Below are 455,500 nucleotides of genomic sequence, written 5' to 3' on the forward strand. Positions count from 1 at the left end.
GGCCACCAGCTTCGCGAGGTAGTCCTGCGTCGCGGTGTAGGCCGCCAACAGCTCCTCGTCGCCGGTCTCCCCGTTCATGAACTTGTCGATCTGCTCCTGGAACGAGGCCCGGTCCTCGTACGGCACTCCCAGCAGCTCACAGATGATGATGGTGGGGATGGGCTTGGCGAACGCGGTCACCAGGTCCACCGCCGGCCCGGTCTCCTCCATGGCGTCCAGACAGTCGTCGGTGATCTCCTCTATGCGCTCGGTCAGCAGCCGCATCCGCCGCGCGGTGAACTTGCCCACCAGAAGCTTCCGGTAGCGCCCGTGCTGCGGCTCGTCCATGAGGAGGAACTCCCCGGGCGGCGCCGGAGGGATCTCGAAGTCGACCACGTTCAGCAGCTCCTTGCGCGAGCTGAACCGCGGGTCGGCCAGGACCGACCGGACCAGGTCGTATCCGGTGATCATCCAGCCGGGTTTCCCGCCGGGGTGGGTGTAGCGGCTGATCGAACCGTGCCTGCGGGCTTCGATCAGTTCTGCCGGCGGGTCGAAGGGACAACCGGGCTGACGCTCCGTCGGCAGCGTCGTGACCGTGTGGAGGGACTCATCCATGACCATTCCTCAGCTCGCGATAGTGCGTGTTTGACGTTTCTCGAACGCTACGTCGCATTCGAAGCGACTTCAATCCGCATGAAGGCATAACTGCAGGTGGATGGTGCCAAATTGATGCAATGACGCTGAGCTCGAACGCAACGCACTGTTGCACTGACCGGCGAACGAAAGCAATACCGGCGCGCCTTCCTGGGGCGGATGTGGTGTCCGCACCCCTGGACGGGAACGGGAAGAGCAGCCTGCAGCGAGAGGGTCAACGTCAAGCCGCCTCCCGGAGTGTCCTCGGGGGTGAGCGTGCCGCCCATCGCCTCGGCGAGACCTCGGGAGAGCGCGAGGAAGAGGGCTCCGCCTCATGGTGTGCGTCTTCCTTCCGGCCCTCCTCTGCGCACCGGGCGCCGCCGCGGCCGTCATGCACGACAGGTCCTGGACCGTGAGCAACTACTGGAGCCTCGGCGACCTGGGCGACGACCTCGCGTGCGTCACCCGCCGGCCCGACGTGCCCCTGGACCGGCAGGAACCCGGATTCCGGCGGCTGTTCACGATGAGCCACCACCGCAACGTGGCCACGGTCCCCACCGCGTCCCTGGACATCGCGGAGCAGTGCCGGACCGCCCGGGGGGGGGCCGCACTCCGCACTTCGTCTCCGTCGGCTTCCACCGCCTGTCCGACGGCAGCGGACACGCCCCCGCCTCGATCGTCGCGGAACTCGACAAAGGCCCCTGAGGAGCGGCGGCGACCGGACCGCGGGCCGCGAACCCGTCACCCGCCGGACCCTCGCCCTACGGACTGAGCTTTGCCGGGCCGGGCCACGACCTGGGTCGGCCGTTGCCCGGCCGGCCGGGCAACGGAGCCGCCCTACACCGTGCGGCCGACTCGCCGTCCTCCCAAAGGACCAACGGAGCGCGTCCCCGGAGCGCCTGCGTGCCTCCGGGGGGGCCGCCTCGTTCCATGGGACGTCTCCCCCCACCGGAACGGCTGCTCCATGACCTTCACACCGCACTCCCGGCTCACCCGCAGGGCTCTGGTATCCGCCGCGCTCGCGGTCGGAGCCGCCTCCATCCTGCCCACCGCCGCTGCCTCCCCGGCCAGGGCCTCCACCCGTCCCTGGGCATTCCAGCGCCGCGACGGCCAACCGGCGCCCGAGATCATCGGCTGCGCCGGCTGGGGCGCCCGCGAGGCGTCCGAACAAGTCGTACTGCTCGCCTCGCGGCCCGAGAAGATCATCATCCACCACACGGCCACGGCCAACGTCACGGACTACTCGCGGGAGCGGGCCCTCAGCCTCGCCCGTGCCATCCAGACGTACCACATGGACATGCAGGGCTGGATCGACACCGGCCAGCACTTCACCATCAGCAGGGGTGCCTTCGTCCTCGAGGGGCGGCACCACAGCCTCGCCGCGCTGGACGCCGGGGCCCGGACGGTACGGGGCGCCCACTGCGTCGGGCAGAACAACGTAGCCATCGGCATCGAGAACGAGGGCACCTACATGACGGTGCAGCCTCCGCCGGCGCAGTTCTCCGTCCTCGCCGACCTGTGCGCCCGCGTGTGCCGCCAGTACGACGTGCCGGCCTCCGAGATCTACGGGCACCGGGACTTCAACAGCACCGCGTGTCCCGGTGACACGCTCTACGCACTGCTGCCGAAGCTGCGCGAGGACGTCGCCCGGCGACTCGGAAGCGCCGAGCCCGTGTCGCTGCCGCGCCGGCCCGAACACCCTCCTCTCGACTGGCCCACCGACCCGGCGGCGGTGGCCGACGCCCACTCGGAGTACCTCCCGGAAGGCCTGCTGGGGTCTCTGCGCCACGGCTGACACACACGCCGCCGAGGCCGCTCCCGCCCGTGGTCTCGTGCCGCCGGGTGCGCCGCACGGCCGGCAGCACGTGGTCGTGCCGGCCGTGCGGTACGGCAGCCCGCGCGGGGCCCGGTGCCGCTACGGGGCCGCGGGGATCAAGACGGGCTGGCCCGTGATGACGAGGGTGAAAACGCGTCCGGGGGGGACCAGCAGGGCCCGCAGGTCCGGCTACTCCCTGGGGTCCGGCGGGCCCGGCTGATCCCGGGGTGCCGGCCGGGCCGGGGACCCCCGGAGCGCCCTGGGTTCCCGGAGGACCTGGGGACCCGGCCGGTCCGGAAGGTCCGGGGGCTCCAGCCGGTCCGGGGGGCCGGGAGGTCCGGGGGGAAACGGAGGCTCTCCGTGGTGGGGCTCGCACGACTCCTCCCATGGCCGCCCCTCGGCGCATTCGTCGTGCTGCGGAGGCGGATCCACCGTCAGGTACTGCGCGTCCGCCGGGTCCTGCGGGGTGGCGGCGGCTGCGGGCGCCGCGAGGGCGAGCGAGACAACGGCTCCGGCGACCCATCCGGTCCGGCGTGGCGGACCGCTCCGCCGCGTTGCTGCTGTGCTTTCAGACGGCATGCACGTGCTCCTGATCATTGTCCGCTGGAAGTGGCCCCGGGGCCCGTGGGCAGTCGGCGGCTGCCTTCGGGTCGTCGCGAGGCCGTCATGGCGTGGCACAGACGGCATACGGGGTGAGGGTGACGTCGTCCCGCGTCCTGTTCTGCCCGTTCACCTCCCAGTCGTTGGTGCCGGGTACCGGCCTGCTGACGAGCTGGTCCGGTGCGGGGCCGGTGGATCCGAAGCCGCCGCCCGTCAGCACGCTGCCGGCCGGGCAGGACACCTTCGAGGTCCCCGGCACCGAGCCCAGGTCGATTCCGATGAGCCCGCCTCCGGGGCTGTCGATGGTCGCGGAGACGGAGTTGGTGGCGAGGTCGATGACGGATACCCCGTGCGCGCCGTTGGGGTGGCTGACGTACAGCCGGGCTCCGGTGGGGGAAACCGCCATTTCCGCGGGATCCAGGGGTGGTGGGGATCGAAGTGACGACGGTGTTCGTGGCGGCATCGATGACCGCCACCCGGGCGTTGTTCCGGTCGGCGACGTAGACGCGCCTTCCGTCCAGCGAGACCTCCACGCCGTCCACCCCCTGGTTGACCGGAATCGGCACCACGACCGTGTTGGTGGCGGAGTCGATGACCGATACCTCGCCCGAGGTGTTCTCGGTGACGTAGACACGTGCGCCGCTCGGCGAGATGGCCACCTTTCGCGGTGCGCTCGGTCCGACGTCCACCGTCGTGATGAGCGTCATGGTGGCGGCGTCGATCACTGCCACCACCGCTGCGCCCCGGTAGGCGACGTAGTGGCGCTTCCCGTCCGGGGACACCACCACCCCGTTCGGGAGCGTGTCCGCCCCCGTCTCGAGGGTGCCCACGATGACATTGGTGGCGGTGTTGATCGCCACCACGCGGTTGGCCGGTCCGTTCCCCTCCACGGTGACATAGGCGCAACTGTCGTCCGGCGAGATGACCACGCTCTCCGGAGTGCCGTTCCCCGTGGGGATTTCGGCCACCACGGTGTTGGTGAGAGCGTCGATCGCCGACACGGCGCGCGAGTCCCGCTCCGTCACGTAGACCTTCTTGCCGTTCCGGCTGGCGGCGACCTGCACGGGCCCGCTGAACGCTCCGGTGTCGATGCTCGCCACGAGGGCGTTGGTGACGGTGTCGAACACCCGGACCTTGCCCGGGCCCGTGTTGGCGACGTATGCGTACGTGCCGGGTGCGGCAGGAGCCGCCAGGGCGACGGACGGCGTCAGAACGGCTGCGGCAGCGAGTACCGCACACGATGCCTTCCGAACGCCGTGCCTCGACACGTACCCCCGGACGCCCCCACATGCGGATTCCCGCGGACAGCGAAGTGCTGCATGGATCCTCCTCGAACGACCCGATCAGGGGGTGTCCCTGTTCAAGCTGCGAGGAACGTTGTACGCGTAGTTATATCTGACTATCAATCACGACATGTCCGCAATGCTCCAAATATTCCAATCCGGCCTACCTTCGAAGCAAGGCCAACAGCCAGGCCCGACGCCGAGCGCGAATCGAGCTCCGAAGTGCGAGCCCAGCCAAGTTCACGCTCGCCACCCCTCGCTTTTGTTCCACAATCCATACGATGATTGCGCAACAACGAGGCGGCAGCGTCGCATCTTGCCTGCTTCACCCCTGGCGCCGGAGCCGGCCCGAACCCCCGAAGGGAATGCAGTCGTGTCGCAAGCCCACACAGCGAGGGACTGGATCACAGCGAACCTCGCGGATCTGATCGCACTGCACGACGTACCCGGCGCCCAGGTCGCCGTACTGGTGGACGGCGAGGTCGTCGATGTGGCGGCCGGTGTGGTGAACAAGGCCACCGGGGTCCCCGCGACCGACAAGGCGGTCTTCCAGATCGGATCGATCACCAAGGTCTGGACGGCCACTTTGGTGCAGCAGCTGGTGAACGAAGGGCTCCTCGATCTGGACCGGCCCGTACGGGAGTACCTGCCGGAGTTCGCGGCCGACGACGACGAAGGCGCCTCCGCCGCCATCACCACCCGGCAGCTGCTGTCCCATACCTGCGGCCTCGAAGGCGACCGCTTCACCGACACCGGGACGAACGACGACGCGATCGAGCGCTACGTCGGCACGCTGGCCGACGCCGTCCAGCTGTTCCCTCCCGGCGAGCGGTTCTCGTACTGCAACAGCGGCTTCGTCCTGCTCGGCAGGATCGTCGAAGTCCTGCGCCGCGAGCCCTACAACGCCGCGCTGCGCCGCCACTTGATCGCGCCGCTCGGCCTCTCCCATGTCTCCACGCACGCCGGTGAGGCCGTCCTGCAGCTCGCCGCCATCGGCCACATCGGGCCGGACGTCCGTCCCGCCCCCGTATACGGGCTCCCGGCTTCCGCCGCGCCCGCCGGTGCCACGCTGGCGATGTCGGCGCGCAGCTTGCTCGGGTTCGTACGGATGCACCTGACCGACCCGGCCTTCGACGCCATGCGCGAGCCCCAGGTGCCCGTACCGGGGCTGGCGGCTCTGGGCGACCACTGGGGACTGGGGTGGATGCTCTGGGAGTGCCCCGGCGGTTCGGTCATTGGGCACGACGGCGGGACGATCGGGCAGTACGCCTTCCTGCGGATCGTCCCGGCGGCCGGCGTGGCCGTCGTGGTGCTCACCAACGGCGGCAACGCCCCCGCCCTCTTCCGGGCGGTGGGAGGCCACCTGCTGCGCGAACTCGCCGGTGTGCAGCTGCCCGAGCCGCCCCGGGTCCCCTCCGAACCGGCACCGATCGATGCACGTCGCGCCGCCGGCTCCTACCGCGACGCACTGGTCGACCTCGATCTCGCCGTGCACGACGACGGCTCCGCCTCACTCACCACCACCCCGCGGACGGCCGAGTCCCGGCTGCTCTTCGGCGACGGCCGGACAGCCCGTTTGGTCCGGCTGGACGAGGACCGTCTGATCGCGGTCGAGGAGCGCGCGGGCCGCCACGAGGTCTACGCACTGGCCGGCGCCGACTCCGAAGGACGGGCGCTCTACCTGCACAGCGGACGCGCCGCGCTGCGGACCGGGGCGTGACCGAGGCTTCTCCCGTCCTCCGCCCGCCCCGCACCGCACCGCGCCGTGCCACGAAGAAGCGAGATGAGAGATCGTCGTGCCCGCACCCCAGACGTACCCGCCCCCGGCCGGCCACGCCGCCGCCCCCGCGCCGCCCGTCCGCCGGCGCCTGCCGCACTGGTCCGACATCGCCCCGCTGCTCAACCCGCGCCTGCCCGAGGTCAATCCGACGCGCCGGCGACTGGGCCGGGCATACACCCTCGCGGACCTGCGGACCATCGCCCGGCAGCGGACACCGCGCTCGGTGTTCGACTACGTCGACGGAGCCGCCGAGGAGGAGGTGTCGCTCAGGAAGGCGCGGAACGCCTTCCTGGCGCTCGAGTTCCGCCCCCGGGTGCTGCGCGACGTGTCCGAGGTGACCACCGGCCGGCGGATCCTCGGCACGGCCTCGGCCCTGCCCTTGGTGCTCGCGCCCACCGGCTTCACCCGGATGATGCACCACGCGGGCGAGTCCGCGGTCGTCCGGGCCGCCGCTCGGGCCGGAGTTCCGTACACGCTGTCCACGATGGGGACCACCTCGATCGAGGAAGTGACGGCCGCCGCGCCGGAGGCACGGCGCTGGTTCCAGCTCTACCTGTGGCGTGACCGGGCCGCCAGCCGGGATCTGATCGAACGCGCCCGCGCGGCCGGGTACGACACGCTGGTGCTCACCGTCGACACCCCGGTGGCCGGATCGCGGCTTCGGGACGTTCGCAACGGCATGACCGTTCCGCCGATGCTCGGCGTGCGCACCCTGGCCGACATGGCCCGTCACCCGGCGTGGTGGATCAACCTGCTCGCCACCGGGCCCCTCGAATTCGCCTCCCTGCGGAACTGGAAGGGCACCGTCGCCGACCTCGTCAACCACATGTTCCACCCTTCGGTGACGATGGACGACCTGGACTGGCTGCGCTCGCAGTGGGACGGAAAGCTGGTGGTGAAGGGGATCCAGCACGTCGACGACGCCCGCGCGGTGGTCGACGCGGGCGCGGACGGCATCGTCGTCTCCCATCACGGCGGCCGCCAGCTCGACCAGGCCCCGCTCCCCCTCACCCTGCTTCCCGCGTGCGTCGCCGCCGTCGGGGACGAGGCCGAGGTCTTCCTCGACTCCGGGGTGCTGCGCGGATCGGACGTCGTCGCCGCGGTGGCCCTGGGCGCCACGGCAGTGCTCGTGGGCCGCGCCTACCTCTACGGGCTCATGGCAGGCGGCGAACGCGGCGTGGACCGCGCGCTGGAGATCCTCGCCGCCGAGACCCGGCGGAGCCTCTGCCTGCTCGGTGCCCCGTCACCGGACCACCTCGTGCCCGCACACGTTTCGCTCGGACCCCGCCACCACCTCCGGTGCGGCACGCACCAGTAAGGACACCCAGCCATGCCCCGCACCCCGGCTCCAGAACAGTGCGCCGAACTCACCCCCACCTCATCACCCTTGCCCGAACTGGACGCGGACGTCGTCGTGGTGACCGCGGGAACCGATGCCTCCGGAGCACTCGCGCTCGCCGAGGACGCGCTGGTGATCGACCGGGCCTCCGGGGGCGCCTTGCGGGCGGCACTGGAGCGCGGCGGGTACCGCGCCGTCTGGGCCGCACAGCGGTTCGTCAACCTGCCCGGCACCCCCTTCGGTTCGGTGCTCGTGGTCGGAACGGGCCCGGAGAACGGCCGGGAGACCGGCCCGGTGGGCGGTGATCCGGATGCTCCGCGCGTCACCCTGCGGGAACGGCGCCATGCGCTCGCGGCCGGGTTGGCCGGTCTGACCGGTGGACGCGTCGCCGTATCCTCGGGGGGCGCCTGGGACGCGCTCCTCGTCGAGGCAGCGGCCCTGGCCACCTACCGCTACGACCGGTACAGCGAGCGGCCGCGACCCGCCGAACTCCTGGTGAGCTGCGCACGGCTGCCCCACGAGGAAGACCTCGCGGAGCTCTCGTCGCGACTGCGTTCGGTGTGCTTCGCCCGGGACTGGGTCAACCTGCCCGGTGGGCACAAGCGCCCGGAGGCCAGTACCGCGCTCCTGCTCGAAGAGGCCGGCCGCTCCGGGGTCGAGGCGCGGGTGTGGACCGCCGAGGAGCTCACCGCGTTGGGCGCCGGGGGCCTCGTGGGGGTCGGTCAGGGCTCGGCCGAACCGGCCCGGCTCGTGCGCCTCACCGCCCACGGCACCGACGGGGGTCCTCCCCTGGTTCTGATCGGCAAGGGGCTCACGTACGACGCCGGGGGCGTCAACCTCAAGACCACCTGGCTGGAACACATGAAGCTCGACATGGGCGGGGCGGCCGCCTGCGCGGGCGCGGTGTTCCGCTCCGGCCGCCGACCGCGCGGACGCACCGTGGTGGCCTGGATCGCTCTCGCCGAGAACGTGATGTCGGCGACCTCGTACCTCACCGGCGACGTCCTGCGCATGCACGCGGGCACGAGCGTCGAGGTGACCAACACCGACGCCGAAGGGCGCCTGGCACTGGCCGACGCGATGAGCATCGCCGACACCGGGGACGCCGCGGCGCTCCTCACCGTCGCCCCCCCCTGACCGGTTCGGCGATCATGAGCCTCGGCCCCCGCACCGCCGCCGTCCACTCCACCGACGACCGGCTCAGCGCCCGGCTGCTCGACGCCGCGGCCTCGGCGGGGGAAAGTGCCTGGCGGCTGCCCCACCTGCCCTACCTGGCCGAATCCCTTCGCTCGCACATCGCCGACCTGTCCAACGTCGGCACCCCTCAGGGGCAGTCCATGGTGGCCGCGGAATTCCTGCGGCACTTCGCACCGGTCGGCGTGCCCTACCTGCACGTCGACCTGGCGGGTCCCGCCTACAACATGGGCGAGCCCTACGACGGCGTCCCCGCCGGGGGCACCGGCTACGGTGTGCGCACCCTCATCGAGCTCATGGACCGCCTGTGAGTCGACCGACCTCACCGGCCTATGGCCGACGACTGCCGCTCAGCGCCCGAGGAGGCGTGCACCCTCCTCGGCGCGGCGCAGCGTGGCGAGCAGCGCCGCCCGGCCCGTGCAGTCGATGTCCTCGATCAGGGCGTCGGCCGCGGCCTGCCCGCCCAGCCGGAGCTTCTCGATCAGGTCGCGGTGGATCGCGGCGAGGCTCACGGCGTCGAAGTCCGGCCTGACGAAGGTGAGGAGCAGCCGGACCTCGTCCTCGCAGCGCTGATAGCTCTCCAGCACGTGCTGGTTGCCCGCTGCCGCGACGATGGCCCGGTGAATGGCGCTGTGCACGCTGGTGAGTTCGCGCCACGAGGGCCCCGGCGAGGGGCGCGCGGCGAGGGCCTCCAGGCGCTCCACCTCCACGAGGACCTGCCCCAGGTCCGCATCCGCTTCCAGCACCATGCGCAGCGCGCCGAGTTCGAGCACCTTGCGGTAGTCGAAGACCTCGTCGATGCGCTGCTTGCTCAGGGGCGCGACGACGGCCCCCCGATGGCGTTCGTGCACGAGCAGACCTCGGTCCACCAGCAGCCGCAGCGCCGTGCGGATCGTGTGCCGCCCGACGTCGAAGCGCTCCGCCAGGTCCTCCTCGCGAAAGCGCGTGCCGACCGGATGGGCCCCGTCGAGCAGTTCACCGCGCAATGCCCCGGCGATCCGCTCGGGCGCCGCCTGTGCGCCGCTCGTACGGGCGGATGGGCCGGCCATGGCTCCCCTTTGTCCGACGGGACCGACTCACTGCCGGCCGACCAACCACACTACACCTCGAAATTGTGCAACAATCTCACATAGATTGATGCACAATGCATCCCTGGCGTGTCACGCCCGCTCCCTTCCCCACCGTTGTCGCACGTCCGACGTCGAGGAGCCCCATGGAGATCAACAACGTCCAACTGCACGGGGTGGGACACCCCGTACTGCTCCTGCCCGGCGGAGCCGAATCCGGCGACGGCTTCTTCCCGGGCCTGATCGAGGGCCTCACCGCCGATCCCGGCTGCCAGGTGATCGTCTACGACCGCCCGGGCACCGGCACCTCCCCCGCCGACGGCGCGCTCGCCGACGCGGCCTCGCACCTGAGCAGCCTCATCGACCGCCTGGGCTGTGGTCCGGTCGTGGCAGTGCGCCAGAGCCTCGGCGGCGCCGTGGCCGTCCTCCTCGCCCGCGACCACCCGCACAACGTCGCCGGCCTGGTCCTGCTCGATCCCACACCCCTCAACGACCCGCGCACGTGCGCGAGGCTGGAACGCACCACGCGCCTCCTTGCGGGAGCCGCGGCCGTTCCCGGCGTGCACTCCCTGCTCTCTGCGGCGGTACGGGCCACCGCCGCCCGGGTCGCACGCCGGAGCACGCTGCGACCCGATTGCGCGGCCGCCCTCGCACGCACCGCCCGCCTCGACGTACCCACCCTGGCCCGGGCCGTCCGAGGCATCACCGCCCTCTCCCGGGACCTGCGCGAAACCGACCTCCCCCGCATCCCCGCCGTGGTCGTCACCGCCGACCGCACACCGCGGAGCCGTGTCCGCCGCGCCCACGCACGGCTCGCGCAGGCCTTCGGCGCCCCACTCGTGAGCTGGCCCGGAGCCACGCACAGCGTGCACCTCGACCACCCCGACGAAACCCTCGCCACCGTCCGTACGCTGCTCACCCCCACCGGACCTCCGACGGGCCCCTGACTGTCGTACAGCCTGTCGGGGGTCAGAAGGCGTTGCGCCGCCGAAGTCCGAACGTACGGCCGTCCGGGTCGACCAGGAGCCGGTAGAGCGGCATGGTGAGGCGGCGTTCGGCGTACGAGAGGTCGGGCGGGCTGTACGCACGCAGCCGGCCCGGCGGCTTCGGCCCGCGGCCGCCGCCCTCGTGCCAGGCGTCCAGCGCGGCGGCGCTCGCCGCGAACGCCTCGAAGGCCCGTACGGGTTCGCACAACGGATCCGACGTGCCCGCAACGCCCGGATCGCCGGGCTCGAGCGGACCGGGCCCGGTGGCGTCGAGGTGCTCGCGGGAGAGCTCCAGCCGCAACTCCCTCGCGAAGCGGCGGGCGCCGTCGCCCAGTCCGCCGGGATCGGCGGGCGCGCGGGCGTCCACCTCCTCGTCCAGGACGGCGCAGTTGAGTTCCGAGTCGTGCGTCCAGGACCGGAGGTTGATGTTGTCGGATCCGACCGTGGCCCACACGTCGTCCACCACGCACACCTTGGCGTGCACGTACACGGGAGTGCCGGCTCGGTTCTCCAGCCCGTACACCGCCACCCTTCCGCCGCCCGCCTCGCGCAGCTTGTCCAGCGCCTTGACCCGGCCGACCACGTTCATCGGCCCGGTCAGCCGGCCGTCCTGGTCGGGCACGGTGGGTATCACGGCGATCAGCCGCAGTTCGGGGTTGTCTCGCAGCGCCCCGGCGAAGGACTCCACCACCTCGGGGGACCACAGGTACTGGTCCTCCAAGTAGATGAGCCGCCTGGCCCGCTTGAGCGCCTTGAGGTAGCTGCGCGCCACACTGCGCTCCCCGTCCGGCGCGAAGGGGTAGCCGCGCAGCAGCCGGTTCGGATAGGTGCGCAGCACCTGCACGGTGTGGTTGCCGCAGGGCGGCGGGTCGGGCAGCTGCGGCGGGATGGGATCCGCGTACGTGTCCTCGCCGTTGACCAGTGCCCGCAGTTTGACGAGCGGGCTGCGGCTCAGTGCGGCCGGGTCCTCCCAGCGTTCACGGAATCCCGCCTCTATGTCGCCGACGGCCGGTCCCCGGACGGCCAGTTGGACGTCGTGCCAGGGCGTCCGGGGACCGTAGGCGGCGGCCATCGGCAGCGCCTGCGGGTCCCCGTGGTGGTCGGCGTCGTCGTTGCGGCTGTGGCACAGGTCGATCCCGCCCACGTAGGCCACGTCCAGGGCGGGGCGGCCGGGGTGGCGCAGGACGACCAGCTTCTGGTGGTGGCTCCCTCCGGGACGCACCCGCATGTCGAGCAGGCATTCGCCGCCCGCCGCCGCGATTTCCTCCCCGAGGTGCCGGTTCTCGCTCTCGCTGTAGCGCAGTCCGTCCAGGTGGGAGCGCCAGAGGAGGCCCTTGACGATCACGCCCCGCCCGGCCGCCTCCGCCAGTACCGCGCCGACCTCCGTACCCTCGCCGTCCAGCCGTTCGTCGGGGTCGCCGCGCCAGTCCGTGAAGAAGAGCAGGTCTCCCCGGCGTTGTGCCCGGATGTTGCGAAGGAGCTCGGCGAAGTACGTGGCGCCGTGCACGAGCGGGCGCGCCTGGTTGCCCCGGGTCCACGAGGAGCCGTCGGGGTGGCGGCTGTCCACCCGGGTGGCCGTGTTGCCGCGTTCGCCGGCGGTGAGCATCCAGTCACTGCGTTCCATTTACGGTGCCTCCCCCGACCGGCTACCCGCCCGGCGCGGTTTCAGACACTCTGCCCCCGCCCGGGTCGGCGGGGCGGGCGGTGGGCCGCTTCGGCCGGGTGGTTCCGGGAAGGCAGGCGACCGCGGGGCTGTAGGTCGCGAACGTCCCCAAGGGGTTCTTCTTCCACAGCCACAGGTGCAGGGCGTAGTGGACGGGCTGGCGGGGGAAGCGCCCGGGCGTCGGGCCGTCGAAGGAGCGGCCGAACAGCTTCGGGCGGTCGTCGTCCGTGGCCGTGTCCTGGTCTCGGTCGTAGACGAGCCACTGGGCGCCGACGAGGCGTTTGCCGCCGCGCCCGTCGTCCTCGTAGAAGAGCGCGGCAGGCTTCGCCGGGTCGACGGAGTTGTCGTACGCGTGGTTGAAGTGCGGGAAGCCGAGAGCGCCGGATCCCGCCCTGTCCTCGACGCAGTGCTTGTCCGGGACGTAGCCCGCTTTCACCGCGGCCGCGTGCCGCTGGAACGGAGCGGTCGCGCGGTAGACGATCGCACGCTCGGCCTCGGCCTTGCCGATGTCGGTGCCGGAGGGGGAAGCGGAGGCAGGAACCGTGGCGGCCGTCAGGGCAAGAGCGACGGCCGCTGCCAGGGCCAGGGCGGGACGGGTGAACATGCGCGGACTCCTCGGAGGCGGGCTCGTAGCGAGCAGGATGTCCCCCGCCCCGCAGTCGAGCGGCGCGGGGTCCGGTGCGTACGGGGGCGGGTGGGTGGAAGCTGCGGGCCGGTCAAGCCGCCCCGCCGGACGTAAGGCCCGCGCCGGGGCCGGGCGCCGTGGCGCCGGGACCCGCCGTGGCCGGACGGCCCGGGAGGAAGAAGGAGCCGAAGGCCGCGCAGGCGGTGAAGAGGGCGGCGAAGAGGAAGGCGCGGCCGTAGCCGGCCGTGAGGGCCTGAACCCCGGGAACGAGGTGCTCGGCGACGCCGTGGGAGGCGACGGCGGCCAGGATCGCGAGGCCGAGCGCGCCGCCCACCTGCCGGGAGGTGTTGACCAGCCCGGATGCCAGTCCCGCCTCGCGCGGCTGGATGCCGGTGGTGGCCGCGGCGGTGACGGGCAGCATGGCCATCCCGAGGCCGAGGGCGCAGAGCCCGAAGGGCGGGGCCACGTCAGTGGTGAAGACGCCGCCCACGGCGATGCGCGAGAGCCACAGGAACCCGAAGGTGCTGACGGCCATGCCGGTGACCAGCAGGGAGCGCGGGCCGATGCGGCGCACGAGGTGGGCGGAGGTCCGGGTACCGACGATGACCGCCACGCAGCCCGGCAGGAACAACAGGCCGGTCTTGACGGCGCTGAAGCCGAGGACCTGCTGCATGTAGAGGGAGAGCAGGAACCACATCGCGAACATCGCCGAGCCCAAGCCGATCATGACCAGGTTGGCGATGGCCAGAGTGCGCCGGCGCAGGACCGCGAGGGGGACCAGCGGGGCTGCGACCTTCGACTCGATCAGGACGAAGGCGGCCAGGAACAGGATCCCGAGGGAGAGCGCGCCCCAGACGTGGGGTGAGCCCCAGGGCGAGCTCTCGGTGGAGATGATCCCGTAGACCAGGGCGGTCAGGCCCACGGTGACCGACAGCGCGCCAGGCAGGTCCAGGCGGCGCAGCCCACCATGGCTACCGCGCACGGCGGGCACGTAGAGGAGCGCGGCGGCGAGGATCGCGAGCCCGATGGGAATGTTGACGAAGAAGACCCAGCGCCAGCCGGCGTACTCGGTCAGGAGCCCGCCGACCACCGCGCCGGCCGCGCCTCCGCCACCGTTGACCGAGCTCCACGTGCCCATCGCGCGCATGCGGGAGCGGGGCTCGGTGAAGGTGGTCATGATCAGCGTCAGCGTGGCCGGGGCGAGCAACGCACCCCCGAGACCCTGAACGGCTCGGGCGGCGATCAGCGTCGTACCGTCGCCGGACAGTCCACAGGCGAGTGAGGCCGCGGCGAAGAGGACGAGGCCGGCCAGGAAGGTACGACGGGCACCGACCAAGTCGGCGGCCCGGCCGCCCAGGAGCAGCAGCCCGGCGAAGGCAAGGGTGTAGGCGTTGACGATCCACTGCTGCCCGGCCGGGCTCAGGCCGAGGGAGGCCTTCATGTCCGGGAGGGCGACGTTCACGATCGAGACGTCCAGCACGACCATGAACTGGGCCGCGCAGGCGATCAACAGGATCATCGGCGTCCGCGCACCCTGGCGCTCGGACGGTGCGGGTTCGGTACTGAGGGCGGGCGGAGCGCTTGACATGGGGTTCCTCGGGGGCAGGGGGGGCGGATTCGACTCGGGAACGAAACCCACCACATCTCTGCCCCCGCGCCAGACCACCGTCACAGTCGCGTGGCAACCGGGTGACCGGCCGTCCACCTCCCCAGCTGTCGTCGGACGGCATCCACGTGGGCTTCTCCTGAGGAGAACGAGCTCTCGGACCCGTAGCGCCGGCTTGGCGCGCCAGCCAACGCCGAGCGCGAATCGAACCCCCGACTCGGAACGACCCTGGATCTCTACCCCGCCCCTTCTGTAGCGGATCAACCGGATCGCGTTGCGCTCAACGCTGTGTAACCAGCACCGACCAGCCCGGGATCCCGAAGTGGGCCGCTCGCCCGTCGTCCCGACACCACGATGGCGTCTCCGCCAAGTACATCGGCAGCACGGTCTTCGTCACGTTCCGTGCACCAAGAACCGAAGAGCCAACGCAGCGCGGCACACCCGCCAACCGCGCGAGGCACAGCAGCGACGGGAGGAGGCCGACCGGCACCCGAAACCACTGCCGGCACCCTCGGCTGCCGCCGAGCGCCCTGCGCCGCATGGTGTGTAAACGAGCCTGGGCTCCGGAACTGGCGACGGGCCCGCGCGCCATCTCCTGTGCCAGGGATTCTGGCTCGTGCGGACGGACGGCACGCCCACCGACTTCAGGGCAACGAATGCCGGAATCCGTCGACCCACCGCCAGCTCGTGCTGCACGCCATGCGCGCGACGGCGTCCCGCAGATTCAGGCGTCCAAGAGGGTGACGGTCAGGGCGGCGGAAGGACGGACTACCGTTGGGGGACCACCGCAATGAGGTCCGTGAGCCAAGTCTTGATGCGCTCAGACTGCTCACGGATCTCGGAGGCCGCCGATGCCAGGTCGCGTCTGTACCGACGCTGGGCTACGACGCTCTCGTCGACCACGCTCAGGGCCTCGCCATGGCGCCCCAGTTCACCTAGCAGCACTGCGAGGTTGTTCAAACTCACGGCGTAGTCCTGCGCCCGACGCGCGTGATTCTCGGGAAGCATCCGATATATCTGAACCGCCTCGGACGCAACTGACAGTGCCTCGTCGTAGCGGCCCAAGCCTCCTAGCCTGCGGCCCAGACTCGTCAAGCCCCGCGCCAAATCACCTCCGTGGGCCTGGCGACCCGAATCGACCAAACGTCGGTCGATCTCAACGGCCTCATTGATCGCCCGGAGCGCCTCGCGCCCCTTGCCCACCGCGGCCAGGCGGTTGGACAGGTTGTTCAAGACCATTGCGTGGCCCGGCCCAAAGACACCAAAATCTCGCAGACTCAGCTGCCGATACAACGCCTCTGCTTCGGAGACTGCGTTCAGGCTCTCCTCTGTGCGGCCGTCCTCTCCCAGCCTCACGGACAGATTGCTAAGGGCCGTTCCCAAGCCAGCGGAGTAAGCTCGGCTGTCCCGCGCAGCCAACTCACGGTAGACCTGTACGGCCTCCTGAACGGCAGCCACCGACTCGTCGTTCCTTCCCACGAGTGCGAGGTGATTCGAGAACGTCATGAGGTGGTCGCTCAGAACAGGTCCATGGGTACTCAGGTCCCGCCGGGCCAGCCGTCGAATCCGCAGAATGTCCTTGGCCATGCCTGTGATGAAACCCTCCGCCGCGTTGGCGGTCGCGGGTACGACGGACGCAGCAGCGAACGCCTCAGCCAGAGCAGCTGCGGACGGTCTGCGAGCAGGCTCGCGGTCCAGGCAGCGACGCAGCATGCGGTGGAGCACCGGGTCGATCCCCGACGCGGAGAGAGGGCCTCGGTGCTCTTCTCCGTATCTCGGATCCCTCCAGCGCCCAGCGAGGAAGGCCAGGAGCAGCGCTCCTGCGGCATACATGTCACTCTGTGACGTGAGAAAGAGCCCGCCGTCGGCCGCCACAAGGTACGTGTCGCTGACCGGGAGCACTTCGCGGTACGTGCTATCGCCCCCGTCCACGGTCGCTGTGGCCCAGCCGACCAGCCAGACGGCCTCGTCCGTCACCAGCACGGACCGCGGTGCGAGCGAGCCGTGCACGAGCCCGAGGCCGTGGGCGCGGGCGAGAGCCTCGGACAGACCGAAGCCGATCCGCAGGAAGAGCTGCTCGGGGACCGACCCCCTGTGTTCGTCGAGGACGGACCGCAGGTTGGGCGCGGGGGCCGACGATGCGTCGTCCGCACGGCGGTGGACGCAGGTCGCCGCGATCCAGGGCAGTTCCTCAGCGGAGTGCGTTTGCACCTCGACCAGAGCGGGCGCGTACGTGCCCTGCATCCGGAGCAGACACTCCGCTTCCGTGCTCACAAGGTCCAGCGCAGCCCTCGGGTCGTCGGCGTGCAGGAGTGAGGGCGCCCGGACCGTGACCACGGTGCCGTCTTCGTCCCGGGCCAAATACATTGCCATGTGAGGCCAGCCCCGAGCACTACGTGCCTGGAGCCGGAACCGGCCGAGCTGCACCGGGTCCCCCGGCAGAAGCTCCACCCAGCCGGCGGGCAGCAGTTCACCCGTCTCGTCGTCGTTCGATCGCGTGTCCTGCTTGCCGGGTACGCCAGGCCCATCGCTCCACGCGGTCCCCGCCGTCGCCGGATCCTCGGTCACGCCCTCCGGTGTCTGGGGACGGCCGGGTACGGGCGCCACCGGGCCGACACCCGCGGACGGGATGCCGAGCCTCGTCAGCAGTTGTTCCCGCAGCCAGCCGAAGGAGCGTCCGGTGTCCTCTACCATCGCCGCGCCGTCCGGGTGGCCGACCCATGCCGGGAAGGCCGGGGCGCGGCCGACGGTGTCCTCGATGCCCCGCGTTACGGCTTCGGTGGTGCGCAGCAGTTCCTTCGGGGATACGGCATTGAGCAGAATGCGGCGTGCATCGCTGGAAAAGTCGAACCGCCGGTGGTGGGGAAGCCGGTCCCGCTCGTCGGCATCGACCTCGTGCATCAGTCCCCCCAGGAACACTTCCGTGAGGTGTCCACGGTCCGTGGGATGCCCGAGGGCGGCCTGCACCATGCGCATGACCGGGGGCGTGACAGGTGCGACCGCCGCCACGTGGGCCGCGAGCCGGTACGCCTCTGGGGACGCGGCATCCCTGAAGCGCAGTAGCGCTTCGGCGGCGTCGTTCCGCCTGGTGTCAGCGGCAGGCCGAACGAAGCCGGGCAGGGCAGTGTCCCAGAGCGGGAGAAGCGCGGTGCCGCCCGGCGAGGCAATGAGCAGCGCCCAGTCGGCGATGGCCGCAGGAGTCGGTTCAAGGACCGGGACGGGTACGGAGTCGAAGCTGACGAGGCCAGGCGGCAGGTCCGGATCGGTGACGTGCCAGGCGCGTGTCGGGCCGCCACGGCCGCGGGTGGTGACCTGCCAGCGCCGTGCACGAATCCCGGTACTCGGCCAGAGCCGCGGCGGCAGTGCCTGGACGATCGCGGTGGGACCGCACCGCGCCCAGCGGTCTGTCACCTCTCGCATCCCGCCGTCCCACCACGCGTCGCCGATACCGTCGCTGACGATGAGGACAAGAGTGCTCCCGGTGGGGTCGCACAGGGTCTTCGGTGACTGAAGGCGACCACGCTGGCGATACGGGCTAGTCCGCAGGCTCGGCGTGGCGCCGCGCGTGTCGAGCCCATACACGCGCACGTCGCGGAACGCCCCGGCTCGTTCCATCAGCGCCCGAACCTCGGCAGCCAGGCGCTGCCAGAGAACCATGGAGACGCCGTCGTCGACCACCAGTGCGAGGGACAGCCAGCGGGTCCGCGTCGGGCGAGTGACGGTCTCGGGCACCCCTGTGTCTGCGATAGCAGCGACAGTCCGAGTGACGTCGAGTTCGTGGCGGCGTCGGTCGGGGAAGCGCTGCCGCAGCGGTCGGAGAGACTTGCCGAGCCGGAGCTGCCCGTCGAGAATGAGGCCGGTGTCCGGGGCACGGACGGAGATCGCCGGGGACGAAGCCACTGTCGCGTGCACTTCCGCGTCCTCGCGTGCGCGGCGCCGCGCGTGGGCCAGAATTGGAAGCGTGGGCTCGGACTTCGTGTGTTCGGCGCCCGCCGGTTCCGTCGCCGTACCGACGGGTTCCGCGTTCCCGGACGCTGCCGACGACGTCCCGTCGTGCGGCGTGCCGTGCCGCTCCGCGGGTATCGCGGACACTCCAGCAGCACGAGCCAGCGGCACGGCGTCCCGAGGCAGCCTCCCTGCGAGCCACAGGGCGTCGAGGAGCTCCTCATGAGAAAGCTCCGCCCCGCTATCGGCCAGGACCTTCGTCATGCGCGCGATCAAGGCGTCACACTGCTCCGCCGAGCTGGTGCAGGACAGCCCTCAGGAGCGAGGGCGCGTCGAGATCGACGCCACCCTTGCGGAGGAAGACGGCGTTGAGCAGCTGGTCGGTGGCGAGTTCACCGGCGGCACGGCGTTCGAGGAAATCCTGCAGCAGGTCGTCCACGTCGTCCAAGGCATCGGGTCCGAGGTGCGCAGCGACGATCTCCCGCAGTCGCCGCTCGTTGGGTTCGGGGAGGTCGAGGCGGACACAACGCCTGAGAAACGCTGGAGGGAAGTCGCGTTCCCCGTTGCTGGTGATGATCACGATCGGGAACTCGCTGCAGCGGATGCGACCGCGCGATACCGATGCGGGGGCATCCGGGTCGTCGGTCTCGACGTGCACTTCCGCGCGGCCCTCGGAAAGCCGGGTGAGTTCGGGGATGGCGAACTCGCCCTCCTCGAAAACAGTCAACAAGTCGTTAGGGAGGTCGACATCGCCCTTGTCGAGCTCGTCGATGAGTAGCACGCGGGGGCGTTCCCGGGGCACGAGAGCGTTGCCCAGCGCACCGAGTCGGATGTACTGGCCGATGTCTGGTTCCGGGCCGTCCGCGTCACGACGCAGGGTGGCCTCGCGCAGCCGGCCGACGGCGTCGTACTGGTAGAGGGCGTCCTGCAGGGTGGAGCGACTGTTCACCGGCCACTGCAGAACGCGCCCGAGCGCGAGCTCGTGGGCAACAGCGTGAGCCAGCGAGGACTTGCCCGTGCCGGGCTGGCCGGTGACAAGGAGCGGCCTGCGCAGGTGGAGCGCCGCGTTCACCACATCGGCCTCATCAGGGCCGATGAGATAGAGCCGCGAGTAGGGAACCTTGGCTCCGGTCGGCGGCTCTTGCCGGTCGAACCGGCGCCACGGTGGCGCCGCGGGGAACGGCACCGCACGGCGTTCGCCGTCCCCACGGAACAGCCGCCAGTCGTCGCCTCCGCCGTTGGAAGGCAGACGCCGAGGGCTCGTACCGGCCAGGGGCTCCGAGGTGGTCATGACGCGTGCGTTCCTCTCCAGGGGTCCCTCAGTTGAAGCGACTCGGTCCGCGGTAGACGGCCTGCTGGCTCCCATACGAGGGAGGGCCGGGCCCGACGCTCCGTCGGGCAGGCCGCTGCCGAGCCGTTTCGAAACTCCCGCACCCGCTCGGGTAGTCCCTCCAGGTCGCCAGCGGGAGCCAGGCTCTCCAATCTTCCCGCGTCCTCGTAATCGACGGCGTCGCGGTCCCACATTACGACCGGGACGCCCAGGGCGAGACAGGTCAGCAGCCAGGACCGGCGCTCGTCTGCGGGGCCGTGGAGGATCACCCGCGCGGTATCGCGATGCTTTGTCTTCAGCACATTTACGAGCTGGCGGTAGTCGCCGGACGTCCTGTTGGTGACGAGCACCGACGCCCGTCCGTTCTTCCACCGGCGTCCCTGATCACCGTCACGTTCCGGCCTCTGCTCACTGAGCTCCGGGCAGCTCAGGGAGACTCGGTATTCCCCTCCGATCGGCCATGCGGGAAGGATGCCATCGGTCGCTCCGAACTCCCACTCGTCAACGGCCAAGTGGAGTCCCGCTCGGTCGACTACGACGGTCACCCACGGCACGTGGTCGCCCTGCCCCGGCTCCTGGCCCGCGGCGAAGACCGCCTCGCTCAGACTACTCGCCGCCTCCCGAGAGGTTTTGGACGTCGTCTCCGCCTCCTTGAGCACGCGGTACGAGCCGTCGTCGCGGACGAGTAGGATCCGGCACCGGTACCGGTCGTCCCCCACGGCATCGTCGTGTTCCAGCTCCATCACCACACGCGAAACCGGCGACGGCGAGCGCTTCGCCCACCTGACGGCGTCCGCGCGCCGCTCGTCCAGGGCCCCGGCACGAATGCCGATCCGCCGAGCGGTTGTCTCCGACCACGCGTGTAGGTCGTCGGCCAGCCCCTCGCCCACGGACGCCGCCACGTACTCGACGAGCCTCAGCAGCGCCGGCACAGGTGGGGTGCCCTCAGGGACGCTTTCGCTGTCACCCAAGTCCTCTAGGCCCTCGATCACATCGCAGAGGTCGTCCTCTCCGAGCTGCGGACGCGTAAGAACCTCGGGGAGGACCACGAACCGCAGCGCCTCGTCTGCCGCTTGGGACAGCACCGCTGGCTGCTCCTCGCAGACCCGGCGCAACAGGCCGAGCAGGCCGCCATACTCGTTCGCTGAGAGCAGCGACCCACAGTCGAGTGCCCTGGACCGTGAGAACAAATGGGTTAGAGCGACGCGGACCACTTCCTGCGCGGTGCCTGCGACGGCTTCACCGAGCGACGCAAGCGCACGGCGATGCCTCATGAGCAGCGCGACGAGGTCCGGGCCGGTGGGCTCGAAGCCCGCGGCCTCGTAGCCCAGTTCGCGGGCCAAGGCCTGAGCGTGATCGACACGAGCGCCAGGGTACGGGAACAACGGCGCGAGCAGCTTCTCCAGTTCGCGCTCGGTCGGCGTGCGCTCGGCGGCAGGACCGGCCTTGGGTAGGGATGCACCGATCGCGCTCAGCTCGGGAGACCGGCCGGTGTGCTCCTCAACGTGGGATACGAAGCCGCCGTCTCCAGCGAAGGAGGACGCTGGCAGAGCGATCAGCCGACGGGCTCCGTAGTCGCGGGCCTCCTGAGTCACGACCCCAACGAGGTGACCGTCACAGAACACCCCCGCCCCCGAGGCCCCGCCCCAGGCGTTCCGGCCGTCGGCACGGGGACTGGCGCCGGATCCTGGTCGAGAACGTAGCGGTCCTTGCCTCCGGACAAGACCGGCAGGACGCCGCGAAGGTGCTCCGGCTCCCGGGTCTCCCCCTGGGAGGCCCAGGGGTAGCCGAGTCCCTCATACAGCAACGGCGCCATACCCGCGGGCCGTCCCCAGCTGACTGAGCCCGGCAGGTCGATCTTGCGGTCGATGTGCAACAACGCCACGTCGAGGCCGTCCGGGTGGACCCAAAGCAGCTCAGCGGTCACCGACGTCATTTCACCAACCTCGGGGTGGCCTACCCGCACGGTGATGACCGGCCAGAGCGCTCCCGTTTCGCGGTCCTGCAGCACATGACGGGCGGTCAGCACGAGGTGGGGAGCGATCAGATAGCCGGAGCCGATGCCGCGAGGTCCTTGGTCTGTGCCGCTGCGAATCAGCGCCAGTCTGGCCGGCTCCACGTCACCCCTCGTCCCACGATCCGGTTTCCACGTCACTGATTTCGGGGCGTGCGCCGCCGATGGCTCGATCCTTGACCGAGAGCTTCAGCGTCAGCTTGTGGTTGCGCACGGTGGAATGCTCACCACCCGCGCCAACGGTGATCACGCCGAAGGAGAGTTTTCCGTTGCCCCTGACGGACTCGCGCAGTTCGAGCTGAAGCTCCAGTTCCGCTTCCTCGACGCCGAAGGCGAACTGCTGGTTGACGCCCAGCCGCTGCGCCTCGTACAGCTCTTGCCGCAGCTCCTCGATGGCCGCGGCCAGACCAATCGTCGACACCGTCGCCCGCCCCCAGTTCAAGATAGTCAGAAAAACAGTAGGTCACCGGCAGGTTACAACGCTCGGCAGACACTTCAACCCTTGGTCATGGACAATCCGTCACGGAGGGAGGCGTCCACCGCACGCCACCGTGTGAGAAGAAATCCACCAACAGGAGCAGACATTGAGCGACCCCACCCCCAAGGAGCTCCAGGCCGTCCTGTGGAGTGCCGTCGACAAGCTGCGCGGCTCCATGGACTCGGCCCAGTACAAGGAGTTCATCCTCGGGCTCCTCTTCCTGAAGCACCTCTCCGATACCTTCGAGGAGCGCCGTAAAGAGCTGGCCAAGGAGCTCGCCGAGGACGGCATCTCCGAGGAGCGGATCGGCGACTTCCTGGAGGACCGCGACGAGTACACCGGCGCCCACGTCTTCTGGGTCCCGGAGACCGCCCGGTGGTCCTGGATCGCGGCCAACGCCAAGAGCCAGGGCGTTGGCGAACTCCTCAACGGGGCGATGGACGCGGTCATGCAGGAGAACGCCGCCCTGACCGGCGTCCTCCCGAAGATCTTCAACCGCGACAACGTCGGCCAGAAGCGCCTGGCCGAACTCGTCGGCCTCATCAGCCACCCGCGTTTCGGCGGCACCGAGGACAAGCCGGCGAAGGACGTCCTGGGCGAAGTGTTCGAGTACTTCCTCGGCAACTTCGCCCGGATGGAGGGCAAGTGGGGCGGCGAGTTCCACACCCCGCAGTCGGTGGCCCGCCTGATCGTGGAAATCCTGGAGCCGTACAACGGGCGTGTGTACGATCCGGCATGCGGTTCGGGCGGCATGCTGGTACAGGCCAGCAAGTTCGTCGAGACGCACCGGGGCCGGGGGCACAAGGCTGACATCGTGGTCTATGGCCAGGAACTCAACGAGCGGACCTGGCGCCTGGCCAAGATGAACCTCGCAGTGCACGGCATCGAAAGCAGTCTGGCGGCGCGTTGGGGCGACACCTTCGCCGACGACAAGCACCCGGATCTCAAGGCCGACTTCGTGATGGCCAACCCGCCGTTCAACATGGGGGATTGGGCGCGGGACGAGAACGACGCCCGGTGGAAGTACGGTCTCCCACCGGAGAGCAACGCCAACTACGCGTGGCTCCAGCACATGGTCGCCAAGTTGGGCGAGCAAGGCACGGCCGGCATCGTCCTCGCCAACGGCTCGATGAGCTCCAAGTCGAGCAGGGAGGGCGAGATCCGCCAGGCAATAGTGGAGGACGACCTGGTGGCCTGCATGGTCGCCTTGCCGTCTCAACTCTTCCACACAACTCAGATCCCGGCATGTCTGTGGTTCCTGACCAAGGACAAGTCCCCTCAGGGTACGAAGGGGATGGCCGACCGACGCCGCCAAATCCTGTTCATCGATGCCCGCGAAGTAGGCGAGATGATCGACCGGACCGAGCGGGTGCTGACGGACGTCGGACTTGCGAAGATCGCCGACGTCTACCGTGCGTGGCGCGGTACGGCATCGGCGAAGGGGGCAGGCCTGACCTACGAGGACGAGCCCGGCTTCTGCTTTTCGGCGGACGTGGCGAACGTGCGCGAGCACGGGTACGCGCTGAACCCTGGGCGTTACGTCGGCGTCGGCTCTCCGGCAGCCCTGGAGCCGCCGGCGGGGTCGCCAGCCAGTCCCTCCACCCTGATGAGAGACCTGTACGCAATCTTCGGCTGAGAACCATCAGCTTCAGCCCTGCCCGGCGTGGGGGCTGAATCGAGAAAGTGGGCAACGCCGGTCATCACGCCGACGAGAGTCCGTCCGGGCACGGGACCGCGTCCAAGTGTTCCCTAACGCTGCTGACCCCACTGCCGAGTTCCCAGTGTGGTCGATGTCCCACAGGACGATGAGCTGCATGGCTCAAGCGTAGGGAGCCGTCCCCGCCTCATCCCGTGTGCACGTCCCAAAACGTCCTTGCCCGATCACTCCTCGCTCCGCTTGCACGACGTCTGTGAACGAGCGACCGCACTCCGTACTCGCCCAGCACGGCGTCTCACCGGAATCGCTCGCGGAAATCTGCGAGGTTGACCCCAAGACCGTGGGACGCTGCCTGAGCGGACGCGTCGCCCGTCGCCGCCAGCCGGGGCGCGTACCCCACGTCGTGCAGCACCGCCCGTCGTGGCGGACTCCGAGGTCACCGGCGGAACCGGGCGTAGCTGAGGCCGCTCAGGCAGGCCGAGGCACTCGACCGGATCCACTTCTCGTAGCGCGCGTCGTCGGCGATCGCGGCGAGCAGTCTGATGCCCTCCGCGCGGTGTCCTTCCACATGAGCCAGGCCGCGGGCGGCGCTGACGCGGGCGTCCGTCTGCAGGGTCGGGTCCGTGGCGAACGCGGTGAGGAGGGCAGGTGCGCGTTCCGCGCCGAGTTCGCCCAGGGCCTCGGCCGCGTGCATCCGGTCCCACTTGTCCACGGAGGTGTCATCGGCGATGGAGGTGAGGAGGACGATGCCCTCCGCACGGTGTCCGTCCAGCGAGGCCAGTTCACGGGCGGCGTCCAGCCGCTTGCCCGCGTCCGCGCTGGTGTCCGCCGCCAAGGCCGCGAGCGTGGTCTGCGACTCGCGCAGGGTGGGGCGTAGGAGCAGCAGCGCGGCCTTCTCCTCGTCGAACTCGGCCAGCGCCTCGGCGGCGATCACGCGTCTGGGACTGCCCGGCTTGCCCTCGTAGGCCAGGGAGACCAGCAGACCGATCCCCCGCGACCGGCAGCCCTCGACCTCGGCGAGGTAACGCGCGGACCGTACCCGTTCGTTCTCGTGCGTCCCCAGGTCCGCCGCGAACGCGGTGAGCAGGCCGATGCCGTCTTCCCTGTGCTGTCCTTCCATCCCGGCCAGCGCCCGGGCCGCGTATGCGTCCCCCCACTCGGCGATGGAGAGCAGGATCCGGCCCGCGAGGTCCTGTTGGCCCGCCAGCTCGGCCAGGAACTCCGCGGCCTGCACGCGCAGATACTTCTCCACATCGGAGCTCGTGGCGCAGTCCTGGAGCAGCCAGGCTCCCTCCTCCAGGTGACCGTCGAGCTTGCCCAGGTCCCGGGCCGATATGAGACGGGTGTCGATGTCCAGGTGCTGATCCATGGCGAGGTCCGTGAGCAGCCCGGCCGCCTCCTCGCGGTGGCCGTCCAGGCCGGCCAGTACGGCGGCGGCCCAGCTGCGCTCGAACGGTTCGAAGTCGGGATCACGGGCGAGCCGGGCCAGCACCCGTGCGCCCTCCTCGTGATGGCCGTCCACCTCGGCCAGGTACCAGGCGGCCTCGACGCGCATGTGGTCGCCCAGTACGGGCCCGGACGCGAACGCGATCAGCCAGCGGGCGGTGGTCCCCGGCGGAACGTTGGTGCCGAGCAGGATCTGGGGCCTGAGCAGTTGGTAGCCGGCGCCGCCCGCGGGTGCGACGAGGCCGTCCAGGACCCGTAAGGTGCCCGCGGCGATCCGGTCGCCGGGGGCCAGTAGTCCGTCGAGGAGGAAGCCCAGGTAGGACGGGTCGAGGTCGAGTGGATCCAAAGGTTCCACGGCCGGGGCGCTACGGCCCAGCCTGCGGATCCTGTCGCGCAGTCGTGGGGCGGGGCTCATCCTGCGGAGCAGCTCGGCGCGGGCCCGGTCGTCGCGGGTGGCGTGGCGTGCGGCGTGGTATTCGAGGAGCGTCCGGTGCAGGAAGTCGAGGTCGTTCGCGTGGCCGACCAGCAGGCCGGTGGTGGTGAGCAGATCGGCCAGGAGCGCGTGCCAGAGGGGCGGCTTGACCTTCTCGGGGCGCATGGCGTGGGGATGCGCGGCGAGGATCTCGGCCGCCGGGGCGCGGTTCCCGCCGATCCTCTCGTGGGCGAGGTGGTCGATGAGTTCGGGCAGGTGCTCGCGGGCCCGCTGTGCGCCCTGATCGGCGGCCCGGCGCTCGGTGGGGAGCTGGTACCTGTTGGTCAGGGTGTGGATGGCTTCGTCCTGGAGGGCGGCGACGCGCTTGTCCGCGTTCTGTTCGTAGAGCAGCTCGATGAAGGAGCGGAACACCCCGGCGCGGCCCTCGGGGAGGGGCTGTGAGGGGTCGGCCGTGTAGAGGCGGCACAGCATCTCGGCCATCAGGGGGGTGCGGGCCAGGTCTTCGAGGTGGGTGCCGCGGATGCCGGTCAGGAAGCGGCGGATGTGACTGTCGACGTCGGACAGGCCGCTGAACCGCCTAACGGCGTAGGCCCGCAGGTCGTCCGGGGTGAAGGGCTGCAGGGTGAAGCGGCCGGAGGGCCCGCCCAGGACGTCGAGTTCGCCGTCGCCGCCGGGCAGCGGGCGGGTCGTGATGATGAAGCGGTGGGCCGAGTCCACCCGCCCGGCCTCCCGGGACAGCCTGCCGAGGAGGGACAGCCGGGTGGCGCGGTCGGGGATCTCGTCGAGGCCGTCGACCATGACCAGCCAGGGCGCGTCGGGGTGGGGTCGGTGGCGGAAGAACTCCTCGGTGAGGGCTTCGCGCAGCCCGAAGGGGCCGAGTGCCACCGTGGCCGCCGTGGCGAGGGCGTGGGCCAGGAGCGGCGCGGCGGCCAGGTCCGTGGCACGGACCAGGACCGGGACCGGGACGGGGCCCGGAACGGGATGCGCTACCGCGTTGCCGCCGTCCCCGTCGTTCGACAACTGGCGGGCCGTGTCGCTCAGATGGCGCTGCAGCAGGGTCGACTTGCCGTCGCCGGGCGCGGCCAGCAGCACCCGGATCCGGCTGTCTCCGGCGAAGACGGTCTCGGCGGGGGCCTGTGAGCGCGCGGACGCGGGCAGGACCTGCCTGGGTATGTAGGTGTCGGCCGTCGGCGGCGCGGCGAGGTCGCCCGCGAGCCCGGGGTACGGGTGGTGGTCCGTGAAGTCCCGGACGGCCCGGAGGTACGCGGCCAGCCGGGCGGCGCCGGCGTCCGGTGACGAGCCCGGCGCGTAGTAGGTGATGTTCTCCGCGTGCCCGACCGCGAAACCGCCGCCGGACGCGGAGATGACCGTACGTGCCCCTGCTGCGAGGGGCGGGCCTTGACTGTCTCCGGGTTCGCTCAGCCCTGGTGCGGACCCGGCCGGGGAGGGATTCCGATGGTGACGTCCCGCATGCGCAGGGCCGCGGCGGACCCGTTGTCGGCCCGGATGTCCAGGTTCCCGCCGACGATCTGCCCGTCGCCCGACTGTGAGATCCCGGGCGCCGGGGGCTGGGCCGGTGGCTGTGCGTCGAGTACGGCGCGCAGGGCCCGGGCCGCCCGCTCGCGCTCGGCGTCGTCGAGGTTCTCCAGCGCCTGCTCGAAGCGCGTCTGCCAGGCGCTCTGCTGGATGATGGTCACCCGCTCGGCTTCGTCACCGGGGCGTGCGTCCTCCAGTTCGGCCGCGCAGCGGTCGAGCCGCTCCAGTTCGACGCGCTCGCGTTCGCCGTCTCCGCGCCCGAACCATCCTGCGACCGCGTGCTGGAGCCCTTCCCAGGCACTGGTGCCCGCCGCCTGCACCACCGCGGCGCCCCCGGCCGCGGCCAGCGCGGTCAACCCCTCCGCCAACACCCGACAGTCCCCGTCCCTTGTGTGTTCGATACACGAGACGGTAGTGCCGGGCGCCGCCCACCGGGCCGAATTCGCAAAGATATTCGCCCGTTCACTCGGGATCCCCTGCGGCGGCCCATGACCCGAACGCTTCCCGCCCAGCTGCCGCTATCTGGGTGACACCGAAGCAACCAGCATCACGGCCGCCGGCCTGTCTACTCCGGCTGGCCGAAGCCGGTCAGGGGTCGCCACCTGCGCTCAGTCCCAGTAGTCCGCCAGCATCTCGGCCGGCCAGCTAGGCTCCCGGACCTCTCCCCCGCGGTCCCATCTCCTGGAAGTATGGCGCGATGTCGTAGACGGGCGTGCCGTCGATCGCATCGAGGTCTACGACGTGGAGGTCCAGGCCGGCGGGAACGCACTTTGAGGGCTGTACCCCTGGGACATATCCCCGTGACGGGCCTCCTGCTCGTGTCACAGCGCTCCGCCTACGACCCCCACGACTTCACCAAGCAAGCAGACAAGGCCACCGAGCGTCTGGGAACCCCCGTACTTGCGCGCATCGCCAACGAGTTCGTAGATCAGAACCGCACCGTCCTGGACGAAGGCTCACCCACAACGGCACCGCACTTAACCCTTCAGGCCATGGAGATGGCCACACGCCTGGGAACCGACGCCTCCAGAACACCTTTGACCCACGAAGTCACGGTGTAGGGGCCCGGTCCAGCGAGAGCCGGGGCTTGGTCCCGCCGCGAGGTCCAGGTACGCCGTGGCGGGCAAGGGTGGCTTGCTTAGGTAACCGGGACGGCCGCCGCACTCGGGCCGGACACCGGGACGTGCCCAATGACGCCGAACACAAAGCAGACCTGCGAGGCGAGGTGAATTCCGGTTCCCTGCCGCATCCGTTTTGCGCCGTCTCGAACCCAAACGGGTCGTGGTCAACGCTGCGTAACCAGCACCGAACCAGCACGGGAGTCAGCACCGCATCCCCAAAACAGGCGCAACTCTGCAATTCCGACAGGAGCTTCCCACCCACTTCCGGAGGGGGCCGACGGGTTCGGTTCGGGCCATGTGGTGTTCGGGCACACTCAGGTGGTGAGGCCAACACCCCGCTCACTCCGACAACAGGAGCCCAACTCCCCAGGGGCATCAGCAACGCAACTCCGTCACGCTGTGTAGAGAACAAACCGGCGATACCCAGAGGCGGTGTGGCCCCGATATCGACAGCGGAGCCGGAGCCAATGTGACCCCACAAGGCCGGACGTTGCGATCTCGCCGAGTCTCAGCTGAAGGTGGCACTGGCAGCGGCGCCCTGCCTTAGACCGTGTCCTATGTGGTGAGGCGGACGAGTCGTTTGTAGCAGCAGATGGCGGCGGCGAGTCCGAGAAAGGCCAGGTAGTTGCGGGGGTGGCGTTCGTAGCGGTGGTTGAGCCGGCGGTAGCCGGTGAGCCACGACATGGTCCGTTCGATCACCCACCGGCGCCGGCCGAGTCGCTCTGATGACTCGACGCCCTTGCGTGCGATACGGACCCCGATGCGTTTGCCGCGTAACCATTTTCGCAGGTGGAGGACGTCGTACGCTTTGTCTGCGTGGAGGCGTTGGGGTTTGAAGTGGCGGCCGCGGTGGGGGTCGTGTCTCGTTTGGTGACCCATGACCATGGGCGTCAGCGCAAGGCTGTCGTGGGTGTTGGCGGCGCTGATGCCGACGAGGAGGGGCAGTCCGTTCGCGTCCGACAGGACGTGCATCTTGGAGCCCGGCTTGCCCCGGTCCACGGGGCTCGGGCCTGTGAGTTCGCCCCTTTTTGGGCCCTCACGTGGGCGGAGTCCAGGACGGCCCGGGAGAGGTCGAGGAGGCCGGCGTCGTCGAGGCGGTGCAGGATCTTCTCGTGTAGCCGGCCCCACACTCCAGCCCTCGACCAGACCAGGAACCTGCGGTGGGCGGTCGACTTCGATATCCCGAAGCACGGCGGAAGCGATCGCCAGGCACAACCGCTGACCAGCACGTAGACGATCGCCGCGAACAGCGTCTCATCAGGCGTGTCCGGTGTCCCGCCGCCCTGCGGCCGAACCTTCGACGGCGGGATCAGCGGCTCCGCGATCTCCCACAGCCCGTCCGGAACAATCCAACTCCAAGTACCCCGCCCCATGCGAAGCCCAACGACGCCTCACCACATAGGACACGGTCTTAGGTCAGCGCAGGGCTCGCCTCCGTGGATGCGCCGCCCGCGGACGACGCCTTGGTCGCCGAGTAGACGGGCCGGATGACCGCCTGAAAGGCGGCCACTATCGTGCTGGCCCCCCACAGTCGGCGACCAGCAGCCCGGCCAGGCCCGGAGCCTCTTCGAGACGGTCACCGCCGGGGCCAGACCGCAGACCGCCCTGGTCTCGCACGTCCACAACGGACTCGGTGTCGGTGCCGCGTGTCCGGGGAGTCGCCGAGGACGAGGTCGTCCGGGTCGGGGACGTCGTTCGCCCAGGCCGGGTGAGGTAGGTAGGTCTGCTGGGTGCAGGTGCGCCTGTGCCGCCCTGACGTCCCCGTACGAGGCCCCGGCGCGCGGAACGGACCGGCGTCAGGGGGGCGCCCCGGTACAGTCCCCTCTCGATCTTGACGATTCGGGGGGCGGGGGCGCTGCATGGCAGGTCGGAGCGGGTACGGATGGCAGCCTGACGGCTCGTCACCGGCAAGCCGGGGCGGCGCCGGAGCCGACGTCGCGCCCTCGGCGCACCGGGGACCGGCGCGCCGGCGTCATGGCTGTGCGACGGCTCTCCTGGCGCCGTTCCTCGCCGCTGCCCGCTTCCAGCGGCCGGGACGGCCAGACCGCCTGACCGACCCGGCCATCTCCGGAGTACAGGTGGCCCGTACCTGCATCGGCCTGGGTGCGACGGTCTGGCTGTTCTACGCGTACACGCTGCGCCAGGAGGCCAAGGGCGTGCTCAACGACAAGCTCGTCGAGATGCTGATCGCCTCCGCCGTGCTGATGGTCGTGGGACCGCTCGTGGTCGGTGCCTTCGTGTTCTCGGCACGGCCGCCGCTGCGCAGCCGGTACCGTCGGCGGCTGCCCGGCCCGCTGACGGCGTTCGGCGTCCTCTTCGGTGCGGCGGCGCTGCTGGCCTTCTCCTTCCAGAACAACCTGAACGGACCGTTCATCGCGGGAGCCGGTGTCGTCGCAGGATCCCTCCTGAGCCTGCTCACCGGAATGGCCTCGCTGTTCCTGCTCCCCTTCGTCCTGGCATCGTCCGTGCTGTCCGTGCACCACTCCTTCCGGACCGCCGATGTCCACGAAGTGCTGCCGCCCCTCCTGTCTCCGGTCGTCGTCACGGTGATGTCGGTCCTCCAGGCCATCGACGGTCCGCCGGTCAACGCCCCGCAAAGCGTGTGGCTCCTCTTCCTGGCGGGCGCGCCCCTGTCGGTGGCCGCCCTGTCTTTCTGGGAGCTGAGCCGGTTGCGCACCCGGTACGGGATCACCCTGCGCGGCGCCCTGGGCCGGTAGGGGCGGGCGCCGGCGATGCCCGGGCACGGCCGTCTCGCCATGCCGTGCCGTGTCGTGTCGTGTCGGCAGGTAGTGGGGCGCGGTCGTCGGAGCTGGTTGTCGGGCATGTCCGGACCTGTGACCGGTACGTCGCACAGCATTCGGCCGCCGTTCAGGGAAGGACCCCCTCTCGGAGGGTGGCGGTTCGGCGCGGGCCGCGAGCCTCGTGCCTCCTCACACCGCAACGACCCCAGGGATGTACCCCGTGACCGCATCGCGCGCCCCCCGCCGGCGCCACCGTCTCGCCCTCGTCCTCGCCGTCGTACCGGCGCTCGCCGCGGGCACGCTGGTCGCCTCCCCGGCGCAGGCCGCCCCGGCCGATGACATCCGCATCAACGAGGTGGTGACCACCGGGGACGTCGACGACTCGATCGAGCTGTACAACAAGGGCACCTCGGCCGTCGACCTGTCCGGCTGGATCCTGAAGGACGAGAGCAACAGCTCCAAGTACAAGATCTCCTCGGGGACCACCCTGGCCCCCGGCGGGTTCCGGGCCTTCGACGTGCACGGCTCCTTCGGCCTGGGCTCAGGGGACAAGGCCCGCCTCTACCTGGCGGACGGCAGCACCCTGGTCGACAGCTTCACCTGGAGCGAGCATTCCGACCCCTCGTGGTCCCGCTGCGCCGACGGCACCGGCGCGTTCAAGAAGGCCGCGCTGACCCTCGGCGCGGCCAACGCCTGCGGTACCGGCGGGGGCGGCGGCACCACGCCCGTCGCCTGGCCCGGCGGCAGCGCGGTGTCCACCGCCGACGGCACCAACGTCTTCGGCCAGGACCTCAGCGGCCTGTACCAGGAGGGCGGGGTCCTGTGGGCCGCCCAGAACTCCGGGAAGCTGTGGCGGCTGGTGCCGGGCGGCCCCGGCTGGACCCCCGACACCGCCAACGGGTGGTCCTCCGGCAAGTCCCTGCGCTTCCCCGGCGGCGGCTCCGGCAGCCCCGACTCCGAGGGCGTCACCGTGACCGGCAGCGGCGCCGCGGGCGGCGTCTTCGTCGCCAGCGAGCGCAACAGCGGTTCGTCCGGCACCAGCCGGCTCTCCGTCCTGCGCTACGACGTGAGCGGCAGCTCCACCACGCTGACCGCAACCAAGGAGTGGAACCTCACCCCCGACCTGCCGTCGACCGGCTCCAACGAGGGCCTGGAGGCGGTCACCTGGGTGCCCGACAGCGCCCTGACCGCCGCCGGCTTCAAGGACGCGTCGACCGGCGCCGCTTACGATCCGGCCCGCTACGCGGCCCACACCGGCGGGGTCTTCTTCGTCGGAGTCGAGGGCAGCGGCACGGTCTACGGCTACGTCCTGCTGGACTCCGGCGCCTTCACCAAGGTGGCCACCGTCTCCAGCGGCATGGCCGGCGTCATGGAACTCCAGTGGGAACCGCAGGCCGCCCGCCTGTGGGCGGTCTGCGACGACACCTGCGGCGGACAGCACCGCACGCTGAAGGTCGACGCCGGCGGCGCGTTCGCCACCGCCGCCGTCTACAACCGGCCCGGCGGGATGTCCGACCTCAACAACGAGGGCTTCGCGGTGGCCGGCGCCGACCAGTGCGTGGGCGGCACCAAGCCCGTCACCTGGTCCGACGACGGCAACACCGGCGGCCACGCCCTCCGCAGGGGCACCCTCGCCTGCTGACCCCGGGAGCCGGGACCTATCCGAGGGCGGACCCGGCCGGTCCGACCTCGGATCGGGATAATGTTCCATAGGTAGTGGAATGTTCCCGACATGCCGATTTTCGGCAGATAGCCGAAAGGTCCCCCCGGTGCACGGTGAGTACAAGATTCCCGGCGGCAAGCTCGTCGTCGTCGACCTGGAGCGCGCCGGGGAGGTACTGCGCGGTGTACGGGTCTCGGGTGACTTCTTCCTCGAACCGGGCGAGGCCTTGGACGCGGTCGACCGGGCACTCGAAGGCGCCCCCACGGACGCGGACGCCACGGCCCTCGCCGCCCGGATCAGCGCCGCGCTGCCGCCCGGTACCCAGATGTACGGGGTGAGTGCCGAGGGCATCGCCGTCGCCGTGCGGCGCGCGCTGGCCCAGGCCACCGAGTGGGCCGCGCACGACTGGCGGCTGATCCGCATGCCGCCGCAGGAGCCCGCCCTCCACATGGCCCTGGACGAGGTCCTCACCAACGAGGTCGCCGCCGGGCTGCGGCCTCCGACCCTGCGCGTGTGGGACTGGGGCGCCCCGCCGTGGTCATCGGCAGCTTCCAGTCCCTGCGCAACGAGGTGGATCCCGAGGGGGCGCGTCGACACGGCATGACGGTCGTACGCCGGATCTCGGGCGGCGGGGCCATGTTCGTCGAACCCGGCAACTCCATCACGTACTCGCTTTCGGTACCGGAGTCCCTGGTCTCGGGCCTGTCTTTCGCCGACTCGTACGCGTACCTGGACGACTGGGTGCTCGGCGCGCTGGGCGAGATGGGCGTCAAGGCCTGGTACCAGCCGCTGAACGACATCGCCACGGAGGCGGGAAAGATCGCGGGCGCGGCCCAGAAGCGGATCGTGGCCGGCTCGGGCGCCGTACTGCACCACGTGACGATGGCCTACGACATCGACGCCGACAAGATGACCGAGGTGCTGCGCATCGGCCGCGGGAAGCTCTCGGACAAGGGCACGAAGAGCGCCAAGAAGCGGGTGGACCCGCTGCGCCGGCAGACCGGGCTTTCCCGTGAGGAAGTGATCGACCGCATGGTCGGGGCCTTCCGCGGCCGCTACGGGCTGACGGACGACACGGTGACGCCGGAGGAACTCTCCCGCGCCCGCGACCTGGCGACGACGAAGTTCGCCACCGAGGAATGGACCGCCCGCATTCCCTAGCCGGTGGAGCAGAAACGCGCAGGCGGCCGCCGCCACCGCCGGTTCCGCCCAGGGGGAGGAACCGGGGCGGGCCCGGTCTCCCCTCCCGGCCGGCCGTGCGATCAGGCTCCGAGCGCCCGGTGCAGTCCGAGCCGGTCGGTGCCCAGTTTGGTGAAGACCGCGGACAACAGCTCGGACACCGCTTGGGCGTTGGTGTGCATCGCCGCGGCGATCGCCCTGTTGCCCATCCCCGCCGAGGCGTGGCGGGCAGCCTCGAGTTCGGCGACGGTCAAGGTGTCCTGCTCGGAGGTGTGCAGACGGCGAGGCCGCAGACCTGCCGTGGCCAGTTGGGTCCTGGCTCGCTCCACGAGCCCGTCGGCGCCGCAGTCGGCGGCCAACTCCATTCCGCGGTAGGTCTGTTGTGCCGCCTGGTGCGGGTCGCCGATGGCGTGCAGGGCCGCGCCGTGGTCGATGAGCGCGTGCGCGAGTTCGCAGGCGGCCGGAGACTGTTCGAGGTGCTCCACCGCCTCCTGCAGCAGGCCCGCCGCCTGGGACGGGTCCGTGGCCGCGGCCGCGACGCGCAGGGCGTGTCCGATCACGCTGGACGTCCCGAACGCGCGGGCCCGTGCGACCGCTTCGGCCGCCGTGGCCCGCGCCTGCTCGGGCGCGTGCGTCGCTTGCGCGAGCGCCAGGTCCAGCTGCCAGGGGCTCCACGAGGGATTGCGCGTTCCGCGCAGATCCAGGCGCCGGCCGGCTGCGGTGAGGTGGTGCTCCGCCTCCTCGATCCTGCCCTGGGCCAGGAGCAGTTTGCCCCACACGGCCTGCGGATCGGGATAGACCACGGCCTGGGGGAAGCCGTCGGCCAGGTTGTAGGCCTTGGCGATGCGCTGGGCCTCGGCGGTGTTCCCCCGGGCGAGCAGCGTCTCGATGAGGGTGCCGATCGCGTACCACTGCGCCGGGATCCCGGCGCCGACGCGGTCGGCGATCTGCAGGCCGTTGCGCACGAAGTCCTCGGCCTCGGCGAGCTGCCCGCGCCGGTAGCGGACGTAGCCGAGCAGGGTGTAGACGAACGACAGGTGCGCGCCGCGCCAGCCCTTCCCCTCGAACTCGACGATCGCGGTGTTGAAGAGCTCCTCGGCCCGGCCGGGCTGGTCGCAGTACATGAGCGTGACCGCGAGGACGGCGGGCACCTCGAAGCCGAAGTCCTGGTCGGTCCAGCTCATGCCCCCGTCGAGCGCCTGTTCCGCGTACTCCAGGGCGGTGGAGGCGGACTCGCCGCGCATCGCGGCGTCCCAGGCCCGCAGCCCGAGGATGTGCCGCTCGGGCAGACCCCGACCGGTGAGCCGCTTGGCGAACTGGGCGAGGAGCCGGGAGCGGGCGGGCGAGTTCTCCTCGTCGAACCGGACGGCGTTCCATTTGAACTGCTCGGCCTGCATGCGCAGCCGCGTACGGGAACTCGTGGCACGCCGGGCCTCGTCCGCGAGAAGCGCCGCCGCCAGACCCAGCTGCCCCGTGTGGCCGAGCGCCTGGGCCAGCCGGTACGTGATGGCCTCGCGCAGGGCCTGGTCGGTCTTGGGCTCCTCCAGCGCGGCCCTGAGCTGGTTGATCGTCGTCGCGGGATCGTGCAGGAGGTTGGCGGATCCGAGTTCGAACAGGACCTCGGCGCGGTCCTCCACCTCCGGGGGCTCGCGCAGGGCACGGGCCAGGTAGCGGCGCGCCGCATCGGGAGCGCCCGCGGAGAAACTCTCGCGCGCGGCCTGGCGCAGCTGCTGTACGACCCACGGGTCGCCCTCGGGGTGCATCTCCAGCAGGTGGCGGGCGGCGGCCGCGGAACCCTGCCCGTCGTCGATCACGGCCTGGGCGGCCATCCCGTGCATGGCCACGCGTACACCGGGCGGAATCGAGCGGTACACGGCGGTGGCGATGAGCGGGTGGAAGAACTCCACCACTTCCTTGCGCCGTACCCCCGTGAGGACGGTCAGGATGCGTGCGGCCCGCAGCCGGTCGATGGCCTCGGTGGCCTGCGCCTCGCCGAGGGCGGCCACGCCACCGACGATGCCGAGGGGGACCGCGGTACCGAGCACGGCGGCGGCCCACGCGAGCCGGACGGTGGCCGGGCCGAGCTGTTCGAGCCGGTCGATCAGGCCGCTGCCCTTGACCGCGGAAGCCAGGTCGCGCAGCTGGGGGATGCTGCCCTGGTACGGCTTCAACCCCCGGTCGCGGCCCTTCATGACCAGCTCGACCACCTCGAAGGGGTTTCCTGCGGTGATCGCCCAGCATTCGCGGCAGAACACGTTGTCCGCGTTCTCACCGAGGGCGTCGCGCACGATGCGCGCGACGGCGCTCGTGGTCAGGGGAGCCAGCTCGTGCGGGCGCGTCCCCTGGCGTCCCATGAGGGCGCGCAGGGCGCCGGCGTCGGCCGGGATCTCGTCGGGCCGGCAGGCCACCATGATCAGCATGGCCAGTTCTTCGGCGCGCGCCGCGAAGGAGGTGAGCCAGCTCAGGGACTCCGCGTCCGCCCAGTGCGCGTCGTCGAGGATCAGCACGACGGGGGCGTTGCGTACTGCTAAATGCGTGACCACCCAGTCGAGTCCGTCGCGCACGCCCTGCGGGTCGGGCCCCGTCGGACCCTTCGGGGCGGCGGTCAGCCCGAGCGCGGGGGCGATGATGCCGTACCAGTTGCCGAGCGCGTCGCGCCGTTCCTCCTCGCTCATGGCGGCGAGGGCCGGCTGGATGAGCTGGCGCATCACGTGGAACGGAACCTGCCGCTCCTGCTCGCCGCCGCGCGCGAAGAGCACGGTGCAGGAGCGGTCGGCGGCGTGGCGGCGGGCCTCGTTCAGCAAAGTGGTCTTGCCTATGCCGGCCGATCCGGCGAAGGTCAGGACACCTCCGCCGCGATGGGCCGAGCCGGTGCCCGAGACGCCGCAGAGCACGTCCACCGCGCGTTGGATCGCGAGGACTTCCGCCTCCCGCTCCAGCAGGGGCTGAGTGTTCCAGCTTCTCGGTTCCGTGACCTGCGACATCCTTTGCCCCCTCCAGCCCGTGCGGCAGAGTGTACGGGCCGGAGGAGGAGTTGATGTTGTTTCAGCACACTATTGTGGTATCTCATCACTCTTACGAGAAGAGTGGTGTACCTTCCGCGCCACGGGAATCATCGGCAGTTCGCTGGGCTGCGGGATCCCTGCGGGAACTTCGCGCACGGTGATGCCCGGGGCGGGCTTCAGGTGCCATCGCGAGGCGACGGTCGCCACCGCGGTCAGGATCTCCGCCACGGCGAAGGAATCGCCGATGCACTTGTGCTGGCCGGCCCCGAACGGGACGTAACTGTGCGTACGGGACCGCTCCTTCGCCCCCTTCTGCCAGCGGTCCGGGTCGAAGGCGCCGGGGTCGGGGAAGAGGACGGGGTCCCGGTGCAACGCGTACGGGCTGTAGGCCAGTTCGGCGCCGGCCGGGATCGAGATTCCGCCGAGGGTGAGGGGAACCAGGGCCCTGCGGGTGAAGAGCAAGGGGGAATGCAGGCGCAGGGCTTCCTGGAAGACGTCGTGCGTGTAGGTCAGCGCGGGTACGTCTTCGGGACGCACGGGCCGGGACCCCACCACCGCGTCCACTTCGGCGTGGACGCGCGCCTCCACGTCGGGGTGCCGGCCGATCTCGTGGAAGATCCAGGACAGAGTGGTCGCGGAGGTCTCGGTGCCGGCGAGCATGATGGCGATGACCTCGTCCCGCACCTGCTCGGCAGCCATCGTCGAGCCCGTCTCGGAGTCCACGCCCGCCAGCAGCAGGGAGAGCAGGTCTTGGCGGTCGCCCCGTGCGGCCTGCCCCTTGGCGCGGTACTGCTCGATCACCTCGTCGATGGTCCGGCGCAGCCGGGCGGCCGCGCCGTCGAAGCGCCGGTTGTACGGAATGGGCAGCCGGTCGAGCGACTTGGGCATGACCGCCCGCACGAGCATGCCCTCCAGGACGATGGGCAGCGAGCGGTGCACCTCGTCGACGGCGGGCCGGCTCAGGTCCCCCGAGAAGATCATCTCCGCGACCGAGGACATCGCGTACCCGCGCGCCTCCGTGACCATCGAGATCTCCCGGCCGGCCGCCCACGACGCGGACATCACCTCCGCCTGCCGGCACATCACCTCGGCGTACTCGGCGATGTGGTTGCGGTGGAAGGCGGGTTGCATCATCCGGCGCTGCTTGCGGTGGAAGTCGCCGTCGGTCGTCACGATCCCGTTGCCGAACACCGGGCGGAGCCTGTCGAAGATCCTTCCCCGGCCGAACTGCTGCGCCTGCTGGACGAGTACGGAGTGGACGTGCTCCGGGCTCGTCAGCACGTGGACGGGCCAGGTGCCGATGTCGAGCCGTACGATGTCGCCGTGTTCCCGGAGCGACTCCAGGAACGCGATCGGCCGGCGCCACAGTTGCAGCGCGTGCCCCAGGAGCGGTAACCGTCCCGGGGCGACCGGAGCATGGGCCTCGGGCCCGGAATGCGCTTCAGATGCCATGAACTGACTTTCCGTCACGCCGCGGAGACAAGATCCGGGCGGGTGTACGCAGACTCCAGTCCGGCCGCGAACCGTTCGTCGCTGTACCGCGTGCACTCGTAACGCTGCCACAGGTCGGCGCCGATCATCCAGTCCTCGTAACTGCGCACGCACCGGGTGACCGCGTCGACCAGCGACGGTTCCGTCCCGGGGAGCGCGTTGACGGCCTGAATCAGACGTTCTTCTCCGGTCAGATACTGCTCGATGCGCTCCTGGATGCGCCCCTCGACCGCCTGGACGGCGTCGGGGAGGGAGCACCTCTCCCAGAAGGAGATGAGGGAGACGAGGTTGTTGGTGTCCCCACAGGCGTGCTCCTTCGGCAGGGAGAACACGTCGTTGCCCCATGAGATGACGTCGAGCACGCTCGCGGCGAGAGCCTGGAACTCGGGGAGGTCGTGGACGTACTGCGGGAGGTCGATCCCGAGCCCGGCCTCCACCATGTCCATCATCGGAAGGATCTGGGAGCTGTGGCGGCGCATGAGGACGTACTCCTGGACCCCCGGGCCCCTCGCGGCGGCGCGGTTGCCCGCCTCCTGGTCCAAGGAGTGCAGCATGAGGGGGACATGGGCGCGGTACCGGGCCGCGGTCCCCTCGGACATGCCGGCCAGGATCCGGTCGCACAGGTCGACGAATCCCGTCACCAACGGATTTCGGCCCGCTGCCGACCTCTCGATCCGCCCCGTGCGCAGATAGCCGGTGATCGCATCGGTGACGGGCCGCCAGGCCGCGACCTCTCCCGCTCGGATGAGGTGGTCGTGCTGGTCGTCCAGGACGAACGACCAGGCCATCCACTCGGCGAGCAAGACGACCCGCTCGTAGGGGACGTCACCGCTCACCCGGCCGGCCAGGTGACCCACACCGATGCCCGAGAACTGCTCGGCTGCGGCGGTCACGAGCTCGTGCTGCACCACCCACGAGGTCGCCTCGGCGTTCGCCCGGGCGGCCCCGGGGTGCTTGGAGTTTCCGAACGGAAGGTGAAAATCGGGGACGGAAAAAGAACTGAGCTGGGCCATTGATCCCCCACGGAAGAATCGGATTCGCCAATACCCGCCCACTACACAACCACGCCGTACACCCGCGACCCAAACGCACCTCTACTGCGGCATCGCCACGGCCACACCAGGTGACGGGCGAAATGAACCGGTCACGAACTGGCCTGATCCAGCCTCCCTACGACGACATCAGGCCACCTGTGAACTCATTTACTCTCAAGACGCAGCACGATGTCAACGTTGGAGGAGTGAACGCGGGTAATCCATCCCGGAATTGCCGAAATCGCATTCCCTTTGAATGTGCGAGCGGCATAGTCGATTGCGTTCGGGGCGCCTGGGGCCAGGGGCGCCGCAGAGGAGGCGGCCGGGGCCGGCCGGGTGGCCGAAGAGTGCCCTCGGAGCGCGGGCCTCTGCCTACACTGCGCAGGGCAGCGGCCGTTGGGGGAAGGGCGGAAGCATGACCGAGAACCATCCGCCGGACCCTGGAGGGCCTGGAGCGCAGGTGGATCCCGGTGGGTCGGGGGGCGGCCAGGAGGCCGACGTCCTCGGCTCCCATCTGGAGTTCTTACGGGCGCGGTTGGGCGGGGAGCGGTTCGAGACGCTCGTCCGGGCCGTCCAGAGCGCTTGCACGCTCTTGGCCGGGGAACAGCAGGTGCTGCTGGGAGGGCCGCAGGAGGGTGAACTCGCCCCCGACCTCCGGGGCGAGTACCTGTCCCTCATGGCAGTGATGATCACCGGACACCTCGACCACCACGTGGTCGAGTTCAGGACCCTCGACGGCGGCAAGGGCTGGGCGGTCGTGGAGAACGCCCGCTCCCGTAACCGACACCCCGGCGCGCTCCCGGCCGCTCACGACGCGGCGCGACACACGTGGATCGACGGACGCCTCGACGGCATCACCCGCGCGACGGACTCGCCGGCTCCCTGACGGGACCGCGCCGCATCCGCTTCCGCTTCCGCTTCCGCTTCCGCCAAAACGGTGCCCGCAAGCTGAGCGTCCGCTCGCCGTCAAGGCCGTGGCCGCCCGCGCCCTGCCATTTCGCTCGGTATCCACTGACAGTAGGTGTCAGGAGACCGGCCCTAACCTGCGGCGCATGGACGACAACGGGACCACGACCACGAACCTCCTCACGCACACCGGGCGGGCCACCGCATGAGCATCGTCGAACTCCGGCAGTACACCCTGTATCCCGGCGCCCGGGAGGCGCTGATCGAGCTGTTCGAGCGCGAGTTCGTGACCGGTCAGCAGGCGGTCGGCATCACCCTCGGCGGCCGGTTCCGCGACCTGGACGACCCGGACCGCTTCGTCTGGCTGCGAGCGTTCCCCGACATGGCGCACCGCCGGCGCGCATTGGAGGCGTTCTACACGGGCCCGGTCTGGCGGGAGCACCGCGACACCGCCAACGCCACCATGATCGACGGCGGAAGCGACGACGTACTGCTGCTGCGCGGTCCGGGCTTCACTCCGGAGTCGGGCACGAGTGAAGTGTTCGCGACCGTCTGCCACCCCACCGACGCCGTCGAGTTCGACGCGTACGCCGCCCGGCACCTGGGCCCGGGCCACGCGCTGCACCACACCGAGCACGCCGAGAACGACTTTCCCCGCCTGCCCGTCCGGACAGGGGAAGACGTCAGAGTCTGGTTCGGCCGAACCGAGCCGACACCTTGGCCCACCCGACAGCTCCGGCTGGAGCCCGTAGAGCCTCACCGAGCTGGTCGTTCGCGGCGATGAACAGACGGGTCCGGTGGTCGGTGGGATCCGAGTCTCGGACCTTCGCCGGGTGGGTGCGCCTGAGGAGGCGGGCTACCGTGAGATGCCGTGCTCCTCGGCAAGCTCGCCGGGCGGAACCATCCGCTGTTGCGGCGTGACCACTGCGCAGCCCTGAGCCGGGAATCTGGTGGCTCCGCGGCCCAGCCGACGCCGCCGGTCGCAGAGCCACCTGTCGGCGTACGGGGGTTGTCCCCCGCCGACTCACTGGTCTCAGCCGCAGCATCGGCACACGGGGCAGCCGGATTCCGGCAACGGGCGATGCGCCGAAGGATGGAGGTCAGCATTTCGACACCGTCCGTACCTCGAAGGGCAAGGCATGTCCCGCACCACCCCCGGCCGCCGATCCGTCACCCGTGCCCTGTCCGGCCTCGCCCTCGCCCTGCTGTCGGTGGTTGCCGGCGGCCTCGCCGCCTGCGGCGGCCAGGACCCCGCCCCCGGGCCCGCGTCCTCGCGGTCCGCCACCGCGTCGGCCTCGCCGCCGGCCGGCCAAGCGGGTGAAACGAAGCTGCACATGATCGACAACGGCGGTCACCGTCTCGCCTTCTACGTCACGCGGGGCAACGGCTCCACGATCGTCCTGGACTCGGGTGGCGGCGAGTACTCCACGCAGTGGAAGGACATCGCGTCCGAGCTCCACGCGGCCACCGGCGCCACGATCATCACCTACGACCGGTCCGGGCTCGGCAAGAGCGACGTGGTCCCGGGCCCGTGGAAGGTCGAGGGCGCCGTGAGCGACCTCAAGGCCGGGCTCGACCAGCTGGGCGTCGCCAAGGACGTGACCCTGGTGTCGCACTCCCAGGCCGGGGAGATCGCGAACTACTTCGCCAAGGACCACCCGAAGATGCTCTCGGGCGCGGTCCTGATCGACGCCAACCTCCCGCAGTTCTTCACGGACCAGGAGATCCCCCGCCTCGTGGCCGCCACCCAGCCCGAGGTCGACGCGGCCAAGAAGGACCCCGAGAAGCCGGAGAACCGCCAGCTCATCGCCACCGCCGAAGGCTTCGCCGCGGCCCACAAGGCCTTCCACGGGGTGAAATGGCCGGACGCGGTGCCGGTGACGGTCATGGTCTCGGAGAAGACCCCCTTCGCGGCGTCGCCGGAAGGCGCCCAGCGCTGGCGCGACGCCGCCGCGGCCTTCGTCAAGGTGGCGCCCAACCGGACGCTCGTCACCGCCGCCGGCACGTCCCACGAGATACCGACGGACCGCCCGGACCTCGTACTCAAGGCGGTCGAGGACCTGTACGCGTCCCACCACTGACCGCGGCCCTCCCACGCACGCCTGGTGGAGTACGCGCGACGGCCTGGAGGACCGGCCGCCTACAGGTACTGAGCGGTGACGCCGGCGAGGATGAGATCAATGCCCGCGAGGAATTGGGCGCGGTCGTCGTGGGCTTCGATCTGGCCGGCGACGGCGCGGGTGAAGGGGTACTGGTCGGGGACGCTCTGCTGCCACGCCCTGGCGGCCGCCGAGAGGAAGTCCTCCCTGCTCACGCCGGGGGCGGCGGTGCGGGCGCTCGCGGCGTTCGCGGCGTGCCGGCCCGCTACGCCCAGGATGCAGTGGACGAGCGCGGAGGCGATGGTGAACCAGCTCGCCTCGGGGGCGCCGAGTGCGCGTACCCGCTGCCCGAGGGCCTCGAAGATCCGCGGCGCCACGGACGCTTCGGAGCCTCGGGAGAGCTGCTGGGCGAGCTGCGTGGCCAGCCAGGGATGTTCCTCGGCCACGCACGACACCGCCCAGCGCGATGGTGCGGATGTCGTCCCGGGCGGTGTCGTGCGTGGCCGCGGACGTCAGCGTGACCGCCCGGGTGACGACGGCGTCGGTGGCGGCATGCTGTTGGTCGCCGGGGCGCTCGCGGTGGGGCGGGGCGGGGCAGCTACGCTGCGCTCGGCCACTACGAGCTCTTCCATGCCGGTCACCGGATTGGCCTTCTACGAACCCCCGCCGGCAGCCGCGGTCTCCACGTCAGCCGGCGGGAGGGCCGGGCAGGCGGCGGAGTTCGAGCAGGGCCACCGCGATCTTCACCGCGGTCGAGATCGTCAGGGCCTGGAGGAAGGGCATGCCCATGAGCCACAGGGCCACCATCATGACCGTGAGCACCAGGAACGCCGGGAGCAGATTGGTCTTCCTGAGCACGGTCCGCAGCTGTCCGGCGGCTCTTCCCGGGCCCTGGTCCACCGTACTGACGGGCAGGGCGGCGACATCCTCTTCCTCGGCTTGCGGCATGGGTCGTTGTCCTTCCTCGTGCTCGTCGTCTCTGGCGACGAGTCTGAGGTGAGGCCCGGCGGGCTGCCACCGTTGCCGCCGGTCCTCCACCATGGCCATCTTCGGCGCGAGCCACACCACCGGCAGCCTCCTCGGCTTCTCCTTCCCCAGCTCCTGGCTCCAGTCCGCGAACAGCATGTGGGTCCTGCTGATGGCCCCCGTCTTCGCCGCGATCTGGCCCCTCCTCGCCCGGCGCCGCGAGGAACCCAGCCTGGTCACGAAGTTCGCCATCGGCCTCGCCCTGATCGGCGTCTCGTTCTTCGTCTTCTCGATCCCCATGGCCTCCTCCGGCAGCGGCACCAAGGTCAGCCCCCTGTGGCTGATCGCCATCTACCTCGTCCAGTGCCTCGGCGAACTCTGCCTCTCCCCCGTCGGCCTCTCCCTGACCTCCCGGATCGCCCCCGCCAAGTACGCCAGCCTCCTCATGGGCGTCTGGTTCCTCGCCGTCACCGCCGGCGACTGCGCCGCCTCCCTCCTCGTCCAGGCCGGATCACACCTCGACACCACCCCCGTCGTCCTCACCGAAGCGGTCCTGGCGGTCCTGGTCGCACTCCTCGTATTCACCGGCCGCGGCCGCATCCTCACCCTGATGGGCCACACCCGCTGAAGGTTCGGAGCTCCGTCGGCGCAGCCGAGACAGGAGGTCGCGCGTGCACCCGCCGCCGCCAGCCCCCAGTGCCGCCTTCGTCGACGTTCTTCCTGCGGTCGGTCCGGTCGGTCCCTCGATGGCTCACCTCGCCAGACGCTGCACAAACGACGCGAAAGGCGCGCGGCGGACCGTCACGGAAATATGAGGTGGTGCAACGGCACCGAGCCCAGGAGGCGCCATGAACACGTACAGTGTCACGCCCGAGGAAACCCCATCGGGTGAGGGCTGCACCGCCGAGGCGCATCAGGAGCGGCCGGACGGTGGGCTCTGGGAGCACCCCTGGCTGTTCTTGGGGTTGATAGCTTTCGGCGCGGTCTTGGTGGCCGGCTTCTTCGCAGCCCGGATCGCGGGGTTGTGATCACGTGCGGTACCCAACGCGCCGGTCATGACCGCCAAGGGGCTCGTGGGAGCCCGGCTGCTGGTCGTGGGCGCCACGGGGGCCCTGGGTCACCTCGCCACCCAAGAGCTCCACGAGCGGGGTGCCCTCCTCGCTTTGGCAGGGAGGAACGAGCAGCGGCTGACTGCCTGCTCCGAGGCTTTCGGCGGTCCCGCTCGGCTGATCGACGCATATGACCTCGACGGCTGCGCCGCTCTCGCGCCCTGGGCCCTTCAGGAGTTGGGCGCGCTGGACGGGGTGCTCGTTCTGGTGGGGGTAGCCGGTTTCGGGCGGGCCGAGGACGTACCTGATGCGGTGGCCGAGCACCTGTTCACCGTGAACTTCCTTTGCCCCGCGGCGGTGCTGCGCGGGGCGGTTGCCTGCGTCGCGGAGGGAGCCGTCCTGGCCGCCGCGACGGGAGCGATCGTGGACCGGCCGATGCTGGGAACAGCCGATTACGCGGCGTCCAAGACCGCTCTGAGTTGTTGGCTCGGTGTCGTAGCGCGTGAAGGGCGGGCACGGCGCATACAGGTGCTCGACTTCCGGCTCCCGCACCTGGAAACCGGTTTCTCGGAACGGCCGGTGACAGGTAGCGCGCCCGCCCTGCCGACGGGGGCCGACCCCGGTGCGGCCGTGCGTGCGATGGTCGACCGACTCGCGGAGGTCGCCCGCCTCGGAGGAGGAGCATGAGGGCCGCGGTGCACGCGCTCAGCCCGTGTCCCCGTGTCCCCGTAGGCCGAGGAGAGGAAACGAGTTGGATCACATCGGCGCCGACCCCGAGAGTCTCCGGGGACAGCTCTCTTCATGGGTGGTCTCACCCGACGGCGGGCGTGTCGAAGAACGTACGTGTTCCCACCTCGCCGCGCTTCCCGGACAGCCGGTGACGCCTGTGGGGATGTGCGCGGAGTGCCGCGAACGCGGGTGGACTTGGGCCCGGCTGCGGTGGTGTGCGACGTGCGGGCACGTTGGATGCTGCGACAGTTCGCGAGGCCGCCACGCCTACGCCCACCACGCGCAGACGGGCCACCCCGTGGTGCTGTCGATGGATCCCGTCGAGGCCTGGGCGTGGTGTTTCGTGGACGAACTCTTTCTCGTTCACGTGCCGGAGGGGTAGGAATCCCCGGAGCTGAGACTGCCCGCCGTTCAGGGCTCAGGGTGCTCAGGGTGGTGTGTCGCCGGTCGCGCGGTGCGCCCGGGTGACCTGCTCGACGTCGCCGAGCCGGTCCAGGCCCTTCACGGCCCGGGCCATCCGGGGATTGCCCTCCAGCCGTGCGCGATGCCGGTCGAGGAAGGACCAGTAGCCGACGGTGTAGGGACAGGCCCGTTCGCCGCTGCGGTCCGTGGGCCGGTATCGGCAGCCCTCGCACAGGTCGCTCATCCGGTGGATGTAGGCGCCGCCCGAGGTGTAGGGCTGACTCTTCGCTCCGCGAACCGGCACCGGATGCGTCCATCGCGGATGGTTGCATCCTCTGGAGCTCGACGTCACGGCGAGAGGTCCCGCACCCATCGGTACGGGACCCGCTCCTCACCCCCGGACGGCCGGGAGTCCGGCCGCGCTCGACCGGTCATGCCTCGGGAGCGGTCGCGTCGATCCCGGGCAGTTCCGCGTAGACGGAGGCGAAGGCGGAGGCCGCGGCGTCGATCGAGTAGCTCGTACGGACCGTGGCCCGAGCCCGGCGCGCCATGGCGTCGAGAACCGCAGGCTTCAGGGACAGCAGCGCCTCCAGCCCCTCGGCCAAGCCCTTGGACGAGGAGGTGTCCAGGAGCAGCCCGTTGACCGTGTCCTCCAAGTAGTGGGGAACTCCGCCACGGCTCGTGGCTGCGACCGGCAGGCCCGCATCCATGGCTTCGAGCACGGCGATGCCGAACTCCTCCTTCGCGCTAGGGCAGACGTAATAGGCCCGGCCCGTGGTTCCGGATCGGGCCAGCGCCCGCTCCAGACAGCGGACTTCGGCGTTGGGCATCGCTGCCATCATGGCCAGCCGCGAAGACGCGGTCGGGGTCGCGACCATGAGATCGGCGATCGCCTTCCGCACGTGCAGCTCTCCCGGATCCGCCCGATCCACGCGAGGGGATCCGCCCACGATCACGAGCGTCGAGCGGAGATACAGTCCGGATTCGATCCATGCGCGCACCAAGACGTGCTGCTGCTTGAGCGGGTGCAGGCGCCCCACGGTGAGCAGGATGGGCTGGCCGCGCTGGTCGGCTTCGAGCTTAGAGGGCAGCCCGGTCTCGAAGAGCCGTTCCAGCAGGCGCTCGCGTCTGCGGGGCTCGTCGGCGGCGGGCTGATAGGCGGTGATCCCCTCCGGTGGCGCGATCGGTCCTCGTCCTGCGCGTGCGGCTGCGAGTTGGGGAAGGTAGCGGACCAACTCCGCTGTTCCGCCGCGGCCCGGGATACCGATGACGGCGTCGGCGCGATCGACGAGCCTGTCGGCCGTGAAGACGCGGTGCAGGTCTTGGCGCAGGTCCTCCGCCGAGGTGTCGCCGGTGACCGTTCGCCCCGCGTACCGCTCGCTGACGCGGCGGTGCGGGTCGGGGGTGGCCGTGAAGACCAGTCGGGTGCCGAGCTCGCGCGCTGCTTCGGCGACTGCCAGGGATCTGTCGTCGGCGTACCTGACATGGACCAGGTCGGGCCGTCGTCCGAGCCCTTCGAGGATCATGCGTGTCCACCAGGTGAGCGCACTTGCCTCGCCCCCTGCCCCTATCCCCGGAGCGGTAGTGGCGTGGGGGTCGGTCGGCAGGCTGACCGTCCAGTGTCCAGGTCCGCGACCTCCCAGGAGGGTGGGCTCGGCCAGGAGCTCACGCGCGTCCTTGGTCACGAGGGTGATGACGGCATCGATGCCCTCCGTCCGCGCGAGCGCGTCGCCCAGGCCGGCGAGGAGGACTCCGAGACCGCCGCTGCTCCCCTCTCCCGGGGTGTCCATCTCACCGAGCAGCATCGACTGAACCACCAGCAGGCCGGCTGCGTGCGGCAGTGCGGGAGGTTCGAAGAGACGCTCGCCTGTGGCGGCCGTGAGGAGCAGCCGTTCATAGGCCTCTGTCGCGGTATCGGGCTTCGGGAGTAGATGCCGACACGCGGGTTGGCCCGCGAGGTGGCGCCACAGGGCCAACCTGGCCGACCTGTTGTTCAAGGGGCTTCGCCGGGCGTGGGAAGCCCACCTGTTTGGCTCCATGATGTGGAGCCGTCCCGCGGTGGCGAGGTCGATCAGATGAGCCAGGGTTTCGGGGTCGGTACACTGCAGGATCCTCTGGGTGAGTGCGCGGCGGACGGACTCGGTTCCGTGGCGGCGTAGCGACAGCGGCCAGGCTTCCGCGACGGTGCTGCGCAACCGTTGGTCTGCGTTCAGGGTGGCGGCCAGGAGTTCTTCGGGGTCGACGGACCCACGCAGGCGCAGGGCGCGACGCAGGAGGGCCGTCTTCCTGTCGCCCGGATCCGGCAGGCGGTCGGCCGGATGGCCTTCGTGCCGCGGGCGGTACTCGGCGTTGAGGAAGGAGGCCAGTGTTCCGAATGTCGCGGGTATCCGCGGCGCTCCTCTGGCGTCCCAGAAGCCCTGTCGGGCCACGACAAAGGGGTCGAGCCCTTCCTGCGGGGTGGTTGCGTCCATGGGGCGCTGCTCTCGCTCGGGCGGATGGTCACCGCTGATTCCGTCGCGTAAACGGCTTTGGATGCGGAGGAGGGGGCAACCGGCCACCGTGCGTGCTGCCTCCGGATGCCCGCCTCCGACCGAAGGGGGCAGGACAGCCCTCTGCCGGAAGTGAGGCCTTCGTGCCGCGTGTCACCGTGATCGCTCCACCGTTCCACTCGCACGCGTCCCCGCTGTCCGTGCTGGCGGGAGAGCTCCGTACGGCGGGGGCGGAGGTCACCTTCGCCTGCGGCGAAGCGTTCGCACCTCTGGCTGAAGCGGCGGGGGTGGAGTTCACCCCGCTGACGGTCACGCGCAATGCGAATACCGGAATCGCCCGGCGCACGGTGCAGGGCCAGGACGAGTCTCGGCGCTTGGAGGAGTTCCTCGATGCCACGCTCGCCGGGGCTGTTCCCGCGCTGCTGGTTCAGGCCCGCCATCGCGGGGCCGACATGCTCGCCGAACCAGAGCGGGTTCTGGAGGAACTGCGGTCACTGCACGCCCGCCGGCCGGCGGACTGGTACGTGGTGGACCAGCTGAGTTACCCCGCCACCCTCGCACTGCACTGCCTGGACCTGCCCTACGCGACGTTCTGCCCGGGGCATCCCAGTTATCTGCCGGCCGCGCCGGACGCGCTGTTCGGAGTGCCCTACGCGTGGCCGCACGCCGTACGGCCGGCGGCCGCCGCGCTGCACACGCTGCGCGAGGAGGCGCTGGTGAACGACCGCTCCTTCACCGCGCTCTTCGCACGGTTCATATCCCTTCACGCACCGCACCGACCGGTACCGAGGCGGGCGTTCGCGCTCTGTTCGCCCCGAGCAGTGGTTCTGCACTATCCGCGCCTGGACTGGCTCCCCCCGCGCCCCGAAGGACCGGAATACGTCTTCAGCGGGCACTTCACTCGCGCCGAACCGGAAGGGCCCGGTCCGTTCTGGGAATCCGAACTGCGCAGGCTACGGCAGGGGGGCCGACGCGTGGTGCTGGTGGCGCTGGGAACGTTCCTCTCGGCCCGGCATGACGTACTGGAGGCAGTGACCCGGGGGATCCTGGCCGAGTGCGAGGACACCTCGGTGATCCTTGCGGCCGGGGACCGTGCTGAGTCGCTGGCCCCCCTGGCCGGCCCGCGGGTCTCGGTCGCGGCGACCGTACCTCAGCAATCGCTGCTCACACGAGTGGATGCGATGGTCCACCACGGCGGGAACAACTCCTTCACCGAGTGCCTGGCCGCCGGGGTGCCCGCCCTTCTCCTCCCCTTCTCCAGCGACCAGTTCTCCATCGCTCACGATGCCGAAAGGGCGGGGGCGGCCCTGTGTCTCGACCCGAACGGGTTGGACGCCGGCGCCGCGGGCCGTGCCGTCTCCACGCTCCTGGACGCACCCCGGCACGCCCTCGATCAACTCCGCCGGCACGTGCGCTCACGCGGCCCCGCGCAAGCGGCCGGCAGACTGATCCATTTGATGGCCTGAACCGTTGCGCCGACTCAACGGTTGGAGCCGCGCCCCGCTGCTTCCCTCACGGGAGCGGCTCGTCTGTGGAGAACTCTTCGCCGAGCATCTCCAGGAACCGCAGGGCCGCAGATGCGTCGTCCTCGCCGGCGCGTTCCAGGGCCCGCTCCGTGGCGCGCGCCAGAACGCGGAAGTGGTCGGAGGCCACCTTCCGGGCCGTGGGTTCGTAGTGGAGGTGGACGACACGCCGGTCGGTGGCGTCGCGGACGCGGCGCAGGTGGCCTGCCTTCTCCAGTCGGTCCAGGCATGCGGTGACGGCTCCGGATGTGAGGCCCAGGTGCTGGCCGAGTCTCCCCGGTGTCATGGGGGTCTGCGCGTCGAGGATGGCGCCGAGGGCCTGGATATCGGTGGCGTGCAGGCCGTTTTCACCGGCGAAGCGGTGGATGAGAACGTTCATCTCGCTGTTGACGCGACGCAGGTGGCGGGCCATCTCCATCAGTCGCGGGTCGACGGCGGTATGCCGAGCGGCACTGGCCTCATCGTCTGGTTGCCTGTCTGCCGCCTCCACGTGCACAGACTAACCCGAGTCGGCGCTCGCCCCTGGTCGGCGCCGGGGCCGAGCACGTGCGGTACGTCAAGATCGACTCAGGGTCCGAACGGTTCCGGCTGCGCGCAGGATTCAAGACCAGTTGGGCCTGACCGCCGGGCCGAGTCCCTGCAGGTGGCATGGAGCTACGAGAATCCGGGCCTTGACCCCGAATCCTGAACACGGGTTATGCGGCTGGTGTCAGCGTAGTTGGTGTGAGGTGGAGGGCGTTTTCGAAGGCGATCGGTGATCGTTGTCCGAGGCGGGAGTGTCGGCGTCGGGTGTTGTATCGGGTCAGCCATCGGAAGGCGTCGAGTCGGGCTTCGCACTCGTCTGGCCAGCTCTTTCGTCCCTGCAGGGTTTCGCGTTTGAAGGTCGCGTTGAAGGACTCGGCGAGTGCGTTGTCCGCGCTGGACCCGACCGCGCTCATGCTTCGCCGGACCCCTGCTGACCTGCAGGCTTCGGCGAATGCCCTGCTCGTGTACTGGGCTCCGTGGTCGGTGTGCATGATCGATCCGGCAAGGCTGCCGCGCGTGCGGATCGCTGCGGCCAGGGCGTCGGTGACGAGGTCCGCGCGCATGTGGCCGGCGATCGCCCAGCCGGCCAACCGGCTCGAGGCGAGGTCGATGACGGTCGCCAGGTAGCAGAACTTCCCGCCGTCGATGGGCAGGTAGGTGATGTCGCCGACGTACTTCGTGTTCGGGATTTCGGCGGTGAAGTCGCGGCCGATCAGGTCCGGCGCCTTGGCCGCGGTCGGGTCGGGGACGGTGGTGCGGTGCCGGCGGCGCAACCGGACTCCTTCGATCCCGGACGCCCGCATGAGTCTGGCGACCCGCTTGTGGTTCACCGCTTCTCCGCTCGTCTCGCGGAGCTCGGCGGTGATCCTCGGGGCTCCGTAAGTGCCGTCCGATTCCTTGTGCACGGCCCGTATCCGGACGGTGAGCCTCGCGTCGGCTGCCTGCCGGGCGGCCCGGCCCGTGGCTGTCCGGCGCCAGTAGTAGAAGCTCGAGCGGCTGACACCAAGGATGCTGCAGAGCCGCTTCACGCCGTAGCGGCGCTGATGGTCGGCGACGCACTGGAAGCGGTTCACCAGCGCGTCTCCCCGGCGAAATACTTCGCCGCTTTCCGCAGGATCTCGCGTTCCTCTTCCAGCTCACGGACCTTCTTCCGCAGAGCTGCGTTCTCTGCCTCCAGCGGGGCCGGCGGCTGGGCCGGTTCCTGCGTCCGGCGTCCGCGGGGCCGACTCGCTCCGGCCGCCCGGACCCAGTTCCGCAGCGTCTCCGGGTTGATCCCCAGATCGGCGGCGACCGACGTTATCGTCGCCTCCGGCCGCGACTCGTACAGCGCGACCGCGTCCGCCTTGAACTCCGGCGGGTAGTTCTTCATGACCACGAGATGTCCGTTCTCAGATCCTCAGGATCCAGTGTCTCGTGTGTGCAAAATCAGGGGTCAAGGCCCTCCCCCTCTGCCGCGTTCATCGAGATCACCGGCCATCCGGCCTTCCACCCGATTGCATCCGGTTGGGGGGCGGGGTCGGAAGCAGGAGTAGAGACGGTCGGGCGCCGGTGGTGGCTTCGGCTCCGTGCCCGCTCGTCCACTCTCGCAGGAACGTCTTCTAGCCCACCGGGAGCCGGCCGTGCCAGGTTTTGAGACATCCGCCTCGGCGCCGGCGCCAGGACGCCGGCACCCATGGGTGAGCGGGTTGGCCTTTGTGGGCTTCCTCGCCGTGAGCTATGGCGTCGCGGCCCTCGGGGCCATTGCATCCGTCGATGCAGGTGAGATCTACGGGGCGCTGGACCGACCTTCTTGGGCCCCTCCTTCCTGGCTTTTCGGCCCGGTCTGGACTGTGCTGTACGCCACCATCGGTATCTCGGCCTGGCTGGTCTGGCGCCACCCGAACCGCCATCGGGTTCGCGGAGCACTGACGTGGTGGTGGGTACAGCTCGTGCTCAATCTCGCCTGGACCCCGTTGTTCTTCGCTGCCCGCCAGTACGGGCTCGCCCTGTTGGACATCGCCCTTCTCTTGGCCGCGCTCGGCACGACCATCGTGCGCTTCCGGCGGTTGAGTGTCACGGCGGCGGGGTTGCTGATTCCCTACCTGGGGTGGGTGGCTTTCGCGACCGCCCTCAACGCGTCCATCTGGCAGCTCAACCCATGAGGCTCGACAAGGACCCCCAGACGCCTCCCGCGGAGGTGGTGGTGGTGGGGCTGAGCACGGGGGCTGTGGCGCAGCATCTTGGTGTGGCTGCCACCACGCTTCGTTCGTGGGAGCGTCGATATGCGATCGGTCCCGCCGTCCGCATCGGGGGCAAACATCGCCGCTGGCTGCCGGAGGACATCACGCGGCTGGAGGAGATGTGCCGTCTTACCGCTCGGGGTGTTCCTCCCTCGGAAGCCGCGCGTGCCGCGCGGGCGTCAGCCGGCGGAGTGTCCAGGGATACGGGTGACGCGTCGGCCGGGTCAGGGCGGGCGCCGGGAGGCCGCGGCGCGCTGCCCCTGGGGACGGTCCGTGCCGAATGCCGGGGGCTGGCACGGGCCGCCGTACGGCTGGACGCGGAGGCGGTGGAGGTCTTGCTGGAGCGGGCGATCGAGGACCACGGCTGCGTGGTGGCCTGGGAGGAGATCATCTCGCCGACGCTGCACGCGGCGGGCCGTAAGTGGGCTTCGTCGGGTGAGCGCTACATCGAGGTCGAGCATCTGCTGTCGTGGCTCGTCTCCTCGGCTCTGCGGCGCCTGTACCGGCGACGCCAACCGCCTCGCGAGGGAGTACGTCCGGTCGTTCTGGCGTGCGCGCCCGGAGAGCTGCACAGCCTGCCGTTGGAAGCCCTGTGGGCAGCTCTGGGAGAGCGTGGACTGCCGGCGAAGATGTTCGGTCCGGCACTTCCCGTGAGCGCTTTGAGCGAGGCGGTGCGGCGGGTGGGGCCTTTGATGGTGGTGGTGTGGGCCCAGGGACGGCCCGCGGACGCGGCGGAGTTGGTGAACGCGGTCGAGGGCGTCGAGTGGGGCGTACGGGGAGCGAGGTCACGGTCCACGCTGCTGGTGGCCGGGCCTGGTTGGGACTCCGTCCCTCAGGCCGGGTCGAGGCGGCTGACCGGCCTGCGCTCCGGGCTGGACCTGATCGAACGACGCCTTCTGAGGTGATCCGCGCGCGAGGACCGCCCGCGCATACCGAGGGCGGTCCTCGCGCCACACAGACGGTTGGGGCCGCCGATCGTTACCAGCCGGCGCGGTGCGGCTACGAGGTTTCGCTCCGCGCGATGCCGGTCGTATCCGGGTCCTGCTGACGGGCCAGGGCGCTGGGCCACCAGCTCCGCGGGCCGATGTCGAGCACCAGCGCGGGCACCAGGAGGGACCGTACGACAAGGGTGTCAAGGAGGACGCCGAAGGCGACGATGAAGGCGATCTGCACGAGGAAGGCGAGAGGGATGACCATGAGGGCCGCGAAAGTGGCGGCCAAGACCACCCCCGCCGAGGTGATGACACCACCGGTCGTGGTCAGACCACGCAGCACACCTTGACGGACCCCGTGGACGAGCGACTCCTCACGGACCCGGGACATCAGGAAGATGTTGTAGTCGACGCCGAGCGCCACCAGGAAGACGAACCCGTACAAGGGAACCGAGGCGTCCGTGCCGCTGAAGCCCAAGAGGTGCTGGAAGACGAGCGCGGAAACACCCAGGGTGGCCAGGAAATTGAGTGCGACCGTGGCCACGAGGAGGAGGGGGACCAGCAGTGCGCGCAGGAGCAGGATGAGGATCAGCAGGATGATGCCGAGGACGATCGGGACGATGACCGTGCGGTCGCGGGCCGCGGTCTGTTCGGTGTCGTACTTCTGGGCGGTGTAACCGCCCACGATCGCCTCGGCCTCCGGTACGGCGTGCAGGCGCGTACGCAGATCCGCGACCGTTCGCTTCGCCGCGTCGCTGTCGGCGGCGGCCGCGAGGGTGGCGTCGATGCGGACCCGGCCGTCGACGACCAGGGGCTCGCCACCGGGTCGGCCCGAGGCCGTGACAGTCGTCGCCCCTGCTACACCGTCCGTCTTCAGGGCAGCGGCCTGCACTTCGGCCGCCCTTCCCGAATCCGCGATGATCACTGCAGGCTGGCCTGATCCGCCCGGGAAGTGCCGGCTGAGAGTCTGCTGGGCGGCGACGGAGGGCGCGTCCTTGACGAAGATCTCCTCCAGGGGCACGCCCTTGGAGGACAGGGTCGACGCGAACCCGGCGAGGACGAGCAGGAGCAGCGCGGTTGATGCCCAGACCCGGCGCGGCGCCCGGTCGATGGCGGCCGCGACGCGGCGCCACAGGGCGTGACCCCCGCCCCCGGCATCGCCGGGCTTCGGGGTGGCCGGCCAGAAGGCCGTGCGGCCGAGGAGTACCAGTACGGCGGGCAGGAAGGTGAGGGTGCTCAGGACGGAACAGACGATGCCGATCGCGCCGACCGGGCCGAGGGCCCTGTTGTTGGTCAGATCGCTGGCGAGCAGGGCTAGGAGGCCCAGGGCAACGGTTGCCGCGCTGGCGGTGATCGCTCCTGCCGAACGCCGGACGGCGGCCGCCACGGCTGCCATCCGGTCGCCGCGTGCCGCGAGTTCCTCCTTGAACCGCGCTGCCAGCAACAGCGCGTAGTCGGTCGCCGCACCGATGACCAGGATGGACAGAATTCCCTGGACCTGGCCGTCGACCCGTACGACGTCCCGGTCGGCCAGCCAGTAGACGACCGCGCATGCGAGGCCCAGTGCGAACACCGCGCTGATGATGATCATCAGCGGCAGGAGCAAGCTGCGGTAGACCAACAGGAGGATCAGGAGCACGGCGCCGAGCGCCACACCGACCAGCAGTCCGTCGATTCCGGCGAAGGCGTCCGCGAGATCGGCCTGCGTGGCCGCCGGTCCCGCGATCTGCACGCTCAGCCCCGGCACCTCGCCGGCCAGCGAGCGCATTTCCTCCAAGACGGCCGGGAGATCATCGCCCAGATCAGGGGCGATCGGCACGATGGCTTGCAACGCCAGACCATCGTCCGAGAGCAAGGCGGGCGACGGCGGTCCGGTGACGCCGGTGCGCCCGGCTACCGCGGCTACCGCCCGGGTCGCCTCCCGCTGCTGCCCGTCCGTGACCCGCCCCCCGTGGGAGGCCTGCCAGACGACGATGGCGGGCACCGATGCGGAGCGCTCGAAGGCCTTGCGCGCTTCGAGGACCTTGGTGGACTCGGCGCTCTGCGGCAGGAAGGCCGCCTGGTCGTTGGTGGCGACTTCGCCGAGCTTCCCGGCGTACGGGCCGAGGACTGCGCCGATCCCCAGCCACGCCACCAGCAGGACCGACGGCACCAGCCATCTAACCCATCGCGATGTGCTTCCCACTGCAACCCCTCAGTCATCTCAGCAATCAAGTATCTCAATCATTGAGAGATACTATGCTGGAAGCGTGGACTCCACGAACACCCCTCCCGCCGTACTTCCGTACGACGACCTGATCGGGTTGCGGTCCTTCGCCGTTTTTCTGCGGGGAGTCGCGACGAAGCCGGTCTGGTCGCGGGTGGTGATCGGCTCCTGCCTCGTCCGGGCCGCGCTCGTCGTGGAAGAGGGCACACGTGGGCGGCTGCGCGCCCGCGGTGCTTACCGCGCCAGGGCGGCGTTGATCAGGTAGCCGGCTTCCTCGGAGAGCCTTTGGCGCCGTCCGTCCTCGCTCATCTGCCGCAGTTCGCCGCGCAGGGCGATCTCCGTGCGCAGGAGTGTCGTTCTGGGCACCGGAACCCGCTGACCCGGCTTCTCCGTGAACGGCCGAAGTTCGGCCGCCAGCATGCGCGCGTCGTCCGATGTGCCACGTCGCAGTGAAAGGAATACACGGGCAAGCCAGTCAGCAGGAATCTGAACCATGAAGTCACTCATGCCGGGGCAACGATTCGCCCCTGGCTCGTGACGGCCGACCACCCGCACGGCCCGCAATTGCGGGAGGATGGTGGAATTCAGTACAGGCCCATTCGCCGGGCGGTGTCCTCTCTGTGCGGCATCCGCCGGCGGAGACATGGCGGATGCCGGATCCTCCGCTCTACGGCAACCCAGCAGGCAGGGGAAGTCGCGACCTCAAAATTGTGCATAAAGGGTGCAAGTCGCTCAGCAGATCGAGCTGGGGGTACGTTCGGCCGGACCGGCCACCTCGCCGGAGGTGGCCCTGCCTCTACGAGAAGCGAAGCACCGCGTCCCCACCAGCTGAGGAGTATTCATGAAGCTGAGCGACGAACTCCCAGTCGATCACAGGCTGGCAACCGTCTACCGCTATGGCGCCCTTCTCTGCGGGCTGATCCTGATCGCGTTCGGTGTGCTCGGCTTCGCCGGAGCCCTCCGCCCCTTCGACACGCAAGGCGAGACCATCGCGGGCCTGACCACCAACACCACTCTGAGCGTCATCTCCGTCCTCGTCGGGCTCGGACTGGCTGCGGGCGCCGTCATCGGCGGAAACTTCGCCTCCACCCTGAACATCACGGTGGGAGGCCTGTTCCTGCTCAGCGGGTTCGCGCACATCTTCATCCTCGACACGGGCGCCAACATCCTGGGATTCGGCATGACGAACGTGATGTTCAGCTTCGTCATGGGCTTGATCATCATGACCTTCGGGATGTACGGCCGTGTCTCTAGCAAGCTCCCCCACGACAATCCTTACTGGCAGCGCCGTCATTCCACGGATGAAGCCGGCCGGGAGCCACAGGCGAGCCGGGCCATCGCCTCGTAACAGTCCGTTTCCCTACGCGGGCGGTGCGGCGCGGGTGAGGATGCTGTGGTGATTGGCAACCTTCCCGAACCGTCATCGAGTCTCATCGGCCGCGCACCCGAGAGGGCAGCGCTCGTGGCCGCGCTCGCCGAGCAGCGGCTGACGACCGTGACCGGCGCCGGAGGTGTCGGCAAGTCCAGTCTCGCCCTGCACGCGGTCGGTGCGGGCGAGGATACGGACGTCCTGATCGGGTGGGCTCACCTGTGGCCGCTGCAGGACGAGAAGCGGCTGGTGGCCACCCTTGCCGATGCGGTGGGATTCTCCGACCACCAGCACCGCGAACCGCTGGCGGGGTTGTCCGAGTGGATGTCCGGGCGCCGCACACTGCTGGTTCTCGATTCCTGTGAGCACCTGACCACCGCCGTACGCAGCGTGGTTGCGGACCTCCTGACGGCCTGTCCCGAGCTTCGGGTGCTGGTCACCAGCCGTGAACCTCTCGGAATCGCAGGCGAGGGCGTTCTTCGCCTGGGCCCTCTGGGAGAGAGCGACTCGATGGAACTGCTCCGCGAGCGGGCCGCGGCGGCGGGGTCATCGTGGCACGGGCCGGAGGCCGAAGCCTCGGCAGTGGACGTCTGCCGACTTCTGGACGGATTGCCGCTGGCGCTGGAACTGGCCGCCGCCCAGCTGGCAGGCACCTCTCCGCAGCGTCTCGCGGACCAGCTGCGTGCCCACGCGGGCGCGGAGTTGCTGCACACGCGCAAACCCGTACAGCCGGCGCGTCATCGGAGTCTGTGGACGGCCATGGGGTGGAGTCATGAGCTGTGTGAACCGAAGGAGCGGCTCCTGTGGTCGCGGCTGACCGTGTTTCGCGGGCAGTTCGACGCCACGGCCGCGCGCGCGGTCTGCGCGGACCGCCGGCTCCCGGCCGCCGACGTCACCTCCGCGCTGGAGGGCCTCGTCCGCAAGTCCGTCCTGACCCGGGTCGAGTCGGGCTTCCGACTGCTCGAGCCGCTGCGCGAATACGGCCGGATGTGGCTCGTCGAACTGGGCGAACTCGACGACGCCGCGGACCGGCACGCCACCCATTTCGCCGCGCTGGCCGCCCGGGCCGAAGAGGACTGGCTCGGACCGGGCCAGGTCGACGCCTATGCACGGGTGGAGGAGGCCCACACCGACCTGTGCGCCGCCCTGGACCACCTCCTCATCACCTTCCCCGGAAGGGCCCTCGCACTGATGGGGCGGCTGGGGTTCTTCTGGGCGTGCACCGGACATCTGCAGGAGGCGCGCGGCTACTTGGAACGCTGCCTGGACCGGGCAGTCGAACCGGACGGGCCGGAACACACCCAGGCCTTGTGGGCACTGGGCACGACGCGACTCCTCCAGGGTGACCACGCGGGTGCATTCGCCCTGGCCAGCAGGTGCTCCGAGGCGGCCGACCCCGCCCTCGACCCCGAGGGGTCCCTACGGGCCGCCTACCTGAGCGGGCTCGTCCACTTGATGTCCGGCGACCCCCACCAGGCACACGCCACCGTCCGAAGAGCCCTGGATGACGTGCCCGCCGATCCCTTCTTCTCGCAGGCCCGCCTGTTCTGCCGGCTCGTGGCCGTCTTCGCCCTCACCGGGCTCGGCGACCTGGCCGAAGCGGAGAAGAAGGCCGAGTCGCTCCGCGAGAAGTGCGCCCTGATCGGCGAGTACTGGACCCGCTCCTACACCGAGTACCAACTCTCCCTGATCGCCCTCCTCCAGATTCGGCCCGCTTTGGCCGCAGAGCGGGCGCACGCGATGCTGCTGTCGAAGCGGAAGATCGGCGATAGCTTCGGAGTCGCCCTCGGCCTGGACCTGCTCGCCGCTGCGGTCGCCCTTCAAGGCGAGGCGGATCGGGCGGCCCGCATCTACGCGGCGGGGTTGTTGCACTGGCGGGCCGTCGGCCATCCACAACGCGGCACCCCGGAACTGGCTCCAATCCGCGAGCAGTGCGAAGAGTCCCTCAGGGCCCGACTCGGTGCGGACGGCTTCACCCGGATACTCCAGGACGCCGAACGGGAAGAGCCGGCCGAGCTCCTCGCCCGGATTCTCGGCGAAGACGAAGCAGGCCGGCACAGGTGAGCACCAAGCATGTTCAATCATGCTCGGTTCACGCGACTTTCAATCACATATTGACACGGCAGGTGAGCTGCGTTGCACTTGTGCGCAATTCGCCACCTGCCGGAGGACGCTATGCGCATCCGCCCCGCCCTCATCGCCGCCCTGTGCTCCCTCACTTGCTCCCTTGGCATCGCCGCGCCCGCCCAGGCCGCGGACGCCACCTTCTACCTCGACTGCGCCTCAGGCAGCGACGCCGCGGCCGGCACCTCACCCGCCTCCGCGTGGCGCTCGCTCGCCAAGGTGAGCGCCACCGCCTTCTCGCCGGGTGACCGCATTCTGCTCAAGAGGGGGACGGCCTGCACCGGGACCCTCGCCCCGCAGGGCTCCGGCGTCCCCGGCCGCCCCATAGCCGTCGACGCATACGGCAGCGGTGCGGCCCCGCTGGTCGCGGGTGCCGGCGCCCCACGCGCGGTGGTGCTGCGCAACCAGCAACAGTGGGAGATCCGCAACCTGGAGATCACCAACTCCGGAGCGAGCAAGGGGAATCGCCGCGCCGTTTCGATCGAACTGAGCGACTACGGAACCGCGAGCCACTTCGTGCTGGAGAACCTCGACATCCACGATGTCAACGGCGACGACACCAAGGACCTCGGCGGCAGCGGCGGCATCTACCTGACCGTCGGCGGCACCGCCGTACAGACCCGGTTCGACGACGTGGCGATCCGCGGCAACAGCATCCGCACCGTGGACCGGGAGGGGATCTTCTTCGTCTCCACTTGGAACCGCTCCGGCTTCGAGACACCCAGCGCCGGCACGTTCCTGCCCTGGACCGGCGTGACGGTCAGCGGCAACCGGCTGAGCGACCTCGGCGGCGACGGCATCGTGGCGGGCAACACCGCGGGGGTGCTGGTCGAGCACAACACCGTGCAGGGCTTCCAGCGACGCTCGGCCGGCTACAACGCGGGCATCTGGGCCTACGACTCCGACAACGCCCTCTTCCAGTACAACGAGGCGAGCGGCGGCGTCTCCACCCGGGACGGCATGGCGTACGACATCGACCAGGGCAGCGTCGGCACCGTCTTCCAGTACAACTACAGCCACGACAACGCGGGCGGCTTCTTCCTGCTGTGCAACGCCAACGGCATCCTGCGCGGGGCCGTGGTGCGCTACAACATCAGCCAGAACGACGCATACCGCGGCATCGAGAACTGCTCGGGCCCGATCGAGTCCGCCGACGTCCACAACAACACGATCTACATCGGCCCGGGTGTCAGCCAGTCCGTGATCCAGGAGAACAGCACCACCACCCGGCACGTCAGATTCCGCAACAACGCCGTGGTGAAGGCCGGTTCGGGCACTGCCTCGATGACCCTGCGCGGCGGTGGCTACCAGCTCGACCACAACCAGCTGGTCAACATCACCGGCGCCCCCGTCGGCGCCGGCGCCACCACCGACCCGCTCCTGCGTGCCGCCGGCACCGCCACCGACCGCGCGCACGCCGACGGGTACCGGCTCTGCGCCGGTTCGCCGGCGCTGGCTGCCGGGGCGGTGATCCCCGGTAACGGTGGGTACGACTACTTCGGCACCCCGGTCCCCGCAGCCGGCGCACCGGCGATCGGCGCGGCCGAGGGCCCGGGCGTCACCTGCGCCGGGCCGGTCAACTCCGGTGCCACCTACCGGATCGGACGCACCGGAACCGCTCAGGTGGTGGACGTACCCGGGGCGGTCGGCACCGGTGGTACCCAGCTGATCCAGTGGACCTGGCACGGCGGCAACAACCAGCGCTGGACCTTCGCCGCCAATGCGGACGGCAGTTGGACGGCCCGCAACGTCCAATCCGGACTGTGCCTGGACGTCAACGCCAGCTCCACCAGCGCCGGAGCAGCCGTCATCCAGTGGACCTGCACCGGCAACGACAACCAGCGCTGGCGGATCACCCCGACACCCGGGGGCAGCCACACCCTGGCCTCCGTCCGCAGCGGCCTGCTGGTCACCGCCGCGGACGGCACCGACGGCGCCCGGCTCACCCAGCAGCCCAACTCCGCTGCGGCCACCCAGAACTGGACCTTCACCCTCAGCTGACCTCTCTGGAGCGCCCGGCATGACCACATGGGTGGTCCAGCCGAGTTCCATCCACAGCTGAGCGTGTTCCAAACCGCCAAAGCCACAGACCTCGGCAGGCCGCCGCGCGTGTTCGCGGCGGGTCCGCGATCGTGAGCGTAAAGGTGGAGGAACCCTCACTCCTGCCGCTCCGCCCAAGGATCCGTGGGGCGGAAGTGTGCGTGGTGTTCCCGCAGGAAGGCGTCGAGGGTGCGGGGAGGGCGGCCGAGGAGTTCGGCGACCGTGGTGGTCGGGCTCTCGGGCCGGGTGACGGCGAGTTGCTGGATCTCGGTCACGTGGTCGGCGAGCCAGTCGGGCAAGTGGGCGTTGCGGATGAGGCTGTCGCGCAGGTCGCCCGGCGCGAGGTTGACGTAGCGGACCGCACGGCCCGTCAGAGTGGTCAGTCGTGCGGCGAGTTCGGGGTACGCGACGGCTTCGGGTCCGGTCAGGGTGTAGGTGCCGCCGGCGATGCCGGGCCTGGTGAGGGCGGCGGCGGCGACGTCGCCTATGTCGCGGCAGTCGATGAAGTTGCAGGGCGAGTCGCCCATCGTGCCGAGGATGACTCCCTGGGCGACGGCGGGAGCCAGGCGCAGAAGGTTCTGCATGAACGCGTAGGGGCGCAGAACGGTGTGGGTGAGACCGCAGGCGCGCAGGTGTTCCTCGACGGCGTGGTGTCCGCGCGAGACGGCGACCGGGGAGTCGGGTTCGGCGGCGGGTGCGGAGACCTTGACGATGTGTCCGATGCCGGCCCGGACGGCGATATCGATGGCGCGGGTTTCGAGCGCGACCTGCGCGGGGCCGTTGGCCATGGTGAGGAAGAGCTGGCCGGCGCCCTCGAACGCGGCGCGCAGGGACCCGGGGTCGGAGGCGTCGGCGTACTGGACCTCAACGGGCCGCGGGTGTAAGCCGGTTGCGCAGGGGATCGGGATGTGCGGAGTACGGGTCAGCGCGCGGACGGGTGCGCCGAGGGCGAGGAGACTGTGGAGCAGGGCGTTCCCGGTGGCACCGGTCGCTCCCATGACAACGATCATCGAGTACTCATTCCTTTGTTCGTTCCTTGGTGGCTTCGGTCAGGCCCGGGCCCGTCGGGCGGGTGGGCCCGGTGGCGGGACGGGTTACGCCGAGGAGCCCGGGAGTGCCGGGGTGGCGGCGCGCCAGCGGAGGGTGACGATGGTCGTGGCGAGGGCCGCGGAGACGGGCAGGTCGATGCGCAGGCGCTCCAGCCAGGGGTTGACGGAGACCGGGGTGTGGACGGGTACCCATGGGATGTGGACGGGTACCCATGGGGCCGCGAACCATCCCAGCAGGGCCGCCGCGCCGGCGGTGGTGGTGACGAGTGCGGCGGTCAGGGCGAAGCGCGGGGTGGTGACGGTCCAGCGTCGGGGCCGCCCGCCTCGCCGCAGCCAGGCGCCGACCAGGAACGCCACCACGGCAGAGGTGCCGGCGATGGAGGTGCAGGCGGCCACGGCCAGGTCCCGCTGCCCGTTGACGAGACCGGCGGTGCCGGCCATCAGTGCGGGGGCGGCGTAGGCGGTCAGCACTTCACGCCACAGGGTGAACGGCCGGGACGCCCGGGAGGCTGCTCGGTTGCGGCTGGTCCTGTCCGTCGTTACGGGCATGGTGGCCTCTTTCTCGTACGTGCGAGGGAAGCGAAGGGTCGCGGCGAGGAGCGGGGGCGGGGCGGCAGACCCACCCTGCCTTCATGTAATTAGGCAGCTAACTACTGGGCCAAAAAAGGACCCGCCGAAGGGCGGGGCCAGAACAGCGGAGAACGCGGTCAGTCGGCGACCAGGGCCGCGCTGCCGCGGACCACTCGGGCGAGCAGCTCAAGGAACACCGCGCGCTCCTCGACGGAAAGCCCGCCCACCATCACCTCGAGCCGCCTGAAGTGCTCCGGCGCCATGTCGCGCAGGAGCTGCGCACCACGCGCGGTCAGGATGGCCACCGTGCCACGGCCATCCTCCACGGAGGGCCGGCGCGCGATCAGACCTTCCCGCTCGAGGCCGTCCAGCAGGCCGGTGACCGTGGCCCTGGAGACACCGAGGTCGGCGGCAAGGCGCGACGGAGACTTTTCCCCACCGTGGTCTTCGAGGTCGGCGAGCACTCGGTAGCGCCCCGTCGACAGGCCGAAGCGGGCGAAGTGCACCTCGGTCATCCTGCCCACCCGCGCACCCGCCGAGATCAGCCGCACCGCGACCAGCACCGCCTGGGGATCGACCTCCAGGCCGTACTGCTCGACCTGCCTCCTGGCCTGGTCGAGCGTAGGCGCCTCACCGTCGATGCCGTCGCTCGTCATGCAGATAATATGGCGGCTAACTACTTGGCCTGTCAAGGGATTCCGAGCTGGGCCGAGCAGCTGCCCCTTCCCGCGACCTCGTCGGCCCGCCCGGCCCCGTGGACCGTGGACCGTGCGAAGGTGAGGGCATGAGGCTGAGGCGATGAGCGCGGGATCCGCCGGCCGCCTGGTGCTGCTGCGCCACTCCAAATCCGCCCGGCCGGGCGTCGCGGACCACGAGCGGCCACTGGGTCCGCGCGGTCTGCGGGACGCACCCGCGGCGGGCCGCTGGCTGCGCGACGCAGGCTGCTTGCCGACACTGGTGATCTGCTCCACCGCCCGGCGGGCCCGAGAGACCTGGGCGTTGGCGGCCGGGCAACTGGGCGCCGAGGTCCCGGCGCGTTTCGACGAACGGGTCTACGCCGCCGAGCCGGAGGAGCTGCTGGAGGTGGTGTCCGAAGTGTCGGATGAGGTGAAGACGCTGCTGCTCGTCGGCCACAACCCGGGCCTGGAGGAGCTGGCCGTCAGCCTCGCCCGGAAGGCCGTGGCCGCCGCGGAGGCCGAACCGATCGAACGCCTGTCCCGGAAGTTTCCGACGTCCGCGATCGCGGTGCTCTCCTGCCCCGCTTCCTGGCAGGAGCTCGCGCCGGGCTCGGCCCGGCTGACCGACTTCGCCGTCCCCCGGGGCGCCGCCCGCTGACGTACGCCACAGGCGCATCCGGAAGTGGTTCACATGGCCCCCGACGCAGCCGATCCGAAGGCTCCCTCCGGAATACGGCGGATCGTCGGCCCTCCCCCGTGCCCTGTTCGCCGCCCGCAGCGCGGGCGGATGCGGCTGCGCCAGGTCAGGTCAGGCCTGCGGAACCTGTGCGGCGAGGGCCTGTGGGAGGGCGGCGCGGATGGCGGTGATCAGGGTGCGGCTGGAGTCGAAGGCGGCGGCCATGCCGGCGGTGGGGTTGGTGTCGGCCCGCTGGTGGAGGACGACGCCGAGGATGAGGCGGGGGACGCCCGCCACCTCCTGGGTGGCGGCCCACATGAGGTTGCCGCCGGCCGGGGTGGAGGAGCCGGTCTTCAACCCGATGACCCCGTCCTGCCCGAGGAGCTTGTTGCTGTTGTGTATCCGCACGCCGACGCCGGGGGCCGTGACGGCGGGCGTGGCCACGATCTGGCGGAAGGCCTCGTTCTTCATGACGGCGCGGGCCAGCTTCAGCTGATCGGCTGCCGTGCTCGTCGTGTTGGACTCGATGCCGGAGGCCCCGGTGTAGGTGGTGCGGTCCATGCCGAGTGCCGCGGCGGCCTTGTTCATCTTCCGGGCGAACTCCTCCTGGCCGCCCGCGTCCCAGCGGGCCAGGAGCCTGGCGACGTTGTTGCCGGAGGGCAGCATCAAGAGTTCCAGGAGCTGGCGCTGGGTGTATTCGCGCCCCGCGACGACGGGGGCGGTCGACTCGACCGAGGAGTAGGACTCGTCGGCCGCCTGCTGGTCGGCGATCACCGTTGCGCCGGGTGCGCCGCCTGGCATCGGGTGGCCGGCGAGGATCACGTAGGCGGTCATGACCTTGGTGACGCTGGCGATCGGTACCGGCGTCTGCTCTCCCTTGGTGCCGAGGCTGCCGATCCCCTCGACCTCCGCGCTCGCCTGGCCTTCCGTCGGCCACGGCAGGTCCATCGACACGGCCGGGGAGGTCACGGAGGCTACGGGTGGCACCTCATCGACCGCCTCACCACCCACACCCACACCGAACCCACACCCGACGGCGGAAAGACCATCTGCGCCCACGCTCCCTGGTAGGGCCGCGGCCCCAGGCCCAGGCGCGGCCCCGCCCCTGGTGAGAGCACATGGCCGGGTCCTGTCTGGCCTTCGCGGCGGGGGCACGACACGCTCAAGGCACAACCAGCCTGGTCTGGTGGGAGACCCCGCACCGCCCGGGGTCCAGCCTCGGGTGGACGGTACGGGTGGTCTCGCTCGGCTTTGCGCGGCCCAAGGCGGCCGCGCGCTTGACTGCCTTCTCCGCCCGAATCCGGGAGCCGACCGTAATGGGCTCCGATCCGAAGGCGGATCCGACGACCATGCACCCCACCCCGAACATCCCCTCGGCAACGTCCACAGGGCCCCGCACCGTCCTGACCATCACCGGCGCGATCGACATGGACACCTGCCCGCACATCACCGCGACCCTCGACGGACGACCGCACGCTCGTCCTGGACCTGTCGGCCGTCACCTTCATGGACTCCAGCGGCCTCACCCTCCGCAACCGCACGGAGGCCGCACAAGGCACGCTGGAACTGCGCGGACTTCCCGACCAAACCCTGCGCCTCCTGGACATCACCGCAGCACGCGACCTCTTCACCCTCACCCCCTAAGCTTGGCATTTATCCTCTGCGGGCTTGGTGTTCCTTGATTGATTCGGCTCGTTTGACGGTCTTGCCGACGTTGTGGTGCTCGGCTCGGTGCTTGTTCTTCGTGCCCAGGGGTCGTCCGGGGCCGGGTCGGGATGGTTTCGGTGCGGCTGCAGGGCGGGCCGCGGTTGCACGGACGTTGCGAAACCCCCGCCGGACCCGGGCGGGGGTGAGGCGACGAGGTTCGGTTCGTCGTTCCCAGGGCCGCCGGAGGTCTTCGGTGAGGGGCCGGGCGAGACAGAGCTGGGTATGTGCGGCGATGATCAGCCAGGTCCACAGATCAGCGGTGTCGGCGCGGCGGATCTTCGGTGCGGTCCATCCGAGGGTCTGTTTCATCAGCCGGAAGGTGTGCTCCAGGTCGAAGCGGCGGAGGAACGACTGCCACCACCGGTCCACGTCGGCCGACACGGCCGAGGTTGCGGAGCACCACAGCCAGACCGGCTTCGGGTCGCGGTCGCCCGGCAGGTACTCCACCTTCAGTCGCATCAATGTGCCGTGCAGGACAGGCAGTTCCTCTTCCGCATGCTCCAGCCAGGGGCCGCGGTGAGTGAGCCGGGGATGCATCCGGTTCCAGGCCATCGTCTCTGCCTTGCCGTAGCGGGTGGTGTCCGTGGCGGTGGTGACGTCGGGCTGGTGCCATGTGTCGGGCTTTGCGAAGGTAAGGACGCCGCCGTGCCGGCGGGGTCGTCCGCCCTTGGGTCCGGAGCGGGCGGGGCCCGGGTCGCGGAGCATGACGCGGTCCGAGCGCAGTCGTCCGAGCAGCACGACGGGCAGGTCCTGCAGGGAGTGGGAGAGGTAGGTGACGTCGTAGCCGGCGTCCATCACGATCAGGATCTCGGGGTCGCCCGGCTTCCAGTGTCCCGCGTCGGCCAGGCGTTCCACGACCTCGCGGAGCTGGGCGGCGGTGACGAGTGTCGCGTCGTCCGCGGGTCCGAGCCGCAGGGCGTCCAGTAGACGGCACCAGGAGGTGCGGCCTGTTTCCAGGGCGGCGACGAAGGAGTACGGCCAGCCCGGGATGAACTGGTCCGTTTTGCGGTCGCCACGTCCGTAGACGTGGCAGAACAGCCGGTCGTCGCTGGTCGGAGCGTCGGGGCGGAGCCAGTTGCTCACGTCGACAGCCAGTACGATCCGCCCGTCGGCCGTCTTCGGCAGCGGTAGGCCGGCCAGAGCGCGTCGCAGACGCGACGGTTCGGTCCAGCCGCGATCCAGCCCCGCGTACAGAGCGCCGTGTCCGCGCCGGTGTTCGGCCGTCAGCGACAGCTCGACCAGGGTGTTCACCGGCCCGTCCGCACACAGCACCGCGTCGGTGAGCTCGAAGAGCGCGTCAGCCCGGGCATACAGGCAGTCGTAGAACTCGACACGAAAGCGGGACAACACCTCCAATGCCTCGCGTCCGGACACGTCGGCAGACAGACTCATACACAGCGGCCGTTCTCTGGTGCTTTGTTACTCGACATCTCGAAGCGTGGAGAACGGCCGCCTCCGCTGTCCCGGGAAACACCGCAGATCAGCAGGTCGGGTGACGAGCGAGGATAAACGCCAAGCTAAGACCGACCGGCAAATGGATCACTTGAGGCGTCGGGTGGTGGGGCGGTCGGCCCAGCGGTAGCGGCTCGTTGCTCGACGGATGAGCATGCGGAGCGTGACGAGGGCGGCGGCCAGGTACAGGTAGAAGTCCACGATGCTGCCGCTCTTCTCTGTGCAGCGCCGCAGCTTGCCGTAGTCGTTCATCCACGAGTGCGTGCGCTCGACCACCCAGCGCTTGCCGGCTTGGATCGGGGCTGGCACGCCCTTACGCGCGATCTCGGCCGTGAATCCCAACTCGGCTATAAGCGCACGGGACGTGGTGCTGTCGTAGCCGCGGTCGAGGTTGACGTTGACCGCCGTCGGCATTGCGCCGACCTGTGCCTTCGCCGCCTCCAGGGTGGGGCCCAGCAGGGGTGAGTCGTGCCGGTTCGCGCCGGCGGAGACGATTCCGATCGGGACACCGCAGGCGTCGGAGGCGACCGAGCGTTTCAGTCCTTGCTTGCCCCGGTCGACCGGGGAGCGTCCCGCCTTCTCACCGCCGGACGGGGCCTTGGTGATGCAGCCGTCCACCGAGATCTCGCCCAGCCCGAGACCGATCATCCGGTCGTGCGCCTCGAGAGCCAGTGCGTGGACCTTCTCGGATATCCCCAGTTCAGACCACTCCTTGACGCGGCGTCTGATGGTGCGGTCGGAGCATCCGGGGGTGGAGATGCGCTCGTAGCCTGAGCCGTGGACCAGCGCGAGCACGACGTGCTCGAAGACCGTCCGGTCAGCGATCCGGCGGCGGTGGCAGCCCAGCGGGTGGTCCGCAGCGAACTCTCGCCGGGCGGGCAGGAGGGCGGAGAACTGGTCCCAGAGGGGTTCGAGCAGGCAAGATGGCAGCGCGGGCACGGCCGTCCTTCGTGATCACTGAGCGTAGAGAACTCCATGATCACGTGGACCCGTGCCCGCACTGCATCCACCGCGCTCGATCACTCGACAGAGGCTGCCTATTGCCGGTCGGTCTAAGCCGCCCGGTCCACAACGGCGCAGTGGCGTCTTGCTGCCCTGACTGGGTAGCGCCGATTCCTCTGCACCCTGCCTCTCTGCTGCGCGTACGAGTCACGCGCAACTGCAGGCCGGCCCGTCCGCGGTCAGTGGCCGAGGGTGTTTCTTGAGCTGCTGTTTGGTCATCGTCGAGCGGCCCTCGATGCCCACGCCCACTGGTCGTGTGATGCCACCGTCATGGTGCGCGCGCCCTCACCAGCTCGCATCCCGTCTTGGGCCCGCGCCCAGGCAGCAGCCCTTGGGCTCCGCCACGGCGCGCTCCGGTCACCGAAGTCCAGGCCCCGGGGCACGGCCAGACCCTGGGGCCAACAGACCCCCGGGAGCGCCTCGCATTCGGGCGTAGTGGGGTGGTGCGGCCGGCGAGGCGGAGGCGGCTCGGCGTTCTCTTCTCAAGCAGACCCGACCTGCCGTGACCTTCGCCCGTCGCCTGCCCGCCGACGCCAGCGGGCAAGCACAGGAGTCAGTCGCCTGTGGAGGCGGTCAGCGGTCGGTCGCTTCTGCGGCACGCCGGTATTCGGCGTTGAGGCGCTGGGCTTCCTCGAGCTGGTCTTCCAGGATCACGATCCGGCACGCGGATTCGATCGGGGTGCCCTGGTCCACGAGCTCCCGCGCGCGGGCGGCGATGCGCAGTTGGTAGCGGAAGTAGCGGCGGTGGCCGCCTGCGGAGCGCAGTGGGGTGATGAGGCGGGCTTCGCCGATGGCGCGGAGGAAGCCCTGGGTGGTGCCGAGCATCTCAGCGGCCCGGCCCATGGTGTAGGCGGGGAAGTCGTCGTCGTCCAGGTGGCCGCCGAGGGGGCCGGTCGGATTCTCTGCTGTCATGTGCGCCTCTCTGTGGAAACGCGTGGAGGGGCCCTGGCGCCTATAAGCGCCAGGGCCCCGAAGGAACTGCTACACCATCTGCCGGCCCTGATCGTGCGCCGGCCTTCTGTGTCCGCCTGCCCGAACGCAATGCTGTCGGGGCCGCGGGGATCGCGGTTGCTTGACCGGAGACCACCTCACTATCGATGTCCTGCGGTACCCGGACCCAACTGTCCGTCCGGGCGATCCTGATGGTGCTCGGCCCCTCCGTTCTTCCCTCTGGGATCACTTCACTGCTGGGTACTGCTTTCACTGCGGTACTGCACCTACGGGTCCTGCTGGCGATGCGAACTGCTCTACGGCCTGTTCTAGCGCCGCGCTCCGGCAGCCAGCCCCGTTGCCCGTCGTGCGTCTGCTCTGGCTTGGAACCCCACTGCCGGACCTCCCGGTGCGCGCGCCCGCAGCCGACGCCTTCACCGAGGTACCGCTCTCACTGAACTTCACTGCTGGGTACTGCCACTGCGGCACTGCTCGCGGCGGCCCCTGATCACTACGGGCCACATGGTCCGGCCGTCAGTCCCGTCGCCATCCTGCACAAGCTTCCGGCTTCGACACTCCACGACCGCACCGCACTGCGTACTGCAACTACCCGGTACTGCTGGCGGTTTCCACTGATCGTTGCGACTCAGCAGTAGGCGAGTTCTCTTGACCAGCGTCTCATGGCCTCGGCCGGTGTTCGGTCTCCGAGGACCAGACGGGGGCGCTCGTTGAGCTCACGTTCGACTTGCGCGAGGTCGCGGGCGGTGTAGTGGTAGAGGTTCGTGCCTTTCGGGAAGTACTCGCGGAGCAGTCCGTTTGTGTTCTCGTTGGTGCCTCGCTGCCAGGGCGAGTGGGGGTCGCAGAAGTAGATCCGGAATCCGGTGAGGTCCTCTATTTCCTCATGGTGGTAGAGCTCTCGGCCCTGGTCCCAGGTGAGCGTGCGCCGCAGCGAGGCGGGCCAGGCGGCGGTCTGGGCGACGAGCGCGTCGCGGACCTGCGGAGCTTTCCAGCCTTGGGGCAGGTGGATGAGCCGGACGTAGCGGGTGGCACGGTCGACCAGGGTGCCGATCGCGGAGGCCTGTGCCTTTCCGACGATGAGGTCGCCCTCCCAGTGCCCTGCTCGTTGTCTGGCCTCTGCCTCGCGGGGGCGGGTGTGGACCGGCCGCATGTTCGGGATGGCGTTCTTGGACGGTATGCCGCGGCGCTGCTTCTTGCGGCGGGAGCGCCGGGTCCTCAGCCGGGCGGTGCGCTTGTCCAGGAGTCCGAGGTAGAGGGCGCGGTAGATGGTCTCCGGGCAGGCGTTCATGTCGGTCTGGCCAGGATGGGTGCGGGCGAGGTGACGGGTGATCTGCTGCGGTGACCAGCGCTGCCCCAGCTTGTCGTTGACGAAGGCACGCAGTTCGTTGCTGGTCTGGAACTTCTCCTCTTTCGGGCGGCGTCGGCGCAGGATGGCCTGGTTGTGCGACCACCACCCAATGTCTACTCCAGCCAGCATAGATTTTCGCGACCGCGTCTATGAGGAATCTGACTTCCTCGCGCGGAGGAATTCGATGCTGACGGGACCCTGAACCTGGCCGGCACCCTCTACGCTGAGCGCATGGAAGACGCGCAGAACCGCATTCCGCCCGTAGAGGTGGAGAAGGATGACCAGCAGGTGATCGTGCATGTCGGCGGTGAGATGGACATCGACCGGGCCCCGCTCCTCGCCGAGGCCCTGCGCACGCTGATCACCCAGACCGACTGCCCGCCCGAGGTCGTCATCGACCTGACCGAGCTCTCGTTCTGCGACTCCTCCGGGCTCAACGCACTCCTCCAGGCCCGCCTCACCGCCGAGGAACGCGGTCGGCGCATCAGCCTCCACGCCCCCAATCAGCAAGTCACCAAGCTCCTCGAGATCACCGGCACCCACCAGCTCTTCCCCATCACCCGCCCCGGCCAGCCCGAATAGCCCCGGCTCCGGATCAAGCAGGCCCCGCCGGGGGGGCACCGGCACGCTGCTTCCTCGGTCGCCGTCCGGCGAAGGAGCCACCGGGCCGCCGCATGGCCGGGCCGGGGACCCCCAGCCCGGCGAGAGAACCCGTGGCTGGCACCGTCCGGCCGGGTGACCTCCGCGCCTGCGCCCGGCCGCGTACCGCGGCGCCCGGTCCGGGACCCGCGAGGATGCACAGGCGAAACCGTTCCCCACCGGCTGGAGTCCACCCGTGCTCGAACGCAAGCAGCTGAGGACCCGTGCCCAGGTCACCTTCGTCCTCCCCGACCACACGCCCGACGGGCCGGTCAGCGTGGTCGGCGACTTCAACCACTGGAACCCCGCCGCCCACCCGCTGGAATCCCGCGGCGACGGCACCCGTGCCACGACCGTCAGCCTGCCCCGCCACAGCGCACACTCCTTCCGCTACCTCGCCGCCGGCGACTACTGGTTCAACGACGACACCGCCGACAGCCACGACGGCACCAACAGCCGCATCCACACCTGACGCGGCTGGCCTGACGCCTGATCCAGCCCGGCTGGTGAAGTCGCCTTCCTGGCGCACGCGTCGAAGCCGGTTACCGCTACGCCGAAGGCCAGGACACCCAGTCGAAGGCCAGCGCCCGTCCGGGCAGCCAGCCGCGTACCGCAGCAGCGCCTCACGCTCGACCTGGTCCACCACCAGCGCCCACCAATGCTTGGCAGCCCCCACTCACCGATGTACCGGCGGTGCACCGTCGGAGGCGGCGTCCATGTAGCCGGGCCGGACGCAGTCCCGGCAGGCTGGCCGGTGGAGCTCACCCGGGCCGTGCCGGGACCCGCTCGCCCAGACCGAAGTCGTGTGGCGCGAAGGCCAGTGCGCCTTGGCGACCGCGTCCTTCTCGGACTGCCCGCTCGCCTGCGGAGTGACCTTCCGGGGAGGCAGTCCGCGCACGTGGTAGCACGCGTACACGCAGGGGATGCCCCACCGGTCGGCCGCACCCCGCGCTCCGGCGGCCGCCCTCATGCCGTTCGTCGGCCCCACATCACACCCCTCGGCCGCCGCCACGAGGGTGCCGAAACCCTCGCCGACGATCATGTCCGCCCCACGCCCGTGGGCACGACACCCACCTCTCCGCCCCAGGCGCGAACGGGCGCCCGGTCACAGACGCCCTCGCCCGCCCGGGCTCCCCACCCGAGTCGGCAGAGAGCGCCGCGCAGCGTGCAGCGCCCACCCGCGCTGCACGCATGTCGGCTGCGGGGCTACTTCGAGTGGTCGATCACGTTGCCGTTGGAGCAGTTGTTGGTGTGGTCACCCGTCCAGTCCCCCATGACGGGTACGAGGGCGGTTTCCTGGAGACACCCCGCGGCGGCCGTGAAGTTCCAGTTGTTCGCGGCGTTGACGCCGCCACGGAAGTTCGAGTCGTTGTCGGCGTGTGCCGGGGCGGCCAGGCCGACGGAGGCAAGGACGAGAGCTGCAGCAGTGATGATCTTCTTCATGGCCTGAGCAACGACCACCGCCACTCGGGGACACAACCCCATAGGCCATGCGGTGCGCGCTACGCCACGGCAGGGGGCCGGCCGACGAGGTCTCCGCCGCGACCACCTCGACCGGGGTGCAGCCGACCCCTGGGGGAGGTTCCCGGTGAAGCCAGGTCGGTGTTCCCGTTGACCCGCCAAAGGACTCACGTTGCAGCTTCCCGCCGGAGCCAGCCGCCCGCCTGGCGACGCGGTCGGGGAGCCCAACAGGCACCTGCTGCTCCTGGAGTGCGTCCTCAGGGAAGATGTCGAGCAGGCCATCGTGGCCCTCGACGAGGGAAGTCCTGACACCACCACTGATCAGGCGGCCGACGCCGCACCGCAGGCACCTCGTCCGCGCACCGGGTAGGCGAACCGGCCGTCCGCGCGGCAGACCGCCCCAGCCCCGAAGGACGGCGAGACATGGCAGGTGTGGACACGACCGCGGCGCATGACCGATGCCCTTTTCGTCGAGAGAGCGTGGCGCAGCCGCAGTTCGACGCGGTTTGAGTCCTGCTGGTTTTGGCGGCGGTCATCGCCGGCGCCGGTGTCGTGGGCGACTCGACGGCGACGGTGATCGGCGCGATGATCGTCGCTCCGCTGATGACACCCATTCTCGGCAGCGCGTTGGCCCTGGTGCTGGCCGACCGGGAGCACCTGGTCCGCAGCGCGCTCCTTGTCCTCGGCGGTGCCATGGCGGTGGTGCTGATCGGGATGCTGCTCGGGCGGGTCGTCTCCCCGCCCGACGCGTTCGCGTCCAACAGCCAGGTGTCCTCGCGTATCAGCCCCCGCCTGATCGATCTCCTGGCCGCACTGGCAACCGGTACCGTCGGTGCGTTCGCCCTGGTGCGGACGGATATCTCGGACACGCTGCCCGGTGTCGCGATCGCGATCTCCCTCGTCCCGCCGCTCGCGGTGACCGGTCTGCTGATCACCGCCCACCGCTACCACGACGCCGGGCAGTCCGCGCTCTTGTTCGCGACCAACGTGGCCGCCATCGTTGCCACCGGCACCGTCGTCTTCCTGGCCTACGGCGCCCTCACCGGGGCGCAGGAAGCGGGCATGACCGTGGGGAAGTTCCGGGGGGGGCGACCCTTGGTGCCGTCGCGGTGGTCGTCCTGCTCATCGCGGTGCCGCTCACCGCCGGCACGGTGACCGTCGCTCGCGATCGCGCTCTGGCCGCCAACGCGCGGCCCGTCGCCGAGCGGTGGGCCGCCGAGAGGAGCTGGCAGATCGCGTCGGTGGAGGCCCGCAACGGCATCGTGGTGGTCGGTGTCCTTGGTCTGCCGCCGCAGCCGGCCCCGGCTGCCCTGCGTGCCGCTCTCGACCGCAACGGGACGGCAGACGCTGACCTCGAACTCCACCTCGTCGGCGGCCGGACCCACCGGTGCCCGGCAGACACCACCACCTGCAGCACACGCGAGGCTGGTCGCAGCCGACCGGGCCCGGAACGGACGGCCGGGGCCGGTCCCCACCGGGCCGCGGAACGGACGGCCGGGGCCCGTCACGTGGCGGGGACGGTCTTCAAGCCTCTTCTCCGGCAACGTCAACCGAGTCCGCCTCGCAGTTGGCGACGCGCTGGACGGTTGCCGACCCCTCACACCGTCATCCTGGGCTGACCCCCGGCTGCCAGCTCGGCGTACCTGGCACACGTACCGGCCCATGACGCAGAAGCACTTACACGCCGCCCCTTCGCCCACCACCTCGGAAAGCACGCAACCCATTACACGGTCGACGACGCCGTATCGGCAGCAGCGTGATCGGAAGGCGGGCATGTGCGAAGAACGAATGCCGCAGCGCACGGTGCGGCCGGGGCATCGGTCATTCAGGTGCCCGGCTCAGTAGCGCAGCGCTGTCCCCGTCTCCGCCTTGACCGTGCCCGACGGGGAGCGGTTGCTGCGGGCGGTGCCCTCACCGGTGCTGTCGGGAGCTACGTCGGGGATCGTCACGACCACCGTGTCCAGCAGGTTGCCGCCTTCGTCCTTGAAGTTCACCTGGACCGCGAAGGACTTCGCCGAACCATCAGTGTTGCGGACCGAGACCGGGACGGTGGCGTGGCCCGCTCCATCCGCCGAGGGCGCGCCGAGAGTCACCTCGTTCTTCGCATCGACGCCGTCCTTGACCTCGGAGAGCTTGTCCTTCGCCACGGCCGCGGCGGACGCAGCCGCATCGGAAGCTTCGGACGCGGCCGACTCAACCGCCGCTCCCGCCGATTCCACCGCGGACGCGGCTTTCGAGACAGCCGTCGACGGATCACCGCCACCGTCCGAACATCCGGCGACACCCATGGCGACCGCCACCAGCGCCACGCCCGCGAGAGCCCTCATCCGTACGCCTGCCATCACGCCTCCCTGATCCTCATCCCCCCCAGTCAACGGCCGAGCACGGCGGGCCGCCCCTCCTGCACAGCATCCGAGTGATCATCCAAAGACCGGGCGGCCGACCGCCGGCTTGGACGGTCACCAGCCCCCATCCACCAGGACAAGAGGGCGCACAGGATTCGTGCAGGTCGCACCGTGGCGATCAGCCACCTGGTCGCGGCCCTGGGCCAGCTGCCTGATCGCCCTGCGCTGACGGACATGCATCATCCGCAGACCGGCGCCAATGACCTCGGCCTGACGGCGGGCTCCGGTGCACTTCTGGAGAGCCTGACGTGCTTCGTCCCCCTGGTGACCGAGGGCCGGGCGCCCCTGGCCCTCGGGGGCATCAGTTCGTTGGCCGCGGGCGGATCCCAGGGCGGTGGTCCGGCGCGGGCTCGAGGGTGTCGGGCGCCCCGCGGCCGGGAGTGCTGGAAACAATGGTCCGCATGCGGACGTGCTGGGTGTACCAGTTCCGGGATGGCCCGGAGCGTCAGGTCGTCGAGGTCCTGGCTGACGGGGACGGGAAGCCCCGGCAGATCCAAGTACGGCAGTCCCGCTCGCGTGGGCTGGTGGACGGGTGCGTTCTGCGGCATGCCGACGCCTCCGCGCGGCTTGCCGTCTACACCTGGGTACGGCGGGGCGAGCCTGAGCTGGTGACCGCCCACCTAGGTCGTGACAGCGCGGGTTGGCCGGACAGGCGCGGTATGGGGTGGGTCACGGATGGCTTGAGCAGAGCCGAACCCGTCGGCTCCTCTCGGCTCGAGCGGACAACCCTCATGATCACCTTGGTGGTCGGGGCGGACATCGGCCGATAGGCCCATCTCGACAGCGACCTTAGAACCAGGACTTCGGGCCACGGACCAGCTGTGCTCCGACATAACGAGGGGTGCACGTTCTCGTGCACCAGGCGGACCGTCTTCACCTGTACGCAGCCGCTGGTAGCTGCCGGTGAAGCCCTACTCTGCCGCTAGCCGCTCGTGGACTACGGCCCCTTCGAGCGGCAAGAGCAACGGGACCGGCAGAGGCTCCGGAGGCGTCAGCGCCCCCGCCAAGGCCCTGCTGAAGTTCAGTACGCCGCGCGACCCGGCCGCAACCCCGAACACGAACACTGGCGCCGCGGAGTGGAAGCCGCCGTCATCTACGCCCGCGAGCACGGCGGCCTCAAGGTCCCGTTCACGTTCCGCGTCCCGGCCGCCGAAGCTGCGGACAAGGCGGAGTGGCCGGTAGCGCTGGCGGACTCCCGCTGGGGCAGTGGACCGCCGACGCCCGCCGCTTCTACGCCCGCGGCGACATGGACGAAGACCGCGTCACCCAGCTGGAGAAGCTCGGGATGGCCTGGTCGCACTTCGACGTCGCGTGGGAGGAAGGGCTGGCCGCCGCGCGCAAAGGCATGGAGATCGAGCAGCGGCGGGCCGAGGGCCTGCCCGTGGAGTCATCCGCCGGAGCGATGCCCCGGAAGCGCCGCGAGTAGCTCGAAGACATTGATCCGTCCCGGTGCCCGGTGTGGCCGGTGACGTGGCAGCGGTGCTTCCACCTGGTCCGCCAGCACCTGGACGCGGGCCAGGTGCTTCCCACTGTGGTGGGCGAAGTGGTGCGCCAGGGCGAGGATCTGGGCCGGTGGGGCACCTCGGTCCGGCACGGATGGGACCAGCAGGAACTGGCGCTCAAGCTCGGGATGTGGATCGACAACCAGCGCCGGCGGCGGCGCCGCCCTGGCACGAGCGCGTCGAGCAGCTGTCAAAGGTCGGAATGCGATGGCTGCAGGAGGCGTCATCGTGGCCGCCGGCCTCGCGGACGGCTGACCGTTGGGGCCGCTGCGCCCGGGGCACTCGGGGTACCCCGGGGCAGAGCGGAAAAGGGGGTCAGGCCGAGTTGAGGTTCTCGGCCTGGGGTCCCTTCTGGCCCTGGATGACGTCGAAGGTGACTACCTGTCCCGCCTGGAGCTCGCGGTAGCCCGAGGAGGTAATCGCCGGGAGTGGGTGACGATGTCCGGGCCGCCGTGCCCATTCATCGAGATGCCGAAGCCCTGAAGTGCGCCGGTGTCCGTTTCTCGGGTGATTAGGGTTGTAGACACGGCGCCGGGCCTGAGGGTGTGCACGATTGAGGGGTCTATAGGAAGCGGCGTATGGGCTGCACAGCGAGCTCCCGGGCGCGCTGGAGGGTCGGGCGCCTCTTCCAGCGGCCTTCTCGAATCAGCTCGCTCGCAGCAATGTCCTCATCGAAGTGTCCGTCGAGCACAGCGGTGAATCGCTCGTCGAGCACCGCGAGCATGACCTCCTCGTCGTGATCGAGGGAGCGGCGGTTGAAGTTGGAGGAACCGATCAGTGCGGCGACGCCGTCGACGGTGATGACCTTGGCGTGCATCATCGTCGGCTGGTACTGGTAGATCTTCACCCCGCAGGAGACCAGCTCCGCGTAGTGGTGCTGGCCGGCGAGCTGGCAGACCCGCTTGTCGGTGTGCGGGCCGGGAAGCAGGATCTCCACCTCGACCCCGCGCCGGGCGGTGGCACAGAGCAGCTCGATGAAGTACGGGTCCGGTGAAAAGTAGGCCGTGGCCAGGCGGAGGCGCTCCTCGGCGGACTCCAGCATGACGCGCATCAGCGTCTGCATGTCCTGCCAGCCGAAGCTGGCCGAGCCGCGCACGACCTGGACGATCGCGTCGCCCTGCGGCCGGTGGTCGACGAACCGGTCCCGGTCGTCGAAGAGTTCGTCGTGGCACTCGGCCCAGTTCTGCGCGAACGCGGCGGCGATCCCGTCGACGGCGGGTCCGCGGACCTCGACGTGCGTATCGCGCCACTCGTTCTCGTTGCGCGCGTTGCCGCACCACTCCTCGGCGATCCCGACCCCGCCGGTGAACGCGGTCTCCTCATCCACGACCAAGACCTTGCGGTGGCAGCGGTGGTTCTGCTTGAGCGGCGAGAGGTACAGCGGCTTGCGGAACCACGCCACCACGACGCCGGCCCGCTCCATCTCCTCCAGCAGCTCCCTTTCGATCAGGCGGCTGCCGAAACCGTCGAGAAGCAGCCGGACCCGCACGCCGGCGCGGGCCCGCTCGGCAAGTGCCCGGGCGAAGTCTCTTGCGATGTCGCCCTTCCAGTACACGAACGTCATCATGTCCACCGTGTGCTGCGCACCTCGGATACCGCGGAGCATCGCGGCGAAGATCTCGTCCCCGTTCCGCAGAGGCGTGAGCGCGTTGCCCTCGGTCGCCGCGATCCCTATCAGGCGTTCCAGGCGCCGGCGTAGCCGCGCGACCCGTATCTCGGCCGACGGCATTCGAAGCGAACGGGAAGTGAGCGGGGCCGACTCCGTCGACGACGGCGGCGTGCTGGTCATCAGATCTCCTGGCCGGAACGCGAGGGGGAATGGGCAGACGCCCTGCACCCGGTCCGGCACGGGCCAGCAGCGACCTGACTTTACCCGGACAGCGCCTCACAGGCTGCGGCCGCTGCAGCCTCCGCCGGCACCCAGACCAACACCGACCGGCCTGCCAATCCGTCGACGTTCGATTGCACGGCATCTCCGTCCCTTCCTGGCTCGAGCTCCGTCCCGCTCTCACCCGGGTTCCTCCGGATCGATCCCGGGACGCGGAATGCCGGCAGCGCGGGCATAGCCGACCCGTCCGGTACGGCGGCCGCCGTGCCGGGGTGGTGGCCGGGGTACCGGGGGCGGTGGCCGGGGTTGACCGGGAGCGGGCAGCGGCCGCCGGGATCCTGGGGCCACCAGGGGTGCGTCGGGGGCCCTGATGGGTGGACGGGCCCATGCGGCGGGCGAACTCGCCGGGCGCACCCATCTGCCAGAGTCCTCACAGTGAGGCGGGCCGGGTGTACGGCGACGGCCTTGGGACCGTCGCTCTCGCCGATCTGCTTGATGCGGGCGGCCGGAATCCGACCAGCAGGCCGCCGTCACGCTCGCCCAGGACGTCCTTGACCGTCGAGACGATCCGGGCGTGCACGGTGGGACGGACCCCGGGCTGCTCCACGCCTTGTCCGTATGCCGAGGTCGAGGTGGGCGGGGAGAGCCAGGCCTCCAGGCAGCAGTCCCCGGTAGCGGCGCGCGTCCTCGGACACCACCAGCGCCTCCGGGGCCGGTACGGAGGCCGGAGACGCGAGTACGGGCGCGGGCCGGGGCGGGCCCGGACGCGGATACGTTCGCCGAAGCGGTCGGCGACGCCCACGGGTCGTGGGCCTCGGCCATGCGAACGGCTGGGACCTCGCCCCGACCCTGGTGCCGCGCCGACAGGGCGGGCGCGGGTGGCGCAGCAGCGGCCGTTGCGGTGGCGGAGCGGGAGCGGGCCCCAGCACGCCACAATGTGCACGCCCCACAAGCAAATGCCTGGAGCGCCAGGAGTCAGGGGGTGTCGCATTCCCAGAGGAATGGGCCCCCAAGGTTGGCCCTGGAGGGTTTGTAGAGTGCTCGGCCGCCAGGGCCGAAGAGACCTCGGTCGGTGATCAGGAGTGCTCCTACCGCACGTTCCTGTGGGGACCGGTCGGTGATGTCGTAGAGCTGACCGTCGAGGGGGCCGCCGAGCAGGTTCACGTACACGCGTCCGGGCGACGGGCCGGCCCACTGGCCGTCGTCGCCGCAGTACACTCTCGCTCCCATCGTGGTCATCTCATCCGCCTGCCCTCCCCAGGGGCTTGCAAGCGGGTGAAGTAGCTCACCCACTCCAGACGAGAGCCGATTCGATGGTGTCGGTCACGTGGAACAGGGCACGGGCTTGAGTGAGTTCCAGGACTCTCGCCAGGGATGTGGGCAGGGGGCCGACGAGGACCAGATCGCTGTTGCGGCGGAGGCGGAACATCTCGTTGAGCATGGAGGAGTCCGCGAAGGTGACGCGGCTGACGTCCAAGACGATGCGCTGAATGTCCGGGGCGTTGATGGCTGCGGTGCCGGCATCTTGAACGGCCCGCAGGGTGCGCTGGTCGAATTGGCCGGCGCAGACAATGACGCGTGCCCCGTCGTTGCGGTCCGGGAGCGCCAGGACTTGCTGCGCTGCCGGTGCTTTGTCATCGGTGTCGGGCCGGGGGCCGCTGCCTGCGAGAAGCCCGTCCTGGTTCAGTGTGCGCACGATGGCCCAGGCGAGATCGTCTGGGTTGGGGTCGTCTGGATGAACCTCAGCGAGGTACGCAGCAATTCTGGTTGCGACTACTTTTGCTGTTTCTGCATCACTCATGCGTGCCCGTCTGCTGTTTTTCGCTTGTCCCGAACGCCGAGTGCCGAGTTGGGGCTGGTGGTGGCCTTACGTCGGGTCCGCGGTTTTCAGGCGCTGGATGGCGGTGATGGTCTTGCCTCCGTCCGGGAGGGGGGTGATGTCGACTCGTTCGGCGAGGAGCTGGATGAGGGGCCATCCGTAGCCGCCGGGACGGCCATGGGCCGTCGGGTGGGCTGACGGGTGGTCAGGGTTCGGGTCGCTAACGGCCAGGTGGAGGGCGTCGTCGGCGAGGGCGGCGTGGAAGTGGGTGATGCCGCCGCCGTGGCGGATGGCGTTGGTGACGAGTTCCGAGGTGATCAGGAGAGCGTCTGCGGCAGGGACGCTGTCGGGGCTGACGCCCGCGCGCATGAGGAGCTCGGAGACCCGGTGGCGGGCGGAAGCCGCCGAAACGGTAATAGGCCGGGCACCGTTCTGGCGGTGCTCCGGCCGGGGGATGTTGTCTGCTGCCGCGGGCGGGTTCACGCTCTATCGCCTGCCCTTGGTGGTGGGGGTCATGCGCCGTGCGGAGTCGGTTCGGGCGTGGGTGACGGTGCTCAGCATGTCATTGCGTCCCGCACGCTGTCCGCCCATCGGAATACGGGCCCAAGGCGGGTGACCTCGAACAAGCGGCGCAGCCCGAGCTGCAACGGGCCTGCCAGGACGAGCGTGGTTCCGGCGGTATGGGCTTGAAGGGTTTCGAGCACGGTGTAGAGAGCGGAGGAGTCCGCGAAGCCCACCCCCGGACAGGTCAACCACCGTACACGCGGACGCGCATGCCACAGCATCGTCCAGGGCACGGGTGAGGGCGAGCGGGCGTGCTGTCGTCATCCAGGTCACCGCGGACACGGATGACGGTTATGCGCTCCGACGTACTTTCACTGACCACCGTCAAGTCTTCATCACCGCTCACCCGAGCATTTCCCCCTATCCCTGGTCGTGCTCGCTCAGCCCGCAGCCTTGCCGGGCGGCGGTCGTGCGAGCTGGGGCAGTCCCTGGCTCACAAGACCCGCCATGGGACTGCCTGCGGTTCGGGCGGCCCGATGGCCTCTTGCGATGAGATGCGAAGAGAGGTGACGTGTTTCACCGTTCAGGTCGTGCAGTTCGTGTGTTCCTTTGGTGCGTGGAGGGTGTGGGACGGTGTGGTGAGGGGGGCGCGGTTGCCAGGAGGGTGACGGATAGAGGATGGTTGCCGAAAGGCAAGTAACCGTCTTCGAGACTATGAGGTGAGGGGTTCGCGCAGCGGGCCTCAACGATTTGGTGATTCCCACCCAGGAAGCGGCCCCTTCGGTGCGCGCGCCGTGGAGTGAGGCCCCCTACCCCGTGCTTGTGGCCGATGACCAGGGAAATCTGGTGCGGGTCAACGAGGTTGCCGGTCTGCTTTTTCCCCAAGCCCGCGCAGGGACGGCGATCGCGGGCACGGTGCCCGCGTGGCTGTCCGAGGCCCACACCCGCTGTCTTGCCCCGGTGACGGCCCCGACTTCGGCACCCGGAGCCGGCGCTCTGGTGAAGGGTCCGGTCGGCGACCGTTCGTATGAAGCACATCCCACGGTCCGCGGGGACGGGACGGTGGTGTGGTGGCTCGTCGACGACACGGACCACCGTCTGGCCCGCGAGGCCCTGCGGATGGAGCGGGCGCGCACCGCTTTTCTGGGGGAGGCCTCGAATGTGCTGCTGTCCTCGCTGAATCTGGAGCGGTGCATGGACGTCACGGCGCAGATGGCCGCGGAGCACCTGGCCGACGCGGCCGTGGTCATCGCGCCTTCACGCGGCCGCGAGCTCCCGATCGTGTCCTGCGTGCGCGGCGGGCTGCCGGAGGCGTCGCGGGTTGCCGCGCACCCCGAGGTGGTACCCGGCCTGGCGGAAGCGCTGCAAGGTTTCCCGCCCGTCCCGTCGCGGTGGATCGATCCCGCCACCGCGCCGGCGTGGCTGGTCCCGGAGGGGTTCGGAACGGTGGGGTCGATAGTGATAACACCGCTGCCCGGCCACGGCGTCCCCGCGGGAGCTTTGGTCCTGCTGCGCCGCGCGGGCGGTGCCGGATTCACGGAAGGCGAGGAAGTATTCGCCCGCCTCTTCGCCGCCCGCGCGGGCGCAGCGATGTCAGCGGCGCGCCTGTATGCGGAGCAGGCATCGATCAGCGAGACGCTGATGCGCGAACTGCTCCCGCCATCGCTGCATCAAGTGGCGGGGGTCGAGTACGCGGGCGGCTACCGGCCCTCCCTGGACCATGAGCGGATCGGTGGGGACTTCTACGACGTCCACCCCGCCGCCGTGGCGGGCGGAGCGTCACTGGTCGTCCTCGGCGACGTCTGCGGCAAGGGCCTGGAGGCCGCCGTGATGACGGGAAAGATCCGTAACACCCTGCACGCCCTGCTGCCCATGGCCGATGACCACCCGCGGATGCTGAACCTGCTCAACACCGCGCTGCTCAATACGCACGACGCGCGCTTCGCGACGCTGGTTCTGGCCTCCGCGGTCCGCGAGGGTGCCGCCGTGGAGCTGCGGCTGACCAGTGCCGGCCATCCCGCTCCGCTGATCCTGCGTACCGACGGAACCGTCGAGGAAGCCGCTACCCACGGCACACTCGTCGGAGCACTTCCGGCCGTGACCACCGAGACGGCGGCAGTGACGCTCGCGCCGGGTGAGACGTGCCTGCTCTTCACCGACGGAATCACTGAGGCACGGGGCGGACCGCTGGGCGGGGCCATGTTCGGTGATGCCCGGCTGAGGCGAGTGCTCGCGGAGTGCACGGGGATGCCCGCGGAGGCGGTGGTGGAGCGGGTGCAGATGCTCGCCTCCGAATGGGTCGGCGGCGGCCGTCACGACGACATGGCCGTCGTGGCGATCTCCGCACCCCGAACCAACCACCTCAGCGCGGTGGACGGGCACACGAGGGGCAGGTTCACAGCGTGATAACCGACGTGACAAACACGGGACTTCTGGGGGCACGGCTTTGGGACGCGGTCCTGGCAGGCGACGAACGGGCCGCGGTCACCGTGATCCACCAAGCCCTGGATGACGGAGCAGACCCCGAAGACGTGCTCTTGGACGCGATCGCCTGGGTGCAGGGCCGCGTCGGCGAACACTGGGCCGCCAACCGGATCAGCGTCGCGCAGGAGCACGCCGCGACCGCGATCAACGAGCGTGCCATAGCCGCTCTCGCCGAACACCCTGCAGCCCGTCGGGACCCGTCGCGCGGCCGGGTCTTGGTCGCATGCGTGGACGGGGAGTGGCACGGGCTGCCGGCCCACCTCGTAGCCGAGGTCCTCAAACTGCGTGGCTGGCACGTCGACTACCTCGGCGCCCACGTCCCCACGCCGCACCTCATCGCGCACATCCACCGCACCGGCCCCGACGTCGTCGCTCTGTCGAGTTCCATCCCCACCCGGCTGCAGACCGCCCACGCGACGATCACCGCGTGTCAAGCGGCCGGAGTGCCGGTCCTCGTCGGAGGAGCCGCGTTCGGGCCGGAGGGCGAATACGCCCGTCTGCTGGGCGCGGACGCGTGGACGCCGGACGCCCGTGCGGCCGCCGACCTTCTCGAGCGTCGGCCGCTGCCGCGCCCGCGGCCCGACCACCAGCCCATCGATGACCTGCCGCACCTTGCCGACCAGGAGTACACCCTCGTAACGCGTAGCCGCCCCCAGCTCGTGCGGACCGTCTTCACCGGGCTGGAGGACAGATTTCCGGCGATGCGCGGCTACACCGAGGCGCAGCGGGAACGCACCGCCGAGGACCTGTCCCACATCGTGGAGTTCCTCGGTGCGGCCCTCTACACAGGTGACGCCGAGCTGTTCTCCCGCTTCCTCCTGTGGACCGCGGGCATCCTCGAAGCGCGCGGTGTACCGGCGCACAGTCTGCCGCCGGCGCTGGACGTTCTGGCAGGTGAACTGAAGGATTTCCCCCGCGCCACCGACATGCTCCGGCTCGCCGTCACGCGCCTGACCGATACCCCTCTCACCGTTGGCGGAGCCGCCGAATGACCCCCACACCCGGGCCACTGCGCCTCACCCGCACCGATACGGCCGGCGCCGTGCGCATCGAGCTGCACGGCGACTTCGATTACCAGGATGCCGACCGCCTCCTGGACGCCGTCTCCGCAGTCCTGGCCTGCCCGGGTGGGCTGCGGGATCTGCACGTGGACTGCACGGACATGACCAGGGTCGACTCCACTGGGCTGGCGGTCCTGCTGATGATCCGGCGACGCACGGACGCCGCGGGCGTACGCTTGCACCTCGACGGACGGCCGGTGGAACTGGAGCGGATCCTGCAGGTCACCGGCACCCTCAACCACTTCACCAGCCCACACACCGGTATCCGGTCGGTGGCCTTGACGGTGGAGAGAGCGTCCGCAGGTACGCAGGAAGCTGTAAAGGCCCGCTCCAGCGGGCAGGACCCCAGCACTTGACCGGCCCCGGCCGGCGGGCAGCTCGCACGGAGGGAATGCACATGTCCGTACCGGCCTTCGGCCCGAGCAGCAGCGCCCCGGACGCCGCGCGCTCGGTCAGCGACATCGCCGAACTCCTCGACGTCGTCTACGAGAGCGCCCGCCAAGCGGTTCCCACATCGCCGGTCTCCACCACGCAGTTGCGTCTGATGTTCCTCCTCGACCGCCGGCCCGGGATCCGCATGAGCGCCTTGGCCCAGCTCCTCGGGGCCGGGGCTCCCTCCGTGACCCGGCTCTGCGATCGCTTGGAAGCCACCGGATTCCTACGCCGCCATCCCTCCCCCGGCGACGGCCGCGAGCTCACCCCTCGTCTCACACCCGCCGGGGAACGACACCTCGCCCAGATACGGGAAAAGCGCCAGCAGACGCTCGCCCAGGCCCTCGACACCATGAGCGCCGATGCCCGGCACGCCCTCACGACAGGGCTGGCAGCACTCCAGGAGGGCATCACCTCGACCACCGGCTCCCCCCAACAGAACAACCCCGCCGCCTGACGACACCCGGGCGGCCCGCCACCCCGAGAACCAAATGGGGCGTGGGGACCCGGGGCCCGTACGTGCATTTCCTGCTCAGCGGCTGAAGCCTCCGAAGGCCGCGACCTCCACCCGTGCTGCGGTGGCTAGCTCCACTGGGGCCGTCCCAGGCCCCGTGCTGTCGACCGACGGTGAGCATCCTCGCCCGGCACAGTGACAGCTAGCGACACTGATACGCGTCCCTGACGGGTCCACAGGCGGTAGAGTTGAGTGACAGTTGCTTGGCGGCAACCTTTAAGAGAATAAAGTGGTTGTCCGGGCCGGTAACGATCGTGATCACCGCTTCCGTCGAGCGCGTCAGTCTGTGGCCGCAGATCTCTTCGGCGAGCCGCGCGCCGGTGCTTTCGGCAGCCAGGAGCCGTACGGACAGTCCGCTCAGGGCAATGCCATGCATCTGCACCTCCCGATGACCGTTCGAGGGGACCGGCTAGGGGTCCTTACGGTGCGTATGCCCGAGCAGCTGTGCACGACGGAGATCGTGGCGGAGCTGACGGACGTCGCGGAGCTGCTGGGGCACGAGATCATCGTCGCGGAGCGCGACACCGACCTGTACGTGCAGGCCCGCCGGGCAAGTCGGCTCAACCTGGCGGCCGAGATGCAGTGGCAGCTGCTTCCCGGCCGGGCCTGTTCCCGTCCGGAGTACGCCATCGGCGCCCAGCTCGAGCCCGCCTACGACATTCACGGCGACAACTTCGACTGGTCGACCACCGCGGACACCCTCACCATGACCGTCACCAACGGGATGGGCGAGGGGATCGGGGCCTCGCTCCTGACGAATCTGGCGATCAACGCCCTGCGCAACGCCCGGAGGGCCGGCATCGGTATCGCCGATCAGGCGGCGCTGGCGGACCAGGCGGTTTACGCCCAGTAGCGCGGGCGGGAATACGTCTCGACTCTCCTGCTCTGCCTGGAACTTGCCACGGGCCATGGCCAGGTCGTCGACGCCGGGTCCCCCCAGTTGTGGCGCTACCGCGACAGAGCCGTGGAGCGCGTCCCCTTCGAAGCCCAGTTTCCCCTGGGAATGTTCGAGGAAGCGCAGTACTCGGCACAGCGCTTCGAGGCGCTCCCCGGAGACCGCCTCATCTTCGTCAGTGACGGCGTTTACGGAGCCGCCGACAAGGGAGGCGTCGCCTACAGTGAGCGCGCCTTGGCCCGCGCCATCCACGCCACCGCCCTTCTGCCCGTTGCCGCGGTCCCCCGCGCAATCCTGGAAGAGCTGACGGCCTACCGGGACGCGGCGCCCGAGGACGATGCGCTCGTGACGTGCCTTGACTGGTTCGGTCGGCCACCGGCGTCGTAGACCGACCTCGAGGGCGCCGGCAGCGGGGGCCTGCTCCAACGGCCGCCGTGCGGTCGGAGCCGAGGGCTGGAGGGCTGGAGGGCGGATACCGTCACACCTGCGCGTGTGGTCGTCGCAGGGCTCGGCCCCGGCCGCCGGACGCGGCCCGGGCCCCGCGGCGCCTCCGGTTCGCCGGGCGGATCTGAGGGGTCACGCCTCCTTGATCCCCCGCCGCGAGGTCGGGCTGATCCTCACCCACCAGGGTCAGAGGACCGTGGACAGCCTGTATGAGCAACGTTCCCAGGCTCTGCACCACGTCCTGAGCGGCATGCGTCCCGATCAGCGCCGACACCTGCTGGACGCCTGCGCGCCCTCACCGGAGCAATCAACGCCCCGCCAGGCCCGAGCGGCGAGTATGGGCGGGAAGTCAGCGAGTGACATCGCAGGCGAGGCCTCGGGCTCGTGGCCCACCGCACGAGCGGGGCAGTACGACCGGGGTCACCTCGATGCCCTTCCTCGCCAGAGCCTGGGGCGGGTGGACTATGCGGTATCTGACAGGCCGTTCGCGGCGCTCGGTGGCGCCGTCCGCTCGGGCGCCGCCGCGGCGCGGACGGCTGCGAGACCTTGGGCCAGGTCCTGACGGTGGCGGGAAGACATCCGCTGCAGAATCTCGGCCGTCTGCCGCGCCCGCAGGCTCTGGTGTCCTCCAGGACGGCGCGTCCGTGCCGACTCACGCTCAACTCGATTTCGCGGCGGTTGGTCGCGGCGCGTGTGCGCTGGATCAGACCGGCCGCCTCCAGGCGGTCGCACAGACGGCTGATCGCCGGCGGCGCGGAACCGAGTGCCTCGCCGAGGTCCTTCAGATTGATGCCGATGCGCTGTTCGATGACGGTCAGAGCGCGCAGCTGCGACGGGGGGACCGCTCCCCCGGTGGCGGCATCGGGGACCGGTCGCCACAGAGCCTCGAGCAGTTCCACGACCGGCACGCGTCGAGGGCCCCGGCTCGTCGTCGAGGGGATGGAGGGCTCTGGGCATCGCACCACTGTGTCATCCGGGCGTCCGCTTGTCAGGCCCGCCGCCGGGGCACCCCTGGAGCGGGCACACCGCGGCACCCGGACCGGCCCGGGCTGAGGAGCGGACCGACTGGACCTGGGCAGCGCCCCACGGGCTTGGCCTACGCGTACGGCGGACGATCGGGGGCATCCGGTCTGCGTGGCGGCGAGGCGCCGAAGGGCGGCCGACGCACATGTGCCGTGGGCGGCGTGGCGGGGGAATGCCCCGGACGCATGCCGTAGCCGCGGTCGGAAAGTGCTGCTCCGAGAAGAAGGATCCGTGGTGAACCCACCTCCCATGCCTAATGGGACGTATCGGGTCGTAGAGACTTGATGTTGTAGCCGCCAGCAGGTGAGCACTTCCGATGCCGGAGCCGTTCGAGTTCTGTGGTCAGACCGTGCCCCTGCTGGTCGGCCGGGAGGCCATGACCGCTGATGGGATGGCGTGCCCGCCCACGGGCGTGAGCACTGGATCCATTAGGCCGCGTGCCGTGCCTTCCGCAGGCTGCTGTGCAACTGAACGAACGGATACGAGCGGGAGAGAACTGTTGCTGCTGATCGGTGACGACTGGGCCGAAGACCATCACGATGTCGAGGTCCAGGACGGGACGGGCCGCAAGCTGGCCGTCGCGACCCTGCCCGAGGGGGTGGAGGGCATCGCGAAACTGCACGCGCTCATCGCGAAGTACGGTGGCGCGGATGTGGACTCCGCCGAGGTGGTGGTGGGGATCGAGACCGATCGCGGCCCGTGGGTGCAGGCCCTGATCGCCTCCGGCTACCAGGTGTTCGCGATCAACCCGAGGCAGGTCAACCGGTTCAAGGAACGCTACGGAACCTCCGGCGCCAAGAGCGATAAAGGCGATGCGCACGCGCTGGCAGACATGGTCCGTATCGACCGTGACCAGTTGCGGCCCGTCGCTGGAGACAGCGAGCAGGCCCAGGCCGTGAAGGTCGTCGCCCGTGCCCACCAGACACTGATCTGGGAACGCACCCGCACCTTCCAGCGGCTGCGCAATACGCTGCGCGAGTACTTCCCCGCGGCCCTGGACGCCTACGCCGACTTGGCGCTGACCAGCACGGACGCACTGGAGCTGCTGATCAAGGCGCCCACGCCCGCCACCGCGGCGAAGCTGACGCGCCCCCAGATCACCGCGGTCCTGACCCGCCACCGCCGGCACAACCGGCCCCAGAAAGCCGCCACGATCCAGACCGCGCTGCGAGAAGAACACCTCGGTCTGCCCGAACCGGTGACCGCCGCCTACGCGGCCGCCGCGACAGCCCACGCGCGCCTGCTGATCAGTCTGAACGAGCAGATAGCCGAGCTCGAAAGGCAGGTGAAGGCACATTTTCTTGAGCACCCGGACGCTGAGATCTACCTCTCGATGCCCGGCATCGCGGAGATCACCGGCGCCCGGGTGCTCGCCGAGTTCGGGGACGACCCCACCCGCTACGACAACGCGAAGGCCCGCAAGAACTACGCCGGGACCAGCCCTATCACCCGGGCCTCCGGCAAGAGCCACACCGTCCAGGCCCGCTACGTCCGCAACAACCGCCTCGCCTCGGCCCTGCAACTCCAGGCGTTCTCCGCGCTGAACACCTCACCCGGCGCCCGCCGCTACTACGACAAGCAGCGCGCCCGCGACGCCGGCTACAACCCTGCCCTCCGCCAGGTCGGAAACCGCCTCGTCGGCATCCTCCACGGATGCCTCAAAACCCGCACCCACTACGACGAAGCAACCGCCTGGTCACACCACGCCCAGCTCTATCCCTCTTGACATGAAACGGCATGGGATGTCTGACCCGCACGGATGGTTCGCCCGTGCCAAGGTGGGCCTCACCGGCCTGGGTGAGCGCCGGGCGCAACTTCACGCCCGGCAAGAAGCGGCATACGTCGAGGCGTGGGACGACGCCATCCAGATCGAGGAGCAGCGCTCCGACCGGGTCGCTGCCCGGGACGCCGCCGCGGCGGTGCCGTGGGGCGTGCGGGTGGCCGCCGAGGTGGGCTGGCGGTTGCTGGTGCTCGCCGCCACCGTATGGGTACTGATGCGCGTCATCGGCGCAGTTCGACTGGTCGTGCTGGCGTTCGCCGTCGCTCTGCTGATCACTGCCCTCCTGCAGCCGACCGTCGCGCGCTTGCGACGGCACGGGCTGCCGCGGGTGCTGGCCACCGCGCTGACCGCGATCTGCGGGTTCGCCGTGCTGGGGCTGGCCGGATGGTTCGTCGTCTGGCAGGTCCTCGACAACATCGGCAATCTCTCCGAGCGGGTCCAGGAGGGCATCGGCGAGCTGAAGCAATGGCTCATCAACAGCCCGCTGCACGTCACGGAAGGCCAGATCAACGACATCGCCGACCGGCTGAGCAGCAGTATCGGGACGAGCACGAGCGAGATCACCTCAACCGGTCTCCAGGGCGTGACGGTGCTGGTCGAGATCATCACCGGGCTGTTGCTCGCCATGTTCTCCACGCTCTTCCTGCTCTACGACGGCAGGCGCATCTGGGAGTGGACGCTCAAGCTGGTCCCGGCGGCGGCCCGACCGAGCCTGGCGGGCGCCGGCCCGCGCGCCTGGCGGACGCTCACCGCGTATGTCCGGGGCACTGTGATCGTTGCCCTGATCGACGCCGTCTTCATCGGCGTGGGCATCTACTTCCTCGACGTTCCGCTCGCGGTCCCCATCGCGGTCGTGATCTTCCTGGCCTCCTTCGTGCCTCTGGTCGGCGCCGTCGCCTCGGGCGCGCTGGCCGTCGTCGTCGCTCTGGTCACTCAGGGCGTCTTCACCGCGCTGATGGCCCTGGTGATCGTCTTGGTGGTCCAGCAGATCGAGGGGCACGTACTGCAGCCGTTCATCCTCGGCCGGGCCGTGCGGGTGCACCCGCTGGCCGTGGTCCTGGCCGTTGAGGGGCCTCGCGTTTTTCGGACAGGGATCTGACCGTTCATTTCACGCGGCTATTCGCAACCTTGCATACTCGGCGTGGACTTCCTGCGGAGGCCGGTAACCGACAGCCGAGTGAAGGCGTTTGCGATTGTACCAGAATTCGATGTAGCGAGTGATGTCCTGCCGGGCGGCCTCGAGGGTCAGGTAAGTCACACGTGAGACACGCTCGTTCTTCAGAGTTCCGAAGAACGATTCGGCCATCGCGTTGTCGAAACAGATCCCGGTGCGCCCAGACGATCTGCGGAGGCCGAGCCGGTTCAGCGCCTTCCCGAACTCGGCTGACATATAGTTACTTCCGCGATCGGAGTGAAAAATTGCCCCCTTGGTGAGCTTCCTGTTGCGGGCTGCGTTGCGTATGGCCCGGGATATCAAAGGCGTCTGGTAGTGGTCGTCCATCGCATACCCGATGACTTCCTTCGTGCAGCAGTCGATGACCGTCGCGAGATAAAGCCAGCCCTCGCCAGTCGGAATGTAGGTTATGTCTCCGACGAGCTTTTCACCCGGGGTGTCGGCGGTGAAGTTCCGGCCGACGAGGTCGGGCACTGCGCCCGCCGCAGCCTGGGTCAGGCTGAACCGCTTCGGGCGGGGCTGGCAGGGCATCAGGCCCAGTTCACGCATGAGCTGGCGCACGAGCTCCAGGCCGGCGGCGTGCCCCCAGCGCGCCAGCTGGGCGCGGATGCGCCGGTATCCGTACGTACTGTCGGACACCTCGAAGGCTTTCTTGACGAGCAGTTTCAATTCCTCGCGCCGCTGAGCCGTCGCAGAATCAGGACGGCGTCGCCAGTCGTAGTAGCCGGACTTGGACACGTCGAGCCGCTCACACATGAACTCGACAGAAAATACGTACTCCGCGGTGTCGAGTCGCATCGTTTCGATGAACTCGTACTTGCGTGCTACCGGGGATCCTTCGCGAAGTACGCCGCGCATTTTTTCAGGAAGGCGTTCTCCATCTCGACTTCGCGAATGCGGCGTTCGAGTTCCTTCAACCGGGCGCGTTCACTCACCGTCAGCTCAGCGTCAGCGGCCGGCTCACGCCGTTTCTGGAACTTTTTCACCCAGCCCCGGAGTGTCTCCGGGTTCAATTCAAGCTCTCGGGCTGTCTCCGAGACGGTCTTGCTGGAGCGGAGCGCGATCTGGACTGCTTCCTCGCGGAACTCCGGGGTGTACTTGCTGGGCGGTGCCACTTCGTGCTTCCTCATTCCCTTGACAGGACAACCCTATTGGGCCCCTGTCCGAGAACTTCGGGGCACCTCACGTGGCCACCGGCGGCATCGTGGCGGGTATCGGTGGAGCGGTCGTGGCGGTACCACTGGTCGCGGTGGGCAACACCGTGATCGGGTACCTCCGTGCGCGTGTCACAGCGGGACCGGCAGCGACGGTGCCCGCAGCCGTCGCCGGCGGTGACGCCGCCGCGGCCGGCCCTTCCGCGGTCGATGCCTGTGGGGCGGCCGGTGCCGGTACGGACGTTCCCGCCGAAGGCGGCGCGGAACCGGGCCCGGTGGGGCGGAGCTGACCGCTGGTCCGGGTGCAGGCCGCCGAACGCGATGGCCCGGCGGGAGGCAGAGCCGGCCGTCTGCATCGTGGTCCGTCGGCTGCCAGCAGAGAAGGCGCGCCGGTGGTTGCTCGGAGGCGATTCCAGCGGGCCGCGGCCTGCTTGCTCCGGCACGCCCTGTGCGCCTACGCCGCCCAGGGCCACCCGCCGCACGTCCTGCTCCAGCACCTCGACCACCTGCTTGGCCTGCACCAGCCCGGTTGGACCACCAGCGTCTGCATCGTGCTCGTCGAACCGGGCAGCTCCCGGCTGCAGGTCGCCAACGCCGGCCACCTGCCGCCCCTGCTCCTCCCTCCCGGCGGTCCACCCCGGTACCTGCGCGAACACGGCCCGCTGCTGGGCCTGGGGGTGGACCACCCGCCGGCGGTCAGTCACGCGATCGAACCGGACAGCCTGCTCCTGATGGTCACCGACGGACTGATCGAGACCCGCGACAGCGACCTGTACGAGCGCATGGACATCCTCAGCGCGGCCGCCTCGGCCGGGCCCCGCGACCCCGAGGGCCTGTGCACGAACCTGATTGACATCTTCGCGGCCGAACCGGACGACGACATCATCGTTTTCACCGCTCGCCTCCGTCGCCCCCTATAGCGACGCCGCCTGGACTGCGCGGCCCCGGCCCCGGCACTCCGTAGTATCTACGGCATGCGCCCGCCACCGGGCGTGGAAGCCCTGAGCCGGGCGGGCCAACGAAGCGGACAGCGGAGGGCGACCCACAGATGTCGACCGAATCCTCCATGTCAGTGGCCGCCGTTCTCGACGGCACCGAGAGGATTGCAGACGCCCGGCACATAGCCAGCTCGTTCCTCGATGGTCTACGCGACGCGCACGGCCTGCTCGTGTCCGTCCGCACGCTGGAAACCGTTGAACTCGTGGTCAGTGAGCTGGTCACCAACGCGCGCAAGTACGCCCCCGGCACCCACCTGCTGACGCTGGCGGTCCAGGACGGATCCGTCGAGGTGGGCCTGTGGGACAGCAGCCCGATCACTCCGACGATCCTGGCCCCCGACCCTTTCAGGGTCGGCCAGCACGGCCTGGAGATCGTGAGGGCCTCGGCTCAGGATTTCCGGGTCCAGCGAGAGGCAAAGGGAAAGCGCATCACCGTTGCCATCGCACTTGACGAGGACCCATCGCGGCCCGCCACCGGGTGACCGCCCCCTCGCTCCGAGCGCAGACCCCCCTCCATCGCGGGAGACCAGATCCACAGATTCGGGATCCGTGACATGCCGACCACCCCGGGGAACCGTGCTTCCCCACAGCCGAGATACAGAGGGACCCATGGAACAGCTCGTGACGGTGTTGCCGGACGTCGAAGGCGTACGCGTGATCGCATGCGCCGGAGAATTCGACCAGGACACTCTGGAGCCGTTCAGCCGGGCCGTCGACCTGGCCGTCGCCGACCCCACGGTGCGAACCATCGTCGTGGACGTCAGCCAGGTGACCTTCGCCGACTCCTCCATGCTCAACGCCCTTATGTGCCTGAGGGGCACCGGCTCCCGGCTCATCCTCTCCGGCCCGATCCCCGCTCGGCTCGCCCGGCTCTTCGAGCTCACCTCGGCAGGCCAGATCTTCACCATCGTCGACAGCGTCGACGCAGCACGCGCTCTGTAGAGAGCTCGACCGCTTACGCCGCGGGGACGGCAGCGCGGTCGGAGTACGGTGGGAAGCGCTGTGCCGCAAGAAGGCCCCCGGCGTGCTGATGGGAGGCCCCGGCCAGCAGGACCGTAGGCAGCCACCCTCGCAAAGCGTGCACCGGAAGCAGCAGCCCCCGACGCCGCCACTGCGGGATGCCGGGGCACTGATGGGACAGCTGCCTACCTAACGGGTTCAGGTGGGGATCGGCCCGCACCCACCCGGGCCCCAGCTGTTAGTTTGGCTCACCCGGGTCGGAGGGTGGGTAGAGCGGGGCGATGCTCGCCCAGTACCGGTCGAGGTGTGCGTCTGCTGTTCTCAGCACTTGCTGGTGGGTCCGGTCGAGGAAGGCAGTGTGCAGGCTGATCACGCGATCGTGGCCCGTACCGGCCCCGGCCGAGGCGGGTGCTGTCCGGCGCCACGGGGCACGGGCGGCGCTGGCTCCGTGCCCGTTGCGTCGTGCGCGAGCAGACCACCAGCGCCCCGTGAGGACGCCGGCCGTGACGACCGTGACGGCCACAGCAGCCAGGGCCTGCAGACCGTGTTGCACGGCCATGACTTCCTCCACGAAGAGATGGGTGTCGACAGCGCAAGCAGAAGGGGTGGTGCCGGCCGGCTCGGGCGGGCTGCCACCGCGGCGGGTCAGCCGGGCCAAGTGCCCGTCGCACGTCGTACGGCCACTGCACCCGACCGCTCGACCGAGGCCTTGACCACGGCGAAGATCGCACCCTGGATGGCCGCGGCGAGCAGGATCTGCTTCCAGGACCGGCCCTCGTCGGTGGCTTCGGGAGCGTCGCCCTCGCCTTCGATGACCTTCCAGGCCTGCTTGAACGCTGCGCCCGCGATCATGCCGCTCATGGCGCCGAGGGCCAGCCCGACCGGCTTGTAGGGGATCTTGGAAGCGTTCACCTGCGGCGTCCTCGGCTGCGGCGCACCAGTAGGAAGACGGCCACGGCGGCTCCGGCCACGAGGAGCGGACCGCGGTTGGCGCGTGCGGCCGTCGCTGCCTGTCCGGCCTTCTCCAGGACCGGGTCGGGGGTCTTGTCCAGGGCGTACTGGCCCGCCTTGGCCGCGCCGTCCCGTAGCTGTGCCGCGGCCTGCGCGGTCTTCTCCAGGGCGGGGTCGGGCGTGCCGTCCTTCACCAGGTGGACGGCCCGCTCCGCCTTCTCGCGGATCTGTTCGGAGACCAGAGCTGTCTTCTCGGCGGCCTGGTCCGTGAGAGCGGCCGTCTTCTCCTTGGCCTGGGCCTTGATGTCGGCCTTCGCGGCGAGGGCCTCGACGGTCTGGCCGAGCTCGTCGCGGGTGCGCTCGACCTGCTCGCGCAGTTCCGCGGTGTCGTTCATGCCGGAGCTGGGGGTGGGAATGCCGATGTTGGTACGGGCGTCGTCGTTCATCGGTGTGCCTTCTCCTTGATCTCGGCCAGGTCGGCCTTGACGCTGTCGATGGTCTGCTCGGGAGCCGGGGAGCCTGCCCGGGCGATCTGCGTCTTGCCGGCCAGTGCGGCCAGCGCGGCCGCGAGGCCCAGGGCCGCGGTGACGATCAGGGCCGACACCCACAGCGGCAGGACCAACGCGAGCGCGGCGATACAGGTGGCTGCCAGGGCCTGAAGTGCCAGAAAGCCGAGGAGTCCTGCGGCGCCGAAGAGGCCGCCGCTCTTCCCGTAGTGCTTGCCCTTATCCGTCATTTCCGCCCGGGCCAGTCGCATTTCCTCGCGCACCAGCTCGGACATCTGCTGCGAGGCGCGTGAGACCAGGGCGCCCACCGAGTCGTCTGCGATGTGAGGATGTCGCTCTGCCGTGCTCATGATGGGGACACCTTGCCCTTCTTCCATTGGGTGGAACGTGCCTTACGTCGGCCTGGAGCTCTTCCCGGCGCTACCCGAGGTGGCCTGGACGGACTTGCGAACGGACCTCGAAGTGCGTGACGGGACTTCCCCGTTGAGATGTCCAGGGCATCGACATCGCGCGACTACCCCGCAACGGCCCCGCCACCCCCTCGGCAACCAACCTGAGGGAAAGGGGCAGGGGTCAATGCTCCATGCGGCGGTGGTCGCCGTCGCTCCAGGCGCGGGTGTCACGGGGTTCGACGTAGGGCTCCTGGTCCTTGGGCAGTCCGCCGGCGATCGCCCTCTGCCGGGTCAATTCGGCGTCGAACTCCAGGCCGAGCAGGATCGCCAGGTTGGTGATCCACAACCACACGAGGAAGACGATGACACCGGCGAGCGTGCCGTAGGTCTTGTTGTAGGAGGCGAAGTTCGCGACGTAGAACGCGAAGCCGGCCGAGGCGGCCATCCAGATGGCCAGCGCCAGGAAGCTGCCCGGCGTCACCCACTTGAAGCCGCGGCCCTTCGCGTTCGGCGCGGCCCAGTAGAGAATCGCGATCATGATCGTGACGAGAAGGACCAGCACCGGCCACTTCACGATCGACCACACGGTCAGAGCCGTGTCCCCCACCCCCAGCGCGGTGCCCGCCTGCCGGGCCAGGGCGCCTGAGAAGACGACGATCAGCGCACTGGCAACGGCCAGGACCATCAGCGTGACGGTGAGGGCCAGGCGCAGCGGGAGGACCTTCCAGACAGGGCGGCCTTCGGGGATGTCATAGACGGCGTTCGAGCTGCGGATGAACGCGGCGATGTAGCCGGACGCCGACCACACGGCGACGACCAAGCCGACGATCGCCAGCAGCGAGCCCACCCCGGAGTGACCCTGAAGCTGCAACACCGCGTCGCTGACCACGTCCCGCGCCGAACCGGGAGCGAGTTGCCGCAGGTTTTCCAGGACCTGCTTCGTCGCCGACTCCCCGGCGATGCCCAGCAGCGACACCAGCACCAGCAGAGCAGGGAAGAGCGCCAGGACCCCGTAGTAGGTGAGCGCCGCGGCCCGGTCGGCGAGTTCGTCCTCCTGGAACTCCCTTACGGTGCCGCGCAGCACCGCCTTCCACGACCGCTTCGGCAACTCGGTGGGCCGGTCGGGCGCCCGCTCCTCCACCGTCGGACCCGGTCCCGCCGTGTTCTCGGGGCCGGTTTCACAGCGCCGGTCGTCCCCACCTGGGCCTGCCTTCGATGTGCGTGTCATGCTCTGCGCCTGTCCTGGATCGCCTCACTCATGTCAGCGAGGACGCGCAATAACCTGGCTCGTTCTCCTTCGGCTGACGATGCTTGGAAAGCTCCCGTGGTCCGGCGGTGGCCGCCGGACCGCTGTTCGCAGCGTGGCGGGATCCGATCGAGTTCCGACACCTCCCGCAGCAGCCCGAGAACGACCTCGACGGCCTCACCACCCGCAGCGCGCACCGTCTCCGCGGCAACCCCGGCCGACAGCAAAAGCCCGGCTGACCTGGAAGGATCTGGCCACCGCCCTGGCATCCTTCTAGGCTGTACACATGAAAGATGCGCAGGACCGCGTTCCGCCCGTAGAGGTGGAGAAGCAAGTGCCGCAAGTGATCGTCAACATCGGCGGCGAGATGGACATCGACCGGGCCCCGCTGCTCCAAGGTGCCCTGCATACCCTGATCACCCAGCCCGACTGTCCGCCCGAAGTCGTCCTCGACCTGACGGAACTCACCTTCTGCGACTCATCCGGCCTCAACGCCATCCTTCGGGCCCGCCTCACCGCTGAAGCACACGGCCGCCACGTCACCCTCCACGCCCCCAACCGGCAAGTCACCAAACTCCTCGAACTCACCGGCACCGAACAGCTCTTCCACATCACTACGGGCCCCGGCAAGTCCGACTGATCGCCTGCCGTGACCACCGGATGAGCGTCGGCGTACGAACACCTACCCCGGTGCCCAAGAAGCCCAGAACGAGGCGGAGCGCCCACTGGGAAGAATAGGTCCGGAGGCCAGTGCCGAGAGGGACCGAACCCAGGCCAGACCCCATCACCGCGTCCGAGCCATCCGCCCGGGACACCTCGACGCGAGCCCTGCGCCTGGCTCCTCATGGATGCTCACCGGGACCGGACAGACGGGCGGCGAGCGGGGTCGGGGAAAGGTCCGCGGTCTCTTCGCCCGCTTCCAGGAGGGTGTCGGCGGCGCCGACGATGAGAGGGTCCGGGATGCCGACCGCGTCAGGGTCCTTGTTCGCGTAGTCCAGTCGCCACAGCAGATGGCGCATGGCCTGGAGCCGCGCCCGGCGCTTGTCGTTGCTCTTGACCACGGTCCAGGGGGCGTCGTCCGTATCGGTGGCACGGAACATGGCGATCTTGGCCGCCGTGTAGTCGTCCCAGAGGTCGAGGGAGGCCAGGTCGGTCGGCGAGAGCTTCCACTGGCGGACCGGATCCACGCGGCGGATGGCGAAGCGGGTGCGCTGCTCCGCGCGCGAGACGGAGAACCAGAACTTGACCAGGTGGATTCCGTCCTCGACGAGCATCGTCTCGAAGGACGGGCACTGGGCCAGGAAGAGCCTGTACTCCTCGTCCGTGCAGAACTCCATGACCTTCTCCACGCCCGCGCGGTTGTACCAGGAGCGGTCGAAGAACACGATCTCGCCGGCGGCCGGGAGGTGGCCGACGTAGCGCTGGAAGTACCACTGGCCCGCTTCGCGTTCGGTGGGCTTGTCCAGGGCCACGACCCGGGCTCCGCGCGGGTTGAGGCGCTCGGTGAACCGCTGGATGGTGCCGCCCTTGCCCGCGGCGTCGCGGCCCTCGCACACCACCACGACCCGGGCGCCGGTCTCCTTCACCCACTTCTGCAGCTTGAGCATCTCAATCTGCAGAATCCGCTTGGCACGCTCGTACTCCACCCGCCGGAGCCTCCGGTCGTACGGGTGATTCTCGCGCCACGTCCGGATCGGCAGCCCCGCGCCATCGAGTAGGACGGGCTGTTCTGGACGGCTCGCATCGACCCGGAGCCCGGCCAGGAGCTCTTCCGGATGTCCCGTGTCCGCCTCATCGGTCATCCCGCACACCGTCCCCTCGGGGGCCGCCACAGCGTGAACCGCCGAGCACTGCCCATGCCCCGCCTACCCGTGGCCGGTCGTGCCAACCGGACCGCTCGCCCGGGCCGGGGCACCAGCCCGGCCGCCTGTGCCCGATTCCCAGCGCAATGGACGGGTGCCGCCCGTTTGCGCGGCTGGATCCCGGCGACAAGCCTGAATGAGGGAGCCCGTCGCAGTGAGTGAGCGGCGCGGGTTCCCGAACGGCCCGAGCCGCGTGGTGGCATCCCCCCGCCACCACGCGGCCGGCGCTCCCGCCGAGCCCGGCTCCGCCGCCCCTGCGACTTCCCGTTGCCGGAGTCCGCCCCAGCCACCCGTAAGGAGACCTGTCATGCGCAGTGCACCATCGGAGCCTGAACTTCCGGACCGCGTTCCGGAGAAGCGAGACGCAGTCACCCCGGACCTGCCCCCCTTCGGCCCGAGTGCCCCCGACCTCCCGGACGCGACCGGACAGCCCCAGCACAAGGGGTCCGGGGAGGACGGGAGCGAGAAGGGCGAGCAGCCCGCAGCCGGGCCGGGCAACGCCAAGCCCCAGGAGCCGACCGACTGACAGCCGGAAGTCGGGGCCCGCTCGGCTGGCTCGCGGAATGTACATCCACCACTACGTGTGGGGTCCTGCTGCTCACTGCGGTCGGCGCGACCGGTTTGATCTTGGGCACGGCACGGGCGCCTCAATGGCCTCCCGTACGGGGAAGGCCTGGACCACGGGGGGCAGATTGACCCAAAGGGGATGAATGGGATCGCTTGCCACATCAAAGCGGGGTGTGGGGGTAGCCGCGCATCATGAACCCCAATAGAAACACCCCGCTGCGTGCTGTCGCGCTCGTCTGCACCCTCTCCCCCTCCCCCGACCCGTCCAGCTCTCAGCTGCTGGCCGAGCAGACCATGGCGGCGCTCGCCGAGCACGGAGTCACGGGAAAGACCGTCCGGATCGCCGACCACGACGTGAAGACCGGTGTGAGCACCGACCTGGGCGACGGCGACGCCTGGCCGGAGATCCGCGACACGATCCTGGGCTGCGACATCCTGATCCTGTCCACGCCCATCTGGCTCGGACATCCCTCCAGCATCGCCCAGAAGGTCATGGAACGGCTGAATGCGGAGATCTCCGAGACCGACGACGAGGGCCGCATGCTCACCTACGGCAAGGTCGCCGCGGTCTGTGTCGTCGGCAACGAGGACGGCGCCCACAAGGTCAGCGCCGACCTCTACCAGGGCCTGAACGACGCCGGGTTCTCCCTCGCCCCCAACGCCGTCACCTACTGGGTCGGTGAGGCGATGCAGAGCACCGACTACCAGGACCTCGAGAAGACACCGGAGAAGACCGCCGGCACCACCGCCACCCTCGCCGCGAACACCGCCCACCTCGCCCGCTGCCTCAAGGCCGCTCCCTACCCGGCGAACTGAGCCACTACTCGCCCTTGCGCGCACCGGAGAGCAGGAGGAACGAATGTCTTCCCCGAAAGCACCCCGCGTTCCCGACCCCGTCACCCGCCACCCACTCCCGCCGTTTCCGGAGCAGGAGCAGGACCACCCCGGCTCGACCGAGGAGATGAATCCCCGACCGGACCACGGCGAGGACTCCTACCAAGGCCACGACGTGCTCCTGGACCAGGTGGCTCTGGTCACCGGAGGGGATTCCGGGATCGGCAGGGCCGTGTGCCTGGCCTTCGCCCGCGAGGGCGCGGACGTCGCCTTCACCCACCTGCCCGAGGAAGCCGACGAGGCCGCCGAGACCGCGCGCCTGGTCGGCGAGGCGGGCCGTAAGGCCGTGCCCGTGCTGTGCGACATCCGCGAGGAGACGCAGTGCGAGGCCTTGATCGCCCGCACCGTCGGCGACCTGGGACGCCTAGACATCCTCGTCAACAACGCCGCGTACCAGATGTCCCAGCCCGACGGGATCGAGGCCATCACCACGGAGCAGTTCGACCGGGTGATGAAGACCAACCTGTACGGCATGTTCTGGCTCTCCCGCGCCGCCCTCGCCCACATCCCACGAGGCGGGTCGATTATCAACACCGCCTCGGTACAGGGCTACCAGCCCAGCCCCCACCTCCTCGACTACGCGATGACCAAGTCCGCGATCATCTCCTTCACCCACGGACTGGCGCAGATGGTCGCCGAACGCGGGATCCGCGTCAACGCCGTCGCCCCCGGACCCGTCTGGACGCCGCTGATCCCGGCGACCATGCCCGACGTCACCGAGTTCGGCAAGCAGTCGCCCCTGGGCCGAGCAGCCCAGCCGGCGGAGATGGCTCCTGCCTACGTCTTCCTGGCCTCACCCCAGGCCAGCTACATCACCGGAGAGATCGTCAACGCCACGGGCGGCACTCCCCTCCCCTGACCTGCCGCGATCGGGTACGCGGGGCCCACCACGACGTCGGCGCAACGAGGAGAACGATCATGACGAAGAAGAAGCAACGGCAGTCAGCAGAAGACGCCGCCCGCAACGAACTACCCGGCCGACCGGGCTCGGTGCCCCCGCCCCTGGCCGAGCCCACACAGCCGAACGAACCCTTGCCCCCGAAAGCAGATCAGGACGGCCCCGAGACGGTCAGCCCCACGGGCCAGCCCACAGGAGCGGACCAGGCGCGCGTCGCGCAGAGTGGCGCTTACCTGACTACCGCCCAGGGCGCACGCCTGCCCGACACCGATCACTCGCTCAAGGCGGGCCCGCGCGGCCCAGTCCTCCTCCAGGACCATCACCTGCGCGAGAAGATCACCCACTTCGACCACGAGCGGATCCCGGAACGGGTGGTCCACGCGCGGGGCGCCGCCGCCCACGGTGTCTTCAAGGGCTACGGAACGGCAGGTGAGGTGTCCAAGGCGGCGTTCCTTGCGAAGGGCGTGGAGACTCCGGTCTTTGTACGGTTCTCCACCGTGCTGGGCTCGCGCGGCTCGGCGGACACGGTGCGCGACACCCGCGGGTTCGCCACGAAGTTCTACACCGGCGAGGGCACCTTCGACCTGGTGGGCAACAACATCCCGGTGTTCTTCATCCAGGACGCGATCAAGTTCCCCGACGTCATCCACGCCGGCAAGCCGCACCCCGACCGGGAGATCCCGCAGGCCCAGAGCGCGCATGACACCTTCTGGGACTTCGTGTCCCTGCACACCGAGGCCACCCACCACACCCTCTGGAACATGTCCGACCGCGCCATCCCCCGCTCACTGCGCATGATGGAGGGCTTCGGCGTCCACACCTTCCGGCTGGTCAACGCGTCCGACGAGAGCGTGCTGGTGAAGTTCCACTGGAAGCCCAAGCTGGGCGTGCACTCCCTGGTCTGGGAGGAAGCGCAGCTGATCTGCGGCATGGACCCCGACTTCCACCGCCGCGACCTCGCCGACGCCATCGAATCGGGCGCGTTCCCGCAGTGGGAGCTGGGCATCCAGGCCTTCCCCGACACCGAGGACCAGATGTTCGAGGGCATCGACCTCCTCGACCCGACGAAGATCGTCCCGGAGGAGCTCGCGCCGGTCCAGCCCATCGGGCTGATGCCCCTGAACGCCAACGTCAAGAACTACTTCGCCGAGACCGAGCAGGTCGCCTTCCACCCCGGCCATCTGGTCCCCGGCATCGACGTCACCGACGACCCGCTGCTCACCGGCCGCCTCTTCTCCTACCTCGACACCCAGATCAGCCGCCTCGGCGGCCCCAACTTCGGCCAGATCCCCGTCAACCGGCCGCACGCACCCGTCAACGACATGCTCCGCGACGGGATGCACCAGAGCGCCGTCCACACCGGCGTCGCCCCCTACCACCCCAACACCCTCGACGGCGGCTGCCCCTTCCTCGCGGGCGCCGACATGAGCGCCTTCATCGAGACGCCCGTGAAGGTTCCGGCAGCGAGCAAGGTCCGCGAGACACCAGCCTCCTTCTCCGACCACTTCACCCAACCCCGCCTGTTCTGGCTCAGCATGACCCCGACCGAGCGCGAACACATCATCGCGGCCTACACCTTCGAACTGAACAAGTGCTACGAGCAGGCCATCAAGGAACGCACCCTGAAGGTCCTGGCCAACATCGACCCGCAGTTGTGCGAGGAGGTGGCCTCGGGTCTCGGTCTGCCGGCTCCTGTCGCCACCGTGCCGCTCGTCGCGGCCGACCCCAGCCCCGCCCTCTCCCAGATGGGAGGAACCTGGCCGACCGACGGACGCGTGATCGGGATCATCGCCGACCCGGCCGCCGACCTGGACGGTGTACGGACCGCTCGACAGGCGATCCTGGACTCCGGCATGGTGCCCCTCGTCATCGCACCCACTGGCGGCACCCTCGGCCCCGACGGCGATCCGATCGCCGTCCAACGCACCTTCGCCACCGCCCGTTCCGTCGAATTCGACGCCCTCCTCCTGGCTGGCGCGCCCGAAGCGGGCTCAGATGCCTACGGCGCCCGCGACGCAAAGGCCGGTACCGCACGACCTCCCACAGCTCCCGACCCGCGCGTCCTGTTGCTCGTCACCGAGGCGTACCGCCACGGCAAGGCCGTCGGCGGCTGGAACAGTGCGGAGCAGCTCCTCGAAACGTGCGGCATCACTGCGGACGATCCCGGCATTGCTACTGGCGAGACCAGCACGGCGATCGTGGAAGAGCTATCGCAAGCGCTGGGCGAACATCGCGCATGGGCCCGTTTCCCCGCCAACCTCTGACGCCAAGCGCCGCCCCGCCCGCACATTCGCGGACAGGGCGGCGCTTGATCGGGAGCGGAGTCACGAAATTGGCGGCCCGCAGTCAGTGCTTGGCGCTTGGGACGGCCAGGGGCTCGCCGGGAGCCTTCTTCTTCGCCGCCTCCATCTGCTCGCCGAGTTCAGTGAGGCGGTTGCGACATGGCCTTGCGGACGTCCGGGAACCACTCCTTCTCCTCCTCCTCGACATGGTGACGGACGTTCTCCATCAGCACGCTCATCTTGGCGTCGAACCGCTCATCGGCCGCGTCGAGGTCCTTCAGCTCAGAGAGCATCCACAGCACGACATGATGCTCCTCGATGCTCTCCAGGACGTGGTCCTTGGTGTCGGGCGCCGCCTCCCGGGCAGCCGGGTAGAAGATCTTCTCCTCGATCCAGGTGTGCGTGGTCAGCTCGTCGATCACCTTGTCCGCGATCTTCCGCTTCTCGGCGTGCGCGTCATCGCCGGCCTTCTCGAACTGCTTGAACAGCTTCTCAACCGTCTTGTGGTCTTCCTTGAGCAGTACGATCCCGTCCACCAAGCGCCTCCTGAGCTCTCGTACAGGAGCGGCGCGGACGGCCACCCCCCACCCGTGTACCCCGACCGCGATCACGCTGCTCGTCCCAAGCGAGGGATTGGCCTGGACGGGCGAAGCGGCTAGACGGTCCAACGGTGGAGCTGACGCGCCCGGGTTAACCGATAAACCCCGTTGAGAACTGATATGTCCGCTGGGAACGGGTAAGGGCTGCGCATGACTGCAATCGGAACGCTCGCCGCCGAAGGCCAGGCCTCGCTCTTCCTCATGCTTGCCGGAGTGGTCCTGGTCGTCCTTCTGATCGGCGCATTCTGGTACGGGAGCCGACGCAGACGCCGCGAGGCACCGCCGGTCGAGCAGAACCCCGTCGCTCAGTGTCGCGCAGACTCCTGGCAGACGTATCCCGGCTCGTAGCACGACGGATCCAACGGGCTGAACCGGCCGATCCCTCGACTGCGGCACAGGTAGGCCGCCGACACCTCAAGCCTCCGTCACAAGGAAGAGCTGGGCGGCGCCCATGAGTCTCAGCAGGTGAGCGAACTGCGGAGGCGGGTTCTTGAGGCGAATGGTCCGACCCGGTTCCTGCGCGATGAGGCCGCATACAGGAGGGTGTGGAGGCCCGATGAGTCGCAGAAGGTGAGACTGGGGCCGTCCCGCTGCACCCCGCTTCCCCGGCGCCTCCGCACGCGTGACCTCTTCAGCCGACCGGAAGAGCCGATGCGGCTCCCGCCGCGCGATCTGCGCTCACGGGTGGGGACGTGGCGGGGCAACATATTCTCGGATCTGGTACTCATCCCCGCCCTCGCTGCGATCCTGCTCGCCTCCAGCGCTTGCCTGTCCCGACTGAGCCCGGACCACGCTCTGCCGGCGCTCCCCGTTGGCGGGTCGATCGTTCGGGTGCAGTCGAGGCTCTGGCGGGATGACAGCGTGATGGCGGGTAGGCGTCGTGTATGAACTCACGCACCGGTGACACCTCGCTCACGGCCGACCCGGCGGTGGCACTTCACACCGCCTCGGCCTGGTGGCTCACAGCCCTGGACCGGCTCGAACGTACGACGGCGGCCGATCCCGCCATCAGGGCTCTCCAGAGGGGCATCCGCTCTCTTCCCCTGGGTGGCGTACGCGACCTGCTGCGCGGCAGGCCCCTGGGCCACCCCGTGCACCCCGTGCTCGTCCAAGTGCCCATCGGATGCTGGCTGTCGGCCTCGGTACTGGACGCCGTACCCGGCGCCCGACACGCCGCGACCACCCTCACCGCCGTCGGCCTGACCGGTGTCGCCCCGGCAGCAGTGGCCGGCTGGGCGGACTGGGCGGACCTGCCGCCCGAGCAGGCGCGGGTCGGGCTGGCCCATGCCGTCTCCAACGTGGCCGCGGTGGCCTGTTATACGGCGTCCTTGGCAGCGCGGCTCCAGGGCCGCTCGGCGAAGGGGCGGATGTGGTCCTTGGGCGGACTGGCTGCCGTGGCCATCAGCGGTGCGCTGGGCGGGCACGTGGCATACCGGCAGTCTGTCGGAGCGCACGCCGCAACGTAAGGGACACCGCTGCGCGCCGCTCTGCCCGGGCCTTGAGAGGCCCCGGTCGGTCAGGGGAGCTTCCGTACGCTCCCCGCCCTCCCCCACTTCACGGGGCCTCGTCTCAGGAGATGGAAGGCGGTGTTGCCGTGTGGTCGGGATGGTGGTGGGTGCGGCGCTTCGTCTTGAGTCGGGCCTCCAGGAGGTGGTCACGCCCGCCGGCCAGCTCGTCGACGATGTCCCGTTCCACCGCGGCGAAGGGTTGGTAGTAACTGATCGTTTCAGAATGAGATTGGTTGCGGGGCTTGGCAGTTGGGTGTGGTGTCGGCAGGATCTGGGGTGTGTCTGCTGATCTCGTGCCTGATGACCTGTGGGAACGTGTGGCCCCATTGTTGCCGGAGCGGCCGGCCAGGCGGTTTCGGTATCCCGGGCGGCTGCCGGTAGACGATCGTGCGGCGTTGAGGGCCATCGTTTACGTGCTGTGCAAGGGCGTGAGCTGGCGGGACGTTCCCGCTGAGCGGTTCGGCTGCAGTGGTGTGACGGCCTGGCGCCGGCTTCGGGACTGGACCGAGGCAGGCGTGTGGCCCCGCCTCCACGAAGTCCTCCTGGCCGAGCTGCGGGCCGCCGGGCTGCTGGACAAGGATGACGCCGCGATCGACGCCTCGCACGTCAGAGCCCTCAAAGGGGGGCTCACACCGGACCTTCGCCAGTCGACCGCGCCCGCCCGGGGAGCAAGCACCACCTCATCGTCGACCGGCACGGAACCCCACTCGTCGTCTCCCTGACCAGCGGAAACCGTCACGACGTCACCCAGCTCATGCCTCTGCTCAACGCGATACCCCGCATCCGCGGGCTTCGAGGACGGCCACGTCACCGACCCCGCCGACTCTTCGCCGACCGCGGCTACGACTTCGACAAGTACCGGCGCCTGATCCGGGCCCGCGGGATCACCCCCAGGATCGCCCGCCGCGGCACACTTCACGGCTCCGGCCTGGGCAAGACCCGCTGGGTCGTCGAGCGCACCTTCGCCTGGCTCCACCAGTTCAAACGCCTTCGAATCCGCTACGAGATACGAGCCGACCTCCACCTCGGACTCCTCCAACTCGCCTGCAGCATCATCTGCTTACGGCGACTCCGAACCTCATTCTGAAACGATCAGTAAGTCTCGTTGTAGGCCTCGACGATCTGGAACGTCCAGTGGCCGGGGATGACGTTGCGGCCCACGATCTCGCGCTCGACCCGGGCTGCCTGCTCCTCGTGGCCCGCCTCGCGCAGCAGCCGGACCGCGTCCCCGAGCTCGAAATCCGCCGTCCCGGTCAGCTGGTGGAACCCGTACAGATGGCCGCGGGCCCGTTCCGTGGTCTCCAGGGCCTTCGACAGCGCACCCAACGCGTGCACTGTCTTCTCGTCGCCACCGTCCGGGACCTGATGCTCCGGGTCCATCTCACGATTGCTATCCATGGAGGATGTTCTGCCCCGTGGCGCCTTAACCGAGCGGCCGAGTGAGCCAAGCGGCTTATCGGCAGATGCCTCGGCCATCGACGCGGTTCAACCGCGGCACCATTTCGACACGGAGCGACCGGAACAAGACCGGTGGCGCTCCCCCAGCTCGCCCAGATCCCGGTCAAAACCATCTGGGTATACCCGGCGAAGTCACCTCCGCCCTACGGAACGTCACTCCGGGCCTTAGCGACGTCCTCCCCCCTCCCCCGGCCATACGCGAGGCCGCCTCGGACGATCTGGCCGTCCAGGCCGTGCAAGACGCGGCGAAAGCCGTTGCCGAGGCACTGGCCGACGTCGCGGAAGCCGTCAGCGCCGGCACCGGGCTCCCGACGCGGCTCTCGGACCAGGATCCGGAGCCGGATCCCGGCGGTTGACCCACACCACCCGGTTAGCGTGCGGCGGCCACTCGAATGGCGAAGGACCCGACGATCGCCCTCGACGCTGCCACGGCCTTGCGCTGGGCACGGTGAACGGCCCCGCTACCGACCGCTCATCAGCTACAGCGCGGGGCGCCCACCGGCATATCCTCGACCGCTTCACCTACCCGCTTTGTGGACTACCCACAACGTGGCGGCACGACCTACGCGAGGGAGGAGGACTGAGCCGCAGCCTCGGCAAAAGGGCAACGGAGACGCCCGCGCCGCCTATGGGGATCAAGACTGGAGGCCCCTGCGCAACGATCGCCTTCCAGGAGGCGCGCGCCCTCGCCCCCGATAGCGTCATCTAACTACTCGTCAGTAGAGTCAGCAAAAGGCCAGCATCCATCCGAGTAGACCTGACCACACCCTCACCCACACGGGACACATGTTCAAGATCAGAAAACCGCCGCATGGGCCAGCCGCTCACCATCTGACCAGAAAGAAGCGGAGCGCGGGCTGTGACACTGTCCAACTCGCGGCTCGCCTGACGTCAGTGCAGTTCAGCCCGTTCTTCCCCTGGGCTTCAAGCGAGTTGGGGGGAGTTCGGGGGCAGGAATCGGAGGGCCGTCGTAGCCCTTCACCTCACCGTAGCGGGTCCCGTTCATCCAGTCCTCGCAGAATTCTCTTGGGTCCGTCCGATCCAGTTCCAGAACATCGCGATCGCGTCCTCGAGCGCATCAAAGCCGGGCAGCGGCGCGTCAGCTCCGGGGCGAGCGACGAAGTCCACGCGGCGCGGTCGAGGTAGGGCGTCGACCCTGAAGAGCCGGACGGCTTCCACCTGAGCCTCACCTACGGGCAACGAAGTTCCGGACTCAAAGTTCAGGCTTGGCAGCGATCCGGCCCTCATGACGTGCCGGCCAGAGCCCCCGCAGCCAGGCAGGCATACACGCTCAAACTTCCCACGAAAACGCGCGAGCCCACACCGAGCGCGAATCGCACTCAGAGGCGGAGCAATCTCGGATCCCTACCCCGCCCGTTCTGTATCGGATCGACCGGATCACATCGCGCTCAACGCTGCGTAACCAGCACGAAACCAGCATCGCACTCCCAAAACAGGCGCAACTCTGCAATTCCGACAGGGGCCTCCTACCCGCTTCCGGAGGGGTCCACGGGGATCGGTCCGGGCCGTATGGTGGCGCGGCACACTCAGGTGGGGTTGATTGTGATGGCGCGCCACATATGCCGCTGACCTGCGGACTTCTACGTTGTGGCCACACCCGACGTCCCTCCAGACATCCTGGAAGTGGTCCACATGGCCTCCACCGCAGCCGACCCGAAGGCTCCGTCCGGCATCAGACGGATCGTCGCCGCCAGTCTCATCGGGACCACCATCGAGTGGTACGACAACTCATCCGACCAGAGCTACCACCTGCGGCTATTCGGCGCACAGGACGTCCGAGTCAGCACCGAACCAGCACGGGATCCGGAGACGCCCGCTCCCCCGCCACCCGGCAGCACACCGGGACCCACAGCAAAGGCATCAACGACGCACGCCATGTCACGCTCAGTGCACCAAGAAGCCTGATAGTGGCCGGACCCCTTTGGTGCCGATGCCGACTTCACCGACGACCTTGCTGTGGCCCGGCGCTACCTTGCCGCTGTCAGCAGCAAGCCGGTGACCGTACGTCAACCGCCGAGGCCACTCACCGGATCAAGGCGATCGGCCCGCTCGACCGCACCCCTTCGGGGGCGCGGGCTCCCCGCCGTGCGCCGGCACCGTGGACGCGCTCACAGAAGAGCTCACGAGGAGCCCCCGACCCCACCTGTCCAGCGGCACGCACAGCGGACGGCCGTCCAGGTCGTCTGAAATTCAGGACCCGGATTCCAGGCCGATCAGAACGGGCCGTAGAGCCAGTTGCCCGGGGCATCCGGGTCCTCACTGGTGAAGAACTCCACCACGGCGGCATCGATTTCAGCCGGATCCAAGGTGCCGTTCCCATCGCGGTCCAGGCGGCGGAACGCCTCCTCCATCCGCTGCGCGGGCACTCCACCGATTGCCCGGCTGAGCCGCAGGTACTCGTCCAGCCCGATCAGTCCGTCCTCGTCGACGTCCGTCAGGGCGAGCCACGCCGAGGCCCCCGCGTGCAGGGTCTCCAGCAGGGTGACGGGGCTGGCGGCCACCGAGCGTCGGATCCCCTGCTCGAAGGCTTCGAGGTCGAGGCGGCCGCCCCCGAGATCGAGGTGTGCGAGGTGGTCGGCCCAAAGCCGGTGCAGGGCGTCGCGGAGCGTGCGGATCCGGTCCGGCTGCCCCGGGAACGCTTCAGCCATCCGGTCGGCTACAGCAGCCAGGTCGTCTTCCCTAAGGTAGCCGTCCCGGTCGGCGTCGAGCAGCGTGAACATGTAGTGCATCTTGCGGGTCAGCACCGGGGTGGCGAGGTCGGGCACGAGGGTTCCTCCGAGGAGTGGCGGACGTCAATGCGGTCTTCGCGGCCCATCCTTCGCGGGGCCGATCATCGCCGCCCTCGTCCCTCACCCATCCGGACGCGGGGAACAGACATCCAGTCGTCACCCACTCGACGGCGTCTCAGGCGGCACCACACCCCGGGCGCGCCCGAGGCCCCTGCAAGGTCCGGCCCCCACGGCGCCAACTCCGGACGCCTCAAAGCTCCAATGCCTCGCACCCGCTGCCGGTCACCTGCACATCACCCCTCGTCGAGGTGTTCCGGACGATCACGACAGCAAGCGCGCAACCGATCATCGGCGCACTCGTTGTGATCTCGGGTGCGCTGGGAGTGCGCCCCCGGAGCACAGCTGAGCAGCATGCGCTAGTCGAAGTGGGTTACTGGTCATGAAGAACATTCATACGACCGCGGGCGTTCCGTGGCATGTATCCGCGTTCCGCGTCGAGGCGGGTGGGGCGGGAGAAGCAGAGCTGGTCGGGCGGATCCGTGAGCTGAGGGCGAGGATCCTCTTCGACCATGGCCGCCGCCCCGACTTCCGGACACCGGACGGCGGCTACGCCGACGACCAGGAACTGGACTTCGGCGCCTGGCACTTCGTCGGAAGGCGGGAGGCCGGGGGTCCGCCCTTGGGGTACGTGAGGCTCTCGACGCCGGAGACAGGCAACCTCTTCCAGACCCGGGCGTACCTGGGAGCCGCCCTCTACGACGACGTTCTCAGGGAGAACGGCCTGGGTACTGCGGAAACGTTTGAGCACAGTCGGTTGGTGGTGGAGCACCAGGCGCGCAAGCTGGGCCTGGGGATCCATCTGAATGCCTTCGCCATGGGCGCCGCGCGCTTCCTGGGAGCCAAGGCGATGATCGGGACCTCGGGGACCGCCGACGGGCAGGACCGATTCCACGAGCGGTTCGGTTTCCGCCCCGTCCCCGGTACGCGCCGCTACGTCGAGCACTACACCGAAGACGTGGTGATCATGCTGTACCGCCCCGGACTCCCGTCAGGCGAGTTCGGCGGGCTCGTCGAGCAACTGGAAGAATCCTTCCCCGCCGCGGTAGTCCCCGCGCAGCATGCCGTGCTGGGTGCGACACCGCGGCCCGGCACGGCCCCGCAGGACCTCGTACGCCTGTCCTCCACCCGTCTCACGGTCGCGGCGACCGCCACGAGCGGCGATCCGCGTTCCGGCGCGTGCTGGCAGCCCGTGCTCTTCACCCCGGCGCACGAGCACGACCGGATCGGCCTGCAGCGTCTAATCGACTCGGGTGAGGTCCGCGAGGTACTGGACACGATCGCGGATCAGCTGGCGGAACTGGTCACCAGCCGCGAGCCCGGTCTACGTTCATCGCCGGACGCCGTGCAGCGGGCCGTATCGGAACAACTGGCCGGCACCGACCCGCAGGAGTACGGGACCTGGGTCTGGTACCCGTGGTCGGGACGCCTGGTGCACCTGCTCCCTCGCGAGGAGTTCCGCCTCGTGCGCACCGACCGCAACCGCGGTCGGATCGACCGTGCGCAGCAGCGCCGGCTGCTGGGACGTCGTGTGGGCATCATCGGTCTCTCGGTCGGCAGCAGTGCCGCCCTGACCTTCGCGATGGAAGGCATCGGCGGATCGTTCAAGCTGGCCGACTTCGACTCCCTCAGCGTCTCGAACCTCAACCGCTTGCGCGCGGGCGTCCATCACCTGGGGCTGAACAAATGTGTACTGGCGGCCCGGCAGATGCTGGAGATCGACCCCTGGCTGGACATCGAGCTCTACCAGGACGGCCTCACCGACGACACCATGGAAGACTTCTTCACCGGCGGCGCGGGCCCCATCGACCTCCTGGTCGAAGAGTGCGACACCCCCTACGTGAAGATCGCCGCCCGCGAGCGCGCCCGGGACCTAGGTGTCCCGGTGGTCATGGACGCGAATGACCGCGGCCTGCTGGACGTGGAACGCTTCGACCTCGAACCCGAGCGGCCCCTCCTGCACGGCCTCCTCGGAGAGACGACCTCCAGCGACCTCAAGGACCTCACCCACGAGGAGATGGTCGACGTCATCCTCACCATGGTCGACAGGGAGCGCATCAGCCCGGAACTGAGGGCCTCCATCTCCCAGATCGGCATCACCCTCAGCAGCTGGCCGCAACTCGCCTCGGGAGTCGCACTCGGCGGCGCCCTCACCGCCGACGCCGCGCGCCGCATCCTGCTGGGCCAGCCCCGCCCGTCGGGACGCTTCTACACCGACCTGGAGATCCTCACCGGGGGCGACCGGAGCACCCTCGCCTGAGGTGCTCCCCGAAGATCAATGCGATGGCCCACGCCGTGGCCACAGCATCGCACCAGAACACCGCGCCCCTGCCCTGCGTCTGACCAACACCACCGTCAACAGACCTCTCCACGTGGTCCACCGAGATGGGAAATCCACCATGTCCACAGCTGCTGACATCCTGCACCGGGTCACGGCCCTTGTCGCCGCCGTCGCAGATCGTCCGGTCGATGAAATCACCGCAGAGTCCCGACTTGTCGAAGACCTCGACCTCGACTCGCTCCAGGTCGTGGAGATCGCGGTCCGGGCCGAGGAGGAATTCGGCATGCCGGTCGACGACTCACGGCTGGCCGAGCAGGGCGTGACCGTGGCCCACTGCGCACGCGTCGTGCAGGATGCGAACACCCGGGAAGTCCGCACGTGACCCGCCAGCCGTCCCCCGCCTTCGGAATCCAGGGCCTGGGAGTCCACGTCCCACGGCGCAGGGTCAGCAATGCGCAGATCGCCGACCAGTACGGCGTGGACCCGGAGTGGATCGAGCGCATGACCGGGGTCAGGCAGCGGCAGTACGCGGAACCCGGCCAGGCCACGTCCGAACTCGCGGTCTCAGCCGCCGAGCACGCACTCGCCGATGCCCACCTCTCTCCCAGGGACATCGACGTCATCCTCGTGGCCACGAGCACACCCGATCAGCTCGCGGTCGCTACGGCCTGCCGGGTGCAGCACCGTCTAGGTGCGGACCGGGCCTGGGCCACCGACGTGGGCGGCGCCTGCGCGGGCTTCCTCTACGCCTTGAAGACGGCCCGCGACATCCTCGCCGCGTCCCACCCCGATGGGCACGCCCTGGTCATCGGAGCGGAGACGTTCTCCAAGTTCCAAAATCCCGTCGACCGCTCCACAGGTGTCCTGTTCGCGGACGGTGCAGGCGCCGTGGTCGTGGGTCCGGCGACCACGGGCAAGGGCATCCTGTGCAGCGCACAGGGAACCGACGGCGCACTCGCCGACATCGTGGGGATCCGGGCCGGCGGCAGCGCCCGGCCGACGACCGAACGCACCGTCTCCGAAGGCGGTCACTACCTGCACATGAACGGGAAGGCCGTCGCGGCCTACTTCCAAGACGTCTTCCCCAAGATCGTCGACAGACTCGTCCAGCTGTCCGGTCTGCCCCTGGGCGAGATCGACCTCGTCGTTCCGCATCAGGCGAATCCCCGCATGCTGCGTTCCTTGAGTCTTGAGTTGGGCATCTCCGCCTCACAACTCGTCGTCACCGCCGATACGTTCGGCAACACGGGCGCGGCCTCCATTCCCATGGCCCTCCACGTGGCACGGGACCAGGACCGCCTCCACCCGGACACCACCGTTCTCCACGTCGCCGTCGGTGCGGGAATGACCTGGGCCGGAACCGTACAGCGTTGGCTGTGACCCCCGCTCTGGCGCTCACGCCGCTGAGGGAGGCGAGTTCTCGAGGAGTGTTCGGGGGGGGCGCCGCGCCGGCCTGAGTTGCGCCCCCTCCCCCATAGTTCCCTGTCCTTTCCCGGGTACAGCCCCGCCGTCCCCTCCGCGTTTTGTTCCTCCAGCGTGGCCCGCAGATCCGAAACGCCGGGGCTGACGCGACCCTGTCCGATGGCGACCAGCACGGCAGCAGACTCACCGGCCTGGGTGGCGGGTCACTTCGTCGCGTCCGCAGACCGTGTCGGCAGGGCCCCACGACCAGCCTCCAGGCGGGCGGCGGGGACGCGGAACGGCGAGCACGAGACGCAGCCGAGTCCGGCCTCGTGGAAGAAGTACACGAAGCTCGGGTCTCCTCCATTTTCCCCGCAGACGCCGATCTTGAGGCCGGGTCGAATCACGTGGTTGTTGGGGATCCGTTGACGCACGTGCCTCGGATGCGGCTGACGAGCTGCTCGACGAGCTCCGAGTACGCATCGACGCCCCAGAACCCACCAGGGCGCAGGAGGACCTAGTCGATTTCCTCGAGTGTTCAGGCAGGCGAATCAGGTCTGGGACACCCGTCGCTGCTAGGCCGCTTCGGCGAGTGCCTCAAACGACAGGGGGAGGGTCAGCTCCGATTCCAGGGTGAACACCGAGTCCATGACCGTTCGCAGCCGCTGCGGCGCGTCCGGCATCACATGAGAGTAGGTCTGGTATGTGATCTTGGGGTCTCGATGTCCGAGCCATTCAGCCATGTCGGTCACCGGTACACCCTTGGACAGTCCAGCCGAAGCGAAGAAGTGACGGAGCCAGTGGGGAGTGATCCTCCTGGTGATGCCGGCACCAGCCTTAGCCGACCGCCAGAGCCGGTCCACGAGCGAGTACATGAGGATGTTGGTACCGCCCACGTTCGAGAACAGGTAGTCACCTTCGATCCGGTTCAGGCCGGTCGCGACCCGGTAGGTCCCATGCTGCTCGACGTGCTGCCTGATCTTCACCACGATGGTGGTCGGGATCGGAACGGCGCGCCCTTCATCCTGGTCACGCCACTTCAAGTGACGGATGCAGGGCGGATTCAACTGGTCGTCGCAACACCTCGTGATCGTGGAGGTGTGGGGTGGTTCGTCGTCAGCAGGCAGCGGACAGGGCGGTGCGTCCGAAGTTGAGGTCTCCGGGGCATCCGAAGTACCAGCGTCATGTCGAGGCGGCGTTCTGGACGGAGATCGCCAAGGGCCTTCTTGCCGAGGAGGCCGCGGCCGTCGTCGGCGTGGCGCCGGCGGTCGCGACGCGCTGGTACCGCCAGTGTGGCGGCATGCGACCGTTCGATCCGAAGCCGCCTTCGGGCAGATACCTGTCGTTTCGCGAGCGGGAAGAAATCGCGCTTCTCAAAGCCCAGGGCAAAGGAGTGCGCGAGATCGCTCGAGATGTCGGTCGTGATCCTGGAACGATTTCCCGGGAACTGAGGCGCAACGCGGCCACGAGAGCCGGCAGGCGTGACTATCGGGCGTCCGTTGCCCAGTGGAAAGCCGACATGGCTGCACGCCGCCCGAAAGCGGCAAAGCTCGTTGCCAACCCGCGGTTGCACGCCTACGTCCAGGAGCGACTGTCCGGTCAGATCAGCACGCCATGCGGCAGGGCTATCGCAGGTCCTGCAACAGGCAACTGGACGGGACGGAACAAGCCGCATCGCGCGGATCGGGCATGGGTCCAGGCTTGGAGTCCGGAGCAGATCGCGAACCGGATCAAGCTGGAATTCCCGGATGATGAGTCCATGCGCATCAGCCACGAGGCGATCTACCAGGCCCTCTACATTCAGGGCCGCGGAGCGCTGAAACGCGAGCTCATTCTGTGTCTTCGAACCGGTCGCGCTCTGCGTGCGCCGCGGGCGCGTTCACGCCGGAAGACCTGGGCGCACGTGACGCCGGAAGCGTTGATCAGCGAGAGGCCCGCCGAGGTCGAGGACCGTGCTGTTCCCGGCCGCTGGGAAGGGGACCTGATCATCGGGCTGGAGCGTTCCGCGATCGGCACCGTAGTCGAGCGGTCGACCCGGTTCACGATGCTGGTCCACCTGCCCCGCGAGGAAGGGTTCGGGACAATCCCCCGAACGAAGAACGGCCCCGCCCTGGCCGGTTACGGAGCGATCTCCATGAAGAACGCACTCGCCAACACGATGTCGACGCTGCCCGAGCAGCTGAGGCGCTCTGTGACATGGGACCGCGGCAAGGAGATGTCGGCACACACGCAGTTCCGCATCGAGACCGGTATCCCTGTGTTCTTCGCCGATCCACACAGCCCATGGCAGCGAGGCACAAACGAGAACACGAACGGGCTCCTGCGTCAGTACTTCCCGAAAGGCACCGACCTTTCACGCTGGTCCGCCGAGGACATCGAAGCTGTCGCCCACGCACTGAACACCAGACCACGCAAGGCACTCGGCTGGAAGACCCCAGCCGAGGCACTCAACGAGCAAGTACTGTTGCTCCAACAGGCCTGTGTTGCAACGACCGGTTGAGTCCAAGCAATACACCAGCCGTGAACTCGCCTTCTTGGCCGACGAGTTCGGCATTCGCCTGTCGGTCGGACGCACTGGGCAATGCTGGGACAACGCGCTCGCGGAATCGTTCTTCTCGACCCTCAAGAACGAGCTGGGCGATACCTACCCCTGGCCGAGCCGGGCTGCCGCACGCACCGCGATTTTCGAGTGGATCGAGAGCTGGTACAACTTGCACCGGCTTCACAGCAGCCTCGGCTACCACAGTCCCGCCGAATACGAGACAGCCCTCGCCGCCTGACCACCACGGCACAGGTGTCCGTCAAAGCGGAACAAGCTCACCTCATCGGCGCCGGCACTAAGGACGACCCGCCCTTCGACTACCGTCGCAAACCCGAAAAGGGCCACCGTAAGGCGAACGAGGCAGACCTGCAGCGCGACTTCCACCATTGGCTGCTAACAGGCCCGTTGCACGGCATTGTGCAGGTAGAGACGAACAACGCCGGCATGGGCCGCGCCGACGTCCTGGTCCAGTTCTCATCTCTGCGCTACCTGACAGAGATGAAGCAGGATCCCGACGACAACAGCCGCCCTCACATCGAGGGGAAGTACCTCGCTCGAGAAGCCGAGTACACCAATACCAACGTCCCCTTCGGCCAGCTCCTCGTCCTCGACCTCACTCCCAAGACAGCCAGCGGCGGCACCCTGCGCGTCGACGAAGTGGCCTGGTTGGCGACTCACCGGCCGCGAGGCGCCTCCACCGACCGGCTCGTCCTCGCTGGCATCGTCACCGGCAACCGTGTCAGGCCGTCCACCTACTCACGCTGACACCGAGGTCACCGTAGACCCGGCCCTCCGACGCGGAGGTGTCGCGGCTTCGTTGAACCGCGAGCCCCGAGCCGCCCCCGAAGTGTCATCGCTGATTCCTCGGGGCCCTGCTGGCGCCCGCGGGCGAGATAGCCCGAGACTCTAAATCCACCTGACGACTCGCCAAAATGAGCGTCAAGATATCGCCCATAACGCCCACACTGCACATAATGCTTACTGATTAAGTCCCAGGTCAGGCGCCCTTCGCGACCGGCTCCAGGATCGCCACGCACTCCACGTGGCGGGTCTTCAGCACCAGGTTGAAGATCCTCTCTCCACAACTGGCATCTTCATGAGGCGGGCACCGCGCCACCGCACTGCGCCAGTTGCAGCCCCCGGCGCTACGGAGGGTCAGGAACTGGTCTTTTCAGCCCGGTGCTTGAGTTGGCAGTGGACGTCGACGATGCCCTCCACAGCATGGGTGAGGCGTTCGGCCGACGGGATCAGGTTGCCATCGCGGACCTCGCCGGTCAGGGTGGCGATCCCTTGGGCCACGGTGACCTTGACGGCCTCGTGGGAGAGGGGGAAGAGACGGTCGACGACGGAGCGGAGGATCTCGGTGGCGAGTTCCTCGTCGGTGCGGAGGAAGACCTTGAGGAGGTCGGCGCGGCTGACGATCCCCTTGAGGGTGCCGTCGGCGTCGACGACCGGGAGTCGCTTGATGTGCCGGTCGGCCATGAGACGGGCGGCCTGAGGCAGGGTGGCGTCGGGGCGGATCGTAACGGCCGGGGTGGTCATCATGTTCTCGGCGAGGGTGGAGCCGGCCTTGGCTGTGTCGCCGAGGCGGCGCATCTGCTCGATCAGGCCCGGGCGGTGCTCGTGGAACTCCTCCTTGGGCAGGAGGTCGGCCTCGGAGACTACGCCGACGACGTGCCCCTCGCCCTCGACGACGGGGAGGGCGGTCACCTTCCACCGCTCCATAGCGGTGGCGATGTCCTTGAAGCCGGTAGAGGGGGTGACAGCGATGACCTTGGTGGTCATGACGTCGGCGACGGTGTACGGCGTGGAGGTCATGGCGGGGTCCTCAGCGTGCGTAGGCGAGCGGGGTGCCGCTGCCGTGAAGGGCGAACAGGTCAAGGAGCCGGGTACGGGCGGAGTCGAGCCGGGCGGCGATGACCGCGCCCACGGCAACGGCAAAGGAGACGGAGACGGACCGACCGACGGCCGAGTCCTCATTGCACAGTTGGCGTACAGCTGCGGCGTCGAATTCCAGGGCGCGCACCTCGCGGGAGACGGTGGCTCCCAGGTGCCAGCTGTAGGGAGGGAACATCCAGGACCAGCCGAAGAGCTCGCCGTAGCCGAGGGTGTCGACGACCACGTTCTTGCGGCCGGGGACTGGGTGTCGAGGTCCACGGTGCCGCACTGGATGATCCAGAACTTCTCGGCCCGCCGTCGTTCGTTGAAGATGCGGGTGACGGCCGTGAAGGTCACCTGGTGGGAGTGCGCGAGCAGGGCTTCGCGGGCTTCTGGTGCCAACGCTTCGAGGACGGTGTGCATGGTGCTCATGGAGTGCCTCCAACCCTTCGCATCCACCCTGCTCGGCGGCCACCGGGGCCGGGAGGGCCGCGCGGTGCATACCGCGGGGACCGTCTGGCCCGGTCAGCGGACCAGGACGGCCTCCCCGGACTTGGGTACGACGGCCGTCCATTCCAGCTCGTGGTCGATGCGGTTCCGGAGGGTCTCGAAGGCGGTCTCCTCGCCGTGGACGAGGTAGGTGGTGTGCGGGGCCGGGGCGTTGCGCAGCCAGTCGATGATCTGGTCGGCGTCGGCGTGCGCGGAGAAGTGCGGGACGTCGGCGACCTCGGCGCGTACGGGGACGTACTCGCCGAACATCTTGAGGGTGCGGGCTCCGTCCACGAGGTCGCGCGAGCGGGTGCCGGCGGCGGCGAAGCCGACGATGACCACGGCGTTGCGGGGGTCGGGCAGGATCCGGTGGAGGTGGTGCAGGACGCGGCCGCCTGTGGCCATGCCGGCGGACGAGACGATGATCGCCGGTCCGGTGGTGTTGTTGATGTCAATCGACTCCTGGACGGTCCGGGTGGCCAGGAAGGGCTCCGGGCTGATCGCCGCCTCGCCCTGGGCAAGGATCTCGGGACGCAGCTCGGGCGAGTGGGCCCGTATGGCGTCGCGGTAGACGTCCAGTGCGGCCAGGGCCATGGGGCTGTCGACGTAGACAGGTACGTGGCGGGGCAGGGTGCCGTCGCTGCGCAGGGTGGCCAGCTCGTGCAGGACGACCTCGGTGCGGTCGATCGCGAAGGCCGGGATGACCACGGTCCCGCCACGGGACAGCGTCCGCGTGATCACCGAGGCGAATTCCCGGCGGGCGCTCTCGTGGTCGTGGCGGCGGTTGCCGTACGTCGACTCCATCAGCAGGACGTCGGCGCCGGAGAACGGCTCGGGCGGCAGGAGGAGTGGGTGACCGGGGCGGCCGAGGTCGCCGCTGACGGCGGGCGTGTGGCCGTCCTCCAGGGTCAGGTGTGCCCAGGCGGATCCGAGGATGTGACCGCCGTCGTGCAGCATCAGCTTCGTGCCGGCCATGATCTCGATCTCGCTGCCCACCGGTACCGGGTCGAAGTACTTGATCGTGTGTTCGACATCGTCATCGTCGTAGAGCGGCTTGGCGGGGCGGTGCTTGGACCAGCCGTGCTGGTTGGCGTGCTCGGCGGCTTCCATCTGGAGGCGGGCGCTGTCGCGGAGCACGATCTCGGCAAGCCGGGCGGTGTGGACGCTCGTGAGGATGGGGCCGCGGAAGCCGTGCCGGACCAGTCGCGGCAGGTAGCCGCAGTGATCCAGGTGGGCGTGGGTCACCACGACGGCGTGGATGTCCGAGGCGTCACAGGGCAGCTTGTCCCAGTTGCGACGGCGCAAGTCCGCGACACTCTGGAAGAGTCCGCAGTCGACGAGGATCCGGGCGTGGTCGCTCTCGACCAAGAACTTGCTGCCGGTGACCGTCCGCACTCCGCCGAGGAACCTCAGCAGGGCCGGGCGGGCGGAAGCAGCAGGAGACGGGGCTGACTGGGACATGGCAGCAGCCCTCCTTTCGGAACGGATGCCGGTCTCCACCGTCGCACTGGAACGCCCTGTGCGCTGGGGACCTTCCGGCCCCGGATAGGGGCCGACCGGCCCAAGCCGGACGGAGGGATACGGGCACAGCCTGACGGTGAACCCCTCGCGCACAGCACACAGAGAGAAGGCCGCGCCATGAAGGCACTCGTCTTCCACGGGCCGGGACGGACCTCCTGGCAGGACGTCCCGGATCCCTCCATCAAAGACGCCGCCGACGCGATCGTCCGCATCGACGCCGTCACCATCTGCGGCACCGACCTGCACATCATCAAGGGCGACGTCCCCGAAGTGACACCCGGCCGGATCCTCGGACACGAGGCAGTCGGGACCGTCGTCGAGACCGGCGGCGACGTCCGCAGCGTCCGCCCCGGTGACCGCGTCCTGATCTCCTGCATCTCCGCGTGCGGCCGCTGCCGCTTCTGCCGCGAAGGGCACTACGGCCAGTGCCGCGGAGGGGGCGGCTGGGTCTTGGGCCACACCATCGACGGCACCCAGGCCGAATACGTACGCGTTCCCTTCGCCGACCTCTCCGTCTACCCGCTGCCCAGCGCCCTGGCCAGCCACGACGCCGTACTGCTCGCCGACATCTTCCCGACCTCCTACGAGGTCGGCGTGCTCAACGGCAACGTGCGTCCGGGCGACACGGTCGTCGTGGTCGGCGCCGGCCCCATCGGCCTGGCCGCCATCGCCACGGCACAGCTCTACAGCCCCGGTCGGATCATCGCCGTCGACCTCGCCGCGTCCCGGCTCGCTGCCGCGCGCGATCTCGGTGCCGATGCCACCGCGAGCGCGGCCGAGGAGCCCGAGCAGCTGGTGGAGGACCTCACGGACGGGCTCGGCGCGGACGTGGTCATCGAGGCCGTCGGCGTGCCCGAGTCGTTCGAGATGTGCACCCGCATGGTCCGCCCGGGCGGCAGGGTCGCCAACATCGGTGTCCACGGCAAGCCCGCCGTCCTCCACCTCGAAGACCTGTGGATCAAGGACGTCACCATCACCACCGGCCTCGTCGACACCCACTCCACCCCCATGCTGCTACGCATGATGGCCGCCGGCCGACTGCCCGGGGCCGCGATGGTCACCCACCGCTTCGAGCTGGACCAAATGGAAGAGGCGTACGACGTCTTCTCCAACGCAGGCGAAACCGGCGCCCTCAAGGTCGTGCTAGGCGCGCCGCAGCACGACACCGTCGCCGTACCGCCCCAGGAGCAGTGAGTGCCATGAAGAGCACACCGAGCACCCACCCGCAACGGTCCGGCGAGATGACCGGACGCACCGACCTGGGCCGCCGCCTGGCGGCCCGCCGCGAAGCCCTCGGTCTGAGCCGCGACGAACTGGGCAGGCGGTGCGGCGCCGACGCCACGTACATCGCCTACCTCGAGGAGCACGCCGCCAGCCCTGCCATCGGCACCCTCGTCCGGGTGGCCGACGCCCTCGGCCTCACCGTCGACGACCTGACCGGCGTCAATGCCCACCGCGTCGCCGGCCGATCCACCGCCCGGCGCGACAGTACGCTCGTGCCACTGGACGAGACCGAATGCCGACGGCTGCTGAACACGCACGGCGTGGGCCGCATCGCCATCTTCACCCCCGAAGGCCCGGCCGTCCTCCCCGTCAACTACCTCATCGCAGGCCCCGACATCGCCTTCCGTACCTCCACACAAGCCGTCACTGCCAGAGCTGCCGGAACCGAGGTCGCCTTCGAGATCGACAACATCGACGACGTGACCGCCACTGGTTGGAGCGTGCTGGCCGTGGGCGAACTGACAGCGGTCACGAACCCGGACGAGATTCACCACCTCAACAGCACGGCCCGCTCTCACCCCTGGGCCGGCGGACCGCGTAGCCACTGGATGAAAATCACCCCCGCCCGCATCACCGGCCGTCGCGTGGTGCACGACTCATGAACGACCTACGGGTGGTCGTCTTCGACACCGACGGAGTGCTCCTCGCAACGGCCGACCGCCATGCAGCCGCCTGGAAGGAGACCTTCGACGGCTGCCTCCACGAGTGGCAGCCAGCGCAGGCCGGTGCACGACCGCGCCCGTTCGACGCCGTCCACGACTACCGGGCCCTGGTCGACGGCAGGGCCCGTCTCGACGGCGTACGCGCCTTCCTCGCTGCCCGCCACATCGACCTCCCGCCCGGAACGCCCGGGGATCCGCCCGGGTGCGCCACCGTCCACGCGGTCGCCGCCCGCAAGGAGGCGGTCTTCTCCGCGACCCTGCGCACTGAAGGTGTCCGCGCCTTCGAGGACGTGCGCCCCGTGCTCCAAGAACTGAGGGAGAAGGCGATCCGGTGCGCAGCCGTCTCGGCTTCCCGGCACGCCCGCTCCCTCTTGAAGTCCGCCGGGCTCATCGGCTACTTCGACGCCCTGGTGGACGGCCAGGACGCGGCCACACTCGCCCTTCCGGGCAAGCCCGACCCTGCGCTCTTCCTCGAAGCTGCAGGCCGTCTCGGCGCGGCACCCGCTCACACTGCCGTGGTGGAGGACGCACTCGCCGGCGTCGAGGCGGGACGCCGAGGCCGGTTCCGCCTGGTGGTGGGACTCAACCGCGAAGGCGAACCGCACATGAGGGATGCCCTGCGGGCGCACGGCGCCCAGCTCGTCCTCCCCGACCTCGGCGGGCTGCCCGCCGCACTCGAAGGAGACCGCCCGTGACCACGGCCTGGCGCTGGGAGTACCAGCGCTACGACCCCAAGGCCGAGCGGCTGGTCGAGTCCCTGTGCACCCTGGGCAACGGTCGCTTCGCCACCCGCGGTTCAGCCCCCGAAAGCGTCGCCGACGACATCCACTACCCAGGCACCTACCTCGCAGGCTGCTACAACCGGCTCACCTCCGCCGTCGGCGGACGAGCGGTCTCCAACGAGGACATGGTCCGGCTGCCGGACTGGACCGCTCTGCGGTACCGCTGCCTGCCCGAGGGTGCACCGCCCGGAGACTGGCTCACGCCCGATCACCCGACCCTGCGCCACAGCCGCGTGTCGCTGGACCTGCGTGCCGGGACGCTCACCCGCCGCATGCTCTTCCACGACGCCGAAGGCCGCCGCCTGGGCGTCACCCACACTCGCCTCGTTCACATGGGCGACCCGAACCTGGCCGCGCAGAACACGGTGTTCAGAGCGTACGGCTGGAGCGGCAGGATCGAGATCGAGTCCGTACTCGACGGCGACGTCACCAACGCGGGAGTCGACCGCTACCGCGCCCTGGCCGGGCGGCACCTCGTCGAGCACCGGGCTGGGGTGGAGGCTGAGGGCACCGCCTGGCTCTCCTGCACCACCACCTCCCGGGTACGGATCGGGCTCGCAGTCCGGACATCAGTAGGTCCTGTGGCACCGGTAGGGCGGACATGCACCGCCACCACCGCCACACAGACGCTCGTCCTGCCGATCAAGCGGGCCGCCCCGGTCGTCGTCGTGAAGACCGCCGCCCTGTGCACTTCTCTCGACCGTCCCTCGGCCGATCCCCTGCGGAGGAGCATCGACTGTGCGACACACGCCCCGGACTTCCCAACCCTGCTGGCCTCCCACCGCGCATCCTGGCAACGCCTCTGGAGCGAAGGAGAGCTGAAGGTACCCGGCGACACCGGCAAGGTTCTGCGGCTGCACGCCTTTCACGTGCTCCAGACCCTCTCTCCGCACACCGCGGAGCTCGACGCCGGCGTCCCCGCCCGGGGCCTTCACGGCGAGGCGTACCGGGGTCACGTCTTCTGGGACGAGCTGTTCGTCCTGCCCTACCTCGCCCTCCACCTTCCCGAGACCGCTCGAGCCCTTTTGATGTACCGGCACCGGCGGCTCCCCGCGGCCCTGGAGGCCGCCCGCCGGGCTGGGGCGAAGGGAGCCATGTTTCCCTGGCAGAGTGGTAGTTCCGGCAGCGAGGAGACGCAGCGGCTGCACCTCAATCCGCGCTCCGGCCGCTGGCTGCCCGACCACTCGCACCTCCAGCACCATGTGGGGTCGGCCATCGCCTGGAACGTGTGGCGGTACGGTCAGGCCACCGGTGACGCCGGATTCATGCACGGCCCGGGCGCCGAACTCCTGCTGCACACAGCCCACTTCTGGGCCGGCGCAGCGACATGGGACACCGGCCTCGGCCGCTACCGGATCCGGGGCGTCGTCGGACCTGACGAATATCACGATGCCTACCCGGACGCCACCGCTCCTGGTATCGACGACAACGCTTACACCAACGTCACCGCCGCGTGGGTGCTGGCCCGCGCCCTCGACGTGTACGGGGAACTCCCGGCGGCCCGGCGCGCCGAGCTCCTCACGCAACTCGGCATCGGCGCCGCCGACCTCAGAGCCTGGGAAGACGTCTCCCGCCGCCTGTACGTGCCGTTCCATCGCGACGTGATCAGCCAGTTCCACGGCTACGGGGACCTCGCCGAGCTCGACTGGGACGGCTACCGCGCCCGCTACCACGACATCCGCCGCCTGGACCGCATCCTGGAAGCCGAAGACGACACACCCAACCGCTACCAGGCGTCCAAACAGGCCGACACCCTCATGCTCGGCTACCTATTCCGCCCCGCAGAGCTCGAACAACTCTTCCTTCGGCTCGGCCACCGCCTCGACGACGGCCTCTGGCGCAGGACGGTGGACTACTACCTGCGGCGCACCTGCCACGGCTCCACGCTCAGCAGCCTCGTCCACGGCTGGGTCCTCGCCCGGGAGCAGGGCCCGGACGCCTGGCGCTACTGCCAGGAAGCCCTGCTCAGTGACATCACCGACGTCCAGGGCGGGACCACCGGCGAAGGGATCCACCTCGGCGCCATGGGAGGCACCCTCGACCTCGTCGAACGCGGCATCGTCGGACTCGAGCCCCACGACGACGGCCTGCACATCGACCCGGTGCCCCTCTCCGAAGTCCCCGGTTCCTCGTTCTCGATCTCCTACCTTGGGCACCGGGACATCCGTATCCGGTTCCGGCCCGGCCGACTCGGCATCTCCGTCCCACCGTCACCCCTGGGCCCCGTGCCCCTGGTCCTGCCCGGCGACCGGCACGAACACATTGCCGCAGGCCAGGAGCGGTGGTTCCGGCTCCCCAAGGGCGGGCGTGTCAGCGATTTTGTGTAAGACCGACCGGCAAATGGATCACTTGAGGCGTCGGGTGGTGGGGCGGTCGGCCCAGCGGTAGCGGCTCGTTGCTCGACGGATGAGCATGCGGAGCGTGACGAGGGCGGCGGCCAGGTACAGGTAGAAGTCCACGATGCTGCCGCTCTTCTCTGTGCAGCGCCGCAGCTTGCCGTAGTCGTTCATCCACGAGTGCGTGCGCTCGACCACCCAGCGCTTGCCGGCTTGGATCGGGGCTGGCACGCCCTTACGCGCGATCTCGGCCGTGAATCCCAACTCGGCTATAAGCGCACGGGACGTGGTGCTGTCGTAGCCGCGGTCGAGGTTGACGTTGACCGCCGTCGGCATTGCGCCGACCTGTGCCTTCGCCGCCTCCAGGGTGGGGCCCAGCAGGGGTGAGTCGTGCCGGTTCGCGCCGGCGGAGACGATTCCGATCGGGACACCGCAGGCGTCGGAGGCGACCGAGCGTTTCAGTCCTTGCTTGCCCCGGTCGACCGGGGAGCGTCCCGCCTTCTCACCGCCGGACGGGGCCTTGGTGATGCAGCCGTCCACCGAGATCTCGCCCAGCCCGAGACCGATCATCCGGTCGTGCGCCTCGAGAGCCAGTGCGTGGACCTTCTCGGATATCCCCAGTTCAGACCACTCCTTGACGCGGCGTCTGATGGTGCGGTCGGAGCATCCGGGGGTGGAGATGCGCTCGTAGCCTGAGCCGTGGACCAGCGCGAGCACGACGTGCTCGAAGACCGTCCGGTCAGCGATCCGGCGGCGGTGGCAGCCCAGCGGGTGGTCCGCAGCGAACTCTCGCCGGGCGGGCAGGAGGGCGGAGAACTGGTCCCAGAGGGGTTCGAGCAGGCAAGATGGCAGCGCGGGCACGGCCGTCCTTCGTGATCACTGAGCGTAGAGAACTCCATGATCACGTGGACCCGTGCCCGCACTGCATCCACCGCGCTCGATCACTCGACAGAGGCTGCCTATTGCCGGTCGGTCTTACACAAAATCGCTGACACGCCCGAACTCTCCGGAGCGGAGACGCTCGATCTGCTGTCCGCGCTCCAGGGAACACCCGTGCCCCGCCGCGGCGAGCTGTGCGACCGGTTGGGGCTGACGCCCACGATCCTCGCCCGCCCCGTCGGGGGCTACTCGCGGGGCATGAAGCAGAAACTCGGGCTGGTGCAGGCGATGCAGCACGATCCGCATCTGGTGGTGCTCGACGAACCGACCGAGGGACTGGACCCGTTGGTCCAGGAGACGTTCTTCGCACTGCTGGGCGAGGCGGCCGCCACCGGACGCACCGTCCTGCTCTCCAGCCACATCCTGCCGGAGGTGCAGCGCACGTGCGGGCGGGTGGCGATCATCCGGGACGGACGGCTTGTCACGTTCCAGAGCGTCGCCGGCCTGCGCAAGGCCCGTGCCCGACGGATCAGGCTGTCCTTCACGGACGGGCAGGGGGAGCGGCCGCTGGGCGACGCCCAGCGTTGGACCCCGCGCTGGCAGGGGGACCGGGTGGAGCTGCTCGTACCGCCGAGCGAGGTGGTGGGCGCGCTGCGCACCCTGCTCGGACTGGCCGTGGCCGACGTCACGGTGGAAGAGGCCGGACTGGACGAGGCCTTCATGGACCTCTACCGCGGCGGCTCGGGGCGGGAGGAACCGTGAGACGCCAGTGGCCACTGTTGTGGCTCGCCCTGTACCGGCGGCGCCGGATGCTGGCCGCCCTGCTCGTCGGGATGGTCGTCTTCGAAGCGCTCATGGTGGTGGTCGCCCATGCGATTCCTCCGGGGCAGCTCTTCTCCGCGGGCGGGAAGGGACCACCCTCGGCCTACCGGGCCTTCAGCGGGTCCAGCGGCGACGTGTCGATCGCCAGCTACCCCGGACTGCTGGGCGCCGGCCTCACCCACCCCTTCTGGATAGCCATCCAGCTCACCGCGATCGGTTCGCTCGCCGCGGCCGCCGTGGCCGCGGACGTGGAATCCGGGACGGTGGAACTCGTCATGGTGCGTCCCGTCAGCCGTACCCGGCTGCTGGCCGAGCGGACCGCCGCACTGGTGCTCGCGGCGCTGGCCCTGAACCTGGCCGCGACCCTCACGGTCGCGGTGGGGGTGGCGCTGTCACCGGACATCCACCGGGCGGTGCCGATCAGCGGGGTGTTCGCCGCCGGGCTCATGGGCCTCGGCTTCGCCCTGTGCCTGATCGGGCCGGCGATGGCCGTGTCGGCGGCGGGACGACGGCGGGCCCAGGTGGTCGGCGCGACCATCGCGATCGGGGCCGTCGGCTTCGCCGTCAACTTCATCGCGCTGGCCTGGTCGCCGACAGCCCCGCTGAGGTTCCTCAGCCCCTTCCACTACTACGCCCCGGGCGACGCCCTTGCCGGAGGCGGCGTGCTCTGGCCCCAGCTCGGGATCCTGGTCGGAGTGGGAGTGCTGGGCATCCTGCTGGCCCATCTGCTGCTCCGACGCCGGGACCTCGCGCCCTGAGCGGATGCGCCATTGATCGTCTACGCGGCGTTCCGCCGGCTCTACTCCCGGATCTCCATGACCTCGGACAACGAGCGGCGGGGCGTATCGGGGCCTGCGGGGCCGTAGCCGAGGCGGAAGACCATCTGCACGTGTCCCATGGCCGCGACCGGGTCACGCAGCGTCCACCGCAGCTCCGGCCATTCCAGGGGATGCGACGTCATCGAGGTGGCAAGGCCGTCAGCAGTGGCTTGCAGAAGAACGCGTTCCATCGCCTGGCCTGCGCGTAGCCAGTCGGCTCTCGTGTCCCCCGAGGTGCTCAGCAGAGCCAGCTGCGGCCGCTTCTCGAACACGGCCCAGCCGCGATCCGGAATCGGATTGGCCCAACCGAAGTCGCGTACGGGGGTGGGGCCGCCTGAACCCTTCGGTCCGAATGCGGCGGCGGGAATGCCGTCCCTGCGTGTGCCCGCAGGGTCCGGCGCGTGGGAGGTCCAGGCCGCGGTTTCCGCCTGGGCGAGTGGATCGATCTCCTCGCGGTGTTCTGCGTCTCGTACCAGCCCGAGCACGGTGTCGATGTGCCAGGTGTCCGGGACGGTGAGTCGGCAGCCTTCCGAGCGGGCCGCGGCCCACAGACCGTCCAGCAGTGCGGTCGGCACCGGCTCCTCGCTGAAGGGGTACCGACTGGTGTGCCGACGCCGGACGGCGCCGTGCAGGGAGGCGAGCTCGTGATCCGCGCCCGTGGTCTCGTCGATCGTCACCGTGGCCAGCAGCCATGGTTCGGCTTCGTCGGGCAAGAGCTGCACGCGGACCGGGAGACCGAGCCAGGCCGCGGACACACGCAAATTGAACAGCGCCGCGGCACAACCGAGGTGGAGGCCACGGTGATCCGGGTCGGTTCGGGTCATGGCGCGTTCCGGATCTCCGTAAAGGGCGAGGGCGCCGCTGCCGACATGGAAGACGAACTTCCACGGCTGGGCGTTGTGCATGGACGGGGCGGTGACGGCGTCGCCGACGAGCCGGATGACGGTGTCGGGGTCGAAGTGTGTTGCGATCACGGGACTGGTCCTGTCTGTGCGGCCTCAGCCGTGCGCCACGACGGCGACCGGAGAGGTGGCGTGGTGCATCACCGCGTGGGTGATGGGGCCGATGCGGGCGCCGAGTGCCGGACGACGGATGCGCCGGCCGACCACGACGAGTGCCGCGCCGGACGCGGCGTCCAGGATCTGGATGGCGGGCTGGCCGAGGACGATGCGGGCATCGAGGGCGAGCCGCGGGTACTTCTTCTCCCAGGGGCTCAGCAGCTCTCGGAGCGTGGTCTCGAGTCCGTGGGCCATCTCCTTCGCGACGCCGGGATCGAGGACGGGAGCGTAGGAGAAGACCGGCGGGAGCGACCACCCGTGTACGACGGCGAGCGGGCAGGCCCGCCGGTCCGCTTCCTCGCAGGCAAAGGCGAGGAGCCGGTCGCAGTTGCTGCGCAGGTCCACTCCGAGCACCACCGGCCCGGCATCGCCCGGGTTCCCGGGCGGACGGTCTTCGCCGTCGATCGAGCGCACGAGGACGACGGGCGTCTCGGTCTCGGGGATCGTCGCCGATCCGGTCGAGCCCACGATGAACCCTGCGACGGCGCCGAGACCGCGTGAGCCGAGAACGAGCAGGTCCGCATCGGCTGCGGACGCGGCGAGAACCTTGGAGGCCGCGAGTCCTTTGCTGCCGTGGGTGCTGATGTTGAGCGTGCCGTGTTCGCGCAGCAGCCGGTCCCGTGTGCGCGAAAGGAGCTCCTCAGCCCACTGATCACGCGTTTCGGGGAGCGGAACGGCGAAGGGCCCGTACTGGGTCCAGTCCTCCGCGTGGACGAGTTCCAGCGCCGCGCCGCGCAGTTCGGCCTCGTGGGCGGCCCAGTCGGCTGTGGCGGTGTCGGCGCCCGATCCGTCCAGCCCTACTGTGATCCGGTTCGACATGCGTTCCTCCCGGAGTCGTATGGTCGGCTTCTCTCAGCCTCTTCCGCTTGTCGTGCCATGGGAAGGACCGAGCGGCCCAACCGGGGACCGTTCGGCCCTCCTCGCTCGGTCAGCCTCGCCCGGTCAGCTCTGTTCGACCTCGGCGCAGGTGAGTCTGTTGTCGACGTCCACGACCCCGTCGACGCTCTGGCAGAGGCGAACCACCACGGGCAACAGGCCGGGCTGCGGCACGGTGCCGCTGAGGGTCACAAGGCCGTCGTCGACTTCGACGGTGATGGCCGAAGGAGTCAGGTGCAGTGTCCGGGTGAGGACATCCTCGATGATCTCTTCCTGTATCGCGTGGTCGCGGCGAAGGAAAAGCTGGATCAGATCGCTGCGGCTGAGTACGCCGACCACGCGGCCTTCCTCATCGACGACCGGTAGCCGCTTGACCCGGTGGCGCTGCATGACCCGGGCCGCGCGGACCACGCTCCACTCGGGTCGGGCCGTGACGGCCGGGCTCGTCATCAGCTCTTCGGCTGTCGCCGCGCCCCCGGCGGGCCGCGGGCGGAGAAGGTCGGCTTCGGAGACGACGCCGAGCGAGTGCCCGGTTTCATCGATCACGGGCGTGGCGGTGATGTCGAACTCCTTCAGGAGCCGAGCGATCTCCTTGAACGCGGTCGTGCGCCGGACGGTGACGGCGGTGTGGGTCATCAGGTCCGCGACAGTGCGGTGCCTCATGGCGGTCGTGCCCTCATGCGGAGGCGGGGACGGTGAAATCCGCCTTGACGTCGACAACGCCCGGTACGGTGCCGGCGGTGCGTACGACGACATCTTCCATTGCGGGGTCCGGCAGCGACCCATTGAGGTAGGCGATGCCGTTGGCGACGTGGACGTGCACTTCGGCGGAACCGTTCGGGATCAGCTGATACATGATCAGTTCGCGAATCTCGGCGCCGATGTCCTCGTCCGGGCGCAGGAAGACCTTGAGCAGGTCTCCGCGGCTGACGCCGCCGACGAGGCGGCCGTCACCGTCGACCACGGGAAGGCGCTTGAGGAGCCCGCGGGCCATCAACCGCGCCGCGGTGGGGATCGTGGCGTCCTTCGTGACGGTCACGGCCGGGCGGGTCATCAGCTGCTCGGCAGCGGTGTCGTGGGCCGTGTCGGTGCCCTCGGGCTTGAGCAGCAGGTCGGCTTCGGAGACGACGCCGACCACCCGTCCGTCCTTTGCCAGGACGGGGAGGGCGCTGACGTTCCACATCCGCAGCGCTTCCACGATGTCCTTGAACGCGGTTCCTCGGTCGACGGAGATCACGGCGTGCGTCATGACGTCCTCGACGGTGCGCAGGTGCTTCATGGTCTTCCTCCTCGATGGCACGGCCGGTACGGGTGATGCGGTGAAGGGCGACCGTCCGTGGGCCGTTCCGGCCGGGGCTTTGAGGCGATCCGACTCCCGGTACCGCTCCTTCAGTCGTGGGCGATGACGGCCACGGGGGCTGGTGCGTGGTGCAGGACCGCGTGGGCGACCGAGCCCAGGTGCACGCCGAGCGGGGAGCGGCGCAGATGGCGTCCCACAACGACGAGTCCCGCGCCCTTCGATGCCCGGACGAGATGCTCGCCCGCCGATCCCATGAACACGTTGTGGCTGACGTTCACGTCGGGGAACTTGTGCTGCCAGGGCAGCAGCATGTCGTCGACCATGTGCGTGACGCTCTTGCCGATGTCCCGTTCGTTGTCCGGGTCGAAGAAGGGGACGTAGCTGTAGGCGGCCGGCATCTTCCAGCCGTGCACGGCCCGCAGCGGGCAGTCGCGCCGGGCCGCCTCTTCGAAGGCGAAGGCGAGTACCCGGTCGCACGCTTCGTGGATGTCGACCCCCACGACGACCTCGGCGCCGGAGTCTGCGCCCGAGCCGTCCGGGTCGTCGGCGGCGCGAACGAGGACGACCGGTGCGTCAGTCGCGACCAGGGTGGACATGGCCACCGAGCCGACGATGAAACCGACCAGGCCACCCAAACCGCGCGATCCCAGGACCAGCAGCCCGGCGTCGGCGGCCTCGGCCGCGAGGGCGGCTGCCGGCCGGGCTGCCAGGCAGCGGGTCGTGATCTCCAAGTTCGGGTAGCGCCCGTGCAGCTCCTGCGCGGCTTCGGTCAGGGCCTGATCCGCCCAGCGGTCCACGTCCTGGCGGCCCAGGCCGGGGAACACGGGGTCCAGGGGCCAGTCGACGGCGTGCACGAGCCGCAGCGGCACCTGCCGCAGGACGGCCTCCCGTGCGGCCCAGCGCGCTGCCGCCAGGCTCTCCGGGGAGCCGTCGACTCCGACGGTCACGTGGTTTTCCATGGCTGAGATTCCCTTCGTGCGGGCCGGCGCTCGTCACCACGGCATTGCGTGCCGAACATGGTCAGCGTGAGTGGTTGCCGTGTCGTCGGTACGGGCGGTGACGCGCGATGTCACGGCGACGACCCCGTCGAGCTGCTCGACGAGGCTGAGAAGCGCAGGGAGCTGGCTCCGGCGCTCGACATGGCCGTCCAGGGTGACGATGCCGTCCACCACGTGGACGCCGACGTCACCGGCCGGCACCCCGAGCACCTCGACGAGGACCTCGTCGCTGATACGCCTGCGTATCTCGGAGTCCGGACGCAGGAACCTGCGGAGCAGGTCCCGGCGGGTGACGATTCCGATGAGCCGGTCCTCCACGTCCACGACGGGCAGGCGTTCGATACCCCGGCGGGTCATCAGCCGGGCAGCGTCGGCCACTGTCTCTTCGGCGTGGACGGTGACCGCGGGCGCGGACATGACGTCGCCCGCGGACGGCCGCCCAGCCTCTGTGGTGCTCTGCTCGGCGGGACGGGAGCCCGGCACCGTGTGGGCCAGCAGGTCGGTCTGCGAGACGACGCCCAGCACGCGGTCCTCCTCGTCCAGGACGGGGACTCCGGAGATGTCGTACTGGGCAAGGAGCTTCGCGACGTCCTTGAAACCGGTGCCCGGGGCCACGGAGACGACCTCGTCCGTCATCAGGTCCGCCACCTTGAGGTGCTTCATGAGGCCCTCCTGTTCCGCCGTGCCAGGCGAGGCTGATGTCCGGTGTGGGGTGTGCCCCCAACCATCCGCCGGTGACGGCTGCTGATCGAGGGCCGAACGGTCCCTCCGGGGGCCCGTAGGGGCCCGGGGTGCCGGGCCGTGACGATGGGGACCTTTGGTCCCGCCTGCGGTCCCGGGCGGCCCTCTTCCCGGAGCGTCGACGGTGCCAGCGTGAGAGGTGTCCCTCATCGGCTCTCGGTTGGGAGGAATCGTGGAAAGCACATTCCGCACCCCGGACACCAGCTCGGTCACCGTCGGCGTGGACGGTTCGCAGTCGGCGCGCGTCGCCGCCCTGTGGGCGGCCAAGGAGGCCGTGTGCCGTGACCGTCCCCTCCACATTGTCTACGGCTCCGACACCGACGGCAGGGCCTTGTACCTGTCGGCGGAGACCATCGAACGGGTCCGCGCCAACGGCCGGGCACTCCTGGCCGACACGGCGAAGGCCGTGTCGGCCGAATACCCCGGGCTGACCGTGACCACCGAATTCAGCCGCGCGGGCGCCGTCGACACCCTGCACCGGGCCGGCGGGCTCCACGGCACGGTCGTCCTGGGCAACCGCGGCCTGGGCGGATTCAACTCCCTCATGCTCGGCTCGGTCGGGCTGGACACCGCGGCCATCGCCATGACCCCCGTCATCGTCGTCCGAGGCATCGACGGGGCCGAGGAGACCGGCACGGTCCTCGCGGCGATCCGCGATGAGGACGACCTCCTGATCGCCCGGTACGCCGCCCGGGAAGCCGAGCTGCACAAGGCCTCCCTGCGACTGCTGCACGTGTGGAACGTGCTCCAGTCCGTCGGTGAGGTGGTCAGCATGCTCGACGGCATCGATGAGATCGCCGGCGGCCACGCTGAGACCCTGCGAGCCGTCACGGACGTGGTCCGCAGCGAGTTCCCCGACCTGGCGGTGCAGGCCGATGCGGAGAAGAGCGTCTCCGTGGCCGGTGTCCTGGTCGAGGCGTCCCGTCACGCAGACTTGCTCGTCATGGGCGGCCGCCGGGTACCGGGACCCCTCGGACTCGCCCGCAACCTGGGCAAGGCCACGCACAGCCTGCTGCACCACGCCCATTGCCCCGTCCTGCTCATCCCCCGGACCGGCAGCGACTTCGGGAGCCGGTCATGACCAGCCACCAGACAGGAACCCATGACATCGTCGTGGGCATCGACCCGGGCAGGGACTGGCACCTTGCCCTGGCCTGGGCCGCCGACGAGGCACAACGGCGCCGGCTCCCGCTGCGCCTGGTGCTCGCGGTGCCGCCCCAGCACGACACCCAGCACGTCGATGACACCCCCGGCCAGACGGCCATCCGGCAGGCCGGATCCGACAGACTCGAACAGGCGTGCAACTGGGTACGTGACCGCCACCCCGAGGTGAGCGTCACCGGCGATCTGCTCGGCGGCTTCCCCGCCCCCGTCCTGGGCGCCGCAGCACGCGAGGCCCGCATGATCGTCCTCGGCTCCCGGCACCTGAGCCGCACCGCCGAGTTCTTCAGCGCCGGCTCGCTCGTGGTCCCCGTCACCGCCCAGGCCCGTTGTCCGGTGGTCGTCGTGGGCGACGCCGAGCACATCAGCCAGCAGCCGACCTACGTCGTCGCGGGTATCGACGGCAGCGCATCCGCCACTGCCGCGCTGGCCTTCGCCTTCGACGAAGCCGACCTTCGGGGGGCGGCACTGCGGGTCGTCTGCGTGCGGCAACCGCCTCTGATCATGCTGGACGGCGAGGAGGTGGCGCTGCATGCCCAGCGCACTTTGCTCTCCGAGGCCACTGCCGGCCTGTCCGAGAAGTACCCGGACGTGCACATGACGCACGAGGTCCTCACGGGCCACCCGGTGGAGGAACTGGCGCGGGCCGCCGAGCATGCCCTGGCCGTCGTCGTGGGCCGCCGCGGCCGCGGCGGGTACACCGGCATGCGGATCGGATCCGTCGTCCACGGCCTCCTGCACCGCGCGCACTGCCCGGTGATCACCGTCCCCACCGGCTGAGCCCGCGATGACCAGCCACGCGATCGACACGCCATCCGTCGGCTCCTCGGCCCCGGCGGGGCTGACGCAGGCCGAGGCCGAACGCCGACTTGCCCGCTACGGGCGCAACGAGGTGGCGCCGCCGCGACCCGCACCCCTCTACCGACGGGTGCTGGCGCAGCTGCGTGATCCGCTGATCATGGTGCTGCTCGGTGCCGCACTGCTGACCATCGCGATCGGTGACCACCCGGACGCCGTCGTCATCGGTTTGGTGGTCGTCTTCAACACTACCGTGGGCGTCACCCAGGAGGTCCGGGCGGACCGCGCGGTCGCCGCGCTCTCCGTTCTCTCGGCCCCGCACGCCCGGGTACGGCGCGACAGCACCGCACACGAGGTGCCGGCAGCGCTCGTGGTGCCTGGTGACAGCCTGCTGCTGGGCCAGGGAGACATCGTCGCCGCGGACGCCGATCTCACCGAGGCATCCGCTCTCCTGATGGACGAGTCCATGCTCACCGGCGAATCGGAGCCCGTCGCCAAAACTGCCGGTGACACGGTCGGCGCCGGCACCGTCGTGGTGCGCGGTCGGGGTACGGCGACCGCCACGGCCACAGGACCAGCCAGTGCCCTCGGCCGGATCGCAGCGCTCCTCGACGGGGAACACGGGCCGACCCCGCTCCAACGCCGCCTCGCGTCCCTCGGCCGCGTCCTGGCCGCCGCCACCCTCGCCCTGTGCGTGCTGTTCTTCGCCCTGGGCCTCGTACGCGGCCTCGGCGTGAGCACGATGGCGGTCACCGCCATCAGCCTGGCCGTCGCCGCGGTGCCCGAGTCCCTGCCCGCCGTGGTCACCCTCGCCCTCGCCCTCGGAGCCCGCCGCATGGCGGCCCGGGGCGCCCTGGTCCGACGCCTGCCGGCCGTCGAGACGCTGGGCTCGGTGAGCGTGCTGGCCACGGACAAGACAGGCACCCTCACCGAGGGCCGCATGGTCGTCCAGCACCTGTGGACACCGTCCGGAGCCGCGGACGTGTCCGGCAGCGGATACGAACCTTACGGAGACCTGACCCGGGCCGGGCACTCCCTGACACCCGAGCAGCTCCGCCCGCTGCAGGAGCTCCTCACCACGGCAGCCCTGTGCAACGACGCGAGCCTGAAGGCGCCCCAGAGCGGCTCCGACGCGTGGACGGCCGTGGGCGATCCCATGGAGGCCGCACTGCTGGCAGCCGCCGCCAAGGCCGATTGCCCCAACTCCGCCGAGCTGCACCGGGACTGCCCCCGGATCGGAGAAGCACCCTTCGACAGCCTGCGCAAACGGATGACCACCCTCCACCACCTGCCCGACGGCAACGTCCTGGTCTGCCTCAAGGGGGCGCCGGAGGCAGTCCTGGCTCCCACGGTGCTCGCTGAGCCGTCCGCGCTCCTGGACCAGGCGCGCCGTCAGGCCGCCGAGCTGGCCGCCCACGGGTTCAGGGTCCTGGCAGTGGCAGGCGCCGAACGGCTCCAGTGGCGCCCGCCCGCCGCCCGGGCGGAACAGGGACTGAGCCTTCTCGGCCTGATCGCCATCAGCGATCCGCCGAAAGTGACGGCCGCAGCCACCTTGGCGGCCTGCCGCGCCGCCGGCATCACCCCGGTCATGATCACCGGCGACCACCCCGCGACGGCCCACGCCATCGCCGTGCGCATCGGACTGATCGAGGACGGTCCGGCCGACGTCGTCGTCACCGGACCCGAGCTCGCCGCAGCACCGGACACCGACCTGACCCAAGTACGTGTATTCGCCCGGACCGATCCGCAGCAGAAGCTGGACATCGTCCACGCCTGGCGGGCCCGCGGCGCCGTTACCGCCATGACCGGGGACGGCGTCAACGACGGCCCCGCCCTCCGCCAGGCCGACATCGGCGTCGCCATGGGCGCCCGCGGCACCGAAGTGGCCCGCCAGGCCGCCGACCTCGTCCTCACCGACGACGAGCTCTCCACCGTGGTCACGGCCGTCGAGGAAGGCCGCCGCGTCTACGACAACATCCGGCGCTTCCTCGTCTACGCCATGGCTGGCGGAACCGCCGAGATACTCGTGATGCTGGCAGGCCCCCTGCTCGGCCTGACTCTGCCGCTGCGGGCGGGGCAGATCCTGTGGATCAACCTCCTCACCCACGGCCTGACCGGCGTGGCCATGGGTGCCGAACCGGCCGCGCCTGCGGCGATGCAACGCCCACCCCGGCCGCCGGGCCAGCACGTACTCGCCGCAGGCGTATGGCAGCGCCTCCTCATCCTGGCCGCGGCCGTGACGGCGTTCAGCCTGACCGCCGGCATCGGCGCGCGTGGCATGGACCTGCCCTGGCAGAGCGTGCTCTTCCTGTCTCTGCTCGGGGCCCAGCTGGGCGTGGCCCTGGGGCTGAGGGCCCGGTTGTTCACCACCCAGAACCTCTTCCTCCCGGCCTCCGTGGCGGCCTCCGCCCTCCTGGCGATAGCTGCCCTGCACGTTCCCGCTCTGCAGTCCCTGCTGGACACCCGCCCGGTGGGCTGGGCCGGCACGGGACTCGCCACCGCGGCAGCCCTCGCAGCATTCGTCACCGCCCGGCTCCTGCGGAGCGCATTCCACAGAAAGGCATGATCATGAACGCGTACTCACCTGCGGACGGGCACGGGATCCACGCCGAAGTTGGCGACCAGATCGTCGTCGGCGGCCCCACCATCGGAAAGCCCGGCCGGGACGGCGAAGTCATCGCCCTGCACCATGAGGACGGCACCCCGCCGTACGACGTGCGGTGGTCCGACACCGGCCGTACCACCGTGTTCTTCCCCGGCCCGGACGCCCACGTCAGGCACTTGCACGAAGAAACCGGCACGCCGCGGCACGAGGAGAGGCCGAACGGCGCAATGGCCTCCCACTGAGTGGGAAGGCCGGGCCCCCCGGCCGGGGATACCGTGGGAGTGATGGCCATCTCGCCATCACTCCCGGCCGGAGGCGGGCATGAGCACAGGGGAACGGCCAAGCGGTGTTCCCCGACTGCGGCTCGACGAACTGCTGGATGAGCTCCAGGTACGGATCGACGAGGTCAGAGGTACGCGGGACCGGCTGAACGGTCTGCTGGAAGCCGTGATGTCCGTGGGCCGGGAACTCGACCTCCCGCAGGTCCTGCAAGGCATCGTCGAGGCCGCCGTCGTGCTCGTGGACGCCGAATACGGGGCCCTAGGAGTCATCGGGAACGACAAGAAGCTGGCCGAGTTCCTTCCCGTCGGAATCAGCGACGCCCTCCGCGCCCAGATCGGAGACCTGCCCTCCGGCCACGGCATCCTCGGCGAGCTGATCCGCCACCCCGAACCGCTGCGGCTGTCAGAGCTGTCCGAGCACCCTGCCTCGTACGGGTTCCCGGACCACCACCCGCCGATGCACTCCTTCCTCGGTGTCCCGATCCGCGTGCGCGAGGACGTCTTCGGCAACCTCTATCTGACCGAGAAGCGCGGCGGAGCCCAATTCGATGCCGAGGACGAAGCGGTCCTGTCCACCCTCGCCGTCGCAGCCGGCATCGCCATCGAGAACGCCCGGCTCTACGAGGAGGTCCGGCTGCGCGAGCGCTGGCTGGAGGCCAGCTCCGATATCAACAGCGCCTTGCTCTCCGGAGCGCCCGAGAACGAAGTCCTTGAGGGCATGCTGGAGCGGGCCAAGGACATCACCCGCGCCGACATGGGCGTCTTCTATCTGCTCGGCCCCGCCGGTGAACTGCGAGGCTCCCTCGCCCTCGGAGAGGGAGCCGAGGCGCACCGCGGGATCGTCCTGCCCAGTACCCAGGGCACTCTCGCCGAGGCCGCACTGGCCCACAACGGCCTCGTCACGGTCTCCGACGTATCGACCGACGAGCGCGTCACCGTGCACCCCGAGCGGTGGACGGGCTTCGGCCCGGCGGTCGCCGTCACCGTCGGCACCAACGAAAGCCTGAGCGGCGTCCTGATGCTGGCCCGGAGGCGGGGTCGCCCCGTGTTCGCCACCACGGAGGTCGCCGCACTCCCGGGGTTCGCGAGCCAGGCCGCCCTCGCCCTGGAGCTTGCCGACCGGCGCCGCGACACCGAGCAGATGAGCCTGCTGGAGGACCACGACCGCATCGCCCGCGACCTGCACGACCTGGCCATCCAGCGCCTGTTCGCCACCGGCATGACCCTCCAGAGCGCCCAGCGCTTCGTCGACCACCCCCAGGCAGCCGAACGCCTCGCGCGCGCCGTGGACGACCTCGACGCCACCATCAAGATCATCCGATCGACCATCTTCGGACTCCGCGAACACGACGCCCCCGGGGAGGCGTCCAAGCTGCGCTCCCGCGCTGTCCAGGCCCTGGACGCGGCGGCTGCAGCCCTCGGCTTCGCCCCTGCCCTGCGGATGGAAGGACTGATCGACACCGACGTGCCGGCGACTGTCGCGGATGAGGTCCTTGCCGTGGTGGGGGAAGCTCTCACCAACGTCGCGCGCCATGCCGGGGCCACGCGGGTGGAGGTCTCGATTGTTGCGGCCGAAGGGCACCTGACCCTCACCGTGACAGACAACGGCGTCGGCCTGCCCGAGGGCAATCGGCGCAGCGGGCTGCGGAACCTGGCAGAGCGTGCCGAAAGGCTGAGCGGCCGGATGGAGGTTGCGGCGCTGGGTGAAGGGGAGCGGGGTACTCGCCTGCAGTGGCAGGTACCCCTGGTCCCGCCGGCGCGGTGACCGTCGTCAGACACACCTACGGCTTCGTCGTCCCGGCGCCGTGCTCGTGGACCTGGGCGGCAATCACGGCCGCCTGGACCCGCCGCTCCACGCCGAGCTTGCCCAGCAACCGCGAGATGTGGTTCTTGACCGTCTTCTCGGACAGGTAGAGCCGCTTGGCGATCTGTCGGTTGGTGAGGCCCTCGCCGATGAGCTCCAAGACAGCCCGCTCCCGTTCCGACAAGGCGGCCAGTCGGGCGTTCTCCGGCGCCTTCGCCGATTCCGGGTCGCGCAAGGAGTGCATCAGACGGGCAGTGGTCGCAGGGTCCAGCATGGACTGGCCTGTGGCGACCGTGCGTACGGCCGAGACCAGGTCGGCGCCCTTGATCTGCTTCAGCACGTACCCGGCGGCCCCCGCCATGATCGCGTCCAGCAAGGCGTCCTCGTCGTCGAACGAGGTCAGCATCAGACAGGCCAGCCCCGGCATCCGCGAGCGCAGCTCGCGGCAGACGGTGATGCCGTCACTGTCGGGCAGCCGCACGTCGAGTACGGCGACGTCCGGACGGAGCGCCGGCCCGCGGGCCAGCGCCTGCTCGGCCGTGCCTGCTTCACCCACGACCGTGATGTCCGGCTCTGCGTCCAGGAGGTCATGGAGCCCGCGCCGGACCACCTCGTGGTCATCGAGGAGGAACACCTTGATCGGCGCCTCTGCGGAGGCGTTCGGAGAGTCGGACATGATCGCCCCTGGCTCGGTCCGTGTGCTGCACATTTCCACCCGAATTGTCTCAGGAGGACGCGCAACGCACCCTATGGCCGACCAGAAGTGAAGCTAGGCAGCGATAGCGCCTTCCAACTCCATCCGGACGTCCACGACACCCTCGACCGCGCGGATCGCCCGTGCGAGCAGGGGGACAAGGGCCCGATCGCTCAGCGGGCCGCGCAGGGTGACGACGCCGTCCTGTACGGCGAAGTCCAGGGTCACGCCGGGTGCCAGTTCGGTGAGCACGGTCTGGCGGATCTCCTCCCCGAGCTCCCCGTCGGGCCGCAGGAACACCTTGAGGAGGTCGCTGCGGCTGACCACGCCTTCCAGCATGCCGAGCGCGTTCACGACGGGCAGGCGCTTGACGTGCTTGCGGGCCATGATCCGGGCGGCTTCGGTGACCGGCGCGTCGGGGTGGACGGTGATCGCCGGACTCGACATGAGCTCCTCGGCCAGCACCGCGCCGGCCTTGGAGGCTTCCTTCAGCTGCTCGGGCAGCGCGGGGTCCGTCCGCCGGAACTCCTCCTTCGGCAGCAGGTCCGCCTCGGAGACCACGCCGATGACCCGGCCCTCGCCTTCCAGGACGGGGACCGCGCTGACCTTCCACTGGTGCATCAGCTCGACGATCTCCTTGTAGGACGCCTCGCGGCCGATGGCGATGGCGGTGTGCGTCATGACGTCACTGACGGTGTAGCGGGATGCGGGCATGACCGGCTCCTTCGGCATACGGACGATCAGAGGAAGCTGCCGCTGCCATGGGGCGCGTACAGGTCGAGAAGGCGCACGCGGGCGGCCTGCAGCCGGTTGGCGAGGACCTGCCCGACCCAGTGGCTCAGGGCAGAGCCGAAGGCGGTATCGGCCTCCATCAACGTCCGTACGCGCGCCGCGTCGAACTCGTGCGCACGGACGGGCGTCATCGCCTCGGCGCCAAGACGCCAGGAGTACGGCTTGAAGAGCCACGAGCAGCCGACCAGCTGGCCAGCCCCGAGGCTCTCGATGACGGCGGCGCGCCGCCCGGGCACGTGGACGTCCAAGGTCACGGTGCCGGACCGGACGATCCAGAACCGGTCGGCGTGGCCGCCCTCGCTGAAGAGACGCGTCCCCTCGTCGAAGTTGACCTCGTGTGACAGTTCCATCAAACGGGAACGGCAGTCGGCGGGCAGCGCCTCGGAGATGCGGGTGGGTGAAGGGGTGCTCATGAACGGCCTCCTGTTCGAGTCCGTCTTAAGTCTTGGTGTTCCGGCCGGTCCCCGGCATGGGCCCTGTGGCCCCGACTGTGGGCCGACCGGCCCATGCCCGGGGTTGGTGCAGCCGGAAATCCTGGCAGCAGATGGCCGGCTCGCGGCCGTCGACCCAGTCCACCTGGTAGGTGCGCGATGTACTGGAATGGCCATGGCATGGGGGCCTGGGGATGGTTCGCCATGTCCCTCACCACACTGATCGTCTGGACCCTGATCGTCGCCGCGACCGTCCTCGTGGTCCGCGCTCTCAGACGAGACGGTGCGGACGGGCACACAGCTCCCGTGCCGCATCCGACCCCCGGCAAGGGAGCCGAGAGGCTTCTCGCGGATCGATTCGCCAGAGGCGAGATCGACGCAGTGGAATACAGTCGGCGGCTCGCCGTGCTGCGAGCCCACGCCCCTGGACCCACGCCCCTTTGAGAAACCGACGGCGGACAAGGGCCCCGGAGCCCCGGCCGGTACGACCACCGGCTTGCCTGCCGTCAGCATTCCGGGACGACGGATGGAAGAGCTCAGCGCTGCGGACGTTGCGGCCGGTGGCGGGATCACCGGCAGGCGATCGACCGGGTTCTGGACCGGGTGCGGACCGGCGTGCAGTGGCGTGATCTTCCCGAACAGTTCGCCCCGTGGAAGACCGCAGGTTCTTGTCGCCCGGCTGGTGGAGGTGGTGCTGGAGGGGCCCGGGCCGCTCACGCTCGCGCGGACATGACGTGCTCCTCGTTCTGCGGAGTGGGCAACGAGCCCACCCCTCTCGGCTTGAGGGCGGGGCCCCGGCAGGGTCAGTGAGCGTGTCATTTCGTCGCGTCCGCACGCCGTGTCTGCAGGGACGCGCGGCCGGCCTCCAGGCGGGCGACCGGGACGCGGAACGGCGAGCAGGAGACGTAGTCGAGTCCGGCCTCGTGGAAGAAGTGCACAGAGGCCGGGTCTCCTCCGTGTTCTCCGCAGACGCCGATCTTGAGGTCGGGTCGGATCGCACGCCCTTCACGGACCGCGATCTCCACCAGACGTCCCACTCCTTCGCGGTCGATCGTCTCGAACGGGGAGGTCTCGAAGATTCCCTTGTCGAGATAGGCGGAGAAGAACTCCGCCTCGACGTCGTCGCGGGAGAAGCCCCATGTGGTCTGCGTCAGGTCGTTCGTTCCGAAGGAGAAGAACACCGCCTGGCTCGCGATACGGCCGGCTGTCAGGGCTGCTCTGGGCAGCTCGATCATGGTCCCGATCGGGCAGGTCACCGGCATTCCCGTCTCGCGCGCGACCGTGGACAGCACCTCCTCCACCTCTTGCCGGACGAGCTGAAACTCCTCGACCGCGCCGACGAGCGGGACCATGATCTCGGCACGCGGATCGCCTCCCGCCCGCTTGCGGGCGACGACGGCCTCTGCGATGGCACGGACCTGCATGGCCACCAGGCCCCGTTTCACGAGACCCAGCCGGACGCCCCGCAGACCGAGCATCGGGTTCTCCTCGTGCATGCGCGTGACCGCTGCCAACAGCTCGGTGTCGTGAGGATCCTGTGTCCGGCCCAGTGCTTCGTCCCGGGCAAGGCGTACGGCCAGGTCCGTCCGGTCGGGCAGGAACTCGTGCAAGGGCGGGTCGAGCAGCCGGATGGTCACGGGCAGGCCGTCCATGGCGGCGAGGATTCCGGTGAAGTCCTCGCGCTGCAAGGGCAGGAGTGCGGCCAGCGCGGCCTCGCGGTCGGTCTCCGTGGGCGCGAGGATCATGGCCTCCACCAGTGGACGGCGGTCCCCGAGGAACATGTGCTCCGTACGGCACAGTCCGATGCCCTCTGCGCCGAACCGGCGTGCTCGGGCCGCGTCCTGCGGTGTGTCGGCGTTCGCCCGTACCCCCAGGCGTCGGATGGCATCGGCGTGCTCCATGAGTCGGTGCACCTCGGGCACACCCTCCTGCTCGGCGGCGTCCGGCGCTGGTGAGCCCGACTCGAAGTAGCGCATGACCGCGGAGTCGACCAGCGGTACCGCGCCGAGGCGGACGAGGCCTTCGAAGCCGTCCACCGAGATGATCTCGCCCTCGGAGACGACGACATCGCCGACGGAGAACCGGCGTGCCCCCAGGTCGATGGACAGCGCCTCGGCCCCGCAGACGCAGACCTTGCCCATGCCGCGCGCCACGACCGCCGCGTGGCTGGTCTTGCCGCCCCGGCTCGTGAGCACCGCCTGGGCTGCGACCACCCCCGGGAGGTCGTCGGGCGTGGTCTCCTGCCGTACGAGCACGACTTCCTCTCCGGCGGCGTCCCGACGAACCGCCTCCGTGGAGTCGAAGACGACCGCGCCCACGGCCGCGCCGGGCGAGGCGGGAATACCGCGTGTGAGCACGGGAGCCGCGACACCTGCGTCGAACCGGGGGAACATCAGCCGCGCCAGCATGTCGCCGTCGACGCGGGCCAGCGCTTCGTCAGTGGAGATGAGGCCCTCGTCGGCCAGTTGGGAGGCGATGCTGAAGGCCGCCTGCGCGGTGCGCTTCCCGACGCGGGTCTGGAGCATCCACAGGGCACCGTGCTCGATCGTGAACTCGATGTCGCACAGATCCCGGTAGTGCGCTTCGAGCTGCTCCATGTAGCCGCGCAGCCGGGCGAACGACGCCGGGTCGAGCGTGGCCAGCTCCTGCAGCGGTACGGCGTCGCGGACACCGGAGACGACGTCCTCGCCCTGGGCATTGGGAAGGTAGTCCCCGTACAGGCCGGGGCGCCCGGTGGCCGGGTCGCGCGTGAACGCGACTCCGCTGCCGGAATCGGAGCCGAGGTTCCCGAAGACCATGCGCTGGATGTTGACCGCTGTCCCGAGACCGTCCGGAATGTGCTCGCGGCGACGGTAGAGGCGGGCGCGCTCACCGTTCCACGACGCGAAGACGGCGAGGATCGCCTGCCGCAGCTGCTCGGTCGGGTCTTGCGGAAACTCACTCCCCGTACGTTCGAGGATGAGGTCCTTGAACATTTCGACGATCCGCATGAGGTCGCAGACGTCCAGGTGGGAGTCGTCCTCGACGCGGTGCTGGTCCTTGACCCGGCAGAGCACGTCTTCGAAGAGCGAGCCGTCGACGCCCATGACCGTGCTCCCGAACATCTGCACGAGGCGGCGATAGGAATCCCACGCGAACCGCTCCCGGTCGGGAATCTTGGCCAGGCCGAGCACCGAGAGGTCGTTCAGACCGATGTCCAGGATGGTCTCCATCATGCCCGGCATGGAGAACCTAGCCCCCGACCTGACCGAGAGGAGCAGCGGGTCGTCCACCTGTCCCAACCGTTTGCCGGCAGCCCGCTCGAGCGCCGCCAGGTGCTCGGCGACCTCGCGGTCCAGGCCGGCGGGCAGCTCACCTGCAGCCAGGAATTCGCGGCAGGCCTCCGTCGTGATGGTGAAGCCGGGCGGCACGGGCAGGCCCATGCGCGCCATCTCCGCGAGGTTCGCGCCCTTGCCTCCGAGCAGATCGGCCATGTCCCGGCCGCCCTCGGCGAAGTCGTACACGTAGGAACCCATGACTGCCACCAGCCTCCTCGGCGATATCGCGCTCATCTCTCACACTGGCTTGTCCCGCACCGGTTCCGAGAGGGGCCGGACGGCCCCACGTGGGGCCGGACGGGCCCTCTACCTGAGCCCTGGCCAAGCGCGCGACCACCCGCGGAGGGGCCGTTCGACTCCACGAAGGGACGTTGGGTACCTGCTCGACCACTCCCGGTATCCGGGACAGTCGGGGCGAGCACGGAAATGCGGATCCGGGCATGACACGAAAGTCGGTGACTGACATGACGGGCTTGCTGGCCGTCGGCGCCATCACTTCCATCGGTCTCGGCGCCATCCTGGTGTTCGCGGTGGACTGGCAGTGGGAGAGCGCCGACCGGACACTCGTCGGGCTGATCATGATGGTCGTCGGCATGCTGGCGCTCGTCGTCGCCACGTCCATAGAGCGACAAGGAACCGGAAGGCCTTCCTGAGCTCCCGACACACCCCCAGGAGGCACGGGTGGCTCGCAAGCCCACGTGTCAGGCGCAGGCCTCGGATACCGCGCCTTTCCCCACCCCCGTGAGCCAGGCCCGGCGGGCGAGTTCGACTCGTTCACGACGGAGCGCAGGCTGCCCACGCCGGCTGCCGAGAGGGCGTACGCGCCGCAGGCGCCGAGCCGGATGCCCTGGCGGGTGTATCGCGGAGAACGACGTGCGGCTCGTCGTGTGCCGCAGCTGGAACGGTGCCCGGAGGGTACTGCGTCACGTGCACGGCGGGGCGGACGTGGACCGGTAGTTCCTGCTCATTCTTCCGCGAGCCCCTTCTCCCGGCTCCATGCCCGGTAGGCCTCCAGGGCCGTGGGCAGGGTCGGGTAGATGCGTTCGGCCCCCACCGAGGCCGTCAGGCCGAACGCATCAAGGTCTTCACGGAGTTCCTGCTTGACCCGGGCCAGCGCGAAGAAGATGCCGCGGCGCACGAGTTCCTGACGGAGTCCGTCGACGGCGTCAAGGGCCGTGATGTCCACTTCGACGTTCGCCTCCGCGTTGAGGACGAACCAGCGGACCGGACGGCTCTGTTCGTCGACAGCCGCCAGGGCTCGTCGGCGGAAGTTCTCCGCGTTGGCGAAGAACAGCGGTGAGTCGTACCGGTAGATGACCAAGCCGGGAACGGTCTGCGCCGTCGGGTAGTCGTCCACGTCATGCATGCCGGCGAGCCCTGGTACCAGGCCTTCCACCGCGTCATGCGGACGGGCCACTCGAGCGAGGAGCTCGATGACCGACAGGGCCACGGCGACCAGAACGCCGTACAGGATGCCGAGCGCCAAGACGCCCAGGAGACAGCCCAGGGCCAGCAGGAGTTCGCGGCGGCGGAAGGCGGCGAGGCGCCGGAACTCGGCCACCTCGATCAGGCGGACGGCGGCGTAGACGACGATGGCGCCGAGGACGGCGCTCGGTGTGTGGGCCAGCAGGGGGCCCAGGAAGAGCAGGACCATCAGGACCGCGACAGCCGCGAACAGGGAGTACGCCTGGCTCCGCGCCTTCGACGACTGCGCCAGAGCGGTGCGGCTCGCGCTGCTGCTGACCGGGAACCCGTGCAGGACACCCGCCCCCAGGTTCGCCGCCCCCAGCGCCAGGAGTTCACGGTTGGGGTCCAGCGGGGCCCTGTCGCCAGAATCGGCGAAGGCCCGGGCGGTCAGGATCACGTCCGAGTAGCCGACGAGTAGCACACCCAGCGCCGGGACCAGCAGCCGGGGCAGGTCGCCGAGCGGTGGCAGCGAGGGCACCGGCAGACCGGAGGGCACGGATCCGATCACGGAAATCCCGTACCGGTCGTCCAGCCCGAATGCCGCCACCACTGTCGTGGCGAGGACGAGGGCCACCAATGGGCGCGGCACCATGGGCCAGTGCTTCGGTGCCACCAGGAGCAGCGCAAGAGCAACAGCAGCCGCCCCGACGGTCGGCCAGTCAACGCCCGGGGCGTGCAGGACGAAGGAGTACAGCTGCGGGAAGAAGCCCGAGCTGGTCGTGCGCACTCCGGTGAGCCGGGGCAGCTGGTCAATGATCATGATCAGTGCGACGCCGGCGAGGTAGCCGACGAGCACGGGCCGTGAGAGCAGGTCGGCGAGGAACCCGAGCCGTACGGCCCAAGCGGCCAACGAGATCAGGCCGACGACCAGGGCGAGGGCCGCCGCGAGCACCGCGTACCGGCCCGGATCGCCGGCGGCGAGCGGTCCCACAGCAACGGCGGTCATCAGCGCCGTGGTCGACTCGGGCCCGACCGACAGCAGCCGCGAGGAACCGATCAGCGCGTAGACGACCATGGCCGGCAGGACCGCCCAGAGCCCGGCGACCGGCGGCAGCCCGGCGACCCCCGCGTACGCCATGACCTGCGGCACCAGGTACGCGGCGACGGTGACCCCGGCCAACGCGTCCCGCCCGAGCCAGGACCGGCGGTACCCCCGCAGACCCGTGGGTACCGGAGGCCGCCTCCTACCCGCAGACATCGTGCTCCTCTCCGACGGTCCACTCGACCCCGCCGATCCTCTCTGCATTGTGCGCCGGGCTCTGCCGCGGTTCAGTCCTTCCCGAGGGTGACGGCGTGGTCGGGTACGGCCGTCTGGAGCTCCTTGGACGGACGCTCGTAGCCCGTGGACCGCGGCCTCGGCGGCAAGGTCAGCGACGGTACGGCCACGTCCGTGTAGGGAACCGAAGACAGCAGGTGGGCCATCATGTTGAGCCGCGCGCTGCGCTTGTCATCGCTCTCGACCACGTACCACGGGGCATCGGCCGTGTCCGTGTGGACGAGCATCTCGTCCTTGGCCCTCGAGTACGCCTCCCAGCGCGTGAGGGACTCCAAGTCCATCGGGGAGAGCTTCCACCGGCGCAGCGGATCCTCCGCGCGGCGCCGGAACCGCTCCTCCTGCACAGCGTCGCTGACGGAGAACCAGTACTTGCGGAGCAGGATCCCGTCCTCGACCAGCATCCGCTCGAACACCGGGCACTGGCGCAGGAAGCGCTGGTGTTCCGCGGGCGTGCAGAACCCCATGACGTGCTCCACTCCGGCGCGGTTGTACCAGCTGCGGTCGAAGAGGACGATCTCGCCGGCGGCAGGCAGGTGCTCGACGTAACGCTGGAAGTACCACTGGGTGCGCTCCCGTTCCGTCGGCGTGGGCAGGGCCGCGATGCGTGCCACGCGGGGGTTGAGGTGCTCGGCGACCCGCTTGATCGTGCCTCCCTTGCCTGCGGCGTCCCGGCCCTCGAAGACGACGACCAGGTGGGCGCCCTCCGCACGCGTCCACTCCTGGAGCTTGACCAGCTCCGTCTGGAGCCGCAGCAGCTCCCTCTCGTAGACCGCCTTCTTGAGACCCATCGCCGTGTCCGTCCCTCTCACCGTCGAGTGCTGCCGTCAAGTCGGTCACGGCACGCGTCCGCGCGCAAGGATGCCCCTCGCGGCGCACCCCCGTGTCGGGACGCCGGCCCGCACCTCACCGTCAGGTCTCACCGGTCATCCGCTCCCCGGTTGGCAGCGCCCGCAGCCGACGCCCCCTTCGGGCACGTCTGTGCCGATACGCTGGCGCCGGACGGGGCGGGCGGCGAAGGGGAATCACGTGAGTGTGGGGGATCCGTTGACGCAAGTGCCTCGGATGCGACTGGACGAGCTGCTCGACGAGCTCCAAGTGCGCATCGACGCCGTACGCGGCACCCGCGACCGGGTGCACAGCCTGCTGGAGGCTGTCGTCTCGGTGGGCCGGGAGCTGGATCTGGCCCAGGTGCTGCGGCGGATCGTGGAGGCCGCGGCCCTGCTCGTCGACGCCGACTACGGGGCGCTCGGGGTCATCGGCCCCGACGGCCGCACCCTGTCGCAATTCCTGACCGTGGGGCTCGACGAGGAGGCCATCGCCGAAATCGGTCCCCTGCCGGCCGGTCACGGCCTGCTCGGAGAGGTCATCCACCACCCGGAGCCCTTGCGCCTCACCGATCTCGGTGCCCATTCGTCCTCGTACGGGTTTCCGCCGCACCACCCGCCCATGCGCACGTTCCTCGGTGTACCGATCCGGGTGCGGGACGAGGTGTTCGGGAATCTCTACCTGACCGACAAGCGGGGCGGGGTCGATTTCGACACCGAGGACGAGACGGTGATCTCCACGCTCTCGGTGGCGGCGGGCGTGGCGATCGACAACGCCCGGCTCTACGAGGGATCGCAGCGCCAGCAGCTGTGGCTCAAGGCCAATGCGGAGATCACCGAGAGCCTGCTGTCGGGCAGTTCCCGTCCAGCGGTGCTGGAGCTCATCGCCCTGCGGGCCCAGGAGATCACCGGGGCCCGGATCGCGGACATCTCCATGCCGGTTCCCGGCGCGGAGGGGTTGTTCGTGGAGTTCGCGGCCGGTGCGGACAGCAAGGCCCGGCAGGGGCTCGTCGTCCCCTTCGCGGGAAGCCTGTCGGGGACTGCGCACCGGACCGGGCAGCCCGTCACGGTCGTGCACGCCTCGGACGACGACCGCTACCCGGCCGATGCGCAGACACAGGGCGGGCTGGGTCCCGCCGTCGCGGTCCCGCTGGGCAGCGCCGGCGGGGAGAGCAGGGGTGTACTGCTGCTCGTGCGCGCGGTCGGGGAGCCCGTTTTCGGCGAGAACGAGCTCGAGCCTCTCGTCGCCTTCGCGGGTCAGGCGACGATCGCCCTGGAGCTGGCGGAGCGGCGTCGGGACGCGGAGCAGATAGCGCTGTTGGAGGAGCGGGACCGGATCGCGCGGGACCTGCACGATCTGGCCATCCAGCGGCTCTTCGCCACCGGTATGACCCTCCAGAGCGCGGCACGGCTCGTCGAGCACGAGGGGGCCGCCGAGCGCGTCAGCCGTGCGGTCGAGGACCTGGATGAAACCATCAAGATCATCCGTTCGACGATCTTCGGTCTGCGTACCAAGGACCGCGAGAGCGGACCGGGTCTGCGGGCTCGCGCGGCTCGGGCCGTCGGCGAGGCGGCCACCACTCTCGGTCATCCGCCGCGTCTGAGCATGGAGGGGCTGCTCGATACGGACGTCCCGTCCGAGGTCGCCGACCACGTCATGGCGGCGCTGGGCGAGCTCCTGAGCAACGCCGCGCGCCACGCGGGGGCGACCAGGGTCGCCGTGGCGCTCAAGGCGGAACCGGGCGAGATCGTGCTGACGGTCTCCGACAACGGCAGGGGCATCCCTGCCCAAGGCCGGAGAAGCGGTCTGCGCAACCTCGACGACCGGGCGCGGAGCCTGGGCGGATCCTTCACCGTGGACACCCCCGACGAGGGGGGCAGCCGGCTCGTCTGGCGGGCGCCGCTCCCCACCGGGAGCTGACGGCCCAGAGTCGATCAGCCCAGGCAGGCGGACTCGGGCAGGGTCCGCTCCGCCTCCAGCCGGAATCCGGTGACGAGGTCGGGGCGGATCCGCAGGGTGCCGGTCATGGAGTCTCCCACCCATGGACGCAGCAGAGCCGCGAACCGGGCCGCCTCGTCGGCGTCGGCCACCGGGCACGCGTAGCCGGTGACGACGACGCTCCAACCGAGGTGGGTGACGGGGTCGATGGCGTCCGCTTCGTAGGCGACCACCACACCAGGGGTATCGGCCGGGGCCACGAGGGAGGCGAGCGCCCCGTCGTCGTGGATCCGCACGATGACGTCCTCGCCCTCGACGAGGTGGTTGACCGGGCGGACGGCGGGCAGTGCGGACTGGGTGAAGACGATGCGCCCCAGGGACACCGTCCCCAGAAGCCTGAGTGCCTCGGCCCTGTCCAGCTCCCGCATGCGCCGGCCGGTCCTCGTAGCGCCCGTGCGACCTCCGACGCGTCCTATGCCGTCCTGGTCCATGATCCGCACCTTCATCCGGTATCGATCGTTCGCGGCTCCGCGTCATCAGCCTCCCTCGCGATCACCGCGGGAACCAGGGCCAAATGGTCCCGACCAGGGCACCGGTCTCGGACGCCGCGCTCAGGCCGCCACGATGCGCAGCGTGCGGTCGGCACCGAGCACCCGCATCGACTTGGCGACCAGACGTGGCACGCCGCACAGCCGGAGCCGCGTTCCGGACCAGCGGCAGCGTTGGTCGACACGGAGGAACAGGCCGATGCCCGAGCTGTCGCAGAAGGAGATCCCGGACAGGTCCAGGACAAGGCTGCGGTGACCGGACGCGGCGAGGTCGTTGAGGCGGGGTTCCACCAGCCCCGCCGTATGGAAGTCGAGTTCTCCGGCCAGGGTGACGCGCACGTCTCCTTGGTTCCGCACCGCGGCCTTGAGGTCGATCAAGGTGGTCGTCATGGAGCCCTCCACGCTGCCTGCGGCTCTGTGGTCGAGCCGCGCCTTTCCCCGTGCGGGACCAGCCCATCGCACGCGAACCGGCCCCGGGAAGGTCCACAGGCCCCCCACCGAGGGCCGAAGGTCCCTCTCTCCGGGGGCCCACCGCGCGGGAGGCGGCCGGATGAGGGCCTATCGGCCCTGTCCGTTCGACCCCTGGGGCAGGCAGGATGCTGGAGTTCGGGCGCCCCGCGCGGACGCAGGCGAAGGAGTTGTGTCATGACGGACAGCGGTGCCCCCTCCCCCACCAGGCCGCCGATCACGATCTTCCTCCTTGACGACCACGAAGTCGTGCGCCGCGGGGTGCACGACCTGCTGCACGCGGAGCCCGACCTGAGCGTGATCGGCGAGGCGGGCACGGCGGAACAGGCCCTGATCCGCATTCCCGCACTGCGCCCCCAGGTGGCGATCCTGGACGTGCGGCTCCAGGACGGCGACGGCGTGAGCGTGTGCCGCGAGCTGCGCGCCAAGATGCCCGAGCTGGCCTGTCTGATGCTCACCTCCTTCGACGACGAGGAGGCCCTGCTGGACGCCGTGATGGCGGGCGCAGCCGGTTACGTGCTGAAGCAGATCACCGGCACCGACCTGGTCACCGCCGTCCGTACGGTCGCGGCCGGCCAGTCCATGCTCGATCCCGGAGCCACGACCCGGCTGATGGCGCGCATGCGCGGCGACGTGCCCAAGGAGGACCAGGTCCCGGGCCTGCCCGGCTTCACCGACCGGGAGAAGGAGATCCTCGTCATGATCAGCGAAGGGCTCACCAACCGGGAGATCGGCAACCGGCTCTACCTCGCCGAGAAGACCGTCAAGAACATCATCTCGCGGCTGCTCACCAAGCTGGGGGTGGAGCGTCGGGTCCAGGCAGCGGTGATCGCCAGCCACACTCTGACCCCGCCGAGCCAGCACCCCGCGCGGACCGCCGAGTAGCCGCGGCCGAGCACGCGGGAGGGCCGAGCACGCGGGAGGGCCGGGGACGCGGGAGGGCCGGGGACGCGGGGAGGGCCGGGGACGCCGTACAGTCGCGTGCCCGGCCTCCGTCCTGACCCAGGCGACAGGTCAGACATCCCATGCCGTTTCATGTCAAGAGGGATAGAGCTGGGCGTGGTGTGACCAGGCGGTTGCTTCGTCGTAGTGGGTGCGGGTTTTGAGGCATCCGTGGAGGATGCCGACGAGGCGGTTTCCGACCTGGCGGAGGGCAGGGTTGTAGCCGGCGTCGCGGGCGCGCTGCTTGTCGTAGTAGCGGCGGGCGCCGGGTGAGGTGTTCAGCGCGGAGAACGCCTGGAGTTGCAGGGCCGAGGCGAGGCGGTTGTTGCGGACGTAGCGGGCCTGGACGGTGTGGCTCTTGCCGGAGGCCCGGGTGATAGGGCTGGTCCCGGCGTAGTTCTTGCGGGCCTTCGCGTTGTCGTAGCGGGTGGGGTCGTCCCCGAACTCGGCGAGCACCCGGGCGCCGGTGATCTCCGCGATGCCGGGCATCGAGAGGTAGATCTCAGCGTCCGGGTGCTCAAGAAAATGTGCCTTCACCTGCCTTTCGAGCTCGGCTATCTGCTCGTTCAGACTGATCAGCAGGCGCGCGTGGGCTGTCGCGGCGGCCGCGTAGGCGGCGGTCACCGGTTCGGGCAGACCGAGGTGTTCTTCTCGCAGCGCGGTCTGGATCGTGGCGGCTTTCTGGGGCCGGTTGTGCCGGCGGTGGCGGGTCAGGACCGCGGTGATCTGGGGGCGCGTCAGCTTCGCCGCGGTGGCGGGCGTGGGCGCCTTGATCAGCAGCTCCAGTGCGTCCGTGCTGGTCAGCGCCAAGTCGGCGTAGGCGTCCAGGGCCGCGGGGAAGTACTCGCGCAGCGTATTGCGCAGCCGCTGGAAGGTGCGGGTGCGTTCCCAGATCAGTGTCTGGTGGGCACGGGCGACGACCTTCACGGCCTGGGCCTGCTCGCTGTCTCCAGCGACGGGCCGCAACTGGTCACGGTCGATACGGACCATGTCTGCCAGCGCGTGCGCATCGCCTTTATCGCTCTTGGCGCCGGAGGTTCCGTAGCGTTCCTTGAACCGGTTGACCTGCCTCGGGTTGATCGCGAACACCTGGTAGCCGGAGGCGATCAGGGCCTGCACCCACGGGCCGCGATCGGTCTCGATCCCCACCACCACCTCGGCGGAGTCCACATCCGCGCCACCGTACTTCGCGATGAGCGCGTGCAGTTTCGCGATGCCCTCCACCCCCTCGGGCAGGGTCGCGACGGCCAGCTTGCGGCCCGTCCCGTCCTGGACCTCGACATCGTGATGGTCTTCGGCCCAGTCGTCACCGATCAGCAGCAACAGTTCTCTCCCGCTCGTATCCGTTCGTTCAGTTGCACAGCAGCCTGCGGAAGGCACGGCACGCGGCCTAATGGATCCAGTGCTCACGCCCGTGGGCGGGCACGCCATCCCATCAGCGGTCATGGCCTCCCGGCCGACCAGCAGGGGCACGGTCTGACCACAGAACTCGAACGGCTCCGGCATCGGAAGTGCTCACCTGCTGGCGGCTACAACATCAAGTCTCTACGACCCGATACGTCCCATTAGGCGTGCGGGACCACCGCCACGGGACAGACCGAGTGGTGCAGGACGGCATGGGCCACCGACCCGATGTGCACCCCGACCGCGGACTCGCGGATCCGGCGGCCGACGACGAGCAGCTGAGCGTCGGACGCGGCGGTCAGCAGCACGTGGCCGGCGCTGCCCTGCTCCACCTGCTCGACGACCTCGACCTCCGGGTACTTCAGCCGCCACGGCTCCAGCGCCTGTTCCAGCGCGGCCTTCTCGTACGGCTCCAGGCCACCGAACTGGTCGGCGATCCACATCGATCCGGGGCTGTAGCCGTAGACCGGGGGCAGGCTCCAGGCTCGGACCGCACGGAGCGGTACCTTGCGTACCGCGGCCGCCTCGAAGGCGACGCGGAGCACTTCGGCGGACTCCTCCACGCCGCCCTGCTGTCCGACGACGACCTCGCCCTCCTCCGGCACGGCCACCGGCCTGCCGTGCGCGGAGCGCACGGAGACAACGGGGCACTCGGCGGCGGCGACCACCTGCCGACCGTAGGAGCCCAGCAGGAACCCGACCAGCGCTCCGTGTCCGCGCGTGCCGATGACCAGCAACTCCGCTTCCTTGGCGGCGCGCAGGAGGGCCGGCACCGGCACGTCCGAGAGCACTTCCGCGGTGAGGGCCAGTCCCGGGTACCGGCGGGTGAGCTCGCCCTCGACCTCCTTCAGGAGGTCATCGGCCCGGCCGGCTTCGGTGTCGCGGTCCTGGACGATCGGTACTGCGAGCGGCTGCCACAACCAGGCGTGGACCACGTGCAAAGGCAGGCCACGCCGTACGGCCTCCCGTGCGGCCCAGTCCGCCGCGGCCCGGCTCTGAGGGGATCCGTCCACTCCGACAACGAGGGTGCGCTTCACAGGTCTGTCCTCCGTACTGATGCCGGAGCATCGGGGTCGGTCGGCAGGGGGAGCGGCACCGGCCGGGGGAACCGGCGCCGCTGCACTCACCTTCGCCGCTGGACGCCTTGACATACAGGGGCCAACAGTCCCTCCCCCAGGGCCGGTCCTCCCTTCCCGGCGCCCGCTCGGTCGACGACCTCCTCGCCGGACGACGGGGCCCTGTCGCGGTTCCAGCCAGTGGCCTTGCGGGCGGTCAGGTGCTGGGCAGCTTCGACGCCGGGGTCGACGAGCTCCGCAGAAGCTCCGGCTTCCGGCGCCGGCCTGGTCGCGGCGACCCCGGACCGACGCTTCCGCTACAGGAGCCACCGGTTGCGGCGGACTACGGGCAGGCTCCGCCAAGCGGTGCCCAGCCCCCAGAAGCGCCCGGCTCCGATCACCGCAAGCATCACCAGAACAGCCGCGTACAGGACGTGATAGTCCACCAGCGGATTCGTCGACATGCTGAGGCTGCCGTCCGAAAGGTGCCGGGCCGGAGGCCACTCGGCAGCCCACATGAGCGCCATCATCGCGGTACCCGCGACAGCAGCGACCCTCAGGGCGACACCGCTCGCCGAAGCGATGCCGATGCCGAGCAGCCCCAGCATGAAAGCCCAGTCGGCCCAGGCCGCACCGGCCCAGGCGTGGAAGGTACCCTCCAGCGGCCCGGCGGCGACATGGCTCAGGAAGCCCTTGGTGGGAGACCCGCCGTCGATCCACCCCTTGTCCGCCGGGGTCGCGTACCCCCAGCCGAACGCCTTGTCACCGAAGGCCCAGAGGAACGTGAACGAGGTGAGCAGGCGGGTCGTCGCCGCGATGCGCGCTACGGCCACGGGTACGGCGAGCTCATCAAGCGCGCTGTCGGACGTTGTTGTGGCCCAGGCGGCCTTTCGCCACCCTGCGAGGGACATCCCGGGCTGACGGTGCTGGTGCAGAGCCATGACGTAGAACCCCTTCCTCACAGCAGGCCGTGCGCCTGCCCATCGCCAATGTCCCCGCTCGGAGAGCGGCGTGCCCCGGGGCGAACGGCCCACACCAAGTAGCCAAACGTCCTTCACAGCAACGGAGTTCAGCACGGCCGCGCACCGAAGGTGACCTGGGATCCGGCTGCCAGGTCCTGTCGGCTTCGCGCCCGGGTACGGACGGCCCCCAAGCCGGGCCGGTTGGCACTGGCCGGAGGAGGTCGACCGAAGCGAGGCTGGTGCCGACGGAGGAGGAATTCACATGAGCCATCTCAAGTCCCGTCCACGCGTTGGCGTCCTGGTGAACAAGCGAGGGCCAGTGCCCGAGGGCGCGTCCGCGTACGTCCAAGCGAAGATGCTGGCAGCGATCGCACACGTGGGGCCGCCGGTCCTTGCCGTCCGCGCCAAGCTCACGCAGGCGGCCAACCCATCGGCGAGCCGTCCCGCCATCGCCCAGGCCGTGGTGAACGTGAACGGCCGCCCGGTGCGTGCCCACTGTGCTGCGGACACGATGTTCGAGGCGGTCGATCTCCTGCAGGAGCGACTGGCCGCGCGCCTCGCCAGTCCCCGGCAGCACGGCGGACGGGAACACCGTCCCGGCCACCACCAGCCGCCGCCGATTGACGAACCCCAGATCGTGCGCCAGAAGGCATTCGGCCTGGGACAACAGACTCCCGAAGACGCCGTCATCGACATGGAGTCCATGGACTACGACTTCTGGCTGTTCACCGACATGACATCGGGAGCCGATTGCGTCGTCTACCGCCAGGGGCAGACCGGCGGGCATCGCGTGGCCTCTGCCGGCGGAGACAGCCAGCAGTACGAAGCCGGTCCCCTGTTGAGCGTGAGTTCGGCCGCCGCCCCTGAATGCGGCGTCGACGCGGCAGTCGAGCGCATGCGTATCGCGGGCCTCGCCTTCGTGTTCTTCGTCGACTCGGCCACGGGACGAGGATGCGTCCTCTACCAGAGGCACGACGGCCACTACGGCCTGATCTCCCCTGCACCATAGAACATGGGCCCGATGCCGTGGCCGTCATCCCGCACAAGTGACGACCTCGGTGCGCGCGAGTGCCGTTGCCCGCGTTACCTCTTGGGAGCGCGGGCGACTTCACATGAGGGGCTCCGGCAGGCCGGGCGACAGAGGGCCGTTCGGCCCGGCTCCCGGGCCGCCTGGACCATCGCCCCCTACGGCCCGACGCGGAAGGGTGGGACATACACCGCCGACGGCGGTCGTGGCTCGGGCGTTCACGGTTCTGGAGGAGACACCATGTCACGTACGGTCATAGCGGGCCTCGACGGATCCCCCGCATCGCTGGCAGCCGCCGAGTGGGCCGCACGCGAGGCCCGGCGGCGCCGGCTCCCGCTCAAGCTCCTCCACGCGGTGGAGGAGTGGGTCCCGTCGTACGGCTACGCGTTGCAGACCGCGGCCACACCGTCGCCTCAGTACTGGGGCGAGCGCATTCCGCGGGAGGTTGCGCAGGAGTTGGCCGAGCGGCACCCCGATCTGGAGATCACCACGGAACAGGTGGACGGCCGGCCCTTGACCGTCCTGACCGCTGCCGCACAGGGGGCCGAACTCCTGGTAATGGGCTCGCGCGGGCTGACGGCGATGGCGGGCTTCCTCGTCGGATCCGTGTCCCAGGCCGTACTCGCCCACGCCGAGCGCCCCGTTGTGGTCGTGCGGCCCGGCGCCTGGACGGACACCGCCTATCTGCCCATACCCGTCGACAGCGGGCCGCAGGAAGGCGCCTACCGACCGGTCGTGCTGGGCTTGGACCTCTCCCGCCCGTGCGACGAGCTCCTCGACCACGCCTTCGACGCGGCGTCCTCGCGGCGCGCCCCGCTGCGTGTGATCCACAGTTGGAACATGCCGCCCGCTTTCCCCTTCGACATGGCGCTGCTCGCCGCCGAGGTACGCGACGGCACGGCGGCGGCCGCGGCGGCCGCGCTCGGCGACGCACTGCGGCCTTGGCGCGGCAAGTACCCCCAGGTTCGCATCGAAGAGGATTGCTCCGTCGGGCAGGCCGCCGGACATCTCATCGAGGCGTCGGCGGACGCCTCGCTGGTCGTCGTCGGCCGACGGATCCGCCGCTCGGGCATCGGCACCCACCTCGGCCCGGTCGCCCACGCCGTCCTCCACCACTCCACTGCGCCGGTCGCGGTCGTCCCGCACCCCTGAGTCCCAGAAAACAGGCAGCGTCGCCCGGATACGAGTGGCACCGGGTTTGCCAGGTTCACCTCCACTGGCGGACCCTGGCACTCCGAGCCGTGTGCTTCCGGGCCCGCACCCGGCACGCTCGGAATGCCGAGTACGGGTGTGCATCCCCGTGCTGGGGTAAACGAGCCGGCTGCGGGCGGGTTCTCAGCCAAGGGTGCCCGAGCTATATGCAGAACCGTTTTTGTTCCGCATCGTTGAAAGGTCCGAGCTCCCCAGAGGGACGCACCGGCGCGCCCCCTGCGCCTGCCGTGTTCCCGGGAGCTCACGGCATCCGGATCGCGGTGACAGGACCGCCCCGATGCCAGGCGCCCGGCAGCCCACCCCCTCCCCGGACTGCCGGGCGCCCCCACCAGGGCGCCGATCGACTAGCCAACCGGCCCGGGTGGTGTCCGACGGTGTAGTGAATCGTTCTTGCTCCGGTGGCGGTCGCCCGGACCTCCAGTCAGGCAAGGATCCCGTTGTCGATGACGCAGCCTGTTCGTGTCGTGTTCCGCTCCGCCCTGCGCGCTGCACCGGTCTTCGGTGAAGGACTGCGGGTGGCCCTGTACCAAGGCCAAGGCCCAGTCGGCAGCCGGGAGGCGGTGGAACGGAACCTGGAGCGTCTGACCGAAGTAGCCGCATTGGCTGCGGACTACGGCTGCCAGGCCGTCGTGTTCCCGGAGAAGTACACCACCGGCTACGCGATCGACCCCGAGCAGTGCCGGGAGCTGGCAGAGCACCGCGAGGGCCCCTCCATCGAGCGGGCCCGACTGGTTGCCAAAGAGCACGGCCTGGCCGTGGTCTTGCCTTACCCCGAGCGGGACGGGAACACCTTCTACGACTCGATCAGTGTGATCGCGCCCGACGGGCTCGTGGCGGCGAACTACCGCAAGACCCACCTGTACGGGGCTGCCGAGCGGCGCAACTACTCCTTCGGACAGGACCTGCCGCCCGTCGTCCATCTCAACGGCATCGCGGTGGGCGTGCTGAACTGCTACGAGTGCGAGTTCCCGCCCCTCTACCAATACCTCGCCGAACAGGGCGCCACGATCGTTCTCGGGCCCACAGCCGCGGACGGCCACTTCCGCCTGGCCGACGGCACCATGAGCCAGGTCCCCTACCAGGACGCCACCCGCCACATCATCCCCGCCATGGCCAGTATCTGGCGCCTGTTCATCGCCTACGCCAACCGCCGCGGCTGGGAACAGGTCCCTGCCGGCTCCTGGCAGTACCAGGGCAACTCCGGAATCTGGGCCCCCGACGGCGAACCACTGATCGCCGCAACCGCCGAAGACCGCCAGCACGACACCCTGCTCATCGCCGACTGCCTCCCCGCCACCGTGCCGCCCTTCAGCCCCGAAGGCCACCACCCCACCGACAGCCGTCTCACCCTCAACCCAGCCCTGCGCCCCGCCCACTGAGAACCCCTCGATGCTGGTACGGGCGCGCTGACGGACGACAGACGCTCCCATCGGAACCGATCGCACACGCGGCACTACCCCCGGCGACCGGTTGGCTCTCCACTCGCTGTCCACCAGCGGGGAGATCCAACCGGCCGCTATCAGGGATCGGATCCGAACGCCGAGGGCGGGGAGGTCAAGGAGGGCTGAGGGCCCGGGTCCCGGCCGATGTGCCGGCCGGGATCTGGGGGTGGCTCAGTGGGCCTGGTTGTCGGCCTGTTTGGGGAGGCAGAACATCAGGGCCCACATCAGGGCGAGGAGGCCGCAGACCCACCACAGCACGGTGACGAACGCGTCGCGGTTGGCCGCGCCGTCGGGGGAGCGGCCGGTGATGGCGAAGAACACCACGGCGGTGAGCGCGGTGCCCAGCGCGATGCCCAGGTGAATGGCGGTGTTGAACAGGCCCGAGGCCGAGCCGGCGTCCTCGTGCGGGACCCCGGCCAGCGACAGATCGGCGAGCGGGCCGGAGACCATGCCCAGGCCGAAGCCGATCAGCACCACCGGAGGGGTCATCGCCAGCAGGGTCAGATCGGCCTGGTGGCTGCCGGTCTGGAGCCCGTAGGCGGACATCGCAGCGGTCGCGATGAGGGCTCCGGCCTGCGGCAGACGGCGGGCGAAACGTCCTGCGGTCTTCGCCGCGATGGTCGCGCCGCCCAGTTCTCCCACGGAGAGCAGCACGAAGGCCACGGCCGCCTCCAGCGGGCTCAGTCCCAGTCCGCGCTGCAGGTACAGCGTCCAGGTCATGAAGAACAGGCCGCACAGCAGGCCGTGCATCAGGTCCGCGGCCATGCCCCCGGAGAACTGCCTGACCCGGAAGAGGGACAGGGTCACCAGCGGGGCGTTGTCCTGCCTGCGCCGCTGGTGGCGCAGGCAGACGCCGAGGACCAGGACTCCGGCGGCGAGCATGGCGAAGCACCACAGCGGCCATCGGTGGGCGTGGCCCTCGGTGAGCGGGAAGAGGATCAGGACGATGGCCAGGCCGGACAGCAGCATGCCGGCCAGGTCGAGGCGGTCGGCCTTGCGGAGGGTCGACTCGGGGATGAATCTGCCTCCGAGGAGGAGTACGGCCAGCCCGACGGGCACGTTGACCAGGAAGATCGGCCGCCAGGACAGCCCGAACAGGTCGGCCTGGGTGAGTACGCCGCCCAGGACCGGGCCCAGGACGTTGGCGATGGCCAGGACGGCCCCGTACAGGCCGAATGCCTTGCTGCGATTGTGGCCTTCGAAGGTGACGTGCATGGTCGCCAGGACCTGCGGGATCATCACGGCCACGCCGACGCCCTGGAGCAGGCGGGCGCCGATCAGCACGCCCGGGCCGGTGGCCAGTGCGCACAGCAGGGAGGCGGCGGTGAACACGACGGTGCCGATGAGCAGGATCCTGCGGCGGCCGTAGATGTCACCGAGCCGTCCGCCGGTGATCAGCCCGACGGCGACAGGGAGGGAATAGGCGGTGGTCAGCCACTGCACCGCGACCGATCCGGCACCGGTCGACTCCTGGATGGCCGGCAGCGCGGTCAGGACGACCGACTGGTCGAGCATGTTCATCAGCTCGGCGGTCAGCAGCACCAGGAGGGCGATCCAGGCCCCCATGGCCATCTTCGAGGGCCCAGGTGAGGGGTGGGTCGGGGTCTGGATGGAGGTGTGCTCGTGCTCGTTACCGAGCACGGAGGAAGACAAAACGCAAACTCCTGATCCAAAAGGAATCGGGGAGCCCTGCCGACAGCCGCACCGGGGCCGGAAAACACGGAACCCGGGGCAGACGGCAGAGCTGCACCCGGGAAGGAAAACTGCGGGGAGGGGTGACGCAACTCAGGCCAGCGCGACGTCCGCCCCCGGACACGTGCGACAACACAGCACGCGGGGAACACGGACGACTACATGGCCTGGTTAATAAGACGTCACCCCAAGATCGACACAGAAGGAACAGGAAGTTCGGTCACTGCCACCGAAACCTTGGCACAGGGACTCGAATACGGTACAGCACCCCCGCGCCACTCCGCACAGCAAATGGACCCGCCCCTTGCTCGGTCGCAACGCTCAGCGGCCAGGCGATGCAGCCCGGCCGGGCTGCACGCGTCCGGCGGCTACTGGAGGCAGTCCTCGCCATCTTCGGCTCGGCGCGCGCCTTCCTCACCCCACCCATCCACATTCCGGGGATGCTGGCCCCGGCAGCTGCTGTCGGCGCCCGGCCTCCCGTCAGCACGGTGCGGATCGGACTGAGGGGCTGCGGGCAGGACTAGCCGAAGCCCGAGCCCGCGCTTCTCGGCCTCGGCGGCTGCCCGCGCCAAGACCACGTACCAGTTCTCCGAAGGGTCGATGCTTACGAGGATCTCGCCGACTTCGCTCGTCGTCATGACGCCTCACTCCTGCTTTCGTCGCTGCGGGGGATGAGTTCGACGGGGCAGTGCGCATGGTGCACGAGGCTGTGCGTCACGCGCCCCAGGGTGCGTCCGATGTTTCCGGTCTTCCGGTGCCCGCCGATGACCAGCAGATCCGCGTGACGGGACGCCTCCACCAGCACACCGGCCACTGACACGCTCTCCTCGGAGTCGGCCTGTACGGTCAGAGAGGGGAATTCGTCCCGGATCTGCTCCGCGACGAACGCCAGACTCGACTGCGCGTGATGGCCGACGCCCTCGTTCAGGCCCTTGAGTTCTCTCACCGCCGAGCCGACGGACTGCAGGACGCTCCGGACACGCAGCAGTCGCAGTGAGGCCTTGCGCAGCTCGGCCGCCCGCGCCGCATGACGCACGCAATCGAGGTCACGCTCGTCACGGACGCCAGCCAGCACGACGTCGTGCCCGGCACCCTCCTCGCTCCCCCGGACGACGACCAATGGCGTGCGGGCCTCCGCCGCGACCTTGAGCCCGACCGAGCCCAGGGTCAATGCGCTGAATCCACCCGGCCCCCGATGGCCAACGACGAGGGTGCCACTGCTGCTTGCGGCCCGGCGCAGGCTCATGGCGGGCCCGCTGCGGCTGAACTCCGTCGTCACGGAGAGCGCGGGATGCCGGGCCTGCGCAGCCTGCGCAGTACCTTCGAGCAGTTCACGGCCTTCGGTACTGATCCGTTCCAGGTCCTCGTCCGAGAGATCGAGGACCCGGCCGTCGATGTCGGACCCGAACACGATGTGCAGGGGGCACCTGCGCCGGGCGGCCTCGTCCGAGGCCCAGAGCGCCGCCCACCGGGCCGGCTCGGACCCGTCGACACCGACGATGACCGATCCGAGTACCGGACCGCCACGGTTGCTTTCCATTGTTCCTCCACGCTGACTGCTCCTTGGGGACAGCTCCACGCTGTCACCGCGGTGCCCGACAGCAGAGGGTCCCTCAGGACCTCATCTGGGCCGAAGGTCCCGGCGGATGGCTCGCAGACGACGGTCCCTGCTGCTCAATCACGACTGCACCGATGATCATGCGCTGCCGCTGCCCATCCGGTCTCGTCGACATCTCCACACCGGGTGAACGCCCAGTCCCACCTGGACTTGCGCGGCTTCGGTACGGGCTTGCTTCTTGTCGCCCTCGCCACTCGCGTGGCGACCGGTGCTCGGCGCTGGCGCATACCCGCACCCTCGTTGCTGGTCGTCGCGGGCCTCGTCGTGGCGCTGCTGCCCGGCGCCCCGCAGATACACGTCACCCCGGAGCTCATCGACCTCGTAGCCCTGCCGCCCCTGCTGTACGCCAGCGCCGAGGAGATGTCCTGGCGCGAGCTGCGCACGGTGTGGAAGCCGGTGTCCCCCAGCTCCAGTACGCAGCACTGACCAGCCGCATCGTCCTCGAAGGGGCCATGGGGATCCTCGTGGAGCGCTGACAGTGCTCCGTGGACGACACGTTCGTCGCCCTGCGCTCCTACGCACGCGCCCACAACCTTCGACTCACCCAGCTAGTGGTCGAGAACGCCGACGTCTTCGACACCACTCTCATCCCCGCCGGGAGATGGGCTGCCCAGGTAGTGCCACCCGCAGGGCCCACAGGGCGCGGGAGGCGCAGGGCGGAGCCCTCGTGCTAAGCCGACCTCATCTTGTCGCGGCTGCCGGAACGGTCGTTCTTCCCCTCCTTGAGCCCTGGTCCTATTCTCCCAGCGGGAAGTGGTCCCGGCGCGGTGCAGCCCGCGCGAGGTGCCGCCCTTCCCGGGCTCCCAGTCCTCGAGCCGGAACGGATTACCGAGGCCGGGCCGGAGCCCTATCGCAGAACGCCGACGTGCAGAGCTCCGACCTCCGTCCTGCGCGCGTTCGAGACGGAGTACCGGTCACCGGCTCCGTAGACGCGGAGGACGCCTGCGGGGACGCGACAGCGGCGCTATCGCGTCCCCCTGCGCACGGCCACCGCCTTGGGGGGCGGCGGCCGTGCGGCCAGGCACTCCCCGGGCGGACCGCGTGGCCTCGCATCACTTCACCTCACAGGGTGCGTAGCTTGGTGGTGAAGACCTGGCCAGCGACGTTGTCCCCGAGGATCAGGCCGTCGATAGCGCCCCACGGGTGGACCCCGAGCCAGATGCGGCTGTCGGCATCCTCCTTGTCCGAGGCGCTGAAGCTGATGAAGTGGCGCTGCTTGAAAGGTGCGTTGAGTCCGTCGGCGGTGAGGTCGAAGGCGATGGTGTCGCTGCCGAAGTAGCGCTTCATGATTCCCGCCCAGGCGCCACCGAAGGAGGCGTGACCGGAGACGTAGGCGGGAAAGCGCGGGCTGACGTTGACACCGGCGTTGTTCTTCGGGAGGGGTTTCCCCTGCGGGTCCAGGCCGCCCTCGCGAATCGCGGAGACCGGGCCGCACCAAGATCCGGACCATATCCGGACCAGGCGCCGCCAGAGGACGGCACCAACTGCCGTTTCCCCTGTTCAGCATGGGTGTAGCTGCTGTACCACCAGGAGACCAAGAACTTATTAGTCAGTTATTCCCCCAGAAGATCGGCTTCTTCTAAAGTTTGAAAATCGTGCCTGACTTGCGCAAAAGCCTGGTCAGACATCCCATGCCGTTTCATGTCAAGAGGGATAGAGCTGGGCGTGGTGTGACCAGGCGGTTGCTTCGTCGTAGTGGGTGCGGGTTTTGAGGCATCCGTGGAGGATGCCGACGAGGCGGTTTCCGACCTGGCGGAGGGCAGGGTTGTAGCCGGCGTCGCGGGCGCGCTGCTTGTCGTAGTAGCGGCGGGCGCCGGGTGAGGTGTTCAGCGCGGAGAACGCCTGGAGTTGCAGGGCCGAGGCGAGGCGGTTGTTGCGGACGTAGCGGGCCTGGACGGTGTGGCTCTTGCCGGAGGCCCGGGTGATAGGGCTGGTCCCGGCGTAGTTCTTGCGGGCCTTCGCGTTGTCGTAGCGGGTGGGGTCGTCCCCGAACTCGGCGAGCACCCGGGCGCCGGTGATCTCCGCGATGCCGGGCATCGAGAGGTAGATCTCAGCGTCCGGGTGCTCAAGAAAATGTGCCTTCACCTGCCTTTCGAGCTCGGCTATCTGCTCGTTCAGACTGATCAGCAGGCGCGCGTGGGCTGTCGCGGCGGCCGCGTAGGCGGCGGTCACCGGTTCGGGCAGACCGAGGTGTTCTTCTCGCAGCGCGGTCTGGATCGTGGCGGCTTTCTGGGGCCGGTTGTGCCGGCGGTGGCGGGTCAGGACCGCGGTGATCTGGGGGCGCGTCAGCTTCGCCGCGGTGGCGGGCGTGGGCGCCTTGATCAGCAGCTCCAGTGCGTCCGTGCTGGTCAGCGCCAAGTCGGCGTAGGCGTCCAGGGCCGCGGGGAAGTACTCGCGCAGCGTATTGCGCAGCCGCTGGAAGGTGCGGGTGCGTTCCCAGATCAGTGTCTGGTGGGCACGGGCGACGACCTTCACGGCCTGGGCCTGCTCGCTGTCTCCAGCGACGGGCCGCAACTGGTCACGGTCGATACGGACCATGTCTGCCAGCGCGTGCGCATCGCCTTTATCGCTCTTGGCGCCGGAGGTTCCGTAGCGTTCCTTGAACCGGTTGACCTGCCTCGGGTTGATCGCGAACACCTGGTAGCCGGAGGCGATCAGGGCCTGCACCCACGGGCCGCGATCGGTCTCGATCCCCACCACCACCTCGGCGGAGTCCACATCCGCGCCACCGTACTTCGCGATGAGCGCGTGCAGTTTCGCGATGCCCTCCACCCCCTCGGGCAGGGTCGCGACGGCCAGCTTGCGGCCCGTCCCGTCCTGGACCTCGACATCGTGATGGTCTTCGGCCCAGTCGTCACCGATCAGCAGCAACAGTTCTCTCCCGCTCGTATCCGTTCGTTCAGTTGCACAGCAGCCTGCGGAAGGCACGGCACGCGGCCTAATGGATCCAGTGCTCACGCCCGTGGGCGGGCACGCCATCCCATCAGCGGTCATGGCCTCCCGGCCGACCAGCAGGGGCACGGTCTGACCACAGAACTCGAACGGCTCCGGCATCGGAAGTGCTCACCTGCTGGCGGCTACAACATCAAGTCTCTACGACCCGATACGTCCCATTAGGCACCGCCCTCCGGACGCACGACGCCACCGGGCCCACCGATTTTTGAGCTGAGTTCCCTCTGATATCCCCATCTCATGATGAAGATCCGGACCATGCACGGACTAGCGATCCCTGAAGACGGGACACCCCAGGAACAGATCTGGCGGGACCGGGGCGCGGCTGCGATCCGGGGCAACCGCGCCGTCGCCGGCAGCTCAGAGCCCACGATGCCATCCCCGTAATCCTCGTAATCGAGGTGGGGAGCGTGGCGGGTTCCGACGAACCCGGCCGTCGCGGGAGTGATCAGTCAGGCATGCAAGGCCCAGGACATCGCACCCTGGCCGGAGGGCTGCTTCACCTAGGCCACCGGCCTCGAACTCTCCGCCGGGACAGGGCCCCCGCCCGCCGCACGCCGACTCCAGGCCCGGCTCACCTTCCTCCGGCACGGCGAGGAGTTCCCGTACGACCTCTTCCTGGACCTTTCCTGAAAGCGGGACCTACCGGAGTTCGGCCGGATCCCGCCGGCCAGGCGAGGCCCACAGGAGAAGGGGAAGGGGTGCGGGGGCGGCCCGGGACGGGGGCCGCCCCCGCAGGGGAACCAGCGCGAGCGGGAAGTCCGGCGCTGGCCGGCCTTGCGGCCGTGTTGGTCGTGTTCGCGCGGTGGGACTACTCCTGACGGCCGCGCGCGGGCATGCAGCGGGAACCGGTCAGGCGGTGTGGCCGACGAGGAGGTCGGCAAGCTTGTTGAGCCGCTTGACGGTGCGTTCCTCGGTGGCCGCGGGCGCGGGTTCCATCCGCTCGCTCCGGTCGTAGTAGGCGCCGTTGACGATCTCGACAGCCGGGTCGCACAGCCGCACGATGTGGCCGGCTCCTTCAGACGCCGTCGCACCCTGGTGCCCGTACAGCGGCATAAGGGCGGTTTCGCACACGCCGGGGTTCACAGACACGGCTGTCACGCGCGGGTCGGCGGCGAAGACGGTGAGCGCGAGCTGCGACTGCGCGTACGCGGCGAGACGGGAGTAGCGGCGGGTCCGGTTGGGGTCGTTCCACATGATGGAGGCACTGCGGTGCATCGAGGAGGAGACGTTGACGACACGGCCACCAGGGGCGGTGGTCAGGGCCGGTGCCAGCAGGTTGGTCAGGAGGTAGTGGGCGAGGAAGTTGACCTGGAAGGCGAGCTCGTTGCCGTCCGGGGTGACGGTGTGGCGCTCCGGCGCCGCGACGGCGGCGTTGTTCACCAGGACGTCGAGGTGCGGGTACCCGGCCGTGATGCGGTTCGCGAGGCGCTCTACCTCATCGAGGTGGGCGAAGTCCGCCGCACACGGGCGGAGCATTTCCGCGTCGACGTCGGCCGTGGCGAGGAGGCGGTCCACCGCTGCCCGGGCCTCCCCCGGGGTACGGCCGTGGACCAGGACCGTGGCACCGCACTCGGCGAGCAGGCGCGCGGTCTCGTAGCCGATCCCGGACGTGGCTCCCGTGACCAGGATGGTGCGGCCGGACAGGAATGAAGGCATGTGTGGTTCCAGGGGAAGGGCACGGCGGCACCCGTGTGCGGGAAATCGCCTTGCGGTGAAGGGTTGTTGGGTATCGCGCAGGGCGTCAGCCCGCCTGCGGTACAAGGTGATCGCGGCGGGCGCACAGGGGCGGGCCGGGAGTCAACGGGTGTGGCGCCCCGGAAGGTGAACAGGACGCTGCACCGGCGGCACCGGATGCGGTGGCCGGTCGTCGTGGCGCTGACCGATGTTCACGTCATCCATCCAACTGGGCCCCGGTCGCCGGCTCAAGAGCCCTGATGTCCTCCTGATGGGCCTTTGACGGACTTCAGCCGGGGCGGCCTCGCACCGGTGTTGGCCGCGTGGCTCCGTACACGTCGAGGGTGCCGCCCTGGCGATCGCCGCCGTAGCCGTCAAGGAGGGTCGTGACCGCCTGGCGTGGAGAGTCCTGCTGCGCCCCATGCCAGTCGGCGGCGGCGCGATCGAGTCCGGCAAGGCCGAGGACGCCTGCGCGTGCCCGCCCGGCTGCGACTGCTGCTGACAGCGCACCCCGTGTGCTGAGCTGGTCGATCGCATGCCCACGGGCCCGGTCCCGACGTCAATGATCCGTAAGAAGTTGGCGAGGCGCCGTATGGGAGCCGTTTCGGGGTGATCACAGGTGGGCGGGTGCGGGGATACGTTCGATGACGCGTCCCCGGACTGCCTCCCCGCAACCGGCGCGCCACCTGCCACTCGTGGTTCCTCAGGGAGGGCCCCATGTGTTTGTTCCACTACGCCGACGAAGCCGAGCCTGAAGAACGGATCCCGGCCGGGCCTCTGTACGTGCCCGCCCGGCCGGGAGGAGCGCACCGGGTCGTGCGGCTGTTCCGTACCCCGCTGGGAACGCGCACGGCTGTCGGCTTCACCAGCCGGGACCGGCTGTCCGCCACGCTCGGGGCGGAGCAGCCCTGGATCCGGCTCTCCGAGGCCGCGCTCCGCGCGATGGCCGAGCCCCTCGGAGTGTCCCTGTTGACCGTCGACCCGACCCTCACCGCACCCCCGGTGGCTGCGAAAGCCACCACCTGCCCGGTCGGGGCACCGCTCAAGCAGGCACCCGCGCCCACCGCCCGGACCGTGTGAAGGGGAGCCCCGCATGACCATCACCGTTCTCCCCGACATACCGGCCGGCGCCGGTGAACTGTCCGTCTGGCCGGCGTCCACGGCCGCGCTCCCGCACGGCGGCCTGGCTGTCGGCGGAGTGTCCCTCGCCGAGATCGCCGAGCGCTTCGAGACCCCGGCCTACGTACTGGACGAGGGCGAGGTCCGCGGACGGTGCCGGACCTACCGGGACGCCTTTCCCGGTGCCGGTGTGCTGTACGCCGCAAAGGCCTTCCTGTCCCGCGCCATGGTGCGCTGGGTCGACGAGGAGGGCCTCGGGCTCGACGTCTGCTCGGCGGGCGAGTTGGAGCTCGCCGTCACCGCAGGGTTCCCTCCCGAGCGCATCGTGCTGCACGGCAACGCCAAGTCGCCCCGGGACATCGAGGCGGCGCTGCGACTCGGGGTAGGGCGGATCGTCATCGACAGCCCGTCCGAGATCGCCCGGATCGCGGCCGCCGTGGGGTTTGAGGGTCGCCAGAAGGTCATGGTGCGAGTAGTGCCGGGCGTCTCGGCCGGTGGCCACGACAAGATCCGTACCGGCACGGACGGCCAGAAGTTCGGCCTCTCCCTCACCGATGGGGGCGCGCAGCACGCGATTACGCGGGTCCTGGGCCAGCCTCAGCTCGAACTCATCGGACTGCACTGCCACATCGGTTCCCAGATCACCGAGGTGAAGCCCTACCTCGTGGCCCTGCGCCGCATGGTCGGGCTGATGGCCCGCGTCCGTGACATGCACGGCACCGAACTGCCGGAGCCGGACATGGGCGGCGGCCACGGCATCGCCTACCGGCCCGGCGAGCCCGCCCTCGACCTCACGGCGCTGGCCAGGCGGCTGCGTGCGGAGCTCGCCGCAGGCTGCGCCGCCGCCAACCTGACCGTGCCCCGGCTCCTCATCGAGCCCGGGCGGGCCGTCGTCGGGCCGGCCGGGGTCGCCCTGTACCGGGTGCTCGCCATCAAACACAGGGGCGAGACGGTGTTCGTCGCCGTCGACGGCGGCATGAGCGACAACCCGCGCCCCGCCCTGTACGGGGTGCGCTACGCGCCCCGCCTCATCGGCCGGCACTCGACGGCCGACCCGCGTACGACGACGGTCGTCGGCCGGCACTGCGAGGCCGGGGACATCCTCGCGGAAGCCGTGGAACTGCCCGGCGACATCCACCCCGGCGATCTGCTCGCCGTACCGGTGGAAGGCGCCTACCAGCTGTCCATGGCCTCCGGCTACAACCTCGTCGGCCGCCCGGCGGTCGTCGCGGTCCACGACGGGACGGCCCGCCTCCTCGTCCGGCGCGAGACGCTGGAGGATTTCCGCAGCCGGGACATCGGCGGTTAGCGCTCAGGTCTGTAGACAAGCTCGATCACCATCGCCGCGATGAGCCCCCAGACGCCGATGCCCAGCAGCCACATGACGTCGAGGGCAGCGCCGGTGGTGACGACCACCAGGCCCCCGGCCCCGAGGGCGAGCACGGTCCTGTGGATGCCGCGGTCGGGACTCCAGTCGATGGTCACAGCAGTGAGAATCCCGCCGGATCCCCGTCTCGTCGAGGAGCCGGCGGGATTCCTGTCGGCTTCTTGACGCCCCGTCGCCTGGCGTCAGCCGGCGTGGACGTGGGGGCGGCGGGCCCGGTCCGGTTCGGCCTCCCGGATGACCTCGCGGGTGACGGGCGCGACTTCGCCCTGGCCGAAGAGGAAGAAGCGCAGGAAGTTGGCCATCGGGTTGCCCTCGGTCCACTCGAAGTAGATGTGGGGGCGCTGGCCGGTCTCGTCGCGTACGTGGAGCAGGAAGGCCGCCAGGGCGTTGGGGATGCTGGAGCTCTCCAGGGTCAGGACGCGGTAGCGGCCGTGGAGCACTTCGCCGCGGACCCGCATGCCGGATTCGAACTCGGACGCGTCCAGGACGGTGACTTCGACGAACATGACGTCGTCACCGGGCGGGATGTCGTTGTCCGCGCGGATCTGTTCCTTCTTCTGCCGGTACTCGTCCAGGTCCCGGTTGTCGGGCTCGTTCGCGATGAAGCGGATCGTGCGGTTGGACGTGTCGCGGATGAAGCGCTGCGCCATGTCGTCCAGTTCGACGTGGGTGACGCGCAGCTCGAAGACGCGGGCCAGGCGGGACAGCAGCGAGAGCGCCATGATGCCGCCGATGAAGCAGGCGCCGATCTTGACGCCGTCGGGCCGCTCGACGACGTTCACGGCGGTGGTGTAGATGAAGACGGCGGAGATGACGCCGAAGCCGATGGTCCAGCCGCGCTCGCCCGCGCGGCGGGCGGCGATGGTCACGGCGACGGCGGCCGAGGTGATCAGGACGAGGACGCCGGTGGCGTACGCGCCGCCCTGCGCGTCGACGTCGGCGTCGAAGATCCAGGTCACCAGGAAGGCGACGAGGGTGAAGACGATGACCATGGGGCGCAGGGCGCGGGCCCAGTGCGGGGCCATGCCGTAGCGGGGCAGGTAGCGGGGCATCAGGTTGAGCAGGCCGGCCATCGCCGAGGAGCCGGCGAACCACAGGATGAGGATCGTGGAGATGTCGTAGACCGTGCCGAAGGCGGAGCCCAGGTACTCGTGGGCGAGGTAGGCGAGGGCGCGGCCGTTGGCCTCGCCGCCCGGCTTGAACTGGTCGGCGGGGATCAGGAGCGTGGTGATGAAGCTGGAGCAGATCAGGAAGACGCTCATGATGATGGCCGCGGTCGTCAGCAGCTTCTTGGCCCCGCGGATCCGGCCGGCCGGCTTCGCCTCGGTGTCCTCGGGGTCGCCCTTGACGTGCGGCATGACCGCGACGCCGGTCTCGAAGCCGGAGAGGCCGAGCGCGAGCTTCGGGAAGACGATGAGGGCGATGGCGATCATCATGAACGGGTTGCCGTGCTCGGTGGTCAGCGCGGTCGTCCAGTCGGTGATGACGTGCGGTTCGGTCATCACGTTCCACAGCCCGACGGCCACGACCACGACGTTCAGGCCGAGATAGGTGGCCACCAGGACCACGGCCACCCCGATGGCCTCGCTGAACCCCTTGAGGAAGACGGCCCCGAGCAGCGCGATCATGATCAGGGTGATCAGTACCTCGTGACCGTGGAGCGTGCTGGTGAGGTGCGGGTTCTCCACCAGGTGCGCGGTGGCGTCGGCGGCGGAGAGGGTGATGGTGATGAGGAAGTCGGTCGCCGCGAATCCGAGCAGGGTCAGGACGAACAGCTTGCCCTTCCAGAACGTCAGGAGCCGTTCCAGCATGGCGATCGAGCCCTCGCCGTGCGGGCTCTCCTCGGCGACCCGCCGGTAGACCGGCAGTGCACCGAAGAGCGTCAGCAGGACGAGCACGATGGTCGCCAGCGGTGACAGCAGTCCGGCGGCCAGCGCCGCGATGCCGGGCTGGTAGCCGAGGGTGGAGAAGTAGTCGAGACCCGTCAGGCACATGACCCGCCACCACGGCCGGCCGTGCGGCTGGGCCGCTGCCTCCTTGGCGGCGGGCGAACTGTTCTCGGCGGTCAAGCCTTCCAGCATCCACGCTCGCAGGCGCGAGGTGCGGGCAGGGGTGGCCATCGTGGTGGGCTCCTGTCGTACGGCAAAAAATCAGCCATCGACATCGACAGCGGAGCCAGCGTACGCAGCCTGATCACTTATGCACGCAGGTGAACCAATCCTGACGCGTCCTTAACACGGACAGACCCACCGGCGGCGTAGCGACCGGCATCGCCCCCGCCTCTCAAGCAGCAGCCGTACGAGGAGTGGGGGCGGCCCGGACGGGGGCCGCCCCCGTGGGGAACCAGCGGAGTGTGGATCAACGCTGGCCGGCCTGACGCGGCCATGGTCGGTGGTCTGTGGTGAAGGAAGCCCTTGACGGGCTTCAGCCGAGGCCGGGGATGGTGGACACCAGCAGGTCGATGAGCTTGATGCCGACGAAGGGCAGAATCAGGCCGCCGAGGCCGTAGACCCCGAGGTTGCGGCGCAGCAGGTCGTGTGCGGAGGCCGGCCTGTAGCGGACGCCGCGCAGGGCGAGCGGGATGAGAGCGACGATGATCAGGGCGTTGAAGATGATCGCCGAGGTGATCGCGGAGGTCGGGCTGCTCAGCCCCATGATGTTGAGTGCACCGAGGCCCGGGTAGGCCGCGGCGAACATGGCGGGGATGATCGCGAAGTACTTCGCCACGTCGTTCGTGATCGAGAACGTCGTCAGCGCGCCGCGCGTAATGAGCAGCTGCTTGCCGATCTCCACGATCTCGATGAGCTTGGTGGGGTTGGAGTCCAGGTCCACCATGTTCCCGGCCTCCTTGGCGGCCGAGGTACCGGTGTTCATGGCCACGCCGACGTCCGCCTGAGCGAGGGCCGGGGCGTCGTTCGTGCCGTCGCCGGTCATGGCGACGAGCTTGCCGCCCTCCTGCTCCCGCTTGATCAGCGCGAGCTTGTCCTCGGGGGTCGCCTCCGCGAGGTACTCGTCGACACCTGCCTCCGCGGCGATGGCCCGGGCCGTCAGCTCGTTGTCCCCGGTCACCATGACCGTACGGATCCCCATGGCGCGCAGCTCCGCGAACCGCTCCCGGATCCCCTCCTTGACGACGTCCTTGAGGTGGATGATCCCGAGCACCCGCGGGCCGTCCCAGTCGTGGACCGCCACCAGGAGGGGCGTGCCGCCGGACTCGGACACGGAGGCCGACCAGGTGGCGGCTTCCGCCGGTACGGTGCCGCCGCGCGCCACCACCCACTCGCATACCTGCGTCACGGCGCCCTTGCGGATCGCGCAGCCGGCGCCGCCCGCCCAGCTCAGGTTGATGCCGCTCATCCGGGTGCGGGCGCTGAACTCGGTGAACCGCGGGTTGCTCAGGTCCTCCACGGCTACCAGTTCCAGTCCGTGCTGCCGCGCGAGGGCGACGACCGATCGGCCTTCCGGGGTCTCGTCGGCGAGGGAGGACAGCTGGGCGGCATCGGCGAGTTTGACGTGGTCCACGCCGGGGAGCGGGATGAAGGCCGCGGCCTCGCGGTTTCCGAGGGTGATGGTGCCGGTCTTGTCGAGGAGGAGCGTGTTGATGTCGCCGGCCGCCTCGACTGCTCGGCCACTCATCGCGATGACGTTGCGCTGGACCAGCCGGTCCATGCCCGCGATGCCGATCGCGGAGAGCAGGGCGCCGATCGTGGTGGGGATGAGGGTGACGAGCAGGGCGACCAGGACCGTCGTGGACTGGGCGGCGCCCGCGTAGGCGGCCATCGGCTGGATGGTGACCACGATCAGGATGAAGATGACGGTCAGGGCGGCCAGCAGGATGTTCAGGGCGATCTCGTTCGGCGTCTTCTGCCGGGTGGCTCCCTCGACCAGGGCAATCATCCGGTCGATGAAGCTGTTGCCGGGGCGCGAGGTGACCCGCACGACGATCGCGTCCGACAGGACGGTCGTACCGCCCGTGACACCGGTCCGGTCGCCGCCCGACTCCCTTAGTACGGGCGCCGATTCGCCGGTGACAGCCGACTCGTCCACCATCGCCGCCCCGTCGACGACGTCCCCGTCGGCCGGCACCAGCTCTCCCGCCTCGACGAGGACGAAGTCGAAGGGCTGGAGCTCGGCCGGCGCGACCGCCTCGGTCTCGGCGTGCCGCAGGTTCGCCCCGTACGTCCAGTGGTTCAGCCGCAGTGCGACCGTGTCCGTACGCGCCTTGCGCAGCGACTCGGCCTGAGCGCGTCCGCGGCCTTCGGCGACGGCCTCGGCGAGGTTGGCGAACAGGACCGTCAGCCACAGCCAGACGCTGATCACCCAGGTGAAGACGGATGGGTGGAAGAGCGCCGACAGCGTGGTCAGGACCGATCCGACCGCGACGACGAACAGCACCGGCTTCTTTACCAGTTCGCGCGGGTGGAGCTTGGCGAAGGCCTCGCGGGCCGAGGCGGCGAGGAGTTCGGGCTCCAGCATGTTCGCCTGCCCGGCCCGCTTCCGGGGCGGCCGGTTGACCGGAGCCCCGGGAGGGGTGCCGAGACCCGGAGGAACGTGCTGCGCGGAGGCGGCGGGAGGCATGAAAGGACCTTCTGGTGAGTTCGGCTTCGGCAAGACACCCCTGCCGGCAAGCCGGGCAGGGGTGTGTGAGAGAGAGGTGTCGCCGCCGGGGATTACTCCATGGACCCCCTCGGCCGTCATGTGAGTGATCGAGGCCCCCGGCGGCGCAACAAGCAGGAAACTACCGCCCGATGTCCTGCTGTCCCCCGTGTACGCAGAGGAATTGGCGCCGTCTTGACGGCGGCGCACGAGCTGCGTCAAGCATCCGTCAGGGATGCGTCAACGCAGGTCAGCGCAGTTCAGCTCATGTCGTCGGTGATCCGGAAGCGCAGTCGGCAGATCACCGCATCCGTGTCGCGGCGTACCGCGTGGGCGACGACGGAACCGCGCTGGTTCTGCAGCATCCGCTGCCACAGGTGGGCGGGTTCTGTCTCCGGAATGACCACGGTCACCTGGGTTCCCGGATGTGTCTGCGCCAGCTCTCGGATGTACCCCGACACCGGACGGCCGAGCGAGCGGGTGTCCGAGGAGAGCTCGATCAGCTCGACGCCGGGCTTCCACAACTCCCAGTCCCGCCGCAGCGCTTCGGCTGCCTCTCGGTCCTCGGGAGCCGGGTGGGTCACCGTCACGGCGAGGACCTCGTCGCCGAGCGAGCGTGCGGCGGTCAGGGCCTGGCAGGTCAACTGGGACAGCCCGGAAACGGGTACGACAACCAGAGAGCGGGAGCGCCGGGGAGCCTGCGGGATACGGCCGAGCTCCAGGCGTTCCCCGATCTGAGCGTAGGTACGGTGGATCTTCTCGAACGCGAGGACGATGAGCGGGAGGGCGAGGACGATCAGCCAGGCGCCCTCGGTGAACTTGGTCGCGGTCACGACGATCGCCGAGACCCCGGTGAGCAGCGCCCCGAAGCCGTTGAGGGCCGCCTTGGCCCGCCAGCCACGCGGGCGTTCGCCGATCCAGTGCCGGACCATGCCGACCTGGCAGATGGTGAAGCCGACGAAGACGCCGATGGCGAAGAGCGGGACGAGGGTGTTGGTGTCACCGCCCGAGAAGACCAGCAGTACGGCGGAGACGAGAGCCAGCCACACCACACCGTGGCGGTGGACTTGGCGGTCGGCCTTGAGGGCGAAGAAGTGCGGCAGGAAGTTGTCGCGGGCCAGCAGGCTCATCAGCACGGGCAGGCCACCGAAGGAGGTGTTCGCGGCGAGCGCGAGGAGCACCATGGTGGCGAACTGGACCACGTAGAAAGCCGCGTTGTGACCGAAGGACGCGTCCGCGAGCTGGGCGAGGACCGTGACGCCCTCGACCGGCTGGAGGTGGAAGCGGCCGATCAGGACCGACAGCCCGATCAGCATCACGCCCAGCAGGGCGCCGAGCGCCACCTCGGTGCGCTGGGCCCGGCGGGCGGCCGGCGCGCGGAAGGACGGCACCGCGTTGGCAACGGCCTCGACACCGGTCAGCGCCGAGCAGCCGGCCGCGAAGGCCTTCAGCAGCAGGAGCGCACCGACCGTGGTGGCTCCTTCGCCCAGAGCGGAGGCGTGCCCGGCGGCCGAGGCGGTGCTGACCGGACCGTCGCGGAACAGGCCGACCACGACCATGGCCAGGATCGACCCGACGAACACGGCGGTGGGTACGAGGAAGGCCTTGGCCGAGTCCACGACCCCCCGCAGGTTCACCGCCGTGACCAGGACGAGGATCCCGAGGCAGATCCATACCCGCTCCGGGTACAGCTCCGGGAAGGCCGAGGTCAGCGCGGCCACACCGGCGGTGACGGATACGGCCACGTTCAGCACGTAGTCGAGGATCAGCGAGGCCGCGGCCACCAGGCTCGTACGCCGGCCCAGGTGCCTCTTGGCCACGGCGTACGAGCCGCCGCCGTCCGGGAACGCGGCGATCACCTGCCGGTACGAGGCCACCAGCACGGCCAGCAGCGCCGCGATCGCCAGGGTGACGGGGAGCGTGAAGCCCATCCCGTACGCGCCGGCCGCGGCAAGGACCAGCACGATCGACTCGGGCCCGTACGCGACGGAGGCCATCGCGTCGAGCGACAGGGCGGCCAGGCCCTGGAGGGCGGTCAGCCGGTGCGGGTCCTTCGCCCCCTGCGTCCGTGCGCCGGGATCAGGAGGCTCCTCCGTGCCCGGCGTCTTTCCTGCCGTCGTCGACTTTTCCATGTGTATGGACATCTCGCCTGTTCCTCCGTTGGACAAAGTGAGGACAGCGTCCGGACGGCGAGCCGGGATGACCAGTGCTCTTGGCGCGATCCATACGGCCTCCGACCCACTCTTCACGCACTCCTTACGTGGGGGCCGGAGATGCGTATGGGGTACGTCAAGACCTCGCCGACGTGAGTGACTCCCGCTTCGGCGGGGGCACGCTTGATGTGGGCAGCCGTGTCAGGCCGCCCTGACCGGACCCGAGCGGTCCTGGTCAGGACCTGCGTCTCCGGTCAGGAGGCATCACATTTCCGGGTACCGACTCCACGACCGCGCCGTACTGCTCGCGGCGCTCCTGGCGCCCTTCCTCGTGGCGCTCGCGCTCGTGCCGTTCCGCGGGGCGCTCTCCGCGACCAATGAGGCTCTGATCATGGTCATCGCTGTGGTCGCTGTCGCCGCTCTCGGCACCCGGGCCGCCGGCGCCCTGGCCGCACTCTCGGCGGCCGCCTGGTACGACTTCCTCCTCACCCGGCCCTACCAGCGGTTCACCATCGCCGACGATGCGGAGATCCAGACGGCTGTTCTGCTGCTCTGCGCCGGCCTGATCGTCTCGCAGCTCGCCGTGCGCACACGCCGACTCCAGGCCGCCGTGGTCACCGATACCGCACACCTGTCGAGCCTCCAGGGGACCGCCCGGCTCGCCGAGGACGGCGGCTCGCCCGAGGACGTGGTCGAGTACGTGCGCCGCGAGCTCGTCGGCCTGCTGGGCCTGCGCGGCTGCCGCTTCGAGTACGGGACCCTGATGGGGAACCTGCCGCGCCTGGAGCACGGCGGCGGCCTGTGGCTCCGGCGCGGCGACCGGATCACCGAATACGCCGACTGGCCGGACGGGGAGACCGAACTGCGCGCCGTCGGCGGCGGCCACTACTACGGCCGCTTCCTCCTCGACCCGCTCCCCGGACGCCCCCTGCCCTCCGAAGAGGCGCGTCTGGTGGCGGTCGCCCTGGCCGCGCAGGCGGGAGCCGCTCTGGACACGGCCGACCTCTCCCACCAGGGCTAAAGAGCGGTTGACGGGCGGTTCACGGCCCTTGGCGTAAGCACGGCGTTAAGAGTTCCCTGACGGGCGTATGGACACCGTCAAGGCGTCTTAACGCCGGGGTGAAGACACGGTTATCTCGTCATCGGCCGTCTGGCCGATTCTTTTCTTCCCTCTTCATCCAGGAGCTCACGGTGGCCGATCTGGCCTTCGTCGTCACCACGGTCGCGATCTTCGCGCTGGTGGCCCTTATCGCCCGGGGGGTGACCAAGCTGTGAACGCCGAAAACATCATCGGCCTCCTCGTGGCCGTCTCCCTGCTCGGATACCTCATCCTCGCCCTCGTGTACCCGGAGAGGTTCTAGCCACCGATGAGTCCCGTTCTCGCTGGTGTGCTCCAGCTCCTCGCACTGATCGCCGCGCTCGCACTGGCCTACCGCCCGCTGGGCGACTACATGGCCAAGGTCTACTCCTCCGAAAAGCACTACAAGCCGGAGAAGTGGATCTACAAGGCCATCGGCGCCAACCCCTCGGCCGAAATGCGCTGGCCCGCCTACCTCCGCGGTGTCCTCTCCTTCTCGGCGGTCTCCGTCCTCTTCCTCTACGGCCTCCAGCGGGCCCAGGGCATCCTGCCCGGCTCGCTCGGCTTCTCCGCGATCGACCCGGACCAGGCCTTCAACACGGCCGCGTCCTTCGTCGCGAACACCAACTGGCAGTCGTACTACGGCGAACAGGCCATGGGCCACGTCGTCCAGACCGGCGGCCTCGCGGTGCAGAACTTCGTCTCGGCGGCGGTCGGCATGGCCGTCGCGGTGGCCCTCGTACGGGGCTTCGCGCGCTCCCGCACCGGTGAACTCGGCAACTTCTGGGCCGACATGGTCCGCGGAGTCGTCCGTATCCTGCTGCCCATCTCCGTCGTCGGCGCGATCATCCTCGTCGCCTGCGGCGCGATCCAGAACTTCTCCGGCATCCACGAGGTCGGCCAGTTCATGGGCGGCACGCAGCAGTGGAACGGCGGCGCCGTCGCCTCCCAGGAAGTCATCAAGGAGCTGGGTACCAACGGCGGCGGTTACTTCAACGCCAACTCCGCGCACCCCTTCGAGAACCCCAACCCGTTCTCGAACCTCTTCGAGATCTTCCTGATCCTGGTCATCCCCTTCTCCCTGACCCGCACCTTCGGCCGGATGGTCGGGAACCTGCGCCAGGGCTACGCGATCCTCGCGACGATGGCCACCATCTGGATCGGCTTCACCGCGCTGATGATGTGGACCGAGTTCGCCCACCACGGCCCGGCGTTCGACGTGGCGGGCGGCGCGATGGAGGGCAAGGAGACCCGGTACGGCATCGCCGCCTCCTCGATCTTCTCGGTCGCCACCACGCTCACCTCCACGGGTGCGGTCAACTCCTTCCACTCCTCGTACACCGGGCTCGGTGGCGGGATCCAGCTGCTGGGAATGCAGCTCGGCGAGATCGCACCCGGCGGCGTCGGCTCCGGCCTCTACGGCATGCTCGTCATGGCGATCATCGCGGTGTTCATCGCCGGCCTGATGGTCGGCCGCACCCCGGAGTACCTGGGCAAGAAGATCGGTACCCGCGAGATCAAGTTCGCGGCGCTCTACATCCTCATCACCCCGGCCCTGGTGCTGTGCTTCACCGCGGCGGCCATGGCGCTGGACACCCCGGGCAACTCGATGACGAACTCCGGAGCGCACGGCTTCTCCGAGATCCTCTACGCCTACACCTCCGGCGCCAACAACAACGGCTCCGCCTTCGCGGGCCTGAACGCCGACACGCAGTGGTTCAACAGCACCATCGGCATCGCCATGCTGCTGGGCCGCTTCCTGCCCATGGTGTTCGTCCTGGCGCTGGCCGGCTCGCTGGCCGAGCAGAAGCCCGTCCCCGAGACGGCAGGCACCCTGCGCACCGACAAGCCCCTCTACACGGGCCTCCTCGTCGGAACCATCCTCATCGTCACCGGTCTGACCTACTTCCCGGCCCTCGCGCTGGGCCCGCTCGCCGAAGGGCTCGCCTCATGAGCACCGCCACACCCACGAGGGCTCCGCACCAGGACGTGCCCACCGGCCACAAGCCTGCCGGTCGGGTCGGCGGCGGGCTCTTCGACCCGAAGCAGCTGCTGAAGTCCTTCCCCGACGCGGTGAAGAAGCTCGACCCCCGCGTCATGATCAAGTCCCCGGTCATGTTCGTCGTCCTGATCGGTTCGGTGGTCACGACCGTCCTGGCGATCAAGGACCCGACGGACTGGTTCGGCTGGGCGATCACGACTTGGCTGTGGCTGACCACGATCTTCGCGAACCTTGCCGAGGCAGTGGCCGAGGGCCGCGGGAAGGCCCAGGCCGACACCCTACGCAAGGCCAAGACCGACTCCGTCGCCCGCCGCCTGACCAACGACGGCAAGGGCGAGGAGCAGGTCCCGGGCACGGATCTGCGGATCGGCGACCTGGTCGTGTGCGAGGCCGGGGACGTCATCCCCGGTGACGGTGACGTCGTCGAAGGCGTCGCCTCGGTCGACGAATCCGCCATCACCGGCGAGTCCGCCCCGGTCATCCGCGAGTCGGGCGGCGACCGCAGTGCGGTCACCGGTGGCACCAAGGTGCTGTCCGACCGGATCGTCATCAAGATCACGACGAAGCCCGGCGAGACCTTCATCGACCGGATGATCGCCCTGGTCGAGGGCGCGTCCCGGCAGAAGACGCCGAACGAGATCGCCCTGAACATCCTCCTGGCGTCCCTCACCATCGTCTTCCTGCTCGCGGTGGTCACCCTCCAGCCGTTCGCGATCTACGCGGGCGCCAAGCAGTCGATGATCGTGCTGACCGCACTGCTGGTCTGCCTGATCCCGACCACCATCGGCGCCCTGCTCTCGGCCATCGGCATCGCCGGCATGGACCGCCTCGTCCAGCGCAACGTCCTGGCCATGTCCGGGCGTGCGGTGGAAGCCGCCGGCGACGTCTCGACCCTGCTCCTCGACAAGACCGGCACCATCACCCTCGGCAACCGCCAGGCCTCCGAATTCGTCCCGGTCAAGGGCACGACGGAAGCCGAGCTGGCGGACGCCGCACAGCTCTCGTCCCTCGCGGACGAGACCCCCGAGGGCCGCTCGATCGTGGTCCTCGCGAAGGAGAAGTATGGCCTGCGCGAACGCCACCAGGGGGAACTGGCGCACGCCGACTGGATCGCCTTCACGGCACAGACCCGTATGTCCGGTGTCGACGTGGACGGCAAGAAGACCCGTAAGGGCGCGACCGGCTCGGTTGTCGCCTGGGTCAAGGAGCAGGGCGGCCAGGTAGCCGAGGACGCTCAAGCCCTTACGGACCGGATCTCCCAGGCCGGTGGCACCCCGCTGCTGGTGGCGGTCGAGGACGACAAGGGTGCTCGCGTCCTCGGTGTCATCCACCTCAAGGACGTGGTCAAGGAGGGCATGCGCGAACGCTTCGACGAACTGCGGCGCATGGGCATCAAGACCATCATGATCACCGGCGACAACCCGCTCACCGCCAAAGCCATCGCCGAAGAGGCGGGCGTCGACGACTTCCTCGCCGAAGCCACCCCCGAGGACAAGATGGCCCTCATCAAGCGCGAGCAGGCCGGCGGAAAGCTCGTCGCCATGACGGGCGACGGCACGAACGACGCCCCGGCGCTGGCGCAAGCCGATGTCGGCGTCGCGATGAACACGGGCACCTCGGCCGCCAAGGAGGCCGGGAACATGGTGGACCTGGACTCCAACCCCACCAAGCTCATCGAAATCGTGGAAATCGGCAAGCAGTTGCTGATCACCCGGGGCGCGCTGACCACCTTCTCCATCGCCAACGACGTCGCCAAGTACTTCGCGATCATCCCGGCCATGTTCGCCGTGGTCTACCCGGGCCTGGACAAGCTCAACATCATGGGCCTGGCATCCCCTGAGTCGGCCATCCTGTCGGCCGTCATCTTCAACGCGCTGATCATCATCGCCCTGGTCCCGCTCGCCCTCAAGGGCGTCCAGTACAAGCCGACCAGCGCGGACAAGATGCTCCGCCGGAACATCGGGATCTACGGACTCGGCGGTCTCATCGCCCCGTTCATCGGCATCAAGCTCATCGACATGCTCATCACCCTCATCCCCGGAATCGGCTAAGGCTATGAACAACTCTGTAGGCAACACCGCACGGTTGATCGGCGCCGGCCTGCGAGCCCTGCTCGTTCTGACCGTGATCTGCGGGGTCCTCTACCCGCTCGCCGTCACCGGGATCGCCCAGGCCGTCTTCAACGACAAGGCCAACGGCTCCGAGATCAAGGACAAGAGCGGCCAGGTCGTCGGCTCCTCCCTCATCGGCCAGACCTACAACCTGCCGAAGAAGGACCCGAACGACGCCGAGGAAGCGGTCAAGCCGGACCTCAAGTGGTTCCAGCCGCGCCCCTCCAACGGCCTCGGCTCCAACAGCGTCAACACCCAGTACTCGCTGATCCTCTCCGGCGCCACCAACCGCTCCGCCGACAACGGCGCCATCAACGGCAAGTGCACCGACCAGGCGGAGGAAGGCACGCTCTGCGCCCAGGTCATCGCCGCCAAGGACGCCGTCATCGCGGACAACTCCACCGCCGGCCACACGGTCAAGCCCGAGGACGTACCGGCCGACGCCGTCACCTCCTCCGGATCCGGCCTCGACCCGGACATCTCCCCCGAGTACGCCAAGCTCCAGGTGCACCGGGTCGCCGAGCAGAACAAACTCGACGTCAAGCAGGTCGAGAAGCTCGTCGCCGACCACACCACCGGACGCACCCTCGGCTTCATGGGCGAACCCCGCGTCAACGTCCTCGAACTCAACATCGCCCTGAAGGCGCTGTCCAAGAGCTGATGTTCCACAACGCTCGGTCAAAGAAGCCGGCGGGGCGCGGAAGCTCCCCCAGCTACCGCTGGGAGGGTCCGTGCGCTCCGCCGGCTTCTTGCCGTGCCCGCAACGAAGGAAAGGCTGCACACCGATGACCCGGGTGCTGGTGGTGGAGGACGACCCGCAGCTCGTCCGCGCACTGAAGATCAACCTCCAGGCGCGCAAGTTCGAGGTCGAGGAAGCCGCCGACGGCGGTACGGCCCTGCGGCTCGCCGCCGCCCACAAGCCAGACGTGATAGTGCTCGACCTCGGGCTCCCCGACATGGACGGCATCGAAGTCATCAAGGGTGTCCGTGGCTGGAGCAAGGTTCCCATCCTGGTCCTCTCGGCCCGGCACACCTCGGAGGACAAGATCCGAGCCCTGGATGCCGGCGCGGACGACTACGTCACGAAGCCGTTCAGCATGGACGAGTTGCTCGCCCGCCTGCGGGCGGCCACCCGCAGACAGGAGGCACCCGAGGCCTCCCAGGCGGCCGAGGTCTCCGTCGTCACAACCGACGAGTTCAGCATCGATCTGATCGCGAAGAAGGTGCACCGGGGCGAGCGCACCGTACGCCTCACCCCGACGGAATGGCACCTGCTGGAGATCCTCATCACCCACCCCGGCCGCCTGATCACCCAGAGTCAACTGCTGCTGGAGGTCTGGGGACCGACGTACGGGGAGAACACCAACTACCTGCGCGTGTACATGGCCCAGCTACGGCGCAAACTGGAAGCGGACCCCTCGCACCCGCGGTACCTGATCACCGAACCGGGGATGGGATACCGCTTCGAACCCTGATCACCTGCCCCCTCCTCAGCACACAGAAGAAGAGAAGGAACATGGGACGCGGCAAGCTCCGCATCTACCTCGGCGCGGCGCCGGGCGTCGGCAAGACGTACGCGATGCTCTCCGAGGCACACCGCCGGATCGAGCGGGGCACCGACTGCGTCGTCGGCTTCGTCGAGCACCACCACCGCCCGCGCACCGAGGTCATGCTCCACGGCCTCGAACTCATCGAGCGGCGCGAGATCCAGTACCGCGGCTCCACCTTCACCGAGATGGACGTGGACGCGATTCTGGCGCGGCGCCCCGCCGTCGCGCTCGTGGACGAGCTCGCCCACACCAATGTGCCGGGCTCGCGCAACGCCAAGCGCTGGCAGGACGTGGAGGAACTCCTCCAGGCCGGCATCGACGTCGTCTCGACCGTCAACATCCAGCACCTCGAATCGCTGGGTGACGTGGTCGAGACGATCACCGGGGTCCGTCAGCGCGAGACGGTCCCCGATGAAGTCGCCCGGCGGGCGGACCAGATCGAACTCGTCGACATGTCCCCCCAGGCCCTGCGCCGCCGGATGGCCCACGGCAACGTCTACAAGGCCGACAAGGTCGACGCGGCCCTGTCCAACTACTTCCGCCCCGGAAACCTGACCGCCCTGCGCGAGCTCGCCCTGCTGTGGGTCGCCGACCGCGTCGACGAGTACCTCCAGGAGTACCGGGGCGAGCACAACATCCGCTCCACCTGGCAGGCCCGCGAACGCATCGTCGTCGGCCTCACCGGCGGACCGGAGGGCCGTACCCTCATCCGCCGCGCCGCGCGCCTCGCCGAGAAGGGCTCAGGCGGCGAGGTCCTCGCCGTCTACGTCGCCGCAAGCGACGGGCTGACCTCGGCATCGCCCAAGGAACTCGCCGTCCAGCGGACCCTGGTCGAGGACCTCGGCGGCACCTTCCACCACGTCATCGGCGACAACGTCCCCGACGCGCTGCTGGAGTTCGCCCGCGGGTGCAACGCCACCCAGATCGTGCTCGGCGTCAGCCGCCGCCGCTCCTGGCAGTCCGTCTTCCGCCCCGGTGTCAGCGCCACCGTCGCCCGCGAGTCCGGCCCGGACCTCGACGTCCACATCGTCACCCACGACGAGGCCGCCAAGGGGCGCGGCCTGCCCGTCGCGCGCGGCGCACGGCTCGGGCGTTCCCGCATCATCTGGGGCTGGATCGCCGGCGTGGCCGGCCCGGCGCTGCTCGCGTTGCTGCTGAACCAGGTCGTCCCCGACCTCGGGCTCGCCAACGACATGCTGCTCTTCCTCACCTTCACCGTGGCGGCAGCCCTGCTCGGAGGACTCCTCCCCGCCCTGGCCTCGGCGGCCTTCGGCTCCCTGCTGCTGAACTACTTCTTCACGCCGCCGCTGCACGAGTTCACCATCTCTGACCCCAAGAACATCGTCGCCATCGCGATCTTCGTGGGCGTGGCCGTGTCGGTGGCCTCCGTCGTCGACCTGGCCGCCCGCCGCACCCATCAAGCCGCCCGGCTGCGCGCCGAGTCCGAGATCCTCTCCTTCCTCGCCGGCAGTGTCCTGCGCGGCGAGAACTCCCTCGACGCCCTCCTGGAACGGCTGCGCGAGACCTTCGCCATGCAGTCGGTCGTCCTCCTGGAACGCACCAGCGAAGTCGACCCCTGGACCACCGCCGCGTCCGTCGGCACCGGCGCCGTCACCCGGCCCGAGGACGCGGACGTCGACCTGCCCATAAGCGACAATATGGCCCTCGCCCTGACCGGCCGGGTGCTCCCGGCCGCGGACCGCCGGGTCCTCGGCGCCTTCGCCGCCCAGGCCGCCGTCGTACTCGACCGCCAGCGCCTCGTGGACGAGGCCGAGAAGTCCCGCGCACTGGGTGAAGCCAACCGCATACGCACCGCGCTGCTCGCCGCCGTCAGCCACGACCTGCGGACCCCGCTCGCCGGCATCAAGGCCTCCGTCAGCTCGCTGCGCTCCGACGACGTGGAATGGTCCGAGGAGGACAAGGCCGAGCTCCTCGAAGGCATCGAGGACGGCGCCGACCGCCTCGCCGCGCTGATCGGGAACCTCCTCGACATGTCCCGCCTCAACACGGGCACCGTCGTCCCGCTGATCCGCGAGACCGACCTCGACGAGGTCGTCCCCATGGCGCTGGGCGGCGTACCCGAGGACAGCGTCGTCCTGGACATCCCCGAAACCCTGCCGATGATCGCCGTCGACCGCGGACTACTGGAACGGGCCGTGGCCAACATCGTCGAGAACGCCGTCAAGTACAGCCCCATCGGCCAACCGGTCAACGTCTCCGCCAGCGCCCTCGCCAGCCGCGTCGAACTGCGCGTCGTCGACCGCGGCCCCGGAGTCCCCGACGAGGCCAAGGATCGCATCTTCGAACCGTTCCAGCGCCACGGCGACGCGCCGCGCGGCGCCGGGGTGGGCCTGGGCCTCGCCGTCGCCCGAGGCTTTACGGAGGCCATCGGCGGCACCCTGACCGCCGAGGACACCCCCGGCGGCGGCCTCACCATGGTCATCACCCTCCCCATAGCGGGCGGCACCCCGCCGGTCAGCGCCGAACTCCCGACCTCCGCGGTCACCTGACAGTGCGGCAGCCGGCGCCCGGGGTCATGCCCGACGGCCGCCGGCCACCTCGTGTGGCCGGCCCCCGACGCTCGCATCAGCTCACCGGGCCCGCGATCGCCGTGGTGCGGCGAGGTGGCGCCGGTAGGTGGCCAGTCCCTCCCCGGTCAGACACCGCCAGGTCCGGGGCCGGCGTCCGACCTGCCCCTTCTCGACCGTCATCCTTCGAGGCTTCGGGCGTCATACGACGCGTGCCTCCCGCCAGGCTGCCGCGGCCGCCGGCAGCGCGCACGCGATGGCGGCCACGACCGCGAAAGCGATGCTGTCCAGGAAGGCGGTGAGGCCGAGCACGAGGGCCAGTACGTAGGCAACCGCCCAGACGCCGATCACTCTGAGATGGCGGCCGCCATAGCCGCGCAGGACCACGGGCTGCCGGGTGACGAACGAGGAACAGGTGCAGGCGCCCGTGACCGATACACGCGAGCCGTCCGGTTCCGGTATCCCCCACCGGAAGCCGGACGGCTCATGTGTTGCGCGACGGTTGACCTGCGCGCGGTCGCACTGACCCCTACCCCCGTGGTTCGGATCGAGTGCCCCTGTGGCGGTGTTCAGGTCACCGGCCTCCAGCCGCGCGCCGCCGGACCGTCACCCGGCTCCGTCGCTCCGCCAGTCTGCTTCCGGCCGAGGGCCGCGACAACACCCCTTGACGCGTTCCTTCCGCACGACCGGCGATCTTTGACGCGCCCCTGATGACCTCCGTGAGGGCCGGACCGCCCCTCACCCGCCGGCCATCAGAAGGCCGTCAAAGTCACGTTCAAGAGCTTGCCGCCGCCGACCCCGTGCGCTGGGATGGAGTCATGAACAGCGGTCCGCGCTACAACGATCGGCCACCGTCACGGCGGAGTCGTGCCGATGTCGCGTCGGTGTTGCCGACGGCGCCCGCTGTCCGCCCGGCCGTCTGATATAGGCCGCGCGTCCTCCGCGTATCTGCCGACCGCCCCCGATGGGGCCGGTCGGCGCTTCGTACGCATCCACACCTTCACCGCATGACCTGAGCCCACGCCCCTGCTCCAAGCCGGGCCGCCGTGGTGTCAGCCATGCCGGCTTCCAGGAATCGACATGTCCTCGCCCCTGTCCCCGTCTCCGTCCGGACGTACCGTCCTCGTGACCGGCGCCACCTCCGGCATCGGCTACGAGACCGCCCGCCGGCTCGCCGAGCTCGGTGCGACCGTACTCGTCCACGGCCGCACCCCCGAGGAGGCCCAGGCCGCCACCGACCGGCTGATCGCCTCCGCGGGCATCTCCGACACTCTCCTGCGGCCTCTCGCCGCCGACTTCGCCCGGCTGGAGGAGGTCGAGAACCTCGCGCACGCCGTCGTGCGGGAGCACCAGCGTCTGGACGTGCTCGTCAACAACGCGGCCATCGCAGCGCCGGAACGGCACACGCTCACCGCCGACGGCAACGAGATCTCCTTCCAGGTCAACTTCCTTGCCCACTACCTGCTGACGAACCTCCTGGAGGCTGCCCTCACCAGCGCCCCCGGGGGACGTGTCGTCAACGTCTCCTCCGCGCTGCACCGTTCGGGCGCCATCCAGTGGAACGACCCACAGCGGGTGCGGCGTTACTCCCGCCTCGCCGCCTACGCCCAGTCGCAGCTGGCCCTGACCGTCTTCGCCGCCGACCCGCGCGTCACCGCCGTCTCCGTCAACCCCGGCATCTGCGACACCGGCCTCCTCCCCCTCTACGGGCACGAGGGCGCGCCGGCCGCCGAGGGCGCCGAGCACGTCGTACGGCTCTGCGACCCCGCCACCGAGATCGTCAACGGCGCCTACTACGACCGCTCCGAGCGCGTCACCCCGGCCGCCGCCGCCACCGAGGACCGCACCATCAAGCGCCTCAACAAGCTCGCCGACCTCCTCGTCGGCCACACCGCCTGAAGGGATCCACACACATGTCCAAGCGCGCCCGCAAGAAGAGGTCCCGCCGCAAGAAGGGCTCCAACCACGGCAGCAAACCCTGCTGCTAGCCGCCAGTCCGTCCCGCGGGGCGGCCCTCCGAACAGGGCCGCCCCGCCGCCGTGCCCCGACAAGGAGCCCCATGATCAACCTGCCGTCTCACCGACTCCCGGACCTCGATCGCTGGTACCCCACAGGGGCCGCGGGCTCGGCGGCCCTGACCGAGCACGTCCTGACGACCGAGGCCGGCTGCTGGTGGGTGGACCGCGTCATCCAGCCGCGCGTGATCGCCGCCGAGTGCGGGGACCACGTACTCCTGCGCGGAGACCCGCAGGCTCTGACGCTGAAGGACCTCGCGGTCTTCGCAGAGCGCTCCATCGAGGCTCCCGGCCGCTTCCTTCCCCTCATCGGGGCCGCGTTCGACCGGGTCGTGCCGTGGCAGCGCATGGTGTACATCAGGCGCTCCCCCGCGCCGGCCACCCGGGCGCCGCGGGGCGTGATCCTACGCAGGCTGAACGCCCGGGACGCACGCACGCTCGCCACCCTGCCGCCCGCAATGAGCTGGATCCACCGCACCTGGGGCGGACCGGAAGCACTCGCCCGCTCGGGCTACGCCTGGGCCGCCTTCCAGAACGACCGCATCGTGGCACTGGCCTGCACCTACTTCCTCGGCACCGCCTACGAGGACGTGGCCTGCGTGACCGTGCCCGACCCGCGCCTCCAGTACCTGGCCCTCGACTGCGTCAACGCCCTGTGCTCGGACATAGCCGCCCGACGGCACACCCCCAGCTGGACCTGCTCGGCGAGCAACCGCCCCGGTCGCCTGCTCGCCTGGACCGCAGGCTTCCGCCCGGAGGAGGAGTACGCCCACTACGCCGTCGGCGCACCGGTGGCGAACACGGCCCTGCCCCAGGCACCCGTCACCGGAACCCGGTCGGCCGACGCCGCGGTCGGAGCACCGCCGGCCCGGCGGTAGGCCAGTAGCGCGCCCGCCGGCTCGCCGCGCTCATGCGTCGAAGCGGTACCCCATGCCGGGGGCGGTGATCAGGTGGCGGGGGTGGGACGGGTCCGCCTCCAGCTTCCGCCTGAGGTGGGCCATGTACACCCGCAGGTAGTTGGTCTGCGTTCCGTACGAGGATCCCCACACCTCCTGGAGCAGCCGCCGCTGGCTGACGAGCTTGCCCCGGTTGCGGATCAGGACCTCCAACAGGTGCCATTCCGTCGGCGTGAGCCTGATGGTCACCCCGCCGCGTCTGGCCTTCTTCGCGAGCAGATCGACGGTGAACTCCTCGGTCTCCACGACCGCTTCGTTCGCGACGGCCGCGACGTGTGCCGGCGTACGGCGTACGACGGCTCCCAGCCTGGCCATCAGCTCGTCCATGCTGAAGGGCTTGGTGATGTAGTCGTCGGCGCCAGCGTCCAGGGCCTGGATCTTCTCCTCGGAGTCGTGGCGGGCGGAGACCACCAGGACGGGCACCTGGGACCAGACCCGCAGCCTCTCGATCACCTCGATCCCGTCCATGTCGGGCAGACCGAGGTCGAGCAGGATCGCGTCCGGGCGGCGGGCCGCCACGGCGTCCAGTGCCGCGCGCCCGTCGTGAACGCAGTCCACCTCATAGGTGCGCGCCTTCAGATTGATGACCAGCAAACGCGCAAGCCGCGGTTCGTCGTCCACCACCAGCACCCGGGTCATAGGCGTGCCGCCTTCCTGTCGTTACGTCCCCCATGGACATGCGACCACCAGAAAACAGCGGATTCCGTTCGCCACCGCAGGCGTTGACGACGTCCATACGCCGGCAGCCGTGACCTTGACGCCCTTCTGACGCACCACTGATGCCCGGCGGAGCATGCGTGGCCCGGCACTCCCGGACCCTCCGTGACCACCCGTATCAGAGTCACGTCAAGGACGGGCCGACCTCCTTGAGCCCGGACTCGCAAGGCAGTTGGATGGGCGACGTGAACAGCGGTCTGCGCCACGACGACCGGCCACCGCATACGGTGCGCCCGGCCCCGCGCGCTGCTCACCCGCCGGTGCGCTGACGCACCGCCTCGTCCGCGGCCGCCCTTCCCTCCGCCCGTAAGGCGGGTGGCCGCTCGCGCCCCGTGCCCGCTCCCATACCTGGCGGGCACGGGGCCGCCCCTTTTCACGCGCTCCGGTTCCGTCCGCCCGCCGCTGGCCGGACGCCGCCCCGCGCCCGCGTTCCCGCGTAGCACTGGAGACAGTTCATGATCGAAATCTCCCCGCAGGAGTTGCCCGCCCTGAGCCGCTGGTTCCCGACGGGCTCACCCGGTCCCGGGACCCTCGCCGAGCACGTACTGACCACGGGTTCCGGCGTCTGGTGGGCCGACCGTCCCGACCGTCCCCGCGTCCTCGCCGTCACTTGTGCGGACCACGTGCTGCTGCGCGGCGACCCAGGCGTGCTCGCCCCGAATGCCCTGAACCGGTTCGCCAACCAGTACGTCGAGACGCCCGCACGGTTCTGGCCCGCCCTCGGCGCCGCATTCGAGCGTGTCGACCCCTGGGAACGGATGGTGTACGTCCACCAGGCGAAGTCGCTCCTCCCCCGGCCCCTGCGTGGCGTTACCGTACGGCGGCTGACGCCCGAGGACGCTCCGGCGCTCTGCGATCTGCACTCCGAGAACGCCTGGATCCATGCCAGTTGGGGCGGACCCACCGGCCTCGCCGCCTCCGGCCACGGCTGGGCGGCCTTCGCGAAGGGCCGGGTCCTCTCCGTCGCCTGCACCTACTTCCTCGGCAGCACCTACGAGGACATCGCGGTGGTCACCGTGCCCGACCGCCGCCGCGAGCACCTCGCACTCGCCTGCATCGCCGGCCTGACGGCCGACGTCCAGGCCCGCGGACGCACCGCGAGCTGGTGCTGCTCGCGCGACAACCGGCCCAGCCGGCTCCTGGCCTGGTCGGCCGGTTTCCGGCTGAGCCGCGAGTACGTCCACCACGTCACGGGACGCGCCAGGGTGCGCACGGTCCGCGCCGCTGCGGTGCCGGCGTAGCGCCGTATTCACCCGCGCATCTCAGCTCGCCAGGTCCAGTCGTGCCTCCTCCAGGTCCAGGGTGCGCTGGAGCCGGCGGCGGGTGGTGTCGCTGATGCGGTGTTCGTCGTAGAGGCGCTGCAGTTCGACGGCCTCCACCCTGATCAGGTCACGGCGCAGCAGCCGGTAGACGTGGTCCGCGGACTCGGCCAGGTCGGCTTCCTCCAGGCGGTCGCGGGCATGCTCCAGGCGGGCCTGCAGGCTGCGCCGGAGCCGGTCGGCCACGACGTCCGGTACGGCTTCGAGATCGGACATCTCGTCGAGCCGCCTGATGCCGGCGGCGGCGAGGCTGCACCGGGCGGAGGCCTCCTCGCGCTCGGTGTGGTCGGGTTCGAGGGCGATTCCGGAGCGGCGGACCACGTCGGCCAGGGTGAAACCCTGGGCCACCAGGGTGACCACCACCACCGAGGTGGTCAGTACGAGGACGAGCGAGCGCTGACCCAGCAGGCTGCCGTCGTCCGCGACGACGGGGATGGAGAGGGCCGCGGCCAAGGGGACGACGCCCCGCGTGCCCGCCCAGGTCAGCACGGCCGGAACCCGCCAGGAGGGCCGCGCGCCCGAGCTCCGCTGGACGACGGCCGAGAGCGGCAGGACCCACAGCAGGCGCACGGCGATCAGTGTCACGGCGACCACCAGGGCGTACAGGGGCCAGAGCCGGTCGCCGTCGCCGAGCGTGGCGACCTGTCCGGGCAGGGTGAGGCCGATCAGGCTGAAGACGACGCTCTCCAGCAGGAAGACCACGGTGCCGTTCACCGCGTGCAGCTGGATCCGGATGGGGGCATTGGTGAAGCGCTCGGCCCGCCCGCCGAGCACCACGCCGGCCACCACGACGGAGGTCACGCCGGACGCGTGCACCGCCTCGGCCAGCACGTAGGCGGTGTACGGGGTCACCAGGGCGATGACGGTCTCGAGTACGGGGTCCTCGGTCCTGCGCCGGATCAGCGCCACGACACCCGCGACCGCTCCTCCGATGAGGATGCCGCCGCCGGCGAGCAGCGCGAACTCGGTGCCCGCCGCCTGCCAGGACACCCCGGCGGAGGCCGCGGCGATGACGACCGCGACGCGGAAGAGCAGGAGCGAGGTGGCGTCGTTGAAGAGGCTCTCGGCCTGTACGAGGACCTGGACGCGGGGCGGCAGGGCGAGCCGGCGGCCCAGTGCGGTGACGGCCACCGGATCCGTGCTCGCGAGGATGGCCCCCAGGACCAGGGCCATCGGCCAGGTCAGCGGAGTGAGCAGCGATGCCACCGCCCCGACGGCGGCCGCCGAGGCCAGCACCAGACCGACCGCGAGCACACTGACCGGCTTCCACACCAGGCGCAGTTCGCGCCAGGACAGCTCCTCGGCGCTCGCGTACAGCAGGGGCGGGAGAACGACGAGACCGATCAGCTCAGGACTGACCTGGATCTCCGGGGTACCCGGTATCAGGGCGACGACGAGGCCCGCGACAACGAGCAGTGAGGGCGCGGGGATTCGCCAACGCCGCGCCCCTGTGGCCACGACCGTGGCCAGCACCACAAGGAACAAAACCGTACCGACACTGCGCATGATGCCCCCGCCAAGTCGACGCAGGCCACGCGGCCAGCGACGCCGACCAGGCTTCCCGGCACACCGCCTTCACCCTAGCGGTGGATCGGCCGTCAACACACCGTCAATTTCCCGGCCGAGGGCCGTCAGGAGGGCGTCAGGGCCGTTCTGTTCACGGTATCGCTGGTGTTCGCTGGTCAGGTTGAGGGCGCACAGAGGAGTCGGGTACGCGTGAGCACGGAAACCATCGTAGGCATCGTCGTCGCGGTCAGTCTGGCCGGCTATCTGGTCCTGGCCGTGTTCTTCCCGGAGAAGTTCTGACGATGACGACCACGCACGCCCCCGGCCCGGAGGCGGGTACGGATTCGGAGGCGGGACCGCCCGTCACGCGACCCGGAAGACTCAAGGTCTTCCTCGGGGCAGCCCCCGGCGTCGGCAAGACCTACCGGATGCTCGACGAGGCCCATCGCCGGGCGGCCCGGGGTTCGGACGTGGTGGCCGGCTTCGTCGAGTGCCACCGGCGCCGGCAGACCGAGGCGAGGCTCGACGGCCTGGAGAGCATCCCCCGCGCCGGACACGAGTACCGCGGCGGCCTGTATTCCGAGCTGGACAGTGAAGCATTGCTGTCCAGGCGGCCGCAGATGGTGCTCATCGACGAACTCGCCCACACCAACGTCCCGGGGGCGGGCCGGCACCCGAAGCGGTGGCAGGACGTCGAGGACATGCTCGCCGCCGGGATCGACGTCGTGACGACCCTCAACATCCAGCACCTGGAGTCGCTCAGCGACGTCGTGGAGAAGATCACCGGCGTCCCGCAACGCGAGACCGTGCCCGACGAGTTCGTACGCCGTGCCCACGAGATCGAGCTCGTCGACATACCTCCGGAAGGACTCCGCCGCCGGATGGCCCACGGAAACATCTATCCCCCGGAGCGGATCGACGCCTCCCTCGCCAACTACTTCCGCCCCGGCAACCTCATCGCGCTCCGGGAGCTGGCGCTCCTGTGGCTGGCCGGCCGGGTGGACGAGGCCCTCCACAAGTACCGAATCGAGCACGGCATCGGGGGCGTCTGGGAGACCCGGGAGCGGGTCGTGGTGGCCCTCACCGGCGGACCCGAGGGCGAGACCCTCATCCGCCGCGCGGCACGCATCGCGGGCCGCTCCGCCGGTGGTGAACTGCTCGCCGTGCACGTCGCGCGCAGCGACGGGCTCGCCGCGGGCGTCTCCCACGCGGCGCTGACCGGACAGCGGGCCCTCGTCGAGGACCTGGGCGGCAGCTACCACTCCGTCGTCGGCGACGAAGTTCCCACAGCTCTGGTGGACTTCGCCATGGCGGAGAGCGCCACCCAACTGGTCCTCGGTACCAGCCGCCGCCGTCGGCTTGAACGATTCCTCACCGGCCGGGGCATCGGCGAGACCGTGGTGGCGTTGTCGGAGGACATCGACGTCCACATGGTCACGCACGAGCGGGCGGGCCACGGCCGGCTGCTGCCCTCCCGCCGCCGTACGCTCCCCACGTCGCGGCTCATCGCCGGACCGGTGGCCGCCCTGCTGCTCCCCCTCCTGCTCACGCTCGTCCTCGACCGCATGCGCGGCACCCTGAACCTCACCAGCGAGGCGCTGCTGTTTCTGGTGGCCGTCGTCGGCGTGGCCTGCATCGGCGGGGTGGTCTCGGCCCTGATCGCGGCGCTCACCGCCACGCTGCTGCTGAACTACTGGTTCATGCCGCCGATCGGCGAGTTCAGCATGAGCGACCCGGACAGCGTGCTGGCGCTGGTGGTGTTCGCGATCGTCGCCGCTACCGTGGCCGCCGCGGCCGACAGATCCCTGCGGCTCTCCCGCCGCTCCGCGCGGGCGACGGCCGAGGCGGAGACGATGTCCTCCCTCGCCGGCAGCATCGTCCGCGGCGACCAGACGATTCCGGCCCTGCTGGAACGTACGAGGGAGACCTTCGGCATGGACACCGTCGAGCTGGCCTCCGAAGCGTCCGAAGCCCCTGCCGCGGATCCGGGAAGCGACGGCGGACGCCCCACCCACGTCAAGGCGGATCCCGTTCTCGTGGTGGCGGCCGGCCCCGGGGCCTTCCTCGTCCTGCGCGGCCGTACGCTGCCGTCCTCGGAGCGCCGTGTCCTGGCCGCCTTCGCCGCGCACGTCGGCGCCGCCGTCGAGCGGGCCCGCCTGACCGAGGCGGCCGCCGAGGTCGAACCCATCAAGGCTGCCGACCGGCTTCGCACGGCCCTGCTCCGGGCCGTCAGCCACGATCTGCGGACCCCCCTGGCGGGGGCACTTGCCGCGGTCAGCTCCCTGCGCGACCCGGACGTGGAATTCTCCGCCGAGGACCGGGCGGAACTACTGGACTCCGCCGAGGTGTCCCTGAACCGGTTGAACCGCCTGGTGGAGAACCTGCTCGACCTCAGCCGTCTGCAAGCCGGGGCCCTGGCCCTCGACCTGCGGGCCACCACCCTGGAGGAGGTCCTTCCCCTCGCGCTGGACTCCCTGGACCCGAGTCCCGGACAGGGGCCCGCCATCGACGTACAGAACCTGGAGGCCGTACCGGCGCTGCTGGCCGATCCGCCCCTACTCGAACGAGTACTGGCCAACCTCGTCGACAACGCCGTCCGCCACGCACCCGCGGACCGACCGGTGCTGGTGACGGCCAGTGCACTGGCGGGGCAGGTCGAAGTCCGGATCGCCGACCACGGCCCCGGGATCGCCGCCGACGACCGCGAGCGCGCCTTCGAACCGTTCCAGCGCCTCGGCGACCGCGACAACACGGCCGGACTCGGGCTCGGCCTCGCCCTGGCCCGGGGACTCACCGAGGCCATGGACGGCACGCTCACTCCGGAGGACACCCCCGGGGGCGGATTGACCATGGTGCTGTCCCTGCCCGTCGCCCCGCAGGTGACAGCGGGGCGGCCCTGACCGCATGACCTCGACCCTCCACCTGCGCTCCGAACCGGGGCATCGCTCCCAGCACATGATCATTTGTGGTGACGACGGACTCTCGCACCGCCTTGCGCGGGAGCTCGACGCCGTCTGCGGCGAGGCCGTCACGGTCGTACTGCCTTCGCGTCGCGACGGACACGGCGGCGAGATCGCCGCCCTGCACCGCGATCCGCGCTCCCCCGTAGAGTTGCTCGTCTCCGCCCGGCCCGATGAGCAGACCCTTCGACAGGCCGGTGTGGAACGTGCCGCCGCACTCGCACTGACCTACGGCGACGACCAGGTGAACACGACCGCGGCCCTGCTCGCCCGCAGCATCAACCCGCGCGTACGCCTCGTCATCCGCATGTTCAACCGGGAGCGCGGCCGCCACCTCGAACTTCTCCTCGACCGGGCGGCGGCCGCTCAGTCCCCGTACGACGACGGCTTCGTCGACGCGTCCACGACGATCCTCTCCGACGCCGACACGGCCGTCCCCGAACTGGTCGCCGCGGTGGCGGTCGGACACGGTCCCACCCTCCAGGTGGAGGGCAAGGTGTTCCGCGGTGTCGTACGCCCCGCCGGGGCCCCGCCCCACGCGACGGACCTGGCCACGCTCGCCGTTCTCTCCGGTACCCACATGGACGACCCGCTGGGCGAAGACAGCGCGGAGACCCCCGGCGCGAACGGCACCCAGCTGCTTCCCGACACCGCGACCGCCTACCACCGCCAGTTCACGCACGGCCGCCTCATGCTCGAAGAGGTCACCCAGCACCGCACGACGGAACCCCCCTCCCGTCGCCGGCGGGACTACCGCGGCTGGCTGCGGGACCGGTTCGGGCACCTGCCCTGGAGGGTCTTCGTCTCCCGCGAAGTGACCGCCGTCTTCGGGGTCCTCGGCGTGGCCGTGGTCCTCCTGGCCACCGTGACGGCCCTCGTGGAGGACGGTCCCTTGTGGAAGTCGGTGTACCTGCCCCTCCTGGACATCTTCACCATGGGCGACCCGGCGACCGAGGAGTCCACGGCCCGCCAGGTCCTCCAGCTCATCGCGGGTTTCGTCGGCCTGGCCGTACTTCCCCTGGTCGTGGCCGCCGCCATGAACGCCACGCTGGCCTTCCGCGCCGCCTCGGCCAACCACGTACCGGACACGGCCCTGCATGACCACATCGTCCTGGTCGGCCTCGGCAAGATCGGCACGCGCGCGCTGGCCCAGCTGTGCACGACCGACCACACGGTCGTGGTCATCGAGCGGAATCCACAGGCCCGAGGGATCCCGCTGGCACGCGAACTCAACGTGCCCTTGCTGCTCGAAGACGCCGCCGCCCCTGGGGTCCTCGACCTCGCCCGCATAAGCACCAGCAGATCACTGCTCGTCCTCACCCACGACGACGGCGAGAACCTCGACATCGTGATGGCCGCCCGCGAGAGCAACCCCCGCGTGCGTGCGGTGATGCGCCTGTACGACGACGACTTCGCCGCCACCGTCTCCCGCACCCTGCGCGCCGGCTACCCGGACGCGCTCACCCGCAGCCGCAGCGTCTCGGCACTGGCCGCGCCCTCCTTCGCCGCCGCGATGATGGGCCGCCACGTGCTGGGCGTCATGCCGGTGGAACGCGGCTCCCTCCTCTTCACGGTCGTGGACGTGGCGGGCCATCCCGAACTCGAAGGCCGCTCGATACACGCGGCCTTCAAGGAGCACGAGTGGCGCGTACTCGCCGTCGGCCCCACGACCAGCCGGCACTCGGCGTCCTCGACCGACACCCTCGGCGGATTCCGCACGGACCAGCCCGCCTTCAACTGGCGCCCGCCCCATGGACGGGTCCTGAACCATGACGACCGCGTCGTGCTGGTGACCACGCGCCGCGGCCTGGACATCCTCATGACGGGCGTCCAGCCCCACCCCGAAGGCCGCCGGCCTCGTCCGGCCTCTTGATCCCGCACCCTGGGCTCCGCCGGCCTCCCCCGTCAAAATGCCGTAACCGGAACATCAGCGGTGTGTCAGGGCCCGCCGCCCAGCCTCGTACCGGCCCTAACGTCACCTGCATGGAACGACGTTTCACGCAGTCCGCGACCGGCGCACACTCCGCGGCGGAGCCTCCGGTACCTCTCGCACGCGACATCCACTGGGCTGTCGAGAGGCGCACGGCCATCGGTGTCGCCTCGCTCCTGTACGCGGCCCTCCTGGCCATGGACGCGAGTGGCGGCAGGCTCGACGCGGCCCGCGGCGCCCTCTGGGCCGGGCTGGCCGCCCTCGTCTTCGTGATCCTGCTGCCTTCCAGGGTCTCCGTAGGTCCCGGTCTGCTGAGCGCCCGAGGACTGCTGGTGGAGCACACCGTCCGTACGGACTCCCTCGTCTCGGTCAGGTGGACCGACGGGGTGGCTCAGCGGATGATCCTCCGTGACACGGAGGGAAACCGGGCCGAGATCGATCCGACCGTCCTGGTCCGTAACCCGGCGATGTGGCACCGCTTCGACGTGGACGCCCGGACGTCGATCCGGCAGGGCACTCTGCGGCACGGGGCGATCGCCCTGTGTGAGTTGACGGAGCGCATCAACCGCGAGACGGCCCTCACTGTCTTCAGGGCCTCCGGCCTGCGGTGATCGGCCGCCGGGGAAGGGTGAGCGTCACGGCGGATCCGGGGCCGGCGGCCGCCGTTCCCCGCGTCCCCAGAGTGCTCTCCGTGCTCAGGGCCGATGCCCGTCGGTCGGTGCCTTCAAGAGCCGGTCCAATTCGTTTCCGGCCTCCTCGTACCCGGCGTCGGAGATCCGCTGCAACGCACGCAGGTCGCTGGCCGCGACCGCCCGTCGAGTGAGCAGAAGCCCTGCATGCATGGATCCCTCGTCCAGGAGCTCGCTCAGCTGCTCCAGGTCGCCGGCCGTGTCGGCAAGGTCAGCCAGCCGGTCCAAAGCGGTCTCGTTGCCCTCATCGGCCAACGCGCGCAGCGTCTCCCGATCACAACTCATGTTCGTCATGACACCATGCTGCAACTCAGCCCCAGGGGAAGGGTCAAGTGGGAGGATCGCCGGGTGATCACCATCGGGCAGCTGGCCAGGTACGCCGGAGTATCGGTCAAGACCATCCGCGTCTACCACGACAAGGGACTGCTCCCCGAGCCCGACCGCGACGCGTCCGGCTACCGCCGGTACGGAGCGAAGGACGCCATCGACCTGATCAAGATCCGGACGCTCGCCGAAGCGGGAGTCCCTCTGGCCCGTATCCGCGACCTGCGGTCCGCGACCGACGAAGAGCTCCAGCAGGCGCTGCGCGAGATCGAGGACGAGCTCACCGCCCGGATCCGCGGCTTGCGGACAACACGGGGACGCCTGCGCCGGCTCGCCGCCGGGCAGCTGTCACCCTTGCCCATGGAGGTCGATACTCATCTGGAGCACCTGGCCGACTGGGGATTCACCCCTCGGTGGGTGGACCTGCAACGCGACTTGTGGATCCTTGTGTTCGCCACCCACCCGGAACTCGCGACCACCCTGTTCCACGACCAGGCCGAGACCCTGTCTGCCCCGGTGACACGGCAACTCTTCCTCGACTACGACCACGCGTACGACCTCGACGCCGACGACCCCCACATCGACGACCTCGCTCACCGGATCGCCAAAGCGACCCGGGAACGCAACGGACCCCACGAACTGCCAGGACAGGACGAGGCCTCCGAGATCCCCGCCCTCATCCAGGGCACTGTCAACGCCTCTTCTCCGGCATGGCAGCGCCTCGACGCACTCATCCGCGCGCAACTGGACGCGTGACCCGCCGCGAACCCACGCACGGTCTCGGCGGCGCACGGATCAGCCGCCACCGCACCGGCCACCTCGCCACCCCACTCCCAGTCAAGCCGATCAGCCGAGGACACCGTCCAAGTACGTCTGCACCGGCGCAAAGAGCCCCTGCGGCACATACACCGGGATCTGGCCGCGCGTGATCCAAACGACCTCGGCGACCTCCCGCGCTGCCGCAACGTGCGCCGTACCGCTGAGCACATCGCAGGCCGTTTAGGACATCGGCCTGTTGGTAGCGGGATGGACTCGCTCACCGAGCAGCCCACCCGCAATCACAAGCAACCCGGTCTCCTCCCGTGCCTCCCGGACGGCCGCAGCCTCATACGACTCCCCCGGCTCCACCTTTCCGGCCGGGAGCTGCCAGGACAGGTGGCCCTCCGCGATGCGACGCCGCACCAACAGCACCCGCCCCCTGTACACCACCACAGCGGCGGCAACAGGTCGCTCAGACCCATCGGCCACAGACACCAAAGCCTCCCTGTTCAACCTGGACTCGGAGATACGCATGGACGTCCGCGATCGCCAGGTCGTACCGTTCCCATTCCCTGCATCGCGTAGCCATCCCTGCCGCCGGAATCACAGTCCCCACCGGCGGCGATCCACTTCAGAGACGGCCCCGGGCCTCCTGGCCTGGTTCTCCTCTCACCGACGGGGGCAGGGGGAGGGAGAACCAGACGGCTTTGCCCTCGGATGTCGGCAGGGTGCCCCAGGCCTCGGCGAGGGAGTCGACCAGGAGCAGGCCCCGTCCGGACTCGGCGTCGTGCGAGGCGAACCGTGCCTGTGGGAGGACGGGGCTGCCGTCGCACACCTCGACGCTGAGTTCGCGCCCGGCCTGCCGTACGCGCAGCCGGACCGGGCCGCAGCTGTGGTTCACCGCGTTTGAGAGCAGCTCGGAGGTGAGGAGACAGGCGGTGTCGCACAGTTGGTCGTCGTCTCTCCCCCACAGTGCGAGGGTGGAGAGCAGGAACCGGCGGCCTTGGGGAACGCTGCTGGGCTGGGCGGGGAGCACCACAGTCTGTGAGGTGACTGGTGAGTCGGGGATGTGGACGAGGAGGAGGGTTACGTCGTCCGCATAGTCGTCCGCGTCGGCGTCGGGAAGCATCTCGCCGAGGAGGCAGTCGGCCATCGCTTCGAGGCACTCGGCGTCGGCGCAGGTTTTGGCCAGTGCCAAGGACAGGCGGTCGACTTGTTCCTCGATGTCGCTGCCCGGGGTTTCGACCAGTCCGTCGGTGTAGAGGGCGAGGACCGAGCCGGGTTCCACGGCGTGGCGGCTCTCGTGGTGTGGTACCTCGCCGACGCCGAGCGGCACGCTGACGTCGACGGCGAGGCGACTCACCTGGCCGTCGGGGGCGGCGAGGAGCAAGGGGAGGTGCCCGGCCGAGCAGACGGTCAGCTCCGCGGCGTCCGCATCGACGACCAGGTAGCAGCAGGTGACGAACTGATCCGGGAGTTCGCTGACCACCGCGTCGAGGGCGCGCATCAACTGCCAGGGCGGCATGCCGGTCTTGGCCAGCGCGTGTGAGGCCGAGCGGAGCTGGCCCATGACGGCGGCGGCCTCCAGCCCGCGGCCCATGACGTCGCCGATCATGACACCGACCCGGCCACCGCCCAGGGGGATCAGGTCGAACCAGTCGCCGCCCACACCCGCGCCCAGGCGAGCCGGAAAGTACCGGCTCGCTGTCGGCATCCCCGGGACCGCCGCCGGCGATCCCATGAGGCTGCGCTGCAAGGTGAGGGCTACGTGGCGCTGCTGTTCGTAGAGTTCGGCGAGCTTGTCCTCGGCGGCCTTGCGGTCGCTCACGTCACGGATGGCCGCCGACACGAGAGTTCCGTCCGGGGTTTCCAGGGGGCTGAGGCTGATCTCGACGGGGAACTCGCGCCCGTCCCGGCACAGACCGTGCAGTTCCAGCCCGGCGCCCATGGGTCTGACCTGGCGGTCGACGAAGTAGCCCTGCCGGAAGTGGGAGTGATGACCGCGAAACCTCTCCGGGACGAGGATCTCGACAGGCCGGCCCAGGAGATCCGCCCGAGTGTGACCGAAGAGCGCTTCCGTCTGGGCGTTGACGAGTTGGATCGTGCCGCGGTCGTCGACGATGACCATCGCGTCGGGGGCGGCCTCCAGGAGTGCCCGGAAAAGTGCCTCGGCAGCCTTGCGCTCGCTCACATCGCGTACGGCCGCGGAGATGAGCAGGCCGTCGGCGGTCTGCAAGGGACTGAGGCTGATCTCGACGGGAAACTCGCGCCCGTCCCGGCACAGCCCGTACAGCTCCAGCCCGGCCCCCATGGGTCGGACTTGACGGCTGGCCGCGTACCCCATCCGGTGGTGCGGGTGGAGCCCGCGGAAACGCTCGGGTACCAGGACGTCGATGGGCCGGCCGAGCAGCTCCTGCCGGGGGTAGCCGAACAGTGCTTCCGTCTGGGCGTTCACCAGCCGGATCACACCCGCGTCGTCCACGATCACCATCGCGTCCGGTGCCGCTTCCAGAAGGGCACGGAAGGGTTCCTCGGTCGTTGTCGTCATGTCGCGCCTCGCACTCGCCGAACACCACCGAAACCGACATCCGACCACGCCCCCACACATCACCTCACCTGATGACCACAACATGTACGCAAAAGACCGGGTGTGACCACGCCCGGGATGCGACCGCAAGCGGGTTGCGAGTTCCTCGAGGTCGATGGCCAGGTCCGGCCGCGTGGACGGGGCGTGGGGGCGTGTAGACCAGGGCGGCCCGGCCGACGTCCGGCAAGGGCGGAGGTGATGGCTTTGATCTGCCCATAAGGCCGAGGCTGGGGGTTTGCGGTCGGGGATCGGGAGCAGGAGGGTCGTCACGACCAATCCGGTACTACACGAGGAGGTCCCGATGTCGGGCACGGAGAAGACCAAGGCGCAGGTCGAGCAGGCCAAGGGCAAGGCCAAGGAGGCCATGGGCCGCATGGCGGGCAACGAGCGGATGACCGCCGAAGGCCACGCGGACCAGGCCAAGGGCAAGACCCGCCAGACCAAGGAAGACGTCAAGGACACCTTCCGCCACTGACACACGCGCACGGCCCCGCGGCCGACGCACCCCTGCTGGGCCCCGACCTACCCCCAGGTCGGGGCCCAGCACACATCCCCATGGCGTGCCGTGTCGGGGGAACAGGGTGGACGGTGATGGTGGTGTTCCGATGCCGGGAGGCAGCCGTGGCCGTGTTCGCGACGTAACGATGCGAACGGCACGCACGGCGCCAGTCGAGCGAACGCTCTCGGCGACACGCTGGAGCCGGCGGTGGCTTCATGGCCGGCACCGGCCTCACCCTCGACGACCCTGCCTCGTCTTGAAGCGCCGAAGTCAGTAGACGGAGGGTGCCGTCATGTCGATGACGATCTTACCGAGGGCACGACCGCTCTCGACCAGGGCGAGTGCTTCCGCTGCCCGGTGGAACGGGTACGACGTGATGTGGAGATCAATGCGGCCTTCCACCATGAGGGCGGCGACGCGCTCCAGGTCGGCGCGCTCGGCGCGGCGGACCACCATCTGCCCGCCGAGTTCGACGACCGCCGGGTCGGCGACGGACACCACCTTCGCGGGATCACCCAATATCCAGGCGGTACCCGGCAGGCAGGCTCCAGCCGACACCGCCTGACGGCAGTCCCTCGGCTCTTCACTCTCCTCGACGGTCTCTCGCGCCGCTCCCTGCGAGTGATCGGGGACACCGAACGGCACGACTCGCCCGACGCCCACTGCTGGTGGAACACCCAAGCAGCCGGACGGCTCCCCCACCTCCTGTCCATGGCACGCGCAGACGCCGCCTCCGCACAACGACAGGCACAGCGGGCCCAGGCGCCTTGGCGGGGTGCGACCACGGTCTCGGGCCCAGCTGGCGAGCTGCCGGGGGCACGCAAGACATGGATCGCTCCCAGAGGTCCCATCCCACGCCAGCTCCTCCGCCTGGGGACCACCAGGACCAAGATCCGGACCAATTCCGGACCAGCCCCCGCCAAGGAGCCGCGCCGACTGCCGTTTCCGCTGGTCAGCATGGGTGCAACTGCTGTATCACCAGAAGACCAAGAAGCTGCTGGGACGCACAGATGAGCAACGGGGACGAACGTCAACCTCGGTATGGGAGACAGGTCCGGCCGCTGAGAGACCTGCATCCGAGCAAGGGGCCGCGTACCGTACATGCAGCTGCCTTTCCGCCGCTCCTTGTATGCCCGGCCCAGCCGATTCAGCGCGGTGGCGATATGTCGCGGATCAGCCAGCCTCTGCCCTCCAGCGCCGCCACGTGGGGCGTCGCGTGCTCTTTCAAGGTCGCGAAGGCGAGAAGGTGCGTGGGACGGGTGGCGGCCACGAATACCAGTTGCATGGCCTGCTTCACGGTCTCCGAAGCCCGTGCGAGTTCACCTTGACCTGCGAGAAAGGCTAGCGCCTGCCCGACATCGTATTTCTGTCCGGTGCGTCCGAGGCAGTCCAGGATGAGTGTTGCGGCATGTGTTTCTCCCTTGGCTCTCTGGATGGTGCCCGCCATGCTCGTCCCCGGTCGGGCGCTCGGTGCGGCAGGGCGAGCCGCAGGTTCAAGGGGCGCCGACGTATCGCGGAGGTCCCACGCAACGGCGCCCGTCAGATCTCGAATCGCAACGGCCAGCCGGGCACAGAACGCTTCCCAGGTCCCAGCCTTCTCCACCGGTCCCGTGAGGAAGTCGAGCAGGATCGCCCTGGTCCGACCGCCGGCAGTGGCCGGAGACCGGTCCAACTTGATCAGAGGGGGCAGCGGTGTTGCCTGATCCGGCAGGTAGGGACGGGCCATCGCACGGATGCCGTCCCACAGGTCTGTCGCTGCCTCACGGCTTGTTCCCGGTGCCCAGCGAGTGCGTGCGGCCCACACCAGGTCGGCCAGGGAGCCATGCGTCCCGGACGTCTTCTCGGCGGCGTCGAACTCCGGGACGTAGCAGGCAACGCTTTGCGGGAACCGCTGCGCCTCTCCTGGCCTCTTCCGAGCCCCCAGGACCCTGGGCGGGCTGGTGGACAGCAGGCCCTCGGGGACCATCTCCGCCGCGAGGCGCTCGAAGGCCGGCACGACCTCCGGGACGGACTGCTCATCGAAGAGGAGCAGGGCCACCGTGCCGTCCAGACCCGCACCGATGATCTTCTGCCTGCGGTGGACGGTGAGCTCGCTGGCGAGCTCGGCGATCCGGCCGCCGAATCGACGGCTCACTGGCAGTTCAGTTGCCATCGGTGACGGGAACGCTGCGGCACCGATGTCGTCCTTCGGGCGACCGGAGAAGATGCGCTGATTCACGTCGCCCACCCGCTGCATCACTGTGCCCCCGGATCCGAAGACCTTGTCGAGCAGGCGCTGCTGGAGTGCGTCGGTGTCCTGCATCTCGTCCAGGAGGACGAACGGGAAGCGCGACGAGATGGCTCGGGCGAGGTGGGGCGCGCGGATCAAGTGCCTTTCGGCGATGGCGTACATGTCCTGGAACCGAAATATCCCTGCCCATGCCAAACGGCGCTTGAGCGCTGTGAACTCCCCGCCGCTCTTGGACTCTGGCCTGAACGGCAGCCTGCGGTAGGAGATCACGTTCAGGTCGCCGCCGTCGCAGACGAACTGGGCATCGGACAAGAGGCGCTCAGCGTCCTGCTGGTGCTTCAGCGTGGACCGGAGGTTGGCGTAGTCCCAGCCCTTCATGAGCGTGCGTTGGGCCGCTGCTGCGTAGGCCGCGTCGTCCACTACGACGATCCGCCCGCCCTGGGCTCTGCTCGCGGGGGCGGCGAGGAACGTGTGTGTGAAGGACTGGATGGTGCCGATGAAGTGCGGGTAGCCGAGGAACCTGCGGCCGGCCGTGGCAGTGGTGATCCGTTGCTTGATCTCGTCCTTGGCCGTATTGGTGTGGGAAAGGACGCAGACCCCCTGGGTTGCGGACGTCCAGCCCTGGGCGAGAAGCGCCAGTTTGAGGCCGACCAGGCTCGTCTTGCCTGAGCCTGGCGCTGCCTGCAGGTCCATGGTGTGGAGGCTCTGGAGGAAGTCCCACTGCTCTTGGTGCGGGAGGGTGAGCCCCATCTCGGCCGCGACCGTCTCGGCCTTGTCCTTGGACAGAGTGTCCGGCGTCAGAGGCAGTTCCATGACTCACGCCCCTCCACAGAGGTAACCGAACGCGTCGCGCAGGTACGGGGGGAGGTTGGATCGGGCGAGGGACCTCGGCGTGAGCAGCTGTGCCGCGTACTGTGCCGCGATCGCTTTGCTGGCCTGCTTCCCGGGCTTTCTCCGCAGGGGCTCGTAGATGCGCATGGCCACCTCGCCCAGGGAGATCTTCTCTTCCTGCCACTTCTCGACCTGCTCGGCCGCACTAGCCTGGATTTCGATCAGTTCGGCGCTGGTGGGCCACTTGTTCATCGACACCCAGGCGGAACGTACGGCTTGGTTCATGACAGTGGCGAGGGGCCAGGAGGCCGCTGCGAGGTCGTACTCCAGCGTCCAGTGGTCGGAGACGAAGGTCTTCACAGGGCCGTCGTCCCCGTCCTTCAGTCGCGTGACGTACTCCTCGACCTGCTCGGGCGTCATGTCTGAGACTGACCGGAGCTGGCCACTCATGTTCGCAGGGGTGTTTGGAGGGAGCAGGTCGCGGTCGCGTATGCAGGCGACGGACACCGGAATCTGCTGGCCGGCGCGCTGGAAGATGCGGCTGTATCGGAAGAGGCCGGTGTGCCCGACGTTGACGACGCTGACGCCGTTCTCGCTGAACGACCAACCCGCAGCCTCCGCGAGAGCGGGCAGAAGCAGCGCCTCCGCGTCCCCCTCCACCAAGGCCACCGACCGGGCGAAGAACAGATTCGCCTTGGTCGCGTCGAGGAACTTGGACAGGAAGGCGTAGTCGCTCGCGTCGAGCTTGGTCGCGTGCGGCGTAAGGCTGAAAGCACGGCCGCCAACAACAAGGGTGATCCGCTCCACGGGAACGGCGGAAGCAAGGTGCGGGCTGTGTGTGGTGAGGACGACCTGGACCCTCGGGTCACCGGCGCTCGCCCCACCTGCTGCCCGATCGAGCAGTAGATCCATCACTCGCGTCTGCAGCTGCGGGTGAAGGTGCGCCTCGGGTTCCTCGATCAGAAGAAGCGGAGCCACATCGTTGTTTCCCAGTAGCAGGAGTTCGGCGGCCATAAACATCGCGTTGTTGTACCCGAGCCCGCGACGGGTCCATTCCAGCCCTCCGGTCGAAAGCCTGAGTTCGAGACGCTCCAGAGCGCGGGAGAGCGTGGCGTCCCCGGCGACCCCGATCTCGCCTTGGAGGACGTCGCTCCCGATGGAGAACTTCTCCAGGTAGCCCTTGTTGATGTCATCCAGGGCAGCCTTTACGGCTTTGTTGGAACGGATGTGGTGCTCGGCACGGCGCAGGATGCCGACCAGCGTGCTGGCCGAGTCATCGCCGGCTGTGAAATCGTCCGCGCCCTCGGCCTTCATCGTGGGATATCCGGCAAGGATCTGCGACAGCCGGGAACCCCGACCGGCCCGCATCTCCCCCTCGGCGTCACGAAGCGGGCGAAGGTACGTCGCCTTCAAGTGCTCCCGCGCCTTGCCGTCCAGCGTGGGCCCCTCGCCATTCGGACCCGTTCGAGTCGTGACCGAAACGCGATGCGGGGGCAAGGAATCCATCAACTCGGCCCTGAAGCTGATGTACAGGGAGGACGTTCCCCTCGAGTCGGTCGTCAGGTGCTCGAGGAAGATCCCCTGCTCCTCCTCCGAAAGCTCCATGAAGCGACAGGTGATCGTGAAGAAGTCCGCGCGCCCGCCTGGCCCAACGTGGAAATCGTCCTTGGTGACACGATAGAAATCCGCAGCTGTCGTCAGGAGACACAGCCGAATGGCGTCGACGACGGCCGTCTTCCCGGCGTCGTTCTCGCCCAGAAGAACGGTTACACCGGGTGTCAGCTCCAGTTCGAGCGCATCTCCCGGTTCCTCGGGCGATCTCCGGGCACCGAAGACACGGAAGTTCTCAGCCGTCAGCGTGGCAAGATACACGGCACCCCCACCGAAGGACCGGCGTCCCAGGTGGGCGCAGGCGCATCCCCCGCGCCACACTCCCCAGTTGTGCGCGGCTATTCGGGAAATCGTACGCCTCGAACCAGCCTCCTCGAGCGGATATCCGACCCACGGGCCAGCAGCGCCACACATGAGGGATCGCGACCTTCGACCGACCTTGGCGCATCCATCGGAACCGGTTTGTCGCAGATGTCGGATTTCAACGCGGCGTAGTCAGCACCAAGTCAGCACGGGACAGGTTGCCAGGGGTGCTGACATGGGGTTTCAGGTCAGCACCAAGTCAGCACGGGAGTCAGCACCGCATCCCCAAATCAGGCGCAACTCTGCAATTCCGGCGGAGGCTTCCCGCCTTCTTCCGGAGGGATCCGAGGGGATCGTTTCAGGTCGTGTGGTGGTGCGGCACACTTGAGTGGGGTTGATTGTGATGGCACGCCACATATGCCGCTGACCTGCGGACTTCTACGTTGTGGCCACACCCGACGTCCCCGCAGACACCCTGGAAGTGGTTCACATGGCCTCCACCGCAACGGCCCCACAGGCTCCGTCCGGCATCAGACGGATCGTCGCCGCCAGTCTCATCGGGACCACCATCGAGTGGTACGACTTCTTCCTCTACGGGACCGCCGCCGCCCTCGTCTTCAACAAGCTGTTCTTCCCCACCGCCGATCCCCTCACGGGCACGCTGATCGCCTTCCTCACCTACGCCATCGGGTTCCTCGCCCGGCCCTTGGGCGGGGTCGTCTTCGGGCATTTCGGGGACAAGGTCGGGCGCAAGAAGCTGCTCGTGCTGAGTCTGCTCATGATGGGCGGGGCGACCTTCGCGATGGGGCTGCTGCCCACGCACGCCAGCATCGGGGTCGGAGCGCCGATCCTGCTGACCGCGCTGCGTCTGGTGCAGGGGTTCGCGCTGGGCGGCGAGTGGGGTGGGGCCGTGCTGATCGTGTCCGAGCACGGTGGGGCCGAGCACCGCGGGTTCTGGGCCTCCTGGCCGCAGTCCGGGGCTCCCGGGGGGAATCTGCTCGCCACCGGGGTGCTGGCGCTGCTCGCCGCCGTGCAGTCCGACGCGGCGTTCCTTTCCTGGGGGTGGCGGATCCCGTTCCTGCTTTCCGGGGTCCTCGTGGTGGTCGGGCTGTGGATCCGCCTCTCCGTGTCCGAGTCGCCCGTCTTCCTCGCGGCGCAGGCCGCCGCCGCGGCCGCGGGGCCGGCCGAGCAGGAGAAGGCGCCCGTGGTCCAGGTGTTCCGCAAGGACTGGCGGCAGGTGCTGACCGCCATCGGCACCCGCTTCGGCGAGAACATCTCGTACTACGTCCTCACCTCCTTCCTCCTCGTCTACGTCACCACCCACCTCGGGCTCCCCAAGACGACCGCGCTCAACGCGCTCCTGATCGGCTCGGCCGTCCACTTCCTGACCATCCCGGCCTGGGGCGCGCTGTCGGACCGGATCGGCCGCCGGCCGGTGACGCTGATCGGTTCGGTGGGCATGGCGGCGTGGGCGTTCGCGTTCTTCGCGCTGGTGGACTCCAAGTCGTTCACCGTCATCACCCTCGCGGTCACCACCGGGCTGCTGCTGCACGGGGCCATGTACGGGCCGCAGGCCGCCTTCATCTCGGAGATGTTCGACACCAGGGTCCGCTACTCGGGCGCCTCGATGGGCTCCCAGCTCGCCTCGATCGTCGCGGGGGCCCTGGCCCCGATCATCGCGGTCGAGCTCCTGAAGGACTACGGATCCTCCGTACCGGTCTCCGTGTACCTGTCGGCGGCCGCCCTCGTCACCACCCTCACCGTCCTCCTCGCCCGCGAGACCCGGGGCCGCGACCTCTCCGTCCCGAAGTCAGGGGCGGGGGTAGGGGCACCGGCCGGGGGGAGCGGGTACGCCGCCGCGGTCTCCGATCACGTCTGAGCCCGACCGACCCACGGTCCGCCCGCCGCGACCGGTGCCTCCGGTCCGGCGGGCGGACCCGCTCGCCACCCCGCAGCGAAGGGCTGCCAGCATGGCCCCCGTGAACGATCCCACCGCGCCGCCCGCCGCCGCGTTGCGGCAGCTCCTGGACCTGCTCGCCCAGGGCGCGCCCGTCGAGCACTTCGCGCGGCCCGGCGCGCAGGCCCGTACCGCCGGTGCCGGCGCCGCCGATCAGGCCCTCGTGGAAGAGGCGACCCGGGTCGCCCTCGACATCCGGCGCACGCTCGACCAGCACCGCAGGCGCGAGGCGGAACTCACCGCCCTGTTCGACACCGCCGGCGACCTCGCGGCCCTGCGGGATCTCGACGCGGTGCTACGGGCCATCGTGCGGCGGGCCCGGACCCTGCTCGGCACGGACTGCGCCTACCTCACCCTCAACGACCCCGTCGCCGGCGATACGTTCATGCGGGTCACCGACGGCTCCGCCTCCGCAGCCTTCCAGCAGTTGCGCCTCGGCATGGGCGAGGGCCTCGGCGGCCTGGTCGCGCAGACGGCCCGGCCGTACGCCAGCTCCGACTACCGCACCGACGACCGTTTCCGGCACACCAGCACCATCGACGCCGGGGTGCGCGAGGAGGGACTGCGGGGCATCCTCGGTGTGCCGCTGCGCGTCACCTCGCGGGTCATCGGGGTGCTCTACGCCGCCGACCGGTCGGTGCGCGCGTTCACCCCCGACGCGGTCGCGCTGCTCTCCTCGCTCGCCGACCACGCCGCCGTGGCCATCGACGGGGCGCGGCTGCTGGAGGAGACCCGTACGGCGCTGGTCGAGCTGAACGCCGCCACCGAGACGGCCCGGGCCCACAGCGAGGCCGCGCGGCTGGCCACCGAGACCCACGACCGGCTCACCGATCTGGTGCTGCGCGGCGGGGACGTCACCGATGTGGCCCGGGAAGTGGCCGCGCTGCTGCGGGGCGGGCTGGTCGTGCACGATGCCGAGGGCGCCGAGCTGGCCCGGGTCGCCACCGGACCCATCGGCGCGCCCGCCCGGGGCGTGGCGGCCTCCCGCTCCGGAGGCCGGGCCGTGCCGGTCGACGGGGTGTGGGTCTGCGCCGTCCTGGCCGGGCACGAACTGCTGGGCAGCATCGCCCTGACGGGCCGGGCGGAGCTGTCGGACAGCGACCGGAGGCTGTTCGAACGCACCGGCCTGGTCACGGCGCTGCTCCTGCTGCTGCGCCGCTCGGTGGCCCTCACCGAGGACCGGGTGCGCGGCGAGCTCCTCAGCGACCTGCTGACCCCGCGGAGCCCGGGGCACACCCCCGACAGCGGCAGCCGGACGATCCGGGCCCGCAAGCTCGGCGTCGACCTCGCACGCCCGCACTCCCTCCTGGTGCTCCACTGCGACGCGGCGCTGCGGCCCCGGCTGTCGACGGAGGCGGCACGCCGCGCCCGTGGCCTCGACGGCCTGGCCGGGCTGCACGAGGGCCACGTCGTGCTGCTCGCCCCGACCGATCGACCCGGGGACCTCGCGCGTTCCCTGGCCGCGGAGCTGGGGCAGGCGCTGGGGGCGCCCGTCACCGTGGGCTCGGCCGGACCGGCCGGCGACCCGGGCGGGCTGCCCGCCGTGTACGCCGAGGCCGTGCGCTGCCTACGGGCCCTGCACGCGCTGGGCCACACCGGTCACGGGGCCGCCCTGCCGGACCTGGGCTTCGTCGGCCTGCTGCTCGGGGACCACGGTGACGTCGGCGGGTACGTCGACCGGGTGCTCGGCCCCGTCATCGACTACGACGCCCAGCGCGGCACCGAACTGGTCCGCACCCTCCAGGCCTACTACGTCAACGGGGCGAGCCTCTCCAAGGCCAAGGAGGCCCTGCACATCCACGTGAACACCGTGGTGCAGCGACTCGACCGGATCAGCCGGCTCCTAGGCGAGGACTGGAACAGTCCGGCCCGCGCCCTGGAGCTCCAACTCGCCCTGCGCCTGCACCTCCTGGCCGGCTCCGTCCCGCCGGCGGCCTGATCCGGAAGGCACGCCCCGCACTCCGCCTGCAGCGCGCGGTGATCCGTGGGGCAGAGTGGAGAGCATGACGACGTACGAGACGATGGCGTACCACCTCGAGACCGAGCGGCTCGTACTGCGGCCGTGGGCCGAGTCGGACGCCGCCGAGTTCCGTGACCTGGTGGCTGAACGCGGCAACGGGGTGGGCACGGTTGAACACATCCGGACGGCCATCGCGGAACTGCTCGCCACGACGCGGACCACGGGGATCGCTCTGCTGCCCATCCAGCGCCGTGAAGAAGGCGACTTCATCGGCTACTGCGGGCTGATCATCGGCCGCTCCACCCTGGAGGAGCCGGAGATCGCCTACGAACTGTTCCAGAGCACGCACGGCCACGGCTACGCCACCGAGGCGGCCCGGGCCGTGGTCGATGCCGCGATCGCGACCGGGAGGAAGCGGCTCTGGTCGACCGTCGGCACATGGAACACACCGTCCTTCCGTGTCCTGGAGAAGATCGGCTTCGAGCGGCATCACGTCGCCACGGACGACCGCGGTGAGCATGCCTGGCTCACACGCGAGTTGCCGTGACACAAGGCGGGCCGGGTGACGCCGCGCGGAACTCCCCTACCCCGTCCCCGGGGTGACCAGGCCCGTCTCGTAGGCGAGCACGACCGCCTGGGCCCGGTCGCGCAGGCTCAGCTTCGCGAAGATCCGGGCCACATGGGTCTTCACGGTGGCCTCGCTGAGCGTGAACTCCTGGGCCAGTTCGGCGTTGGAGAGGCCGTGGCCCATGAGGGTCAGCACCTCCCGCTCCCGCGGGGTGAGGGCGTCCAGGTCGGGGTGGGACACCGGAACCCCGCCACCTCGGGCGGCCGATGCCGAGGCGCAGCGCTCCACCAGTCGGCGGGTGATCGACGGGGAGAGCAGCGCGTCGCCGGTGTCGACGAGCCGGACGGCGTTGGCGAGGTGCTCGGGAGTGACGTCCTTGAGCAGGAACCCGCTGGCTCCGGCGGCGAGGGCGGCGTAGACGTACTGGTCGAGGTCGAAGGTGGTCAGCATGATCACCCGGCATTCCGGAGCCTCTGCGATGATCTGCCGTGCGGCCTCCAGTCCGTCCAGACGGGGCATGCGTATGTCGAGCAGGACCACGTCGGGGCGCAGCCGGCGCACCTCCGAGACGGCCTCCACCCCGTCGGCCGCCACCCCCACCACGTCGATCCCCCGGGCGGTGAGGATCATGCGGAATCCGGCGCGGACGAGTTCCTGGTCGTCGGCGATGACGACTCGGGGCCCGGCTGTCGTCCGGCCCGGCCCGGCGGCACTCGGGTCCGGCCCGGCGGCCGCGGCGTGCGTGGTCACGGCCGCTCCAACGGGAGGCGGGCGCGGACCCGGTAGCCGCCGCCGAGGCGGCGGCGCGCGTCGAAGTCCCCTCCGTACACGGCGACCCGCTCGCGCAGCCCGATCAGCCCGTGCCCGGCGCCGTCCGCCTTCGGGCGCGCCGCGGAGGAGGCTCCCGGGGCGGGCGTCCCCGTGGCCCCGGGTATCCGGTCCCCGGACAGCACGCTCGGTCCGCTGTTGAGCACCTCGACCCTCAGCGCCTGATCCGCGTATCTCACCGTCACCTCGGCTTTCACCCCGTCCCCGTGTTTGAGTGCGTTGGTCAGCGCCTCCTGGATGATCCGGTAGGCGGTGACGTCGATCCCGGCCGGCAGCGGCCGGGGTTCTCCGGATATCCGGACCTCCACCGGCAGCCCGGCGAAGGCTATCCGGTCGATGAGCGGACTCAGCCGGCTCAGGCTGGGCTGCGGCGCCAACTCCGCCGCCGGATCCCGTCTTTCACCGACTCCGCCCCCGTACGGCTCGTCCTTGCCGTCCTGCGCGGGCGCGAGCAGCCCCAGCAGGTGCCGCAGTTCGGTCATGGTCGTGCGCCCGGCCTTCTCCACGGCGGCCATCGCGGCCGCCGCCTCCACCGGCATGGTCGCCAACACCTCGCGAGCGGCCCCGGCTTGGACGATCATCAGGCTGACGTTGTGGCTGACTATGTCGTGCAGCTCCGCCGCTATCCGGGCCCGCTCCGCGTCCACCGCGGTGCGGGCCGCGGTCTCCCGCTCCCGCTCCAGCAGCCAGCCGCGCTCCTCGATCGCCGCCCGGTGCGCCGCGCGGGCCCGCAGGAGCGCCGCGGTCAGCCCGGACCCGGCCGACACCGCGCCCACCGCGGCCACCACGGCGGCGACCACGCATCCCGTCGTCACAGCGACTCCCCCTCCCCCGGCCATGATCCTCGTCCCGCGATTCTCCTACCCGAACCCTCGCAGGCACCCCGGGTAGCCCACATCACCCTCCAGGTTCTCCCCCCGCGTACATCCCCAGGATGACGTGGGCTCCCGCTTACATCCGGGGGGTGACGCGGCACCTCGGACCGGCCTTCTAGGTTCGTGCCATGACACCTCATCACGACAGCGCCGGCAGCGCCGACAGCGCCCCCCGGGTCGTCGTCCGCCTGGACCGCGTATCCAAGGAGTACGGCGACACCCTGGCGCTCGACGCCCTGTCCCTGGAGATCCGCCGGGGCGAAGCCGTCGCCGTGATGGGCCCCTCCGGCTGCGGAAAGTCCACGCTGCTCAACATGGTGGCCGGCCTGGACCGGCCCACCGCCGGAACCATCAGCGTGAACGGCCAGGACCTCGGCGGCCTGACGGAGACCGGCCTCGCCCTCTACCGCCGCCGCGACGTCGGCATGGTCTTCCAGTTCTTCAACCTCATCGACGACCTGCCGGCGCTCGACAACGTGGCGCTCGCCGCCCAGCTCACCGGTACCTCCGCCCGCCAGGCCCGGCGCCGCGCCCTGGAACTCCTCGACGAGCTCGGGGTCGCCGACCGCCGCAACAACTACCCCACGACGCTCAGCGGCGGCGAACGCCAACGCGTGGGCGTGGCCCGAGCATTGATGAACCGACCGGCGCTGCTCCTGGCCGACGAGCCGACCGGCGCCCTGGACAGCCGTTCCGGCGAGCAGGTGATGGACCTCCTGATCGACCTCAACCAGATAGGCCAGACCCTGCTGATCGTCACCCACGACCCGCACCTGGCGACCCGCTGCGCGGGCCGCCTCGTCGAGATGGCCGACGGCCGCGTCGCCCGCGAACGCGCCCTGGACGGCGAGACCGTGGATGGCGGAAACCTGGAGCGTTCCGCGTGAGCGCCGTGTGGCGGGCCTCCCGCGCCGCCGTGAAGCGCCGCAGGGTCCAGACCTTCGTCATCGGCCTCGTCGTCCTCTGCTCCACCACGACCGTCCTGCTCGCGCTCGGTCTGCTCGCCGCCGCCTCGGGCCCCTTCGAGAAGGCGTACACGGCGCAGCGCGGCGCGCACACCGTGGCCACGTACGACCCGGCGAAGGTCTCCGACGCCCAACTCGCGCAGACGGCTCACCGCCCCGGTGTCGCGGCCGCCGCGGGCCCGTTCCCCCAGGCCGTCGTCGACGTCCCCGAGAGCTGGCTCTGGATGCCGCCCGGACCGCTCACCGTGGTGGGCCGCGCCGATCCGGCGGGCCCGGTGGACCGGGTCGACGTCCTGATGGGGCACTGGCCGCGAGGACCCGGCGAGATCGTCGCCAACTGGGCGGTGGACGGGACCCCGTACGCCGATCTCCTCGGCACCGAGCTGGAGGTGCCCGGGCGCCCGACACTCACCGTCGTCGGTTTCGCGACGAGCATGAGCAAGTCGGCCGCGGCCTGGGTGACGCCCGAGCAGGCCGCGGCCCTCCACCCCACGTCCACGCAGATGCTCTACCGCTTCACCGACCCGTCCACCGGCGCGCAGCTGCGCGACTCGCTCGCCCGGGCCACGGACGGACTCCCCCCGGACTCGCTGACGGCCGCGCAGACCTATCTCACCCTCAAGAAGGCCTTCTCCGCCCGGGCGGACGCCTACCTCCCCTTCATCGCCCTCTTCGGCGTCCTCGGCCTGCTCGTCTCCGCCCTGATCGTCGCGAACGTGGTCAGCGGCGCCGTGGTCTCCGGCAACCGGCACATCGGCGTCCTCAAGGCCATCGGCTTCACGCCGAACCAGGTCGTCGCCGTCTATCTGACGATGGTCTCGCTCCCCGCCGTGGCCGGCTGCGTCTTGGGCACCCTGCTCGGCAACGCGCTGGCCGCCCCCATCCTGCGGATCGCCTTCTCCGGCATCGAGACGGGGATGGCGGGTGTGGGCACCGTCCCGCCCTGGGTGAGCGCCGCGTGCTTGGCCGGGATGCCCGCCCTCGTCCTGCTGACCGCGCTCGTACCGGCCCTGCGCGCACACCGGCTGCCGGCCGCGCAGGCCATCAGCGCGGGCGGCGCGCCCCGCACCGGACGCGGGCTGCGCGTCCAGCGCGTGCTCGCCTCCTCGCGACTGCCGCGCTCCGTCAGCCTGGGTCTGGGCCACCCCTTCGCCCGACCCGGCCGCGCCTTCATGACCACGGCCGCCATCCTCCTCGGTGTCGCCACGGTGACCCTGGCGACCGGTCTGACCAGCACGATGGTCTCGTACGCGCAGACCGGCCGCGGTCCCGGCGGACCGGTGGTCGACGTCCTGGTCGGCGGCCACGGCGAGAACCACACGAAGCCGTTGCTGAGCGACGCTCAGATCGAGGAGCGGCTGCGGTCACTGGGCGCACAGGAGGTACGGGCCCGCGCGCTGATCCAAGTCGGCCTGGTCGGCTACGCGCAACCCGCGTTCGGGACCTTCTACCGGGGGAGCCTCTCTTCCCCTGATGCCGCGTTCGTGGAGGGCCGGCCGCCCGCCGGACCCGGTGAGATCGCGGCGGGCCCCGCGTTCCTCACCGAACGCGGGCTGGCGGTGGGCGACCGGGTCACCCTGGAAGCCAACGGGAGGCGGACGGCCGCGACCATCGTCGGCCAGCTGATCGACAGCGACGCCCGCTCCGTCGAATCCACGTGGGAGACCCTCGGCCGACTCGCCCCGGACAGCAGCGCGATCGAGTACACCGTCCAGCTCGCCCCGGGCGCGGACACCCGCGCCTACGCGGAAGCCGTCGACGCGGCCGACCCCGGACTGCACGCCGAGGTGGTGGACTCCGCCAAGGTCAACGCCGCCACCACCACGGTCGTCGGCTTCTCCTCGGTCTTCTCGCTCATGCTGGCGCTCGTCGCCTCGCTCGGCGTCTTCAACACCGTCCTGCTGAACACCCGCGACCGCCGCCGCGACCTGGGCATGCTCAAGTCGATCGGCATGACCCCGCGCCAGGTGGTCGCGATGACGGTGACCTCGGTGACGGGACTCGGCCTGGTCGGCGGGCTGCTCGGGATTCCCCTCGGGATCGTCGCGCACCGGCTCGTCGTGGACAACGTGGGCATCGTCGCCTTCCCCGAGTCGATGAAGGACGTCTGGCACGCGCCGCAGCTCGCCGGAATGCTGTGCGCGGGGGTCCTGATCGCCGTCCTGGGCGCCCTGGTCCCGGCCCGCTCGGCGGCCCGGATGACCATCGCGGCGGCCCTGCACACGGAGTAGGGCACTCAGCCCTGCGGGTCATCCTCCGCGGACGCCGAAGCCTCCACGATCCGCCCGTCGCGCAGTTCCACCACCCGGTCCGCCAGTTCCATCAGCGCCGGGTCGTGCGTGGCGACCAGCGCCGTGACGCCCTCGCTGCGCACCACCGCGCGCAGCAGCCGCATGATCTGCCGGCCGGTGTCGGAGTCGAGCTGGCCGGTCGGCTCGTCGGCGATGATCAGATCGGGCTCGTTCGCGAGGGCCCGCGCGACGGCGACCCGCTGCTGCTGGCCGCCGGAGAGTTCGCCGGGGCGCTGCTCAGTGTGTTCGGAGAGGCCGACGAGGGCGAGCAGGGTGCGCGCCCGTTCCTCGCGCTGCTTCGCCGGCATCTTGCGCAGCCGCATCGGGATCCCGACGTTCTCGACGGCGGTCAGGGCGGGGATCAGCCCGAAGGACTGGAACACGAAGCCGATCCGGTCGCGGCGCAGCGCGAGGCGGCCGTCCTCGTCGAGCCCGGCCAGGTCGGTGCCGTCGAGGGCGACGCTGCCGCCGGTCGGGGTGTCGAGGCCGCCGACCAGGTTCAGCAGGGTGGTCTTGCCGGAGCCGGACCTCCCCTTGAGCGCGGTGAGTTCGCCGCGGCGGACCTCGAAGGAGACTCCGCGCAGGGCGTGGACCGCCTGCTGCCCCGTACCGAAGCTGCGCCGTACGTCGTCGACCACCACCATCGGCAGCGCCTCGGCGTCCCGCCCCAGTCCCTCCCCCAGCCCCTGCCCCTGCCCCGGCCCCGGCTCCTGTCGCCGCTCCTGATCCAGTTCGTCATCCTGTTCCTGACCCTGCGTCATGCTGCGGCTCCCCCTCCAGCGGATGAGCGGATGAAACGGCGCTCCAGCGTTCCGCCCGCCCCGATTTGTTCATTCGTTGCACTCTTCACGCAAGCCCCTTCCGCTGACCGTTCGAATCTGGCAGCGTCGTCCGGTATCCGGGGCGACCAGTCCGGGACGGGGGAGGAACAGGCACATGCTCGGCTTCGTCGTGCGCCGGCTGCGCGGGCGATTGCCGCTCACAGCCGCCGTACTGCTGACCGTTCTGATCACCACGACCGTGCTCACAGCGCTCTTCGCGTTCACCCGCGCCGTGGGCGACGCCGGACTGCGCCAGGCCCTCCAGGGCCCCGGTCTCGCGCGCAGCACCGTACTGGTCACCGGTTCCCGCCCGACGGCCGACCGCGCCCAGGACGACGAAGCGGTACGGGGCTTCGCGCGCGAGCTGTTCGGCCCGCTCCCGGCCGGCGTCGAGAGCGTGGCGCGCAGCCGTTCGTACGGGCTGCCCGGCCCGCACGCCCCCGGCAAGGACTCCGATCTGACCCTGCTGGCGGCCTTCGCCAAGGAGCGCGTACGGCTGCTCGCCGGGACCTGGCCGCAGCCCGTCGCGGGGCCGGTCGCCGACCGGGGCGGCCCGGTTCCCGTGGCCGTGCCGAAGGCGGCGCTGGACCGGCTCGGGCTGGCCGAGGGGGCGCTGCCCGCGCAGGTGCGGCTCGACGACCGCTACGGCGGCTCCCCGCTGACCGTGCTGGTGACGGGCGTCTACCGGGCGGCCGACCCGGACTCCCCGTACTGGCGGCTCGATCCGCTCGGTGCGCGCGGGCTCCAGTTCGCCGGGTTCGCCACGTACGGGCCGCTGCTGGTGGACGATTCCGCCTTCACCGCGGGCGGGCTGGCCCAGGACAGCCGCGCCGTGCTCGTCACCGCCGACTTCACAGCCGTGGACGCGGCGACGGCCGAGGCGGTCCGCGGTCGGTCCGCCCGGGCCCTGGAGGAGCTCCAGCGCGGTTCCGGGCTCCGGCCCGACACCGAACTCCCCGCATTGCTCGCGGAGTTGCGGTCGGGACTGACCGTCGCCCGCTCCACCCTGCTGGTCGGCGCGCTGCAACTGGCCGTGCTCGCCGGGGCGGCGCTGCTGCTCGTCTCGCACCTGCTGACGGAGCGCCAGGAGGGCGAGCGCGCCCTGCTCGCGGCCCGCGGCGCCTCCCGCGGTCGGCTCGGTGTGCTCACCGCGGCCCAGTCCCTGCTCCTGTCCCTGCCGGCCGCCCTCCTCGCGCCCCTGCTGACCCCGCCGCTGCTGCGTCTGCTCGGCGGCTACGGCGCCCTGGCACACGTCCCGTTCACGGTCACCCGGAGCTGGCCGTTGTGGCCCGTCGCCGCCGTCTGCGCCCTGGGGTGCGTGGTGCTGGCCACCCTCCCGGTCGTCCTGCGCGGGGCCGCCGGGGCCGCCCTGCACCGGACCGGCCGCCGCCAGGCGCTCGTCGCCGGCGCCGCCCGGTCGGGTGCGGACCTGGCGCTGGTGGCTCTGGCCGTACTCGCCTACCAGCAGCTCTCCCGGTACGGCGCGGGCCGCTCCGGCCCGGCGGCGGACCCCGGCGTGCCCGACGGCGGGCTGTTCGGTGTGGACCCGGTCCTGGTCGCGGCCCCGACCCTGGCGCTGTGTGCGGGCACCCTGCTCGTGCTGCGGCTGCTGCCCTTCGCGGCGCGGCTCGGGGCCCGGATCGCCGCCCGGGGCCGGGGGCTGGGTCCGGCGCTCGTCGGCTGGCAGCTGGCCCGCCGGCCCGGACGGGCCACGGGGCCGGTGCTGCTGCTCGTGCTCGCCGTCTCCAGCGGTGTCCTGGCGCTCGGCCAGCACACCGCGTGGTCCGAGTCCCAGCGCGACCAGGCCGACTTCTCCACCGCCGGGGGCCTGGTGGTCTCGGGCAGCGACCTGCCCCCGCTGGGCCGCGCGGGCCGGTACGCGGCGCTGCCCGGCGGTGAGCGCCTCCTGCCCGTGCTGCGTACCCGGCAGGAGCTGCCGGGCGGGCGGATCGGGCAGGTGATGGCGCTGGACGCGGCGGCCGCCGCCGACCGGCTCTCGCTGCGGGCCGACCTGCGCGAAGGGCGCGGCATGCGCGAGCTGTTCGCCCCGCTGGCCCCCGCCTCCGCGCCCGCCGCCCCCGCGATCCCCCTGCCCGGCCACCCGCAGCGCATCGACCTCTCGGTCTCGGTGCGCTCCACCGGCGCGGGCGGCCGCCCCGGGCTCGGACTGCTGCTGCGCGACCGGTTCGGCATCACCTACCGGGCCGCGATGGTGCAGCTCCCGGAGAGCGGTGACGCCACCGTGTCGGTGCACATCGGCTCGATGCTCGGCGCCCCCATCGGGTCGGCCGCCACCCCGCTCAGCGTGGCCGGGCTCGTGTTCTCGTACGACCGGGAGGGGCCGCTCCCCGGCACGGATCCGAACGCCGATCCGGGCCCGGTCCCGGGTGGTGGGCCCGGCACGTCGGTGAGGATCTTCGACGAGCTGACCGTACGCGGCCTCGCGGTCGCGCAGACCGGGGACGGCGCGGCGGCGCCGCTCGCGGTGCCCGCACCCGACTGGAAGCTGTCGGCCCCGCCGCTCGCCGACGGCGGCCCGGCCGTCGAACTGCTCGCGTCCCCCGGGTCCGCGCCGGGCGGCGGCCCGGCCCTGGTCAAGCTGCGCTACCGGGACGGTTCCGGCGAACTGGGCGGTGTGCAGGCCGGTTTGACACCGGGGCCCGCCCCGGCCGCCGAGGTGCCGGGGATCGCCACCCGGGCGTACCTGGCCGCGATCGGCGCGGCCGCGGGCGATGTGGTGCCGGTGAAGCTGGACAACGTCACCCTGCGCGTCCGGATCACCGCGGCGGTCGGCTCGCTGCCCGTGGCGGGCGACACCGCCCTCGCCGTCGACCTGGTCACCGCCGGGTCGGTGCTCGCGACGGGCGGCCTGGAGCTGCCGGCGCCCGGCGAATGGTGGCTGCCGGGCGCATCCGCCGACGATCCGGACCCGGCCCGCGCCGCCGCCCAGCTGCGCTCCGCCGCGGGCTCCCAACAGGTGCGGGTGCGCGAGGAGGTGGCCGCCACCCTGCTGGACGATCCGCTCAGCGCGGGCCCGCAGGGGGCGCTGGCCGCCCTGGCGGTGGCCTGCGCGGTCCTGGCCGCGATCGGTTTCGCCGCCTCCGCGACGGCCGCCGCCCGGGAGCGGGCCCGGGAGTCCTCGGTGCTGACGGCGCTGGGCGCCCGGCGCCGGGACCTGGCCCGGGCGGCCACCGCCGAGAGCTGCCTGCTGGTGGGGCTCGGTACCGCGGTCGGGGTGGGGCTGGGCGTGGTCATCGTCCACCTCGTCGTCCCCCTGACCGTGCTGACCCCGGCCGCCGGCCGCCCGGTGCCCGAGGTGCTGGTGGACCTGCCCGCGGCGCGGACCCTGCTGCTCGCCGCCGCCATCGCCGCCGTACCCCTGCTGTCGGCGGTCTTCGGCGGCCGGCGCGACCAGAACCGCTCGAAGCCGGCCGACCGGCTGCGGCACGTGGAGGACATATGACCGGGCCGGCCGCGACCAACGCCGAGCGGCGCCCGCCGGGCGGGACCGGCCGGCAGGCACCGCGGGCACCGCAGTCGCCTGAGGGGTCGGCGCCGCGCGCCGTGCCCCCGCCCGCGCCCTGGGTGCGGACCCGGCTGCGCGCGACGGCGCTGAGCACCCTGCTCGGCGCCGCCCTGGCCTTCGTCGCCGTCCTGCTCGCCGCCGCCCTGCCGCGCGCCATGGACCGCGGTACCGACCAGGCCCTGCGTTCCTTCCTGGGGTCGCGCGGGCCGGCCCAGACCAGCCTGTACGTCAGTGCGCGCCCCCGCTTCGGGGAGCAGAGCCCGCAGGACCTGGACGAGGTGCTGGCCACCCTGGTCTCCCGTACCGCCCCGGGATTCGCGGTCGCCCCCTCCGGCCCCGTCCACGGCAGCAAGGCGGGTGCCCGTTCCCTGGCCAGTCCCCGCCTGGCGGCCCCCGACGGGGTCCCGCCCCAGCTGGGGCTGGTCCACTTGCGTGAGGCCGCCGAGCACGTCCGGCTGGTCGAGGGACGCTGGCCGGGCCGCCCCGCGCCCGGAGGTCCCGTGCCCGTCGCGCTCTCGCAGAGCGCGGCGAAGACCCTCGGCGCCCGGGTCGGCATGGTGCTGGAGACCGCCACCAGTCAGGTCCAGACCACCGTGAAGGCGGAGGTCGTCGGTCTGTACGCCGCGAACGACGCCTCCGAGGACTACTGGATCGACGACCTCACCTGCCTCACCCGCGCCTGCCTCTCCCAGACCGCGACCAGGCCGCCGCAGACGTACTGGCTCACCGGGGCCCTGGTCGGCGCGGAGGTGCTGGACCGGCTCCCCGAATGGGGCGAAGGCCGCAGCGAGGACTTCTGGCGGATCCCGGTGGACACCACGACGCTGCGGGCCGACCGGCTCCCGGCCACCGCGAAGGCCGTCGCCTCCTACGTGAGCGGGCCGACCGCGGCGCGCCTGACCCAGGAGACCCACCGGAGCGATCTGCGCCTCACCTCCCGCCTCCCCGAATTGTTCACCCAGGCCGAGGACCGGCGCCGGGCCGCCGCCCCGCTCGCCGCGATGGGTCCGGCCGGGGTGGCCGGAGTGGCGTTCGTGGTGTTCTGCCTGGCGGCCGGGCTCGCCGCGGACCGGCGGGAGGCCGAGCTGCGGCTCCTGCTGGCCCGCGGCGGTTCCCGCGCGGGCATCGTGCGCCGGCTGCTCGCGGAGAGCGCCGTCACCGTCCTGCCGGCCGCGGCGCTCGCGGCGGCCCTCGCGGTGGCCTTGCTGCCGACCCCCCGCTCGGCGGGCACCCTGCTGGCCGCTTCGGCCGCCACGCTGCTGGCACTGCTGGCCGTCCCCGTACGGGCCTTCGTGCTGCTGTCGCCCCCGCGCCGGCCGGGTCCCCGGCGGCGGCTGGTCGCGGAGCTGCTCGTGCTGGCGGCCACCGCGGCCGCCGTGTTCGAGGTCCGCTCGCGCGGGGTCGCCCCGGCCGGCGCCGGGGTGGACCCGCTGCTGATCGCCGCACCGCTGCTGCTCGCGCTCTGCGGCGGCCTGCTGCTGGCCCGGCTCCAGCCCGCCCTGGTGGGGGCGCTGGCCCGGGCGGCCGGGCGGGGCCCGGGGGTGGTCGGCTTCCTCGGGCTGGCGCGAGCCGCCCGGGGCTCCGGGGGCCGGGCCCGTCCGTCCGTACTGCCGCTGATCGCGATGCTGCTGGCCGTCACCACCGGGGGCTTCGGCGCCACGGTGCTGACGGGGGTGGGCGACGCCCGCTCCCAGGCGGCCCGCACGCTCGTCGGCGGCGACGCACAGGTCTCGGCGGGGGGCGGCACGCTCCCGGATTCCCTCACGTCGGCGGCCGCCGCGCTGCCCGGCGTGCGGTCCTCGGTAAAGGTGTGGAGCGACGACAACGCGTTCCTGCTCGGCAGTTCGAGGGGCAGCATGCAGGTCTCCACGGTCGTCGCGGACCCGGTGGAGTACGCGAAGCTGTCCGCGGCGGCCGGCACCAGCCGTTTCGATCCCGCGCTCATGGCGGCCGGAGCCGCGGGCACCTCGGGCGCGACCGTGCCGGCCCTGGTCAGCCGGGACCTCGCCGAGGACGACACCTCCGGCTACCTGCTGCGGCTCGAGAACGGCGGGGAGCTGAAGCTCTCGGTCGTCGGAGTCGTCGACACCACCCCCTCCCGGCCCGGCGCCAGGTCCACCGCCGTGGTGCTGCCCGCCGGCCAAGTACTGGCCGCGGTACCGCAGATGGGGCAGCCCAACAACTGGTTCGCACTCGGCACCCTCGACCAGCACCGGCTGGAGCAGGCGGTCCGCGGCGCCGACCCGGCGGCCGGCGAGGGGCGCTACCGCGTCCGCACCAGCGCCGCCTCGGCCGCCGAACTGGGCTCCGATCCGCTCCAGCGCTCCGCCGAGCAGCTGTTCTGGGCCTCCCTGGCCGCGGCCGCCGGCTTCGCTCTGCTGGCGGTCCTGCTGACCCTGGCCCGGGCGGCCCCCGACCGGGCGGCGCTGCTCGCGCGGCTGCGCACCATGGGCCTGCGGCCCCGGCAGGGCGTCCTGCTGATCCTGGTGGAGTCGGTGCCACTGGCCCTGGCCGCCGCGCTCGGCGGCGCACTGCTCGCGGCCGGCGCCGTCGCGCTGCTGGGCCCGGCCGTGGACCTGTCCACGCTGGTCGGCACCCCGGTGCCGACCGGTCTGCGGGTCCTCGTCAGGCCCGTACTGACCCAGGCACTGGGCCTGGCCGTCCTCGTCGCGGGGGCCGTGCTCGCGGAGGCGGCGATCTCCGGCAGGCGACAGATCACGACCGAGTTGAGAGCGGGAGACCAGCGGTGAACAGCGATCAGCCCACCTACGAGGAGCTGCGGCGGCAGGCCCTGGCCGCCGCCGAGCCCCGTCGGCACGGCGCGGACACGGCCATCGTCTGCGACCGCCTGGTACGGATCTTCAGTACGGACGGGGTCGAGGTACAGGCCCTGCAGGGGCTGGAACTGACCGTGGCACAGGGCGATCTGATGGCCCTGGTCGGCGCGTCCGGCAGCGGGAAGTCCACGCTCCTGAACATCCTCGCGGGACTGGACGTGCCCACGGCCGGCACCGCCAGCGTCGGCGGCTACGACCTGCTGGAGATGTCGGCGCGCGACCGGCTGCGTTACCGGCGCGAGGCGGTCGGCTTCGTCTGGCAGCAGACGGCGCGCAACCTGCTGCCCTTCCTGACGACGGCGCAGAACATCGCCCTGCCGATGCAGTTGAAGGGCGGGCGGCGCGCCGCCGCCAAGCGCCACGCGGTCCGCACCGGCGAGCTCCTCGAAGCGCTGGAGATCGGCGAGCTGGCGGACCGCCGTCCCGCCGAGCTCTCCGGCGGCCAGCAGCAGCGCGTGGCCATCGCGGTGGCGATGGCGAACGATCCCGCGGTACTGCTCGCCGACGAGCCGACGGGCGAGCTGGACTCCGAGACGGGCGGGGCGATCTTCGACGCCTTCCGCACCGTCAACCGGGAACTGGGTGCGACCGTGGTCATCGTGACCCACGACCCGCTGGTCGCGGGCGAGGTCCGGCGTACGGTGGCGATGCGCGACGGCCGCACCAGCAGCGAGGTGCTGCGCCGTACGGTCACCGACGAGCACGGGGCCGAGTCGGTGAGCGAGCGCGAGTACGTGATGCTCGACCGCACCGGGCGCGTGCAGCTCCCGCAGAAGTTCCTGGAGGCCCTGGGCATGGAACACCGGGTGGCGGTGGACCTGGCGTCGGACCACATCGAACTGCGCCCCGACGACGCGACCGGCACGCCGCCGAACGGCGCCGGCGTGCCGGAGGCGCCCGCGGGCTGATCCCCGTACGTTCACCCGGTCCGTGCGGCGCGCCTCCTGGCGAACATCCCGGCGCGCGTCACTTCCGTGGCCCGGGTGTCGTTAGGCGCTCGGGGTTGACTCGGGGGTCGAAGGGATGACGGAATGCGGCAGTTTCCTCTGGAGATGCACCACATGGCACCCGGCCGGGTCGTCGAGTGGCGGTTGCGGTCCACGGCCGGGGCGCAGTCCCCGGGTCCGGACGGCGCCGACGGGACGGCGGACAGGAGGGCCTCCTTCAACCAGGACAAGCACTTCACCGTCGCCGAGGAGAGCCGCGCGGCGGACGACCCGACCGCTTCGTGGATCGCCGTCACCTTCGAGGTCGCGGGCCCGCTGGACGAGGACGCGCTGACCGGCGCGCTCCTGGCGTTCGTACGCCGCCACGAGGTGCTGCGCTGCGAGTTCCGGCGCCTGGCCGGGGAGTTGGCGTGCGCTCCGATCCCCGCCGCCGAACTGGCTCTGGACACGGTCCCGGTCGCCGAGTTCGACCGCACCGAGGAGCTGACCGGCTTCCTCGTGGAGCGGTTCAAGCGGAGCATCGACACGCTGTCCTGGCCGCTGTTCACGATGGGCGCCGTGCTGCGCGAGGAGTCGGCGACCGTCTACCTGGCCTTCGACCACATCGTCTGCGACGGAATGTCGATGCCGATCGTGGTCCAGGAGGTCGAGAGGGGATACGAGGCCCTGCGGCGCGGAGAGTTGCCCGACCCGGCACCCGCGCCGAGCTACCTCGACTTCGCCGAGGAGCAGCGCAGCCGGTACCTCTCCATCGACGCCGACGACGAACGGCTGGGCTACTGGAAGGAGTTCATGGCGAGCGGCGGCGGCGAGTTCTTCCCGCGCTTCCCGCTCGAACTGGGCGTGGAGCCCGGCCGGATGTACTCGATCGTGAACGAGGCATCCCCGCTGCTGGATGCCGCCGAGGCGGAGGTCTTCGAGAAGGCGTGCCTGGCGGTGGACGGCAAGCCGTTCATGGGCGTGCTGGCCGCCGTCGCGGTCTGTCTGCGCGAGGCGGGCGGGCCGGGGGTCTACCGGGGGTTCATGCCGGTGAGCGAACGCGGCCGGGCCGGGTGGGGCAACTCGGTGGGCTGGTTCGTCAACACCATGCCCATCGAGTTCGACGCCTCGCCCGGCCGGGACTTCGAGCAGGTGATGGCTTCGGTGCGGGCCGGCTTCAACGAGATGATCGACCACATCGACGTCCCCTTCGTGCGCGCCTGGGAGCTGCTCGCGCCCCGTGAGTTCGCCGCCCGCTCCTGGCCGTACCCGGTGAACTTCTTCTCGTACATCGACATGCGCAAGTGTCCGGGCGCCGAGCGCCACGAGGACTGGCGGCCCACCTCCCACGTGTGGTCGGCCCAGGCCAACGGCGCCTGCTCGTGGTTCCAGCGGGACGCCGAGGGGCTGCACATGAACTCGATCTACTCGGACACCCCCGCCGCCCGGCGCACCATGGACGGTTTCCTGGATGCCCTGCGCGAGACGGTCCGGGAGATCGCCCGCCACGGCTCGCTGCGCCGCCCCATCGCGCTGACGCCGCCGCGCCGGCCCGCGCGGACGCCGCTCGACGTGGCGGCGTTCGCCCGCCGCGGCTGATCCGGGCCGCGCCTCCCGGCTGAGCCTCCCGGCCGTGCCTCAGAGGCGGGCCGCACGGGCGCGCAGCAGGGCCTGTTCCCGGGCGTTGCGGGTGAGCAAGGCGGCACGTTCGAACTCCGCGCGGGCCTCCACGGGGCGGCCGAGCCGCTCCAGCAGGTCTCCCCGTACGCTCGGCAGCAGATGGTAGGAGCGCAGGGCCGGTTCCGCCGTGAGGGCGTCGACCAGGGGGAGCGCCGCCGCCGGGCCCTCGGCCATGGAGACGGCGACGGCCCGGTTGAGCTCGATCACCGGTGACGGGATCAGCAGGACGAGCCGTCCGTACAGGGCGGCGATCGTGGGCCAGTCGGTGTCCTCGTAGCGGACGGCGTCGGCGTGACAGCCGGCGATGGCTGCCTGCAGGGAGTAGGGGCCGGTGCCCGACCGGTGCAGGGCTTCGACCCCGCGCCGGATCAGCAGGCGGTTCCATTTGGACCGGTTCTGGTCGGCGAGCAGCACCGGCTCCCCGTCCGGGCCGGTGCGGGTGGCGATGCGCGAGGCCTGGAACTCCAGCAGCGCCGCCAGGCCGTGCGCTTCGGGCTCCTTGGGCATCAGGCCGGCCAGGACCCGGGCGAGGCGCAGCGCGTCCTCACACAGGGCGGGGCGGACGAGGTCGTCCCCGGCGGTCGCCGAATAGCCCTCGTTGAAGACGAGGTAGATGACCTCCAGCACGGAGGCGAGGCGCTCTTCGCGGTCGGCTCCGTACGGGACCTCGAAGGGCACCGAGGCCTTGGCGAGCGTCCGCTTCGCGCGGACGATCCGCTGGGCGACGGTCGGTTCGGGGCAGAGGTAGGCGCGGGCGATCTCCTGGGTCGTCAGGCCTCCCATCAGCCTCAGGGTCAGCGCGATCCGGGCATTGGTGGCGAGGACGGGGTGGCACGCGGTGAAGATCAGGCGCAGCAGGTCGTCGTCGATGGATTCGGGATCGGCGAGCGCGGCCTCCTCCTCGGGCGGCGGGACGTCCTCCAGGGTCCGGCCCACTTCGGCGAGCTTGCGCGCGTAGGTCTCCTTGCGGCGGACCAGGTCGATGGCCCGGTGCTTGGCGGTGGCCATCAGCCAGGCCCCCGGCTTGTCGGGCACGCCGGAGGCCGGCCACTGCTCCAGCGCCGCGACCAGCGCGTCCTGGGTGATCTCCTCGGCGATGCCGATGTCGCGCACGATCCGGGCGACGCCCGCGATGATCCGCGCGGACTCGATCCTGAACACCGCTTCGACCGCTCGGGTCGTACTCACTGCCGTCACGGCTACCCATCAGAGCAGCCGTGACGAGGCAGGGCAAACGGCACGGGAGGGCGCGGGACGGCGCGGGGCCGCGGGACCGTGCGGCGCGGCGCGGCGCCGCCGGTCGTCAGCTTCCGTCGAGCTGACGGAGCTCCGCGCCGACCGTCCAGTTCTCGGGGTGGATCTCCAGGAAGCGCTTGGTCCATTCCAGCGCCTCGTCCTTGTCCTTGCACTGCATGAGGGCGTACCCGCCGACGACCTCCTTGGTCTCGGTGAAGGGCCCGTCGGTGTAGCTGAGCTTTCCGCCGGACCAGGTGACCCGGGTGCCTTCGGAGGTGGGGAGCAGGCCGGCGGTGTCGAGCATGACCCCGGCCTTGGTGATCTCCTCCATCAGGGCGCCCATGCGGTCGTTGAAGTCGGCCGGGAAGGGGGTGTCGGGGGTGAGGTTCTGCTCGTCGATGCGGATGAGCGAAAGGAAGCGCGGCATGGTGACTCCTCGGTGTGGAGGACGGGGCCCTTCCCCGCCTCTCACCCGTGCGTCGAACGGGAGACGCCCGGATCGACAGCTTCCCGGAAAAATCTTCGGCGACTTTTGGGACGCGCGCGGCAGGGCGGATTTCGGCCGCCGGCCCGGTCGGAGCTACCGGCGATTAGGATCGCCGAGCCCAGGCCCCTCCGAGAGGATCCCCCGATGCCGCGCACACCTTCCTCGCCGCTCCTGCTCGCCGGTCTGCTGGCGGGCGCGGCGGTGGCGCACACCGTCGCCCCCAAGCAGTTCGACGCGACCGTGCCGCGCTCGCTGCCCGGCAGCCCGCGCCAGTGGACGTACGCGAGCGGCGCCCTGGAGCTCGTGCTCGCCGCCGGGGTCGCCCACCCGCGCACCCGCAAGGTCGCGGCACTGGCCACGGCGGCCTTCTTCGTCGGCGTGTTCCCCGCGAACGTCAAAATGGCCGTCGACGCCCGCCACCGCTCCCCCGCCCTGCGGGCCGTGGCCCTGGGCCGGCTGCCGCTCCAGGTCCCGCTGGTGCTGTGGGCCCGCAAGGTCGGCCGCGACGCGGCGGCCTGAGCCGCCGGCAGCGCGGGCGTCAGCGGCTGTCGCCCGTCCAGTCCCAGTGACCGGGATCGGACGCCCGGCGGCGGTAGTGGGCCCGGCCGCCGGGACCGTAGCGCCCTATCTCCGTCGGGAGCCGTGCCTCCTCGGCGAGCTGCGGACCGCTCCAGCCCGTGATGTCGAGCAGCAGGCCGTCCAGCGGCCCGCCCACGAGCTCGCCGTAGGCGTGCCCCGGGAGCGGACCCGGGTCGGGGTCGTCGTGGTCGGCGCCGTAGACCCGGCGCCGGAGCATCCTGTCGTCCATACCGGTCAGCTTCACAGACGGCACTGACAATGCCCCCCAGCAGCGATGATGGGAGCCGTTCGGATCGCACGGCACACGAAGCGGAGCACCATCCATGGCACGTCGGGTACACCAGCCACTGGAGGACCAGGAGTTCGACTTCATCCTCGGCATGACGGACGGTCCGGTGCTCGCCTACTTCTGCGGCAGCTGGCCGAAGGCCCTGGAGCCCTGCCGCGCGATGGACACGGTCGTCGCCGCACTGGCACAGGAGTACGGGACCCGGCTGACGGCGGTACGCGTGGACATCACCCGCTGCCCCGCGCAGACCAAGCGGTACGAGGTGACGGGCGCCCCGACGGCCGTACTCATCGCGGGCGGCGAGGCGATGGCGACCCAGGCGGGGCCGATGACGGCCGGGGAGTTGCGGACGTTCCTCGACGCCCACCTCTGAGCGCGCCCTCCGCACCCCCGTCCCCGCGACTGCCCGCGTCTGCCCGCGTCTGCCCGCGACTCCCTGGGCCATCCGGGCGAAGCGCGCGATATGGCCGAAAGTCACGTGGAACGGATAGGTGCCTGAGGCATGTAATGGGTTCCGGATCAACGGAACCATCGCGTGCGAGGTGCTGCATGTCCGAGAAGACCATTGCCTTCCCCCAGGACCGGACCTGTCCCTACCACCCGCCGGCGGCCTACGAACCGCTGCGGACGGGCCGGCCGCTCTCCCGGGTCACACTCTTCGACGGCCGCTCCGTGTGGGTGGTCTCCGGGCACGCCGAGGCGCGCGCCCTGCTCTCCGACGGCCGGCTCTCCGCCGACCGGCAGAACCTTTCCTTTCCCGCCCCCACCAGGCGGTTCAAGGGTCTGAGCAACCGGCGCGCCGCCCTGCTCGGCGTCGACGACCCCGTCCACAACACCCAGCGCCGGATGCTGATCCCGAGCTTCTCGCTGGGGCGTACCGCGGCCCTGCGCCCCCGGATCCAGGAGACCGTGGACCGGCTGATCGACGAGATGACCGCCTCCGGGCCCTCCGCGGAGCTGGTCGGCGCCTTCGCCCTGCCGGTGCCGTCGATGGTGATCTGCGCCCTGCTCGGAGTCCCGTACGCGGACCACGAGTTCTTCGAGAGCCAGTCCCGGCGGCTGCTGCGCGGCCCGGAACTGGCCGACGTCGAGGACGCCCGGGAGCAGCTCAACGGCTATCTGCGCGAGCTCATCGGCCACAAGCGCGAGCACCCGGGCGAGGGCCTGCTGGACGAGCTGATCGTGCGGCGCCTGGAGACCGGCGAGACCGATGTGGAGGAACTGGTCTCGCTGGCCGCGATCCTGCTCATCGCGGGGCACGAGACCACGGCCAACATGATCTCGCTGGGTACGTTCACCCTGCTCAGCCACCCGGAACAGTTGGACGAGCTGCGCGCCGATCCGTCCCTGCTGCCGGCGGCGGTGGAGGAGCTGATGCGGTTCCTGTCCATCGCTGACGGCATGCTCCGGGTGGCGGCCGAGGACATCGAGATCGGCGGGGTGACCGTCCGCGCCGACGACGGGGTGATCTTCTCCACCTCCGTGATCAACCGCGACGAGAGCGTGTTCACGGAGCCCGACACCCTGGACTGGCACCGGCCCACCCGGCACCACCTGGCCTTCGGCTTCGGCATCCACCAGTGCCTGGGCCAGAACCTGGCCCGCGCCGAGATGGAGATCGCGCTGGGCACCCTCTTCGAACGGCTCCCCGGCCTGCGGCTGGCGGCGGATCCGGACCGGATCCCCTTCAAACCCGGGGACACGGTCCAGGGCATGCTCGAACTCCCCGTGGCGTGGTGAGCCCGGTGAGTCCGGCGAGCCCAGCGAATCCGGTGAATCCGGTGAGTCCCACCAGCCCCAGGAGCCGCGTCTCCGTCGACACGGCCGTCTGCATCGGGGCCGGCCAGTGCGCCCTGACGGCGCCCGGCGTGTTCACCCAGGACGAGGACGGCTTCGGCGCGGTGCTGCCGGGCCGTGAGGACGGCGGCGGCAGCCCGCTCCTGCGGGAGGCCGCGCGCGCCTGCCCGGTGTCTGCGGTCACGGTCGAGGAGGACTGAGCGGGACGGCGGCGGGCGGCGCCGCCCGGAGGCTCCGCGGCGGCGCCGGCCAAAGGACCAGCTCCGGGCGGCGCCGCCCAAAGGCTCAGTGCCGGGCGGAGGCGCCCAGCCGCTGGAACAGCGCCTCGTCCAGATCCAGCCCCCGCTGGGCCTGGTTGATGGCCTGAGAGCTGTAGATCCCGGTCGAGCGGGCCGCCAGTACGGCGTCCCGCGAGGCCGCGATCACACCGAGCCGCAGGTCCACGTACTGCTCCCGCGTCCCGTCGAGGACGGGGACGGCCGTCCTGTCGAAATCCAGCCGGGCGTCCTCGCGGACCTTGACCAGGACCTCGGGCGCGTACGGGCTTCCATCGCCCTGGACCAGGCCCGGCTCCTCCAGCGCGGCCCGGCCCGCGGCGGCGACCTCGTCGAGCAGCCGCGCGTACTCCTCCTGGAAGCGGACCGGGTCGTCGCCGGACACCTTCACCTTCCGGATGACGGCGGGCAGGGTCAGCCCCTGGAGCAAGAGGGTGGTGGTGGCGACCACGAAGGCGATGAGCAGCAGCTGGGGGCGGTACGGGGTGTCCTCGGGCAGGGTCTGGGCCGCGGCGACGGTGATCGCCCCGCGCATCCCGGCCCAGGCCAGGGCCACGCCGCTGCGCCAGCCGAGGCTCTCGTTGACCTTGAAGTCGGCGTCGGCCGAGGCCCGGGTGACGCGCTCCTTCATCTGCTCCCTGCGGCGGGCCGTCAGCTCCCTGCGGGGGCGCAGCGGGTTGGCCGGCTGCTCGGACTCCGGGGCGCCGAGCCGGTCCATCAGCCAGTCCAGCCGGGGCTTGCTCGCGGCGGCGCGCTGCGCGTCCTTGCGCAGGGAGGCGATGAGCGGGGCGACGAACACCATGCGCGCCACGATCACCAGAGCGGCGGCCGCGAGGCCGATGAACAGGGCGCGCCAGGCGCTGAGCCCGTCCGCGGCGACCTGGTCGAGGAGGCCCTTGAGGCCGAGTCCCATCAGGAGGAAGATCGCGCTTTCGAGCAGGAAGGCGAGGGTGCGCCAGTTCATGGCCTCGGCCAGCCGGTCCTGGGCGCTGAGGAAGCGCGGGGCCTGGTGGCCGGTGACCAGCCCCGCGACGACCACCGCGAGGACTCCGGAGGCGTGGAACTCCTCGGCCGGCAGGAAGGCGACGAACGGCACGACGAAGGAGATCGCGGTGTTGAGCAGGCTGTCCTTGAGCAGCCCGCGGACCCGGACGTTGACCAGACCCACGAGGATGCCGACGGCGGTGGCGAGGGCCACGGAGAAGAGGAAGTTCCCGGCGACCCCGGCCAGGGAGACGGTTCCGGCCATGGCCGCGATCGCGGAGCGCAGCAGCACCAGCGCGGAGGCGTCGTTGACGAGCCCTTCCCCCTCCAGCATGGTCAGCAGCCGGGACGGGAGGCCGAGCTGTTTGCCCATGGAGGTGGCGGCGACCGCGTCGGTGGGGCTGACCACGGCGCCGAGGGCGCAGGCCGCCGGCCAGCCGAGGCCCGGCATGAGCCAGTGGAAGAGCCAGCCCGCCCCGAGGGTGGTGACGGCCACGAGCAGGACCGCCAGACCGCTGATCGCCTTGATGTTGCGGCGGAAGTCCGACGCGGGCATGTTCACGGCCGTGGAATAGAGCAGGGGTGGCAGCACGCCCGCGAGTACCCACTCCGGCTCGACGGCGACCGCCGGCACGCCCGGTACGAAACTGAGGGCGATGCCGACGACCACCAGGCTCAGCGGGGCGGCGAGGCCGAGCCGCTTCGAGAAGGCGGCGACGGCGACGATGCTGCTGACGCCGACGATCGATACGAGGGTCATTTCCATGCGCGGTACAGGGCCTTAGGGGTGCTCGGGGGCGATTTGTCCACCGTACGCCCCGAGGTTTCACCGCGTCAAAAATTGAGCGACTCAACTTTTGACGCGGTTCCCGCGGCCCGCGCCTGGGCCCGGGCCTACTCGGCGGACGCGGCCTGCGGCAGCAGTCCGGCCGCCCGCCGCTCCAGCACCAGCGCGCCGTCCACGAGCTCGGCGCAGGCGTCGAAGAGCTCCCGCCGTCCGGCGGCGTCCGCGCCGGAGTCCGCCGTACGGGCCAGCTCCGCGAGCCGCGACCACTGCCGCCCGGAATCACGGAAGAGCGCGGCCGCCTCGCCGTGTCCGGCGAGGTCGAGGAAGTCCGCGTACAGCGGCCGGGTGGCGCCCGGGGCGGTCCACTCCTCCTCCAGGCAGGCGTGCAGCCGCTGCGTGCCCAGCGCGAAGGCCTCGGGAGTGGCGAAGCGGCGCTCCCAGCCCGTCTTGGTACTGGTGTCGCGCAGCTGCGCGGCGAACTTCTCCATGCCGGAGAAGCCGAAGTTGACATCGAAGTGGTTGCCGAGGACCGGCCCCGTGAGGCGGGAGACGGTGGCGGCGACCGCCGCGTCCAGGTCCGGTTCGCCGGCGGGCTTCCCGGTGGTCACCACCATCTGGTGGCGGCCCTTCTTGTGCCCGGACCAGGCGGCCCCGAACTCCTCGCGGCCGATCGCGTACGGGGTTCCGGCGCCCTCCAGACCGGCCGCCGGGTCGTCCACGAAGTAGGTGTCGCCGTCGTGGCCGACCACAGCCACCACGTAGGGGTCCGCGGCGGCCAGCTCCGCCATCGGGGCGGGACCGTGCCAAGGCAGGGCGGACCGGTCGACGGTGCAGAACACCGGCGCCCCGGCGTCGAGCGCCGCCTCGACCCGGTGCCAGCGGGGCTTGGCGCTGCGCGTGGCCTCGTACGGGATGCGCAGGCGGGTCAGGGCGACCTGGACCCAGGGGTCGGGGTGGGCCTGGGCGACGATCGTGGGCATCGGCGGCCGGCCGGCGTACTCGAACACGAAGTACATGAAGCCGATACCGCCCGCCAGGCCCGCGACCAGGGCCTCTTCGTGCACGCTGCCGAGCGCGTGCCGGATCAGCGTGGCCTCGCGGTGGGTTCCGGGGGCGAAGTCTTCATATACGTGCGCAGTCATGCGGTCAGCGTAGCCGCGCCGAGGACCGTCGACCGCGACCCGACTTCCTGTACAGTTGCCCAGGAAGTCGGCGGGACCGCCCTCCGCTCACCCACCCCAGGGAGGTGGCCGTGCACACGGTCGCAACGATCCTCATCGGCCTCGTCGCCGCACTGCACGCGTACTTCCTCGTCCTGGAGATGTTCCTGTGGCAGCGGCCGCCGGGCCGCGCCCTGTCCGGCTTCGATGCCGAGACGGCCCGCCTGACCGCGCCGCTCGCCGCGAACCAGGGCCTCTACAACGGGTTCCTCGCCGCCGGCCTGGTCTGGTCGCTCGTCATCGACTCGCTCGCCACGCAGATCTTCTTCCTCGTCTGCGTGATCGTCGCCGGGGTGTACGGGGCCGCGACCGCCAACCGCCGCATCCTCCTCGCCCAGGCCCTGCCCTGCGCCCTCGCCCTGGGCGCGGCCCTGCTCGCCGGATGACCTCCCTCCCCGAACCCCGCCCCGACCCGCGACCCGACCCCCGCACCGCCCGCACCAAGGCCCGGCTGCGCGAGAGCCTCCTCGCCGAGTGCGCGGACCGGCCGCTCGGCGAGGTCAGCGTCTCGGCGGTGGTCCGCCGGGCGGGTGTCGGCCGGGCCACGTTCTACCTGCACTACGAGGACCTCACCGCGCTCGCGGTGGACGCGTGCGCCGACGTCGTGCACGCGGCGGTCGACGCCCTGCACGCCTGGCAGACGGATCCGGCAGCGCTTCCCCCGTCACACCCCCCGGCCGCACTGGCCGCCTTCCTCGGCGGCGCCGCCGACCGGGCTCCGCTCTACCGCACCCTGCTCCTGCCGGGCGGGGGCGGCCCGCTCGGCGAACGCCTCTACCGGGAGCTGCGCGAGCGCAGCCGGGCGGAACGCGCCGCGGTGGGCGCCCCGCGCCCCGAGCTGGTGGCCTCGGCCGTGGCAGCCACCTTCACCGCCGTGCTCGCGGACTGGCTCCACGACGACCTGCCCGCAGACCTGACGGACCCGACCGCACTGGCGGACCGCATCTGGCCGCTCCTGATCGCCCTGCACCGGGCGGTGTGATCCCCGCACCGGTCGGCGGTTCAGCGGGTTCCGGGGTTCAGCGGTTCAGCAGGTTCAGCGGGAGGGCGTCGATCCGTCCGGGGCCCGCACGGCCAGTCCCGTCTCGGCCATGACCCGGGTGACGGTGTCCTCGAGGGAGTGCTCCGCCTCGATGACGCTCTCCCAGTCGCCGGGCAGGAGGTCGAGCGGCCGGTACCAGTCGCGCATCTCCGCCTCGCCGTAGTCGCCCGCCTGCGGTTTGCCCGCGTGCCGGCGCAGGGTCTCCTCGAAGGGCACGTCGAGGTAGTAGAAGTGCGTCGGCCCGCGGTGGGCGCGGCGCAGGGCGTCGAGCATGGGGCCGTAGCGGTCCGCGTAGAGGATCCCCTCGACGATCACGTGGAAGCCGTGGTCCAGCGCGTAGCGCGCCACGCTGCCGATGAGTCCGATGTTCGCCGCGCCGGGCGTGTCCCGCTCGCGCAGCACGACGCGGCGCAGGTTGTCCTGGCCCACGAGTGCGAGGCCCCGGCCGTGGCGGTCCCGAACCCCTTCCGCCACGGAGGACTTGCCCGCGGCGGAGTTGCCGCGCAGCACGATCAGCCGGGTGTCCGGCGTGCCGGTCATCATCCGGCCCACGCTACCCGCCCGCCCCGGACGTGCGTGAGCCCCGCCGGAAGATCGGGCGGGGCTCACATCACGGGCAGGGCTCGTGAAGCGGTGCTAGCCGATGGTGACCACCTGCTCCGCCTGGGGTCCCTTCGGCCCCTGCGTCACGCCGTACTCGACCTTCGCGCCTTCCGCCAGCTCCTTGAAGCCGGTGGTCTGGATTGCGGAGAAGTGCACGAACACGTCGGGGCCACCGTCGTCCTGCTGGATGAAGCCGAACCCCTTCTCCGAGTTGAACCACTTCACGATGCCAGTTGCCATCTGTACTGATCCTTCACAACGTTCCACCGGCCGCACACGCGGCCGGACCCGATCCTGCCCATTGATCGGCCCGAGCACACGCCAAGCGCGGCCAACCGGGGTGCTTCCGGATATTCGAACTTTTCTCCGCCCCGTCCGTGAAACGGGGGAGCAGGCCTTCGCACGGGCCCCGAGAGGGGCTCCCGGCGGGGCGCTCCGAAAGAGTCTTCGAGAGGGGACGGACATGGGCGAGCTCGCGACGTTCCGGGTGCCGGCTCGGATCACGGGAACGACGGCGGACATCATGCTCGGCGGGGCGATGGTCCGCGCCTGGCAGCGCGACGGGATCTTCCAAGTGGCCGCCGACGGGCGGCAGGAGGCCCGTACGCGGGCCGCGCTGGCGGCGAGCCGGCGCTTCTTCGCCCGGCCCGCGGCGGAGAAGGCCCGGTACGTCAACGACACCTCGTACAGCGGGTACATCGCCTCGGGCGAGGAGGTGACGGCCGGCCGGCCGGACGCCTCGGAGATCTTCACCATCACCCCCGACATCCCCGCGGAAGGGGCCGCCGGACTGCCCTGCCACGGTCCGGTCCCCTGGCCCTCCCCCGGCTACCGCGCGGCCATGGAGGCCTACTTGGCGGGCGTCGGCGGGCTCGGCGAGCGGCTGCTGCGGCTCGTGGCCCTGGGGCTGGGCCTCGGTCCGGCCGGCATCGACCGGCTCGCGGGCCCGACCCGCGGCGGCTGGCACCACATGCGGGTGCTGCGCTTCCCCGCCGCGGGGCGGACCACGGAACGCGGGATCGGCGCCCACACCGACTACGGGCTCCTCGTGATCGCCGCCCAGGACGAGGTGGACGGGCTCTTCGTACGGCCTCCGGTGACGGGCGAGGAGCGACCGCGCAACTGGCTGCCGGGCGAAAGCACGGCGGGCTTCGCCGAGGACCGGCCCGGATGGACCGTCGTACGGCCCGTCGCGCGGGTGCTGACCGTGTTCCCCGGGGACATCCTCCAGTTCATGACCGGGGGCGCGCTGCTGTCGACCCCGCACCGGGTGCGGCTGGCGGACCGGGAGCGGTACGCCCTCGCCTACTTCCACGAGCCGCGCTTCGGTGCCCGGATCCGCCCCCTCTCCCCCGTGCCGGCCGGGCACGGCGGGGACGGCGGCGCACAGGCCCCGGTGATCCACTACGGCGAGCACTTCACCCGGATGTTCATGCGGTGCTATCCGCAGCGGGCAACGACGCGGCGGATCGAGAGCCGGGGACTGCTGCGGCACCTCGCCGCGGCCCGCTGAGCCGGCAGCCCAGGCAGTCGGCGTGGCCGGAATGCGCGACGGTGTCGCGGACCCGCCAGTCCCACTGGCTCTCCGGACGGGGACCGCTCGGCTTGCCCCAGCCGGCGAGGTGCAGGAGCCAGGTGGCGAGGCCCGCCGCCACGACGACCCCCAGGCCGATCCAGATGCCTGGGGTCCAGGAGGCGCACAGGGCCGCGCCCGCCGCCGTGCTTCCCACCAGGGCGATCGCGGTGCCGGTCCAGCCTGCGACGGTGTGGCCGAGGTCCACGTGGCCGTGAGCGCTCATCTTTCTCCCCTGCTTCGTCCGCTTCGTCGGTTCAGTAGGCTCGAATGGCGTTCTCTTACGGAGAAAGCCATTTATCTCACGAGCTAAGTAACTTAGATGCTAAGGAGTAACCGCGTGCAGGGCAAGCCCCGCCCCGCGGCCACGGTCCAGGAGGCGCTGTCGCGCATGGACCGGTACGTCGCTCTCGGCATCGTCGGCCAGCAGGAGGTGGCGCAGCTCCTGGGGCTGAACGTCACCGACCTGACCTGCCTCGGCCACATCCTGGGCGCCGGGGAGGAACCGCTCGGCGCGGGCGACCTCGCCGAGCTGACCAACCTCACCACCGGGGCGGTGACCGGGGTGCTCAACCGTCTGGAGCGCGCCGGGTACGCGAGCCGGCAGCCCGATCCCGCCGACCGGCGCCGGGTACGGGTGGTCGCGGACCCAGCCGCCGCCGCGCGGATCTTCGCCGTCTACGAGCCCTTCTACGCCCGGCTCGGCGCGGTGTTCGCCCAGTACACCCCCGATGAGATCGCCGTCATCGCCGACTGGTTCGGGCGGGCGACGGCCGAGGTCACCGCCCATCTGGACCGGGTACGGGCCGGGGAACTCGGTCCGGTGGCCCGGTAGGCCCGATGGTAAAATTTGCCTTTTGGCGACGTTCGCGTCGCGCTCCCGATCATCTTGATCAAATATTTTGAAACACGCCTCACGGAAGGTTCTGCATGAAGAACCCGTCACCTCATGGGCGCTTCGGCATCAAGCCCGGAGCGAAGGCAGGCCCGAAGGGCGGTGCGAAGGGCGGCGGGAAGACCCCGCGGACCCTCGGCCCCCAGGGCGAGTACTCAATGCCCCGGACGACCACGCCGGCGCTGCCGCCGGTGGAGTCCTTCTCGGAGCTCGGCCTGCCCCCTGAGCTGGTGACGACGATGGCCGACCAGGGGGTGTCGGAGCCGTTCCCCATCCAGGCGGCGACCCTCCCCAACTCCCTGGCGGGCCGCGACATCCTCGGCCGCGGGCGGACCGGCTCGGGCAAGACGCTGGCCTTCGGCCTGGCCCTGCTCGCCCGCACGGCGGGGCAGCAGGCCGATCCGAAGCGGCCGCTCGCGCTGGTCCTCGTACCGACCCGCGAGCTGGCGCAGCAGGTAACCGAAGCCCTGGCCCCGTACGCGCAGGCGCTGAAGCTGCGCGTCGCCACGGTCGTCGGCGGCCTGTCGATCGGCAAGCAGACGGGCGCGCTGCGCACCGGCGCCGAGATCGTGGTGGCCACCCCGGGGCGGCTGAGCGACCTCATCGGCCGGCGCGACGTGCACCTGGAGCGCGTGAAGATCGTGGTCCTCGACGAGGCCGACCAGATGTGCGACATGGGCTTCATGCCGCAGGTCACCGAAATCCTCGACCAGTGCCACCACGCGGGCCAGCGGATGCTGTTCTCGGCCACCCTGGACCGCAATGTGGACCAGCTGGTCCAGCGGTACCTGAAGGACCCGGTCGGGCACTCCGTGGACCCGCAGTCCGCTTCGGTGTCCACGATGGACCACCACGTGCTGCACATCCACGCCGCCGACAAGGTCTCGGCGGCTACCGAGATCGCGGCCCGCGAGGGCCGGGTGCTGATGTTCCTGGACACCAAGCACGGGGTCGACCAGTTCGTGAAGCACCTGCGCGCCATGGGCGTACGGGCGGAGGGGCTGCACAGCGGGAAGTCGCAGCCGCAGCGCACCCGGACCCTGGGGCAGTTCAAGGACGGCCTGCTCAACGTCCTGGTCGCGACCAACGTCGCCGCCCGCGGCATCCACATCGAGGACCTCGACCTCGTGGTCAACGTGGACCCGCCGGCCGACAGCAAGGACTACCTGCACCGGGGCGGGCGCACCGCGCGGGCCGGCGAGTCCGGCAAGGTCGTCACCCTGGTCACCCCGAACCAGCGGCGCGACATCGTCCGGCTGATGGCCGACGCCAAGATCCGGCCGACCATCACCCAGGTCCGCTCCGGCGAGGCCGCGCTGAGCCGCATCACCGGCGCGAAGGCCCCCTCCGGCGTACCGCTGGCCGGCGCCGCGGCCACCGACACCAAGGGCCGGCCTTCGGGCTCGGACCTCGGCTTCCGCGGGATCGGCACCCGGCCCGGGCGGCCCGGCAAGGGCAAGGAGTCCCGTAAGACCATCGAGGCCCGGCAGGCCGCCGAGGCCCGCGCGGCGGCGCGGGTGCGGCGCGGCACGAAGTAGCGCCGGGCAGCGGGAGACAGCAGGACGGGAGGGCCGAGGCCGCGGGTGCGGTCGCGGCCCTCCCGTGCGTTCCGGGAATCCGGTCGGTCAGGTCAGGAGCCGACGGCGGCCCGCCGCAGCAGCCGCTGCGCCGCCGCGTTGCGGACCCGGCGGGTCCTGGCGCCCTCGGCGAGCAGCCGCAGGGCCTCCTCCGCGTGCAGGGACCGGGCCGCCGTGCCCTGGCACCAGTCGGAGGTGGCGAGGAGCTCCGCCGCGGACCAGGGCTCGCCCCGGGTGACGGCCTTCAGCAGGGTCCACTCGCGCAGCCGGCGGGCCGCGAAGGTGCGGCCGCCGAGGGCGGCGCCCACGGCCTGCGCCCAGGCCGGGAAGGCCTCGTCGGCCAGCAGCCCGGCCGCCCGCCGGTCGAGGTGGGTGACCACGGCGCTCTCGGCCATCACCAGGTCCGGGTCGCGCAGGACCGCGGCCACGGCCTCGGCTTCCGCGGGCAGACCGGAGGCGGCCGCCAGGGACTCCAGGTGCCGGGCGTAGCGCCAGTGCTCGGACGGCGTGTCCGCCGCCACCGCGCCCGTCGTCCCGTCGATCCGGGCGGGCCGGCGTTCCGGGCCGCCGTGGCGTATCTGGTGCTCGCTTCTCCCCATGCATCCATTCCACACGACCCCGGTGAACGACGGGTTGTCAGGGTGGCATCACGCCGCCGGACGAGCTGCCGCGGGGAGGGCCGGGCACCTGCCGAGCCCCGCATCCGCGCAGGTCACAGGGCACGGCGTGCGCCTCAGACCCGGGGGTCGTGGCTCTCGTAGCCGCCGGAACCCTGCTCGTTCGCGTGCCCCTGCTCCGGGAGCGGGGCGCCGGTCTCCAGGAGGGTCTTGAGGCTGGACGCGAGCATCGGCCAGGCGCGACCGCACATGCCGATGAGGGTGCCGCCCGGTTCGAAGCCCTCGTGGAGGATGGTGAGCCGGGCGAGCGTGTCCCCGACCGGCTCGATCTCGTACGTCACCTTCGTGCGCCGCTCGCGGGCCAGCTCGGCGCGCAGCTCTTCGTCGATGCCCGCGGAGGCGGCCCACTGAGGGGTGAAGGTGTGCCAGGTGTAGGAGAGCAGCCGCTCCGGTACGCACTCCAGCACCACCTGCTCGGGATCGCTCGTCCGCGCTCCGCGCTCCACCCAGGCCATCGTCGAGCCCACCCGCCAGTCGGTCTCGAAGTCGAGCCCCCAGTAGCGGCGGGTGAACGCGGGCTCGGTCAGGGCCTGCCACACGCGCGCGGGGTCGGCCTGGACGTAGACGGTGTAGGTGATCGCAGTCTCGCTCATCCCCTCATGCTGCGGGACCGGGGCCCGCGGACCGGGGATTGAGCCGCTCCACGCTCACCAGTGGCAGCCCTCCGCCGGGAGTTCCGTCGGTGGGGTGCGGGGCGGCGCCGGGAGGCAGAGGTGGGCGCGCGCGGCGTGGACGGCGGCGAGTTCCTCGAGGCCCGCCGGGCCCCAGTCGCTGAGTTCGCGGACCTGTTCGGGGGTGGCCAACAGCCGGGCGTACGCCGGGTCCGGGCCCGGGGGCAGCGCCGTGAGCCGGGCCGCGGTGCGCGGGTGGGCGCCCTGGTCGGCGTACCGGTACCCGAGCGGAAGCGCGCCCGCGGTACGGCCCGGCGCCGGGGGCGGGAGGTGGGCGGCGCCGGTGGCGCGGGCGATGAGCAGCAGGACGCGCCCGTCGGGGGCGAAGAGCCAGCCGGCGGGGTCGCGGGGCGTCAGGTGCGCGGGGGCGGGGCCCGGGTGCCAGGTGCCGTGCAGGGGGACGCGGCGGCTGCGCAGGACGCCGAGCCGGTCCAGGGCGGTGGGGGCGGTGGGGCGGCCGTCCTCCAGCAGGGCGGCGCCTCCTCCATTGATCCGGGCCCGCAGCGCGGACAGGGTCCGGCGGGCGTCGCCCGCGTCCATCAGGGCGGGCAGTTCGGCCGGCTCGGCGAAGTGGATGCCGGTGATCTCCTGTGCGGGGAGGCGGACGGAGCCGATGCGGTCCGGGGTCCAGGTACCGCCGTCGAAGACGTGCAGGATCTCGCCGGGGAACCGCATCCCGGCCGGCATGCCGGGCGCGTCGGCCGGGATCCAGTCGACGGCGAGGCCGCGCGGGTAGCGGCCTTCGACGCCGAGCTCCTCGTACACCTCGCGGGCGGCCGCCGCGGCCGGCGCCTCGCCGGCGTCCACGGCGCCGCCGGGCAGCAGCCGGTCGGGGCGGTAGTCGACGCTCTGGACGAGGACGCGCCCGTCGGCATCGGTGACGAGGACGACCGCACCGGTCCAGAGGGTGGCGCGGGAGGCCCCGTACTCCTCCGGGGTCATCCACGTGCCGGGGCGCGCGGGCGTGTCTTCGCTCACGTCCTCGTGGGTCAGCTGCGGCATCGAACTCCTCTTCACCGTAAGGGCACCGCGGGCCACCGGGGCTCCGCGCGGCCCCGTCACGGGAGCGTCGCGCGGCCATCGCACATGCCTCGCCGGGGCGTCGCGGACGGGTGGACCCGCGGGCTGTGCAACAGCGCGACCGGCCCCCGGGTTACGGAGATCGACACATTCCCCTTTGCCACCCCTATACCTCCTTATTACCTGGTTACACGGATCTTGCTACGTTCCCGTGGCGGACTGGCGGCATGAAAACCGCCGGTCCGACCACGTCACCGGACCGAGGAGAGACCCACACATGCGACGCGCACCCCGTACGGGCACCCCGGCGGCCACCGGCAAGCGGTGGACCCTCCCGGGCGTGGCCGGGGTGGCCGGCGGTGTCGCGGTCCTCGGCTTCGGTGGGCTGTACGCGGCCGGCCTGCTGCTCGCGGGCGACGACATGGCCGCCGGTACGAAGGTGCGCGGCGTCGACATAGGCGGGATGAGCCGCGCCGAGGCCCGGCAGACCCTGAGCCGTGCGCTCGGCCCGTCCGCCGCCTCCCCGCTCGTCCTGCGGATCGGCGAGCGGACCGAGAAGGCGCAGCCGGCGACGTTCGGCCTCTCCCTGGACACCGGCGCCACCGTCGACCGGGCGGCCCGCTCCGGTTCCGATCCCCTCAGCGTGATCGGCCGCTTGTTCTCCTCCGGCGATCCCGATGTGGAGCCCGTGGTCCGGCTCGACGAGAAGGCGGCCCGCTCCGCCCTCGACGGGCTCGGGGCGAAGACCCGGCAGGAAGTCCGGGAGGGCTCGGTCTCCTTCGAGAAGGGCAAGGCCAAGGCGGTGGCCCCGGTCACCGGTACCGACCTCGACGTCGACGGCTCCCTCGGCGTGCTCCGCTCGGCCTACACCCGGCCGGCCGGCGGGGAACCCGTCGTGCTCCCCGTCCGCAGCACGGAGCCCCGCATCGGGCAGCAGGAGACGGAGCGGGCGCTGAAGGAGTTCGCCGAACCCGCGGTGTCCGCGCCCGTCACGCTGACCGTGGAGGGCAAGCGCATACCCGTCGGCCCGGCCGTCCTCGGCAAGCACCTCAGCCTCAAGGACGACGGCAAGGGCCGCCTCGCGCCCCGCCTCGACGCCAAGGCGCTGCTCGCCGACCCGGAGCTGGCCGGTCCGCTGCGGCTGGCCGCGCCGGGACCCGTCGAGGCGAAGCTGCGTACGGACTCCGCCGGCGCGGTCTCCGTCGCCGAGGAGGGCCGGGCCGGGCGCCGGGTCGCCGAGGAGGGGCTGTCCGCCGCCGTACTGCCGCTGCTGACGCGGTCGGGCGCGGCGGAGCGTACCGGTGAGGTCTCCACGGAGGCGGTCCAGCCGAAGCTGACCGGGAACACCGTCGGGCAGCTGGGCATCAAGGAGGAGGTGTCCTCCTTCACCGTCGACTTCGAGAAGGCTCCGTACCGCACGACGAACATCGGGCGCGCCGCGGAGCTGATCAACGGCTCGCTCGTGCTGCCCGACGAGATGTGGAGCTTCAACCGCCGCGTCGGCGAACGCACCAAGGAGAACGGCTTCGTCGACGGCCTGATCATCAACAACGGCCAGTACGAGAAGGCCGCGGGCGGCGGCGTTTCGGCGGTGGCCACCACGGTCTTCAACGCGATGTTCTTCTCCGGGGTCAAGCCCGTCGAGTACGGCGCGCACTCCTTCTACATCGAGCGCTATCCGGAGGGCCGCGAGGCCACCGTGGCCTGGGGCAGCCTGGACCTGCGCTTCGCCAACGACTCGGGCAAGGCCCTCTACATCCAGGCCGAGGCGACCGACACCTCGATCACCATCACCTTCCTGGGCACGAAGAAGTACGACGAGATCCGCGCCGCCAAGGGCCTGCGGACGAACGTCAAGCCGCCCGCCACCCGCACGGACACCGGCCCGAAGTGCGAACCGCAGTCCCCGCTGGAGGGCTTCGACGTCGCCGTCGACCGGGTGTTCGTGAAGGGCGGGCAGGAGGTCAAGCGGGAGACGATGAAGACCCGTTACACGCCGAGGGACAGCGTGACCTGCGGCTGAGTCATCCCGTCGAGGGGTACGGACCACCCGTGCGGGTGAGCGCGTGCGGGGGCGGCGGCCCTCGTCGGGCAGGGTGGGCGGATGGAGTCGCGCCGGGGACCGAGGGTGCCCCTGATCATCGTCGCTCTGGCCGTGGCGGCCGGATGTCTGACCGGGTGTGTGACCGTGGGGCCGGCCGGGCCGGGGGCCGTACCCGGGTCGGGGGCGAGTCCCGTACCGACGCAGGTGCGGGCGGGCCTGCCCGGGCCGGCGGACGGGGCCGCGCCGCTGGGGACGCTGCCGGAGGTCCCGCCGGACGCGGCGCCGGTACCCGTACCGGTACCGGTCGACGCCTCGACTCCCGCGCCCCGGGCCGCGGTCGCCGGGCAGCAGGAACCGCCCCGAGCGCCCGCCGCCGCCCGGCCGCGGAGCCGGGTGAAGCCCGCCGCGCCCCGGCACCGGCCGGAGCGCCCCCGGCGGGCTTCGCCGAAGAAGCCCGCGGCGCCCGCGGCGAAGGCACGGCGCGCCCGGCCCGCGCCGAACCGCTCATACGACATGGCGCCGCTGTGCGCGGCGGCCCGGGGGACGGTGGACCCGGCCATCGTGGCGCTGTGCCACTGACGGGGTTGGCAGCGACCGCGCTGCCGCTGACCGCGTGGCGCTCCCGGGCGCGGGCGGCGGGATTCGCTTGGATGGGCCCGGCGGACCCCGACCGGGGCCCCTCCAGCCCCCACCTCCAGGAGTGGCCATGGCGAAGATCGCTCTCTTCGGCGCGACCGGCACCATCGGATCCCGGGTGATGCACGAAGCACTCGGGCGCGGACACCAGGTCACGGCCGTCGTCCGCGATCCCGCGCACTTCGCCGAGTCCGAAGCCAGCTCCGCCGACGTCACCGTCGAGCGCGGCGACGTCCTCGACCCCGCGTCCGTGACCCGGGCGGCCACCGGCCAGGACGTGGTGGTCAGCGCGTACGGCCCGGGCTCCGGGGATCCCGGCACGCTCGTCGCCGCGGCCAAGGCCCTGATCGGCGGAGTGCAGGGCCTCGGCGAGGAGGGGCCCCGGCCGCGCGTGGTCACCGTCGGCGGGGCGGGGTCCCTGCGCACCCCCGGCGGGCCGAAGGTCTGGGACCAGGCCGGGATCCCCGCGCCGGTGCTCGCCGTCATGCACGCCCACGGGGACGCCCTCGACTTCCTGCGGACCGTTCCGGTGGACGAGGTCCACTGGACCAACCTCAGCCCGGCCGCCACGATCGAGCCGGGCACCCGGACGGGCACGTACCGGCTGGGGCTCGACGAGCTCGTCGTGGACGATGACGGCAGGAGCCTGATCTCCACGGAGGACTTCGCGGTCGCGCTGCTGGACGAGATCGAGCGCGACGCGCACGCGGGCAGGCGGTTCACCGTCGGGTACTGAGATATTCGCTGGTCCGGGCGGGTTCCGCCTCCCTACAGTGACCGGGCAACAGCCTCGGCCCGCAGGGAGCGGATCATGCGCACGCACTATCCCCGGACCCCGCACCTGCCTTGGTCTCCGGGTGCGACGTCCGACGACGTGCGGACCACCGGGCCCGGGATGCTGGCGGGGTTCGCCGGGCGCGAGGTCGTGGTCACCGAGAAGCTCGACGGCGAGAACACCACCCTCTACGCCGACGGCCTGCACGCGCGCTCGCTCGACTCGGGCCACCATCCGTCGCGGGCCTGGGTGAAGGGCCTGCAGAGCCGCATCGGCCCGGGGATCCCGGCCGGTTGGCGCGTGTGCGGGGAGAACGTCTACGCCCGGCACTCACTCGCGTACGAGGAACTCGACGCGTGGTTCTACGGGTTCTCGGTGTGGGACGGCGACCACTGTCTGGACTGGGACCGGACCACGCTCTTCCTGCGCGGTCTCGGGGTCCCGGGACCGCGCGTGCTGTGGCGCGGGATCTTCGACGAACGGGCGCTGCGCCGGCTCCGGCTGGACACGGCGCGGCAGGAGGGCTACGTCGTCCGCACGGCGGCCGGCTTCGACCGGTCCGACTTCGGGCGGTGCGTGGCCAAGTGGGTGCGGGGCGGGCACGTGTGGACGGACACGCACTGGATGTACGCCCAGGTCGTGCCGAACGGACTCGGTCCCGCGGCCGCCCTGTGGGACGCCCGGTCGGGCGCGGATCCGGACGCGGCCGGGCTGCTCCGGGCCGTGGGAGGGGACACGGTGGCCGAGGCGGCGAACGTCGAGGGACTGGTCGCCGAAGTGGCGGACCGCATCGACGGGTTGGGCGTGCGCAGGTCCGGCGAGGAGCGGCTGGCCGGGCTGCTGGCGGCGGCCCTGCACGGCGTACCGCGAGCCGCCCTCGCCTCCCGGCTGGCGGCCGGGCCGCTCGGGATGGCCACCGCACGGCGCGTCGCCGACCTGGTGGGGCTCCACCCGGCGCTGCGCAGGCCCTTCCCCTACCCGGACACGGAACGGCGCGCAGGGCTCGTACGGATGGCGGAAGCGGCCGACCTGGGGGTGCTGCACGCCCTGGCGTGGGCGCTTCCCGGGTCCGGCGAGTCCGTCGAGTGCGTCGAGTGGTCCGCACTGCACGCCGAGGAGGCCGGGCTGCTGGGGCCCGCGCCCCTGGAGCCACTGCGGGCCGGGCTGCGAGAGGCCCTCGCCGGAGCCGGCGTGAGCGACGGGGACGAGTACGGGAACGGCGACGGGGACTCTGCCGCCCGTATCGGCGGCGGTGACGCAGCCGACCGCTGCTGGGCCGAGGCGCGCCAGGCCTACGGGCAGGGCAAACTGACCGGCGCCGAGGAGGCGGTCGCGGCGACCTGGCGATGGCGCGACGGCGCCTCCTTCCCGCGTCTGGTGCAGCTCTGCGGACCTTCGGGCAGCGGGAAGAGCACGTACGCCCGGAACCTGCCCGGGGTGGAGGCCCACATCAGCCTCGACGACCTGCGCGGCGCCCGGGGTTCCCGCGCCGACCAGCGGGACAACGCGGACGTGCTCCGCGAGGGCCTCGACCGGCTGGACTCCGCACTCGCCTCGGCCGCGCGGCGCGGGGGCACGGTGGTGTGGGACGCGACCTCCCTCACTTCCCGGCAGCGCGCTCTGGCCGGCGCGGTCGCGCGGCGGCGTGACGCGCTGGTCACCCACGCCGTGCTGCTGGTCGGGGAGGCGGCGCTGATGCGCCGCAACTCCACGCGCGCCCACCCGGTACCGGAGCCGGTGCTGGCCTCGCAGGTGCGGCGGTTCGCACCGCCGTATCCCGGTGAGGCGCACCGCACTTGGTACATCGGGGCGGACGGAACCGTCGAGGACACGGCGGGCACGATCGGGGCGGCAAGCAGGGCGGCGAGCGGGGCGACAGTCCACGCGGCGGCCCGTACGGCGACCCGTGAGGAGGGCTGATGCGTACCAGCGAGGAGCTCTACCACCAGGTCCGCTGGGATCCCCGCTTCGACCCCGCCCGGTTCACGCTGGGCCTGCTCCAGCGCGGAGCCGCGCCGAAGCGGGTGCCCCTCCCGTCCTTCGTGCCCGGGGGCGACATCCCCTGGCACCGGGTGCTGTTCGTGGAGGCCGACGGCGAGCTGGTGTGGGACCGGGCGACGGGCGTCGACGTCATCGACAGCACCGCCGCCTTCCGCGCCCCGAGGCTGTTGCGGGCGCCGTTCTTCACCGCACGGACCGCGTACGCCTGGGACGCGTCCGGCGGCGGCGCGTGGCGGGCGGCGCCGGAGAGCGGCACGCCCCATGCCCAACACCCCTCTACTGTGCGGTTGTTGACGTGGAACACCCTCTGGGACCGGTACGACGCCCCGCGCATCGCCACCGAGCGGCGCAGGCCGCTGCTGCTGGCCGATCTGGCGGCGGCCGACGCCGATGTGATCGCGCTCCAGGAGGTGGAGAAGGACCTGCTCCGCATGCTCCTGTCCGAACCCTGGGTGCGGGCCGGGTACACGGTCGCCGCCGACCCGGGCGGCCGGGACGTGGCCGAGAGCGGGCTGCTGGTGCTGAGCCGGCTGCCGGTCCGGGAGGCGGGCGTTCACGTGCTGGGCCCGCACAAGGCGGTCGTCGCGGTGACCGTGGACACGGCGGGCGGACCGCTGGTGGTCGCCGCCACGCACCTGACGAGCGATCACACGGAGCGGGGCGAGGACCGACGTACCGTCGAACTGGCCCGCCTCGCTGAGGGGTTGATCGGCATCGAGGCGGCCGACGTGGCCCTACTCGGCGACTTCAACGACGGCCGGTCGGGCGCGGAGGGTCCGGCGGCGGTGCTGGGTCTGCGCGACGCCTGGACCGAGGCGCGCGGGCCGCTGGACGAGACCCCGACCTTCGACCCGATGGCCAACCCCCTGGCGGCGGTGGGCTCGTTGTCGGGCCGGGCATCGCGCCTTGACCGGATCCTCCTACGCTCAGCGGGGGTTCGTGTGGCGCGGGCCGCGCTGCGCGGCGACTCCCCTTCGGCGGACGGACTGTTCATCTCCGATCACTACGGGGTCGAGGCCACGCTGGACCACGCCCCGGCGGCCGATGATGTCCCCGGGCACGCGGTCCTGGACGTCCGGGCCACCTCGCGGACGGCGGTGGCCTGGCTGCCGCCGGCGGACGAGGCGGTGGAGGCCGTGCGCCGCGCGCACGACCCGCAGGCGGAGCGCTGGCCCGCGCACGTGAACCTGCTCTTCGGCTTCGTACCGGAGTCCTCCTTCGAGGCGGCACTGCCCCTACTGGCCGAAGCGGCCGCGGAATCGGCCGCGTTCACGGCGCGGCTGGAGGGCGTGTACGCCTTCGGCTCGACCCTGTGGCTGGATCCGGCCGCGGCCGGCGAAGCGCCGTGGCAGGAGCTGCGGCGGTCCCTGGCGGCGCGATTCCCGGGCTGCCGGGGCCGCGCCGAGGGGTTCACACCCCACCTGACACTGGGCCGCAGCCCCGATCCCGGCCGCGCGGAACGCGAGTTCACGACCCGCCTCGGCGGCGGCCGGTCCGCCCGCGTGGACTCCCTCGCCGTACTGTCCCGCCGCGGCGACGGCCCGATGCGGATCCGGGCGACGGTCCAACTCGGCACCGGCCGGATTCGGTGGACCCCGGAACCGCTCGGGGCGGCGGGGGAGGATGCGGATGCGACCGCCACGGCGAACGCCGTTGGGCCCGCCGCGCCGGACGGAACGACGCCGGCCCCGGGTGCCGTGGACACCCCAAACACCACGGGCGATCCCGCCGCCCCGGCCGGGGCCGGGACTGAGGCCGGGGCCGGAGCCGAGGCCGTATCGACAGCGGACCGGATCGCGGCGGCCCTGTCGGAAGGGGTCGTGCACGTGGTCGGCTCGCGGCGGATGGGCTGCGCGCTGCCGGGCGCGGATCTGGACCTGGTGGCAGCGCTCCCCGGCCCGGTGGACCTGTCGGAGGTGCGTGCGCGGATCGCCTCCGCGCTCCCTGAGGCGCACCGGCTCCGCGAGGTGAGCGGCGCCCGGGTGCCGGGGTTGCGGCTCCGGGTAACCGGGCTGGACGTGGACCTGGTGGTGGTCGGGACCGGCCAGGTGCCTCCCGACCGGGCTGCGGCCCGGCGCGCGGAGCTGGGTGAAGCCGCGGCGATGGCACTGAGCGCGGTGAGCGACGCCGAGGCGGTACGGGACTTCGTGGGCCCGGAGCACGCGGCATTCGCCCGGCTGACGCGGGAGGTCAAGGCCTGGGCCCGGTCCCGGGGACTGGACTCGGCGCCCTTCGGCGGCCTGCCCGGACTCGCCTGGTCCGTGCTGGCCGCGCACACGGTCCGCTCCGCCCCCGACCTCTCCCCCGGGCGCCTGCTGCGCACCTTCTTCGCCACCTGGGCCGCCTGGGACTGGCGCACTCCGGTGACCCTGCTCGCGGACCCCGGCCCCGATGACGACGGCGCGGCCGGCCAGGGCGGACCGGGGGGCACAGGTGCCATAGATGCGGTCACCGTCCTCACGCCCTCCGCGCCCGTCCGCACCTGTACCTCCCAAGTTGTCCTCGGGATGGCGGAGTTGCTCTCCCTGGATCTGTACGCCGCATGGGAGGCACTGGAGGCGGGCTCCGCGCGGGAGCTCACCTCCGCTCGCCCACCCCTGCACCGCAGGCACGCCGCGTGGGCGGTGGTCACCGTGACGGGGTCCCGGCCCGGCACCTTCGAGGAGAACCTGGGCCGCACGCGCGGACGGCTCCGTACCCTGCTCGGCGCCCTGGCCGAGGCCGGCTGCGCACAAGCGCACGCCTGGCCGCACCCCTTCGAGCGGACGGCGACACTGGCCCGCTACGCGATCGGCCTCGGCCCCACGCCCCCGGACGCGCCCGCCCTGGCCCTCCTCACCGACCCGTGGTCGGTGCCCCTCCCCGGGACGGACGTGACCTGGGCCCCGTGCGGCGACGTCCCCGACCTCCCCTAACCACCCACCGACCGAACCCACCGGACCCACCACTCACCACGAGCCCGACTGGACCCGTGGTCCGCGACCCTCCCCGGGACGAACGCGACCGGGCCCCCTGCGGCGACGCCCCCTGACCACCCCTAACCACACCACCGACCGAGCCCACCGCCCACCGCGAGCCCGACCGGCCCCGTGGTCGGCGCCCCTCCCCGGAACGGACGTGACCCGGGCCCCCTGCGGCGACGCCCCCCCCCCTGACCATCCCACCGACCGGACCCACCGGGCTCACCGCCCACTACGGGCCCTGCCCGATCGGCACGACACCCAAGGTCGTCCCTTTCGGATCTTGCCGACCGAGCCCGCGACGTCTGATCCCGTGCCTGGGCGCGCTGCCGGGGCGCACGCCCACTGGGCGTACGTGGTCGGCTCGACAGCGCGGCCAGCCACGATGCCAGACGCCGTCGGCCCGGCAAGATCCGACAGAAACGGCCTCGGCCCGCCTCCGGTTCAGCTCGGGCGCGTGCGTCGGAGACCACCTCGACGATCCGCTCCCGCGGTGCCGGATCCGGCCCGCACTGCTCCATGGCCCTGCCGACGCCGGCCGGCAGGGCGGAGAACTCCGGCAGGCCCAGATCCCGGCAGACCGCTCCGGACTCCTACGCCCCGGCCGGCAGGGCCTGAATCTCCACGGTCGGGCCCTGAAGGGACGCGTGCCCCCACCCCGGCCGCGGTGAGGGCCCGGGCTAACTCCTTCCCACCCTCCTGCTGTTCCACCACCAGGCGGAATCAGGCGACGAATGCCCCGGCGGGCCCAGCCCCGGCCGCCAACCGCGCGGCGCGGGCCGCCATCTCCTCCAGCCTGCACAGCATGACCGCCTCCCCGGCCGGAAAGTCGAGCCGGTCGGGCCCCGCCGGGCCGAGGGGCGGCCCGCGCTCAGGGAGCGGTTCGCGCAGGTCGCCGCGGGCTCACCCGTGGAGCTGGCACCGGTCACCGCGGCCGTCCGGGCGACCGACGGCCCGGAGGTGGTCGTCACCGAGTTCGACCACCACCTGCACCACCGGGTGACCGGGCAGACCTTCGAGGCCGCCAACATCCAGGTGCTGCGAGTACACGACGGCAGTACACGACGGGCGTACACGACGGGCGTACACGACGGCCTGATCGTCTCCAGCCGGGGCTTCCACCACCACCTCGCCCGCGCCCTGGCTGGCGGAGGCGCTGCCCGCCTGACGACAACTAACGAACACACGACACCGGCGCGCCAGCCATCGCGCCCCACCCTCCGAACACGGCGCAGGACTCTCGGCCGGAGCCCCGTCCCGCCGTAGCGGGCACGGCGGAACGGAGCGGTCAGGGCATCAGCCCGTAGCATCAGTAGAGTCGTGCAAAGTTTTTTCGTCAACACTTTTCACAAGGATTGAAGAAACTCCAAGTTCACAGCCCTGATGCGTGCTTGACACGTCATTGGATCTTCAGTTCATGAACGCTCAAACCCTTGACGGCCCAGGCGCCGGGCAGTTCACTCACGCTTCGATCCCCCCGGATCCACAACGTCAGGAGTAGCCCCGCATGCCCCTCCTCGCCGCCCGCCCACCCCACCCATCGCGCCACCCGTCTCATCGCCCCTCGCGTCCGTCCCGGCTGACCGTGGCCTCCCTGGCCAGCGCCCTCGTCGCGGCCCTCCTCGTGCTCCTGCCGAGCACCGCGGCGACCGCCGCGCCCACGCTCCTCTCGCAGGGCAAGTCCGTCACCGCCTCCTCCTCGGAGGGCGCCGGCACCCCCGCCTCCGCCGCCGTGGACGGCAACAACGGGACCCGCTGGTCGAGCCAGTTCTCCGATCCGCAATGGATACAGGTCGACCTCGGCGCGGCCGCCCAGTTGAGCCAGGTGGTGCTGCGCTGGGAGACCGCGGCCGCGAAGGCGTACCGCGTCGAGCTGTCCACGGACGGCGCCAACTGGTCCACCGCCTATTCCACCGCCAACGGCACCGGCGGCGTGCAGACCCACGACATCACCGGCACGGCCCGCTACGTCCGCGTGTACGGCACCCAGCGGACCACCGGATACGGCTACTCCCTCTGGGAGTTCCAGGTCTACGGCACCACCGGGGGCACCGGCCCCCAGCTCCCCGGCGGCGGTGACCTCGGCCCCAACGTGATCGTCTTCGACCCGTCCACGCCGAACATCCAGGCCAAGCTGGACGAGGTCTTCGCCCAGCAGGAGTCGGCGCAGTTCGGCTCCGGGCGCTACCAGTTCCTCTTCAAGCCGGGTACCTACAACGGCCTCAACGCCCAGATCGGCTTCTACACCTCGATCTCAGGCCTCGGGCTGAGCCCGGACGACACCACCATCAACGGTGACGTCACCGTGGACGCGGGCTGGTTCGGCGGCAACGCCACCCAGAACTTCTGGCGTTCGGCCGAGAACCTCGCGCTCAACCCGGTCAACGGCACCGACCGCTGGGCCGTCTCGCAGGCCGCGCCGTTCCGCCGGATGCACGTCAAGGGCGGCCTCAACCTGGCTCCCTCCGGCTACGGCTGGTCCTCGGGCGGTTTCATCGCCGACTCGAAGATCGACGGCCAGGTCGGCAACTACTCGCAGCAGCAGTGGTACACCCGGGACAGCTCCATCGGCGGCTGGTCCAACGGCGTCTGGAACCAGGTCTTCTCCGGCACCCAGGGCGCGCCCGCACAGGCCTTCCCGGAGCCGCGCTACACCACCCTCGACACCACCCCGGTCTCCCGGGAGAAGCCGTTCCTGTACCTGGACGGCTCCGAGTACAAGGTGTTCGTCCCGGCCAAGCGCACCAACGCCCGCGGCACTTCGTGGGGCAACGGGGCCCCGCAGGGCTCCTCGATCCCGCTGAGCCAGTTCTACGTGGTCAAGCCCGGCACCAGCGCCGCGACGATGAACCAGGCACTGGCCCAGGGCCTGCACCTGCTCTTCACCCCGGGCGTCTACCACGTCGACCAGACCATCCAGGTCAACCGCGCGGACACGGTGGTCCTGGGCCTCGGCCTCGCCACCATCATCCCGGACAACGGGGTGACGGCGATGAAGGTCGGCGACGTCGACGGCGTGAAGCTGGCCGGATTCCTGGTCGACGCAGGCCAGGTCAACTCCCCCAGCCTGCTGGAGGTCGGCCCGGCCGGCACCACCACGGACCACGCGGCGAACCCGACCACCGTCCAGGACGTGTTCATCCGCGTCGGCGGCGCCGGGGCGGGCAAGGCCACGGTCGGCATGGTGATCAACAACCACGACACGATCGTCGACCACACCTGGATCTGGCGCGCCGACCACGGCGACGGGGTGGGCTGGGAGACCAACCGCTCCGACTACGGATTCCGTGTCAACGGTGACGACGTCCTGGCCACCGGCCTGTTCGTCGAGCACTTCAACAAGTACGACGTGCAGTGGAACGGCGAGCGCGGCCGCACGATCTTCTTCCAGAACGAGAAGGCGTACGACGCGCCCAACCAGGCCGCGATCCAGAACGGTTCGGTCAAGGGGTACGCCGCCTACAAGGTCGCCGACTCCGTCAACACCCACGAGGGCTGGGGTCTGGGCAGCTACTGCTACTACAACGTCGACCCGACGATCCGTCAGGACCACGGCTTCCAGGTCCCGGTGAAGCCGGGCGTGAAGTTCCACGACATCCTCGTGGTCTCCCTCGGCGGCAACGGCCAGTACGAGCACGTCATCAACAACACGGGCGCGCCGACCTCGGGCACCTCGACCATCCCCTCCACCGTCGTCTCTTTCCCCTGATCAACCCCTGACGCCCGGAAGTCGCGGGGCGGCCACCGGCCGTCCCGCGCTTTCCGGGGCACGCGAGAGAGCGCTCTCCCAACCCGGCGCCCCCTCCTCCCCCTCCCTCCAGAAGGAGCTGAACGAACGATGCATCTCCGACCGCGGACCCTGTCCGCACTCCTGGTCTCGGCGGCCATCGCCGTGACCGCGGCCGCCGGACTCGGCGCCACGACGCTCACCGCGCAGGCCTCGCCCGACTCCGGCGCCGTCCACATGAACATGGACCACTCCGCCGTGGCGGCGGTCGCCGGGGGCGACGACCCCGACGGCGACGGCTACATCCCGGCCGTTCCGCAGGTCACGGGCGTGACCCCGTCCTGGAACAACCCGCCGGACCGGTACTTCCACGAGTTCCAGGCCAACTGTTCGGTCACCAAGACCGCGCCCGACGACCCGATCGTCTACGCGGGCCGCCCCGGCGCCTCCCACGACCACACCTTCATGGGCAACACCGGCACGGACGGCAACAGCACCACCGCTTCCCTGAGCGCCGGCAGTACGGCCTGCACCGCGCTCGGCGACCTGTCGGGCTACTGGATGCCGACGCTCCTCAACGGCAGCCAGAAGGTGCTGCCCACCGGCCCCCAGGTGATCTACTACAAGACCGGGGTCACCGACTACACGAGCGTGCGCCCCTTCCCCAAGGGACTGCGCTTCCTCGTCGGCAGCCCGACCCAGACCGCGGCCGAGTTCCGCGCCCACAAGGGCTGGGTCGAGGGCTGGGAGTGCGGCGAGAGCTTCAAGAACACCGAGTTCCCGGCCAACTGCCCCGCCGGAAGTCAGCTCAACATCCGCATGCAGTCGCCCAGCTGCTGGGACGGCAAGAACCTCGACGTCCCGGACCACAAGGCGCACATGGCCTACCCGGTGACCAAGCCGGGCAACAACGACAACGTCTGCCCCGCCTCCCACCCGGTCGCGGTCCCGATGGTCGAGTTCAAGATGGCCTTCCCGGTCAGCGGTGACATGTCTCAAGTGAGGCTGTCCAGCGGGACCGGCCACACCTTCCACTACGACTTCTTCAACGCGTGGGACGAGCGCACCCTGAACGCCATGGTCGAGCACTGCATCAAGGGTGGCCTGCAGTGCAACAACCGCGGCTACGACCAGTTCCACCCGGAGGCCGGCACCGTGCTCGGCCCTGACGGCCGCCTCCCGTAGGCGCCCGCTCCCCCCGGAGACCGCCCACGGCAAGGCGTACGCCCCCCTCACACCCGCGCGCCGCCCGGACCGATCCGGGCGGCGCGCGGTCGTGCGCCCACAGGTTCCCGGGGCTCAGACCTCCAGGACGATCTTCCCGGCGGTGTGCCCCTCCTGGCTGAGCGCGAAGGCGGCCGCCAGCTCCGTGAGCGGGAAGGTCTCGGCGACGTTGACGGTGAGCTGCCCCGCGTCGGCCAGCCGGCCCAGCTCGGCGAGGTCCTCGCCGACGGGCCGTACCCACATCCACTGGCCGCCGGAGCCGAGCACGGTGTGGTCGGCGATGGAGGCGTGCCGACCGCCCTCGGCCAGTACCGCCAGCGTGGTATCGAGGACTCCCCCGACGAAGTCGGCGACCACGGTGACCCCGTCGGGCGCCAGCTCCCGGACCCGTCCGGCGAGCCCGTCCCCGTACTCCACGGGTTCGCAGCCCAGCTCGCGCAGCCGGTCGTGGTTGCGGGCCGAGGCGGTGCCGATGACACGGGCCCCGAGCGCGCGGGCGATCTGCACGCCCATGGAGCCGACGCCGCCCGCGGCTCCGTGCACGAGGACGGTGTCCTCCTTGCCGGTGTCCAGGCGCGTGAGCAGCTGGTACGCGGTGAGGCCGGCCAGCGGCAGCCCCGCGGCCTGCTGCCAGGTCAGGGAGGCGGGCTTGCGCGCGAGGGCCCGTACGGGCACGGTGACGAACTCGGCGAAGGTGCCGCCGTGGACGTAGTCCTTGCGGGCGTAGGCGATGACCTCGTCGCTCGCGGTGAACTCGGGCGTGTCGATGCCCGCGTACTCGACGGTCCCGGCCACGTCCCAGCCGGGGACGACGGGGTACACGACGTCCATCAGGCCGTCGAGCCCGCCGGCCATGATCTTCCAGTCGACGGGGTTGACGGAGGCGCACCGCACCCGGACGAGGACCTCGCCGGGTCCGACCTTGGGCACCGGAATCCGGGTCTCGGAGAGCACCTCCACTCCGCCGTACGTGTCGTACGTCATGGCCCGCATGGTGCCCTCTTGGTCCTCGGACATACCTTCTCGCCTCTCCGTGAGCCGTTCGCCTGCCCCCGCCCCCATCCCACCACGAAGAGCCGCGTCCGGCTGGGGAGGAGGAGCGGGCGCGGCGCGGCGGGAATTAATTCACGATGTGAGGTAAGTCGGGGCAAAGGGTCGCACCGAGGGGTCGCGCAAGGGTATGTTGCGATCGGTGTCAGGGCGGAAGGAGCCACATGACGACGGGGCGCGGTGGACGTACGGTGCGGGACCTGCGAAGGGGCAACCGCAGCGCCGTGCTGCAGCAGTTGTACTTCGGCGCGCCCATGAGCCGGCAGGAGCTGGGCCCCGCGACCGGGCTGAGTTCGGGATCCGTCAGCAACGTGGTCGGTGAACTCGTCGCGGACGGACTGCTGGAGGAGGCGGGCGTCGTCGACTCGGACGGAGGCCGCCCGCGTACGCTATTGCGCGTGGCGCCCGGCAGCGCGCACATGATCGGCGTCGACGTCGGTGAAACCCGGGTCAGGGTCGAGCTGTTCGACCTCACCCTGACCGAATTGGCCCGCACGGAACTCTCGTTGAAGCCGCGCGGCTGCTACGACGTCGGCCCGATCGTCGACCACGTACGGACCGGGATCGCCACGGTCCTGGAGCGGGCCGGGGTCGGGACGGACCGGCTCCTGGGGGTGGGCGTCGGCGTACCCGGCATCGTCGACCGCGACGCGCCGGGCGGGACCGTCGTGCACGGGCAGACCATCGGCTGGGACGCGGTCCCGCTGGAGGCGCTGCTGCGGGCGACCGGAGCCGTACCGCCCGAGGTCCCGTACCTCATCGACAACGGGGCCCGCACGCTCGGGCAGGCGGAGATGTGGTTCGGCGCGGGTCGCGGGGCCCGGGACGCGGTGGTCGTGCTCTTCGGTTCCGGCATCGGAGCGAGCCTGATCACCGACGGCTCCCCGGACGGCGCCGGCACGGAGGGCGCGCCTCTGGAGTGGGGCCACCTCACGGTCCAGGTCCGCGGACGGCGCTGCCGCTGCGGGGCGCTGGGCTGCCTGGAGGCGTACACGGGAGCGGAGTCGCTCCTGGCGCGGTGGGCGGAGCGGGGCGGCGGCGGGGAGGCGGTCGCCGGGGACGAGGAGGAGGCCCTGGCCGGGCTCCTGGCGGCGGCAGGCCGCGGGGACGCGACCGCGCTGGAGGTGCTCGACGAGACCGCGGAGTACCTGGGAGCGGGCCTGTCGGACCTGATCAATCTCTTCCAGCCCGAGCGGATCCTGATCGGCGGCTGGGCGGGCCTGATGCTGGGCCCGCACATCCTCCCGGCGGTACGGGAACACGCGACGCGCTACTCGCTGCGCCATCCCGCCGCCCGGGTCACCATCGACATGGGCTCGCTGGGCCCGGACGCGGTCACCGTGGGCGCGGCCACCCTCCCTCTCGCGGCCTTCTTCACCACGGGCGGCCGGCGCACACCGCCGGAACCCACGGCGGAGGCCCCGGGCTGGCAGACCTCCCTCCGGACCCGCGGCGGCTCGGCGGCGGCGGGGGCGCGTGGGTAGAGTGCCGGGGCCGGAGCCCGGGCCCGTTCCACCGAAGGAGAGCGGACGATGATCCTCCCGAAGGACCGGGACCCGCGCTTGGTGACGATCCGCCGGGGCGGGACCCTCACCGACGCGGATCACCACCTCCTCGCCCTGTGGGCGGCGTCCTGCGCCGAGCACGTCCTCGGCCTGTTCGAGTCGGTCCGGCCCGAGGACCCGCGGCCGCGCGAGGCGATCGAGCACATCCGCGCCTGGGTGCGCGGCGAGGTCACCATGACCGTGTCACGCGCGGCGGGCGGCCACGCGATGGGCGCGGCCAGGGACCTGCGCGGAGCGGCCCGCCACGCCGCGTACGCCGCGGGCCAGGCCGGGGCCGTCGCCCACGTCGCCGCGCACGAGCTCGGTGCGGCCGCCTATGCGATCAAGGCCGCACGCGCGGCGGCGCCGGAAGGGGAGGGCGAGGCGGCGGGCCGACGGGAGTGCCGCTGGCAGCGCGACCAGCTCCCGGAGGCGATCCGCGCCCTCGTGCTCGACGACCAGCGGCTGCGCAACGACATCTGCTGGTCGGCCTTCGACTGCTGAGCACGGCCTCCGGCACCGGGAGCGATCTCCGCCGCCCTCATGTCCCGTACGGGGCCTGGCCGTTCGGCCGCAACAGCACACGGTCACGGCCTATGTCGAAGCCGACGAGCGGTCGCCCCCGATCCTCGTCCCCTTCGGAAACCAGCACCACCGGCCGGCGCAGCCTGCGGCCGACCGCACCGAGGAACCCGCACAGTACGTCCACCCGCATCCTCGGTCGATCGACGCCGACGGGCCGGCCGAAGAACGCCTCGGCCGACGGCAGTGGAAGCGGGTCTCCCTCGGTCACGGAGTACTCGCCGCGCCACCCGTTCTCGGTGACGAGGTCCAGGACGGCTTGCCAGCCCTCGAGACCTGCCCCGTCCGGGCATGACGGCCGGACGCCGGCCGGGCCGCACCCGGAATTCCTCGCGGGCCGCCGCCGGCGCTCACGCCGAGTCGCGGACCACCAGTTCCGGGTCGAAGAGCACCGCCGCCGGGTCCGCCGCGGCCGTGCCGGCCACCCGGTCCAGGAGGAGGCGGACCATCTCCGCCGCCATCTCCTCCACCGGCTGGCGGACCGTCGTCAGCCGGGGCCTCGCCGCCACCGCCGCGCCGGAGTCGTCGAAGCCGACCACCGCCACGTCCTCGGGGATCCGCCGGCCGTGTTCGCGCAGCACCAGGCAGGCGCCCTGGGCCATCAGGTCGTTCGCCGCGAACACCCCGTCCAGGTCGGGGTGTTCGGCCAGCAGGGCGCGCATCGCCTGCTCGCCGCCGTCCAGGGTGAAGTCCGCCTCGGCCACCCGTACCGCCGTTCCGGCCAGCGCCTCCCGGAAGCCCTCGACCCGGTCCCGGCTCGCCGGGACGTCCGCCGGGCCGCCGATCGCGGCGAGGCGTCGGCAGCCCCGGGCGAGGAGGTGCCGCGCGGCCAGCGCCCCGCCCTCGCGGTGGCGCAGGTCCACCCAGTCCAGCGGGATCCCGGGGGCGGGCCGGGCGAAGAGCACCGCGGGCTGGCCGGCCCGCGCGAGCATGCCGGGCAGCGGGTCACGGCCGTCGGTGGTGACGAGCAGCGCCCCGTCCCCGCCGCCCTGGGTGAGGTACGAGACCACCTGCGCGCGGTCCGCGTCCCCGTCGGCGAACAGCAGTACGGGATGCACCCCGCGCGGGCGCAGGGCCCGTACGACCCCGCTCACCACCCGTCCGAAGAAGGGGTCCTGGAACACCCGGCCGGTGTCCGCGCCGGCGCCCGAGACCACCAGCGCCACCGCACCCGAGCGGCGGGTCACCAGTGAGCGGGCCGCGCGGTTCGGCACGTATCCGGTCGCGGCGACGGCCCGCTGGACCGCCTGCTGGATGGCGGGGTCCACATTGCGGACCCCGTTCACCACGCGGGACACCGTGGCCCGGGACACCCCGGCGGCGCGGGCCACGTCCTCCAGGGTCGGGGCCGTACCGGTGCCGGGGGCCGTCCCGGTGCCGGTGGCCGTGCTCGCTGCGTCCATGTCGGCACTTTAGCCGCCCGCGCCCTGCCCCCTCCCGGACCCCGGTCGGACCTCCGCCTCCCCTCGCGCGGGCGGATAGCACGCGCCGCGACCGGCCGGATCAACCGGCGACGGCAGCGGGTGACTTGGGCTCGGGCGCCCGGAGTTCGGCTCGGCGGAGCACGGGGACGGCCAGGCCGAGGGCTGCGGCCAGCAGGCAGATCGCCCCGCAGCCGACGAAGAAGGCGTCCGCTCCCCACAGCGCCACCGTGACGCCGACGGCGGGGAAGAGCACGGGAGCGAGGCCCAGCGTGCACAGGGTCGTCACCGAGGTGACCCGTCCGAGATGGCGGGGGTCCGTCTCCGTCTGGACCAGCGCACCCGTCACGGTCGAGGTGAACCCGCTGGTCAGTCCGATCAGAGAACCGAGTGCGACGGCGAGGGGCAGGCGACGCGAAGCAGTTCCTCCGGCCGCCTCGGGGCACCGCGCGGCCCCCTCGGCAGCGCACCGCGGAAGATCTTTTCCCTGGTCGGCCGGGTTGTCACGGTGTTAGCCTGCGGCCATCCCAGGTGTGGGCACGACACGGGGCAACGCGTCACACAGGAGGCTCACATGTCACGTCGACCGGTCACGATCGTCACCGGAGGCAGTCGCGGAATCGGCGCCGCCACGTGCGTCCGGCTCGCCGCCGACGGGCACGATCTCGTCCTCGGCTACCTCCACGACGACGAGGCGGCCAAGGCCGCCGCCGAGCGGGTACGGGAGGCGGGCGCCCGGTGTGTGACCGTACGCGGTGACACGTCCGAGGAGTGCGGCGTGGAGCGGCTCTTCGACATCGCCGGCGCGGAGTTCGGTGCGGTGACCGGGCTGGTCAACAACGCCGGAGTGACCGGCACCCCGGGCCGGCTCGCCGACATCCGGGTCGAGGACCTGCGCCGCGTGCTCGACGTGAACCTTTTCGGGTACCTGCTCTGCTGCCGCCGGGCCGCCCGGGACATGGCCGAGTCGGGCGGCGGAGCCATCGTCAACGTCTCCTCCGCGGCCGCCACCCTCGGCAGTCCCGGCCGCTACGTCCACTACGCCGCCACCAAGGCCGCCACTGACACGCTGACCCTGGGCCTCGCCAAGGAGCTGGGCCCCGACGGGATCCGGGTCAACGCCGTGGCCCCCGGCATCATCGACACCGACATGCACGCCGCCATGGGCGACCCCGACCGCCCGGCGCTCGCCGCCGCGGAGATCCCGCTCGGTCGGGCCGGGCAACCGGTGGAGGTCGCCGCGGCCATCGCTTGGCTGCTGTCCGCGGACGCGGCGTACACGACCGGTACGGTCCTGCGCGTCTCCGGCGGGCGCTGAGAGGGCCCCGGCTCCGGCTGCGGAGTGGGGCAGGGGGCGGCTGTGTCAGCCCTCGGCTCCGAAAGCCGCGCGCGTGGCCGGACCGTAGACGCCCAGCGGATCGCCCGTGATGCTCCTGTTCTGCTGGAGCTGCATGACACCGCGCCGGGTCTGCTCGTCGTACACGCCGGTGACGGAGACGTACGTGAACCCCTGCGCGTGGAGCCGTTCCTGCAGGGCGCGCACCTCGGCTCCGCGGTCCCCCGGACTCAGGGTCCCGCCCCCTGCGCCGCCCCCGCCCGGCGTCGGGCGCGTGCCCGTCGGGCCCCCGGGCTTCGGGTCCCGGCTCGCACTCGCCGACGGGCCGGACGAAGGCTGCCCCGTGACCTGCGGAGCCGACGCGGACGGGCTTCCGGGCGCGCCCGTGGTCGGCCCGGCCGGCGGCGGCTCCTCCCCCGCCCCCGGGCTGCGTGCGGGGAGGACCGGCACGGACAGGTCCGGCGGAATCACGGCGCGCGGCGGCTCGTGGTCGGGGCCGCGCAGGAGGAACGCGAGGGCCCCCGCCGCCCCGAGTGCGAGCAGGGCGAGTCCCACCAACGGGAGTCGGCTGCCCCGCCGGTCGACGGCGGGAGCCGCCGGGTCCGCGGTGCGCTGCGCGGGATCGGGCTCCGCCCCGGGCCCACGTGAAGACCCGGACTCGACGACGGACGGCCCGAAGTGCGTCGGTACGAAGATCCGCCCGGTCTCCTCCGGCCAGGCGGGCGCGGGCGGCCCGGGCGGCGGGCCCGAGGGGGCCACGTAGGGGCGTACGAGCAAGCGGTCGTCTTCGGGCACGATCCCACTCTCCTCAGGGTCCTCGCGGGCGGGGTCGGTCCGGGTGATGGTGTTCGACCGGCGCACTCTTTGTCCAGGAGATGCCCCAGGTCAAGCCGGATGTCCGATCCGCCCCATCCGCCCCGCCAAGGCATGACCTCTGCCCCGGAAACCGCCCCGTCGGGAGCGGTCGCCCTGCCGCGCGGGATGACAGAACGTCCGGATTGCGGACGGTCAACTCCCGGTCCGGGATCCGGTCGTGGTCGACCGCCGGGCCATCACCGGTCGGCCGGTGAGGCGTCGCGGTCGTCGGTGCGGCCTCCCGGATCGGAGGCACCGGCTGTGGTCGCCGCGCCCGCGCCCATGACGGCCCGCGTGGCCGTGCGGGAGGTGGAGGTGACCCGCACGGTGACGGCGGCCAGGGCCATGAGGGCGGCTCCGGTCCACGCGGCGGCGGGCACCGAGATCCCGTCGACCGCAAGACCGCCGGACAGGGCGCCCGCGGCGATGGCCAGGTTGAACATCGCCACCATCAGCGAGGAGGCCGCCTCGGCGTCGTCCGGCGCGGCCTTGATCATCCAGCTCTGGAGGCTGACCGAGACCCCGCCGTACGCGAGCCCCCAGGCCAGCAGCAGCACCGTCCCGCCGACCGCGCCCGGCACCGTGGCGATCAGCGCCAGGATCACGGCGAGACAGGCCCCGACCGTGAACAGCGTGCGGTACGGGTCACGCGCGCCCGCCAGGAAGTTGCCGGCCACGCCCGTCACTCCGTACCCGAGGAGGAGGGTGCTCACGTAGGCGGCGTCCACACCGGACAGGTCCTGCAGGATCGGCCGTACGAACGTGTACGCGGCGAACTGCCCCGTCACCAGCAGGAAGGTCACGGCGACCCCGGCCCGGACCGCACGGTTGCGCCGGAGCAGGGCGGGGAGCTGGGCGAAGGTGATGGTCCGGGTCGGCGGCAGCGGAGGCAGCAGCAGGAGCAGCGCGGCCAGGGTGAGCACACCGAGCCCGCCCACGGCCGCGAAGGCGCAGCGCCAGCCGCCCAGTTCGCCGAGCAGGGTTCCGGCCGGGACGCCGAGCACCGAGGCCGTGGGAACCCCGCCGAAGACGAGCGCGGTGGCCCGGCCGACGTGGTGCGCCGGGACGAGACGGACGGCGAGGCCGCCGGCTATGGCCCAGAACCCGCCGACGCTGACCCCTACGAGCAGCCGGGCGGCCAGCAGCACGCCGAATCCGGGTGCCAGGGCCGCGACCAGGTTGGCGAGGGCCATCAGGGCGATCAGGACGACGAGCACCCAGCGCCGGTCGAGCCGGCCGGCGCCCACGGTGACGAAGAGCGCGCAGAATCCCGCGACCAGCCCCGGCACGGTGACCATCAGCCCGGCGGTGCCGTCGGACACGCCGAGATCGGCTCCTACGGGGGTGAGCAGGCCCACGGGCAGCAACTCGGAGGTGATGAGACAGAAGATCCCGAGGGCCACCGCCCCTACGGCCCCCCAGCCCCGCCACCCGGCGAGCCCGGCGGGCGGTCCCGTCGTGGCGGCGGGTACGGGTGCGGGGCCGTGCGGGTGCTTCGGCTCCGGGGCTTCGGGTTCGTTGCCGGGCGCGGGGGCTGCGGTCATGGGGCGGGGCTCCGTACAGGGCAGGCAGGCGGGCAGACGGACGGGCACAGGCGGGCGGCCCACCGGAGCGTGCCCGCCGCTGGGTCGTCTCGGCGGGACCCGGTCCGGGGAGCCGGCACGGCAACGCGGAGCACCGGAGGTCGCGCCTCCCCCGGCATCCGTACTGTCGTTCCCCTCCGAACCTTGTCTGGGTTTCTCCGTCAGGTCCACCCCCGTCCAGGTGCGCGTTCTCCCGGACCGGTGAACCTCCCGTCACGGCAGAAACGATCGCGGTGAGCTCGCCGAACCCTTTCAGCAGCCTCCGCAGGGCGCTTCCCCCGCCCACTCGACCCTCCCGGTCCCGACCCGCACGCGGGAGAGCGGGAACCGGCCCGCCCTCCCGTGCGGCATGGTGGTCCGATGCAGTTACGCCGGGCCCTGCCCCTCTCCCTCGTCGCCCTGCTCGCGAGCGCCGGCTGCGTGTCGGTCGGCGGACCGCGGGGCGCCGACGTGCCCGCGCGCGACTCCGTGACCCCCGCCGACGCGCCGGAGCTGACCGGGCCGGCCGACGCCTCCCCCACGGCCGGTCCGGCCGGGCTCCCCGCCCAGTCGCTGCCCCTCGGTGAACTCCCGGCGCCGGCCGGCGCCGACCGGGACGGCGGCGGCCCCGCCCCCTCCCGGCGCGCCGCGAAGGCCCCCCGCCCGGCGGCCGAACGGCGTGCGAAACCGACCGCTCCGCGCCGCGCGCACCCGCCCAAGACGCCCGCCGCCCGGCCCGAACGCCCCGCGCGGGGCCCCGTACCGCCGCTCGCCCGCACGGACGAGCTGTGCGCGGCCGCGGAAGGTGCCCTGCCGCCTTCCATCGTGGACCTCTGCATCCGCCAGGCGGGCCGCTGACCCGACACGCGGGCCCGATCCTCTGATCCGACCTGCGGGCCCGACCTGCCGGCCCAAGCCTCTGACCTGTCCCGATGGCCCAATATTCTGGCGGCGCTTGACTCTCACACCGTGTCAGGGCCTGCACTGGAAGGCGTCATGTTCACCATCGGAGACTTCGCCAAGCACGGCCGGGTATCGGTCCGCATGCTGCGTCACTACGACGCCCTCGGACTGCTGCGCCCGGCCCGTGTCGACCCCGCCAGCGGCTACCGCTCCTACGAGGCCGGGCAGCTCGCCCGCCTCAACCGTGTCATCGCGCTCAAGGAGCTCGGCTTCAGCCTGGAACAGGTGGGGTCGATACTCGACGAGCTGGTCGGCGCGGAGGAGCTGCGCGGCATGCTGCGGCTGCGGCAGGCGGAACTGGAATCGGCCATGGCCGCCGCGGCGGCCCGGCTGGCCCAGGTCGAGACGAGGCTCCGGATCATCGAGAACGAGGGAACCATGTCTTGCGTCGACATCGTCGTCAAGAGCCTTCCGCCGGTCCGCCTCGCCGAGTTGAGCGGGGTCGCGGCCAGCTACGAGGGGCAGCACATCGGCCCGGTCATCGGCCCGCTCTACGAAGAGCTGCTCAGCCGTGTCGAGGCCGCCGGAGTCAGGCTGACGGAGCCGGGCGTGGCGTACTACGAGGACGCCGGTGACGCGTCGCGGCCCGGCGCCGTCCTGGTCCACGCCGGGGTGGCGGTCGCCGCGGGCGTCCGGGCCGAGGACCTCGGAGGCGACGTGCGCATCGTCGTGCTGCCCGCCGTCGAGCGGGCGGCGACGGTCGTGCACCGGGGTCCGATGGACTCCGTCCTGCCGACCGCGCAGGCCCTGGCCCAGTGGATCGACGCGAACGGGGAGCGTTCCTCCGGCTACGCCCGCGAGGTGTCCCTGTCCTGCCCGGAGGACCGCGACCAGTGGGTCACCGAACTCCAGGAGCCCCTCGGCGCCTGAGGGCCCGCGCCTGCGGTTAGGCTCCGCTGATGCAACGCGTACTCGTCGTCGGCATCAGCGGAGCCGGCAAGTCCACCCTGGCCAGGGAGTTGGGACGGCTGCTCGCCCTGCCGTACCGCGAGATGGACGTGTTGCACTTCTCCGGACCGGGGTGGGCGGTCAGCCCGTCCTACGTCGCGGACCTCGCGCGGATCGCGGAGGGCGACCGGTGGATCCTCGACTCCCACGGGCCCGAGGCCGCGCGCGAGCTGCTGTGGCGCCGGGCCGACACCGTGGTGTGGCTGGACCAGCCGCGCCGTACCGTGATGCGCCGGGTGCTGGTGCGCTCGCTGCGCCGGAGCCTGCTGCGGGAGCGGCTGTTCGGGGGCAACCGCGAGCGGTGGCGGGAGTGGCTGCTCGCCGACCACCCCGCGTGGTGGGCCTGGTCCCAGTACGGAGCCCGGCGCGCGGAGATCGGCGCTCTGGCCGGTGACCCGCGGTTCGCCCCGCTGCGCGTGGTCCGGCTGCGCTCCCCGAAGGCCGCCGAGGCCTGGCTGCGGGCTCAGCGCCCGGCCGGGCGGCCGGACGTCACGTAGGCACGTCCCCGGGCGGCGCCTCGAACCGTTCCGCGCACGGCTCCGCGCCGGACCGTGCGCAGCCGGCGCATCGTGGCGTGGCCGCGGCGGCGCCACTCCGCCCGCGGCAGACCGGCGCGCTGGCCGCCGCCGGTGATCAGGGCGTTGACCGGTGCGTGCGGGTCCGCGGCGAGCCCCTTGGCCACCAGCACCCCGACCACGAGCGGGACCAGGGCCACGGCCAGGGCCGCGCCGGCGGTGGTCACGTGCTGCTGCATCCGCGGGCGGCTCGCGGCGGGCGCGGTGGCAGTGGCGGTGGCGGTGGCGGTCTCGGAGGTCATGCCCCCATCAGACCAGCGCAGGCCGTCCCGGGAATCGGGCCGGATACTCAGGCCGTTGGGTGTGAGGTACTCAGAAGCGGACCGGCGCGGCCGGACGGGACGAGGGGACGGCCGTACGTGAACACACCCGGGCAGGGCTTCGAACCGGCGAGCGGCGACGGCCCCGCGCCCTCCGGAGCGGGGCGCGCGGCGGAGCTCCGTACCGCCTACGAGGGCCTGTTGCAGATCCGCCGGCTCGTCAACGGCCCGTCGGGCGCCGCGGTTCCCGCCCCGTGGGAGCTCCGGCAGATGCCGCGCGCCGTGGCCCTCGTCCTGGAGGCGGCGGGCGTCCCGCCGTCGGCGCGGGATCCCCGGGCCCCGGACGGGCCGCGCACCCGCACCGGGTACCGGGTGGGCCCCGCCGCGTCCGGGGAGGGCCACGTCGAGGTGACCTGGCTCGGCCCGCCGGGCGGCGGCGCGGCCGAGGAGGAACAGGAACGCCTCACGGCCTGCGCCGCCGCGCTCGAACGCCTCGGCTGGGTCTGCCTGCTGTACCGCGGCCCCCGCCGCCGCCGCTTCCTGGAGGTCGAGCCCCCGCCGGCCCCCTGAGAGCGCCGTCCAAATCCGGTATCCAGCAGGCACGGAACCGGGGCACACTCGCCCGATGGGAATGCTCGACGTCCAGGCAGACCGTGTCCGCGCGGGCGCGACGGTGGAGTTCCGCCCCACCGGCACGTCCATGGTCCCGCTCGTCCGGAGCCGCCAACGCGTCCGCGTCGCCCCGGCCGACCCCGCCCTGCTCCAGCCCGGCGACATCGTGCTGGCCCGGGTCTCCGGCACGGTGTACCTGCACCTCGTCACGGCCGTGGACACCCCGCGCTGCCGGGTCCAGATCTCCAACAACCGGGGCCGCGTCAACGGCTGGACCGGCCACGACCGGGTCTTCGGCATCTGCCTCGCGGTGGACGACGTCCCCCGCCCCGGCGCGGCGGCGAAGGTCCGCGCGGCACCGGGCACCGCGGGCCCTGCCTGATCCGGAAGGCACGCCTCAGGACGTCTCCCGTGCGGAGCCCGGTCCACCCGGCCGGAGCTCGCCGATCCGCCGCAGGGCCTCCCGCAGGGCTTCGGCCAGGCGTTCGTCCTCGCGCATCTCCTGGTCACAGTCGCCGATGTACATCGGGATGCGGACCCTCTGCTCCGCCGCCGCCCGCAGGGTGGGCAGGGCCGGTGCCGCGGCCGGACCCAGGGCGCCCAGGACCTGGCAGACGTACAGGCCGAACCCGTCACGCACCGCATGGTTCAGGAAGGCGTCGAGCGACGGTCCCGTCGGCTCGTCCCCGGCGTGCAGCCACAAGGTGACGAGGAGTCGCGGGTGCGCGCGCTCCGCGTCGGCGGTCCGCTCCCGGAGCCGGGCAACGTGGTGGGGCTCCAGCCCGCCGTTGCCGGCCAGCCACTCCAGGATCCGGGCCGCCAGGGCGATGTCGCGCGGCCGGTCCCCCAGCCTGCCGAGGGTCTCCTCCGCCCGGCGGCGGTCCCCGGAGATCCGGATCAGGGCCATGGCGGTGTGCCCGGCCCGGGTGCCGGGCCCGTTCTCGGGGATCGAGTCGAGGAGCGGCAGGGCGGGGGCCGCCGCCGGCCCGATGGCTCCGAGCGTGGCGATCAGGCCGCCCGCGAGGCGGGCCGCCCGCTGATTGCGCGGGACGTCGTCCGACTGCCCGTCCGTCAGCTCCGTCAGCATCCGCACCAGCGAGGGCACGGCGGGGGCCCCCGCCGCTCCGCACGCGCTCAGGACGGCGAACACCGGTGCCGGGTGGGTGGACCCGGACTCGGACGTGTCCAGGGCCGCCACGGCCGCCGCCACCAGCGGGGCGAGGTCCGTGCCGGGTACGCCGGCCAGCCCCCGGGCGGCCTCCGCGACCTCCCCCCGGAACGCCCCCGCGCGGACGATCCGGCAGAGCTCCGGGAGGGCCCGTACGTCCCCGATCCGGGCGAGCGCCACCGTGGCCGCCCCCACCCGGCCGTGGCCCGGCTCCGCCAGCTCCTCCCGGCACAGCCAGGCGGCCTCCAGTGAGGCCCCGAGCACGCGTGCGGCCGCGGGCCCCGCCCAGGGGTCCGCAAGCAGTGGCCGCAGGTGCGGTGCCAGGGCCGCCGGGGCGGCCCGCCAGTGACGCATCGCCTCCGCCGCCAGGTCCACGGCCGCGAGCCGGGCAGCCTCCGTCGGCCGTACCGCGAGCCGGGCGACCCACGCGTAGCAGTCGCTCTCGTCGGCGGAGCTGCGCGCCTTCTGCCCCCATACGGTGCCGATCCGCCAGGCCACCCGGCTGCCGGGGCCGCCGAGCCGCGTCCCGGCGGCGTCGAGGTCCTCGAGGACGGCGTCGCCCTCGGGAGCCGGGGTGGCGCGCAGTCTGACCGCAGGATCGGCGTCGGTGCGCAGCCGCTCCGCGAGGCCTTGCCCGCCCTGTACGAGCATGGCTTCGGCGAGCGCGAGGCGGGTCACCGGGTCGAGCGCTCCGGGGTGGTCCCCGGGGCCGGTCAGGAGTTGCTCGGCGGCTGCCCGGTCCGCCTCGGCGAGCAGCCAGGCGGCCGCCCGCCGCACGGGCGGGTCAGGGTCGTTCAGCAGGGGAAGCGCGATCCGGGCCGCGGCCGTGGGGTCCTCGGCGCCGAACGCCAGATCGGTGAGCAGCCGGAGCACACGCAGTCTTACGTCGCCCCGTGCTCCGGATGCCAGGGAGGCGAGCCGCCTCGCCACGGGCCCGTCGCCGTCACGGCGTACGGCATCGAAGACCCTGGAGCGGGCCGCCCCGTAGGCGTGGCCCGTAGGGTCCTGCCCGGCTTCTTCCAGCCAGGCTTCCACACAGTCGGCCGAGCCTTCGGGACCCGGCAGTCGGGGGCTCACGGCCCCGGGCGCAGAACGCCCTTTCGCATCGTCATGCCGTGGATCTTCGCCGTGCCGCCGGCCGGGCGCAACCGGTTTCCCGCCGGTGCTCACGGCTTCTCACCGGTATCTCCCGGCCAGTTCGGCCACCGCGGTCGCGAGGGCTCGGCGCAGGTCCGGGGGGCCGAGGACCTCGGCCTCGGCGCCGAGGCGGAGCAGGTCGCCTACGGCCACCGCGTCGGACTCGACGGCGAGTTCCACCTCCACCCAGCCCTCCGCGTCGGGCGGGCCCGCGGTGGCGAGGGCGCGGACGCCCGCCGCGCCGAACCACATCGGCAGCAGGCGCCGGGCGCGCGGGGAGATCCGTACGACGGCGGTGTTCCGGCGCGTGGCCGCCTCCAGCCGGCGGGCGGACTCGGTCCAGTACGCGGTGAGTTCGAAGTCCTCGGGGCGTTCGAAGAGCTCGCCCGGGGTGTCCACGGCGAGGAACCGCCCCACCCGGTAGCTCCGCACGGCGCCCCCGGCCTCGGCCCCCACCGTGTCCGCGGCCGTGTCCGGCTCCTGCGCGGCCCGGGCGACCAGGTACCAGATGCCGCCCTTGAGGACGAGTCCGAGCGGCCACAGCTCCCGGTGGACGGCTCCGCTCCAGCGGCGGTAGTGGGTCTTCAGGACCCGCTGCTCCCACACCGCCTCGGCGATCTGCGCGAGGTGCGGTACGGGGTCGGCGTCGCGGAACCATGCCGGGGCGTCGAGGTGGAAGCGCTGCTGGATCCGGCGGGCCCGGTCGGCGAGTTCGGCGGGCAGGGCGGCCTGGAGTTTCAGCTGGGCGGCGGCGAGGTCCGCGCCGAGGCCGAGGTCCCAGGCGGGGCCGGGGGCTCCGGCGAGGAACAGGGAGCCGGCCTGGACGTCGGTGAGACCGGTGAGCCGGGTGCGGTAGCCGTCGACGAGGCGGAAGCCGCCCGCCGGCCCGCGGTCCGCGTGGACGGGGATCCCGGAGGCGCCCAGCGCCTCGACGTCCCGGTACACGGTGCGGACGGAGACCTCCAGCTCGGCGGCGAGCTCGGGGGCGGTCATCCGGCCGCGGTTCTGGAGCAGCAGGAGGAGGGAGAGGAGCCGGTCGGCGCGCATGCGGTCATTGTCCGGCGTACCTGACAGCAGATGTCAGGTACGCCGACCAGGCTGTGCACAGACGGGCCGACGGCCCGCAGGACCCGCACCACACCCGCAGTCCCCACACCAGGAGGCCCCCGTGCCCACGCCCACCACGACGCCCACGCCCGCCCCCACCGCCAACGGCTTCACCTTCAAGGAGTGGGAGGAGCACCCGGTCGGCCCGGAAGGCGTCTTCCCCCGCCTCGCCCACGCCAAGGTCACCAACGCCTTCACCGGTGCCCTCACCGCCCCCGGAACGACCTGCACCTACACCGTGGCCTACACGGGGGACACCGCCGGCACCTTCACCGGCATGGAACTGGTCACCGGCGCCGTCGACGGCCGCGAAGGCAGCTTCGTCCTGGAGGAACGCGGCACCTTCGACGCCACCGGCACCCACTGCCGCTTCACCGTGGTTCCCGGCTCGGGCACCGGCGGCCTGACCGGTCTCACCGGCTCCGGCTCCTTCGCCCACCAACACGGCGACACCTCGGTCGAGTACGTCTTCGACTACGCGTTCCCGGCCGCGGACCGGTCGGCATAGCACTGGCGGCCGGGCGCGAGAAGCGCACCGGCCGCCAGTCGGGGGAACCGCTCCGGTTACGGAGCGCCGAAGGTGAGCGTCAGCTTCGGCGAGCCCTCGTTGGCCGCGGCCTCCGAGGACCACAGCCACAGCGCGTCCGTACCGGCGCTGCTCAGCGCCAGGCTGTACGCACTGCCGAGTGCCCCGGCGACGGCGGTCTTGGCCAGGCCGGTCGTCTGCACGGCCGACCCCTCCGGGACGCCGGCGAAGCTGCCGAGCGCCGGGCCGCCGAGGGCCGGGCGGTTGGCGTAGGTGGTCCCGGCCTCCGTCCAGGAGCCGGTGACCGGGAGCACGGACACCGTGTCCGTCGTACCGGCGCCGCTCATGGTGCTGGTCTTCACGCTCAGCGTGGCCGACTTGAGCACCGTGCCGGCGGGCGCGGTGGGCAGGTTGAACCGCAGGTAGCTCGCGTAGAACGAGCTTCCGCGCACCGCGAGCGAGCCGGACGTCCCGTAGTTGGTGGACGGGGCGCCCGCGTTGGCGTACGTGTCCTCCGCCGCCTGGACCTCGGCGACCGAGTCGGCCGGGGCGGTGGCCAGGGCGTGGTGGTTCTGCACCTGGGCCGCGCTCAGGACCGTCGGGTAGACGGCGGTCTCGTCCAGCCGGCCCGCCCAGTACTCGCTGACCGGACGGTCCGGCCAGCCGCCGAGGCTGTCGCCGCCCGCGTGCCAGTAGCCGGCGAAGTTCTCGTGCGCGGTGAAGCCCAGCGTGCCCTTCTGCACTCCGTCCACGTACAGGGTCATGCCGCCGGGGCCCTGGGTCGCGACGACGTGGTGCCACTGGTTGTCGTTGTACGCGGCGGCGGTCGTGACGGTGTGGGTTCCGCCGCTGTAGACGCCGTAGACGAGCCGGCCGTCATTGGTCATGTAGATGTGCTTGTCGTACTGACTGCTGCCGCGGGCCTGGTTGTTGCCGAACCCGACGAGCTTGCCGCCCGTGGTGGTGTTCGTCCTGAACCAGGTCTCGATGCTGTAGGTGGAGCCGACGTTCTGGCGGCGGTCCCCGTACACCTGGGTGTCCGTGCCGTTGAAGCCGATGGCCGTGCTCGCGCCCGAGACCGCGCCGGGCGTCTGGCGCAGGGCGGGGGCGTTCAGGTGCACACCGCTCTGGTTGCCGTCCGAGGAGTCCGCGACGAAGGGCAGGGCCGACTCGTCGTAGCGCCAGAACAGCTGGGCCCCGTCCGCGCGGACCGCGCTCGGGTACGCGTCGGCCGAGTTCGGCACGGTCACGCTCGCCGTCGCCGACAGGGCGCTGGCGTTGCCGGCCGCGTCGGTGGCGGTCACCCGGTAGGTGTAGGACTGCCCCGCCGTGACGGTGGTGTCGGTCCAGGAGGCCTGCGGGCGGCGGAAGAACAGCGAGTCCGCCGCGACCGTGGCGATCGGCGTGGCCGAACCGTTCCGGTAGACCTTGTACGTGAGCGTGCTGTCGTCCAGGTCGAGGCTGGTGCGCCAGCGCACCTGGACCTCACCGGGCTTGAAGCTCACGGCGCTTGCCACCGGAACGCTGGGCGCACCCGTGTCCCCGGTGGAGGCGAAGCGGGTCAGGCTCTGCTGCGCCGCACCGTTGACGGTGGTGAACTCGCCGCCGACCCACAGGTACTTGACGCCGCTCTTGGCCCCGACCGCCATCACGCGCGGGCCGATGCCCTCGCCGATGCCGTCGTTGGTGTCGGGGGCCCAGCCCAGCTTGCCGGTCGCGGTGGTCGGCTGGGCGAGCAGGTGGTGGCGCTGGCCGTCCGGGTACTCGCCGATGCTGGAGCAGTCGTGCGCGTGCGAGGCGCTGTACAGCACGTCCTGGTACGGGAGCACGGCCTGGGTCGCCCCGAGGCAGGTGTCGCGCCAGCGCTGGCCGAAGTCGCTCAGGTTCAGGGCGATCCGGCCGTCGAAGACGCCTCCGCCCGTTCCCTCGTTGCCGGTGTAGAAGCCCGTCGCGTCGGTGGCGATGTCCTTGACCACCGAGTTGGTCTCGATGAACCCCGGGTAGGCCTTGGTGACGGCTCCGCTCGTCGCGTCGACGACGGCGAGGGCGTGGCTGTTCGTACCGCCCACGGTGAAGAAGTCACCGCCCAGGATCACGTGTTCGCCGTCCGGGGTGAGCTCGACGGCCCGGCCCGGCTCGTCGGCGTTCGCGGTGAACGGCTTCAGCGTGCCGTCGGCCGCGTCCACGGCGGCGAACCGCTCGCGGGGCTGGCCCGCGACGGTGAGGAAGTCGCCGCCGGCGTACACGGTGTCGCCGGTGACGGCGAGCGCCCGGACGGTGGCCGCGAAGGCGGGCCGGAAGCCGGTCTTCACGGTGCAGGTCGCCACGTCGACGGCGGCGAGGCTGGAGACCGCGGTGCCGTTGACGGCGCCGAAGTAGCCGCCCGCGTACAGGGTCGTCTTGTCCGGCGAGAGGACGAGCGCGCGGACCGTGGCGGTGCCGGAGCCCACGGTGAAGGACAGCTTGCAGGAGGTCGGGGCGCCCGTCGCGGCATCGAGCGTCGCGAAGTTCACCGCCTCCTGCGCGGTTCCGGCCGCGCCTTCCGGCGGACGCACCTCGGAGAAGGTGCCGCCGACGAAGACCTTGTCACCGGCCTCGGCGAGGGCCCAGACGACGCCGTTGGCCTGCCAGGTGGGCAGCTCGTCGGCGGTGAAGGCCACCGGCGGGGTGATGGCCGCGGCCTCTTCGACGAGGCCGAGGCCCATGGCCGTGCAGGTGCCGGCCAGGGCCAGGGTGAGAGCGGTTGCCAGCCCTCGGGATCTACGCATGAACCCCCCAGTTCAGTGAATGAAAGACCAACCACGAAAGCGGAATGGCCGGAAACCATCGTACGGACGTCCACAACCGTGGCCACGCGCACCCTAGGGGGAATCCCGCTTCCGTTCACCGCACTTGACCCATCGGATGCCAAATCGCGTCGGGTCCGCCGCCCGTCCGTCCGAAGACTGGGACGCCGGGGCCCGTTCTCCCGTTTGCCACCCCACCCGGGCCCGCGCCCCTCTACGGTGCCCTGGGGGACGGCACAGGCGCGGCCAGGAGCGCACGCCCGGGACGTACGCGGGCGCGGGCGCGGGACCGGAGGGGCGGAGCGGGATGAGCGGGATGAGCGACGAAGAAGACACGCGACTGGCGAGGATGACCCCCGACATCTCCCGCCGCACCCTGACCCTGCTGCGCGGCCTGGCCGGGCTCGAGCCGCCGGAGCAGGTGCCCGAGAAGGCGATGGACACCGCCGACGAGATCCTCGCCGAGCACGGCACCGACGGGCTCCGCGTGCTGGTCATGACCCTGGCGGCCTGGGCTACGGCCCAGATCGAGAACGTCTCCGAGCTGAGCGGGCGCACGCACGAGGCCGTCCTCGACGCCATGGAGCTGGCCTGCCTGGAGGCCGGCGCCGAAGAGTAGCCGGACGGATCCGCGGAAGTACCGGGCCACGTCTCCCGACCGTGCCTCCGGCACGCTCTCAGGCGCGCTCTCGGGCCCGCAGGGTTTGCTTCGCCGAAAATCGGACAATTCTCCGGAGACGGACCGCCCGGATTCGGTCCGGCGTCAGCGACACTGGGGGGAGCGGGGGGTCCCGATCGGAGGCCGTCGTGAGCACACCTTCCCCCATCCGGATCGCTGCCGTCCTGTCGACCGAGCATCGTGGGCGGCTGATGTCCCACGCCCGCGAGGTCAATTTCCGCGAGGGCGCCCGGATCTTCGACGAGGGCACGCGTGCGGAGTCCTTCTGGATCGTGCGCTCCGGCACGGTCACCCTGGAGATCCCGGTACCGGGCCGCCGGCCCACTCCCATCGAGAGCCTGGGCCCCGGAGAACTGGTCGGGTGGTCGTGGCTGTTCGCACCGTACGTGTGGCAGCTGGGCGCCGAGGCCATGACGCCGGTGCGGGCGTACGAGTTCGACGCCACGACCGTACGGATGCTCATGGACGCCGATCCGGCCTTCGGGTCCGCCCTCGGCCACTGGGTGGGGCGGGTCCTCGCCCTGCGGCTGCACCAGACCCGGACCCGCCTCATCGACCTGTACGCCCCGCGTCTCACCGCGAGCTGATCCGGTCGGGTTCGGGCCGATTCCGCCGACCGCTCCCCCACAGGTCAGCCACCCGGGGGCGCTGCGGTCTGCGGTCATGCGTGCGCGGTGCGTGACGAGAAGTAGAGGTGCGAACGGGCGTTCCGGTTCCGCATGGGCAAGACTCGCGTCCGTTATCCGACGCAACGACGCGAGGAGTGTTCGACATGCGATCCGTCACCAGGACCCTGGGACTGTCGTCCGCCGCCATGGGGCTCACCGCCCTCACCGCCCTGCTGGGCTCGGGCGCCGCCGGAGCCGCGCCCACCGGCGGCGACAGCCTGTACGCCCCGTCCGCGCTCGTCCTGAGCGTCACCGACGGCGACGACGCGACCGGCGGTACGGTGCTGCGCGCGGTCACCCTGGTCTGCGCGCCCCTGCCCGGCGGAACCCACCCGGCCCCGGAGGCGGCGTGCGCCGAGTTACAGGCCCACGCCCCCGAGCTGGACGCACTCGCCGAGCCGCGCCCCGACGCGGCGTGTACCAGGGAGTGGAGCCCGATGACCGTCACCGCCGAGGGCGTGTGGGAGGGCCGCCGGATGACCTACTCCTACACCCACGCGAACCCGTGCGCCCTGTGGAACAGCACCGGCACGCTCTTCTCCTTCTGAGACCGGCCCCGCTCCCGGGATCTGCTCCCGGGAGCGGCCCGCTTCCCGAGGTCAGCCCAGTTCCAGACTCGTGACCCCGTACATGCCGGTCAGGTCGAGATCCGGCTCCTGGCCCGTGTACATCCGGGCGGTCTCGAACGTCGGGGTCAGGCCCAGTCCGCCCAGCAGGGCGGCGGCGCGCGGATGGGCGTCGGGCACGTCGACGGCCACCGCGCCGTCGGGCGTCCGTTCCGCGAGCCGGAGCAGCAGGGCGGTGGCGACGGCCGGGCCGGACGCGTAGAGCGGACCGATCCGGGAGGCGCCGCTGCCCGGCCGGACGACTCCGAGCCCCTCGATCCGGCCGTCCCGGACCGCGGCGAGGGCGGTACGGCCGGGCAGTCCGACCCAAGCCGCGAGGAAGGCGTCGCGCGGGGCGGGGAAGAACCTCCGGTCGTACGCGGCGAGTTGCCCGAAGGGCAGGGTGGCCGCGTCCACGATCCGTACCCCGGGCGCGGCCTCCTCGCTTCCCGGGCCGGACGGCCCTGCCGCCCGCGGGACCCCTTCGTGGCGGACGTTGTTCCAGGCCGAACGGAAGCCGGACTTGCGGTAGTTGTGCTGCTGCTCGATCACCCCGTCCAGCCCGACCAGCCGCCCGTCGAGCCGCTCCGTCCCGGCCCTCCACAGCTGGATCCCGTACCCCTGGCCGCGGACCTCGGGGCGGGCGATGTAGAAACCGATGAAGCCGAATCCGGCTCCGTACCGGACGGCCGAGATGCAGGCGACGGGCTCCCCCCGGAGCCGTCCGACGAGGAATCCACCCGGATCGGCGACGGCGAACGCGAACCGGTCGGAGTCCCCGGGATTCCAGCCCTCCTCGTCGGCCCAGTCCCGGATGAGCGCCATGTCGGCGACGCTCGCGCCGTTGATCTCGAATCCAGCGAGTCCCGTCATGTCCGATGTTGTACCAGATCCGTCCTTGCTCAACCGCCGATCAGGAGGCGGACGAACGCCGTGCGATCGGCCTCCCGGTGCAGATCGCTCACCTGCCCGTCGCCCACCTCCACGACCCGCCAGACCCCGTCCGCGCGCAGCGCGAGGTCCGTGGTGACGAAGGCGCAGCCGAGCTCCGCGACGGCGGCCCGCACCGGTCCGAGGTCCGGCGCCGCGGCGACGGCGTACGGGCTGTCGGGGTGGGCGGTGACCAGCCGGGGCTCGCCGTCGCGCCACCAGACCCGTACCTCGCCGGCCTCGCCCTCGGCCGCCGTGAACTCCTCGAAGGCGCGCAGCACCACCCCGCCCGCCAGGTCCCCGCCCTGGAGTTCCACGAAGCGGTTGACCACGCGGTGGACGGCGGCCCGGTCCGCGAGGTCCGGGAGGTGACAGGCCTCGGCCCACTCGTGTTTGCGGGACTTGACGTAGTCCTTGACGATGCCGGCGCGCGACGGGAGGGCCTCGGCGGCATCCGCGAGCCGGGCCGGCTCCGGGGTCCTTCCCGGGGCTGTCGCCAGCCAGCGGCTGGGCGGGGTGAGTCCGGCGAACGCCTCGTACCAGCCTGGCAGTTCGTGGGCGCGCCGGTACGCGTCCGGGGTGACGTGCAGGGCGGCTCCGCGCTCGCGCAGGGCCGCGTCGAGGTCGGCGTACCGGCCCGCCGGAATCATCCAGCCCCGGTACCAGAGCGCCCCCGCACCGGCGGGGACCCCGGCCACGGCCCGGCCGGCGTCCCCGGCGAGCAGCGCGTCGTGGTCGATGAGCGCGGTGCCGCCCCCGGCGTCGCGCACCGCGCGGGCCTCCTCGGCGAAGTGGGCGTCCGCGCGGCGCCCGTTCAGCGGATCGGAGCAGTACAGGACGGTGGTCGGCATGCGGACAGCCTACGGATCTCGGCGCGGGGGCGGGGGCCGGATGCACCGGGCGACCACCGGGATGATGTGATCGCCACAGGAACCGGAATGCCGGGGAGCCGGAATGCCGGCGAGCCGGAATCGGACCCGGCCGGGAAGCGGGAGGACGTTCGTGCTCGGAACGGGTGAGCTGGTCGCGGGCTGGCGGGAGGCCGGCGTCGGCGAGGGCATGACGTTGATGGTGCACGCCTCGCTGTCCGCGCTGGGACGGGTGGACGGCGGCGCCGCGACGGTGGTGGCGAGCCTGCGCGAGGCCGTGGGCCCGGCGGGGACGGTGGCCGTCCCGGCGTTCACCTGGGAGGTTGCCGATCCCGACCCCGAGCACGTGGGCGCGCCGGACCCGGCGGTCGCGGCACGCCGGGCCGCGGTGCCGCTGTTCCACCCGGGACTGCCGGTCACGCGTGCGCTCGGCGCCGTACCGGAGGCCCTGCGGTCCCTGCCCGACAGCCTGCGCAGCGGACACCCGCAGGCTTCGGTGGCGGCGGTGGGCGCCCGTGCGGCGGACGTCACGGCGGGGCAGTCGCTGGGCTTCGCCCTGGGCCGGACCTCTCCGTTCGGCCGGCTGCACGACCTCGACGCGCACATCCTGCTGATCGGCGTCGGCCACAACCGGAACTCGTTCCTGCACTACGTCGAGTCCCTGGTGCCCCGGCCCCGGCTGCGGGTACGGCGGTTCCCGATGGAGGTGGCCGGCGAGCGGGTCTGGGTCGAGACCCCGGACGTGGGCAACGACAACGACACCCACTTCCCGGTCCTGGGCGCCGATTTCGAACGCCACGCGGGCATCCGGGAGTCGAAGGTGGGGGACGCGGTCTGCCGCCTCCTGCCGGTGGCCGGCCTCGTGGACTTCGCGGTGCCGCGCCTTCAAGAGCTCCTGGACACGGCGGCCGGCGCACGGGCGCACGCGTCGGGCTGAGCGAAACCCTGTGGAGGAGACCGCTCCCGCTCCCTAGGCTCGGCGCATGGGAAAGCCGCTCGTCGCAGTGTTCAGTGGGGCCGGGATGTCCACCGATTCGGGAATTCCCGACTATCGGGGGCCGCAGGGACTGTGGCGCCGGGAGCCCGACGCCGAAAAGCTCGTGACCTACGCGTCCTACATGGCCGATCCGGACATCCGGCGCCGGTCCTGGCTGATGCGCGCCGAGATCGGCGCCCTGGAGCCGCGGCCGAACGCCGCGCACCTCGCCGTCGCCGATCTGGAGCGTGCGGGGATCCCGCTGCGGGTGATCACGCAGAACGTGGACGGGCTGCACCAGCTCGCCGGGACCCCCGCGCGGAAGGTGTTCGAACTGCACGGCACGGCGCGGGCGGTGGTGTGCACGGTCTGCCGTGCCCGTACCGGTATGGACGAGGCGCTGGCCCGGGTCGCCGCCGGGGAGCCCGATCCGGCCTGCCTGGCGTGTGGCGGGATCCTGAAGGCGGCGACCGTGATGTTCGGGGAGCGGCTGGACCCCGAGGTGCTGGCGCGGGCGGTCGCGGTCGCCAAGGGGTGCCAGGTCTTCGTGGCGGTGGGCTCGACGCTCCAGGTTCACCCCGCGGCCTCGCTGGCCGGGATGGCCGCGGAGGCCGGGGCCCGCCTGATCATCATGAACGCCGAGGAGACCCCGTACGACTCCCTCGCCGACGAGGTGATCCGGGAGCCCATCGGGACGGCGCTGCCCGCCCTGCTGGCGCGGATCGCCTCGGACGGCGCGCGCCGCTAGCTGCGAGGGTGCCCGGCAGCCGGTGTCGGGCACCCGCCGGCCCGCCCCGGACCGGCTCAGCCCGCGTCCGCCGCCCGCCGCATCTCCGCCACGTCGAGCTTCTTCATCTTCATCATCGCCGCCGACGCCCGGGCGGCCCGCCCCGGGTCGGGATCGGAGATCAGCTCGATCGCCCCGGCCGGGATGACCTGCCAGGACAGCCCGAACTTGTCCTTGACCCAGCCGCAGGCGGACTCCGCACCGCCGTCGGCGGTCAGCGCCTCGTAGTAGTAGTCCGCCTCGGCGTCGTCGGCGCAGTTGATCTGGAAGGAGACGGCCTCGGTGAAGGGGAACTGCGGGCCGCCGTTGAGGCCGACGAACTTCTGGCCGTTGATCTCGAACTCGACGACCATGACCTCGCCCGCGACGCCGGGGCTCCCCTCCGGGTAGTAGCCCACGCGGCCGCGCTCGCCGTCCTTGAAGACGGACAGGTAGTAGTCGGCGGCGGCCTCCGCCGCGCCGTCGAACCACAGACACGTGGTGAAGGGGTTGCTCGCCATGACTGCCTCCGGAGTGTGCGGCGGGGCGGGGAATCCGTCCCGCACATACAGACCGGCCCCGGCCCCGAAACTCATCGGTGGGGCCGGGGCCGGTCCGTATCCGGTCCGCACTTCACTCCCGCGGGCTACATCTCGAGCATGCGATCGACGATCCGGCGGGCTGCCTGCCCGTCGTCCAGGTCGCAGAACTCCTCACGGAACGCCGCCCGCGCCTGCGCGTACCGCGTGCCCACCTCGTCCGCGTTCCGTACGGCCTCGATCAGGCTCGCCGAATCCCTGAGCAGCGGGCCCGGGGCCTTCTTCTCCAGGTCGAAGCTGAAGCCGCGGAGGGTGTCGCGGTAGTGCTCCAGGTCGTACGTGAAGAGCAGGACCGGCCGGTCGGTGTGCGCGAAGTCGAAGATCGCGGAGGAGTAGTCCGAGATCAGCACGTCGGCGACGAGCAGCAGGTCGGTGGCGTCGGGCCAGTGCGACACGTCGACGACGAACCCGTCGCGGACGCCTTCGCGCACCTGCTCGGTGACCTTGTGGTGGCTGCGGATCAGCAGGACGTGGTCCTCGCCGAGCTCGCGCCGGGCCGCGTCCAGGTCGATCCGCTGGTCGAGCTTGTAGCCCGAGGTGAGCGTCCAGCCCTCGAGGTTCTCCCGCCACGTGGGCATGTAGAGGACGACCTTCTTGCCCTCCGGCAGGCCGAGCCGCCGGCGGACCTCCGCGATCCGCTCCGCGTCGGGGCGCACCAGCGCGTCCGTGCGCGGGCTGCCCGACTCGACGACCTCGCCCTCGTAGCCGAGCGCCCGCTTCAGTACCGGGGTGGCGTACGAGCCCGGGGAGGCGAGCAGGGACCACTGCGCGCTGTCGTGCTCCAGCGCCTCCAGCACCTCGGGGCTGGTGTAGTAGTCGTGCGTGAAGTCGTAGCCGATCTGCTTCAGCGGCGTACCGTGCCACGTCTGCACGACGGTCTGGCCGGGGCGGCGGCGGAAGGCGAGCGGCACGCTGTCGTTGACCACGTAGTACCGGGCCCGCGCGAGCAGTTCCCAGAATTCGAGGCTGTCGTACTGGACCGCGCGCGCGGTCTCCGGGACCTCGGCGCGGCCGTCGCGCACCAGCCAGACGTGTTCGAGCTTCTCGCCGCGCCGCAGGAGTTCCTCGTGGACGGCGCGGGGCGAGTCGCCGGCGCCGTGCCCCTGGAAGGCGTCGTAGAGCACGACGTCCTTGAGCGGGAGGGCCCTCTGTGCCGGGTACGTGACATCGCGCGCGACCCGCTGCGCGTAGCGCGAGCGGTCGTGCGGGCTGAGCATCGGGTCGGCGACCAGCACGACGCGGTCGTAGAGGCGCGATTCGACGCGCATCCGGCGGCCCAGGGCCGTGACGGCGTGGGGTCCCGAGTACAGGGCGGTCGGGGAGAACTGCAGCGGGACGCCCCGGTCCACGCCGAGCAGGCTCGCCGTGGCTCCGCCCTGGGAGGCCGGGCGCAGCGTGGGCCACCAGCGGCCCTGCGGCAGCGGGACGCGGCCGGCGCGGTTCTCGGGGAACGCCGGCTCGAAGGAGGCTTCGAAGGCATCCCCGTCGCGGGTGACGGGGTAGCTGAACTCCACGCCGGCCGCGTTGTGCAGGACCAGTTCGTAGGGCTCGTCCAGGGGGGCGGCGAACCGGCCCCGGAGCGTCAGGGCACCGTTCCCGGCCTCGACGGTGTCGACCAGCGGAGGGGAGGGCTGGATCGAGAGGATGAGGTGTCCGGTGGTGTGGCGCTTGGCGAAGAGGGCCCGGCCGGGCTCCCCGTCGGGCAGCGGGACGACCAGTCCGGTGAACCCTGCACGCTCGTCGAGCACCAGGCGGCGTTCGGCGCCGTCGGCGCCGATCACGGTCAGGCTCCACGGCTTCGGGGACCACTGGCCGGGCACGCCCGGGGCGGCGGGGACGTCGGCCAGACCGGCCAGCGGAAGCCGCACGGTGAAGGGGATCCGGCCGCCCTCACCGGCGGGAGCGGTCTCCAGCGGAAGGTTGAGCGTGGCCCTGCTGGAGGCGTGCACCGCGCGCAGGGTGGCTCCGGCGCCGACCTCGGCGGCGAGCTCGCCCGACACCTCGATGTCGTCACCGTCCAGGCGGACGTCCAGGGCGCGGGCGCGGACGATCTCGACCTGGACGCTGAAGAGACCGCCGGTGCTCGGCACGAGACGTACGTCCGGGGCGACCCAGTGCGCGGGCGGGTTCTGTCCGCTGTCGTGCTCGCCGTGCGAGAGCCGCTCGCGGTGCAGACCGCCGGCGCCGGTGGCGATGACGGAGCCGGTCCACACGCCTTCGTTCCACTGGCCGCCCGTCTGGAAGGCGGTGGCGTCGATGACGGCGCTGAATCCGGCCCAGTCGGCATGGCGCAGGGTGAGGTGCGGGGAGTTCGCCGTGGCGAGGGGCGAGGCGACCGTGCGGGTGGTGACCACGGCCCGGCGGGGCTTGCTCTTGCCCTTGCGCTTGCCCTGTTCGCGGAAGACCAGCATCTTGCGGGAGCCGAGGCGGCTCTCGGCGCCCAGCAGTCCGGGTACGGCGTAGCCGCGCAACAGCAGCTTGCCGTCGGCCCATTGGGCCTGCTCCACGCGGCTGATGACGTGTCGTTCGCTCGGGCCGACGGCGAGGACCTTCGCGGGGACCGGCGCCTTGAGGAAGGGGAAGTCGGCCTGCGGGCGGGCCAGTCCCTTGACCGGCACGCTGTGGTGGAACGCGCGCTGGTGCCGGACGAGGGCCACGAACTCCTCGATCCGGCCCTGCTCCGCGAGGTAGGCCTTCAGACGGTCCCCGATCGGCAGGTCGGGCCAGGTTCCGGTGCCCATCTCCCGGACGAGGCCGCCGACTTCCTTGGCGAAGGCGGCACGGTAGTCGGCGCCGCCTTCGGGAACGAACTTGTAGAGGAGCTGGAGTTCCTCGGTCAGCAGGTTGCGGTCGTAGTCGCGCAGGTGACGGGCGTGGGCGGCGTCCTGCTTGCGCTGGAGGGCCTCGCGGACCAGTCGGATGGAGGTGACCCGGTCGATGACCGAGGCCGGGTCGGTGGTCCGCTGGGTGATGGAGCGCTCACCGGTTTCCCGGACGCGCCAGTGGTAGACGCACTCGCCGATGACGTCGACGCTCTTGGCGAGGTAGTGGGCGGGGATGGAGACGGGGGCGTCCTCGTAGAGGATGCCTTCCGGGTACTGGAAGGCATGCTCGTCCCAGAAGCTGCGCCGGTAGACCTTGTTCCACGCGGTGCGGTCGGTGACCAGCGCCGGGAACTTCGAGACGTGGGTCTTCAGCCGGGTCGATGCGAAGGCGACCCGGTGTCCCCAGGCCTGCTGCATGCCGACGGAGCGGAAGCGCTTGACGTTGCCGGCCGCGAAGTCGGAGCCGGTCTTGTCGAGGGCGTCGATCATGCGCTGGTAGGCGTTCGGCGGCAGGGTGTCGTCGCTGTCGACGAAGGCCAGGAACTCGCTGTCCGGGCTGATGTGCCGGGCGCCGGCGTTGCGGGCCGCGCCGAGTCCGGCGTTCTTCTGGAGGACCAGCCGGAAGCGATCGTCCCGGTCCACGAAGGCCTGAGCCAGTGCCGCGCTGCCGTCGGTGGATCCGTCGTCGAGGAGGACGACTTCGAAGTCACCGAAAGTCTGTGCCGCGATGGACTCCAGGCACTCGTCGAGGTAGAGCTCGACGTTGTAGACGGGCACGACGATGCTCAGACGCGGTGGCATGGGTGGCGGCTTCTCCAGCTCAATAACACTATGATGATCAGTCGATTACAGCATCTTACGCTGTAGTGAGATGATAAAAATCGGTCATCTCGGGCATAAGTTGAGAAGCTGCGGGGCGGGCGGCCATGAGTTCAGCCGCCCGCCACCTCGCCGTCATCGGATCAGACTTCCAGCTCCGCCTCGATCTTCTTCAGCTGGTGCCGGGCCATCGCGAGATTCGCCCGCTTGCTGTCGAGCGCGAGGTAGAGGAAGAGCCCCGCGGATCCCCGACCCTTCAGGAGCCGGATGAGGTGGTACTGGCTTCCGAGCGTGATGAGGATGTCCTCGATGTCGTCCTTCAGGCCGAGCATCTCCATCGTGCGGAGCTTGGCCCGCACGACGTCGGTGTTGCCCGCGGCGGCGACCGTGAGGTCGAGGTCCTTTCCGCCGCCGATGGTGCCGAGGGCCATACCGCTGCTGCAGTCGACCAGGGCGACGCCGAGCACGCCTTCGATGGTGGTGGTGGCTTCCTTGAGCGATGTCTCCACGTTGGCCATGGCTGTTCCTCTTTCTCTTCGCTTCTCTTCGGTGTCCTGGACGTGTTCGGTCGGTACGGGTCGGTCAGGAGCCCGGGCCGCGACGGCCGAGGCTCTGGTCGATCAGCTCCGCTATGCGCAGGCTGGAACGGCGGGCCTCCAGGTGGAGCCGGCCGACGTTGACGCGCGGCTCCGCGATCAGGGTCAGTACGGCCGCCTCGCCCGCCGCGTAGGTGGCGACGTAGCCGTCCTCCCCGCGCACGAGCAGCTCGCGGAACCCGCCCTGCCCGGTGCAGTCACTGAGCCGCTGGGCCACTCCGAGGGCCGCGGCGGTCAGGGCCGCCACGGATTCCGCCTCGGCGGCGGCGCTGTCGTGGGCCAGGACCAGGCCGTCGACGCTCGCGGCGAGGGCGCCGCCCAGCTGCGGGACCCGGGCCCGCAGCCGGCGGAGCTCGGCGAGTATCTCGGCCTCGGCTTCGGCGGGCACCGTACTCATGTCGGACCTTCTCCTTTCGGACTGCCGCCGCTCGGAACGGTCGCCGCGCTGGGCGGCTCGCAGCGGGAGCCTCACAGGCTTGCCTCCAGTGCGTCGCGTAACCGGCGCAGCAGCGCCACGTCCGGGGACTGCGCCTGCGTCATCCAGTCGGGCAGCGATGCCTCCGCCGCGGCGGCGGGGGCCGGCGCGTGCGGGGTCTCGACCAGCCCGGCCGCCGCGAGGCGTCGTACGTCGAGCAGGGTGTGGAAGGCCGGCCGGCCCAGCACCCAGGCGAGGTCCGCCGGAGTCCGTACCCCGTCGGCCAAGTCGAGCAGGATCCGCTGGCGGGCGGTGACGGTCTGCCCGGGAGCGGCGGCCCGGGGCACGACCGGGGAGGTGTCCAGCAGCGGATAGGGCCAGACCGCGTCGAGCAGTTCACGGCGGCGGCAGGTCTCCCGCTCGACGGCGGCGGCCGGAACGGAGCGGACGGAGCCGATCCAGTGGGTGGCCCCGCGCCGGAACCGGGAGGGGCCGCTGCCCGGGGAGAGCGCGAAGAAGGCGGCGTCGAAGATCGCGGCGAGGTGGCATATCTCCAGCTCGCCGCCCGCGAGCCCCCCGCTGTCGACGAGGAACCGGGCGACTTGGCGGCGGGCGCCGGCCTCGTTCACGGCTTCGGTCCAGCGCTCGGGGGTGAGGCCCCCGCCGGTGGTGAGCAGGACGTCGAGTCCGGGGGTGGCCGGGCTCTCCGCGTGCACCACCCGGCCGTTCTCCAGGAAGAGCGTGCCGCGCTCCCGGAACAGCGCGCCGGTCGCCCGCTCGGCGGCGAGCCGGGTGAGCAGCGGGGAGACGGCGACCGTGGCGACGGCGGTCATTTCAGCACCAGCTCCTCGGCCAGGGCCCTGAGTCTGTGCCGGGCGAGGGCCAGGTTTCCGTCGGTCCGGTCGAGCCACAGGTGCAGGAACACGCTGCTGTCGAAGCTGGTCTCGACGAAGCGGAGCACGTGGTAGCCGCTCCGGGTGGTGACGATCAGGTCCTCCACGGGTGGCCCGGCGCCGTCCTGCGCCTCGGTCCCGTCCGGGGCGAAGGACTCGTACTCGGCGGCCGCCCGGGCCAGCTCGGCGGTCTCGGCCGCGGTGGTCTCGTGGTCCCCCACCGGTGATTCCCCGGCGGTGCCGAGGGCCAGTCCGCTGCTCCAGTCGACCAGCGCGGCTCCCCTCGCACCAGGCAGGGCCATGGCTTCGAGCAGGCATTCGTCGATCCCGGGCACGCGGGCTCCCCTCCCGGCCGGACCGTGCGTGGTGCACGGGCTGCGGCGCGACAGAAGGGAACTTACTCAAGTTCCACACTGTGGAAGGGCGTTCTGGCATTTTCCGCTGGAACATGCACGATGGCACGTGACAGCTTGGCCGGAACCCAGCGCATTTTGATCATTACCTTCGGTCACGAGGCTAGCGGCAGATGGTCCGAGAGCCGGAAGGAACCGCCCTCGCGCTGTACGTAGCCCTCGTGGCTGAGGGTGCGCAGCAGGTGGTACACGGTGGGCAACGGGATTCCGGTGAGCCGGGCGAGGCGCTTGGCGGTCGCCCCGCCCTCCGCGTACATCGCTTCCACGAGCCGCAACGCCCGCTGCACGGAACCGATCAGGGTGGGTGCGGTGGTGGCGCTGCCGCTTTCGGTGCTGTCCGCACTGTCCTTCGGGCTGTCCTTCGGGCTGCGTTCGTTACCCATGAGTGGTCCCCCCTGCTCCGGTACGAGGCCTGGCAAATCCATCAAAGTCGCTCACCGGACTCAAAACCAGCGGACGCGCGTAAACCTGAGCATAAGATCAACTATTGCCCGGCCCCGGACACGCCCCCGGGCCGGATCAGATGCGGGCCGGTGTCCATTCCTCGATGTGCCAGGGCGCACCCACGGTCAGCGCGTGCGGGGAGCCGGAGACGGTGAGGCAGGCCTCGCGCGGGGAGCCCTGTTCGAAGGTGAGCCGCAGGGAGCCATTGCCGGTGACCTCGGCCGAATTGATCCGGCACAGGGCCAGTTCGCCGAGGAGGGCCAGCGGATGGCCGGGAAGCATGCTGCCCGGGCTGGCGGAGACCCGGACGTCGCCGTCGGCGGCGACGCCGACCCGGACCGAGCCGAAGAGCGGCTGTTCCAGCCGCCAGGGGGCGTCGATGACGATGCGGGCTTCCGCGTCCGTGAGCTCGTCGTGGACCGTGAGGAAGGGCGAGGCCCGGCGCCGCTCGCCCGTCTCCAGGACCAGGGCGCCCTCCAGGTCCACGGGCAGGGGGGCCACCCCGCTCGCGACGGGGAACGGATCACCGTCCACCCGCAGGCACACCGGGTCCAGGCAGTCGGGCACCGGATCCACCACGGGCCCCGGCAGCGGCGGCCGGTCGGTCACCTCGCCCCACAGCGCGGGGACGGCGTGGCGCAGCACCACGTCCGTGACCTCGTCCGCGACGCGGGCGGCGGTGCGCTCGTCGGTGATGGTCCACCAGTGGTCGTGCGGGTGGCCGAGGAGGCGTCCGATCCTGGTGTGCCAGCCGACGGGACCGATCCGGTTGGCGCTGAGGCGGGTCCCGAGGGCCGGCCGCAGCCGACGCAGGGCCTCGTGTTCCTCGTACGGGACCGCGCGCAGGTTGACGGTGAACCTGCATTCGGCGGCGCCGGACGAAGCGCTCCGCTGGAAGCCGAGCAGCGCGTGGTCGGGCTCGGCGGCGCGGAGCCGGTACTCCAGCCCCGTACCGGTGAAACCCGCGTCGCGCAGCGCCGGGGCGATCCGGTCGCGCAGCGCCTGGTGGAACAAGTCGGTCGCGTTCACCCCCGTAGTGTCACAAGACGCGCCCTCCCCGGCCAAAACCGCTCATCCGGGGAAGCCCGGCGAAGCCCGGGGAACCCCCTACTGCGTGCAGGTCACGAAGGCCGGGAGCGGTGTCTCCTCGACGAGTCGGCGCGGAAGGGACAGCCCGAAACGGTGTTCCAGTACGGCGAGGGTGAGGCGGTCGCGCTCCTCGTGCGGTTCGTCCTCGGGGCGGGCGTAACAGCCGTCCGGGGTGAGGATCTTGGCCTCGACCAGCTCCGGCAGGAGGAAGTCGGGCCGGTGGCCGCCGCGCCAGTGCTCCTCGCCGATGCCGAAGCAGCAGACCAGCTCGCCGTCCCGGGCGTACGCGAACTGTTTGGGCGGGTGATCGGGCTGCGGGTCGAGGTACACGGCCTCGGCCCCGGAGCGGGAGACCTCGGCGAGGCGGTGCGCCCCGGCGGGCACTCCGTGTTCCACGGCGAAGGACCAGCCGCCCCAGCTCCCGACCCGGGCCACGCCGTCGCCGTCCACCGTCTCGGTGACCATGCTCCACGCGTCGATGGCCCCGAGCGGCCCGGGGCGCAGGTCCGGCAGGGCGCCGAGCCGGACGGCCAGTTCCTCGGGGCCGATGCCCCGGGCGAAGGTGAGCCCGACGTACCAGGCGCTCCAGTCCGCCAGCCACTGGATGCCTTCGCCCGGTCCCTGCCCCGTGATGTCCGCCATTGCCACGGTCCCCTCCCGCGATCTCCGCGATGCGAGCCGGTCCTGCCGGTCCTGCTGTTTCCGCCGGTGCCGCCGGTCCTGGCGGTCCTGCCGGTCCTGCCGGTCCTGCCGGAACATGCCCTACCGGCACGATAGTCAGTCGGCGGGGCCCTCCGGGAGGAGGCGCTCGACCATCGTGTCGATGAGCCCCTCCACCGAGTGGGGGTCCAGCAGTCCGGGCACGGTCAGGTCGTCCACGATCAGCCCGAGCATGGCCAGGTAGATCAGGACCACGCCCTGCCGGTCCCCCGGCAGGCCCGCCTCCAGGTGCGAGGCGATGTTCGCCTCCAGCTCGGCGCCCTGGAACCCGGCCAGCGCCTCCTGCAGTTCGGGCCGCCGGGTGGCTTCTAGGCGCAGTTCCAGCATCGCGGTGTGGACGCTGCGCTCGCGGCGCATGCGCTCCAGGAGCCGGCGCAGCAGCGCCTTCGTGTCGAAGGGGCCCGTCAGGTCCGCCGGATCGGGGGTGAGCCGCTCGCGGGTGCGGTGCAGGATCTGCACCAGGAGCTGGGCGCGGTTGGCGAAGTAGTTGGAGGAGGTGCCGGTCGGAACTCCGGCCTCCGTGTCCACCGCGCGCAGGGTCAGCCCCCGCGAGCCCTCGCGGGCGAGGACTTCGATGGCGGCGTCGAGCAGCGCGGCGCGGCGCTCGGGGTTCTGGCGCATGGGTGGATCCCTGACCGTGTGGACGTGGCTGCCGGTATGACCGCCGCATATGCACTGCACGTGCAGTGCTTCGGACACGCTAGCGGACACGGCCTCGTCGCGGCCCTCCCCAGCACCCCCTCCGACGTGCCACCCTGCCCGTCATGGAGCGGATCATCGGGGAGATACGCGAGGACCTGGACCGCCGGATGGCCGTGGCCGCCGAGCGGCTCGCCGACCGGTCACCGGACGGGGATCCGGCCTGCGCCGTCTACGTCGACCTGCTCGGCCGGGCCGCCCTGCGCGAGCGGGTCCACGAGTTGCTGCGCCAGACCGTCGACGGTCTCCTGCGCGAGGCCCGCGGTCTGCCGCCCGAGCTCGGCGAGGCCCGCGCCGACGGGGAACTCCGCGCCCGGCAGGGGGTGCCGCTCGATTCCCTGCTGCGCGTCCACCGGCTCGCCGGCCGGCTGCTGTGGCAGGTCCTGACCGAGGCCGTCGCCGCGCACGACCGGGCGGCGCTTCCCCGGCTGCTGCCCGGGGCGCCCGCACTGTGGGACGTAATCGACCGGATGGCGGACGCGGCGGCCGAGTCCTACCGCCGGGCCGACGCCGCGCGCGAAGACCGCGAGCGGGAACTGCGGGGGGCCCTGCTCGACGCCCTGTTCGACGGTGGGGGTCCGGCGGGCCGGACCACCGAGGCGGCTCGGCGGCTCGGCCTGCCGGAGCGCGGGCGGTTCGCCGTGGTGGTCCTCGACTCCGGGGACGGCGTGACGACCCCGGCCGGCGGCGCCCCGCGCGTGCTGTGGCGGATCCGGGCGGACGGGGAGACCGGCCTCGTGGACCTGGGCCCGCTGCCGCTCGCCGCCGTGACCGATCTGCTCGCGCCCCTCGGCTTACGGGCCGGGGTGAGCCCGGTGGTGCGGACGCCGGGCGAGCTGGCCGGGGCCCGCCGGCTGGCCGTACTCGCGCTGCGCGCTGCGCCGGGTGCCGGCGGTCCGCACACCGCCCTGCTGGACGAGCGGCTCCCGGCGGCGCTGGTCGCGGCCGAGCCCGAGCTCGCGGGCCGGCTGCGTCAGGTGGTGCTGGGTCCGGTCCTGGCACTGGCCCCGGGGGACCGCGGGGTGCTGCTGACCACCCTGGGCACCTGGCTGTCCTGCCGGGGCTCGACCACGTACGCCGCGCAGCGGCTGTACTGCCACCGCAACACCGTCTCGAACCGGCTGCGCCGGCTGGAGCAGCTCACCGGCCGGTCGCTGTCCGATCCCGCCCACGTCGTGGAGCTGGCGCTGGCCCACACGGCGGTCACCCAGCGCCCGGCCGGGTTCCCGCCGGTTCCTGCGGGTCCCCCTGACCCGGGTTCCCCTGACCCGGATCGCCCTGCTCCGCCGATTTCGCGGACTCCAGCAGGAACGGCACGTCGATCACCGCGACCCCGGGCGTGAACAGCAGGCGCGCCTTGAGGCGCAGCGCGTTCTGGTTGTGCAGGGGCTGTTCCCACCAGTGCCCGACCACGTACTCGGGGATGACCACGGAGAGCATGTCCGTGCCCTCGGCGGCCGCCTGTTCCTGCACGTAGGCCAGAACCGGACCGACCACCTCGCGGTACGGGGAGTGCAGCACCTTGAGCGGGATGCCCGGGTCGTGGTCCGCCCAGTCCGCGCGCAGCCGCTTCGCGTCCTCCTCGTCCGCCGCCACCGAAACCGCCGTCAGGGTGTCGGGGCGCAGCCCCATGGCGAAGCCGACTGCCTTGAGCGTGGGCGCGTGCACGGACGCGACGAGGACGACGACGTGGTGGCGGGCGGGCTTGCGCGGTTTGACCCCGGGGGCGACGGCGACTTCCCTGGCCACGGTGTCGTAGTGCCGGCGCACGCCCTTCATGCCGATGAAGAGCACCGGCATGGCGATGACGACGAGCCAGGCTCCGTGGGTGAACTTGGTGATCAGGACGATGACCAGGACCACGAAGGTCATGGTGGCGCCGACGGCGTTGATGGCGAGCCGGCGGTGGATGTGGATCCGCTCCTCCTTGCGGGTCCCGGGTGAGGCGAGCTCCTGCTGCCAGTGCCGGACCATGCCCGCCTGGGAGAGGGTGAAGGAGACGAAGACGCCGATGATGTAGAGCTGGATGAGGCGGGTCAGCTGGGCGTCGAAGGCGACGATGAGGGCGATGGCGGCGAGCGCCAGCAGGACGACGCCGTTGGAGTAGACGAGGCGGTCGCCGCGGTTGAAGAGCTGGCGCGGTACGTACCGGTCCTTCGCCAGGATCGAGGCGAGCATCGGGAAGCCGTTGAAGGCGGTGTTGGCGGCCAGGACCAGGACCCCGGCCGTGACGGCCTGGAGCAGGTAGAAGAGGATGTGCCAGTCGCCGAAGGTGGCCCTGCCGATCTGCGCCAGCGCGGTGGACATCGGGGTTCCGGGGGCCAGGCCCAGCTCCGTCGGATCCGCCGCCACGTGCACCTCGTAGCTCATGGCGAGGATGGTGATCCCGGCGAACATGGTGACGGCGAGCGCGCCCATCGCGGCGAGGGTGGTCGCCGCGTTCTTGCTCTTGGGCTTCTGGAAGGCGGGGACGCCGTTGCTGATGGCCTCGACGCCCGTGAGCGCGGTACAGCCGGAGGCGAAGGCGCGCAGAGCGAGGAGCACCACCGCGAGGCCGGCGTAGTTGCCCTCGGCGGTGATCGGCAGCTCGGCGGATTCGGCGCGGATCGTGTCACCGGTCGCGAGCCGGTAGGCGGCCACGGCGAACATCAGGTAGATGACGAGGACGAAGCCGTAGGTGGGGACGGCGAAGACCCGGCCGGATTCCCGTACCCCGCGCAGGTTCATGAGGGTCAGCAGCACCACGAAACCCACCGACAGGGGGACTTCGTGGTCGGCGAGGGAGGGGATGGCGGAGGTGATGGCGGCGACGCCGGAGACCACGGAGACGGCGACCGTCATGACGTAGTCGACGAGCAGGGCGCTCGCGGCGGTGAGGGCCGCGGTCTGGCCGAGGTTCTTGGAGCTGACGATGTAGGCGCCGCCGCCGCCCGGGTAGGCGTAGCAGGTCTGCCGGTAGGAGGCGACGACGACCACGAGGAGGAACACGATGGCGGCGGCCGCGTACCAGGCGAGGTGGAGCAGCGCGACCCCGCCGAGGGCGAGGATCAGCAGGATCTCCTCGGTGGCGTAGGCCACGGAGGAGAGCGGGTCGCTGCAGAAGATCGGGAGCGCGAGCCGTTTGGGCAGCAGGGTCTCGCCCAGGCGCGCGGTGTCGAGCGGTTCGCCGACCAGCACACGTTTCGCATTGATACGCCTCATTCAGGCATGATCAGCCAAGACCGTGTCGATTCGTCCCATATCGACCCTGTGTCATGGGGTGAACCGCCTACATCTTCGCCGCGGCGCTGCGGATCGCCTCCCGGATGCGGAAGTACGTGCCACAGCGGCAGATGTTGGCGATCGCGTCGATGTCCTCGTCCGTGGGGGTGCTCGTCCGCTTCAGCAGGGCGACGGCCGCCATGATCTGGCCGGGCTGGCAGAAGCCGCACTGGGCGACGTCCTGTTCGAGCCAGGCCTCCTGCACCGGGTGCAGGTCCTCGCCGTCGGCCAGCCCCTCGATCGTGGTCACCGACTTCCCCGCGCAGGCGGAGACCGGCACCACGCACGGGCGGACGTCCACCCCGTCGAGGTGGCTGGTGCAGGCCTTGCAGACGTCCACTCCGCAGCCGTATTTGGGACCGCGTACGTTCAGCATGTCGCGGAGCACCCACAGCAGGGGCAGATCGTCGGGGGCGTCCACGGTGACGCTCTGCCCGTTGACGGTGAAGGTGTGCGAGGGCACGGCTCGGCTCCTGAAGTCGGTCGGCTGGCGCGGGTGAGGCCTAGCGCGGGTAAGGGGTGAAGTCGACGTCGAAGTCGAGGGGGAAGCTGCGCGGCTTGGTGCCGGTGGCCCGGGCGTAGGCGTTGGCGATGGCGCCCACGGCGGCGGGCAGGCCCAGCTCGCCGGCCCCGCCGGGCTCCGTTCCGGTCGCCGGGAGCACGAAGACGCGTACGTCCTTCGGGGTGTCGCGCTGCCGCGCCCAGTGGAACTGGCTGTAACTGCCTTCCAGCGGGAGCCCCTTGTCCAGGTGCAGGCCGGCCCTGAGCGTGGTGGAGATCGCGTCGGTCAGGCCGCCGATCATCTGGGCCTCCAGACCGCGCGGGTTGACGGGCAGGCCCACGTCGACGGCGATGACCGCCTTCGTGACGCGGATGTGCTCCGGGTCGCGGGTGTCGATCTCGACCAGGCAGGCCGTCCGGGACTTGTACTCCTCGTGGAAGGCGATGCCCTGGGCGCACCCGGCCGGCATGGCCCGGCCCCAGCCCCCTTCGGTGGCGGCCTTGTCGAGTACGGCGCGCTGGGCGGCCGTCTTCAGGAAGGTCCGGCGGAACTGGTACGGGTCCCGGCCGGTCGCGGCGGCCAGCTCGTCCACCACGATCTCCTCGGCCCCGCGGGTGTTCGCCGAGTACACCGAGCGCCAGGACCCGGTGGGGACTCCGGTCGGGACCTCGCTGAGCGTCTGGGTGGTGAGCCCGAAGTGGTACGGCGACTTGATCGTGGTGAGGAACAGGGTCTGGGCGAGGGTGGCGTTGCCGATGCCGAGCGGGAGGCTCGCGGCGGTGGCGGTGATGATCTCGCCGAGCCCGTGCCGGAAGTCGGTCTCCGCGGCGGCGACCCGGTGTTCGAAGCTGAGCACCTCGCCCAGCAGGTGGGTCGCCCGGATCTTGTGGTGGGTGGCGGGGCGCATCCTGCCGTGACGGGTGTCGTCGACGCGGGTCCACATCAGTCGGACCGGACGGCGGCAGGCCTTGGAGATCCGGGCCGCTTCCAGGGCCGCGTCGAAGAACAGCCGGCGGCCGAAGGATCCGCCCGCCTGCACCACGTGGACGGTGACCTTGTCGAGGGGCAGGCCAAGGTCGGCGGCGATCGTTTCGCGGGCCACGATCGGCGATTTGAGCCCGGACCAGATCTCGGCGCGGTCCTCGCGCACGTCGGCGACGGCCGAGTTGGTCTCCATCGGGGCGTGGCTGACGAAGGCGAAGTCGAACTCGGCGTCCACGTGCGCGGTGAGCAGAGGCGGCACGAGCAGGGGCGGGGTGGCGGCGCGCAGCTTCGTACGGACCTGCGCGTCCGAGAGCTGGTCCGCGGGGCCCGGACCCCAGGCGACCTGGAGGGCGGCCTTGGCGTCGAGGGCCTGGCCGAAGGTCTCGGCGACGACCGCGACGCCCGTGGCGATCGTGACCACGTGCAGGACGCCGGGCATGGCCCGGACGGCAGCGAGGTTGGCGACCGAGCGGACGCTGCCGCCCAGGGTGGGCGGGCGGCGCACCACGCAGGGCTTGGCCCCGGGCACGTCCAGGTCGAGGGTGTAGCGCTGGGCCCCGGTGACCATGGCGCGGGCGTCGATCCGGCTGGTGGGCCTGCCGACCAGGGCGTGCTTCGCCGCCGGCTTGGGGGTGGCGCCGAGGACGATCAGGGCGGGGTTTGCGGCGGCCGCGGCGAGGGAGCCGTAGGACGCGGTGCGGCCGTCGGGGGCGCGGACGGCTCCGCCCACCGTGGTCAGGGTCGACGCCGGGAGGCTCCAGCGCACGGCGGCGGCCGCGACGAGCCTGGCCCGGGCGGTGGCGGCGCACTGGCGGACCGGACCGTAGAGGGAGCGGATGGAGTTGGAGGATCCGGTGAGCTGATTGAAGAGCAGCTCGGGGCGGGCGTCGTCCAGTTCGACCCGTACGGCGGCCAGCGGGGCGTCCAGTTCCTCGGCGACGAGCATCGCCACGGCGGTGGTGAGCCCCTGGCCGACCTCTTCGCGCGGGAGCCGGAAGCGGATGGTTCCGTCGGCCTCCACGACGAGCGCGAGCAGGGCGGAGGTGGGGGCGCCGGCCAGGATGAACAGGTCCCCGAGGTCCACCAGGTCGGCGGGGGCGGGGAGGGTCGGGATCACGGCGTGCGCGGGCTGCGGGGCGAGGAGATCGGCTCCGGCGCGCGTGACGAGGGCGAGGGTCGGGGCGGCGATCAGGTAGGTGAGGAAGGAGCGCCGGCTCCGTCCGTCGGCGAGTACGGGGCCGTCGGTCGGCGCGTGGCTGTGCCCGTCGGTCGGCGCGTGGATGTGCCCGGTCATGTCGTTGTGTCCCCACCCTGCGCGCCCTGCCCAGCGAGCCTCCTCGGCTCATTACCGGCACGTAGAGTAGCCATTCGGGGTGCGCTGGGGAAGTCCGGATCAGCGCCTGGACGAAAGGGCGGACGGCACGGGGTCCTTCGTTCGGGGGGTATCCGCACGGCCGTGTTGACCCGGGTCCCGCACGTCTTTCGCCGGTTCGGCGGGCGGCCGGCCTCGTACACCTCGGCCGTACGCTCGACCGCCGCCGTCCGGAGGGCTGTTTTCCGGCCGCGGGTGGAGCGCGGCGGAGCGGCCGGAGGCCGCCCACGGCGCACTCCGGCGGGGTCCGACCGGCACCGCATCACCGCGCGACGGCCCTGGGCGGGCTCGGGACGGGCCCGGTGCGGACACGGGTCGGCGGGGCTCCCGCACCGGTCCGTCGGCATCGGCTGACCGGATTCGTTCGCACGCTCCAGGAGGTCCGGAAGGCCTCAGGCATATGCCCGGTGCAAGTCCGCCACAGATGTTGCCAAACGCCTTACAGGCCGTCGCCCGCTGTGCAACAGTCGTTACCGGCCCTTCCTTCAGAACCGGTCCCTCCTCAGACTTGGCCGTGCCGCGCCTGTATCGGAGTTCAGATGCCGTCCCACCTGTACGCGGACCGCCCCGCGCAACCGCCCGAGCCAGGGTCGGTGGACGCGCTGATCTCGCAGACCCGGCGGCTCCGGGGCGAAGTCGACGCGGTCCGCCGCGACACCGTGGTCGACGACGACGACGCGCAGGGCCGCTGGCAGCGCGCACTGTGCGATCTCGCCGTCCACCATCTCGACGATCTCCGCGCCCACCTCGGCCAGCTCAAAGAGGGACTGCCGCCCGCCTCGCCCGAGTCGGCCACGCTGCCGCAGGCCGCCCCCGAGACGGGGGCCGAGGCCCAGCAGACCAGGGTCGGCAGCGCCGAGTGGAACCTGCTGACCGATGAGGTCAGTTGGTCCGACGAGCTCTTCCAGATCTTCGGCCGCTCCCCCGAGGCCGGCGCGCTGCCCCTCGACGAACTGGGGTCCACCCTGTTCTCCGAGGACCAGCCGCTGCTCACCGCGATGGTGACGGCCTGCCTGGTGGACGGCAAGCCGATAGACGGCGAGTTCCGCATCGTCCGGGCCGACGGCCGGGTCCGGACGCTGCACATGAGGGGCGAGCCGGTACTCGACTCCGACGGCTGCACGGCCTCCATGTGGGCCGTGCTGCGGGACGTGAGTGAACTGCGCCGGAGCCAGCGGGCGGTGCGCGAGTCCCGGGACTCGCTGCAGCGCCGGCAGGAGATCGCGCAGACCGAGCGCCGGCTGGCTGTCGAGCTGCAGGAAGCCGTGCTCCCCCCGTGGCGCGGCTCCCTGCGGTTCCCGCACGACAACACCAGGGCGCTCGACGTCGCGGCGCACTACCTGCCCTCCGCCACCAGCGCGCTCATCGGCGGAGACTGGTACGACGCACTCGAACTCCCCGACGGACAATCGATGCTGACGGTCGGTGACCTCACCGGCCACGGGGTGACCGCCACCTCCGGCATGGCGATGATGCTCGGCGCCCTGCGCGGGATGGCGATGGCGGGCATCGAGCCGGGACCGCTGATGGGCTGGCTGAACCAGCTCCTGGAGACCTCCGTCCAGCCCGCGCTGGGATCCGCGGTGTGCTGCCGCTACGATCCCGCGCGCCGGGTGCTGTCCTGGGCGCAGGCCGGGCACCCCGCCCCGCTGCTGTTCCGGCGCGGCCAGGGCCGTTCCCTGCTGCCGCCCGAGGGCGTCCTGCTGGGAGCGACCTCCGGAGCCGCGTACGGCCAGGCCGAGGAGCGGCTGGAGGTGGGCGACGTGCTCGTCCTGCACACCGACGGACTGACCCCGCGCAGCATCGAGTTCAGCAAGGCCGACGGGACCGAACGACTGCTGGCGCTCGCACCGCACTTCTCCTCCGCCCGGTCCGCGCAGGACTGTGTGCGCCTGCTGATCGGGGAGTTCGGCGAGGGCGAGCGCGAGGACGACGCCTGCGTACTGGTGGCCCGGATCGGCTCGTAGCGGGCGGCGGGTGCTTCGCGGGACTCAGGGCCGCGCCGGAAGGCGCGGCCTTTCTCGTCGTCGTGCCTTTCCCGTCGTCGTGCCCTTCCCGTCGTCGGACACCTCTCCGCATCGCGCCCTTCCCGCCGTCGGACCCGGGTCGGCCACCGGTCTCAGACCGACCGTGCCACGGGGCTGTTCGGCAGGGCCAGCTTGATCTCCTCGCGGAGCTCCTCGATGCCGGCGAAGCCGGAGTAGTGACCCGTCAGCCGGTACATCTCGCGCAGCCGGTCCCATGTCCGGTGCGAGGAGGTCTCGTTCATCGAGACCAGCGCCAGGCGGGCGTAGCGGTCGGCCTGTTCCGGGTCGTCCGCGATGAAGCAGGCGGAGGCCATCGAGATGTAGTCGAAGATCTTCGAGCGCTGGTGGCCGTCGGCCCGCAGCCGCAGGGCCTCCTTCGCGTGCTGCTGCGCGATGGTCGCCGCGGAGGGATCGTGGTCGGCGAGGGTACGGAAGGCCAGCGCCTGCATGCCGTGCAGATCGGCCTCGTCGAAGTGCTGCATCCAGGACGGCGGCGGTACGTCGCCCGAGGTGGACACGAACAGGTCCTCGGCCTCGCCCAGGGTGCGGCGCATGGCCTGCCCCTTGCCGAGCGCGGCCTGCGCCCAGGCCTCGATGGTGTGGAGCATGGCGCGGGTGCGGGGCAGGGTCTGCTCGCCGGAGCCGGACTGTGCCAGCTTCATCAGGTCGAGCGCCTCGTTCGGCTTGCCCAGGTGGACCATCTGACGGGCCGCGCGGGAAAGCGCCTCCCCCGCGCGCGGCCGGTCGCCGCCCTCGCGGGCCGCGTGCGCGGCGATGACGAAGTACTTCTGCGCGGTGGGCTCCAGGCCCACGTCGTGGGACATCCAGCCCGCCAGGACGGCCAGGTTGGCCGCCACCCCCCACAGCCTGCGCTGGAGGTGGTCGGGGTGGTGGTACGCGAGCATGCCGCCCACCTCGTTGAGCTGCCCGACCACGGCCTTGCGCTGGAGGCCGCCGCCTCTGGAGGCGTCCCAGGCGCGGAAGACCTCCACCGAGCGCTCCAGCGCCTCGATCTCCTGGGAGCCGATGGGCGCCGCCTCGTAGCGGTCGTAGCCCGCGGAGTCCGCCTGGAAGGCGTCTCCGTGGCGCTGTACGTCCTTCGCCCGGGCGGGGTCGGTGTGGAGCCAGTCGTACATGGCATTGCTGAGGGCTGAGCCGGCGGTGAGCGCGGCACCCGCGCTCATCAGACCGCGACGGTTGAGCATGAGGTCCATTCCCGTGAATTCGGTGAGGACCGCGGCTGTGCGTTCGGGCGCCCAGGGCATTCCGTCGGGGTTCTCCTGCTCCCCGTCCGATTGCTGCTTGGCGGTGCGCCGTTGTCGTACGAACCCGAGGTCCTCGATGGTCACGACACGACCGAGCCGCTCGGTGAACAGTGCTGCCAGTACCGTGGGCACCGGTTCGCGCGGGGTCTCCCCCATGTCGATCCAGCGCCGCACCCGCGAGGTGTCGGTGGCCAGCTGGTGGTGGCCCATCGAGGCCGCCTGCCGGTTGACCATCCTCGCCAGTTCGCCCTTCGACCAGCCGGCCAGGCCGAACAGGTCGTTCAGACGGGTGTTTGGACCTTTGCTCACGTCAAGCCCCCAGGTTCTCGGCTGAGTTGACAGTAACCCCGTGTCAGGTGCCGAGCGACTATTCGCCAGGGTTCGCCAGGGCACGCAATGTGGTCCGCCACCCACGCCCGGGTGTCAGGTAGGAATGCGCCTCCCCGACCCGGTCACCGGCGGAACTCCCCAGGGTGATGCACGGGATCCGGCGGGGCGGCGTACGCACCACGCAACTCGTCGGCGCACGAAGGGATCCGTAACGCCATGTACGCAGCCACGTCCTCCGTGTCCGCCCCGGTCCGGCCGCACCGCACGCTCCCCGCGGGCGGCGGCCCCTACCTCGAACCCGGCCGCCCCGCGGCCCCGGCGCAGGGCGCCGTACGGGCACGGCGGATGCCTGGTGCCGGATCGCAGCCGCTCAGCGGGAGAATCGACCTGTCGGGTCCGCAGGGCGCGCAGTTGCGCACCGCACTCGCCTCCGTACAGCGCATCTGTCCGGAGTTCGCGCCCGTCCAGGTACTGCGCCGCAGCGGCCGGTCGGTCCTGCTGGTGGGAACCACCGGACGGATGACGGCCGTCGCGAAGGTTTTACTGGATCACTCGCCCGAGTGGCGCGAGCGGTACCGGCACGAAATAGCGACGTACCGGACGTTCGTCCGGCACCGCCCTCAGGTCCGGGTGCCGCGGCTGATCGCCGCCGATCCGGAGAACTGCGTACTGATCGTCGAGCGGATGGCCGGCCGGGTCGCCGCGCTCCAGCGGCATCCGGTGGAGGCCCCGCCGCGGGCCGACCTGCGGGCCGCGCTCGGAGCGCTGCGCCAGGTGAACGGCTGGAGGCCCGCCGACGAGCTGTTCGGCCGACCGCTGGACTACGACCGGCGGATCGCCCGGGACTACCAGCTGGGCCTGCTGACCGACCGTGACTTCGGCGATCTGCAGAAGCTGCTGCACGGGGTGAAGATGTCGGGCAACCCCTGGCAGTTCAACCACGGCGACGCGCTGCTCTCGAACCTGCTGCTGTCCCCGACGGGTCCCGTGCTCCTCGACTGGGAGCACGCGGGCTGGTACCGGCCGGGCTACGACCTGGCCACCCTGTGGACGGTACTGGGCGACGCCCCGATCGCACGCGCCCAGATCAGCCGCCTGGCCCAGGCGGCCGGACCGGCCGCGCGGGACGCGTTCCTGGTCAACCTGATGCTGGTGCTCACCCGGGAGATCCGGATGTCGGAGACGGCCGTGCAGCGCTCGATGCTGGCGACCACCCCGACCCAGGCGCCGCCGTCGGGCTCCCTGTCCTCGGGCGAGGAGCAGCGCCTGCTGCTGCGCCGCCTGCACGACGACGCGGGCATGGCCCGCAGGGCGGTCCGCGCGGCGGTGGGCACGCGCTGACCCGGCCGCACTGACCCGGCCGTACTGACCCGGCCGCGTTGGGTGCGGTCGCCCACGAGATCCCGTGCCGCACACACCCGGTGTGTGCGGCACGGGATTTCGTGCGTCCGGGCCCGAAGCGCAACTGGCGCGTATGCCTTGACTTCACATGATCCCCCGAACACCTTTTCTGACTCAGCATCAGAATGCTGGATCCGTCCCCCCACCCCCTCTCCGCTGGAGCCTGCCCATGACCGCGAGAACCGCCTCCACAGCGAGCTCCGACCCGAGTTCCGAACCGAGTTCGGACCCGGGTTCCGCCCTCCCCTCCCGCCGGACGGTCATTGCTGGGGCGGGGGCCGGCGTGCTCGCCGCCGCCGTGCTGCCGGCCGCCGCCGCTCACGCGGCCGGTGAACCCTCGCTCGGCGAGTACGACGTCGTCGTGGTCGGCTCCGGAGCCTCCGGAATGACCGCCGCGCTCACCGCGGCCAAGCGGGGCCTGAGCGTGCTCGTGGTCGAGAAGGCCCCGACCTTCGGGGGTTCGGCCGCCCGGTCCGGTGCCGGGATCTGGCTCCCGAACAACTCCGTGATCCTGGGCGCGGGCGTCCCGGACACTCCGGCGAAGGCGGCGCAGTACCTGTCGGCCGTGGTCGGCAACGGCTCCTCCGCGGACCGGCAGGCGGCCTTCCTCGCCAACGGGCCCCGGATGCTGGACTTCGTGATGGCCAACAGCCCGCTGCGGTTCCGCTTCATGGACGGCTACAGCGACTACTACCCGAACCTCCCCGGCGGGCTCCCCAACGGCCGGTCCATCGAGCCGGACCAGATCGACGGGAACATACTCGGCGCCGAACTGGCCCGCCTGAACCCGGCGTACATGCCCGTGCCGGCCGGAATGGTGGTGTTCAGCCAGGACTACAAGTGGCTCAACCTCGCCGCGGTGAACGCCAAGGGGCTCGCGGTGTCCACCGAATGCCTGGCGCGCGGCACGGCGGCAGCGCTGTGCGGGCAGAAGCCGCTGACCATGGGCCAGGCCCTGGCGGCCGGCCTGCGGGCCGGCCTGCTCCAGGCCGGGGTTCCGGTGTGGCTGAACAGCCCGCTCGTCGACCTGGTCCAGGAGAGCGGCGCCGTCACCGGCGTGGTGGTGGAGAAGGAGGGCGTACGGGGCGTGGTGCGGGCCCGCAAGGGCGTGGTCATCGGTTCGGGCGGCTTCGAGCACAACGCGCAGATGCGGTCCCAGTACCAGCAGCAGCCGATCGGCACCCAGTGGTCGGTCGGCGCGAAGGAGAACACCGGCGACGGGATCCGGGCGGGCCAACGGGCCGGTGCGGAACTGGCGTTGATGGAGGACGCCTGGTGGGGCCCGTCGATCCCGCTCCCCGGAGAACCGTACTTCTGCCTGGCCGAACGGACCCTGCCCGGGGGCCTGATGGTCAACGCGAAGGGCGCCCGCTTCGTCAACGAGGCCGCCCCGTACAGCGATGTGGTGCACGTGATGTACGAGAAGGACCGGGGTGCGGCCGGCTCGCACATCCCGGCCTGGCTGATCGTGGATCAGAACTACCGCAACAAGTACCTGTTCAAGGACATCCTGCCGACGTTCGTGTTCCCGGACTCCTGGTACCAGGCGGGCGCCGCGAAGAAGGCGTGGACCTGGGACGCCCTCGCCAACCAGATCGGTGTGCCCGCGGCCGCCCTGCGCTCCACCCTCAACCGGTTCAACGCGCAGGCGTGGAACGGCACCGACCCCGACTTCCACCGGGGGGACACCGCGTACGACCACTACTACACGGACCCGGGCGTGACGCCGAACTCCTGTCTCGCCCCGATCTGGGCGCCGCCGTTCTACGCCTTCAAGATCGTGCCGGGTGACCTGGGCACGAAGGGCGGCATCGTCACGGACGCGCGGGCCCGCGCACTGCGGCCGGACGGATCCGTGATCCGGGGCCTGTGGGCGGCGGGCAACGCGAGTGCGGCCGTGATGGGGCACAGCTACGCGGGGGCCGGGTCGACGATCGGTCCCGCGATGACGTTCGGCTACGTGGCCGCCAACGACATCGCGGACGCGTGACGCCGGTGGGCTAGCCCGCTGGTCTAGCCCTGCTGGAAGAGCTCGGCCGGGAGCGGCTTCAGCAGCGCGTAGAGGTCGTCCGTGATCGGCCGGTCCCAGCTCGCGATGGTGACCAGCACGTTGTCACTGCGGTCGAACTGCACGCAGCTGATCCGGCTCTCGGAGAGCTTGATCTTCCGGACGATGAGGAGGTTGTCGCCCTGCATGACGGGGCAGTCCTCGGCCCCGGTGACCTCGACGTCCTCGTCGTTCTCGAGGGCGTCGAGGAGCTGGGCCACCTCGAAGGGGACCTGGCCCTCGGAGAGGTCGCGCGCGGGGGATCCCTCGGGGAGGTTTCCGATGATCATCGCGGGGCCGCGTCCGCCGAACAGGTCGTAGCGGAGGAACACACCCTGGCAGCTGCCGTCGGGCGCGGGCAGCAGCCCGGCCCCGAGATTGCCCGGCCAGTCCCCCGGGTCCATGGCCAGGACGTCGAAGTCCGGGCCGGCGGGTGTGGCGGCGCGGTGGCGGCGGAGGAAGGACATGCCGCCATGGTACGTGTCCCGCCGGGTTTCCCGGCCCTCCACCCCCGACCCGGGCCCGGCCCCGCCTGTGCCGCTGCGCGGGGCGGAGTTCCCCGCGGCGCCCCTTGCCGCTGCGCGGGGCTGGGTCCCCTACCCGCCCGTCGCCCGTTCCCCGGGGCTCCGCCCCGGACCCTGTCCACGTGCAGCACCGTCCCCGGGGGCCAGCCCCCGGACCCCCGCGCCTCAAACGCCGGAGGGGCTGGATTTCGGCCGGGGCTGGATTGCCCGCAGGGCAATTCCAGCCCCGCCGGCGTTTGAGGCGCGGGGTCTGGGGCGGAGCCCCAGGAGGGGTCCGGGCGCAGCCCGGGGAACGGTGGAAGGGCGGGTAGGGGAAGCCCCACAGGGCCCCGGCCGTCAGTAGGCCGCGGCCGGGTCCGGGTCGGGCACGACGCCTCCGTGCGGTAGGGGGCCGCCCAGGGCAAGCAGGGCAGCCGCAGCGGTGGCCACCAGGCCGTCCGCCCCGCAGGCCCGGGCGGCGGCCACCGCACGCGCCAGGACGTCGGCGGACCTCCGCTGCTCCCCCAGCGCGGCCAGCGCGAGCGCCAGCTCGTACGCCGCCGGCGAGGCCGACAGGACCTCCACCGCCTCCTCCAGGAGCGCCGCCCGGTCCCGCGGCGCAGCCACCTCCGCGGCCACCCGCAGGGCCTGGCCGATGCCGGACGCAGCCCCGAAGGCACGGGCTCGGCGTACCGCCTCCTCGGCCAGCTCCCGCGCCCGCGCCGGGTCCTCCGCGGCCACCGCCCGGGCCAGGTGGAGCTGCCACGGGCACCAGGACGGGTTCTGGATGCCCCTGGGGGTCAGCCGCCGGTCCACGGCCTCCAGCTCCGCCGCCGCGGCCTTCGCCTGGCCGCGGGCCAGCAGCAGTTCCGCGTAGACGGTCTGGGAGTCCGGGAAGACGACCGCCGCCGGGAAGGGCTCCCCGTACTCGTGCTCGCGGGCCAGCTCCCAGGCCTCCTCCGCCCGGCCCCGCGCCAGCAGCGTGGTGACGAGGATCGCGATGGCGTACCAGTGCACGGGCGTGCGCCGCCCGACGCGCTCGGCGAGGCGCAGTCCGGCCCGCGCCAGTTCCTCCGCCTCGGCCAGCCGCCCCCGGCGGTAGCGGATGTAGGCGCGCAGGCTGTAGGCGAAGGACAGGTGCGCCCCGCGCCAGCCCTGCCGCTCGAACTCGGCGGTGCCCGCCTCGAACAGCTCCTCGGCGCGCTCCGGCCGGTCGGCGTACATGTGCACCATCGCGACGAGTACCGGGACCTCGAAGCCCCGGTCCGCGTACGCCCAGCTGAACTCGGTCTCCAGGACCCGCCCGGCATGGTGGAGGACCACGTCGACGGGCTCCCCGCGCAGGCAGGCGTCCCAGGCGCGCAGCCCGATGACGTACCGCTCGGTGAGGTCGCGCCCGCTCAGCCGGTCCGCGAGCTTCGCGAGCCGCCGGGAGCGTGCCGGGGAGTCCGGCTCGGCGGCGTTGAAGGCGTCCCACATGAACTGCTCGGACTGCAGGCGCAGCCGGGCGCGCACGTCCTGGGTGTACGGGATCTCGCGCGCGAGGCATTCCGAGGCCTCGGCGAGCCGGTCGCTGTGCGAGAGCACCTGGGCCAGCCGGATGACGATGCCCTGGCGCAGCGCTTGGTCCTCGAAGGGCTCCGCGAGGGCGGCGCGCAGGTGGTTGACGGTGTTGGCGGGCTCGGTGAGCAGGGAGGCGCAGCCCAGTTCGTACAGGACGGCCGCGCGTTCGTCGAAGTCCGGGGGTTCGCGCAGGGCCCGCGCGAGCTGGCGGCGGGCGGCTTCGGGGGCGCCAGCGCGGAGGTTCTCGCCAGCCGCCTCGCGCAGGATGCGTACGACCCAGGGGTCGTTCTCGGGATGGGTCTCCAGCAGGTGCCGGGCCGCGGCGGAGGGCCCGAGCCCCGCGTCGACCACGGCCGCGGCGGCCTTTCCGTGCAGGGCGACGCGCAGGGCGTCGGGGATCGCGCGGTATATGGCGGTGGCGATGAGGGGGTGTACGAACTCCAGCCCGGCCGCGTCCTCGGCGGCGGTTTCCTCGGCGGCGCTCGACAGGATGCGGGCGTCGCGCAGCCGCCCGGTGGCGTCCACGGCCTCCTCGGTGCCGAGTCCGGCGACGCGGGCGGCGAGTTCCCGGGGGATGTCGGTGCCGAGGACGGCACAGGCCCAGGCGAAGCGGACGGTGGAGGGGCCGAGGCTGTGCAGACGGGCGACGAGGCCGCTGCCGCGCTGGGCGGCGGCGAGGTCGCGCAGCAGCGGAGCACTGGCTTCGACGGGGGCGAGACCCTTGTCCCGGACCTTGACGGTGAGCTCGACGGCTTCGAAGGGGTTGCCGGTGGTGACGGCCCAGGCCTCGCGGCAGAACGCCTCGTCGGCGTGTTCGCCGACGGCCTCGCGGACCAGCCCGGAGACGGCCTCGGCGGTGAGCGGTGCGAGGGTCAGCGGGCGGTGTCCCGCGCGGCCGGGCAGCGTACGGAAGGCTTCGGCGTGCGCGGGCAGTTCGTCGGGGCGGTAGGCGACGACGAGGAGGAGCGGGAGGTGTTCGGCGCGCGGGGCGAAGGCGGCGAGCCACGAGAGGGATTCGGGGTCGGCCCAGTGGGCGTCGTCCAGGACGAGGGCGACGGGGGCGCGCTGCACCACGAGGTGGGTGAGGACCCAGTCCAGTCCGTCGCGCAGGCCCTGCGGGTCGGGCGGGGCGCCCTGCTCGGCCGCGCAGAGGCCGAGGGCGGGGCCGACGATGGAGTACCAGCTGCCGAGGGCCTCGCGCAGTTCCGCGTCGGAGGTACCGGCCAGTTGGGGCTGGATGAGCTGGCGGGCGACGTGGAAGGGCTGGCTCTGCTCCTGTTCGCCGCCGCGTGCGGCGAGGACCGTGCAGGCCTTGGTGTGGGCGCGGCGGCGGACTTCGGCCAGGAGCGTGGTCTTGCCGAGGCCGGCGGGTCCGGAGAAGGCCAGCAGGGCTCCACCCGCGTCGGGGCCCGGGTCGGTGAGCTGCTCCAGGGCTTCGTCGACGGCGGTGAGCTCCGTGTCGCGTTCGAACATCTTGCGCCGTTTGCGGGTCCGGCGTTCCGTCATGGCTGGTACCCCCCAGGCCTGTTCGGGGGTTCAGCGTACGCCCGCGCACGCGCCCGGGAAGGCCGGTGCGGCAAATAAAGCTGATCTTCTTCGGGGGGCCGCCAACTGGTGTATGCCCAAAGGGCTCAGTCCTGGGCGGAACGGGCTGCGAGCGCTTCCAGGACGGCCACGGCCTCGTCGGCCCGGGCTGCGTCCACGAAGAGGTGGTCGTGGTGGTATCCGGCGATGACGTTGCAGCTCAGGCCGTGTGCGCCGAGTTCGGTGGCGAAGGCGGCGGTGAGGCCGACGGCGTCGAGGGAGGAGTGGACGCGCAGGGTGATCCACCCGGCGGTGTACTCGTAGGGGAGACCGGCCTCGTCGGCGTCCTCCTGGCTCAGCACGAGGGTGAGCCCCTCGGGTTCCAGGACGGAGGCGACGGGGGTGAGCCCGGCCAGGGTCTCCGGGTCGGTGTCGCCGGGGACGGTGCAGAACACGTACAGGCCGTCGTTCAGTTCGGGCCGCATGCCGCTCAGCAGCTTGCGCAGGTCGTTTTCTCCGCTCATGCGCTCACCGTAGCGGTCGTCCCGTCAGGGCCGGCCCGACACCCTGGGCCCGACCGGACGACCATGACCGGCCGGCCGGTCAGCCGGTCGGTGGTCAGCCGGTCGGTGGTCAGCCGGTCGGCCGGTCAGTCGTCCTCGTAGAGCCGCCGGCGCCACCAGGCACGCGGACGGCCGCTCCAGTCCACCCAGCTCCCGGCGCGCGGGACCGGGTGCGGGAGCGTGCGGCGGCGGAACTCCGCGTCCAGGCCCCGCAGCACGCGGCCCAACTCGGTGCGGGCGGCCGGCGGCAGTTCCCGGTACAGGTCGCCCAGGTCGTCCCGGACGACGGCGACGTCGTCGCGTGCGCAGCCGGGGCAGGCCGGACACTCGGAGGGGACCAGGAGCAGGCGGCCGCCGGGGCGGCTCAGGAAGGTCCGGTACCGGGTCAGCAGGTCCGCGATCTCACCGGCCCGTCCGGGCCGGCCCCAGTGCACGGCGGCAGCGGCGGCGGGTGACATCCGGTCCACGGGCGGGAGTTCCCTCGCCCAGGCGGGTGGCCGCCGGTCTCCGTACGTTCCTCGTTCGGCGCGCAGCGCGCCGGGCCGTCTACGCGGCATCGCCCTTTCGGCGGGTGGTCGTCATGGCGGTCATGATGCCCAGGCCCTGCCGGGTCCGGCAAGGGGTTTACGGGGCCCCGGGCACGGGCTCCCCACCAGGGCGGCGGCTCCCCACCAGGGCGGCGGCTCCGCGCCCGGTGGTGCGCCGCGTTCCCGCCCCGCCTCTACGTCAGGTCGAACTCCCCGCCCCGCGCGTTCAGGACGAACTTGCGCCACTCGTCCGGTGCGAAGATCAGCGAGGGGCTTTCGGGGCGGTCGCCGTTGCGCATCGCGATGAACCCCTCCACGAAGGCGATCTGGACGTCCCCCTCCCCCCGGCTGCTCGACTGCCAGTCCGCCTCGGTCAGGTCGAGGTCCGGCTTTCCCCAGCCGGCGGGCGCCTTCGAAGTCATGCTCTCTGCCACGTGCGTGCTCCTCCCGGTACTCCCGGTTCGTCGTCCCGGGGCCAGGTTAGCCATCGCACGCCGTGCCGCACAGGCCACGGTGCGTCACTCGTGGCCTGTACGGCACCCGTGCGGAATGCGGTTTCCGGTCAGGATCCGGGCTGCTCCGCTCCGACCAGCCACATCGCGAAGAACTGCGCCCCGCCGCCGTACGCGTGTCCCATTGCCCGCCGGGCGTCCGGGACTTGGTGCTCCCCCGCCTGACCGCGCACCTGGAGGGCCGCTTCCGCGAAGCGGATCATGCCGGAGGCGCCGATGGGGTTGGTGGACAGGACGCCGCCCGACGGGTTGACCGGGAGGTCCCCGTCCAGTTCCGTGACTCCGGCCTCGGTCATCTTCCAGCCCTCGCCCTCCTCGGCGAAGCCGAGGTTCTCCAGCCACATCGGCTCGTACCAGGAGAACGGCACGTACATCTCCACCGCGTCGATCTCCCGGCGCGGATCGGTGATCCCCGCCTGCCGGTAGACGTCGGCCGCGCAGTCCTTGCCCGCCTGCGGGGACACGAAGTCCTTCCCGGCGAAGAGGGTCGGCTCGCTGCGCATCGCCCCGCCGTGCACCCAGGCCGGCGGCTTCGGCGAACGGGCCGCGCCCGCACGGTCGGTGAGGATCATCGCGCACGCCCCGTCGGAGGACGGGCAGGTCTCGGAGTACCGGATCGGGTCCCACAGCATCGGGGACGCCTGGACCTTCTCCAGGGTGATGTCGTGCTCGTGCAGGTGCGCGTACGGGTTCTTCAGCGCGTTGCGGCGGTCCTTGTACGCGACGAGCGAGCCCACCGTGTCGGGGGCGCCGGTGCGCCGCATGTACGCGCGCACGTGCGGGGCGAAGAACCCGCCGGCCCCCGCCAGCAGCGGCTGCTGGAAGGGGACGGGCAGCGAGAGCCCCCACATGGCGTTGGACTCGGACTGCTTCTCGAAGGCGAGGGTCAGCACCGTGCGGTGCACCCGGGCGGCGACCAGGTTGGAGGCGACCAGCGCGGTGGAGCCGCCCACCGAACCGGCCGTGTGCACGCGGAGCATGGGCTTGCCGACGGCGCCGAGGGCGTCCGCGAGGTACAGCTCCGGCATCATGACGCCCTCGAAGAAGTCGGGGGCCTTGCCGATGACGACGGCGTCGATGTCCGCCCAGGTCAGCTCCGCATCGGCGAGCGCGCGCGCCGCCGCTTCCCGGACCAGTCCGGCGAGGGAGACGTCGTGGCGGGCGGCCACGTGCTTGGTCTGGCCGATGCCGACGACGGCCACCGGCTCCTTGCCCGTGGTGCTCATGCTCGGTCCCCTTCCAGGACGGCGACCAGGTTCTGCTGGAGGCAGGGGCCGGAGGTGGCGTGCGCGACGGCCCGGTCGGACTCGCCGCGGTGGATGCGGGCGGCCGCCTCGCCGATCCGGATCAGGCCGGCGGCCATCATCGGGTTGGCGGCGAGCGCTCCGCCGGAGGGGTTGACGGCGACGTCCCCGCCGAGTCCAAGGGCCTTGCGCAGCACGACCTCCTGGGAGGAGAAGGGCGCGTGCAGTTCGGCGGTGTCCACCGGGGACTCGAAGACGCCCGCGTGCTCGGCGGCGATCCGCGTGGAGGGGGAGTCGGTGAGGTCGCGCAGCCCCAGGCTGTGGGCCTCGATGCGGTGGTCGATGCCGGTGATCCAGGCGGGCCGTTCGCACAGCCTGCGGGCCACGTCCCCGGCGGCCAGGATGACGGCGGCCGCGCCGTCGCCGATGGGCGGGCAGTCGCCGGTGCGCAGCGGGGCGACCTGGTACTCGCCCTGCGCGACGGCTCCGCTGAGCTGGGCGTGCGGATTGGCGCTCGCCGAAGCCCGGCTTCGGGCTCCGATCGCGGCGAGCCCGGCTTCGTCGGTCTCCCCCGCGTCGATGAGCGCCTGGGCCTGGAGCGCGGCCATGGCCACCGAGTCGGGCCAGAGCGGAGCGACGTAGTACGGGTCGAGCTGGCGGGTCAGCACGTCGCGCACCGACCCCGGCGAGGACTTCCCGTACGAGTAGACGAGCGCGGTGTCGGCCTCGCCGGTCTGGATCTTGACCCAGGCCTCGTAGAGGGCCCAGGCGCCGTCCATCTCCACGTGCGATTCGGAGATGGGGGGCCAGGCGCCCACCCCGTCGAGGGTCATGGTGAAGGAGAAGGCGCGGCCCATGAGGTAATCGCTGGAACCGGAGCAGGTGAAGCCGATCTCACCCGCCTTCAGTCCGGTGGCGGCCAGCACCTGGTGCAGGACCGGCATGACCATCTCGACTTCGCTGAGCTCGTCGGTGCGGCGCAGGTGGTCGCTCTGCGCGAAGGCGACCACCGCGACCTCGCGGGCGTATCGGGCCATCAGATGAGCTCCTTGTACACGTCGTAGTCCGCGTCCGGCTCTCCGGTGGGGCGGTAGTGGTCGGGGTAGCTCCCGCCCTCGGTCCAGACCGGTTCGACCCTCAGCCCCATGCGCACCTGGTCGTACGGGATTCCGCCGATCCGGCCGTGGAGGGCGAGGCCCGCGCCGTCGAGGGCGATGTGGGCGTAGACGTACGGGACTTCGATGTCGAGGTTCTTGGCCTTGATGTTGACGATGCAGAAGGTGGTGACGGTGCCCGCCGGACCGACCTCGACCCGGTCGGTCGTTGCCACCCCGCAGGTGGGGCAGGCTCCGCGCGGGGGCACGTACACCTTGTGGCAGGAGGGGCAGCGCTCACCGATGGTCTTCCGCTCGGAGAGCCCGGCGATGTACGCGGTCTGCGCGCGGCCGGGGCTGTACGAGTAGTCCAGGCGGGCCTCGGCGACGATCCCGGTGACGGCGTCGGTGAACTCCCCGCTGTGCGGGGTCGCTTGCGGGTCCGGCTCGGGGGCCCCGGCATCGGGCTCGAAGCAGGCGATGTCGGTGATGGCCCCGGTCTGCTCCCCGGCCCACCGCACGCGGACCCGCATGCCGGTGGTGACGGCCTCGGGTCCGGGGGCGTCGAGGGCGTGCAGGAGGGCGGTGTCGGCGCCGTCGAGGCGGACGAGCACCCAGGCGAAGGGGGTGGCGAGGGGCTGGTTGGGGCGCGGCGAACCGTTCCAGGCCCAGGTGGTGACGGTCCCGCTGGTGCCCACCTCGACCAGGTCGCGGATCTCCTCGGCGGTGACGGGGTCGTACTCGACGGGCGGCACCATCACCTTGCCGTCGGCGGACCGGACCCCGAGGACGACCCCTTCGCGCAACCCGGTGAGGAAGGCGCTCTGCACGGGGCCGAGGGAGCGGGTGAAGGGGAACTCGACGACAAGGGGTGCGCGGAGGATCTCGGGTGGGGACGCGGCTGTCATGGATGGGTCTCCGATGTGTGGGGTTACGAGAATGGTTGGGACGGACGCCTGGCACGTGTCCAGTGCGGCCAGGGGGCAGATCCGGTCCCGCGGGACGAAAGCCCAGCCCCTCCGGCGTTTGAGGAGCGGGGGGTCCGGGGTCCGGCCCCCCGGCAACGGCGCCGGGCCGGTACACCCGGCGCGGCCCGGCGAACCGGCACCGCCGGGGCCGAATCAGGCCCGCCGGCGTTTGAGGCGCGGGGGTCAGGGGACCGGTCCCCGGCAACGGCGCCGCACCGGCCCACGGACCGGAACCACCGGGAACGGGTGGGCCCGGCACGGGCTCGGAACCGCTACTCCCGCCGATACATCGCGGGCCGCTTCTCCGCGAACGCCCGCGCCCCCTCCTTCGCGTCAGCCGTGTCGAAGATCGGCCACCCCCGCAGCAGCTCCGCCGCCAGCCCCTCCGACTCCGTCATCTCGGCCGCCTCGTAGACGGAGGCCTTGACCGCCTCCACCGCCAGCGGCCCGCACGCGTTGATCCGCTCCGCGATCTCCAGCGCCGCTTCCAGCGCCGTCCCGGTCGGCACCACCCGCCCCACGAGCCCGATCCGCGCCGCCTCCTCGGCGGCGTACGGCCGTCCGGTCAGCAGCATCTCCAGTGCGTGCGTCCGCGGGATCTGCCGCGGCAGCCGGACCGTCGAGCCGCCGATGGGGAAGAGTCCCCGCTTGACCTCGAACAGTCCGAAGGTGGCCCCCTCGCCCGCGACCCGGATGTCGGTCCCCTGGAGGATCTCCGTGCCGCCGGCCACGCAGTAGCCCTCCACCGCCGCGATGACGGGTTTGCGCGGCCGGTGGTGGCGCAGCATCGCCTTCCAGTGCAGGTCGGGGTCGGCCTTGAGCCGGTCCCGGTAATGGTCGCCCGCCATGCCCTTGCCGGCCAGCGCCTTCAGGTCCATGCCGGCGCAGAAGTCCCCGCCGGCCCCCGTCAGCACCACCGAGCGGATCGTGTCGTCCGCGTCGGCCTCCAGCCAGCCGTCGTACAGCCCCACCAGCAGTGGCAGCGAGAGCGCGTTCTTCGCCTCGGGCCTGTTCATGGTGAGCACCAGCGTGGCTCCGTGGCGTTCCACGGTCAGGTGTTCTGTCCCACCCATTGCCGTCCTCCCGTCTCAAGACCTAGAACAGGTTGCAGGAGGGGCGGGTGCAGTTCAATAGTTTTCTGACACCCAGTCAGATTTCTTGGACGGTCCCCTTCCCTGTTGGGGTTGGCGACGCTCTAATGACCGCCGAGCAGACCAGCCATGGGATTTTCTGGGTCAGGAGGACCGGTGGAGTACAACATTGCCGACCTGTTCGAGTCGGTCGTGGACGTGGTCCCGGACCGCGAGGCCCTCGTGTACGTGGACCACCCCGGGACCGGCGCCGAGCGCCGCCTCACGTACGCGGAGCTGGACGCGGCGGCGAACCGCATCGCGCACCATCTGCTGGACAGCGGCCTGAAGGCCGGTGAGCACCTGGGCCTGCACCTCTACAACGGCGTCGAGTACCTCCAGACCGTCATCGCCTGCCTGAAGGCCCGCCTGGTGCCGGTGAACGTGAACTACCGGTACGTGGAAGAGGAGCTGATCTACCTCTACAACGACGCCGACCTCGCCGCGCTCGTCTTCGAGGGCGAGTTCACCGAACGGGTCGCGGCGGCCCTTCCCCAGACGACGAAGCTCCGTCACCTGATCCGCGTCGGGCCGACCCCCGAGGGCGCCCCGGAGCCCTCGATCGCGCCGGTCGCGTACGCCGACGCCGAGGCGGCCGGCTCACCGGAGCGCGGATTCCCGCCCCGCTCCCCCGACGACCTGTTCATCATCTACACGGGCGGCACGACCGGTATGCCCAAGGGCGTCATGTGGCGCGCGGAGGACCTGTTCTTCGCCGGCCTCTTCGGCGGCGAACCGACCGGCGAACCGGTGAAGCGGCCCGAGGAACTGGCCGAGCGGGTCGCGTCGAAGGGGGCCGGGCTGACCTTCTTCCCCGCGCCGCCGCTGATGCACGGCACGTCCACGCTGACGTCCTTCATCGCCTTCAACTACGGGCAGCGGGTGGTCATCCACCGCAAGTACGCGCCCGAGGAGGTGCTGCGCACGATCGAGAAGGAGAAGGTCTCCAGCGTCTCGTTGGTGGGCGACGCCATGCTGCGGCCGCTCATCGACGCCCTCAACGGGCCCCTGAAGGGCACCGACCTGTCCTCCCTCTTCAGCGTCTCCTCCTCCGGCGCGATCATGTCGGAGACGGTGCGCGCCGAGTTCCAGGCGCTCGTACCGAACGTGATGCTGCTGAACAACTTCGGCTCGTCCGAGTCCGGCTCGAACGGCCGCGCGACGAACGACTCCGGCCCGGAGAAGGGGTTCCGGCTCGAGGTCAACGAGCGGACGCAGGTGGTCGACCCGGTGACCCACGAGCCGGTGCCGGTCGGCGAGCCGGGACGGCTCGCGCAGCGCGGGTACGTCCCGCTGGGCTACTACAACGACCCCGTCAAGACCGCCGAGACCTTCTTCCAGAAGGGATCCGAGCGGTGGGTGCTGCTCGGTGACATGGCGACCGTGGACGAGCAGGGCATCGTCACCATCCTCGGCCGCGGCTCGCAGTGCATCAACACGGGCGGCGAGAAGGTGTACCCGGAGGAGGTCGAGCAGGCGCTGAAGTCCCACCCGGACGTCTACGACGCCCTGGTCGCCGGGGTCGCGGACCCGAAGTGGGGCAGCCACGTGGCGGCGGTGGTCCAGATCCGGGAGGGCGCCGCCGACCCGTCGCTCGACGACATACAGGCCCACTGCCGCACCAAGCTGGCGGGCTACAAGATCCCGCGCCAGCTCGTCATCGCCCCCGCCATCCAGCGCTCCCCGAGCGGCAAGGCGGACTACCGGTGGGCGAAGTCGGTGGCCACGGAGGCCGACGCGGGCGCCGCGAGCTGACCCCGACCGGCGTACGTACGCCCGCGGGCCGGGACCCCAACGGGTCCCGGCCCGCGGGCGTTCGCGTGTCCGCGCCGGCGGGCGCGGCTCAGGCCCCGTGGGCCAGGAACCGCTCGACGCGGGCCGCGAACCACCGCGGCTCGTCCAGCCACGGGAAGTGCCCGCCGCCGCTCTGTACGTCGACGACACCGTGCGCGAAGAGCTCCGCGAGCCGGGCGGCGAGGGCCGGGGAGGGGTTGGAGTCCAGTTCCCCGGCCAGGACCAGCACCTCTCCGGCCAACCGGCCCAGCGCGGCCCGGGTGGCGGGCGGGTCGAAGGCTCCCGGGCCGGCGAAGGCGGCGGAGGCCTCGGCGTTCTTCTGGACCGGGCTCAGTGCGGCGTGGGCGCGCGCCGTCCCGTCCCAGCTGCCGTAGGCGAGCGGCATCGCCGCCGCCCAGTCGGCCTCGTCGGGGACTCCTCCGGCGGCCAGGACGGCGAGCGCCCGCTCGTAGGCCGCGATGGCCGTGTCGTAGGGCGGGCGGCCGGCCCTCCGCCGGACGTCCGCCAGCCGTGTTTCCGGGGACTCCGCGAGGTCCACCGCCCAGCAGGTCGGCGTGACCAGGGCCATCCGGCGCACCCGGTGCGGGTGCGCCGCCGCGTAGAGCAGGGCCAGGTTACCGGAGGCGGAGTGGGCGAGCAGGTCGACGCTTTCCAGGCCGAGGTGGCTGCGCAGGGCCTCGACGTCGGCCACCTGGTGGTCGACCCGGTACGTCGAGGTGTCGGCCGGGACCGCGGAGTCCCCGGTGCCCCGCAGGTCGAGCAGGATCAGCCGGCGTCCGGCGGACAGTCCGCCGAGGTCGCCCAGGTAGGCGGAGGCCCGCATGGCGCCGCCGGGGAGGCAGACGAGCGGCTCGCCTTCGCCCTGGACGTGGTACGCGAGTTCGGTTCCGTCGTAGGTGGTGAAGGTAAAGGTGCAGGTGGAGGGGGTGGAGGTCGCCATGGACACCATCTCAGCAGACGATCACCCGTTCGAGTAATTGATTTGGCCGCCGCCGTCCGGCAACGTACCGAATGATCGGTCGGTTCACTCGGGCAGGTTGACTCGGACAAGGGGTGGGCGTCATGGGTACGTACGCACAGGACCACGGCCACGACGGCGGGGCGGACGAGGGCGAGCGGATGGGGCGGGACGAGCTGGCCGCGCTCCAGCTGACCCGGCTGCGGGCGACCTTGCACCGGGCTTACGACCGTGTGCCCTTCTACCGGCAGGCCTTCGACAAGGCCGGCCTGCATCCCGACGACTGCCGCTCCCTCTCCGATCTCGCCCGGTTCCCCTTCACCACCAAGTCCGATCTGCGCGACCAGTACCCCTTCGGAATGTTCGCCGTACCGCGCTCCGAGGTCCGCCGCATCCACGCGTCCAGCGGGACCACGGGCCGGCCGACCGTCGTCGGGTACACGGAGGGGGACCTGTCCACCTGGGCGGACGTCGTCGCCCGCTCGATCCGGGCAGCGGGCGGCAGGCCCGGCCAGATCGTCCACATCGCCTACGGGTACGGCCTCTTCACCGGCGGCCTGGGCGCCCACTACGGCGCGGAGCGCCTGGGCTGTACGGTCGTCCCCGCCTCGGGCGGGATGACGGACCGCCAGGTCCGGCTGATCCAGGACTTCCGGCCGGAGGTCATCATGGTGACCCCTTCCTACATGCTGACCCTGCTGGACGAGATGGAGCGCCAGGGCATCGATCCCCGCGCCACCTCCCTGCGCACGGGGATCTTCGGCGCCGAGCCCTGGACGGAGGAGATGCGCCGCGAGATCGAGGACCGGCTGAACATCGACGCGGTGGACATATACGGGCTCTCGGAGGTGATGGGCCCGGGTGTCGCACAGGAGTTCGCCGAAACCAAGGACGGACTCCACATCTGGGAGGACCATTTCTACCCGGAGGTGGTCGACCCCCTGACGGGCGCGGTACTGCCCGAGGGCGAGCCCGGGGAGCTGGTCTTCACCTCGCTCACCAAGGAGGCCATGCCCGTCATCCGCTACCGCACCCGGGACCTGACGAGACTACTGCCCGGCACCGTCCGTCCGGCCTTCCGCCGGATGGAGAAGATCACCGGCCGCAGCGACGACATGATCATCCTGCGCGGGGTGAACGTCTACCCCACCCAGATCGAGGAGGTGCTCCTGCGCACCCCGGCCCTGGCCCCGCACTTCCAGCTCCGACTGACCCGGCAGGGACGGCTGGACGCACTGACGGTCCGGGTGGAGGCCCGCCGCGGGAGCGACGCGGGCCGGCGGGAGGCCGCGGCCGCCTCGGTGGTGCGCGCCGTCAAGGAGTGCATCGGAGTCTCGGTCACGGTGGAGGTGGTGGACCCGGAGACCCTCGAACGCTCGGTGGGCAAGATCAAGCGAGTGGTGGACCTCCGGGACTCCTGGCGACCTGGGCCCAGGACGGGGCCTAGTCGACGTAGGTGAAGGAGAGCTGGTTCGTGAGCAGGCCGCAGGGTGTCGCCGCTACCACGGAGACGGTGCCTGCCGTGGGCCACTGGGGGGCGGTGGCGATCACGGAGCTGTCGCTGATCACCGTCACACCGGTGGCCTCCAGGCCCGTGAAGCAGCCGTCGGGTGCCAGGGAGCCGAAGAGCACCCGGGTGTAGGGGGTGAGCCCGCTGCCGTTCAGGACCACTTGGGTGCCGCCGCTCCTGGGTGCGACGTCCGGCTGGAGCGCGACGAGCACGCCCTGCGCGTCCTGGCCCGGCCCGGCGGGGTGGACGGGCAGTGCGCCGACCGCACAGTGCGGGGGGCGCGCGGCGGCCTCGGCACGCGGGGCGGCATGGACCAGCAGAAGGGTGCACAGCGGCAGCGCGGCGAGCAGGATCCCGGCGCGACGATGCGTACGTCTCAAGGCGGTGCCTTCCGGTGAAGGGTGGATCCGGAGGAGCCCGGACCCGGCCCGGCCCATCATGCGATGCCGATACCGTGTGAATCCAGGACAAGAGGGATCATTCACCCCATGCGTCGCGCCGGGCCCTCGGACTCGCACGCCGTGCGGCCGCCGAGGCCGCGCGCGACCGGGCCACCCCTTCGGGCTCAATTCCGGGGGCGGGCCGGGACAGGGCCGGGCTGTCCGGGTAGGGACAGGGGCGTGACCTCGACCTTCCGGCGGATCCACGACCGGCTCCAGGCTTCCCAGGCCGGGCTGGCATGGAGCCGTGGGCGGGAGATGGAGCTGATGCACCGGGCCATGGGCTTCGCCGCCCTCGGCTTCCTCACCCTGGTGCCGCTGCTCGTCGTCGTCGCGGCCGCCGCCCCGGGCAGCGGCTCGGGCTTCGGCCGCTGGCTGGGTCAGGCCCTCGGGGTGACGGAGTTCTCCCGGGAGCGGGTGGAGATGCTGTTCGGCGCCGCGGACCTGGCGCTGGAGCGGACCACCGCCTTCGGTCTCGCCGCCCTCGCGGTGTTCGGCCTGACCTTCGGCTCCGCCGTGCAGACGGGGTACGAGAAGGTCTGGGACCTGCCGACGGCCCGCTGGCACACCATGTGGCGGCACGTCGTCTGGCTCGCCCTGCTGGTCTGCTACCTCGGGCTGCTGGTCCTCATCCCCGCCCCCTCGGACGACGCGCCCGGCACGATCCTGGGCACCACGGGCGATCTCATCGGGACCTGTCTGTTCTTCTGGACCTCCCAGTGGATCCTCCTCGGCGGCCGGGTCCGCTGGCGCGCCCTGTTCCCGGGGGCCGCGTGCACCAGCCTGGGCCTCCTCGGCCTGCGGGTCTTCTCCCAGCTGGTGTTCTCCCCGCTGATCGCCTCCAACGCCGTGACCTACGGCCCCTTCGGCACCCTCCTGGTCGTCCAGTCCTGGCTGGTCGGCGTCGGCTTCGTCGTCTACGGCGGCGCCCTGGTCGGCCGGCTCCTCCACGAACACCTCGTCATGCGCCGCCTCCAGGACGCGGAGTCCGCGGAGGTCGATTGAGCGTGCGATCCCGGCCGTGATAGAACTTCACGTTCACAAGACGACCATGTGATGCAACGGGAAGTACGGGGTGGGTGGGCATGGCGCTCGGAGAACTGGTGAAGCTGCGGGCCATGGGCCCCGAGGACGCCGAGGCCCTGTGGCGCTGGAACCACGACCCCGAGGTCATGCGGTGGATGGACGACACGTACGCCCAGCCCGTGGAGCGCGTCCGCGCCTGGCTGACCGACCGCCCCCGCAACTCCTACGACGACCTGCTCCTGGGCATCGAGGCGCTCGCCGACGGCAAGCTCATCGGGCTGGTCACCCTGCACGACGCGGCCCCGGAGAAGGGCATCGCGCAGCTCGACATCTACGTGGGCGAGAAGGCGTACTGGGGCCGCGGCTACGCCACCGACGCGGTGCGTACGGCCTGCCGCTACGGGTTCCAGGACATGCGCCTGCACAAGGTGACCCTGACCGTGGTCACCGAGAACCACGCCGCGCGCAAGGCCTACGAGAAGGTCGGCTTCGTCGAGGAGGGCCGCCTCCGTCAGGTGTTCCGCCGCGACGGCCGCTGGTACGACCAGTTCACCATGGGACTGCTCGCGGACGAACTGCGCTGACGGCCACCGCACGCACCGGCGCCGACCGCGCTCAGTCCGGGGACGAGAACCGGTCGCGCAGGGTGCGCTTGAGGATCTTGCCGCTCGCGTTGCGGGGCAGGGAGTCCACGAAGAGGATCCGCTTCGGGGCCTTGAAGTGGGCCAGCTTCTCGCGGGCGTAGGCCAGGAGTTCCGCCTCCGTCACCCCGTCGCGCGGGACCACCACCGCCGTGACGGCCTCGATCCACCGCTCGTCCGGCAGGCCGACCACCGCCGCCTCGGCCACGCCCGGATGGGTGTACAGCACGTCCTCGACCTGCCGTGAGGCCACCAGCACCCCGCCCGAGTTGATGACGTCCTTCACCCGGTCCACGACCGTGAAGTACCCCTCCGGGTCCCGGACCGCCAGGTCGCCGGAACGGAACCAGCCGTCCCGGAAGGCCTTCTTGGTCGCGTCCGCGTCGTTCCAGTAGCCCAGGCAGAGCTGGGGGGAGCGGTAGACCACCTCGCCCGCCGTGCCGTCCGGCACCTCGGCCCCGTCCTCGTCGACGACCCGCGCCTCCACGTGGTGGACCGGCCGCCCGCACGAGTCCATCCGCCCCTCGTGCTCCTCCGGCCGCAGCACCGTGGCCAGCGGGCCGATCTCGCTCTGCCCGAAGCAGTTGTAGAAGCCGAGTCCGGGCAGCCGTGCGCGCAGCCGCTCCAGGACCGGTACCGGCATGATCGAGGCCCCGTAGTACGCCTTGCGCAGGGCCGACAGGTCGCGAACGGCGAAGTCGGCGAAATCGGGATGGTTGGCCAGCCCGATCCACACCGTCGGCGGCGCGAACAGGCTGTCCGCCTGCCCCACCTCGACCAGGCCGAAGATCTCCTCCGCGACGGGCGCGTCCACGATCGTGTTGCTCGCCCCCACCGCCAGGTACGGCAGCAGGAACACGTGCATCTGCGCCGAGTGGTACAGCGGCAGGGAGTGCACCGGGAGGTCACCCTCCGCCAGGTCCAGGGCCGCGATCGCGCTCTCGTACTCGTGGCAGAGCGCCTCGTGCGTCATCATCGCCCCCTTCGGCAGGGCGGTGGTCCCGGAGGTGTACAGCAGCTGCGCCAGCCGCGACGGATCCGCGGAGCGGGCGAGGTCCTCGGGCCCGGTCCCGCCGGGTTCGGCCGGTTCGGCCAGGAAGGAGCCCGGCGCGTCGCGCAGCGGGCGTACGGCGAAGCCCTCGGGGATCCGCGCGGCCAGTTCCGGGTCCGCGAGGACGAGCGCGCTCCCGGAGTTCTCCAGGATGTACGCGAGGTCCTCCCCGGTGAGGTTCTGGTTGACGGGGACGTGCGTGAGCCCGGCCCGCGCGCAGGCGAGGAAGGCCAGGAGATAGGCGTCGGAGTTGTGCCCGAAGGTCGCGACCCGGTCCCCCTCGGTCAGCCCGTAGCGCCCGCGCAGCACGGCGGCGCCCGTGGAGACGGCCGCGTCCAGTTCCGCGTAGGTCCAGGTCCGCTCGCGGTAGCGGACCGCGATCCGTTCCGGGACGCGCCGCGCGCTGTCGTGGAGCAGGCCGTCGACCGTGTTCTTGCGCACCGGGGTCATGGCGGGATCTTCGTCTGCGGGTACGGCCGGGGTCAATGACCCCGGCTCCGCGGATGCCCGACCGGAACATCCGGGGATACCAAACGGCATGTTGACATGACGTCAGGTGGCCTGCATGAGTGTGGGGGCACACCTGCACCACCCACCCGCTCGGGCGATCGCGCCCGTCCGCAGGCTACTTGGGAGGTACGTTGCGCCTACTCCACGGACACGGTCGCGCCCGCCCGCTCCTCCGTCGCGTCGCCGTCACCGGCACCGCACTGCTGATCGCCGCCTCGGCGATACCCGAGGCCGCCGCCCGCGACCAGGGCTCCGGCCCGTCCGGCGGTGGCCTGTCGGCCGTCATCCGGTACACCGAGAACGGGATCCCGCACATCCTGGCCCGGGACTACGCCCACCTCGGTTTCGGCACCGGCTGGGCGCAGGCCGCCGACCAGGTGTGCGTGCTCGCCGACGGGTTCCTGACCGTTTCCGGGGAGCGGTCGCGGTGGTTCGGCCCGGACGCCGTGCCCGACGGTTCGCTCTCCTCCGCCGCCGGGAACCTCTCCAGCGACCTGTTCTTCAAGGGCGTGCGCGACTCCGGCGCCGTGGAGCGGCTGCTGGCCGTGCCCGCGCCGGCCGGGCCGGGCAAGGAGGTCAAGGAGCTGATGCGGGGCTGGGCCGCCGGCTACAACGCCTGGCTGGCCCAGAACGAGATCACCGACCCGGCCTGCAAGGGCGCCGGGTGGGTGCGCCCGGTCACCGGCACCGACGTCGCCGCCCGCGGCCTCGCCGTCTCGGTCCTCGGCGGCCAGGGCCGCGCCGTCGACGGGATCACCTCGGCAAGGCCCCCGGGTGCCACGACCGTCCCGGCCGCCCCGGAGGCTGCCGGCCCCGATCCGGCGGCGGCCGCGGAGGCGGCCCGGGAGTTCTTCGACACCACCCGCTACGACAGGGGCTCCAACGCGGTGGCCTTCGCGGGCTCCACCACCGCGAACGGCTCCGGCCTGCTCCTCGGCAACCCGCACTACCCGTGGCAGGGCGGCCGCCGGTTCTGGCAGTCGCAGCAGACCATTCCCGGCGAGCTGAACGTCTCCGGCGGCTCGCTGCTGGGCACCACCGTGGTGAACATCGGCTTCAACGAGAAGGTCGCCTGGAGCCACACGGTGGCCACCGGCACCCCCGTCAACCTGCACCAGCTGAGCCTCGATCCGGCCGACCCGACCACCTATCTGGTGGACGGCAAGCCGGAGAAGATGACCGCACGCACCGTCAGCGTCCAGGTCGCGGGCGGCTCCCCGGTCACCCGGACCCAGTGGTGGACCCGCTACGGCCCGGTCCTGTCCGGCCTCGGCGCCGGCCTCCCGCTCCCCTGGACCACGACCACCGCCTACGCGCTGGCCGACCCCAACGCCGTGAACCTGCGCGGCTCCGACACCGCCCTGGCCATGGGCAGGGCCCGCTCGGTCGCCGGTGTCCAGGACGCCCTGCGGCGCACGCAGGGCCTGCCGTGGGTCAACACGGTGGCCGCCGATTCGGCGGGCGACACCCTCTTCACCCAGTCCCAGGTGCTCCCCCGCATCACGGACGAGCTCGCCGCGCGCTGCTCGACCCCGCTGGGCAGGGCCACGTACACCTCCTCGGGGCTGGCGGTGCTCGACGGCTCGCGCGGCGACTGCGCGCCCGGCTCCGACCCGGACGCGGTGCAGCCCGGGGTCTTCGGCCCGGGCCGGGCGCCGACGCTGCGGGGCGCCGATTACGCCGAGAACTCCAACGACAGTGCCTGGCTGGCCAACGCGGACCGGCCGATCACCGGCTACGAGCGGATCTGGGGCAATGCCGGAACTCCGCGCTCGCTGCGCACCCGGGGCGCCCTGGAGGACATCTCGGCGATGGCGGCCCGGGGCGGGCTGACGGTGGCGGACCTGGAGGAGCAGCAGTTCGCGAACCGGGTTCCGGCCGGTGATCTGGCGGCCGCCGACGCGGCGAAGGCCTGCGCGGCCCTGCCGGGCGGGACGGCCACGGGCTCCGACGGCGCCGCCGTGGACGTGTCGGCGGCCTGCGGGGTGCTGGCGACCTGGGACCACAAGGCCGATACCACGAGCCGCGGCGGGCTGCTCTTCGACCGGTTCTGGCGGAAGCTGACCGCGACCACGGCGGCCAAGGACCTGTGGCTGGTGCCCTTCGACGCGGCCGATCCGGTACGGACGCCCCGCACGCTCAACCAGGCGGCGCCCGGGATCGGGCGGGCCCTCGCCGACACGGTGACGGAGCTGAGGAAGGCGGGCATCCCTGCGGACGCCCCGCTCGGGGAGCACCAGTTCGTGGTGCGCGGCGGGCAGAAGCTGCCGGTGGGCGGCGGAACGGAGGCCCTGGGCGTCTGGAACAAGATCGAGGCTCCGTGGAACGCGGCGGCCGGCGGCTACGCGGAGGTCCTGCACGGCTCCAGTCACATCCAGGCGGTCGGCTGGGACGGCAGCCGGTGCCCGGTGGCGCGCACGCTGCTGACGTACGGCCAGTCCTCGAACCCGAATTCCCCGTACGCGGCCGACCAGACCCGGCTCTTCTCCCAGGAACGCTGGGTGAGGGCACGGTTCTGCGAGCGGGACATCCTCACCTCGCCCCGGCTGAAGGTGGTCTGGCCGCGCGAGCGGCGCTGACACCCGTGCGACCCGTACGACAGGCCCTGGCGGCTGGTCGTACGGGTCGCGGCGTGCTCAGGGGCTGACGGCGAGGAAGAGGTACGCGGCCAGCAGCACCATGTGGACGCCGCCCTGGAGCAGCGTGGCGCGGCCCGGGACGATGGTGAGGGCGCCGACGACCACGGTCAGCGCGAGCAGCACCATGTGGACCGGTTCGAGCCCGAGCACCAGCGGTCCGGAGAGCCAGACCGTGGCGAGGGCGATGGCCGGGATGGTCAGGCCGATGCTCGCGATGGCGGAGCCGTAGGCGAGGTTGAGGCTCGTCTGCACCCGGTCGCGGCGGGCCGCGCGGACGGCGGCCAGGGTCTCGGGGGCCAGGACGAGCAGGGCGATGATCACACCGACCACGGCGTACGGCAGGCCGAGGTCGGCGACCCCGCGCTCGATGGTCGGGGAGACGGCCTTGGCGTTCCCGACGACCGCGACGAGCGCGACGAGCAGCAGCCCGAGGCTGATCAGGGCGGCGCGCGCGGTGGGCGGTTCGGCGTGCTCGTCCTCCTCGCCCGCCGCGGCCGCTGCGGCGGCCTGCGCCGCCTCCTTGCGGATCCGCTTCGTGTCGACGGGCAGGAAGTAGTCGCGGTGACGGACCGTCTGGACGGCGACGAACAGGCCGTAGAGGGCGAGAGAGGCGGTGGCGGCGAAGGCGAGCTGGGCCGTGGAGAACTCGGGGCCGGGCTTGGAGGTGGTGAAGGTGGGGAGCACCAGACTGAGTACGGCGAGCGTGGCGACGGTGGCCAGGGCCGCGCCCGAGCCCTCGGCGTTGAAGACCGCGACACGGTTGCGCAGGGCCCCGACGAGCAGGGACAGGCCGACGATGCCGTTGCACGTGATCATGACGGCGGCGAAGACGGTGTCGCGGGCCAGGGAGGCTGTCTTGTCGCCTCCGTCGGCCAGCAGGGTGACGATGAGGGCCACTTCGATGACGGTGACCGCGACGGCGAGCACCAGTGAGCCGAAGGGTTCGCCGACCCGGTGGGCGACGACCTCGGCGTGGTGGACCGCCGCCAGCACGGCGCCGGCCAGGCAGAGCGCCACCAGGGCCACGGCGAGCGTGGGCAGGTCGCGTCCCCAGCTGAAGGCGAGCGCGACGAGCGCCACCACGGGGACCACGACGGTCCAGTCGATCAGGGGAGCTCTGTGCGTTGCCGTACTCATATCAGCCAACTTGCCAGAACTGTTCCGCTTGTGCGGAGCAACAGCCGCCTTCAGGGCCCTGACGTGGCACTTCTCACGAAACTCCGGGCGTGGCGGACGGATGTCCGGGGGGTCGGCGCCGCACGGCCGACCCCCCGGCACCGGTCCCGGCACCGCCCCCCCACCGGGGCGGCCCGGTGCTCACATCGCGCGGTCGTGGCCCTCCCAGTACGGCTCGCGCAGGCGGCGCTTGTACAGCTTGCCGTTGGGGTCGCGCGGCATCGTCTCGATGAAGTCGACGGTCTTGGGCCGCTTGTACCCGGCCAGTTGCCGCTCGCAGTGGTTCAGGATCTCCGCGGCCAGGGCGTCGCTCGCCGCGAAGCCCTCGGCCGGTTCGATGACCGCCTTGACCTCCTCGCCCCAGGAGGGGTGCGGGATGCCGAAGGCGGCGGCGTCCGCGACCGCCGGATGCGTGAGCAGTGCCGACTCGATCTCCGCCGGGTAGATGTTCACCCCGCCCGAGATGATCATGTCGATCTTCCGGTCGCGGAGGAAGAGGTAGCCCTCCTCGTCCATCAGGCCGAGGTCTCCGACGGTGAAGAAGTCGCCGATGCGGTTCTTCTTCGTCTTGCCCTCGTCCTTGTGGTAGCTGAAGCCACCGGTGTTCATCTTGATGTAGACGGTCCCGAGTTCCCCGGCGGGCAGTCGCTCGCCGTCGTCGTCGAAGATGGCGAGCTCGCTGATCGGCCAGGCCTTGCCGACGGTTCCCGGCTTCTTCAGCCAGTCCTCGGCCGTCGCGAAGGCGCCGCCGCCCTCGCTCGCCGCGTAGTACTCCTCCACGCACCCGCCCCACCAGTCGATCATCGCCCGCTTGACGTGGTCGGGGCAGGGCGCGGCGCCGTGGATGGCGTGCCGCATGGAGGAGACGTCGTACGCGTCCTTCGTCTCCTGCGGGAGCGCGAGGAGCCGGTGGAACTGCGTCGGGACCATGTGGGTGTGCGTGCAGGCGTGCGCGTCGATCAGGCGCAGCATCTCCTCGGCGGTCCACTTGTCCATCAGGACGAGCGGGTGCCCGATGTGCAGGGCCGCGGCCGCGAACTGCAGGACCGCCGTGTGGTAGAGCGGCGAGCACACGAGGTGGACGTTGTCGTCGAAGGCGCGGATGCCGAAGATGCCGAGGAAGCCGCCGAGGTACGTCTCCTCCGGGAGCTTGCCGGGCAGCGGGCGGCGGATGCCGCGCGGCCGGCCGGTGGTGCCGGAGGTGTAGTTCATGACCCAGCCGAGCGTGCGGTCGGCGGGGGCGGTGTCCGGCTGCCCGTCGAGCAGTTCGCCGTACGAGCGGAAACCCGAGACCGCTCCGACGGCGTACCGGTGGCTCGCGGGCAGGCCCGCCTCGTCGGCCGCGGCGGTGGCGGCGTCGGCGAAGCGTTCGTGGGCGACGAGCACCTTGGCTCCGGAGTCGGAGACGATCCAGGCGATCTCGGGGCCCACGAGGTGGTGGTTGACGGGGACGAGGTAGAACCCGGCCTGGGAGGCGGCCAGGTAGGCGGTGAGGAACTCGACGCTGTTGGGGAGGACGACCGCGAAGACGTCGCCCTTCTCCAGGCCGGCGGCGCGCAGTCCGTGCACGAGGCGGTTGACGTCGGCGTGCAGCCGCGCGGCGGACCAGGTCTCGCCCTCGGGGGTGACCAGGACGGTGCGCTCGGGGTCGGCGGTCGCCTGGGCCCAGAAGCCATTGGGGGGTGTGTCGGTCATCTTGTCCACTCCTCGGAGCCTCAGGCCCGGCCGGCGATGCGGGTGATGCGGTCGATGGCGCGCTCGAAGCCGCTGGTGAGGTCGTCGAAGACGGCCTGGACGCTGCGTTCGCTGTTCATCCGGCCGACGATCTGCCCGACGGGCGTGCCCAGCAGCGGCTGGATCTCGTACTTCTGGATGCGGGACACGGCCTCCGCGACGAGGAGTCCCTGCAGGGGCATCGGCAGGGCGCCGGGGCCCTCCGGGTCGTCCCACGCGTCGGTCCACTCGGTGCGCAGCTGCCGGGCGGGCTTGCCGGTCAGCGCCCGGGAGCGGACGGTGTCGCCGGAACCGGCCGCGAGCAGCTTCTCGGTGAGGGCGCGGGAGTGCATGTCCGCCTCGGTGGTGGTCAGCCAGAGGGAGCCGAGCCAGGCGCCCTGGGCGCCGAGGGCCAGTCCGGCGGCGATCTGCTCGCCGCTGCCGATGCCTCCGGCGGCGAGGACCGGGAGCGGGGCGACGGCCTCCACCACCTCGGGCACCAGGACCATGGTGGCGATGTCCCCGGTGTGTCCGCCGGCCTCGTAGCCCTGGGCGACGACGATGTCGATGCCGGCCTCGGCGTGCCGGCGGGCGTGCTTGGCGCTGCCCGCGAGGGCGGCGACGAGGACTCCGTGGTCGTGGGCGCGCGCGATGACGTCGGCGGGCGGGGAACCCAGCGCGTTCGCGAGGAGTTTGATGGGGTAGTCGAAGGCGACGTCGAGCTGGTTGCGGGCGACCTGCTCCATCCAGCCGGTGATGCGCCAGCCGGAGGCCTCGCCCTCGGCGAGTTCGGGTACGTGGTGTTTGGCGAGGGTGTCGCGGACGTACTCCCGGTGCGCGGCCGGGATCATCGCCTCGATGTCGGCCTCGCTGACGCCGTCGACGGCCTTCTTCGCGGGCATGACCACGTCGAGCCCGTAGGGCTTGCCGTCGGTATGCTCCTGCATCCAGTCGAGGTCGCGCTTGAGGTCGTCGGGGGCGGTGTAGCGGACCGCCCCGAGCACCCCGAACCCGCCCGCGCGGGTGATGGCAGCGGCCACCGCCGGGAAGGGCGTGAAGCCGAAGATGGCGTGCTCTATTCCCAGTTTTCTGCTCAGCTCCGTCTCCATGGGCGGCAGGATGCCGCAGCCCGGCCGCCGAGGGAAGGGGTTTTCTGATGCAGCGTCAGATTCTTTGCCGGCCGGTCACCGCGGGGCCCGCCTCCGGAGCGGGCAGATACTCGGGAGGGCACGACGGCGGACGGGAGGACCGGGCATGAAGGCACCAGGGGAAGCCGGGAACGACGGTGACACGAAGGGCTCCGGCCCGACCGGCCCGACGGCCCCCGACGGCGGCGGCAGCGCGCCCGGGACGGAGGGCGGCGGGGTCGGCGCGGACGGGGCCTGGCTCGAGGCGGACGGCGGCGTGCCCGGGACGGAGGGCGGCGCGATCGAGGCGGACGGCAGCGCGCTGGAGGCGGACGACACCGCGCCAGAGGCAGCCGGCGCCGCACGCGAGGCGGACGGCGGCGCCGGAGGCGTGCGCGGGCTCACCCGGCGGCGGCTCGGGGCGCGGCTGCTCGCGCTGGGCGGTGTGCTCGTGCTCCAGGCCGCGCTGCCCGGGGCCGCGGGGGCCTCCGGGGGGCCGGCCGAGCGGCGCGCGCTCCAGGGACTGCGGCTGCGGTACGGGTCCGCCCGCCAGGCCGGGCTGCTGGAGAAGCACCTCGAAGGGGTGGCGGACGAGGCGCGGCGCTTCCTCGGCCCCTCCCCCGAACACCCTTACTACTCCGGAGCCGTGGTCCTCGCCGGCCGGGGCCGCACCGTGGCGCTGCACCGGGCGATGGGCGACGCCGTCCGGTACGCCGACTACGACGGCCGCACCGACCGGGTCCGGGAGTTCCCGGCCGCCCAGCGGATCGCGATGGCCGAGGACACGGTCTTCGACCTGGCCTCCCTCTCCAAGCTGTTCACCTCCCTGCTGGCCGTGCAGCAGATGGAGCGCGGACGCCTCGAGCTGGAGGCGCCGGTGAACCGGTACCTGCCCGAGTTCACGGGCGGGGGCAAGGAGTCGGTCACCGTGCGCCAGCTCCTCACGCACACCTCGGGCCTCCGCTCCTGGGCCCCCTTCTACCAGGAGCCCACCAAGGCGGGTCAGTTGAGGCTGCTGTGGTCGGTGCGGCCCCAGGAGACCCCGGGGACGGTCTACCGCTATTCCGACCTCAACCTCATCGCCCTCCAACTGCTCCTGGAACGGATCACCGGTCACACTCTGGACCTCCTGCTCCAGGACGAGATCACCGCTCCGCTCGGGATGCACCGCACTCGTTACAACCCACCGCTCTCCTGGCGCCGGGCCACGGCCGCCACCGAGGTGCAGCGCCCGCCCTGGTCCGGGCTGGACCGCGGGCTCGTCTGGGGCGAGGTCCACGACGAGAACGCGTACGCGCTGGGCGGAGTCGCCGGTCACGCCGGGGTCTTCGGCACCGCCTGGGACCTGGCGATCCTCGCCCGCACCCTCCTCGACGGCGGGGTCTACGCCGGCAGGCGGATCCTGCGCCCCGCCTCCGTCGAGCTCCTCTTCACCGACTACAACACCGTCTTCCCCGGCGACGACCACGGCCTGGGCTTCGAGCTCTACCAGCACTGGTACATGGGCGCCATGGCCACCCCGCACTCCGCCGGCCACACCGGTTTCACCGGCACCTCCCTGGTCCTGGACCCCTCCACGGACTCCTTCCTGATCCTGCTGGGCAACTCCGTCCACCCCGTGCGCACCTGGCGCGCCGGGAGCGCCCCGCGCGTCGCCACCGGCAACCGCTTCGCCCGCGCCGTCCCCGTCCGTACGAAGCACGGCGGCCCGGCCTGGTACTCCGGCATGGAGACCGGCGGCTCGGGCACCCTGACGCTGCCGCCCCTCACCCCCAGCACGGGCGCCGCCCGGCTGCGCTGCGCGTTGTGGTGGGACACCGTGCCCGGCGCCGGAGCCCTGCACCTGGAGGCCTCCGCCGACGGGCAGACCTGGGAGCCGCTCCCCTTCACCACCGTCCGCACCACCGGCGGCGGCGCCGAACAGTGGCCGCGGGGCTCCGTCTCCGGCTGGTCGGGCCGCATCTGGCACCGCCTCGAAGCCCCGCTCGCCGCCTGGGCCGGCCGAGAGGTCCGCCTCCGCTTCCGCCACACCGCGCAGGGCCGTTACGTGGGCCGCGGCGTCTACGTCGACGTCCTGCGCGTCTCCGAACCCTCCCACCTCCTCTTCGCCGAGGACCGCCCCGCGGACGCCGCCCGCATCGAGACGACGGGCTGGTCCCGCTCGGCGGACTGAAAGCCGCTCGCGCCTCGGGGCGCCCCGGCGCGGCCCGGTGCAGGACATCCCCCGGGGGTGACGGGCCCGGACCGCTCCGGCCCGCGCTACCGCGCGGCCCGCAGAGCCGCCGCGATCCGGTCGACGTCCAGGTCCACGACGACCTCCTCGCCGTCCCACACGCCACGCGAGGAGATCGCCAGGCCGATGAAGGCCAGCTCGGCGGCGTCCTCGCGCAGGTCGTACTCTTCGCGGCTCTCCTCGCCGATCCGGCCCAGTTCCTCGCGCTCCCAGGCGGCGACGGCCGGCTCCGCCACGGACCGGGGCAACCGCACACCGATCCGACCGATCTGAGGATCGAGATAAGCCCCGATCGCTGCCAGCACGGCCCGATCCCGCCGGTATCTCACATACTGCTCGCGATCTTCCACGAGCCGAGCGTATCCATGCCCACCGAAGCCCCGGCCGCTTCCTGACGAAGGCATGAGGTCACAGCGCCGGCCTAGGCGAGGACCGCGTCGATCATCCGGCGGGCCACGGTCTTCAGTTCGGCCGGGTCGGGTGCGGGGCGGGTGCGGGCGGGTGCGCCCGCGAGGCGGTCGTAGAGGAGTCCGTCGGTCCAGGCGACCAGGAGTTCGGCGGATTCGGCCGGCCGGGCGGCGCCGAGTGCCGCGAGGATCCCGGCGGCCCGCTCGCGCGAGCCCCGGCCGGCCCGGTGGAGTTCCGTCGCGAGCTCCGGGTTCCGCGCGGCCTCCAGGCTCAGCTCGAAGCGCGCCAGTTGCCGGGACCGCCCCGTGGTCAGCCATCGGTGGAGCAGCGCGGCGACCGCCGCGGCGACGGCGTCCCGGTCCGCCGGTGAAGGCGGGGCGCCCCCGTCGAAGTCGCCGAGGTCCAGCTCGGCCAGCCGTGCGTAGCAGGCGCCGATCAGCGCGGTCCTCGTACGGAAGTAGTACGAGGTGCTGCCCGCCGGAAGCCCCGCCGCGCCGTCGACCGCCCGGTGCGTCAGGCCCCTGAGCCCGACGGCGGCCACGAGGTCGATCGCGCTGTCCGCGATCAGGGTTCTGCGGTCGCCGCCGCGCTCGGGGGAACTGGAACTCATGGTGGCACTCTACAGATGTAGAGTGCCGCACATCGGCATCCTCTACAGCTGTAGAGGCCATGGGGAGCGAGGGAGGACCTGTCATGACGCGACGTCATGCGGTGGTCGCGGGTGCGGGGATCGGCGGGCTCTCGGCGGCGGTGGCCCTGCACCGTCGTGGTTGGAAGGTCACCGTCTGCGAACGCTCGGTGGGGCCTTCCGCCGTCGGCGCGGGGATCGTCCTCGCCCCCAACGCCCTGCGCGCCTTCGACGCGATCGGCTTCGACCCCGTCCGCGCGACCGGGCACGCCGCCCCCGCCGCGATGGACCTGCGCCGCCCCGGCGGCCGCCTGCTGAGCCGCGCCGACAGCGCCGCGCTGACCGCCCGGTACGGTCGGCCCCCGCTCGCCGTGTACCGCCCGACCCTCGCCGCCGCCCTGGCCGCCGAACTCCCCGCGGGAGCCATCCGGTACGGCACGGCGGTGACCGCCGTCGACGACGCGGACGGCGAACCGCTCGTCCACACCGCGACCGGCGCCCTCGCCACCGGCGCCCTCACCGCCGACCTCGTCATCGCCGCCGACGGCATCCACAGCCCGATCCGCAGCCAGTACTTCCCGGCCCATCCCGGCCTGCACCACAGCGGGGAGACCTCCTGGCGGACCGTGATCGAGTCCGGCGGCCCGCCCGTGCACGCCGCCTCCGAGACCTGGGGCCGCGGGGAACGCTTCGGCATCGTCCCGCTCGCCGACGGCCGCGTGTACCTCTACGCCACCGCGGTCGTCCCGGAGGGCTACCGGCCCACCGATGTCCGTGCCGAACTCCTGCGCCGCTACGGCACCTGGCACGACCCGGTCCCCGCCCTGCTGGAACGGATCGACCCGGCGGCCGTGCTCCAGCACGACCTGTACGACCTCGCCGCCCCGCTCCCCCGGTTCCACCAGGGCCGGCTGGCCTGGCTCGGAGACGCGGCGCACGCCATGACCCCCAACCTCGGCCAGGGCGGGTGCCAGGCCGTCGAGGACGCCGCCGTCCTCGCGCACCTGCTGGACGGGGCCGGGGTACGGGCGGCCCTGGCCGCCTACAGCGCGGCCCGCTGGGCCCGTACCGACGCCCTGCGCGTCCGCTCCCGCCGCGCCGGCCGGGTCGCCTCCCTCACGCACCCCCTCGCGGTGGCCGCCCGCGACCTCGCCCTCCGCGCCACCCCGGCCCGCGCCGCACGGCGCGCCCTGGACGATCTGTTCGCCTTCGGCGGGTTCGGGCTTCCGGAACAGGGGCACACGCCCTCGGGTGACAGGGCCGTGCCCTGAGGCGCCGACACTCGTTGTTGTGGTTCGTTGACCGTTGAACACGAAGGCAGGCGAGTCCATATGACAGACATCGACTGGGACAACCCGATCGACCCCAAGCCGGGCTGGACCCTGGATCACGTCAAGCTCTACGCCGGTTCGGGCGGGACGGAGGGGCAGTACTGGAACAACACCCAGACCCTGCTGCTCACCACCATCGGCCGCAAGTCCGGGAAGCCGGTGCGGACCCCGCTCATCTACGGCGAGGACGAGGGCCGCTACCTCATCGTCGCCTCCAAGGGCGGCGACCCCGCGGACCCGCTCTGGTACCGGAACCTCACCGAGCACCCCGAGGTCCGGGTGCAGGTCGGCCCCAAGGTCATGCAGGGCATCGCGCGGACGGCGACGTCCGAGGAGCGCGCCGCGTTCTGGCCTCTGATGGTGAAGCACTGGCCCTCGTACGACGAGTACCAGACCAAGACCAGCCGCGAGATCCCGATCGTCGTGATCGACCCGGTGAGCTGACAGCGCGCCGGGGCGCGTCAGTGCCCCAGCACCGCCATCGCCGCGTTGTGGCCGGGGACCCCGCTGACGCCGCCGCCGCGGACCGCCCCCGCGCCGCACAGCAGTACGTTGCGGTGGGCGGTCTCCACGCCCCACCGGCCCCCGCCCTGACCGGAGTCGGCGTACGGCCAGGACAGGTCCCGGTGGAAGATGTGCCCGCCGGGCAGGCGCAGTTCGCGCTCCAGGTCGAGCGGGGTCTTGGCCTCGATGCACGGGCGGCCGTCGGCGTCGAAGGCCAGGCAGTCGGTGAGCGGTTCGGCCAGGTGGGCGTCGAGCTGGGCGAGGGTGGCGGCAAGGAGCACCTCGCGCGCCCCCTGGTTGTCCTTTTCGAACAGCCGCGCAGGGGTGTGCAGTCCGAAGAGGGTCAGGGTCTGGTAGCCCTGCTCCGCGAGCTCGGGCCCCAGGATCGTCGGATCCGTCAGCGAGTGGCAGTAGATCTCCGAGGGCGGTACGGAGGGCAGTTCGCCGGCGGCGGCCTCCGCGTGGGCCCGGGCGAGCTGTTCGTACCCCTCCGCGATGTGGAAGGTGCCGCCGAAGGCCTCGCGCGGGTCCACGGAGGTGTCCCGCAGCCGGGGCAGGCGGCGCAGCAGCATGTTGACCTTGAGCTGGGCCCCCTCGGGGGCCGGCTGGGCCGGCTCCTCCCCGAGGAGTTCGGCGAGCGCCCGCGGGGAGGCGCCCACGAGCACCACCCGGCCGGCGACCCGTCCCTCGCCCGTCGCCGTACGGAAGGTCACCTCGGCCGGGGCGGTCGTGCCGTCCGTGTCGATGCGCAGCGCCTCGTGCCCGGTGGCGATCTCCGCCCCGGCCGCCAGGGCGGCCGCGGCGAGGGCGTCGGTGAGGGCGCCCATGCCGCCGACCGGGACGTCCCAGTCGCCGGTGCCGCCGCCGATGACGTGGTAGAGGAAGCAGCGGTTCTGGGCCAGGCCCGGGTCGTGGGCGTCGGCGAAGGTGCCGATCAGCGCGTCCGTGAGGACGACCCCGCGCACCAGGTCGTCGGCGAACTCCCGCTCGACGGCCCGGCCGATCGGCTCCTCGAACAGCATCCGCCAGGCCGCCTCGTCGTCGAGCCGCGCCCGCAGCTCCGCGCGCGTGGGCAGCGGCTCGGTCAGGGTCGGGAAGAGGCGTTCGGCGGCCCGCCCGGTGGTCCCGTAGAAGGCGCGCCAGTTCTCGTACTCCCGCTCCGAGCCGGTGAGCCGCGCGAAGGACTCCCGGGTGCGTGCCTCGCCGCCGCCGACCAGCAGTCCGCCGGGGCGGCCGGCGCGCTCGACGGGGGTGTACGAGGAGACGGAGCGCTTGCGGACATCGAAGCTCAGCCCCAGCTCGCGCACGATCTTCGCCGGGAGCAGCGAGACGAGGTAGGAGTAGCGGGACAGGCGGGCGTCGACGCCCGGGAACGGCCGGGTGGACACGGCGGCCCCGCCGGTGCGGCCGAGCCGCTCCAGGACCAGGACCGAGCGGCCGGCCCTGGCCAGGTAGGCGGCGGCGACGAGGCCGTTGTGGCCCCCGCCCACGATCACCGCGTCGTACACGTCGTGCCCGAAGCCCCGCGAGGTCGTCATGGCTCTTGGTAACACACCTGGCCGAGCCGCTCCAGACAGTGCGTCTCGTCGGCGTGGGCGGCGACCGTGTCCGGGTGGCCGTCGCCGAGCGAGCGTTCGCGGATGCCGGAGAGTTCCCGGTAGACCGGCAGCGCCTGGTCCCAGCGGCCCAGCCGGCCGAGCCCGACGGCGAGCTCTCGGCGGCTGACCAGGGTGTCCGGGTGCTCGGGGCCCAGCGTGCGGGACCGCGCCGCGGCCACCTCGCGGGCCTCCGCCACCGCTTCCTCCCAGCGCTCCAGGCGCCCGAGGTTCACCCCGAGGACGTGCCGGGCCCGCAGCGTCTCCGGATCGGCGGCCCCGTAGGCCCGGGTGCGGTCGCGGACCAGGTCCCGGAACAGCTCCAGGGCCTCGGCCGAGCGCCCGGTCCGGCCCAGCGCGATCCCGGCCTCGTAGCGCGCGGCCAGCGTGTCGGGGTGGTCCCGGCCGAGCACCCGCTCCCGTACGGCCGCGATGTGCCGGAAGGCCTCCAGGGCCTCCTCCCAGCGGTCCAGGCGGCCCAGCGCGTACGCCACCTCGTACCGGGTCAGCAGCGTGTCCGCGTGCTCCGCCCCCAGGACGGCCGCCCGGTCGGCGGCCACCTCGGCGGCGGCGGCGTGGGCTTCGGAGAAGCGGCCGAGGGCGCCCAGCGCGCAGGCCAGGTTGTGCCGGCAGCGCAGGGTGTCGGGGTGGATCCGGCCCACGGTCCGCTCGCGGGCGGCGAGCACCGCGCGGTAGCCCTCGTACGCCTCCTGGTGGCGGCCGAGCAGGCCCGTCTCGTACGCCGCCTCCTGCCGCGCGGCCAAGGTGTCCGGATGGTCGGCTCCGAGCACCCGGGCGCGCCCTTCGGCGACGGCCGCGTACCCCGCGAGGGCCTCCTCGGTACGGCCGGCCCGGCTGAGGGCGAAGGCCCGCGTGTGGCCCGCGTCGAGCGCGGCCGGGCCGGTGGGGGCGGGGCCTGGGCCGTGCGGGGACCCGTAGGCGGCGGTGAGCCGGGGGTCCTCGGCCGGACGCGGGCGTACGACGGTCGGCGCGGGTGCGGCGGCCTTCACGGCCGGGGGAACGGTGGCGGTGCCGGTGGCCACCCCGGCGGACGTGCGCCGCTCCCCGCTCGGGCGCGCGGCGGTCCAGGAGCCGGTGAGGACGGCCCACTCCCCGCTCGCGGGGCGGGCCTCGATGCCGGCCCTGCGTCCGGCGGTCATCCCGTCGGCCCAGACGGGCAGCGGCAGGTGCGCTCCGGTCGCGGCTCCCGGGCCGAGCCGGGCCTCGACGAGCTGCCGGTGCAGGTGGCGGGCGTCGCCCGGCCGGTCCTCGGGGCATTTGGCGAGCAGGTCGAGCACCAGCCGCTCGAAGGAGACCGGCAGCTCGGGCCGGTGCTCGCGCGGCGGCACGGGCGCGGTGTCGCGGTGGCCGACCAGCACGGACCAGGAGTCGCCGAGGTCGAAGGGCGGGGCTCCGGTGGCGATCTCGTACAGGACGCAGCCGAGGGAGTAGAGGTCGCTGCGGTGATCCACCTCGCCGCCGGCGATCTGCTCGGGCGACATGTAGTGCGGGGTGCCCATGGCCATGCCGCCGCCGGTGAGCTTCGCGGTGAAGCCGATGTCGGCGGCCAGCCGGGCGATGCCGAAGTCGCAGATCTTCACCGTGCCGTCGGTGAGCCGCATGATGTTGGCGGGCTTCAGGTCGCGGTGGACGACGCCCTGGTCGTGGGTGTAGCCGAGGGCGGCCGCCATCTGCTCGGCGATGTCGACCACCACGTCCACGGGGAGCGGGCGCGCGTCGTTGTCCTCCAGGAGCTGGCTGAGGTTGCGGCCTTCGAGGAGCTCCATGACGAGGTACAGGGGGCCGCCGGCCGCGCTGTCGTCGCCGAAGTCGTGGACGACGGTGACGCCCCGGTGCTGGAGGGAGGCGGCGACGCGGGCCTCGCGGCGGAAGCGCTCGCGCAGTACCTGGGTGAAGTGGGTGTCCTGCTCGGACCCGATGGGCTTGAGGCACTTGACGGCGACCTGCCGGCCCAGCGACTCGTCGCGGGCCCGCCACACCTCGCCCATGCCGCCGCGCCCGATCAGGTCGAGCGACCGGTACCGGCCGTGGATCAGTCTGGACTCCGCCATGTCTTGAAGCCGCCCCCGTGTGTCGTGCTACGCCCTCCCCGGCCGGTCCAGTATGGCCGCTGATGTACGCAGTGTGTACGGCGCGGGGCGGCTCCCGGGGCCCATGCGGCGCATCGCTTTCAAGATGTGACCTGGAGGCAGCTGCCAGCGCAGACCTGCGGGAATGCTGCGCAGCAGGGTACCGGTGAGACGCAGGCGACGGGTAACGCTGCGCGGGGCCGGTGCGGGGCGGCCGTACAGCTGGTGCGCCCAGCCGGGGAGGGATCCGTAGGCGAGGGCGGCGAGTGGGCGCCACACCAGGTTTCGGCCAGGGACGAGGAGGGGGTGGATGGGCGGGGCGCACAGGAAGGAGTCGACGGCGTGCGCGTCGGGTCCGGCGGCGAGTTCGGGGCGGATCCGCTCGAAGTAGGCGGCCAGGGACGCGGTGTCCCCCGGTACCCCGGACGGGTCGAGGCCGACGAGCCGTGCGTTGACGCGGTTCTCGGCCACGTAGCGGTCCGCCTGCGCGGGGGTGAGCGGGACCCCGGAGCGGCGCAGGACGTGCAGGAAGCTGTTGATCTGGGCGCAGTGGATCCAGAGCAGCAGCTCGGGCTCGTCCACGCGGAACCGTGCCCCGGTGGCCGGATCGGTCGCCGACAGCATGGTGTGGATCTTGCGGACTCGGGCGCCGGCCCGCTCGGCGGCCTCGGTGGTGCCGTAGGTGACCGTGCCGACGAAGTCGGCGGTGCGCAGCAGGCGTCCCCAGGCGTCGCCCCCGCCGTTGTCCCCGCTGAAGGCGGAGCTGTTCTCCATGACTCCGCGGACCGCGCGCGGGTGCAGGGCCTGGAGGTACAGCGCGCGGACCCCGGCGATCCACATGACCGGGTCCCCGTGGCACTGCCAGGTCACGGACCCGGGGCCGTAGAGCCCCGGGTCGGGGCCCGTGCTCTCGTCCATGTCCGGCTCCTCCCCCGTCGGCCGCGGTGGTCCGCGGACCCTTTCCAGCATTCCACCGAACGGCCGTACGCACGCGTGTGCGCGACCCTAGGCTTTCGCCCCGGCGGACCGCACCCGCCTCCCCTCGGGACGCGGAGGCACGGTCATGCGCAAGGGACAGCTCGAAGGGCGGGTCGCCGTCGTCACGGGCGGGTCGTCCGGCATCGGCCTGGCGACGGCCCGGCGCTTCGTGGAGGAGGGCGCCCGGGTCTTCGTCACCGGGAGGCGGCCGGAGGAACTGGCCGCGGCGGTCCGCGAACTGGGAACGGAAGCCGTCGCCGTACCCGGTGACGCCTCGCGCGTCGCGGACCTGGACCGGCTGTACGCGGCGGTCGCGGCCGCGGGCTGCGAGGGGATCGACGTGCTGGTCGTGAACGCGGGCGGCGGCCCGCCCGGCGGCTTCGCCGACTTCACCGAGGAGCAGTTCGACGCCACCTCGGACCTGAACTTCCGCGGCGCCTTCTTCACCGTCCAACGGGCCCTGCCGCTGCTGCGCGACGGCGCCTCGGTGATCCTGCTGGGCTCGGCCGCCGGCTCCTCGGCGTCCGCGCGGTACGGGGCGTACGCCGCCACGAAGGCGGCCGTACGGTCCCTCGCGCGCAGCCTGGCCCTGGAGCTCGCGGGGCGCTCCGTCCGGGTGAACACCCTCAGCCCGGGCCCGATCGACACCCCGGCCCTGGCCGGCGCCCCGGCGCACGTCCGCGAGCGGGCGACGGCCGGAGTTCCGCTCGGCCGGGCCGGACGCCCGGAGGAGGTGGCCGCGGCGGCCCTGTTCCTCGCCTCCGGGGAGAGCAGCTTCATCACCGGGATCGAACTCTTCGTGGACGGCGGGGCCGCCCAAATCTAGGCCCGGGGCGGGAGGAGCGGGCCGCTCTGAACTCCCACAGCGCCGATGTCGCCGATGAGCGGGACGCTGTCCTACAGCGTGTGGGGCCGGCTCTGGTACGTCCCCGTCCTCGTGGCCGACGGGAAGCTCAAGCAGGCCCGGCGGCAGGCCCGGCAGCGGGTGATCGCCGCGACGGAGGCCCGGCACGCGGAGACGGCCTAGCTGTGTGACTGCCGGAGCTTGATTACACCGGGGCCTCGGTTTTCTGCTTGAGGCGTTCGTAGGGTGTCTGGCCGCCGAGGGCGCCGTGGGGGCGGTGGTAGTTGTAGTAGTCCTCCCACTCTCGCAGCTTGTCGTTGAAGACGCCTGTGTCGTCGATGACGATGCCATCGAGCATGCGGTAGAACTCCTCGGCGTCGATGCGGTGGGAGCGTTCGACTTTGCCGTTGAGGTGCGGTGATGCGGGTTTGATGTAGGTGTGGGCGATGCCCTTGTCGAGGACGTGCCAGTGGAAGGCGGACTGGAACTCCGCGCCGTTGTCGGTCTGGATGACTTCGATGCGGAACGGCAGGCGCTCGAGGACGTAGTCGAGGAACTGGACGGCGGTCTTTTGGTCGCACCGCGGGTAGATCCGCAGGACCCGCAGCCGGGTGCAGTCATCGATGGCGGTGAACTGGTAGTACTTCGCCCGGCGTCGCCGTTTGGGAGGTGGCCCGGTCACCGGCACTGTCGCTGGAGCCTGCTCGGGGAGACCGATTGGTTCGATGAACTTGACGTCGATCTGCACGCGGTTGCCGGGCAGCTGCTTCTCGTAGCGGGTGTAGCGCTTGTCGTGCCGCTGGTAGCGCTGGGAGGCCGGCAGGCGGTTCAGCCCGAGCTTCTTGAGGATGCGGTAGACGGCTGAACAGGCGATGTCGATGTCGTGGTACCGCTTGAGGTACATCTTGATCTTCATGGGACCGAAGTGGTAGCGCTGCCGCAGGTAGACGATCTTGTTCACCACGTCGTCCTCGGTGGCGTGAGGACAGTGATGCGGCTTGCTGGACCGGTCGCGCAGGCCGTCGAGGCCGTCGTCCTCGTATCCGCGCTGCCACTTGTAGAAGCAAGTCCGGCTGATGCCGTAGTACCGGCAGGTCAGCGCAACGTTCCCCGTGACTTCTTCGGCGTATCGCAGGACCCCCAGGCGGTGCTGGGCCTGACGGTCTTGCCGCTGTTGCGGTGAAGGGGGCATGGCGGACCTCCGTCTACTCGGAGACCCATGTGTAACCAACGTCCGGCAGTTTTATACCTAGCCCGTTCGGAGGAAAGGGCGGGGCCCGGTGCGGGAGGGCTGGGCCTTCGATGTGCGGGAGCCGGGGCGGGCACCGAGCATGGGTCCATGGCCACCACGGAAGACACACCTGACGAGGTCGAAGCCGAAGTCGGGGCCGGGCGCGGGACGAAGAGGCAGTTCATCTCCTGGGTGACGCTCGCCCTGATGACGACCGCCTCCGTCGCCAGCCTCCGTCCCTCGCCCTCCATGGCGATCTACGGTCTCGCCGCGGTCTTCCTCTACCTCCTGCCCGCCGTCGTCTTCCTCCTGCCGACCGCCCTGGTCGGGGCCGAGCTGGCCTCGGGCTGGTCGGGCGGCATCTACCGGTGGGTCAGCGAGGCGCTCGGCAAACCGCTCGGGTTCGTCGCGGTCTGGTGCCAGTTCGCCATGACCATCGCGTACTACCCGAGCCTGCTGGCGTACGTGGCGAGCACCTTCGCCTACGTCATCAACCCCCGGCTCGCCGAGAACGGGCTCTACGTCGCGATCGTCATCGTCGTCGTCTACTGGACCGGGGTCTGGATCTCCTCCCGGGGCACGAAGACGGTCGCGGGGCTCTCCTCCGCCGGGCTCGTCATCGGCACCCTCGTCCCCGGCGTCCTGCTGGTGGTCCTCGGCATCGTCTTCCTCGGCCAGGGCAACTCCTCCGCCCAGCCCATGGGCGCCTCCCACTGGCTGCCGCCGTGGACGGGGCTCGCCAGCCTGGTCCTGATCGTCAACAACTTCCTGTCCTACGCGGGCATGGAGATGAACGGCGTACACGTCTCCTCGCTGCGGCACCCGAAGCGCGAGTACCCGAAGTCGATGTTCCTGGCGACCGGCCTGGTGCTGCTGATCTTCATCCTTCCGGCCCTGGCCATCTCCTGGGTGATGCCGTCCTCGGAGCTGAGCCTCACCGCCGGGCTGATGCAGGCCTTCCAGGCCTTCTTCGACCACTTCCACATCGGCTGGATGACGAGGGTCGTCGGAGTGATGCTGGTGGCGGCCGCACTCGGCGGCATGCTCACCTGGCTGTCCGGCCCGGCCAAGGGCCTGGTCCTGCTCTCCCGTCAGGAGGGATACCTGCCGCCGGTCTTCCAGCGGTTCAACAAGTACGGCACCCCGCAGAACATCATGGTCGCGCAGGGCGTGATCACCACGCTGATCGGTGTGCTGTACGCGTTCAGCGACGACGTCTCCAGCGCGTACTGGATGTTCTCCGTGATCACGGTGCAGATCTACCTGATCGCCTACCTCCTGATGTTCGCGGCGGTGGTCAGGCTCCGCAGGACCCGGCCCGAGGTGGAACGCGGCTTCCGGGTGCCCGCCGTGACCTGGGTGGCGGGCACCGGGGCCGTGGCCTCGGTCGCCGCGCTGTTCATCGGCTTCGTACCGCCGGACCAGTTCGGCGGCCAGTCCCTGTGGCGCTACCTGCTGATCGTCGGCGGCGGCCTGCTGCTCCTGGGGATCGTGGCGCCCGTGTGCTTCCTGAAGTTCCGCAAACCGAGCTGGGTCCACCCCGACCACCGGCCGGACGTCCCTTCGCGGGACGACCGCCGGTAGGGCGCGGGAAGGGCGGCGCCTCAGCCGGCCGCCGGTGTGAACTCCACGAGCAGGGACTTCGGCCCGCGGGTGAAGACTCCCTCGGCGGCCGGGTCGTACCCCTGGGCCGGCCGGACGCCGGGCATGGCGTCGAGGAGCTGGTTGGTGGCCGTCTCCACCTCGGCCCTGGCCAGCAGCGCACCGACGCAGAAGTGCCGTCCGAGCGCGAACGCCAGGTGGTCGGCGGCCGCGGAGAAGGCGGTGGTCGCCGTCAGGTCGTCGCGGAAGAGGTCGAAGCTGTCCGGGTCCTTGTAGCGGTCGGGGTCGCGGTTGGCGGCGCCGATCAGACAGGTGACGGTGGCCCCGGCGGGTATGGTGCCGCCGCTCATGGTCACGTCGACGGCGGCCTGGCGCATGATCATGTGGACCGGCGGGGTGTAGCGCAGGGTCTCCGCGAAGGCACGGTCGATGAGCGAGCGGTCGCGCTGCACGGCGGCGAGCTGGTCGGGGTTGGCCAGGAGGTTCGCGAAGAGGCCCGCGACGGCCTTGTCCGTGGTCTCGGCGCCGGCCGTGAGGAGGAGGCTGCAGAACGCCTTGATGTCCTCGTCGCTCATGCTCACGCCGTCGACCTCGGCGGTGCAGAGCGCGGACAGCAGGTCGTCCCCGAGGTGCTCCCGCCGGTGCCTGATGACCGGCAGCATGTACGCGGCGAACTCGGCCTGGGCCCGCGCGCCCTCGGCCGCCCGCTCCGGGTCGCCGGACAGGTTGCCGGTGAACGCCACGAAGGCCCGGTACCAGCCTCCGAGGGCCTGCTGACCGGACCGGTCCAGTCCGAACATGTCGGCGATGACCGAGATGGGGAAGTGGGAGGCGAACCCGCTCACCAGGTCGACGGAACCGGTGTCGCGGAACGCGTCGATCAGCTCGCGCGCGTTGCGCTCGATGACCGGAAGGACCTTGTCCCGCAGCTCGTTGCCGCGGAAGGCCGGGGCGACCAGGGCGCGGCGCGTGGCGTGCTCGCGGCCGCTCATCTGGATCAGGGTCCTGCCGTGCACGGGCTCGGCCTGCCATGCGTAGTTGTCCGTGGTGAAGAGCGCTTCCTTGTCCTTGAAGGCCCGCGCGACGTCCTCGTAGCGCGAGATGATCCAACTCTGCGTCCCCTCGTGCCAGATGAGGGGTGTGCTCTCCCGCATGGCCCGGTAGACCGGGTAGGGGTTCTCGGCGAACTCCTGCGAGAGGATGTCCGGGACTTCGTGCGCGGCTGTCATGGAGTTCCCCCATCGGCTCGGCCTGGCGGCTGTCCTGAGGTGCCACGGTCACCGTCTGCGCGGGGACCGGTCCTGCTGCCACAACGCTCTGTGCGTACGCCGTCCAGGAAACAGCAAGCGGACCGTCGGCGCCAGGCCGCCGAAATGCCGGAAGCCGCAACGGTGTCGACCGTTGCGGCTCCTGCCGGCGATACCGTCGCCATGACGGGGACCGGTATCGGTCAGTGGGTGCGCAGACTGCTGGTGTACACGTCCGTACGGTTCTGCGGTGCGCCGGAGTTGGTCTCGGTGAGCACCGCCCGCACTCCCTTGCCGTCCGCCACCAGGCCCTGGTAGTCACCGAGGAAGTAGCCCCCGGCGAACGGTGCCTGCAGCCAGTCGAAGATCCGCGAGATGCGTCGCTCGCTCCGGCGTTCGAGGTCCCCGTGCGGCAGGGTGGCCAGTTGGTAGGCGGTGGGCAGGGTGGTGGTGTCGCCCGGCTCGAGGAAGCGCAGGTCGTAGTAGGTGAGTGCGACCGTGCCCCGGTCGTCGACCGCGATCGACGGGGAGAAGGCCGGCACGTCCTCAGGGCTGATCAGTTCGGGGGTCCCCCAGGTGCGTCCGCCGTCGGTGGAGCGCACGAGCTGGACCGAGTCGAAGCTGCCGCCGGAGAAGTCCGAGCCCTCGTAGGCCATGTACAGCGTGCCCGTCTTCGGGTCGACGGCCGGGCTGGGCAGGGTGGATCCGGCGCGCAGCAGTTTGGCGGGGTCGTTCGGGTCTACCTCCGGTACGGAGGTGTCGCGGGCCACGGTGGCCGGGGCGCTCCAGGTTTCTCCGGCGTCGGTGGAGCTGACCACCTCGTAGCGGGCTTCGGTGACGGTGCTCAGGTCGTCGGAGAGGGTGATCCGGTCGTAGAAGTCGTACAGGGTGCCGGTGCGCCGGTCGACGACGATCACATGGCCGATGGTCTGGGTGTTGGGCACGGCGGCGGTGTCGACGAACCGCCGGGCCTCGCTCCAGGTGCGGCCGCCGTCGCGGGTGAGGGAGATGTAGCCGGGACCGTCGAGGGAGCTGGGGCCGGGCGGGTCGTTGTCGAGGCGGTCCCAGACCTGGTAGGCGGTGCCCTCGCGGATCGGGTCGGCGGTGAGCGAGGGCTTGTCGTTGAAGAACGGCTGCTCGTCGACGTGGGTGGTGGTGAGGTTCTGCCAGGTGCGGCCGCCGTCGTGGGACGTGGCGGTCAGGAGGGCGCTGCGCGTGCTCTTGGTGAAGTCGACGCCTTCCCCGCTCGCGTAGACGGTGCCGTCCGGGCCGGTGCTGACCCAGGGGTCGGAGGCCCGTTCGTAGTCCGCGCCGCCGGGCGCGCACAGGCTGAACGGCAGCGTGCTCCGGTGGAAGGTGTGGCCGTCGGTGGTCCAGGAGGCCACCAGGCCGCGGGCGGCGCCGTCGTTCCAGCGGTCCTGCTGGTACACGGTGACCACGCGTTTCGAGTCGCGCGGATCGACGGACAGGTACGGCTCGACCTCGGTGCCGGGGTAGACGATGCTCTCGGGGGAGATCGCGCCGATGGTGCAGTCCGCGTACGGATCGCCGTGGGACACCTTGACCAGTGGCGTGCCGTCGGGGTTCCCCTACACGCGGACCTCGCCGCTGTGCCCGTGCTGGACGCGCCGGCGGTCACCACCGTCATCGCCTGGCCCCCGCACAGCCGGTCCAGAGCCGTCGCCGACCTCGTCCGGACCGCGACACGCCTCCAGTAGTTGCGATCCAGCTCTGATCCAGTGGTTCCGGTCCAGTGGTTCCGGTCCAGTGGTTCCTGCGACGCACCATCGCTCAGCGGCGCACCCTCGGCATGCCGAGGCCGATCCAGGAGATGATCTCGCGCTGGATCTCGTTGTTGCCGCCGCCGAAGGTGAAGATGACCGCGCTGCGGTAGCCGCGCTCCAGTTCGCCGTGCAGGACCGCGCCCGCGGAGCCGTCCTTGAGGGAACCGGCCGCGCCGACCACCTCCATCAGCCAGGCGTACGCGTCCCTGCGCGCCTCGGAGCCGTAGACCTTGACGGCGGAGGCGTCCTGCGGGGTGAGGTTGCCGTCCTGGACGGCGTTGACCATCTGCCAGTTGAGCAGCTTCATCGCGTCGAGGCGGGCGTGGGTGCGGGCGAGGCGGCCGCGGACCCAGGAGAGGTCGATGACGCGGCGGCCGTCGGCGAGCTTGGTCTCGGCGGCCCAGCGCTGGACGTCGTGCAGGGCGCGGATGGCCATGGTGCCGTGGGCGGCCAGGGTGACGCGCTCGTGGTTGAGCTGGTTGGTGATCAGGCGCCAGCCCTTGTTCTCCTGGCCGACGCGGCGGCTCGCCGGGACGCGGATGTTCTCGTAGTAGCTGGCGGTGGTGTCGTGCGAGGCCAGGGTGTTGATCAGGGTGCAGGAGTACCCGGGGTCGGAGGTCGGCACCAGGAGCATGGTGATGCCCTTGTGGGCCGGGGCGTCCGGGTCGGTGCGGACGGCGAGCCAGACCCAGTCGGCGGTGTCGCCGTTGGTGGTCCAGATCTTCTGCCCGTCGACCACGTAGGTGCCGGTCTCCTCGTCGCCCTCGCGGACGGCCTTGCACTTGAGGGCGGCGAGGTCCGTGCCGGCGTCGGGCTCGCTGTAGCCGATGGCGAAGTCGATCTCCCCCGCGAGGATCTTGGGCAGGAAGTACGCCTTCTGCTCGTCGGTGCCGAACTGCATGATGGTCGGCCCGACGGTGTTGAGCGCCATCAGCGGCAGCGGTACGACGGCCTGCGCGGCCTCGTCGAAGAAGATGAACTGGTCCATGGGCGACATCCCGCGCCCGCCGTACTCCTCGGGCCAGCCGACCCCGAGCCAGCCGTCGGCGCCGAGCCGGCGGATGGTCTCCCGGTAGAAGCGCTTCTGCTCGGCCGGGTCCTCGTAGCGGGCGTAGACGTCGTCGGGGATCAGCTCGGCGAAGTAGGCGCGCAGCTCGGTGCGCAACTGCTGCTGCTCAGGCGTGTATTCGAGGTGCACGGCCCCTCCGGGTCTCTCGTGGCTCAAGGTCGCGCGGCCGTCCGCCGCCGCCGCGGGGGCAGACTAGAACCTGTTCCAAGAATCCGGAAGGGTCAGCGCCCGACCAGTGGCACGGACAGGGGCGCGAACAGTGGCACGATCAGCGGGCCACCACCCCGGTTCCTTCCCGCCCGGGCCGGATCAGGACCTTGATGTGCTCCTCCGGCCGCCGCAGGGAGGCGAAGGCGGCGTCCAGTCCGCCGAAGCCCGCTTCTCCCGTGACCAGGGACCCGGGGCCGATGCGGCCGTCGGCGAGGCGGTCGAGGGTGGCCCCGAACTCCTCGGGCGGGTAGGTCAGGCACATGCGGATCGTGACGTCCTTGTAGATGCCGACGACGGGGCGGATCACGTCCTCGGTCATCACCCCGCCGATCTGCAGGATCTCGGTGCCGCGCGGGACGGTGTGCAGGAGCTGGTCGAGCATCCCGGGCACGCCCACGCAGTTGACGACCACGGTGGGGCGCGGGCGGGCTCCCGCGAGCTCCGCGCAGAGCCGTACGGGGTCCTGCCCGGCCGGGTCCACCACCGCGTGCGCGCCGAGCCGGCGGGCGGCCGCCCGCCGCAGCGCCGACGGGTCGGAGGCCACCACGGGTCCGGCGCCGCGCTCCAGCAGCGCGGCGACGGCTCCGAGGCCGACCGGTCCGCAGCCGATGACCACGGCCGGGGTGTCCTTCCCCGCCGCGCTGCGCGCGATGTCGCCGAAGCCCACGGCCAGCGGCTCGGTGAGGGCGGCGAGGGCGAGGTCCAGGGAGGGCGGGACGGGCAGCAGCGCCTGCGCCTGTACGACGATCCGTTCGCCGAATCCGCCGGGGAAGGCATTGCTGTAGCCCACGGTCCGCACGACCCCGCCCGGGTCGACCGCCCAGGGCAGGCCGACGACCCCGGTTCCCGGTTCGGGTCCGGTCGCGCCGGGCCCGTAGGCCAGGACCCGGCCGGAGAACTCGTGGCCCATCACCAGCGGCCGGTCCGGGTCGAAGAGGAAGCTGGTGGTTCCGCTGTCCCGGGAGGCCCGGAGGAACTCCTCCGTGTGTGCGACCGCGCTCAGGTCGGAGCCGCAGATCCCGCAGGCTTCGGTCTCCACGAGCGCCTGCCCGGGGCCGGGCACCGGATCCGGGTGCTCCCGTACGAGGAACCGGCCGTCGGCGAGCACCGCGGCCCTCAACGGACCTCTCCCTTGCGGGCGATGGCGTCCATCGTGGCCCGGCGCATCGCCCCGGTGAACCGTTCGCTGTTGCGCCCTGCCCACTCCAGGCTGGCGCGGCGGCGGGCTTCGGTGTGGCCGGTGAGCCGGGGGACGACCCGCTCGGCGAAGAGCTCTAGGCTGCGCAGGGCGGCCGCCGGTTCGGCGAGGTCCAGCCGGAGGATGAGGAAGGTCCCGAACCCGCCCGTCCTGTCCGCGAGTTCCTCGATCCGCCGGACGGCGTCCTCGGGGGTTCCGATGACGGCGCGGCCGAAGGCCGGCAGCCCTTCGGTGGTCCACCGCTCGACGGCACCGGCCGGGGTGGCGCAGCCGTCCGGGCGGCTGCCGCCGAGCCGCTCGATGTAGTCCACGATGTCGGGGGTGCCGTACTCGGCTTCGCGCAGGGCCTGTTCGCGTGTCTCGGCCAGGTGGACCGGGGTGACCAGCCGCCACGTGGAGCGGTCGGCGGGCCGGCCGGTCTCCCCGCAGGCGCGCTCGTGGGCGGCCCAGTTGGCGTCGAGGGCCGCGTACCCGGCGGGGTCGGCGGCGGCGAGCGAGAGCATGCCGACCCCGTGGCGGCCCGCGAGCACCGCCCCGGTCGGGGACACGGCGGAGGCGACCGCGACCTCCAGCTCCCGGCCCCGGTAGGGGCCGAGCTGGAGCCGGGCCTCCTCCAGGGTGAACCAGTCGGTGGCGGCCGTGACCGTCTCCCCGCGCAGCAGCCGCACGATCGCGTCGAGCGCGTCGGCCGTCATCGCGCGGGAGCGGAGCGGGTCGACGCCCATCATGAACGCGTCGGAGGGCAGCTGGCCCGGTCCCACTCCGAGCATGGCGCGGCCGCGGGACTGCTGGTCGAGCTGGCAGATCCGGTCGGCGAGGATCAACGGCTGGTGGTACGGGAGGGAGTTGACCCCGGTTCCGAGCATGATGCGGCCGGTGCGCTCGGCGGCCGCGGCGAGGAACACCTCGGGCGAGGCGATGATCTCTTACCCGGCGGAGTGGTGTTCACCGGCCCACAGCTCCTCGTAGCCGAGCCGGTCGAGGTCGGTGGCGAGGTCGAGGTCCCGCCGCAGCTGGAGCGCGGGATCGCCGTCGGGCCGGTGGTAGGGGGCGAGGAACACCCCGAAGCGGTGCGGCAGATACGGCTGTGACGGATAGGACTGTGTCGGATACGGCTGCGGCATGTACGGCTGCGGCATGTGCGGTGGCCTTCCCTCGGCGGCGCCTGCTCTGCTCCGGCATCCGACGAAACACCGCTCCCGCCGCGGCCGTCCTCCCACTGAGTGGGAGGAATCCCGCGGGGAGCCGCTCCGTGCGCCCGTTCGGCCCCCGACACCCGTTCCGGTCAGTTCAGGGCGCTGATCATGGCGGCGGCCGTCGCCGTCATCGCCTCCCGCGCGGCGGTCAGGTACGGACGGGGATCCGCGGCGGTCAGATGGGTACGGATGGCCTCGGTCATCGCCACGTTGAGCGCGGTGCCGATGTTGACCTTGCGGATGCCGCCGGCGACGGCCGCGGCGAGTTCGGCGTCCGGCAGGCCGGAGGAGCCGTGCAGCACCAGCGGGACGTCGACCGACTTGGCGAGGCGGCCGAGCAGCGCGTGGTCCAGGGCGGCGGTCCGGCTGGTCATGGCGTGGCTGCTGCCGATGGCGACGGCCAGCGCGTCGACTCCGGAGTCGGCGACGAACCGCCGCGCCTCGTCCGGGTCGGTACGGGCGCCGGGTGCGTGCGGGTCCAGCGGCGCGGCCCCGTTCTTGCCGCCGACCTCGCCCAGTTCGGCCTCGATCCAGAGCCCGTTGACGTGCGCCCAGTCGGCGGCGGAGCGGGTGGCCTCCAGGTTCTCGGCGTAGGGGAGGTGCGCGGCGTCGTACATGACCGAGCTGAATCCGGCGTCCACGGCCTGCCGGAGCAGTTCGGAGCTCTTGACGTGGTCCAGGTGCAGCCCGACGGGGACCCCGGCGGCCTCGGCGACGGCGACGGCCGCCCGGCTGATCGGCAGCAGCGCCCCGCCTCGGAACTTGACCGCGTTCTCGCTGAGTTGGAGGATCACGGGCAGTCCGGCGGCTTCGGCGCCCGCGACGACCGCTTCGGCGTGCTCCAGCGTGATGATGTTGAAGGCGGGGACGGCGCGCCCCCGAGCCGCAGCCTCCAGGACGAGCCCGCCGGCGGGGACGAGGCTCATCGGACGGCCTCCTCGCCCGTGGTGAGGATGACGGACCGGGTCAGGTTGCGCGGAGCGTCCGGGTCCAGCCCCTGGTGGGCGGCGACGGCGACGGCCAGGCGGTGCACGCGGACCAGCTCGGCGAGCGGGTCGAGGTGCCCGGCCACCCACTGGGCTCCGGTCCCCCGGACCTGTTCGGCGAGCCCTTCGGGGGCGTCGCCGAGCGACCAGGTGGCGGTGCCGGGCGCGGAGACGCTGATGGGGCCGTGCCGGTACTCCATGGCGGGGTAGGACTCGGCCCAGGCCAGGGCGGCTTCGCGCATCTTCAGAGCGGCCTCGTTGGCGAGCCCGACGCTCCAGCCCCGCCCGAGGAAGGTGAACTGCCCCCGGGTCTCCAGCTCCGCCGGGAGCGGGTCGGCCAGTGCGGCGCGCGCGTCGGCGACGACGGAGGGACTGTGCAGGCCGACGTGGGCGCGCAGCAGGGTGAGGGCGGTGGTGGCGAAGCGGGTCTGGACGACGGACTGCTCGTCGGCGAAGTCCAGGACGACGAGCGCGTCGGCGAGGGTGATGACGGGGGTGGCGGGGTCTCCGATGACGGCGGTGGTGGGCACGCCGGCGTCCCGCAGCCCGGCGAGCAGGTCGAGGACCTCGGTGGTGGTCCCCGACCGGGTCAGCGCGACGACCCGGTCGTAGCGCCGGTGGCGGGGGAACTCCGATGCGGGGAAGGCGTCGGTCTCGCCCTGCCCGGCCTCCTCGCGCAACACGGCGGCGGCCTGGGCCATGTAGTACGAGGTCCCGCATCCGACGATCGCGGTACGCTCCCCCGGCCGCGGCAGCACCGCGCGGTGTTCCGGGGCCAGTTCGGCGGCCCGTTCCCAGCATGCGGGCTGCGTGCCCAACTCGTACGCGACATGGCTCATGGCGGCTCCCTAGCGCAGTGCGTGCACCTCTGAGTGCTTGTTCCTGCAAGATACTGGGCTCTTTCAGGCAACTTCAAGCATCTCAGGGATGATCTCCTGCGTTAATCTCGACGTGTAGGCCAAGAGGGAGCGCCGGAGCGAACGGCGAAGCGAATATCGAAGACAAGACCGGAAGGGCGGCCGATGACCCGCAAGGAACGCTGGCAGACACTGCTGGACCTGCTGGTGGAGCGGGGCGAGCTGGAAGTGGAACCCGCCGCCGAGACCCTCGGCGTGTCCGCCGCCACGATCCGGCGCGACCTCGACCAGCTCGCCGAGCAGCAGCTGCTGGTCCGCACGCGCGGCGGAGCGGTCCTGCACGGGGTCTCGTACGAACTCCCGCTGCGCTATCGCACCTCGCGCCGGGCCGCCGAGAAGAGCCGTATCAGCGAGACCGTCGCGGCGCTGATCGTCCCGGGCGAGGTCATCGGCCTGACCGGCGGCACCACGACCACCGAGGTGGCGCGCGCGCTGGCCGCCCGGCCCGACCTCGCCACAGGCTCGCCCGCGCTCACCGTGGTCACCAACGCGCTGAACATCGCGGGCGAGCTGGTCATCAGACCGCAGTTCAAGATCGTGCTCACGGGCGGTGTGGCCCGGCCCCAGTCCTACGAGCTCACCGGCCCCCTCGCCATGGAAGTGCTCGGGCAGCTCTCGGTGGACACCGCCGTCGTCGGCGTGGACGCCTTCGATCCGGCCGACGGGGCCGCCACCCGCCACGAGGACGAGGCGGCCATGAACCGGCTGCTCTGCGAGCGCGCCCGCCGCGTGGTGATCGCGGCCGACTCCAGCAAGCTGGGCGTCCGCGCCTTCGCCCGGATCGTCTCGACGGACGCGGTGGACGTCCTGGTGACGGACACCGGCCTGTCCCCGTCGGTGACCGAGGCGTTCGAGGCGGCGGGCGTGGAGGTCATCCGCGCCTGAGCGGCTCCGGGCCTGGGCGGCTCCGGGCCTGGGGGGGTTCCACGCCTGAGCGGCTCCGGGTGGTCCGCGAGGCCGGGGCCACCTGGGGCGGGGGGCCACGGCCGGCGATCCGGCATGATGGGGACATGGAAGAATTTGCTCCCGCTAACACTCTCGCCCTGCGCCCCGTCCTCCCGCGAGCGGACGCTCTCCGGCCGTCAGCGGGCATACGACCACTGGTCGATGGCCGTGACGTACTGGAGGAGATCCACCCGGGTGGCGACTCCAGCAGTTATCAGGAGCGATGGTTCGGCCCACCCGAAACCTGGCCGCTGTGGGCCGCCGACGCGCCACGCCGCGTCGAGCTGTCGAACAACGACTGCGACACCGGTTGCTGCGGAGGAGTGTTCGTCACCATCCGGCGCCGGGGGGACCGCGTCGAGTGGACGGGGTGGGAGAACACCAGCGACACACGGGTCCCGGTCCCGCCCGAGTTCCGGTTCGACGCCGCCCAGTACGACGCCGAGCTGGCCCGGGTCGTGGCGGACCACAGCTGGGAGGAGCCCGTGGACACCGCCGCCCGCCTGCTGGCCCAGCGGGTCTCCTCCTCCGACTGGTACGAGCGGTGGGACTGCAGGGCGTACCCCTACGGGATCAAGGTCTCGGAGCGGGAGGAGGAGCCCGAGGTGGGCATGGCCTGCATGACCTATCGGTCGGGCGAGCGCGAGGCGGACAGCTGGCAGACACTGCCCGTGTCCGCGCGGGAACCCGTCGAGGACCAGGTCCGGCACTTCTTCGAGCGGATCATGGCCACCGACCCCCGCGAGCGTGCCGAGGGCGTCTGATCCTAGACTCCCCCGATGGCACAGACTCCCCCGACGACACAGACCGCCCGGGATGCACACGCCCCTCTCCGGCTCACCGTCCTGGGGAGCGCGACGCCCTACCCCACCCGCGACAACCCCTGCTCCGGCTACCTGCTCGAAGGCGGCGGCGCCCGGGTCTGGGTCGACGCGGGCACCGGGACCCTCGGGCCGCTGCAACGGCACGTCGGGCTGGGCGAGTTGGACGCCATATGGATCTCGCACCTGCACGCCGACCACACGGCCGACCTGCTGACCGCGTACTACGGCCTGCTGTACGCCGACGTACGGCGGCCCGCGCCGCTCCCCCTCTACGGGCCGCCGGGCATCGCCGACCGGCTGGCGGGGTTCCTCACCAACGGGCCGGACCGCAGCCCGGTCGAGGCCGCCTTCGAGGTCCACGAGCTCCACGACGGCCACCGCACGCGGGTCGGAGCCCTCGGCCTCACCAGCCGGGCGGTGTCCCACGGCATGCCCGCCTTCGCGCTGCGCGCGGAGTCCGCAGGCCGGTCCCTCGTGTACTCCGGGGACACGGCTCCCTGTCCGGCCCTGACCCGGTTCGCCGAGGACTGCACGCTCCTGCTCTGCGAGGCCGACAGCTCGGCGCACCCGGCGGACGGCGACCCGGTGCACCACACCCCCGAGGACGCCGGCGACACCGCCCGCGCGGCGCGCGCCGGGCGGCTGGTCCTCACGCACGTCGGCCGGGACCTGGATCCGGCCGAAGCCGTGTCCCGCGCCTCGGCCCGCTACCCCGGGCCGGTGGAACACGCCGCGCCCGGCGCCGTCTTCACGCTCGGGCAGGCCGGGGACTAGGCCGTCTCCTTCTCCGCGGTCAGTGTTCCGGGAGCCGGTCCGCCTCACGGGTCAGGGCGGCCAGGACCGGGGCGATCAGAGGGTGCGCCTCGGCGCCGCGCCGGGTGGCGGCGAAGACGCGGCGGGTGGGCGCAGGCCCGGACACCGGGCGGACCTGGACCTCCTTGAGGTCCATGCCGCGCAGCGCCGAGCGCGGCACGAGGGCCACTCCGGCGCCGGCGCCCACCAGGGCCACCACGGCCCGGAAGTCGTCGGAGGAGTGCACCAGCCTGGGCTGGAACCCGGCCAGTTCGCAGGCGAGGAGCATCACGTCGTGGCAGGGGTTGCCGGGGTACTGGCCCACCCAGTCCGCGTGGGAGAGGTCTGCCAGGGACACCTCGGGCAGGTCCCCGAGCGGGTGTCCGGCCGGGAGGACCGCGTCGAAGGGCTCGGCGTAGAGCGGGAGCACGGAGAGCCGGCCGTCGTCGGCTCCCGGGGCGCCCCGGTACTCGACGGCCAGCGCCAGGTCCGCCTCCCCGTCGAGCAGGAGCAGCAGGCTCTGGTCGCCCTCCGCGTCGCGTACGCGCAGCCGGATCCCGGGATGGTCCGCGGCGAGCCGGGTGATGGCGGGGGCCAGTACTTCGGCGATGCCGGTGGCGAAGGCGGCCACGGTGACCTCGCCCGCCGAGCCGCCCGCGTAGGCGGCGAGTTCCGCCTCCGCCCGCTCCAGCTGTGCGAGCACCTCGTGCGTGTGCCCGAGCAGGATCTGCCCGGCCGCGGTGAGGCGTACGCCCCGGCCGCTGCGGGTCAGCAGGGCGTGCCCCGTCTCCTGCTCCAGCGCCGCGAGCTGCTGGGAGACGGCGGAGGGGGTGAGGTACAGCGCGGCGGCCGCGGCGGTCACCGTACGGTGGTCCGCGACGGCCCGCAGGATGCGCAGCCTCCGGGGGTCGATCACGCTGCCATTCTCGCAGCTCGCGAGGCCCTGCCGGGCCGGCCGATCGGGCGGGGCCCGAGTGAACCGAGCCGGGGTGCCTCACCCCCACCCGGGTACCCGGGCCGGCCCGTACCGGAGCCCGGAAGACTGGGGACTGTCCCCTACCCGCCCTTCCACCGTTCCCCGGGGCTCCGCCCCGGACCCCGCGCCTCAAACGCCGGCGGGGCTGAATTTTCCAGACCGCCGACGGGCGAATCCAGCCCCTCCGGCGTTTGAGGAGCGGGGGTCCGGGGCTGGCCCCCGGCTACGGCGCCGCACGCACACAGCGAACGGGGGTCAGCTCTCGGCGCCCGTCAGGGACGCCCGCGCGTCGATGAACGCCGCGATCGCGCGTTCCACGTCGGCCGTGGAGTGGGCGGCCGAGAGCTGGACGCGGATCCGCGCGGCGCCCATCGGCACCACCGGGTAGGAGAAGCCGATCACGTAGACCCCGCGCTCCAGCAGGAGTTCCGCCATCCTGGCCGCCTCCGCCGCGTCGCCGATCATCACGGGGGCGATCGCGTGGTCGCCGGGCAGGATCTCGAAGCCGGCCTCGGTCATCTTCGTACGGAAGAGCGCGGTGTTGGCGGCGAGCCGCTCGCGCAGGTCGTCCGCCGACTCCAGCAGGTCGAGGACCTTGAGGGAGGCCGCCGCGATGACCGGGGCGAGGGAGTTGGAGAACAAGTACGGGCGCGAGCGCTGGCGCAGCAGCTCGACGATCTCGGCGCGTGCCGCGACGTAGCCGCCGGAGGCTCCGCCCAGGGCCTTGCCGAGGGTGCCCGTGATGATGTCCACGCGGTCCATGACCCCGTGCAGTTCGGGGGTGCCGCGGCCGCCGGGGCCGACGAAGCCGACGGCGTGCGAGTCGTCGACCATGACCATGGCGTCGTAGCGCTCCGCGAGGTCGCAGATCTCCGCGAGCGGGGCGACGTAGCCGTCCATCGAGAACACGCCGTCGGTGACGATCAGTTTGCGGCGGGCGCCGCCCTCGACGGCCTCCTTCAGGCGCGTCTCCAGCTCGGCCATGTCGCGGTTGGCGTAGCGGAAGCGGCGGGCCTTGGAGAGGCGGATGCCGTCGATGATCGAGGCGTGGTTGAGGGCGTCGGAGATCACCGCGTCCTCGGGGCCGAGGATGGTCTCGAAGACTCCGCCGTTGGCGTCGAAGCAGGAGGAGTAGAGGATCGTGTCCTCCTGGCCGAGGAAGGCGGAGAGCCGCGCCTCCAGCTCCTTGTGCACCTCCTGCGTACCGCAGATGAAGCGTACGGAGGCCATTCCGTAGCCCCAGCGGTCCAGGGCCTCCTTCGCCGCGGTGACCACCTCGGGGTGGTCCGCGAGACCGAGGTAGTTGTTGGCACAGAAGTTGAGGACCTCGCCCGCGGCTCCGCCCGAGGTCACCGCGACGGCGGCGTTCTGCGGGGTGCCGATGACGCGCTCGGGCTTGTGCAGACCCGCGGCGCGGATCTCGTCGAGGGTGGTACGGAGGTCCGCGCGGACGGTCTCGAACATGTGCGGTGCTCTCTTTCTCCTGGTGCGGCGGAAGGAGGAGGGGGGCCGGGCCCCGCGGAGGGGGGAGGGTGGTGCGGGGCCCGGCCGGAGGGAAATGGTCTGTGGGGCCGGACGGCGCCCGGCCTGGGCCTAGGCCTGGGTCCAGTCCAGGATGATCTTGCCGCTGCGGGCGGTCGCCGCCTCGTCGAAGGCGGCCTCGAAGTCCCCGTAGGCGTACCGGCCGGTGATGACGGGGCTGAGGTCGAGCCCGCCCTCCAGCAGGACGGTCATCGCGTACCAGGTCTCGAACATCTCGCGGCCGTAGATGCCCTTGATCGTGATCATCGAGGTGACGACCTTGGCCCAGTCGACGGCGAACTCCTGCGCCGGCAGGCCCAGCATGGCGATCCGGCCGCCGTGCGTCATGTTGTCGATCATGTCGCGCATGGCCTCGCCGCGACCGGACATCTCCAGGCCGATGTCGAAGCCCTCGCGCAGGCCGAGCTGGGCCTGCGCGTCGGCGATGGTCGCCTTCGAGACGTCGAGCGCGAGGGTGGCGCCGACCTTGCGGGCGATCTCCAGACGCTCCGGGCTGACGTCGGTGATGACCACGTTGCGCGCTCCCGCGTGCCGGGCCACGGCCGCCGCCATGATGCCGATCGGTCCCGCACCGGTGATCAGTACGTCCTCGCCGACCAGCGGGAAGGAGAGCGCGGTGTGCACGGCGTTGCCGAACGGGTCGAAGATCGCCGCGACGTCGAGGTCGACCTTGGCGCGGTGGACCCACACGTTCTGCGCGGGCAGGACCACGTACTCGGCGAAGGCGCCGTCGCGGCCGACCCCGAGCCCGATCGTGCTGCGGCACAGGTGGCGGCGCCCGGCCAGGCAGTTGCGGCACTTCCCGCAGACCAGGTGGCCCTCGCCGCTGACCAGCGCACCGACCTCGATGTCCTCGTGGACGTCCGCGCCGAGCGCGGCCACCTCGCCGACGAACTCGTGGCCGAGCACGAGGGGGGTCTTGACGGCGCCCTGCGCCCAGCCGTCCCAGGAACGGATGTGCAGATCCGTCCCGCAGATGCCGGTGCGCAGCACCTTGATCAGCACGTCGCCGGGGCCGTACTCGGGCTCGGGAACGTCCATGAGCCACAGTCCGGGCTCGGCCTTGTGCTTGACGAGTGCCTTCATGGGGGTGGCTCCAGGCATGCGGAAGGGAGCGCCACTGGGCGTGCGGGCCGGGCAGCGTTCGGACAGCACCAATCTGCCGACCTGCGGGTGATCAGTCCATCGAGGATTTCTTAAGCGGGTCCACAGCCCAGCTTCACGCCTATGCTCCTCAGGTGACGGGCAGGGGCCGGGGAGTGGGCCGGGCCGGGAATGGGGAGGTGAGGGGCGTGCCGAGTCTGCGCAGCAGAGCGCTTTCGGTCGCGCTGATCGCGGCGGGACGGCGAAGACGGTTCGGGAGCGCCGAGGCGGTCCGTACCCAAGTGGCGGAATCGATGCGGCGCCCGGCGTCGCACCTTCCCCCGCGTTCGCTCGGCCGGGTGGCGGAGGTCTCGCGGACCTTCGTCGGGGCCTGGCCGGTGTACGAGGTCTCGCCGCTCGGCGCGGAACCGGCGGCCCGGGTGCTGTACATGCACGGCGGCGGGTACATCAACGAACTGGTCCGGGCGCACTGGTCGCTGATCCGCACCCTGGTCACGCAGGCGCAGGCCCGCGTGGTCGTACCGGCGTACATACTCGCCCCGCGCGGAACCGCCGACCGGACCGTCCCGGTCGCCGCCGACCTGCTCAGCGGGCTGATCGCGAGCGGGGGCGCCGGCGGCACGGTGCTCCTCGGTGATTCGGCGGGCGGCGGGCTGGCGCTGGCCGCGGCGCAGCGGCTGCGCGACCGGAACGGGGCGCAGCCTTCGCGGATCGTGCTGATCTCGCCCTGGCTGGACGTGTCCATGAGCCACCCCGACCAGGCGGCCATCGAGGCGGGCGACCCGATGCTGGCCCGCCCCGGCCTGCGGGAGGCCGGGCGGCTGTACGCGGGCAACCTGGCGGCCGACGATCCCCGGGTGAGCCCGCTGCACGGGTCGTTCGCGGGCCTGGCACCGCTGACGGTGTTCACGGGCACGCGGGACGTCCTGACGACCGACAGCCGCGAACTGCTGCACCGGGCGCGGGCGGCCGGCGCCGAGGTGGAGTTCATCGAGGAGCCGGGGCTGCCGCACGACTACCCCCTGATGCCGCTTCCGGAGGGCAGGGCGGCCCGCGACCGGATCGTGGAGCTGGTCCGCGCCACCGCCGCGGACTCCTGAGCCGCCGCCGCTCAGGGCCGCACGGCTCGGGGGCATGCAGGTGAGGGCCACGCAGGTCAGGGCCACGCAGGTCAGGGCCACGCAGGTCAGGGCCATGCGGGTCAGGGCCGCGCCGCTCAGGCCACGCAGTTCATCAGGGAGCCGACGGGGGCCGTGCGGTAGCGGGCCCAGTAGGTCTCGTCCCGGGTCGCGCACGCGGGCGGGGTCCGGGTCGGCTGCCAGGTCACGGTGGCGAAGCCGGCGTCGGCCGCGGCCTCCGCGAAGTCGGCGTGGGCCCACTCCCGGCATTCGAACGGGACCGGCGGGTCGGTCTCCAGCCGGGCCCGCAGCAGCGGGGCGTCCCCGCCGGGCGAGCGCTCGACGACGCTGATCCCGTACGGCTCCCAGTCCGCGTACGGGAAGGCCCCCGGGTTCGGCACGATGGCGAGCAGCCGTCCGCCGGGGCGCAGGTTGGCGCGTACGACACGGAACATGGCGTGCAGGGCCGTCCGGTCGTGGGCCTGGTTGAAGAGGTACACGGCGGTGGCCAGGTCGAACGGCCCCAGGGCCGGCATATCGGCCGCCGCGTCCGCGACGACGTACTCGACGGCGTGCGCGAGGTCCGCGCCGGCCTCCCGGGCCCGGCGGATGTGCTCGGGGCAACTGTCGACGCCCACCGTCCTGCGGGCCCCGGCGCTCGCCAGCAGCCGGGTGGTGGTGCCGTGTCCGCAGGCCATGTCGAGGGCGTCCAGGCCGCGGACGCCGCCGAGTGCGTCCAGTGCGGTGCTCAGGGTGAAGGCATCGGCGACCGAGAAGGCCAGCGGGGGCGTTGACGTGTCGTACGGCTGTCGCATGTCCGCAAGCCTGCCCGGCCGTGGCCGCGCCGGACGGCCCCCACCCCGGACCTCCCCCGGACGGGGGAGGCGTTCGGATCAGTCCGTACGGCGTACGGGGCGCACGGGTCCGGGTGTGCCGTCCCCGGTGTTGGCGATCATCCTGCGCAGCACCTTGAGCGTGACCACGTACTCCTCGTCGCTGATGCCCTCGTGGACCGAGGCCCGCAGCTCGGTCACCAGCCGGCGCAGCCGGACCCTGGCCGCCTCCCCTGCCTCGGTGAGCCGCAGGCGCTGCCCGCCGTCGGTCCGGAGCCGGCCGCGGTGGATCAGCTGGTCGACGACACGGGCGATCTCGTGCGGCCCGTCGGCGAGGGACGTCAGCTGGTCGACCACCGCTCCAGTAGCCGATGGGCTGGGGGGCCGGCATGTCGTCGGTGGCGGACGGGTCGGCGGGCGCCTCAGGGCGCGGCGGTCCCGGGACGCGGGGGACGTACCGGGGTCAGGGCGACCAGGGTCGACCGCGGGGCGGCGGTGGCGTCGTCGGGGCAGGTTGTGCAGCCTCGGGAGGCGAAGAAGCAGCCCGAGCAGTTCACGGTACCGATCTCCTCGCGGCGCAGTCGGCCCTTGCGGACCCAGTACGCGGCGAGGTCGGCCGCCTCGGCCAGGTCGATGCCCAGCCGGTCGGCGATCTGTGCGAGCCCCTCGCCGGGGGCCGCCTCCTCGAAGGCGCGCAGCAGGCGGCGCAGCATGCCCGGCCCGGCACCCCCGCCGGTCCCAGCGACCCTACTCACCACACCAGCCTCACTCACCACACCAGCCTCGCGATCTGGAAGACGCCGACGGCCAGCAGCCAGGCCGCCGCCAGTTGGATGCCGAAGCCGATGACGGTGAGCCGGGTACCGATCTCGGCCCGCTGCGCGGCCAGGGTGGCGAAGCAGGGGGTGTAGGCGAGGATGAAGACCAGGAAGGCGAGCGCGGCCGCCCGCTGGTGCCCGCCGGAGGATTCCTCGAAGGTGGCGTGCAGGCTCGAGGTGAGCTTGGGGCCGCCGTCCTCCTCGGCCGAGTAGGTCACGGCGAGGGTGGAGATCACCCCCTCCTTGGCGATCAGGCCGGTGCCGAGCGCCGCCGTGGCGTGCCAGTCGCCGAAGCCGGCCGGGGCCACGAGGGGCGCCGTGGCGCGGGTGACCGTACCGAACACGCTCTGTTCGACGTCGACCTTGCCGAAGCCTCCGTGGCCGGCCGACGCGGGGATCGCCATGAGGAGCCAGACGGCGGCCGCGGTCGCGACGATGATGCCGCCGGCGGTGCGCAGGAAGGCGGCGAGCTTCTGCCAGACCTGGGCGCCGGTGACCCGCACGGTGGGCAGCCGGTACGGGGGCAGTTCCAGGACGAGCGGTTCCACCTTCATGTCCCGGAACAGCAGGGGCCGCAGGATCAGCCCCATGCCGACGACCAGCAGTACGGAGGCCACGTAGAGGAAGAAGACGACGGTGCCGGAGTTCGAGCCGAAGAAGACGCCCGCGATCATCACGTAGACGGCGAGGCGGGCGGTGCAGCTCATGTACGGGATGAGCAGGCCGACGAGCAGCCGGTGCGAGCGGCGGTTGAGGATCCGGGTGCCGGCGAGGGCGGGGACGTTGCAGCCGAAGCCGACGACGAGCGGCAGGAAGGCGCGGCCGGGCAGCCTCAGCGTGCGCATCAGGCGGTCGGCGACGAAGGCGGCGCGGGCGAAGTAGCCGGAGTCCTCCAGCAGGGCCAGCAGCAGGAACATGATGATCATCAGCGGGACGAAGGTGAGCAGTTGGCCCACCCCGTTGATCAGGCCGTCGACCAGCAGCCCGGTCAGCCAGCCCGGCGCGTGGACGGCCTCCAGGAGCCGGTCCGCTCCGCCGCTGACGGGTCCGGAGACGAAGTCGCCGAGGCCGTCCTGGAGGGGTTTGGCCAGCACGGTGGTGGCCTCGAAGACGCCCCACATGACGGCGAGGAAGAACGGGATGCCGAAGCCCCGGGACAGCAGCAGCCGGTCCACCCGGTCGGTGAGGGTGGGCCGGGCGCCGGCCGGGCGGGGCGCCGCGCGGTCGATGACGGCGTGCGCCCAGGCGTAGCGGGCCTCGGCCACGAGGAGTTCGGCGTCGGTGTCGGCGTCCGTGTCGCCCTCGGCCGCGGCCTCCGCCGCGAGGCGGTCCGCCGCCGCCCGGGCCCGTCCGGCCAGTGCCGCCGGGACCGCGGGCGGCTGCTCCCCGCAGAGCAGGCTCACGGCCAGCCACCGCGCGGGGTGCGGGGTCAGCCCGGAGGCCGCCGCGGCCAGCTCCGCCAGTTCGGCCGCCACGGGCGAGCCGGCCGCCCAGGCGGAGGTCCGCCCGGGGCGCGGAGCTCCCGCGTCCAGGGCCTCGCACACCGCGTCGGCGAGCAGGTCCAGCCCGGCCCCGGAGCGTCCTTCCACCCGTACGACGGGCAGCGCGAGCTCGCGGGCCAGCGCCTCGGCGCCGGGGGGCGCGCCGCGCCGGGCGGCGACGTCGGTCATGGTCAGCGCGACCACGACCGGGATGTCGGTGTCGAGGATCTGCGAGAGCAGGTACAGGTTGCGGGCCGAGTTGGCCGCGTCGAGGGCGAAGACCACGGCGTCGGGCCGCTCCCCCGCCGGCGCGGTCAGCACGTCGCGCACCAGCGCCTCGTCCGGGGAGTCGGGCAGCAGGCTGTAGGAGCCGGGCAGGTCGGCGACGCGCAGCGGGCGGCCGCCCGCCGTGCGCCAGTCGCCCTGGGCTACCGAGACGGTCTTGCCCGGCCAGTTGCCTACGCGCTGGTGGGCGCCGGTGAGGGCGTTGAAGAGGGTGGACTTGCCGACGTTGGGATTGCCGACGAGGGCGACGAACGGCAGACCGGTCCGCCGCTCCGCCGTGGCGGTCGCACCCGCCCCGGCCCCGGTGGCATGACAGCTCATGCGGCGCACCTCAGCCGGCCGGCGGTACGGGTGTCCAGCGCGACCCGGGTCTCCCCGAGCCCGACGAGCAGGCCGCCGGTGGCGCCCCGGGCGATCACGGTGACGTCCGCGCCCGGCACGAAGCCGAACTCCAGGAGCCGGCGCCTGCTCCCTCCCGCCTGACCGGGATCGATCCCCGTGATGCGTACGGTCGTCCCTGGACGGCTGTCATTGAGCGACGGCAACGGACCTCCTCGTTCGAATCCACTTAGGTAAACCTAAGCAGCCCGAGGAGCACCGTGAGCCGGGCAAAGACCCCGATCGACAGGGACTTTCAGCCCCCCGGTCCCACCCGTCCCTCGGCCGATCGGCCGAGCCGGGGACGCGGGGTGTGATGCGGGGTGTGATCCGGGGTGTGATCCGGGGTGTGCGCAAGCGCCGCCCCGAGCGCATTCTGGAGGGGTGACGGCCAGACCGGACATCGGCGGCCCCGTCACCGACGCCACGGCCCAGGCGCTCGCACGGGCCGCTCTCGATGCCGTGGGGGCCGCAGGCGGGTACGCGGGCGGGGTCTACCTGCGCTCCGGCACGGAGGGGCTCATGCTGATGGCGGCGGTGACCGGGCTCCCGTCCGCGCTGTTCCGCCCCTGGTGGCGGATGCACGTGAACCGTCCCTACCCCGTCGCAGAGGCCCACCGGTCCGGCCAGTCCGTGCACCTGCCCGACGCGGAATCGGCGATGCGGCGCTTCCCCCAGCTGATGGCCGGGCTGCCGTTCCCCTTCGGCTCGCTCTACGAGCCCGTGGCCCGCGGCCGCGAGCGCTACGGGGTCCTCTTCGTGCTGCGTCCCGCGACTCCCGGAGTCCCGGTCGGGCCCGGCGACCGGAAGCGGCTGCGCGCGGTGGCCGTCCGGCTGGCCGGGGAACTGGCCGCGCTCGCCGCGGCCGGGGCCACGGTGACCTGGGAGGGCGACCCGGTGTGCTTCCCGGGCCCCGGCCCGGCGGGCGGCCGGGCGGGCCGCGCGGCCGGCGACGCACCGCACGGCCGCAACGGCCCCGCGGAAAGCCCCGCCGAAAGCCCCACGGAAAGCCGCGCCGACAGCGCCCGCGCCGCCGTGGACCGGCTGGACCTGGCCGTCCTGTCCGTGGACCGGCAGGGCGTGATCGGCTTCGCCAACTCCCGCGCCCGCTCCGCCGCCACGACCCTGCTCGGTTCCGACGGGGCGGAACTCTGCGGCCGGATACTGTGGGAGGCGCTGCCCTGGCTCGGACACCCCGCCTACGAGGACCACTTCCGGGCCGTGTTCCTCGCCCCCGCTCCGGTGCACTTCCAGGCCGCCCCGCGCCGAACCGAACCCTCCCCGCACTGGCTGTCGGTGGGGCTCCATCCCGCGCTCGACGGGGTCACCGTCACCATCACCCAGGCCGAACCACCCGCGTACGCCACCGAGTCACTGATGCGCCCGGGCTCCGGGCTCGGGTCCACCGGCGCGGGTTCGCCCGCCGACCGGGCTTCGGCCCTGTACCGGCCGGTGGCTCTGGCCATCGCGCTGACCGAGGCGGTGACGGCCCGCCAGGTGTCGATGGTGGTCACCGACGAGCTGCTCCCGGCCTTCGGCGGCCGGCAGTTGGCGATCTACCTGCTCGGCGAGGGCCATCTGCACCTGGCGTGGGAGACCGGATTCCCCCAGGGGTTCCTCGACCGGTTCGACGGGGTCGCGCTCGACGTCCGCCTGCCCGGGGTGGAAACCCTCACCTCGGGCCGTCCGCTGTTCTTCGAGTCGATGCAGCAGCTGGCCACCGCCTATCCGGGGATCGAGCTGGACTCCCATGTCGGCGCCCGGGCCTTCCTCCCGCTGATCGCCTCCGGCCGGCCGGTCGGCTCGTGCATCCTGGGCTTCGACGCCCCGCGCGGGTTCAGCCCGGAGGAGCGTACGGTCCTCACGGCACTGGCCGGGCTGATCGCGCAGGCGCTGGAGCGGGCCCGGCGCTACGACAGCGAAGCGGCCCTGGCCCGCGGACTCCAGGCGGCCCTGCTCCCGCACCGGCTGCCGGTCCACGAGAACGTGGTCACGGTGGGGCGGTACCTGCCGGGCACCGCCGGGATGGACGTCGGCGGCGACTGGTACGACGTCATCGAGGTGGGCGGCGGGCGGCTCGCGCTGGTCATCGGCGACGTCCAGGGCCACGGGGTGGCCGCCGCGGCCACGATGGGCCAACTGCGCAGCGCCGTACGGGCCTTCGCGCTCAGCGGCAACGAGCCCGAGCAGGTGATGCGCGGTACGAACGAGCTGCTCATCGACCTCGACCCGGGCCAGTTCGCGAGCTGTTGCTACGTCCTGCTCGACCCGGCGACCGGCCTCGCCCTCGCCGTCCGGGCCGGGCACCCCCAGCCGCTGCTGCGGCATCCGGGCGGCCGGACGGAGGTACTGGACCTGGCGGGCGGGATGGTGCTCGGCATCGACCCCGAGGCCGTGTACCCGGTGACCCGGCTGCGGATCGAGCCGGCGGCGGTGCTCGCCCTCTACACCGACGGGCTGGTCGAGACACCGGGCGCGGACATCGACGTAGGGGTGGAGCGGCTGCGCGCCGCGCTGGCGGACGCCGGTCCCGCTCCGCTGACCGAGACGGCGGACCGGCTGATCGCCGAGGCGGGCCACTCCGCCGACCGCCCGGACGACATCGCCCTGCTGCTGGCGGCCCGCACCTCCGCCCCGGAGGTCACCCTCCCGACAGCCGCCACGACGGGCGCGGGCGGCCCGTGAGCCGCCCGCGCCCGGTCTGCCGCCGCTACCGCTTGGCGTACGCGCGGGCGTACGAGTCGCCCGCGATCAGGGCGTCGGCGACCATCTCCGGGGTCACCGGGAACGGCATGTTGTGCGTGGTCTCGCCCTCCGCCGTGGCCGCGCGCCCGATGGCGAGGAGCTCCTCGCGGTCCGGGTCGCCGAGGCCGATCTCCCCGAGGGTCGTGGGCAGGCCGACGGCACGGCTGAAGCGCAGGTAGGTGTCCAGCTCGTCGGTCGGGGCGCCTTCCAGGACGAGCTGGGCGAGGGTGCCGATGTTGACCTTCTCGCCGTGCATCATGCCGTGCACCTTGTGCGAGACGGTCAGACCGTTGTGGATGCCGTGCGCGGCGGCGAGGCCGCAGGACTCGAAACCGAGGCCGGAGAGCAGCGTGTTGGCCTCCGTGACCTTCTCCAGCGCCGGGGTGACCACGTGCGCCTCGGCGGCCAGCCGGGCCTGGGGGCCGTACTCCATCAGGGTTTCCCAGCACAGCCGGGCGAGCGCGAGGGAGGCCTCGGTGGCGAGACCGCCGGCCATGGCGACCCGGTTGGCGGCCACGCAGACCCGGGCTTCGTACCAGGTGGCCAGCGCGTCGCCCATGCCGGAGACGATGAAGCGGCTGGGCGCGCCCGCGACGAGGGCGGTGTCGACGAGCACCAGGTTGGGGTTGCGCTGGAAGAAGGAGTAGCGCTCGAAGGCACCGGACTCGGTGTAGATCACGGCGAGCGCGCTGGTCGGCGCGTCGGTGGAGGCGACCGTGGGCGCGGAGACGACGGCGATGTCGCCGAGCGCGTGGCCGACGGCCTTCGCGGTGTCGATGGCGGTGCCGCCGCCGATGCCGATGATGACGTCGGCCCCTGCGGCCTTGGCGGCCGCGGAGACCCGGTCGATCTCCTTCTGGGTGCAGAGTCCGCCGAAGACCTCCTTGGTCAGCTTGACCCCGGTGCCCGCGAGGGAATCGGTGACCGCCGTGTCCACGAAGCCCCAGACGCCCTTGTCCGCGAGGACCACAGCGTTCGTCCCGAGGCGGGCCGTGTGCTCGCCCAGGTCGTTCATCGCCCCGGCGCCCTGCACGTACTTCGGCGGGCTGATCATCATGCGCGTACCGACGGTCTTCACGTGAATCCTCCTCATTGCGAATTCAATTCCGCTTGCTCATTCATCCCTATCACGGATTTCGGCGACACCCCGAGATATGCACGGTCCCCTTGCGCACGGGCCTTTCCGCGCCCGGATACGGGACCAAGGACCCGAGCTGTTTCACAGTTTCACCAGGGTAAAGTTCCAGCCAAGTGCCCCGGAAGCGGTGGCGGATCGGCGACGGTGCCGACTTAATACCGTCCCGCATTTCCGATTTCCGCCCCGGACCGGCGCGACGAGTTACCCGTTCCGCGTTCCCCTTTCCAGGAAAGAGGCCCCCGTGAAGAAGCTCATCAATTCCCCCGAAAGTGTCGTCTCCGACGCACTGCGCGGAATGGCCGCCGCTCACCCGGGGCTCCGCGTCGAGGCGGAGAAGGGCATCGTCACGCGGGCCGCCGGAGGGGCCGGGGAGCCGGCCGGGAAGGTCGCGCTGCTGTCGGGCGGCGGCAGCGGGCACGAGCCGCTGCACGCCGGGTTCGTCGGGCGCGGCATGCTGGCGGCGGCCGTGGCCGGCCCGGTGTTCACCTCCCCGGTGCCGGACAACATCGCCGCCGCCACGTGCGCGGTCGAAGCGGGTGCGGGCGTCCTGCACATCGTGAAGAACTACACGGGCGACATCCTCAACTTCACGATGGCGGCGGAGGACTGCGAGGACGAGGGCGTCGAGGTCGCGCAGGTCGTCGTGGACGACGACGTGGCCGTCGCCCGCACGGAGCACGGGCCGGGCCGCCGGGGCACCGGAGCCACCCTGTTCGTGGAGAAGATCGCGGGCGCGCTCGCCGAGGAGGGCGCTCCGCTCGCCGAGGTCGCCGCGGTCGCCCGCAAGGTCAACGCGAACGCGCGCAGCTACGGCGTCGCCCTGACCTCCTGCACCACCCCCGCCAAGGGCAGCCCCAACTTCACGCTCGGCGAGGACGAGATCGAGCTGGGCATCGGCATCCACGGTGAGCCCGGCCGCGAACGCCGGAAGATCATGACGGCCGCCGAGACCGCCGAGGCGATGCTCGACGCCGTCCTCGACGACCTCCCGGAGGCGGCCGGCGCCCCCGTCATCCTCCTCGTCAACGGCCTGGGCGGGACCCCGCCCGTGGAGCTGTACATCATGCGCGCCGAGGTCGAGCGGGTGCTCGGCGAACGCGGGATCACCGTGGCCCGGTCCCTGGTCGGCAACTACGTCACCAGCCTGGACATGGCCGGCTGCACCCTCACCCTGTGCCGCGCCGACGAGGAGCTGCTGCGCCTGTGGGACGCGCCGGTGGACACCCCGTCCCTGCGCTGGGGCTGTTGACCCCGCCCGCTCTTCCCCTCCCGACACTCTCCAGGAGCTCTTCCCCATGACCGTCACGCCCGCCGGCCCGACGACCTCCACGACCTCCACGCCCGTGTCCGCCGAGGCCGCCGTGCTGGACACCGCCTACTTCCGCCGCTGGATCGCCGAGACCAACCGGCTCGTACGGCGGGACAGCGCGCGCCTCACCGAACTGGACGCGGTCATCGGCGACGGGGACCACGGGGCCAATCTCGTACGGGGCTTCGGCGCCGTCGGCGCGGCCGTGGCCGAGCAGCGGCCCACCACGCCGGGGGCGCTGCTGACCCTGGCCGGCACCACCCTGACGAACACCGTCGGCGGCGCCTCCGGCCCGCTGTTCGGCACCGCGCTGCGCCGCACGGGCAAGGTGCTCGGCGACACCGGGGCGCCGACCGTGGCGGAGCTGGGGGCCGCGCTCGGTGCCGGGCTCACGTCGGTGCAGAAGCTGGGCGGCGCGGAGCTCGGCGACGCCACCCTGGTCGACGCCCTGTCCCCCGCGGTGGCGGCGCTGGCCGAAGCCGCCGAGGCGGACCGCCCGCTGCGCGAGGCCCTGGACGAGGCCGTACGGGCGGCCCGCGCGGGCGCCGACGCCACCGAGCCGCTCGAAGCCCGCAAGGGCCGGGCCAGTTACCTCGGGGAGCGCAGCATCGGCCACCAGGACGCCGGGGCCAACTCCGTGGCCCTGCTGATGGAGGCGCTGCGCGCCGCGGTCGACGCACCCGAGGCGGAGCTCGTCCCGGAGGAGCCGGCCGCCGCCGAGCAGCCCGCGCAGGAGCAGGAGCAGGCGCCGAAGACCCGTACCGGCCGCGTCGGCATCGTGCTCGTCTCGCACAGCAAGGCGGTCGCGGAGTCCGTGGCGGCGCTGGCCGGCGCGCTGATCGGCTCGGTGGAGCCGGCTCCGCTCGCGGTGGCGGGCGGCACCCCCGACGGCGGGATCGGCACCAGCGCGGAGCTGATCACGGCCGCCGCCCGGTCGGTGGACGAGGGTGTGGGCGTGGCGGTGCTGTGCGACATGGGCAGCGCGGTGCTGACGGTGAACGCCCTGCTCGGCGAGGAGCCCTCGCAACTGCCCGAAGGGGCACGGGTCGTGGACGCGCCGTTCCTGGAGGGCGCCGTGGCCATCACGCTGACCTCGGCGATCGGCGGCGACCTCGACGCCGTCCTGGCCGCCGCGGAGGACGCGCGCTGTTACCGCAAGCGCTGACCGGAGCCCGGGCCGGGAGGCGGGCCCCTCCCCAGGAGGCGCCCGCCTCCCGGCCCGGGCCGATGCCCTGGGCGAACTGTTCCACCGGCTGCGCCGCGCCGGACGCCGGCCCTGACCGGTGGCTCCCGGCGGACGTCCCGCCGCTCCGCGCCTTCCGGCCGCCGGTGCTGTCGGCGCTGTCGGTGGGGCTTGGTAGAACTGTCGTCGGACGACTCGCGGGGCCGGGTCACCGCCCACCACACCATCAGGAGCAGCGCACATGACCATCGGGGTTCACCTGAGCGAGCTGGGCGGCCTGCCGACCTTCGACTTCCCGGGGCCGAAGGACACCCGTGCGCTGCCCGAGCCGGCGGACGTGGCCTGGCGGATCTCGGTGGACACCTACGACGCCGAGGAGGAGTGGGCGCAGGCCTTCGGCCGGTTCACCGAGTCCGTGGACACCCGGCAGGTGCGCGCCCTGATCGTGGGCGGCTGGTCCGACGCCTACGAGGCCTCCAGCTCCGGGATCGTCGAGGCGCTGGTCGAAGCCGCTCCGAAGTTCCCCGCCCTGCGGGCGCTGTTCCTCGGCGACATCACCTTCGAGGAGTGCGAGATCTCCTGGATCCAGCAGTCGGACGTGGGTCCGCTGCTGCCCGCGTATCCCGCGCTGGAGGAGTTCGCAGTGCGCGGCGGCGAGGGGCTGGTCTTCCCGCCCGTGGAGCACGCGGCGCTGCGCGTGCTGCGCCTGGAGGCCGGCGGTCTCCCGAAGGAAGTCGTGGCCGGGGTCGCGCGGAGCGGGTTCCCCGCCCTCACCGAGCTCGACCTGTGGCTGGGCACCTCCGACTACGGCGGGGACGCCGAAGTCGGCGACCTGGAGCCGTTCCTGAGCGGCGAGCGGCTGCCCGCCCTGCGCCGGCTCGCTCTGCGCAACAGCGAGATCCAGGACGCCGTCGCGGCGGCGCTCGCCACCGCTCCGGTCGTGGAGCGGCTGGAGGTGCTCGACCTCTCCATGGGCGTCCTGACCGACGAAGGCGTGGAGGCCCTGCTGGCAGGGCGCCCCCTCACGCATCTCACCAAGCTCGACCTGCACCACCACTACGTCGGCGAACCGCTCCGGGAGCGGCTGAGCGCGGCGCTCGTCCCCCACGGCGTGGAGGTGGATCTGGGCGACCCGCAGACCGCGGACGTCGATGACGACGCCGAGTACCGGTACGTCGCGGTCGCGGAGTGACGCGTACCGCTCCCGCGGCCTTCGCCGTCGTCGGCAATCCGGGCAACCGCCGGGTCGCCCTCTTCCAGGACGCCGTGCGCGCCGCCGGACTGCCGGCGGCGCGGGTGATCCCGTGGCTGGACGTGCTGACCGGCCGGGCCGTCTTCCGGGCGGGCGAGAGCGTACGGATCGACTCCCCCGGCGAGGACCCCGAGGTGGAGCGGCTGCTCCGCGGGACCGCCGACACCACCCGGGTCGAAGGCACCGGACGCTGGTACCGCCGGTTCACCGAGGCGGCGCACGCGGTGGGGCGGGGCGTCCGATCGGCCGGCGGCACGCTGACGTGCGATCCGGACGACCTCGCGGTGCTGTTCGACAAGCGGCTCTGCCACGGGGTGCTGGCCGCCGCCGGTACGCCCGTCCCCGCCTCCCCGACCTCGGGACCGGACGCGGTCCGCGCCCCGGTGCGCGGCTGGGAGGAGGTCCGCTCGCTGCTCGCCCTCCCCGGCTACCGCCGGGCGTTCGTGAAGCTCGCCCACGGCTCCTCGGCCTCCGGGGTGCTCGCGGTGGAGACGGGCGCGGGCGGCCGGATCCGGGCCACCACCTCCGTGGAGCGGGCCCCTTCGGGAGCCCTGCACAACTCACTTCGCCTGCGGCGGTACGAGGACGAGCGGGTGATCGGAGCCGTCGTCGACGCGCTGGCCCCCGACGGCCTGCACGTCGAGCGGTGGCTGCCGAAGGCCTCCCAGCAGGGGCGCTCCGCGGATCTGCGGGTCGTCGTCATCGGCGGCCGGGCCACCCACGCCGTGGTCCGCACGGCCGCCGGTCCGCTCACGAACCTGCACCTGGGCGGCGCCCGCGGCGATCTCGACGCGGCCGTGGCCGCGGTGACGGAGGCGGGCGGCTGCTGGGAGGCGGACGCGCTCGCCGTCTGCGAACGGGCGGCGGCCGCCTTCCCGCGCACCCTGTGCGTGGGGGTCGATCTGCTGCCCGCCCTCGGCTGGCGGGGCTTCGCCGTGGGCGAGGTCAACGCCTTCGGGGACCTGCTGCCCCGGCTGACGGGACTGCCCGGCTCGCCCGCCGAGGGTCAGGACACCTACGCGGCCCAAGTGGCCGCCGTACGACAGGAACAGCATGCGCACGCCCCCGTCCAGCCCTGATCCCGGGCCCGGACCTGACACCGACCCCGGGCCCGACATGAACGTGGTCGTCGGCCGCGACGACCTGCTGCTCGTCACCCTCGACACCCTGCGCCACGACGTGGCCGCGCGACTGGCCGCGCAGGGACGGATCCCGAACCTGGCCGCGCACCTGCCCGGCGGGGTGTGGGAGCGGCGGCACGCGCCGGGGAGTTTCACCTACGCCTCCCACCAGGCCATGTTCGCGGGCTTCCTGCCCACCCCCGACGGACCCGGCCCGCATCCGCGGCTGTTCGCCGCCCGGTTCCCGGGCAGTGAGACCACCGCCGGGCGCACCTGGGTGTTCGACACCCCGGATCTGGTGTCGGGACTGGCCGGGGCGGGCTACCGGACCGTGTGCGTGGGCGGTGTCGGCTTCTTCAACAAGGCGGCCGCGCTGGGCTCCGTACTGCCCGGAATGTTCCAGGAGTCGCACTGGGAACCGGAGTTCGGGGTGACGTCACCGGTCTCCTTCGAGGCCCAGGTGTCCCGCGCCGAGCAGGTCGTGGCCCGACTGCCTCACGAACGGCGGCTGTTCCTCTTCCTGAACGTGTCGGCCATGCACCAGCCCAACTGGTTCCACTCCCCCGGGACTTCCGCGGCGGACGGGGACTCGTGGGAGACGCACGCGGCCGCACTGGAGTACGTCGACCGGCACATCGGGCGGCTCTTCGACGCGATGCGGTCGCGGCGCCGCTGCTTCGCGATCGTCTGCTCCGACCACGGGACCACGTACGGGGACGACGGGTACACGGGGCACCGGCTCGCCCACGAGGCCGTCTGGACGGTCCCGTACGCACAGTTCCACCTGAACCACGAGGAGCACGGCCCCCGATGAACTTCGCGACACCGTACGAGAATTACGTCTACGCCTACCCGCACAAGACGGCGTACCGCGAGCTGCCCGAGCCCGCCGAGCTGAGCCGGGAGTGGGCCCGGCAGCCCAAGGACGCCCTTTCCCTCTACCTCCACATCCCCTTCTGCGAAGTGCGCTGCGGATTCTGCAACCTCTTCACCCGCATCGGCGCCCCGGAGGGCCTGACCACGGCCTATCTCGACGCCCTGGAGCGGCAGGCGAGGGCGGTCCGGGGCGCGCTCGGCGACGCGGAGCCCGTACGGTTCGCGGCGGCGGCCTTCGGCGGCGGTACGCCGACCTTCCTGACGGCGTCCGAACTGGAGCGGCTCTGCGATATCGCGGAGAAGGCCGCGGGCGCCGATCTGCGGGCGGTGCCGCTGTCGGTGGAGGCCTCGCCGGCCACGGCGACGGCGGACCGGCTCGCCGTGCTGGCCGACCGGGGTACGACCCGCCTCAGCCTGGGCGTGCAGAGCTTCGTGCCCGCCGAGGCTCGTTCCGCCGTGCGTCCGCAGAAGCGGGCGGACGTGGAGGCGGCGCTGGCCCGGGTCCGGGACGCGGCGATACCGGTCCTGAACATCGACCTGATCTACGGCATCGACGGGCAGACCGAGGAGAGCTGGCGCCACTCGCTGGACGCGGCCCTCGCCTGGCGCCCGGAGGAGCTCTACCTCTACCCGCTGTACGTGCGCCCCCTGACGGGCCTGGGGCGCAGGCCGGGCGAGTCCACGGCCGCCAAATGGGACGAGCAGCGGCTGCGGCTGTACCGGGCCGGGCGCGACCACCTGCTGGCCTCCGGGTACGAGCAGGTGTCGATGCGGATGTTCCGCCGGGCGGACGCGCCCGGGGAGGGCGCGGGCCCCGGGGGCGCCCGGACCGCCGAGGATTACGCCTGTCAGACCGACGGCATGATCGGCCTCGGCTGCGGGGCCCGCTCCTACACGGCCGGGCTGCACTACTCCTTCGACTACGCGGTCGGCATGAGCGAGATCCGCGGCATCATCGACGACTACGTGAGCCGCCCCGAGGAGGACTTCGCCCGGGCCGGGCACGGCCGCCGGATCGACCCGGACGAGGCCCGGCGCCGACACCTGCTGCAGTCCCTGCTCCAGGCGCGCGGGATGCCGGTGAGCGAGTACCGGGAGCGGTTCGGGAGCGGTCCGTGGGAGGACTTCCCGGCGGAGCTGGCGGCCTTCGCGGAGCGCGGCTGGCTGGTGGACGACGCGGAGCTGCTGCGGCTGACCCCGGAGGGGCTGGCGCACTCGGACGCGGCGGGACCGGCGCTGTTCTCGGCGGAGGTACGGGCCGCGATGACCGCGTACGAGCGCAAGTGACGGGGGCGGGGCGAGGAGCGGAGGGGCCGCCGATGGACCTGACCGTGCTCTACCGGGGGCCGCTGTCCTCCTGCGACTACGACTGCCCCTACTGCCCGTTCGCCAAGCGGCGGGACAGCCGGGAGCTGCTGACCGCCGACCGGGCCGCGCTGGAACGGTTCACCGGCTGGGCGGCCGGGAACACCGGCGACCGGCTGTCCGTCCTGTTCACCCCGTGGGGCGAGGGCCTGGTCCGCTCCTGGTACCGGCGCGCCCTGATGGAGCTGTCGCACCTGCCGCACGTGCGCCGGGTCGCGATCCAGACCAACCTGAGCGGCCGCACCGGCTGGACCGCCGGGGCCGACCTGGACACGCTCGCGCTGTGGTGCACGTACCACCCGGGGCAGACCCCGTACGACCGCTTCCTGGGCAAGTGCCGGGAACTGGCCGCCGCCGGGGTGCGGTTCAGCGTGGGCGTGGTCGGCCTGCCCGAGCACCTCGCGGAGGCCCGCCGACTGCGCGCCGCGCTGCCGCCCGAGGTGTACCTGTGGATCAACGCGGCGGAGGGACACGCGTACACCGATCCGGAGGCGGACGGCTGGACCGCGCTGGACCCGCTCTTCCCGTTCAGCCGCCACCCGCACCGCTCGGCGGGGCTGCCGTGCCGCACGGGCGCCTCGGTGATCTCGGTGGACGGCGCCGGCACGGTCCGGCGGTGCCACTTCGTCAAGGCGGAGCTGGGCAACCTCTACGACGGCTCGTACCGGGCCGCGCTGCGCCCGCGCGCCTGCCCCCTGGCGGTCTGCGACTGCCACATCGGCTACGTCCACCTGGAGACGCTGCCGCTCTACGACGTCTTCGCGGGCGGAGTCCTGGAGCGGATCCCGGAGGCCGGCGTGATCGCGGCCCGCCCCGGCCTCCCGCTCCTCCCCGCCCTCCCGTGACACGGCAGGGCGGCGGGTCGGCAAAGCGGAGGAAAATTTACCCGCGGTCACATGCGGTTATCGCACACGGTGATCCCGCAGCGTTTACACGGCGTTCATGACGCGCGCGGCGGCCGGCCCGCCACCGGACGACGAAATCCGCAGGTGAACAGCTCTTGACCTGCGGATCTCGCGGAGATTCCATTCGGCCCGGGAGCCACCGAACCAGATCTGCCCACCACCGCCCCGGAGGCGATACCGCTCCCGCGCTCAATCACCGCATCTGCCGATCGGAACACCGCACCGATGTCTGACACGATCAGCGCCCCTCAGGCCCTCTCCCCCGCCACCGGTCCCGTGCCCCAGAAGCTCAAGCGTTCCATCGGCGTCGTCGGCGGAACCCTGCTCACCCTCTCGTGCGTGACGCCGGCCTCGACCCTCTTCGTCGTGGTCCCGGACCTCTTCTCCAGCCTCGGCACCTGGACCGCGCTCACCATCGCGATCGGCTCCCTGCTCTGCATCGGGGTCGCGTTCTGCTACTCGGAGCTGGGCACCCTCATCCCCAGCGCCGGCGGCGAATACGCGATGGTGTCGACCCTGTCCGGCCGGCTCGCGGGCTGGCTGGTCTTCGTCCTGTCCCTGCTGGTCGTGATGATCGTGCCGCCCGTGATCGCCATGGGCACCGCCGACTACCTGGCCCCCGTCGTCGACATACCGGCCCCGGCCGCCGGGGCCGCCGTGATGCTGCTGGCCACCCTCGCCGGTCTCCTCGACCTGCGGGCCAACGCCTGGATCACCGGCATCTTCCTCGTCCTTGAGGTCGTGGCCGCCGGACTCGTGGCCGTACTCGGCTTCGCCCACAGCGAGCGGGGCGCCGGCGCCCTCGTGCACGGCACCGTGGCGGCGGAGGGCGGCGGTACGTCCACCGTCACCGCGATGATGGTCGTTGCCGGGCTCGCCACCGCGCTCTTCGTCACCCAGGGCTTCTCGACGGCCGTGTACCTCTCGGAGGAGCTGGAGAACCCGCGCCGCAACGTCCCGCGGACCGTGCTCGCGACCCTCGCCATCTCCAGCGCCGTCATCCTGGTCCCGGTCATCGGCATCACCCTGGGCGCCCCCGACCTCGAGGCCCTGACCTCCGGCGACCTCGGCGCCATGGTGACCGCCTGGTCCAACTCGGCCGTCGGCACCTTCGTCAGCCTCTGCGTGGCCCTCGCCATCGTCAACGCGGGCATCGTCATGGTCATCCAGAACTCCCGGGTGCTGTTCGCCTCCGCCCGCGACAAGGCCTGGCCCGCGCCGGTCAACTCCGCGCTCTCGCGGCTCGGCCGGTTCGGCTCCCCGTGGGTGGCGACCCTGCTCGTCGGCATCCCCGGCGCGGCGATGTGCTTCGTCAACCTGGACACCCTTTACGGGGTCACCGGCGTCTCGGTGACCGGCATGTACCTGCTGGTCGCCGTGGCCGCGCTGTTCAGCCGCCGCCGGGCGCGCCGGGAGGCGGCCGCCTGGCGGATGCCGCTGTGGCCCGCCGTGCCGATCGTGCTGATCCTGGTGTTCGCGTACATCCTGACGCAGCAGGAGACCCAGTACCTGCTGTGGACCGGCGGGATCACCGCCGTCGCCACCGTGTACTGGGCGCTGTACCTGCGCCCGCACAAGGACACCCGCTGGCTGGTCACGATCCCGGTGGACGAGGACGACTTGGCGTCGACTGAGGCCGAGGCCGCTGCCGCGGTTCCTGCCGCCTCCGTGTAGCGGCCGGCCGGCAGGGATGAGGTGCGGGGCCACGGGTTCACCTCCCGTGGCCCCGCACCTCTTTTCGTCCGGCCGGCCCGTCTTCCTACGGCCGGCCCGGCATCCGGGTCATGTCCCGACGCGGACGACCACCTTGCTGAAGGGCGCGTCCTCGGCGTAGCCGCGGTAGGCCTCGTGGGCGTCCTCGAAGGGGAGCACCCGGTCGATCGCGGGGCGCAGCCCGTGGGTCGCGACCGCCCGGTTCATCGACTCGAACTGCGTCCGGCTGCCGACGAACACCCGCCGGATCGTCGCGAGGCTCGACGCGTACGCGGCGTGCGAGATCCCTATGCCGGACTTCGTGGCACTGGCGGTGATCAGCAGGGCGATCTGCCCGTAGAGCGAACTGGCCCGCACCGACTGCTCGATGGTGTCCGGCCCGCCCGTCTCCACGACCAGGTCGGCGCCGCCGTCGGTCAACTCCCGTACGGCGGAGCCCCACTCGGGTGTCCGCACGTAGTCCAGGACCGCGTCGGAGCCCAGCGCCTTCAGCCGGTCGGCCTTCTCCTCGCTCGACGTGGTCGAGACGACCCGGCAGCCCAGCAGCTTCGCGCAGGGCGCGACCGGACCGGTACCGAGGGTCAGCACGCTCTGCCCCGGCAGCGGCGCTCCGCCCTCCCCTCCCGTGAGCGCGTTCCAGGCGGTGACCGCGGCGCACGGCAGGGTCGCGGCCTCCTCCCAGGTCAGGTGGTGCGGGACGCGGACCGCCCATTCCTCGTCGAGCAGGGCGTACTCCGCGAGCATCCCGTCAAGGGTGCAGCCGGGCTGGTCGACCAGGTCAGGGGTGATCCTGCCGTCCCGCCAGCGCGGGAAGTAGGTGCAGGAGACGCGGTCGCCGACCGCGAACCGGGTCACCGCCTCCCCGACCGCGACCACCTCCCCCGCGCCGTCGCTCAGCGGGACCACCCCGGGCACGGCGGGCAGCGGGTAGCGCTCGCGCAGGATCAGCAGGTCGCGCTTGTTGAGGGAGGCGGCCCGGACGCGGACCACGATCCCGGTCGGTCCGGCCGGTACCGGGCGGGGGCCGCCGTGGTCCCGCAAGGCGATGCCCTCGATCGTGCCGAACGTCTCCAGGTGGTACGCGCGCATCTTCGCCTCCGGTGGGCCCGTGTCCGATGACCCCGATGCTCCGGCGCCGGGACACGCGCGGCAATTCCCTCCGGGGAATCGAGGGCTCCGCCGGACCGGCGGCTAGAAAGGGGACATGGCCCACCGCACTGCCGACACCGCTGCCCCGTCCACCGCGCCGTCGGCCCCCGCATCCGCACCCCGCTCCGCAGCGGCCCCCTCCGGCGAACCCTCGCCGTTCGCCCGGGAGATGCGGCGGCGGCGGTCCCTGCGGCGCATCAGCCAGCTGGAGCTGGCCACCCTCGCCGGGACCACGCAGCGCCACCTGAGCTTCATCGAGAGCGGCCGATCGACCCCGGGGCGGGAGATGGTGGTCCGGCTCGCCGAATCCCTCGGGCTGACCCTCAGGGAGCGCAACTCCCTTCTTCTCAGTGCCAGTTACGCGCCGCTGTACGCCGAATCCGCGCGGGATGCGGAGACCATCGGGCCGGCCATGGAGGCGTTGCGGTCGATCCTGACCGGGCACCTCCCGTATCCGGCGGTGGTGGCCGGTCCCCGCGGTGAACTCGTGCTGGCGAACGCGGCGTTCGACGTGGTGGCGGAGGGCGCGGCCGCGCATCTGCTCGCTCCGCCCGTGAACGTGCTGAGGCTCGCCCTGCACCCGGAGGGCATGGGCCCGCGCGTGGTGAACCTGGCGGCCTGGGGCCGGCACATCACGGAGAGCCTGCGCGCCCGGGCCTCGGAGCACCCCGATCCTGGACTGGAGGCGCTGGTGGAGGAGCTGGACGGGTATCTGCCGGCCACCGCGCCGGGGGCGGCTTCGGCCGATGGCTCCGGCCCGGCCGAGCACCTCGGCTTCGCCGTGCCGCTGCGGCTGCGGACCGCCGAGGGGGAACTCCGGCTGCTGACCACGCTGACCTCGTTCTCGACGGCCGTGGACGTGACCCTGGCCGAGCTGCACCTGGAGGCCTTCCTGCCCGCCGACGCGGCCAGTGCCGACCTACTGCGGCGCCGGGAGGAGGCCCGGTCGGGGACCGGCCCCCGGCGCTGAGTCCCGTACCGTCGTCCCGAATGGTGGAAGGGGTGTCTCGCCCGCTCCGCCCCTTCGTCTATGCTCCGCGCCATGGCCGTCACCCAGCGCCTCCTGTCGCGCTCCTGTTGTCCCCACTGACGCCCGCCTGCTCCGGACCGTCCGCCCCGGACCGCTCGCTCCGGACCGACAGCACCGGACCGACCGCCCCGCCGCCGACCTCCGTCCCCGTCGCCCCCAGGTGCGCCCCGAGGTCTCCCACGGTCCCGCCGCATCCCCCGCGCCTCCGCGCATCCCCCTTTTCCTTTCCCCAAGGAGCCCGATCGCCATGAGCAGCAGCCCCGCCCTTCTCGATGTCCACCAGGCCCACGCCCGTCACACCGAGTTCCGGATCGTCGATGTCCGCACCCCCGGCGAGTACGCCTCCGGCCACCTCCCCGGCGCGCTGAACATCCCCCTCGACCGGATCGGCCGCTCCCTGCCCGAGCTGCGCGAGGCCGCACAGGAGCGGGAACTGCTGCTGGTGTGCGCCTCGGGGACCCGCTCGCAGAACGCGGCGCGGACCCTCGCCGGGCACGGCATCGCGGCCACCAGCCTCATCGGCGGCACCAGCTCCTGGTCGGCGCACGGCCACCCGCTCGACTACCCCGCCGAGGGACCCCGCCGGGTCTGGGCCATGGAGCGCCAGGTCCGGCTGACCGCGGGCGCGCTCGTCCTCCTCGGGCTGCTCCTCGGCCCGCTGGTGCACCCGGCGTTCGAGCTGCTCAGCGCCGGGATCGCCGCCGGGCTCGTCTTCTCCGCCCTCACGGACACGTGCGGCATGGCCGTGGTCCTCGGCCGGCTGCCCTTCAACCGCCGCCGGTAGCCTTCCTCTTCCCGTCCGGGATGTGGAACGATTTCGTCCATCATCCGGACCCCGCTTGTCGATACCGCCCGGACACCGACAGGATGCACCCCATGGCCCCCGTACTCACATCGCGTCGTCACGTAGATCTGCTGCGTGTGTCGACCATGCTCTGTCGGGCTGCCGCCTCCCGTACGCACGGCTGTTGATCTCACCGATCCGCCGTATCTGACTCCGTACGGACGAGTCCGCGCCCCTCGGCGCACCCTTCACCACCACCCCCTTCACGACCCCCTTCACCGCGCCGTTCGCGGCGGCCGTGGTCCTGCCCTCGTGGCCGGGCCCGGCCACGCAACGGTCGCGCGGACTCCGCATTCCTGCCCGCACGTCCCCGTACACGTGTCACCGCCGCCCCGCAGCCCGATCCTCGCGCGGCGGTGCGTCGCGTCACGCTGCTCCGACGAGGTTTCGCCATGCCCGAGAATCCGCTCCTGCTGCACTGGTTCCTGCCCACGGGCGGGGACGGCCGCGACCCCGGCGGGGTCACCGCCGTCCAAGGGCGCAGCCGCACGGCCACCCGCCGGCCCGCGGACGTCCCGTACCTCGCCCAGGTCGCCCGCGCCGCCGAACAGGCCGGATTTCACTCGCTGTTGACCCCGGTGGGACTCGGCTGCGTCGATCCGTGGATCCTGACGGCCGCCCTCGCGCAGCACACCACCCGGATCGGATTCCTCGTGGCGTTCCGCGCGGGGTTCGCGAGCCCGACGCTGATCGCCCAACAGGCCGATGCCTTCCGGCGGTTCGCCGGCGGCCGGCTCGGGCTGAACGTGGTGACGGGCGGCGATCCCGCCGAGCAGCGCGCCTACGGGGACGGCCTCGCGCACGACGAGCGCTACGCCCGCACCGACGAGGTGATGGCCGTGCTGCGGGACCTGCTCGAGGGGAAGTCGGTGGACCACGAGGGCGCCCATCTGCGCATCGAGGGCGCCCGCCTCACCGATCCGGAGCTGCGCCACCCGGTCCCGCTGTACTTCGGCGGCGCCTCGCCCGCCGCCGAGGAGGTCGCCGCCCGGCGGGCCGACGTACAACTGCTGTGGGGCGAGCCGCCGTCGGCCGTCGCCGCGCGCATCGACCGGCTGCGCGAGCGGGCCCGCTCGGCGGGCCGTACGGTCCGTTTCGGGCTGCGGCTGCACGTCATCAGCCGGGATTCCGCGGCCGAGGCCTGGGCGGAGGCAGACCGGATCCTCGCCGGGCTGGATCCGGCGGCGGTCCGGGCGACCCAGGAGCGGTTCGCCTCCATGGACTCCACCGGGCAGGCGAGGATGGCGGCCCTGCACGGCGGGATCGCGGACGCGCGGCGCCTGACGGTGGCGCCGAACCTGTGGGCGGGCATCGGGCTGGTCCGCGAGGGCGCGGGGACGGCCCTGGTCGGCTCACACGACGAGGTGGCGGCGCGGCTGGCGGAGTACCGGGCCCTGGGCGTCGACGAGTTCATCCTGTCCGGCTACCCGCACCTCGAAGAGGCCTACCGGGTGGGCGAAGAGGTCGCCCCGCGCCTGCGCGCCCTCACCGGGGTGGCGGCCGCGTGAGCGCGCTCACCACGGAGGCCGGGACCCGACCCGCCCCGCACGAAGCCCCGTCGGACGTGGCTGCGCAGCGCTCCCGGGCCCGGATCCGGGAGGCGCTGCGCTGGACCGCGCTGCGCCTGCTCGCCCTGGCCGTGCTGCTCATCGCCTGGCAGGCGGCGGTGGCGGCCGAGCTGTGGCCGAGGGTGCTGGTCCCCTCGCCCGGCGAGGTGTGGCGGCAGTTCCTGCTGGCGTCCACCACGCACGACGGCGTCCGCGGCTACGGCGGCCACCTCCTGGTGGAACACCTCGGGGTGAGCCTCGGCCGCATCGGCACCGGCTCCGCGTACGCCGTGCTGGCGGGGGTCCCCCTGGGCCTGCTGATCGGCACCGTCCGGCCGCTCGCGGTGGTGCTGGAGCCGGCCGTGACCTTCCTGCGCACCCTGCCGCCGCTCGCGTACCTCTCGCTGCTCATCATCTGGTTCGGCATCGACGAGGCGCCGAAGATCTGGCTGCTGGTGATCGCCGCGCTGCCGCCGATCGCCGCGGCCACGGCCGCCGCCGTACGGACCGTCCCGGACGAACTCGTCGAGGCGGCCCGTGCGTTGGGTTCCGGCCCGGGATCCCTGCTGCTGTCGGTGCGGCTGCCCGCCGCGCTGCCGGAGATCCTCACCGGCATCCGGATCGCCGTCGGGGTCGCGTACACCTCCGTCGTGGCGGCGGAGACCATCAACGGCGTGCCCGGCATCGGCGGCATGATCCGCGACGCACAGCGCTACAACCAGACGGCCCTGGTGATCGCCGGCATCCTCGCCATCGGACTGTCCGGGATCGCGCTCGACGCCCTGCTCCGGGGCATCGAGCGGTTCGCCGTCCCCTGGCGCGGCCGCGGCTGAGGCCCGCCCCCTTCCTCCCCAACACCCCTTCCCACTGCTGGAGTTCAACCGTGCCCAGAAACGTGTCCCGCCGTGCCCTGCTGCTGGCCGCCGCCGTCGCCCTGACCGCCTCCACCACCGTCGCCTGCGGGGCGGACGGGGGAGACTCGGCCGCCAAGCCGGGGCGGACCACCGTACGGATCGCCTACCAGGCGATACCCAATGCCGACCTGATCGTGAAGAACCAGCGGCTGCTGGAGCAGGCCCTGCCCGATGCCGAGGTGAAGTGGGTCAAGTTCGAGTCCGGCGGCGACGTCAACACGGCCGTGATCGCCGGATCGGTGGACCTGGGCCTGGCCGGGTCCAGCCCGGTCACCAAGGGTCTGTCGGCCCCGCTGAACATCCCGTACAAGGTGGTGTGGATCCACGACCTGATCGGCGACAACGAGGCGCTGGTCGCCAAGCCGGGGATCGGCTCGGTCAAGGACCTGGCCGGGAAGAAGGTGGCCACGCCCTTCGGCTCCACCGCCCACTACTCGCTGCTCGCCGCGCTGAAGGCCGCGGGCGTGGACCCGGCGGCCGTGCAGACGATCGACCTCCAGCCGCAGGACGCGCTCGCCGCCTGGAAGCGCGGGGACATCGACGCGGCGTACGTGTGGACGCCGACGCTGAGCGAGCTGGCCAGGGACGGGAAGGTGCTCGTCACGAGCCGGCAGCTCGCCGAGCAGGGCAAGCCGACCGCCGACCTGGGCGTGGTGACGAACGCGTTCGCGGCCGCGCACCCCGAGGTGGTCACGGCCTGGATCAAGGCGCAGGACCAGGCCGTCGGGCAGGCCCGTACCGCCCCCCGACCAGGCCGCGAAGTCCATCGGGGCGGAGCTCGGGCTGGCGCCGGAGGAGGCGAAGCGCCAGCTCTCGGAGCTGGTGCTGCTGAGCGCAAAGGAGCAGACCGGCCCCGACTACCTCGGCACGCCCGGCGCTCCCGGGAAGCTGGCGGCCACCCTGCGCGACGCGGCCGTCTTCCTGAAGGAGCAGAAGAAGGTGGACTCCGTTCCGGACGAGGCCGCCTTCGGCCGGGCCCTCGCGGTGGAGGAGCTCGGCCGTGCCGCACACTGAGCCCGCCACCGCAGCCCTCGCCACGGCCGGCGCCGCAACCGGCGCCGCCGGCGGGGAGCTCGCCGTGGACCTCTCCGGGGTGTCGGTCCGCTACGGACCGGCGAAGCAGCCCGTGACGGTGCTCGACGCGGTGGACCTACGGGTCCGCGCAGGCGAGTTCGTCGTCCTCGTCGGCCCCTCCGGCTGCGGCAAGACCACCCTGCTGCGGGTGATCGCCGGCTTCGCGCGGCCGGCCTCGGGTACCGCCCTGGTCCGGGGCACCGCTCCGCGCCCCGGGCGGGGCGCCGGGGTGGTGTTCCAACAGCCGAGGCTGTTCCCGTGGCGGACCGTGGGCGGGAACCTCGGCTTCGCGCTGGCCCGCCACGGAGTGCCCCGGTCCCGGCGGCCGGACCGGATCGCCGAGTTGCTGGACCGGGTGGGGCTGCCGGGCATGGCCAGGCGCCGCACCTGGGAGCTGTCCGGCGGTCAGCAGCAGCGGGTGGCGCTGGCCCGGGCCCTGGCGGCGGAACCCGAACTTCTGCTGATGGACGAGCCGTTCGCCGCTCTGGACGCGCTGACCCGGGAGCGCCTCCAGGAGGAGGTCCGCTCCCTGGCCGGGCGGCTCGGCACGACGGTGCTGTTCGTGACGCACTCGGTGGAGGAGGCGATGCTGCTGGGATCCCGTGTCCTGGTGATGGCCTCGGGGCCCGGCCGGGTCGTGGAGGACCTGGCGGTGCCGCTCCCCCGCGACCCGGCCACGGACGTCGCGGGGTTGCGGGCCTCCCCCGAGTTCGCGCGGCTGCGCGGCCGACTGGCCCGGGCGCTGCGCCCGGGCTGACCGGCAGCCCTCACCCGGCGCGCCTCACCCGGCGCCCCCTGGCAACTGGCCCGCCGTCAGGCTGACACCGCCCAGGGTGAGGGCGGTGTTCACCAGGCCGACGTGGCTGAACGCCTGCGGGAAGTTGCCGAGTTGGCGTCCGGAGACGGGGTCGTACTCCTCGGCGAGCAGCCCCACGTCGTTGCGCACGGACAGCAGCCGCTCGAAGAGCTCCCGCGCCTCCTTCTCCCGCCCGGTCAGGTACAGGGCGTCGGTCAGCCAGAACGAGCAGGCGAGGAAGGCCCCTTCATCGCCGGGCAGGCCGTCCACCGAGAGCCCCTCGGTGCTGTAGCGGCGGACCAGGCCGCTGCGGCCCAGCTCCTCGCGCACCGCGTCGACCGTACCGACGACCCGGGGGTCGTCCGGCGGCAGGAAGCCGACGCGGGGGATGAGGAGGGTGGCCGCGTCCAGTTCGCGGGAGCCGTAGTACTGGGTGAAGGTGCGCCGCTCCGGGTCGTAGGCCTTCTCGCACACGTCCGCGTGCACCGCCTCCCGCATGGCGCGCCAGCGGTGCACGTCTCCGGACAGCTTGGGGTTGAGTTCCAGGGTGCGCACGGCCCGGTCGGCGGCGACCCACGCCATCACCTTGGAGTGGGTGAAGTGGCGGCGCGGGCCGCGCACTTCCCACAGCCCCTCGTCGGGGCGCTGCCAGTTCTGCTCCAGGAAGTCGAGGAGCGCGAGCTGGATCTTCCAGGAGTGCCACTCGGCGGGGAGTCCGGCGGAGCGGGCCACGTAGAGGGAGTCGAGCACCTCTCCGTAGACGTCGAGCTGGAGCTGGTCGACGGCCGCGTTGCCGACGCGGACGGGCGCGGAGGCCGCGTACCCCTTCAGCCAGGGCAGCTCGCTCTCCGGGATGCGCCGCTCGCCGCCGATCCCGTACATGATCTGCAGGTCGGCCGGGTCGCCCGCGACGGCCCGCAGCAGCCACGCCCGCCAGGCGCGGGCCTCGTCGAGGTACCCCGTGGCCACCAGGGAGCCGAGGGTGAGGGTGGAGTCGCGGAGCCAGCAGTAGCGGTAGTCCCAGTTGCGGACGCCGCCGAGCTCCTCCGGCAGGGAGGTGGTCGCGGCGGCGGCGATCCCGCCGGTCGGGGCGTAGGTGAGGGCCTTGAGAGTGATCAGGGAACGCACCACCGCGTCCCGGTAGGGGCCCTCGTACGTGCACCGGCCGGTCCATTCCCGCCAGTCGGCGAGGCTCTGTTCCAGGGCGGCGTACGGGTCCAGGGGCTCGGGGCGCGGTTCGTGCGAGGGGTGCCAGGTGAGCACGAAGGCGACGCGCTCGCCGGCGGCGACGGTGAACTCGGAGCGGGTGCTCATGCCCTCGCCCCACGTGTGCACGGAAGGTTCGCTGCGCAGCCACACGGCGTCGGGCCCGGCGACTGCGACCCGGTCGCCCTCCCGGTTGCCGCCGCGCCGGACCCAGGGCACGACGTGGCCGTAGTCGAAGCGCAGGCGCAGGGCGCTGCTCACGGTCGATTCGCCGGTGAGGCCTTCGACGATCCGCATCAGGTCGGGCGCGTTGTCGCGCTGCGGCATGAAGTCGATGACCTTGAACGAGGCTCCGTCCTCGGTCTCCCAGAAGGATTCCAGGACGAGGGTGCCGTCGACGTACGCGCGGCGGGTGCAGCGCGCGGCGTCGGGGGCGGCGGCCGGGGCGATGCGCCAGTGGCCGTTCTCCTCGTCGCCGAGGAGGGAGGCGAAGCAGGCGGCCGAGTCGAAGCGGGGCAGGCACAGCCAGTCGATGGACCCGTCGCGGCCGACCAGTCCACTGGTCATCAGGTCGCCGATGAGTGCGTAGTCTTCGATGGGTTGTGTCATTTATGGCACTTTCCCCCGAATACCCGCACTCAATCAGCCCGTACGGGTCCCGCACGGAGCCTGCCCCGCGACGGCTCGTAATCCCCTCAGTTCCTCACGAGGAGGAGCACGCCCGCGGTCACGACGCCGAGGCCGACCGCGAGCGCGCCGTGAGCGAGGCGGTGGCCGCGCAGGACGGGCAGGAAGCGGTCGACGGCGTACCGGCCGGGGCCGGTGAGCGCGAGGGCGGCTGCGCCGGCGGTGAGCAGGAGCTCGTACTCGATGCCCTGCGGGGCGAAGAAGGAGCCGGTGCCGTGCACGACGATCGCGTTGATCATGGTGCCGACCAGGGCGGCGCCCGCCAGCGGCGTGAGCAGCCCGAGGACGAGGCCGAGCCCGCCGAGGGTCTCGGTCAGGCCGGCGAGGACGGCCATGGCGTCGCCCGCCGGGTATCCGCTGGCGGTGAAGAACTGGCCGGTGCCGTCGATGCCGCCACCGCCGAACCAGCCGAAGAGCTTCTGCACGCCGTGGCCGGCCATGGTCAGTCCGAGGACCACGCGCAGGAGGAGCAGGCCGACATCGTGGGCGGAGGTGGACAGCGCCGCGGCGGAGGGGCGCGCGGGAGATGCGGCCGGTTCGCCGGCTCGCGGCTTCGGCGTGGTGACGGAGGGGCTGGTCATGGGGGGTCCTTCCGGTCGGGCGGCCCGAGGGGCAGGATATTCAAATTCGAACGACTCTCTCGACCTTAACCCCGCCTCCGCCGCTGATTCAAATTGGAACGGCGCGTGTAGCCTGGATCCATGGCTGAAACGAAATGGCTGGACGACCGCGAAATGCGCGCCTGGCAGGGGTTCCTGGCCGCTTCCGCCCTGGTCGGCCGCCGCCTCGAACAGCAGCTCAAGGACGACTCCGGACTCTCCCACCCGCAGTACGAGATCCTCGTACGGCTCGCCAGGGCGCCGGAGGGCGAACTGCGCATGACGGAGCTCGCCAACGGGCTCGTCAACTCCAAGAGCGGGCTGACCTACCAGGTCACCCAGATGGAGAAGGCGGGGCTCGTTCGCCGCCGCACCTGCCCGTCGGACGTCCGGGGGATCTACGCCGTCCTCACCGAGGCGGGCCGCGCCCGCCTGACGGAAGCCGCACCCGGGCACGTGACCACGGTGCGCGAGGTCTTGGTGGACGTCCTGACCCCCGAACAGCTCGACGCGCTCGCGGACGGCCTCGGCGAGGTCAGCCGCCGACTGCGGACCCAGGGCGCCTGATGGACGCGACGACCGTCTGGCTCATCGTGGCGGTGGTGGCGGCCGGTCTGGCGGTCACCGCGGCCGTACTCCTCGTACGGGTCTTCGCGGCCCGCAAGCTCCTGCGAGACGCGGGCATCCCCCTGCGCGACAAGGCCCTTTTCTGGGCCGCGGTGGCGTACACGATCTCGCCGGTGGACCTGATCCCGGACCCGGTCTACCTGGACGACATCGGCATCCTCCTCCTAGCCCTGCGTTCCCTCCACGCGGCGGCCTCGGCGGCCCGCCCACCCAAGGGACTCGACGCGGCGTAGCCGGCCGGCGGGTCGGCGGGTCGGCGGCTTTCCCAGCCGGATCGGCCGCCGCGGATCAGCCCTCGGGGTGGGCGGTGAGGCGGGCGACTTCGGCCGCGTGGCGGCTCAGCCGGTCCGCGGTACCGGCCGAGGTGGAGAGGACCGTGCCGCCGACGGCGAGCGGAAGGGAGAGCACCAGGGCGGCGAGGAGCCCGCCCAAGTCCCGCGCGGCGTCACAGCGCTTGCCCTCGGCGCCGAGGTAGTCGTCGGGCGTCATCCTCGAGCCCTCGTCACCGGAGTAGAAGAAGACCCGGGACTGGCACTCCTGCTCCTTGCCCGCGGGCAGATCGACGGAGAAGGGGAAGAGCAACTGGTAGGCGAGCCAGATCCAGACCAAGGAGGCTCCGGCGATCAGAGCCAGGCCCCACGCCTGCTTGCGGCGCGCCCGTTCACGGAATGCCTGGTCGTATTTGATCGCCCTCATGGGCGTCGACCGTATCAGGGCCCTTGCGCCGATCAGGCCCTGGAGGCATCCGCGCACATGACGCTCAGCCGACCCCGCGCGGGCGGAACTGGACGCTGATGCGGGGACCGACGGGGCGGGCCGTTTTCGGGACGGCGTGCTCCATCGTGCGCTGGCAGGAGCCGCCCATCACCACCAGGTCGCCGTGGCCCAGGGGCAGACGGAGCAGGGTGGGGCCGCCGTCGCGGGGACGCAGGGCCAGGTCGCGGGGGTCGCCCACCGAGAGGATGGCGACCATCGTGTCCTCGGTGGCGGAGCGGCCCGTGCGGTCGCCGTGCCAGGCGACGCTGTCGCGGCCGTCGCGGTAGAGGCACAGGCCCGCCGTGGTGAAGGGCTCGCCCAGCTCGGGGGCGTAGTGACGGCTCAGCACGGCCCGGGCCTCGGTGAGGGCGGGATGCGGCAGCGGGTCGGCCTCGCCGTAGTGGGCCAGCAGCCGCGGGACCGCCACCTCGCGCTCGTACATCTGCCTGCGTTCGGCATGCCACGGGACGTCCGCCGCGAGCCGTTCGAACAGCGCGTCGGCGCCCGCCAGCCAGCCCGGCAGGTGGTCGACCCAGGCCCCGGCGCCCAGGTCGGTCCGCCGGGCGCCCGCGAGCGGGCCGAGCCGGATCTCGTCGCCCTGGTCGAAGAGCGAGCCCTGGAGTGCGTGCATGGGTCCAGGATAACGCGCTATTCGAACATCTGCGCGAGTCGAGTGGGGTCCGCTCACTTCCGCTTACGAAATGGCCCGAGAGGGCGGGGCCCAGGCCCCAGAACTAGGGCCGTTCACCGCCCCCACGAGGCATTCGATGGTCGTTTCCTGGAAGAGGTCGGAGTGAGAGACCGGGCACCGACCCCCTGGCACCGCAGCAACTGCGGACGAGAAGTCCATCACCGGTCACGAGGAACACGCGATGAGCACAATCGACGAATTCACCTCCCACACCGTTCCCGAGGTCCTCCACGAGTCCTACGCCTTCTCCTGCCTCGACTGCGGCTTCGGCTGGGAGAAGCAGTACGACGTCCAGCACTACATCGACGGCACCGGCGTCCAGCGCACGCTCTGCACGGTGGACGGCGACCGGGTCCCCTCCCCGCTGACCCGCTCCGAGTGCGCCCGGTGCGGCAGCCACGTCATCCGCATCCTGAGGGCCGGCACGGTCTCCCACGCCCACATGGCGATGACCAGCGGGGCCCGCCCGATGGAGATCCCCTCCTTCCTCTCCCTGCTGCACGGAGGCAAGTGACCGCCATGAACACCGACACCGTCCCCACCGTCCCCGCCACACCCACTGGCCTCACCGGAGCCGCCGGAGCGCCCACCGGAGCACCCTCCGGTGCCGCCACCGGAGCCACCACCGGGCCGGCCGATCCCGGCGCGCCCGAGGAACCCGAGGATTTCGAGCCCCCGGCCTCATGGCCGGACGGGCTCACCACCGCCGAGGCGCACCGCCTCCTGCAGGAGCACGGTCCGAACGAGATCGCCGAGGAACACAAGAACCCCCTGCGGGAGTTCCTCGGCTACTTCTGGGCCCCCATCCCCTGGATGATCGAGACGGCCCTGGTCCTCTCGATCGCCGTCCAGCACTGGGTCGACGTCGCCATCATCGGCGTCCTGCTCGTCGTCAACGGCGTGGTCGCCTTCATGGAGGAGCACGAGGCCGCCAACGCCATCGCCGCCCTCAAGCAGCGCCTCGCCACCGAGGCCCGCGTCCTGCGCGACGGGGTCTGGCGCACGGAGGCCGTCCGCGAACTGGTTCCGGGCGACATCGTCCGGGTCCGGCTCGGGGACGTCGTCCCGGCCGACGTCCGGGCTCTGGGCGCCGGCACCCTCGAAGTCGACCAGGCCGCCCTGACCGGCGAATCCCTGCCCGTCGAGCGGGGCCGCGGCGAGACCCTGTACTCCGGCTCGGTCATCGTGCGCGGTGAGACCGACGCCGTCGTCGAAGGCACCGGCGCGAACAGCTTCTTCGGGAAGACCACCGCCCTGGTCGGCGAGGCCGGCACGGTCAGCCACCTGCAGCAGGCCGTCCTGAAGATCGGCAACTACCTGATCCTGCTGGCCGTCGCCCTGGTCACCCTCACGATCATCGTCTCGGTGGCCCGCGGCAACCCGGTGCTCTCCGTCCTGGAGTTCGCCCTCGTCGTCGTCATCGCCTCCGTCCCGGTCGCCCTGCCGGCCGTCATGTCCGTGACGCTCGCCGTCGGCGCCCGCAACCTCGCCAAGCGCGGAGCGGTCGTCTCGAACCTGCCCGCCGTCGAGGAACTGGGCAGCATCGACATCCTGTGCTCCGACAAGACGGGCACCCTGACCGAGAACCGCCTCGCGATCCTCGACCCCTGGGTCCCGGACGGCGTCGACCAGGACGACCTGCTCGGCTCCGCCGCGCTGGCCTCCCGCGCCGAGAACGGCGACCCCATCGACCGGATCGTCATCTCCACCGCCACCGACCGGCTGACCGACTCCGACACCGGCTGGGCGCACGGCCTGCCGGTCACCGACTTCGTCCCCTTCGACCCGGTCAGCAAGCGCACCGAAGCCACCGTCGCCTTCGGCCCCGGTCCCGGCCCGGCGCCGGGCTCGTACCACGTGAGCCAGGGCGCCCCCCAGGTCATCGCCCGGCTCTGCGACGGGGACCCGGCCGCGGCGCAGGTCGCCGCCATCGCCGACTCCTTCGCCGCCCGCGGCTTCCGCTCCCTGGGCGTGGCCCGTACCGACGAGTCGGGGGCCTGGCGCCTGCTCGGCATCCTGCCGCTGGCCGATCCGCCGCGCGAGGACACCGCGGACACCGTGGCCGCGGCGAACGAGCTGGGCGTCTCCGTGAAGATGGTCACCGGCGACCAGGTCGCCATCAGCCGGGAGCTGGCCCGTCAGATCGGGATGGGCGACAACATCCTGAACACCCACGCGCTGGACGACAGCCGTCCGGAGGCGGAGCTCGCCGAACTCGTCGAGATATCGGACGGCTTCGCGCAGGTCTTCCCGGAGCACAAGTACCGCATCGTCAAGATGCTCCAGGAGCGCGGCCACATCGTCGGCATGACCGGCGACGGGGTCAACGACGCCCCCGCCCTCAAGCAGGCCGACGCCGGCATCGCCGTGGCCGACGCCACGGACGCCGCGCGCGCCGCCGCGGACGTGGTCCTGCTGACCCCCGGCCTGTCGGTCATCTCCCACGCGATCAGCCAGGCCCGGGAGATCATCCAGCGGATGGTCAACTACGCCACCTACCGCATCACGGAGACCATCCGGGTGCTCGGCCTGATCACCCTGACGATCGTCGCGTACAACTTCTTCCCGGTCACCGCGATGATGATCGTCCTGCTGGCCCTGCTGAACGACGGTGCGATCCTGACGATCGCCTACGACAAGGTCCGCGGCTCCCACAAGCCCGTGACCTGGGACATGCGCAGCGTCCTGACCGTGGCCACGGTGCTGGGAGTGGTCGGCGTCGCCGAGACCTTCCTGCTCTTCGTCCTCGGCCGGGAGGTCTTCCACCTGAGCGACGGCCTGATCCACTCCCTCGTCTACCTGAGCCTGTCGGTGTCCGGACAGCTGACCATCTTCGTGACCCGCACCAAGGGCCGGTTCTGGACCTCCCCGTCCCCGGCCAAGCCCCTGGTCATCGCGGTCACCGTCGCCCAGACCATCGCCACCCTCGTCACCGTGTTCGGCGTCGGGATGACCCCGCTCGGCTGGGGCTGGGCGGCTGCCGTCTGGGGCTACGCGATCTGCTGCTTCCTCCTGGAGGACCAGCTCAAGCTCGCCGCCCACTGGTTCCTGGACCGGCGCCCCGGCGTCCGGGCCGCCGCCTCCCACTGAGGACGTGCCCGCCCGCGGGTCCCGCCCGGACCGGTTCCGGGCGGGACCCGCTCCGTGTCGCACGCCGGACCTGGGTCCGTCCCGATGGCAGGGTGCTCGTACACGATGCAAGCGCCGATCAGCGGATCAGCAGGTGAGGACGGAGAGGAACGTGGAGTGGAACGCGCTCTTCCGTGCGGCCCCGAACCGGCGGGGCTCCGCCTCCCAGGGCTCCGTCTCCCGGGGCTCCGCCGCCTGGGGCCCGGTCGCCTGGGACCGGGCCGCCGCCGTGGCGTGCCTGCTGATCACCGTCCCCTTCGAGGTCTACGCCGAGGTCGCCCACCAGTCCTGGGCCAGCCACCCGCTGCTGCGCTGGCTGGGGATCCTCGCCTCCTGCGCCGCGCTGCTGTGGCGCAGGACCCGCTTCCCGCTCGCCGCCCTCGTGGTACTGGCCGCGACCGCGCTCAGCGCGAAGTTCATCACCCTCTTCTTCCTCGCCTATGCCGCCGGACGCCACCAACGCGCCGCCTACGCCTACGGGTTCGGGGTGGCCGCCACCGCCGAGCTGATCACGATCAACGCACTGGGCTCCGGCCCGCCCCTGGTCCACGAGAGCTCCCCCTCCAGCCTGGCCCTGCTGGCTTCCACCGTGGCCCTGACGAGCGTGGTGGGCGTGACCCGGAGCCGCCACCTGGCGGAGCGGGCCCACCTCCAGGAGGTGGCCCGGGAGCGGGCCGCCGAGGCGGTCAACGCCGAACGGCGCAGGCTCGTAAGGGAGTTCCACGATCTGCTCGGCCATGATGTGGCCCTGCTGAACATCCTGGTCGAATCCCTACGGAGCTCCGTGGGCGGGCGGGATCCGTCCGCCGACGGGCTCCTCGACGCGGCGCAGCGGCAGTGCGCGGCCGCCTCGGACCATCTGCGGGGCATGACCGCCGTGCTCCGGCTGCGCGAGCTGGACACGACGGCGCCGGACGGCGCCGCCGGACCCGGCACCGGACTCGACGCCCTGAGCCGCTCGCTCGACAGCGTCAGGGCGGCGGGGGTCGACGTACGGCTCTCGGACGGGTTCGCCGAGTGCTTCGGGCGGCTGCCGGCGGCCCACCGGGAGGCCGCCCGCCGGGTGGTCACCGAGGGACTGACCAACATCCTGAGGTACGCCCCCGGTTCGGCCGTGCGGCTGTCGCTGCGGGCGGACCCCGCTGGCTGGACCCTCGACGTCCGCAACGGGCCGCCGGGAGCACCCGTACGGTCGCTCGCGCCGGGCACCGGCCTCGGGCAGGCCGGGCTCCGCGGCCGGCTGGAGTCGCTGGGCGGCGGTCTCGAGGCGGGGCCGGCCGGCGGCCCCGCCGAGGCGGATCCCGATGCCGGCACCGAGGAGGCCCTGCGGGCCGGCGGCTACCTGCTGCGCGCCCACGCCCCCTACCCGATCGAAGGAGCAGAGCAGTGATCCGTATCGTGATCACCGATGACGAGGACGTCATCCGCGCGGGACTGCGCACCATCCTCGCCGTCCCGGACGAGATCGAGGTCGTGGGCGAGGCGAGTTCGGGCGCCGAAGCCCTGGAGGTCGTCGCCGCGCACTCCCCCGACGTCGTCCTCCTCGATCTGGCCATGCCGGACGGCCCGGACGGCGCCGAGACCGCCCGGCTGCTCCGCGAGGAACACCCGGGCCTCGGCATCCTCATCCTGACGACGATCGCGGACGAGGAGCAGGTGGCCCGGGTCTGGCGGGCGGGCGCCGACGGCTACCTGCTGAAGACCGCCTCAGGCGCGGAGATGCGCGAGGCGGTCCACAGCGCCGCCGGACACCGTGCGGTGCTCAGCCCCGACGTGATCTCCACCGTCATGAGCCGGTTCGCCACCCACCACCATCCGGCGCCGACGCCCGAGGTCATGGCGCGCGTCCGCACCCTCTCGCAGGGTGAGCTGCGCTGCGTGGTCGCGCTCGCCGACGGATTCGGCAACCGGGAGATCGCCGAGCGGCTCGGCCTCGCGGAGGGCACGGTCAAGACCCATCTCTCCCGCGCCCTGCACAAGTGCGGCCTCGCGAACCGCACGCAGCTCGCCCTCCTCGCCAACGACCAGCGCGAGCTCCTGACCGGTCTCCTTCGGTGACCGGTCCGCGGCCCTACTTCAGGTAGGGCCCGGAGGCACCCACCTTGCCGGGGGCGGCGTTGGCGCCGCCCGGGTCGAGGACGTAGACCCGCATGTTGCCCTTCCCGGGGGCCGGGACGGACAGCGTGCCGCCGGTGACGGTCTTCACGTCGCCGGTGACGGCGTCCTTGTAGGCGCCGTTGGGGACGCCCGTGTACGTGGCGGCCCCGGTGACGGCCACCAGGACGAAGCTGTCCACTCCGGTGGCGGTGTCGGTGTAGCGGCGCTTGAAGGCCATGCCTCCCGAGACGCCCTCGGTGGAGTACTGGCCCATCTGGAGCGCGGGCACGGCGCGGCGGATCTCGTTCAGCCGCTGGAGGTGTTTGGCCAGGGGGGATTCGAGGGTGGTGGCGACCGGCCCGGTGGCGGAGGCGACCTTCGAGAAGCCGGAGGCGGTGACCGTCCCCGCGATCTTGTCCCCGTAGTACGCGCGGCCGGTGCCGGCGAGCGGACAGGTCGGGCCGCAGTCGATCTGCTTGCCGGCCTGGAACTCGGTCTCGGAGCCGTAGTACAGGGTCGGGATGCCGCGGAAGGTCCACATCAGGGCCATGTTCTCGGCCCAGGCGTCGGTGCCGCCCGCGTAGCGGGTGGAGGACTTTCCGGGGCCGAAGTCGTGGCTGTCGACGTAGACGACGTTGTAAGTGGCGTCGTTGTAGCTGTCGTCGGAGTCCTTGCCGTTCTGGAAGGCGTTGTTCGCGTCCCCGAAGTTCATGTGCATGCGCATGTCGATGACGTTCATGCCGGAGAACTTGCTGTGGTCGGGGGCGTGGTACACGTTTCCGTCGAGGAAGGCGTTGGTGCTGGTCGGCTGCTTCGCCGGATCATTGTCTTCTCTGTACTGCTGGACGGCGGCGGTGGCGTCGTCCGCGCTGTACGCCGCCGAATCCTTCCATGTGTAGTACTGGGCGGACTGGTTGGCCGAGCCGCGGTTCCACTTGTCGTTGACGAAGGAGCCGACCTCGCCGAACACGTAGAAGTCCTGGGCCTTCCGGGCGCCGAACTGCTGGGCCACGCGCTGCTGGATGGCGGGCAGGAAGCGGCGGTTCCAGGTGACGCGGGGGATGTGCACGGCCGTGTCCAGGCGGAAGCCGTCGACGCCCATGTCGATGTACTTGTTGTAGGCGCCGATGAGGTAGTTCTGGACGGCCGCGTTCTCGGTGTTGAAGTCGGCGAGGTCCTCGTGAATCCAGCAGGAACGGGCGTCCTCCCCTTCCCAGTTGCCGATCCAGCACTGGTGGAACAGGGCCTTGGGGAACATCCCCGAGGTGGGGTTCGGCCACTGGCAGTTGTAGATGGTGTAGCCCTCGGCGCTCTTGTACTGGGTGGCCGCGCCCCAGTTGACGCAGGTGTTCCCGGACGGCTCGCTGGTCGACCACAAGTCGCCGTTGTAGTACGACTTTCCGCTCTTGGGGTCCACGGTGAGGCCGTCGTACTCGAAGCCGGCCTGCTTCTCGTCGTAGTACCAGGACCACTGGGCGTCGCGCACGCCGTAGACGGTGGGGGTGAACAGGCCCTTGGCTCCCCAGCGGGAACTGTGGTTGTAGACCACGTCCTGGTAGATCTTGACGCCCTTGGCATGGGCGGCGTTGATCAGATCTTGATAGGAGGCGCCCGCCGATTCCAGGCGGGGGTCGACCTTGTAGAAGTCGTAGCCGTGATAGCCGTGGTAGTCGTAGTCGGAGCGGTTCAGCACGACCGGGGTGATCCAGATCGCGGAGAAACCGAGGGCTTTGACGTAGTCCAGCTTCTCGACCAGACCCTTGAAGTCCCCCCGGAACATGGGGTCGTTGGTGGCGGCGTTCCCGGACTTCACGTCCTGGCTGCCGCCCCGGTTGTTGGCGCTGTCGCCGTCGTTGAAGCGGGCGGTGAGCACGAAGTAGATCGGGTCCTTGCGCGGGTCTCCGCCCAGCGGCGCGGATCCGGCGGGGGCCGGGGGTCGGGTGCCCGTGGTGGCGACGGCCGCGGTGGAGACGGCGGAGAGGTTCCCGGCCGCGTCCACCGCCCTGACCGTGTAGCTGTAGGCGGTGCGCTCCTCCAGTCCCGACTCGGTGAGGACGGTGGAGGTGACGGAGGTGAGAGAAGTTCCCTTGGTGCCGCCCGAGCGGGTGACCTGGTAGCCGGTCACTCCCCGGTCGTCCGTGGCGGCGTCCCAGGTCACGACGGTGGACACGTCGGTGGCGGTCACCCGCAGGCCCGCGGGCACGGTGGGCGTGGTGGTGTCGGGGACGGCGGCGGCGCACGGGTCGGCGGCGTTCGCGGTGACCGTGGTGTCCTTCACCGTGGACAGGCCCGTGCCGAGGGCGTAGTTCCTGCCGTTGTTGTTGTCCCAGGTGCCGTTGCCGTTGTTGAAGGTGGCGGCGAGACCGGCCGCCGAGCCGAGCGGCACCGTCTTCTTCACCCAGCCCGTGCAGGCGGGGTCCATTCCGGTGCCGGGGGCGGTGGTCCAGGCTCCGCCGGTCGGGGCCCAGTGCAGATTGACGGTCGGCCAGCCGACCGTCGTCGTCGCGTAGTAGACGGTGGCGCTCGCGCCGGTCCCCGTGCCGCCACCCGGATCCCCGGCTGCGCAGGGGTCGCTGTGGGCCACCACTCCGTCCTTGACGGTGATGACCCCGGCGCCCAGGGCGTAGTTCTTGCCTCCGTTGTTGTCCCAGGTCCCCTGGCCGTTGTTGAAGGTCGCCTGGAGTCCGGCGGCCGAGCCGAGGCTGACGGTCTTCTTCACCCAGTCGGTACAGGCGACCTCCATCCCGGTGCCCGGCACACTCGTCCAGCTACCGCCGTCGGGTGCCCAATGCAGGTTGTAGGCAGTCCAGTTGCGGGTCTTGGTGTAGTAGAAGACCGTAGCCGTGCCGTCGCCCGCCGCCACGGCGGCGGGGGCCGCCTCGGCGAGCGAAGCTCCGACGACCGGCAGCGCGGCCGCCAGACTTCCCGCGACGGCCAGAGCCAGGGCAACGGACCGCCCTCCGGGACGTGATCGCGTACGTGATCTCAAGGTCTGCTCCTCGAAGCGGGGCCCAACAGCCCTGCGGCTCCGCGGCATTGAAAACTTGCCGCAAGGTTTTGCGGGGAGGTTATCCAGCTGTCACCAGCACGTGAACCCCTCGTGAACCGGAAATCTCACCACCGATCACATCCGGAGGACCCCCAAGGACCCTTTATGGGGAGAACTGCCGCAATGGCTTGCAGAAATTTTTGCCAGCCGGGGCGGCAAAGGGATCGGTCCACGTGGCGTCCGAGCACGGGACCCACAAGTCGACGTGGGCGCCATGCGCACACACCGGGAACCCCGGTCGCCGACCGGGGCCGCGGGCAGCCTGCACCGCCGGGGCCTGCGGACCGGCAGGGTCGGCAGGAGCCTCCGAGAGCCCCGGGGGTCGGCGCACCGTCCAGGCCCTCCGGGCCCGGCGGGGCGGCGGGGCCTGCAGACCGGCAGGGGCGGCAGGGGCCTCCGGGAGCAGCGTGGGCCGACGGACCGACCAGGTCCCCCGAGCGCGGCGGGACCGCCAGGGCCGGCGGGATCAGCCCAAGCAGCGGGGCCGGCAAACCGGCCGAAACCCCCGAGACCAGCGAGACCAGCGGACCGACCAGGCCCTCCGGACCCGGCGGGACCAGCCCGAGCAGCAGGACCGGAGGGCCGCCCGGAGCCTGCGAGGCCGGCGAGACCTGCCCGAGCGGCGAGGCCGGCGGACCGGCCGGATCCTCCGAGGCCAACGGGACCAACGGACCGATCAGGTCCTCCGGGCGCGGCGGGACCTGCAGGGTCGGCGGGACCAGCCCGAGCAGCGGGACCGGCATACCGGCCGAAACCCCCGAGGCCGGCGGAAGAGGGGGGCGACCCTCACTGTCACCCCTCCCTTAGCTCCCTACCCCGGCGCTCGCGCTTCGCCGGTCGGCCCGCGTCACGGTCACGGATGCCGACCACCGCCGCCTCCACCAGGGTCGGCGAAACGGCGGAGCCGGCCAGGGCCTCCGGGCGCGGTGGGGCTGCGGACCAGGCGTGAGGCCCCGAGAGCGGCGGGAGCGCCGAGGTCGGGGGAGCTTCCGGGGCCTCCAAGGTCAGCGGGGCTCCGAGGTCGGCCAGAGCGCCCGAGACGGCGGGAGCCCCGGAGACGGCGGGGCGGAGAAGAGCGCCGGAGACGGCCCTCGGGACGGCGGGGAGCGCCGGAAACGGCCCTTGGGGCCGCGGCCCCAAGGGCCGCTGGCGTCGTCCGGTGCCGTGCCTCGGCGCGCTGCCGGGGCTCCCGCGTACTGGACGTACTCGGGAGCCGCGGCAGCGCGGCGAGGCGCGGTGCCGGACGACGCCGGCCAGGCAAGATCCGAAAGAGACGGCCTAGCGGCCGCCGCGCAGGGTTTCGATCTCGCGGCGTTCGCGCTTCGTCGGTCGGCCCGCGCCGCGGTCGCGGATGCCGACCACCGCCGCCTCCACCGGGGTCGGCGGCGGCGGGCTGTTGTCGGTCAGGCATTCCGCGGCCACCGGGGCGCCGACCCGCTTGGACACCGCGCGCCGGACCACCACGATGCGCTCGCGCCCCGCATGGAAGAGCCGTACCTCGTCCCCGGCCCGTACCGGCTGGGCCGGCTTCGCGCGCTCCCCGTTGACCCGCACGTGTCCCGCCCGGCACGCCGTGGCGGCGATCGCCCGCGTCTTCGTCAGCCGGACCGACCAGATCCACACGTCGACCCGCGCCGACCCCGAACCCGACCCCGCGCCCGCACCTGCGGTTCCCTCTTCAGCCATGCCCCGACTCTAGCGAGACGAGCCGGGCCGCCCGAGTCCCCCGAAGCGGAATCGTTTCGTCGGTTACGACAAGTGCGGCGGTATCTGCCATGGATATCATCCCAATGGAATTGCAAATGCCTCACATGTGCCCCTACCGTGTCGCACATGCAGTCCTACACCATCGGTCAGGCGGCCCGCCTTCTGGGCGTCAGCCCGGACACCGCTCGCCGCTGGGCCGACGCCGGCCGCGTCGCGACCCATCGCGACGAGGGCGGTCGCCGGCTGATCGACGGACGCGCCCTGGCCGCCTTCTCCATCGAGGTGGCACAGGGGGCCCACACCGAGGACGGCGAGACCTACACCTCGGCGCGCAACGCCTTCCCGGGCATCGTCACCGCCGTCAAGCTCGGCGACGTGGCCGCCCAGGTGGAGATCCAGGCCGGTCCCCACCGCCTGGTCTCCCTGCTGACCCGGGAGGCGGTCGACGAACTCGGACTGCGGGTCGGGATGCGGGCCACCGCCCGCGTGAAGTCGACCAGCGTGCACATCGACCGCACCTGACCCCACTCCGCCCCACCCATCCCACCCGTCCCACCCCCGGCGCACCCCCGAGGACCGCCGAGTACCGCCGAGTACCGCTCAGTACGACGCGTCCCCACCCGCTCCGCCCGTCACCGGCGCGGGTCACCACCGCGCGGATCCGGCACCAGGCCGGCCGCCGACCCGACCGAGGAGCACCAGCTCATGTCCACGTTCCTGCCCCTGAACCGCCGCACCGCCGCGCTCACCCTCTCCGCCGCCCTGCTCGTGCCGGCGCTCGCCGCCTGCGGCAGCAGCGACGACAAGAAGGACACCGGCGCCGCTTCCCCGGGCACCTCCGCCTCCGCCGAGCCCAAGGCCGCGAACCTGACGGTGCTCGCCGCAGCCTCCCTGACCGACGTCTTCAAGACCGCCGGCGCGGCGTACGAGGAGGCGCACCCGGGCACCAAGATCAACTTCTCCTTCGCCGGTTCGCAGGAGCTCGCCGCCCAGGTCAAGCAGGGTGCCCCGGCCGACGCGCTGGTCACCGCCGACACCAAGACCATGACCGGCCTGCTGGCGCAGACCAACGACCCGTCGATCATCGCCAAGAACCGTCTGGTCATCGCCACCGTCAAGGGCAACCCGTTCAAGATCGCCGGCCTCAAGGACCTCGCCAACACCAAGATCAAGGTCGTGCTGGCCGCACCCGAGGTCCCGGTCGGCCGCTACAGCAAGCAGATCCTCGACGCGCAGAAGATCGAGGTGAAGCCGGTCTCCCAGGAGCCCAACGTCCGCGCCGTGCTGAGCAAGGTCGAGCTGGGCGAAGCCGACGCCGGTCTGGTCTACAAGACCGACACCCTCAAGTCCGGTGACAAGGTCGCCGTCGTGGAGATCCCGGACGCCGAGAACGCCGTGGCCTCGTACCCGGCCGCCTCGCTCAAGGGTTCCAAGAACGCCGAGGCCGCGGCCGCGTTCGTGGCCTGGCTGACCACCCCGGAGGCTCAGAAGATCCTCCAGGACGCGGGCTTCCAGAAGCCGTAACCGCCGGCCGCCGGCCGGGTCCGGCGAACGGAGGGGGACCGCCTGGTCCGGGGGGACGGGCGGTCCCCCTCCGTTTGCCGCCCCCGCATTACGCTTCACACGCCGCCGGAAGTCCGAACTCCCCGGCGGCGTCCCGACATCCCCGGCCAGGAACCCACATGAGCAGACTCCGTACCCGCAGCGCCCGGCCCCCCGTGGCTCTGGCGCTCCCCGCGCTGCTCGCCGTGGCGTTCCTGCTGATGCCGCTCGTCGGCATCCTCAGCCGCACCCAGTGGCGCGATCTCGGCTCGCACCTCACCAGCCCCGGTGTGGTCGAGGCGCTCCGGCTCTCGCTGATCGTGTCCCTGTGGGCCCTCGGCTTCTCCCTCCTCCTCGGGGTGCCGCTGGCCTGGCTGCTGGCCCGCGTCGAGTTCAAGGGCAAGGCGCTGGTCCGCTCGCTGGTCCTGCTCCCCATGGTGCTGCCGCCCACGGTCGGCGGTGTGGCCCTGCTGCTCGGTTTCGGCCGGCGCGGGCTGCTCGGCCCCTGGCTCGAGGGCACCTTCGGCATCACGCTGCCCTTCCACACCTCCGGCGCGGTCATCGCGGCCACCTTCGTCGCGATGCCCTTCCTCGTGATCAGCCTGGAGGGCGCGCTCGGCGGGCTCAAGCCGAGCTACGAGGAGACCGCCGCCTCCCTCGGTTCCACCCCGCTGCGCGTGTTCTTCACCGTGACGCTGCCGATGGTGGCGCCGGGCCTGATCGCCGGAGCCGCGCTGACCTGGGCCCGGGCGCTCGGGGAGTTCGGTGCCACCATCACCTTCGCGGGCAACCTCCCGGGCACCACCCAGACCCTGCCGCTCCAGGTGTACCTGCTGCTCCAGGACCAGCCCGAGGCAGCCACCTCCGTGTCCCTGCTGCTGCTCGCGATCGCCATGGCCGTACTCGTCGCCCTGCGCGGGAGGTGGACGGGAACCCCCGTCACCCGCAAGGACCCCGGCGCGGCGGTGCCCCCCGAGGAGCCCGGCGGCCCGGCCCCCGCGGACCCCGTACGGCCCGGGGCTCCGGTCTCCCACGGGGATCCGGTCTCCCCCGGCACTCAGGCCGAGGGCGGGCACTGGCCGCTGCACGCCACCGTCACCGGCTACAACGAGCTCACCCTCGACGCCGAACCCGGCACCACCATCGCCGTCGTCGGCGAGAACGGCGCCGGCAAGACCACCCTGCTACGCGCCCTGCTCGGCCTGACCCCCCGCGCCCACGCCGAACTCCGCCTCGGCGACGCCGACGTGACCGACCTGCCCCCGCACCGGCGCCAGGTCGCCTGGGTCCCCCAGGACGGGGCGCTGTTCCCGCACCTGAGCGCGCTCGCCAACACCGCGTACGGGCTGCGCGCCCACCGGGTGCCCCGGGCCTCCGCCCGGGCGGAGGCCCAGGCCTGGCTGGACCGGCTCGGCGTCGGGCACCTCGCCCACCGCAAGCCCGCCCAGCTCTCCGGCGGGCAGGCCCAACGCGTGGCGCTGGCCCGCGCGCTGGCCGCCCGCCCGCGCCTGCTGCTCCTCGACGAGCCCCTCGCCGCCCTCGACCAGACCACCCGCGCCCATGTCCGGCACACCCTGCGCCGGCACCTGTCCGGCTTCGGCGGGGTCTGCCTCATCGTCACGCACGACCCCGTCGAGGCGGTGTCCCTGGCCGACCGGGTCCTCGTACTCTCCGACGGGCGGACCCTTCAGGACGCCCCGCCCTCCGAGGTGACCCGGCACCCGCGCTCCCCGTGGGTGGCCCGGATGCTGGGGCGCAACGCCTGGCCCGGTACGGCCTCGGCCGACGGACTGGAACTCGCCGCCGGGGGCCGCCTGGTGGTGGCCGAGGCGCTGCCCGAAGGGGCGCAGGCGCTCGCGATCATCGCCCCCGAGGCGGTGTCCGTGCACCGGGACCGCCCGGGCGGCAGCCCTCGTAACGTATGGCCCGGCACCGTACGGGAGATCACCTCGGTCGGCAGCCGCCTGCGCCTGCTGATCGGCTCGGACCAGGCACCCGACCTGGTCGCGGAGATCACCCCCGAGGCGGCCGCCGAACTGGGAATCGTCGACGGCGCCACGGTATGGACCAGCGTGAAGGCGACCGAGGTCACCCTCGTACAACTCTGAGGCGGGGCGTTGCCCCGGGGTTCCTCGCGCAACCGCTCCGAGCGGGGAAACGGGGATGCGAAACCGCAGCCCTGAGGACTACAACAGGGCGATGACCGTCTTCCTCTGTACCGAGTGCGGCACCGCGATCACCCCGGAACTGACCGAGCTCGCCACCGTCCCCGACGTCTCCGACGACGAGCAGGACCGGGACGCCACGACACGCCGGGCTCCTTCCACCGTTCCGCGGGGCCGGTACGCGATCGATCCCGAGCCCTGGGGCCATCCCTACGTCGTGCAGGACGATCAGGAAAACCCGAGGCGGGCTCAGTCACGCGGACTTCTGGTCCTTCGTGACGACGGCTTCGTCATCTCGGCGGGCAGCAGGCAGACGGTGCTGACGCATCCCGACGCCGCCGCCGGCCTGCTGCCGCTTCCCCACTGGGAGAACAGCAACGGGTGCTGCGGACCGACCGGCAACCAGGGGCTCAACCGCGCCTGCGCCTGCGGCGCTCAGGTCGCGACCCTCGCGGCCGACTGCTTCGGGCCCTACGAACTGCACCTCGACCCGGTGCGGACCTACGCCCACGATCCGAGCGCCGCCGACGAGGCCTGACGCACGGCCCCAGGCGTCCTCACTCCTCCCCGGGCCGGGCGGCTCCGTATCGTGGGCGCGAAGGTTCTTCAGGCGTTCAGGGGTTGGGTGCGCATCGCAGATCACGCCAGGTGGGGCCGGAGCTTTCCGGTGAACAAGCCGGCCGGTGCCCTGCTCGGGCCCGGCCGCTACTACGGGTGGGGGTGGGACGCCTTCACGGACTGCCTGTGCGGTGGATTCGCAGTGGCCCCGCCCTTCACCTTGACCTGGCACGCCTCCGAGGTCGCGCGCCGCGCGCTGGCGGACGTCGTAGAGGATCCGCAGGACGGTCTTTCCTCCTTCGAGGAGATCGTTCGGCTCCTCGAGCGGCGCGGGGTCACGGTCGTGCTCCGGTGAGCCGCGGGTGCCCGAGCGCATACGGCTCGCGGACGGGCTGAGCCGGCCGGTCGGGTGAGGCCGTGCGTGCCGGACCGGGCGGGCTCGGCCGCCCGGTCCGGACGCGATCAGGCGCCCACGTACGTCGCCAGGTGCTCCCCGGTGAGGGTGGTGCGGGCTTCGACCAGGGCGGTGGGGGTGCCTTCGAAGACGATGCTGCCGCCGTCGTGGCCGGCGCCGGGGCCGAGGTCGATGATCCAGTCGGCGTGTGCCATGACCGCCTGGTGGTGTTCGACCACGATCACCGACTTGCCGGAGTCGACGAGGCGGTCGAGGAGGCCGAGAAGCTGCTCCACGTCGGCGAGGTGCAGGCCCGCGGTCGGCTCGTCGAGTACGTAGACCCCGCCCTTCTCCGCCATGTGCGTGGCCAGCTTGAGCCGCTGGCGCTCCCCTCCGGAGAGGGTGGTCAGCGGCTGCCCGAGGCTGAGGTAGCCCAGGCCCACGTCCGCCATCCGCTCCAGGATCTTGTGCGCGGCCGGGGTGCGCGCCTCGCCTTCGCCGAAGAACTCGGCGGCCTCGGTGACCGGCATCGCGAGGACCTCGCTGATGTCGCGGCCGCCGAGGTGGTGTTCCAGGACCGAGGCGTGGAAACGCTTGCCCTCGCACTCCTCGCAGACGGTGGAGACCCCGGCCATCATCGCCAGGTCGGTGTAGACGACCCCCGCGCCGTTGCAGCCGGGGCAGGCGCCCTCGGAGTTGGCGCTGAACAGGGCCGGCTTCACGCCGTTGGCCTTGGCGAAGGCCTTGCGGATCGGGTCGAGCAGGCCCGTGTACGTCGCCGGGTTGCTCCGCCGGGAACCGCGGATCGCGCCCTGGTCCACCGAGATGACGCCCTCGCTGGCCGGGATCGAGCCGTGGACGAGCGAGCTCTTGCCGGAGCCCGCGACGCCGGTGACCACGACGAGCACCCCGAGCGGCACGTCGACGTCGACGCCCCGCAGGTTGTGCGTCTTCGCGCCGCGGATCTCCAGCTTTCCGTTCGGCTCGCGCACCGTCTCCTTGAGGCTCGCGCGGTCGCCGAAGTGCCGGCCCGTGATGGTGTCGCCCGCCCGCAGCCCCTCGACGGTGCCCTCGAAGCAGATGGTGCCGCCGCCCTGGCCCGCGCCGGGACCGAGGTCGACGACGTGGTCGGCGATCGCGATCGTCTCCGGCTTGTGCTCCACGACGAGCACCGTGTTGCCCTTGTCGCGCAGCCGCAGCAGGAGGCCGTTCATCTGCTGGATGTCGTGGGGGTGCAGGCCGACCGTGGGCTCGTCGAACACGTAGGTGACGTCCGTGAGCGAGGAGCCGAGGTGGCGGATCATCTTGACGCGCTGGGCCTCGCCGCCCGACAGCGTGCCCGAGGGCCGGTCCAGGGACAGGTAGCCCAGCCCGATCTCCACGAACGAGTCCAGGGTCTGGCGCAGCGTGGCCAGGAGCGGGGCCACCGAGGGCTCGTCGAGGTCGCGGACCCACTTGGCCAGGTCGCTGATCTGCATCGCGCAGGCGTCGGCGATGCTGATCTTCTTGATCTTCGAGGACCGGGCCCCGGCGCTGAGCCGGGTGCCCTCGCAGTCGGGACAGACGGTGAAGGTCACCGCGCGCTTCACGAACGCCCGGATGTGCGGCTGCAGCGCTTCGACGTCCTTGGAGAGCATCGACTTCTGGAGCTTCGGGATGATGCCCTCGTAGGTGAGGTTGATCCCCTCGACCTTGATCTTGGTCGGCTCCTTGTGGAGCAGGTCGCTCAGCTCGCGCTTGGTGTACTTGCGGATCGGCTTGTCCATGTCGAAGAAGCCGGAGCCGCTGAAGATGCGGCCGTACCAGCCCTCCATCGTGTAGCCGGGGATGGTGAGGGCGCCCTCGCTGAGGGACTTGGTGTCGTCGTACAGCGCGGTGAGGTCGATGTCGTTGACCGAGCCCCGGCCCTCGCAGCGCGGGCACATGCCGCCGGTGATGCTGAAGCTGCGCCGCTCCTTCACGGTCTCCCCGCCGCGCTCCATGGTGACCGCCCCGGACCCGCTGATCGAGGCCACGTTGAAGGAGAAGGCCTTGGGCGAGCCGATGTGCGGCTTTCCGAGCCGGCTGAACAGGATGCGCAGCATCGCGTTCGCGTCGGTGGCGGTGCCCACCGTCGAGCGGGGGTCGGAGCCCATCCGCTGCTGGTCGACGGTGATCACGGTGGTCAGCCCGTCGAGCACGTCCACCTCGGGGCGTGCGAGGGTCGGCATGAAGCCCTGGACGAAGGCGCTGTAGGTCTCGTTGATCAGCCGCTGCGACTCGGCGGCGATGGTGTCGAACACCAGGGAGCTCTTGCCCGAGCCGGACACGCCGGTGAAGACCGTGAGCCGGCGCTTGGGGATCTCGACGCTGACGTCCTTGAGGTTGTTCACCCGCGCGCCGTGTACGCGGATCAGGTCGTGGACGTCGGCGGCGTGCGGCTCGGGTGACTGCGCGCCCGTCCTCGTGACCTTGCTCATCGTGTCTCCATACTGTTGGGCTGACGCCGCTCTGTCGGGCCGGCGCCGCCTGCGCGGTCGCGGCAACGCCCTCCTGTCTACCCGATCGGCGGTGTCATCCGGGGCGGCGCCAGGTAAGAGGTGTGGCGGATCTCAGCGCGTGCGGGGCTGGTGGAACCGGATCATGTTGCCGGACGGGTCGCGGAAGGCGCAGTCCCGGACGCCGTACGGCTGGTCGATCGGCTCCTGGAGCACCTCGCCGCCGGCGGCCCGGATGCGTTCGAAGGTGGCGTCGCAGTCGTCGGTGCGGAAGATGACACCGCGCAGCAGGCCCTTGGCCAGCAGGTCCGTCATGGCCTCCCGGTCGGCGGACGAGGCGTTCGGGTTCGCGACGGGCGGTTCGAGGACGATGTCCACATCGGGCTGCGCGGGCGATCCGAGGGTCACCCAGCGCATCCCTTCGAAGCCGACGTCGGCCCGGACCTCCAGCCCGAGGACGTCCCGGTAGAAGGGGAGCGCCGTGTCGTGGTCGTCGACGGCTATGAAGCACTGCGAAAGGTTGATGTCCATGGGTTTCACGCTACGGGCGGGGGGCCGGCCGGTGCTTCTCCGTTCCTGACCGCTTTCACCGACCGGCCGCGGGCCGTACGGAGAGCCAGTCGCCCGCCGCGAAGGAGTCGGCGCCGATCACGGTGCGGCCGGTGCGGGGGGCCGTGACGGTGAGCACGCCCTCCGTGCGGCCGGCCGCGAAGCGGGGCGCGCCGACCGTGATGACGGCGGCCCGCTTGCCAGTGGCCCGGCGGAACTCCGCCAGGAGGCGCAGGCGCAGGGCGGCCTCCTTGCGGTCCACGGCCTGCGGCGCGTACGGCTCCACGACGGCCAGCGCTCCGGTGCCCGACTCCCGGGAGGCCGTCGCGAGGGCCGCGCGCAGGGCCGTGATCCGGTCCAGGCCGCCACCGGCGAGGGTGGGGCGCGTGGAGCCGAGCGGCAGGAACCGTACGCCCCGGTGCACGAAGGCCGGGCGGCCGGCGCCGGTCAGTACGAAGTCGACGGCTGCGATCCGGGCGGCGGCCGCGGCCGGCCGGGCTCCGGCAGGCGCGACCGCGAACCGCCAGGGCATGGAGTCCACCCGGGCCGCCGTGGCCACGATCGGATCCGGGGAGTCGGGCGTACGGACCACCCCGGTCGGCGGCGTCCGCGCCGCCAGGGTGTCCAGCAGCAGCCGCGGGGCGGCGGCGGTCCTGGCCGGGTCCTTGGCCTTGGCCGGGCCCTTGGTGCGGGTGGCCGCGGGGGTGGTGGCCGAGAGCCGGGTCACGGTGAACGGGCGCTCCGCCATCGCCGGGAGCGGCAGCCTGATCTCCCGCCAGCCGGTCCAGTCCACCGCGGGCCCGCGCAGGACCGCGGCGGCCCCGTCGCCGTCGGCGAGTTCCACCGCGGGCCGCGCCCCGGAGCCGTCTCCGTGCACCCAGAGCGAGAGCGACCGGGCCAGTTCGGGGACCCGGAGCGGCCGGGGCGGGCTCCCCGCCGCGGTCCCGCCCCCGGCGGGCGGTACGAGGGCGAGCCCCCGGCCGGGACGCCCCTGCCCGGGCGCGACACCGGGCCCGGTCCACCGGCCGGCGTCCTCCAGATCCGCGAGCACCACGTCCGACAGCCCCACCCCGAGGGCCACCTGGGCCGGGGCCGGGGGCGCGGCAGCACCGGAGGCACGTGCGGTGACCGAGGTGGGTGCCCCATCTGCTGCGCCTGTAGGGACAGTTGCGTTTGCCTGGCCCGCTGGAGCGGCCGCGCTCAAGGCTCTTGCCCCAGCCGGGACGCCCCGTACCGTGGCGCGCAGCTGGCCTGTCGCGTTCGGGACCCGGGCGGTTACCGTGAAGCCGCCGTGTCCGTCGTCGGCCACCCGCCACCGGGAACGGTCGAAGTCGAGCTCCACGTCCCGGGGTTCGATCACGGCGGCGGCGCCCTGCGCGTCGTACCCGGTCAGGACGAAGCGCGCGGACTCGCCCTCCTCCGCGAGCCCGATCCGCTCCGGCACGGCCCGGATCCGGGTCGGGGCCCCCAGCACGTCGAGGCGGAGCGCCCCGCTCGCCGCTCCGAGGCGGGCCCGCACCTCCACCGGGCCGGGGCCCGACGCGCGCAGGACCCCGTCGGGACCGATCCGGCCCCGGCCCTCCGGGAGGGACCAGCCCGGCGCCTTCTCCTGCGCGGGCACCGGACCGAGCAGTGCGTCGTACGGGGTGGCCCCGAGGGTTCGCGTCAGGCCGGGGAAGGCCCGGGCGGAGCCGCCGACGGGCTCGATCCGGTAGCCGGCGGCGCGGCCGTCACCCGCCGGGGCGGTCAGGACCAGGCCGTTGGGGACCGGGCGCTGGCGGCCGTCGGACGGGGAGTTCTCCACGGTCAGAGCCGCCTGCCCGGTGAGCGCGGCGAGCAGGGTCGAGGAGCCGCCGCCGTCCAGGTTGAGGGCGTCGTGGGCGCCGAGCCGGTGCATCAGCCGGCCGAGCGCCGTCAGGGTCATGCCCCCGCTGTCGCGCTGGCGGCCGTCGACGGTGACCAGGCGGGCCCGGCGGCCGTCGCGGGAGAAGCCGACGGCGGTGCGCGGCGCGGCCGCGTTGTTCGGCTCGCCGTCGTGGTTCTGCGGGACCCCGGCCACCACGAGCGCCTCCCGGCCGCCGACCGCGCTCACCGGGAGCGGCCCGCCCCCGGCGTCCACCGGCCGGGCCGCCACCGTGACCGCGTCCCCGGGGCGCAGGGCGGCGAGTTCCGGCGCCGCCGCGCCCGCCGCGACCAGCAGGGTGGTTCCGGGTGCGGGACGCTCCCGGCGCGCGGGGCCCCGTACCGCCGCGCGCACGGCCGTGACCCGGCCCTCGCGCAGCTCCACCGCCGGTCCCGTCGCGGGGAGTCCGTCCGCCGGCCAGTCGGCGGTGTAGGCGGCGAAGCCCTCGGCGGGAGGGCGTGCGGCGTTGAAACCGGCGAGCGGGCGCACCGCGCCGCCGGGCAGGGCGACGCTCCCCTGCAGGGCCAGGCGCAGCACCCGGCCCGGCCCGTCGGCACCGAAGCCGACGGCCTGTCCCGCGCCGGCCGAGGCCGCGTGCAGCAGCCGTCCGGCGCCGATGCCGGGGCCGAGCGGGGCGCCCGTACCCCGGATGTCGAAGAAGTCCCCGTTCACGGCGGCGACCGCGCGGCGGCCCCGCCCCGCGGGGTGGCGGGCGGCGGAGTCGGAGACGGTGGCGACGCCCCGGCCGCCGAGGTACTCCGCACGCACACCGGAGCCCGCGCCCTCGCCCGCCAGCTGCACGTCGAGTTCGTCGATGCGCAGCCACCGGTCGGCTTCCAGCCGGTCGTACGACTCCAGCCGTACCCCGGGGGCGATCTGCCGGGCGGTACGGGCCGTCTCGATCCCCTCTCCCCCGCCGCCCCCGGAGGCATGGGCCGGCGGGGATGCCGGGGCCACGAGCAGCACGGTGAGCAGGGCCGGCAGCAGGACGGACGACAGCGGGCACAGGGGGGACATCCAGGCAGGATCGGCCAGCGTTGTGCATATGAGCAGATGAACACAGCGCGAGTCCGGTGGTGTCAGCCATTCGCCCGCACCAAGTCATCCGAAGGTGCCGTCTGAAACCTTGGCCCCGCCACGTCTTCGACCCGGGGGTACGACCTCATGTCTTTCAGCGCGACCGGCTCACCGCAGCCCGTCGACGAGCCGTTGCCGGAGTTGCCGGAGTTGCCGGAGCTCACCGCGGAGCCGCTCGCTCCGCTGCGCCCGCCCGGGGGTCTCGCGGCGGCCGCGACCGCCCTGCTCGCCCTCTCCGGGCTGTACGCCCTGCTCCTGGCCGGAACCGGCGCGTACCTCGGTGCGGCCCTGCGCGCCGGGCGCTACCCGGACGCGGGCACCGAGGACGGCGGCACCCTGCCGGACACCTTGATGGCCCTGGCGGGCCTCGTGGAAATTCCGCTGCTGGTCGTCACGGCGGCCGTGTTCATCACCTGGTTCCACCGGGTCCACCACAACGCCCGGATCCTCGGCCGGGCGACGGTCACCCGGTCCGCGGCCTGGGCCGTGGGCGGCTGGTTCGTGCCCTTCGCCTTCCTCCGTATCCCGTACAGGATGGCGAAGGAGATCTGGGCCGCCAGCCTGCTGCGCGGGCCGGACGATGCCGACCGGCCCGTCCCGACGGCGCCCGTCACCAGGTGGTGGCTGGTGTGGATCACCGCGCTGTTCGCCAACCGCGTCTTCGGCATCCTCTGGGGCCGCGCCGACGACCCGGACGGGCTCGCCACGGCCGCGACCGCCGCAGCCGCGTACGGCGTGGTGCTGCTCGCGGCCTCCGTCCTCGCGATCCGCTTCGTGCGCGCACTGACGGCGATGCAGACCGCCAGGGGCGCGCAAGGCGGCCTGGAAGCGTCCGAGTAGCCCGCGGAACCCGTGCCGGACGCGTCCGAGTAGCCCTCGGAACCCGTGCCGTACGCTCCCGCTCCAGCCACCCGCCCCGGCAGACCCGCGCCTACCCGGCACCAGGCTCCGGGGCCGGAGCCGCGGCCGTGGCCGGAGCCGGGGCCGGGGCCCGAGCCGGAGCCGAGGCCCGAGCCGGGGCCGGAGCCAGGGCCGGAGCCGCGGCCGGAGCCGGGGCCGGGGCCCGGAGGGCGGGATCCTGGACGGCGAACTCGCACCACACGCACTTCCCGCCGCCCCGCGGCTCCACGCCCCAGGCGTCCGCGAGCCGGTCCACCAGCATCAGGCCGCGCCCCGACACCGCCCAGTCGTCGGCCTCCCGCCGCCGCGGCAGGTCGCTGCTGGTGTCCTCCACCTCGATCCGGATCCGGCCCTCCGGGGTCAGCCGCATGCTGACCCCGTCGGCGCCGTCCGTGTGGACCAGCGCGTTGGTCATCAGCTCGTCCGCCGCCAGCTCGATCTCGTCGGCCCGGTCCCGGGCGCCCCACGCCGCGGCGGCCGCCCGGATCAGGTGGCGGGCCATCGCCGGGGCGTCCGGGTCCCCCGGGGTCAGGCGGTGTCGCAGCGGGCCGCCGCCGCGCGGGAGCGGGGTGCCGCGCCGGCGCAGCAGCAGCAGGGCCATGTCGTCGCCGCCGCCCGAGTCCCCGACCAGGTCGCACAGCACGTCGGCGAGTTCCACCACGTCCGCGGGCCCGTCCCGGACGGCCTCCATGAGCTCGCGCACCCCCGTGTCGGGATCCGCGCCGGGCCGTTCGGTCAGCCCGTCCGTGCACAGCAGCAGGGTGTCCCCGGGGTGCAGTTCGAGGCTGGTGACGGGGTACCCCGTACCGCCGGCGCCGGAAGCACCCGGGTCACCGGCGCCACCCCCACCGGCCCCGCCCGGACCGCCCGCCCGCTCCGCCGCCGCGAGCCCCAGCGGCAGCCCGCCCGCCACCTGCACCCGGTGGCAACTGCCGTCTCCGCGCCGCACCACGGGGTCGAGGTGCCCGGCGCGGACCAGCCGGGCCATGCCGCTGGTGAGGTCGATGTCGGCGTACGTGCACGTGGCGAAGCGTTCCGTCTCCAGGTCCCGCAGGAAGGCCGAGGCCCGCGCCATGGCAGCGCCGGGGGTGTGGCCCTCGGCGATGTACGCGCGCAGCGCGATGCGCAGCTGGCCCATGACGGCGGCGGCGTCCGTGTCGTGGCCCTCCACGTCGCCGATCATCACGCCGACCCGGCCCTCGCCCAGCGGGACCACGTCGTACCAGTCGCCGCCGATGTCCCGCCCCATCCGGGCGGCCCGGTACCGCACGGCGATCACCGCACCCGCCACCGCCGGGATCCGGCGCGGCAGCATGGCCTTCTGGAGGCCCTCGGCGAGGTCGTGCTCCTGCTCGAAGAGGATGGCCCGCTGGAGGCTCTGCGCGATGCCGCTGCCCAGCGCCATCAGTACGTTGCTCTCCTCAGCGTTGAAGTCGCCCTCCCTCGTATAGAGCAGTCCGAGCGCGCCGACGGCCCGGCCCTGGGCGATCAGCGGGAGGTAGACCCCGCTGCGGACGGCCAGCGGCTCGATGTACGGCCACAGCTCCGGGTAGCGGTGCTGGAACTCCTCGCGCGAGCCGAGGTACACCGGCCGCAGGGTCCGTACCGCCTCGCTCATCGGCAGGGGTGCGTCGATCCGCGTGTACTCGGTCTCCGGTACGTACGCCCCGATCTGCCCCTCCGCGACCAGGTGGATCCGGCCGCCGTCGACCACGCCGAGCATGACGCTGACCGCGCCGAGGTGGCCGAGGGCCTCGGGGTCCTTGAGGACGTCGGTGACGTCGTTGACGGTGCGGGCGTGCGCGAGGATCGCCGTGGTCCGCTCGATGACCCCCGTCATGCGGCGCCGGCCCTCGTCGCGCTCACCGGCCGCGCCGGGCTCGCCGGGGTCGTGGACGGCGTCGCGGACGATCCCGATGATCCGGTACGGACGCCCGTGCGGGTCCCGCAGGACGCGGCCCTGGACATGGGTCCAGCCCGGAGCCCCGTCCCGGTCGCGGCTGCGCACGTAGGCCCCGTAGTGGCTGCGGCCGGCCTTCAGCGCCTGCGCGATGCGGGCGTCGAGCCGGGCTTCCTCGCCGGGCGCCAGGCGCACGCGCAGGCCTGCGGGGGTGCCCGTGAACTCCTCGGGGCGCAGGTCGAAGACCCCGAGGGCGGTGGTGTCCAGAAACATCTGCCCGCTGTCGAGGTCCCAGTCGAAGGTGCCCATGTGGTTGAGCGCGAGGCTCGTGTCCGTCCGGGCAGGCCACTCGACCTGGGGGGTCACTCCCCATTCGGCCACACCTTCAGGGTCTCACTCCTGCACGGTCCGCGCCGGTCCGCGGGGGCCCTGCCCAGCGGGACGGGGTGGGGTGCGGGACCTCTGCCGGGGAGGTACGGGACGGGGCGCGGGCCCCCTTCGGGGTGGGGTACGGGACGGGGCGCGGACCCCCTGCCGAGGGGGTACGCGGACGGAGCGCGGGTCCCTGCCGGGGCGGTAGGCGGACGGAGCGCGGGTTCGCGGTACGCGAAGGACGGATCCGGCGTGTCGGCCGGACCCCGCCGGCCCGCGTGCGCTAGCGGCCCCTCGGGGTGCCGAAAACCGGGCCGAAAAAGGACCAAAGTCCCGGCCTGTCATGACTTTGGCCTAATGGGCGACTTGTACGATTTCGCGAAGATCGATCCGTTCATGATCATCTTTGCTGGCGTCAGCAACCCCCCGGCACGGGGTCGTTGACGCCCACGGCTGTGTGGGGTGTGGCTTGTCGCAAGCGCCGAAGAGGACCGGAGAACCGGCCGGAATACCGGAGGGAGGGGCGGAGGGAGCGGAGGAAAGGGCAGAGGGAGAGGCGTCGAATCAGACGGCGGAAGGGGCCCGGACCCCCGGCCGGATATCCGCCCCGCCCACCGGCTCCGCGCACCTCGACACCGGCACACCCGACGAAACGGCCGCCGACCAGCGCTCGGGCCCCGGCCCCATGTCCGGAACCGGGTCCGGCCCAGGGTCCGGCTTGCGCTCCGGATCCGAGTCTGCGGTCGACTCGGGCCGGGGCTCAGACACCGGGCCCGGGTGCGGATCCGGGTCTGAGATCGACTCGGGCCGGGGCTTGGGCCCTGGGTCCGGCCCCGGCCCCGCTCTCGGCTCCGGATCTGGCCCCGGCGACGGCTCGGTCTCGGTCTCGGGCCTCGGGTCCGGATCGGGGTCAGGACCCGGCTCCGCCCTCGGCTCCGGGTTTGGCTCGCGCCTCGGCTCCGGATCTGCCCCTGAGGTCGACTCAGGCCCCGGCCCCGGCCCCGGCTCTGGCCCCGGCCTCGGCTCGGGCTCGGGCTCGGGCTCGGGCTCCGGACCCGGATCCAGCTCCAGGTCCGCGTCTCGGGTCGGCTCGGCCTCCGAGTCCAGCTCGAGCTTTGCCTCCGGCTCCGGCCCGGGCTCAAGGCTCGGGCCCGGGCCGGGGTCAGGCCTCGGCCCCGGGAGCGGATCCAGCTCCGGGGCCGCGTCTGAGGTCGGCTCCGGGCCCGGGGCTCGTGCCGGGCGTGGGGGTCTGGTGGTGCGGTCGTACCGGGATCCGCTGGTTCTTGGTCCCCTCTTTCGCGACGAGGAAGCGGTCGGGGCCCGGGTGGCAGCGGACGCCGTCGGCGGCCCGGGCGGGCCCCGTCGGGCCGGCGGGCCGGCCGCGGAGCCGGGCGCCCTTCGGCAGGCCGCCGTCCGCGCGGCGATACCCCGGCCCGCCCATCCGGACACGGCTGCGGTACCGGCCCAGCCCCGGACCCTGCCCGCCGTCCTCGACCCCGAGCTCACCGAACACTCCGCGCGGGCCTGTTCCGGCTGGTGGGCGCTGCTCGCCGCCGCGCTCACCACGGGCGGCGCCGCCGCCCTCGCCCGGTTCGAGGAGCTCCGGCCCGCCACCTCCCCCGCCGAAGCCTGGCCCCTGGCCGCCGTCGTGTGCTGCGCGCTCCTCACGCTCGCCGCGCTCGGCGGACTGCGGCGCGGCCGCGCCGGTCAGGCCTGGTCGCTGACCCTGTTCGGCCGCTACCGCGGCACGATCCGGCGTACCGGCCTGATCTGGTCCAACCCCGTACCCCGGCACACCCGCGTCGACGTGCGGCTGCGCCACTGGCGCAGCGAGCCGCTCCGCGTCGTCGACTCCGAGGGCACCGCGCTGCGATCCGTGGTCCTCGTCGTCTGGCGGGTCAGGGACACCGCCCGCGCACTCCTGTCGGTCGACGACCACACCGCGTACCTGCGCGGACAGGTGGAGTCCACGACCGCACGGGTGCTCTCCCGGATGCCCGCCGACTCCTTCGACCCGGAGCCTGACGGACCGGACGGCCCGGGCACTCTGCGCGACACCGAGGCCGTCGGCGACGAGCTGACCCGGCTGCTCGCCGCCGAGTGCAAGGCCGTCGGCGTCGAAGTCTTCTCCGCCCGGCCGCTGCACGTCGAGTACGCCCCCGAGGTCGCCGCGGCGATGCAGCGCCGCCGGGTCGCCTCGATCGACGCCCGGCACCGGGACTCCGTCCTCACCTCCGTGCTCGACGCCGTCGACGACACCGTGCACCGGATGTCGGACCGCGGGCTCGTGAGCCTGGACGACTACGAACGCAAGGCCCTGGTCAAGGACTTGACCGTGGCCTTCTACACGGCGCGCGGCCCTGCCGCCGACGCCCGCTGAAAACACCCCCGATGGATAAGGAATCATGCATGCGCACGCCCGAGTTCACCGAAGAAATACCCGACAGTTGTGACTGCACCGGCTGCGCCACGACGGCCATGACGGCCACCGCGGCCCGCCGCCGCTGCACCCTGCGCGGCGCCGTGGTCGCGGCCGTCGGCGCGACGCTGCTGATGGGCACCGGGGTGGGCACCGCGTCCGCCGAGCCCGCACCGGCACACGCAGGCTGGGACGGATCGAAGTACTGGTACAAGGACGCGACCGGCTGGTGGCGCTGGACCCAGCACTACAGCAAGTACGTGGCGAACAGCGGCCGTTCCTCCGCCGGGACCTCGTCGTCCTCGTCCTCCTCGTCGTCCTCCGTACGCACCACCGAGCCGACCTTCCGCGGCCGCGCGGGCTGGGACGCCACGGACCGCGTGTACTGGTACAAGGACGGCACCGGCTGGTGGCGCTGGACCCAGCACAAGGACAAGTACCAGCGCTTCGCCGGCGGATCCGGATCGGGCTCCGGATCCGGCTCCTCCTCGGGCTCGTCCGGCTCCTCGGGTTCCTCGGGTTCCTCGGGTTCCTCCGGCACGCCCATCCGGCAGGGAACGGAGGGTGCCATCTCCTTCGCCAACCGCCACCTCGGTGACCCGTACGTCTGGGGCGGCAACGGCCCCCGCGGCTGGGACTGCTCGGGTCTGGTCCAGGCCGCGTACCGCTCCGCGGGCATCGGCCTCCCCCGCGTGGCTTCGGACCAGTACCGGGCCACCACCCCGATCTCCCGCTCCGAACTGCGCCGCGGAGACCTGGTGTTCTGGACCTCGAACGGCAGCGTCTCGGGCATCCACCACGTCGCCATCTACCTCGGTGGCGGCACATACATAGAGGCCCCCCGCCCGGGCAAGCAGGTCCGCGTCTCCAGCTTCAGCGCGTACAACCCGAACCTGTACGGGCGCGTCCGCTAGCAGCCGCCTGCGCACCACAGCGGCACCAGACCTCCCCGAGGGCCATCGGCCCTCGGGGAGGTCTTCATGTCGGGCGGGGTCCTACTGGTTGCCGCTACCTCCGTCCTGGCCTGCGTCGGAACCCTGCTCGTTACCGTCTCCGGGCCCGATCGGTGAGGGCCGCGGCGGGGGCGTCGGCTTGGGCGGCGGAGGCGGAGGCGGCAGCTCGGGCTTCGGCGACACCTGCGGCGGGGGCGTCGGCTTGGGCGGCGGGGGCCGGACCGAGGTTACCGGGGGCGGCGGAGGCGCCGCCGAAGAGGTCCTGGGCGGGGGCGTCGGCTTCGGTTCCGCCGAGCTCCGCGAGGGCGACGGCGCCACCGCGCTCTTCGAGGGCGACGGGGTGGGCGACACGGACGGTGACTCCGAGGGGGACTTCGACCCGGTCACCGATGCCGAAACCGACTCCGAGGGCGACACCGACGGTGACTCCGAAGGTGACGTGGACAGGGACGGTGACGGTGACTCGGAAGCCGACTTCGAGGCCAATGCCGAGGCCGACTCCGAGGGCGAGACCGACGGTGACTCCGAAGGCGACGTCGACGGAGAGGTGGAGGGAGACTCGGACGGGGACTCGGAGGGGGACACCGACGGGGACGGCGAGGTCAGCGTCGGCGACGGGGAAGTCACCGTCGGGGAGGGGGAGGTGACCGTCGGGGACGGCGAAGTGAAGGTCGGCGACGGCGACGTGAACGTCGGCGACGGCGGGTGGGTCGTGAAGATCGGGGTCGGGATCACCGGCGGCGGGATCGGACGGTCGTGGAGGCCGTGGTGGTCGCCCCGGTCGCGCTCGAACCAGCGGCTGTCGTGGTAGTCGTAGATCACGAACTTGTTCACGACGGTCACGGACGGTGCGATGGCCACGACCTGCGAGGGCTGGTACGAGGTCCAGGGCTGACCGAACCGCTTCGGGTTGGCCTTCAGCGCCACCGGCGGCCCGAGCGGGTTCCCGCAGGCGCACCGCACGCGCGGTACGCCCCGGTCGTCCACGAGGACGGCGGTCCCGGTCTGGAGCACGGACTGGTAAGTGGTGGAGCGGCCGTCCACGTAACCGTGGTTGGTGACCCGGGTGTCCACCCGGAGCTGGACCGGGGTGAGGGAGCGCAGGTACCCCGGCACGGCCGTCGGCGCGATGCCGAGCGACGAGGCGAAGGCGGCGTTCTTGCCGGGCTCCGCCGAGAGCACCCGGATCTGCTTCTCCACGTCACAGGCGGGCACGGCCGGCGTGCCCCCGTACAGCTCGGGCGAGGCTCCGCTGACACTGCGGGTGGCCGCGGTCGCCGTGGCCGGCGGGGGCTTCGGCGCGGGCTTCGATTCGGGCTTCGTCTCGGGCTTCGTCTCGGGCTTCGTCTCGGGCTTCGTCTCCGGCTTCTTCTCCGGCTTCTTCTCCGGCGTCGAGGGCGGCGGGGGCGGCGGGCTCTCGGGCGGCGGCGTGGCCTGCTTGGCAGCGGTGGACTCGGTGAAGGGGTCGGGCCCGGAGGCCGCCGCGGGCTGCAGGAAGACCTCGTTGCCCGCGGAGGTGGTGGTACCACCGCCGCCGCTGGGCCTGGTCAGTACGACGGCCAGGGTCACGGCGGCGGCGAGGGCGACGATCGTGGTGGCGAGCCGGGGAACGGAGCGCCACCAGGCCTTGTGCGGGGGTTCGGGGGGCCCGGGGGGCACCCCGCTCCCGGATCCTCCGGGAGGGGCCGGAGGCGGCGGTGGCGGGGGCCCCTCCCGGCCCCCGGACAGGGGCCCGGAGGGAGGTCCCGTGGGGCGCCCGGACGAAGACGACGGCGGCTGCGAGGGCGGCTGTGACGGCTGTGTCGGCCACGGCGGCTGCTGGCCGGAGGGTTGAGTGGTCACGGGCTCTTCTTCCCAGGCGGAGGGGTTCCGGTCCCCTGTGGACGTTCCGCTGCGGACCCTGTGTGCGTGGTGTGGGTTGCGTGCGTGGTTCGCGTTGCGTGCGCGGTCAGCGTTGCGTTCGTTGCGCACGCCGCGGGTGCCGCGTGCGCTGCTCCGTGGACGTTCCGTTATGGAACTTCCGCGGGTCATCAGCGGAAATCTCCGGATTTCATGCACTCCTGGCGACCATTGTGTGCGCCGTCCGGGTGGTGGACGCAAGCCGAGCTGCCTACGGTGGCAGGGTGAGCCCTACAACGGCACCGGTCGCGCGAGCCTGGCGCGACGCCCTCGTCGCGGTTCTCGCGGGCTTCGTGGTGATGGCCGTGGTGGCCGCCGTGGGGCTCGCCCTGGCCGGCGCCGGCGATCTGCCCGGCGGCGCCTTCCCGCACGTGGTGGCCGCCGTCGTACTGATGGCCGCGGGCGGCTCGGTCGACGTGACCGGCGGGGCCGGCTTCCTCGCGGATGCCGACGCGAGCCTGTCCCTGCTCCCCCTCTCCGTCAGCCTGGCCGGCGCGCTGACCGTCGGCTGGCTCTTCCTGCGCCCCCTGCACAACCGGGCCGTGGCCGGGGCCCGCGAACTCCTCGCCCGCGCCGCGCCCTTGGTGATCCTCTGGCTGGCGGCGCTGACCGGTGTCGCCCTGCTGTCCCGCCAGAACTTCGCGGTCTCCACGGGCGATTCGGTCCTCGGCGACATCGGCGACATCGGCGAAGTCCTCGACGCCGCCCCGACGGTGGGCTTCGAGGCCGCGATCCCCGCCAGCCTCGGCTTCGGACTGCTGTGGATCCTGGGCCTGTCGCTGATCTCGCTCCTCGTCTCCCGGCGCGCGCCGCTCCCGGCCGGGCTGGTCCGCTTCCACGCGGCGGTGCGCCCGGCGGCGTTCGCCGTGGTCGCGCTGCTCCTCGCGTACGTGGTCATCGGGATCGGTGCCGGCCTGGTGGTGGCGGCCACCCAGGGGCATGCGGACCGCACCCTGGCGGTGATCCTGCTGGGCCTGCCCAACCTGGTCTGGCCCGCCCTGACCCTCGGCTTCGGCGGGGCCTGGGAGGGCAGGGCCGAAGGGCCGTTCGGGCTGCCCGTACCGAAGGTCCTGGACGAGGTGCTGCGCGCCACCGGTCAGGGCTCCGCACCGGACCTGTCCACCATCGACGTGGCTTCGCTCGCGGAGCGGGACTCCCGGGCGTGGTGGCTCGTGGTGCTGGCCGTCGTCCTGCTGCTCGGCGCCGGCGCGCTGGCCGCCACCCGCTCCCCGGCGCACGTCCGCCCCTGGCAGCACGCGCTCCACCTGGCCGTGGCCCTCGCCCTGGGCACCCTGGTGGTGTGCCTGCTGGCCCGGATCCAGGCCCAGTTCGGCCTCTCCCTGCTGGGCATCGGCGACGCGAGCGACCTCGGCGGCGACGTGGAGCTGCGCCCGCTGCTCTGGCGTACGGTCGGGTTCGCCTTCCTCGCCGGCGCGGTCGCGGGCTTCCTCGGCGCCCTGCTCCCCCGGCGGCGCCGCGACGAACCCGCCCGCCGGACCGAAGCTCCCACCACCCGCTGACCCCTCCGCCGTTCCCGGCAGGCCACCCCCGCCTCCCACCTCGACCGGCCTGGCCACCCGGACCGACCCGGCCACCCCGACCACCCGTTGCGCCGTTCGAGTGAACAGTCGCAAATCGGCTCATCGGGGGATCGTTTCCGCATGACACGCTCGTCTCCGTGAACATGACCAAAGGCCTGTTCCGGCCGCTCCACGCCGCAGGCCTGATCGCCCTCTCCGCGCTCGCCCTGACCCTCTCCACCGCCCTCCCCACCCAGGCGACCGGCCCCGGCGCCCGCCACCTCTCCGGCATCACCGGCCGCAAGGACGCCTCCGCCCAGGCCGTGTCCGTCAGCAGGGTGTTCTGTCCGCGCGGCACGGCCGTGCAGTCCGGCGGGTACTCCACCACCCACTGGGACCACGGCCGCGACGGCACGCTCCGGCACACCGTCCTGGCCTCGCACCCCGTCGTCGACGAGGACGGCCGCAGGGGCTGGTACGCCTCCGCCGCCCACGCCGAGGTCACGGCCCACGTCGTGTGCGCGCCCTCCCCCGAAGAGGACTAGAACACCGGGGCCCAAGAACGCCCGCGGGGGCCTAGAACACCGGCAGCGCCCACCTCGGCGGTGGCGGCGGCGGCCCGTCGGGGGGTGCCGGGGCGGCAGGCGTGCGGAGGAAGGCCGCCACACCGGGGCCCGCGCCCTCCCCCTCGCCCGCCCGGCGCAGTGCCCCCGTGAACTCCAGGCAGCTCCCCCACCGGTCCTCGGGCGCCTTCGACAGGGCCCGTGCCAGCACCTCGTCCACCCCCGGCGGGAGGCCTGCGCGCCGCGAGGAGACCGCCGGGGGCGGATCGTACTGGTGGGCCCAGAGCAGTGCCATGTCGTCGTCGCGCCGGAACGGCGGGCCGCCGGCCAGGGTTTCGTAGACCACGCACGCCAGGCTGTAGACGTCGCACCGGCCGTCGACCGGCTTCCCGGCGATCTGCTCGGGCGCCACGTAGTCCAGGGTCCCGACGAACTGCCCGACGCTCGTGAACCCGGTCAGCGACAGCGACTTCTTCGTCAGCCCGAAGTCCGTCAGGTAGACGTGCTCGGGGTGGTCGCTGTCGGTGCCGCCCGCGACCAGGATGTTGCCGGGCTTCACGTCCCGGTGCACCAGGTCGTGGGCGTGCGCCGCGTCCAGGGCCGAGGCGACCTGGCCGGCGATCCGGGCCGCCGCGTCCACCGGCAGCGGGCCCGTCCGGTCCAGCATGGCCCGCAGGTCCTGTCCGGCCACGTAGCGCATGGCGATGTACAGCATGCCGTCGGTCTCCCCCGCCTCGAAGACGGGCACGATGTGCGGATGGTCGATGGCCGCAGCGACCTTCGACTCGTGCGCGAACCGCCGGCGGAAGACGTCGTTGCGGGCCAGTTCGGGCGCGAGCAGCTTCAGCGCGACGGTCCGGTCCAGCCGTACGTCGTGCGCGCGGTAGACGACCGCCATTCCCCCGCGCCCGATCTCGGCCTCCACCACGTATCCGGCGATCCGCCGGCCCCGGAGGTCGGATTCACGGCCGCGGAACGGCTCCGCGGCCGGATCGGAGCCCATCAGCGCGCCTCGGTCCCGGGCAGCTCCACGATCTTCGTGGGTTCGTGCGGAACATGCGGAACATCTCGTACGTCGCCACCGCCCTCGGTGTCCGCTTCCTGCGGCGGTGTCTGCGGCGCGGCCGGGGCACCGGGTCCCGCGACGACCGCGTAGGTGGCCAGACGGCTCCCGTCCCCGTACATCCACCGTCCCGCCGTCTCGTCGTAGAGCCATACGGACTCCCCGTCGACGACGACGCCGACGCGCAGTCCCCGCAGGGACCGCCGGAAGGATTCGGGGTCGAGCCGGCCTGCCGCGAGGTCGGTGACGGCCCGCCGGTAGCGCTCCAGTTCCTCGGCGCACCGGGTGAGCAGCGGCTGCGGGTCCTCGACGCGGGTCAGCGGGCGCCCGCCGGTCGGCGGGGGCTGCGGCACGGCGAGCAGCAGGCGTCCGTCCACCCAGGCGGACCATCCGTTGGCGCACAGGATCTCCCCCCATTCCCCGCGCCGGGACAGCAGCCGTACGGGGAGGAAGGCGTCGAGCGGCACCGTCGGGCGGGTCAGGTCCGGGGTCTCCCAGGCGGGAAGTCCGTCCTGCGGCACGATGTGGGTGGGCCGGAATTCCGCGGCTTGGCCGGGGCTCGTCATCGCGGCTACTTCCGCATGATGGCCGGCTCGTGGCGGCGCAGCACGCGGCCCACCAGGACGATGAACAGCACGGCCAGGCCGGCGAGCGCCGCCACCTCCATGAGCCACAAGCGGGGCTCGTGGTCGAACATCGGGTCCTGGGTGATCTTGCCGGGCACGATGGCGCCGAGGTCGATGGTGGCCGCCATCGCGCCCATGGCCCAGCGGGCCGGCACGAACCAGGCGAACTGTTCGATGACGGGGACCCCGGTGAGTTTCAGCAGGGAGCCGCAGAAGACGACCTGCACGATGGTGAGCAGGACCAGCAGCGGCATGGTGACCTCTTCCTTAGTCACCAGGGCGGAGATCAGCAGCCCGAGCACCATGGCGGTCACGGACAGCAGGGCGACCACGAAGGTGATCTCGATCAGCGGGGGCAGGAAGAGGCCCTTGCCGCCGGGGGCGTTGGTCTTGACCCCGGCGAGGCCGACAAGGGTGAGGACCACCGCCTGGGCGACGGTGATGGCACCGAGGACCACCACTTTGGACATCAGGTAGGCCGACCTGGAGAGCCCCACGGCGCGTTCGCGCTGGTAGATGACGCGTTCCTTGACCAATTCGCGGACGGCGTTGGCGGCTCCGGTCAGGACGCCGCCCACGCACAGGATGAACAGGGCGTTGAGCGCCGTCTCCGGGCCGAGTTCACTGCCCGCCAGCGCGCGGGCCATGGCCCCCATGACGAACGGCAGGGCGACCATGATGATCAGGAAGGTGCGGTCGGCGCTGAGCACGGCGGCGTACCGGCGGATCAGGGTGGAGAGCTGCGAACCCCAGCTCTGCGCCTTGGGCGGCGGCTTCGGCGCGATGCCCGCGGCCCATTCCGCGGTTCCCTCGGCCGGGACCCGGCCGGCGACGTCCACGTAGCGCCGGTGCAGCGGCGAGGCCCGGTGCTCCCCGGCCCAGTCGCGCTCTCGCTCGTTCTCGAAGGCTTCGAAGGCCTCGGGCCACTGGTCGAAGCCGAAGAAGCCGAGCGCCTCGTCCGGGGGCCCGTAGTAGGCGATGCGGCCGCCGGGCGCGAGGACCAGGAGGCGGTCGCAGACGCTCAGGTTGAGCACGCTGTGGGTGACGACGATGACCGTGCGGCCGTCGTCGGCGAGGTCGCGCAGCATGTTCATCACCGAGCGGTCCATGCCCGGGTCGAGTCCGGAGGTGGGTTCGTCCAGGAAGAGCAGGGAGGGCTTGGTCAGCAGTTCCAGGGCGACGGAGACCCGTTTGCGCTGGCCGCCGGAGAGGCTGTGGATGGGCTGGTCGGCGCGCTGCTGGAGGCCGAGTTCGCCGATCACCTCGTCGACCCGGGCCTCGCGTTCGGCCTTGGCGGTGTCCTGCGGGAAGCGCAGCTCGGCGGCGTAGGCGAGGGCTCGGCGCACGGTGAGCTGGGCGTGCAGGATGTCGTCCTGCGGGACGAGGCCGATGCGGCTGCGCAGTTCGGCGTAGTCCCGGTAGAGGTCGCGGCCGTCGTAGAAGACGGTGCCGTGGTCGGCCGGGCGCAGGCCGGTCAGCGCGCCGAGCAGGGTGGACTTGCCGGCGCCGCTGGGGCCCACCACCGCGAGCAGGGAGGTGGCGCCGACGGGGAAGGAGACGCCGTCGAGGAGGGTCTTGCGGCCGTTGTCGACGGCCACGCGCAGATCCTGGACGTCGAGGGAGACCTGGCCGGTGTCCACGTACTCCTGCAACTGGTCGCCGACCAGGCAGAAGGCGGAGTGGCCGATGCCGACGATGTCGCCCTCGCCGATGGTGGCGGCCCCGGTGAGGCGGGCACCGTTGAGGTAGGTGCCGTTGTGGCTACCGAGGTCCACGATCTGGTACCCGCCGCCGGGGCGGGCGCGCAGTTCGGCGTGGTGGCGGGAGACGACGAGGTCGTCGATGACGAGCTCGTTGTCGGGGGCGCGGCCGATGCGGACTGCGGCCCGGTCGGCCAGCGGGCGGATCGAGGTCGGCTGCCGGAAGGTGCTGGTCCGGTCCGGGCGGGAGACCGAGGAGGGCCGGGATGTGACGGCGGGTTCGGCGAAGCGGACGCGCGGTCCGTCGGCGGCGCTGCCGAAGCGCAGCTCGCTGCCGACGCCGACCGCCCACTCGTGGACGCGGTGGCCGTCGACCCACGTTCCGTTGGTGCTGTCCTCGTCCTCCAGCGTCCAGTGGTCGCCGTCCGGACGCAGGATCGCGTGGTGCCAGGAGACGCGGGCGTCGTCGAGGCAGATCTCGCAGAGGGGGTCCCGGCCGACGTGGTACGTCCGGCGCGGGCTCATCGCGGTGGAACCCCTGTCCGTTTCCAGCAGGAGCTCTGGCGCGGTCGGCACACCGGGGCGCTGGGCCATGGGCCGATTTTCCCACGATCCGGAGCACCCGGCATAACCGCAGGTCAGCGCGGGCTTATGGGTAATGACAACGGTCCCCGTTGCAGCCTTTGCCCATCTCCTCGAGGTGCGCTTCACTTCAGGCGAAGCAGAACGCGCAAGCGATTCGCCACGACTCACGGGGGACACCATGAGTGCGCACGATCACGCGCCGCACGACCACGGCACCGCCGGCCACGAGGGTCACGAAGGCCCCGACGGTCACGGGCACGGTCACGCGGGTCACAGCCACGGCGTCGCCGCCGACGCGGACCGGCGCTGGCTCGGCATCGCCCTCGGCCTGATCGCCGGCTTCATGGCCGTCGAGGTGGTCATCGGCGTCCTGGCGCACTCGCTGGCCCTGATCTCCGACGCCGCGCACATGCTGACGGACGCCGTCTCGATCGTCCTCGCGCTGATCGCGATGCGACTGGCCGCCCGGCCGGCCCGCGGTGGTTTCACGTACGGCCTCAAGCGTGCGGAGATACTCTCCGCCCAGGCCAACGGCCTCACCCTGCTGCTGCTCGCGGTCTGGCTGGCGTACGAGGCCGTACGGCGGCTGCTCGATCCGCCGCCCGTGGAGGGCGGGCTGGTGCTGGTGACGGCGCTGGCGGGCATCGTCGTCAACATCGTGGCGGCCTGGTGCATCTCGAAGGCGAACCGCACCTCCCTGGCCGTCGAGGGCGCCTACCAGCACATCCTCAACGACCTGTTCGCCTTCATCGGCACCGCCGTCGCCGGCCTCATCGTGCTCACCACCGGCTTCCGGCAGGCCGACTCGATCGCCTCGCTCGTCGTGGTCGTCCTGATGGTCAAGGCGGGCAACGGACTGGTCCGCGAGTCCGGACGGATCCTCCTGGAGGCCGCCCCGGCGCACGTGGACCCGGACACGGTCGGCGACCGGCTGGTGGGGCAGCCGCCGGTCACCGAGGTCCACGACCTGCACATCTGGACCATCACCTCCGGGCAGGCCGCCCTGTCCGCGCACGTGCTGGTCGCCCCGGAGGGCGACTGCCACGCCGTGCGCCGGGACCTGGAGGCGCTACTGGCCAAGGAGTACGGGATCACGCACACCACGCTCCAGGTGGACCACGCCCAGGACTCCTTCCTCACCGTCGGCCGCCACGGCGAGGACCGGGCCGACACGCACTGCTCGGACGCCCACGGCCCGGTCCACCGCCAGGGTCCGCACGACCACTGACCGGCCGTCCGGGCGGCCGTACGAGCCGCCGTACGAACCGCCGCCGGAGCCGCCGTCCGGGCCGCCGTACGACCCCCGCCTGAGCCGCGCCCGGACGGGGTAGGGATGGGCCCATGACCACCAAGCGCAGCGCCGGACTGCTCCTGTTCCGCCAGCACCCCGGGGCCGGGGTGGAGGTCCTGCTCGGCCATATGGGCGGCCCGCTCTGGGAGCACCGGGACGCGGGCGCCTGGGCCATCCCGAAGGGCGAGTACGGGCCCGAGGAGGCCCCGCGCGACGCGGCCCGGCGGGAGTTCGAGGAGGAGATCGGACTGCCGCCGCCGGAGGGTCCCTACCTGCCGCTGGGCGAGGTCCGGATGATCAGCGGGAAGCTGGTGACCATCTGGGCGGTGCGCGCGGACCTGGATCCGACCCTCGCGGTGTACGGCACCTTCACCATGGAGTGGCCGCCCAAGTCCGGGCGGACGGAGGAGTTCCCCGAGCTGGACCGGGTGGAGTGGTTCGCTCCCGAGGTGGCCAGAACCAAGCTGGTGGTGGCTCAGATCCCGTTCATCGAAAGGCTGTTGGAGGTTCTGGCGAACGAGGGTTGACCTGACCTTTACTTGCCAACAAACCCCATCTGCATGGACATTGCACGTATGACGAACGTCGTGCTGGTGGGAACCCTGGACACCAAGGGTGTGGAGTACGGCTGGCTGCGCGAGAGGCTGCTGCGCGCCGGCGTCGAAGTGATCACGGTCGACACAGGAATCATGAACGAGCCCCGGGTGCCCGCCGACATACCGCGCGAAGCGGTGGCGCGGTATGCGGGAACGGAACTGTCCGAACTGCGTGCGGCCGCCGACCGGGGTGCGGCCGTGACCACGATGGCCCGGGGCGCGGAAGCGACCCTCTTACGCCTGCACGCCGAAGGCCGGCTGCACGGGGTGCTCGCGATCGGCGGCAGCGGCGGGACCTCCATCGCCACCCGGGCGATGCGCGCCCTGCCGCTCGGCGTCCCGAAGGTGATGGTCTCCTCCATGGCGTCCGGGGACGTGGCCCCGTACGTCGGATCCGCGGACATCACCATGATGTACAGCGTCGTGGACATCGCGGGGATCAACAGCATCTCCGCGCCGGTCCTGGCCAATGCCGTCGCGGCCGTCTCCGGGATGGCCGAGGCCTACGCGCGCGCCGCCCTGGAGCTGCACCGGCCGGCCCGGCTGGGCTCGGGGCCCCGGCCGCTGATCGCGGCGAGCATGGCGGGCGTGACCACGATCGGCGTGGACGCGGCCCGGGAACGGCTGACCGAGCTGGGCTACGAGGTGCTGGTCTTCCACGTCAGCGGCACCGGCGGCCGGACCCTGGAGACCCTGGCCGGCCAGGGGATCTTCGCGGGCGTCCTCGACCTCACGCTCAGCGAACTCGCCGACGACCTGTGCGGCGGCATCCTGACCGCCGGGCCCGACCGGCTCAGCGCCGCCGGGCGGGCCGGGATCCCGCAGGTGGTGAGCCTGGGGGCGCTGGACATGGTGAAGTTCGGCCCGATGGAGAGCCTGCCCGAACGGGTCCGCTACCGCCGGGTCCGCGTCCACAATCCCTCGATCACGGTGATCCGTACGACCGGGGCCGAGTGCGCCGAGCTCGGCCGCCGGGTCGCCGCCAAACTCCGTACGGCCACCGGCCCCACGGCCGTCTGCGTGCCCCTGCGCGGGCTGTCCACGCTCGGCGCCCCCGGCGGGCCCTACCACGACCCCGAAGCCGACGGGGCGCTGTTCTCGGCGCTGCGCGAAGGGCTGCGGGGCAGTGCCACCCGGATCCACGACTACGACACCCACATCAACGATCCGGCCTTCGGCCGGGCGGCGGCCGACCGGCTGCACTCCATGATCGGAGCACGGGCCGCGGCTGCCTGATCCCCGGCGCGGAGGTGTCCCCGACGGGGAACCGGCCGTGGCGGAAATGTGTCCCAGGTGATGGCCGGTCCATGGAACGACCGGCTCCGGGGCGCGGTCACGCCACGGCAAGGGGGAAGGCATGAACGGCGTGTGGTCGGTTCCCGGTTACTCGGAGGTCCGCGAGCTCGGTTCGGGCGCCAGCGGCCGCGTCGTCCTCGCGGTCCACGAGGGCACAGGCACGGCCGTCGCGGTGAAGTACCTGAACGACCGGATGCTCGAGAACCCGGTCTTCGTCCGGGAGTTCCGGGCGGAGGCCCAACTGCTCGGTGTCCTGGGTTCTCCTTACGTGGTCGGGCTGTACGAGTACGTCGAGGCGCCCGGCGGCGCCGCGATCGTCATGGAGCTCGTGGACGGCATCCCGCTGAACGCCCTGCTGAAGCAGTGCGGACGGACGGGAACGGAGGCGGCTCTGGTGCTGCTGAAGGGCTCCCTGCTGGGCCTGGCCGATGCCCACCGGGCCGGTGTGGTCCACCGGGACTACAAACCGGCGAACGTCCTGGTCGCGGCCGACGGGACCTCCAAACTGGTGGACTTCGGGATCGCCACGCCCCTGGGCACCACGCCCGGGGCGGCGGGCACCCCCGCGTACATGGCCCCGGAGCAGTGGCAGGGCCGGCCCGCGTCGCCCGAGGCCGACGTGTACGCGGCGACGGCGACCTTCTTCGAGTGCCTGACCGGCCGCAAGCCCTACGACGGGCAGAACTTCGCCGAGCTCGCCGTCCAGCACATCGAGGCCCCGGTCCCCGAGACCGAGGCGCCCGAGCCGGTGCGCCCGCTGATCCGGCGTGGACTGGCGAAGGCCCCCGAACAACGGCCGGAGAACGCCGAGGCGTTCGTCGCGGAACTGGAGGCACTGGCCCTGGCGGCGTACGGGCCCCAGTGGGAGGAACGCGGACAGCGCAAGCTCGCCGCCCTGGCGGCCCTGCTGCCCCTGCTGTTCCCCTCCGCGGGCGTCCCGGCGCAGGGCACCACCGCCCTGGCCACCACGGTCCTGCCGCCGCCCCCGGGCTGGGCCCCGGGCGGGCGCGGGCTGCTCGCGGCGGGAGCGGCGCTCGTGCTCGGGCTGGTGGCCGTACTCGGCTACCAGGCGGTGGGCTCGGAGCCGGGCGGCGCGATGGCGCTCAACGCGTTCGCGACGTCGAGCGCGTCGGCGCCGGGCCCGGGCAGTCCGGCGCCCGGCCCCAGCCCGTCCGCTTCACCGACGCCGACGCCGACGCCGACGCCGGCACCGTCCGCATCGCCGTCGGCGAGCCCGAGTCCGAGCTACACGATGCCCACGCCGACCCTCACCCCGACTCCGACGCCGAAGCCGACCTGGACGGTGACCAAGTCGCCGACCCCGTCCCCGACCCCCACGCCGACGTCGTCCCCGTCGGTCAGGATCTCCGCGGTGAACGTCACCTCCTTCCGGCAGACGGGGCCGGGCACCACCGAGGCCGCCTTCTCCGTCGACAGCGACGGCGCGGGCCCGTACACCCTGGTCGTCGAGTGGTTCACCGGTGACACCAAGGGCGCGCTGACCGTCCCCGACGGGAGCCAGAGCATCGAGTTCGGGGCCGGGAGCCCCGGCACGCGGACCCTCGCGCACACCTTCGCGCAGGGCGCCGGCTGCTACTGGAGCGTCCGCGCGACCACCAAGCCGGCCGCGGCCAACCAGAGTTCCGTCCAGAGCATCTACATCCGGGGGTGCAAGCCGGCATGAGCGATCCCCACGCCCCGCAGGGCGACGACGACTACAGCGCCACCGTGCTCGGCAGCCACTGGATCACCGGACCGCCCCAGGGCACAGAGCGGACCGAACGGCTCGGCCTGGGCGGCACGACCGAACGGACCGGCCCCACCGCACGGTTCGAGGTACCGGTCGGAGCCGTGCCGGACCGGGTCGAGGGTTCGGTCCTGCGCTTCGGACCGGGGGTGACGGCCGCGCTCCCCGCGCCGTTCCCCCTGTACCCCGCCCCGGCTGCCCGACGGCGGAGCGAGTGGCGGCGCTACACCCTGGCCGCCGTGGTGCTGATCGGGGTCCTCTGCTACCTGGGCTGGCAGCGCTACGGCCCGGCCTTGGAGGTCGGGGACGTGACGGTGTCCACCGAGGCCGCCGGCGCCAAGGGGCCCGGCTGCGACGGGACCGCCGACGTGGTGGCCGTCGTACGGACCAACGGGCGGCCGGGAGTGCTCACGTACCGTTGGCTGCGCAGTGACGGCACGCGCTCGGAGCAGCTCAGCGAGCGGGTGCCGAGCGGCCGAAAGGAGGCCCGGCTGCACCTGCTGTGGACCTTCCAGGGCGCGGGCACCTACCCCGCGAAGGCCGAGCTCCAGCTCGTCTCCCCCGTACGGCGCACGGCCGCGGCGGAGTTCACGTACCGCTGCCGCCCCTAGGCCGTCCAGCGGGATCCGGGAGCCGGCAGCCGGATCACCGCGAGCCCGCCGTCGAGGTCCACGCGGGAGCGGGGCGGGGCGCCGTCCTCCTCGTCGTCGCGCATGATCAGCGCGCTCTGCCGCTCCTTGAGCTCGTTCTGCTTGCCCGGCGAGAAGCTGGCGTGCAGTTGCTCGAAGCCGGTCGAGGACATCTGTCCCTTGCGGCCGTTCCAGCGCCAGGGCAGCAGTCCGGCGCGGCCCGCGCGCTCCAGCGTGAGGTCGAGGAAGGCGATGGCCGTGAGCAGCAGCGCGAGCCCCGGGAGGGTCATGAAGACGACGAAGGCCATGCCCCGACCCTAGCGGGTGTCTTGCCGATCGGGCCGGGCTCGCGGCGCCTGGCACCGCGCCCTGATCCGGCCCGATCGGCAAGACACCCGCTGCCCCGGTCCTCCTTTCGGCCAACGGCCCGGACCCGCCGACCGGTCCTTCCGGCCGGGGCGATCGTGGCCGTGCGGCCGAGGCGCCGCCACCCCCGCCCCTGGTTGACTCGAATGTGTTGGCGAGGGCATCAGGGATGCGGCCCTCACGGCACCCTTGCTGCCACGTTCCAGCCGGCGATACACCCCAACCGGAACGTGGCCGTCCCGCACGGATGCCAAGTCCGCGCGGGAGGCCCGCAGCCGCTTTGGGGAGTGGCTGCGGGCCATCTTGCATGCCCGTCCGTGGCGGGCACGCCCCGTCCCCTCTCCTTGTTCAGAAGCGGGCGTGTGCGGTGATGTCCGCCGCGAACTCGCCCGTCATCGCCGGGGTCACCGTCGGGCGGCACTGCGCCACCGCCGCCAGGTAGTCCTCCGTGCTCGCGCCCAGCTGGGCCGCCGCCGCGCCGCGCGCGCCCACCGCCTCCAGGTCCCGCTCGAAGGACACCTGCGCCGCGATCCGCGCCGCGTGCTCGATGTCGGCCGGGGTGAACAGCTCGCTCGCCCCGACCAGCGCCGCCACGTCCACATCGGGGCGGCCCGCCGTGTACCGGGCCCAGATCGCCGCGCGGGCGCCCGCGTCCGGGGTGCCGATCGGGATCAGGTAGTCGAAGCGGCCCGGGCGCAGGAAGGCCGGGTCGAGGGAACGGATGGAGTTGGTCGCGCAGACCAGCAGCCGTTCGTCGCCCTCGCGGAAGCCGGGTATCAGTTTGAGCAGCTCGTTGGTCACCCCGTGCATCCCGCCGGGCTGGGCGGGCTCGGTGCGCACGGGCGCGATCTCCTCGACCTCGTCGATGAAGACGAGCACCCGTTCCAGCTCGGCGATGCGGGCGAACGCGTCGCGCAACGCGGTCGCCAGGTTGCCCCCGTCGGCGAGGCGGGAGGGCAGCAGTTCCACGAAGGGCCAGCCGAGCCGGGAGGCGATGGCCCGGGCGAAGGTGGTCTTGCCGGTGCCGGGCGGGCCGAAGAGGGTGATGGCGCGCGGCGGCCGCACCCCGTGCGCGGCGGCCCGCTCGGGCTCGGCGAGCGGCAGCACCACGCGCCGTTCGATGAGGTCCTTCTCCGTCTCCATGCCGGCGACCTTGGCCCACAGGTCGTTCGGCAGGAAGCGGCCGCCGAGGTCGTCGAGGAGTCCGGCGGCCGGACCGTGCAGCGGCTCGGTCTTCTCGAAGTAGGCGACGGCGGGCTGCCGGGTGTAGCCGGCGTTGAGCAGGCCCTCGCCGAGCAGGTCCTCCTCGGGCAGGACGTACGCGATGCGCCCGACGCGGGCCGCGATGAGCCGCCGCTCCAGCTCGACGAGCAGCGCGCTGGCCAGGCCCCGCCCGCGCCAGCCCGCGGCGATGGCGATGCGCATGACCCAGGCGCGTTCGCCGGTGACGCAGGCGAGGGCGGCTCCGATGGGGACGCCCTGGTGGACGGCGACCACGCAGGGCTGCCGGTCGGTGAGGGCGCTGATGCATTCGGCGAGTGAGAAGACCGACTCCTGGCCGAGTTCGGCCGTGGTGTCGATCAGATGGACAACGGCCGCGAGATCGCTCTCGCGGTAGTCGTGGATCAGCCAGTTCACCGGGTACCGCCCCTCGTTCGTGCTCCTGCGTGCCTGCCGCGTGCCTGGTGCGCACCTTGCTGCCGCGAGGCTAGGGGCGGGCGGGCCGCTTGATCACGCTCCGTCGTGCACAACACCCGGTCGGGGAACCCTCCGTATCGTCCATAGACTGGTGTTTTCCGCCCGAACAGCTGCCCGAGGATCGTCACGCTTTCATGACTTCGCACATATCAGCCGGCATCCGGCGCCGGCCGTACCTCGTGTGGCTGGTTCCGGTCCTCTGGACGGTGGCGCTCGGACTGTGGGGGCTGTCCCGGCAGAACAGCGTCTGGCGGGACGAGGCGGCGACCTGGCAGGTGGCCGCGCGCTCCCCCGGTGAGATCTGGCACCTCCTCGGGAACGTGGACGCCGTCCACGGCCTGTACTACCTGCTGATGCACGTGCTCTTCGAGGTGTTCGGGGCGAGCACGACCACCCTGCGCCTGCCCTCGGTACTCGCGGTCGCGGTCGCCGCCGGCTGTGTGGCCCTCATCGGGCGCCGGCTGGCGGGCCCGTGGGCGGGGCTGGGCGGCGGGCTGGCCCTCGCGCTGCTGCCGGCCGTGCAGTTCCAGCTCCAGGAGGGCCGGTCGTACGCGCTGATCGCGGGCGGCGCCGGACTGTCGACCCTGCTCTTGATCTCGGTCGTCCCGCTCGTCCCGCTCGTATCGCCGGTCTCACGGACATCGGCCGCCGGAGCCGGTCCCGGGCGGCGGACGTGGCCGCGCTGGACGGCGTACGGGGCCCTCGTGCTGGTCTGCGCCCTGCTGAACTGGTTCTCCCTGCTGATCCTGCCCGCCCACGCGGTGACCCTCTGGTGGGCGCGGGCCGGGCGCGCTGTCGTGGCGCCCTGGCTGCTCGCCTCGGGGGCGGCCGTGGCGGGGGCGCTGCCGCTGATCCTGTTCAGCCGGACCCAGTCCGGGCAGGTCTCCTGGATACCGCCGCTGACCTGGCACATGATGATCGGCCCGGGCGTCCTGCTGGCGGTCGGCGCGCTGGGTGCCTGGGCGGACCTCCGGGGCGGGCCGCGCACCGGGCCGACCACCGGGCCGACCACCGGCCTCCCGCCCCGGCTGACGGCGGCCTCGGTCGGGCTGCCGCTGCTGGCGGTGCCGCTGCTGGGGCTGGCCGCCGCCTCCCTGATCCAGCCGCTGTTCCTGGACCGGTACGTGCTGTTCTCCATGCTGGGTCTGGCGCTGCTGATCGGTGCGGCGCTGGGCGCGGCCGTACGGGCCCTCGCGCCCCGGTACCCGAGGGCGTCGGGCGCGCTCGTGCCGGCCGTGGTCGCGGTCTCGGCGGTGGGGCTGCTGCCCGTGGCTCTGGCCGACCGGTCTCCGGCCAGCCGGGTGGACGACGTCCTGGCGGTGGCCGGGGAGGTGTCGGCGCTGAAGCGGGACGGCGACGCGGTGCTCTTCGTCCCGGCGGCCCGGCGGGACACCGCGCTGGTCTCGCCCGGGGCGTTCGCCGGCCTGACGGACCTCGCGCTGGTCCGGAGCCCCGCGGAGTCGGGGACCCTCAAGGGCGAAGAGGCCTCCCCGGCACGGATCTCGGCGGCCCTGCGCGAGCAGCGGCGGGTCCTCCTGGTGACGGACTCGGGGAAGAAGGCCAGGCCCTCCGGCTCCGCGGCGGACCGGGCGAAGGCGGCCGTGCTGCGGGCGGAGTTCACCGTGGTGGAGGACCGGCAGGTCCGCGGCCGCCGGGTGACGGTGTACGAGCGGCGCGGCTGAGGGGCTCGCACGGCTGACGGGGTCGCGCGGCCCGCCCTCAGCCCTCCACCGGCTTGCGGTCCACCGGGGTGGGCACCTCGACGGGGCCGCCGCCCCGGCGGCGGGGTCCGGACCACGGGGCGGGCACGGCGTCGATGCGGTAGGCCAGGGCGTAGGCGACCGCCTCGTAGTTGACGCGCCAGCCGCGGAAGTGCGGCCAGGCCTGCTCCGGGTCGCGGGCCATGGTCACCCCGCGCTCGCGCATCCGTACGACCCCGTCGAGGAACTCCTCGTAGGTCAGCTCGATGGGGTCCTCCGGCAGCGGATCCGGGTCGTAGGCAATGCCCTCCTCATGGGCCAGGTCGCGCAGGCAGTTGAAGCCCGCGCGCAGGGTCACGCGCATCTGGGTCTGCGGGGCCGTGGGGTTGAAGGCCAGGTGGAGCGCGGCGGCGTCCAGGACGGCGAGCAGGCTGATCAGCCAGTTGCGCTCCCAGCTGGGCGAGCGGAAGTGGATCAGCCCGGGGTGGTTGGTGTGGCTCTCGCTGACCTCCGCGGACCAGCGTTCCCAGTCCCGGAACAGGTCGGGGAGGGTGTCCACCAGGTCGACCTGGGCGTGCCGGGCCAGCAGCTGCGGTCCCCAGGACGGTACGCCGCCGCGGATGCGCAGCAGGCTGACCTCGGCTTCCCGGCGGGCGTAGGCGGCGTAGAGGGTCGGGAGGTAGCCGATCTGGAGGCCGATGACGATGGGGCCGGTGGCCGCGGCGCAGAAGTCCACGGCGGTCAGCTGGCCGCGGTCGACGCTGGCGAAGCCGAGGGTGAGGACGGAGGAGCCGGCTTCGCGCAGGGCGACGGGGAGCGGCATGTCGGAGACGCCGTGTTCCAGGAGCCCGTAGCCGAGCAGGAACAGCAGCAGCCAGATCACCAGCAGGAACAGCATCGCGATCGGGGCGGCCGGGGCCAGGACGCGGTCCTTGAGCTGTTCGGTGGGCATCCGGTCGGCGACGAACTGGTACGGGGCGCGGATCAGGACGCGCACGATCCGCGGCAGCTTCGAGCGCATGGCCCGGGGCGTGACCAGGGCCTGGGTGACCGAGACGAACGTACCGAGGACCACGAGGAACCCGGCGACGGAGCTGAGTACCCGCACGCTGCGCCCTCCGCCTCGGGGTGACCGGCTTCGCCCGGCCGCCACACGTCCCCGGCTGCCGCAGGTCCCCGGCCGCCCGATACCCCCGACTACCTCATATCCCCGCGCCCGCGGCCAACGGGCGGCGCCCATCCGGTCGGCGACCGGCCGCGGCCGCCCCGGAGCCCGGCGCCGCCGCCGGTCCGGTGACCCGGCGGTGACCCGGGGACCGGCGGAACCGGGGACCCGCGGAACCGGTGATGCCGTGATTCACAGCGGATCCACAAGGATTTCCCGAGCCCGGTCACAGGTTCACCCGCGAGGCTCGGAGCATGATCCAGCGCCTCTCCTCCCGACCGGACCGCCGCCCCCGCGCCCGTGCCCGTGGCCGGCGCGCTTCCAGGCTCCTGCTCGCGCTGGCCGTGATGACGGCCCTGACCGGCGCCGATCTCCCCGAGGCGCTCGCCGAACCGCCGCTCGGCGTCACGCGTACGGCCGCCAACGATGCGACGTCCGCGCGGGTCGGCGCGCTGTTCGCGGGCGGCCTCGACGGCGGGCACTTCTGCACCGCGTCCGTGGTGCGGAGCGAGGACCGCGATGTGATCGCCACCGCCGCGCACTGCCTGGGCGGCCTGGACACCACCTACTTCGCCCCCGGCTACCGCGACGGCGAAGCCCCGTACGGCCTGTGGAAGCTGACCGGCCTGTACGTGGCACCGGGCTGGACGGACGGCGAGGACCCCGACGCCGACATCGCCTTCGCGACGGTGGCCCCGGTGGACGGCCGGCAGGTCGAGGACCTCGTCGGGGGCTTCCCGGTCGCGGCCGGGCAGCCGGCCGACGCCACGGTGTCCGTCGTGGGCTACCCCAGCCGCGAGGAGTCCCCGCTGTACTGCGCCAACACCACGACCCTGTTCTCCGGGACCCAGCGCCGCATCGAGTGCCCGGACCTCAGCGGCGGCACCAGCGGCAGCCCCTGGCTCGTCGACGGCGCCTTGGCGGGCGTCCTCGGGGGCTACGAGGGCGGCGGGACCGTGCCGGAGGTCTCGTACAGCGCGGTCATGGGCGACCAGGCGCTGGAGCTCTACCGCGAGGCGTCCACCGACGGCTGAGACCGCCGGGCTCTCGGAGGGGCCGTCGGGAAGCACGCGCGTCAAGAGGCAGCGAGGACCTCCGCCGCGTGCCGGGTGGCCTCCTCCTTGGCCTGCTTGGCGGCGGTGAGGGAGAGCGCGTTCCTCTCTATGAGGGCCTTCTGGAAGGCCACCTCGGTCGCGTACCAGACGCCGATCACGTTGGTCCGCGTACGGCACTCCACGTCCGCGATCGCCGTCGCCGTCTCGGCGGGCGTCGGCTGCGGGGAGGAGAAGCGCGGGTCGTTGGGGGCGTCCATGGGTTTCGCGTAGCCGAAGCCCTTCTCCTTCATGCACCGCGACCACGCGCCGAAGACCGCGACCACCTGTGGGTCCTCCTGCGCCTTGGCATAGCCGGTGTGGCCGACGTCCTGCACGAAGTCGCTGACCGGTGAGGCGCCGCCCGTGACGCGGGCGGTGGCCTCGCCGAAGCAGCCCCGCTCCGGCACCTGCCGGCCCCCCACCGTCGCGGTCGGGGCGGCGGCGGGCCGGGGACCGCCGCCGCCCGGGCCGACCAGGACGGTCCGCTCGGCTTCGCTCATCGCGGCCTGCGTGCGGTCCGCCGCCTCCCTGGCGGCCGAGGAGGCGGCCTCGTCGCCCGCGGGGCGGTAGCCGCGTGCGGCGGCGAGTCCCGCGTCGTGGATCCCGTAGCGCAGGTCGGTGTCGGAGGCGGGGCCGTAGGCCGGCAGGGGCGGGGCGGGGGTGTACTGGAACCCGTAGCGCCGCATGCACTGGTCGGTGACCAGGTCCAGGGCCTTGTCGATCTGCGCCAGCTCCGCCTTGGAGGGGCGGTAGGCGTCGAGCGGCAGGCTCAGGGTGACGGGGTCCGGGACCGGCGGGGTCGCACGCTGCGGGGCGACGGTGACGTCCGTGCGCGCGGTGGCGGCCGGCTCCGACGGGCCGGCGCACCCGGTGGCCGTCATCGCCGCGCCCACCGCGCAGGCCAGGGCGATCAGTCGTCCGAGAGCGTGCATGCGTCGTTCCCTTCGCGTGGGCCGGTGGGCGGGGCGATCGGCGTCCGCCATCAGGACACGTGCTTGAACGAGGCGTTGTCGTTGTAGGTCGCCGACAGGTTGCGTCCGTTGCCGCGGCCGATGTAGTCGGCTATCCCCTGGTAGCCCTTGTTGAAGTACACCTGCGCGGCCAGGTCCGTCCTGGCGTTCCAGGCGCTCGCGGCGTTGTTCTTCACGTCGGCTCCGGCGCCGTTGCCCCACTCGCAGAAGCTGGCTTTGTAGTAGTCCACGCCCGTCTCCCGGCCGAGGTAGCCGAAGTCGTACTCGTCGTAGCGGAAGTACCGCACTGCTCCGTTGAAGCCGGAGTTGTAGTAGAGGCCGAAGGTGAAGCCGCCCGTGCCGTCGCAGGCCTTGTTCTGGGCGTGCATGTGCGAGTTGCGGATGTCGGCACTGGCCGGGGTCGACGACAGGGCCAGGGCGGCGACCAGGCCGGCGACCGCCGCGCCGGTCAACGTGCTTACGCGCATGGGAGATCTCCTCGGGTGGGACGGGGAGGGGAGCTGAACCGTGCACAGATTCGCGGGCCTTGAGAGCGCCCGTCTTGTTGGAACACGACAGGTTCCGGAGGCGCGTTTCCCACTTCCGCGGCCCTTCGCGATCCGGCCACGGACCGGGCCCCGGTTGGCCCGAAGATCGCTAGGCCGCGGCCCTCCGACGGGGAAAGGATCGCTGCCTGGCGCGGGGAATCCCCGTTCCCGTTCCCGGTCCCGTCGCCGTCGCCGGACTCCCGCTCCTCCTCCGCAAGGAGTACGCACCCGTGCCCGCACCAGCCGCCGTGCCGAACAGCAGCCTCGTGTCCCGGTCGCCCGTCCTGCGCGGCCTCGTCCACCACTACTCGAGCTTCTCGTACGGGCGGATGAAGCCCGTGCGGCGGCTCGTCACGCCCAACACCGTGGCCACGGTCAGCTTCGGCTTCGGCTCCCCCATCTCGACCGACAGCCTGGTGGATCCGGCCCTTTCGCGCACCTGCCTGTCCCGGGCCGACCTGCCGGCGACCACCGCGGTCACGGGACGGCACTGCGGTCAGGTCCGGGGCATCACGCTCGTCATGAACCCGCTGGGCGCCTACCGGCTCTTCGGGGTGCCCATGCACGAGTGGGACCGGTCGCACCTGAGCCCCGCCGATCTGCTGCCCCACCAGTTCCGCCACCTGCCCGAGCAGTTGGAAGCAGCGGACGGGGCGGCGCAGGCCCGGATCCTGAACGAGGCGCTGCCGCGCCTGCTGGGGCGGGGCCCGTTCGTCGCTCCCGAGATCGCGTGGGCCTGGAGCGAACTCCACCGGACGCGCGGGCGGATCCGCGTCAAGGAACTGGCCGCCGGGACCCATTGGAGCGTCCGGCACCTCGAGCGGCGTTTCCGGGAGCACGTCGGACGGTCCCCCGCCGCCATCGCCGCGATCCTGCGGCTGAACCACGCCATGAGGCTGCAGGACCGGGGGGTCCCGCTGGCCAAGGTCGCGCAGTTGGCCGGCTATCACGACCAGGCCCACTACAACCACGCCTTCAAGGCAGCCATCGGACTGACGCCCACGCAGCTGTCCGCAGACCGGCTCGACTGGACGCCCCGGGCCGCCTGAGGGCCCCTGGTCGGTCCGGTCCGGACCGGTCCGGTCCGGACCGGACCGCGCGTCCACAGACTCCGCCGCGTCCCGTGGCCGTTGCGTCCGCAACCCCGCGCGGTGGCGGGCACCCGCGTGCCCGGAATCAGGAGGAGAAGCATGCGACCACCAGGACACACGGCCCGGCCGGCCCGGACGCGCGGCCGGCCGGGAGCGGTGCGTGCCGGTACGGCTCTCGGCGCGGCCGTGGTGATGGTGTTCACCGCGCTGGCCGGCAACTCCGGGACGGCGAGCGCGGCGCCGCCGCCCAAGGTCTCCGAGGACCGGGCATGGACGACGACCGGGGACGCGGAGGGCTTCCACCTGATGGTGGCCGACGCGAAGGACGGCTACCGCTGGCGCACCGCCGCATCGCTGTCCGAACCGGGCTTCGACACCGACATGTGGATCGGCAACGCCTGTGTGACGGGGTCCGGGCGGCGGGCCGTCGTCGTGTTCGCCCCGCGTACGTTCACCAACGAGCCGCGGCTCATGGCCCGGGGCGGGTTCACCGCCGTGATCGACCTGGGCACGGGCGCGGTGACCAAGCTCGCCCTGCGGGCCTCGCTCTCCTCCTACAACCCCGGCTGCGGCGTGGACGAGACCGCGGTCCTCACCCAGTCGCCCGGGGAGGACAAGACCTCCACCCGGCTCGTCCGCCTGGACGCCGCCACCGGTCTGCTGGCGGCGCCGGTGGAGTCGGCGGGGCAGGTCACGTCGGCCGTTCCGGTCCGGGACGGGAGCATCGTGGCTGCCGGTGCCGGCGCCGTCGTCAGGGTCGGGAGCGACGGTGCCACGACGGCCGTCGCGGTCACCGACGGCGTGCCGTTCCGGCTCACGGCGGACAAGGACGGCGGTGTCGTCTTCCTCGACAAGTCCGCCGCCGGACCGAAGGCGGCCGGCGCCCCGGCCGCCGTCCCCACCGCGAAGGTGAAGCGGATCGCCGGGGCCCAGATCGCCGCGCCGGACCCGAAGAAGGGCAAGCCGTCGACGACCGATGAGCCCGCCCGGCCCGTGAAGCCCGTGAAGCCCGCCGAGCTCGCGTCGGGGCCGCTGGCCGCGACGGGGCTGGCCCGGGACGCGGCGGGCACCGTCTACGTGACCGGGCCGGTGACCAAGGGCAAGGGCAAGCTGCCCAAGGCGGCCAGGCTGCTGCCGAAGGCCCCCAAGGACGCGACGGTCAGCACCCACGGCGAATCCGTGGTGACCGCCGCCGGCTGGGCGGACGGCAAGGACTCCCGGATCTCGCCGGACGAGGCGAGGGACGCCCGGCCGGTCACCGTCGATCTGCTGCGCACGGCGTCCGGGAAGAGCTCCACCTCCGTGATCGATCCCGCCGCCGGGGGCGGCGCCGGCATCGGCCGGGGCAAGGAGGCTTCGCCGCGTGCGGCGGGTGGCTCCAAGGCGGGCGGCACGGACGGGGACGCGGACGCGGCGCCGCGCGCCGCGAGCGCCGCCGCGTCCGGCCCGACGGAGATCGTGGAGTCGGAGCGGTACTGCTCCGTCCCGCGCAACGACCCGCGAAACCAGGCCATGCAGCCCAAGCCCCGGCAGGTCGAATGGGCCGTGGACCAGGCGATCCAGGGGACGCTGAACCAGAACACCAGCCGTCCCGCGAACTGGAAGAACCTGGGCATGCCGGCCTATGCGCCGCAGACGCTGTTCCCCCGGCCGGCCCTGTCCGGCCAAGGCCGGGTGCCGGCGCAGATCATGCTCGGGATCACCGCGCAGGAGTCCAACATGTGGCAGGCCGGCCGGTACGTGGTCCCCGGCGTCACGGGGAACCCGCTGATCGGCAACTTCTACGGGATCGACTACTACGACGGGGACAGCTCCGACGACTGGAGCGTCAACTGGGAGAAGGCCGACTGCGGTTACGGCGTCGCCCAGATCACCGACGGCATGCGTCTCGCCGGGCGCGGCAGCGACCCGCTCCCGTACGACACCCAACGCGCCGTGGCCCTGGACTACGTCACCAACATCGCCGCGGGGCTCCGGATCGTCAGCGAGAAGTGGAACCAGACCCGCGACGCCGGTCTGATCGTCAACAACGGAGACGCGTCGAGGATCGAGAACTGGTTCTTCGCCCTCTGGGCCTACAACTCGGGCTTCCACCCGGACCTGGGCGACGGCAGCACCTGGGGCGTCGGCTGGGCCAACAACCCCGCCAACCCGGAATGGGACACCGGCCGCACGCCGTTCATGGAGGACTGGCTCGGCAACGACGACTACCGCGATGCCTCCCACCCGCAGGACTGGCCCTACCAGGAGAAGGTCATCGGCTTCGCGGGGCACGCGCTCGAGGCCCTGGAGTCCCCGGGCAAGACCGTGGCCGGCTACCGGAACGCCTGGTGGAGCGGCACCACGGCCGATGCCACCGTGCCCGGCAGCGCCAAGTACAACCGCGCGCAGGCCAAGCCCGCCGAGGACACCTTCTGCCAGGTCCTCGCCGACGACCCCGCCAACGACTGCGACTCCAGCCGCATCAGCGACGACTCCACCAACGACAACGGACCCTGCCGCCTGTCGAACCTGCACTGCTGGTGGCACACGCCCGTCACCTGGAAGGCCGACTGCCAGGCGACCTGCGGCAACGAGATCGTCCGTTTCAACTCCACGTACAAGGAGGAGCCCGACGGCACCGCCTACCCGCCGGCCTGCACCCTGACCGGTCTGCCGGCGGGCGCCCTGATCGTCGACGACCAGCCGGACAACGTGCCGTCCGTACGCCCGAACTGCGGGCGTCCGTGGACCAACGCCGGTACGTTCACGATGTCGTTCGGAAGTGATCCGGGCGCCACGACGTTCCCCGCGAAGGTCGACACCCATCAGATCGGCGCCGGATTCGGCGGGCACTTCTACTTCACCCACACCCGCAAGAACGACCTCAAGGGGCAGCTCCTCAAGGTGTCCGCCACCTGGGCCCTGCGGGATCCGGTGGCCAAGCCGGTGCAGGTGTGGGTGCACCTGCCCGACCACGGCGCCCACACGGGCCGCGCCGTCTACGAGGTGAACCTCGGGCGGGGCAAGAGGAAGTCCGTGACGGTCTCCCAGCCGAGCGGCAAGAACCGCTGGGTGCCCCTGGGGTACTTCGTCTTCACCGAACGGCCGTCCGTAACCCTGACCAACATCACCACAGACGGCACCGGGGACGCGGACATCGCCTACGACGCGGTCGCCTTCCTGCCCGTCGACGGCACGTGGGCCGAGCAGAGCTTCGACGCGGTGGCGATCTTCGACCAGGACCAGAACATGGACACGGACACCCCGTGGCTGCTCAAGACCCCCTTCCGAACCATGACCACGCTGCGGGACTGGGCCGTGGAGCGCAGTTACGGGGGCAAGAGCTGGACCGGTGACTCCCCGACGGTGGGCATGGGGATGATGCCCGTCTGCCAGGGGGCGAACCGGGGCCCGGACTGCGTCGGTCCGGCCACCCACGCGGCGGCGATGGAATGGTACGAGGACGCGCGGCGCGGCGGCACCGGACACGGTGACAGCGCTCCGGACATGACTCAGGCGATCTGGATGGGGTACGCCAACGCCCGGCCGCCCGCCGAGATCGACCCGCACAGCTCGTTCATGAGCGACGACTCGTACAAGATCAAGACCCATATCGAGGCGCGCTACATCGTCGACCCCACCGGGAAGATCATCCCGGGCACGGAGCAGGCGGACGTGACCACACGGACGGGGGACACGCACATCGCCCCCTTCGTCCTGAAGATGATGAACGCCATCGAGGAGGACTACGGCGTCCCGGCGCCGAACCTCGCGCACGGGTCCATCGACGCCAACTCCTGGAAGGACGGAGCCTCGGTCCTGGTCACGCCCAACGAGACGGGCAAGACCCCGGGGCGGGAGTACCTCCCCAACGTGACCGCGCCGCGCATCGTGGCCGACGGCAGGTGCGTGGAGAGCCGGTCGGTGAGCGGGGGCACCATCGGCTACCGCCCGATGGTGGCCAACGACTCGGTCAAGAACGAGACGGTGCAGTGGGTGGAGCGGACCGAAAGGCTCGCGGCCAGCGGCTACCTGCCCGAATCGGTGCGCAAGACCGTGGGCGACATCTACTCCACGTTCTTCAAGGTCTGGGGGCCGGGCGGCACCTTCGGGACCCTGTTCAACGCCGCGCCCCCGATCTGGCAGAACGTGAGCGTGGCGTTCTGCGCCGACGGGTCGGTCGTCCCCACGGCGCGGGCCGACAACCCGTCGACGGACCCCCGTCTCGGCATCGTCACGCAGAGCTGGATGCCCGACCTGTACCTGTACCTCAACGGCAAGGCCATCGACAACGCCGGCCGCCCGACCACCGGCCCCGCGTCCCGAGGCAACTTCCGCAACTTCTCGGAGCTACCCCTCAGCGACCCCCACCCCTACGGCTTCTGCGACATCGGCGAGCGCGGCAACAGCGGCAACCCGTGGCAGATCGACGCGGTCGAGGGCGGTGATCCGACGCCGTCCAGCGGGATGTACTGCGACACGCAGACCCGGTACAGCGGCACCCGCACCGACTGAGCGGGGAGGGTGACGTGACCCTGTGAACCGGGCGGACCCCGGCGGCAGCACCGTGCCGCCGGGGTCCGCCCGTCACACGCCGCCCGTCACGCCTGCCCCACCTCCGCGGGGGACTCGAACCAGGTCGGCTCGTCCCGCAGGGCCTGGCGGATCCGGTTCACCGCGAAGGACTCCAGCGGCTCCGGCAGCGCGTCGGGGGCGAACCAGGCCACCTCCAGCGACTCGTTGTCGTTGACCCGCGCCTCGCCGCCCGTGGCCCGGCAGCGGAAGGTGATGTCCTGGAACTGGCAGACGTCCCCGTTCGGATAGGTGATCGGCGGGAGCATCTGCACCAGCACCACCCGGTCGGGTACGCACCGCACGGCCGTCTCCTCGTACACCTCGCGCACCGCCGTGTCGGCCGGCTGCTCCCCCGGCTCCGCGATCCCGCCGACGACCGACCAGCGTCCGGTGTCGGCGCGCCGGCCCAGCAGGACCCGCCCCTCGTCGTCGACGACGACGGCGGTCACCCCGGGCAGCAGCAGCAGCTGGTGCCCGGCGGTGGCGCGCAGGGTGCGGATGAAGTCAGGTGTGGTCATTCCCCGACCTTACGGACCTTACGGGGTACGGCGCATCCGGCGTGCGAGCGTCCAGCCGAGGCCTCCCGCGGCGACGGCCAGCAGGAGGTACTCGGCGAGCGGGCCGAAGCGGGTGGCGGGCGTCTCGGTGGAGCGCAGCGGGATCTCCGCGACCAGGGCGTCGGCGGTGAACATCTTCGTCTGCTGGACGATCTCGCCGTCGGGGCGGATCACGGCGCTGACCCCGCTGGTGACCGGCACCAGGACGGTCCGGCTGTGCTCCACGGCCCGCACCCGGTCCATGGCGAGCTGCTGGTAGGTCATCTCGGTGCGGCCGAAGGTGGCGTTGTTGCTGGGCACCGCGAGGACCTGGGCGCCGGCCCGGACGGTGGAGCGGACGGCGTCGTCGAAGGCGGCCTCGTAGCAGGTGACCATGCCGACCCCGCTGCCCGCCATGTCGAAGACCCCGGGCTCCTTGCCGGGGCCGAAGTCCCGCTGGACCCGGTCGACGTCGGAGCTGAAGAGGCGGACGAGGGAGCGCATCGGGATGCGCTCGCCGAAGGGCTGGATCTTGCGCTTGTCGTAGGTGTCGACGGGGCCCTTGACCGGGTCCCACAGGATCATCGTGTTGCGCAGCGGGCCCGTCTCGGGGGCCAGTACGGAGCCGATGGCGACGGGCACCCCGATGGTCTTGACCGCGTTGTCGATCACGGCGTAGGCGTCGGGCTCGGCGTACGGGTCGATGTCGGAGGAGTTCTCCGGCCAGACGACGAAGTCCGGCTTCTTCACCTTGCCGAGCTTGATGTCCTCGGCGAGCTGGATCGTGCGGTTGGCGTGGTTGTCCAGGACCTGACGGCGCTGGGCGTTGAAGTCGAATCCGGCGCGGGGCACGTTGCCCTGGATGACGGCGGCCGTCACCGTGCCGTCCTCGGCGGCGTCGGAGACCAGCGGCCGGGCGGCCAGGGCACCGGCGAGCGGGGCGGCCACGGCGGTGGCGGCGAGCAGTGCGGCGGTGGCCCGGCGGGTGTCGGCGCCGACGCGCACCACCTCGTACAGCCCGAATCCGCACAGGGCCACGGCGAAGGAGAGCAGCGGGGTGCCCCCGAGCGCGGCGAGCGGCAGGAAGACCCCGTCGGGCTGGCCGAAGGCGAGCTTGCCCCAGGAGAAGCCGCCGAAGGGGGCCCGGGCGCGCAGCGCCTCACCGGCGATCCAGACGGCGGCGCCCCACAGCGGCCAGGCGGGGAGCCGGCTGACGAGGGCGATGCCGAGGGTGGTGAGGCCGATCAGCAGGGATTCGAGGGTGACCAGCGCCAGCCACGGCACCGGGCCGACGCCCTCGCCGGTCCAGACGAGCAGCGGCAGCAGGAACCCGAGCCCGTGCAGCACGCCGAGGCCGAACCCGGCCCGCGCGCGGCGTCCGTACAGGCACCCGCCGAGCAGGGCGAGGGCGAAGGGGGCCACCCACCACAGGGGGCGGGGCGGGAAGCTGAGGTAGAGGAGCACACCGGAGAGGACGGCGAGCGCGGGCCGCGCGAGCCGGCCGGCCCGGCGCCGCAGGGGGGAACCCGCCACGGCTTCCCGTACCACCGGACCCGACGCCTGGTCGTTCCCGGTGTCCTTCCCGGTGTCCTTCACGGCTTCGTTCCCGGATTCGTTCCCGGCCGCGCGGGTCGCACTGCTGCTCATCTGGCGGAGTGTACGTCCCCCACCTGTGCCGGTGGCGGAGTCAGTGAGCCAGGGCACGCAGATGGGCGCGGATCACGAGGACCGCGTTCTGCGCGTCGTCGACCGTGACGGTGAAGAGCTTGCCGTCACCGAGCCGCAGCTCCAGGCCCTCCCCGCGCCGCACGATGACGGCGGTGCCGCGCTCGGGGCGCCAGCGGTAGCCCCAGCCGCCCCACTGCTGCGGGGTGATCCGGGCCACGTACTCGGCGGCCTCCACCTCCGTGAGCCGGATCCTGCGGCGCGGCAGCCCGATGTGCCCGCAGCGCACCTCGACGGCTTCCGCGTCGACGGTGACGGCGGCGTGCACGAAGGCGAGGGTGCCGAAGAGGATGAGCAGACCCGCGGCGAGACAGCCGACCACCGCCATGAGGATCGCGACGACACCGCCGTCCCAGGCGTAGTCGACGGCGATCTCGATCCCGAGCGCCAGGAAGGCCGCACCGGCTCCGGCGAGCAGCCACTGCACACGGTTGGAGGCCCGGCCCGTCCAGAGCGGCCCAGGAGGGTGACCCGTCATGTGTAGCAGCGTACTCACGTTCCGCATGGACGCCACTGCCCTCCTTGGGCCGTACGGCGGAGCGGGCCCGGAACACCGCCGGGCTACGGGACCTGGCCCGGCGCCTCGCGGCGGCCGGGGCGGCGGCCGCCGTCGCCCGGGACGCGTAGGCACTCGGGCAGCGGGGCCGGAACCTTCAGGCTCCCGTGGTGGAGCCCGGGCGGATGATCATCAGGACGGTCACGGTGGCCCACAGCAGGTTGAAGACCCCGATGAACATCGCGAGGCGAGCGGCGGACCGGACACCGGGGCCGGGACCGGGACCGGGGCCCGGGCCGGGGCCGGGGCCCTGCTCCTGCTCCTGCTCCTGCTCCTGCTCCTGCTCCTGCAGCGCGACGAGGGCGGCGTCCTGGCCCGGGAGGATCAGCAGGGCGAGGACCGCGGCCGCCGCCGTGGTCAGCACGATCGAGACGATCAGCCACCCGTCGCCGAGGACTCCGAGGCTGCTCGCAGTGGCGAACCCGAGGACGGGAACCGCGGTGCCGACGGCCGCGTAGACACGGCAGACGCGGTGCAGCATCCGCAGGTTCGCGCGGGCGTCGCCGTCACCCGGGGCGGGCGCCCCCGCGCGGCGCAGCGCCGCCGGGAACATGCTCGCGGCGACGGTGACCGGCCCGATGGCCAGTACGGCGGCGAGGACGTGCAGGGAAAGGAAAAGCTTCGTCACGGGCGCGGCTCCGCGTCCGTCCGGAACCCGGTGGCGCGGCGCCGGCCGGTGACCTTGGACGCCGGCAGGCGGCCCGCCTTGGAGGTGCCGGCCAGACAGTCGCCGGTCACCGTCACGGCGAAGGCCAGGTTCAGGCGCATCGGCCGGGTGACGTCCTGCTTCCAGGTGAGCCGGTCGCCGTCGAGCACGACGTCGCCGAGGGGGACCTCCTCCCCCGCCCCGCGGGCGACCCCGGTCAAAACGCCGTCCCGGCGCAGGAGTTCGACCACGGCGCTGATCCGGCCGATGGGTGTGGAGACCGTCAGGTCCCAGGTTCCTTCAACGGACATGGTGCGGTTCTTTTCTTTCCTCGAGGTGCGGGGTGGGCGGACGCGGGGACCGGGCGGGGGCCCGGCGGGGGCGCCCCGGTCAGAAGCCGACCGGGGCCGGGCCCCGCTCGCGCCAGACGGTGCCGCGGCGTTCATGGGCGAACAGTTCCTCCACGGCCTGCGCGATCCTCGGGCCCACCTCGCGTTCCAGCAGGCACAGGCCCAGGTCGAGTCCGGAGGTGACACCGGCGCCGGTGACGAGGTCGCCGTCGTCGACGACGCGGGCGCGCACGGCGTGGACGCCGGTGGCGTCGAGCATGTCCAGGCCCAGGTGGTGGGTGGTCGCGTTGCGTCCCTCCAGCAGGCCGGCCATGGCCAGGACGAGCGAGCCGCCGCACACCGCGGCGACCGTCATCCGCGGGTTGGCCATCGCCGCCCCCAGCAGCGCGGGCAGTTCGGTGGTCAGGGTACGGCCGATCAGGACGGGGATGAACTCGTCCTGCTGCCACGGCCCTTCGCCCGCGTCGAGGTCGGGGACCTCCCCGGGTTCTCCGACACGGCCCGAGGCGCCGGGAACGAGGACCAGGCCCGTACGGCCGGGGTCCAGGGTGCCCGTGGCGCGCAGCGCCAGGCCCCCGGTGCCGCTGACCACCTCGCGCGGTCCTTCGGCGGAGACCAGTTCCACGCTCACCGCGCCGCCGGATGCGGCGCCCCCCGCGTGGAGCACCTCGTAGGGGGCGATGACGTCGAGTGGATCGAAGCCGTCGAACAGGACGATCTGGGCGTGCATGAAGGGTTCCTCCGCGGGCGGCGGTCCGGACCGTTGCCGGGCTCGCCCTTGACGCTACGGGTCCGGTGGCCCTGCCCCAGTGGCATTAATGACACCTTCCAGCGGGATAACGCCACCACCTTCGAGACCGGCTCCGACCTGCGGAAAGGTGTGCTCGCGGAATCTCCGGGCCGGTCACTCGCCCCACCGGCGAGGTATGTTCTGGCCATGCACACCGTCGCCGTCCTCGCCCTGGACCGGGTGATCCCTTTCGATCTGTCCACCCCGATCGAGGTCTTCACCCGTACCCGCCTGCCGGACGGCCGCCAGGCCTACCAGATCCGGGTGTGCGCGGAGCGGCCGGAGGTCGACGCGGGTTCCTTCGCCCTGCGCGCGCCGTGGGGACTGGAGGGGCTCCGCGGCGCGGACACGATCATCGTGCCCGGCACCGACGTCCCCACGGCCCCGCTCGCTCCCGCGGTCCGGGACGCGCTGCTGGAGGCGGCCGCGCAGGGCACGCGCATCGCATCGATCTGCTCGGGCACGTTCCCGCTGGCCGCCACCGGGCTCCTGAACGGCCTGCGGGCGACGACCCATTGGATGGCGGCCGACCTCCTCGCCGCCACCTATCCGGACATCGAGGTCGACCCGGACGTCCTGTACGTCGACAACGGGCGGATCCTCACCTCGGCCGGCGCCGCCGCGGGCCTGGACCTGTGCCTGCACATGATCCGCAAGGACTACGGCTCGGCGGTCGCCGCCGACGCGGCCCGGTTGTCCGTCATGCCCCTGGAACGGGAGGGCGGGCAGGCGCAGTTCATCGTGCACGACCACGCGCCCACCCCCAGGGGTTCCGTGCTGGAACCCCTGCTCTCCTGGCTGCAGGAGAACCTGGCTTCCGAGCTCACGCTCGCCGACATCGCCGCCCGCTCCGGAACCAGCACGCGAACCCTGATCCGCCGCTTCCGCGAGCAGACGGGGACCACCCCGCTCCAGTGGCTCCACCGCGCCCGGATCCGCCAGGCGCAGCACCTCCTGGAGACCACGCAGCACTCCGTGGAACGGATCGGTGCCCAGGTCGGCTTCGGCTCGCCCACCGCCTTCCGCGACCGCTTCAAACGCACCACCGGGGTCAGCCCCCACGCGTACCGCCGCGCGTTCAGCTGACCTGCGCGTCTCCCGGATGCCGGGACGGCTCCCAGGTGCCGGGACGGCTCCCGCGCGGGCGCTGCGCAGTCCGGCCCCTCGGGGATCACCCCGTGACGGATCCCCCGACGCCGGCGCCGCGCGCCGCCAGCAACCGGCCTTCGGCGTACCCGAAGGCGGGCTCGGGCAGCGTGCCGGGGCGGCCGCTGAGCAGGACGGTCAGGCTGCCGGTGGCCGGGAGGCCGGGCTCCGGGCGGGCGCCGAGCCGGCGCAGGGCCTGGACGGCGACGGGCTCGGCGGAGCCGTGGAAGACGTACGCGCCACCGCCGGTGCGCCGGTCGAGGGCGGCCCGGATGGGGGCCTCGACCAGCTCGTAGTGGGTGCAGCCGAGCACCACGTCGGTGACGTCGGCCGGGGTCAGCGCGGCAGCCGCGGCGACGGCCCGTACGACGGCGGCCTCGTCGCCGGCCTCGACGGCGTCGGCCAGTCCCGGGCAGGGCACCTCGGTGACGCGCGCGCCGTCGGCGAAGTCGCGGATCAGGCCGCGCTGGTAGGGGCTGCCCGTGGTGGCGGGGGTGGCCCAGATCGCCACGCGCCCTCCGGCGGCGGCGGCGGGCTTGATCGCCGGCACGGTCCCGATGACCGGGACCGCGGGCTCCAGCGCGGCGCGCAGCGCGGGCAGTGCGTGCACGGAAGCGGTGTTGCAGGCGACGATCAGCGCGTCCGGCCGGTGCGAGGCGGCGGCCCGCGCGACGTCGAGGGCCCGCCCGGTGAGGTCCTGCGGGGTCCGCGGACCCCAGGGCATCCCGTCGGGGTCGCAGGACAGCACCAGGTCCGCGTCCGGCCGCAGCCGCCGCATCGCGGCGGACGCCGCGAGCAGGCCGATACCGGAGTCCATGAGGGCGATCTTCACTTGGTCACCTTAATCGATCCCCCCACCCCACCCGAGGCAACAGGCCCACCACCCCGTACCCGGCCCCGACGCGGCCCCGGTCGACCCGGGCCGCCGATCCCCGGTGTCCCGCCGCCCCCCGCGGCGCCGCTCGCGGCACACTGCCGGGATGGGTTACCTCCTCGTCGCCGCGTGCGCCTCGCTCGCCGTCTGGCTCTGGCTCACTCTGGGCCACGGCATGTTCTGGCGGACCGATACGCGCCTGCCTCCCCGGCACGCCCCCGCCCACTGGCCGTCCGTCGCGATCGTGGTCCCGGCCAGGGACGAGGCCGAGGTGCTGCCGCACAGCCTGCCCTCGCTCCTCGCGCAGGACTATCCCGGCGGGGCCGAGGTCGTCCTGGTCGACGACGGCAGTACGGACGGCACGGGCACCCTCGCCCGGCAGCTGGCCGGGGAGCACGGCGGGCTGCCCCTGACGGTCCTCTCCCCCGGCGAGCCCGGCGCCGGCTGGACCGGCAAGCTCTGGGCCCTGCGGCACGGCATCGCGCACGCGACCTCCGACGCCCGCTCCGGCATCGGCCCCGACGCCCGTTCCGACGCCCGCTCCGGCATCCGCCCCGACGCCCGTTCCGGCATCCGTCCCGGCGCCCGCCCCGACTACCTGCTCCTCACCGACGCCGACATCGCCCACGAACCCGACAGCCTGCGCGAGCTGGTCGCCGCCGCGACCTCGGCCGACCTCGACCTGGTCTCGCAGATGGCCCGGCTGCGCGCCGTCAGCGTCTGGGAGCGGCTGATCGTGCCGGCCTTCGTGTACTTCTTCGCCCAGCTCTACCCCTTCCGCCGGATCAACCGCCCCGCCTCCCGTACCGCGGCCGCCGCCGGCGGGTGCGTCCTGCTGCGCACCGAGGCGGCCGTGCGGGCCGGGATCCCGGAGTCGATCCGGCAGGCCGTCATCGACGACGTCTCCCTCGCCCGGGCGGTCCAGCGCACCGGTGGGCGGATCTGGCTCGGCCTCGCGGAGCGGGTGGACAGCGTGCGCCCGTACACCTCCCTCGCGGACCTGTGGCGGATGGTCTCGCGCAGCGCCTACGCGCAACTGCGCCACCAGCCCCTGCTCCTGGCGGGGACGGTGGCCGGGCTGGTCCTGGTCTACCTCGTGCCGCCGGCCGCGCTCCTCGCCGGCCTCGCCGCCGGCCGGCCCGCCGTCGCCTGGACCGGCGGTCTGGCCTGGCTGCTGATGTCCGGGACCTACCTGCCGATGCTGCGCCACTACCGCCAGCCGGCGGTCCTCGCGCCGCTCCTCCCGGTCACCGCGCTGCTGTACCTCCTGATGACCGTCGACTCGGCCGTGCAGCACTACCGCGGACGCGGGGCGGCATGGAAGGGCCGTACCTATGCCCGCCCCGATGAGGCCTGAAACCGGACTCCGCCCCTCGACTTCACGTCCTTCGAGGTCACGGGGTTATGACGCCCCGTCAGCACGAGGCCGGCGCGCCATCCGTGCAACACCCAACCGGTGAGTACGAGTAGGAGCAAGACGGGGCGGAAGTGGCTAAATCGTGCACGTGAACAAGAAGTGAAAGCTGTGGCCCTGACCTGCGAATATGCAGGTCAGGGCGGTGTTGACGACACCTCGCTATGGACCCGGTGAAGTCGTGGGCTTAACTTAGGTCCATGACCTCCCCCCGCTCCACTTATGGCGGCGGTTACTACTCCGCGCCCTCCTTCCCGGACACCCCTATCTACGACTCCCTCGTCGCCGAACGCGGGACCCCGCAGATCGCCCCGATCCGCGTCCCCGCCGCCTACGACTCCCCGAGTTCGGGCTACTCGAGCGGTGGGTACCTCCCGGCTCTCGCGTCCTCGCTCCCCGCCCTCCCGGCAGCGCTGCCGCCCGCCCGCCCGCAACAGCAGCAGGCGCCGGCGTACGGCTACCCGTACCAGCAGCAGGCCGCGCCCCAGCAGATGCCGCACATGCAACCGATGCAGCAGATGCCCCCGATGCCGCAGCCCATGTCGATGCCGATGCCGCTCCAGCAGGCGCCGGTGCCGTACGTGCCGCAGCAGCCGCAGCCGTTCGCGGCCCGCACGGGTTACGTGCCGCAGCCCCAGCCGCAGCAGCCCCGCCCGGTGGCCACGGGCACCGGGTACGAGGCGATGCGCCCGGCCGCGCCGCGTCCGATGCAGGCGCAGCCCGCGCCCGTCCCGGCCGCCTCGTTCGAGGACCCGTACGGACGTCCGTACCAGCCGCAGGGGCGCGGTTACTGACCGCCGCGCCCTGCCGGCCTCCTGCGACGAGGTCGCCGCGGAGTCCGTGAGGCCGGCTGGCAGTATTTGCCCATGGTGAAACTGCGTGTCCAGGAGCTCCACGTCCATCCCGTCAAGTCGGTGGCGGGGACGGCACCCGACGAGGTGGCCGTGGAGCCCTGGGGGCTGTCCGGTGACCGCCGGTGGGCGGTGGTGGACGGGGAGGGCGCGGTCATCACCCAACGCCAGCAGCCGAGGCTGGCCTTGGCGCGGGCCCGCCCGCTGGGGGGCGGCGGGTTCGAGGTCTCGGCGCCGGACATGGCGGATCTGACGGTGGAGGTCCCGGGACTGGGTCCGCTGGAACCGGTGATGCTCTTCGGCAAGAAGATCGAGACCGTGGCGGCGGCCCAGGCCGCCGCCGACTGGTTCACCGCCTACCTGGGCGTACCCGCCCATCTGGTGCACCTGGACGACCCGGCCGTACGTCGGCCCGTCGATCCCCAGTACGCGCTGCCCGGCGAGACCGTGAGCCTCGCCGACGGCTATCCGCTGCTGATCACCACCCTCGCCTCGCTGGACGCGCTCAACGTGCTGATCGCGCAGGGCAGCCATCCGGACGAGGGTCCGCTCCCGATGAACCGGTTCCGCCCGAACGTGGTGGTGTCCGGAGCCGAGGCGTGGGCCGAGGACGGCTGGGAGCGCCTCGCGATCGGCGACGCCGTCTTCCGCGGGGCGCGCGAGTGCGGCCGCTGCATCGTGACGACCACCGACCAGACGACGGCGCTCCGGGGCAAGGAGCCGCTCCAGACCCTGGCCAGGCACCGGCGGATCGGGAAGTCCCTGGCCTTCGGGCGGCTGCTGGTGCCGGTGCGGCCGGGGACGCTGCGGGTCGGCGACGAGGTGCGCGTCCTGGCGTGAGGGCGGGACGGCGTCCACGGCCGCACCGGGGAGCGATGAGCCGCCAGGGGGCCGGTGGGACCACCCGGATTGACACCTTCGAGGGGCTCTCGCGCCACCCTGGAACCAACCGCCACCGTCTGCCCGTTGGAACATCCGGGACGTGAGCACCGGATCGGGTGACACACGTCTCGCGCGTCCCGGAATGCGGGTGGCCGGGGCATGCGGGAGGCTGGGACGGCAGACAGGCGCTGACTGGCACAAGTAGGGGGAGCCGGACCGTGCGGACAGCAATGGGAGTGTGGCGTTGGCGGCGCAATCCGCTGCGCCGCCAGACGGATCTATTCGAGGCCTGGGTGGCCTTCGCGGCGCTGCTGTGCGTCCTCCTGGTGGCTCCGGCCATCGGCTGGGCGGCCGGCCTGCGGGTGGACGGCACGCTGCAGCGGGCCGTGCGCGAACAGCGCGAGGAGCGTCATCTCGTACCGGCGGTGGTGGTCCGGCCGACACCGGATCCGCTCCTCGGCGCGGCCACCGACCCGGCGGCGCAGCGCCAGGCCCCGCAGCGTACGCAGATCGTCGCCTCGTGGACGGCGCCCGACGGCAGCAACCACCAGGGCACCGTGCCGGCCGCGGAGGAACCGCCGCATCCGGGCGACCGGTTCCGGATATGGACCGATACGCACGGCCGGATCGTCGGGCAGCCCCTCGACCCCTCCTCCGCCAGTTTCCACGCGGGCGTGGCCGGGCTCGCCGCGGCCCTGGGCATCGCCGCGCTCGTGGAGACGCTTCGCCGCCTGGTCGTACGAAGGCTCATGCATCGGCGGTACATCCGGCTGGACCGCGCGTGGGCCGCGGCGGGACCTGACTGGGGCCGGGCTGACGCGGGCAGCTGACCGGAAAACTCAACGGTCAGCTGGGTATGGCGGGGTAGCCCCTCGGCGGTGACGGTCGGGGGCTGCTTGCGGGGGCTTCGGCGGGTTCGGTCAGGTGGTTGCCGGGGTGAGGGTGACGTCGTGGCCGAGGGCCTTGAGTTGGCGGACGAGGTCGCGGCTCTTGCGGTGGGGGTCGAGGTTGCGGGTGTGCCAGTCTGCGCCGAGGTCGCGGTAGCGGGCGGTGGGGTCGTTCATGAGGTGCCAGACGGAGACGAGGATGGAGCGGGCGACGGCGACCAGGGCTTTCATGTGGCCGCGGCGTTTGACGAGGCGGCGGTAGCGGGCGCCGAGGAAGGTGTCGGTGCGCGCGGCGGAGATCGCTGCCTCGCCCAGGGCTCCCCGGAGCCAGGGATTGCCCTTGCCCGTCGGCCCGGAGGTGTTCTTTCCCCCGGACTGGATGGTGCGTGGGGAGAGTTTCGCCCAGGAGACAAGGTGGCCGGCGGTGGGGAAGACGGACATGTCCAGGCCGGTCTCGGCGAGGATCACCTGCGCGGTGCTGGGGCCGACGCCGGGGATCTCGTCGAGGCGTTCCACGTCGGTGATCGGGATTAGCGTGCCCTGTCCGGGGCCTTCGTGGTCCTCGGTGGTGGACAGCTCGGCCAGGCGGATGGTGATCCGGGCGGTGAGCTTGTCGATCTGCACGGTGAGGTAGTCGACGGTGTCCAGCAGCATCCGGCACATGAAAGCGTGATGCTCCTCGAAACGCCCGGTCAGGGCTTCGGCGAGGGCGGTGTGGCTGGCCTTGATCGTGCCGTGAGCCAGCTCCGCGAGGGCCTTGGGGCTGCGCTCGCCCGCGATCAGGGCCTCCAGCATCGCGCGTCCGGAGACGCCGAAGATGTCGGCAATCACGGTGGACAGCTTGATCTGGGCGTCCTCGAGGAGCTTCTCGGTGCGCTGCTTGTGCCGGGTGCGTTCATGGGTCATCACCGCACGTGCCCGGGTGAGGTCGCGCAGTTCACGGACCGGCTTCGGGGGCACGAACGAGGCCCGGAGCATGCCGCGCTCGGCCAGCTTCGCCAGCCAGACCGCGTCCAGGCGGTCGGTCTTGGGCCGGCCCGGGACGTTCTTGACGTCACGGGCGTTGACCAGCCAGCACTCCAGTCCCCGGGATTCGAGGAGGAAGAAGTACGGCTTCCAGTACGTCGAGGTGGCCTCCATGACCACCCGGGTGACGCCCTGGCAGATCAGGTGGTCGGCCAGGTCCAGGATCGCTCCGCTGGTCGCGACGGTGTTGAAGACCCGCTGCACGCGCTTGCCGGGCTCGTCTTCGTGCGGGGTTCGTACGCAGACCATGCCCGATGCCTTGGCGATGTCGATCGCGGCGACCCGTGCCACGAACTCCTCGGCCTGCTCGATCTCCTCGGTGTCACCGTTGTCGGTGTCCGCCATGTGTCACTCCCCGGTGTCGATCCGTACGGGCCGACGCCTGCCCAGGGGGCCGCGGGGGGAGCGAGAATCTGACCGGCGTGCTCGATGGCAACAGTGCGTGGCCCCTCTGCGGCCCCGGCACCAGACTGACCTACGGGCTCAACGTCCCAACGAGCTACCGGCATCGGCGGGCAAGCGCCGCACCCATGTTTTCACGCCAGCAGGCGTACCCGAAGGGAACAGGAGGACTGACCTGGCAACTCACCGGCCCCGCGCGCGCTACGGTGGAGCGCCGGAGCGGCTGCTCCGGACAGCGGCCGGACACGACCAGCAGCCGGACACACGGAACACGAGGGTGGGGGCACGACAGCACCATGGCTCAGGGCACGGTCCAGGTCACGCACGGCGGTTCCTCGCGGTGGCGTCGCCGCTCCGGTGATTATCCGACGCTGAGCGCCGCGCTGGCCGCGGCGGGCGACGGCGACGTCCTGTCCGTCGCGCCCGGCACCTACCGGGAGAACCTGGTGCTGCACCACGCCGTGACCCTGCGCGGCCCGGAGGGCTCGCTGGGTTCGGTGCGGATCGCACCGCTCGACGGGGTCGCGCTGACCATCCGCGCCTCGGCCGTCGTCCAGGACCTCCATCTGGAGGGCCAGGACCCCACGGCGCCCGCGCTCCTCATCGAGGACGGCTCCCCCGAACTCACCGACCTGCGGGTGAGCACCCGCTCGGCGGCCGGCATCGAGGTCCGCGGAAGCGGTGCGCGGCCGCTGGTGCGGCGCTGCACGGTGGAGAACTCCGCCGGAACCGGCATCGCCGTACTGGACGGCGGGGGCGGGGTGTTCGCCGACTGTGAGGTCGTGGCCGCCGGCCAGACCGGGGTCTCCGTGCGCGGCGGTGGCCGCCCCCGGCTGGAGCGCTGCCGGATCCACCACGCCACGGGCGCCGGCATCGCCGTGACCGGCGACGGCTCGGGCCTGGAGGCGCTGGGCTGCGAGGTCTACGAGATCAAGGGCGCCGGCGTGCAGATCGCCGCCCGGGCCACGGCCGTGCTCACCGACTGCGCGGTCCACCGCACCACGGCCGACGGGGTCACCCTCGACACGGACGCCGTCCTCACGCTCGCCGGCTGCGACATCCACGACATCCCGGAGAACGCGGTGGACCTGCGTTCCCGCTCCGTGCTCACCCTCAGCCGCACCGCCGTCCGCCGCTTCGGCCGCAACGGCCTGTCGGTGTGGGATCCGGGCACCCGCGTCGTCGCCGACTCCTGCGAGATCCACGACAGCACCGGCGACTATCCCGCCGTCTGGATCAGCGACGGGGCCGGGGTCTCGCTGGACTCCTGCCGGGTGCACGACGTACCGGACGCGCTGTTCGTACTGGACCGGGGTTCCCGGGTGGACGTCGTGGACAGCGACATCTCCCAAGTGCGCAACACCGCCGTCTCGGTGAGCGACGGGGCGACGGCCCAGCTCGACGACTGCCGGATCCGGGAGGCCGCCACGGGCGCCTGGTTCCGCGACCACGGCAGCGGCGGCACCCTCGCCAACGTCTCCATCGACTCGGTCCAGACCGGCGTGATCGTCACCAAGGGCGCGGACCCCGCGCTGGAGCGGTGCACGGTCAGCTCACCCGCCGAAGCCGGCTTCTACGTGTCCGCGGGCGGGCGCGGCACCTTCACGGCGTGCCGGGTCACGGGCAGCGCGGGCTTCGGTTTCCACGTGATCGACGGCTGCCGCACGTCCCTGCACCGCTGTCACACCGAGCGCTGCGCGCGCGGGGGCTACGAGTTCGCCGAGGACGGCCCCGTCGCCGAGGACTGCACGAGCGACGAGTCCGGGCCGCGCCTCGCCGCCCGGTCCCCCTCCGGTGTGGGCGCCGGCCCGGGTGCGGGCACCGCGGTGGCCGGGGAGCGTACGGGGATCCGTACGGTAGCGGCCGCGCCGGGCCCCGTAGCGGCGGCCACGGCCGAGCGGGTGCCGGCCCAGCGGCCGGCCGACGAGGCGGACGGCGCCGCGACCGGGCCGCCCGCGGCCCGCGGATCGGTCGAGGTGCTGGGGCACCTGGACGCGCTGGTGGGACTGGACAGCGTCAAGCGCGAGGTCCGCGCGCTCACCGACATGATCGAGGTGGGCCGCCGCCGGCAGCAGGCGGGGCTCAAGGCCGCCTCGGTCCGCCGCCACCTGGTCTTCACCGGCTCCCCCGGCACCGGCAAGACCACCGTGGCCCGGTTGTACGGGGAGATCCTGGCCTCCCTCGGGGTACTGGAGCGCGGACACCTCGTGGAGGTGTCCCGGGTCGACCTGGTCGGCGAGCACATCGGATCCACCGCGATCCGCACCCAGGAGGCCTTCGACCGGGCGCGCGGCGGGGTGCTGTTCATCGACGAGGCGTACGCGCTGGCGCCCGAGGACTCGGGCCGCGACTTCGGGCGCGAGGCGATCGACACGCTGGTGAAGCTGATGGAGGACCACCGGGAGGCGGTGGTGGTGATCGTCGCCGGGTACACGGCGGAGATGGACCGCTTCCTGACCGTGAACCCGGGGGTGGCCTCGCGCTTCTCCCGGACCATCACCTTCGGGGACTACGGGCCCGGGGAGCTGCTGCGGATCGTGGAGCAGCAGGCCGAGGAGCACGAGTACCTGCTCGGCGAGAAGACCTCCGAGGCACTGCTGACGTACTTCACCGACCTGCCCAAGGGGCCCGCCTTCGGCAACGGCCGCACCGCCCGCCAGACCTTCGAGTCGATGGTCGAGCGGCACGCGGGGCGGGTCGCGCAGCTGTCGGAACCGAGCAAGGACGATCTCACCCTGCTCTACCCGGCGGACCTCCCGGACCTCTGACGACCGCCCCTCAGACGTCCCGGCGCATGCACACCCGGGGCCAGCGGTCGAGCCCGTGCGCGGCCTCGCGGTCACGGATGTCGCGCAGCCCCGGCCCGAGGCCGCCGTCGTCCAGGCTCCGGAATCCGCACCGGACGTAGTACGGGGCGTTCCACGGCACGTCGCTGAAGGTCGTAAGGGTCAGCGCCGGGGCACCCTCCGCCCGGGCCCGGTCCGCCAGGTGTTCCAGCAAGGACCGTCCGATGCGGCGGTGAGCGCGGTCCGGGTGCACGGACACCTGCTCGACGTGGAGGTTCCCGTCGATCCGGTCGGCGAGGAGGTAGCCGACCGGGGTCCCCGTCCCGGCGGACCCGGCGGACCCGGCGCCCTCGGCGGACCCGGCGCCCTCGGCGGACCCGGCGCCCTCGGCGGCCACCCACGCCAGCCCGGCCCGCCGGTAGCCGAGGAGTTCCTCCAGCGGGAGCGGTTCGTCGTCGGCGATCTCCGGCATGCCGATGGCGCGGAAGCATTCCCCGGCGGCTCGCTCGATGTCCTGCAAGAGGGGCAGCTCGTCGATGTGTGCGGCTCTGATCAGCATGTGTGGCATTGTCCCGGGCAGGGACCGGTCGGCGAAGCGGGTTCGCCACCCCCTTGAGCGGACAACTGACGGACCGACAGCTAGGGTGACAGCCCGCCGGACGCCACCGGCCGTCCGCCGAACCGAGGGAGTTCCCCATGGCCCGCCGACTCCGCCCCGTAGGGCTGGACTTCATCGAGGTGGCCCCGATCCGCCTGGTCTTCGCCGGCCGGACCACGGCCGCTCCGGAGGAGGTGTACCGGGCGCTGGCCGAGGAGTTGGAGGGCTGGCCGAGCTGGTTCCGGGCCGTCACCCTGGCCCGTCCCACCCACGGCGGCGCCGGGCGCGAGATCAAACTGGCGGGCGGGGTCCGCTTCCAGGAGACGATCATGGCCGCGGATCCCGAGCGGCGCTACGCGTACCGGGTCGACGAGACCAACGCCCCGGGCATACGGGCCCTGCTGGAGGAGTGGCGCCTCGCACCCTCCGGCTCCGGCACCCACGTCCAGTGGACCTTCGCCGCGGACGGCCCGGCCGCCGTCCACTTCGGGCTCGCCGCGGCCCGCCCCGCACTCGGGCACTCGTTCCGCTCGGCGGTCCGCGCGCTGGACCTGCGGCTGGCGAAGCGGCGGCACGGGGCGCGTCAACAAGGGGACCAGTAGGGGGATCAGCAAGGGGACCAGTAAAGGGATCAGTACGGTGGGTCCTGCCGTGAGGTGCCGTCAGGGCGGATGCCGACGACCCTGTCGACACCCCGGTACCGTTCGGCCAGTTCGCCGTAGCCTCCGGCGGTCCACACCCGGAGGCGGAACTCGTGCAAGGTCAGAGCCGCCCGTTCACCGTCGAAGTGCACCCGGGCGCACCGCCCGCAGTACCAGCCCTGGAGCCAGAGCCGCTCGGCGGCGGGCAGACCGGGCCGCACCCTCGCGCCGTACGCCCGGTTCGCCAGGGCGATCGCGACGAAGAGGCAGACGGCGCCCAGAAGGGCGACCGCCGAGATCACGCCGAGGAGGATCAGGTCCGCCTCCTGCCCGGAGGGCTCGTCCCATCCCGGGTACGGATACTCCGGCCCGGGCTCCGTCGTGAACCAGTGCCCGGCCAGGGAGCCGACCAGGAAGGTGCCGATCGACACGAGCACCAGGACCGCACCGAGGCAGCCGCGCCCCTGGACGGACGGGGTGGGCGGGGTGGGCGCCAGGGCCCGGGCGAGGCGCGAGACGACCTCCCGGTTCACCGTCCGCCGGTCGCTGCCGACACCGGTCTCCTCGCGGACGTTGCGGTGCCCGTCGAGGAACACCGCCTGCACCGCACGCACTTCGTCGGAAGCACCGCAGCCGGGACACACGGGGAGCGAGGCGGTATCCGCTGCCGGGCCCTGAGCGGGCCGCGCAGAGACCGCGTCCCGGGTCCGCCCGTCCCGCTCCGCCCTGTTGTACTCGATGCCCGCCATGGTCCCCCCGAGGCTGCTCCGTGATCGAAGTCCGCACAGCGTAAGCGGCTGGCGCGGGCACGCCTAAAGGGTTGTCGTCACGGGCCCGTCACGGTTCAGACCGCCGGGTGCCGCACCGCCAGGTCCCCGTAGCCTCCCGCCGACCAGACCCGGGTCCTGAACTCCTGGAGTGTCATGGCCCGTTCCCCGGCGAAGTGGACCGTGCCGCAGCGGCCGCAGTACCAGCCCTCCGCCCAGACCCGGTCGGCGGCCACCCGGCCCGGTTCGGTCCGGCGGCGCCAGGCCCGTACGGACCGGCCCGACAAGGCGTACAGGAGCGGGCCGAGGACCAGCGAGGCCGCCGATATCCAGCCGAGGTAGGTCGTGGGGTCCTCGATGCCGAAGGGGAGGTCGCCGTCACCCCCGGGGAATCGCGGCGGCGTGCCG

The 455,500-nt window shown here is 71.7% G+C and carries 387 protein-coding genes and 21 pseudogenes (2 of these 408 running past the window's edge); 203 read left to right on the forward strand and 205 right to left on the reverse strand.

What is annotated here, in order from left to right; all coding sequences use genetic code 11:
- Positions 1 to 594: the 5' portion of a cytochrome P450 gene (locus OG435_RS04655; protein ID WP_266875457.1), read on the reverse strand. Its footprint begins 597 nt before the window's first position; 594 of the gene's 1,191 nt are visible here — the first part of the coding sequence; the start codon lies at positions 592 to 594; the stop codon falls past the left edge of the window.
- Between the two features lie 982 nt (positions 595 to 1,576).
- Here OG435_RS04655 and OG435_RS04660 point away from each other — a divergent pair.
- Entirely contained in the window at positions 1,577 to 2,407 is an 831-nt protein-coding gene (locus OG435_RS04660) for a peptidoglycan recognition protein family protein (RefSeq protein ID WP_266875458.1), read from the forward strand.
- 685 nt (positions 2,408 to 3,092) lie between these two features.
- On the opposite strand, the gene OG435_RS04665 is transcribed toward OG435_RS04660, so the two are convergent.
- Entirely contained in the window at positions 3,093 to 3,434 is a 342-nt protein-coding gene (locus OG435_RS04665; RefSeq protein WP_266875459.1) for a hypothetical protein, read from the reverse strand.
- 31 nt (positions 3,435 to 3,465) lie between these two features.
- Positions 3,466 to 4,296: pseudogene (locus tag OG435_RS50340) on the reverse strand (beta-propeller fold lactonase family protein); the annotation flags it as partial.
- A 388-nt stretch (positions 4,297 to 4,684) separates the two neighbouring features.
- On the opposite strand from OG435_RS50340, the gene OG435_RS04670 reads away from it, so the two are divergent.
- From OG435_RS04670 to OG435_RS04685, 4 genes are all read left to right on the forward strand, one after another.
- Positions 4,685 to 6,031, forward strand: a complete 1,347-nt coding sequence (locus OG435_RS04670; protein ID WP_266875460.1) for a serine hydrolase domain-containing protein — start codon at positions 4,685 to 4,687, stop codon at positions 6,029 to 6,031.
- Between the two features lie 76 nt (positions 6,032 to 6,107).
- Positions 6,108 to 7,409 (forward strand): alpha-hydroxy acid oxidase, encoded by a 1,302-nt coding sequence (locus tag OG435_RS04675; protein ID WP_266875461.1) that lies wholly within the window; start codon positions 6,108 to 6,110, stop codon positions 7,407 to 7,409.
- Between the two features lie 12 nt (positions 7,410 to 7,421).
- On the forward strand, positions 7,422 to 8,567 hold the full coding sequence (locus OG435_RS04680) for a M17 family peptidase N-terminal domain-containing protein (RefSeq protein ID WP_266875462.1): 1,146 nt from the start codon (positions 7,422 to 7,424) through the stop codon (positions 8,565 to 8,567).
- 14 nt (positions 8,568 to 8,581) lie between these two features.
- Entirely contained in the window at positions 8,582 to 8,935 is a 354-nt protein-coding gene (locus OG435_RS04685) for a hypothetical protein (RefSeq protein ID WP_266875463.1), read from the forward strand.
- 39 nt (positions 8,936 to 8,974) lie between these two features.
- Here the strand turns inward: OG435_RS04685 and OG435_RS04690 are convergent, their stop codons facing one another.
- Complete coding sequence (locus tag OG435_RS04690) at positions 8,975 to 9,673, reverse strand: GntR family transcriptional regulator (protein ID WP_266875464.1); 699 nt, start codon at positions 9,671 to 9,673, stop codon at positions 8,975 to 8,977.
- Positions 9,674 to 9,837: 164 nt separating this feature from the next.
- Between OG435_RS04690 and OG435_RS04695 the strand changes: the two genes are divergently transcribed.
- The gene (locus OG435_RS04695; RefSeq protein WP_266875466.1) at positions 9,838 to 10,638 is read left to right on the forward strand and encodes an alpha/beta fold hydrolase; all 801 of its coding nucleotides are present in this window, start codon (positions 9,838 to 9,840) and stop codon (positions 10,636 to 10,638) included.
- 22 nt (positions 10,639 to 10,660) lie between these two features.
- Here the strand turns inward: OG435_RS04695 and OG435_RS04700 are convergent, their stop codons facing one another.
- From OG435_RS04700 to OG435_RS04735, 8 genes are all read right to left on the reverse strand, one after another.
- The gene (locus OG435_RS04700) at positions 10,661 to 12,301 is read right to left on the reverse strand and encodes a phospholipase D family protein (RefSeq protein ID WP_266875467.1); all 1,641 of its coding nucleotides are present in this window, start codon (positions 12,299 to 12,301) and stop codon (positions 10,661 to 10,663) included.
- Between the two features lie 22 nt (positions 12,302 to 12,323).
- The gene (locus OG435_RS04705) at positions 12,324 to 12,944 is read right to left on the reverse strand and encodes a hypothetical protein (RefSeq protein ID WP_266875469.1); all 621 of its coding nucleotides are present in this window, start codon (positions 12,942 to 12,944) and stop codon (positions 12,324 to 12,326) included.
- Positions 12,945 to 13,056: 112 nt separating this feature from the next.
- A complete protein-coding gene (locus OG435_RS04710) occupies positions 13,057 to 14,553 on the reverse strand; it encodes an MFS transporter (protein WP_266875470.1) in 1,497 nt (498 codons plus the stop codon).
- 786 nt (positions 14,554 to 15,339) lie between these two features.
- Complete coding sequence (locus OG435_RS04715; protein WP_266875471.1) at positions 15,340 to 18,780, reverse strand: tetratricopeptide repeat-containing protein kinase family protein; 3,441 nt, start codon at positions 18,778 to 18,780, stop codon at positions 15,340 to 15,342.
- 16 nt (positions 18,781 to 18,796) lie between these two features.
- Positions 18,797 to 19,807: an AAA family ATPase gene (locus OG435_RS04720; protein ID WP_266875473.1), complete on the reverse strand. Its 1,011-nt coding sequence runs from the start codon at positions 19,805 to 19,807 to the stop codon at positions 18,797 to 18,799.
- The gene (locus OG435_RS04725; RefSeq protein ID WP_266875474.1) at positions 19,804 to 21,441 is read right to left on the reverse strand and encodes a hypothetical protein; all 1,638 of its coding nucleotides are present in this window, start codon (positions 21,439 to 21,441) and stop codon (positions 19,804 to 19,806) included. The genes OG435_RS04720 and OG435_RS04725 overlap by 4 nt, the downstream gene beginning before the upstream one ends.
- Positions 21,438 to 21,965, reverse strand: coding sequence for a trypsin-like serine peptidase (locus OG435_RS04730; RefSeq protein WP_266875475.1), 528 nt, complete (start codon positions 21,963 to 21,965; stop codon positions 21,438 to 21,440). The genes OG435_RS04725 and OG435_RS04730 overlap by 4 nt, the downstream gene beginning before the upstream one ends.
- Before the next feature lies 1 nt (position 21,966).
- Positions 21,967 to 22,302 carry a trypco2 family protein gene (locus tag OG435_RS04735; RefSeq protein ID WP_266875477.1) on the reverse strand — a complete coding sequence of 112 codons (336 nt, stop codon included), beginning with the start codon at positions 22,300 to 22,302 and terminating at the stop codon, positions 21,967 to 21,969.
- 142 nt (positions 22,303 to 22,444) lie between these two features.
- On the opposite strand from OG435_RS04735, the gene OG435_RS04740 reads away from it, so the two are divergent.
- The gene (locus OG435_RS04740) at positions 22,445 to 23,974 is read left to right on the forward strand and encodes a type I restriction-modification system subunit M (RefSeq protein WP_266875479.1); all 1,530 of its coding nucleotides are present in this window, start codon (positions 22,445 to 22,447) and stop codon (positions 23,972 to 23,974) included.
- Between the two features lie 457 nt (positions 23,975 to 24,431).
- Here OG435_RS04740 and OG435_RS04745 read toward each other — a convergent pair whose 3' ends face one another.
- From OG435_RS04745 to OG435_RS04755, 3 genes and pseudogenes are all read right to left on the reverse strand, one after another.
- Entirely contained in the window at positions 24,432 to 26,966 is a 2,535-nt protein-coding gene (locus OG435_RS04745; protein WP_266875480.1) for an NACHT domain-containing protein, read from the reverse strand.
- 326 nt (positions 26,967 to 27,292) lie between these two features.
- Complete coding sequence (locus tag OG435_RS04750) at positions 27,293 to 27,781, reverse strand: hypothetical protein (protein WP_266875481.1); 489 nt, start codon at positions 27,779 to 27,781, stop codon at positions 27,293 to 27,295.
- 237 nt (positions 27,782 to 28,018) lie between these two features.
- A pseudogene (locus OG435_RS04755) lies at positions 28,019 to 28,166 on the reverse strand (S-adenosylmethionine-dependent methyltransferase); the annotation flags it as partial.
- Positions 28,167 to 28,210: 44 nt separating this feature from the next.
- Between OG435_RS04755 and OG435_RS04760 the strand changes: the two are divergent.
- Positions 28,211 to 28,471, forward strand: coding sequence for a hypothetical protein (locus tag OG435_RS04760; protein WP_266882305.1), 261 nt, complete (start codon positions 28,211 to 28,213; stop codon positions 28,469 to 28,471).
- Between the two features lie 615 nt (positions 28,472 to 29,086).
- Here the strand turns inward: OG435_RS04760 and OG435_RS04765 are convergent.
- Positions 29,087 to 29,904, reverse strand: a protein-coding gene (locus OG435_RS04765; protein ID WP_266875483.1) for an IS5 family transposase whose coding sequence is annotated in 2 segments (ribosomal slippage) — positions 29,087 to 29,556 and positions 29,556 to 29,904 — 819 coding nt in all. Because the reading frame shifts where the segments join, the coding sequence is not laid out codon by codon here.
- Between the two features lie 705 nt (positions 29,905 to 30,609).
- Here OG435_RS04765 and OG435_RS04770 point away from each other — a divergent pair.
- The 3 genes and pseudogenes from OG435_RS04770 to OG435_RS04780 all read left to right on the forward strand — a co-directional run bounded on the left by OG435_RS04770 (position 30,610) and on the right by OG435_RS04780 (position 34,096).
- Positions 30,610 to 31,248, forward strand: a complete 639-nt coding sequence (locus OG435_RS04770) for a hypothetical protein (protein ID WP_266875485.1) — start codon at positions 30,610 to 30,612, stop codon at positions 31,246 to 31,248.
- Positions 31,249 to 31,492: 244 nt separating this feature from the next.
- Positions 31,493 to 32,914, forward strand: coding sequence for a lamin tail domain-containing protein (locus OG435_RS04775; protein WP_266875487.1), 1,422 nt, complete (start codon positions 31,493 to 31,495; stop codon positions 32,912 to 32,914).
- A 127-nt stretch (positions 32,915 to 33,041) separates the two neighbouring features.
- Positions 33,042 to 34,096: pseudogene (locus OG435_RS04780) on the forward strand (lipoate--protein ligase family protein).
- Positions 34,097 to 34,197: 101 nt separating this feature from the next.
- On the opposite strand, the gene OG435_RS04785 reads toward OG435_RS04780, so the two are convergent.
- From OG435_RS04785 to OG435_RS04795, 3 genes are all read right to left on the reverse strand, one after another.
- On the reverse strand, positions 34,198 to 37,098 hold the full coding sequence (locus tag OG435_RS04785; RefSeq protein ID WP_266875489.1) for an ATP-binding protein: 2,901 nt from the start codon (positions 37,096 to 37,098) through the stop codon (positions 34,198 to 34,200).
- A 69-nt stretch (positions 37,099 to 37,167) separates the two neighbouring features.
- Positions 37,168 to 38,571, reverse strand: coding sequence for a cytochrome P450 (locus OG435_RS04790; protein WP_266875491.1), 1,404 nt, complete (start codon positions 38,569 to 38,571; stop codon positions 37,168 to 37,170).
- Between the two features lie 14 nt (positions 38,572 to 38,585).
- On the reverse strand, positions 38,586 to 39,521 hold the full coding sequence (locus tag OG435_RS04795; RefSeq protein WP_266875493.1) for a terpene synthase family protein: 936 nt from the start codon (positions 39,519 to 39,521) through the stop codon (positions 38,586 to 38,588).
- A 538-nt stretch (positions 39,522 to 40,059) separates the two neighbouring features.
- Between OG435_RS04795 and OG435_RS04800 the strand changes: the two genes are divergently transcribed.
- The 3 genes from OG435_RS04800 to OG435_RS04810 all read left to right on the forward strand — a co-directional run bounded on the left by OG435_RS04800 (position 40,060) and on the right by OG435_RS04810 (position 42,631).
- Positions 40,060 to 40,530 carry a hypothetical protein gene (locus tag OG435_RS04800; RefSeq protein WP_266875494.1) on the forward strand — a complete coding sequence of 157 codons (471 nt, stop codon included), beginning with the start codon at positions 40,060 to 40,062 and terminating at the stop codon, positions 40,528 to 40,530.
- Positions 40,531 to 40,755: 225 nt separating this feature from the next.
- The gene (locus OG435_RS04805) at positions 40,756 to 41,334 is read left to right on the forward strand and encodes an NIPSNAP family protein (protein ID WP_266875496.1); all 579 of its coding nucleotides are present in this window, start codon (positions 40,756 to 40,758) and stop codon (positions 41,332 to 41,334) included.
- Between the two features lie 355 nt (positions 41,335 to 41,689).
- Positions 41,690 to 42,631 (forward strand): alpha/beta fold hydrolase, encoded by a 942-nt coding sequence (locus tag OG435_RS04810; protein ID WP_266875498.1) that lies wholly within the window; start codon positions 41,690 to 41,692, stop codon positions 42,629 to 42,631.
- A 59-nt stretch (positions 42,632 to 42,690) separates the two neighbouring features.
- Here OG435_RS04810 and OG435_RS04815 read toward each other — a convergent pair whose 3' ends face one another.
- Together OG435_RS04815 and OG435_RS04820 are read right to left on the reverse strand one after the other, a co-directional pair.
- Positions 42,691 to 43,095 carry a TetR/AcrR family transcriptional regulator C-terminal domain-containing protein gene (locus OG435_RS04815; RefSeq protein ID WP_266875500.1) on the reverse strand — a complete coding sequence of 135 codons (405 nt, stop codon included), beginning with the start codon at positions 43,093 to 43,095 and terminating at the stop codon, positions 42,691 to 42,693.
- Positions 43,096 to 43,336: 241 nt separating this feature from the next.
- Complete coding sequence (locus tag OG435_RS04820; protein ID WP_266875502.1) at positions 43,337 to 43,597, reverse strand: hypothetical protein; 261 nt, start codon at positions 43,595 to 43,597, stop codon at positions 43,337 to 43,339.
- Positions 43,598 to 43,688: 91 nt separating this feature from the next.
- On the opposite strand from OG435_RS04820, the gene OG435_RS04825 reads away from it, so the two are divergent.
- From OG435_RS04825 to OG435_RS04840, 4 genes are all read left to right on the forward strand, one after another.
- Positions 43,689 to 44,243, forward strand: coding sequence for an oligopeptide:H+ symporter (locus tag OG435_RS04825; protein ID WP_266875504.1), 555 nt, complete (start codon positions 43,689 to 43,691; stop codon positions 44,241 to 44,243).
- A gap of 220 nt (positions 44,244 to 44,463) precedes the next feature.
- Complete coding sequence (locus OG435_RS04830; RefSeq protein ID WP_266875505.1) at positions 44,464 to 44,643, forward strand: hypothetical protein; 180 nt, start codon at positions 44,464 to 44,466, stop codon at positions 44,641 to 44,643.
- Between the two features lie 27 nt (positions 44,644 to 44,670).
- Positions 44,671 to 45,351 carry an SDR family NAD(P)-dependent oxidoreductase gene (locus OG435_RS04835; RefSeq protein WP_266875506.1) on the forward strand — a complete coding sequence of 227 codons (681 nt, stop codon included), beginning with the start codon at positions 44,671 to 44,673 and terminating at the stop codon, positions 45,349 to 45,351.
- A gap of 205 nt (positions 45,352 to 45,556) precedes the next feature.
- On the forward strand, positions 45,557 to 45,775 hold the full coding sequence (locus OG435_RS04840; RefSeq protein WP_266881529.1) for a UBP-type zinc finger domain-containing protein: 219 nt from the start codon (positions 45,557 to 45,559) through the stop codon (positions 45,773 to 45,775).
- Between the two features lie 45 nt (positions 45,776 to 45,820).
- On the opposite strand, the pseudogene OG435_RS04845 reads toward OG435_RS04840, so the two are convergent.
- Together OG435_RS04845 and OG435_RS04850 are read right to left on the reverse strand one after the other, a co-directional pair.
- A pseudogene (locus OG435_RS04845) lies at positions 45,821 to 46,078 on the reverse strand (cryptochrome/photolyase family protein); the annotation flags it as partial.
- Positions 46,079 to 46,226: 148 nt separating this feature from the next.
- Positions 46,227 to 48,266, reverse strand: coding sequence for a glycosyltransferase (locus OG435_RS04850; protein WP_266875508.1), 2,040 nt, complete (start codon positions 48,264 to 48,266; stop codon positions 46,227 to 46,229).
- A gap of 161 nt (positions 48,267 to 48,427) precedes the next feature.
- On the opposite strand from OG435_RS04850, the gene OG435_RS04855 reads away from it, so the two are divergent.
- Positions 48,428 to 49,750: a glycosyltransferase gene (locus OG435_RS04855; protein ID WP_266875510.1), complete on the forward strand. Its 1,323-nt coding sequence runs from the start codon at positions 48,428 to 48,430 to the stop codon at positions 49,748 to 49,750.
- A 46-nt stretch (positions 49,751 to 49,796) separates the two neighbouring features.
- On the opposite strand, the gene OG435_RS04860 is transcribed toward OG435_RS04855, so the two are convergent.
- Both OG435_RS04860 and OG435_RS04865 read right to left on the reverse strand, forming a co-directional pair.
- Positions 49,797 to 50,225, reverse strand: coding sequence for a MarR family winged helix-turn-helix transcriptional regulator (locus OG435_RS04860; protein WP_266875511.1), 429 nt, complete (start codon positions 50,223 to 50,225; stop codon positions 49,797 to 49,799).
- A gap of 277 nt (positions 50,226 to 50,502) precedes the next feature.
- A protein-coding gene (locus OG435_RS04865; RefSeq protein ID WP_266875513.1) for an IS3 family transposase occupies positions 50,503 to 51,707 on the reverse strand; the annotation gives its coding sequence in 2 pieces (ribosomal slippage) (positions 50,503 to 51,416 and positions 51,416 to 51,707; 1,206 coding nt in all).
- Positions 51,708 to 52,008: 301 nt separating this feature from the next.
- On the opposite strand from OG435_RS04865, the gene OG435_RS04870 reads away from it, so the two are divergent.
- The 3 genes and pseudogenes from OG435_RS04870 to OG435_RS04875 all read left to right on the forward strand — a co-directional run bounded on the left by OG435_RS04870 (position 52,009) and on the right by OG435_RS04875 (position 53,456).
- Positions 52,009 to 52,473 (forward strand): TspO/MBR family protein, encoded by a 465-nt coding sequence (locus OG435_RS04870; RefSeq protein WP_266875515.1) that lies wholly within the window; start codon positions 52,009 to 52,011, stop codon positions 52,471 to 52,473.
- A pseudogene (locus tag OG435_RS50055) lies at positions 52,470 to 52,715 on the forward strand (MerR family transcriptional regulator); the annotation flags it as partial. The gene OG435_RS04870 and the pseudogene OG435_RS50055, both read left to right, overlap by 4 nt.
- Positions 52,716 to 52,742: 27 nt before the next feature.
- Complete coding sequence (locus OG435_RS04875) at positions 52,743 to 53,456, forward strand: B12-binding domain-containing protein (RefSeq protein WP_323187935.1); 714 nt, start codon at positions 52,743 to 52,745, stop codon at positions 53,454 to 53,456.
- 94 nt (positions 53,457 to 53,550) lie between these two features.
- Here the strand turns inward: OG435_RS04875 and OG435_RS04880 are convergent, their stop codons facing one another.
- A complete protein-coding gene (locus tag OG435_RS04880; RefSeq protein WP_266875519.1) occupies positions 53,551 to 55,668 on the reverse strand; it encodes an MMPL family transporter in 2,118 nt (705 codons plus the stop codon).
- 64 nt (positions 55,669 to 55,732) lie between these two features.
- Here OG435_RS04880 and OG435_RS04885 point away from each other — a divergent pair, with 64 nt between their 5' ends.
- Positions 55,733 to 55,954 carry a hypothetical protein gene (locus OG435_RS04885; RefSeq protein ID WP_266875521.1) on the forward strand — a complete coding sequence of 74 codons (222 nt, stop codon included), beginning with the start codon at positions 55,733 to 55,735 and terminating at the stop codon, positions 55,952 to 55,954.
- Here OG435_RS04885 and OG435_RS04890 read toward each other — a convergent pair.
- Positions 55,924 to 56,196, reverse strand: a complete 273-nt coding sequence (locus OG435_RS04890) for a hypothetical protein (RefSeq protein ID WP_266875522.1) — start codon at positions 56,194 to 56,196, stop codon at positions 55,924 to 55,926. The two genes, OG435_RS04885 and OG435_RS04890, sit on opposite strands and share 31 nt — an antisense overlap.
- A 334-nt stretch (positions 56,197 to 56,530) precedes the next feature.
- Between OG435_RS04890 and OG435_RS04895 the strand changes: the two genes are divergently transcribed.
- From OG435_RS04895 to OG435_RS04905, 3 genes are all read left to right on the forward strand, one after another.
- Positions 56,531 to 57,037: a DUF4383 domain-containing protein gene (locus OG435_RS04895; RefSeq protein ID WP_266875523.1), complete on the forward strand. Its 507-nt coding sequence runs from the start codon at positions 56,531 to 56,533 to the stop codon at positions 57,035 to 57,037.
- Positions 57,038 to 57,085: 48 nt separating this feature from the next.
- A complete protein-coding gene (locus OG435_RS04900; RefSeq protein ID WP_266875525.1) occupies positions 57,086 to 59,122 on the forward strand; it encodes an ATP-binding protein in 2,037 nt (678 codons plus the stop codon).
- 111 nt (positions 59,123 to 59,233) lie between these two features.
- The gene (locus tag OG435_RS04905; protein ID WP_266875526.1) at positions 59,234 to 61,183 is read left to right on the forward strand and encodes an RICIN domain-containing protein; all 1,950 of its coding nucleotides are present in this window, start codon (positions 59,234 to 59,236) and stop codon (positions 61,181 to 61,183) included.
- 155 nt (positions 61,184 to 61,338) lie between these two features.
- Here the strand turns inward: OG435_RS04905 and OG435_RS04910 are convergent, their stop codons facing one another.
- From OG435_RS04910 to OG435_RS04920, 3 genes are all read right to left on the reverse strand, one after another.
- Positions 61,339 to 62,220: an NmrA family NAD(P)-binding protein gene (locus tag OG435_RS04910; RefSeq protein ID WP_323187783.1), complete on the reverse strand. Its 882-nt coding sequence runs from the start codon at positions 62,218 to 62,220 to the stop codon at positions 61,339 to 61,341.
- A gap of 96 nt (positions 62,221 to 62,316) precedes the next feature.
- Positions 62,317 to 62,820 (reverse strand): hypothetical protein, encoded by a 504-nt coding sequence (locus OG435_RS04915; protein WP_266875528.1) that lies wholly within the window; start codon positions 62,818 to 62,820, stop codon positions 62,317 to 62,319.
- 158 nt (positions 62,821 to 62,978) lie between these two features.
- Complete coding sequence (locus OG435_RS04920; protein WP_266875529.1) at positions 62,979 to 63,497, reverse strand: MarR family winged helix-turn-helix transcriptional regulator; 519 nt, start codon at positions 63,495 to 63,497, stop codon at positions 62,979 to 62,981.
- Between the two features lie 142 nt (positions 63,498 to 63,639).
- On the opposite strand from OG435_RS04920, the gene OG435_RS04925 reads away from it, so the two are divergent.
- Positions 63,640 to 64,176: a SixA phosphatase family protein gene (locus tag OG435_RS04925; protein ID WP_266875530.1), complete on the forward strand. Its 537-nt coding sequence runs from the start codon at positions 63,640 to 63,642 to the stop codon at positions 64,174 to 64,176.
- Positions 64,177 to 64,326: 150 nt separating this feature from the next.
- Here the strand turns inward: OG435_RS04925 and OG435_RS04930 are convergent, their stop codons facing one another.
- Entirely contained in the window at positions 64,327 to 65,205 is an 879-nt protein-coding gene (locus OG435_RS04930) for a D-alanyl-D-alanine carboxypeptidase family protein (RefSeq protein ID WP_430625574.1), read from the reverse strand.
- A 471-nt stretch (positions 65,206 to 65,676) separates the two neighbouring features.
- Between OG435_RS04930 and OG435_RS04935 the strand changes: the two genes are divergently transcribed.
- The gene (locus tag OG435_RS04935; RefSeq protein ID WP_323187936.1) at positions 65,677 to 65,838 is read left to right on the forward strand and encodes an STAS domain-containing protein; all 162 of its coding nucleotides are present in this window, start codon (positions 65,677 to 65,679) and stop codon (positions 65,836 to 65,838) included.
- 9 nt (positions 65,839 to 65,847) lie between these two features.
- Here the strand turns inward: OG435_RS04935 and OG435_RS04940 are convergent, their stop codons facing one another.
- From OG435_RS04940 to OG435_RS04955, 4 genes and pseudogenes are all read right to left on the reverse strand, one after another.
- Positions 65,848 to 67,293, reverse strand: coding sequence for an NF041680 family putative transposase (locus OG435_RS04940; RefSeq protein WP_266875532.1), 1,446 nt, complete (start codon positions 67,291 to 67,293; stop codon positions 65,848 to 65,850).
- Between the two features lie 147 nt (positions 67,294 to 67,440).
- Entirely contained in the window at positions 67,441 to 68,292 is an 852-nt protein-coding gene (locus OG435_RS04945; protein WP_266875534.1) for an IS5 family transposase, read from the reverse strand.
- A 636-nt stretch (positions 68,293 to 68,928) separates the two neighbouring features.
- Entirely contained in the window at positions 68,929 to 69,267 is a 339-nt protein-coding gene (locus tag OG435_RS04950; protein ID WP_266875536.1) for a MerR family transcriptional regulator, read from the reverse strand.
- A gap of 664 nt (positions 69,268 to 69,931) precedes the next feature.
- Positions 69,932 to 70,756 (reverse strand): annotated as a pseudogene (locus tag OG435_RS04955) (IS30 family transposase); the annotation flags it as partial.
- A 126-nt stretch (positions 70,757 to 70,882) separates the two neighbouring features.
- Here OG435_RS04955 and OG435_RS04960 point away from each other — a divergent pair.
- On the forward strand, positions 70,883 to 71,233 hold the full coding sequence (locus OG435_RS04960) for an STAS domain-containing protein (protein ID WP_266875540.1): 351 nt from the start codon (positions 70,883 to 70,885) through the stop codon (positions 71,231 to 71,233).
- A gap of 253 nt (positions 71,234 to 71,486) precedes the next feature.
- Positions 71,487 to 71,762: an isoamylase early set domain-containing protein gene (locus tag OG435_RS04965; protein ID WP_266875542.1), complete on the forward strand. Its 276-nt coding sequence runs from the start codon at positions 71,487 to 71,489 to the stop codon at positions 71,760 to 71,762.
- 204 nt (positions 71,763 to 71,966) lie between these two features.
- On the opposite strand, the gene OG435_RS04970 is transcribed toward OG435_RS04965, so the two are convergent.
- Positions 71,967 to 72,332, reverse strand: coding sequence for a hypothetical protein (locus OG435_RS04970; protein ID WP_266875543.1), 366 nt, complete (start codon positions 72,330 to 72,332; stop codon positions 71,967 to 71,969).
- 164 nt (positions 72,333 to 72,496) lie between these two features.
- Positions 72,497 to 72,733 carry a hypothetical protein gene (locus OG435_RS04975; protein WP_266875544.1) on the reverse strand — a complete coding sequence of 79 codons (237 nt, stop codon included), beginning with the start codon at positions 72,731 to 72,733 and terminating at the stop codon, positions 72,497 to 72,499.
- 190 nt (positions 72,734 to 72,923) lie between these two features.
- On the opposite strand from OG435_RS04975, the gene OG435_RS04980 reads away from it, so the two are divergent.
- Both OG435_RS04980 and OG435_RS04985 read left to right on the forward strand, forming a co-directional pair.
- On the forward strand, positions 72,924 to 73,121 hold the full coding sequence (locus OG435_RS04980; RefSeq protein ID WP_266875545.1) for a hypothetical protein: 198 nt from the start codon (positions 72,924 to 72,926) through the stop codon (positions 73,119 to 73,121).
- A 152-nt stretch (positions 73,122 to 73,273) separates the two neighbouring features.
- Positions 73,274 to 73,906, forward strand: coding sequence for a DUF389 domain-containing protein (locus tag OG435_RS04985; protein WP_266875547.1), 633 nt, complete (start codon positions 73,274 to 73,276; stop codon positions 73,904 to 73,906).
- Between the two features lie 683 nt (positions 73,907 to 74,589).
- Here OG435_RS04985 and OG435_RS04990 read toward each other — a convergent pair.
- Positions 74,590 to 75,093 carry a hypothetical protein gene (locus OG435_RS04990; protein WP_266875548.1) on the reverse strand — a complete coding sequence of 168 codons (504 nt, stop codon included), beginning with the start codon at positions 75,091 to 75,093 and terminating at the stop codon, positions 74,590 to 74,592.
- A gap of 1,234 nt (positions 75,094 to 76,327) precedes the next feature.
- On the opposite strand from OG435_RS04990, the gene OG435_RS50675 reads away from it, so the two are divergent.
- Positions 76,328 to 76,582, forward strand: a complete 255-nt coding sequence (locus OG435_RS50675) for a helicase associated domain-containing protein (RefSeq protein ID WP_430625575.1) — start codon at positions 76,328 to 76,330, stop codon at positions 76,580 to 76,582.
- Positions 76,583 to 76,973: 391 nt separating this feature from the next.
- Here OG435_RS50675 and OG435_RS05000 read toward each other — a convergent pair.
- The 4 genes and pseudogenes from OG435_RS05000 to OG435_RS05020 all read right to left on the reverse strand — a co-directional run bounded on the left by OG435_RS05000 (position 76,974) and on the right by OG435_RS05020 (position 80,674).
- A pseudogene (locus OG435_RS05000) lies at positions 76,974 to 77,122 on the reverse strand (cold shock domain-containing protein).
- 98 nt (positions 77,123 to 77,220) lie between these two features.
- Entirely contained in the window at positions 77,221 to 78,387 is a 1,167-nt protein-coding gene (locus OG435_RS05005) for a phospholipase D-like domain-containing protein (RefSeq protein ID WP_266881531.1), read from the reverse strand.
- 1,384 nt (positions 78,388 to 79,771) lie between these two features.
- Positions 79,772 to 80,287: an STAS domain-containing protein gene (locus OG435_RS05015; protein ID WP_266875552.1), complete on the reverse strand. Its 516-nt coding sequence runs from the start codon at positions 80,285 to 80,287 to the stop codon at positions 79,772 to 79,774.
- Positions 80,288 to 80,353: 66 nt separating this feature from the next.
- The gene (locus OG435_RS05020) at positions 80,354 to 80,674 is read right to left on the reverse strand and encodes an ATP-binding protein (protein WP_430625576.1); all 321 of its coding nucleotides are present in this window, start codon (positions 80,672 to 80,674) and stop codon (positions 80,354 to 80,356) included.
- A 957-nt stretch (positions 80,675 to 81,631) separates the two neighbouring features.
- On the opposite strand from OG435_RS05020, the gene OG435_RS05025 reads away from it, so the two are divergent.
- The 4 genes from OG435_RS05025 to OG435_RS05040 are packed head-to-tail and all read left to right on the forward strand — an operon-like array spanning position 81,632 to position 85,243.
- A complete protein-coding gene (locus tag OG435_RS05025; protein ID WP_430625577.1) occupies positions 81,632 to 83,215 on the forward strand; it encodes a PP2C family protein-serine/threonine phosphatase in 1,584 nt (527 codons plus the stop codon).
- An 8-nt stretch (positions 83,216 to 83,223) separates the two neighbouring features.
- The gene (locus tag OG435_RS05030; RefSeq protein ID WP_430625578.1) at positions 83,224 to 84,285 is read left to right on the forward strand and encodes a cobalamin B12-binding domain-containing protein; all 1,062 of its coding nucleotides are present in this window, start codon (positions 83,224 to 83,226) and stop codon (positions 84,283 to 84,285) included.
- Entirely contained in the window at positions 84,282 to 84,710 is a 429-nt protein-coding gene (locus OG435_RS05035; RefSeq protein WP_266875558.1) for an STAS domain-containing protein, read from the forward strand. The genes OG435_RS05030 and OG435_RS05035 overlap by 4 nt, the downstream gene beginning before the upstream one ends.
- A gap of 41 nt (positions 84,711 to 84,751) precedes the next feature.
- Positions 84,752 to 85,243, forward strand: a complete 492-nt coding sequence (locus tag OG435_RS05040; protein ID WP_266875559.1) for a MarR family winged helix-turn-helix transcriptional regulator — start codon at positions 84,752 to 84,754, stop codon at positions 85,241 to 85,243.
- 199 nt (positions 85,244 to 85,442) lie between these two features.
- On the opposite strand, the gene OG435_RS05045 is transcribed toward OG435_RS05040, so the two are convergent.
- Entirely contained in the window at positions 85,443 to 85,676 is a 234-nt protein-coding gene (locus tag OG435_RS05045) for a hypothetical protein (protein ID WP_266882307.1), read from the reverse strand.
- Between OG435_RS05045 and OG435_RS05050 the strand changes: the two are divergent.
- Positions 85,587 to 86,582, forward strand: a pseudogene (locus tag OG435_RS05050) (PP2C family protein-serine/threonine phosphatase). The gene OG435_RS05045 and the pseudogene OG435_RS05050 overlap by 90 nt on opposite strands.
- Positions 86,583 to 86,812: 230 nt before the next feature.
- Here OG435_RS05050 and OG435_RS05055 read toward each other — a convergent pair.
- Positions 86,813 to 87,913, reverse strand: coding sequence for a MarR family transcriptional regulator (locus OG435_RS05055; RefSeq protein WP_266875561.1), 1,101 nt, complete (start codon positions 87,911 to 87,913; stop codon positions 86,813 to 86,815).
- Between the two features lie 248 nt (positions 87,914 to 88,161).
- Here OG435_RS05055 and OG435_RS05060 point away from each other — a divergent pair, with 248 nt between their 5' ends.
- Together OG435_RS05060 and OG435_RS05065 are read left to right on the forward strand one after the other, a co-directional pair.
- A complete protein-coding gene (locus OG435_RS05060; protein ID WP_266875563.1) occupies positions 88,162 to 89,388 on the forward strand; it encodes an IS110 family transposase in 1,227 nt (408 codons plus the stop codon).
- A gap of 16 nt (positions 89,389 to 89,404) precedes the next feature.
- Positions 89,405 to 90,541, forward strand: a complete 1,137-nt coding sequence (locus OG435_RS05065; RefSeq protein ID WP_266875565.1) for an AI-2E family transporter — start codon at positions 89,405 to 89,407, stop codon at positions 90,539 to 90,541.
- 9 nt (positions 90,542 to 90,550) lie between these two features.
- Here OG435_RS05065 and OG435_RS05070 read toward each other — a convergent pair.
- Positions 90,551 to 91,746 (reverse strand): IS3 family transposase gene (locus tag OG435_RS05070; protein WP_266874684.1). Its coding sequence is split into 2 segments (ribosomal slippage): positions 90,551 to 91,467 and positions 91,467 to 91,746, totalling 1,197 coding nucleotides; the frame shifts between segments, so codons are not numbered across the junction.
- 416 nt (positions 91,747 to 92,162) lie between these two features.
- Here OG435_RS05070 and OG435_RS05075 point away from each other — a divergent pair.
- From OG435_RS05075 to OG435_RS05085, 3 genes are all read left to right on the forward strand, one after another.
- Complete coding sequence (locus OG435_RS05075) at positions 92,163 to 92,690, forward strand: PP2C family protein-serine/threonine phosphatase (RefSeq protein WP_266875566.1); 528 nt, start codon at positions 92,163 to 92,165, stop codon at positions 92,688 to 92,690.
- Between the two features lie 128 nt (positions 92,691 to 92,818).
- Positions 92,819 to 93,250 (forward strand): ATP-binding protein, encoded by a 432-nt coding sequence (locus OG435_RS05080; protein ID WP_266875568.1) that lies wholly within the window; start codon positions 92,819 to 92,821, stop codon positions 93,248 to 93,250.
- Between the two features lie 127 nt (positions 93,251 to 93,377).
- Positions 93,378 to 93,710, forward strand: coding sequence for an STAS domain-containing protein (locus OG435_RS05085; RefSeq protein WP_266875569.1), 333 nt, complete (start codon positions 93,378 to 93,380; stop codon positions 93,708 to 93,710).
- Positions 93,711 to 93,966: 256 nt separating this feature from the next.
- On the opposite strand, the gene OG435_RS05090 is transcribed toward OG435_RS05085, so the two are convergent.
- From OG435_RS05090 to OG435_RS05110, 5 genes are all read right to left on the reverse strand, one after another.
- Positions 93,967 to 94,287 carry a hypothetical protein gene (locus OG435_RS05090; protein ID WP_266875570.1) on the reverse strand — a complete coding sequence of 107 codons (321 nt, stop codon included), beginning with the start codon at positions 94,285 to 94,287 and terminating at the stop codon, positions 93,967 to 93,969.
- A gap of 86 nt (positions 94,288 to 94,373) precedes the next feature.
- The gene (locus tag OG435_RS05095; protein WP_266875572.1) at positions 94,374 to 94,640 is read right to left on the reverse strand and encodes a DUF4235 domain-containing protein; all 267 of its coding nucleotides are present in this window, start codon (positions 94,638 to 94,640) and stop codon (positions 94,374 to 94,376) included.
- Positions 94,637 to 95,125, reverse strand: coding sequence for a DUF3618 domain-containing protein (locus OG435_RS05100; protein ID WP_266875574.1), 489 nt, complete (start codon positions 95,123 to 95,125; stop codon positions 94,637 to 94,639). Before OG435_RS05100 ends, OG435_RS05095 begins: the two co-directional genes overlap by 4 nt.
- Positions 95,122 to 95,535, reverse strand: a complete 414-nt coding sequence (locus OG435_RS05105) for a phage holin family protein (protein ID WP_266875575.1) — start codon at positions 95,533 to 95,535, stop codon at positions 95,122 to 95,124. The genes OG435_RS05100 and OG435_RS05105 overlap by 4 nt, the downstream gene beginning before the upstream one ends.
- Before the next feature lie 223 nt (positions 95,536 to 95,758).
- A complete protein-coding gene (locus tag OG435_RS05110) occupies positions 95,759 to 96,805 on the reverse strand; it encodes a YihY/virulence factor BrkB family protein (RefSeq protein WP_266875577.1) in 1,047 nt (348 codons plus the stop codon).
- Positions 96,806 to 97,109: 304 nt separating this feature from the next.
- Here OG435_RS05110 and OG435_RS05115 point away from each other — a divergent pair, with 304 nt between their 5' ends.
- On the forward strand, positions 97,110 to 97,463 hold the full coding sequence (locus OG435_RS05115) for an STAS domain-containing protein (RefSeq protein ID WP_266875579.1): 354 nt from the start codon (positions 97,110 to 97,112) through the stop codon (positions 97,461 to 97,463).
- Between the two features lie 202 nt (positions 97,464 to 97,665).
- Here OG435_RS05115 and ppk2 (OG435_RS05120) read toward each other — a convergent pair whose 3' ends face one another.
- Complete coding sequence (gene ppk2 / locus OG435_RS05120) at positions 97,666 to 98,625, reverse strand: polyphosphate kinase 2 (RefSeq protein WP_266875581.1); 960 nt, start codon at positions 98,623 to 98,625, stop codon at positions 97,666 to 97,668.
- A 367-nt stretch (positions 98,626 to 98,992) separates the two neighbouring features.
- On the opposite strand from ppk2 (OG435_RS05120), the gene OG435_RS05125 reads away from it, so the two are divergent.
- The 4 genes from OG435_RS05125 (at position 98,993) to OG435_RS05140 (ending at position 103,308) form a co-directional block, all read left to right on the forward strand.
- On the forward strand, positions 98,993 to 99,211 hold the full coding sequence (locus OG435_RS05125; protein WP_266875583.1) for a hypothetical protein: 219 nt from the start codon (positions 98,993 to 98,995) through the stop codon (positions 99,209 to 99,211).
- 233 nt (positions 99,212 to 99,444) lie between these two features.
- On the forward strand, positions 99,445 to 100,068 hold the full coding sequence (locus OG435_RS05130; RefSeq protein WP_266875585.1) for a flavodoxin family protein: 624 nt from the start codon (positions 99,445 to 99,447) through the stop codon (positions 100,066 to 100,068).
- Between the two features lie 43 nt (positions 100,069 to 100,111).
- Positions 100,112 to 101,005, forward strand: coding sequence for an SDR family oxidoreductase (locus tag OG435_RS05135; protein WP_266875587.1), 894 nt, complete (start codon positions 100,112 to 100,114; stop codon positions 101,003 to 101,005).
- 59 nt (positions 101,006 to 101,064) lie between these two features.
- Positions 101,065 to 103,308, forward strand: a complete 2,244-nt coding sequence (locus OG435_RS05140) for a catalase (protein ID WP_266875589.1) — start codon at positions 101,065 to 101,067, stop codon at positions 103,306 to 103,308.
- A gap of 158 nt (positions 103,309 to 103,466) precedes the next feature.
- Here the strand turns inward: OG435_RS05140 and OG435_RS05145 are convergent, their stop codons facing one another.
- Complete coding sequence (locus OG435_RS05145) at positions 103,467 to 103,862, reverse strand: hemerythrin domain-containing protein (RefSeq protein ID WP_266875591.1); 396 nt, start codon at positions 103,860 to 103,862, stop codon at positions 103,467 to 103,469.
- 213 nt (positions 103,863 to 104,075) lie between these two features.
- Here OG435_RS05145 and OG435_RS05150 point away from each other — a divergent pair, with 213 nt between their 5' ends.
- Together OG435_RS05150 and OG435_RS05155 are read left to right on the forward strand one after the other, a co-directional pair.
- Positions 104,076 to 104,273 carry a DUF6479 family protein gene (locus OG435_RS05150; protein ID WP_266875592.1) on the forward strand — a complete coding sequence of 66 codons (198 nt, stop codon included), beginning with the start codon at positions 104,076 to 104,078 and terminating at the stop codon, positions 104,271 to 104,273.
- A 536-nt stretch (positions 104,274 to 104,809) separates the two neighbouring features.
- Positions 104,810 to 105,391, forward strand: a complete 582-nt coding sequence (locus OG435_RS05155) for a DUF2231 domain-containing protein (protein WP_266875593.1) — start codon at positions 104,810 to 104,812, stop codon at positions 105,389 to 105,391.
- A gap of 103 nt (positions 105,392 to 105,494) precedes the next feature.
- Here the strand turns inward: OG435_RS05155 and OG435_RS05160 are convergent, their stop codons facing one another.
- Entirely contained in the window at positions 105,495 to 105,620 is a 126-nt protein-coding gene (locus OG435_RS05160) for a hypothetical protein (RefSeq protein WP_266875595.1), read from the reverse strand.
- 91 nt (positions 105,621 to 105,711) lie between these two features.
- Between OG435_RS05160 and OG435_RS05165 the strand changes: the two genes are divergently transcribed.
- Positions 105,712 to 106,520, forward strand: a protein-coding gene (locus OG435_RS05165) for an IS5 family transposase (protein ID WP_266875597.1) whose coding sequence is annotated in 2 segments (ribosomal slippage) — positions 105,712 to 106,051 and positions 106,051 to 106,520 — 810 coding nt in all. Because the reading frame shifts where the segments join, the coding sequence is not laid out codon by codon here.
- Between the two features lie 8 nt (positions 106,521 to 106,528).
- On the opposite strand, the pseudogene OG435_RS05170 reads toward OG435_RS05165, so the two are convergent.
- Together OG435_RS05170 and OG435_RS05180 are read right to left on the reverse strand one after the other, a co-directional pair.
- Positions 106,529 to 106,831, reverse strand: a pseudogene (locus OG435_RS05170) (hypothetical protein); the annotation flags it as partial.
- A 2,294-nt stretch (positions 106,832 to 109,125) separates the two neighbouring features.
- Complete coding sequence (locus OG435_RS05180) at positions 109,126 to 109,677, reverse strand: EF-hand domain-containing protein (protein WP_266875599.1); 552 nt, start codon at positions 109,675 to 109,677, stop codon at positions 109,126 to 109,128.
- Between the two features lie 403 nt (positions 109,678 to 110,080).
- On the opposite strand from OG435_RS05180, the gene OG435_RS05185 reads away from it, so the two are divergent.
- From OG435_RS05185 to OG435_RS05195, 3 genes are all read left to right on the forward strand, one after another.
- Entirely contained in the window at positions 110,081 to 111,958 is a 1,878-nt protein-coding gene (locus tag OG435_RS05185) for a ThiF family adenylyltransferase (protein WP_266875601.1), read from the forward strand.
- A gap of 139 nt (positions 111,959 to 112,097) precedes the next feature.
- Positions 112,098 to 112,361, forward strand: a complete 264-nt coding sequence (locus OG435_RS05190; protein WP_266875603.1) for an acyl carrier protein — start codon at positions 112,098 to 112,100, stop codon at positions 112,359 to 112,361.
- The gene (locus OG435_RS05195; protein ID WP_266875605.1) at positions 112,358 to 113,359 is read left to right on the forward strand and encodes a 3-oxoacyl-ACP synthase III family protein; all 1,002 of its coding nucleotides are present in this window, start codon (positions 112,358 to 112,360) and stop codon (positions 113,357 to 113,359) included. Before OG435_RS05190 ends, OG435_RS05195 begins: the two co-directional genes overlap by 4 nt.
- Before the next feature lie 245 nt (positions 113,360 to 113,604).
- On the opposite strand, the pseudogene OG435_RS05200 reads toward OG435_RS05195, so the two are convergent.
- Positions 113,605 to 113,784, reverse strand: a pseudogene (locus tag OG435_RS05200) (putative PEP-binding protein); the annotation flags it as partial.
- Between the two features lie 171 nt (positions 113,785 to 113,955).
- Positions 113,956 to 114,423 (reverse strand): tyrosine-type recombinase/integrase, encoded by a 468-nt coding sequence (locus OG435_RS05205; protein ID WP_266875607.1) that lies wholly within the window; start codon positions 114,421 to 114,423, stop codon positions 113,956 to 113,958.
- 62 nt (positions 114,424 to 114,485) lie between these two features.
- Between OG435_RS05205 and OG435_RS05210 the strand changes: the two genes are divergently transcribed.
- From OG435_RS05210 to OG435_RS05220, 3 genes are read left to right on the forward strand one after another with little or no spacing between them, the layout of a single operon-like run.
- On the forward strand, positions 114,486 to 115,880 hold the full coding sequence (locus tag OG435_RS05210; RefSeq protein ID WP_430625579.1) for an IS30 family transposase: 1,395 nt from the start codon (positions 114,486 to 114,488) through the stop codon (positions 115,878 to 115,880).
- A 34-nt stretch (positions 115,881 to 115,914) separates the two neighbouring features.
- Complete coding sequence (locus tag OG435_RS05215; RefSeq protein WP_430625580.1) at positions 115,915 to 116,160, forward strand: integrase core domain-containing protein; 246 nt, start codon at positions 115,915 to 115,917, stop codon at positions 116,158 to 116,160.
- Positions 116,161 to 116,174: 14 nt separating this feature from the next.
- Positions 116,175 to 116,687, forward strand: a complete 513-nt coding sequence (locus tag OG435_RS05220; protein ID WP_266875609.1) for a hypothetical protein — start codon at positions 116,175 to 116,177, stop codon at positions 116,685 to 116,687.
- Positions 116,688 to 117,077: 390 nt separating this feature from the next.
- On the opposite strand, the gene OG435_RS05225 is transcribed toward OG435_RS05220, so the two are convergent.
- From OG435_RS05225 to OG435_RS05235, 3 genes are all read right to left on the reverse strand, one after another.
- On the reverse strand, positions 117,078 to 117,740 hold the full coding sequence (locus OG435_RS05225) for a CBS domain-containing protein (RefSeq protein WP_266875611.1): 663 nt from the start codon (positions 117,738 to 117,740) through the stop codon (positions 117,078 to 117,080).
- Positions 117,741 to 117,750: 10 nt separating this feature from the next.
- The gene (locus OG435_RS50060; protein ID WP_323187784.1) at positions 117,751 to 118,044 is read right to left on the reverse strand and encodes a hypothetical protein; all 294 of its coding nucleotides are present in this window, start codon (positions 118,042 to 118,044) and stop codon (positions 117,751 to 117,753) included.
- 281 nt (positions 118,045 to 118,325) lie between these two features.
- Positions 118,326 to 119,750 (reverse strand): MBL fold metallo-hydrolase RNA specificity domain-containing protein, encoded by a 1,425-nt coding sequence (locus OG435_RS05235; protein WP_266875613.1) that lies wholly within the window; start codon positions 119,748 to 119,750, stop codon positions 118,326 to 118,328.
- 177 nt (positions 119,751 to 119,927) lie between these two features.
- On the opposite strand from OG435_RS05235, the gene OG435_RS05240 reads away from it, so the two are divergent.
- Genes OG435_RS05240 through OG435_RS05255 form a run of 4 tightly spaced genes read left to right on the forward strand, consistent with a single transcriptional unit; the run spans position 119,928 to position 124,865 of the window.
- Positions 119,928 to 121,004, forward strand: a complete 1,077-nt coding sequence (locus OG435_RS05240) for a zinc-dependent alcohol dehydrogenase family protein (RefSeq protein WP_266875614.1) — start codon at positions 119,928 to 119,930, stop codon at positions 121,002 to 121,004.
- Between the two features lie 5 nt (positions 121,005 to 121,009).
- Positions 121,010 to 121,696: a helix-turn-helix domain-containing protein gene (locus OG435_RS05245; RefSeq protein ID WP_266875616.1), complete on the forward strand. Its 687-nt coding sequence runs from the start codon at positions 121,010 to 121,012 to the stop codon at positions 121,694 to 121,696.
- The gene (locus OG435_RS05250; RefSeq protein WP_266875618.1) at positions 121,693 to 122,451 is read left to right on the forward strand and encodes an HAD family hydrolase; all 759 of its coding nucleotides are present in this window, start codon (positions 121,693 to 121,695) and stop codon (positions 122,449 to 122,451) included. Before OG435_RS05245 ends, OG435_RS05250 begins: the two co-directional genes overlap by 4 nt.
- Complete coding sequence (locus OG435_RS05255; protein WP_266875619.1) at positions 122,448 to 124,865, forward strand: glycoside hydrolase family 65 protein; 2,418 nt, start codon at positions 122,448 to 122,450, stop codon at positions 124,863 to 124,865. Before OG435_RS05250 ends, OG435_RS05255 begins: the two co-directional genes overlap by 4 nt.
- Before the next feature lie 18 nt (positions 124,866 to 124,883).
- Here the strand turns inward: OG435_RS05255 and OG435_RS05260 are convergent, their stop codons facing one another.
- Positions 124,884 to 125,735, reverse strand: coding sequence for an IS5 family transposase (locus tag OG435_RS05260; protein WP_266875534.1), 852 nt, complete (start codon positions 125,733 to 125,735; stop codon positions 124,884 to 124,886).
- Between the two features lie 192 nt (positions 125,736 to 125,927).
- Between OG435_RS05260 and OG435_RS05265 the strand changes: the two genes are divergently transcribed.
- Together OG435_RS05265 and OG435_RS05270 are read left to right on the forward strand one after the other, a co-directional pair.
- Positions 125,928 to 126,515 (forward strand): ABC transporter ATP-binding protein, encoded by a 588-nt coding sequence (locus tag OG435_RS05265; protein ID WP_266875621.1) that lies wholly within the window; start codon positions 125,928 to 125,930, stop codon positions 126,513 to 126,515.
- Complete coding sequence (locus OG435_RS05270) at positions 126,512 to 127,333, forward strand: ABC transporter permease subunit (RefSeq protein WP_266875623.1); 822 nt, start codon at positions 126,512 to 126,514, stop codon at positions 127,331 to 127,333. Before OG435_RS05265 ends, OG435_RS05270 begins: the two co-directional genes overlap by 4 nt.
- Positions 127,334 to 127,374: 41 nt before the next feature.
- On the opposite strand, the gene OG435_RS05275 is transcribed toward OG435_RS05270, so the two are convergent.
- The 6 genes from OG435_RS05275 to OG435_RS05300 form a co-directional block, all read right to left on the reverse strand.
- Positions 127,375 to 128,367 (reverse strand): Acg family FMN-binding oxidoreductase, encoded by a 993-nt coding sequence (locus tag OG435_RS05275; RefSeq protein ID WP_430625581.1) that lies wholly within the window; start codon positions 128,365 to 128,367, stop codon positions 127,375 to 127,377.
- Positions 128,368 to 128,391: 24 nt separating this feature from the next.
- Entirely contained in the window at positions 128,392 to 129,270 is an 879-nt protein-coding gene (locus tag OG435_RS05280) for a universal stress protein (RefSeq protein WP_266875625.1), read from the reverse strand.
- 123 nt (positions 129,271 to 129,393) lie between these two features.
- On the reverse strand, positions 129,394 to 129,990 hold the full coding sequence (locus OG435_RS05285; protein ID WP_266875626.1) for a CBS domain-containing protein: 597 nt from the start codon (positions 129,988 to 129,990) through the stop codon (positions 129,394 to 129,396).
- 13 nt (positions 129,991 to 130,003) lie between these two features.
- Positions 130,004 to 130,606, reverse strand: coding sequence for a CBS domain-containing protein (locus OG435_RS05290; RefSeq protein WP_266875627.1), 603 nt, complete (start codon positions 130,604 to 130,606; stop codon positions 130,004 to 130,006).
- A gap of 110 nt (positions 130,607 to 130,716) precedes the next feature.
- The gene (locus OG435_RS05295; RefSeq protein WP_266875628.1) at positions 130,717 to 131,586 is read right to left on the reverse strand and encodes a universal stress protein; all 870 of its coding nucleotides are present in this window, start codon (positions 131,584 to 131,586) and stop codon (positions 130,717 to 130,719) included.
- 33 nt (positions 131,587 to 131,619) lie between these two features.
- A complete protein-coding gene (locus OG435_RS05300; protein ID WP_266875630.1) occupies positions 131,620 to 132,288 on the reverse strand; it encodes a CBS domain-containing protein in 669 nt (222 codons plus the stop codon).
- A gap of 250 nt (positions 132,289 to 132,538) precedes the next feature.
- Between OG435_RS05300 and OG435_RS05305 the strand changes: the two genes are divergently transcribed.
- From OG435_RS05305 to OG435_RS05325, 5 genes and pseudogenes are all read left to right on the forward strand, one after another.
- A complete protein-coding gene (locus tag OG435_RS05305) occupies positions 132,539 to 133,447 on the forward strand; it encodes a universal stress protein (RefSeq protein ID WP_266875631.1) in 909 nt (302 codons plus the stop codon).
- On the forward strand, positions 133,444 to 134,307 hold the full coding sequence (locus OG435_RS05310; protein WP_266875633.1) for a universal stress protein: 864 nt from the start codon (positions 133,444 to 133,446) through the stop codon (positions 134,305 to 134,307). Before OG435_RS05305 ends, OG435_RS05310 begins: the two co-directional genes overlap by 4 nt.
- A 7-nt stretch (positions 134,308 to 134,314) precedes the next feature.
- Positions 134,315 to 136,891: a cation-translocating P-type ATPase gene (locus OG435_RS05315; RefSeq protein WP_266875635.1), complete on the forward strand. Its 2,577-nt coding sequence runs from the start codon at positions 134,315 to 134,317 to the stop codon at positions 136,889 to 136,891.
- A 35-nt stretch (positions 136,892 to 136,926) separates the two neighbouring features.
- A pseudogene (locus OG435_RS05320) lies at positions 136,927 to 137,130 on the forward strand (DUF1918 domain-containing protein); the annotation flags it as partial.
- Between the two features lie 121 nt (positions 137,131 to 137,251).
- Positions 137,252 to 138,976 carry a sensor histidine kinase gene (locus tag OG435_RS05325; RefSeq protein WP_266875637.1) on the forward strand — a complete coding sequence of 575 codons (1,725 nt, stop codon included), beginning with the start codon at positions 137,252 to 137,254 and terminating at the stop codon, positions 138,974 to 138,976.
- Positions 138,977 to 138,992: 16 nt separating this feature from the next.
- Here the strand turns inward: OG435_RS05325 and OG435_RS05330 are convergent, their stop codons facing one another.
- The 3 genes from OG435_RS05330 to OG435_RS05340 form a co-directional block, all read right to left on the reverse strand.
- Positions 138,993 to 139,691 carry a response regulator gene (locus tag OG435_RS05330; RefSeq protein WP_266875639.1) on the reverse strand — a complete coding sequence of 233 codons (699 nt, stop codon included), beginning with the start codon at positions 139,689 to 139,691 and terminating at the stop codon, positions 138,993 to 138,995.
- A gap of 93 nt (positions 139,692 to 139,784) precedes the next feature.
- Complete coding sequence (locus OG435_RS05335; RefSeq protein ID WP_266875641.1) at positions 139,785 to 140,423, reverse strand: CBS domain-containing protein; 639 nt, start codon at positions 140,421 to 140,423, stop codon at positions 139,785 to 139,787.
- A 26-nt stretch (positions 140,424 to 140,449) separates the two neighbouring features.
- Positions 140,450 to 140,914, reverse strand: coding sequence for a Crp/Fnr family transcriptional regulator (locus OG435_RS05340; RefSeq protein WP_266875642.1), 465 nt, complete (start codon positions 140,912 to 140,914; stop codon positions 140,450 to 140,452).
- A gap of 564 nt (positions 140,915 to 141,478) precedes the next feature.
- Between OG435_RS05340 and OG435_RS05345 the strand changes: the two are divergent.
- A pseudogene (locus OG435_RS05345) lies at positions 141,479 to 141,592 on the forward strand (transposase); the annotation flags it as partial.
- Between the two features lie 155 nt (positions 141,593 to 141,747).
- On the opposite strand, the gene ppdK reads toward OG435_RS05345, so the two are convergent.
- Positions 141,748 to 144,447: a pyruvate, phosphate dikinase gene (ppdK, locus tag OG435_RS05350; RefSeq protein ID WP_266875643.1), complete on the reverse strand. Its 2,700-nt coding sequence runs from the start codon at positions 144,445 to 144,447 to the stop codon at positions 141,748 to 141,750.
- A 257-nt stretch (positions 144,448 to 144,704) separates the two neighbouring features.
- Between ppdK and OG435_RS05355 the strand changes: the two genes are divergently transcribed.
- A complete protein-coding gene (locus OG435_RS05355) occupies positions 144,705 to 144,902 on the forward strand; it encodes a hypothetical protein (protein WP_430625582.1) in 198 nt (65 codons plus the stop codon).
- Positions 144,903 to 145,213: 311 nt separating this feature from the next.
- Here OG435_RS05355 and OG435_RS05360 read toward each other — a convergent pair whose 3' ends face one another.
- The gene (locus OG435_RS05360) at positions 145,214 to 146,914 is read right to left on the reverse strand and encodes a SulP family inorganic anion transporter (protein ID WP_266875644.1); all 1,701 of its coding nucleotides are present in this window, start codon (positions 146,912 to 146,914) and stop codon (positions 145,214 to 145,216) included.
- Positions 146,915 to 146,985: 71 nt separating this feature from the next.
- Positions 146,986 to 147,801 carry a polyphosphate kinase 2 gene (gene ppk2, locus OG435_RS05365; protein WP_430625583.1) on the reverse strand — a complete coding sequence of 272 codons (816 nt, stop codon included), beginning with the start codon at positions 147,799 to 147,801 and terminating at the stop codon, positions 146,986 to 146,988.
- Between the two features lie 253 nt (positions 147,802 to 148,054).
- On the opposite strand from ppk2 (OG435_RS05365), the gene OG435_RS05370 reads away from it, so the two are divergent.
- Positions 148,055 to 149,737, forward strand: a complete 1,683-nt coding sequence (locus OG435_RS05370) for a sensor histidine kinase (RefSeq protein ID WP_266875646.1) — start codon at positions 148,055 to 148,057, stop codon at positions 149,735 to 149,737.
- A 14-nt stretch (positions 149,738 to 149,751) separates the two neighbouring features.
- Here OG435_RS05370 and OG435_RS05375 read toward each other — a convergent pair whose 3' ends face one another.
- Together OG435_RS05375 and OG435_RS05380 are read right to left on the reverse strand one after the other, a co-directional pair.
- Positions 149,752 to 150,246, reverse strand: coding sequence for a pyridoxamine 5'-phosphate oxidase family protein (locus OG435_RS05375; protein WP_266875647.1), 495 nt, complete (start codon positions 150,244 to 150,246; stop codon positions 149,752 to 149,754).
- 120 nt (positions 150,247 to 150,366) lie between these two features.
- Entirely contained in the window at positions 150,367 to 150,693 is a 327-nt protein-coding gene (locus tag OG435_RS05380) for an STAS domain-containing protein (protein WP_266875648.1), read from the reverse strand.
- A 255-nt stretch (positions 150,694 to 150,948) separates the two neighbouring features.
- Here OG435_RS05380 and OG435_RS05385 point away from each other — a divergent pair, with 255 nt between their 5' ends.
- Positions 150,949 to 151,656, forward strand: a complete 708-nt coding sequence (locus OG435_RS05385; protein ID WP_266875649.1) for a response regulator — start codon at positions 150,949 to 150,951, stop codon at positions 151,654 to 151,656.
- A gap of 153 nt (positions 151,657 to 151,809) precedes the next feature.
- Here OG435_RS05385 and OG435_RS05390 read toward each other — a convergent pair whose 3' ends face one another.
- The 3 genes from OG435_RS05390 to OG435_RS05400 all read right to left on the reverse strand — a co-directional run bounded on the left by OG435_RS05390 (position 151,810) and on the right by OG435_RS05400 (position 155,113).
- Positions 151,810 to 153,036, reverse strand: a complete 1,227-nt coding sequence (locus OG435_RS05390) for an IS110 family transposase (protein WP_266875563.1) — start codon at positions 153,034 to 153,036, stop codon at positions 151,810 to 151,812.
- Positions 153,037 to 153,278: 242 nt separating this feature from the next.
- Entirely contained in the window at positions 153,279 to 154,154 is an 876-nt protein-coding gene (locus OG435_RS05395; protein ID WP_266875650.1) for a universal stress protein, read from the reverse strand.
- Positions 154,155 to 154,489: 335 nt separating this feature from the next.
- Positions 154,490 to 155,113 carry a hypothetical protein gene (locus OG435_RS05400; protein WP_266875651.1) on the reverse strand — a complete coding sequence of 208 codons (624 nt, stop codon included), beginning with the start codon at positions 155,111 to 155,113 and terminating at the stop codon, positions 154,490 to 154,492.
- A gap of 283 nt (positions 155,114 to 155,396) precedes the next feature.
- Here OG435_RS05400 and OG435_RS05405 point away from each other — a divergent pair, with 283 nt between their 5' ends.
- The 3 genes from OG435_RS05405 to OG435_RS05415 all read left to right on the forward strand — a co-directional run bounded on the left by OG435_RS05405 (position 155,397) and on the right by OG435_RS05415 (position 158,752).
- Entirely contained in the window at positions 155,397 to 156,143 is a 747-nt protein-coding gene (locus OG435_RS05405; RefSeq protein WP_266875652.1) for a ribosome hibernation promotion factor, read from the forward strand.
- A 258-nt stretch (positions 156,144 to 156,401) separates the two neighbouring features.
- Positions 156,402 to 157,313, forward strand: a complete 912-nt coding sequence (locus tag OG435_RS05410) for a universal stress protein (protein WP_266875653.1) — start codon at positions 156,402 to 156,404, stop codon at positions 157,311 to 157,313.
- Between the two features lie 503 nt (positions 157,314 to 157,816).
- Positions 157,817 to 158,752 carry a nitrilase-related carbon-nitrogen hydrolase gene (locus tag OG435_RS05415; protein ID WP_266875654.1) on the forward strand — a complete coding sequence of 312 codons (936 nt, stop codon included), beginning with the start codon at positions 157,817 to 157,819 and terminating at the stop codon, positions 158,750 to 158,752.
- Between the two features lie 234 nt (positions 158,753 to 158,986).
- Here the strand turns inward: OG435_RS05415 and OG435_RS05420 are convergent, their stop codons facing one another.
- Entirely contained in the window at positions 158,987 to 160,468 is a 1,482-nt protein-coding gene (locus OG435_RS05420) for an MFS transporter (protein ID WP_266875655.1), read from the reverse strand.
- Between the two features lie 673 nt (positions 160,469 to 161,141).
- The gene (locus OG435_RS05425; protein ID WP_266881536.1) at positions 161,142 to 162,047 is read right to left on the reverse strand and encodes a universal stress protein; all 906 of its coding nucleotides are present in this window, start codon (positions 162,045 to 162,047) and stop codon (positions 161,142 to 161,144) included.
- Between the two features lie 228 nt (positions 162,048 to 162,275).
- Here OG435_RS05425 and OG435_RS05430 point away from each other — a divergent pair.
- Positions 162,276 to 162,527, forward strand: a pseudogene (locus OG435_RS05430) (cation:proton antiporter); the annotation flags it as partial.
- 660 nt (positions 162,528 to 163,187) lie between these two features.
- On the opposite strand, the gene OG435_RS05435 reads toward OG435_RS05430, so the two are convergent.
- From OG435_RS05435 to OG435_RS05445, 3 genes are all read right to left on the reverse strand, one after another.
- Positions 163,188 to 163,412, reverse strand: coding sequence for a hypothetical protein (locus OG435_RS05435; RefSeq protein WP_266875656.1), 225 nt, complete (start codon positions 163,410 to 163,412; stop codon positions 163,188 to 163,190).
- A 357-nt stretch (positions 163,413 to 163,769) separates the two neighbouring features.
- Positions 163,770 to 164,996: an IS110 family transposase gene (locus OG435_RS05440; protein ID WP_266875563.1), complete on the reverse strand. Its 1,227-nt coding sequence runs from the start codon at positions 164,994 to 164,996 to the stop codon at positions 163,770 to 163,772.
- A gap of 933 nt (positions 164,997 to 165,929) precedes the next feature.
- Positions 165,930 to 166,736 (reverse strand): SDR family NAD(P)-dependent oxidoreductase, encoded by an 807-nt coding sequence (locus OG435_RS05445; RefSeq protein ID WP_266875657.1) that lies wholly within the window; start codon positions 166,734 to 166,736, stop codon positions 165,930 to 165,932.
- Positions 166,737 to 167,471: 735 nt separating this feature from the next.
- Between OG435_RS05445 and OG435_RS05450 the strand changes: the two genes are divergently transcribed.
- Both OG435_RS05450 and lysA read left to right on the forward strand, forming a co-directional pair.
- Entirely contained in the window at positions 167,472 to 167,834 is a 363-nt protein-coding gene (locus OG435_RS05450) for an SAV_915 family protein (RefSeq protein WP_266875658.1), read from the forward strand.
- Between the two features lie 13 nt (positions 167,835 to 167,847).
- Complete coding sequence (gene lysA, locus OG435_RS05455) at positions 167,848 to 169,182, forward strand: diaminopimelate decarboxylase (RefSeq protein WP_266875659.1); 1,335 nt, start codon at positions 167,848 to 167,850, stop codon at positions 169,180 to 169,182.
- Here lysA and OG435_RS05460 read toward each other — a convergent pair.
- The 4 genes from OG435_RS05460 to OG435_RS05475 form a co-directional block, all read right to left on the reverse strand.
- Complete coding sequence (locus OG435_RS05460; RefSeq protein WP_266875660.1) at positions 169,179 to 169,358, reverse strand: hypothetical protein; 180 nt, start codon at positions 169,356 to 169,358, stop codon at positions 169,179 to 169,181. The genes lysA and OG435_RS05460 overlap by 4 nt on opposite strands.
- Before the next feature lie 84 nt (positions 169,359 to 169,442).
- A complete protein-coding gene (locus tag OG435_RS05465) occupies positions 169,443 to 171,380 on the reverse strand; it encodes an APC family permease (RefSeq protein WP_266875661.1) in 1,938 nt (645 codons plus the stop codon).
- Positions 171,381 to 171,684: 304 nt separating this feature from the next.
- Entirely contained in the window at positions 171,685 to 173,838 is a 2,154-nt protein-coding gene (kdpB, locus tag OG435_RS05470) for a potassium-transporting ATPase subunit KdpB (RefSeq protein WP_430625584.1), read from the reverse strand.
- A gap of 278 nt (positions 173,839 to 174,116) precedes the next feature.
- Positions 174,117 to 176,000: an APC family permease gene (locus OG435_RS05475; RefSeq protein ID WP_266875662.1), complete on the reverse strand. Its 1,884-nt coding sequence runs from the start codon at positions 175,998 to 176,000 to the stop codon at positions 174,117 to 174,119.
- A gap of 325 nt (positions 176,001 to 176,325) precedes the next feature.
- On the opposite strand from OG435_RS05475, the gene OG435_RS05480 reads away from it, so the two are divergent.
- The 8 genes from OG435_RS05480 to OG435_RS05515 all read left to right on the forward strand — a co-directional run bounded on the left by OG435_RS05480 (position 176,326) and on the right by OG435_RS05515 (position 185,260).
- Positions 176,326 to 177,030, forward strand: a complete 705-nt coding sequence (locus tag OG435_RS05480; RefSeq protein ID WP_323187937.1) for a DUF4118 domain-containing protein — start codon at positions 176,326 to 176,328, stop codon at positions 177,028 to 177,030.
- A gap of 98 nt (positions 177,031 to 177,128) precedes the next feature.
- A complete protein-coding gene (locus OG435_RS05485) occupies positions 177,129 to 177,284 on the forward strand; it encodes a hypothetical protein (RefSeq protein ID WP_266875663.1) in 156 nt (51 codons plus the stop codon).
- Positions 177,281 to 177,370, forward strand: a complete 90-nt coding sequence (kdpF, locus tag OG435_RS05490; protein ID WP_266875664.1) for a K(+)-transporting ATPase subunit F — start codon at positions 177,281 to 177,283, stop codon at positions 177,368 to 177,370. Before OG435_RS05485 ends, kdpF (OG435_RS05490) begins: the two co-directional genes overlap by 4 nt.
- Before the next feature lie 6 nt (positions 177,371 to 177,376).
- Complete coding sequence (kdpA, locus tag OG435_RS05495; RefSeq protein ID WP_266875665.1) at positions 177,377 to 179,041, forward strand: potassium-transporting ATPase subunit KdpA; 1,665 nt, start codon at positions 177,377 to 177,379, stop codon at positions 179,039 to 179,041.
- On the forward strand, positions 179,038 to 181,140 hold the full coding sequence (gene kdpB, locus OG435_RS05500; protein ID WP_266875666.1) for a potassium-transporting ATPase subunit KdpB: 2,103 nt from the start codon (positions 179,038 to 179,040) through the stop codon (positions 181,138 to 181,140). Before kdpA ends, kdpB (OG435_RS05500) begins: the two co-directional genes overlap by 4 nt.
- 4 nt (positions 181,141 to 181,144) lie before the next feature.
- Positions 181,145 to 181,861 (forward strand): potassium-transporting ATPase subunit C, encoded by a 717-nt coding sequence (locus OG435_RS05505; protein WP_266875667.1) that lies wholly within the window; start codon positions 181,145 to 181,147, stop codon positions 181,859 to 181,861.
- A gap of 124 nt (positions 181,862 to 181,985) precedes the next feature.
- Entirely contained in the window at positions 181,986 to 182,675 is a 690-nt protein-coding gene (locus OG435_RS05510; protein WP_266875668.1) for a response regulator, read from the forward strand.
- Between the two features lie 41 nt (positions 182,676 to 182,716).
- The gene (locus tag OG435_RS05515; protein ID WP_266875669.1) at positions 182,717 to 185,260 is read left to right on the forward strand and encodes a sensor histidine kinase; all 2,544 of its coding nucleotides are present in this window, start codon (positions 182,717 to 182,719) and stop codon (positions 185,258 to 185,260) included.
- 219 nt (positions 185,261 to 185,479) lie between these two features.
- On the opposite strand, the gene OG435_RS05520 is transcribed toward OG435_RS05515, so the two are convergent.
- A complete protein-coding gene (locus tag OG435_RS05520) occupies positions 185,480 to 185,629 on the reverse strand; it encodes a hypothetical protein (protein ID WP_266875670.1) in 150 nt (49 codons plus the stop codon).
- Positions 185,630 to 186,358: 729 nt separating this feature from the next.
- Here OG435_RS05520 and OG435_RS05525 point away from each other — a divergent pair.
- On the forward strand, positions 186,359 to 187,177 hold the full coding sequence (locus OG435_RS05525; RefSeq protein WP_266875671.1) for an SDR family NAD(P)-dependent oxidoreductase: 819 nt from the start codon (positions 186,359 to 186,361) through the stop codon (positions 187,175 to 187,177).
- Between the two features lie 160 nt (positions 187,178 to 187,337).
- The gene (locus OG435_RS05530; protein ID WP_266875672.1) at positions 187,338 to 188,171 is read left to right on the forward strand and encodes a GNAT family N-acetyltransferase; all 834 of its coding nucleotides are present in this window, start codon (positions 187,338 to 187,340) and stop codon (positions 188,169 to 188,171) included.
- 30 nt (positions 188,172 to 188,201) lie between these two features.
- Here the strand turns inward: OG435_RS05530 and OG435_RS05535 are convergent, their stop codons facing one another.
- On the reverse strand, positions 188,202 to 188,888 hold the full coding sequence (locus OG435_RS05535; protein WP_266875673.1) for a response regulator: 687 nt from the start codon (positions 188,886 to 188,888) through the stop codon (positions 188,202 to 188,204).
- Between the two features lie 533 nt (positions 188,889 to 189,421).
- Between OG435_RS05535 and OG435_RS05540 the strand changes: the two genes are divergently transcribed.
- Positions 189,422 to 190,207, forward strand: a complete 786-nt coding sequence (locus tag OG435_RS05540) for a GNAT family N-acetyltransferase (protein WP_266875674.1) — start codon at positions 189,422 to 189,424, stop codon at positions 190,205 to 190,207.
- Positions 190,208 to 190,228: 21 nt separating this feature from the next.
- On the opposite strand, the gene OG435_RS05545 is transcribed toward OG435_RS05540, so the two are convergent.
- Positions 190,229 to 191,791: a Na+/H+ antiporter gene (locus tag OG435_RS05545; RefSeq protein ID WP_266875675.1), complete on the reverse strand. Its 1,563-nt coding sequence runs from the start codon at positions 191,789 to 191,791 to the stop codon at positions 190,229 to 190,231.
- Positions 191,792 to 192,001: 210 nt separating this feature from the next.
- Between OG435_RS05545 and kdpF (OG435_RS05550) the strand changes: the two genes are divergently transcribed.
- The 4 genes from kdpF (OG435_RS05550) to OG435_RS05565 all read left to right on the forward strand — a co-directional run bounded on the left by kdpF (OG435_RS05550) (position 192,002) and on the right by OG435_RS05565 (position 197,292).
- Positions 192,002 to 192,091: a K(+)-transporting ATPase subunit F gene (gene kdpF / locus OG435_RS05550; RefSeq protein WP_266875676.1), complete on the forward strand. Its 90-nt coding sequence runs from the start codon at positions 192,002 to 192,004 to the stop codon at positions 192,089 to 192,091.
- Between the two features lie 2 nt (positions 192,092 to 192,093).
- Positions 192,094 to 194,691 carry a sensor histidine kinase gene (locus OG435_RS05555; RefSeq protein ID WP_266875677.1) on the forward strand — a complete coding sequence of 866 codons (2,598 nt, stop codon included), beginning with the start codon at positions 192,094 to 192,096 and terminating at the stop codon, positions 194,689 to 194,691.
- Positions 194,692 to 194,695: 4 nt separating this feature from the next.
- Positions 194,696 to 196,624 carry an NAD-binding protein gene (locus OG435_RS05560; protein ID WP_266875678.1) on the forward strand — a complete coding sequence of 643 codons (1,929 nt, stop codon included), beginning with the start codon at positions 194,696 to 194,698 and terminating at the stop codon, positions 196,622 to 196,624.
- A 110-nt stretch (positions 196,625 to 196,734) separates the two neighbouring features.
- Complete coding sequence (locus OG435_RS05565; protein WP_266875679.1) at positions 196,735 to 197,292, forward strand: hypothetical protein; 558 nt, start codon at positions 196,735 to 196,737, stop codon at positions 197,290 to 197,292.
- Between the two features lie 84 nt (positions 197,293 to 197,376).
- Here the strand turns inward: OG435_RS05565 and OG435_RS05570 are convergent, their stop codons facing one another.
- Entirely contained in the window at positions 197,377 to 197,664 is a 288-nt protein-coding gene (locus OG435_RS05570) for a hypothetical protein (RefSeq protein ID WP_266875680.1), read from the reverse strand.
- A gap of 54 nt (positions 197,665 to 197,718) precedes the next feature.
- Between OG435_RS05570 and OG435_RS05575 the strand changes: the two genes are divergently transcribed.
- Complete coding sequence (locus OG435_RS05575) at positions 197,719 to 198,450, forward strand: MerR family transcriptional regulator (protein WP_266875681.1); 732 nt, start codon at positions 197,719 to 197,721, stop codon at positions 198,448 to 198,450.
- Positions 198,451 to 198,540: 90 nt separating this feature from the next.
- Here OG435_RS05575 and OG435_RS05580 read toward each other — a convergent pair.
- Positions 198,541 to 198,987, reverse strand: a pseudogene (locus OG435_RS05580) (NUDIX hydrolase).
- Positions 198,988 to 199,084: 97 nt separating this feature from the next.
- Complete coding sequence (locus OG435_RS05585; protein ID WP_266875682.1) at positions 199,085 to 201,001, reverse strand: PAS domain S-box protein; 1,917 nt, start codon at positions 200,999 to 201,001, stop codon at positions 199,085 to 199,087.
- A 340-nt stretch (positions 201,002 to 201,341) separates the two neighbouring features.
- Here OG435_RS05585 and OG435_RS05590 point away from each other — a divergent pair, with 340 nt between their 5' ends.
- Positions 201,342 to 201,515, forward strand: coding sequence for a CsbD family protein (locus OG435_RS05590; RefSeq protein ID WP_266875683.1), 174 nt, complete (start codon positions 201,342 to 201,344; stop codon positions 201,513 to 201,515).
- 294 nt (positions 201,516 to 201,809) lie between these two features.
- Here the strand turns inward: OG435_RS05590 and OG435_RS05595 are convergent, their stop codons facing one another.
- The 3 genes from OG435_RS05595 to OG435_RS05605 form a co-directional block, all read right to left on the reverse strand.
- Positions 201,810 to 202,058 (reverse strand): zinc-binding dehydrogenase, encoded by a 249-nt coding sequence (locus OG435_RS05595; protein ID WP_266875684.1) that lies wholly within the window; start codon positions 202,056 to 202,058, stop codon positions 201,810 to 201,812.
- 628 nt (positions 202,059 to 202,686) lie between these two features.
- Positions 202,687 to 204,582, reverse strand: coding sequence for a UvrD-helicase domain-containing protein (locus tag OG435_RS05600; RefSeq protein ID WP_266875685.1), 1,896 nt, complete (start codon positions 204,580 to 204,582; stop codon positions 202,687 to 202,689).
- Positions 204,583 to 204,585: 3 nt separating this feature from the next.
- Positions 204,586 to 206,472 carry an ATP-dependent nuclease gene (locus tag OG435_RS05605; protein ID WP_266875686.1) on the reverse strand — a complete coding sequence of 629 codons (1,887 nt, stop codon included), beginning with the start codon at positions 206,470 to 206,472 and terminating at the stop codon, positions 204,586 to 204,588.
- A 532-nt stretch (positions 206,473 to 207,004) separates the two neighbouring features.
- Between OG435_RS05605 and OG435_RS05610 the strand changes: the two genes are divergently transcribed.
- The 3 genes from OG435_RS05610 (at position 207,005) to OG435_RS05620 (ending at position 210,978) form a co-directional block, all read left to right on the forward strand.
- On the forward strand, positions 207,005 to 208,393 hold the full coding sequence (locus OG435_RS05610) for an MFS transporter (protein ID WP_266875687.1): 1,389 nt from the start codon (positions 207,005 to 207,007) through the stop codon (positions 208,391 to 208,393).
- A gap of 91 nt (positions 208,394 to 208,484) precedes the next feature.
- Complete coding sequence (locus OG435_RS05615) at positions 208,485 to 210,410, forward strand: helix-turn-helix domain-containing protein (protein WP_430625585.1); 1,926 nt, start codon at positions 208,485 to 208,487, stop codon at positions 210,408 to 210,410.
- Between the two features lie 64 nt (positions 210,411 to 210,474).
- Complete coding sequence (locus tag OG435_RS05620) at positions 210,475 to 210,978, forward strand: GNAT family N-acetyltransferase (protein ID WP_266875689.1); 504 nt, start codon at positions 210,475 to 210,477, stop codon at positions 210,976 to 210,978.
- A gap of 36 nt (positions 210,979 to 211,014) precedes the next feature.
- Here the strand turns inward: OG435_RS05620 and OG435_RS05625 are convergent, their stop codons facing one another.
- Entirely contained in the window at positions 211,015 to 211,668 is a 654-nt protein-coding gene (locus OG435_RS05625) for a response regulator (protein ID WP_266881539.1), read from the reverse strand.
- A 77-nt stretch (positions 211,669 to 211,745) separates the two neighbouring features.
- Positions 211,746 to 212,642 (reverse strand): sensor histidine kinase, encoded by an 897-nt coding sequence (locus OG435_RS05630; protein ID WP_266875690.1) that lies wholly within the window; start codon positions 212,640 to 212,642, stop codon positions 211,746 to 211,748.
- A gap of 188 nt (positions 212,643 to 212,830) precedes the next feature.
- Here OG435_RS05630 and OG435_RS05635 point away from each other — a divergent pair, with 188 nt between their 5' ends.
- Positions 212,831 to 213,589 (forward strand): ABC transporter ATP-binding protein, encoded by a 759-nt coding sequence (locus OG435_RS05635; protein ID WP_266875691.1) that lies wholly within the window; start codon positions 212,831 to 212,833, stop codon positions 213,587 to 213,589.
- Complete coding sequence (locus tag OG435_RS05640; RefSeq protein WP_266875692.1) at positions 213,586 to 215,898, forward strand: FtsX-like permease family protein; 2,313 nt, start codon at positions 213,586 to 213,588, stop codon at positions 215,896 to 215,898. Before OG435_RS05635 ends, OG435_RS05640 begins: the two co-directional genes overlap by 4 nt.
- 5 nt (positions 215,899 to 215,903) lie before the next feature.
- Here the strand turns inward: OG435_RS05640 and OG435_RS05645 are convergent, their stop codons facing one another.
- On the reverse strand, positions 215,904 to 216,602 hold the full coding sequence (locus OG435_RS05645; protein ID WP_266881540.1) for an ABC transporter ATP-binding protein: 699 nt from the start codon (positions 216,600 to 216,602) through the stop codon (positions 215,904 to 215,906).
- Between the two features lie 292 nt (positions 216,603 to 216,894).
- Here OG435_RS05645 and OG435_RS05650 point away from each other — a divergent pair, with 292 nt between their 5' ends.
- From OG435_RS05650 to OG435_RS05665, 4 genes are all read left to right on the forward strand, one after another.
- Positions 216,895 to 220,242: an FtsX-like permease family protein gene (locus OG435_RS05650; RefSeq protein ID WP_266875693.1), complete on the forward strand. Its 3,348-nt coding sequence runs from the start codon at positions 216,895 to 216,897 to the stop codon at positions 220,240 to 220,242.
- Positions 220,239 to 223,055 carry a hypothetical protein gene (locus tag OG435_RS05655; RefSeq protein ID WP_266875694.1) on the forward strand — a complete coding sequence of 939 codons (2,817 nt, stop codon included), beginning with the start codon at positions 220,239 to 220,241 and terminating at the stop codon, positions 223,053 to 223,055. The genes OG435_RS05650 and OG435_RS05655 overlap by 4 nt, the downstream gene beginning before the upstream one ends.
- Positions 223,052 to 224,050 carry an ABC transporter ATP-binding protein gene (locus tag OG435_RS05660; RefSeq protein WP_266875695.1) on the forward strand — a complete coding sequence of 333 codons (999 nt, stop codon included), beginning with the start codon at positions 223,052 to 223,054 and terminating at the stop codon, positions 224,048 to 224,050. Before OG435_RS05655 ends, OG435_RS05660 begins: the two co-directional genes overlap by 4 nt.
- A 123-nt stretch (positions 224,051 to 224,173) precedes the next feature.
- Positions 224,174 to 225,667, forward strand: a complete 1,494-nt coding sequence (locus OG435_RS05665) for a condensation domain-containing protein (protein WP_266875696.1) — start codon at positions 224,174 to 224,176, stop codon at positions 225,665 to 225,667.
- 39 nt (positions 225,668 to 225,706) lie between these two features.
- On the opposite strand, the gene OG435_RS05670 is transcribed toward OG435_RS05665, so the two are convergent.
- Both OG435_RS05670 and OG435_RS05675 read right to left on the reverse strand, forming a co-directional pair.
- On the reverse strand, positions 225,707 to 226,936 hold the full coding sequence (locus OG435_RS05670) for an RNA polymerase sigma factor (RefSeq protein ID WP_266875697.1): 1,230 nt from the start codon (positions 226,934 to 226,936) through the stop codon (positions 225,707 to 225,709).
- A gap of 115 nt (positions 226,937 to 227,051) precedes the next feature.
- Positions 227,052 to 227,411, reverse strand: a complete 360-nt coding sequence (locus OG435_RS05675; RefSeq protein WP_266875698.1) for a YciI family protein — start codon at positions 227,409 to 227,411, stop codon at positions 227,052 to 227,054.
- 204 nt (positions 227,412 to 227,615) lie between these two features.
- Here OG435_RS05675 and OG435_RS05680 point away from each other — a divergent pair, with 204 nt between their 5' ends.
- Complete coding sequence (locus OG435_RS05680; RefSeq protein WP_266875699.1) at positions 227,616 to 227,990, forward strand: DoxX family protein; 375 nt, start codon at positions 227,616 to 227,618, stop codon at positions 227,988 to 227,990.
- Positions 227,991 to 228,009: 19 nt separating this feature from the next.
- Here OG435_RS05680 and OG435_RS05685 read toward each other — a convergent pair whose 3' ends face one another.
- Positions 228,010 to 228,279 carry a hypothetical protein gene (locus tag OG435_RS05685; protein WP_266875700.1) on the reverse strand — a complete coding sequence of 90 codons (270 nt, stop codon included), beginning with the start codon at positions 228,277 to 228,279 and terminating at the stop codon, positions 228,010 to 228,012.
- A gap of 94 nt (positions 228,280 to 228,373) precedes the next feature.
- On the opposite strand from OG435_RS05685, the gene OG435_RS05690 reads away from it, so the two are divergent.
- The 3 genes from OG435_RS05690 (at position 228,374) to OG435_RS05700 (ending at position 230,336) form a co-directional block, all read left to right on the forward strand.
- Positions 228,374 to 228,712 (forward strand): thioredoxin family protein, encoded by a 339-nt coding sequence (locus OG435_RS05690; RefSeq protein WP_266875701.1) that lies wholly within the window; start codon positions 228,374 to 228,376, stop codon positions 228,710 to 228,712.
- 176 nt (positions 228,713 to 228,888) lie between these two features.
- The gene (locus tag OG435_RS05695) at positions 228,889 to 230,079 is read left to right on the forward strand and encodes a cytochrome P450 (protein ID WP_266875702.1); all 1,191 of its coding nucleotides are present in this window, start codon (positions 228,889 to 228,891) and stop codon (positions 230,077 to 230,079) included.
- Between the two features lie 41 nt (positions 230,080 to 230,120).
- The gene (locus tag OG435_RS05700; protein WP_266875703.1) at positions 230,121 to 230,336 is read left to right on the forward strand and encodes a ferredoxin; all 216 of its coding nucleotides are present in this window, start codon (positions 230,121 to 230,123) and stop codon (positions 230,334 to 230,336) included.
- Between the two features lie 85 nt (positions 230,337 to 230,421).
- On the opposite strand, the gene OG435_RS05705 is transcribed toward OG435_RS05700, so the two are convergent.
- Together OG435_RS05705 and OG435_RS05710 are read right to left on the reverse strand one after the other, a co-directional pair.
- Positions 230,422 to 232,155 carry a cation:proton antiporter gene (locus OG435_RS05705; RefSeq protein ID WP_266875704.1) on the reverse strand — a complete coding sequence of 578 codons (1,734 nt, stop codon included), beginning with the start codon at positions 232,153 to 232,155 and terminating at the stop codon, positions 230,422 to 230,424.
- 134 nt (positions 232,156 to 232,289) lie between these two features.
- On the reverse strand, positions 232,290 to 233,324 hold the full coding sequence (locus OG435_RS05710; RefSeq protein WP_266875705.1) for a BtrH N-terminal domain-containing protein: 1,035 nt from the start codon (positions 233,322 to 233,324) through the stop codon (positions 232,290 to 232,292).
- 110 nt (positions 233,325 to 233,434) lie between these two features.
- Between OG435_RS05710 and OG435_RS05715 the strand changes: the two genes are divergently transcribed.
- A complete protein-coding gene (locus OG435_RS05715; protein ID WP_266875706.1) occupies positions 233,435 to 233,788 on the forward strand; it encodes a DUF1304 domain-containing protein in 354 nt (117 codons plus the stop codon).
- Positions 233,785 to 234,384, forward strand: coding sequence for a TetR/AcrR family transcriptional regulator (locus OG435_RS05720; protein ID WP_266875707.1), 600 nt, complete (start codon positions 233,785 to 233,787; stop codon positions 234,382 to 234,384). Before OG435_RS05715 ends, OG435_RS05720 begins: the two co-directional genes overlap by 4 nt.
- Positions 234,385 to 234,438: 54 nt before the next feature.
- Here the strand turns inward: OG435_RS05720 and OG435_RS05725 are convergent, their stop codons facing one another.
- Both OG435_RS05725 and OG435_RS05730 read right to left on the reverse strand, forming a co-directional pair.
- A complete protein-coding gene (locus OG435_RS05725) occupies positions 234,439 to 234,984 on the reverse strand; it encodes an AAA family ATPase (protein ID WP_266881541.1) in 546 nt (181 codons plus the stop codon).
- A 96-nt stretch (positions 234,985 to 235,080) separates the two neighbouring features.
- Positions 235,081 to 235,287, reverse strand: coding sequence for a cold-shock protein (locus OG435_RS05730; protein WP_266875708.1), 207 nt, complete (start codon positions 235,285 to 235,287; stop codon positions 235,081 to 235,083).
- Between the two features lie 223 nt (positions 235,288 to 235,510).
- Between OG435_RS05730 and OG435_RS05735 the strand changes: the two genes are divergently transcribed.
- A complete protein-coding gene (locus OG435_RS05735) occupies positions 235,511 to 236,560 on the forward strand; it encodes a 2-oxoglutarate and iron-dependent oxygenase domain-containing protein (protein WP_266875709.1) in 1,050 nt (349 codons plus the stop codon).
- On the opposite strand, the gene OG435_RS05740 is transcribed toward OG435_RS05735, so the two are convergent.
- A complete protein-coding gene (locus OG435_RS05740) occupies positions 236,478 to 236,846 on the reverse strand; it encodes an HGxxPAAW family protein (RefSeq protein WP_266875710.1) in 369 nt (122 codons plus the stop codon). The genes OG435_RS05735 and OG435_RS05740 overlap by 83 nt on opposite strands.
- A gap of 114 nt (positions 236,847 to 236,960) precedes the next feature.
- Here OG435_RS05740 and OG435_RS05745 point away from each other — a divergent pair, with 114 nt between their 5' ends.
- Positions 236,961 to 237,455: a MarR family transcriptional regulator gene (locus OG435_RS05745; protein WP_266875711.1), complete on the forward strand. Its 495-nt coding sequence runs from the start codon at positions 236,961 to 236,963 to the stop codon at positions 237,453 to 237,455.
- Positions 237,456 to 237,550: 95 nt separating this feature from the next.
- On the forward strand, positions 237,551 to 239,053 hold the full coding sequence (locus OG435_RS05750) for a DEAD/DEAH box helicase (protein WP_430625586.1): 1,503 nt from the start codon (positions 237,551 to 237,553) through the stop codon (positions 239,051 to 239,053).
- A 92-nt stretch (positions 239,054 to 239,145) separates the two neighbouring features.
- On the opposite strand, the gene OG435_RS05755 is transcribed toward OG435_RS05750, so the two are convergent.
- The 3 genes from OG435_RS05755 to OG435_RS05765 form a co-directional block, all read right to left on the reverse strand.
- Complete coding sequence (locus OG435_RS05755) at positions 239,146 to 239,691, reverse strand: hypothetical protein (protein ID WP_266875712.1); 546 nt, start codon at positions 239,689 to 239,691, stop codon at positions 239,146 to 239,148.
- A 134-nt stretch (positions 239,692 to 239,825) separates the two neighbouring features.
- The gene (locus tag OG435_RS05760) at positions 239,826 to 240,362 is read right to left on the reverse strand and encodes an SRPBCC family protein (protein ID WP_266875713.1); all 537 of its coding nucleotides are present in this window, start codon (positions 240,360 to 240,362) and stop codon (positions 239,826 to 239,828) included.
- A gap of 54 nt (positions 240,363 to 240,416) precedes the next feature.
- Positions 240,417 to 241,442: an NUDIX domain-containing protein gene (locus tag OG435_RS05765; RefSeq protein WP_266875714.1), complete on the reverse strand. Its 1,026-nt coding sequence runs from the start codon at positions 241,440 to 241,442 to the stop codon at positions 240,417 to 240,419.
- A gap of 295 nt (positions 241,443 to 241,737) precedes the next feature.
- Here OG435_RS05765 and OG435_RS05770 point away from each other — a divergent pair, with 295 nt between their 5' ends.
- The 8 genes from OG435_RS05770 to OG435_RS05805 all read left to right on the forward strand — a co-directional run bounded on the left by OG435_RS05770 (position 241,738) and on the right by OG435_RS05805 (position 254,788).
- The gene (locus OG435_RS05770) at positions 241,738 to 243,483 is read left to right on the forward strand and encodes a VanW family protein (RefSeq protein WP_266875715.1); all 1,746 of its coding nucleotides are present in this window, start codon (positions 241,738 to 241,740) and stop codon (positions 243,481 to 243,483) included.
- A 105-nt stretch (positions 243,484 to 243,588) separates the two neighbouring features.
- Positions 243,589 to 244,083 carry a hypothetical protein gene (locus OG435_RS05775; protein ID WP_266875716.1) on the forward strand — a complete coding sequence of 165 codons (495 nt, stop codon included), beginning with the start codon at positions 243,589 to 243,591 and terminating at the stop codon, positions 244,081 to 244,083.
- A gap of 127 nt (positions 244,084 to 244,210) precedes the next feature.
- Positions 244,211 to 244,876, forward strand: a complete 666-nt coding sequence (locus OG435_RS05780) for an NAD(P)-dependent oxidoreductase (RefSeq protein WP_266875717.1) — start codon at positions 244,211 to 244,213, stop codon at positions 244,874 to 244,876.
- 75 nt (positions 244,877 to 244,951) lie between these two features.
- The gene (locus OG435_RS05785) at positions 244,952 to 246,835 is read left to right on the forward strand and encodes an RNA ligase family protein (RefSeq protein ID WP_266875718.1); all 1,884 of its coding nucleotides are present in this window, start codon (positions 244,952 to 244,954) and stop codon (positions 246,833 to 246,835) included.
- Positions 246,835 to 249,831, forward strand: a complete 2,997-nt coding sequence (locus OG435_RS05790) for a poly(A) polymerase (protein ID WP_266875719.1) — start codon at positions 246,835 to 246,837, stop codon at positions 249,829 to 249,831. The genes OG435_RS05785 and OG435_RS05790 overlap by 1 nt, the downstream gene beginning before the upstream one ends.
- A 954-nt stretch (positions 249,832 to 250,785) precedes the next feature.
- Entirely contained in the window at positions 250,786 to 251,142 is a 357-nt protein-coding gene (locus tag OG435_RS05795; protein WP_266875720.1) for a hypothetical protein, read from the forward strand.
- A gap of 241 nt (positions 251,143 to 251,383) precedes the next feature.
- A complete protein-coding gene (locus OG435_RS05800; RefSeq protein WP_266875721.1) occupies positions 251,384 to 253,585 on the forward strand; it encodes a discoidin domain-containing protein in 2,202 nt (733 codons plus the stop codon).
- 129 nt (positions 253,586 to 253,714) lie between these two features.
- Positions 253,715 to 254,788, forward strand: a complete 1,074-nt coding sequence (locus OG435_RS05805) for a DUF1996 domain-containing protein (RefSeq protein WP_266875722.1) — start codon at positions 253,715 to 253,717, stop codon at positions 254,786 to 254,788.
- Between the two features lie 114 nt (positions 254,789 to 254,902).
- Here the strand turns inward: OG435_RS05805 and OG435_RS05810 are convergent, their stop codons facing one another.
- A complete protein-coding gene (locus tag OG435_RS05810) occupies positions 254,903 to 255,820 on the reverse strand; it encodes an NADP-dependent oxidoreductase (protein ID WP_266881543.1) in 918 nt (305 codons plus the stop codon).
- Between the two features lie 221 nt (positions 255,821 to 256,041).
- On the opposite strand from OG435_RS05810, the gene OG435_RS05815 reads away from it, so the two are divergent.
- Together OG435_RS05815 and OG435_RS05820 are read left to right on the forward strand one after the other, a co-directional pair.
- Positions 256,042 to 257,361 carry an ROK family transcriptional regulator gene (locus OG435_RS05815; protein ID WP_266875723.1) on the forward strand — a complete coding sequence of 440 codons (1,320 nt, stop codon included), beginning with the start codon at positions 256,042 to 256,044 and terminating at the stop codon, positions 257,359 to 257,361.
- A gap of 48 nt (positions 257,362 to 257,409) precedes the next feature.
- Complete coding sequence (locus tag OG435_RS05820; RefSeq protein WP_266875724.1) at positions 257,410 to 257,925, forward strand: putative immunity protein; 516 nt, start codon at positions 257,410 to 257,412, stop codon at positions 257,923 to 257,925.
- 37 nt (positions 257,926 to 257,962) lie between these two features.
- On the opposite strand, the gene OG435_RS05825 is transcribed toward OG435_RS05820, so the two are convergent.
- The 3 genes and pseudogenes from OG435_RS05825 to OG435_RS05835 all read right to left on the reverse strand — a co-directional run.
- Positions 257,963 to 258,214 carry a hypothetical protein gene (locus tag OG435_RS05825; protein ID WP_266875725.1) on the reverse strand — a complete coding sequence of 84 codons (252 nt, stop codon included), beginning with the start codon at positions 258,212 to 258,214 and terminating at the stop codon, positions 257,963 to 257,965.
- 139 nt (positions 258,215 to 258,353) lie between these two features.
- Positions 258,354 to 259,406 carry a LacI family DNA-binding transcriptional regulator gene (locus OG435_RS05830; protein ID WP_266875726.1) on the reverse strand — a complete coding sequence of 351 codons (1,053 nt, stop codon included), beginning with the start codon at positions 259,404 to 259,406 and terminating at the stop codon, positions 258,354 to 258,356.
- A 100-nt stretch (positions 259,407 to 259,506) separates the two neighbouring features.
- Positions 259,507 to 259,902: pseudogene (locus OG435_RS05835) on the reverse strand (MFS transporter); the annotation flags it as partial.
- A 96-nt stretch (positions 259,903 to 259,998) separates the two neighbouring features.
- On the opposite strand from OG435_RS05835, the gene OG435_RS05840 reads away from it, so the two are divergent.
- The gene (locus tag OG435_RS05840; protein WP_266875727.1) at positions 259,999 to 260,742 is read left to right on the forward strand and encodes an SDR family NAD(P)-dependent oxidoreductase; all 744 of its coding nucleotides are present in this window, start codon (positions 259,999 to 260,001) and stop codon (positions 260,740 to 260,742) included.
- 45 nt (positions 260,743 to 260,787) lie between these two features.
- Here OG435_RS05840 and OG435_RS05845 read toward each other — a convergent pair whose 3' ends face one another.
- Positions 260,788 to 261,555, reverse strand: a complete 768-nt coding sequence (locus OG435_RS05845; protein WP_266875728.1) for a peptidoglycan-binding domain-containing protein — start codon at positions 261,553 to 261,555, stop codon at positions 260,788 to 260,790.
- A 257-nt stretch (positions 261,556 to 261,812) separates the two neighbouring features.
- Entirely contained in the window at positions 261,813 to 263,159 is a 1,347-nt protein-coding gene (locus tag OG435_RS05850) for an MFS transporter (protein WP_266875729.1), read from the reverse strand.
- Positions 263,160 to 263,558: 399 nt separating this feature from the next.
- Between OG435_RS05850 and OG435_RS05855 the strand changes: the two genes are divergently transcribed.
- The 3 genes from OG435_RS05855 to OG435_RS05865 all read left to right on the forward strand — a co-directional run bounded on the left by OG435_RS05855 (position 263,559) and on the right by OG435_RS05865 (position 265,585).
- On the forward strand, positions 263,559 to 264,035 hold the full coding sequence (locus tag OG435_RS05855) for a hypothetical protein (RefSeq protein ID WP_266875730.1): 477 nt from the start codon (positions 263,559 to 263,561) through the stop codon (positions 264,033 to 264,035).
- Between the two features lie 138 nt (positions 264,036 to 264,173).
- Positions 264,174 to 265,010, forward strand: a complete 837-nt coding sequence (locus OG435_RS05860; RefSeq protein WP_266875731.1) for a MerR family transcriptional regulator — start codon at positions 264,174 to 264,176, stop codon at positions 265,008 to 265,010.
- A 29-nt stretch (positions 265,011 to 265,039) separates the two neighbouring features.
- On the forward strand, positions 265,040 to 265,585 hold the full coding sequence (locus OG435_RS05865) for an adenylate kinase (RefSeq protein WP_266875732.1): 546 nt from the start codon (positions 265,040 to 265,042) through the stop codon (positions 265,583 to 265,585).
- Here the strand turns inward: OG435_RS05865 and OG435_RS05870 are convergent.
- On the reverse strand, positions 265,552 to 265,905 hold the full coding sequence (locus tag OG435_RS05870; RefSeq protein WP_323187788.1) for a hypothetical protein: 354 nt from the start codon (positions 265,903 to 265,905) through the stop codon (positions 265,552 to 265,554). The two genes, OG435_RS05865 and OG435_RS05870, sit on opposite strands and share 34 nt — an antisense overlap.
- 117 nt (positions 265,906 to 266,022) lie before the next feature.
- Here OG435_RS05870 and OG435_RS05875 point away from each other — a divergent pair, with 117 nt between their 5' ends.
- Positions 266,023 to 266,493: a hypothetical protein gene (locus tag OG435_RS05875; RefSeq protein ID WP_266875733.1), complete on the forward strand. Its 471-nt coding sequence runs from the start codon at positions 266,023 to 266,025 to the stop codon at positions 266,491 to 266,493.
- 55 nt (positions 266,494 to 266,548) lie between these two features.
- Positions 266,549 to 266,917, forward strand: a complete 369-nt coding sequence (locus OG435_RS05880) for a S26 family signal peptidase (RefSeq protein WP_266875734.1) — start codon at positions 266,549 to 266,551, stop codon at positions 266,915 to 266,917.
- Positions 266,918 to 266,932: 15 nt separating this feature from the next.
- Here the strand turns inward: OG435_RS05880 and OG435_RS05885 are convergent, their stop codons facing one another.
- Together OG435_RS05885 and OG435_RS05890 are read right to left on the reverse strand one after the other, a co-directional pair.
- Complete coding sequence (locus tag OG435_RS05885; RefSeq protein ID WP_266875735.1) at positions 266,933 to 268,780, reverse strand: HEAT repeat domain-containing protein; 1,848 nt, start codon at positions 268,778 to 268,780, stop codon at positions 266,933 to 266,935.
- A 99-nt stretch (positions 268,781 to 268,879) separates the two neighbouring features.
- A complete protein-coding gene (locus OG435_RS05890) occupies positions 268,880 to 269,887 on the reverse strand; it encodes a helix-turn-helix transcriptional regulator (RefSeq protein WP_266875736.1) in 1,008 nt (335 codons plus the stop codon).
- 121 nt (positions 269,888 to 270,008) lie between these two features.
- On the opposite strand from OG435_RS05890, the gene OG435_RS05895 reads away from it, so the two are divergent.
- Complete coding sequence (locus OG435_RS05895) at positions 270,009 to 270,455, forward strand: DUF3224 domain-containing protein (RefSeq protein WP_266875737.1); 447 nt, start codon at positions 270,009 to 270,011, stop codon at positions 270,453 to 270,455.
- A 56-nt stretch (positions 270,456 to 270,511) separates the two neighbouring features.
- Here the strand turns inward: OG435_RS05895 and OG435_RS05900 are convergent, their stop codons facing one another.
- On the reverse strand, positions 270,512 to 273,241 hold the full coding sequence (locus OG435_RS05900; protein ID WP_266875738.1) for a DNRLRE domain-containing protein: 2,730 nt from the start codon (positions 273,239 to 273,241) through the stop codon (positions 270,512 to 270,514).
- 334 nt (positions 273,242 to 273,575) lie between these two features.
- On the opposite strand from OG435_RS05900, the gene OG435_RS05905 reads away from it, so the two are divergent.
- The 3 genes from OG435_RS05905 (at position 273,576) to OG435_RS05915 (ending at position 275,154) form a co-directional block, all read left to right on the forward strand.
- Complete coding sequence (locus tag OG435_RS05905; RefSeq protein WP_266875739.1) at positions 273,576 to 273,878, forward strand: hypothetical protein; 303 nt, start codon at positions 273,576 to 273,578, stop codon at positions 273,876 to 273,878.
- A 188-nt stretch (positions 273,879 to 274,066) separates the two neighbouring features.
- Positions 274,067 to 274,525, forward strand: coding sequence for a Crp/Fnr family transcriptional regulator (locus OG435_RS05910; protein WP_266875740.1), 459 nt, complete (start codon positions 274,067 to 274,069; stop codon positions 274,523 to 274,525).
- Positions 274,526 to 274,710: 185 nt separating this feature from the next.
- The gene (locus tag OG435_RS05915) at positions 274,711 to 275,154 is read left to right on the forward strand and encodes a subtilase-type protease inhibitor (RefSeq protein ID WP_266875741.1); all 444 of its coding nucleotides are present in this window, start codon (positions 274,711 to 274,713) and stop codon (positions 275,152 to 275,154) included.
- Between the two features lie 51 nt (positions 275,155 to 275,205).
- Here the strand turns inward: OG435_RS05915 and OG435_RS05920 are convergent, their stop codons facing one another.
- A complete protein-coding gene (locus OG435_RS05920) occupies positions 275,206 to 276,084 on the reverse strand; it encodes a GNAT family N-acetyltransferase (RefSeq protein ID WP_266875742.1) in 879 nt (292 codons plus the stop codon).
- A 29-nt stretch (positions 276,085 to 276,113) separates the two neighbouring features.
- A complete protein-coding gene (locus tag OG435_RS05925; protein WP_266875743.1) occupies positions 276,114 to 276,992 on the reverse strand; it encodes an ATP-grasp domain-containing protein in 879 nt (292 codons plus the stop codon).
- A gap of 151 nt (positions 276,993 to 277,143) precedes the next feature.
- Here OG435_RS05925 and OG435_RS05930 point away from each other — a divergent pair, with 151 nt between their 5' ends.
- A complete protein-coding gene (locus tag OG435_RS05930; RefSeq protein ID WP_266875744.1) occupies positions 277,144 to 277,947 on the forward strand; it encodes an aminoglycoside N(3)-acetyltransferase in 804 nt (267 codons plus the stop codon).
- A gap of 46 nt (positions 277,948 to 277,993) precedes the next feature.
- Positions 277,994 to 278,734, forward strand: a complete 741-nt coding sequence (locus OG435_RS05935) for an SIR2 family NAD-dependent protein deacylase (protein WP_266875745.1) — start codon at positions 277,994 to 277,996, stop codon at positions 278,732 to 278,734.
- A gap of 56 nt (positions 278,735 to 278,790) precedes the next feature.
- On the opposite strand, the gene OG435_RS05940 is transcribed toward OG435_RS05935, so the two are convergent.
- The 10 genes and pseudogenes from OG435_RS05940 to OG435_RS05985 form a co-directional block, all read right to left on the reverse strand.
- Entirely contained in the window at positions 278,791 to 279,273 is a 483-nt protein-coding gene (locus tag OG435_RS05940; RefSeq protein WP_266875746.1) for a VOC family protein, read from the reverse strand.
- A gap of 125 nt (positions 279,274 to 279,398) precedes the next feature.
- Positions 279,399 to 282,977, reverse strand: a complete 3,579-nt coding sequence (locus tag OG435_RS05945; RefSeq protein WP_266875747.1) for a bifunctional glycosyltransferase/CDP-glycerol:glycerophosphate glycerophosphotransferase — start codon at positions 282,975 to 282,977, stop codon at positions 279,399 to 279,401.
- A gap of 161 nt (positions 282,978 to 283,138) precedes the next feature.
- Positions 283,139 to 283,513 (reverse strand): hypothetical protein, encoded by a 375-nt coding sequence (locus tag OG435_RS05950; protein WP_266875748.1) that lies wholly within the window; start codon positions 283,511 to 283,513, stop codon positions 283,139 to 283,141.
- A gap of 64 nt (positions 283,514 to 283,577) precedes the next feature.
- Positions 283,578 to 283,988: a roadblock/LC7 domain-containing protein gene (locus tag OG435_RS05955; RefSeq protein WP_266875749.1), complete on the reverse strand. Its 411-nt coding sequence runs from the start codon at positions 283,986 to 283,988 to the stop codon at positions 283,578 to 283,580.
- A 71-nt stretch (positions 283,989 to 284,059) separates the two neighbouring features.
- Positions 284,060 to 284,839: a transcriptional regulator gene (locus OG435_RS05960; RefSeq protein WP_266875750.1), complete on the reverse strand. Its 780-nt coding sequence runs from the start codon at positions 284,837 to 284,839 to the stop codon at positions 284,060 to 284,062.
- Positions 284,836 to 285,234 carry a hypothetical protein gene (locus OG435_RS05965; RefSeq protein ID WP_266875751.1) on the reverse strand — a complete coding sequence of 133 codons (399 nt, stop codon included), beginning with the start codon at positions 285,232 to 285,234 and terminating at the stop codon, positions 284,836 to 284,838. The genes OG435_RS05960 and OG435_RS05965 overlap by 4 nt, the downstream gene beginning before the upstream one ends.
- 206 nt (positions 285,235 to 285,440) lie before the next feature.
- Positions 285,441 to 285,611: pseudogene (locus OG435_RS05970) on the reverse strand (helix-turn-helix domain-containing protein); the annotation flags it as partial.
- A gap of 220 nt (positions 285,612 to 285,831) precedes the next feature.
- Entirely contained in the window at positions 285,832 to 286,785 is a 954-nt protein-coding gene (locus OG435_RS05975; RefSeq protein ID WP_266875753.1) for a DUF4304 domain-containing protein, read from the reverse strand.
- A gap of 78 nt (positions 286,786 to 286,863) precedes the next feature.
- Complete coding sequence (locus OG435_RS05980; RefSeq protein WP_266875754.1) at positions 286,864 to 287,487, reverse strand: DUF6461 domain-containing protein; 624 nt, start codon at positions 287,485 to 287,487, stop codon at positions 286,864 to 286,866.
- A 135-nt stretch (positions 287,488 to 287,622) separates the two neighbouring features.
- The gene (locus tag OG435_RS05985) at positions 287,623 to 288,186 is read right to left on the reverse strand and encodes a TetR/AcrR family transcriptional regulator (RefSeq protein ID WP_266875755.1); all 564 of its coding nucleotides are present in this window, start codon (positions 288,184 to 288,186) and stop codon (positions 287,623 to 287,625) included.
- A gap of 548 nt (positions 288,187 to 288,734) precedes the next feature.
- Between OG435_RS05985 and OG435_RS05990 the strand changes: the two are divergent.
- A pseudogene (locus OG435_RS05990) lies at positions 288,735 to 289,445 on the forward strand (PucR family transcriptional regulator); the annotation flags it as partial.
- A 22-nt stretch (positions 289,446 to 289,467) separates the two neighbouring features.
- Here OG435_RS05990 and OG435_RS05995 read toward each other — a convergent pair.
- The 3 genes from OG435_RS05995 to OG435_RS06005 form a co-directional block, all read right to left on the reverse strand.
- On the reverse strand, positions 289,468 to 291,465 hold the full coding sequence (locus OG435_RS05995; protein WP_266875756.1) for an APC family permease: 1,998 nt from the start codon (positions 291,463 to 291,465) through the stop codon (positions 289,468 to 289,470).
- A 67-nt stretch (positions 291,466 to 291,532) separates the two neighbouring features.
- Positions 291,533 to 291,988, reverse strand: a complete 456-nt coding sequence (locus tag OG435_RS06000; RefSeq protein WP_266875757.1) for a (2Fe-2S)-binding protein — start codon at positions 291,986 to 291,988, stop codon at positions 291,533 to 291,535.
- A gap of 40 nt (positions 291,989 to 292,028) precedes the next feature.
- Positions 292,029 to 294,305 (reverse strand): xanthine dehydrogenase family protein molybdopterin-binding subunit, encoded by a 2,277-nt coding sequence (locus tag OG435_RS06005; RefSeq protein ID WP_266875758.1) that lies wholly within the window; start codon positions 294,303 to 294,305, stop codon positions 292,029 to 292,031.
- A gap of 617 nt (positions 294,306 to 294,922) precedes the next feature.
- Between OG435_RS06005 and OG435_RS06010 the strand changes: the two genes are divergently transcribed.
- Complete coding sequence (locus OG435_RS06010; RefSeq protein ID WP_266875759.1) at positions 294,923 to 296,350, forward strand: PP2C family protein-serine/threonine phosphatase; 1,428 nt, start codon at positions 294,923 to 294,925, stop codon at positions 296,348 to 296,350.
- A 152-nt stretch (positions 296,351 to 296,502) separates the two neighbouring features.
- Here OG435_RS06010 and OG435_RS06015 read toward each other — a convergent pair whose 3' ends face one another.
- Positions 296,503 to 297,984: a DNA-binding protein NsdB gene (locus OG435_RS06015; protein ID WP_266875760.1), complete on the reverse strand. Its 1,482-nt coding sequence runs from the start codon at positions 297,982 to 297,984 to the stop codon at positions 296,503 to 296,505.
- Between the two features lie 237 nt (positions 297,985 to 298,221).
- On the opposite strand from OG435_RS06015, the gene OG435_RS06020 reads away from it, so the two are divergent.
- Both OG435_RS06020 and kstD read left to right on the forward strand, forming a co-directional pair.
- Positions 298,222 to 299,346 carry an aminoglycoside phosphotransferase family protein gene (locus OG435_RS06020; RefSeq protein ID WP_266875761.1) on the forward strand — a complete coding sequence of 375 codons (1,125 nt, stop codon included), beginning with the start codon at positions 298,222 to 298,224 and terminating at the stop codon, positions 299,344 to 299,346.
- A 229-nt stretch (positions 299,347 to 299,575) separates the two neighbouring features.
- The gene (gene kstD / locus OG435_RS06025; RefSeq protein ID WP_266875762.1) at positions 299,576 to 301,396 is read left to right on the forward strand and encodes a 3-oxosteroid 1-dehydrogenase; all 1,821 of its coding nucleotides are present in this window, start codon (positions 299,576 to 299,578) and stop codon (positions 301,394 to 301,396) included.
- Positions 301,397 to 301,419: 23 nt separating this feature from the next.
- Here kstD and OG435_RS06030 read toward each other — a convergent pair whose 3' ends face one another.
- The 9 genes from OG435_RS06030 to OG435_RS06070 form a co-directional block, all read right to left on the reverse strand.
- Positions 301,420 to 301,920, reverse strand: a complete 501-nt coding sequence (locus tag OG435_RS06030; protein ID WP_150520950.1) for a hypothetical protein — start codon at positions 301,918 to 301,920, stop codon at positions 301,420 to 301,422.
- 393 nt (positions 301,921 to 302,313) lie between these two features.
- A complete protein-coding gene (locus OG435_RS06035) occupies positions 302,314 to 305,025 on the reverse strand; it encodes an ATP-binding protein (RefSeq protein WP_266875763.1) in 2,712 nt (903 codons plus the stop codon).
- Positions 305,026 to 305,150: 125 nt separating this feature from the next.
- Complete coding sequence (locus OG435_RS06040) at positions 305,151 to 305,567, reverse strand: ACT domain-containing protein (protein ID WP_266875764.1); 417 nt, start codon at positions 305,565 to 305,567, stop codon at positions 305,151 to 305,153.
- A gap of 125 nt (positions 305,568 to 305,692) precedes the next feature.
- Positions 305,693 to 306,073, reverse strand: a complete 381-nt coding sequence (locus OG435_RS06045) for a hypothetical protein (protein WP_430625587.1) — start codon at positions 306,071 to 306,073, stop codon at positions 305,693 to 305,695.
- A gap of 254 nt (positions 306,074 to 306,327) precedes the next feature.
- Positions 306,328 to 306,555: a DUF397 domain-containing protein gene (locus OG435_RS06050; RefSeq protein ID WP_382969593.1), complete on the reverse strand. Its 228-nt coding sequence runs from the start codon at positions 306,553 to 306,555 to the stop codon at positions 306,328 to 306,330.
- 140 nt (positions 306,556 to 306,695) lie between these two features.
- Positions 306,696 to 307,871, reverse strand: coding sequence for a thiolase domain-containing protein (locus OG435_RS06055; RefSeq protein WP_266875766.1), 1,176 nt, complete (start codon positions 307,869 to 307,871; stop codon positions 306,696 to 306,698).
- Positions 307,868 to 308,926, reverse strand: a complete 1,059-nt coding sequence (locus OG435_RS06060) for a thiolase domain-containing protein (protein ID WP_266875767.1) — start codon at positions 308,924 to 308,926, stop codon at positions 307,868 to 307,870. The genes OG435_RS06055 and OG435_RS06060 overlap by 4 nt, the downstream gene beginning before the upstream one ends.
- Entirely contained in the window at positions 308,926 to 309,891 is a 966-nt protein-coding gene (locus OG435_RS06065; protein ID WP_266875768.1) for a Zn-ribbon domain-containing OB-fold protein, read from the reverse strand. The genes OG435_RS06060 and OG435_RS06065 overlap by 1 nt, the downstream gene beginning before the upstream one ends.
- Before the next feature lie 332 nt (positions 309,892 to 310,223).
- Positions 310,224 to 311,024, reverse strand: coding sequence for a crotonase/enoyl-CoA hydratase family protein (locus OG435_RS06070; protein WP_266875769.1), 801 nt, complete (start codon positions 311,022 to 311,024; stop codon positions 310,224 to 310,226).
- A gap of 174 nt (positions 311,025 to 311,198) precedes the next feature.
- Here OG435_RS06070 and OG435_RS06075 point away from each other — a divergent pair, with 174 nt between their 5' ends.
- Positions 311,199 to 312,836 (forward strand): acyl-CoA synthetase, encoded by a 1,638-nt coding sequence (locus tag OG435_RS06075; RefSeq protein WP_266875770.1) that lies wholly within the window; start codon positions 311,199 to 311,201, stop codon positions 312,834 to 312,836.
- Between the two features lie 88 nt (positions 312,837 to 312,924).
- Here OG435_RS06075 and OG435_RS06080 read toward each other — a convergent pair whose 3' ends face one another.
- Positions 312,925 to 313,815, reverse strand: a complete 891-nt coding sequence (locus tag OG435_RS06080; RefSeq protein ID WP_266875771.1) for an alpha/beta fold hydrolase — start codon at positions 313,813 to 313,815, stop codon at positions 312,925 to 312,927.
- A gap of 122 nt (positions 313,816 to 313,937) precedes the next feature.
- Here OG435_RS06080 and paaK point away from each other — a divergent pair, with 122 nt between their 5' ends.
- Positions 313,938 to 315,293: a phenylacetate--CoA ligase PaaK gene (gene paaK / locus OG435_RS06085; protein ID WP_266875772.1), complete on the forward strand. Its 1,356-nt coding sequence runs from the start codon at positions 313,938 to 313,940 to the stop codon at positions 315,291 to 315,293.
- Here the strand turns inward: paaK and OG435_RS06090 are convergent.
- Complete coding sequence (locus tag OG435_RS06090) at positions 315,277 to 315,723, reverse strand: IPT/TIG domain-containing protein (protein ID WP_266875773.1); 447 nt, start codon at positions 315,721 to 315,723, stop codon at positions 315,277 to 315,279. The two genes, paaK and OG435_RS06090, sit on opposite strands and share 17 nt — an antisense overlap.
- A 240-nt stretch (positions 315,724 to 315,963) precedes the next feature.
- Between OG435_RS06090 and OG435_RS06095 the strand changes: the two genes are divergently transcribed.
- A complete protein-coding gene (locus OG435_RS06095) occupies positions 315,964 to 316,788 on the forward strand; it encodes a YhjD/YihY/BrkB family envelope integrity protein (protein WP_266875774.1) in 825 nt (274 codons plus the stop codon).
- Positions 316,789 to 316,868: 80 nt separating this feature from the next.
- A complete protein-coding gene (locus tag OG435_RS06100; protein ID WP_266875775.1) occupies positions 316,869 to 317,393 on the forward strand; it encodes a GNAT family N-acetyltransferase in 525 nt (174 codons plus the stop codon).
- Positions 317,394 to 317,424: 31 nt separating this feature from the next.
- Here the strand turns inward: OG435_RS06100 and OG435_RS06105 are convergent, their stop codons facing one another.
- Positions 317,425 to 318,951, reverse strand: coding sequence for a fatty acyl-CoA synthetase (locus tag OG435_RS06105; protein WP_266875776.1), 1,527 nt, complete (start codon positions 318,949 to 318,951; stop codon positions 317,425 to 317,427).
- 191 nt (positions 318,952 to 319,142) lie between these two features.
- On the opposite strand from OG435_RS06105, the gene OG435_RS06110 reads away from it, so the two are divergent.
- Positions 319,143 to 321,590, forward strand: a complete 2,448-nt coding sequence (locus OG435_RS06110; RefSeq protein WP_266875777.1) for a penicillin acylase family protein — start codon at positions 319,143 to 319,145, stop codon at positions 321,588 to 321,590.
- Between the two features lie 57 nt (positions 321,591 to 321,647).
- On the opposite strand, the gene OG435_RS06115 is transcribed toward OG435_RS06110, so the two are convergent.
- The 3 genes from OG435_RS06115 to OG435_RS06125 all read right to left on the reverse strand — a co-directional run bounded on the left by OG435_RS06115 (position 321,648) and on the right by OG435_RS06125 (position 325,648).
- Positions 321,648 to 322,787, reverse strand: a complete 1,140-nt coding sequence (locus OG435_RS06115) for a calcium:proton antiporter (RefSeq protein ID WP_266875778.1) — start codon at positions 322,785 to 322,787, stop codon at positions 321,648 to 321,650.
- A 180-nt stretch (positions 322,788 to 322,967) separates the two neighbouring features.
- Positions 322,968 to 324,521: an acyl-CoA synthetase gene (locus OG435_RS06120; RefSeq protein ID WP_266875779.1), complete on the reverse strand. Its 1,554-nt coding sequence runs from the start codon at positions 324,519 to 324,521 to the stop codon at positions 322,968 to 322,970.
- 20 nt (positions 324,522 to 324,541) lie between these two features.
- A complete protein-coding gene (locus tag OG435_RS06125) occupies positions 324,542 to 325,648 on the reverse strand; it encodes a nitronate monooxygenase (protein ID WP_243341320.1) in 1,107 nt (368 codons plus the stop codon).
- Between the two features lie 145 nt (positions 325,649 to 325,793).
- Here OG435_RS06125 and OG435_RS06130 point away from each other — a divergent pair, with 145 nt between their 5' ends.
- Positions 325,794 to 327,839, forward strand: a complete 2,046-nt coding sequence (locus tag OG435_RS06130; RefSeq protein WP_266875780.1) for a serine hydrolase — start codon at positions 325,794 to 325,796, stop codon at positions 327,837 to 327,839.
- A gap of 86 nt (positions 327,840 to 327,925) precedes the next feature.
- On the opposite strand, the gene OG435_RS06135 is transcribed toward OG435_RS06130, so the two are convergent.
- A complete protein-coding gene (locus OG435_RS06135) occupies positions 327,926 to 328,135 on the reverse strand; it encodes a hypothetical protein (protein ID WP_266875782.1) in 210 nt (69 codons plus the stop codon).
- 185 nt (positions 328,136 to 328,320) lie between these two features.
- Positions 328,321 to 328,917, reverse strand: a complete 597-nt coding sequence (locus OG435_RS06140) for a TetR/AcrR family transcriptional regulator (RefSeq protein ID WP_266875783.1) — start codon at positions 328,915 to 328,917, stop codon at positions 328,321 to 328,323.
- An 83-nt stretch (positions 328,918 to 329,000) separates the two neighbouring features.
- Here OG435_RS06140 and OG435_RS06145 point away from each other — a divergent pair, with 83 nt between their 5' ends.
- Together OG435_RS06145 and OG435_RS06150 are read left to right on the forward strand one after the other, a co-directional pair.
- The gene (locus tag OG435_RS06145; protein WP_266875784.1) at positions 329,001 to 330,206 is read left to right on the forward strand and encodes an FAD-dependent monooxygenase; all 1,206 of its coding nucleotides are present in this window, start codon (positions 329,001 to 329,003) and stop codon (positions 330,204 to 330,206) included.
- A 60-nt stretch (positions 330,207 to 330,266) separates the two neighbouring features.
- Positions 330,267 to 330,710 carry a nitroreductase family deazaflavin-dependent oxidoreductase gene (locus OG435_RS06150; RefSeq protein ID WP_266875785.1) on the forward strand — a complete coding sequence of 148 codons (444 nt, stop codon included), beginning with the start codon at positions 330,267 to 330,269 and terminating at the stop codon, positions 330,708 to 330,710.
- 17 nt (positions 330,711 to 330,727) lie between these two features.
- Here OG435_RS06150 and OG435_RS06155 read toward each other — a convergent pair whose 3' ends face one another.
- The 3 genes from OG435_RS06155 to OG435_RS06165 are packed head-to-tail and all read right to left on the reverse strand — an operon-like array spanning position 330,728 to position 335,373.
- Positions 330,728 to 332,308 (reverse strand): phytoene desaturase family protein, encoded by a 1,581-nt coding sequence (locus tag OG435_RS06155; RefSeq protein WP_266875786.1) that lies wholly within the window; start codon positions 332,306 to 332,308, stop codon positions 330,728 to 330,730.
- Entirely contained in the window at positions 332,305 to 334,437 is a 2,133-nt protein-coding gene (locus OG435_RS06160; RefSeq protein ID WP_266875787.1) for a serine/threonine-protein kinase, read from the reverse strand. The genes OG435_RS06155 and OG435_RS06160 overlap by 4 nt, the downstream gene beginning before the upstream one ends.
- 27 nt (positions 334,438 to 334,464) lie before the next feature.
- Positions 334,465 to 335,373 carry an oxygenase MpaB family protein gene (locus OG435_RS06165; protein ID WP_266875788.1) on the reverse strand — a complete coding sequence of 303 codons (909 nt, stop codon included), beginning with the start codon at positions 335,371 to 335,373 and terminating at the stop codon, positions 334,465 to 334,467.
- Between the two features lie 145 nt (positions 335,374 to 335,518).
- Between OG435_RS06165 and OG435_RS06170 the strand changes: the two genes are divergently transcribed.
- The gene (locus OG435_RS06170; RefSeq protein WP_266875789.1) at positions 335,519 to 336,259 is read left to right on the forward strand and encodes an SDR family NAD(P)-dependent oxidoreductase; all 741 of its coding nucleotides are present in this window, start codon (positions 335,519 to 335,521) and stop codon (positions 336,257 to 336,259) included.
- Positions 336,260 to 336,313: 54 nt separating this feature from the next.
- Positions 336,314 to 336,460 (forward strand): hypothetical protein, encoded by a 147-nt coding sequence (locus OG435_RS06175; protein ID WP_266875790.1) that lies wholly within the window; start codon positions 336,314 to 336,316, stop codon positions 336,458 to 336,460.
- Between the two features lie 22 nt (positions 336,461 to 336,482).
- Here the strand turns inward: OG435_RS06175 and OG435_RS06180 are convergent, their stop codons facing one another.
- Positions 336,483 to 337,469: an IS481 family transposase gene (locus OG435_RS06180; protein ID WP_266875791.1), complete on the reverse strand. Its 987-nt coding sequence runs from the start codon at positions 337,467 to 337,469 to the stop codon at positions 336,483 to 336,485.
- 147 nt (positions 337,470 to 337,616) lie between these two features.
- Between OG435_RS06180 and OG435_RS06185 the strand changes: the two genes are divergently transcribed.
- Positions 337,617 to 339,092, forward strand: coding sequence for an APC family permease (locus OG435_RS06185; protein ID WP_266875792.1), 1,476 nt, complete (start codon positions 337,617 to 337,619; stop codon positions 339,090 to 339,092).
- A 20-nt stretch (positions 339,093 to 339,112) separates the two neighbouring features.
- Here OG435_RS06185 and OG435_RS06190 read toward each other — a convergent pair whose 3' ends face one another.
- Positions 339,113 to 340,339, reverse strand: a complete 1,227-nt coding sequence (locus tag OG435_RS06190; RefSeq protein ID WP_266875793.1) for a cytochrome P450 — start codon at positions 340,337 to 340,339, stop codon at positions 339,113 to 339,115.
- A gap of 221 nt (positions 340,340 to 340,560) precedes the next feature.
- The gene (locus OG435_RS06195) at positions 340,561 to 341,916 is read right to left on the reverse strand and encodes a sialidase family protein (RefSeq protein WP_266875794.1); all 1,356 of its coding nucleotides are present in this window, start codon (positions 341,914 to 341,916) and stop codon (positions 340,561 to 340,563) included.
- Between the two features lie 30 nt (positions 341,917 to 341,946).
- Here OG435_RS06195 and OG435_RS06200 point away from each other — a divergent pair.
- A pseudogene (locus OG435_RS06200) lies at positions 341,947 to 342,075 on the forward strand (LysR family transcriptional regulator); the annotation flags it as partial.
- Positions 342,076 to 342,148: 73 nt separating this feature from the next.
- Here OG435_RS06200 and OG435_RS06205 read toward each other — a convergent pair.
- The 6 genes from OG435_RS06205 to OG435_RS06230 all read right to left on the reverse strand — a co-directional run bounded on the left by OG435_RS06205 (position 342,149) and on the right by OG435_RS06230 (position 347,639).
- Complete coding sequence (locus OG435_RS06205) at positions 342,149 to 343,339, reverse strand: acyl-CoA dehydrogenase family protein (RefSeq protein ID WP_266875795.1); 1,191 nt, start codon at positions 343,337 to 343,339, stop codon at positions 342,149 to 342,151.
- Between the two features lie 139 nt (positions 343,340 to 343,478).
- Positions 343,479 to 344,540, reverse strand: a complete 1,062-nt coding sequence (locus OG435_RS06210; protein ID WP_266875796.1) for a zinc-binding dehydrogenase — start codon at positions 344,538 to 344,540, stop codon at positions 343,479 to 343,481.
- Positions 344,537 to 345,523 carry an LLM class flavin-dependent oxidoreductase gene (locus OG435_RS06215; RefSeq protein ID WP_266875797.1) on the reverse strand — a complete coding sequence of 329 codons (987 nt, stop codon included), beginning with the start codon at positions 345,521 to 345,523 and terminating at the stop codon, positions 344,537 to 344,539. Before OG435_RS06215 ends, OG435_RS06210 begins: the two co-directional genes overlap by 4 nt.
- A gap of 21 nt (positions 345,524 to 345,544) precedes the next feature.
- Positions 345,545 to 345,757 (reverse strand): hypothetical protein, encoded by a 213-nt coding sequence (locus tag OG435_RS06220; RefSeq protein WP_266875798.1) that lies wholly within the window; start codon positions 345,755 to 345,757, stop codon positions 345,545 to 345,547.
- Positions 345,758 to 345,903: 146 nt separating this feature from the next.
- A complete protein-coding gene (locus OG435_RS06225; RefSeq protein WP_266875799.1) occupies positions 345,904 to 346,740 on the reverse strand; it encodes a class II fructose-bisphosphate aldolase in 837 nt (278 codons plus the stop codon).
- On the reverse strand, positions 346,737 to 347,639 hold the full coding sequence (locus tag OG435_RS06230) for an SIS domain-containing protein (protein ID WP_266875800.1): 903 nt from the start codon (positions 347,637 to 347,639) through the stop codon (positions 346,737 to 346,739). The genes OG435_RS06225 and OG435_RS06230 overlap by 4 nt, the downstream gene beginning before the upstream one ends.
- A 183-nt stretch (positions 347,640 to 347,822) precedes the next feature.
- Between OG435_RS06230 and OG435_RS06235 the strand changes: the two genes are divergently transcribed.
- From OG435_RS06235 to OG435_RS06245, 3 genes are all read left to right on the forward strand, one after another.
- Positions 347,823 to 348,602: a DeoR/GlpR family DNA-binding transcription regulator gene (locus OG435_RS06235; RefSeq protein ID WP_266875801.1), complete on the forward strand. Its 780-nt coding sequence runs from the start codon at positions 347,823 to 347,825 to the stop codon at positions 348,600 to 348,602.
- A gap of 125 nt (positions 348,603 to 348,727) precedes the next feature.
- Complete coding sequence (locus tag OG435_RS06240) at positions 348,728 to 349,426, forward strand: hypothetical protein (RefSeq protein WP_266875802.1); 699 nt, start codon at positions 348,728 to 348,730, stop codon at positions 349,424 to 349,426.
- A gap of 15 nt (positions 349,427 to 349,441) precedes the next feature.
- Complete coding sequence (locus tag OG435_RS06245) at positions 349,442 to 350,260, forward strand: MBL fold metallo-hydrolase (protein WP_266875803.1); 819 nt, start codon at positions 349,442 to 349,444, stop codon at positions 350,258 to 350,260.
- A gap of 19 nt (positions 350,261 to 350,279) precedes the next feature.
- Here OG435_RS06245 and OG435_RS06250 read toward each other — a convergent pair whose 3' ends face one another.
- From OG435_RS06250 to tdh, 3 genes are all read right to left on the reverse strand, one after another.
- A complete protein-coding gene (locus tag OG435_RS06250; RefSeq protein ID WP_266875804.1) occupies positions 350,280 to 351,194 on the reverse strand; it encodes a LysR family transcriptional regulator in 915 nt (304 codons plus the stop codon).
- 315 nt (positions 351,195 to 351,509) lie between these two features.
- On the reverse strand, positions 351,510 to 352,718 hold the full coding sequence (locus OG435_RS06255) for a glycine C-acetyltransferase (protein ID WP_266875805.1): 1,209 nt from the start codon (positions 352,716 to 352,718) through the stop codon (positions 351,510 to 351,512).
- Between the two features lie 129 nt (positions 352,719 to 352,847).
- On the reverse strand, positions 352,848 to 353,882 hold the full coding sequence (gene tdh / locus OG435_RS06260; protein WP_266875806.1) for an L-threonine 3-dehydrogenase: 1,035 nt from the start codon (positions 353,880 to 353,882) through the stop codon (positions 352,848 to 352,850).
- Positions 353,883 to 354,088: 206 nt separating this feature from the next.
- Between tdh and OG435_RS06265 the strand changes: the two genes are divergently transcribed.
- Positions 354,089 to 355,000 (forward strand): alpha/beta hydrolase fold domain-containing protein, encoded by a 912-nt coding sequence (locus OG435_RS06265; protein ID WP_266875807.1) that lies wholly within the window; start codon positions 354,089 to 354,091, stop codon positions 354,998 to 355,000.
- A gap of 116 nt (positions 355,001 to 355,116) precedes the next feature.
- Here OG435_RS06265 and OG435_RS06270 read toward each other — a convergent pair whose 3' ends face one another.
- From OG435_RS06270 to OG435_RS06290, 5 genes and pseudogenes are all read right to left on the reverse strand, one after another.
- The gene (locus OG435_RS06270) at positions 355,117 to 355,833 is read right to left on the reverse strand and encodes a class I SAM-dependent methyltransferase (protein ID WP_266875808.1); all 717 of its coding nucleotides are present in this window, start codon (positions 355,831 to 355,833) and stop codon (positions 355,117 to 355,119) included.
- Positions 355,834 to 355,911: 78 nt separating this feature from the next.
- Positions 355,912 to 356,242, reverse strand: a pseudogene (locus tag OG435_RS06275) (hypothetical protein).
- 31 nt (positions 356,243 to 356,273) lie between these two features.
- Complete coding sequence (locus OG435_RS06280; RefSeq protein WP_266875809.1) at positions 356,274 to 356,606, reverse strand: helix-turn-helix domain-containing protein; 333 nt, start codon at positions 356,604 to 356,606, stop codon at positions 356,274 to 356,276.
- 14 nt (positions 356,607 to 356,620) lie between these two features.
- Positions 356,621 to 358,756, reverse strand: a complete 2,136-nt coding sequence (gene feoB, locus OG435_RS06285) for a ferrous iron transport protein B (RefSeq protein WP_266875810.1) — start codon at positions 358,754 to 358,756, stop codon at positions 356,621 to 356,623.
- The gene (locus tag OG435_RS06290) at positions 358,753 to 358,980 is read right to left on the reverse strand and encodes a FeoA family protein (RefSeq protein ID WP_266875811.1); all 228 of its coding nucleotides are present in this window, start codon (positions 358,978 to 358,980) and stop codon (positions 358,753 to 358,755) included. Before OG435_RS06290 ends, feoB begins: the two co-directional genes overlap by 4 nt.
- A gap of 217 nt (positions 358,981 to 359,197) precedes the next feature.
- Between OG435_RS06290 and OG435_RS06295 the strand changes: the two genes are divergently transcribed.
- Entirely contained in the window at positions 359,198 to 361,498 is a 2,301-nt protein-coding gene (locus OG435_RS06295; RefSeq protein ID WP_266875812.1) for a SpoIIE family protein phosphatase, read from the forward strand.
- Positions 361,499 to 361,523: 25 nt separating this feature from the next.
- On the opposite strand, the gene OG435_RS06300 is transcribed toward OG435_RS06295, so the two are convergent.
- A complete protein-coding gene (locus OG435_RS06300) occupies positions 361,524 to 362,636 on the reverse strand; it encodes a glycerol dehydrogenase (protein ID WP_266875813.1) in 1,113 nt (370 codons plus the stop codon).
- Positions 362,637 to 362,937: 301 nt separating this feature from the next.
- On the opposite strand from OG435_RS06300, the gene dhaK reads away from it, so the two are divergent.
- The 9 genes and pseudogenes from dhaK to OG435_RS06345 all read left to right on the forward strand — a co-directional run bounded on the left by dhaK (position 362,938) and on the right by OG435_RS06345 (position 372,381).
- Entirely contained in the window at positions 362,938 to 363,945 is a 1,008-nt protein-coding gene (gene dhaK, locus OG435_RS06305; protein ID WP_266875814.1) for a dihydroxyacetone kinase subunit DhaK, read from the forward strand.
- Between the two features lie 112 nt (positions 363,946 to 364,057).
- Positions 364,058 to 364,672, forward strand: a pseudogene (gene dhaL, locus OG435_RS06310) (dihydroxyacetone kinase subunit DhaL); the annotation flags it as partial.
- Positions 364,655 to 365,170, forward strand: a complete 516-nt coding sequence (locus OG435_RS06315) for a PTS-dependent dihydroxyacetone kinase phosphotransferase subunit DhaM (RefSeq protein ID WP_266881546.1) — start codon at positions 364,655 to 364,657, stop codon at positions 365,168 to 365,170. The pseudogene dhaL and the gene OG435_RS06315, both read left to right, overlap by 18 nt.
- Positions 365,171 to 365,429: 259 nt before the next feature.
- Positions 365,430 to 366,380, forward strand: a complete 951-nt coding sequence (locus OG435_RS06320; RefSeq protein ID WP_266875815.1) for an STM4015 family protein — start codon at positions 365,430 to 365,432, stop codon at positions 366,378 to 366,380.
- Positions 366,377 to 367,519 carry an STM4014 family protein gene (locus OG435_RS06325; protein ID WP_266875816.1) on the forward strand — a complete coding sequence of 381 codons (1,143 nt, stop codon included), beginning with the start codon at positions 366,377 to 366,379 and terminating at the stop codon, positions 367,517 to 367,519. The genes OG435_RS06320 and OG435_RS06325 overlap by 4 nt, the downstream gene beginning before the upstream one ends.
- Before the next feature lie 37 nt (positions 367,520 to 367,556).
- The gene (locus tag OG435_RS06330) at positions 367,557 to 368,375 is read left to right on the forward strand and encodes an STM4013/SEN3800 family hydrolase (RefSeq protein WP_266881547.1); all 819 of its coding nucleotides are present in this window, start codon (positions 367,557 to 367,559) and stop codon (positions 368,373 to 368,375) included.
- Positions 368,372 to 369,724, forward strand: a complete 1,353-nt coding sequence (locus tag OG435_RS06335; RefSeq protein ID WP_266875817.1) for an STM4012 family radical SAM protein — start codon at positions 368,372 to 368,374, stop codon at positions 369,722 to 369,724. Before OG435_RS06330 ends, OG435_RS06335 begins: the two co-directional genes overlap by 4 nt.
- 32 nt (positions 369,725 to 369,756) lie before the next feature.
- Entirely contained in the window at positions 369,757 to 370,647 is an 891-nt protein-coding gene (locus OG435_RS06340; protein ID WP_266875818.1) for an STM4011 family radical SAM protein, read from the forward strand.
- A 285-nt stretch (positions 370,648 to 370,932) separates the two neighbouring features.
- Positions 370,933 to 372,381 carry an APC family permease gene (locus OG435_RS06345; RefSeq protein ID WP_266875819.1) on the forward strand — a complete coding sequence of 483 codons (1,449 nt, stop codon included), beginning with the start codon at positions 370,933 to 370,935 and terminating at the stop codon, positions 372,379 to 372,381.
- 108 nt (positions 372,382 to 372,489) lie between these two features.
- On the opposite strand, the gene OG435_RS06350 is transcribed toward OG435_RS06345, so the two are convergent.
- On the reverse strand, positions 372,490 to 373,509 hold the full coding sequence (locus OG435_RS06350) for a zinc-dependent alcohol dehydrogenase family protein (protein WP_266875820.1): 1,020 nt from the start codon (positions 373,507 to 373,509) through the stop codon (positions 372,490 to 372,492).
- A 229-nt stretch (positions 373,510 to 373,738) separates the two neighbouring features.
- Between OG435_RS06350 and OG435_RS06355 the strand changes: the two genes are divergently transcribed.
- From OG435_RS06355 to OG435_RS06380, 6 genes are all read left to right on the forward strand, one after another.
- Entirely contained in the window at positions 373,739 to 374,539 is an 801-nt protein-coding gene (locus OG435_RS06355) for a helix-turn-helix transcriptional regulator (RefSeq protein WP_266881548.1), read from the forward strand.
- A 307-nt stretch (positions 374,540 to 374,846) separates the two neighbouring features.
- Positions 374,847 to 375,383: a rhodanese-like domain-containing protein gene (locus tag OG435_RS06360; RefSeq protein WP_266875821.1), complete on the forward strand. Its 537-nt coding sequence runs from the start codon at positions 374,847 to 374,849 to the stop codon at positions 375,381 to 375,383.
- Positions 375,384 to 375,835: 452 nt separating this feature from the next.
- Positions 375,836 to 376,951 (forward strand): LLM class flavin-dependent oxidoreductase, encoded by a 1,116-nt coding sequence (locus OG435_RS06365; RefSeq protein WP_266875822.1) that lies wholly within the window; start codon positions 375,836 to 375,838, stop codon positions 376,949 to 376,951.
- On the forward strand, positions 376,948 to 377,823 hold the full coding sequence (locus OG435_RS06370) for an ABC transporter permease (protein ID WP_430625588.1): 876 nt from the start codon (positions 376,948 to 376,950) through the stop codon (positions 377,821 to 377,823). The genes OG435_RS06365 and OG435_RS06370 overlap by 4 nt, the downstream gene beginning before the upstream one ends.
- 50 nt (positions 377,824 to 377,873) lie before the next feature.
- The gene (locus tag OG435_RS06375; RefSeq protein WP_266875823.1) at positions 377,874 to 379,034 is read left to right on the forward strand and encodes a glycine betaine ABC transporter substrate-binding protein; all 1,161 of its coding nucleotides are present in this window, start codon (positions 377,874 to 377,876) and stop codon (positions 379,032 to 379,034) included.
- Positions 378,983 to 379,735, forward strand: a complete 753-nt coding sequence (locus OG435_RS06380) for an ABC transporter ATP-binding protein (protein ID WP_266875824.1) — start codon at positions 378,983 to 378,985, stop codon at positions 379,733 to 379,735. Before OG435_RS06375 ends, OG435_RS06380 begins: the two co-directional genes overlap by 52 nt.
- A 24-nt stretch (positions 379,736 to 379,759) precedes the next feature.
- Here OG435_RS06380 and OG435_RS06385 read toward each other — a convergent pair whose 3' ends face one another.
- Positions 379,760 to 381,589: a glycoside hydrolase family 15 protein gene (locus OG435_RS06385; RefSeq protein WP_266875825.1), complete on the reverse strand. Its 1,830-nt coding sequence runs from the start codon at positions 381,587 to 381,589 to the stop codon at positions 379,760 to 379,762.
- 86 nt (positions 381,590 to 381,675) lie between these two features.
- On the reverse strand, positions 381,676 to 382,248 hold the full coding sequence (locus OG435_RS06390; RefSeq protein ID WP_266875826.1) for a DoxX family protein: 573 nt from the start codon (positions 382,246 to 382,248) through the stop codon (positions 381,676 to 381,678).
- 120 nt (positions 382,249 to 382,368) lie between these two features.
- Between OG435_RS06390 and OG435_RS06395 the strand changes: the two genes are divergently transcribed.
- Both OG435_RS06395 and OG435_RS06400 read left to right on the forward strand, forming a co-directional pair.
- Complete coding sequence (locus OG435_RS06395) at positions 382,369 to 382,833, forward strand: MarR family winged helix-turn-helix transcriptional regulator (RefSeq protein ID WP_266875827.1); 465 nt, start codon at positions 382,369 to 382,371, stop codon at positions 382,831 to 382,833.
- Positions 382,833 to 383,126, forward strand: a complete 294-nt coding sequence (locus tag OG435_RS06400; RefSeq protein WP_266875828.1) for a YkvA family protein — start codon at positions 382,833 to 382,835, stop codon at positions 383,124 to 383,126. Before OG435_RS06395 ends, OG435_RS06400 begins: the two co-directional genes overlap by 1 nt.
- A 55-nt stretch (positions 383,127 to 383,181) precedes the next feature.
- On the opposite strand, the gene OG435_RS06405 is transcribed toward OG435_RS06400, so the two are convergent.
- Positions 383,182 to 383,589 carry a hypothetical protein gene (locus OG435_RS06405; protein ID WP_266875829.1) on the reverse strand — a complete coding sequence of 136 codons (408 nt, stop codon included), beginning with the start codon at positions 383,587 to 383,589 and terminating at the stop codon, positions 383,182 to 383,184.
- Positions 383,590 to 383,653: 64 nt separating this feature from the next.
- Positions 383,654 to 384,280, reverse strand: coding sequence for an alpha-ketoglutarate-dependent dioxygenase AlkB (locus OG435_RS06410; protein ID WP_266875830.1), 627 nt, complete (start codon positions 384,278 to 384,280; stop codon positions 383,654 to 383,656).
- Between the two features lie 241 nt (positions 384,281 to 384,521).
- Here OG435_RS06410 and OG435_RS06415 point away from each other — a divergent pair, with 241 nt between their 5' ends.
- The 4 genes from OG435_RS06415 to OG435_RS06430 all read left to right on the forward strand — a co-directional run bounded on the left by OG435_RS06415 (position 384,522) and on the right by OG435_RS06430 (position 389,527).
- Complete coding sequence (locus OG435_RS06415; RefSeq protein ID WP_266875831.1) at positions 384,522 to 384,854, forward strand: hypothetical protein; 333 nt, start codon at positions 384,522 to 384,524, stop codon at positions 384,852 to 384,854.
- 5 nt (positions 384,855 to 384,859) lie between these two features.
- A complete protein-coding gene (locus tag OG435_RS06420; RefSeq protein WP_266881550.1) occupies positions 384,860 to 387,430 on the forward strand; it encodes a plasma-membrane proton-efflux P-type ATPase in 2,571 nt (856 codons plus the stop codon).
- Positions 387,431 to 387,581: 151 nt separating this feature from the next.
- On the forward strand, positions 387,582 to 388,859 hold the full coding sequence (locus OG435_RS06425) for a sensor histidine kinase (RefSeq protein ID WP_266875832.1): 1,278 nt from the start codon (positions 387,582 to 387,584) through the stop codon (positions 388,857 to 388,859).
- The gene (locus OG435_RS06430) at positions 388,856 to 389,527 is read left to right on the forward strand and encodes a response regulator transcription factor (protein ID WP_266875833.1); all 672 of its coding nucleotides are present in this window, start codon (positions 388,856 to 388,858) and stop codon (positions 389,525 to 389,527) included. The genes OG435_RS06425 and OG435_RS06430 overlap by 4 nt, the downstream gene beginning before the upstream one ends.
- Before the next feature lie 13 nt (positions 389,528 to 389,540).
- Here the strand turns inward: OG435_RS06430 and OG435_RS06435 are convergent, their stop codons facing one another.
- On the reverse strand, positions 389,541 to 392,555 hold the full coding sequence (locus OG435_RS06435; RefSeq protein ID WP_266875834.1) for a carbohydrate binding domain-containing protein: 3,015 nt from the start codon (positions 392,553 to 392,555) through the stop codon (positions 389,541 to 389,543).
- A gap of 1,338 nt (positions 392,556 to 393,893) precedes the next feature.
- Complete coding sequence (locus tag OG435_RS06440) at positions 393,894 to 394,301, reverse strand: RNA-binding S4 domain-containing protein (protein ID WP_266875835.1); 408 nt, start codon at positions 394,299 to 394,301, stop codon at positions 393,894 to 393,896.
- 147 nt (positions 394,302 to 394,448) lie between these two features.
- On the opposite strand from OG435_RS06440, the gene OG435_RS06445 reads away from it, so the two are divergent.
- The 5 genes from OG435_RS06445 to OG435_RS06465 all read left to right on the forward strand — a co-directional run bounded on the left by OG435_RS06445 (position 394,449) and on the right by OG435_RS06465 (position 398,942).
- Positions 394,449 to 394,844: a TOBE domain-containing protein gene (locus tag OG435_RS06445; RefSeq protein WP_266875836.1), complete on the forward strand. Its 396-nt coding sequence runs from the start codon at positions 394,449 to 394,451 to the stop codon at positions 394,842 to 394,844.
- Between the two features lie 183 nt (positions 394,845 to 395,027).
- Positions 395,028 to 395,846 (forward strand): molybdate ABC transporter substrate-binding protein, encoded by an 819-nt coding sequence (gene modA, locus OG435_RS06450; protein WP_266875837.1) that lies wholly within the window; start codon positions 395,028 to 395,030, stop codon positions 395,844 to 395,846.
- Positions 395,847 to 396,004: 158 nt separating this feature from the next.
- A complete protein-coding gene (locus tag OG435_RS06455; RefSeq protein WP_266875838.1) occupies positions 396,005 to 397,972 on the forward strand; it encodes an ABC transporter permease in 1,968 nt (655 codons plus the stop codon).
- A 55-nt stretch (positions 397,973 to 398,027) separates the two neighbouring features.
- Complete coding sequence (locus OG435_RS06460) at positions 398,028 to 398,567, forward strand: hypothetical protein (protein WP_266875839.1); 540 nt, start codon at positions 398,028 to 398,030, stop codon at positions 398,565 to 398,567.
- A 129-nt stretch (positions 398,568 to 398,696) separates the two neighbouring features.
- Positions 398,697 to 398,942, forward strand: coding sequence for a barstar family protein (locus tag OG435_RS06465; protein WP_266875840.1), 246 nt, complete (start codon positions 398,697 to 398,699; stop codon positions 398,940 to 398,942).
- A gap of 107 nt (positions 398,943 to 399,049) precedes the next feature.
- Here the strand turns inward: OG435_RS06465 and OG435_RS06470 are convergent, their stop codons facing one another.
- The 3 genes from OG435_RS06470 to OG435_RS06480 form a co-directional block, all read right to left on the reverse strand.
- On the reverse strand, positions 399,050 to 401,440 hold the full coding sequence (locus OG435_RS06470) for an excinuclease ABC subunit UvrA (protein ID WP_266875841.1): 2,391 nt from the start codon (positions 401,438 to 401,440) through the stop codon (positions 399,050 to 399,052).
- Positions 401,441 to 401,572: 132 nt separating this feature from the next.
- Entirely contained in the window at positions 401,573 to 401,989 is a 417-nt protein-coding gene (locus OG435_RS06475; protein ID WP_266875842.1) for a VOC family protein, read from the reverse strand.
- Between the two features lie 55 nt (positions 401,990 to 402,044).
- Positions 402,045 to 404,927, reverse strand: coding sequence for a phosphodiester glycosidase family protein (locus OG435_RS06480; RefSeq protein WP_266875843.1), 2,883 nt, complete (start codon positions 404,925 to 404,927; stop codon positions 402,045 to 402,047).
- 147 nt (positions 404,928 to 405,074) lie between these two features.
- Between OG435_RS06480 and OG435_RS06485 the strand changes: the two genes are divergently transcribed.
- Entirely contained in the window at positions 405,075 to 405,827 is a 753-nt protein-coding gene (locus OG435_RS06485; RefSeq protein WP_266875844.1) for a DUF4328 domain-containing protein, read from the forward strand.
- 91 nt (positions 405,828 to 405,918) lie between these two features.
- On the opposite strand, the gene OG435_RS06490 is transcribed toward OG435_RS06485, so the two are convergent.
- On the reverse strand, positions 405,919 to 408,168 hold the full coding sequence (locus OG435_RS06490) for a SpoIIE family protein phosphatase (RefSeq protein ID WP_430625589.1): 2,250 nt from the start codon (positions 408,166 to 408,168) through the stop codon (positions 405,919 to 405,921).
- 1,315 nt (positions 408,169 to 409,483) lie between these two features.
- Here OG435_RS06490 and OG435_RS06495 point away from each other — a divergent pair.
- Together OG435_RS06495 and OG435_RS06500 are read left to right on the forward strand one after the other, a co-directional pair.
- Complete coding sequence (locus OG435_RS06495) at positions 409,484 to 410,539, forward strand: SPFH domain-containing protein (RefSeq protein ID WP_266875845.1); 1,056 nt, start codon at positions 409,484 to 409,486, stop codon at positions 410,537 to 410,539.
- A 29-nt stretch (positions 410,540 to 410,568) separates the two neighbouring features.
- The gene (locus OG435_RS06500) at positions 410,569 to 411,492 is read left to right on the forward strand and encodes a C40 family peptidase (protein ID WP_266875846.1); all 924 of its coding nucleotides are present in this window, start codon (positions 410,569 to 410,571) and stop codon (positions 411,490 to 411,492) included.
- Between the two features lie 522 nt (positions 411,493 to 412,014).
- Here OG435_RS06500 and OG435_RS06510 read toward each other — a convergent pair.
- Positions 412,015 to 413,259: pseudogene (locus tag OG435_RS06510) on the reverse strand (DUF6777 domain-containing protein); the annotation flags it as partial.
- A gap of 395 nt (positions 413,260 to 413,654) precedes the next feature.
- Here OG435_RS06510 and OG435_RS06515 point away from each other — a divergent pair.
- Together OG435_RS06515 and OG435_RS06520 are read left to right on the forward strand one after the other, a co-directional pair.
- Positions 413,655 to 414,950, forward strand: a complete 1,296-nt coding sequence (locus OG435_RS06515; protein WP_266875847.1) for a streptophobe family protein — start codon at positions 413,655 to 413,657, stop codon at positions 414,948 to 414,950.
- A 158-nt stretch (positions 414,951 to 415,108) separates the two neighbouring features.
- Positions 415,109 to 415,495, forward strand: a complete 387-nt coding sequence (locus OG435_RS06520; protein WP_266875848.1) for a hypothetical protein — start codon at positions 415,109 to 415,111, stop codon at positions 415,493 to 415,495.
- A gap of 31 nt (positions 415,496 to 415,526) precedes the next feature.
- On the opposite strand, the gene OG435_RS06525 is transcribed toward OG435_RS06520, so the two are convergent.
- The 3 genes from OG435_RS06525 to OG435_RS06535 are packed head-to-tail and all read right to left on the reverse strand — an operon-like array spanning position 415,527 to position 419,496.
- A complete protein-coding gene (locus OG435_RS06525) occupies positions 415,527 to 416,516 on the reverse strand; it encodes a serine/threonine-protein kinase (protein ID WP_266875849.1) in 990 nt (329 codons plus the stop codon).
- Positions 416,516 to 417,142: a hypothetical protein gene (locus tag OG435_RS06530; protein ID WP_266875850.1), complete on the reverse strand. Its 627-nt coding sequence runs from the start codon at positions 417,140 to 417,142 to the stop codon at positions 416,516 to 416,518. The genes OG435_RS06525 and OG435_RS06530 overlap by 1 nt, the downstream gene beginning before the upstream one ends.
- A 5-nt stretch (positions 417,143 to 417,147) precedes the next feature.
- Positions 417,148 to 419,496, reverse strand: a complete 2,349-nt coding sequence (locus tag OG435_RS06535) for an FHA domain-containing protein (RefSeq protein WP_266875851.1) — start codon at positions 419,494 to 419,496, stop codon at positions 417,148 to 417,150.
- Positions 419,497 to 419,665: 169 nt separating this feature from the next.
- Between OG435_RS06535 and OG435_RS06540 the strand changes: the two genes are divergently transcribed.
- The 5 genes from OG435_RS06540 (at position 419,666) to OG435_RS06560 (ending at position 425,028) form a co-directional block, all read left to right on the forward strand.
- Complete coding sequence (locus OG435_RS06540; RefSeq protein ID WP_266875852.1) at positions 419,666 to 420,715, forward strand: cation diffusion facilitator family transporter; 1,050 nt, start codon at positions 419,666 to 419,668, stop codon at positions 420,713 to 420,715.
- A 113-nt stretch (positions 420,716 to 420,828) separates the two neighbouring features.
- Positions 420,829 to 421,305, forward strand: coding sequence for an NUDIX domain-containing protein (locus tag OG435_RS06545; RefSeq protein ID WP_266875853.1), 477 nt, complete (start codon positions 420,829 to 420,831; stop codon positions 421,303 to 421,305).
- A 48-nt stretch (positions 421,306 to 421,353) separates the two neighbouring features.
- The gene (locus OG435_RS06550) at positions 421,354 to 422,610 is read left to right on the forward strand and encodes a Tm-1-like ATP-binding domain-containing protein (protein ID WP_266875854.1); all 1,257 of its coding nucleotides are present in this window, start codon (positions 421,354 to 421,356) and stop codon (positions 422,608 to 422,610) included.
- Positions 422,611 to 422,731: 121 nt separating this feature from the next.
- Complete coding sequence (locus OG435_RS06555; protein ID WP_266875855.1) at positions 422,732 to 424,354, forward strand: serine/threonine-protein kinase; 1,623 nt, start codon at positions 422,732 to 422,734, stop codon at positions 424,352 to 424,354.
- Positions 424,351 to 425,028, forward strand: a complete 678-nt coding sequence (locus tag OG435_RS06560) for a hypothetical protein (protein WP_266875856.1) — start codon at positions 424,351 to 424,353, stop codon at positions 425,026 to 425,028. The genes OG435_RS06555 and OG435_RS06560 overlap by 4 nt, the downstream gene beginning before the upstream one ends.
- On the opposite strand, the gene OG435_RS06565 is transcribed toward OG435_RS06560, so the two are convergent.
- Positions 425,025 to 425,354, reverse strand: a complete 330-nt coding sequence (locus tag OG435_RS06565) for a DUF6191 domain-containing protein (protein WP_266875857.1) — start codon at positions 425,352 to 425,354, stop codon at positions 425,025 to 425,027. The genes OG435_RS06560 and OG435_RS06565 overlap by 4 nt on opposite strands.
- Positions 425,355 to 425,760: 406 nt before the next feature.
- Positions 425,761 to 427,050: an ATP-binding protein gene (locus tag OG435_RS06570; protein WP_266875858.1), complete on the reverse strand. Its 1,290-nt coding sequence runs from the start codon at positions 427,048 to 427,050 to the stop codon at positions 425,761 to 425,763.
- 194 nt (positions 427,051 to 427,244) lie between these two features.
- On the opposite strand from OG435_RS06570, the gene OG435_RS06575 reads away from it, so the two are divergent.
- Positions 427,245 to 428,792, forward strand: coding sequence for a glycosyltransferase family 39 protein (locus tag OG435_RS06575; protein WP_266875859.1), 1,548 nt, complete (start codon positions 427,245 to 427,247; stop codon positions 428,790 to 428,792).
- A 37-nt stretch (positions 428,793 to 428,829) separates the two neighbouring features.
- Here OG435_RS06575 and OG435_RS06580 read toward each other — a convergent pair whose 3' ends face one another.
- Positions 428,830 to 429,918, reverse strand: coding sequence for a hypothetical protein (locus OG435_RS06580; protein WP_266875860.1), 1,089 nt, complete (start codon positions 429,916 to 429,918; stop codon positions 428,830 to 428,832).
- 311 nt (positions 429,919 to 430,229) lie between these two features.
- Here OG435_RS06580 and OG435_RS06585 point away from each other — a divergent pair, with 311 nt between their 5' ends.
- Positions 430,230 to 431,009, forward strand: a complete 780-nt coding sequence (locus OG435_RS06585; protein WP_266875861.1) for a trypsin-like serine peptidase — start codon at positions 430,230 to 430,232, stop codon at positions 431,007 to 431,009.
- Positions 431,010 to 431,050: 41 nt separating this feature from the next.
- Here the strand turns inward: OG435_RS06585 and OG435_RS06590 are convergent, their stop codons facing one another.
- Entirely contained in the window at positions 431,051 to 432,001 is a 951-nt protein-coding gene (locus OG435_RS06590; protein WP_266875862.1) for a hypothetical protein, read from the reverse strand.
- A gap of 50 nt (positions 432,002 to 432,051) precedes the next feature.
- Positions 432,052 to 432,507, reverse strand: coding sequence for a hypothetical protein (locus OG435_RS06595; RefSeq protein WP_266875863.1), 456 nt, complete (start codon positions 432,505 to 432,507; stop codon positions 432,052 to 432,054).
- Positions 432,508 to 432,797: 290 nt separating this feature from the next.
- Between OG435_RS06595 and OG435_RS06600 the strand changes: the two genes are divergently transcribed.
- The gene (locus OG435_RS06600; protein WP_266875864.1) at positions 432,798 to 433,616 is read left to right on the forward strand and encodes a helix-turn-helix transcriptional regulator; all 819 of its coding nucleotides are present in this window, start codon (positions 432,798 to 432,800) and stop codon (positions 433,614 to 433,616) included.
- Between the two features lie 141 nt (positions 433,617 to 433,757).
- Positions 433,758 to 438,155 carry a hypothetical protein gene (locus tag OG435_RS06605; RefSeq protein ID WP_266875865.1) on the forward strand — a complete coding sequence of 1,466 codons (4,398 nt, stop codon included), beginning with the start codon at positions 433,758 to 433,760 and terminating at the stop codon, positions 438,153 to 438,155.
- 86 nt (positions 438,156 to 438,241) lie between these two features.
- Here the strand turns inward: OG435_RS06605 and OG435_RS06610 are convergent, their stop codons facing one another.
- From OG435_RS06610 to OG435_RS06635, 6 genes are all read right to left on the reverse strand, one after another.
- Positions 438,242 to 438,733 carry an NUDIX hydrolase gene (locus OG435_RS06610; protein ID WP_266875866.1) on the reverse strand — a complete coding sequence of 164 codons (492 nt, stop codon included), beginning with the start codon at positions 438,731 to 438,733 and terminating at the stop codon, positions 438,242 to 438,244.
- 18 nt (positions 438,734 to 438,751) lie between these two features.
- A complete protein-coding gene (gene lnt, locus OG435_RS06615; RefSeq protein WP_266875867.1) occupies positions 438,752 to 440,398 on the reverse strand; it encodes an apolipoprotein N-acyltransferase in 1,647 nt (548 codons plus the stop codon).
- 40 nt (positions 440,399 to 440,438) lie between these two features.
- Positions 440,439 to 440,954: a hypothetical protein gene (locus OG435_RS06620; protein WP_266875868.1), complete on the reverse strand. Its 516-nt coding sequence runs from the start codon at positions 440,952 to 440,954 to the stop codon at positions 440,439 to 440,441.
- 175 nt (positions 440,955 to 441,129) lie between these two features.
- A complete protein-coding gene (locus OG435_RS06625) occupies positions 441,130 to 441,660 on the reverse strand; it encodes a hypothetical protein (protein WP_266875869.1) in 531 nt (176 codons plus the stop codon).
- The gene (locus OG435_RS06630; protein WP_266875870.1) at positions 441,657 to 441,989 is read right to left on the reverse strand and encodes a hypothetical protein; all 333 of its coding nucleotides are present in this window, start codon (positions 441,987 to 441,989) and stop codon (positions 441,657 to 441,659) included. Before OG435_RS06630 ends, OG435_RS06625 begins: the two co-directional genes overlap by 4 nt.
- A 79-nt stretch (positions 441,990 to 442,068) precedes the next feature.
- The gene (locus OG435_RS06635) at positions 442,069 to 442,758 is read right to left on the reverse strand and encodes a DJ-1/PfpI family protein (protein ID WP_266875871.1); all 690 of its coding nucleotides are present in this window, start codon (positions 442,756 to 442,758) and stop codon (positions 442,069 to 442,071) included.
- Between the two features lie 207 nt (positions 442,759 to 442,965).
- Here OG435_RS06635 and OG435_RS06640 point away from each other — a divergent pair, with 207 nt between their 5' ends.
- Positions 442,966 to 443,904 (forward strand): GlxA family transcriptional regulator, encoded by a 939-nt coding sequence (locus OG435_RS06640; RefSeq protein ID WP_266875872.1) that lies wholly within the window; start codon positions 442,966 to 442,968, stop codon positions 443,902 to 443,904.
- Between the two features lie 85 nt (positions 443,905 to 443,989).
- Here OG435_RS06640 and OG435_RS06645 read toward each other — a convergent pair whose 3' ends face one another.
- Positions 443,990 to 444,796, reverse strand: coding sequence for a glutamate racemase (locus OG435_RS06645; protein WP_266875873.1), 807 nt, complete (start codon positions 444,794 to 444,796; stop codon positions 443,990 to 443,992).
- A gap of 148 nt (positions 444,797 to 444,944) precedes the next feature.
- Here OG435_RS06645 and OG435_RS06650 point away from each other — a divergent pair, with 148 nt between their 5' ends.
- The 4 genes from OG435_RS06650 to OG435_RS06665 all read left to right on the forward strand — a co-directional run bounded on the left by OG435_RS06650 (position 444,945) and on the right by OG435_RS06665 (position 448,815).
- Entirely contained in the window at positions 444,945 to 446,195 is a 1,251-nt protein-coding gene (locus OG435_RS06650) for a glycosyltransferase (RefSeq protein WP_266875874.1), read from the forward strand.
- A gap of 257 nt (positions 446,196 to 446,452) precedes the next feature.
- The gene (locus OG435_RS06655; protein ID WP_266875875.1) at positions 446,453 to 447,046 is read left to right on the forward strand and encodes a DUF6643 family protein; all 594 of its coding nucleotides are present in this window, start codon (positions 446,453 to 446,455) and stop codon (positions 447,044 to 447,046) included.
- A gap of 72 nt (positions 447,047 to 447,118) precedes the next feature.
- Positions 447,119 to 447,943, forward strand: coding sequence for an MOSC domain-containing protein (locus OG435_RS06660; protein WP_266875876.1), 825 nt, complete (start codon positions 447,119 to 447,121; stop codon positions 447,941 to 447,943).
- A gap of 260 nt (positions 447,944 to 448,203) precedes the next feature.
- A complete protein-coding gene (locus OG435_RS06665) occupies positions 448,204 to 448,815 on the forward strand; it encodes an Rv1733c family protein (protein WP_266875877.1) in 612 nt (203 codons plus the stop codon).
- Positions 448,816 to 448,905: 90 nt separating this feature from the next.
- On the opposite strand, the gene OG435_RS06670 is transcribed toward OG435_RS06665, so the two are convergent.
- Positions 448,906 to 450,243: an IS110 family transposase gene (locus OG435_RS06670; protein WP_266875878.1), complete on the reverse strand. Its 1,338-nt coding sequence runs from the start codon at positions 450,241 to 450,243 to the stop codon at positions 448,906 to 448,908.
- Between the two features lie 353 nt (positions 450,244 to 450,596).
- On the opposite strand from OG435_RS06670, the gene OG435_RS06675 reads away from it, so the two are divergent.
- The gene (locus tag OG435_RS06675) at positions 450,597 to 453,068 is read left to right on the forward strand and encodes a right-handed parallel beta-helix repeat-containing protein (RefSeq protein WP_266875879.1); all 2,472 of its coding nucleotides are present in this window, start codon (positions 450,597 to 450,599) and stop codon (positions 453,066 to 453,068) included.
- 10 nt (positions 453,069 to 453,078) lie between these two features.
- Here the strand turns inward: OG435_RS06675 and OG435_RS06680 are convergent, their stop codons facing one another.
- Positions 453,079 to 453,645 carry a GNAT family N-acetyltransferase gene (locus tag OG435_RS06680; RefSeq protein WP_266875880.1) on the reverse strand — a complete coding sequence of 189 codons (567 nt, stop codon included), beginning with the start codon at positions 453,643 to 453,645 and terminating at the stop codon, positions 453,079 to 453,081.
- 137 nt (positions 453,646 to 453,782) lie between these two features.
- Between OG435_RS06680 and OG435_RS06685 the strand changes: the two genes are divergently transcribed.
- On the forward strand, positions 453,783 to 454,286 hold the full coding sequence (locus OG435_RS06685; RefSeq protein WP_266875881.1) for an SRPBCC family protein: 504 nt from the start codon (positions 453,783 to 453,785) through the stop codon (positions 454,284 to 454,286).
- Positions 454,287 to 454,315: 29 nt separating this feature from the next.
- Here the strand turns inward: OG435_RS06685 and OG435_RS06690 are convergent, their stop codons facing one another.
- Together OG435_RS06690 and OG435_RS06695 are read right to left on the reverse strand one after the other, a co-directional pair.
- The gene (locus OG435_RS06690; RefSeq protein WP_266875882.1) at positions 454,316 to 455,074 is read right to left on the reverse strand and encodes a hypothetical protein; all 759 of its coding nucleotides are present in this window, start codon (positions 455,072 to 455,074) and stop codon (positions 454,316 to 454,318) included.
- 95 nt (positions 455,075 to 455,169) lie between these two features.
- Positions 455,170 to 455,500, reverse strand: the end of a protein-coding gene (locus tag OG435_RS06695; RefSeq protein WP_266875883.1) for a hypothetical protein. 332 nt of this gene lie beyond the right edge of the window; 331 of the gene's 663 nt are visible here — the last part of the coding sequence; its start codon lies beyond the right edge, outside the window; the stop codon is at positions 455,170 to 455,172.

The sequence above is a fragment of the Streptomyces sp. NBC_01264 genome, from assembly GCF_026340675.1.
In the GTDB taxonomy this organism is placed as follows: domain Bacteria; phylum Actinomycetota; class Actinomycetes; order Streptomycetales; family Streptomycetaceae; genus Streptomyces.

What these genes read in the sequence shown, in the direction of transcription:
- OG435_RS04660 (WP_266875458.1), top strand. Translation starts at nt 1,577, where the DNA reads ATGACCTTCACACCGCACTCCCGGCTCACCCGCAGGGCTCTGGTATCC.
- OG435_RS04665 (WP_266875459.1), bottom strand. Translation starts at nt 3,434, where the DNA reads ATGGCGGTTTCCCCCACCGGAGCCCGGCTGTACGTCAGCCACCCCAAC.
- OG435_RS04680 (WP_266875462.1), top strand. Translation starts at nt 7,422, where the DNA reads ATGCCCCGCACCCCGGCTCCAGAACAGTGCGCCGAACTCACCCCCACC.
- OG435_RS04685 (WP_266875463.1), top strand. Translation starts at nt 8,582, where the DNA reads ATGAGCCTCGGCCCCCGCACCGCCGCCGTCCACTCCACCGACGACCGG.
- OG435_RS04690 (WP_266875464.1), bottom strand. Translation starts at nt 9,673, where the DNA reads ATGGCCGGCCCATCCGCCCGTACGAGCGGCGCACAGGCGGCGCCCGAG.
- OG435_RS04695 (WP_266875466.1), top strand. Translation starts at nt 9,838, where the DNA reads ATGGAGATCAACAACGTCCAACTGCACGGGGTGGGACACCCCGTACTG.
- OG435_RS04700 (WP_266875467.1), bottom strand. Translation starts at nt 12,301, where the DNA reads ATGGAACGCAGTGACTGGATGCTCACCGCCGGCGAACGCGGCAACACG.
- OG435_RS04705 (WP_266875469.1), bottom strand. Translation starts at nt 12,944, where the DNA reads ATGTTCACCCGTCCCGCCCTGGCCCTGGCAGCGGCCGTCGCTCTTGCC.
- OG435_RS04710 (WP_266875470.1), bottom strand. Translation starts at nt 14,553, where the DNA reads ATGTCAAGCGCTCCGCCCGCCCTCAGTACCGAACCCGCACCGTCCGAG.
- OG435_RS04715 (WP_266875471.1), bottom strand. Translation starts at nt 18,780, where the DNA reads ATGACGAAGGTCCTGGCCGATAGCGGGGCGGAGCTTTCTCATGAGGAG.
- OG435_RS04720 (WP_266875473.1), bottom strand. Translation starts at nt 19,807, where the DNA reads ATGACCACCTCGGAGCCCCTGGCCGGTACGAGCCCTCGGCGTCTGCCT.
- OG435_RS04785 (WP_266875489.1), bottom strand. Translation starts at nt 37,098, where the DNA reads ATGTCGCAGGTCACGGAACCGAGAAGCTGGAACACTCAGCCCCTGCTG.
- OG435_RS04790 (WP_266875491.1), bottom strand. Translation starts at nt 38,571, where the DNA reads ATGGCATCTGAAGCGCATTCCGGGCCCGAGGCCCATGCTCCGGTCGCC.
- OG435_RS04800 (WP_266875494.1), top strand. Translation starts at nt 40,060, where the DNA reads ATGACCGAGAACCATCCGCCGGACCCTGGAGGGCCTGGAGCGCAGGTG.
- OG435_RS04805 (WP_266875496.1), top strand. Translation starts at nt 40,756, where the DNA reads ATGAGCATCGTCGAACTCCGGCAGTACACCCTGTATCCCGGCGCCCGG.
- OG435_RS04810 (WP_266875498.1), top strand. Translation starts at nt 41,690, where the DNA reads ATGTCCCGCACCACCCCCGGCCGCCGATCCGTCACCCGTGCCCTGTCC.
- OG435_RS04820 (WP_266875502.1), bottom strand. Translation starts at nt 43,597, where the DNA reads ATGCCGCAAGCCGAGGAAGAGGATGTCGCCGCCCTGCCCGTCAGTACG.
- OG435_RS04825 (WP_266875504.1), top strand. Translation starts at nt 43,689, where the DNA reads ATGGCCATCTTCGGCGCGAGCCACACCACCGGCAGCCTCCTCGGCTTC.
- OG435_RS04830 (WP_266875505.1), top strand. Translation starts at nt 44,464, where the DNA reads ATGAACACGTACAGTGTCACGCCCGAGGAAACCCCATCGGGTGAGGGC.
- OG435_RS04835 (WP_266875506.1), top strand. Translation starts at nt 44,671, where the DNA reads ATGACCGCCAAGGGGCTCGTGGGAGCCCGGCTGCTGGTCGTGGGCGCC.
- OG435_RS04840 (WP_266881529.1), top strand. Translation starts at nt 45,557, where the DNA reads ATGTGCGCGGAGTGCCGCGAACGCGGGTGGACTTGGGCCCGGCTGCGG.
- OG435_RS04850 (WP_266875508.1), bottom strand. Translation starts at nt 48,266, where the DNA reads ATGGACGCAACCACCCCGCAGGAAGGGCTCGACCCCTTTGTCGTGGCC.
- OG435_RS04860 (WP_266875511.1), bottom strand. Translation starts at nt 50,225, where the DNA reads ATGGAGATGGCCCGCCACCTGCGTCGCGTCAACAGCGAGATGAACGTT.
- OG435_RS04890 (WP_266875522.1), bottom strand. Translation starts at nt 56,196, where the DNA reads ATGAGTGACTTCATGGTTCAGATTCCTGCTGACTGGCTTGCCCGTGTA.
- OG435_RS04895 (WP_266875523.1), top strand. Translation starts at nt 56,531, where the DNA reads ATGAAGCTGAGCGACGAACTCCCAGTCGATCACAGGCTGGCAACCGTC.
- OG435_RS04905 (WP_266875526.1), top strand. Translation starts at nt 59,234, where the DNA reads ATGCGCATCCGCCCCGCCCTCATCGCCGCCCTGTGCTCCCTCACTTGC.
- OG435_RS04910 (WP_323187783.1), bottom strand. Translation starts at nt 62,220, where the DNA reads ATGGGAGCGACCGGTGCCACCGGGAACGCCCTGCTCCACAGTCTCCTC.
- OG435_RS04915 (WP_266875528.1), bottom strand. Translation starts at nt 62,820, where the DNA reads ATGCCCGTAACGACGGACAGGACCAGCCGCAACCGAGCAGCCTCCCGG.
- OG435_RS04920 (WP_266875529.1), bottom strand. Translation starts at nt 63,497, where the DNA reads ATGACGAGCGACGGCATCGACGGTGAGGCGCCTACGCTCGACCAGGCC.
- OG435_RS04925 (WP_266875530.1), top strand. Translation starts at nt 63,640, where the DNA reads ATGAGCGCGGGATCCGCCGGCCGCCTGGTGCTGCTGCGCCACTCCAAA.
- OG435_RS04940 (WP_266875532.1), bottom strand. Translation starts at nt 67,293, where the DNA reads ATGAGTCTGTCTGCCGACGTGTCCGGACGCGAGGCATTGGAGGTGTTG.
- OG435_RS04950 (WP_266875536.1), bottom strand. Translation starts at nt 69,267, where the DNA reads ATGACAGCAGAGAATCCGACCGGCCCCCTCGGCGGCCACCTGGACGAC.
- OG435_RS04960 (WP_266875540.1), top strand. Translation starts at nt 70,883, where the DNA reads ATGGAAGACGCGCAGAACCGCATTCCGCCCGTAGAGGTGGAGAAGGAT.
- OG435_RS04970 (WP_266875543.1), bottom strand. Translation starts at nt 72,332, where the DNA reads ATGATCGTCGGCGAGGGTTTCGGCACCCTCGTGGCGGCGGCCGAGGGG.
- OG435_RS04975 (WP_266875544.1), bottom strand. Translation starts at nt 72,733, where the DNA reads ATGAAGAAGATCATCACTGCTGCAGCTCTCGTCCTTGCCTCCGTCGGC.
- OG435_RS04990 (WP_266875548.1), bottom strand. Translation starts at nt 75,093, where the DNA reads ATGGCAGGCGTACGGATGAGGGCTCTCGCGGGCGTGGCGCTGGTGGCG.
- OG435_RS05005 (WP_266881531.1), bottom strand. Translation starts at nt 78,387, where the DNA reads ATGCCGTCGGCCGAGATACGGGTCGCGCGGCTACGCCGGCGCCTGGAA.
- OG435_RS05015 (WP_266875552.1), bottom strand. Translation starts at nt 80,287, where the DNA reads ATGAGTGATGCAGAAACAGCAAAAGTAGTCGCAACCAGAATTGCTGCG.
- OG435_RS05020 (WP_430625576.1), bottom strand. Translation starts at nt 80,674, where the DNA reads ATGCGCGCGGGCGTCAGCCCCGACAGCGTCCCTGCCGCAGACGCTCTC.
- OG435_RS05035 (WP_266875558.1), top strand. Translation starts at nt 84,282, where the DNA reads ATGACCCCCACACCCGGGCCACTGCGCCTCACCCGCACCGATACGGCC.
- OG435_RS05040 (WP_266875559.1), top strand. Translation starts at nt 84,752, where the DNA reads ATGTCCGTACCGGCCTTCGGCCCGAGCAGCAGCGCCCCGGACGCCGCG.
- OG435_RS05045 (WP_266882307.1), bottom strand. Translation starts at nt 85,676, where the DNA reads ATGCATGGCATTGCCCTGAGCGGACTGTCCGTACGGCTCCTGGCTGCC.
- OG435_RS05055 (WP_266875561.1), bottom strand. Translation starts at nt 87,913, where the DNA reads ATGGGAGGTGGGTTCACCACGGATCCTTCTTCTCGGAGCAGCACTTTC.
- OG435_RS05065 (WP_266875565.1), top strand. Translation starts at nt 89,405, where the DNA reads ATGTCTGACCCGCACGGATGGTTCGCCCGTGCCAAGGTGGGCCTCACC.
- OG435_RS05080 (WP_266875568.1), top strand. Translation starts at nt 92,819, where the DNA reads ATGTCGACCGAATCCTCCATGTCAGTGGCCGCCGTTCTCGACGGCACC.
- OG435_RS05085 (WP_266875569.1), top strand. Translation starts at nt 93,378, where the DNA reads ATGGAACAGCTCGTGACGGTGTTGCCGGACGTCGAAGGCGTACGCGTG.
- OG435_RS05090 (WP_266875570.1), bottom strand. Translation starts at nt 94,287, where the DNA reads ATGGCCGTGCAACACGGTCTGCAGGCCCTGGCTGCTGTGGCCGTCACG.
- OG435_RS05100 (WP_266875574.1), bottom strand. Translation starts at nt 95,125, where the DNA reads ATGAACGACGACGCCCGTACCAACATCGGCATTCCCACCCCCAGCTCC.
- OG435_RS05105 (WP_266875575.1), bottom strand. Translation starts at nt 95,535, where the DNA reads ATGAGCACGGCAGAGCGACATCCTCACATCGCAGACGACTCGGTGGGC.
- OG435_RS05110 (WP_266875577.1), bottom strand. Translation starts at nt 96,805, where the DNA reads ATGACACGCACATCGAAGGCAGGCCCAGGTGGGGACGACCGGCGCTGT.
- OG435_RS05115 (WP_266875579.1), top strand. Translation starts at nt 97,110, where the DNA reads ATGAAAGATGCGCAGGACCGCGTTCCGCCCGTAGAGGTGGAGAAGCAA.
- ppk2 (WP_266875581.1), bottom strand. Translation starts at nt 98,625, where the DNA reads ATGACCGATGAGGCGGACACGGGACATCCGGAAGAGCTCCTGGCCGGG.
- OG435_RS05125 (WP_266875583.1), top strand. Translation starts at nt 98,993, where the DNA reads ATGCGCAGTGCACCATCGGAGCCTGAACTTCCGGACCGCGTTCCGGAG.
- OG435_RS05130 (WP_266875585.1), top strand. Translation starts at nt 99,445, where the DNA reads ATGAACCCCAATAGAAACACCCCGCTGCGTGCTGTCGCGCTCGTCTGC.
- OG435_RS05135 (WP_266875587.1), top strand. Translation starts at nt 100,112, where the DNA reads ATGTCTTCCCCGAAAGCACCCCGCGTTCCCGACCCCGTCACCCGCCAC.
- OG435_RS05140 (WP_266875589.1), top strand. Translation starts at nt 101,065, where the DNA reads ATGACGAAGAAGAAGCAACGGCAGTCAGCAGAAGACGCCGCCCGCAAC.
- OG435_RS05150 (WP_266875592.1), top strand. Translation starts at nt 104,076, where the DNA reads ATGACTGCAATCGGAACGCTCGCCGCCGAAGGCCAGGCCTCGCTCTTC.
- OG435_RS05155 (WP_266875593.1), top strand. Translation starts at nt 104,810, where the DNA reads ATGAACTCACGCACCGGTGACACCTCGCTCACGGCCGACCCGGCGGTG.
- OG435_RS05185 (WP_266875601.1), top strand. Translation starts at nt 110,081, where the DNA reads ATGAAGAACATTCATACGACCGCGGGCGTTCCGTGGCATGTATCCGCG.
- OG435_RS05190 (WP_266875603.1), top strand. Translation starts at nt 112,098, where the DNA reads ATGTCCACAGCTGCTGACATCCTGCACCGGGTCACGGCCCTTGTCGCC.
- OG435_RS05225 (WP_266875611.1), bottom strand. Translation starts at nt 117,740, where the DNA reads ATGACCTCCACGCCGTACACCGTCGCCGACGTCATGACCACCAAGGTC.
- OG435_RS05235 (WP_266875613.1), bottom strand. Translation starts at nt 119,750, where the DNA reads ATGTCCCAGTCAGCCCCGTCTCCTGCTGCTTCCGCCCGCCCGGCCCTG.
- OG435_RS05240 (WP_266875614.1), top strand. Translation starts at nt 119,928, where the DNA reads ATGAAGGCACTCGTCTTCCACGGGCCGGGACGGACCTCCTGGCAGGAC.
- OG435_RS05245 (WP_266875616.1), top strand. Translation starts at nt 121,010, where the DNA reads ATGAAGAGCACACCGAGCACCCACCCGCAACGGTCCGGCGAGATGACC.
- OG435_RS05250 (WP_266875618.1), top strand. Translation starts at nt 121,693, where the DNA reads ATGAACGACCTACGGGTGGTCGTCTTCGACACCGACGGAGTGCTCCTC.
- OG435_RS05280 (WP_266875625.1), bottom strand. Translation starts at nt 129,270, where the DNA reads ATGTCGAACCGGATCACAGTAGGGCTGGACGGATCGGGCGCCGACACC.
- OG435_RS05285 (WP_266875626.1), bottom strand. Translation starts at nt 129,990, where the DNA reads ATGAGGCACCGCACTGTCGCGGACCTGATGACCCACACCGCCGTCACC.
- OG435_RS05290 (WP_266875627.1), bottom strand. Translation starts at nt 130,606, where the DNA reads ATGAAGCACCTGCGCACCGTCGAGGACGTCATGACGCACGCCGTGATC.
- OG435_RS05295 (WP_266875628.1), bottom strand. Translation starts at nt 131,586, where the DNA reads ATGGAAAACCACGTGACCGTCGGAGTCGACGGCTCCCCGGAGAGCCTG.
- OG435_RS05300 (WP_266875630.1), bottom strand. Translation starts at nt 132,288, where the DNA reads ATGAAGCACCTCAAGGTGGCGGACCTGATGACGGACGAGGTCGTCTCC.
- OG435_RS05310 (WP_266875633.1), top strand. Translation starts at nt 133,444, where the DNA reads ATGACCAGCCACCAGACAGGAACCCATGACATCGTCGTGGGCATCGAC.
- OG435_RS05315 (WP_266875635.1), top strand. Translation starts at nt 134,315, where the DNA reads ATGACCAGCCACGCGATCGACACGCCATCCGTCGGCTCCTCGGCCCCG.
- OG435_RS05325 (WP_266875637.1), top strand. Translation starts at nt 137,252, where the DNA reads ATGAGCACAGGGGAACGGCCAAGCGGTGTTCCCCGACTGCGGCTCGAC.
- OG435_RS05330 (WP_266875639.1), bottom strand. Translation starts at nt 139,691, where the DNA reads ATGTCCGACTCTCCGAACGCCTCCGCAGAGGCGCCGATCAAGGTGTTC.
- OG435_RS05335 (WP_266875641.1), bottom strand. Translation starts at nt 140,423, where the DNA reads ATGCCCGCATCCCGCTACACCGTCAGTGACGTCATGACGCACACCGCC.
- OG435_RS05340 (WP_266875642.1), bottom strand. Translation starts at nt 140,914, where the DNA reads ATGAGCACCCCTTCACCCACCCGCATCTCCGAGGCGCTGCCCGCCGAC.
- ppdK (WP_266875643.1), bottom strand. Translation starts at nt 144,447, where the DNA reads ATGGGTTCCTACGTGTACGACTTCGCCGAGGGCGGCCGGGACATGGCC.
- OG435_RS05360 (WP_266875644.1), bottom strand. Translation starts at nt 146,914, where the DNA reads ATGTCTGCGGGTAGGAGGCGGCCTCCGGTACCCACGGGTCTGCGGGGG.
- OG435_RS05370 (WP_266875646.1), top strand. Translation starts at nt 148,055, where the DNA reads ATGCGACTGGACGAGCTGCTCGACGAGCTCCAAGTGCGCATCGACGCC.
- OG435_RS05375 (WP_266875647.1), bottom strand. Translation starts at nt 150,246, where the DNA reads ATGGACCAGGACGGCATAGGACGCGTCGGAGGTCGCACGGGCGCTACG.
- OG435_RS05380 (WP_266875648.1), bottom strand. Translation starts at nt 150,693, where the DNA reads ATGACGACCACCTTGATCGACCTCAAGGCCGCGGTGCGGAACCAAGGA.
- OG435_RS05385 (WP_266875649.1), top strand. Translation starts at nt 150,949, where the DNA reads ATGACGGACAGCGGTGCCCCCTCCCCCACCAGGCCGCCGATCACGATC.
- OG435_RS05400 (WP_266875651.1), bottom strand. Translation starts at nt 155,113, where the DNA reads ATGGCTCTGCACCAGCACCGTCAGCCCGGGATGTCCCTCGCAGGGTGG.
- OG435_RS05405 (WP_266875652.1), top strand. Translation starts at nt 155,397, where the DNA reads ATGAGCCATCTCAAGTCCCGTCCACGCGTTGGCGTCCTGGTGAACAAG.
- OG435_RS05410 (WP_266875653.1), top strand. Translation starts at nt 156,402, where the DNA reads ATGTCACGTACGGTCATAGCGGGCCTCGACGGATCCCCCGCATCGCTG.
- OG435_RS05415 (WP_266875654.1), top strand. Translation starts at nt 157,817, where the DNA reads ATGACGCAGCCTGTTCGTGTCGTGTTCCGCTCCGCCCTGCGCGCTGCA.
- OG435_RS05425 (WP_266881536.1), bottom strand. Translation starts at nt 162,047, where the DNA reads ATGGAAAGCAACCGTGGCGGTCCGGTACTCGGATCGGTCATCGTCGGT.
- OG435_RS05435 (WP_266875656.1), bottom strand. Translation starts at nt 163,412, where the DNA reads ATGAAGCGCTACTTCGGCAGCGACACCATCGCCTTCGACCTCACCGCC.
- OG435_RS05445 (WP_266875657.1), bottom strand. Translation starts at nt 166,736, where the DNA reads ATGCCTTCATTCCTGTCCGGCCGCACCATCCTGGTCACGGGAGCCACG.
- OG435_RS05450 (WP_266875658.1), top strand. Translation starts at nt 167,472, where the DNA reads ATGTGTTTGTTCCACTACGCCGACGAAGCCGAGCCTGAAGAACGGATC.
- lysA (WP_266875659.1), top strand. Translation starts at nt 167,848, where the DNA reads ATGACCATCACCGTTCTCCCCGACATACCGGCCGGCGCCGGTGAACTG.
- OG435_RS05465 (WP_266875661.1), bottom strand. Translation starts at nt 171,380, where the DNA reads ATGGCCACCCCTGCCCGCACCTCGCGCCTGCGAGCGTGGATGCTGGAA.
- kdpB (WP_430625584.1), bottom strand. Translation starts at nt 173,838, where the DNA reads ATGCCTCCCGCCGCCTCCGCGCAGCACGTTCCTCCGGGTCTCGGCACC.
- OG435_RS05475 (WP_266875662.1), bottom strand. Translation starts at nt 176,000, where the DNA reads ATGTCCATACACATGGAAAAGTCGACGACGGCAGGAAAGACGCCGGGC.
- kdpA (WP_266875665.1), top strand. Translation starts at nt 177,377, where the DNA reads ATGAGTCCCGTTCTCGCTGGTGTGCTCCAGCTCCTCGCACTGATCGCC.
- kdpB (WP_266875666.1), top strand. Translation starts at nt 179,038, where the DNA reads ATGAGCACCGCCACACCCACGAGGGCTCCGCACCAGGACGTGCCCACC.
- OG435_RS05505 (WP_266875667.1), top strand. Translation starts at nt 181,145, where the DNA reads ATGAACAACTCTGTAGGCAACACCGCACGGTTGATCGGCGCCGGCCTG.
- OG435_RS05510 (WP_266875668.1), top strand. Translation starts at nt 181,986, where the DNA reads ATGACCCGGGTGCTGGTGGTGGAGGACGACCCGCAGCTCGTCCGCGCA.
- OG435_RS05515 (WP_266875669.1), top strand. Translation starts at nt 182,717, where the DNA reads ATGGGACGCGGCAAGCTCCGCATCTACCTCGGCGCGGCGCCGGGCGTC.
- OG435_RS05525 (WP_266875671.1), top strand. Translation starts at nt 186,359, where the DNA reads ATGTCCTCGCCCCTGTCCCCGTCTCCGTCCGGACGTACCGTCCTCGTG.
- OG435_RS05530 (WP_266875672.1), top strand. Translation starts at nt 187,338, where the DNA reads ATGATCAACCTGCCGTCTCACCGACTCCCGGACCTCGATCGCTGGTAC.
- OG435_RS05535 (WP_266875673.1), bottom strand. Translation starts at nt 188,888, where the DNA reads ATGACCCGGGTGCTGGTGGTGGACGACGAACCGCGGCTTGCGCGTTTG.
- OG435_RS05540 (WP_266875674.1), top strand. Translation starts at nt 189,422, where the DNA reads ATGATCGAAATCTCCCCGCAGGAGTTGCCCGCCCTGAGCCGCTGGTTC.
- OG435_RS05545 (WP_266875675.1), bottom strand. Translation starts at nt 191,791, where the DNA reads ATGCGCAGTGTCGGTACGGTTTTGTTCCTTGTGGTGCTGGCCACGGTC.
- OG435_RS05555 (WP_266875677.1), top strand. Translation starts at nt 192,094, where the DNA reads ATGACGACCACGCACGCCCCCGGCCCGGAGGCGGGTACGGATTCGGAG.
- OG435_RS05560 (WP_266875678.1), top strand. Translation starts at nt 194,696, where the DNA reads ATGACCTCGACCCTCCACCTGCGCTCCGAACCGGGGCATCGCTCCCAG.
- OG435_RS05565 (WP_266875679.1), top strand. Translation starts at nt 196,735, where the DNA reads ATGGAACGACGTTTCACGCAGTCCGCGACCGGCGCACACTCCGCGGCG.
- OG435_RS05570 (WP_266875680.1), bottom strand. Translation starts at nt 197,664, where the DNA reads ATGACGAACATGAGTTGTGATCGGGAGACGCTGCGCGCGTTGGCCGAT.
- OG435_RS05585 (WP_266875682.1), bottom strand. Translation starts at nt 201,001, where the DNA reads ATGACGACAACGACCGAGGAACCCTTCCGTGCCCTTCTGGAAGCGGCA.
- OG435_RS05590 (WP_266875683.1), top strand. Translation starts at nt 201,342, where the DNA reads ATGTCGGGCACGGAGAAGACCAAGGCGCAGGTCGAGCAGGCCAAGGGC.
- OG435_RS05600 (WP_266875685.1), bottom strand. Translation starts at nt 204,582, where the DNA reads ATGGAACTGCCTCTGACGCCGGACACTCTGTCCAAGGACAAGGCCGAG.
- OG435_RS05610 (WP_266875687.1), top strand. Translation starts at nt 207,005, where the DNA reads ATGGCCTCCACCGCAACGGCCCCACAGGCTCCGTCCGGCATCAGACGG.
- OG435_RS05615 (WP_430625585.1), top strand. Translation starts at nt 208,485, where the DNA reads ATGGCCCCCGTGAACGATCCCACCGCGCCGCCCGCCGCCGCGTTGCGG.
- OG435_RS05620 (WP_266875689.1), top strand. Translation starts at nt 210,475, where the DNA reads ATGACGACGTACGAGACGATGGCGTACCACCTCGAGACCGAGCGGCTC.
- OG435_RS05635 (WP_266875691.1), top strand. Translation starts at nt 212,831, where the DNA reads ATGACACCTCATCACGACAGCGCCGGCAGCGCCGACAGCGCCCCCCGG.
- OG435_RS05645 (WP_266881540.1), bottom strand. Translation starts at nt 216,602, where the DNA reads ATGGTGGTGGTCGACGACGTACGGCGCAGCTTCGGTACGGGGCAGCAG.
- OG435_RS05650 (WP_266875693.1), top strand. Translation starts at nt 216,895, where the DNA reads ATGCTCGGCTTCGTCGTGCGCCGGCTGCGCGGGCGATTGCCGCTCACA.
- OG435_RS05655 (WP_266875694.1), top strand. Translation starts at nt 220,239, where the DNA reads ATGACCGGGCCGGCCGCGACCAACGCCGAGCGGCGCCCGCCGGGCGGG.
- OG435_RS05665 (WP_266875696.1), top strand. Translation starts at nt 224,174, where the DNA reads ATGCGGCAGTTTCCTCTGGAGATGCACCACATGGCACCCGGCCGGGTC.
- OG435_RS05675 (WP_266875698.1), bottom strand. Translation starts at nt 227,411, where the DNA reads ATGCCGCGCTTCCTTTCGCTCATCCGCATCGACGAGCAGAACCTCACC.
- OG435_RS05680 (WP_266875699.1), top strand. Translation starts at nt 227,616, where the DNA reads ATGCCGCGCACACCTTCCTCGCCGCTCCTGCTCGCCGGTCTGCTGGCG.
- OG435_RS05685 (WP_266875700.1), bottom strand. Translation starts at nt 228,279, where the DNA reads ATGGACGACAGGATGCTCCGGCGCCGGGTCTACGGCGCCGACCACGAC.
- OG435_RS05690 (WP_266875701.1), top strand. Translation starts at nt 228,374, where the DNA reads ATGGCACGTCGGGTACACCAGCCACTGGAGGACCAGGAGTTCGACTTC.
- OG435_RS05695 (WP_266875702.1), top strand. Translation starts at nt 228,889, where the DNA reads ATGTCCGAGAAGACCATTGCCTTCCCCCAGGACCGGACCTGTCCCTAC.
- OG435_RS05705 (WP_266875704.1), bottom strand. Translation starts at nt 232,155, where the DNA reads ATGACCCTCGTATCGATCGTCGGCGTCAGCAGCATCGTCGCCGTCGCC.
- OG435_RS05710 (WP_266875705.1), bottom strand. Translation starts at nt 233,324, where the DNA reads ATGACTGCGCACGTATATGAAGACTTCGCCCCCGGAACCCACCGCGAG.
- OG435_RS05720 (WP_266875707.1), top strand. Translation starts at nt 233,785, where the DNA reads ATGACCTCCCTCCCCGAACCCCGCCCCGACCCGCGACCCGACCCCCGC.
- OG435_RS05725 (WP_266881541.1), bottom strand. Translation starts at nt 234,984, where the DNA reads ATGACCGGCACGCCGGACACCCGGCTGATCGTGCTGCGCGGCAACTCC.
- OG435_RS05730 (WP_266875708.1), bottom strand. Translation starts at nt 235,287, where the DNA reads ATGGCAACTGGCATCGTGAAGTGGTTCAACTCGGAGAAGGGGTTCGGC.
- OG435_RS05735 (WP_266875709.1), top strand. Translation starts at nt 235,511, where the DNA reads ATGGGCGAGCTCGCGACGTTCCGGGTGCCGGCTCGGATCACGGGAACG.
- OG435_RS05740 (WP_266875710.1), bottom strand. Translation starts at nt 236,846, where the DNA reads ATGAGCGCTCACGGCCACGTGGACCTCGGCCACACCGTCGCAGGCTGG.
- OG435_RS05750 (WP_430625586.1), top strand. Translation starts at nt 237,551, where the DNA reads ATGAAGAACCCGTCACCTCATGGGCGCTTCGGCATCAAGCCCGGAGCG.
- OG435_RS05755 (WP_266875712.1), bottom strand. Translation starts at nt 239,691, where the DNA reads ATGGGGAGAAGCGAGCACCAGATACGCCACGGCGGCCCGGAACGCCGG.
- OG435_RS05760 (WP_266875713.1), bottom strand. Translation starts at nt 240,362, where the DNA reads ATGAGCGAGACTGCGATCACCTACACCGTCTACGTCCAGGCCGACCCC.
- OG435_RS05765 (WP_266875714.1), bottom strand. Translation starts at nt 241,442, where the DNA reads ATGCCGCAGCTGACCCACGAGGACGTGAGCGAAGACACGCCCGCGCGC.
- OG435_RS05770 (WP_266875715.1), top strand. Translation starts at nt 241,738, where the DNA reads ATGCGACGCGCACCCCGTACGGGCACCCCGGCGGCCACCGGCAAGCGG.
- OG435_RS05780 (WP_266875717.1), top strand. Translation starts at nt 244,211, where the DNA reads ATGGCGAAGATCGCTCTCTTCGGCGCGACCGGCACCATCGGATCCCGG.
- OG435_RS05785 (WP_266875718.1), top strand. Translation starts at nt 244,952, where the DNA reads ATGCGCACGCACTATCCCCGGACCCCGCACCTGCCTTGGTCTCCGGGT.
- OG435_RS05790 (WP_266875719.1), top strand. Translation starts at nt 246,835, where the DNA reads ATGCGTACCAGCGAGGAGCTCTACCACCAGGTCCGCTGGGATCCCCGC.
- OG435_RS05800 (WP_266875721.1), top strand. Translation starts at nt 251,384, where the DNA reads ATGCCCCTCCTCGCCGCCCGCCCACCCCACCCATCGCGCCACCCGTCT.
- OG435_RS05805 (WP_266875722.1), top strand. Translation starts at nt 253,715, where the DNA reads ATGCATCTCCGACCGCGGACCCTGTCCGCACTCCTGGTCTCGGCGGCC.
- OG435_RS05810 (WP_266881543.1), bottom strand. Translation starts at nt 255,820, where the DNA reads ATGCGGGCCATGACGTACGACACGTACGGCGGAGTGGAGGTGCTCTCC.
- OG435_RS05815 (WP_266875723.1), top strand. Translation starts at nt 256,042, where the DNA reads ATGACGACGGGGCGCGGTGGACGTACGGTGCGGGACCTGCGAAGGGGC.
- OG435_RS05820 (WP_266875724.1), top strand. Translation starts at nt 257,410, where the DNA reads ATGATCCTCCCGAAGGACCGGGACCCGCGCTTGGTGACGATCCGCCGG.
- OG435_RS05830 (WP_266875726.1), bottom strand. Translation starts at nt 259,406, where the DNA reads ATGGACGCAGCGAGCACGGCCACCGGCACCGGGACGGCCCCCGGCACC.
- OG435_RS05840 (WP_266875727.1), top strand. Translation starts at nt 259,999, where the DNA reads ATGTCACGTCGACCGGTCACGATCGTCACCGGAGGCAGTCGCGGAATC.
- OG435_RS05850 (WP_266875729.1), bottom strand. Translation starts at nt 263,159, where the DNA reads ATGACCGCAGCCCCCGCGCCCGGCAACGAACCCGAAGCCCCGGAGCCG.
- OG435_RS05855 (WP_266875730.1), top strand. Translation starts at nt 263,559, where the DNA reads ATGCAGTTACGCCGGGCCCTGCCCCTCTCCCTCGTCGCCCTGCTCGCG.
- OG435_RS05860 (WP_266875731.1), top strand. Translation starts at nt 264,174, where the DNA reads ATGTTCACCATCGGAGACTTCGCCAAGCACGGCCGGGTATCGGTCCGC.
- OG435_RS05865 (WP_266875732.1), top strand. Translation starts at nt 265,040, where the DNA reads ATGCAACGCGTACTCGTCGTCGGCATCAGCGGAGCCGGCAAGTCCACC.
- OG435_RS05870 (WP_323187788.1), bottom strand. Translation starts at nt 265,905, where the DNA reads ATGACCTCCGAGACCGCCACCGCCACCGCCACTGCCACCGCGCCCGCC.
- OG435_RS05880 (WP_266875734.1), top strand. Translation starts at nt 266,549, where the DNA reads ATGGGAATGCTCGACGTCCAGGCAGACCGTGTCCGCGCGGGCGCGACG.
- OG435_RS05890 (WP_266875736.1), bottom strand. Translation starts at nt 269,887, where the DNA reads ATGCGCGCCGACCGGCTCCTCTCCCTCCTCCTGCTGCTCCAGAACCGC.
- OG435_RS05900 (WP_266875738.1), bottom strand. Translation starts at nt 273,241, where the DNA reads ATGCGTAGATCCCGAGGGCTGGCAACCGCTCTCACCCTGGCCCTGGCC.
- OG435_RS05905 (WP_266875739.1), top strand. Translation starts at nt 273,576, where the DNA reads ATGAGCGACGAAGAAGACACGCGACTGGCGAGGATGACCCCCGACATC.
- OG435_RS05915 (WP_266875741.1), top strand. Translation starts at nt 274,711, where the DNA reads ATGCGATCCGTCACCAGGACCCTGGGACTGTCGTCCGCCGCCATGGGG.
- OG435_RS05920 (WP_266875742.1), bottom strand. Translation starts at nt 276,084, where the DNA reads ATGACGGGACTCGCTGGATTCGAGATCAACGGCGCGAGCGTCGCCGAC.
- OG435_RS05925 (WP_266875743.1), bottom strand. Translation starts at nt 276,992, where the DNA reads ATGCCGACCACCGTCCTGTACTGCTCCGATCCGCTGAACGGGCGCCGC.
- OG435_RS05935 (WP_266875745.1), top strand. Translation starts at nt 277,994, where the DNA reads ATGGGAAAGCCGCTCGTCGCAGTGTTCAGTGGGGCCGGGATGTCCACC.
- OG435_RS05940 (WP_266875746.1), bottom strand. Translation starts at nt 279,273, where the DNA reads ATGGCGAGCAACCCCTTCACCACGTGTCTGTGGTTCGACGGCGCGGCG.
- OG435_RS05945 (WP_266875747.1), bottom strand. Translation starts at nt 282,977, where the DNA reads ATGCCACCGCGTCTGAGCATCGTCGTGCCCGTCTACAACGTCGAGCTC.
- OG435_RS05950 (WP_266875748.1), bottom strand. Translation starts at nt 283,513, where the DNA reads ATGGCCAACGTGGAGACATCGCTCAAGGAAGCCACCACCACCATCGAA.
- OG435_RS05955 (WP_266875749.1), bottom strand. Translation starts at nt 283,988, where the DNA reads ATGAGTACGGTGCCCGCCGAAGCCGAGGCCGAGATACTCGCCGAGCTC.
- OG435_RS05960 (WP_266875750.1), bottom strand. Translation starts at nt 284,839, where the DNA reads ATGACCGCCGTCGCCACGGTCGCCGTCTCCCCGCTGCTCACCCGGCTC.
- OG435_RS05980 (WP_266875754.1), bottom strand. Translation starts at nt 287,487, where the DNA reads ATGGCGGACATCACGGGGCAGGGACCGGGCGAAGGCATCCAGTGGCTG.
- OG435_RS05985 (WP_266875755.1), bottom strand. Translation starts at nt 288,186, where the DNA reads ATGCGCCAGAACCCCGAGCGCCGCGCCGCGCTGCTCGACGCCGCCATC.
- OG435_RS05995 (WP_266875756.1), bottom strand. Translation starts at nt 291,465, where the DNA reads ATGAGGCGTATCAATGCGAAACGTGTGCTGGTCGGCGAACCGCTCGAC.
- OG435_RS06005 (WP_266875758.1), bottom strand. Translation starts at nt 294,305, where the DNA reads ATGACCGGGCACATCCACGCGCCGACCGACGGGCACAGCCACGCGCCG.
- OG435_RS06010 (WP_266875759.1), top strand. Translation starts at nt 294,923, where the DNA reads ATGCCGTCCCACCTGTACGCGGACCGCCCCGCGCAACCGCCCGAGCCA.
- OG435_RS06020 (WP_266875761.1), top strand. Translation starts at nt 298,222, where the DNA reads ATGTACGCAGCCACGTCCTCCGTGTCCGCCCCGGTCCGGCCGCACCGC.
- kstD (WP_266875762.1), top strand. Translation starts at nt 299,576, where the DNA reads ATGACCGCGAGAACCGCCTCCACAGCGAGCTCCGACCCGAGTTCCGAA.
- OG435_RS06030 (WP_150520950.1), bottom strand. Translation starts at nt 301,920, where the DNA reads ATGTCCTTCCTCCGCCGCCACCGCGCCGCCACACCCGCCGGCCCGGAC.
- OG435_RS06035 (WP_266875763.1), bottom strand. Translation starts at nt 305,025, where the DNA reads ATGACGGAACGCCGGACCCGCAAACGGCGCAAGATGTTCGAACGCGAC.
- OG435_RS06040 (WP_266875764.1), bottom strand. Translation starts at nt 305,567, where the DNA reads ATGAGCGGAGAAAACGACCTGCGCAAGCTGCTGAGCGGCATGCGGCCC.
- OG435_RS06050 (WP_382969593.1), bottom strand. Translation starts at nt 306,555, where the DNA reads ATGACTTCGAAGGCGCCCGCCGGCTGGGGAAAGCCGGACCTCGACCTG.
- OG435_RS06055 (WP_266875766.1), bottom strand. Translation starts at nt 307,871, where the DNA reads ATGAGCACCACGGGCAAGGAGCCGGTGGCCGTCGTCGGCATCGGCCAG.
- OG435_RS06060 (WP_266875767.1), bottom strand. Translation starts at nt 308,926, where the DNA reads ATGGCCCGATACGCCCGCGAGGTCGCGGTGGTCGCCTTCGCGCAGAGC.
- OG435_RS06065 (WP_266875768.1), bottom strand. Translation starts at nt 309,891, where the DNA reads ATGACAGCCGCGTCCCCACCCGAGATCCTCCGCGCACCCCTTGTCGTC.
- OG435_RS06070 (WP_266875769.1), bottom strand. Translation starts at nt 311,024, where the DNA reads ATGGGTGGGACAGAACACCTGACCGTGGAACGCCACGGAGCCACGCTG.
- OG435_RS06080 (WP_266875771.1), bottom strand. Translation starts at nt 313,815, where the DNA reads ATGGCGACCTCCACCCCCTCCACCTGCACCTTTACCTTCACCACCTAC.
- paaK (WP_266875772.1), top strand. Translation starts at nt 313,938, where the DNA reads ATGGGTACGTACGCACAGGACCACGGCCACGACGGCGGGGCGGACGAG.
- OG435_RS06100 (WP_266875775.1), top strand. Translation starts at nt 316,869, where the DNA reads ATGGCGCTCGGAGAACTGGTGAAGCTGCGGGCCATGGGCCCCGAGGAC.
- OG435_RS06105 (WP_266875776.1), bottom strand. Translation starts at nt 318,951, where the DNA reads ATGACCCCGGTGCGCAAGAACACGGTCGACGGCCTGCTCCACGACAGC.
- OG435_RS06115 (WP_266875778.1), bottom strand. Translation starts at nt 322,787, where the DNA reads ATGAGTACGGCAACGCACAGAGCTCCCCTGATCGACTGGACCGTCGTG.
- OG435_RS06120 (WP_266875779.1), bottom strand. Translation starts at nt 324,521, where the DNA reads ATGACCGACACACCCCCCAATGGCTTCTGGGCCCAGGCGACCGCCGAC.
- OG435_RS06125 (WP_243341320.1), bottom strand. Translation starts at nt 325,648, where the DNA reads ATGGAGACGGAGCTGAGCAGAAAACTGGGAATAGAGCACGCCATCTTC.
- OG435_RS06130 (WP_266875780.1), top strand. Translation starts at nt 325,794, where the DNA reads ATGAAGGCACCAGGGGAAGCCGGGAACGACGGTGACACGAAGGGCTCC.
- OG435_RS06140 (WP_266875783.1), bottom strand. Translation starts at nt 328,917, where the DNA reads ATGAGTTCCAGTTCCCCCGAGCGCGGCGGCGACCGCAGAACCCTGATC.
- OG435_RS06145 (WP_266875784.1), top strand. Translation starts at nt 329,001, where the DNA reads ATGACGCGACGTCATGCGGTGGTCGCGGGTGCGGGGATCGGCGGGCTC.
- OG435_RS06150 (WP_266875785.1), top strand. Translation starts at nt 330,267, where the DNA reads ATGACAGACATCGACTGGGACAACCCGATCGACCCCAAGCCGGGCTGG.
- OG435_RS06155 (WP_266875786.1), bottom strand. Translation starts at nt 332,308, where the DNA reads ATGACGACCTCGCGGGGCTTCGGGCACGACGTGTACGACGCGGTGATC.
- OG435_RS06160 (WP_266875787.1), bottom strand. Translation starts at nt 334,437, where the DNA reads ATGGCGGAGTCCAGACTGATCCACGGCCGGTACCGGTCGCTCGACCTG.
- OG435_RS06165 (WP_266875788.1), bottom strand. Translation starts at nt 335,373, where the DNA reads ATGGACGAGAGCACGGGCCCCGACCCGGGGCTCTACGGCCCCGGGTCC.
- OG435_RS06170 (WP_266875789.1), top strand. Translation starts at nt 335,519, where the DNA reads ATGCGCAAGGGACAGCTCGAAGGGCGGGTCGCCGTCGTCACGGGCGGG.
- OG435_RS06175 (WP_266875790.1), top strand. Translation starts at nt 336,314, where the DNA reads ATGAGCGGGACGCTGTCCTACAGCGTGTGGGGCCGGCTCTGGTACGTC.
- OG435_RS06180 (WP_266875791.1), bottom strand. Translation starts at nt 337,469, where the DNA reads ATGCCCCCTTCACCGCAACAGCGGCAAGACCGTCAGGCCCAGCACCGC.
- OG435_RS06185 (WP_266875792.1), top strand. Translation starts at nt 337,617, where the DNA reads ATGGCCACCACGGAAGACACACCTGACGAGGTCGAAGCCGAAGTCGGG.
- OG435_RS06190 (WP_266875793.1), bottom strand. Translation starts at nt 340,339, where the DNA reads ATGACAGCCGCGCACGAAGTCCCGGACATCCTCTCGCAGGAGTTCGCC.
- OG435_RS06220 (WP_266875798.1), bottom strand. Translation starts at nt 345,757, where the DNA reads ATGCCGCAGCCGTACATGCCGCAGCCGTATCCGACACAGTCCTATCCG.
- OG435_RS06225 (WP_266875799.1), bottom strand. Translation starts at nt 346,740, where the DNA reads ATGAGCCTCGTCCCCGCCGGCGGGCTCGTCCTGGAGGCTGCGGCTCGG.
- OG435_RS06230 (WP_266875800.1), bottom strand. Translation starts at nt 347,639, where the DNA reads ATGAGCCATGTCGCGTACGAGTTGGGCACGCAGCCCGCATGCTGGGAA.
- OG435_RS06235 (WP_266875801.1), top strand. Translation starts at nt 347,823, where the DNA reads ATGACCCGCAAGGAACGCTGGCAGACACTGCTGGACCTGCTGGTGGAG.
- OG435_RS06240 (WP_266875802.1), top strand. Translation starts at nt 348,728, where the DNA reads ATGGAAGAATTTGCTCCCGCTAACACTCTCGCCCTGCGCCCCGTCCTC.
- OG435_RS06245 (WP_266875803.1), top strand. Translation starts at nt 349,442, where the DNA reads ATGGCACAGACTCCCCCGACGACACAGACCGCCCGGGATGCACACGCC.
- OG435_RS06255 (WP_266875805.1), bottom strand. Translation starts at nt 352,718, where the DNA reads ATGTTCGAGACCGTCCGCGCGGACCTCCGTACCACCCTCGACGAGATC.
- tdh (WP_266875806.1), bottom strand. Translation starts at nt 353,882, where the DNA reads ATGAAGGCACTCGTCAAGCACAAGGCCGAGCCCGGACTGTGGCTCATG.
- OG435_RS06270 (WP_266875808.1), bottom strand. Translation starts at nt 355,833, where the DNA reads ATGCGACAGCCGTACGACACGTCAACGCCCCCGCTGGCCTTCTCGGTC.
- feoB (WP_266875810.1), bottom strand. Translation starts at nt 358,756, where the DNA reads ATGAGCTGTCATGCCACCGGGGCCGGGGCGGGTGCGACCGCCACGGCG.
- OG435_RS06315 (WP_266881546.1), top strand. Translation starts at nt 364,655, where the DNA reads ATGGAGGCGCTGCGCGCCGCGGTCGACGCACCCGAGGCGGAGCTCGTC.
- OG435_RS06320 (WP_266875815.1), top strand. Translation starts at nt 365,430, where the DNA reads ATGACCATCGGGGTTCACCTGAGCGAGCTGGGCGGCCTGCCGACCTTC.
- OG435_RS06330 (WP_266881547.1), top strand. Translation starts at nt 367,557, where the DNA reads ATGAACGTGGTCGTCGGCCGCGACGACCTGCTGCTCGTCACCCTCGAC.
- OG435_RS06335 (WP_266875817.1), top strand. Translation starts at nt 368,372, where the DNA reads ATGAACTTCGCGACACCGTACGAGAATTACGTCTACGCCTACCCGCAC.
- OG435_RS06340 (WP_266875818.1), top strand. Translation starts at nt 369,757, where the DNA reads ATGGACCTGACCGTGCTCTACCGGGGGCCGCTGTCCTCCTGCGACTAC.
- OG435_RS06345 (WP_266875819.1), top strand. Translation starts at nt 370,933, where the DNA reads ATGTCTGACACGATCAGCGCCCCTCAGGCCCTCTCCCCCGCCACCGGT.
- OG435_RS06350 (WP_266875820.1), bottom strand. Translation starts at nt 373,509, where the DNA reads ATGCGCGCGTACCACCTGGAGACGTTCGGCACGATCGAGGGCATCGCC.
- OG435_RS06355 (WP_266881548.1), top strand. Translation starts at nt 373,739, where the DNA reads ATGCGGCGGCGGCGGTCCCTGCGGCGCATCAGCCAGCTGGAGCTGGCC.
- OG435_RS06360 (WP_266875821.1), top strand. Translation starts at nt 374,847, where the DNA reads ATGAGCAGCAGCCCCGCCCTTCTCGATGTCCACCAGGCCCACGCCCGT.
- OG435_RS06365 (WP_266875822.1), top strand. Translation starts at nt 375,836, where the DNA reads ATGCCCGAGAATCCGCTCCTGCTGCACTGGTTCCTGCCCACGGGCGGG.
- OG435_RS06385 (WP_266875825.1), bottom strand. Translation starts at nt 381,589, where the DNA reads ATGACACAACCCATCGAAGACTACGCACTCATCGGCGACCTGATGACC.
- OG435_RS06390 (WP_266875826.1), bottom strand. Translation starts at nt 382,248, where the DNA reads ATGACCAGCCCCTCCGTCACCACGCCGAAGCCGCGAGCCGGCGAACCG.
- OG435_RS06395 (WP_266875827.1), top strand. Translation starts at nt 382,369, where the DNA reads ATGGCTGAAACGAAATGGCTGGACGACCGCGAAATGCGCGCCTGGCAG.
- OG435_RS06400 (WP_266875828.1), top strand. Translation starts at nt 382,833, where the DNA reads ATGGACGCGACGACCGTCTGGCTCATCGTGGCGGTGGTGGCGGCCGGT.
- OG435_RS06405 (WP_266875829.1), bottom strand. Translation starts at nt 383,589, where the DNA reads ATGAGGGCGATCAAATACGACCAGGCATTCCGTGAACGGGCGCGCCGC.
- OG435_RS06410 (WP_266875830.1), bottom strand. Translation starts at nt 384,280, where the DNA reads ATGCACGCACTCCAGGGCTCGCTCTTCGACCAGGGCGACGAGATCCGG.
- OG435_RS06415 (WP_266875831.1), top strand. Translation starts at nt 384,522, where the DNA reads ATGAGCACAATCGACGAATTCACCTCCCACACCGTTCCCGAGGTCCTC.
- OG435_RS06420 (WP_266881550.1), top strand. Translation starts at nt 384,860, where the DNA reads ATGAACACCGACACCGTCCCCACCGTCCCCGCCACACCCACTGGCCTC.
- OG435_RS06440 (WP_266875835.1), bottom strand. Translation starts at nt 394,301, where the DNA reads ATGGCTGAAGAGGGAACCGCAGGTGCGGGCGCGGGGTCGGGTTCGGGG.
- OG435_RS06445 (WP_266875836.1), top strand. Translation starts at nt 394,449, where the DNA reads ATGCAGTCCTACACCATCGGTCAGGCGGCCCGCCTTCTGGGCGTCAGC.
- modA (WP_266875837.1), top strand. Translation starts at nt 395,028, where the DNA reads ATGTCCACGTTCCTGCCCCTGAACCGCCGCACCGCCGCGCTCACCCTC.
- OG435_RS06455 (WP_266875838.1), top strand. Translation starts at nt 396,005, where the DNA reads ATGAGCAGACTCCGTACCCGCAGCGCCCGGCCCCCCGTGGCTCTGGCG.
- OG435_RS06460 (WP_266875839.1), top strand. Translation starts at nt 398,028, where the DNA reads ATGCGAAACCGCAGCCCTGAGGACTACAACAGGGCGATGACCGTCTTC.
- OG435_RS06470 (WP_266875841.1), bottom strand. Translation starts at nt 401,440, where the DNA reads ATGAGCAAGGTCACGAGGACGGGCGCGCAGTCACCCGAGCCGCACGCC.
- OG435_RS06475 (WP_266875842.1), bottom strand. Translation starts at nt 401,989, where the DNA reads ATGGACATCAACCTTTCGCAGTGCTTCATAGCCGTCGACGACCACGAC.
- OG435_RS06480 (WP_266875843.1), bottom strand. Translation starts at nt 404,927, where the DNA reads ATGTCCCCCCTGTGCCCGCTGTCGTCCGTCCTGCTGCCGGCCCTGCTC.
- OG435_RS06485 (WP_266875844.1), top strand. Translation starts at nt 405,075, where the DNA reads ATGTCTTTCAGCGCGACCGGCTCACCGCAGCCCGTCGACGAGCCGTTG.
- OG435_RS06500 (WP_266875846.1), top strand. Translation starts at nt 410,569, where the DNA reads ATGCGCACGCCCGAGTTCACCGAAGAAATACCCGACAGTTGTGACTGC.
- OG435_RS06525 (WP_266875849.1), bottom strand. Translation starts at nt 416,516, where the DNA reads ATGGGCTCCGATCCGGCCGCGGAGCCGTTCCGCGGCCGTGAATCCGAC.
- OG435_RS06530 (WP_266875850.1), bottom strand. Translation starts at nt 417,142, where the DNA reads ATGACGAGCCCCGGCCAAGCCGCGGAATTCCGGCCCACCCACATCGTG.
- OG435_RS06535 (WP_266875851.1), bottom strand. Translation starts at nt 419,496, where the DNA reads ATGGCCCAGCGCCCCGGTGTGCCGACCGCGCCAGAGCTCCTGCTGGAA.
- OG435_RS06540 (WP_266875852.1), top strand. Translation starts at nt 419,666, where the DNA reads ATGAGTGCGCACGATCACGCGCCGCACGACCACGGCACCGCCGGCCAC.
- OG435_RS06545 (WP_266875853.1), top strand. Translation starts at nt 420,829, where the DNA reads ATGACCACCAAGCGCAGCGCCGGACTGCTCCTGTTCCGCCAGCACCCC.
- OG435_RS06550 (WP_266875854.1), top strand. Translation starts at nt 421,354, where the DNA reads ATGACGAACGTCGTGCTGGTGGGAACCCTGGACACCAAGGGTGTGGAG.
- OG435_RS06555 (WP_266875855.1), top strand. Translation starts at nt 422,732, where the DNA reads ATGAACGGCGTGTGGTCGGTTCCCGGTTACTCGGAGGTCCGCGAGCTC.
- OG435_RS06560 (WP_266875856.1), top strand. Translation starts at nt 424,351, where the DNA reads ATGAGCGATCCCCACGCCCCGCAGGGCGACGACGACTACAGCGCCACC.
- OG435_RS06565 (WP_266875857.1), bottom strand. Translation starts at nt 425,354, where the DNA reads ATGGCCTTCGTCGTCTTCATGACCCTCCCGGGGCTCGCGCTGCTGCTC.
- OG435_RS06575 (WP_266875859.1), top strand. Translation starts at nt 427,245, where the DNA reads ATGACTTCGCACATATCAGCCGGCATCCGGCGCCGGCCGTACCTCGTG.
- OG435_RS06585 (WP_266875861.1), top strand. Translation starts at nt 430,230, where the DNA reads ATGATCCAGCGCCTCTCCTCCCGACCGGACCGCCGCCCCCGCGCCCGT.
- OG435_RS06590 (WP_266875862.1), bottom strand. Translation starts at nt 432,001, where the DNA reads ATGCACGCTCTCGGACGACTGATCGCCCTGGCCTGCGCGGTGGGCGCG.
- OG435_RS06595 (WP_266875863.1), bottom strand. Translation starts at nt 432,507, where the DNA reads ATGCGCGTAAGCACGTTGACCGGCGCGGCGGTCGCCGGCCTGGTCGCC.
- OG435_RS06605 (WP_266875865.1), top strand. Translation starts at nt 433,758, where the DNA reads ATGCGACCACCAGGACACACGGCCCGGCCGGCCCGGACGCGCGGCCGG.
- OG435_RS06610 (WP_266875866.1), bottom strand. Translation starts at nt 438,733, where the DNA reads ATGACCACACCTGACTTCATCCGCACCCTGCGCGCCACCGCCGGGCAC.
- lnt (WP_266875867.1), bottom strand. Translation starts at nt 440,398, where the DNA reads ATGAGCAGCAGTGCGACCCGCGCGGCCGGGAACGAATCCGGGAACGAA.
- OG435_RS06620 (WP_266875868.1), bottom strand. Translation starts at nt 440,954, where the DNA reads ATGACGGGTCACCCTCCTGGGCCGCTCTGGACGGGCCGGGCCTCCAAC.
- OG435_RS06630 (WP_266875870.1), bottom strand. Translation starts at nt 441,989, where the DNA reads ATGTCCGTTGAAGGAACCTGGGACCTGACGGTCTCCACACCCATCGGC.
- OG435_RS06635 (WP_266875871.1), bottom strand. Translation starts at nt 442,758, where the DNA reads ATGCACGCCCAGATCGTCCTGTTCGACGGCTTCGATCCACTCGACGTC.
- OG435_RS06640 (WP_266875872.1), top strand. Translation starts at nt 442,966, where the DNA reads ATGCACACCGTCGCCGTCCTCGCCCTGGACCGGGTGATCCCTTTCGAT.
- OG435_RS06650 (WP_266875874.1), top strand. Translation starts at nt 444,945, where the DNA reads ATGGGTTACCTCCTCGTCGCCGCGTGCGCCTCGCTCGCCGTCTGGCTC.
- OG435_RS06655 (WP_266875875.1), top strand. Translation starts at nt 446,453, where the DNA reads ATGACCTCCCCCCGCTCCACTTATGGCGGCGGTTACTACTCCGCGCCC.
- OG435_RS06660 (WP_266875876.1), top strand. Translation starts at nt 447,119, where the DNA reads ATGGTGAAACTGCGTGTCCAGGAGCTCCACGTCCATCCCGTCAAGTCG.
- OG435_RS06670 (WP_266875878.1), bottom strand. Translation starts at nt 450,243, where the DNA reads ATGGCGGACACCGACAACGGTGACACCGAGGAGATCGAGCAGGCCGAG.
- OG435_RS06675 (WP_266875879.1), top strand. Translation starts at nt 450,597, where the DNA reads ATGGCTCAGGGCACGGTCCAGGTCACGCACGGCGGTTCCTCGCGGTGG.
- OG435_RS06680 (WP_266875880.1), bottom strand. Translation starts at nt 453,645, where the DNA reads ATGCTGATCAGAGCCGCACACATCGACGAGCTGCCCCTCTTGCAGGAC.
- OG435_RS06685 (WP_266875881.1), top strand. Translation starts at nt 453,783, where the DNA reads ATGGCCCGCCGACTCCGCCCCGTAGGGCTGGACTTCATCGAGGTGGCC.
- OG435_RS06690 (WP_266875882.1), bottom strand. Translation starts at nt 455,074, where the DNA reads ATGGCGGGCATCGAGTACAACAGGGCGGAGCGGGACGGGCGGACCCGG.